This window comes from Pseudomonas sp. 102515 (assembly GCF_031085165.1).
Taxonomy (GTDB): domain Bacteria; phylum Pseudomonadota; class Gammaproteobacteria; order Pseudomonadales; family Pseudomonadaceae; genus Chryseomonas.
In genome coordinates this window covers 846539-1297346 of record NZ_JAVHTY010000001.1, presented here as the reverse complement: position 1 = coordinate 1297346, position 450808 = coordinate 846539, and the positions used below count along the sequence as shown (strand labels likewise).

The following is a 450808-nucleotide window of genomic DNA, read 5'->3' as shown; positions in this document are numbered from 1 at the left end:
GCCGCGACTTCGCCGCCGCCGTACGGCTGCGCCTCGGCCATCACCTGGGCACCTACAACGCCGTGCAGCGTCTGCTCTACTGGGGCGTGCTGGCGCTCGGGGTGCTGGTGGTGCTCTCAGGGCTGGCCATCTGGAAACCCGTGCAGTTGCAGGGGTTGGCCGCTCTGCTCGGCGGTTTCGACACCGCCCGCTACGTGCACTTCTTCGCCATGGCCGGCATCGGTGCCTTCGTCGTCGTGCACCTGGCCCTGGTCATCCTGGTCCCCCGCACCCTGCCGCCGATGATCACCGGTCGGGCGCACGAGGAGGTTAACGATGAGTCGGCGTGAACGCCTGCGCCTGGAACCGGCGCAACAGCGGCAGGTGGAAAATCTGCAACGGCGGCTGCTGCTCAAGCAGGGCCTGACCGTGGGTGCCCTGGCGATGCTCAGCGGCTGCAACCTGCAGGACGGCGACAGCGTCGACAAGGTGCTCTGGTCGATGTCGCGCTTCAACAACCGCGTGCAGGCCTGGCTGTTCGGCCGCGAGCGCCTGGCGCCGACCTATGCCGCCAGCCAGATCACCAACCCCTTTCCCTTCAACGCCTTCTACCCCGAATACAACGTTCCGGAAGTGGACCTCAGCGACTATCGCCTGGAGGTCTCCGGCTTGGTCGCCAACAAGCAGGCCTGGACCCTGGAAGACCTGCGCCGCCTGCCGCAACGGGCCGACATCACCCGCTTCATCTGCATCGAAGGCTGGAGCGCCATCGGCCAGTGGGGCGGGGTGCCCCTGCGCACCTTCCTCGAACGCATCGGCGCCGACACCAGCGCCAAGTACGTCGGCTTCAAGTGCGCCGACCGCTACTACTCCAGCATCGACATGGCCTCGGCGCTGCATCCCCAGACCCTTCTGGCGCTGGATTTCGGCCAGGTGGCCCTGCCGCCGGACTACGGCTATCCGTTGCGCCTGCGGGTACCCACCAAGCTCGGCTTCAAGAATCCCAAGCACATCCAGGCGCTGTTCGTGACCAACGACTATCCCGGCGGCTACTGGGAAGACCAGGGCTACAACTGGTTCAGCGGGATCTAGGGGCAACGTCTGCTGCGCGTCGGCCGAACTACGTTGAAAAGACCCTGGGTCGCCAACCCGGTCGAAATGCTCATTTACCACCCGTAAACTGCGCTTCCTCAGGTCTTCTCGCCGTGTCTGGCTCTAGCTCGCGAGACGTTGACTAAGCTTTTGATGGCGGAACCCCGGCCTGGAGGTAGAGTCGAGATACCACCATCCTCTACCGGGAGCTCCCCTCATGTCCGCTCATCCCTCGATCGGTTTCATCGGCTTTGGCGCCATGGCCCAGCGCATGGGCGCCAACCTGCGCGAGGCCGGCTACGCGGTCAGCGCCTATGCCGAGCACCAGCAGGACGGCGAGCGCCACGGCACGCCGATGGAATCCCTGGCGACCCTGCTGGCCCAGGCCGAGGCAGTGATCGTCTCCCTGCCCAACGACGCCACTCTCGAACAGGTACTGCTCGGCCCCGACGGCGTGCTCGCTCGCCTGGAAAGCGGTCGTCTACTGATCAACACCAGCACCAACTCGCCGGCGCTGTCGCTGCGTCTGGAAGCGGCCGGCAGGGCTCGCGGCATCGCTGTGGTCGAGGCGCCGGTGTCCGGTAGCACGCCCGAGGCGGAGAAGGCGCAGCTGGTGGTCCTGGCCGGCGGCGAGCCCGAAGCGGTGGAGCGGGCGCGGCCGATCCTCGACGTCCTGGGCAAGACCGTGCACCACGTCGGTCCGACCGGGCAGGGCGCGGCCATCAAGCTGGCCATCAACGGCCTGATGGGCGCCGGGCTCGCCGCCCTGGCCGAGGCGCTGGCCTATGCCACCCGCGCCGGCCTGGATGCCGAGGTGCTGTTCGAGGTGTTCGGCGACCTGGCGGTGCTCTCGCCCCATCACCAGCGCAAGCTGGCGGCGCTGCGCGACGGCGACTTCGCCCCGCAATTCCCGGCCGCGCTGATGCACAAGGACATGGGCCTCCTGCTGGCCGAACTCAACGCCACCTTCCAGGGCGCGCCGACCCTGGCCGCCGCGGCGCAACAATTGGCGCTGGGCGCCGAGCTGCATCCGGATGCCGATTACCTGATCACCGCCGACGTCCTGCTGGAAGAGGCCGAGGACGCCGCCACCCGCTGACGGACTTGGCCGCACGTGCAAGCGTGCGGCCAAGGACACCTCAGGCGTCGGCGATCCCCAGGACCCTGGCCGTTTCGGCGCGACTCTGCCGGCAGGCCGCAGCATCGGTCTTCAGGTCGATGCCATAGGTCGGCAGGATGCGTCGCAGCGCCGGCAGCCAGGCGTCTTCGGTGAGGCGCTCCGGGAAGCAGGTTTCCAGCACTTCCAGGGCGATGGCCGCCGCCGTCGAGGCGCCGGGCGAGGCGCCGAGCAGCGCGGCGATGGATCTGTCCGCGGCGCTCACCAGTTCGGTGCCGAATTCCAGTTCACCCTTCTTGCTCAGCAGGCCATGCTGGCCGGTGGGCCTGATGGTCTGCACCCGCTGCCCGGCCACGGCTTCCTGCCAGTCGCGCTTTTTCGCCAGGGGGAAGAATTGCCGCAGCATGGCGAATTGCTGGCTGGAGCTCTGGAAGATCTGCCCGATCAGGTATTCGGTCAGGTCGATGTTGTCCTTGGCCACGTTCAGCAGCGGCAGGATGTTGTCGTGACGTAGCGAGGTGAAGAGATCGGTCAGGGCACCGTGCTTGAGAAAGCGCGAGGAAAAGCCCGCATAGGGCCCGAACAGCAGCGAGCGCTGGCCGCCGACGATACGCGTATCCAGGTGTGGCACCGACATGGGCGGCGAGCCCGAGGGCGCCTTGCCATAGACCTTGGCCTGGTGCCGTTCGGCCAGCGCCGGGACGTCGCAGCGCAGCCAGATGCCGGAGATGGGAAAGCCGCCGAAGCCGTGACCTTCCGGAATGCCGGACTTCTGCAGCAGCGGCAGCGAGCCGCCACCGGCGCCGATGAAGACGAACCTGGCGGTGACCTCCGTCCGGCCGCCGTGCTCGACGTCCTCCACCGTCACCCGCCAGCGACCACTGTCGGTACGCGCCAGGTCGACCACCCGCTGGTGATAGTGCACGGCGAAACCGGATTGTTGACTGAGCTGGCGCACCAGCAGGTGGGTGAGGGCGCCATAGTCGACGTCGGTCCCGGTCACCATGCGGGTCGCGGCCACCGGCTCGTCGGCGCTACGCCCCTCCATGATCAGCGGTGCCCACTGGGCGATCTGCGCCCCGTCTTCGCTGTATTCCATGCCGTGATAGCAGTGATGGGCGCTCATCGTCCGATAGCGCTCACGCAAGAAGGCGACGTTTTCCGCCCCCCAGACGAAACTCAGGTGCGGGCAGGCATGGATGAAGGCCTGCGGATCGGCGATGGCGCCCTTGCGGACCAGATGGGCCCACAACTGGCGCGAGAGATCGAACTGGGTATTCACCTTGAGCGCCTTGGCGATATCGACGCTGCCGTCGTCCCGTTGCGGGGTGTAGTTCAGCTCGCAGTTGGCGGCATGGCCGGTCCCGGCGTTGTTCCAGCCCTGGGAGCTCTCCTGGGCGCAGTCGTGCAGACTCTCGAACAGGGTCACGCTCAGGCTGGGGTCGAGTTCCTTGAGCAGGGTGCCTAGGGTGGCGCTCATGATGCCGGCGCCGATCAACACGACGTCGGGTGAATCCGTGGAAGATAACGACATGCCAGGTTCCTCGCGGTCAGGGGTTTGATGGTGGCGCAATACGACTGGGCGGCCGAGCGGCCAACAGGCCATGGCGCGCTCCTGCAACCGCTCTGATCTGCCTGGGCTCGCGGCTTGCGCTTCGCGAACGCCGGTTATGCTAGAGCAGGGTGGTCAAGGCGATGCCCAAGGCGATACCCGGGATGGCGACCAGGGTGCTGAACAACACGCTCCGTGCGGCGTCCTCGGTATAGACGCCATGGGCCATCGCTAGGGTGGGCGCCGCCGTGGCGGCCGGTAGCACGCCGACCAGGAAGACCTGCCGGAGCAGCTCGCCCTGCAACCCCAGGGCCAGGCCGGCACCCAGCATCACCAGGGGTTGCAGCAGATTCTTCAGCACCACATTGAGCCCGATGTCGCGATCAAGACGCGGTTGGATGCCGGACAGGATCAGGCCCAGGGTAAACAGCGCGACGCCCCCGGCCGCCCGACCTATCTCGTCCGTCGCCGTCACCAGCAACTGGGGCAGGCGGATACCCAGCAGCACACAGAGCAACCCCAGCAGCGGCAGGATCACCAGCGGCTGGCGCAGTGCCTGGCCAAGTGCCTGGCGGGCGCCCCCGCCACTGAGCAGCAGCAGCGACAGCGGGATGACCACCAGTGTCACGATCAGATTGCCGACGATCACCGCCAGCACGGCGGAAGGCCCAATGGCGGCGGTCAGCACTGGCGGCCCGCAGTAGGCCATGTTGGGAAAGGCCACCGTGATGCCCCGCATGGCGCCTTCGCGCCAGGTCCGTTCACCGCGGTAGCGGCCGAGCAGCAGGCCCAGCAGCCAGGAGCCGATGAGTCCGGTAGCCAGGGTCGCCACATAAGGCAGGTTGAGAATCTGCTCGGGGCGGGTGTGGGCGGCGGCGAGGAACAGGGCGATCGGCAGGGCGAAGGTGACCACGAAGGTCGCGAGGGGCTTGCTCGCGGTCTGCGGCAGCACCTTCCAGCGGCCGGCACACCAGCCCAGGAGGGTAACGAAGACGATGGGGGCGAGTGCCTGGGAAATGGTCTCGATCACGGGCGAGGCCCCACAGGTGCCAGGAACACGCCGAAAGACTGGCTGAATGGCGCTGGATCATCGAATAACAACGAGGCATCCGAAACTCCCGTGCCCGCCCGGATGCGGGTCTTCGATTGAGATGTTCATCGCTGCCCAACCCCGCCTAGGACTGTACCAAGGTACAGGCCGTTACGCCTGAAGAGCTCTGCAATGCAGGTTTACCCTTCCCGTGGGGGCAGATGGAAACATTGTTTATATCTCGTGGTGCGACATTTTGTCTCATTTGGACCTTTGTCGAATTCCCCGGAAGGTCTCTCTGTGAGTTCTCCGATGGCGGCGGTAGACCGCCCGCCCAGGTGGGTGCAGCGCCAGCCAGCGTCCGCTAAGCTGGCCCTGGCCAGGCCCGGTACTGGCGTCCAGCGAAAGTGCTCGGTGCAAGGAGACGGCATGACAGCGACCACCCCACGCTTCTGGCATGATCCTGCGCTGCCCTTTCTCGAAGCCCGTTCCATCCAGGACGGGCGCGCGCTCTGCTATGCCCCGCATTCCCACGAAACCTTCTCCATCGGTACCGTGCTGGGTGGCCGCAGTCGCTATCACAACGGCTCGACCCGCGAAGTGGTGGGGGCGGGCACCCTGGTGCTGATGAATCCCGGTGATGTCCATGCCTGCAATCCGCAGGGCGAGGATGCCTGGCGCTATCGCATGCTGCACGTGGACGCCACCTGGCTGGCCGACCTGCAGCGTCCGGGCGCCGACGACTTCCAACCGCTGGCCGTACAGCTATCCCATGACGGCCAGCTGTACGCCGGGCTGGAAGCGCTGCATGCCTGCCTGATCGATCCGGATAGCCTCACCCTGCAGCGCCAGAGTCAGGCGCTGCTGTATTTCGAGGCCGTACTGGCTCGCCTGGGTCGTACAGCGGTCGCGGCGGCCCGGGCGCGCGAGGATCGCCGCCTGAGGCGCGCCGCCGAATTTCTCGATGCCCACTGTGGCGAGGGCGTCAGCCTTGACCAACTCAGCCAGGTGGCGGATCTCTCGCCCACCCAGCTGATTCGCAGCTTTCGCCGGCGCTATGGCCTGACGCCCCATGCCTACCTGATCGACCGGCGCATCCGCCTGGCGCGACAACGCCTGCGTCAGGGCGATGGCCTGGCGGAGGTCGCCCTGGCCACCGGCTTCGCTGACCAGGCTCATCTGCAACGCACCTTCAAGCGTCTGGTGGCGGCCACCCCCGGTCAGTATCGCGCCGCTTCAGCCCTCCCATAACAGCGAAGCGGCGCAAAGCACCAGCAACGCCGCGAGGGCGCGATTGAGCAGGCGTAGGCGACCTGGCGTCAGGGCGCGGCCACGCAGCCATTGGCCGGCCATGGCCCAGCAGGCCAGGGAGGCGAAGCAGATCACCAGGTAGAGGCCGGCGAACAGCGCCAGGCGTCCGCGATCTTCACCGACGAACAGCGCCACCCCGGCCGCGGCGGCGAGCCAGGCCTTGGGATTGAGCCACTGCAGCAGGGCGCCGTCGCGAAAGCCCGGGCAGGCCGACATCGCGCTGCTGGCGAGATCCCCCGAGGCCCGTGCCAGTTTCCAGGCCAGGTACAGCAGGAAGAGGGCGCCGGCCACGCGCAGGATCCAGAGCGACGCCGGCCAGGCGGCCAATACCTCATGCAGGCCGAGGCCGACCGCCAGCAGCAGGACGACGAAGCCCAGGGTGGCGCCGGCGACATGCCACAGGGCCGGTCGCCAGCCGTGGACAAGGCCGGTGTTGAAGCCCACCAGATTGACCGGGCCAGGAGAAAGGGACGCCACCAGGGCAAAGGCGGCCATGGACAGGATCAGGGTCATCGCGAGGTCTCGACAGTTGTGGAGACCTGAACCTAGCGAGGGTGACTCTTGGCAGTATTGAAGAAAATGACCCTGTTGGCCCGACGAAAGGCGGGAATTCGCAGCGCTTCGCTGACGTCCATTACAGCGAGCATGGCGCTCCCCCGGTGGTTTCAACGTCGCTGTCGGCCACCGGGGCTTTCCCTTTTCACATTCTGGTGCGCTAGAGCGCGATAGGCAGGGTGAAGCTGAAGGTGCTGCCCTGACCCAGGGCGCTGGTGACGCTCAGCTCGCCGCCGTGGGCCTCGACGATACCCTTGGCGATATAAAGCCCCAGCCCATGGCCGGTGGGGTTGTCTTCCTGCACATGCCAGAAGCGCTCGAACACCCGTGCCTGCTGCGCCTGATTCATGCCACGGCCATTGTCGGTCACGCTGATCTCGGCCATGGCGCCGACGCGCTGCATGCCGAGCTGTACCAGGCCACCTGGTGCGGTGAACTTGATGGCATTGCCCAGCAGATTCATCAGCACCTGGAAAATGCGTTCGGCTTCCACCAGCACCTGGATATCGGGATCCACCGCGTATTCCAGGCTGATGTTCTTGATTTCCGCCAGTGGCCGCGACAGCAGGATGGGTTGTGCGCAGACATCCGCCAGGCGTGCGGCTTTCAGGTCCAGCGCCAGCCGATCCGATTCGATCTTCGACAGATCCAGCAGATCGTTGATCAGGGCATTCATGCGATTGGCCGCCGTCTCTATCACCTCCAGCGAACTGGGCAGGCGGTCATCGCCCAGCGCCAGCTTTTCCAGCATGCGGTGCAGCATGCCCACCTTCATCAGGATGATGGTGATGGGGCTGCGCAGGTCGTGGGAGAGCGCCGCGACGATCTCGTCACGCAGGCGTACCGCCTGACGTTCGCGCTCGACCTGACGTGCCAGGTCCAGCTCGACCGCCGAGCGGCGCAGATCCTTGGCGGCGAACAGGTCGGAAGGGCGCCAGCGCTGGGAGCGTAGCTGTACCAGTTCCTTCCAGGCGTCGAAGGAGCGCCGTGGATGGGGATAGTTGAGGCCAGGACCCGATGCGGGCGTCGTGGGCTCCAGCTTGCCCGGATTGCCGCTCCAGACCACGGTGGTCACGATCTCCGGACGGAACCAGAGCACCAGATTGCGTACCGGCTTGGGCAGGGCCAGCGCCATGACACCGCTGGCCCTGTCGCTGTAGCGACGGGCATCGGGCAGTTCGTCGGCCAGGCAGCGCGTCGCATAGATGCCCGAGGCGTCCATCTCGGCGGTGACCCAGGCGGCGAGGATACGGATATCTTCGGCACTGGGGCATTCGCCCAGGCTGCAGAGCTCGTCCTCCACCAGCACCGCGACACCGGCGGCGTCCACCAGCTCCAGGAGATCGGTAGGCCTTTCGCACAGACCGCTGAGTACCTCGCCCCGGCTGTCGCACATCCCCTGGATCAGTGCCGCCAGTTGCGCCTCACGGGCATCGATCTCGTGCTGGACCTGGCGATTCTCCAAGGCACGGATCATCAAGGACACCAGCACCCCGACCGAGCGGCAGGCCATGCGAGTGCGGAAGGGCAGGTAGAGGGGGTCGCGATGGCCACAGCTGATCAGCCCCCAGAGTTTGTCGTCGCTGATCAGCGAGACGCTCATGGAGGCGCGCAGACCCTGATTGCGCACGTACTGGCAATGAATGGGCGAAACACTGCGCAGCACGGCATGGGTCAGGTCGATGGGATCCCGTTCGGTGCCGTGCATGAAGGCCGGCACCAAGGGCACCGCCTCGTACTGGGCGTCGGGAATGTTGCGAATCCAGTTCTCGTGATAGAGCGCGCGGGCCTGGGCAGGAATGTCGGCCGCCGGAAAATGCATGCCCAGATAGCTGTCGATGTCGTCGATGCGGTCCTCGGCCACGACCTGGCCATCGCCGCCATCGTCGAAGCGATAGACCACCACCCGGTCGAAGCCGGTCAGGGCACGCACTTCGCGTACCGCGCCTTCGCACAGCTCGGGCAGGGTGCGCGCCTGCTGCAGGCGCGCCAGCGCACGCGCGAGGCCGGCCGGCTCTACACCGCCGTGGTCATCGGGCTCGAATTCCAGGAACACCAGGCCACGGTTGCGATGCAGGATCACGTCCATGTCCCGATTCGGCCGCGTCCAGCTCAACGGATTGGCTTCTTCCAGATGTTTCAGCGTCAGCGCCTGCCGCACCTGTTCGACCAGGTCGGCGGGCAGGACCTGTGGCAGCGGTCGACCCAGCAACTCGACCTGCGGCTTGCCGAGCAACTCGGGCAGGTTGTGACTGACATGCTTGACCAGCCCCTCTACCTCATCGAAAGCGATGAGGTAGCCATGTGTCTGGATAGCGCCTGGAATGCGGATCGGCTCGCTTTCGCAGCTTTGCAGCGACTGACCGGAGGGTGCAGCAATCATGCGACTGTCTCGACTGAACTCTTGAATAGGACCGCTCCAAGGCGATCCTGTTAACGCTTTGGCACCGAATGGCCATGAATGTGATGCCGATCACGCGTTTTCGGCATCCGTTGCAATAGTTTCGCATTCGCAGTGGCCGATAACGATTATTGCAATTCTATTTCTGACGAAGGGTCCTTTGGCTGACGCGAGCCGTCTTGGCTGGCCTCCTTGAATGACGGCGGTATCATGGGCTTTTGCCCAGAGTGCAGACATGGCCCGCTTCCGCCCCTTGCCCATCATAGACCGCAGCCGGGACGACCTTTTCATGCACGAGGCCCTGGCCCTGGCAGAGCAGGGCGCCGGGCAGGGCGAGGTGCCGGTCGGCGCGGTGGTGGTACTGGACGGAGAAATCATAGGCCGCGGTTTCAATCAGCCCATCGGCGCCCACGATCCCAGTGCTCACGCCGAGATGCAGGCCATTCGCGATGCCGCCGCGCGCCTGGCCAACTACCGGCTGCCGGGGGCGACCCTCTATGTGACGCTCGAACCTTGCGGCATGTGCGCCGGCCTCATCGTCCACAGTCGCATCCAGCGGCTGGTCTATGGCGCCAGCGAGCCGCGCGCTGGCATGGCCCAGAGTCGCGGGCGCTTCTTCGAGCAGGACTTTCTCAATCACCGGGTCCTGGTGGAAGGCGGGGTGCTGGCCGAGGCCTGTGGCCAGGTGCTGACCGAATTCTTCCGCGCGCGGCGCAATCCGGCGGCCAGCGAAGGCTAGGCCGCCAGTTCGCGCATCCGCGTGAGCACGGCGTTCAGGCCGTTGCCGCGCGATTGCGACAGCTGCCGTTCCAGCCCGAGTTCGCCCAGCCAGCCGTGGATGTCGAGGCGGCCCAACTCTTCGCGGGTCAGGCCGTTGGCGCGCACCATCACCACGGCGAGCAACCCCTTGAGCACCCGGGATTCGCTGCTGGCGCGAAAGAAGTGGCGATCGCCCTGGGCTTCATGGGTCAGGCGCACCCGGCTCTCGCAGCCCTGCACCAGGTCCTCGTCGCGTTCCTCGAGCACCGCCGGCAGGCGCTCGGCCCACTGCAGCAGCAGTCGCGAGCGCGCCTCCCAGCCCTTGGCGATGACGAAGGCGCGGCGGGCTTCCGCCGCATCGGGAAGCAGATTCATCGCAGCAGCTCCAGGGCGTTGTCCAGGGCCGTGAAAAAGCGCTGCAGGTCCTCGGCATCGTTGTACAGGCCGAGGGAGACCCGCAGCGCACCGGGGGTCTGCAGGGTCTGGAACAGCGGCATGGCGCAGTGCTGACCGGCGCGCACGGCGATGCCCTGTTCACCCAGCAGGTGAGCGAGGTCGCCGACATCGATGCCCGCGACCTGAAAGCTGGCCAGGGCGATCTGGGGTTCACCCAGCACCTGGACGCCGTCGCGGGCAGCCAGCCCGGCCAGGAGCTTCAGACTGAGCGCCTGCTCGTGACCGCGGATCAGCGTCTCGTCCTGACCCTGTAGCCAGTCGACCGCCGCGCCTAGGGCGATGGCCGCGCCTATGGGCGGCGTCCCGGCTTCGAAGCCCATGGGCGCGGCATGGAACCGGGCGTCGGTGAAGGTGGTGTGCTGCACCATCTCGCCGCCGAACTGCCAGGGCTTGAGCCGCGCCAGACCAGCGGCCTTGCCCCAGAGCACGCCGATGGCCTCGGGCGCATAGAGCTTGTGGCCGGAAAAGACATAGAAGTCGGCATCGAAATCGCTTGGACGATGACGGCCATGGACCGCGCCCTGGGCGCCGTCCACCACCAGCCAGGCCGGCGAGCGTGTCCGTACCAGGGCCGCGAGTTCCGCCAGCGGCTGCCAGGTGCCGAGCACGTTGGACAGCTGGCTGACCGCGACCACGCGCGTTCGTGGCCCCAGCAACCGCTCGGCGGCGTCCAGGTCCAGATGACCGCTCGGAGTCAGCGGGATGACCCTGAGTTCCAGGCCCCGCCGCCGGGCCAGCTGCTGCCAGGGCAGCAGATTGGCGTGGTGCTCCAGGGCGCTGACGAGGAGCTCGTCACCCGGCGCGAAGGCGTCTTCCAGACCATAGGCCAGCAGATTGAGGGCCTCGGTCGCGCCGCGGGTCAGCACCACCTCGTGCGGCGAGGCCGCGCCCAGCCAGGCGGCGATCCGTCCACGGGCACCCTCGTAGGCGGCGGTGGTCCGCTCGGCGGCCCAGTGCTGGGCGCGGTGCACATTGGCCGCGCCCAGGCTGTAGCTGGCCAGCAGGGCATCCAGCACCACCTGGGGCTTCTGCGCCGTGGCGGCGCTGTCGAGGTAGGTGATGCCATCGGCGGCGAAGGCGGTGAAAGCCGGAAACTCGGCTCTCCAGGGAGAGGGTAGCGACATGGCGGCAGCTCCGGGGTAGCCCGCCTGGCGCGGGCTGCCCGGTTGTGGACTCAGTTGTGCGCGTGCAGCGCTTCGTTGAGTTCGATGGCGGTCTTGTTGGTCTTGCATTCGACCGCGCCGGTTTCCGAATTGCGGCGCAGCAGCAGGTCGGTCTGACCGGCCAGTTCGCGTGCCTTGACCACCCGTACCAGTTGGTTCTGGTCGTCCAGCACCGCCACCTTGGTACCGGCGGTGACATAGAGACCGGATTCCACGGTGCAGCGATCGCCCAGCGGGATGCCGATGCCGGCGTTGGCACCGATCAGGCAGCCTTCGCCGACACTGATGACGATGTTGCCACCGCCCGACAGGGTGCCCATGGTGGAGCAGCCGCCGCCTAGGTCCGAGCCCTTGCCGACGAAGACGCCCGCGGAGACGCGGCCTTCGATCATGCCCGGGCCGGCGGTACCGGCGTTGAAATTGACGAAGCCTTCGTGCATCACCGTGGTGCCTTCACCCACGTAGGCGCCCAGGCGCACGCGGGCGGTATCGGCGATACGCACGCCGGTTGGCACCACGTAGTCGGTCATCTTGGGGAATTTGTCCACCGAGAAGACTTCCAGCAGCTTGCCACGCAGGCGGGCTTCCAGCTGCTCGGCCGGCAGCTCGGCCAGGTCCACGGCGCCCTGGTTGGTCCAGGCGACGTTGGGCAGCAGGGCGAAGATGCCGCTGAGGTTCAGGCCGTGGGGCTTGACCAGCCGGTGGGACAGCAGATGCAGCTTCAGGTAGGCCTCGGGGGTGGAGGCGGGAGCGGCGTCTTCGGCCAGCAGGGTGGCCACCAGTGGCTTGGTGCTTTCGGCCAGGCGGGTCAGCAGGGCCGACTGCACGGCATCGATGCCCTTGAGGGCTTCGGCCAGACCGCGGGCCTGGGCCGGGGCGAAGGCGATGGCCTGGTTGCCACCCTGGTAGTCCAGCAGCGGCGCGACCGCCTCCACCAGGGCCGCCGGGGGATTCAGCAGGGGCTGCGCATAGAAGACTTCCAGCCAGGCGTCCTGGCGATTCTGGGTGCCGACACCGAAGGCGATACTGAAAAGGGCATTCGACATATGACTGTTCCTGTGCAGAGGCACCGATCCGGTCGGTGCGAGATGTTCGGTAGTAGGGGCGGTGGCCGCGGGGGTCAGTTCAGGGCCGCGGCATAGAGTTCGGGCTTGAAGCCCAGCAGGGTGCGGTCGCCGAGATCGAGCACGGGGCGCTTGATCATCGAGGGTTGCGCGAGCATCAGGTCGATGGCCTTGGCGGTATCGAGGTCGGCCTTCTGGGCGTCGTCGAGTTTGCGGAAGGTGGTGCCGGCGCGATTGAGCACCTTGTCCCAGCCATGCTCCGCGCACCAGGCCGCCAGCCGTTCGCGGTCGATGCCGCTCTGCTTGTAGTCATGGAAATGATAGGCCTGGCCATGCTCGTCGAGCCATTGGCGGGCCTTCTTCATGGTGTCACAGGCCTTGATGCCGTAGAGGCTCAGGCCACTGGCCGCTGCGGGCATGGCGTTCTCCTGCGAAAGACTGCGACCGCGGATTATGCCATGACGGGCCGGAAAAGGGCCGGGCGTCGCGCCCTGAGTGACGAGGGCAGGCGCCGGAAAGTAGAAGGCCGGGGAGTCCCCGGCCTTGGCGCTCAACCGCGGCTTTTCACGCCGTAGGTTTCGTCGAGGGTGCCGGGGGTGCCGTCACCCTTGGGCGCGTAGTCCCGCGGCGCTTCGGTCGGACCATCGATGCGCTCGCGACTGGACGGGTAGCGCTGCTCGGCGCTGTGCAGCGAGGCCAGCAGGTGCTGGCGGGTCAGCTCGTCCTGGGCCAGACGCTCGGCGCCTTCGGACAGGTGCGACTGCATGTCCTGGTAGGTCTGGGTCAGCTTGCGCACCAGGCCGGCGGTGGTGCTGAAGTGGCTGGTGACCTCGTGCTGGTAGTCGTCGAACTTCTTCTGCAGGTCATCCAGCTGGCGCTGCACGCGGCTCGGCGCGGCACCCGGCACCAGGCGCGCCAGCAGAAAACCTATCCCGACCCCGATCAGCAGCGCGATCAGGGGCAACAACCAGGTAGTGAGCGACTGTTCCACGAAACTTCCTCTATGAGCGGCTTTGCTTTACGGTAACGGCAGACCGGCGAGCCTGTACACTGGGTTGCGTCATCTGCCATTCGCTGGGCGTCATCATACCCCGCGGTCAGGCATCGCGCAGGATCGACCCTATCAAAATCAACTCCTTGGATGAGCACTGTTCGTCCGGGATCACGGAGTCAAGCGTGTCAGCCCGTGAACAATCCCTGCTGCTGGAGGGCCCCGCGGGCACTCTGGAAGCGCTGTACCAGAGTCCGGATGCCCCCAGCGGCGCGGTCCTGCTCTGTCATCCCCATCCGCTCCATGGCGGCGCCATGCAGAACAAGGTGGTCGCCACCCTGCAGCGCATCGCCCGGGACGCCGGCCAGGCCACCCTCAGATTCAACTTTCGCGGCGTCGGCGCCAGCACCGGCGTGCATGCCGGCGGCGAAGGCGAGATCGACGATGCCGCGGCCGCCGTGGCCTGGTTGCGCGACCGCCATCCCGACCTGCCGCTGACCCTCTGCGGTTTCTCCTTCGGTTCCTGCGTGGCCGCCTGCCTGGGCGGACGCCTGGAAAGCGAGGGCGTGGCGGTGGAACAGCTGTTCATGCTGGCGCCGCCGGTGGAGCGTTTCGCGGTCGACGGTCGCCTGCCACAGCGGGCGCGCCTCACGGTGATCCAGCCCGAAGCCGACGAGGTGGTGACCCCCGAGCGGGTCTACGCCTGGTCCGCCGCGCTCGAACAGCCGCACGAATTGCTCCGCGTCGCTGAGTGCAGCCATTTCTTCCATGGCAAACTCGTCGAACTCAAAGATCTGGTCCTGCCGCGCCTGCAGGCCTGACCCTCGTTAGTCTCTCGGATTTCCAGCGCCTCCATGACCACTCGCATCCTCACTGGCATCACCACCACCGGTACCCCGCACCTGGGCAACTACGCGGGGGCCATCCGTCCCGCCATCCGCGCCAGCCTGGCCGACGATGCCGACTCCTTCTACTTCCTCGCCGACTACCATGCCCTGATCAAGTGCGACGACCCCGCGCGCATCCAGCGTTCGCGCCTGGAGATCGCCGCCACCTGGCTGGCCAGTGGCCTGGATCCGGAGCGGGTGACCTTCTATCGCCAGTCCGACATCCCCGAGATTCCCGAGCTGACCTGGCTGCTCACCTGCGTCGCCGGCAAGGGCCTGCTCAATCGCGCCCATGCCTACAAGGCCGCGGTCGACCGCAACCTGGAACAGGGCGAGGATCCCGATGCCGGGGTCACCATGGGCCTCTACAGCTACCCCGTGCTGATGGCCGCGGACATCCTCATGTTCAACGCCCGGCGCGTACCGGTCGGGCGCGACCAGATCCAGCACGTGGAGATGGCCCGCGACATCGGTCAGCGCTTCAACCACCTGTTCGGCAACGGGCGCGACTATTTCGCCCTGCCCGAGGCGGTCATCGAGGAAAGCGTCTCCACCTTGCCCGGTCTTGATGGCCGCAAGATGTCCAAGAGCTACGACAACACCATCCCGCTGTTCGGCAGCGCCAAGCAGCTCAAGGACGCCATCGCCCGCATCGTCACCGATTCGCGCCTGCCCGGTGAGCCCAAGGACCCCGACAGCGCCCACCTCTTCACCCTCTACCAGGCCTTCGCCACCCCCGCGCAGAGCGCGGCCTTCCGCGCGGCCCTGCAGGCCGGCCTGGCCTGGGGCGAAGCCAAGGGCCAGCTGTTCGAGTTGCTCGACGCCGAGCTGGGCGAGGCCCGCGAGCGCTATGCGGCGCTGATCGCCCGTCCTGACGACCTGGAAGACATCCTGCTGGCCGGCGCCGCCAAGGCCCGCCGCTACGCCACGCCCTTCCTCGGCGAGCTGCGCGAGGCCGTGGGCCTGCGTTCGCTCAAGACCCAGGTCGCCACGGGCGGCACCAAGAAGAAGGCCAGCAAGACCGCCCGCTTCGTCAGCTTTCGCGAGGGCGATGGCAGCTTCCGCTTCCGCCTGCTCGACGCCGACGGTACCGAACTGGCCTTGTCGGTCCCCTTCGCCGAAGCCAGGACCGCGGGCATCACCAGCAAGCAGCTGGTCACCATGCCGGCCACTGTCGTGGCGGGTGAGGGCAACGGCTTCCAGCTGCTGCTGGACGATCAGGTCGTCGCCGAGGGCGCTCCTGGCGATTCCCCCGCTACGCGCGATGCGCTGATCGAGCGGACGCGCACCGCCCTGGCGCAATTGGCCGAGGCCTGAAGGGCACCCGCGGTCCCTGGCGTTGTCAACGCCAGGGACCGCCATTACAGTGACCACCCTTTTTTCCCACCCGACCAGAAGCCGCCATGACCCCCCTCGAGCGTTACCAGGCCGACCTCAAGCGCCCGGAGTTTTTCTACGATGCTGCCCAGGAAGAGGCCGTCCGCCATTTGCAGCGCCTCTATGACGAATTGCTCGTCGAGCCTGCCGCCAAGGGTGGCCTGTTCGGCAAGCTGCTCGGGCGCAAGACGGTCACGCCGGTCAAGGGTCTGTATTTCTGGGGTGGAGTAGGGCGCGGCAAGACCTACCTGGTCGATACCTTCTATGACGCCCTGCCGTTCAAGCAGAAGATGCGCACCCACTTCCACCGCTTCATGAAGCGGGTCCACGAAGAGCTGCGCACCCTCAAGGGCGAGAAGAATCCCCTGACCATCATCGCCCGGCGCTTCGCCGACGAGGCGCGGGTGATCTGCTTCGACGAATTCTTCGTTTCCGACATCACCGACGCCATGATCCTGGCGACCCTCCTGGAAGAGCTGTTCAAGAACGGCGTGAGTCTGGTCGCCACCTCGAACATCGTGCCCGACGGTCTCTACAAGGACGGCCTGCAGCGCGCGCGCTTCCTGCCGGCCATCGCGTTGCTCAAGGAGCACACCGAGATCGTCAACGTCGACAGCGGCGTGGACTATCGCCTGCGCGCCCTGGAGCAGGCGCAGCTCTTTCACTATCCGCTGAGCGACGAGGTCGAGGCGGCGATGGCCAAGAGCTTCCGTTCGCTCACCGTCGAGTGCAACGACCTCTGCGAAGACGTGCCGCTGATGATCGAGAATCGCGAGATCCGCGCGCGTCGCACCTGCGAAGACGTCGCCTGGTTCGATTTCCGCGCCCTTTGCGACGGTCCGCGCAGCCAGAACGACTACATCGAGCTGGGTAAGATCTTCCAGACGGTGCTGGTCAGCAATGTCGAGCAGATGGATGCGCTCAAGGACGACATGGCGCGCCGCTTCATCAACCTGGTCGATGAATTCTACGATCGCCAGGTCAAGCTGATCCTGTCCGCCGAGGTCGAGCTCAAGGACCTCTATTCCGGTGGCCGCCTGGAGTTCGAATTCCAGCGCACCCTCAGTCGCCTGCTGGAAATGCAGTCCCACGAATACCTGGCGCGTCCGCACAAGCCGTGAACCCTGCTCGGGTTGAAGGATCAATCCTTTGACCCAGGTTCTCGGGAGGTACGTGTGAATTCCGATCCCTTCGCCGAATGGGATGGCTCGCCCGCCCAGGCGCGCATTCTGCAGAAGCAACTGGCCACGCAGGTCCTGCTGCACGACGACTTCGGCGTACCGCGGCGCTATGCCGGCGTCGACGTGGGTTTCGAGGAGGACGGCGAGATCACCCGCGCGGTCGCCGTCCTGCTGGATGCCGAGACCCTGCAGCCGTTGGCCCACGCCGTTGCCCGCATTCCCACCGTGATGCCCTATGTGCCCGGCCTGCTGTCCTTTCGGGAATTGCCGGCGCTGCTCCAGGCGCTGGCGGAATTGCCGGAGACTCCCGATCTGGTGTTTTGCGATGGCCACGGCATCGCCCATCCGCGCCGGCTGGGCATCGCCGCTCATCTGGGCGTGGTCACCGGTCTGCCGACGATCGGCGTGGCCAAGAAAATCCTTACCGGTCACCACGGCGAACTCGCCGAGACGCGCGGCAGCCAGGTCGACTTGCTGGATCGCGAGGGTGGGCTGATAGGCACGGTGCTGCGCAGCAAGGATCGGGTCAAGCCGCTGATCGTCTCGCCCGGGCACCGGGTCGGCCTGGCCACCGCACCCGCGCTGGTCATGGCCTGCGTCAGGCGTCACCGCCTGCCGGAACCCACGCGACTGGCGGACCACCTGGCCTCGCGCCGTCAGGGCTCGGCAGCCACCCAGGCGTTGTTTTCCTTCTAATTTGCGGTTGCTTTTTTACCGTGAACGGGTATCATGCCGCAGCTTTCTTGGCGGGGGATGCCTAAGCCTGCCGAGATCGCCGTAGCGGACGCCGACCCGAGCCCCCGAAGAGCGTCTGTTTCCGGCTGCCCCCGACTTGTCTGGGGTTGCACTGTTGTGTAGAATTTGCCGTCTTTTTACCAGGGCGGCCTCTGAGGCCATAGAGAATGAAAACTTTCACCGCAAAACCGGAAACCGTTAAGCGCGACTGGTACGTCGTCGACGCTGCTGGCCAGACTCTGGGTCGTCTGGCTACTGAAATCGCCACTCGCCTGCGTGGCAAGCACAAGCCCGAATACACTCCTCACGTTGACACCGGCGACTACATCGTCGTCATCAACGCCGAGCAGGTTCGTGTGACCGGTGCCAAGACTACCGACAAGATGTACTACCATCACTCCGGTTTCCCGGGTGGCATCAAGTCGATCAACTTCGAAAAGCTGATCGCCCGTGCTCCCGAGCGCGTCATCGAGACCGCCGTCAAGGGTATGCTGCCGAAGAACCCGCTGGGCCGCGACATGTATCGCAAGCTCAAGGTGTACAAGGGTGCGAACCATCCGCACACCGCTCAGCAGCCCCAAGAACTCAAGTTTTAATCGGGATAGTACAACATGTCGGCAACTCAAAATTACGGTACCGGCCGTCGTAAGACTGCCACCGCTCGTGTCTTCCTCCGTCCGGGCACTGGCAAGATCTCCATCAACGATCGCGCTCTGGACACCTTCTTCGGCCGCGAAACCGCGCGCATGGTCGTGCGTCAGCCCCTCGAGCTGACCGAGACCCTGGAGAAGTTCGACATCTACGTCACCGTCGCTGGCGGTGGTGTGAGCGGTCAGGCCGGTGCTATCCGTCACGGCATCACCCGCGCGCTGATCGAGTACGACGAAGGCTACCGCAGCTCCCTGCGCAAAGCCGGTTACGTCACTCGTGACGCCCGTGAAGTCGAGCGTAAGAAAGTCGGTCTGCGCAAAGCGCGTAAGCGTCCGCAGTACTCCAAGCGTTAATCCTTCGGGATACGCTCGAAAAACCCAGCCCAATGGCTGGGTTTTTTTATGCCCAGGAATTTTCCTGCATGGGCGCCGTGGGTTGGGCTTGAAGCAGCGCCACCGCCGAAGTCTCTGGCAGGCAGGCTATCCCGCCCTGCGTTGGGCTTCGCAGCGCTCGGCACCAGCCTACCCGGTATGTCGGGGTGGGTTGAGGCGGCTCCATCGCCGAAGCGCAACAGCCCGGCCATCCCGCCCAATGTCGGGCTTCGCTAAGCTCAATGCCCGCGTGCCGGGGCGCCGTGGGGTGGGCTGAGGCGGTCCCGACGCGGAGCCCAACAGCTCGGCCATCCTGTCCAGTGTCGGGCTTCGCTAAGCTCTGCGCCACCTGTCCAGTATGTCGAGGCACCGTAGGTTGGGTTGAGACAGCGCCATCGTCGGTGCCCAGCATTGCCTGCTCCTGGCGCCAATGTCGGGTACCGCTAAGCTCGCCAACCTGCCCGGTATGTCGAGGCGCCGTAGGGTGAGCTGAGGTGGCCCCGACGCGTAGGGCATCTTGCTCTGCCTCGGCGCCAGGCCGTACAAGGCTTCGATGGCCTGACCAGGACGGCGCGAGCCCGTACTCGGGCGCGTGCCGGCGCCTGTAGGGATTCCAGGCATAAAAAAGGGGCGCCTAGGCGCCCCTTTTCATGGGTGGCCGAGATCAGCCGGGATGATTTTCCCGGGAGTCCTTGCGCTTGCGATCGAGTTCGGCCTGAGTGGCTTCATCCTCTTTCACGGCATCGGCCTTGGGCGCTTCTTCAGTGGCACTATCCCCGGTCAGGGCGACGCTGGCCGCTTCTTCCTGGGCAGGGCTGGGCACGACCTCGACGGGCTCTTCCATCGCGATCGGTGCCGACTCGGCCTCGGCTGCGGGCAGCTCCTCGGTCGCCTGGACGGGCTGGACCTCGGTCGCCTGCTGCGGCTCCACGGTGCCTACCGCTGCGGTAGCGAAGGTTTCCTCGGTTTCGGCGATGGCGCCCAGGGCGGGTGCCTCGGCCTGCTGCTCGGGCTGGCTGGCGCGAGCGGCTTCAGCTTCACGAGCCAGGCGCTCACGGCGACGACGCTCGCGCGGGTCGTTGGAGGCGCGGCCTGCGGCCGACTCTGCAGTTTCGGCTTCGACCGGTGCGGCAGGAATGGTGGCAGGGGTTGCGACCGGGGCGATCTGCTCCGCGGCAGGTGCGGTAATTTCCACTTCCTGGTGCGGCGCACGCTCGTCCTGCAGCTGGCTCACGTTGGGCGTGAGGATCTCCGGCTGGGCAGGCGCTTCGGCGGCAGGCTGCTCCACCGCGGTTTCCCGGGTGACTTCAGCGGCAGGGGTGTCGGCAGTGACTGCCAGCTCCTGCTGGCGAACCTCGCGAGCCTCTTCCTGGGTGGCGACGGCAGTCACGCTCTCGCTCACCACGACAGCGGTACCCAGTGCGATGGCGGCTGGCGCCACATTGGCGTCGGTGCCCGGCTCTTCGTCTTCGATGAAGTTGCCATGGGCGTCGCGCTGACGCTCACGACGGTTGCTGCGGCGACGCTGACCGCGGGAACGGCGACGCGGACGCTCTTCGCCTTCTTCCAGTTCGTCATTGCCTTCCAGTACTTCTTCTTCGTTCAGCTCTTCGGCGCTGGCCGCTTCCTGACGCTCTTCGCGCGCCTTGCGCTCTTCGCGGGGCTGACGCTCTTCACGTGGCTTGCGCTCTTCGCGAGGCTGACGCTCCTCACGAGGCTGGCGCTCTTCGCGAGCCGGCCGCTCTTCGGCACTCACGCGCTCTTCGCGCGGCTGGCGATCTTCACGGGGTTGACGCTCTTCACGCGGTTGACGCTCTTCGCGAGAGGCGCGCTCCTCGCGGGGCTGACGCTCTTCGCGCGGCTGGCGTTCTTCACGCGGTTGACGCTCTTCGCGAGAGGCGCGCTCCTCGCGGGGCTGACGCTCCTCGCGAGCCGGGCGGTCTTCGCGGGCCTGGCGCTCTTCGCGAGGCTGACGCTCTTCACGCGGCTTGCGCTCTTCACGGGCCGGGCGCTCGCTGCGTTCGCCACGATCGGCGCGCGGCTGGCGTTCTTCGCGCGGCTTGCGCTCGTCGTCACGACGGCCTTCGCGGCGGCGATTCTGCTGACGACCGTTGCGACGCTCGTCCTGGCTGCGCTGCTCGTCACTGCTCTTGGCGGCTACCGGCGCGGCAACGGCCTTGTCGGCCATGGGCTGCTCTTCGGTCTTGCCGGCGAACAGGCTGACCAGGGACTTGACCAGGCCCTTGAACAGATTGGGCTCGGCGGTGGCCTTGGCGGCAGGAGCGACGGGCGCCACGACTTCGGCGGTGACCGGCGTGGGTGCCGGTGCGCGCTCGGGCGCGACCTTCACGGCCGCTTCCTGGCGCACCAGGGTGCGGGTGGAGCTGACCGGCTGTACTTCTTCGGCTTCGGTGTTGGCCATCTCGTAGCTGGACTGGCTGTTCAGCAGCTCGGGATTGTCGTCACGCAGACGCTGAACTTCGAAGTGCGGGGTCTCGATGTGATCGTCCGGCAGGATGATGATGCGCACGCGGGTGCGCAGCTCGATCTTGGTGATGCTGTTGCGCTTCTCGTTGAGCAGGAAGGACGCGACCTGGATGGGTACGTGGGCACGGACCTCGGCGGTACGATCCTTGAGGGCTTCTTCCTCGATCAGGCGCAGGATGGCCAGCGACAGGGATTCCACGTCGCGGATGATGCCCTGGCCGTTGCAACGGGGGCAGACAATGCCGCTGGTTTCGCGCAGGGAGGGGCGCAGGCGCTGGCGGGACATCTCCAGCAGGCCGAAGCGGGAAATACGACCGATCTGCACGCGGGCGCGGTCGGCTTCCAGGGCTTCGCGGACGCGATCTTCCACGGCGCGCTGGTTCTTGACCGGGGTCATGTCGATGAAGTCGATGACGATCAGGCCGCCGATGTCGCGCAGGCGCAGCTGGCGGGCGATTTCCTCAGCCGCTTCCAGGTTGGTCTGCAGGGCGGTTTCTTCGATGTCGCCACCCTTGGTGGCGCGCGCCGAGTTGATGTCGATGGACACCAGGGCTTCGGTGGGATCGATGACGATGGAGCCGCCCGAGGGCAGCTTCACTTCGCGCTGGAAGGCGGTCTCGATCTGGCTTTCGATCTGGAAGCGATTGAACAGCGGGACGCTGTCCTGGTACAGCTTGATCTTGCTGGCGTACTGCGGCATCACCTGGCGGATGAAGCTCAGGGCTTCTTCCTGGGCTTCGACGCTGTCGACCAGGACTTCACCGATGTCCTGGCGCAGATAGTCGCGGATGGCGCGAATGATGACGTTGCTTTCCTGATAGATCAGGAAGGGGCCCTTGCGCTCGCCCGAGGCTTCGTTGATGGCGGACCAGAGTTGCAGCAGGTAGTCGAGGTCCCACTGCAGTTCTTCGGTGCTGCGACCCAGGCCGGCGGTGCGCACGATCAGGCCCATGTCGCCCGGGGCATTCAGGCCGTTCAGGGCTTCGCGCAGTTCGTTGCGCTCTTCACCCTCGATGCGGCGGGAGATGCCGCCTGCGCGGGGATTGTTGGGCATCAGCACCAGGTAGCGACCGGCGAGGCTGATGAAGGTGGTCAGGGCGGCGCCCTTGTTGCCGCGCTCTTCCTTTTCGACCTGGACGACTACTTCCTGGCCTTCGGAGAGTACTTCCTTGATGTTGACGCGGCCTTCCGGGTTCTTCTTGAAGTATTCCCGGGAGATTTCCTTCAGCGGGAGGAAGCCGTGGCGATCGGCGCCGAAGTCGACGAAGGCGGCTTCCAGGCTGGGTTCGATGCGGGTGATGCGACCTTTGTAGATGTTGGCCTTTTTCTGTTCGCGAGCTCCGGACTCGATGTCCAGATCGAACAGACGTTGACCGTCGACCAGGGCAACCCGCAATTCCTCGGGCTGGGTCGCGTTGATGAGCATTCTTTTCATGTAATACCACTACGTTCCAGGCTCTCGGCCCACGTGGTGGCAACAGGATTCAGGAGAAGGGTGCACGGGGTCGTATCGAAGCCGGTCCAAGCCGGCCTTCGTGTCCAGCAGCAGGCCCGGGGGCGTGCCGCGACTACGTCTCCTGCAGGCGCTTGAGCGACTGCCGTTGCAGCTCCACAAGAGGAGGAATCAACCAGGCATGGTGCGGGCGTGACAGCCGAAAGGCTCGGGCAGCCGGGTCGTCGCGGGATTCGTGTCAGGTGTCGCGGTTGGAGCATCGGCCGTTGGCCTTGAGGCTTCCACCTGCGATCGTCACCTTGGCCGAAGCTGGGCGCGAAGCGGGCTGCAGGCGTACTGTCAGGCTACGCGATACGCTGGTTGTGCATCTCCATCCTGCACACAATCTTCAGGAATCTGGTGCCGCCCGCAAGGTCCGGAGCGGTTGTCGTTTTACAGCTGACACCCTGGGTGCCGCTGCCTTGGTTACCAGGCGGATCGCAGCTCGCCACTCACCCCTTTGGGCAGAGTCGGCGGTCTGCTGGACGGCCAGACGTCCAGTGACTATTGCATTTGCAGCCTATTGTTCGCGGGCGGAATCTACGGCCTCGCGAGCGGCGCCATCCAGACAGGACTGATAACCGCCTCCGGACTATAGCAGCAAGCTTTAAGTGCTTCAAATAAGGGAAAATTGCTATCATCTGCCGATGACTAAGCCTCCTTCTCCCAGCACCGGCGTTCAACTGCTCGATGTGCCTGCCGACTATGCCGGCCAGCGTATCGACAACTTCCTGCGTACCCAGCTCAAGGGTGCGCCCAAGACCCTCATCTATCGCATCCTGCGCAAGGGCGAAGTACGGGTGAACAAGGGGCGCATCAAGCCCGACTACCGCCTGCAGGCCGGCGACCAGATCCGCGTACCGCCGCTGCGCCTGTCCGAGCCCGACGAGCCGGCACCCCTGGCCAAGGGGCTGCTCGAGCGCCTGGAGGACTCCATCGTCCACGAGGACAAGGCCCTCATCGTCATCAACAAGCCGGCCGGCATCGCCGTGCACGGCGGCAGTGGCCTGTCCGGCGGGGTCATCGAGGTCTTTCGCCAGCTGCGTCCCGATGCCCGCGACATCGAGCTGGTCCATCGCCTCGACCGGGATACCTCGGGCCTGCTGATGATCGCCAAGAAGCGCAGCATGCTGCGCTTCTTGCACGAAGCCCTGCGCGGCGACGGCGTGGACAAGCGCTATCACGCCCTGGTGCGCGGCCATTGGCCGGCGGCCAAGAAGAAGATCAGCGCGCCGCTGCTGAAGAACACCCTCAGGTCCGGTGAGCGTATGGTCGAGGTCAACGACGAGGGCAAGGAGGCGCTCACCGAGTTCCGGGTGCTGCGGCGCTACGGCGAATTCGCCACCCTGGTCGAGGCGCGACCGGTGACGGGGCGGACCCACCAGATCCGCGTCCATGCGCGCCATGCGGGGCACGCCATCGCCGGCGATCCCAAGTACGGCGATGAAGCCTTTTCCCAGGAGATCCGGGAGCTGGGCGGCAAGCGGCTGTTCCTGCACTCGGCGAGTCTGGTGATCCCCCTGCCCGAAGGCGGTGAGTTGCGCCTGGAAGCGCCGGTCGACGGTACCTGGAGTCAGACGCTGGAGCGGCTGGATGCCTGACTACCAGCTGCTGATCTTCGACTGGGACGGCACCCTGGCGGACTCCATCGGCCGGATCGTCGAGGTGATGCACGTGGCGGCCGAGCAGTTGGGCTTGCCGCCGCGCAGCGATGTGGCCATCAAGGGCATCATCGGCCTGGAGCTGGTGGCGGCCATCCAGACCCTTTATCCACAGCTGGTCACTTCGGCGCAGATCGAGGGATTTCGCGATGCCTACAGTGCCGAATTCGTCCGCCGTGAACAGCAGGCGTCGCCCCTGTTTCCCGATGTGCTGAGTGGGTTGCAGCGCTTTCGCGCCCGGGGTTACCAACTGGCCGTGGCGACGGGTAAAAGCCGTCGCGGCCTGGCCCGTTCGCTGCAGCAGCATGGCCTGAGCGAGTTCTTCGACATCACCCGTTGCGCCGACGAGGCCGCCGGCAAGCCGGACCCGCAGATGGTGCAGGAGATTCTCGCCCATTGCGGCGTGGCGCCGGAGCGGGCCCTGCTGGTGGGGGATGCCGTCTTCGACCTGGAAATGGCGCGGCGTGCCGGGGTCGCTGCGGTCGGGGTCGCCTATGGCGCCCAGCCGGCCGCGGTGCTGAGGGATTTCGGGCCGCGCCTGGTGATCGAAGCTTTCGCGGACCTGGCGCTGTGGCTGGGTGACAATGTTGTGGTCAGGAGTGAGGTTGGGCATGGCTGACGAGTGGAAGGAAGACAGCGGGCCTACGCGCCCGGCGGATGACAAGACCTGGGCCCTGATCGAGAAGACCATGCTCGCCAGCGTGCGCGAGCAGCGGCGGGCGCGGCGCTGGGGCATCTTTTTCAAGCTGCTGACCTTTGCCTACCTGATTCTCATGCTGGTGCTGTTCACGCCGCTGCTGTCGTTGGGCAAGAAGGGCGGGGTGGCCGAGTCCGGCGCCCATACCGCACTCATCGAACTCAAGGGGGTGATCGCCGACGACGAGAAGGCCAGTGCCGACAACGTGGTCACGGCCCTGCGCAAGGCGTTCGACGATAGCAACACCCGCGGCGTGGTGCTGCGCATCAACAGTCCGGGTGGCAGTCCGGTGCAATCCGGCTACATCTATGACGAGATCAAGCGTCTGCGCGGTCTGCATCCGGACATCAAGCTGTATGCGGTGATCACCGACCTGGGTGCCTCGGGCGCCTACTATGTGGCCAGCGCCGCCGACGCCATCTATGCCGACAAGGCCAGTCTGGTCGGCTCCATCGGCGTGACGGCGGCTTCCTTCGGTTTCGTCGGCACCATGGAGAAGCTGGGCGTGGAGCGTCGCGTCTACACGTCCGGCGAACACAAGGCCTTCCTCGATCCCTTCCAGCCGCAGAAGCCCGAAGAAACCCGCTTCTGGCAGCAGGTGCTGGATACCACCCATCAGCAGTTCATCGACAGCGTCAAGAAGGGGCGTGGCGATCGACTCAAGGTCGAGGGCCATCCCGAGTTGTTCTCCGGACTGGTCTGGTCCGGCGAGCAGGCCCTGACCCTGGGGCTGATCGACGGCCTGGGCAGTGCCAGCCATGTGGCACGGGATGTGGTCAAGGAGGAGCGCCTGGTGGACTTCACCCAGGAGGACTCGCCCTTTGATCGGTTCGCCAAGCGCCTGGGCGCCAGCGTCGCCGAGCGTCTGGCGCTCTACATGGGCTGGCAGGGTCCGGCGCTGCGTTAGCCGGTGCCAGCTGCAGGTGGCCTAGGGCACCTGCAGTCCTGCCTGGCGCAGCAATGCGGCCAGGCGGATCAGGGGAAGGCCGATCAGGCTGGTCGGATCCTCTCCCTGCATGGCTTCGAACAGGGCGATGCCGAGGCCTTCGGCCTTGAAGCTGCCGGCGCAATCATAGGGTTGCTCCACCCGCAGATAGCGGTCGATCGTCGCAGCATCCAGCGGGCGAAAGCGCACCTGGAAATCCACCACCTCGCTGCGGCACTCCCCGGTACGGCTGTCCAGTACGGCCAGTCCGGTATGGAACACCAGGGTGCGACCGCTGGCCCGGGTCAGCTGCTGATGGGCCCGTTCGTGAGTCAGCGGCTTGCCGAGAATCTCGCCCTCTATGGCGGTCGCCTGATCCGAGCCGATGATCAGGGTCGGCTCCCGCTGATCGGCCAGGGCGGCGGCCTTGGCTCGGGCCAGGCGTTCTACCAGCGCCCGCGGGCTTTCGCCGGGTAGCTGCGTCTCGTCGATGTCCGGCGACTGGTGGGCGAAGGGCAGGTGCAGCCTTTCCAGCAAGTGGCGGCGGTAAGGCGAGCTGGAAGCGAGTAGAATGAGAGGCATCAATTTGTTCTCGGGCGAGGTCGACCAGAGGTCGGTCGGAGTCGCTTCGGGGTTAATTTCCTTTGACAGCCGTAAGGCCGTCCCTATAATGGCGCGCTTATGTTGAATGGGCCAATTCCACCTCAGGTCGATCCTCGCAAATTGGCGGATCGCGGCGTAACCCTCAAGGGTGAGCTGCCTCTCGCGAACATGCGGCGTGTCGGCGAGCAGCTCGTGAAGTCCGAAGGCGCGGTTGCCGTCGTCCTCGACTTCGGGCGTGATCAACAAAAGCAATTCGTCATCCATGGTGTCCTGGATACCAAGGTCGAGATGATTTGCCAGCGTTGTCTGGAGCCGGCAGTGCTTCCCATTAGCAGCGAATTCGATTTCGCCGTGCTCTGGGAAGGGAAGTCGGCCGATGCCTTGCCACAGGGTTACGATGCCCTGGAGGTTGGTGAAGAGCCCCTGGATCTGCATGGTCTGATCGAAGAAGAGCTGTTGCTCGCTCTGCCGATCATCCCCGTGCATCCAGAAGGTGCTTGCCAGCATCCGGAAGGTTTCGAGGCGCCCGAAGAGCCGGCGGACGAGGAAAAGCGACCCAACCCGTTCAGTGTACTTGCGCAGTTGAAGCGTGACCCAAACGTTTAGGAGTTAAATCATGGCTGTTCAGCAGAACAAAAAATCCCGTTCCGCTCGCGACATGCGTCGTTCGCACGACGCCCTCGAAGCGAACGCTCTGTCCGTGGAAAAGAGCACCGGTGAAGTTCACCTGCGCCACCACGTGTCGCCCGACGGTTTCTACCGCGGTCGCAAAGTGATCGACAAAGGTTCCGACGAGTAATTCTCGATCGAAATCGTCATCGCGATCGATGCAATGGGCGGGGACTTCGGTCCCCGCTGCATTGTTCCTGCTTCACTCGACGCCCTCGAGCGTTTCCCCGCCTTACATCTCCTTCTCTGTGGTCAGCGCGACGCCCTGTCGGCCTGGTCACCGCCTGCCTCTCTTGCCGCTCGCCTGCAGTTCGAATACGTCGATGGCCTCGTCGGGCCCGATGAGCGACCCGCTGCCGTGGTGCGTAGTCGCACCCGCACGTCCATGCATGCCGCGCTCGAAGCGGTGCAGCAAGGCCGCGCCCAGGGCTGCCTGAGCGCCGGCAATACCGGGGCCTGGATGGCGCTTGCGCGCTTGCTGCTCGGGACGCTGCCGGGCATCGATCGCCCGGCCATGGTGTCGGCGCTGCCCGGGCGGGGCAGGCATCAGACGCTGCTGCTCGATCTCGGCGCCAATCTCGACACCACCGCCGAACAGCTGGTGCAATTCGCCTATCTGGGGGCGGGTGCGGCCCAGGCCCGCGGCCTGGCGCGGCCAAGGGTCGCGCTGCTCAATGTCGGTCGCGAACCGGGCAAGGGCACGCCGGTGATCCAGGACGCCGCACGGCGTCTCGCCGAGAGTCAGGCCTTCGACTTCATCGGCTTCGTCGAGGGCAGCGATCTCTATGCCGCGGTGGCGGATGTGGTGGTCTGCGATGGCTTCACCGGCAATGCCGTGCTCAAGTCCGGTGAGGCGCTGCTGCGCCTGCTGGTCGAGCGCAGCGGCACGGCCTCCTGGCTCGAACGTCGGTTGCTGCAGCCCTGGCTGGCCCGGCGTTTTCGCCACTGGGATCCGGAGTTGCGCAACGGCGCGAGCTTTCTCGGCCTGAATGCGGTGGTGGTGAAAAGCCATGGCGCGGCAGGCGAAGTCGGTCTCGTTCAGGCCATCGAGCGTGCCCTGCGCGACGTCGAGACTGATCTCCCCGGGCGGATCCGGTTAAACTTGGCGGTTCTGAAAGCGGTGTGACCGACCGGTCGACACCGACATCTCAGTCTGTCAGTGGCGGAACCGCGGTTTCGCCGGCAATGGACCTACAAGAGACCTGCCTATGTCCGCCTCTCTCGCTTTCGTCTTTCCCGGTCAGGGTTCCCAAGCCCTGGGCATGCTGGGTGAGCTGGCCACGCACCACGCGCTGATCGGCGAAACCTTCGCCGAAGCGTCCGCCGTCCTCGGCTATGACCTCTGGGCGCTGACCCAGCAGGGCCCGCAGGAGTCGCTCAACCAGACCGACCGTACCCAGCCCGCCATCCTGACCGCCTCCATCGCGCTGTGGCGCCTGTGGCTGGCCGAAGGCGGCGCCAAGCCGGCCTATGTCGCGGGTCACAGCCTGGGCGAGTATTCGGCGCTGGTCGCCGCGGGCAGCCTGCCGTTCGCCGAGGCGGTACGCCTCGTGGCGCGCCGCGGGGAGCTGATGCAGGAAGCCGTGCCGGCTGGGCAGGGCGGCATGGCCGCCATCCTGGGCCTGGAAGATGCCCAGGTGCTGGCGGCCTGTGCCGAAGCCGCCCAGGGTGAAGTCGTGAGTGCGGTCAACTTCAATGCCCCGGGTCAGGTGGTGATCGCCGGTGCCGCTGCTGCGGTGGAGCGCGCCATCGAGGCTTGCAAGGCCCTGGGTGCCAAGCGTGCCGTGGCCCTGCCGGTCAGCGTGCCCTCCCACTGCGACCTGATGCGTCCCGCGGCCGAGCGCTTCGCCGAGGATGTGCGTGGTTGCACCTGGAGCCAGCCGGAGATTCCGGTGGTGCAGAACGTCAGTGCCGGCGTCAACACCGACCTGGCCAGCCTCCAGCAGGATCTGCTGGCCCAGCTGTACAGTCCGGTGCGCTGGGTCGAATCCGTGCAGTACCTGGCTGCTCAGGGCGTCACCCACCTGGTGGAGTGCGGCCCCGGCAAGGTGCTGGCCGGTCTGAACAAGAGATGCGTCAAGGGCGTGGAAACACTGGCCCTGGACAACCCCGACGCCTTCGCCGCCGCGCGCGCGGCTTTTTGAATCGAGGAAAACGAGATGAATCTGCAAGGTAAGGTCGCCCTGGTCACGGGTGCTACCCGTGGTATCGGTCAAGCCATCGCCCTGGAACTGGGTCGGCTGGGCGCCACCGTGATCGGCACCGCGACCAGCGAGGCGGGCGCCCAGCGCATCGCCGAATCGCTCAAGGCCAATGGCATCGAAGGTACCGGTCTGGTGCTCAACGTGTCCGACAACGCCTCCGTCGCGGCCGCCCTCGAGCAGGTCCAGGCGCAATTCGGCGCGCCGTCGATCCTGGTCAACAACGCCGGCATCACCCGCGACAACCTGATGCTGCGGATGAAGGACGATGAGTGGTTCGATGTGATCGATACCAACCTCAACAGCCTGTTCCGTCTCTCCAAGGCCGTGCTCAAGGGCATGACCAAGGGTCGCTGGGGTCGTATCATCAGCATCGGTTCGGTGGTGGGTGCCATGGGCAACGCCGGTCAGGCCAACTACGCCGCCGCCAAGGCCGGTCTCGAGGGCTTCACCCGGGCGCTGGCCCGCGAGGTAGGTTCGCGCAACATCACCGTCAACGCCGTGGCCCCGGGTTTCATCGATACCGACATGACCCGTGAGCTGCCGGAAGCCCAGCGCACCGCGCTGCTGACCCAGATCCCAGCCGGCCGCCTCGGTCAGGCCGACGAGATCGCCAAGGTGGTCGGCTTCCTGGCGGGCGAGGGCGCGGCCTATGTGACCGGCGCCACGATCCCCGTGAATGGCGGAATGTACATGAGCTGACCGGCGTTACCCCCGCGCGGCTATTGCGCTAAGCTGGTAAACTGTCGGACCAGCAATGGCCGCGCATACGTCTTGATGTCGCGTCAGCTTGAAATACGGAAATCCCTTTCTATACACTTACGCGCAATCCGTTGTGCGGATTTTTCCTTTAGGAGTGAGAACACGGTATGAGCACCATCGAAGAACGCGTTAAGAAGATCGTCGCTGAGCAGCTCGGCGTGAAGGAAGAGGAAGTTACCAACAGCGCTTCCTTCGTCGAGGATCTGGGCGCCGACTCCCTTGACACCGTCGAACTGGTGATGGCTCTGGAAGAGGAATTCGAGACCGAAATCCCGGACGAGCAGGCTGAGAAGATCACCACCGTCCAGGAAGCTATCGACTACATCGTTGCTCATCAGCAATAAGTAGTCGCCAGTTTCGGACACAAGAAGCCGCACGTCCTGTAGGGCGTGCGGCTTTTCTTTAGGTCCAAGGTCAAGATCGATGCAATCGGCTTTTTTTAAGAGGGGTGGCCGCCCCGGAAGGACAAGAGGAGTTGGGTGTGTCGCGTAGACGTGTCGTGATCACGGGTATGGGCATGGTATCGCCGCTTGGCGCCGATGTGGCGAGCAGCTGGGAAGGCATCCTGGCCGGTCGCAGCGGTATCGCGCCGATCGAGCATATGGACGTCTCTGCCTTCAGCACGCGTATCGGCGGATCGGTCAAGGGATTCGACGTGGAGCAGTACCTGTCCGCGAAGGAAGCCCGCAAGCTGGATCTGTTCATCCAATACGGTCTCGCTGCCAGCTTCCAGGCCATGCGTGACAGCGGTCTCGAGGTCAACGATGGCAATCGCGAGCGCGTGGGTGTCGCCATGGGTTCCGGCATCGGTGGACTGACCAATATCGAGGCGAATTGCCAGTCGCTGCTCGCCCAGGGTCCACGCCGTATTTCCCCCTTTTTCGTACCGGGCTCCATCATCAACATGGTGTCCGGCTTCCTGTCGATCCATCTGGGTCTGCAGGGTCCCAATTACGCCATCGCCACCGCCTGTACCACGGCGACGCACTGCATTGGCATGGCGGCGCGCAACATCGCCTACGGTGAGGCCGATGCCATGGTCGCCGGCGGTTCCGAGATGGCGACCTCGGGTCTGGGTCTAGGCGGCTTCGGCGCGGCGCGTGCCCTGTCGACCCGCAACGACGATCCGACCCGTGCCAGCCGTCCATGGGATCGCGACCGTGACGGCTTCGTGCTGTCCGATGGCGCCGGCGCCCTGGTGCTGGAAGAGTACGAGCACGCCAAGGCGCGGGACGCCCGCATCTATGCCGAACTGATCGGCTTCGGCATGAGCGCGGACGCCTTCCACATGACCGCACCGCCGGAAGACGGCGCGGGTGCCGCTCGCTGCATGAGGGCGACCCTCAAGGACGCCGGTATCGCGCCGGAAGCGGTCGACTACGTCAATGCCCACGGCACCTCCACGCCGGCCGGCGACCTGGCCGAAGTGGCGGCCCTGAAGCAGGTGTTCGGCGAGCAGGCCAAGCGCCTGAGCGTGAGTTCGACCAAGTCCATGACCGGTCACCTGCTGGGTGCCGCCGGCGCAGTGGAGGCCATCTTCACGGTGCTCGCCCTGCGTGACCAGGTGGCGCCGCCCACCATCAACCTGGACAATCCCAGCGACGGCTGCGATCTGGACTTCGTGCCCCATGAGGCACGGCAGCGGCCCATCGAAGTGGCCCTGTCCAATTCGTTCGGCTTTGGTGGCACCAACGGCAGTCTGGTGTTCCGGCGCTTCGACGCTTGATCCAGGACTGGCTCAACGGCCAACCGCTGGATCCCGGTCTGCAACGCGACCGGGGTCTGGCCTATGGCGATGGGCTGTTCGAGACCATCGCGGTACGCCGGGGCCAGCCCCGTTTGCTGGACCGTCATCTGCAGCGGCTGGCGAGGGGTTGCCAGCGACTGCGCATCCCCTGCGATGTAGCTCAGCTGGACGCCGAGATCCGCGCCTATGCGGCGTTGCTGGGGGAGGGCGTCGCCAAACTGCTGCTCACTCGTGGCGATGGCCTGCGCGGTTATGCCCCGCCGGCTGAACCCGAGGTGCGACGCCTGCTGCTGGGCTCACCCACACCGGCCTATCCACCCGCTTGCGCGACCGAGGGCATCGCCCTCTATCCCTGCACGACGCGCCTGGCTACCCAGCCGTTGCTGGCCGGGCTCAAGCACCTGAATCGACTCGATCAGGTCCTGGCGCGTGGGGAATGGACCGGCACCGACTATGCCGAAGGCCTGATGCTGGATCAGGACGGCAGGCCGATCGAGGGCGTGTTCAGCAATCTGTTCCTGGTCCGCGCGGGGCGGCTGCTGACCCCCGCGCTCGACGGCTGTGGCGTGGCCGGTGTGCTGCGCGGTCTGCTGCTCGATATCGCCGCCCAGGAAGGCATTCAGACCGAGGTCCTGCCGCTGGCGCTGGACGATCTGCTGGGGGCCGACGAAGTTTTCCTCTGCAACAGCCAGTACGGTATCTGGCCCGTGCGCCGGTACGCAGCCGCGAACTGGTCCGTGGGCCCGGTGACCCGTAAACTGCAAGGTTCGATAAACGAGATTCTGGAATAGCCGATGCGCAAGGCGAGAGCTCTGCTTACGGCGCTGCTGGCCGCTGGCGGCCTGCTGCTGGTCCTGGCCGGTTGGCGCCAGCACCAGGCGCTGATTCAGCCGCTGAAGGTCGACGGCGAGCAACTGATCGAGATCTCCAAGGGCGCGACCCCGGGCGGCAGCCTGCTGCGCCTGGAAGAGCAGGGTGTGCTCGACGGCGCCTTCTGGCTGCGCCTGTACTGGCGCTTCAATCTGGCCGGGCAGACGCTGCACAGCGGTGAATACCGCCTGACCCCCGGCATGACGGTGGAGCAGTTGTTCAGCCTCTGGCGCAAGGGCGAAGTGGTGCAGTATGGCCTCACCGTGGTAGAAGGCTGGAATTTCCGTCAGGTACGCGCCGCCCTGGCGCGGCAGCCCAAGCTCGAGCACGACACCACGGAGCTGGACGATGCCGCCCTGATGAAACGCCTGGGCCTGGACGGCCAGCATCCCGAGGGGCGTTTCTTCCCCGATACCTATCGCTATGTGAAGGGCCAGCGCGAATCCGATCTGTTGCGCCAGGCCAACCAGCGCCTGCAGGCCGTGCTCGATCAGGAATGGCAGGCACGCGATCCCGCGGTGCCCTACCAGGACGCCTACCAGGCGCTGATCATGGCCTCGCTGGTGGAGAAGGAGACCGGCGTGCCCGAGGAGCGTGACGAGATCGCCGGGGTCTTCGTCCGCCGCTTGGCGGCCGGCATGCTGCTGCAGACCGATCCCACGGTGATCTACGGCATGGGCGAGCGCTACAGCGGCCGCATCACCCGCGCCGATCTGCGCGAGCCCTCGCCCTACAACACCTATCTCAACGCGGGACTACCGCCGACGCCGATCGCCATGCCGGGTCGCGAGGCCCTCCACGCGGCGCTGCATCCCAAGGACGGCGACAGCCTTTACTTCGTCGCCCGTGGCGACGGCAGCCATGTCTTTTCCAAGGACCTGGAGGCCCACAACCAGGCGGTCCGCGACTTCCAGCTCAAGCGGCGCTCCGACTACCGCTCCAGCCCCGCTCCGCAGATGCCCGACAGCAAGGAAACCCCATGACGGCAAACGGCCTGTTCATCACCCTCGAAGGCCCCGAGGGCGCGGGCAAGAGCACCAATCGCGACTATCTCGCCGAACTTCTTAGCGCCAGCGGGCGCGAGGTGGTGCTGACCCGCGAGCCGGGTGGCACGCCGCTGGCCGAGCGTATCCGCGAGATCCTGCTGGCGCCGGCGGCCGAGCCCATGGCGGTGGATACCGAATTGCTGCTGATGTTCGCCGCGCGTGCCCAGCACCTGGCCCAGGTCATCCGGCCCGCCCTGGCGCGCGGGGCCCTGGTGCTCTGCGATCGCTTCGTCGATGCGACCTATGCCTACCAGGGCGGCGGTCGCGGCGTACCCGTCGAGCGCATCGCCACCCTGGAGTCCTTCGTGCTGGGCGACCTGCAACCCGATCTGACCCTGGTTTTCGACCTGCCGGTGGACATCGGCCTGGCCCGTGCCGCCCGCCGTGGCGCCCTGGACAGATTCGAGCAGGAGCAGCGCGCCTTCTTCGAGGCGGTGCGCCAGACCTATCTGGATCGCGCCCGGGCCGTGCCGGCCCGCTATCGCCTGATCGATGCCTCGCGCAGTCTCGCCGAGGTGCAGGCGGAGCTGCGCGCCCTGGTCGCCACCCTGGAGCCGACGCTCGGTGGCTGACGTCTATCCCTGGCAGCAGGACCTCTGGGCGCGGATCTCGCCCCGGAGGCAGCATCCCCATGCCTATCTGCTGCATGGTCCGCGCGGCATCGGCAAGCGTGACCTGGCCGAGCGCCTGGCCGCCCTGCTGCTGTGCCAGGCGCCCCAGGGCGATGCCGCCTGCGGCCAATGCAAGGCCTGTTCCCTGCTCAGGGCCGGGACCCATCCCGATTACTGCGTGATCCAGCCGGAAGAGGTCGAGAAGCCCATCCGCGTCGATCAGATCCGCGGCCTGGTGGACTTCGTCACCCAGACCGCCCAGTTGGGCGGGCGCAAGCTGATCCTGCTGGAGCCGGTCGAGGCGATGAACCTCAATGCCGCCAACGCCCTGCTCAAGAGTCTGGAAGAGCCCTCGGGCGCTACGGTGCTGCTGCTGGTGAGTCACCAGCCGAGTCGCCTGCTGCCCACCGTGCGCAGCCGTTGCGTGCAGCAGGCCTGTCCGGTGCCCTCGCGCGCCGAGAGTCTTGCCTGGCTGGGCGAACGCCTGCCGGACCTCGAGGAAGAGATCCGCATCCAGTTGTTGGTGCTGGCCGGCGGCTCGCCGCTGGCGGCCCTGCGCCTGCATGGCGAGGACGTGCTCGCCCGCCGGGCGCTGGTGGTGGAGGGGGTGAAACGCCTGCTCAAGCGCCAGGCGGCGCCCAGCCAGCTGGCCGAGAGCTGGAACGCCGTGCCGCTGCCGCTGCTGCTCGACTGGTTCTGTGAATGGACCCACGGCATCCTGCGCCAGCAGTGGGGTGGCGCGGACGCCGAAGCCGCACCGGACATGGCCAAGGTGCTAGGTTACCTGGCCGAGAAGGGCACGCCCCAGGCGGTGTTGGCCCTGCAGGAATGGCTGCATGCCGAGCGGCAGAAGGTGCTGGGCAAAGCCAACCTCAACCGCGTATTGTTGCTGGAATCGCTGCTGATCCGCTGGGCCGGCCTGGTGCCCGGACGCTAGCGATCCGCGCGTCCGTATTGCCTGTCTCGAGAGAATCTCATGAGTTTGCCGCAGAACCTGGGCCCCCGTAATGGCATCCTGTCCCTGACCATCAAGGACAAGTCGGTGCTCTATGCCGCCTACATGCCCTTCATTCGCAACGGTGGCCTGTTCATTCCGACGGGCAAGACCTACAAGCTCGGCGACGAGGTCTTCATGCTGCTCAACCTGATGGACGAACCAGACAAGATTCCGGTCGCCGGCAAGGTGGTCTGGATCACTCCCAAGGGCGCCCAGGGCAATAGGGCCGCCGGGGTCGGCGTGCAGTTCAACGAAGGCGACAATACCGCGCGCAACAAGATCGAAACCTATCTGGCCGGCTCGCTGAAGTCGGACCGTCCCACCCATACCATGTGATGCCTGCGCCGTCCCGCTCGGGGCGGGGCGTCGCTGCTGATTCAAGGCTATTTCTCGTGCACTTCGTCGACTCCCACTGTCACCTGGATCGACTCGATCTCTCCCTCCATGACGGCTCCCTGGACGCAGCGCTGGATGCCGCGCGCGCCCGGGGCGTCAGCCAGTTCCTCTGCATCGGCGTCGATGCCGGCAACGCCCCCACGGTGCAGGCCCTGGCCGAACGCTATGCCGACGTCCACTGCGCCGTGGGCATCCACCCGCTGGATGCCGCCCAGGGCAGCGCCATCGATCTCGACTGGTTGCTGGAACGGCTGGCCCATCCCCGCGTCGCCGCCATCGGCGAGACCGGGCTGGACTATCACTATCAGCCGGACACCGCCGAGATCCAGCAGCGCTCCTTCGCCCTGCACCTCGAAGCGGCCCGACGCACGTCGCTGCCGCTGGTGATCCATACCCGCGAGGCGCGGGCCGACACCCTGGCCATGCTGGGCGCCGCTGACCTGCCGGGCGCCGGGGTGCTGCACTGCTTCACCGAGGACTGGGCAACCGCCAAGGCGGCGCTGGACCTGGGCTTCTACATTTCCTTTTCCGGCATCCTGACCTTCCGCAATGCCGCCGACCTGCGCGACGTCGCGCGCCAGGTGCCGGCCGATCGCCTGCTGGTGGAAACCGATTCGCCCTATCTGGCTCCGGTGCCCCACCGCGGCAAGGCCAACCTGCCGCAATTCGTGGTCGAGGTCGCCCAGTGCCTGGCCGACGTGCGAGGCGTCAGTTTGGAGACCCTGGCCGAGCAGACCACGGCCAACTTCCGCCGGCTGTTTCCCCGCGCCACCCTCTAGGTAAAAAAATGGCCCGGGTATCCTGGGATACCCGGGCCGGACCAGCGGTTCGCCTGGACGGAGAGCCGCCTCCCTGGTCCGCGCCGCGGGGGTCGACACGGCCAGTCACTTGAGTATTGGTCAGCTCGGGGAAAGGTCCAGTCGGGATTGGACGTTTTTTAAACAGTTTTGGAATAGCACTGTCCCGACACTGGCTATCCCGGGCCTTTCGGGCCATTAGAAGCGCGCCAGCGCCCCGACCAGATCCAGCGTCTGTTCCAGCACGTGCTCGCTGGTATAGAAGTGCGGCGACAGGCGGATGCCCGGACCCCGCTGGGCGCAGACCACGTCGGCGGTCTTGAGGCGTTCGAACAGTTGGCGGTTGTCCCAGCCCTCGAGCGAGAAGGTGAGGATGCCCGAGCGGCGCTCGGCAGTGACCGGTGAGTGCAGGACGGCTCCGGGCAGGCGGCGGATATGGCTGTCGAGCAGCTCGATCCGCGCCAGCAGGTCCTTGCCGACCTGTTCCATGCCGGCATCTTCCAGCAGGGACAGACTTGCCTCCAGGGCCACCGCACCGAGCATGTTCGGGCTACCGCACTCGAAGCGCATCGCCGTCCTGGCCGGTTGCCATTCGCGCTGGCTGTAGTCGCCGGCGTTGTCCAGCATGTGCCAGCCGTATTCGTGCAGCTTCAGCTGCTCGCGCAGATCGGCGCGGCAATAGAAGACCCCCAGGCCTTCCGGGCCGAGCATCCACTTGTGACCGTCGGCCATGGCGAAGGCGCAGTTGCAGGCCTGGGCATCGAAGGGCAGGGCGCCCAGTTGCTGGATGGCATCGACGCACAGCAGTACGCCCTTGGCGTCGCAGCCCTGGCCCAGCTGGGGCAGGTCCAGGCGCAGGCCGCTGGCGTACTGCACGGCGCTGATGGCCATGAGTCGGGTGCGCGGGCCGCAGGCGGCCAGCAGATTGGCCTCGGGGGTGTCACCCAGGCTGACTTCCACCACCTCGACGCCAAAGCGGACCAGGGCTTCCCAGACCACCCGGTTGGAAGGGAACTCCTCGTCGCTGATCACCACCTGGTCGCCGCTCTGCCAGTCGAGGCCGAAGGCGACGAAGGAAAGCGCCTCCGAGGTGTTCTTCACCAGGGCGATGTCGCTGCTGGACGGCGCATTGAGCAGGCGGGTCAGGCGATCGCGCAGGCGCTGCTCCAGGACGAGCCAGGTCGGATAGTTGCGCGCACCGTATTGGCAGTTTTCGGCGGCGAATTCGGTGACGGCCTGCGCGGCGCGCTTGGGCCACGGGGCCACGGCCGCGTGGTTGAGGTATCTCATGGCGTAGGCCTGAGGGAATTCGTGCTTCCAGGAAGACATTGACTCGATCCGTGCAATCTGGGTGTGATGGGGCATAATAAGGGGCGCGCCCGCGCGGTTCACCGATGCTTTCGGTGCAGCTCGCCCAAGGTGTGACGAAGTGCCGGTATGCCGAGGGGTGACTGGCGATTCGAAGGCCCTATCCCTTTTCAAAACAACAAGTGGGCTGCCATGCAGAAAGAATCCCGCAAAGTCCGCGAGTTCCGTCGCCGCGAACAGGAAATCCTCGATACCGCCCTGCAGCTGTTTCTCTCCGAAGGAGAAGACAGCGTCACCGTCGAGATGATCGCCGAGGCGGTCGGTATCGGCAAAGGCACCATCTACAAGCACTTCAATTCCAAGGCCGAGATCTATCTGCGGTTGATGCTGGATTACGAGCGGGACCTGGCCGAGCTGTTCCAGTCGGACAACGTCGCCCGCGACCGCGAAGCGCTCTCCCGCGCCTATTTCGAGTTCCGCATGAGCGATCCGCAGCGCTATCGCCTGTTCGATCGACTCGAGGAGAAGGTGGTCAAGACGCGTCAGGTGCCCGAACTGGTCGAGCAGCTGCACAGTATCCGCACCTCCAACTTCCAGCGGCTGACCAGCCTGATCGAAGGTCGCATCGACGAAGGCAAGCTCGAGGACGTGCCGCCCTATTTCCATTACTGCGCCGCCTGGGCGCTGGTGCATGGGGCCGTGGCCCTTTACCATTCGCCGTTCTGGCGCGACGTGCTGGAGGATCAGGAAGGTTTCTTCCAGTTCCTCATGGAAATCGGCGTGCGCATGGGCAACCGCCGCAAGCGAGACGTCGAAACGCCTGTCCGATCCTAGGGTCCGATAGAGGCAGGGATGCCGCGCCATCCCTTTTCTCTTGTCCCACTGGAGTACCCCCAAGATGATCGTCGACCGCCAGGGTAGGGCGTTTCGCAACTTGCGGATCAGCCTCACGGCGGCCTGCAACTATGCCTGTACGTACTGCGTGCCCAACGGCAAGCGGCTCGTGGCGGCGCAGGACGAACTCGGTGCCGAAACCATGGCCCGGGGTGTGGAATACCTCATCGATGCCGCCGGTATCGAGCGGCTGCGCATCACCGGGGGCGAACCCTTGGTCACGCCGCGGCTGGAACCCTTTCTCTCCCGTGTCTCCCAGCTCGGCCTCAAGGACATCAGCCTAACCACCAACGGTCAGCTGCTGCCACGCAAGCTGGATTTCCTCATCGATCACGGCATCCGTCGCCTCAACGTCTCCCTCGACACCCTCGATGCCGAAGCCTTTCCGCGTCTGGCGCGGGGAGGCGATCTGGCCACGGTGCTAGCCGGTCTCGAAGCGGCCCGTGCCGCCGGCCTCAAGATCAAGGTGAACATGGTGCCCCTGCGCGGCCAGAACCTCGACCAGGTGCTGCCGCTGCTGGACTACTGCCTGGAGCGGGGTTTCGAACTCCGGTTCATCGAGCTGATGCGCATGGGGCACCTGGCCAAGAATCCCGCCACCTTCAACAACCAACTGGTGCCCCTGGCCGAATTGCTGGAGATCATAGGTTCGCGCCATGTCTATGTGCAGGCGGATGCACCGGTGGATTCCACGGCGCTGCGCTATCGCGTCGAGTCGGGCGGCCACTTCGGCGTCATCGCCAATGAAAGCGTGCCCTTCTGCCGGACCTGCTCGCGGCTGCGGCTGTCGTCCACGGGCTGGCTGCACGGTTGCCTGTCGTCTAGCAATCGCCATTACGTCGGCGATCTGCTGGACAAGCCGCGTCACCTGGCCCTGCCGGCGCTGCAGCGGCTGCTGGTCAAGGCCCTGGGCGACAAGCAGGAGGTGGCCTTCTCGGGGGGCGTGACCGTCATGAAGATCATCGGCGGCTGATCTACCGGCTGTGCTTCGAACTGGCGCGAAAGCTGCTAAGGCCCCTGTATCGACGACAACTTGGCGCCGGACAGGGGTCTGCTCTTCATGGTCAAACTGCGTTTTCTATTCATTTCCGTGCTGCTGGCCTGCCTGGGTGGCTGCATGAACGTCAGCGACATGGCATCCGGTGTCGAGTACCACCTGCGCGACGCCGGGTTGCTCGACTACAGCAAGACCCAGCGGCTGAACAACTTTCGGCTGCAGGCCGACTCCTACATCTACATAGCCCAAGGTGCCTTCGTGCCCGTGGGCCATCCCTATGCCCGCCCGAACGTGGTGGCGGAAGAGGCCTTCAAGGGCTTCGTGGAGTATTTCCCCCGGGTGCGCCGGGCGGACAAGCCGGAGGGCTTCGACGAGGCCATGGCCAAGGCCCGGCAGCTCGGGGCTCACTATGTGCTCTATACCCGCTTCGCCGGCGCAGACGATCGCATCGGTACCTGGGAGGAATGGGAAGATCAGGACGATATCGGACGGGTCGGGCGCGATCGTAGCGTCGTGCAGATGATGCTGGTGGAGACCGCTACCTTCCGCCTGGTGGACACGGCGCGGATCCGCAGTCGTGGCGGCTTCCTGACGTTCTATGACGAGCGCCCGGAAGACCTGCTCGGGCCGGCGCTCAATGAATATGCCCAACGGCTGCTGGGGTTGGGCAGTCGCTAGAGGAGAGAGACGTGAGCCAGGCCGATGTGACGCGCAACCTGCTGGCGCAACTGCCAGCGGGCGGAGAAGGAAGTCTGCCGCCGGTGGACCTCTGGCATCCTCCGTTCTGCGGTGAGATCGATATGTGCATCGCCCGCGACGGAACCTGGTATCACCAGGGCACGCGCATCACCCGGCCGGCCATGGTGCGCCTGTTCTCCACCATTCTGCGTCGTGATCCCGAGCGCTATGTGCTGGTCACGCCGGTGGAGTGCGTGGGTATCCAGGTCGAGGATGTGCCCTTTCTTGCCGTGGATGTCGAATGGAGTGGCAGTGGCAAGGCGCAGACCCTGGATCTGGTCACCAACGTGGGCGACAGGGTCGCCGTCGATGCCGAGCATCCGCTGCGCTTCGCGGAACAGGATGACCAGCCTACCCCCTATGTACGGGTGCGTGGCGGCCTGGAAGCGCGGCTCAATCGGGCGGTGTTCTACCGGTTGATGGAGAGGGTCGAGGAGAGTGGTCATGAGGGCCGATCCTGGCTCGGCCTCTGGAGTCGCGGCACCTTCTTTCCCGTCGCACCCACTGAATGAAGAAAGGGCCCCTCGGGGGCCCTTTCCTTGCGCTTACATGTTGGGGTAGTTGGGGCCACCGCTGCCTTCCGGCGCCACCCAGGTAATGTTCTGCGCCGGGTCCTTGATATCGCAGGTCTTGCAGTGGACGCAGTTCTGGGCATTGATCTGGAAGCGCGGCTCGCCGCCATCGCGGACCACCTCGTAGACCCCGGCCGGGCAGTAGCGCTGGGCGGGTTCGTCGTACAGCGGCAGGTTCTGCGCGATGGGAATCGAGGGGTCCTTGAGCTTCAGGTGAACCGGCTGGTCTTCCTCGTGGTTGGTGTTGGAGAGGAACACCGAGGACAGCTTGTCGAAGCTCAGCTTGCCATCCGGCTTGGGATAGCTGATGCGCGGCGCCTCGTCGGCCTTCTTCAGGCAGGTATGGTCCATGCGCCGATCGTGCAGGGTGAAGGGCAGGGCGCCACCCAGCAGGTTGTGCTCGACGAAGGCGAAGGCCGGGCCGAGCAGCGGACCGAACTTGTGCATGGCCGGGCCGAAGTTGCGGCTGGCATGGAGTTCTTCCTGCAGCCAGCTGCCCTTGAAGCCATCGACGTAGCCCTGGAGTTCGTCACCTTCGCGCCCGGCCGCCAGGGCGGCGACGATGGCGTCGGCGGCGAGCATGCCGGACTTCATGGCGGTGTGGCTGCCCTTGATCTTGGCCGGGTTGAGGGTGCCCAGGTCGCAGCCGATCAGGGCACCACCGGGAAAGACCATCTTCGGCAGGGAATTCAGGCCGCCCTTGACCAGGGCGCGGGCGCCGTAGGAGACGCGCTTGCCGCCTTCCAGGTACTGGGCCACCACCGGGTGGTGCTTGTAGCGCTGGAATTCGTCATAGGGCGAGAGGTGCGGATTGCTGTAGGCCAGGTCGACGATCAGGCCGACCACCACCTGGTTGTCTTCCAGGTGATAGAGGAAGGAACCACCCGGATTCTCCTTGTCCAGCGGCCAGCCGGAGGTGTGGATCACCAGGCCCTGCTCGTGCTTGGCGGGATCGATCTCCCACAGCTCCTTGATGCCGATGCCGTAGTGCTGCGGATCGGCGCCTTCGCCAAGCTTGAATCTCTGGCCCAGCTGCTTGCCCAGATGGCCACGGCAGCCTTCGGCGAACAGGGTGTACTTGCCGCGCAGCTCCATGCCCGGGGTGTAGACGCCGTCCTTGGGCTGGCCTTCGCGATCCACGCCCAGGTCGCCGGTGATGATGCCGCGCACCACGCCCTGCTCATCGATCAGCGGCTCCTGGGCGGCGAAGCCCGGATAGATCTCCACGCCCAGGGCTTCGGCCTGCTGGCCCAGCCAGCGGCAGAGATTGCCCAGGGAGATGATGTAGTTGCCCTCGTTGTGCATGGGCTTGGGCACGAAGAAATTCGGCACCTTGGTCGCCTGGCGATCGTCCTTGAGCAGGTAGATGTCGTCACGCTTGACCGGGGTGTTCAGAGGCGCGCCCAGTTCCTTCCAGTTGGGAAAGAGCTCGTCCAGGGCGCGGGGTTCGAAGACCGCGCCGGAGAGAATGTGGGCACCGACCTCGGAGCCTTTCTCGACCACGCAGACGCTGATCTCCTGGCCCTTTTCGGCCGCCTGCTGCTTGAGGCGACAGGCCGCGGACAGGCCCGCGGGGCCGGCCCCGACGATCACCACGTCGAATTCCATGTATTCGCGTTCCACGGCTCACTCTCCTCAGGCAAAACTCACGATCTGGTTATTTATGTAGGGGTGCAACAAAAGACTTCATTATATCCGGCGTGCTCCCTGGCACCCATTCAAACGTTTGTTTAAATTTTCTGCAAGCCTGTTAGACTCGGCAGTACTGGCCCCTGACGGACTGTCGCGTTGACCCCTGCTGCCGTGGAGGTCAACATAAGAAGAATTTGCAACAAGGTGTGGGCCGACAGGGGTCGTGTCCAACGCAAGGCCGCCTTGGCGTCCTGTTTATTCACCCGAATAAATCGAGGGATTCATGAAGGTTCTCGTAGCTGTCAAACGCGTGGTGGACTACAACGTCAAGGTCCGCGTCAAGGCCGACCAGACCGGTGTCGACCTGGCCAACGTCAAGATGTCCATGAACCCCTTCTGCGAGATCGCCGTGGAAGAAGCGGTGCGCCTGAAGGAAAAGGGTATCGCCAGCGAGATCGTGGTCGTGACCGCGGGTCCCGCCCAGGCTCAGGAACAACTGCGTACCGCCCTGGCATTGGGCGCCGACCGCGCCGTGCTGATCGACACCGGCAGCGCCGAGCTGTCGTCGCTGACCACCGCCAAGCTGCTCAAGGCAGTGGTGGACAAGGAGCAGCCCCAGCTGGTGATCCTTGGCAAGCAGGCCATCGACAGCGACAACAACCAGACCGGCCAGATGCTGGCGGCCCTGACCGGCTTCGCCCAGGGCACCTTCGCCTCCAAGGTGGAGCAAGCCGCTGACGGCCTCAACGTGACCCGCGAGATCGATGGCGGTCTGCAGACCGTGGCGCTCAAGCTGCCGGCGGTGGTGACCACCGACCTGCGTCTCAACGAGCCGCGCTACGCCTCGCTGCCCAACATCATGAAGGCCAAGAAGAAGCCGCTGGAAACCCTGACCCCGGACGCCCTGGGCGTGGCGGTGCAAGCCTCCTACGAGGTGGTCAAGGTGGAAGCCCCGGCGGGTCGTCAGGCGGGCATCAAGGTCAAGTCCGTGGCCGAGCTGGTCGAAAAACTCAAGAACGAAGCTAAGGTGATCTGATGGCCATTCTCGTCATTGCCGACCACGACAACGCCAACCTCTTCGGCGCTACCCTGAACACCGTTGCCGCGGCCCAGGCCATCGGCGGCGACATCCATGTGCTGGTCGCCGGCCAGAACGCCCAGCCGGTCGCCGAGGCTGCTGCCAAGGTCGCTGGCGTCAGTAAGGTGCTGCTGGCCGACAACGCCGCCTATGCCCACCAGTTGCCGGAAAACGTCGCGCCGCTGGTGGTCGAGCTGGCCGCCCAGTACAGCCATGTACTGGCCGCCGCCAGCACCAATGGCAAGAACTTCCTGCCGCGCGTGGCCGCGCTGCTGGATGTCGACCAGATCTCCGAGATCATCGCCGTCGAATCCGCCGACACCTTCAAGCGGCCGATCTATGCTGGCAACGCCATCGCCACCGTGCGTTCCACGGCGCCGGTCAAGGTGATCACCGTGCGCGCCACCGGTTTCGATCCGGTCGCCGCCGAAGGCGGTTCCGCCGCCGTCGAAGCCGTGAGCCTGGTCAAGGACGCTGGTGTTTCCAGCTTCGTCGGCGAAGAGCTGGCCAAGTCCGATCGTCCCGAACTGGGCGCCGCCAAGGTGGTGGTCTCCGGTGGTCGCGGTCTGCAGAATGGCGACAACTTCAAGATCCTCTACGCTTTGGCCGACAAGCTGGGCGCAGCGGTGGGGGCCTCGCGCGCCGCGGTGGACGCCGGCTTCGTGCCCAACGACATGCAGGTCGGCCAGACCGGGAAGATCGTCGCGCCCCAGCTGTACATCGCCGTCGGTATCTCCGGTGCCATCCAGCATCTGGCGGGCATGAAGGATTCCAAGGTGATCGTCGCCATCAACAAGGACGAGGAGGCGCCGATCTTCCAGGTGGCCGACTACGGCCTGGTGGGTGACCTGTTCGAATTGATCCCCGAGCTGGAAAAGGCTATCTGAGGCCCATCCGCGTGCAAGAGCCCGCCCTTTGGCGGGCTTTTTCATGGGCGCGGCAAGCCTTCTGGCAGAGCCCCTGGCGTCAAGGAGGGGGGCGCCGGTTCCTTGTCGTTTTTGGACATTGCCGCCCCGGGAAGGGAAGGGTTAAGGTCAGGCTAGCTGTACCGGTATACCTTCAGGGTAGCCTGCTACTGTTCCGCTTTCGTCCAGGAAGACGCCATGACCAATCTGTTGCTCTATCAGCGCATCGCCCAGCAACTGGCGAACGACATCCGCACGGGGGTCTACAAGCCCGGCGAACGGGTGCCTTCGGTGCGCAAGCTGAGCCAGCAGCTGGGCGTCAGTCACGCCAGCGTGCTGCAGGCCTATGCCACCCTGGAAGACCAGGGGCTGATCCGTGCCCGGCCGCAGTCGGGCTTCTATGTGCACCAGACCCCGGCGCTGACCGCGCCGACGCCGGACATCGCCACGGTGGAGCGGCCGAGTCTGGTGACCCGTGCCGGCATCATCAACCAGGTGCTGGCGGAATCGCGGCGGGAAGGCGTGGTACCCCTGGGCATGGCGGTGCCCCAGCCCGACTACCTGCCCTTGCGGGCCCTGCACCAGCAGCTGTCCAAGGTGACCCGTTTCCAGGCCCGCGCGGCCTTTTCCTATCTGCACAGTCCGGGCTACGAGCCCCTGCGCCGCCAGGTGGCCATCCGCCTGCGCGATGCGGGGGTGGTGGTGGGCCCGGAAGAGGTGGTGATCACCCACGGCTGCGTGGATGCGCTGCAGATGTCGTTGCGGGTGCTGACCAAGCCGGGCGACCTGATCGCCACCGAATCGCCGTCCTACTACGGGCTGCTGCAACTGGCCGAGGTGCTGGGCCTCAAGGTGATCGAGATCCCCTGCGATCCGGAGACCGGGCTCAGCGTGGAGGCGCTGCAGCTGGCCGCGAGCCAGTGGCCGGTCAAGGCCCTGGTGGTGGCCGCGCGGCTGAGCAATCCCCTGGGGGGCAGCATGCCGGAGGCGCGGCAGAAGCAGCTGCTCAGGCTGGCGGCCGAGCGCAACATCGCCATCGTCGAGGACGACATCTATGGCGAGCTGACCTACGACAGTGGCTCCAAGGCGCTCAAGGCGCTCGACAAGCAGGGTCGGGTCATCTACTGCTCGAGCTTTTCCAAGACCATTTCGCCCGGTGTCCGCATCGGCTGGGTGGTGGCCGGGCCCTACCAGGACGACATCTGCCGCCTGCAGACCTTCACCACCCATTCCGCCTGCAGCGTGACCCAGATGGGCGTCTCCGCCTATCTGGAGAACGGCGGCTATGATCGTCATCTGCGCGCCATTCGCCAAGAGTACCGGCGCAACATGACCGCCTTCCAGCTGGCGATCCAGGAGCACTTCCCCGAGGGTACCCAGATGAGTCGGCCCAATGGCGGCTTCATCCTCTGGGTCAGCCTGCCGGTGCGGGTGGATACGCGCCTGCTGCACCAGCGTGCCCTGGACCAGGGGGTGAGCATCGCGCCGGGCATGATCTTCAGCAACACCGACCAGTTCAACCATTGCATCCGCCTCAATTGCGGGCTGCCCTGGGGGCGCGATGCCCAGCGGGCGCTGATGACCCTGGGCCTGCTCGCCCGTCAGCTCTGCCAGGAAAGCCTGGCCGCCTAGCGGCGCCCCCGGAACCCGCCGCCGGGCGGGAAGGTCGGTTGTATTGACTGACTCCTGTCGCGTCTGCCGCTCCGGTCCAGGCGCGGTGCCTTGAGTGGTGGGCCTATGCGTGGATACCTGGCAATGATGGCGCTGGCAGTGCCCCTGCTGCTGGCGGGGTGTGATAACGAGTCACCGCCCGCCACGACCAAGGTACCCTCGACCCAGGCACCCTCCGCAACTGCTCCGGCTCCCGAGGCGCCAAAGTCGTCGATGGCCGGCGAGCCCCAGGGCAGCGCTGCCGATCTGCGCGCCTATCGGCTGGATCCGCTACCGGCCAAGGCACTTGTACTACCCGCACCACCCCCGAAAAAGCAGGATCTGGCCAAGAACAGTCAACTCAAGAAGCCTGCCGCGCCCAAGGCCACGTCGGCTCCAGCCCATCCGCTCGACCTCAGCGTACCCAGGGAGGCCGATACGCCTCCGGCCTTGAGGTCGCATCCCTTGACATCCAAACGGACCGAAAATAGCGTGGCGGAGGCGGCTCTGCTGCCGCAGCTGTTCCGCAAGGAAGACGACCCCGGTCGTTTCGAACTGGGCGGTCGGGTGATCAGCAGGGATCGCAGCGACGACTTCGAAGGGGCGGAGGTCGAATTGCGCTTTCGGCGCTAGTTCGTTGCTGCCAGGGGGCCTTGCTGAACGCCGGCTCGGAACTTCATCGCCGCAACGCTTGCCGACAGTTCCGGTGGTGGACACAACGTCCGCCTGGATTCGGGAGCGTTCCATGCCCAGTGCGACAGGCAAGATTCGTTATGCGGTGGTAGGCGGTGGCTGGATTTCCCAGGGCGCTTTCATGCCCGGGGTCGGCCAGACCAGCAATTCCGAGATGACCGCTCTGGTCACCGGCGATCCCGTCAAGGCGCGGGATCTAGCCGCCAAGTACGGCCTCAAGAGCTACACCTACGAAGAATTCCCGGCGCTGCTGTCTTCCGGGGAGATCGATGCGATCTACCTGGCCACGCCCAATTTCCGCCATCTCGAATTCGCCGTACCGGCGTTGGACGCCGGCATCCACGTCCTGCTGGAAAAACCCATGGCGATCAGCGAGGAAGAATGCCAGGCGATCAACGCTGCGGCCGCGCGCTCCGGGGCCAAATTGATGATCGCCTATCGACTGCACTGCGAGCCGGGCACGGTGGAAATGATCGAGCGGGTGCGCAAGGGCGAGATCGGCGATCCGCGCCTGTTCACCTCGACCTTCACCCAGCCGGTCGACACCGCCAACCATAGAGCCCAGAGCGGCTTCTGGGCCGGCCCGGTCACCGACATGGGGCCCTATCCAGTCAATGCCGTGCGGGCGCTCTTTGGTGACGAGCCCATCGAAGTCAGTGCCGTCGGGATACAGACACCCGGGCGCGACATCACCACCTGGGATGCCGTGACCGTGACCCTACGCTTTCCCGAGGAGCGGCTGGCGAGCTTTACCGTCAGTTTCAGCGGCCCCAACACCGAGCGTTTCCAACTGGTGGGCCGCAAGGGCGAGATCGAGGCGTCGCCGTGCTTCGGTTTCGGTGAAGGCGTCGCCATCGGCTATCGCCTGACCGTGGACGGGGAGACAGAGGAATTCAAGGCCCCGGTGGTGGATCACTTCGGCGGCGAGACGGCCTACTTCTCCGATTGCATCCTCGAGGGTCGCCAGCCGGAGATGGACGGGGAGGAGGGTTGGCGCGACGTGCGCGTGCTGGCGGCCATCGAGCGCGCCCTGGAAAGCGGTCAACCGCAATCCCTGGAGCCGCTACCCAAGCGCCAGGGCCCGACCCGCGAGCAGGTGCGCAGCCTGCCACTGGCGGAGGTGCCGGAGTACGTCAACACCAAGGCACCCCTGGAATCCTGAGACGGCGAAGCCCTGTCGCACTGGGTGCGACAGGGCTTCGTCTGGGGACCCGGGCTGCGCGTTCAGCGGTCCTGGGCCTCCTTGGCATCCATCTCGGCATTGCGCTGCCGGATCTTGGATTTCTGTTCGTCGGTCAAGGGCACCTTGCGGGCCGTGTCCTTGAGCATGAGCAGGCTGCCGACCACCGAGCCGATGGCGACCAGCAGGATCAACCAGGCATACCAGGGCATCTTTCTTCTCCTTGAGTGGCTATAGCGCTTCGACCACGGCAGAGCCTGTCAGTGCGCCCGGCAGGTCGCATTCGTGCGTCTGCGCCAGGCGGCGTAACCCAGGTCGTAGAGCCAGTTGAAGGCCAGGGTATAGGGCAGGAAGAACAGGATCAGCCCCAGGTCCAGCAGCAGCGCCTGCCAGAGGCCGATGGACAGCCACCAGGCGGCCAGCGGCACCAGCACCAGGATCAAGCCGCCCTCGAAGCCGAGGGCGTGCAGCAGCCGCACACCCAGGCCACGGGTGAAGCCCAGGCGCTCTTGCAGGCGATCGAAACCCAGGTTGAACACCAGGTTCCAGAGCATGGCGATGGCGGAAAAGGCGGCGGTGAGCAGGCTCATATGGCCGAGGGAGCGATCCAGCAGCCAGGCCAGGGTCGGGGTGGCGAGCAGCACGGCGAGGCCTTCGAACAGCAGGGCGTGCAGCACGCGGGCACTGGCGGGACGCTGGGTGAACGGGACGGACATGGGGCGACTCCCTAGTGGACAGGTCCTTAGTCTCATCGGTTAAGCTGGGGAGATCAAAATGGAATCCATAGGCTGACCCGATATGTATCCTAACGCCGAAGCCCTCGAGGCGTTCGTCGAGGCGGCCGCGACAGGCTCCTTCAGTGCGGCGGCCCGGGTGCTGGGCAAGCGGCAGTCCAGTATCAGCGAGAGCATCGCCCGGCTGGAGGACGAACTGGGGGTGGCCCTGTTCGATCGCCAGGGCCGCTACCCGGTACTGACGGCTGCCGGTGAGCAACTGCTCGACCAGGCCCGCGCCGTGCTGTCGGCCCATGACCGCCTGGCCAATCGCGCCACCCAACTGGCGGCCGGGGTGGAGCCACGCCTGACCCTGGTGATTTCCGATACCTATCAGCCCACCCGTTATGAGGCGCTGCTGACGGAGCTGGACCAGCGCTATCCGGATCTCGAATTCGAATGCCTGATCGCCGAGGACGCCGATGTGCTCAGCCTGGTGCAGGGGCGCGCGGATCTGGGCCTGCTGGCCGGTCAGCCACCCTATCCGGCGGACATCGAGGCGGCCACCCTGGATGGCCTGGTCACCTTCGGCCTCTATGTCGCCGCCGATCATCCGTTGGCGACGCTGGAGCGGGTCACACCGGACGACCTGGCACCCTATCGGCTGCTGCGCCTGAGCACCGTGACCGAAGCCTCCCAGCAGGTCAGCCGCCTGCCGGACACCCGCGGGCGTTGCTGGTCGGCGCCCGACTATCTGCTGCTGTTGGAGATGGCGGTGCAGGGGTTCGGCTGGGCCGAGCTACCGTTGTGGCTGGTGGCGACCTTTGGCCAGGGACGGTTGGTGGAACTGGCCGTCCCTGGCTGGCCGCAGCGAGTGGCGGTGGACGTGGTCTGGTCGCGGCGGCGACCGCTGGGGCCGGCGGGCAACTGGCTGCGCGAGCGATTGCTCAAGCCGAGTTGAAGGAGGGGAGCGCGGGCAGACAGCGGCCAAGTGCCGGCGCGGCGCTTTTCTGCGAAAATGCCGGCCTTTGCCGTTTTGCCGAGAGCTCCCATGTCCGCCTGCCAGTCTCCCATCATCGTCGCCCTGGATTTCCCTTCGTCGTCCGCCGCCCTGGCGCTGGCCGATCGCCTCGATCCCGCCACCTGCCGGGTCAAGGTCGGCAAGGAGCTGTTCACCGCCAGCGCCGCCGGGGTGGTGGAAGCCCTGCGCACGCGCGGCTTCGAAGTCTTCCTCGACCTGAAATTCCACGACATCCCCAACACCACCGCCATGGCGGTCAGGGCTGCGGCGGAGATGGGCGTCTGGATGGTCAATGTCCACTGCTCGGGTGGCCTGCGCATGATGACCGCCTGTCGCGAGACCCTGGAGGCCTTCCAAGGGCCCAAGCCGCTGCTGATCGGTGTCACCGTGCTGACCAGCATGGAGCGCGAGGACCTGGCCGACATCGGCCTGGACGTGGATCCCCAGGAGCAGGTCCTGCGCCTGGCCGGTCTGGCCGCTCGCGCCGGCCTGGACGGCCTGGTCTGCTCGGCCCAGGAGGCCTCGGCGCTCAAGGCCGCGCAACCGGCGCTGCAACTGGTCACCCCCGGCATCCGTCCGGCCGGCAGTGCCCTGGACGACCAGCGCCGCATCCTCACCCCGCGCGAAGCCCTGGACGCCGGCTCCGACTACCTGGTGATCGGCCGGCCCATCGCGCGCGCCGCCGATCCGGCCCGCGCCGTGGAAGACATCCTCGCCACCCTGAAATAAGCGTTAAACCTCCGGGGCGAGGCTGCCGGTAAAAGGTGCTGCTATTCTCGTTCTGCAGGCCGACGCCTTCTCGCGTCGGCGCAAGGCGAGAGACCTCAGGGCATGCACGATAGGTTGAACGCCTGTCTCAAGGCGGTAGACGGCGTTTTGTTGGGCAAGGAAACCCAGGTCAGGCTGGCACTGGCCTGCCTGCTGGCGCGGGGACACCTGCTGATCGAGGACCTGCCCGGCATGGGCAAGACCACCCTCAGCCATGCCCTGGCCAAGGTGCTGGGGCTGTCCTTCCAGCGCATCCAGTTCACCTCCGACCTCTTGCCCGGCGATATCCTCGGCACCTCGGTGTTCGATCGCGACAGTGGGCAGTTCGTCTTCCATGCCGGGCCGGTGTTCGCCGAGTTGCTGCTGGCCGACGAGATCAATCGCGCGACGCCCAAGAGCCAGAGCGCGCTGCTGGAAGCCATGGAGGAGGGGCAGGTGACCATCGAGGGCGCCACCCGACCCTTGCCCGATCCCTTCTTCGTCATCGCCACCCAGAATCCCATCTCCCAGGGCGGCACCTTCGCCCTGCCGGAATCCCAGCTCGATCGCTTCCTGATGCGCCTGTCGCTCGGCTATCCCGGGCGCGCCGCCGAGCGGGCGCTGCTGCTCGGCGGTTCCGGGCGCGAGCAGCTGCCGCGCCTTGAGCCCCTGCTGGATCACGCCCAGCTGCGGCTGATCCAGGCCGAGGTGCCGCGCATCCATGCCAGCGAGGCGGTGGTGGACTATGTGCTGCGCCTGGTGGAAGCCACCCGCACCCAGACGTCCTTCGCCCTCGGCCTGTCGCCTCGCGGCAGCCTGGCGCTGTTGGCCGCGGCGCGGGCCTGGGCGCTGCTGGCGGGGCGCGACCATGTGCTGCCCGAGGACGTCCAGACGGTGCTGCCGGCGGTGGCCGGGCATCGCCTGCGCGACATCGCCGATCCCGCCGGGCATGGGGGTGGCGCCCTGGTGCAGTGGCTGCTGCGCGAAGTCCCGGCGCTGTGACCGGCGGCGCCTGGCAGCGCTATCGAGACGGCTGGCTGGCGCGGCGGATTCCGCCGGCCAATCGCATCATCCTCGATCAGCGGCGCATCTTCATCCTGCCCACCCGCCAGGGTGGCGCCTTCGCCATCGCCCTGCTGCTGATGCTGCTGGCCGGCATCAACTACCAGAGCAGCCTGGCCTATGGCCTGACCTTCCTGCTGTTTTCGCTGGCGCTGGTGGCCATGCTGCACACCTATCGCAACCTGGCCGGTCTGCATCTGGTCGGCGGCGGCGCCAGCCCGGTGTTCGCCGGGGAGGCCGCCGGTTTTCGCGTGCGCCTGGAGAGCAGTGGCCGCGCGCACCAGGGCATCGCCCTGGGTTGGCGTAACGAACCCCTGGTGCTCAGCGACGTGCCAGTGAAGGAGAGCGTCACCTTGCAGATCTTTCACCCGGCGCCGAGCCGCGGCTGGCTGAGGCCCGGGCGACTCCGGGTGGAAAGCCGTTTTCCCCTCGGCCTGTTCGTCGCCTGGAGCTGGCTGGACCTGGACGTGCGCGCCCTGGTCTATCCGCAGCCACTGGCGACCACGACGCCGCTGCGCAGCGGCCAGGATGCCGGAGGCGACGAAGGCCAGCGCCAGGCGGGGCAGGGCGCCGACGACTTCCAGGGTCTGCGGCCCTATCAGCCCGGCGATTCGCGCCGGCGGCTGGACTGGAAGGCCTTTTCCCGGGGGCAGGGCCTGCTGGTCAAGGACTTCACCGCCCTGGCCGGTAGCGAACTCTGGCTGGATTTCAGCGTACTCGATGGCGACACCGAGACCCGGCTGTCCTGGCTGTGCCAGGCGGTGCTGGACTGCACCACGCGTCAACTGCGCTTCGGCCTGCGGCTGCCCGGGGTGGAGCTGGCGCCCGCCACCGGCGAAGCCCATCGTGACGCGGCGTTGCAGGCCCTGGCCCTGTGCGGACGGCCGATATGAGCACCGCCGTGCCGCAAGCCATTCCGCGTATCGCCCTGATCTGGCTGCTGGTGGCCCAGGCCCTGGTGATCCTGCCACACCTCACCCATCTGCCGCCCTGGGTCGGGTTGCTCTGGGGCTTTTGCGCCGGCTGGCGGGTGCTGCTGTTCCGCATGCAGGTGCGGGCACCGACGCGGATCGAGAAGGGCGGCCTGCTGCTGCTGACCATGGGCGGCATCTGGCTGTCGCGCGGCTCCTTCATCGGCCTGGACGCCGGTGCCGTGCTGCTGCTGGTGACCTTCGCCCTCAAGCTGATCGAGATGCACAGCCGCCGCGATGCCCTGGTGGTGATCTACCTGGGTTTCTTCGCGGTGGTGATCGCCTACCTGTTCGAGGACGGCCTGCTCGCCGCGCTCTACAGCCTGCTGCCGGTGACCGCCCTGGTGGCGGCGCTGATCGGCCTGCAGCAGAGCGCCCTGGCCAGTCGGCCGCTGGCGACGTTGAAGGTCGCCGGCACCCTGCTGCTGCAGGCGGTGCCCCTGATGCTGCTGCTGTTCCTGGTGTTTCCGCGCATCGGTCCGCTGTGGTCGCTGCCGCAACCGGGCGACCAGGCGCGCACCGGACTGGGCGACAGCATGGCGCCGGGGGAGATCGCCCAGCTCTCGCAATCCGCCGAGCGAGTGTTCCGCGTCAGCTTCGCCGGCGACCGGCCGGCGCAGCGCGACCTCTACTGGCGGGCCACCACCTACGAGCGCTTCGATGGCGCGCGCTGGTCGGTGGATCCCGATACGGCGTGGAGTCCGGAACCGGCCTGGACGCCGAGCGGACCCCGACTGGACTATCAGGTGGTCATGGAGCCGAGCGGTAGGCCCTGGCTCTATGGCCTGGATGTGGCGCGCAGCGATCAGCGCGACGTGCGCTTGGCCAGCGACTTCCATCTGCAGCGCCGCCGCCCGGTGGACCAGGCGCTGCTCTACCAGGTAGCCAGCTGGCCCCAGGCAACCCGCGAGCCGGAGCGGCTGTCCGCCTCCAGCCAGCGTCGCGCGCTGCAGCTGCCCAGCGGCGGCGAACCGCGCACCCGGGCCTGGGTGGCCGGGCTCAAGGCGCGCACGTCGACGCCCGAGGCCCTGGCCCAGGCGATCCTGGCCTATTTTCGCCAGCAGCCCTTCGTCTATACCCTGCAGCCGCCCACGGCGAGCGTCGATGCCATCGATGCCTTTCTCTTCGATAACCACCGCGGTTTTTGCGCCCACTATGCCGGCGCCATGACCTTCGCCCTGCGGGTGGCGGGCATCCCCGCGCGGGTGGTGGCGGGCTACCAGGGCGGTGAATTCAATGCCGCGGGCGGCTATCTGCTGGTGCAGCAATTCGATGCCCATGCCTGGGTGGAATACTGGCTGCCAGGGCGCGGTTGGATCAGCGTCGATCCCACCGCCCAGGTGGCGCCCGAGCGGATCGAGCGCGGCTTGCAGGAGGCCCTGGCAGCTCAGGGCGCAGCCAATGAATTCCTCGCCGACAATCCCTTCGCCGCCAATCGCTATCGCAACCTGGCCTGGCTCAATGAGCTGCGTCTGGGCTGGGACCGCATCAACTACGGCTGGCAGCGCTGGGTGCTCAACTACCAGGAAGACACCCAGGGTGAACTGTTCAAGCGGCTGCTGGGCGAGGGCTCGCTGCAACGGCTGGGGTTGCTCCTGGCGCTGCTGGTGCTGGCAATGCTCGGAATGACCGCGCTGCTGGTGCTCAAGCCCTGGCGGCGGACGCGGGATCCCCTGCTGACGCGCTTCGGCCAGTTCGAGCGCCTGCTGGCGCGCCAGGGGGTGAAGCGGCGAAGCGGCGAGCCCGCCGGCCGCTTCGCCGGGCGCGCCATGGCCGAATTGCCGGCGGCACGCGCGGCGATAACGGCATTCTCCGCGGAATTCCAGGCACAGCGCTATGCCGGTCGGCCAGCGGACCCGGCGGCGCTATCGAGGGCGCTGAAAGCGTTGAAACGCCAGCTGCGTGAGCCTCAGGCGCGCAGCGACTGAGGCACGGGGAGGGTGTCGGGTTCCTGCAGGGCGAAGGCCACCAGGCAGACGATGGCCGCCAGGATCAGCGGTTGCGGATGCGGGTTGCCCAGAGCCTGGGCGATGCAGCCCAGGCCCAGCGACAACAGCACGGCGGAAGTGAGGTGGGTGACCGAGCGCATGGCGGTTCTCCGAAAAACGTGCGGGCATCTTGCCGCCTGTCGGGCAACCGCGCGAATGCGCTCTCGCTATGGAGGCTATAGGCGCAACTGGCGGATCGCCTGATTCAGGGTTCCTGCGAGGGCGGCCAGTTCGGTGCTGGTGCTGGCCGACTCCTGCGTGAGCAGCATGGTCCTTTCCGTGACATCGCGGATGCCTACAACCGACCTGCTCATCTCTTCCGCCACCTGGGCCTGCTGCTCCGCGGCCACGGCGATCTGGGTGTTGCTGTCGCGCATCAGGGTCACGGCGGCGGTGATGTCGGCCAGGGCCTGCCCGGCGGCGTCGGCCTGGACCACGCAGTCGTCGGCCTTGAGCGAACTCTCGCGCATGAATTCCACGGCATCGCGGGTACCGGCCTGGAGACCGTCGACCATGCGGGTGATCTCGTCGGTGGAACCCTGGACGCGCTTGGCCAGGTTGCGCACCTCGTCGGCCACCACGGCGAAGCCACGGCCGGCCTCGCCGGCACGGGCCGCCTCGATGGCGGCGTTGAGCGCCAGGAGATTGGTCTGCTCGGCGATGCCGTGGATGACGTTGACCACGCTGGTGATGCGCTCGCTGTTCTCGGCCAGCTCCTGGATCATCACCGCGGTCTGCTGCACGCCCTGGGAGAGATCGGCGATGGAATGGCTGACGCGCTCCACCGCCTGCTGACCGGCGCCGGCCAGGCGATCGGCCTCCTGGGACTGGTCGCGGGTGCCGGCGGCGTGCTCGGCGATCTGCTGCACGGTGGCGCTCATCTCGTTGATCGCGGTGGCCGCCTGGTCAGTCTCGTGCTGCTGATCGTGCATGCCGCCACGAACGCCCTGCATGCCGCTGGCCAGGCGGCCGGCGCCTTCGTCCAGGCGTGAGGCGCTGGCAGCCACCGTACCGACGACGCGGGTGTAGCTGTCCTGCATGGCGTTGAAGGCCTGGGTCATCTGCCCGACCTCGTCGCGTCCGCGCACCTCGACCCGGGCGGTGAGGTCGCCGTCGCGCTCCACCCGCAGCATGGTGTCCTTGAGGCGTTGCAGATTGCCGAGGATGAAGCGGATCAGGAGCTGCGAGGCCACCAGCAGCACCAGCATCAGCACGCCGACGGCCAGGGCGTATTCCGGCGCCCGGGCCAGGAAGATGTCGCCGAAGGTCGGGGCGCTCAGGGTGGTAGCCGCCTCACCCACGACGGCCTTGAGCGCCTTGAGCTGCTCGGCGCGGCCGGAGACTTCCAGCTGCATGGCGAACAGCACCAGCAAGAGGCTGGTGACGAAGGCGACGGCGTTGACCGCCCAGAATTTGTACTTGAGGGAAATATCGCGCAGCCAGGCAAACATAGGGGGCATCCAGTCGGCGGGGCCGCATAGCCTGGCAGGCCGGCGCGACCCGGATCTTGACTGGCGTCAACGTCCTGCAGGGAGGAGGGTGACGCCACGGAACAAGCCCTGAGGTTAACGGCCCATGCCTGCGCGACTTTAGCGCAGCGGCGCTCCGTGCCTAGTCGTATTCCTCGACCCGCTCTGGCTCGGCGATCTCCGGCAGCCCGAAGAAGGCACGGGCGGTGGCGGTGGTGTGCAGGGCGGTCTGCTCGGGCGTTTCGTTGCGCAGGCGCGCCACGGTGCACAGGATCTCCGGGAGAAAGGCCGGCTCGTTGTGGCCATGGCGCGGCTTGGGTCTGAGGGTGCGCGGCAGCAGGTAGGGGGCATCGGTTTCCAGCATCAGCCGACCGACCGGGATCTGCCCGACCAGCTCGTGCAGGTGCAGGCCGCGGCGCTCGTCGCAGATCCAGCCGGTGATGCCCAGGTGCAGGTCGAGATCCAGGTAGCCGTAGAGCGCCTTGCGTTCGCCGGTGAAGCAGTGCACCACGGCGGCCGGCAGATGGTCGCGATAGTCGCGCAGGATCGCCAGCATCCGCTCGCTGGCGTCGCGCTCGTGGAGAAACACCGGGCGGCGCAATTCGGCGGCCAGGGCCAGCTGCTCCTCGAAGCAGCGCTCCTGCTGCGGTCGCGGGGTGAAGTCGCGATTGAAGTCCAGGCCGCATTCGCCCAGGGCCCGCACCTTTGGCTGGCTGGCCAGGTCACGCAGGGTCCTGGCGGCGGCCGCGTTCCAGGTCGAGGCTTCGTGGGGATGGACGCCCGCGGTGCTGAACAGGGCTTCACCCGCATCCAGGCGCAGGCAGAGATTGAGGGCGTTCTCGCTGTCTTCGAGGGTGGTGCCGGTCAGCACCAATTGCATCACACCGGCGGCCTGGGCCCGCTCGATCACCGCGTCCACCTCCTTGAGCAGACTGGGATGGGTGAGGTTGACGCCGATGTCGATCAATTGCATGGTGCGGACCTTCGATTAGAGTCTGTTCAGAATCTCGCGAGCTAGAGCCAAACAAGGCGAAAAGGCCTGAGGAAGCGGAATTTACTCAATGTGAATGAGCATTCCGCAGGCGTTTTCAACGCAGTTGGGCCGACGCAGCAGATTATGAACAGACTCTAGGACTTTATCCTTCATTCTATCCGTCGTCCGGGTGCTATCGGCGCTGTCCCGGCCAGGTCAGGAGTCCTGGATGCCGCTTCGATTCACCCTTGCCATCCTCGGCTGCCTGCTCGCCGGTTCCGCCCAGGCGCGGCTCGGCGTCCTGCCACCCGAGGCACCACGCCATGTCGCGGCCCGCGACCTGAGCGCCATCGAGCGGGGCGGCGAATTACGCGTCCTGGTCAACCAGAGTCGCCACAGCTCCGGCGAATGGAACGGCCAGGCGCTCGGTATCGAGTATCGGCGCCTGGAGGCCTTCGCCCGCTACCTGCGGCAGCAGCCCGGAGGCCGGCCGCTGCGCCTGGTCTTCGTGCCCAAGGCCAAGGACGACCTCCTGGCGGCGCTGCAAAGAGGCGAGGGCGATCTGGTGGCGCCGGGTGAAACCCTGCTGCCGCCGCCGCATTCGGCCCTGATCGCCGCATCGGTGGCGGCGCCCGCCAGCCTGGTGGTGGTGGGCGGACGCGGCCAGCGCCTGCCCCGCCACCTGGAACAACTGGCCGGGCGCCGGGTGGTGCTGCCTCAGGGTAGCGCCGCCGGCCCGGCCCTGGAACGGCTCAACATCCAGCTGGAGAAGCGCAGATTGCGGCCGGTGCAGATTGAGTGGGCCGATCCGACCCTGGCGGTGGAAGACGTCCTGGAGCTGACCCAGGCCGGCATCTATCCGCTCAGCGTCGTCGAATCCGGCCTGGCCCATCGTTGGGCGCGGGTGCTGCCGCGCCTGCGGGTAGCCGATCGGGTGGTGGTGGCCCATGACCAGGCGCAGCTCTGGTATCTGCGTGCCCCGGCGCACCAGCTCACCGAGCGGATACGGGCCTTCGCCCGGCAACCCCAGGCGCGCGACGACGACAAGGCCTTTCGCCAGGCCTACGCGCGCCGCTATCAGGTGCGCGATCCGCTGCAGGCCCATGACCGCAAGCGCCTGGCCCGGGTGCGACCGTTGCTGCAGCGCTATGCCAAGGCCTACGACTTCGACTGGCTGACCCTGGCTGCCATGGCCTACAAGGAATCCGGCCTCGATCCCCATGCCCGCGGCGCCGGCCGCGCTGCGGGGCTGCTGCAGATCACCCCACGGGCGGCGCGCAGCGTCGGGGTGCGCGACCTGCATTCCGCCGAGGACAACGTCAAGGCCGCCACCCGCTATCTGGCGCGCCTGCGCCGCGAGTTCTTCTCCAGTCCGCGGCTCGCCGAGCGCGAGCGCCGCGCCTTTACCCTGGCGGCCTACAACCTGGGGCCGGAGCGCGTCCAGGCGCTCAGGGCCAAGGCGCGCAAGCAGGGGCTGGACGGCGATCGCTGGTTCTTCCAGGTCGAGCGCATCGCCGCCGAGGAGGTGGGTATCGGGGTGGTCAACTACGTGGCCAGCGTCAACAAGTACCGGGTGGCCTTCAGTCGCGAACGGGCCCGGCTGGAAGCGCCGGCCGTAGCGGCGACAGGCGCCAGGGCGACCCGACGCGAGGACGGTTGAAGCCCGCTTGACAGGGCGGCCGAGCCCTCCCTAGGATGATCCCGCGCCGATTTAAACAGCAACTTGCGGGGCGCTTACAAATACCGCTAAAGCGCTGGACGGAACAGGCCTCGTACTACCGCCCAGCTGGATCCACGAGGCGGAATTTCGTCCATGCTACCGCTCCCGCTACGCCTTACCCCCCTTACCCAGGGCAAGCTCGCCTGTCATCCCGCCATCCTGCTCGGCGGTCCCGATCAGCCCACCCTCCTGCGTTATCTCGAAGGCTGGCCCAGGCGCTGGCCGCACAGCCGCACCCTGCAGATCCGCTTCGCCGACCGGGCCGAACAGCTGCGCGGCTTCGGCGACGACAGCTTCGACTTCGCCGTGGTGCAGTCGCCCGGGCAGGCCGGTCTCGAACCCTTGGTGCGGGAATTGACCCGGGTGGCGCGGCAAGGCGTGATCACCCGCCGCCGCTAGCGCGGGTGTCCGCCAGCCTGACCCCCCCCTTGCCGGCCAGTTTGGCGGTGTAGAGCGCCTGGTCGGCTCGCGCCAGCAGGGCTGGGCTGTCTTCCGTGGCCCGTTGCAGGGCGATGCCGAGGCTCACGCTCGTGCCGCGTGGCACCAACCGTCCGAGGATGCGCTGCGCCAGATCCCGAGCCCCCTCTTCGGTGGCGTCCTGCATCACCAGCAGGAACTCGTCGCCGCCCAGGCGTCCGGCGACATCGCTCTGCCGCACGCTCAGGGTCAACACCTCGCCGCAGGTTTGCAGCAGACGATCGCCGGCGGCATGGCCCTGGGCGTCGTTCACGCCCTTGAAGTCGTCCAGGTCGATATAGAAGACCGCCACGCGCCCAGGCCATGAACGAGGCCGGTGCAGGGCGCCTTCGAGCAGCGCGAGAATGCCCGCGCGATTGTAGAGTCCGGTCAGGCTGTCGTGAGTGGCATGCCAGCGGCTATCCGCCTCGGCCGTCAGCGCGCGCACCAGGGTGCGGTTGAGCTTGTCCAGCAGTATCCAGTTGCCCATCAGATAGAGCGGTGCCTGTAGCAGGAACAGCCGCAGCATGGGCTCGGGCTGGAACAGGGTGGCCAGTTTCATCGGGACATCGGTCAGCAGGATCTGCAAGAAGGCATAGCGCGGGATGCCCTGGTTGCGCATGGTGATGGCACCGTTCATGGCCACTGCCGAGGTGCAGCCCAGCACCTGCAGCACCACATCGCCACTGAGCACGCAGGCGGCCGTGCCCAGGCCCAGGATGGCCGTCCAGAGTAGCCCGAGTACCAGTGAGACTTCGCTGAGCAGCGGCGGCGCCAAGCCGTCCATAAGCTGGATGCAGTGCAGCAGCACCAGGCGGGTTATCCAGATCAGGGTATCGAGAATCATCCAGCCGATGAACAACGGGGTGGGATGCAGGAAGGCGCAGGTCCAGCTGATCAGCAGACTGTTCAGGGCACCGACGAACATGGCACCCCGCGAGGAGAACAGGCCGGCCAGCAGCTGCCGCAGCAGGTCCTCGTCGACCGAGTCGCGACGGGTAACGAGCCAGCGCAAGCTGCGGCTGGTGGGTAGGGCGTAGAGCGTCGGCGCTCTCATGCAGCGAATCCTTGCTCGGGAAGGTGGCGGTCCTCCGCCGAAGTCGCCGCAAATTTGCCTTATTCATGTGATACATATCACGTTTTTCGGGCAAAGGTGCCGGTTAGCGCGATCAGTCATCGACGTATTCGATCTCGACGATGTACCAGCGCTGTTCGCCGGCCGGCGTCTGCAGGCGGACCTCCGCGTCCAGCGCCTTGCCCACCAGCGCCCGCGCCAGGGGCGAGTCGATGCTGATGAGGTTCTGGCGGAGGTCCAGTTCGTCCGGGCCGACGATGCGATAGCGCTTCTCGGCGCCCTCGTCGTCTTCCAGGGTGACCCAGGCACCGAAATAGACCTTGCCCGGATCGGCCGGTCGCTCGCGGATCACCTTGAGATTCTCCAAGCGCTTGCGCAGGAAGCGCACCCGGCTGTCGATCTCGCGCAGCATCTTCTTGCCGTAGATGTATTCGGCGTTTTCCGAGCGATCGCCCAGGGCGGCCGCCTCGCTCACCGCCTGGGTGACCTGGGGCCGGCGCACGTTCCACAGTTCGTGGAGTTCGGCGCGCAACCGGGCTTCGCCGGCCGCGGTGATCAGGGGCGTGCCGGCGGTGCGGGGCGGACGGTAACGACTCATGGATCAGCTTTCTCTCAGGATCAGTAACGGACTGGCGGTGAGGGCCCGCCGCGTGCCCAGCAGGCCCGCCGTGCCGACCAGCAGGGCGCCCAGCACCGGCAGGAGCAGCAGCCAGGGATGGGGTTGCCAGTCCAGGTCGAAGGCCAGCCGGTAGAGCAGGGCGCTGACGATCTCGCAACCGAGCGCCGCGAGCAAGCCGCTGGCGCCACCGAGCAGGATGAATTCGGTGCGCCGCGCCCGTTGCAGCAACGCGCGCCGGGCACCCAGGGCGCGCAGCAGGGCGCCCTGGCGAATGCGTTCGTCGAGGGTCGCCTGCAGGCCGGCCAGCAGCACGGCGACGCCGGCGGCCAGCAAAAACAGCAGCACGAACTCCACCGCCACGCTGACCTGGCGCAGGATGCTGCGCAGCTGATCGAGCAAGGCATCGATGGGCAGCAGGGTCACTGCCGGGAATTGCCGGGCCAGGGCCAGCAATTCGCGGTCGTGGCCGGGCGGCAGGTAGAAGCTGCCCAGGTAGGTGAAGGGCACGCCCTCCAGGGCGCTGGGGGCGAAGATGACGAAGAAGTTCGGCTGGAAATTGTCCCAGCTGACCTGCCGCAGGCTGGTGATCCGTGCCTCGATCTGGCGATCGCCGATGACGAAGCCCAGGGTGTCGCCCAGGCCGACGCCGAGGCTGCGCGCCAGCTCGCTTTCCAGGGAAACGCCGGGCAGGTCGCTGGCGGGCAGCGCATCCCACCACTGACCGGCTTCCAGGCGGTTGCCGTCCGGCAACTGCGCCGACCAGGTCAGGTTGAGATCGCGCCGGGTGGCACGGCCACCGCGGGAGTCGTCTTCCAGGCCTTCCTGGGCCGGGTGCCCCTTCACGCTGACCAGGCGGCCTTGAACGATGGGGTAGAGCGGACTGGCGTGGGGCGAGAGACCGGCCACCGCTGAGGCGAAGGCCTGGCGCTCTTCCGGCAGCACATTGAGGGCGAAGTGGTTGGGCGCCTCGGCCGGCAGTTGCGCCTGCCAGCGTTCCAGCAGCTCGCCCCGCAGCAGCACCACCAGGCTCATGGCCAGCAGGATCAGGCCGAAGGCCAGGGTCTGGCCCACCGCCGCCAGTGGGTGACGGAGCAACTGACCCAGACCCAGCCGCCAGGCCAGGGGCGCACCCTGCATGGCCCGGCGCAGGCCGCGCAGGGCCAGGTAGAGCAGACTGCCGAACAGCAGCCCGGCGACCAGGCCACCCACCAGCAGCGCCAGGGTCAGGCGCAGGTCCAGCGACAGGCGCCACATGATCAGCCCCAGGGCGAGCAGGGCGCAGCCATAGACCAGCCAGGTGCGCAGGGGGACGGGCTGCAGGTCGCTGCGCAACACCCGCAGCGGCGGGACCCGCCCCAGGGCGGCCAGCGGCGGCAGGGCGAAGCCGACCAAGGCGACCAGGCCGGTGCCCATGCCGGCCAGCGCCGGGCCGATCCCGACCGCCGGCAGGCGCGCCGGCAGCAGGCCATGCAGCAGTTCGAACAGCACCCGCTGTGCCAGCCAGCCGAACAGGGCGCCGAGCAGGCTCGCCGCCAAGCCCAGCAGTCCCAGTTGCAGGCCGTAGAGCAGCAGGGCGTCGCGGCGGGTCAGGCCCAGGCAGCGCAACAGGGCGCTGGCATCGAAGCGCCGCGCGGCGAAGCGATTGGCCGACAGCGCCACCGCTACGCCGGCCAGCACCACCGCTACCAGGCTGGCCAGCCCCAGGTAGCGCTGGGCGCGTTCCAGGGCATTGCCCAGCTGGCGATTGCCATCGCCCGGCCCTTCGAAGCGCTGGTTGGCGGCCAGGGCCGGGGTCAGCGCCTGGCGATAGGCGGCCAGCGCCTGGGGTTCGCCGCGCCAGAGTTCGCGATAGCGTACCCGGCTGCCGGGCTGGATGACCCCGGTGGCGGCCACGTCGTCGAGATTGATCAGCACCCGCGGCGTCAGGCTGTAGAAGTCACCCGCCCGATCCGGTTCATAGGTGAGCACCCGGGTGATGGTGAGGGCCTTGCGCCCGATGTCCAGGCGGTCGCCAACCTTGGCATCCAGCGCCAGCAGCAGGCGCGGCTCGACCCAGGCCTCTCCGGGCGCCGGAGCGCCGCCCGGTTGGTCGGGCGCGTCCGGCGCCGCGGCGCTGCGCACCTCGCCGCGCAGGGGGAAGTTGGCCTGGACCGCCTTGACGCTGGCCAGCTGCAGGGCCTCGGCACCCGCCGCCATGGTGCTGAAATTGAGCGAACGGCTGTGTTCGAGGCCCCGCTGCCGGCCGGCCTCCACCTGTTCCGGACGCGACGGTTCGCTGCCCAGCAGCACCAGGTCGGCGGCGAGGAATTCACTGGCGCGATTTTCCATGCCCGCGCCCAGGCGGGCGGTGAAGTAGCCGATGGCGACGCTGGCGGCGACGGCCACCACCAGCGCCAGGCAGAGCATGCGGATCTCGCCGGCGCGGAACTCTCTCAGGCTCTGGCGCCAGGCCAGGTCGAACAGCCGTGCGAAGGGAAGACCGGTGCGCCTCATGCCGCGACCTGCCGACCGCCTTCCAGGCGCAGTTGGCGGGCGCAGCGCGCGGCCAGGCGCTCGTCATGGGTCACCAGCACCAGCGTCGTGCCCCGCTCGCGGTTGAGTTCGAACAGCAGATCGCTGATATGGGCGCCGGTGCGGCTGTCGAGATTACCGGTGGGTTCGTCGGCGAAGAGGATGCTGGGTCGCGGCGCGAAGGCGCGGGCCAGGGCCACCCGCTGCTGCTCGCCGCCGGAGAGCTGGCGCGGATAGTGACGCAGCCGTTCGCCCAGGCCGACCCGCTCCAGCAGGGCCACTGCCTGTTCCCGGGCCTGGCGCACGCCCTCCAGTTCCAGCGGCAGCATGACGTTTTCCAGCGCCGTGAGGCTGTCCAGCAGCTGGAAGGACTGGAAGACGAAGCCCACCCGGTCCGCGCGCAGGCGGGCGCGGGCGTCTTCGTCGAGGGTGTCCAGGCGCTGACCGGCGAGATGGACTTCGCCGCTGCTGGGCAGGTCGAGACCGGCCAGCAGGCCGAGCAGGGTGGACTTGCCGGAACCCGAGCTGCCGACGATGGCCAAACTGTCGCCGGCTTGCAGTTGCAGATCCAGCGCCTGGAGGATCGGCAGCGCGCCTTCCGCGCCCGTGACGACCTTGCTAAGGTCGCGTGCCAGCAGTATGACTTCGCTCATGAGGTTTCCGATGCCGTATTCGAAGGGCCCGCACGCGGGCGGCTGTGGCGAGTTAGAGTCAAAAAGCCGGACGAAGTCCAGTGCGCCTTTGCGCCAAGGCATTGCCTGGCTGCTGGCCGTGCTCTGTCTGACCCTGGCCCCGCTGGCCATGGCGCGCACCCTGCTGGTGGTGGGTGACAGCATCAGTGCCGGCTACGGCCTCGCCGAAGGCCAGGGCTGGGTGCGCCTGCTGGAAGGGCGCCTGCAGGCGCAGCAGCTCGACTATCAGGTGGTGAATGCCTCCATCAGCGGCGACACCACCGCCGGCGGCCTGGCGCGACTGCCGCGGTTGCTGGCTGATCATCGACCCGCAGTGGTGGCCATCGAACTAGGTGGCAACGACGGTCTGCGCGGTCAGCCGCTGGCCCAGTTCGAGCGCAACCTCACCGCCTTGGTGGAACAGGCCAAGGCCAAAGGCGCGCGCGTCCTGCTGCTGGGCATGCGCCTGCCGCCCAACTACGGACCGCGCTATACCGACGGCTTCGCCCAGGTCTACACGGACGTGGCCCAGGCCCAGCAGGTGGCCCTGGTGCCTTTCCTGCTCGAAGGGGTGGGCGGCGATCCCGCCTTCATGCAGCCGGATGGCATCCACCCCCAGGCCAATGCGCAGCAACGCCTGCTGGACAACGCCTGGCCCCAGTTGGAGCCGCTGCTGCGCGACTGAACGTCGGACTTTTCCCCGACGGGGCTTTCCGCTAAGGTTGCGCGCCCCCGCCGGTCCGGCCGATCGACCGCCCGGCGGAACCGCCCCTGGAGTATCCCGATGTCCCGCCTTTCCCGGTCCATGCACGGCTATCAGCTGATCCAGCCCGATGCCCAGCTCGACCTGTTCGCCTGCCGCGAGGGGCGGGTCCATATCGTCGCCCGGCAGCTGGAGCTGGGCTCGCCGACCGACCGGACCCTGTGCGGCACCCTGCTGCCGGCACGGCCCCGGATGCATGCGCTGAATCGCCGGGCGCTGGGACTCAAGACCCTCTGCCCGGCCTGCATGCAGCGGCTGCAGGGCGCCAGACGGGGTCTGCCGAATCCGTTGCAGGTCTTTTGAGAGCCTGCCCAAAGTCTGCTGCGCGTCGGCCAAACGGTGTTGAAAATCCCTTCGGAATGCTCATTTACACCTCGTGAACTCCGCTTCCCCAGGTCTTTTCGCCTGGTTTGGCGCTAGCCCGCGAGCCTTTGCGCAGGCTCCAGGCCCTGCCGGACGCCGATCGAGGCGTGTACAATTCGCGCCGTCACCTTTTTGCTCCTTGCAAGGATTCATCCCATGCCCGCGCGCGTTTCGACCCTGGTCGGTTCCCTCTCGCTGTTTGGTCTGCTGAGCGCGGGTACGGCGCAGGCACTGGAGTTGCCCCTGCCGCCACCCGGCGAAGACGTGGTTGGCGAGGTTCAGGTCATCAAGGCCGCCTACGAAGACACCTTTGCCGATCTCGGCCAGAAGTACGATCTGGGCTACACCGAGATGGTGGCCGCCAATCCGGGCGTGGACGCCTGGCTACCGGGCGCCGGCACCGAGATCGTGCTGCCCACGCGCTTCATTCTGCCGCCCGGGCCGCGCGAAGGCATCGTCATCAACATCGCCGAATACCGCATGTACTACTACCCCAAGGGTGGCCACACGGTGTTCACCTACCCGTTGGGCATCGGCCGCGAAGGCTGGGGTTCGCCCATCGGCGTGACCAAGGTGGTCGACAAGATCAAGGATCCGTCCTGGTATCCGCCGGAGTCGGTACGTGCCGAGCACGCCGCCGAAGGCGATCCGCTGCCCAAGGTGGTTCCGCCCGGTCCGGACAATCCCCTCGGGCCCTACAAGATCCGCCTGACCCTGCCGGGCTATCTCATCCACGGCTCGGACAAGAAGTTCGGCATCGGCATGCAGGTCAGCCATGGCTGCTTCCGCATGTACAACTTCAACGTCACCGAGCTGGTCGGCATGCTGCCGGTCGGTACCCCGGTGCGCATCCTCGACGAGCCCTACAAGTTCGGCGTGAGCCAGGGCAAGCTCTACCTGGAGGCGCACCAGCCGGTCAGCGTGAAGGGCGATCCGACCGACATCGACCGTCAGGCCGCGGTGGTCAATGCGCTGATCAAGCGTGACGACCTGCTGCAGGCCAACAGCGCGGTGAACTGGAACACGGTGCGTGACGTGGTCCAGGGCCAGGACGGCCTGCCGGTGGAAATTGCCGACCTGCCCGCCGGGATGGTTACCGGTACGGTGGCCAAGGCGCCCGCCAAGGCCCTGTGATCGCGACCGGCCGAGCGCGCTTGGCCGGTCAGACAAACAAAAAGCCCGCCATCTGAGATGGCGGGCTTTTTGTTTGCTCCGGGAAAGGCGACTGTTGCCACTCGCCTTTCCAGCCGAGGCGCTTACTTGCGGCTGGCTTTTTCCAGCATACGCAGGGCGCGCTCGTTGGCTTCGTCAGCGGTCTGCTGAGCTTTCTGAGCGGCGGCCAGGGCCTCGTCAGCGTGACGGTAGGCTTCGTCAGCACGAGCCTGAGCGCGGGCAGCGGCGTCTTCGGTAGCGGTCAGGCGAGCTTCGCTTTCCTTGTTAGCGGTGCTGCAACCAGTGGCCAGAGCAGCGGCCAGAGCCAGGGCGGCGAATTTCAGAGCGTTGTTCATCGTAAACCCCTTGAGGTAGACATCCTGTTTTAAGATCAATTTCCCAGGTGGAAAATTGCGGCTACATACTACTCATTACCGGTCGTAAGTAAACTGAGTGAACCCGTTGAAGAGGGATTTTTTGTGGAAATTCCTCTCTGCTCCCCGTGTTCGTCCCCGAATGCCTGCACCCGGCACCAGCAACTGCTTGGATGGCTGAAAGCCACGAACGTTTCAAAACGTTAGAGGATGACCGGCAGTTGTCAAGGTCAAAGCCGCGCCTGCTCTCGCGCGGGCGGCCCTGATATAGTGTGATTTCTCGGTGCGACGGCTGGTCAGAACCTGCTGCTTCCGGAGGGGTCTGACGCGCTGTGGCTCAGTCCCGCACAGGAAGGGTGCGTTCTCGTCTTCGGGTATCATCGATAACAATGGATAAGGCGGAGCCAAACCGCCAAGGAGTAGTCATGAACGAATCCCTGCACGTGGAACACGATGAGGCCAATCATCAGTTCCACCTTTCTGTCGACGGTCAACGCGCCTATCTCGCCTACATGGATCTGGGCAAGCAGACGATGGATTTCTATCGCACCTTCGTCCCCGATGCCCTGCGCGGGCGCGGTCTGGCCGCCAGGCTGACCGAGCACGCGTTGAACTACGCCGAGAGCCGCGGCTACAGCGTTATCCCGTCTTGCTCCTATGTGGAGCACTACCTGGAGCGGCGTGGCCAGGTGACGCCGCTGGCCTGAGAGCCTGTTCTAAGTCTGCTGCGCGGCGGCCAAACGGCGTTGAAAATGGCCTGGGTCGCCAGCCCTGCCTAGGCGGCCCCGTCGGAATGCTCATTTACCACTCGTAAACCCAAGCGCGGGTCCGATCCGCTTCCTCAGCCATTTTCGCGGGGCCGCCCAGGCCTTGCTTGCCTCTAGCTCGCGAGACTTTGAACAGGCGCTGGTGCGGAAGAAAAAACGCCGGGCTGAGCCCGGCGTTTTCGTAGCCGCTGGCGGATCAGCTGCGCGCGCGACGCGGCAGCACGTCCTTGAGCTTGCGGTGCATGTCGAGAATGCTCTTCTCGGTCATGGCCCAGTCGATGCAGGCGTCGGTCACCGAGACGCCGTACTCCAGCTGCGACAGATCCGCCGGAATCGGCTGGCTGCCGAAGCCCAAGTGGCTTTCCACCATCAGGCCGACGATGGAGGTGTTGCCCTCGACGATCTGGTTGGCCACGTTGTCCATCACCAGCGGCTGCAGGGCCGCATCCTTGTTGGAGTTGGCGTGGCTGCAGTCGACCATGATGTTGGGCTTGACCTTGGCCTTGACCAGCGCCTGCTCGCACAGGGTGACGCTGACCGAGTCGTAGTTGGGCTTGCCATTGCCGCCGCGCAGGACCACATGACCATAGGCATTGCCCTTGGTCATCACCACCGAGACCTGGCCGCGCTGGTCGATACCCAGGAAGCGGTGCGGGCTGGAGACCGACTGGAGGGCATTGATGGCCACCGTCAGGCTGCCATCGGTACCGTTCTTGAAGCCGACCGCGGAGGAGAGGCCCGAAGCCATTTCCCGGTGGGTCTGGGACTCGGTCGTGCGGGCACCGATCGCCGACCAGCTGATCAGGTCCTGCAGGTACTGGGGAGAGATGGGGTCCAGCGCCTCGGTGGCGGTGGGCAGGCCCTTTTCCGCTAGGTCCAGCAGCAGCTGGCGACCGATGTGCAGGCCGTCCTGGATCTTGAAGGAGTCGTCCAGGTAGGGATCGTTGATCAGGCCCTTCCAGCCCACGGTGGTGCGGGGCTTCTCGAAATAGACGCGCATGACCAGATAGAGGCTGTCACTGACCTGGGCGGCCAGCACCTTGAGGCGCTCGGCGTATTCGTGAGCGGCCTTGATGTCGTGGATCGAGCAGGGGCCGATCACCACGAACAGGCGGTGGTCCTTGCCGTCGAGGATGTCGCGGATGACCTGGCGGCCCTGGGCGACGGTGTCGGCGGCGAGATCGCTGAGCGGGATCTCCTGCTTGAGCTGCTCGGGCGTGATGAGCGGCTCGTTGGCTTCGATGTTGAGGTCGTTAAGGCGGGGCTGTGCGGCCATGGTGCTACTCGTCGGTCACGGCGCTGCGACAGGTCGGGGCCCGTGCAGGCAAAATACGATGGGGAGGGTGGGGCACCTTAACGCGTGTCCCGCCCGCTCACAATGGCTACGACGCTATCCGCCCGCCCGAGGGCGCGCTTTGGCGATGATCGAGACGAGGACGCGATGGAATTGGACGATGGGACGGCGGATGCCGTCCTGCTGGCGGCGCCAGGGCGCTCGCTGCTGATCTTCACCAGCGTCGGCTGCGCCACCTGCCGGCTGGCGCGCCAGGTGCTGCCTGCGGCGACGCTGCCGGTCGAGCGGCTGTACTGGGTGGATGCCGAGCGCAGCGGCGGTCTGGTGCAGCGTTATGGCGTCTTTCATCTGCCGGCGCTGTTCCTGGTCCGGGATGGCGACTTCCTCGGTCCGGTGCAGGCGCCGCTACGCGAGCCGGCGCTAGTGGCGGCGATCCGGGCGGCGGATGCGCGCGAGCCCGAGGAGCTGCCCTGAAAGGGCTCTAACGCGCGGTTCGCAACGCAAAGGCCATTCCCCTGCTACGCTGGAGACGCCTATCCCACGTTACACCGGTCAGGTCGGCTGATCTGGCCAGGAGGAATCGTGATCCGCTCTCTGCTCTATGCCACGGACCTGGGCCTGTGTTCGTCCTATGTCTTTCAGCATGCCTTGAATCTCGCCCGTATCCATCAGGCGCGGCTGTATGTCGTCCATGTGGTGGAGCCCCTTGGTCTGCTGGCGTCCACCCTGCTGCAACAGTATCTGGATGGCGAATCCCTGGATCGCCTGCGCAATGGCGGTCTGGATCTGGTTCTGGAGACCATCGAGCAGCAGGTGTTCGAATCCCTGCGCGAGGACCTGTTGGAAACCCCGGCCACCGTGGGGCTGGTGCGAGCCGTGCGGGTGGTGCAGGGCGATCCGCCGGCGGCCATCCTCAAGCAGGCCCAGGAGCTCGCCGCGGACCTGCTGGTGATCGGCAGTCGCAGCCAGGGCGACGCCCAGGTGGCACCCCTGGGTCGTACCGCCAGCCGCCTGCTGCAGACCACGCGCATCCCGGTGTACCTGGTGCCGCTGCGTCAGGGCTGATCCGCCAGCGTCAGTCCTTGTCCCTCCACGACTTAATTCGATTTCGGTCTAGAAAAAGCTTGAGGGCTGCATTACTGTTATATGCTTGCGCATGGGGTCAGCGAGGAGCCAGCATGAAGCTGCAACAGTTGAGATATATCTGGGAAGTCGCCCACCACGATCTGAACGTATCCGCCACGGCCCAGAGTCTCTATACCTCGCAGCCCGGTATCAGCAAGCAGATCCGCCTGCTCGAGGACGAGCTGGGCGTCGAGGTCTTTGCCCGCAGCGGCAAGCACCTGACCCGGGTGACGCCGGCGGGCGAACGCATCATCCAGACCGCGGGCGAGATCCTGCGCAAGTGCGAGAGCATCAAGCAGATCGCCCAGGAGTTCTCCAACGAGCGCAAGGGCACCCTGTCCATCGCCACCACGCACACCCAGGCGCGCTATGCGCTGCCGGACGTGATCAGCGAATTCATCAAGCAGTATCCGGACGTGGCCCTGCACATGCACCAGGGCTCGCCGACCCAGATCGCCGAGATGGCCGCCGACGGCACCGTCGACTTCGCCATCGCCACCGAAGGTCTGGAGCGCTTCAACGACCTGGTGATGATGCCCTGCTATCGCTGGAACCGCTGCGTCATCGTGCCCCAGGGCCACCCCCTGGCCAAGGTGGAGCACCTCACCCTGGAGCATCTGGCGGAACAGCCGCTGGTGACCTACGTCTTCGGTTTCACCGGGCGCTCCAAGCTCGACGAGGCCTTTGCCCGCCAGGGCCTGGAGCCCAACGTGGTGCTGACCGCGGCGGACGCCGACGTCATCAAGACCTATGTCCGCCTCGGCCTGGGCGTGGGCATCGTCGCCGACATGGCGGTGGATCACAAAGCCGATGCCGACCTGGTCTGCCTGGACGCCAGCCACCTCTTCGAGGCCAGCGTGACCAAGATCGGCCTGCGCCGCGGCACCTTCCTGCGCGGCTTCATGTGCGACTTCATCGGCCGCTTCGCGCCGCACCTGACCCGCGATGTCCTCACCGAGGCCATGCAGACGCCTTCGCGGCAGGAACTGGAGACCCTGTTCCATGGGGTGACGTTGCCGACGTATTGAACCGTCGTTTTAGATAATAAGCGCGGCCATGGCTGCCCGCCGATGCGGCCGTTCCTGCTGGCTGCCGTAGGTTGGGTTGAGCGCAGCGAAGCCCAATGGCGCTTGCCTCGGCGCTGGCTCTGTTGGGCGTCGACGATGGAGCCGTCTCAGCCCAACCTACGATCTACCCCGCCGCTCGCCACTGCTCCAGCAACAGCTGCGCGGCCGCCGACAACCCCGCGCCCTGGCGGACCAGGATCGAATAGGGCTCGTTGCGGGTGCGCTGGAGCACCGGCAGGCGGCGCAGCAGGCCGTGTCTTTCGCCGAACTGGGCGATGTCGCTGGGCAGCATGGCCACCTGGTTGGTGTCTTCCTGCAGCAGGCCGAGCAGGGTGAAGGTCGAGGAGGTTTCCACCGGATAGCGGGGAAACTCCAGCTCCGCGGCGCGAAATTCCCGCTCCAGGGTCAGGCGCATGGGCAGGTTGGCCGGATAGACGATCCAGCGACTGTCGACCAGCTCGGCCAGGCCCAGCGCCTGTGCCTCGGCCAGTGGATGGTGCGGATGGCAGACGATCTCCAGCCGCTCTTCGCGTACCTCCAGGCAGTCATAGGCATCCGGCCGGCGGCTGACGCTGCTGCGGCAGATGGCCACTTCGATGCGGCCGGCGTCGAGCAGGTCGAGCAGGCGCACGCTGGTGTCCTCGATGATCTCGATCCCCAGCTGGGGTTGCGCCGCACCCAGGCGCGACACCGCGGCGATCAGCCGGGGCACGGCGCCCATGATCACGCCCACCGCCAGCCGGCCTCCTTCACCCTGGAGAATGCCGAGCATTTCCTCGCGCAGATGGGCCAGGTCGCTCTCGATCAGCCGCGCATAGCGGATCACGCAGCGGCCCAGGTCATTGGGCTGCAGGCCCTGGTGGGTGCGCAGGAAGAGGGTGGCGCCCAGGGTGCTCTCGATCTCGTGCAGGGCCTTGGTGGCACCGGGCTGGGAAATGGCGATGCGTTCGGCGGCCTTGTGCAGCGAGCCTTCTTCGTCGAGGGCGATCAGCAGGCGCAGTTGCCGCAGGCGCAGACGGGAGGCGATGGAGCCCAGGGATGGCAGCATGGGAATAACCGTTGGTTATCACGGGATAGGGAGCTCTCATTAGGCAGGCCCCGTGGCGCCGAGTAAAGTCTCCTTCAGGCGATAACCAACAAGGAGAATGCCATGCACCTGATTCAGTTCGAAGACCAACAGGGCCAGCGCCGCGTCGGCGTGGTCGAGCGCGGCGAGGTCCAGCAGGTCCGCGGTGCCACCAGTACCCGGACCCTGGCGCTGCAGGCCATCCGCGCCGGCGTGTCGCTGGAGTCTCAGGTGCAGACCCTGGGCCTGGAGCCCGGACCGGCCTATGCCGAGCTGCTCGACGCCGGCCGCCTGTTGCCGCCGCTGGACCATGAGGATCCGGCACACTGCCTGGTCACCGGGACCGGTCTGACCCACCTGGGCAGCGCCGCCACCCGCGACAAGATGCACCAGCAGAACAGTCAGGAGGAGGCCAAGCTGACCGACTCCATGCGCATGTTCAAATGGGGCGTGGAGGGCGGTCGTCCTGCAGCGGGTACCGCCGGTGCCCAGCCGGAATGGTTCTACAAGGGCGACGGCGGCATCCTGGTGCGTCCCGGTGCCGACATCCCGCTGCCGGAATTCGCCGAGGACGCCGGTGAAGAACCGGAGCTGACCGGTCTCTATGTGATCGGCGACGACGGCAAGCCCTATCGCCTGGGTTATGCGGTGGGCAACGAATTCTCCGACCACGTGATGGAACGCAAGAACTATCTCTACCTGGCCCATTCCAAACTACGCTACTGCAGCTTCGGTCCGGCCATGCGCACTGGTGAGCTGCCGCGCCATCTGGCAGGCACCAGCCGGATCCGTCGCGGCGAGCAGGTGGTCTGGGAGAAGGAGTTCCTCTCGGGCGAGGACAACATGTGCCACAGCCTGGAGAACCTGGAGTATCACCACTTCAAGTACGCACAGTTCCTGCGACCGGGGGATGTCCATGTGCATTTCTTCGGCACGGCGACCCTGTCCTTCGCCGATGGCGTGCGTGTGGAGCCGGGCGACAGATTCGAGATCGCGGTGCCGGAATTCGGCGAGCCGCTGAGCAATGGCGTCAAGGCCGGCACGGCAGCCTTCCAGCCCGGGCAGGTCCGCCAGCTCTGATAGTTGTATGATGACTGCTGACTATGCGAATGCTAGAGTGGGTATCGCACAGGCTGGCCCGGCCGCTCCGAGACTGAGCGTGCCACCCTTTCGAAGGCCGCTCCAAGCGAGCGGTCTTCCCTGAACCCCTAGGTATAAGGAGTCGAGAACAATGCAGATCCAAGGCAAGAACTACATCGGTGGCGCTCGCAGCGGCGAGGGCGAGGTGCGGGTCTACAGCATCGACGCCACGACCGGCGAACAGCTGCCCTACGAATTCTTCCAGGCGTCCACGGCCGAGGTCGATGCCGCCGCCCGCGCCGCCGAGCAGGCCGCGCCCCTGTACCGCAAGCTGAGCGCCGAGAAGCGCGCGGCCTTCCTGGAGGCCATCGCCGACGAGCTGGATGCCCTGGGCGATGACTTCGTCCAGCTGGTCTGCCAGGAAACCGCACTGCCGGCTGGTCGCATCCAGGGTGAACGTGGCCGTACCAGCGGCCAGATGCGCCTGTTCGCCAAGGTGCTGCGCCGGGGCGACTTCCACGGTGCGCGCATCGACACCGCGCTGCCCGAGCGTAAGCCGCTGCCGCGTCCTGACCTGCGTCAGTACCGCATCGGCCTGGGTCCGGTGGCCGTGTTCGGCGCCAGCAACTTCCCGCTGGCCTTCTCCACCGCCGGTGGCGACACCGCCGCGGCCCTGGCCGCCGGTTGCCCGGTGGTGTTCAAGGCCCACAGCGGGCACATGGTCACCGCCGAATACGTGGCCGATGCCATCCTTCGCGCCGCCGAGAAGACCGGCATGCCCAAGGGCGTGTTCAACATGATCTATGGCGGTGGCGTCGGTGAGCAGCTGGTCAAGCACCCGGCCATCCAGGCCGTGGGTTTCACCGGCTCGCTGCGCGGCGGTCGCGCCCTGTGCGACATGGCCGCGGCCCGTCCGCAGCCGATCCCGGTGTTCGCCGAGATGTCCAGCATCAACCCGGTGGTGGTCCTGCCCGAGGCGCTCAAGGCCCGTGGTGATGCCATCGCCGGCGAACTCGCGGCGTCCGTGGTCCTGGGCTGCGGTCAGTTCTGCACCAATCCGGGTCTGGTCATCGGCGTGCGGTCGCCCGAGTTCAGCGCCTTCCTCGAGCGGCTGGCCGGTGCCATGAACGAGCAGGCGCCCCAGACCATGCTCAATCCGGGCACGCTCAAGAGCTACGAGAAGGGCGTCGCGGCACTGCTGGCCCATTCCGGCGTACAGCACCTGGCCGGTGCCAACCAGGAAGGCAACCAGGCACGTCCGCAGCTGTTCAAGGCAGATGTGAGCCTGCTGCTGGAAAACGACGAGCTGCTGCAGGAAGAAGTCTTCGGCCCCACCACCGTGGTGGTCGAGGTGGCTGACGAAGCCCAGCTGCACCAGGCGCTGCAAGGCCTGCACGGCCAGCTGACCGCCACCCTGCTGGCCGAGCCGGCCGATCTGCAACGTTTCGAGGCCATCATCGGCCTGCTGGAGCAGAAAGCCGGTCGCCTGTTGCTCAACGGCTATCCCACCGGGGTGGAAGTCTGCGATGCCATGGTCCATGGCGGTCCCTATCCGGCGACCTCCGATGCCCGTGGCACCTCGGTCGGCACTCTGGCCATCGACCGCTTCCTGCGTCCGGTGTGCTACCAGAACTACCCGGACGCCTTCCTCCCGGAAGCCCTGCAGAACGCCAATCCGCTGGGTATCCAGCGCCTGGTGAACGGCGAGAACACCAAGGCCGCGCTCTGATCGCGCTGTCTTGAGTGACTAAAAACCCGGCGTCGCGAGGCGCCGGGTTTTTTATTGGGTGGCGGAAAGGCGCGGTGGCAGGACAGTGGCAAAGGCTGCGCCGTTTTCCACGCTGCGGGGGTAGGGTTCGAGTGGAGGAGGGTGCGCCGTTTTCCACGCTACGAGGCACGAGATAGAGAGGTGCTCCGCTCCTGCCCCTCTTCCTCCGGGAAAGGGTTGGGGTGAGGGGGGCACCAAGGCAAAGGCCGCTCCCAGGAGCGGCCTTTGCTCGAATCGGAGAACGCCCTACTTGCCGGCGAACTTGAAGATCGTCGTCTGGGTGTAGGTCTGGCCGGGATCCAGGCGGGTGGTGGGGAAGTTCGGCTGGTTGGGCGCGTCCGGGTAGTGCTGGGTTTCCAGGGTGAAGGCACCCCAGTGGCCGTAGGTCTTGCCCGCCTTGCCCTTGATGTTCCCCTCCAGGAAGTTGCCGGTATAGAACTGCACGCCTGGTTCGGTGGTGTAGAGGGTCAGGGTGCGGCCGGAGCTCGGATCGGTCACCACGGCGGCGGCCTTCTGCAGATCGCCAGCGGTGTTGAGCACCCAGTTGAAGTCATAGCCACCCTGTTTGGGTTCGGCGTACTTCAGCTGCTGGTTGTCGTCGGCGATGTGCTTGCCGATGGCGGTCGGCTTGCGGAAGTCCATGGGCGTGCCGGCCACGGGCGGCAATTCGCCGGTGGGGATCAGCTTGGCGGTCACCGGGGTGTATTTGTCGGCATTGAGCATCGCCACCTGCTTGAGCACGGTGCCACTGCCGGCGCCCGCCAGGTTGAAGTAGCTGTGGTTGGTCAGGTTGAGCACCGTCGGCTTGTCGGTGGTGGCGCGGTACTTGAGGGTCAGCTGGTTGTGCTCGTCCAGCTGGTAGGTCACCTGGGTGGTCAGGGTGCCGGGAAAGCCCATCTCGCCATCGGGGGAGACGTAGCTCAGGGTCACGCCGACCCAGCCGTCGCCCTTGGCCGGCTCGGCCTTCCACACCTTGGTGTTGAAGCCCTGGGGCCCGCCGTGCAGGGCGTTGGTCTTGTCGTTCTGGGGGATCTGGTAGCTCTTGCCGTCGAGGCTGAAGCGGCCCTCGGCGATGCGGTTGCCGAAGCGGCCGATGGTGGCGCCAAAGAACACGGTGGGGTTGTCGAGATAACCCTGGACGTCATCGAAGCCCAGTACCACGTCTTCGCTGTGGCCCTTGCGGTCGGGCACCTTGAGCGCCTGCAGCACGCCGCCGTAGGTGATGACGGTGGCCTGCATGCCGTGGCTGTTGGTCAGGACGAACTTCTCGATGGGGGTGCCATCGGGCAGCTTGCCAAAGCTCGACTGCTGGCTGGTGAGGCCGGCCGCCTGGGCGGTAAGGGTGCTGATCATGAGTGACAGTCCAAGTCCGGTGAGGGCTAACGTGCGTTTCATCTCGACCACCTTTTCGGTTTGTTGTTGTACAGGGAACAGCGGGTGTTGTGGTTTGTTGGGCTTCGCTGCGCTCAACCCAACCTACGGAAGCGCGCAGGTTGGGTTGAGCAACGCGAAGCCAACGGTAGAAGCCAATCAGTGCGAATGGCGGGGCACCTCGGCGCCGCGGCAGCCGACCAGGAAGTCGAAGTCGCAGCCTTCGTCGGCCTGCAGCACATGGTTGACGTAGAGGCGGCGATACCCGCCGGCCAGCAGCTGGTCGGCCGGCGGTTGCCAGTCGGCCAGGCGCGCGGCCAGTTCTGCGTCGGGGATGTCCAGGTGCAGGCGGCCGGAGGCGCAGTCCAGTTCGATCATGTCGCCTTCGCGGACCACCGCCAGCGGGCCGCCGGCCGAGGCCTCGGGCGCCACGTGCAGCACCACGGTGCCGTAGGCGGTGCCGCTCATGCGGGCGTCGGAGATGCGCACCATGTCGGTGATGCCCTTGGCCAGCAGCTTGGCCGGCAGACCCATGTTGCCCACCTCGGCCATGCCCGGATACCCCTTGGGTCCGCAGTTCTTCAGCACCATCACGCAGGTCTCGTCGATGTCCAGATCCGGATCGACGATGCGCGCCTTGTAGTCTTCCAGGTTCTCGAACACCACGGCGCGACCGCGGTGCTGCATGAGCGCCGGGGTCGCGGCCGACGGCTTGAGCACCGCGCCCTTGGGCGCCAGGTTGCCGCGCAACACGCAGATGCCGCCATCGGCGCGCAGTGGGTTGTCCAGGGCGCGGATGACCTCGTCGTCACCGTAGATGGGGGCCTCGGCGCAGTTGGCCCAGAGGCTCTTGCCGTTGGCGGTCAGGGCCTCGGGATGGGGCAGCAGGTTGGCCTCGCCCATGCGGCGGATCACCGCCGGCAGACCGCCGGCATAGTAGAACTCTTCCATCAGGAAGCGTCCTGAGGGCTGCAGGTCGACGAGGGTGGGGGTGCCGCGGCCGACCCGGGTCCAGTCGTCCAGCTCCAGGTCCACGCCGATGCGGCCGGCGATGGCCTTGAGGTGGATCACCGCGTTGGTGGAGCCGCCGATGGCGGCGTTGACGCGAATGGCGTTCTCGAAGGCTTCCTTGGTGAGGATCTTCGACAGCCGCAGGTCTTCTTCCACCATCTCGACGATGCGCATGCCGGACAGGTGCGCCAGCACGTAGCGGCGCGAATCCACCGCCGGAATGGCGGCGTTGTGCGGCAGCGAGGTGCCCAGGGCTTCGGCCATGCAGGCCATGGTGGAGGCGGTGCCCATGGTGTTGCAGGTACCGGCCGAACGCGACATCCCGGCTTCGGCGGAGAGGAATTCGTTGAGGTCGATGGCGCCTGCCTTGTAGGCCTCGTGCATCTGCCAGACGATGGTGCCGGCGCCGATGTCGCGCCCGTGGTGCTTGCCATTGAGCATGGGGCCGCCGGTGACGACGATGGCCGGCACGTCGCAGCTGGCGGCGCCCATCAGCAGCGCCGGTGTGGTCTTGTCGCAGCCGGTGAGCAGCACCACGGCGTCCACCGGATTGCCGCGGATGGCTTCTTCCACGTCCATGCTGGCCAGGTTGCGGGTCAGCATGGCGGTGGGCCTGAGGTTGGATTCGCCGTTGGAGAACACCGGGAATTCCACCGGGAAGCCGCCGGCTTCGTAGATGCCGCGCTTGACGTGCTCGGCGATCTTGCGGAAGTGGGCGTTGCAGGGGGTCAGCTCGGACCAGGTATTGCAGATGCCGATGACGGGCTTGCCCTGGAATTCGTGGTCCGGGATGCCCTGATTCTTCATCCAGCTGCGGTACATGAAGCCGTTCTTGTCGTTGCTGCCAAACCACTGGGCGGAGCGGAGCGGGCGTTTGGGCGTGGTCATTGTCTTGTCCTCGGGCATTTCACGGGCAAAGCGGTCCCCGGCACGGCGCGCGTGGCGCCGTGGGGGAGGGCAGAGTCTGGGTTTAGCGCTGCTTGAAGCGGTCGATGACCACGGCCAGCAGCAGGATGGTTCCGCGGATGACGTACTGGTAGAAGGTGTCGATGTTCTTCAGGTTCATGGCGTTCTCGATGATCGCCAGGATCAGCACGCCGGCGATCACGTGGCGGATCATGCCGATGCCGCCGGCCAGGGAGACCCCGCCCAGTACGCAGGCGGAGATCACCGTGAGTTCGAAGCCCTGGCCGATCATCGGCTGGCCGGAGGTCATCCGCGAGGCCAGCACCACGCCGGCCAGGGCGCCGATCACCCCGTGCATGGCGAAGATGATGATCTTGGTGCGGTCGACGTGGACGCCGGCCAGCAGCGCGGCTTCCTCGTTCCCGCCGATGGCCATGGTGTTGCGGCCGAAGGTGGTGTAGTTGAGCAGCCAGCCAAAGAACAGGATGCACAGCAGGGTGATGACGATGGGCACCGGCAGGCCGAACAGCTGGCCGTTGCCGAACACGAAGAACTGCTCCTGGGAGACGCCCACGGCCTTGCCGTCGGAGAAGATGTAGCCCAGGCCGCGCACGATCTGCATGGTCGCCAGCGTGGTGATCAGGGCGTTGATCTTGAGCTTGGCGATCACCAGGCCGTTGATCAGGCCCACCACCAGGCCCATGGCCAGCGCGGCGGCGACACCGAGGAAGACGCTGTCGAACTCGCGCATCACCACTGCGGCGACCACCCCGGCACAGGCGATGACCGAACCCACCGAGAGGTCGAAGTGGCCGGAGGCCAGGCAGAACAGCATGGTGCAGGCGGCGATGCCCACGGTGGAGATCGCCAGGCCCAGTCCGCGCATGTTCAGCGGCGAGAGGAAGTTCTGCACGAACAGCGCGCAGAGGGTGAAGATGACGACGGCGGCCAGCATCATGGCCCAGTCGTCGAGGAAGCGACGCATGTCGAAGCCGCGGCGCGGCGGGGTCAGGCTGTGGGGTTGGGCGGACATGGACTGGACCTCTGTTCTTGTCTTGTTGTCAGGCCGTTCAGGCACGGGTACGGGGCAGGGCGAGTTGCAGCAGGCGCTCGTCGTTGAACTCGGCGCGGGCCACCTCGCCGGTGATGGCGCCTTCGCTCATGACCAGGATGCGATCGGCCACGCCCATGACTTCCATCAGGTCGCTGGAGACCACCACCACGGCGATGCCGCGGGCGGCGAGGTCATGGATGATGGCGTAGATCTCCGACTTGGCGCCCACATCGATGCCGCGGGTGGGTTCGTCGAGCAAGAGCACCTGCATGGGCATCGACAGCCAGCGACCGAGGATGGCCTTCTGCTGGTTGCCGCCGGAGAGATTCTTGATCTTCTGCCCGGCATGGGGCGTCTTCACGTTGAGCGCGCGAATCTGCTTTTCGGCGTTGGCCTTTTCCCAGCGGCCCTGGATCAGGCAGCCGAGGCTGGCGTGATGGGGGCGGGCGCTGATGTTGATGTTCTCGGCCACGCTGGCCAGGGGCACGATGCCTTCCTTCTTGCGATCTTCCGGGCAGAGCAGGATGCCGGCGGCGATGGCGTCGCGCGGTGACCTGAGGCTGACCGGGGCGCCCTTGAGGCTCAGGCTGCCGGCCTTGTGCTTTTCCAGACCCGCCAGCAGGCGCAGCAGCTCGGTGCGACCGGCACCGACCAGGCCGAACAGGCCGAGGATCTCGCCCTGGCAGACCTCGAAGCCCACCGGCTGCTGCAGGCCCTGGCCGAGCAGGCCCTCGACCTTGAGGCAGCCGCCGCCGATCGCGCGCGGCCGGTAGTCGTAGATGTCGGCGAGATCGCGGCCGACCATCAGGGTGATCAGCTGGTCGGGGGTGATGTCGGCCAGGCGCTCGATGGTGCGCACGTGGCGACCGTCCTTGAACACCGTCACCGCGTCGCAGATGCGGAAGACCTCTTCCATGCGGTGGGAGACATAGAGCACCACCCGGCCTTCGTCGCGCAGCCGGGCGATGATGGTCATCAGCCGATCGGTCTCGCGGGCGGACAGCGAGCTGGTCGGCTCGTCGAAGGCGATGACGCGGGCGCCGCGGGAGAGCGCCTTGGCGATCTCGACCAGCTGGCGCTGACCGAGCGACAGGCGCCCGACCTTGGTGTTGGGGTCGATCTCTTCGGCCAGGCCCTTGAGCAGGTCCAGGGCCTGGCGGCGCAGATGGCCACGATTGACGATGCCGTAACGCGCCGGCAGGTGTCCGAGAAAGAGGTTCTCGGCGACGGTCATCTCCGGCACCAGCTGCAGTTCCTGCTGGATCACGGCGACGCCAGCGCGAATGGCTTCGGCGGTGCTCTTGAACACCAGTTCCTGGCCATCGATGTTGAGGTGGCCGGTGGTGGGGGCATGGTAGCCGCTGAGGATCTTCAGCAGCGTCGACTTGCCGGCGCCGTTCTCGCCCATGAGGGCGTGCACCGAGCCGGGCCGCACGTTGAAGGAGATGTCGGCGAGCGCCTTGACGCCGGGAAAGGTCTTGCCGATGCCGACGAAACCGAGACTGTCGGCGCTCTGGGCGGTGGTGTGTTCCAAGGCTGCCATGAGGCACTCCTGTCACAACCTTTTTACGATCTGCTGCGCGTCGGCCAAACCGTGTTGAAAAGCCTCTGGAGGGCCAGCCCCGTCGGAATGCTCATTTACTGATCGTAAACTGCGCTTCCTAAAGTCTTTTCGCCTTGTTTGTCGCTAGCTCGCTGAATCGTAATAAAGGCTCCAGATGAAAGAGGGGGCGGCGCCAGCACGGGCGCCGCCGGGGTCATCACTTCCAGAGGCCGATCTTTTCCAGCTCTTGCTGGAAATTGGCACGGGTGATGAGGGTGACCTTGTCCATCGCGGTGTACTTGGGCGGTTCCTTACCGGTAGTCACCCACTCGTACATCATGCTGGCGGTCTGGTAGCCCTCTTCGTGTGGGCTGGGCAGCATGGAGCCGAAGAAGCCGCTGTTGGGTTTCTTCAATTCGCCGATGGCATCGGTGCCGTTGATGCCGATGCCGATCACCTGCTCGGCCTTGAAGCCGGCGCTTTCGGTGGCGCGGACGCCGCCCAGCACGGTGTTGTCGTTCATGCCGCCGATGATCAGGTGCTTGGCGCCCGCAGGCAGCTTGACCAGCGCGGAGGTGGTGGAGTCCATGCTGCCGGGCACGTCGAGGGTCTTCTGCGGCGCGAAGATGATGTGGTCGGCGGGCAGGCCGGCCTTCTTCAGGGCTTCCACCGAACCGTCGGTGCGCTTCTTGCCGGTATCCAGCTCGTTGTAGGTGTTGATCACCGCATAGGTGTCATCCCACTTCCAGCCGCGCTTCTCGGCTTCGGCGGCCATGGCGGCGCCCTGCTGCTGGCCGACCTCGAAGGCGGCCATGCCCAGGTAGGGCACGTCTTCCATGAACTTGCCCTTGGCGTCGACGAAGCGGTCGTCCACGGCCATGACCTTGAGGTCGTTGAGCTTGGCCTTGGCCACGATGGCCGGGCCGAGGGAGACGTCGGGCGGGCAGATCACGAAGCCCTTGGCGCCGTTGGCGGCCAGGCTGTCGATGGCGGCGAGGGTCTTCTCACCATCCGGCACGGCGATCTTGAGCAGGGTGAAGCCCTTGTCCTTGGCGGCTTTCTCGGCGAAGGCCCACTCGGTCTGGAACCAGGGTTCCTCGGGTTGCTTGACCAGGAAGCCGATCTTGACCGGATCGGCGGCGAAAGCAGAGAGGGACAGGCTGACAGCGCCGGCGGCGAGGGCGGCACGCAGCAGAGAACGAACTCCCGGAACACGGAACATAGCTGGAACTCCTTGTTTTTATTGGTGTGGCCAGGCAATGCGAGGCGGCGGGCTGCCGTCGTGGAGGTCAGACGACACCGCTCTGCATTGATATTATGATTGGATGGGTGCGGGCGCAAGAAAAAGGTGACGAGATTTTTCGTCACCTCTGTCACCAGGCTGTTACATAGGGCCCGAAGCAGACAGGCGCCTTGGCAGGGCGCCTGGGTCGGTAGGATGAATCAGCCGGCGAATCTGTGGCAGGGCATGCCGGCTACCGGCGCGGTCGCCCGCAGCAGGGCGCCGTCGAGGGCACCCTCGGCGGCGGCGGTGGTGACGTACAGGGTGCGCAGATCCGCTCCGCCGAAGACGCAGCTGGTGGGCCGCTGCACCGGCAGTTCGACGATCTCCAGCAGGTCGCCCTCCGGCGAGAAGCGCAGCAGGCAGTTGCCATCCCAGCGCGCGTTCCACACGCAGCCTTCGCTGTCGATGGCCGAGCCGTCCGGCGAGCCGCGCTCGTGGGGACCGGCCCAGACGGTCGGGGTCCCCAGGTTGCCGTTGGCATCCAGCGGGTAGCGATAGAGGGTGTCCTTGAGGGTGTCGGCGCTGATGACGTGGTTGTCGGTCGCGCTCCACACCAGGGTGTTGGCGATGCCGAGGCCGCTGGCGTGACGGCTGACGCTGCCGTCGGGATCGATGCGGAACAGGCCGCCCGAGTGCCGGTCGATGGCCACGTCGCCGCCCTGGGCATCGAGGTTGTTCTGCATGGTGCCCAGCCAGAGACGTCCCTGGGCATCGCAGCGGGCTTCGTTGCCGCGATTGCCCGGATCGGGATCGGCGACGCAGAAGCGTTCCAGGGCGGGACGCTCTGGCGGGGAGTCGAGATCCAGGCGGAAGACGCCATCCGGCAGGGTCACCAGGGCATCGCCGCGGACCGTGGGCACGAAGGCGGAGCAGGGGCGATCCAGCTGCCATTCCTGATAATGCTCGCCGCGCAGACGGCAGGCCTTGAAGCCGGCGATGTCTACCCAGTAGAGCGCCTGGGTTTCCTGGTCCCAGAAGGGCCCCTCGGCCAGTTTGAAGCGCTGGGGAAGCAGCGGCTGCCAATCCATCGTTCACCTCTCTTGTTGTGGCAGGACGAAACGTTCAGGCATGGGAACCCGAAACGCTACGCAGGTTGCGCCAGGCGCGACGTCAATCGGTATAGCGCGCCAGGGTCAGCGCCGCGCTGTCGATCAGCATCATGCAGGCCCAGACGGCGCGCGCCGCATCGCGCGACGCGATGCCGTCGGCCAGGGCCTTGTGCAGGGGGAGGGTGCGCCGCAATTCGTCGGGATCGGCCGACGACAGGGTGAAGGAGGCGGCCAGCAGCGCGCCCAGGGCGGGCACCATCTGCTCGATGAACTGATTGTGGCTGGCCGCCAGGACGCATTCGTGGAAGCGCTGGTCGGCGGTGTTGTAGTCGCCGCCATTGAGCGACGCTTCCAGGTGCTGGTAGGCGACCTGGATCGCCTGGACCTGCTCGGGGGTGGCCCTTTCGCAGGCCCAGCGTACCGCCGCCGGCTCGATGGCGTGGCGTAGATCCAGCAGGTCCTTGACGAAATGAGCCGGCAGACCGCCCGTGGCCAGCCAGCCCACCACCTGGGTATCGAACAGATTCCAGCGACTGAGCGGCAGGACCCGGGTGCCGACCTTGGGGCCGACTTCCAGCATGCCCTTGGCCGCCAGGGTCTTGATCGCCTCGCGCAGGATGGTGCGGCTGACGCCCAGCTCCTGGCAGAGATCCGCCTCTACCTTGAGGGCGCTACCGGGTGGAAATTGCCCGGCCGCGAGTCGCTGGCCGAGTTGTTCTACGGTAGAGGCATGGTAGCTGCTGGACATGAGGGCATACCGCGAGTGGGTTCTTGGCCTCAATGATCATACGAAATTTCACTTTCAGACAAGGGCTGCGGCCGGAAGGCTTCGGCCACCATGTCATCGACACCGGCCAGCTGGGCGATGGCGGCATGCCGAGCGGTAAGGGGGTCGCGGTGCTGGATCGCGGTGAGGATCGCCTTGTGCCGGGAGACCAGCAGGTTGAGGCTTTCTCCGGTGGCGAACAGCGCCGAGGAGCGTTCCAGATAGTCCCGCACCGGCAGCAACATGATGCTGTAGAGATGAATCAGCAATTCGTTGTGGGTGGCAGTGGCGATGGAGAGGTGAAAGGCCATGTCCGGCTCGGCCATGTTGGCGATGTCCGCCGCCTGCTCCATCCGCTCGTAGGCGTCTTCGATGGCCTTCACGTCTTCGGGCTGGGCATTGGCAGCCGCCATGGCGGCGACCTCCGGCTCGATGATGTTGCGCACCTTGACCAGGGTCTCGTAGAAGCTGTGCCGCGAATCGCTCTGCAGCAGCCAATGGAGCACGTCCGGATCGAGCAGATGCCACTCGTTGCGTGGCTTGACCACGGTACCGACCTTGGGCTTGGACCTGACCAGACCCTTGGCCACGAGAACCCGGGTGGCCTCACGTAGGACGGGGCGGCTCACTTCGTACTCTTCGCACAGCTGCGCCTCGGGAGGCAGGCGCTGTTCTGGCAGAAAGTGTCCAGACACGATCTGGGTACCGAGCTCATGGACGATGCGAGCGTGTCTGCTTTTGCGCGGCAGCGGTGTCTTGTAATTCATCGAAAGGCATCCGAAGTCGTCGTGCCATCACTATAACACCATCAGCGCGATAACTGATGTCATCGCGGGCTAAGCGGCTCTGTAATGCGGATCAGCGGAAATCAAGTGGTAAGATTTCCTACTTCGTAACATTATTTTAGTATTATCAAAATTAACTTAAGAGCTGATTAATGGCGCTAAATGGGTATTTAACGTCTCAATGATATTACGTTAGACTTTGGGTCGATCTGCGCTTCAACCGCACAATAACAACAAGTCGGAGAACGCCATGCACTCTGAATCCGCCCTCATCCGTCGGATCACGCTCAAGCTGGTCCCCTTTCTCGTATTGCTCTATCTGGTCGCCTACATCGACCGCTCTGCCGTGGGCTTCGCCAAGCTACACATGGGCGCCGACATCGGCATCGGCGATGCCGCCTACGGCCTCGGTGCCGGCCTGTTCTTCATCGGCTATTTCCTCTGCGAGGTGCCCAGCAACCTGCTGCTGGAACGCTTCGGTGCGCGCCGCTGGTTCGCCCGTATCCTGGTGACCTGGGGTGCCATCACCATGGGCATGGCCTTCGTCCAGGGACCGAACAGCTTCTATGTCATGCGCTTCCTGCTGGGTGCGGCCGAGGCCGGCTTCTTTCCCGGGGTGCTCTACTACCTCACTCAGTGGTTTCCGGTACGCCATCGCGGCAAGATCATGGGGCTGTTCATCCTCTCCCAGCCCATCGCCATGCTGGTGACGGGGCCGCTGTCAGGCATGCTGCTGCAACTGGATGGCGCGCTCGGCCTGCACGGCTGGCAGTGGCTGTTCCTCTGCATCGGCGCGCCGGCGGTGCTGCTGGCCTGGCCGACCCTGACCCGGTTGCCGGATGGTCCGCAACAGGTCGCCTGGCTGGCGGCCGATGAAAAGCGCTGGCTGGCGACGGAGCTGGAAAAGGACCTGCATCTCTTCGACCAGACCCGCCATGGCAACCCCCTGCATGCGCTCAAGGACCGCCGGGTGCTGCTCCTGGCGCTCTACTATCTGCCGGTGACCCTGAGCATCTATGGCCTGGGCTTGTGGCTGCCGACGCTGATCCACCAGTTCGGCGGCAGCGATCTCACCACCGGCTTCATCTCGGCGATCCCCTATGCCTTCGGCATCCTCGGCCTGCTCATCGTGCCGCGCAGTTCGGATCGCCTGGGCGATCGCTATGGGCACCTGGCCGTGCTCTATGGGGTGGGCGCCCTGGCCATGGCCGGCAGCGCCTGGTTCGGTACCGCCGTGCTGCAACTGGCGGCGCTGTCGGTGGTGGCCTTCTGTCTGTTTTCCCTCACCGCGCTGTTCTGGACCCTGCCGGGTCGCTTCTTCGCCGGGGCCAGCGCCGCCGCCGGTATCGCCCTGATCAACTCGGTGGGCAACCTCGGCGGTTATCTCGGCCCCTATGGCATCGGTGCGCTCAAGGCGGCGACCGGCACCCTGGCCTCGGGGCTCTATCTGCTGGCCGCGGTGCTGCTGTTCGGTCTCTTGCTCACCGGCATCGTCTACACCCGCCTGGAGCGCAAGAACCGTCGGGAAGAAGGTTATGCCGCGGAGCGTTCCGCCGGCTGACGCCCCGGACAGGTCTCGGCGGCGAACCAGGCGGCGCCGAGACAGACCAGGTTGGCCACCAGCAGGTAGGCGGCCGGCGCCATGCGATCGCCGGTGGCGCCGATCAGCCAGGTCACCACGATCTGGGCGGTGCCACCGAAGGCCGCCACCCCTAGCGCATAGACCAGCGAGAAGCCGGTCGCCCGCACCCGTTGGGGAAAGCTTTCCACCAGCAGCACGATCAGGGCCGCGCCGCTCATGCCGTGCAAGCCGGAGAGCACGGCCAGGGTCAGCAGGAAGATGCCCGGGCTGGGTGCCCGGGTGATGAGCTCCAGCGCCGGATAGAGCAGCACCAGCAACAGCAGTCGCGGCAGGATCAGCACGATGCGTCGACCGTAGCGATCGCTGAGCACACCGCCCAGGATCGAGCAGACCGCCATGGCCGCGCCCATCACCAGGGTGGCGAGCATAGCGATCCCGGCGGGCAGCTTCAGCTCCACCAGGGCGAAGGTGGTCATGTAGTTGAGGAAATACTGGGTGATGGTGCTGCCGGAGAGGATCAGCAGCCCCAGCAGCAGTGGCCGCCGCTGGGTGGCCAGCACCTCGCCCAGCACCGCTCCGGTGCTCCGGGTTTCGCCGACGTGGGTATCCACCAGGCCGCGGCGGATATAGAGGCCGATGGGCAGGATCGCCAGGCCCAGCAGGAAGGGCAGGCGCCAGCCCCAGGCGAGCAGCTGCTCCGGCGTCAACCAGAGGGTCAGGCCATAGCCGATCAGACCGGCCGCCACCGCGGCCAGCCCCTGGGCCACCACCTGCCAGCAGGCGTAGGTGCCTCTCTTGTGCAGCGGCGCCGCTTCCAGGATGTAGGTGGTGGCCGGGCCGGCTTCGCCACCCCAGGCCAGCCCCTGCAGCAGCCGGGTCAGCACCAGCAGGATGGGGGCGGCGATGCCGATCTGCTCGTAGCCGGGCAGTACGGCGATGCCACCGGTGCCCAGGGCCATCAACACCATGGTCAGCAGCATCGCCGGCTTGCGGCCGACGCGGTCGGCCCAGGCGCCGATGAGGATGGCGCCCAGTGGCCGGACGACGAAGCCGACGCCAAAGGTGATGACGCTGGCCATCAGGCTGGCGAAGGCGTTCTGCGAGGGAAAGAACACCTGGCCGATGAGCACGGCGAAGGTGGCGTAGACGCCGAAGTCGAAGAACTCCACGGCGTTGCCGAGCACCACGGCGAAGACGCCCTTGCGGGAGTGGATAGGGCGGGAAGCGGTCATGGGCGTTGTTTCAGCGAGGACGGGGCGCGCGCCCGGAAGCGGGCGCGTGGCAGGCATCGAGTCAGTGGGCGAGGTGCAGGCCGCACTCGCGGTTTTCGTCACCCTTGGTGGGGTCGAAGTAGTCGAATTCGTTGGGCAGGTCGTGGGCGGTGAGGTACTGGTAGAGGTCCTTGGAGGTCCAGTGCAGCAGCGGTGCGACCTTGATCAGGCCGTCCGGGTTGACACTGACCGGGTCCATCTGGGCGCGCACCGCGGTGTCGGTGGCGCGCAGGGCGGTGAACCAGACCTCGGGCGCCGTCTCGCGCAGGGCGCGGGCGAAGGGTTCCAGCTTGACCTCTTCGGTGAAGGCGGCGTGGCGCGGATCGTCCAGCCCCGGCACCGGGCCATCGATGGCCTCACGATGGGCGCGCGAGCGCCTGGGCAGGTAGGTCACCAGGTTGAGACCGAGCTTGCGCACGATCTCGTCGGCGCAGCGGTAGGTGGCGGGGGTGTTGTAGCCGCTGTCCATCCAGACCACCGGGATATCCGGCTTGACCTGGCTGACCAGGTGCAGGATCACCGCCTCGAAGGGCCGGAAGTTGGTGGTGACGATGGCGCTCTTGCCCAGGCCCAGGGCCCAGGCGACGAGCTTTTCGGGATCGCGGCCGAGGTCGGCGTTGATGCGGGCGAGATCGAGGGACATGGCGGGCTCCAGCCGGGGAAGGGTGCTGCCATGGTAGCAAAGCCCGATCAGCTGTGGGCTGCCAGCGTCTCCAGCAGCACCCGCACCTTGGCCAGGGATTCGGCGTATTCGTCTTCCCAGTGGGAATCCATGACGATGCCGCCGCCGCCCCAGCAACTGAGCACCCCGTCTTCGGCCAGCAGGCTGCGGATCAGGATGGAGCTGTCGCTCTCGCCGCGCACGTCCAGATAGAGCAGCGAGCCGCAGTAGGGACCCCGCCGGGTCTCTTCCAGCTCGTCGATGATCTGCATGGCGCGGATCTTCGGCGCGCCGGTGATGGAGCCACCAGGAAAGCTGCCGGCCAGCAGGTCGAGGGCGTCGAGGCCCGCGGCCAGTTCGCCGGTGACGGCGCTGACCAGGTGGTGGACGTTGGGATAGCTCTCCAGCGCGAACAGCTCGGGCACCCGCACCGAGCCGATCCGGCAGCTACGCCCCAGGTCGTTGCGCAGCAGGTCGACGATCATCAGATTCTCAGCGCGATCCTTGGGGCTGGCCAACAGAGCGCTGGCTTCGGCGGCATCGGCCCCGGCCTCGGGGCGCCGGGGCCGGGTGCCCTTGATCGGGCGCGTTTCCACCTCGCCGCGACTCACCCGCAGGAAGCGCTCCGGCGAATGGCTGAGCAGGGCGCCGCGCTCCAGCGCCAGGTAGCCGGAGAAGGGTGTCGGGCAGGCCGCGCGCAGGGCCTGGTAGGCGGTCCAGGATGAACCTTGGAAGGGTGCGCGAAAGCGCTGGGCGAAGTTGACCTGGTAGCAGTCGCCGGCGGCGATATAGGCCTGGATGGCCTCGATGCGCTGGCGATAGGTGGGCTCGTCGATGTCGGCGGCGAAGGGGGCGGTCAGCCGGAAGCCTTCGGCCTTGGGCGTTTCCCCGGCGTCGAACAGGGCGATCAGGCGCTGGCGTTCCCCCGCGTCCAGCGCCGGATGGCAGACCAGCTGGCTGGTCCGCGCCTGGTGATCGCTGACCAGCGCCCAGGCATGGAGGCCCAGGCGCGCATCGGGCAGCGCCAGGTCGGCGCGGGCGCCCGCGGGCAGGCGCTCCAGGCGCCGACCGAAGTCATAGCCGAGATAACCCAGCAGGCCACCGGCGAAGGGCAGGTCCGCACCCTCCGGCAGGTCGGCGCGACCCAGGCTGGCCAGGGCCGCGCGCGTCCGCGCAAAAAAGGCGTGGCCCGTCTCACCGGAGGCGGGTTGCAGCACCTGCAGCGGCCAGGCTGCCATGAGGTCGTAGCGACCCCGCTCGGCCACTGGCCGCCCGGAGTCCAGCAGCACCGCGCCGGGTTCGCCTTGCAGCAGGGCGAAACGCACCGTGGGATCGGCGTGGTAGGGCAGGGGATGCAGGTGGCAGAGGGGCATGAGGAGGTCGGCTGGGAGGGACGGCGCGCTAGTGTAGCGAACCGCTCCTGGCGGGGCGAGATACAGGCTGTCACAGCTGGATTGTCGACAAATATTGACTGGAAAGGCGTTCAGGCGTAGTTATTCAGCCCATAAACACAAAAGGTGTCGACAATGATCGATAGCCTCTTCCAGGCTGAAGCGTCCGAGACCGACAGCGGGACCCTTTCCGAGCAGGTGTTCCGCCGGATCCGCGAGGCCATCGTCCGTGGCGACGTGGCGCCGGGCAGCAAGATTTCCGAGCCCGAGCTGGCCCGCACCTACGGCATCAGCCGCGGGCCGCTGCGCGAAGCCATCCACCGGCTGGAAGGCCAGCGCCTGGTGGTGCGGGTGCCCCATGCCGGCGCCCGGGTCGTCGCCCTGAGCCTGGCCGAACTGGTCGAACTCTACGAAATCCGCGAATCCCTCGAAGGCATGGCCTGCCGCCTGGCGGCCGAGCGCCTCACGCCCCAGGGCATCGGCGAATTGCGCCAGCTGCTGGATACCCACGAGCGTGATCCGGCGTTCCAGGCCGGCACCGGCTACTACCTGCAGGAAGGCGACCATGACTTCCACTACCGCATCATCCAGGCCAGCGGCAACGGCATGCTGGTGCGGTTGCTCTGCGGCGAGCTCTATCACCTGGTACGCATGTACCGGCTCAAGGTCTCCGCCACCCCCAATCGACCACGCCAGGCCTTCGCCGAGCACCATCGCATCCTCGATGCCCTGGCCGAGGGCGACGGCGAGCTGGCCGAGCTGCTGATGCGCCGCCACATCGCCGCCTCCAAGCGCAACCTGCAGCACCATCCCCTAGGCTCTGTACGAAAAGTCGCCGAGCGAAGGTCAGGCGAGGCGAAAAAGGCTGAGGAAGCGGAGTTTACGAGTGGTAAATGAGCATTCAGAAGCCTTTTTCAACGAAGCATCACCGAGCGCAGGCATTTTTCGTACAGAGCCTAGTCACCGATCAGTCGAGGTAACGCCATGAATGCCCTCAGTCCCGGCCAGAAATTCCGCGCCGCCGTCGCCGCCGAACGCCCGCTGCAGGTGGTCGGCACCCTCAACGCCCATCATGCGCTGCTGGCCAGGCGTGCCGGCTTCCAGGCCATCTACCTGTCCGGCGGCGGGGTCGCGGCCGGCTCCCTGGGGCTGCCGGACCTGGGCATCAGCGGCCTGGAAGACGTGCTCATCGACGTCCGCCGCATCACCGATGTCTGCGACCTGCCGCTGCTGGTGGATGTCGACACCGGCTTCGGCGCCTCGGCCTTCAACGTGGCCCGCACCACCCGCGCCCTGATCAAGGCGGGCGCGGCGGCCATGCACATCGAGGATCAGGTGGGCGCCAAGCGCTGCGGTCATCGGCCGGGCAAGGAGATCGTCAGCCAGCAGGAGATGGTCGACCGCATCAAGGCGGCGGTGGATGCCCGCACCGACCCGGACTTCGTGATCATGGCGCGCACCGATGCCCTGGCGGTGGAAGGCCTGCAGGCCGCCATCGACCGCGCCTGCGCCTGCGTCGAGGCCGGCGCCGACATGATCTTTCCCGAGGCCATCACCGAGTTGCCGATGTACCACCAGTTCGCCCGGGCGGTGGGGGTGCCGATCCTGGCCAACATCACCGAATTCGGCGCCACGCCGCTGTTCACCACCGAGGAGCTGGCCGGGGCCGACGTGGGCCTGGTGCTCTATCCGCTGTCGGCCTTCCGTGCGGCCAATCGCGCCGCCGAAAACGTCTACACGGCGATCCGTCGCGACGGCGGCCAGCAGGCGGTGGTCGATACCATGCAGACCCGCGCCGAACTCTATGACCGCATCGACTATCACCGGTATGAAGACCAGCTGGATCGCCTGTTCCAGCAGCAGAAATCCTAACGATCTGCTGCGCGTCGGCCAAACTGCGTTGGAAGCGGCCTGGGTCGCCAGCCCGGCCTGGGCGGCCCCATCGGAATGCTCATTTACCACTCGTGAACTCGAGCGCGAGTCCGATCCGATTCCTCAGCCACTTCCGCCTTGTTTGTCGCTAGCTCGCGAGATCGTAAAGAAAGCTTAGAACGCCCGCTTTTTCGCACAACAACTCCAAGAGGAGCGAGACGATGGCAGACAGCAAAACCCTCGGTGGCGCCGGCCTGCGTGGCCAGGTCGCCGGCCGCACCGCGCTTTGCACCGTCGGCAAGACCGGCGCCGGCCTCACCTACCGGGGCTATGACATCCGTGAGCTGGCCGCCGGGGCCGACTTCGAGGAGGTCGCCCACCTGTTGCTCTATGGCGAGCTGCCCACCCAGGCGCAACTGGACGCCTATCGCCAGCGCCTGGCCGCGCTGCGCGACCTGCCGCAGCCGCTCAGGGAAGGCCTGGAGCGCATCCCCGCCAGTGCCCACCCCATGGACGTGATGCGCACCGGCGCCTCGCTGCTGGGTACCCTGGAGCCGGAGCACAGCTTCGCCGACCAGCAGCAGGTGGCCGATCGCCTGCTCGGCGCCTTCCCGGCGATCCTGCTCTACTGGCATCACTTCAGCCAGACCGGCACCCGCATCGAGTGCACGAGCGACGCCCCGGACATCGCCAGCCACTTCCTGACCCTGCTGCACGGCAAGGCGCCCAGCGAGTTGCATGCGCGGGTGATGAACGTCTCGCTGATCCTCTATGCCGAGCACGAATTCAACGCCTCCACCTTCACCGCCCGGGTCTGCGCCTCGACACTGTCGGATCTCTATTCCTGCGTCACCGGCGCCATCGGCTCCCTGCGTGGGCCGCTGCACGGCGGCGCCAACGAGGCGGCCATGGCGCTGATCGAACGCTTCGCCTCGCCCGCGGAGGCGGTCAGCGGTCTGAAGCAGATGCTCGAGCGCAAGGAGAAGGTGATGGGCTTCGGCCACGCCATCTACCGCGACAGCGATCCGCGCAACGAAGTGATCAAGGACTATGCCCGGCAACTGGCGGCGGAGGTGGGTGACAGCGTGCTGTTCCCGGTCTCGGAAGCCATCGACCGCACCATGAAGGAAGAGAAGGGGCTGTTTCCCAACGCCGACTTCTACCACGCCTCGGCCTATCACTTCCTCGGTATCCCGACACCGCTGTTCACGCCGATCTTCGTCTGCTCGCGCACGGCCGGCTGGTGCGCCCACGTCTTCGAGCAGCGCGCCGACAACCGCATCATCCGCCCCAGCGCGGACTACATCGGCGTCGAGCAGCGGGCCTTCACGCCCATCGCCAATCGCTAAACAAAGCTGATCGCGGCCACGGAAGCTCCTACAGGAGCGCCCCGTGGCGGCCAAACCCCGTAGGAGCGGCCGCACCGGCGGACCGCCATGACCACGCTGTAAGGAACCCTAGCCCATGAGCGCCAACGTCGATCTCAACAACCGGCCCGACTACGACCAGGTCATCCAGGACCTGGCCGACTACGTGCTGACCTACCAGGTCACCTCCCGCGAGGCCCTGGACACCGCCCGCAACTGCCTGATGGACACCCTTGGCTGCGGCCTGCTGTCCCTGCGCTTCCCCGAGTGCACCAAGCTGCTCGGCCCCCAGGTGGAGGGCACCCTGGTGCCCCAGGGCGCGCGGGTGCCGGGCACCAGCTATCGCCTGGACCCGGTCAAGGCGGCCTGGGACATCGGCTGCATCATTCGCTGGCTGGACTACAACGACACCTGGCTGGCCGCCGAGTGGGGCCATCCTTCCGACAACCTCGGTGCCATCCTGGCGGTGGCCGACCACCTTTCCCAGCGCCGCGTGGCCCAGGGCGAAGCGCCCCTGACCATGCGCCAGGTGCTGGAAGCCATGGTCATGGCCCACGAGATCCAGGGCGTCTTCGCCCTGGAGAACTCCTTCAACCGCGTCGGTCTCGACCACGTCTTCCTAGTCAAGCTGGCTTCCACCGCGGTCAGCGCCAAGCTGATGGGCGCCAACCGCGAGCAATTGCTGGCGGCGCTGTCCCACGCCTTCGTCGATGGCCAGGCGCTGCGCACCTATCGCCATGCGCCCAATGCGGGCAGCCGCAAGTCCTGGGCCGCCGGTGACGCCTCCAGCCGTGGCGTGCGCCTGGCCGACATCGCCCTGCGCGGCGAGATGGGCATCCCTGGGGTGCTCAGCGCGCCCCAGTGGGGCTTCTACGACGTGCTGTTCAGTCACACCAACAAGGACCTGGCCACCAAGCCGGCCAACCAGCGCCAGTTCCGCTTCCCCCAGGGCTTCGGCAGCTACGTGATGGAACACGTGCTGTTCAAGATCAGCTTCCCGGCGGAATTCCATGCGCAGACCGCCGCCGAGGCCGCGGTGATCCTGCATCCCCAGGTGCGCGATCGCGTCGATCAGATCGAGAAGATCGTGGTGACCACCCACGAATCGGCCATCCGCATCATCTCCAAGCAGGGCCCCCTGGCCAACGCCGCCGACCGCGACCACTGCCTGCAGTACATGATCGCCGTGCCGCTGCTGTTCGGCGACCTGGTCGCCGAGCACTACGAGGACGCCTTCCACCAGGCTCATCCGCGCATCGACCAGTTGCGCGAGAAGATGGAGATCGTCGAGGACGAGCGCTACAGCCGCGAGTACCTGGAAGCCGACAAGCGTTCCATCGCCAACGCCCTGCAGGTGTTCTTCACCGACGGCAGCAGCACCGAGAAGATCGCCGTGGAATATCCCATCGGCCATCGCCGTCGCCGCGAAGAGGGCATTCCGCTGTTGGAGCGCAAATTCCAGAGCAACCTGGCGACGCGCTTCCCGGCCGCTCGCTGCGCCCAGGTCTTCGAGCTGTGCAAGGACCAGGCAGGACTGGAGGCTACCCCGGTACACCGCTTCGTCGATCTGTTCGTGTTGTAAACAGAAGAGGCGATTCGACCGAGCCTGCAGGGCCATGCAGGAGCGGACGAGTCGCCTCGGAGGTGGGGCAGGGCGCGCCGGGTGGTCCACCATCCGGCGCGCCCTTTTTCATGGCTAGCAGTAGCGATCCACATAGGCCGGGCGTTGTTGCCGGCCGGCCAGGCGCCAGTGCTCCTGCAGGGCGGCGTGGACGCTCCTGATGAAGTTGTCGTCCGCCGCCGCCGACTTGCCGACGTAGCCGCCGCCCTTGTTGTAGGTCTTGAAGCGGATGCGCAGGCTGGGATGGCGCTCCTCGAACTGCTCGGGCGTCTCGCCGCCGGGCAGGCGGTCGACGTGCACCGCGCCGCTCTCGCAGACCCAGAGGATGTGGGTGTGGTTCTTGTCCTTGAGCCGGCCGAACAGTTGCTTGAGATCGTCCAGGCTGGGGTTGTCGTTCAGGTTCATGAGCGTGTCCTCCGCAGTGGCCGTGATCAATGGAACTGGTTCATGGTGTTGTCCTTGCCCGCCGCCTTGAGCGCGGCCTCGCCGGCGAAGTATTCCTTGTGGTCGTCGCCCATGTCCGAGCCGGCCATGTTCTGGTGCTTGACGCAGGCGATGCCCTGGCGGATCTCCTGGCGCTGCACGCCCTTGACGTAGGCCAGCATGCCTTCCTCGGCGAAGTAGCCCTTGGCCAGGTTGTCGGTGGACAGGGCCGCGGTGTGGTAGGTGGGCAGGGTGATCAGGTGGTGGAAGATGCCCGCCTCACGCGCCGCGTCGCGCTGGAAGCTCTGGATCCGGGCGTCGGCCAGGCGCCCCAGTTCGGTGTCGTCGTAGTCCACGCTCATCAGCTTGGCGCGGTCGTAGGCGGACACGTCCTTGCCCTCGGCCTGCAGGGCGTCGAACACCTGCTGGCGGAAGCTCAGCGTCCAGTTGAAGGAGGGGCTGTTGTTGTAGACCAGCTTGGCGTTGGGCACGACCTCACGGATGCGGTCGACCATGGCCTTGATCTGGCCGACGTGAGGCTTCTCGGTCTCGATCCACAGCAGGTCGGCGCCGTTCTGCAGCGAGGTGATGCAGTCCAGCACCACCCGGTCCACACCGCTGCCGGCGCGGAACTGGAACAGGCCGCTGGCCAGGCGCTTGGGCCGCAGCAGCTTGCCGCCACGGCTGATCAGTACGTCGCCGTTGCCCAGTTGGCTGGCGTCCACCTCGTCGCAGTCGAGGAAGCCGTTGTACTGGTCGCCCAGATCGCCCGGCTGCTTGCTCACGGCGATCTGCTTGGTCAGGCCGGCGCCCAGGGAGTCGGTGCGGGCGACGATGACGCCCTCGTCCACGCCCAGTTCGAGGAAGGCGTAGCGCACCGCATTGATCTTGGCCAGGAAGTCCTCGTGGGGCACCGTGACCTTGCCGTCCTGGTGACCGCACTGCTTCTCGTCGGAGACCTGGTTTTCCAGCTGGATGCAGCAGGCTCCGGCTTCGATCATCTTCTTGGCCAGCAGGTAGGTGGCCTCGGCGTTGCCGAAACCGGCGTCGATGTCGGCGATGATCGGTACCACGTGGGTCTCGTAGTCATCGATCCTGGCCTGGATGGCGGCGGCCTTGGCGTTCTCGTCGGCGGCGCGGGCGGCGTCCAGGTCGCGGAACAGCATGGCCAGCTCCCGGGCGTCGGCCTGGCGCAGGAAGGTGTAGAGCTCTTCGATCAGCGCCGGCACGCTGGTCTTCTCGTGCATGGACTGATCGGGCAGCGGGCCGAATTCCGAGCGCAGCGCGGCGATCATCCAGCCGGACAGGTAGAGGTAACGACCCTGGGTGCTGCCCAGGTGCTTCTTGATGGCGATCAGCTTCTGCTGCCCGATGAAGCCGTGCCAGCAGCCCAGCGACTGGGTGTAGGCGCTGCTGTCGGCGTCGTAGGCGGCCATGTCCCGGCGCATGATGGCCGCGCAGTGGCGGGCGATGTCGAGACCGGTCTTGAAGCGATTCTGCAGGCGCATCCGCGCGGCGTATTCCGGATTGATGGCGCTCCAGTGATTGCCGGTGCTGTTCTTGAGGGCGGCGATGGCCTGAACGTCGTTCTCGTAAGCGGACATGAGTCGATCCTTCTCGATAAGGTTGGCTTGGGTACCAGTCTTTTCCCAACGTCCGGCAGCGGGATGGCGGTTGCCACCCGGATGCCGGTCGCGAAGGCGAAAGGTCAGCCCAGCTGTCGAGTCATGTCGCCGTACGTTCCTGCATGGATCCGGACGTCACCTCTGGCGACGCTGCCTCGAGCAGCGCGGCATTTCAGTCGTCTTCTCTTGTAGTGCCTCTTGAGCATCACTACGCAAGACGGCCCGAGGGTCACCCGGAGCCCAGGCGCGACCCGCATGGATAGGGGGTTCGCGTCCGGTGCAGCTAGAGATTTGCAGGAGAGGAGGCGGTCGTCAACCGAGTTTTGTAGTGCTTTCGTATAGTCACTACAAAAGTCGTAGGCGCTGTCGGGAGCGGGTTTGGGGCGTCTATTGCTGACTCATGGGTCGCTGACGGGGGCAAAATAGAGCCGCAAGCCACGGCGCTGGCCGTGACTCTGCGGTCACTCGGAAGGTGATCCGACACCCACCGGTATCTGCCCCTGGTGAGGGGCAGATACGCGAGCGGCAGGCGAGACTTGCCGGTCAGTGCCGACGAACGGTAAGTCCTCGCGACCTAGGACGACGTGGCGGCGGTGAGGCCGGTGAGGGTATCGGCGATGTCCTTGGTGCGGTGGGAGGTCTGGGCAGTGAGACGGCCGGACTCGCGCAGGGCGGCGAGCAGATCCTGCAGCGAACCCACGTCCTTGGCCTGGCCGGCGATATGGGTACCCACCTCACTGATGGCGCGGGACAGCTGGTCGATGTCGGCTCCTATCTCGGCGGCGTTCTTGTGGGTGATGGCCGCGAGGTTGCGCACCTCGTCGGCCACCACCGCGAAGCCCCGGCCGCTTTCGCCAGCGCGCGCCGCCTCGATGGCCGCGTTGAGCGCCAGCAGGTTGGTCTGGCCGGCGATCTGCTGGATCACCTGGACGATGGACTGGATGCGCAGGCTCGACTGGCTCAACTCGTTGGCGCTGCGCACCACGTCCTCGGCCTGGTCGGTGAGGTTCTGCACGGTGCTGTCGGCCTGCCGGGTGACTTCGCCCTGTTGCAGGATGTTGCCTGCCAGATCGTCCATGCTGCTGTGCAATTCGCCGGAGTAGTGCCGCAGCTGTTCGCCGATCTCCTGGCGACTCTGGTGCGCCTGGCGCAAGACCTGGCCAAGATCGGCGAGGCCGCCGAATACGGCCTGGATGGAGTCGTCGAGGCCCTGGGCATCCACGATTCCGGTGAAGTTCTGCCGCTTGAATTCGTCGATCTGGTTGACCACCACCTGGCTCAGGCCCGCCAGCTTCTTGATCTGTCGACGCAGGAAGAAGGCCTTGAATTCACCGTAGTGGGCGGCGAAGTTGTCGACGTAGTCGTCGCGGAAGGGGGCACCTTCGGGAGTGCGGAAAAAGAACACCGCGGTGAGCGTCTGGTTGAGGTTCAGACCGAGGATCTCGCCAAAGGTGGAAAAACCCACCACTGGCGTCTGGCCGAACACCTCGCCCATGCGCGGCAGCTCGGCGCCATTGTTGGCGCGGCGCAGGATGCAGTCGTTGAGCACCCCCACCAGCGGGATGCCGTTCTTGCCCTGCAGGAAGCGGGCGAAGTCCTGGCGGGTGGTGTCCACCAGGGAGGTGCGCTTGACCATCACCAGCTCTTCGCCGGGCGCCACGTCGCAGAACAGGTGGATGCGCTCGCGCGCGTAGTCGATGCGGGCGATGGAGCGGACGAACAGCTCCTCGCCCACGCGGATGGCGAAGGAGTAGTCCGCCAGGCGCTGCTCCAGCTGCTCGGCGCGGCAGCTCAGGGCCTCGCAGAGGGCGGCCACCATGCTCTTGATCTGGCCACGACTGTCGACCACCTGGCTGATGTAGCGCTCTTCCAGGGAAGCGGTGAGGACACTGAGGCTGAGCGGGGTAGCGCTGAAGTTCTGGCTCTTGAACACCCCGAAGCGGGTGTTCCGGGCCATCTTCAGGAAGACCAGCTGGGCATGGTTTTCATAGGCCTGGCGGCCATCGTGCAGTAGCGTCTGGCGGAAGTCGCCCTTGCCGCCGGCGGAGCCACCGACGAACAGGCAGGGAAAGCGGCCTGACTCGTACAGCGCTTCCATGAAAAAGGATTCCGAGGCGGACAGGCCGTCGAACAGCACGAAGGCCAGGGTATCGCGGTGATCGATGGAGGTGCGCACCTGCAGGCGCTTGAGCGACTCGGTCAGGCGGGCGAGGCGTTCCTTCATGCTGCGCCGCGGTCCGCCCCGGCGGATGTCCTCGCTGTCCAGCGGGACGTGCACCACCTCGGCCGAGGCGATGACCGAGGCGTCGAAGAATTGCAGCACCAGCCGGTCCCACGCGCCGTCGGCGGCGCAGTACAGGCGCTGTTCGCTGCCGCAGAGTTCGCCGGAGGTGGTGCACAGGCTGATGGAGGCCTCGGGAAAGCGGGCCACCAGTTGCCGGGCGATGGCGTCCAGGTCCAGGTGCGGCGAGACGAAGCCGGTGATGAAGGTGGGCTTGAGGGCGACGCCGCCGAGGCGGTCGCCGAGTTCGCGGGCGGAGCAGGTCAGGCTGAACACGCCGCTACCGCCCAGGCGGGCGCGCGCGCCGAAGCGTTGCAGAAACCCCATGATTGTTCCTCTTGTCTGGCAGGCTGGGAAAGGGAGTTCACCCAGGCATCGGCGCGTTTGGCGGCGGCTTGATGGGGGTGTGCGCCCAGGCCGCAGGCACGCGGGCAGGGTGGCTCAGGGGTGGGGATGAGAATGGGGCTCTGGGACGAGCCTTGGCGCGCTAAGCGCCCTGTCCGGAGTCACCCAGGGTCAGACGACCGGCGGTCATGGGCGAAGTCGGAGTCGGACCCCGGCAACTCGTCCTGGCTGTCGTGCTCGGCCAAGGCTTCGGCACCGGTCAGCTGGCGGCGCGAGTGCGCGAAGCAGTACCAGGCGGGCTGTTCCTCGATGAAGATCTCGCTGTCCAGCCACCAGTCCTCACCCTCGAGCAGTCCCACCGGAATGGCGTAGTGCGGCTCGGCCTTGAGGCGGTAGAACAGGTGGGTGCCGCAGTGACGACAGAAGCCGCGCTCGGCCCAGTCGGAGGAGGCATGGACGGCCAGGGCGTCGCCCCCACCGATCACCGGCGGCTGGGCGCATTCCACCGCCAGCAGCGGGCCACCGCCCCAGCGGCGACAGGTCCGGCAATGGCAGGCCGAAACGGCCAGGGTGTCGAGGCGGCAATCCAGCTGGACGGCGCCGCACAGGCATTGGCCGTGACGTTCGAGGGGCAGGGGCATGGCGCTATCCTCGGGAGGCAGGAAGTCTGCAGGATAGTCGGTTGGACGCAGGGAAGGGAGGTGCTCCCGCCGTGAGCGGGAGCACCGGCGCGATCAATCCTCGCGGCTGGTGACTTCCACCAGGTGATAGCCGAACTGGGTCTTTACCGGACCCTGGACCTGGTGCAGGGGCGCGCTGAACACCACGGTGTCGAATTCCTTGACCATCTGGCCCGGGCGGAAGGTGCCCAGGTCGCCGCCCTGGCGGCTGGAGGGGCAGCTGGAGTTGTCCTTGGCCACCTGGGCGAAGTCGGCGCCCCCTTCGATGGCGGCTTTGAGTTCGTTGCACTTGTCTTCGCTGGAAACCAGGATGTGGCGGGCAGAGGCTTTGGCCATGGGAGAGACTCCTGTTGAATGAGCGGGCGAGCCTACCCCAATCACCCCTGCAAGCAAACTGCCATCCGTTCCTCGGCTGGCGAGCCGTTTGGGTTGCGCCACAGGTTCAGGGCGGGTAAACAGCGCTTCCCTGTTTTTCGGATTGGCCCGCACATGCCTCGCCTTCTTGCCTTTTTCCTGCTGCTGACCACGAGCCTGCTGGCCGATGCCGCCCTGGCGGCGACGCCCGAGGAGGCGCGGCTGGTCAGCCTGATCAACGCCTATCGCGCCGCCCCCCAGGGCTGCCCCGGCACCCGCGCTGCGGCGGCCCTCGCCGCCGACGGTCGCCTGGCGGCGGTGCGCCTGACCGGACGGGATCGGCTGCAGAGCGATCTGCGCGCCGCGGGTTACCAGGCGTCGGCGGTGCAGGTGATCATGCTGGCGGGCGCACCGACCGCCCAGGCGGCCATGGCCGGGCTGCGCCAGCAGTATTGCCGACCGCTGGCCAGCAGTGACTATGCGCAGATCGGGGTGAGCCAGCAGGGACCGCGCTGGCAACTGGTGCTGGCGCGGCCGGTGGTGAGCGCCGGCCTGGGCGACTGGCAGACCGCCGGCAAGGCGGTGCTGGCCGAGGTCAATCGCGCCCGGGCCCAGGCGCGCACCTGCGGCCCCCGCCGCTTCGCCGCCACCACGCCGCTGCGCTGGAATCCGGCGCTGGCCAATGCCGCCCTGGCCCACAGCCAGGACATGGCCGGTCGCGACTACTTCTCCCATACCGCGCCCGGCGGCGGCACCGTGGCCGAGCGGGTGGCCAGGCAGGGCTACGGCTGGACCCGCATCGGCGAGAACATCGCCGCCGGCGCCGGTTCGGTCACCCAGGCCATGCAGGGCTGGCTGGCGAGTCCGGGCCACTGCGCCAATCTGATGAATCCGGAATTCACCGAAATGGGCGCGGCCTATGCCCTGAATCCGCGCAGCACCCACAGCCTCTACTGGACCCAGGTGTTCGGCCGGCCGCGCTAGGTCGGGTACTCGGCGATCTCGATGAGGTTGAGATCGGGATCGCGCACATAGACCGAGCGGATCGGTCCGGTCGCGCCGGTGCGCGCCACCGGGCCTTCCAAGATCGGCCAGCCTTCGCGTTGGAGATGGGCGATCACGGCGTCCAGCGGCTGGCGTGCGATAAAGCAGAGGTCGAGCGCGCCCGGCACCGGCAGGTGCGCCTTGGGTTCGAATTCGTGGCCCCGCTCGTGCAGGTTGATCTTCTGGTCGCCATAGCGCAGCGCCTTGCGCCCCGCGCCGAAGGTCTCCAGGCGCATACCCAGCACCCGGGTGTAGAAATCCTCGCAGGCAGCGAGGTCCGTGGTGGTCAGGACCAGATGATCCAGATGGTTGATCAGCATGGCGGTCTCCGCGACGGGACTGGCGCTTCACTGTGCCAGTCCCGGACGCGGTGCACCATCACTTGCCGTGGGCCTTGATCCAGCGATTGAGCTGGTCGATTTCCTTCTGTTGGGCCTGGATGATGTCTTCGGCCAGCTTGCGCATCTCCGGGTCCTTGCCGTGCTGGAGCTGGTAGCGGGCCATGTCCACCGCGCCCTCGTGGTGGGCCAGCATGCCCTTGGCGAAGGCCAGGTCCGGGTCCTTGGCCTTGAGGCCTTCTTCCATGCCCTGGTGCATGGCTTCCATGCTCTTCTGCATGTCCTGGTGGGTCTGGTGCTGGGTTTCGGCGGCCTGGGCGACGCCGCCCGCCAGCAGGGTGAGGGCGAGCAGGGTGGAGGTAAGGACGATACGCATGTTCGGGCTCCTGACTGGGCTGACGACGCCGAGGCTAGAGCTTGCCCCTGGGGTAAGGTCAAATCATCCGGCATGTTTCGCTCGGAGCCGGCGCCGGGCAAAAGGTTTCGCGATGTTTTGTCGCAGCGACGGCTAGGTGGCAAGCCGGTCCCTGGGCGAAAAGGCGCTGCCGATCAGGCAGTTGGGTACTCTGACCGGCTGATCGTGGCAGCCAGGCGCAACTGCGGGTGGTTGTGATGGTCCGAGGCTGCAGCGTAGAATTTTTACCACATCCAATTCCAATCCCTACCTACAGCAGACTTCTCGCTCGCGAACAGGCGTCGCAGGCGGGCCAAGCCTTTGCTCGTGGGTTTTCGTCGTCGGCTTTCTGCCTGGAAGTCGCTGTCCACCCTTTCGCTCTGGAGTAGAAGACCCCCCATGGATGCTACCGCCGAAGCCCGGAAATCCAGCTGGTCCGGTGTCATCGCCCTGGCCCTGGCCGCCTTCATCTTCAACACCACGGAATTCGTGCCGGTGGCGCTGCTCAGCGACATCGGCCGCAGTTTCGACATGCGTCCCTCGCAGGTCGGGCTGATGCTGACCATCTATGCCTGGGTGGTCGCCCTGATGTCGCTGCCGATGATGCTCGCCACCCGCTCCATCGAGCGGCGGCGCCTGCTGATGTTCGTCTTCATCGTCTTCATCGCCTGCCACGGCCTCTCCGGGGTGGCCTGGAGCTTCGAGGTGCTGGTGGCCAGTCGCATCGGCATCGCCTTCGCCCATGCGGTGTTCTGGTCGATCACCGCCTCGCTGGCGGTGCGCATCGCCCCGGCCGGCAAGCAGACCCAGGCGCTCGGCCTGCTGGCCACCGGTACCTGCCTGGCCATGGTGCTGGGTATCCCGCTGGGCCGGGTACTGGGCGAATTGCTGGGCTGGCGCTACACCTTCGTCGCCATCGCGGCGCTGGCGGTGGGCACGGTCCTGTGGCTGGCGCGCAACCTGCCGCTGCTGCCCAGCGAGAACTCCGGTTCCCTGGCCAGCCTGCCGGTGCTGTTCAAGCGCCCGGCGCTGCTGTGCATCTACCTGCTCACCACCCTGGTGGTGACCGCTCACTTCACCGGCTACAGCTATATCGAGCCCTTCGCCGTGGAAGTGGCGGGCATGGGCGGCATGCAGATCACCGCCTTGCTGCTGCTGTTCGGCGGCTCCGGCGTCATCGGTTCGCTGCTGTTCAGCCGCTACAGCCTGAGATTCCCCAATGGCTTCCTGGTCGCGGCCATCGCCGGCATCGCCCTGTCGCTGCTGTTGCTGCTGCCCTTCGCCTGGAAGGGCTTCATGCTGGAGGGGCTGAGCGTGGTCTGGGGCATCGCCATCATGAGTTTCGGCCTGGCGCTGCAAGCCAAGGTGCTGGCCCTGGCCAAGGACGCCACCGACGTGGCCATGGCGCTGTTCTCCGGCATCTACAACGTCGGCATCGGCGGCGGCGCCCTGCTCGGCAGCGTGGTGGGGACCCATGTCGGTATGCCCTACATCGGTCTGGTCGGCGGCAGCCTGGCGGTGGCCGGCCTGCTGTTCGCGATCTTCATGACCCGCCGCTACGCCGAGCAACTCAACGCCAATCCGCTGTGAGGCCTGGGGGGCGTCTCTCGCGAGGCGCCTTGACCACGCGACCCAGGGGTCGCGAACTGTCTACCGGGCCGCGCCCGCCAGTCGTGGAGCGGTCCGGGACGAAGCGCTAAGCTGCGGACTCCTGGCGCCTGGGCCAGGCTGCCGGATGCGCTCGCCATGAATCGACTGCTGTTCAATCTCTTCGTCTGGACCAAGGTGCCCATCGCCAAGATCGCCGGGCTGCGCCTGCGGCACCTGGACGATGCCGGCTGTCAGATGCAGGTCACCCATGGCTGGCTGAACCAGAATCCCTTCAAGAGCATGTTCTGGGCGGTGGAGGGCATGGCGGCGGAATTTTCCACCGGCATCCTCGCCGACCGGCACATCCGCCGTTCCGGCAGTCGCTATGCCATGCTGGTGGTGGCCATGAGCGCGACCTTCACCAAGAAGGCCGTGGGCACCCTCGTCTTCCGCTGCGACCAGGGCGAGGCCATCGCCGCGGCCCTGGTCCAGGCGCGCGAGACGGGCGCGCCGCAGACCGTCCAGTTGCGTAGCCTCGGCATCGACGAAAGCGGCGAGCAGGTGGCGGAGTTCTTCTTCACCTGGAGCTTCAAGGCGCGGATGCCAGCACCCTAGCGCCCGAAGCGGCCGCCGCGCCGCTCGCCGCGACCCTGGCGCCGCCCGCCCTTGCCCTGGCCCTTTTCCTGGCCACGCGGCCGGCGCCGGCGCGACAACTCGCGGGTGATGGCGTCGTTGAGCAGGTCGCGATGGTCCTGGCCGCGTTCCAGGGCCGGAAACAGCTCGGGCAGGCTACGCGACAGGTGCAGATAGGTCTCCACCACGTGCAGGGCGCTTTCCAGTCCGGCGAGATCGGTGCCCATGGGAATGCGCGGCAAGTCCACCGGCTCGCCACGGGCGACGCTGCGCAGCCAGCGCTGGGCCTGGCCGCTGGCCGGGCCTTCCAGGCCGCCGCGGATCGGCGTGCAGGCGAAGATCCAGCGCAGCTGGAAATCGATGCCCGGCAGGTCGATCAGCTTGATCCACTCGGCCAGCTCGTCGGGCAGTACCGAGACGAAGGCGTCGCCGTAGTTGATGTTGCGATTGAAGGTCAGCCAGGTGCGCAGCAGGCTGGGCTCCTCCATGAAGTCGGACAGTGCGCGCAGGTGCTCCAGACTCGGCCGCACCTGGAACTGGTGCAGGTCCACCGGATCGTCCGGGCTGTGGAACAGCCGCTTGATGTTGCGCAGTACATGGGGCTCCAGCGCGGTGATCTCGCCCTCGGCATGGTGGCCGAAGCGCCCGGCGCGACCGCCGATCTGCTTGACCTCTTGCACCCGCAGCGGCCGGTTCTGCACCCCGTCGAACTTCTCGTCGGTGTAGAAGCACAGGGTATGGGCCGGCAGGTTGAGGCCCATGCCCACGGCATCGGTGGCCACCATGATCTCGGTCTCGCCTTCGCGGAAACGCCGCGCCTGTTCCCGCCGCACCTCCGGCGAGAGGGCGCCATAGACCACCGAGACCCGGCGGCCGGCCATCTCCAGCAGGCCCTTGAGTTCCAGCACGACCCGGCGGCTGAAGGCCACCAGCAGCGAACCCGGTTCCAGGCGTTCCAGGGTGGTGGCCTGGCGGGCCACCGTGACCGGCGACAGGCGCTTGGTGGGCTTGAGCTCCAGGCGGTCCTCGCACAGCTCGCAGAGGGTGCGCAGCGAGGGTTCGATCAGCGCCGGACCGGTCATCAGCAGGCGCTTGGTGTGGGCGCTGACCAGGGCGTCGACCCAGGCCCAGCCGCGCTGCGGATCGGCCAGCATCTGCACCTCGTCGACCACCACCACCTCCCATTGCTGGCGGCGGAAGCGGGCGAATTCCTCGACGGTGCAGCAGAAATGGGTGGCGCCCGGACGGATGATCTCCTCCTCGCCGGTGACCAGCGAGCAGGGTACGCCGAGGGATTCCAGGCGCTCCTGGTTTTCCAGGGCCATCAGCCGCAGCGGTGACAGGTAGATGGCATGGGTCACCGCCGCCATGGCCTCGATGGACCGGTGGGTCTTGCCGCTGTTGGTGGGGCCGAGCAGGGCGGTCCAGGTGCGGGTCAGACGGCGGGCCGGATAGTTCTGGTGGTACTGGCCGAAACGCGGATTGTTTTCCAGCAGCACGGCGAAGGCCATCTTCTCGCGCTGCTGGGTCACGGCGTGGCGCAGGGCCCGGCGCAGCTTGTCGGCTTCCAGACGCATCAGCTCCTGCAGCCGCGGCGTACCCAGCTGGTGCAGATCGAAGTCCAGGGCATCGGCTTCGCCCACCAGCACGGCGAAGCGCTCGCGCAGGTCCCCCTCGGCTTCGGCCCTGAGCGCGGCCACATCGGCATCGCCGAGCAGCCGGCCCTGGTTGGCCGCCAGCCGCCGGGGGATCTCCAGGCGAATGTCCTCGTGGGTCAAGACCACATTGAATCTCAATTCGTGGCGCGTCTCGTTGAGCACCTCCACCGCCCGCGGCAGGAAGTCGTCCAGGCGGATCAGCGCCTGGGGCACCCGCTCCAGCACCCGCTGGCGATCCTCGTCGACCATCTCGGCGAAGGGCGCCGCCAGGATGCCGAGACGCTCGCGCACGGCATCACCCAGACGCTCGCTGACCGCGGCGGCGAAGGCTTCGGCGGAAGCGCTGTCGGCCAGATTCAGTGCCCAGTGGGATTCGAGCAATTCGCTCGCCGCGCCGCCGGTAAAGAGCTTTTCGCTGCCGAAGACATCCACCGGATAGCCAAAGGTCTTGCCGGCACCGAGTAGGGCCTGCCCCAGCAGGGTATCGGTAGCGGGCGCGCTGCCGGCAGCCATCGCGGCGGCTTCGTCGACACCCAGCCAGAAGGCCTTGGCGATACGGCCCAGGTGCGGCAGGGGATAGCCCGAATAGGGCTTGAACCAGAGTTCCTGGTGCTGTTGCCTGGCGACGAAGTCGGGATGGGTGCGGCCGGCCCAGTCGAGGAAGCGCTGCAGGCGTTCGAGGCGGCGTTGCTTGCGGAGGCGGTTATCGCTCATGCGGGGAGAGATTTTCCTTGAGGACTATAGGGCATGGGACCCCGGCCAGGGGCACGGGGTCACGGCTGCGCGCGCCATTCGGCAGATAGGGGGCACCGTGGCTGCGTTTGCGCAGTCTCCATCACAAGGGTGGCGTTCGCTACCCGCTCTCCTTCTTCTATTCTGGATCACGCTGCCCACATGACATTTCTCGTCTGGGTCGGGGTATTGGGATCGCTGTTGATGATCCTTGCCTTGACGTCCGCCTATCTGCGCTGGCTGCCGGTCACCACCTCGGTGGTCTGCCTGGCCTTCGGCATGCTGATCAGTCCCATCGGCCTGGGGCTCGCCGAGGTCAACTTCCAACAATCGGCGACCTGGATCGGTCACCTCACCGAGGTGGCGGTGCTCTTTTCGCTGTTCGTCAGCGGGCTCAAGCTGCGCCTGTCCTTTCATCGCTCCTCCTGGCACGGCGCCTACTTGCTGGCCGGGCCGGTGATGATCCTCAGCATCGCCGGGGTCTGCCTGGTGGCCCACTATCTGCTCGGCCTGCCCTGGGGCGTGGCCCTGCTGATCGGCGCCATTCTCGCACCCACCGATCCAGTGCTGGCCGGGCTGGTGCAGGTCAACCACGCCCAGGATTTCGACCGGGTGCGTTTCGGTCTCTCCGGCGAAGCGGGTCTCAACGACGGCACCGCCTTTCCCTTCGTGCTGCTCGGCCTGTTGCTCCTGCAGCACGGTGAACTGCAGTGGAGCTGGACCCTGGAGTGGTTCCTCAAGAACGTGGTCTGGGGCGTGCCGGCGGGCCTGCTGCTGGGCTACGTCATGGGCAAGGGGGTCGGGCGGCTGATGATCTTCCTGCGCACCCGGCATGGCGACAGCACCATTTCACCCAACGATTTCCTCGCCCTGGCGCTGATCGCCCTGTCCTATGTGCTCGCCGACGAGATCGGCGCCTTCGGCTTTCTCGCGGTGTTCGCCGCCGGCCTGGGCCTGCGCCAGGCCGAGGTGCAGACCTCCGGCCATGCGGAAGTGCCCTCCGAGCACTTGGCGCAGCCGGTGATCGGTCATCTCACCGGCGCGCCGGAGCATGCCACCGTGGCCAACGCCGAGGACATCGAAGAGCCACGGATGGCGGCCGGGGTGATGATGGGCGACATGCTCGCCTTCGGCAGCCTGGTGGAGCGCTCCTTCGAGGTGCTCCTGGTGACCCTGCTCGGGGTGGTGCTCATCACCCACTGGGACAGCCGCGCGCTGCTGCTGGGCGCCTTGCTGTTCGTGGTGATCCGCCCACTGGGCGTGGCCACCATGCTGCCCTTCACCCGCATCGATCGCCACCAGGGGGCGCTGATCGGCTGGTTCGGCATCCGTGGCATCGGTAGCCTGTATTATCTGTGCTATGCGCTCACGCATCACGTCACGGCCGACTGGGCCGGGACCGTCGTCGACCTGACCCTGTCGGTGGTGGCCTTGAGCATCGCGGTCCACGGGATTTCCATCCAGCCGCTGCTCGACCACTACGAGCGCCTCACTGCCCGTCGCGAGGGCTCGGCGAGACCCTGAGCCCGCCTGCGACCTATACCGGAGGACGCATGTATCACGGCGAACGTCTCAATGCCTGGACCCATCTGGTCGGTGCCCTGCTGGCACTGGCCGGTGCCATCACCCTGGTCGTGCTGGCCAGCCTGCAGGGCGATCCCTGGCGCATCGTCAGCGTGGCCATCTACGGGGTCGCGCTGGTGATCCTCTACAGCGTCTCGACCCTCTACCACAGCGTGAAGGGGCGCGCGAAACGCCTGCTGCAAAAGCTCGATCACCTGTCGATCTATCTGCTGATCGCCGGCAGCTACACGCCGTTCTGCCTGGTGACCCTGCGCGGCCCCTGGGGCTGGACGTTGTTCGGCATCGTCTGGGGCCTGGCGCTGTTCGGCATGGCACAGGAACTCAAGCCGCGCTCGGAGGCGCGCATCCTGTCGCTGGTGATCTACGCCACCATGGGCTGGATCGTGCTGGTCGCGGTGGGCCCGTTGCTGGACCGCCTGGGCGGCGAGGGCTTCGCCTGGCTGGCGGCTGGCGGCGTGCTCTACACCGTCGGCATCCTGTTCTTCGTCTTCGACGATCGCTTTCGCCACTGGCATGGCATCTGGCACGGCTTCGTCATGGCCGGTAGCGCCCTGCACTTCGTCGCCATCCTCAGGTACGTGCTGCCGACGTCCTAGTCGGGTCTTGAGGGGTCCGTCACAGATATGGCGGCCTATGGCCATACCTCGCGAACCCTTGGATGGCGGATCGGTTCTGAGATAGCTGAATCCACTCCCCAGTGCGTTGCTTTCCCAAAACGAAGAAGAAGAGGAAGGTAAAACGTGTTCAGCCGTCCCAGATTTCTCGTATTGCTCCTGTTGCTCGCCTGCAGCGCCTGCCAGGAAAAGGATGCCAAGACCGTCGCCGCGCCAATCAAGAAGGAAGCCAGCTTCGAGCAACGCGGCAAGGCCTCCTTCTATGCGCGCAAATTCCATGGCAAGGAAACCGCCAGCGGCGAGACCTTCAACAACAACGAGCTGGTCGCCGCCCACAAGACCCTGCCGCTTGGCACCCGGGTCAAGGTGACCAACCTGGAAAACGATCGCGCCGTGGTGGTGCGCATCAACGACCGCGGGCCCTATATCCGCGGGCGCATCATCGACCTCTCGCGCGCCGCTGCGCGACGGGTGGATATGGTCGATGACGGGACCACCGCGGTGAAGGTGAAAAAACTGGAATAGGGCGTTTCAGCTGGACCAGACTGCCTGATCCTTGCCCTGGCGCTTGGTCCGATAGAGGCTTTCGTCCGCGCGCCGTAGCAGGTCGCTCAGCGATCCGTCTGGCTCCAGACGCATCACCCCGGCGCTGAAGGTGATGCCCAGGGGGGCGGCCGCAGCCAGCCGCGCCTGCAGGGTGCCCAGCACGGTGCGCACCCGGACCTCGTCCTGGCCGCGAATCAGCAGGCCAAATTCCTCACCACCCAGCCGCCCGCCCTGCAATGCCGGATCGAGCTGGCTGATCTCCCGGGCCGTGGCGATCAACACCGCATCGCCCACCTGGTGGCCATGCCGGTCGTTGATCTCCTTGAAGTTGTCGATGTCGAGCATGATGAAATGGCCGGGTACATCCCGGCTCGCCGCCACCGCGACTTCCAGCTCTCGCAGGAGCTTGCGCCGATTGGCGAGCCTGGTCAGCTCGTCCGTTTCCGCCAACAGACGATAGCGTTCCTTGAGGCTGAAGGTCCGGCGCATTCCCTGGCTGCTGGCATGGTTGTAGGCGATGCCGATGGCCAGGGCCACCGCTGACAGCAACCCGACCAGAGGGCCGGGCATGGCGGCTGGCACCAACTGGTCCTGGCCGATGAACAGGATGAATAGCGTGCCCAGCAGGGTGAGCGGGTAGTGGGAGAGGCGATAGGTCAGGCCGCAGGTACCTAGGGCGAAGACCAGGGCGACGGGCAGATTCCAGTAGAGACCCGCGTCACCCGCATCGTTGATCTGGATCCGAAAGGCGAAGGCGAGCGCCCTAGATGTTGCAGGTGAAGGCCAGACTCATCAGCCGAGCGCTGCGCACCACGCTGAGCAGGGCGCTGACGGCCAGTAGAAGCAACATCACCGCGAAATAGCGCGGTTTGTAAGGGCTGCCGATCAGAGGATTGCTCAACAGGCTCAGCGGCCACATCACCAGCATCAACGGCTGCAGCACCAGCAGCGGCGTGCGCAGTACTCGCCTGACGTGCAGCTCGTAACGGTTTTCGTCGTCCATCTGGTTCTCGGAGGGGGGGCGGAGGAGGGCTGCAAGTGGGAGGTCGGGTGGCGTCGCCCTATCGGCCGATAGGCTGACTACTTTAGTGGCCAGGGGCCGCTATCCGCTGGGCGATGATGGCTCAGTGAGTCGACCCAGAGCCGATACGCGCCACGGCATGGCTGTATGCCTGGGTTGGCGCGGCACTGTATCTGGCCGGTCGGCCCGAAACGGGACGAGAATCCGGACTCATCCCGTTCAGCCGGTAGCGCCATGCACCTCGCCATCCTCACCTTCGACGGCTTCAACGAACTGGACTCCCTGATCGCCCTGGGTATCCTCAATCGCATCAGGCGCCCGGACTGGCGGGTCTCGCTGATGGCACCTACGCCTTGCGTGACCTCCATGAACGGCGTGCGCCTGGAGCGCCAGGCCGGTTTCGACGAACTGGCGGCTTGCGACGCCGTGCTGGTGGGCAGTGGCAGCCGCACCCGCGAGCTCGCCCGCGATGCCGTCCTGCTGGAACAGCTGGCGGTGCTCGATCCCGCTCGCCAGCTGATCGGCGCCCAGTGCTCCGGTACGCTGTTGCTGGCCAGGCTGGGCCTGCTCGAGGGCGTGCCCGGCTGTACCGATCTCACCACCAAGCCCTGGGTGCAGGAGGCTGGTATCGAGGTGCTGGCGCAGCCCTTCTTCGCCCGCGGCAACCTGGCTACCGCCGGCGGCTGCCTGGCCTCCAGCTACCTGGCGGCCTGGGCCATCGCCCGGCTACTGGGCCGCGAGGCCGCGGCCGAGGCGCTGCATTACGTGGCACCGGTGGGCGAGAAGGAGGACTATGTGCAGCGCGCGCTCGGCAATATCGATCCCTATCTCAGCCATCCATCCCTGGAGGTCGCCTCGGCATGCTGAAGATCCTTGGTCGCGTCTCTTCGATCAATGTGCGCAAGGCGCTCTGGTGCCTCGACGAACTGGGCCTGGGCTACGAGCGCGAGGACTGGGGCGCCGGCTTCCGCTCGGCGCAGTCCGCCGACTACCTGCAGTGGAATCCCAATGGCCAGATCCCGGTCCTGCTGGATGGCGACTTCGTGCTCTGGGAATCCAACAGCATCCTGCGCTACCTGGCCAACGCCCATGGCGGCGAGGCGCTGTATCCCACCGCCCCGCGCGCCCGGGCGCGGGTCGATCAGTGGCTCGACTGGCAGGCCTGCGAACTCAATCCGGCCTGGAGCTATGCCTATCTGGCGCTGGTGAAGCAGCAGCCACCGGAACCGGACCCACAGCGCCTGGCGCAAGGCGTCGCCGCCTGGAACGGACGCATCGCCATTCTCGAGGCGCACCTGGTGCGGCACGGCCCCTACGTGGCCGGGGAACACTTCAGCCTGGCCGACATCGCCCTGGGCCTGTCGCTGCACCGCTGGCGGTGCACTCCGATCGAGCGGATCGCGGCGCCGGCGATCGCGGCCTATCTCGAACGCCTGGCCACCCGCCCGGCCTGGGCCTGCTATGCGAGCGATGCCACGCCCTGAGGCCTAGGCTTTGTCTGAAAAGTGTCTGCGCTCGGCCATGCTGCGTTAAAAATCCGCTGGATCGCCAGCCCGGCCGGAATGCTCATTTACCACTCGTAAACTCCGCTTCCTCACGGATTTTTGCCTTGCCTGACCTTCGCTCGGCGACTTTTCAGACAAGCCCTAGAGCCGCGCGGCCACCTCGGTGGTCGCCAGCAGATGCTGGAAGCCTTCCAGTAGCGCGGTTTCCGCCTGGGTCATGCGCTGCTCGCGGTGCCAGAGCAGGTGGACGTCCACATCGGCCACCCCCTCGCTGGGGGGCAGGCGCCAGAGCTCGCCGGCGGCCACATCGTCGGCCACCACATGCTGGGGCAGACAGCCGATGCCGTAGCCGGCGCCAACCAGGCGGCGGATTTCTTCGAGGCTGGGCGAGGAGGCCACGATGCGTCCGGTGAAGCCCTGCTGATCGCGGAAGATGGTGAGCGGCGAGAGGCTGCCGCCAATCTGGTCGCTGGTGAAGCTGACGAAGTTCTCGCCCTGCAGATCGGCCAGCGACAGCCCGCTCCGGCCGAACAAGGGATGGCGGCGTCCGCAGAAGAAGGCGTAGCGCTGCTGCAACAGCACCCGCTGTTCCAGCTTGGCCTGAGGAATACGGCAGAGGGCGAGGCCCAGGGTCGCGGTCTTCTGCAACAGGGAGCTGATGATGTCCGAGCTGCGCATCACGTCGATTTCCAGCTCTACCCGCGGAAAGCGCCGATGGAAGTCGGCAAGGAAGTCGTCGTAGCAGCGTGACTGGATGCGGCTGATGGTGAGCATCCGCACCTTGCCCACCACGGTTTCCGTGGAGTGCTCCAGGGCGGCGCCAAGGCGGGAGACGTTGCCATAGAGGTCGCTGGCGATCCGGGCGACCTCTTCGCCGGCCTCGGTGAGGGCGAAGCGCGGCCCACGACGAATGATCAGCGCGCGATCGAGTTGCTCCTCCAGCCGCTTGAGCGCTTGGCTCACCGCCGGCTGGGTCAGGTGCAGGCGCGCAGCGGCACGACTCACGCTGCCTTCCTGGACGATCACCAGATAGGTGCGCAGGAGATTCCAGTCCAGCCGATCGTTGAGAAAGCGTCGACCATCCTGCGTAGGCGCAGGGGAGAGCGGCCTGTCTTGATTATTAGCCATGCTTATAGATAGGTATAAGAATTAGAAAATTGACTAATCTTAGCCCGCCGAGGGATAACGACGTCAAGGCGTCCTAGAACGCGCCTGCATCCTTCTTCCTCTCCTGCCCAACAAGAACGATATCCCCAGGAGTGCTGCGTCCATGTCTCCCTGATCGCGCCTGCCCATCGCTTTCCGTGCGTCCGGCCTTTCAATCTGCCGCGCCGCCTTTCTTTCCGGCAGTCGATAGGAGCACCCTGCATGCCGTCCACCTCACCGCGTCGCCAACCCAGGCGCGCCGCCGCGGCAGCCTTTGTCGGTACCACCATCGAGTGGTACGACTACTACATCTTCGCCACGGCCGCCGCGCTGGTCTTCGGCCAGCTGTTCTTTCCCTCCGATGACCGCCTGCTGAGCACCCTGGCCGCCTTCGGTACCTTTGCCGTCGGTTTCTTCGCCCGGCCTCTGGGTGGCCTGGTCTTCGGCCACGTCGGCGACCGCATCGGCCGCAAGAAATCCCTGATCGTCACCCTGCTGATGATGGGCGTGGTCACCGTACTCATCGGCGTCCTGCCGACCTACAGCGAGGCCGGCGTCTGGGCGCCGATCCTGCTGATCCTGTTGCGGGTGGTACAGGGCATCGCCGTGGGTGGCGAGTGGGGCGGTGCCGTGCTGATGGCCGGCGAACACGCACCCAAGGGGCGGCGCACCTTCTTCGCGTCCTTCGCCCAGTGGGGCAGCCCGGCTGGCCTGATCCTGTCGATCCTGGCCTTTCGTAGCGTCACCAGCCTGCCGGAAGAGGACCTGCTCGACTGGGGCTGGCGCCTGCCGTTCCTGGCCAGCGCGCTGCTGCTGGTGGTCGGGCTGGCCATCCGCCTGGGCGTGGACGAATCTCCCGAATTCGCCGAGATGAAGGAGCGCCAGGAAACGGTCAAGGCACCGGCGGCCGAGGTGCTGCGCACCGCCTGGCGCCCGCTGCTGCTGTGCATCGGCGCCAATACCCTCGGTATCGCCGGGGTCTATTTCACCAACACCTTCATGCTCAGCTACACCACCCAGGTGCTGGAGCTGTCGCGCTCGCTGATCCTTGATTGCCTGCTGTTCGTCGCGCTCATCCAGTTCCTGGTCCAGCCGCTGGCCGCGCTGCTCGCCGAGCGCCTGGGCAGCGCACGTTTCCTGCTGTTGATCTCGGCCCTGGCCATGGCCTCGCCCTATCCGATGTTCATGCTGGTCAAGACCGGCTCGGCGCCGCTGATCGTGCTGGGAATCGCCCTGGCGGCGGCCTGCATGGCGTCCTTCTATGCGGTGATCGCCGGCTTTGTCAGTGGCGTCTTCGCTACCCGGGTACGCTACACCGCCATCTCCATGGCCTACCAGGTCTGTGGCGCCATCGCCGGTGGTCTCACACCCATGGTCGGCACCCTGCTGGCCCACCGCTTCACGGGCGAGTGGTGGCCGCTGGCGGTCTTCTACTCCCTGCTGGCTGGCCTCTCGTTCCTGTGTGTGGCGGCCCTGGCCCGCCGCCGGGAGGCCACCGCCCATGTCACTCCCGCCTGATCACGAGGAACACAGCATGTATCGAATCGACGGCGAACGCCTCTGGCAGAGCCTGGCCGCCATGGCCGAGGTTGGCCCCGGTGAGGCCGGCGGCAGCAGCCGGCTGGCGCTGAGCGAAGAGGATCGCCAGGGACGGGCCCTGTTCAGCCAGTGGTGCGAGGCTGCCGGCCTGAGCCTGGCGGTGGACCGCATCGGCAACCTGTTCGCCCGCCGGCCGGGTCGCGATGCCCGGGCCGCGCCGGTGGTCATGGGTAGCCATCTGGACACCCAACCCAAGGGTGGGCGCTTCGATGGCGTCTATGGGGTGTTGGCCGGGCTGGAGGTGATGCGCAGCCTGAACGATGCGGACATCCAGACCGACCGGCCGCTGGAACTCGCCGTCTGGACCAACGAGGAGGGCGCTCGCTTCACACCCGCAATGCTGGGGTCCGCGGTCTTCACCGGGCAGTTGCCGCTGGCCGACGCCCTGGCGACCTGCGACCGGGACGGTATCTCCGTGGCCACGAGTCTGGAACGCACCGGCTATGTCGGCGCCCAGCCGTTGGGGCGGCCCTTCGATGCCTATTTCGAGGCCCATATCGAGCAGGGCCCGGTCCTCGAAGACGAAGGCCTGGCCGTGGGCGTGGTGACCGGGGGCCAGGCGATCTGCTGGCTCGACGTGTGCGTCCGGGGCACCGCAGCCCATGCCGGCACCACCCCCATGGCCCGGCGCCGGGATGCCCTGTTCGGCGTCGGCCGGATGCTGGGTGAGCTGGAGGATCTCGCATCCCGCTTCGGCGACGGGCTGGTCACCGTGGGACAACTGGACGTGGCGCGCTCCTCGCGCAACACCATCGCCGGCGAGGTGCACTTCACCCTGGACCTGCGTCACCCCCAGGACCAGACCCTGGCAGCGCTGGAAACCGCCGCACGTGAATGCCTGGCTGCCGTGGCCGCCGCGCGCGGATTGTCGCTGGACGTCCAGCGGCACTGGCTGAGCCCTGCCACTCCCTTCGCCGCCGACTGCGTCGCCGCCGTGCGCGCCGCGGTCCAGGCGCTGGGCTATCCCCACCGCGACATCATCAGCGGCGCCGGTCACGACGCCATCCACCTGGCCAGGCACTGCCCCACGGCGATGATCTTCATCCCCTGCGCCGGCGGCCTGAGCCACAACGAGGCCGAGTCGGCCAGCTTCGATGACGTCCGCCGCGGCGCCGACGTCCTGTTCAATGCCGTGCTGGCTCGCGCCGGCCACTAGGAGAGATGACGTGAAGACCTTCTTCCATCCCGACCAGCGTCTGCATCACCCACGCAGCTACCTGTCCCGTGGCCAGATGCGCACCCCCCAGGAGGTGCCGGCCCGCCTCGATGCCCTGCTGGCCGCGGTGGAGCGCCTGGGCTATCCCCTCGAACAGCCGGTGGATCACGGCCGCGCGCCGCTGCATGCGGTGCATGGCGAAGCCTATGTGACCTACCTGGAGAATGCCTACCAGGACTGGCACCGGGTGCCCGAGGACTGGGGTGACGAGGTGATGTCGAACATCTATGTCCGCGAGAACAATCCGCTGCGTGGCATCCTCGGCCAGACCGCCCGCTACCTGGCGGACGGCAGTTGCCCGATCGGCGCTCAGACCTGGGCCGCCGTCTATGGCTCCGCCCAGAGCGCGGTGGCGGCGGCGCGCTGCGTGCGTGACGGCGCGCCGGCCGCCTATGCGCTGTGTCGCCCGCCAGGCCACCATGCCCGGGCCGAGGCGGCCGGCGGTTTCTGCTACCTGAACGGCGCCGCCATCGCCGCCCAGGAACTACGGACGCGCTTTGCCCGGGTCGCCATCCTCGATACCGACATGCACCACGGCCAGGGCATCCAGGAAATCTTCTACGAGCGCGACGACGTCTTCTATCTGTCGATCCACGGCGATCCGACCAACTTCTATCCGGTGGTGGCCGGCTTCGCCGACGAGCATGGCAGTGGGCGGGGCGAAGGCTGCAACCTCAATCTGCCGATGCCCCACGGCGCCTCCGAGGCCGACTTCTTCGCCCGGCTGGACGAGGCCGAGGCGGCGCTGCGTCAGTGGGCGCCGGACGTGCTGGTACTGTCCCTCGGCTTCGACATCTACGAGAACGATCCGCAGTCCAAGGTGGCGGTGAGTCAGGCGGGCTTCGGCCGGCTGGGGGAAAGGATCAAGGCCCTGGGGCTGCCCACGGTGATCGTGCAGGAAGGGGGGTACGACCTGGAAACCCTGAGCGACAACGCCGAGCGCTTCTTCCGCGGCTTCGACGGTCGCTGAGGCCTGGGCCCCGGCAGCGGTGCCGGGGCCGGCGGGATCAGGCGAAGACGAAATACTTGCGCACCGTCTCGACCACCTCCCAGGTGCCCTTCATGCCGGGTTCGACGACGAAGATGTCGCCGGCCTTGAGGTGGATGGGTTCCTGGCCATCGGGGGTGATGATGCAGTAGCCCTCCTGGAAGTGGCAGTACTCCCACTTCACGTAGTCGACGCGCCACTTGCCTGGGGTGCAGATCCAGGTGCCCATGATCTTGCTGCCGTCATCGGAGGTGTAGGCATTGAGGTTGACGGTATGGGGCTCGCCTTCGATGCGCTCCCATTTGCAGGCATCGACCACGGGCAGGGGTTGGGTGTCGCGCAGAACGGTGATCGGCGGGTTGGCCATGGCGGCTCTCCTGGTGATGGAAGCCGCCAAGGGTGAGGGGTCGCCCCGAACCGGAGTTGTCCAGGGTCGACACCGACCGGCGTATTTGCGCTATCCGGCCAACTAGGGCTTGTCTGAAGAGTCGCCGAGCGAAGGTCAGGCAAGGCAAAAATCCGTGAGGAAGCGCAGTTTACGAGTGGTAAATGAACATTCCGGCCGGGCGATCCAGCGGATTTTTAACGCTGCCTGGCCGAGCGCAGGCACTTTTCAGACAAAGCCTAACGTTCCACCTGCCGGTTCCAGCGCGCATTCCACTGCGGCCGCACCTTGTTGACCTCGTCCCAGTCGATGGTCACGGCGGTCTTCAGGTAGTTCTGCATGGCGTCCACCTGGCCGCGGGTCTTGTCGGTGGTGGGGGTGTTGGGGTTGGACGGGATCTGGTCACCCAGTTCCAGCGCCGGTGCCTGGGCCTCGGGGGTCAGCAGGTATTCCGCCAGTTGCTGGGCCAGCTCCGGCTGGTCGTTGTTGGCGGTCACGCATTCGGCGACGTTGAGCACCACGGCGCCTTCCTTGGGCGGTGCGTATTCCACCGGGATGCCCTTGAGCTTGAGCGCGGTGACCTGGGTGGGCGTCAGCGGGAACAGCGCCGCCTCGTCGGTCTGCACCATTTCCGAGAGCTTGGCCGAACTGGGGATGTACTCCAGCACATTGGGGCCGACGGTGGTGGGCCAGGCCTTGAAGCCGGGATCGATGTCCTGCTCGGTGCCGCCCTTGAGGCGGTTGAACATCAGGAAACCGTGCAGCCCGAAGGTAGACGAGGACAGCGACTGGAACACCACCTTGCCCCTGTACTTGGGATCGGCCAGATCCGCCCAGGAGGTCGGCGCCGCCCAGCCCTTGTCCTTGAACAGCCGGCTGTTATAGGCCAGACCGGTCACGCCCAGGCTGACGGCGGCCGCCTGGTCCTTGATCCTGGCCTTGTCGGGGATCTGCGCCAGGCTCGCGCTGGGCTTGAGCGGGCTGCACAGATTCATGCCGATGGCGCGGTACATGATGCCGTCGTCGAGGAACATCACGTGGATCGGCGGCTTCTGCGGACTGGCCTGGACCTTGGCGAGGATGTCCGCCGAGGTGCCGGGCACGATCACCACCTTGACGTTGTGCGCCTTCTCGAAGGCGGGCAGCACGCTGTCGGCATAGAGGCGCTCCATGGTGCCGCCGTTCATGCCGAGGTAGAGCGTCGGGTCGGCCACGGCGGCCAGGGGCAGGCCGGCGAGGGCCACGAGCAGGGCAGGGGTCAGGCGCATGATTGGGAACTCCTGGGCTGGGAAGGGAAACGGGCGATGGAAAAGGCCTGCAGGCTGTGCCGGGGCGCGCCCTGCAGGATGCTCTCGGCCAGGGCTTCGCCAGCCGCCGGCCCGATCTGGAAGCCCGCGCCGGCGAAGCCGAAGCCGTGCAGCAGGCCGGGGGTGGTGAGACTGGGGCCGAGCACCGGCTGGTGATCCGGCAGATAGCCCTCGACGCCGCTCCAGGTGCGGATCGCCTGGGCACCGGTGAGGGCCGGATAGAGTTCGGCGGCGTTTCTGAGGATGTCGAGGATGGCCGACTGGCCGGGGCGGGCGCGATCGGCGTCGAGGGCGAAGCCGCGCCCGCCGCCCAGCACGCAATTGCCGCGCGCCACCTGACGGGCATAGATGCCGCCGCCTTCCACGCCAGTACTGGCGGTCATGAACAGGGGCAGCGATTCGGTCACCAGCATGGCCGGATGGGCCGTGGTGAGGGGTACCGGCTCGCCGAAGCGCGCGGCCAGCTCCGCCGCCCAGGCGCCGGCGCAATTCAGCAGCCAGGGCGCGCTCAAGGTCAGGCCGCCGTCGGTATGGAGCTGGAAGCGCTGGCCGTCGTGCTCGACCGCGGTCACGGCGGTCCGTTCGAGGATTCGGGCGCCCGCGCGGGCAGCCGCCTGGGCGAAGGCCGGGGAGACCAGGCGCGGATTGGCGTGGCCATCCTCCGGGCAGAAGGAAGCGCCCACGGCGATGTCGCCGACCCAGGGAAAGCGCCGGCGCAAATCGCCCCGGTCGAGCAGTTGCAGATCGAGGTCGAAGCCCTGGCTGGCCTGGGCATAGGCCTGCAGGGAGGCGAAGTCGGTGTCGCTGCGGGCCAGCTTGAGGTGGCCGGATCTGAGGTATTCACCATCGGTACCCAGCAGGTCCTGCAGACCGCCCCAGAGCTGATGGGCACGGCTGGACAGCGGCAACTGCACCAGCGGGCGGCCCTGGCGGCGTACCCCACCGTAGTTGACGCCACTGGCCTGGGCGCCGCAGAAGTTGCGTTCCAGCAGGGCGACGCGCTGGCCGCCCTGGGCCAGGAACAGCGCCGCGCTGCTGCCGACGATGCCGCCGCCGATGATCAGGACATCCACCTCCAGCCGGCTCATGGCGCCAGCTCCACGCCGAAGGGCAGCGGCTTGATCGGCGCCTGGGCGCGCAACCGGCCGATCTGGTCCAGCGGGCGACCGCTGGCGCAGGCGATCAACTCGGCCGCCGCGGCGCCGCAGACGCGCCCCTGACAGCGGCCCATGCCGACCCGGCAGGTGGCCTTGACCCGGTTGATCTCCCAATGGCCCTGGGCCACGGCGGCGCGGATCTCGCCGGCGCTGACCTGTTCGCAGCGACAGACCATGAGTGCGTCCGGCGCCTTGGCCGCCCAGTCCGCAGGGAAGGGAAAGGCCCGCTCCAGCCCCTGGCGAAAGACCTCGAAGCGCGCCAGCCGTCCTTGCAGGGTCTGGATGCGTGCCCTGTCCACCGGCACCCCCCGATCCTCCAGCAGACTCAGGGCCGCCAGTTCGCCCGCCAGTTCGGCGGCGTCGGCGCCCTGGATGCCGGCGCCATCGCCGGCCAGGTAGACCCCGGCCTGGCTGCTGCGCCCGCCGTTGTCCCGCACCGGCAACCAGGCGCGATTGAGCGGATTCCAGGCGAAGTCACAGCCCAGCAGGTCGGCCAGCTGGGTCTCGCTGCGCAGCGTCTGGCCGAAGCCCAGGGCGTCGCACGCCAGCCGGTGCGCTTCGCCATCGGCGGCGCGCCAGCGCACGGCATCCACCCGGCGCTCGCCCTCGACTGAAAGGAGTTCGGCGCCCTGGTGCACGGGTACGCCGTGCAGCGCCAGCCAGCTGCGGTAGTAGAGGCCCTTGGCGAAGGTGCCCGGTTGACCGAGCAGGGCCGGGGTGGCCGCGGCCTGGTCGCGGAAGGGCGCGCTGTCCAGTACCGCCAGCGGCTTGGCCCCGGCCTTGGCGTATTGATAGGCGACGAGATAGAGCAGCGGGCCGGTACCGGCCAGCACCGGGCGGCTGCCGATGGCGCAGCCCTGGAACTTGAGCGCCACCTGGGCGGCGCCCAGGCTGTAGACGCCGGGCAGCGTCCAGCCCGGTATGGGGAGGATACGGTCGGTGGCGCCGGTGGCGACGATCACCTGGTCGAAGGCCAGGCGATCGACGTAGCGGCCCTGGCTCAGGGTATCCAGGGCCCGCGCTTCGGCATTCCACACCAGGGTGTCGGGGCGATAGTCCAGCTTCGCTTGCGCGGCTTCCAGCGCGCCGTGCAGTGCCTGCGCCTTGCCGGCTTCGAAGCCGTACAGCGCCTTGATCGGACGCTGGAAGTTGCCCGGTTGCTGGCGATAGATCTGGCCGCCGCCGCGGGCGCTTTCGTCGAGCAGCACCGGCTCAAGGCCATGCGCGACCAGGGTCTGGGCCGCGCGAATGCCCGCCGGCCCGGCGCCCACCACCACGGCGCTCATAGCGGCCGCCCCGGATCGCGGCTGACCGCTTGGCCCGCTTCGAGAAAGGTGGCGCAGGCGCGCACCCGACGGCCGTCGGCCAGGCGCACCCAGCAGTCCTGGCAGGCACCCATCAGGCAGAAACCGGCGCGGGGTTCGCCGCCGAAGTCGCTGCCGCGCAGGTGATCGCTCTGGGTCAGGATGGCGGTGAGCAGGGTATCGCCCTGCAGGCCCTCGGCCGGCTGGCCGTCGAGGGTGAAGGCCAGGGTCGGACGGTCGCGTTCGGCCACCCGCTTGAGCAGTGCCATGGAGGGGTCTCGGTCGTTCATTGTTTGCCCACCAGCACGCGATCCAGGCCATAGATGCGGTCGAGCAGGATCATGGTGGCCGCGGTGAGGGCGATCACCAGGGCCGACACCGCCGCCATCATCGGATCGATGGATTCGGTGGCGTAGACGTACATCCGCACCGGCAGGGTCTGGGTCGCCGGAGAGGTGACGAAGATCGACAGGGTCACCTCGTCGAAACTGTTGATGAAGGCCAGCAACCAGCCGCCGGCGACGCCGGGCAGGATCATCGGCAGGGTGATGCGGCAGAACAGCGTGGCGCGACTGGCGCCCAGGCTCTCGGCCGCCTGCTCGGCGCTGCGGTCGATGCCGATGGCGGCGGCGATCACCAGGCGCAACACATAGGGGGTGATCACCACCACGTGGGCCAGCACCAGCCAGCTGAAGCTGCCATTCACCCCCAGCAGGGCGAACAGCCGCAGCATGGCCACGCCCAGCACCAGGTGCGGGATGATGATCGGTGAGAGGAACAGGCCGTTGAGAAAACCCTGGCCGGGAAAGCGGTAGCGGGTGATGGCCAGCCCCGCCGGCACCGCGATCAGCGTCGCCAGGGTGGCCGACAGCGCCGCCAGCTGCAGGCTGTTGTAGAAGGCGGTGAGGAAATCCGCCCGCTCGAACACGGCGGCGAACCAGCGCAGCGAGAAGCCGGAGGTGGGCAGGCTGAGGGTGTTCTCGGGGGTGAAGGCCACCAGGCAGACCACCACCAGCGGCGCCAGCATGAAGACCATCACCAGGGTATGGAAGGCGAGCCCGAGCGGGCCGTTGCGGGTCATGAGGTCAGACTCCCAGGGCACGTTTGTAGCGGCGCTCCACCAGGCGATTCCAGCCCAGCATCACCAGCAGGTTGAGCAGCAGCAGGGCCACCGCCAGGGTGGCGCCCATCGGCCAGTTGAGTTCCGCTAGGTACTGGTCGTAGATCAGGGTGGCGACCATCTTCAAGCGGCGTCCGCCCAGCAGGCCGGGAATGGCGAAGGAGCTGGCGGCCAGGCCGAAGACGATCAGCGTCCCCGACAGCACCCCGGGCATCACCTGGGGCAGCACGATACGGCGCAGCACCGTCAGGTGACTGGCGCCCAGGGACAGCGCGGCCTGCTCGGCGGCGGGATCGAGCTTCTGCAGCGAGGTCCAGACCGGGATGATCATGAAGGGCAGCATCACGTGGACCAGGCCGACGATCACCGCGAAGGGGGTGTAGAGCAGCTTCAGCGGCCGCCCGCCCAGGGCCACGATGGCCTGGTTGACCAGGCCGTCGGCGCCCAGCAGCAGACTCCAGCCAAAGGCGCGCACCACCACCGAGATCAACAGCGGCGTCAGCACCAGGATCAGGAAGATCGAACGCCAGGGCGCGCCCATGCGACTGAGGACGATGGCCTCCGGCACCCCGATCAGCACGCAGAGCAGGGTGACCAGGGCGCTGATCCAGAAGGTGCGCAGGAAGATCTCGTAGAAATAGGGATCGCCCAGCAGGCTCAGGTAGTGCGCCAGGGTGTAGCTGCCTTCCTTGATCCCGGTCTCGTAGTCGAAGACGTTGAACGACAGCGCCAGGGTCAGCGCCAGGGGCGCCAGCAGCAGCCCGGCGAACAGCACCAGGGCCGGGGCGCTGAGCAGATAGGCGCGACCGGTGCCGCGCAGCAGGGTGCTCATGCCGCCGCCTCCGCGGCTTCCAGCCGGCGCAGCAGACCGTCGTCCCAGTGCAGGCCGACGCGCTGGCCCTCGTCCAGCGGCGGCAGCCCATCGTTGCTGCGCAGCACCGACACCTCGCCCAGCGCCGTCTCCAGGCGATACAGCCACTGGCTGCCGAGGAAGAAGCGGGTCAGCACCCGCCCTTGCAGGCGACCCTCACCGGCGGGGCGCAACTCGATCTTTTCCGGCCGCAGCGAGATCGCCAGGGCGCCACCGGCGGCGATCTGCGGCCGACCTTGGGCATCCAGGCTGCCGGGCAGCAGGTTGGCCTTGCCGACGAAGTCGGAGATGAATCTGTTGCGCGGATGCTCGTAGAGCCGATAGGGCGCATCCACCTGGGTGATGCGTCCGGCCTCCATCACCACCACCCGGTCGCTGATGGACAGCGCCTCGGACTGGTCGTGGGTCACCATCAGGGTGGTGATGCCCACCTCGCGCTGGATGCGGCGGATCTCGAACTGCATCTCTTCCCGCAGATGGGCATCCAGGTTGGACAGCGGTTCGTCCAGCAGCAGCACCGGGGGTGCTATCACCAGCGCCCGCGCCAGGGCCACCCGCTGGCGCTGGCCACCGGAAAGTTCGCGCGGATAGCGCTCGGCATGCTGACCCAGGTGCACCAGGCCCAGGGCCTCCTCGACGCGCCGCGCCAGTTCGGCGCCCGCCACCTTGCGCATGCGCAGGCCGAAGGCGACGTTGTCGCGCACCGTCATGTGGGGAAACAGCGCATAGCTCTGGAAGACCACCCCGAGGCCGCGACTGGCCGGCTTGGCCTGGGTGATGTCCTGGCCATCCAGGAGGATGCGCCCGCTGCTGACGTCGACGAAGCCGGCGATCATCTGCAGGGTGGTGGTCTTGCCGCAGCCGGAGGGGCCGAGCAGGGAAACGAATTCGCCGCGTTCGATGGCCAGGGTCGAACCGGCCACCGCGTAGCTGTCGCCGTAGCGCTTGCTGAGGTTGTCGAGAGTCAGGAAAGCCATGGCCGCAATGCTCCTCCGGTCGCGCCCACGGGGAAGGTGGGCAAGGTGTGGGCAGGGCGAAAGACAGCCTGGATCTGGGACGTTGGCGCTCGCTCGATTGGCGGCGTCCGGTGATTGTGAGTATCGCCCTATGGACCTGAAGGTAAGGGCGACCTAGGATGCCGGACAAGCGAGTTTTTCACTGAATGAACTCTTTTTTCGGATTTATTCACTCAGTGGAATATTTTGGAGCGCTGCAGATGGATGATTCCAGTGAAAGAAAGGCGGTTGCGGGAGAGGTAGGCGTCGGTGCCATCAGCCGGGTGTTCGCCGTGGTGCGTGCCCTGGGCGAGGGCGATCCCGAAGGCGAAAAGGTCACCCGCCTGGCCGAGCGCGTGGGCCTGTCGCAACCCACCACCCACCGGCTGCTGCGTGGCCTGGTGGAGGAGGGCATGGTCGAGCAGTGCGCCCGCAGCAAGAGATACCGGCTGAGCCTGGACTTCTTCGCCCTGGCGGCCCGCGCCGGCCAGGTCGGCAACCTGCGCGACCTGGCGCGGCCCAGTCTGCTGCGACTGTCGGCGTCCCTGGGCGATTCGCTGTTCCTGCTGGCACGCAGCGGCTTCGACGCCATGTGCCTGGACCGCAGCGAGGGGCCCTATCCGATCCGCACCTTCACCGGCGACATCGGCGGTCGCGTGCCCCTGGGTGGCGGCCAGGGCGCCCTGGCGATCCTGGCCTTCCTGCCCGAGGAAGAACGCGAAGAGGTGATCCGCTACAACCTGCCACGGCTGCGCGACGCCCATCATTATGACGAGGTGCTGCTGCGCGCCGAGATCGACAACGTCCGCCAGCAGGGCTACGCCGCGCGCAACACCGGGGTGCTGGCCGGCATGGCGGGTCTTGCCGTCCCCATCCTCGACCGCAACGGCCGGGCGGTGGCGGCCCTGAGCGTGGGCACCCTGAGCGAACGCCTCAACGCCCAGCGGCTGCCCACGGTGATCGAGCTGCTCCGGCGCGAAGCCGGGGTGATCGCCGCGCGCATCAACCCCTTCGATCCGGTCTTGCGCCGGCCGACCCAGGGGTTTGGCTGAAGGGGTTAGAGCCTGTTCAAAGTCTCGCGAGCTAGAGACAAACAAGGCCTAGGCGGCCCCACGAAAATAGCTGAGGAAGCGGGTCGGACTCGCGCTCGAGTTTACGAATGGTAAATGAGCATTGCGACGGGGCCGCCCAGGCCGGGCTGGCGACCCAGGCCATTTTCAACGCAGTTTGGCCGACCTGCAGCAGGCTTTGAATAGGCTCTTAGAAGAGCGGGCCGGAGCGGGTGTTATTGCCCTTCGCCAGGCGGTCATAGAGCACCACATTGACCGTGGCCGCCAGGTTCATGCAGCCCTGGGTGGGGATGTACACCACGTCCTCGCACCAGTCGCGCAGCTCCTGGCTCAGGGAGCCGTCCTCTGAGCCGAACAGATAGAGCGCGCGATCGGGATGGGTGTACTCGGGCAGCGGCCGGGCACCGTCCACCAGCTCCACCGCCACTGGTACGCAACCCAGCGGCAGGATGCGGCGCAGGTCGTCGATGTTGATCAGCGGGATGTCCTGGTGGACCTTCTTGGTATCGGTGACGAAGTCCTTGGCGCGGTCGTAGCGGGTGCCGGTATAGAACACCGAGGCCACGCCGTAGCAGCCCGCCGCCCTCATGATGGACCCGACGTTGGACGGCGACTTGGGGTTGCTCAGGCCGATGCAGGCGTATCTCTTGTTGCTCACGTCAGGGGACTCTCGGGAAAACCGCCAGTATAAGGCGTCCATCATCGCGAAAACCGACTAAGATGCGCGCCCGCGTCTCCAGCCCCGAGCCTCTGCGATGTCCGCCACCGCCCTCTACACCGACCTCTCGGCCTACTACGACCTGCTCTGCGCCGACATCGACTACCAGGCCCAGAGCCAGGCGGTGCTGCGCCTGCAGCGGCTGTTCGGCAACGGCGGCAGCCGTCACCTGGATCTCGCCTGTGGCACCGGTCCCCATGTGCGGCATTTCCTCGATGCCGGCTTCCAGAGCAGCGGGCTGGACCTCAATCCGCCGATGCTGGCCCAGGCCGCGCTGCGTTGCCCCGAAGCCGAGTTTTCCTGCCAGGACATGTGCAGCTTCACGCTGGAGCAGCCGGTCGATCTGATCACCTGCTTTCTCTATTCCCTGCACTACAGCGGCAGCCTTGCACGGCTCCAGGCGTGCCTGACGCAGGTCCTGGCGGCCCTGACCCCCGGCGGCCTGTTCTGCTTCAACGCCGTCGACAAGCGCCGTATCGACAATGCCTCCCGCGTCGGCCACAGCGTCGACCGGGCCGATGGCCACTTCAGCTTCGCCTCCGCCTGGCACTACCCGGGCGAAGGCGAGCACCAGCAACTCCGCCTGCGCATCGAACGCCGCCACGCCGGCCAGCAGCAGACCTGGCAGGACGAACACCCCATGGTGGCGGTGGACTTCCCCGAACTGCTGGCCCTGTTGGAGCCGCAGTTCGAGGTGCAGATGCTGGAGCACGATTACCAGCGCATCGAGCCCTGGGCGGGCGAGGCAGGCAATGCGCTGTTCGTCTGCGTCAAACGCTAGTGGGCATGGGCATGCATCCCGCCATCCACCGCGATCACATCCCCGGTGAGGTAGCGCGCCAGCGGTGAGGCGAGAAAGGCCACTACATGCCCCACGTCTTCCGGCTCGCCGAAATAGCCGATGGGTATGTGCCGGGCGATAAAGGCCTGGCGCGCCTCGGGCGTCGGATGCAGCCGCTGCAGGATCTGCTCGGAATTGATCCGCCCCGGGGCGATGGTGTTGACCGTGATGCCCTCGGCCGCCAGCTGACTCGCCAGCCCCTTGGACCAGAACTGGATCGCCGCCTTGGCCGTCCCGGCGCCATTCACGTCCCGCGGCTCCATGCTGCCGCTGAAATTGACGATGCGTCCCCAACGTCGTTCGCGCATCCCGCCCAGCAGCGCCTGGGTCAGGCGGCGGGTCGCGGTGAAGTTGAGAGTCCAGGCTTCGTCCCAGGCCGCATCGTCCGCCGTCACCGAAAGCGGTCGTGTGCCGCCGGCGTTGTTAATCAGGATGTCCACCCGGCCCAGCCCTTCCTCCGCTTCCCGCGCCAGGCGCTGGACGTCTTCGGCGTCGGTGATATCCGCCGCGATCACCCGCGGCCGGGCATGACCCGCCGACACGATCTCCTCGGCCAGCGCCTCCAGGGCGTCCCGCCGCCGCGCGGTGATCGCCAGGCGAACGCCTTCGGCCGCCAGGACGCGGGCGATGCCAGTGCCTATGCCCATGCTGGCGCCGGTCACCAGGGCAGTACGATCGTGCAGTTGCAGATCCATGATCGATTCTCCACTTCAGGGTCGTAGGGTGGAAAACGGCGCAGCCTTTTCCACGCGGTTGGCTGAGCGCAGCGAAGCCCACCACTCCGCCACCTCATCCACGCCACTAGCCTCACCCACCACCCAAATGAGATAAACGCCTTCCCGGTGCGAGGATTCCTTAGCAGGAGTGTGGAATGGATCTGCTCGACAGCATGCAGGTGTTCGTCGCCGTGGTGGAGCGCGGCAGCCTGGCCGCGGCGGCCCAGGCCGAGGGCATCTCGCCGACCATGGCCGGCAATCACCTGCGCGGCCTGGAAAAGCGCCTGGGCCTGCAACTGTTGGTACGCACCACCCGGCGCCAGCGCCTGACCGCCTTTGGCGAGGGCTACTATTCCCGCTGCCGCGAGATCCTCGCCCTGGTCGCCGACACCGACCGCCAGGCCGAAACCCAACGCCTGGCGCCCGCCGGCATCCTGCGTGTCTCGGCGCCGGTGTCCTTCGGCACCTATGGCCTCACGCCACGGCTGGGCGACTATCTGGCGAGGCATTCACAGGTCACCCTGGATCTGGTGCTGAGTGATCGGGTCCAGGATCTGGTGGAGGAGGGCATCGACATCGCCATCCGCATCGGCGAGCTGGCCGACTCCTCCCTGGTGGCGCGACCCCTGGCGCCCTATGTGATGTGGTGCTGCGCCGCGCCCGGCTATCTCGCCCAGCGCGGCACGCCCGTGCGACTGGCCGACCTGAAGTCCCACGACTGCCTGGGTATGGACCCTCGCGCCCTGAGCCAGTGGCGCGCCCAGACCGGCACCACCTTCGGCCCGCTGCCACCCGGCCGCCTGCACCTCAGCAACGGCCCCGCCCTGCGCCTGGCCGCCCTGCAAGGCCTCGGCATCATCCTCCAGCCCGCTTTCCTGCTACAGGACGACGTCGCCGCCGGCCGCCTGGTCCGCCTCTTCCAGGGCCAGGAACTCACCCGTCCCCTGACCGCGCTCTATCCCCAGACGAGATGGCGCTCGGTGACGGTGAGGAGCTTCGTGGAATTCCTGTTGGCGGAATTTGGCGACGAGTCTCCGTAGCGTGGAAAACGGCGACAGCCTTTTCCACTGATCCCCCGCTTGACGCTCGACCCCGCGTGGACAAGCTTCGCGTTGTCCACCCTACCTGCCTGGCCCCGTAGCGTTGAAAACGGCGACAGCCTTTTCCAGCCTCACCGATTAATGCCCCCGCATTACGGCGCCATCGCCACCAACCCCTTCTCCATGAACACACTCAAGGGATCATCCCGATACCCGCCAAAAGGCCCGCGCCGCTGGTACCCCGCTGCCCCATACAACGCCAATGCCTCGGGTTGGTAAGGACCGGTCTCCAGCATCGCCCGCCCGCATCCTGTCGTGACCGCCTCGGCCTCCAGTCGAGCGAGCAAACGCCTACCCAACCCCTGCCCCCGCCCCGAGGGGCTCACGTACATCCGCTTGATCTCCCCGTAGCCCTCGTTGAGCACCATGGCGGCGCAGCCAAGTGCTGTCCCACGCTCGTCGCGGGCCACCAGGAACAGCACGTTCGGCTGCATCAAGGATGCGAGATCCAAGGCATGACGACTCTCGGGCGGATAGAGCCCGTCCTGATAGGCATCCAGTTCGGCGATCAGGGCGATCACCTCGGGTTGGTCGGGCGATTCGAAGGCAATGGGCATGGCGACTCCGCTCAGGTAATGGCTCAAGCCTAAGCGATCATCCCGTCGCCCATCAGCCCTTACTCATTCGCACCCCATCGCGTCCGCCGCGCTTGGCCTCGTACAGCGCCCGATCACCCTGCGCCAGCAGGTCCGCCAGGCTTCGCGGCGGCTGATCGAACAGCACCGCACCGATGCTCAGGGTGACCCGCTCGGGCGTGGCGAGGCGCTGGGTGGCCAGCAGGCTGAAGCGCTCGCGCAGGCTGTCCGCCAGGGCTACCACCTCGGCTTGGCTCGCGCCGCCCAGCAACACCACGAACTCATCACCCCCCAGCCGCGCGGCCAGCGCCTGGCGGGGCAGGGCGCTACGCAGCAGCTCACTCAGGGCGACCAGCAGGCCGTCACCCGCCGCGTGGCCGTGCAGGTCGTTGGCCAGCTTGAAGTTGTCCAGATCGATCAGCAGCAGCGCGCCCGGGCGCTCGGGTATCGCCTTGCCGAGCAGGTGGGGCGCTTCCGCTTCCAGGGCGCGCCGGTTGTGCAGCCCCGTCAGCGGATCGCTGCCCGCCAGGCGCTCGATGCGCTGCTCGCGGCGATAGCGCACCGTGCCGGTCATCGACAGGGCGATCAGCATCACCGCCATCACCCCTTCCACCAGGGACACCTGGATGATCGCCCCGCGATAGGACTCCAGGTTGAGCAGGGCGCCAGGCATCAGCGGCGGAATCATCTTGGTGAAATAGAACGACCCATGCCCCAGCAACACATGGCGCAACTGGCGCTCGCCGGCATGGCGCCGCCGCAGCAGCAGCCCCGCCCGTACCGCCAGGGTGCCGACCAGCAGCGAATTCACCACCAGCATGACCTTCGACCACCAGGGCTCGTTCGGCAGCAGCAACAGCCCTAGCCAGATCAGCGCGAAGGCCCACCAGCCCAGGCTCAGGCGGCGCCCGGTGAAGCGCGCGACACCCAGGAGGAACAGCCCATGGACGAAGACCAGCAGACCGTTGGCGAACCAGATCCCCACCAGCAGGAACCCCTGGCTGCGCAACAGGGCGAGCAGGCTGCCCACGCCGATGAGGGCGAAACCGCCGCTCCAGTAGAGCAGCGCGGACTCGCGCACCGGGCGCCATTCGATGGCCAGATAGCCAGCCGCTGCCACCGCCAGGGCGATGGTGATGGTCAGGAGAGTGGGAGCATCGAGGGCCATGGGCAAGGCAGACCTTTGCAGCGTGCAACGAATACCGGCACCTGTCCGATGTGCCGTCGAGCACGCTGCGGACAGGGAGAAAGCTGGCGCAGGCCACCAGTTTACCGAGGTCGGGTGCCCTGTCTGACGTCTGATAGGCTAAGATGCCCACGAGCAGCCACCAGGGTTTGGCCGCAAGCGCAGCCGCTGGAACGCTATCGGCCAGACCTATCTCGTCTTGAGGGCGCGAGTGAGAATGTGCCGTCTGAGGCGATACCCGTGCCCGGCTGATCGGTAGCGCCGACCGAGGTCCCAAACCGCGAGGTGAGGGCTTTGCTCAATACCCCTGGCTGAGCCTCAAGCGCGGTCCGATCGCCTCCGCGACGTCGGCGAGTCTCACCCAGTACTGGTCGCGCCAGCACAGCCGGCTCAGCGGCTGGCCATCGAGCAGCAGCTGGCCTTCGCCGGGCTGCACGAGGCGACTGAGGAACAGCTTCAGGCAGTCACGCCTGAGCCAGTCCTCGAACGGCCCGGCGCGCTCGCTGGTGCTCCCGATCAGCAGGCGCAGGGTATTGGGGAAATCGATCAGCAGGGTTGGTCGTTCGCCTGAGCCTTGGTGCACGCCGTCGTGATTGCAGTGGCTGCGCACGGCTTCCAGCGGGTCCGGGTAATCCAGCAGCTTGGCGACATCACGGCAATCGAACCACAGCTGCCCATCGAAGAACTGATAGACCCGCAGGGGACGACCTGCGAAATGCAAAAGATGGGGCGTGGACATTCCCTGATCTCCATATCTAGGCGCAGTCGCTGGGAAGGCAGCCACCGCGCGGCCGCTGCCCATCGCAGGACCCTCATGGTCCTCCTACCAACCGGATGAAACCACGAATTTCAATTTTTACGCAATCGGATGTTCAGTCCAGGCTGGAAGCGGACTTTAACGTCCGCCCCATGAACGACAAACTCGACTTCGCCCAGCGCCTGCGCGCCGCCATGCTCGCGGCCGGTTATCCTGACCGGCCCGCGGTGTTGGAACGCGAGTTCAATTCCCGCTACTGGGGGCGCTCCGTGACCTTCCAGGCGGTCTCCCGCTGGCTGGGCGGCAAGTCCATACCCGCCCAGGACAAGCTGCAGGTCCTCGCCCAGTGGCTGCACGTCGAACCCCAGGTCCTGCGCTACGGCGAACAGGCCGTGGCGAACGTGCGCGAGCCAAGGGGCAACTGGGAGAAACCCGAGCACTACCCCGAGCGCGACGCCATCGAGGCCTTCCTCAACCTGCCCGACGAACAGCGCAAGGTCGTGCGCGACGTCATCCTCGCCTTCGTCAAGGCCGGCCCCAGCCAGCCGAACGCCAAGGGCGGCAAAGGGAAAGAGTGATCCGGCGCCACCGTGCCGCGCCGCCTTCAGCGGTAGCTCCCACGACAACTCGCCCGCGCCGCAACGGCACTGGCTAGGCGACTGACGGCGACGCTCTCCCGTAGCGTGGAAAACGGCGCAGCCTTTTCCACCCACGCCCAGTCCGCATGGACAAGCCGCGCGTTGTCCACCCGACGCCCACTCAAGCCGCTCGCAGGACGCTCTCGCCCGCGCCCGGCCGATGGCTGAAGCCTTCACTCTCACTGCGGCGAAGGTTACACCTGCCTTCGTCTAGGGCTTCACCAGCGCCCGAATCGCCGTAGCCGGCAACCGCGCCGTGCCGCCATCCTCCAGGCGCAGCACGAAGGCCTCACCCAACGACCACACCACTTGCACGTCCTGCAGCACGCACTGGCCATTGGTAGGCAGCACCCGGGCCTGCTCCTTGGCGCAGTAGGACGCATCCAGCACGATGGCCTTGGCCTGGTAATTACCTAGGCCCAGCGTCTTCACCATCGTTTCGGGCAGGGTGGTGAGCACCCCGCTATAGCCGGCCAGGAAGAGGGCGAAGAACAGCGAAAACATCATCGCCGCCTTCCAGCCAGCGATGAACAGCATGGAAGTCATGGTCGTGACGAAGGCGATGATGAAAGGCGCGATGGCCAGAGCGCCCCACTTGAGCAGCGGCTGCCAATCGCTCACCAGCGGATAGGCCTGCGCCAGCATCCAGAAGATGAACAGGCCGACGACCATTGTCGGCAGATAAGCCTCCCAGACGAACTTCAGGAAGCTGAAGCGGCGCAAGTCGAACAGCCCCTGAATGGCCATGCCTGCCAGCAGCGTGATGGGGATGGGCGCCAACAAGGCAACGCTAACGAATAGCTCAGGATCGACGAAGAGAATGGCCGCATCGCTGAATCCTGCCAGCAGATAGGGCACGAAGAACACCAGCGCCATCAACAGCATGATCTTGCGAAAGCGCCCCTCGCCGCGATAGGGCAGGGCGTAGGTGATGTCTTCCTTGATCGCCGCCGTATTGATAAAGCGGTAATAGACCCAGGCACCTGGCAGAAAGAGTGCGGCAACGAAGGCGCCTATGGTCAGGAAGCCCAGGCAGGCAGCTGCCAGCAACAGCGACGAAAACTGGAAGAGATCGAAGCTGGGATAGAAATGGTTACGGGCGAAATAGGCCAGGAACATCCCGAAGCCCAGGGTCGGAGGCAGCACTTTTGCCAGCAACGAAGCATGACGCCGCAGGAACGTGCCGGAGAATTCGAGGATGAAATCGAAGACGGCATCCGTGTCGGTGGCGGGTTGGTCGGTCCAGCGAGGCATGTTTCGTCCTTGAGTAACTACAACCCTAGAGATACAACGAATCTCAACGTTTGAAGGATGGTATTGTTGTCGCAAATAAAGCTATTGCTAATTATTAGCTGGTTTGTTTGGTGAGAATGTTTTCTATAGAGCTTGAAATGGATTTCAATATTTTATTATCTTCATGAGTCTTGCGGGTCTTAATTGTTTTGGCAGTTTAAAATTTAATAGTGTCGCTTGGGTTTTCTAAGATTTTGCGGCTGCTTTCGGTCTTTGGGGTGTGGCTGAAATAATGTCTTCTGTTTCGGTTTATTTGTTTATTATGGGGTCTGGGATTCGTCCTTTTAAAACCCTTTCTACAATCTGACTGAATGTGTTGGTATCCAAAAAATAGTTTGGATAAGCGCGCTTCAAGGCGTTAATGTTTTCAACTGATACTAGTACTACTTGAGTTGCTGAGTCTTCAGGGATTTTACTTTCTAATTCTGTATAAACACGGTTTGCTTCTTCGGATTGTTTTGCTTTGTATCTTCTGACTGTTACTTTATGATGTTCGGGATTCATTTCAATGATGAAGTATTTCTCATCCTTCGCTGAGCCCAGTGTTGTTATTGTCGCGTTGTATGCTTGAAGCATTTCTCTGACGTGTAATTGTTGCGCCAAAGATTTTATTTCATCTATGAGGTCTTGCTTTTCGCTAGGGGTTCCAGGAACCGAAGGGGTACGCTCTATTGCTGCAATGGCAGAGCCCATTAACGCAAAAAAACGGAGCCAGTCTTGGCTTCCTTGATTCGACTTTAGTGCTTGCTTAGTAAAAATCCCAACGGCCTCAACTGCTGTTGCCCAAGCATGTTGAAGCTTAGTGCGAATTTTAACCTCTACTCTAAGTCCTGAATAAGGTTGTGTTTCAGTCCGAGTGCCTCTGTACTCATAAACCAAATGGTAGCAACGATATCCGTCCGGTTTCGGATTTTCTATATAATCCTTTTCATTTCTAAATTTGTGATCGAACCTGCTGTTCTTGTATTCGGCTGCAAGCTTGTAAACGTTTTTAAGATTCTCAAATATAGCACGACACCCGGCGATGTCCTGCATTTGAGTCATTCTCATTGTGGGCTTGCTAACTAATTTTTTGTGTATTGATTCAAGGCGTTTCGATCTTTGGGCAACAATTACTTCTTGCTCGATTTTTCTGGCTTTATTTCTTAGTGTGATTTGAAAGGTATTAAGTGGATATGCATGAGATGAGCGCCAGTTATTCAGGATTTCCAAGCTGTGAAGGCTGTCTCTTTCCGTAACCGGGAACTCCATTGTCGCCAATTTTCTTGCTGCCGAGTTAACTTCTTCGGGGCGGTAATTTGGAGTTGCCCATGCCATTTCGTCTATACCCTTATTAGGCTAGGCGACCTTAGAAGGTCGCCTGTTCACATCAATCCCAGCTCAACGCCCCACCGGTCTGGTACTCGATCACGCGGGTCTCGAAGAAGTTCTTCTCCTTCTTGAGGTCCATGATTTCGCTCATCCAGGGGAAGGGGTTGGTGGCACCCGGGTATTCTTCCTTGAGGCCGATCTGGGTCAGGCGGCGGTTGGCGATGAACTTGAGGTAGTCCTCCATCATCGCCGCGTTCATGCCCAGCACGCCGCGGGGCATGGTGTCGCGGGCGTATTCGATCTCCAGCTGGGTGCCCTGGAGGATCATCTGGGTGGCTTCGTCCTTCATCTGGGCATCCCACAGCTGCGGGTTCTCGATCTTGATCTGATTGATCATGTCGATGCCGAAGTTCAGGTGCATGGACTCGTCACGCAGGATGTACTGGAACTGCTCGGCGGTGCCGGTCATCTTGTTGCGGCGACCCATGGAGAGGATCTGGGTGAAGCCGCAGTAGAAGAAGATGCCTTCCAGCACGCAGTAGTAGGCGATCAGGTTCTTGAGGAACTGGCGATCGGTCTCCGGGGTGCCGGTCTTGAACTCGGGGTCGGAGATGGAGCGGGTGTACTTCAGGCCCCAGCTCGCCTTCTTCGCGACGCTCGGGATCTCGTGGTACATGTTGAAGATCTCGCCTTCATCCATGCCCAGCGACTCGATGCAGTACTGGTAGGCGTGGGTGTGGATCGCCTCTTCGAAGGCCTGGCGCAGGATGTACTGGCGGCACTCGGGGTTGGTGATCAGGCGGTAGACGGCCAGCACCAGGTTGTTGGCGACCAGGGAGTCGGCGGTGGAGAAGAAGCCGAGGTTGCGCTTGACGATGCGGCGCTCGTCCTCGGTGAGGCCGTCCGGACTCTTCCAGGTCGCGATGTCGGCGTTCATGTTCACTTCCTGGGGCATCCAGTGGTTGGCGCAACCATCCAGATACTTCTGCCAGGCCCAGTCGTACTTGAAGGGTACGAGTTGGTTGAGGTCGGCGCGGGCGTTGATCATCTGCTTGTCGCCGACGTGCACGCGCGCGGAGGAGCCTTCCAGGTCGTCCAGGCCTTCCTGGATGTCCAGCTCGTTCAGCGCGGCCTTGGCGCGAGCCACGGCGTCGGAATCGTCGGCGGACAGGGCGCGGGCGTCATGGACCAGGGCGTCGCCCTCGGAGTCCAAACGCTCGGTCTGAGCAGGCGCCTGCTGGCCGGCGGCCTGCGCGGGCTTGGCGGTGGCGGTGTCGTCGTCTTTGTCGAATTCTTCCCAGTTCAGCATGGGGTGTCTCCTGGGTGGCTGTGCGGTGGGGGTGGGGCGGCGGGCCCTCACCCTAACCCTCTCCCGGAGGGAGAGGGGATAAAGAGCAGCCCTCTACTGGGAGAGGGCTTGGGGTGTCACTGGCAGGCTTCGCACTCGGGATCGTCGAGGCTGCAGGCCTTGGGCACCGGAGCCGGTGCCGCGGCGGGCGCCGCTTCGAGCTTCTGCGCCGGGGCGGGGGCCGCGCTGGCCTGGACGCCGGTGATGGGGTCGGCGCTCACGGCGTTCAGCTTGCCGGTGTTGATGGTGGACTTCTCGGTGCTGGTGGCGGCCAGGGCACGGAGGTAGTAGGTCGTCTTCAGGCCGCGGAACCAGGCCATGCGGTAGGTCACGTCGAGCTTCTTGCCCGAGGCGCCGGCGATGTACAGGTTCAGCGACTGGGCCTGGTCGATCCACTTCTGGCGCCGGCTGGCGGCCTCGACGATCCACTTGGTCTCCACTTCGAAGGCGGTGGCGTACAGGTCCTTCAGATCCTGCGGGATGCGCTCGATCTGCTGCACGGAGCCGTCGTAGTACTTGAGGTCGTTGACCATCACCGAGTCCCACAGGCCGCGCGCCTTGAGGTCGCGTACCAGGTAGGGGTTGATGACGGTGAATTCGCCCGAGAGGTTCGACTTCACATAGAGGTTCTGGTAGGTCGGCTCGATCGACTGGGACACGCCGGTGATGTTGGCGATGGTCGCGGTCGGCGCGATGGCCATGATGTTGGAGTTGCGGATGCCTTTCTTGGCCCGTTCGCGCAGCGGGGCCCAGTCCAGGGTCTCGGACAGGTCGACCTCGATGTACTTGGCGCCGCGCTCTTCGATAAGGCGCTTCTCGGAATCGATCGGCAGGATGCCCTGGGACCACAGCGAACCCTGGAAGCTGGAGTAGCTGCCACGCTCTTCGGCCAGGTCACAGGAGGCCTGGATGGCGTAGTAGCTGATCACTTCCATGGAGGTGTCGGCGAACTGCACGGCGGCATCCGAACCGTAGGCGATGTGCTGCAGGTACAGCGCATCCTGGAAGCCCATGATGCCCATGCCGACCGGACGGTGCTTGAGGTTGGAGTTCTCCGCCTGGGGCACCGAGTAGTAGTTGATGTCGATGACGTTGTCGAGCATGCGCACGGCGGTCTTGACGGTGCGGGCGACCTTGGCCACGTCCAGCTTGCCGTCGACGATGTGGTTCACCAGGTTCACCGAACCCAGGTTGCACACGGCGATCTCGTCCTTGTTGGTGTTCAGGGTGATCTCGGTGCAGAGGTTGGAGCTGTGCACCACGCCCACGTGCTGCTGCGGGCTGCGCAGGTTGCACGGGTCCTTGAAGGTCAGCCACGGGTGGCCGGTCTCGAACAGCATGGACAGCATCTTGCGCCAGAGGTCCTTGGCCTTGATGGTCTTGTGCAGCTTGAGCTTGCCGTACTCGGTCAGGGCTTCGTAGTACTCGTAGCGCTCTTCGAAGGCCTTGCCGTAGAGGTCGTGCAGGTCGGGCACGTCGGCGGGGGAGAACAGGGTCCAGTTGCCGTCCTCGAAGACGCGCTTCATGAACAGGTCGGGGATCCAGTTGGCGGTGTTCATGTCGTGGGTACGCCGACGGTCGTCACCGGTGTTCTTGCGCAGCTCGAGGAATTCCTCGATGTCCAGGTGCCAGGTTTCCAGGTAGGCGCAGACCGCGCCCTTGCGCTTGCCGCCCTGGTTGACCGCCACGGCGGTGTCGTTGACCACCTTGAGGAAGGGCACGACGCCCTGGCTCTTGCCGTTGGTGCCCTTGATGTAGGAGCCCAGGGCACGCACCGGGGTCCAGTCGTTGCCCAGGCCGCCGGCGAACTTCGACAGCATGGCGTTATCGTGGATGGCGCCATAGATGCCGGACAGGTCGTCGGGCACTGTGGTCAGGTAGCAGCTGGACAGCTGCGGACGCAGGGTGCCGGCGTTGAACAGCGTCGGGGTGGACGCCATGTAGTCGAAGCTGGCCAGCAGGTTGTAGAACTCGATGGCGCGGGCTTCCTTGTCCTGCTCCATGTGCGCCAGGCCCATGGCCACGCGCATGAAGAACAGCTGCGGCAGCTCGAAGCGGGTGCCGTGGCTGTGCAGGAAGTAGCGGTCGTACAGGGTCTGCAGACCCAGGTAGGTGAACTGCTGGTCGCGCTCGTGATCGATGGCGGCGCCCAGGCGCTCCAGGTCGAAGCTGGCCAGCTTCGGGTCCAGCAGTTCCAGCTCCACACCCTTAGCGACGTAGGCGGGCAGGGCCTTGGCGTACAGCTCGGCCATCTCGTGGTGGGTGGCGGACTCGGCGACGCCGAGGAAGCTCAGGCCTTCGGCGCGCAGGCTGTCCAGCAGCAAGCGGGCGGTGACGTAGGAGTAGTTGGGCTCGCGCTCGACCAGGGTGCGGGACGTCATCACCAGGGCGGTGTTGACGTCCTTCTCGGCCACGCCGTCGTACAGGTTCTTCAGGGTTTCCTTCTGGATCAGCTCGCCGTTCACCTCTTCGAGGCCTTCGCAGGCTTCGCTGATGATGGTGTTCAGGCGGCCCATGTCCAGCGGCTGGGTGGTGCCGTCGGCCTTGGTCACGCGGATACTCGGGTGCGGCTCGGCGATGTCGCTGGCGGCGCCCTGCTTGCGCTCCTGGCTGCGGGCTTCACGGTAGATCACGTAGCTGCGGGCGACCTTCTGCTCGCCGGCGCGCATCAGGGCCAGTTCGACCTGGTCCTGGATCTCTTCGATGTGGATGGTGCCACCGGAGGGCATGCGGCGCTTGAAGGTGCTGCTGACCTGGTCGGTGAGCTGCTTGACGGTGGTGTGGATACGCGAGGAGGCCGCGGCGGTACCGCCTTCCACGGCGAGGAAAGCCTTGCTGATGGCCACGGTGATCTTGTCGTCGGTATAGGGGACGACGGTACCGTTGCGCTTGATGACGCGCAGTTGACCGGGGGCGGTGGCGCCCAGGTCCTGGCTGTCGTCTTGCGCCGGGCGGCCCTGCTGGGCTTGCTCGCGGGTCAGGTCGGTGTGCATGCGGAACTCCCTTGATCGGAAAGAGGGGATCGTCGGCGAGCCGGCGATCCGGAAGAGTGTTGGCCGTGGGCCTGCGCGACGACTGCCTGTCGCGCCATTACCAATGAAGATTCCAACGAAAAGCCGTATCGGCACCGATTCCCGAGGGAGCCGGCGTTCGGGGTCAGGGACCCTGGAAATTCATGATTCGGGCAACAGGATAAGCCCTCCTCGCTAGGGAAGACAGTCTTGACAGAGGGGTGTTTCGCCGTCCCGGGTCATACCGACGAACTGCTATATATGGTGGTGCGGGGGTGCAAGGGCCACTAGATGTCGCGTTTGTCACGTTTCCGGCTGTGGATAAGGCGTGGATAAGCTGTTCGGGACTGGGGGGTATCCTGGGGGTGGTACCCGGCCAGTGCGCGTGGAGGCTGGGCTCAGAGCGGCGTGGTCAAATAACGTACAACGCGACTGGGCTGGCGAGACGAAAGCCGCAACGGATATACCGGTTCGCTATGAGCACCTTCTCCACCATAAGAAAACGTTCGATGGCCGCTGCGACGTTCTGCCCCGGCGAGCGTCTGCGCACCTGATCGACCGGAGAACGCTTCCTCTATGGAGAGTCGCCTCTCAGTGACGAGGCGCGACCAGCGTCAACAGGCGATCTTCTTCGTCCAGGCGGAAGTGACCGCGCACTGAGGTCCCGGCGGACCAGCGCGGTGACAGCTTGATCAGCAGCCGGAGATCGAAGGTGCCGCTGGGATCCATGGTCAGGATCTCGGCGTCCTGGAAGAAGAACATCTGCCCGACCTGGGGATGCAGCGCCTTGAACAGGCTCTCCTTGGCGGAAAAGGCCAGGGTGATGGCAAAGGCTTGTTGCCTTTCGTCCAGCGGCTGCAGGCGTTCCCGTTCGACCGGGGTGAGGATCTGCTCGGCCAGGCGCAGGGCCTTGTCCGGTTCGAGCAGGGTTTCCACGTCGAGGCCAAGGCCCAGGTAGTCCCCTGCCTTGCCCACCACGGCGGCCGCCCAGCCATGGCTATGGGTGATGGCACCGACCCAGCCGGAAGGCCAGGCGGGGCCGCGGTCCGCGGTGCGATGGCCAGGTACGGCGGCAGTACCGCTCAGCTGGCGCAGGGCCTCGCGGGCGCAGAGACGACCGGCCAGGTATTCGGCCTGGCGCTTGGCCACGGCGCGACGGATGTTGTCGGGCGGCAGGGTGCCGAGGCGCAGGGCGTCGCGCTCGAAGCTCACCTGGGCGGGATCGAAGCGGCAGTGCAGCAGGGCCAGGGAGTCGAGCTCTACCGCCAGAGGCAGCAGCGGCTCGGGTGACGTGCAGCAGCCGGGCAGGTCGGAGGCGGGCAGGGCGGGCAGGGCGGGCATCTCAGCCGGTTACTCGGGGAAGGCAGCGACGGATCACGAAGGGCTCCGATGAAAAGGCGCGCAAAGGATAGCCGACTACCGGCTTCGGCTGGCGGAAAACCGCCTCGGGGCCGGGGGGATTTCCGCCGGTTTCCGTCGGATGGCGGGGTTCCGCCCGCCGCCGGCAACTAGACTTTCGACTGAAAGGTGCATGAAAGCTGGCCCTTTGATTGCGCACCGAGAAGTGGAACGGCGATTGCTTATATCAAGCCAGATGCTGGTGTAACCGTCGTGCGGCCACCGGATCCACAACAAAAAGCTCTCAGGATGAGAGAGCCAACTTCAGTCAGGTGCCCACTCAGACAGGACGTCAGGTAGTGGCCACAAGGGAAAGAGCCATGACAGCAACCGTCGACACAACAACAACTACCACAGCTCCCGCGCCCAAGCGTCCCGTCAAGCAGCCGCTCTACAAGAGTCTCTACTTCCAGGTGATCCTGGCGATCGTCCTGGGTGTGCTGCTCGGCCATTTCTATCCCCAGACCGGCGCGGCCATGAAGCCCCTGGGTGACGGTTTCATCAAGCTGATCAAGATGGTCATCGCGCCCATCATCTTCTGCACCGTGGTGACCGGTATCGCCGGCATGCAGAACATGAAGGCCGTGGGCAAGACCGGCGGCATGGCGCTGCTGTACTTCGAGATCTTCTCCACCATCGCGCTGCTGATCGGCCTGATCGTGGTCAACGTCGTCCAGCCGGGCGCCGGCATGAACGTCGACGTCAGCACCCTGGACACCAAGGGCATCGCTGCCTACGCCGCAGCTGGCGAGAAGCAGAGCACCATCGACTTCCTGATGAACATCATCCCGTCGACGGTCGTCAACGCCTTCGCCACCGGCGAGATCCTGCAGGTCCTGTTCTTCGCCGTGCTGTTCGGCTACGCCCTGCATCGCCTGGGCGAGACCGGTCAACTGGTGTTCAACTTCATCGACCGCATCTCCCATGTCTTCTTCAACATCATCAACGTCATCATGAAGCTCGCCCCCCTCGGTGCCTTCGGTGCCATGGCGTTCACCATCGGCAAGTACGGCGTCGGCACCCTGGTGCAGCTGGGCTACCTGATGGCCTGCTTCTACATCACCTGCCTGCTGTTCGTGCTGGTGGTGCTGGGTGCCGTGGCACGCATGCACGGCTTCAGCATCCTCAAGTTCATCAAGTACATCCGTGAAGAACTGCTGATCGTGCTGGGTACCTCGTCCTCCGAGTCCGCCCTGCCGCGCATGCTGACCAAGATGCAGAAGCTGGGCGCCGAGAAGTCGGTGGTTGGCCTGGTGATCCCCACCGGCTACTCCTTCAACCTCGACGGCACCTCCATCTACCTGACCATGGCCGCGGTGTTCATCGCCCAGGCCACCAACACCCAGATGGACATCACCCACCAGATCACCCTGCTGCTGGTGCTGCTGATCTCCTCCAAGGGCGCTGCGGGCGTCACCGGTAGCGGCTTCATCGTCCTGGCCGCTACCCTGTCCGCCGTCGGTCACGTACCGGTCGCCGGCCTGGCGCTGATCCTGGGTATCGACCGCTTCATGTCCGAAGCCCGCGCCCTGACCAACCTGGTCGGCAACGGCGTGGCCTCCATCGTGGTCGCCAAGTGGTGTGGCCAGCTGGACGAGCAGACCCTGAAGACCGAACTCGCTCGCGGCCCGAACGCCGTCGAAGTCGAGGAAGCTCGCCAGCCTGCCTGAGCTTGACGCGAGGGCCGCTCCTGGAGCGGTCCCCGCGTTAACGACGAGACGCCCGTATCGAAAGATACGGGCGTTTTCTTTTGCGCAGGATTCGGTGCGGGGAGGGCGTCGGTGGTGTGCCTGGCTGAGAGTGCCGGGGGGGCTCAGGGTGATGGCCAGGATGTCAGGGCGACAGCTCCGTCACGGGCGGAGTGGTAGCCGGGCTATGACGAAGGGCGGTAGGGCACCGTGGCGGGCCTTGCGAGCGCTCTATTGCCAAAGGGCTGGTAGGAGCTGAGGAGATGATCCGCGGGCGTCGGACAGGCACGTATGGCCCGCCAAGTAGCGCGGTCGCAGCCGGGTTGTCGAGTCAGAAGGATAGAAGGCGGAACGGGTTACAGCAGGAGGGGTGAAGCGCTGGCAGGTCGCCAGCGCTTCGAGGTGGGTCAGCGACGCAGGGTGGGGCGATAGCCCATCACGCCGTAGAACAGGATGTAAAGGTAGCAGACCAGCGGGATCAGGAAGGAGGGCAGCAGGCCGATGGTGTCGGCGAAGTAGCCCTGGATGGCCGGCACCAGCGCGCCGCCCACGATACCCATGCACAGCAGGCCCGAACCCTTGGAGGTGAACTTGCCCAGGCCCTTGAGCGCCAGGGAGAAGATGGTCGGGAACATGATGGAGTTGAAGAAGCCGATGGCCAGCAACGCCCACATGGCGACCTTGCCGCCCTGCAGTACGGCCACGGCCAGCAGCACGCCAATGGCGATGGCGTTGAAGGTCAGCACCAGGTTCGGCCGGACCTTGGTCATGATCACGCCGCCGATGAAGCGACCGATCATGGCGCCGCCCCAGTACAGCGACAGGTACTTGGCGGCGGTGGCGGCGTTCAGGCCGGCCACGTCCGGGCTTTCCATCAGGCTCACCAGGTAGCTGCCGATGGAGACTTCCGCGCCCACGTACATGAAGATGCCGACCACGCCGAGCAGCAGGTGGCGATAGGCCCAGACGCTGCTGGCGGTCAGGGCGTTCTCGTCGGTGGTGTTGTCCTGTTCGGTGTCCTTGATCTGCGGCAGGCGGAAGAGGCCGATGATCACCGCCAGGGCAACCAGCATGCCGGCCAGGATCAGGTAGGGCAGCTGTACCGAGTGGGCGGCGGAGTCTTCACCGACCAGCGCAAGGATGGTCACCGCGCCCACCAGCGGGCCGACGGTGGTGCCCAGGGAGTTGAAGGCCTGGGTCAGGTTGAGGCGCGAGGCCGCGGTTTCCGGCTTGCCGAGGATGGTGACATAGGGATTCGCTGCCACCTGCAGCACGGTGATACCGGCTGCCAGCACGAACAGGGCGGTCAGGAAGAAGCCGTAGGACTGGGCTCCGGCCGCCGGGTAGAACAGCACGCAGCCGACGCCGGCGGTGAGCAGGCCGACGATGATGCCCTTCTTGTAGCCCAGGCTTTCCACCAGGCGACCCGCCGGGAAGGACACGATGAAGTAGGCGGTGAAGAAGCAGAACTGGATCAGCGAGGCCTGCAGATAGCTGAGGGTGAAGACCGCCTTGAGGTGGGGAATGAGGATGTCGTTCAGCGAGGTGATCAGACCCCACATGAAGAACAGCATGGTGAGGACGATCAAGGGTCCGCGGTAGCTCTGGTTTTGATTGTGCATTGGGGCTCCATGGGTACTACAGTTTCTTGTTTCTGTCAGGGATTTCCGGACAGCGCTGTCTATGGCGGCTGCGCAGACACAGCGAAGCGGCGCGAGATTAAGCTATTCACGCTGCTGAATCCATTCTTCCTGGAGGTTCGCAGGTGAAGTGCCGGCGCCTTCGACCGCGGGGCCCATGACCGGTTCAGCCGCGCAGGGAGCAGAAATGAAAAACGGCGCCAGAGGCGCCGTTTGGGTCACACAAGTGAGGGCTGTCAGCCCTGCCAGCGCTTGAGCACCAGGGTGGCGTTGGTGCCACCGAAGCCGAAGCTGTTGCTCATGATGAGGTCCAGCTTGGCGTCTTCCTTGGTCTCGCGCAGGATCGGCAGGTCGGCGACCTCCGGATCCAGTTCGTCGATGTTGGCCGAGCCGGCGATGAAGTTGCCTTCCATCATCAGCATGCAGTAGATGGCCTCGTGGACACCGGCCGCGCCCAGGGAGTGACCCGACAGGCTCTTGGTGGAGCTGATGGCCGGAGCCTTGTCGCCGAACACGGCACGCACGCCCTTGATCTCGGCCACGTCGCCCACCGGGGTGGAGGTGCCATGGGTGTTCAGGTAGTCGATCTCGCCATCGACGGTGGACAGCGCCTGCTGCATGCAGCGGATGGCGCCTTCGCCACTCGGGGCCACCATGTCGTAGCCATCGGAAGTCGCGCCGTAGCCGACGATCTCGGCGTAGATCTTGGCGCCACGGGCCAGGGCGTGTTCGAGTTCCTCGACCACCACCATGCCGCCGCCGCCAGCGATGACGAAACCGTCACGCTTGCTGTCGTAGGCACGGGAAGCCTTTTCCGGGGTCTCGTTGTAGTCGCTGGAGAGCGCGCCCATGGCATCGAACAGCATGCTCTGGGTCCAGTGCTCTTCCTCGCCGCCGCCGGCGAAGACGACGTCCTGCTTGCCGAGCTGGATCTGCTCCATGGCCAGGCCGATGCAGTGGGCGCTGGTGGCGCAGGCCGAGGCTACGGAGTAGTTCAGGCCCTTGATCTTGAACGGGGTGGCCAGGCAGGCGGACACCGTGCTGCTCATGGTCCGGGTCACGCGGTACGGACCGACGCGCTTGACGCCCTTCTCGCGCAGGATGTCCAGGGCTTCCATCTGGTTGAAGGTGGAAGCGCCACCGGAACCGGCGATCAGGCCGGTACGGGGGTTGGAGACCTGGTCTTCGGACAGGCCGGAGTCCTTGATCGCCTGCTCCATCGCCAGATAGGCGTAGGCAGCGGCATCACCGACGAAGCGCTTGACCTTGCGGTCGATCAATTCTTCGAGGTTCAGGTCGATGGAACCGGAAACCTGACTGCGCAGACCCATCTCGGCATATTCCGGATTGTGACGGATGCCGGCACGGCCTGCGCGCAGGTTGGCGGAAACGGTGTCTTTATCATTGCCCAGGCACGAAACGATACCCAGACCGGTAATGACGACGCGACGCATGCGAAAAGCCCTTAGAAGCTATCGGTGGAAGTGAACAGGCCGACGCGCAGACCTTCGGCGGAGTAGATCTCGCGGCCGTCCACGCTAACGGTGCCATCGGCGATGGCGAGAATCAGCGACCTGTTGATGGTGCGTTTGATATGGATATTGTAGGTGACCTTCTTGGCGGTCGGCAGTACCTGGCCGAAGAACTTCACTTCGCCAGAGCCCAGGGCGCGACCGCGACCCGGATTGCCCTGCCAGCCAAGGTAGAAACCGACCAGCTGCCACATGGCATCCAGGCCCAGGCAGCCCGGCATCACCGGATCACCTTCGAAATGGCAGCCGAAGAACCAGAGGTCGGGACGGATATCGAGTTCCGCCACCAGTTCGCCCTTGCCGTATTTCCCGCCTACCTCACTGATATGCACGATCCGATCGATCATCAGCATGTTTGGCGCGGGCAATTGGGCATTGCCCGGACCGAAGAGCTCGCCACGGCTGCAGCGCAGCAAGTCTTCATAGGTAAAGGCGTGTTGTTTGGTCATGCAAGCTCCTGTAGCTGGCCTAGGTCCAGGCTCTGGCGACTCCAATGGTCGCTCTGGGTATGGCTTCGTGTAGCAGTAGACTGCCGGGGCATGGGGAAAGTCACAGGCCAGCGCCCCGCTCGTTAACGGACCATTGTGCACTTTCCGCAGTCAATTCTCCATCCTGGGCCGCGCAAGCGGCTACCGTATACTGGCGACGAGGCCGCGCGATCGCGGTGAAGCCGAGAGTTTCGATGACAGTCCAATCCCCCATCGCCGTCCTGGGCGGCGGCAGTTTCGGTACCGCCCTGGCCAATCTGGTCGCCGAGAACGGGCTGCCGGTGCGCCTGTGGATGCGTGATCCGCAACAGGCCGAGACCATCCGTCGCGAGCGCGAGAATCCGCGCTATCTGAAGGGCATCAAGGTGCACGCCGCGGTCGAGGCCACCAGCGACCTGCAGGGTGCCATCCAGGGCTGCGAGCTGATCCTGGTCGCGCTGCCGTCGAGCGCGCTGCGCCAGGCGCTGGCGCCCATCGCCCCGCAACTGGAGGGGCGCTTTCTGGTCAGCACCACCAAGGGCATCGAGGCGCATTCCTTCATGCTGATGAGCGAGATCCTCGCGGAAATCGTGCCGCGGGCGCGCATCGGCATCATTTCCGGGCCCAACCTCGCCCGCGAGATCGCCGAGCATCAGCTCACCGCCACCGTGGCGGCCAGCGAGGACGAGGAGGTGTGCCGACGGGTCCAGGCGGCGCTGCATGGCCGTACCTTCCGCGTCTATGCCAGTGCCGACCGCCTCGGCGTGGAACTGGCCGGCGCCCTGAAGAACGTCTACGCCATCATCGCCGGCATGGCCGCGGCCCTGGCGATGGGCGAGAACACCCGCAGCATGCTGATCACCCGGGCCCTGGCCGAGATGACCCGCTTCGCCGTGCAGCGCGGCGCCAATCCCATCACCTACCTGGGCCTGGCCGGGGTGGGGGACCTGATCGTGACCTGTTCGTCGGAGAAGAGTCGCAACTACCGGGTCGGCCATGCCTTGGGGCGAGGACTGACGCTGGACGAGGCGGTGGCGCAGATCGGCGAGACCGCCGAGGGCGTCAACACCCTGCGCGTGCTCAAGGAAAAAGCGGACGAGCTGGGCGTCTACATGCCCCTGGTCAACGGCCTCTATGCGATCCTGTTCGAGGGCCGCAGCTTGGGGCAGGTGATCGAGGCCCTGATGGGCGGTGAGCCCAAGACCGATGTCGATGTGGCGGACGCCGCCTTCAACTGAGCCGCTACACTGTCTGAAAAGAGGAATTTCCATGTCCCAACCCGAGCATTCCCGCGAGCTGCTAGGCCTGCGCCTGATCTGGATGCTGCTGTTCCTGTTCGTCTGGCTGGGTGCGCAGTACGTGCTGGCGGTGGTGGTGCTGGTGCAGCTGGTGGTGCGCCTGATCAAGGGCGAAGCCAATCCCGGTCTGACCGCCTTCGGCGCGGCCCTGGGCACCTATCTGGCGCAGATCGTCCGCTTCGGCACCTTCGCCAGCGAAGTGAAGCCCTGGCCCTTCGCCGACTGGCCGTCCACCGCGCAACCCGACGACCGTCCCGCCACCGCGCCATGAGGCTCTGGCTGCTGCGCCATGGCGAAGCCGAGGCGCGGGCGCCCAGTGACGAGCTGCGCGAGCTGACCGCGACCGGTCGCACCGAGGTACTGCGCAGCGCCCTGCAGCTCAAGGATGCAAAGCTGCAGCTCATCCTCGCCAGTCCCTACGTGCGGGCGCAGCAGACGGCGACCCTGGTTCAACAGCGACTGGGCTGGCCGGGCGAGTCGCGCAGCGTCTCCTGGGCCACCCCCGACGGCGAGCCGGAGCGCGCCCTGGCGGAACTGGCGCGACTGGAGGTGGAGGAGCTGCTGCTGGTGACCCACAATCCCTTCGTCGGTGAACTGGCCGGGTGGTTGCTGCACGGTCATCGGCAGGCGCCGGTGGCCATGGGCACCGCTTCCCTGCTGTGCCTGGAGGCACCGCTGCCCCTGGCCGGCGGTTTCGATCTGGTCAGTCGCTTCCACGGCTGACGCCCTTGCAAGGAAAGTACATGAGCATCTGGCAGACCCCTCCGGATCCCGCGGACCTTGAGCGTGCGCTCGAGAACACCCTGGCCGAACACCTGGACATGCGCATCGAGGCCTGGGACGACAGCAGCCTGACCGCCAGCATGGTGGTCGACCGCCGCACCCACCAGCCCATGGGGCTGTTGCATGGGGGCGCTTCGGTGGCCCTGGCGGAAACCGTGGGCTCGATCGCCAGCATGCTCTGCGTGGATCGCTCGCGTTATTACTGCGTGGGTCAGGAGATCAACGCCAACCACCTGCGCGGCGTGCGTTCCGGGCGGGTGACGGCGGTGGCTCGGCCCCTGCACCTGGGACGCAGCAGCCATGTCTGGGACATCCGGCTGAGCGATGAAGAAGGACGCCTGACCTGCGTCTCGCGGCTGACCGTGGCCGTGGTGCCGCTGCAACGGGACGCCTCCCAGGCATGAGCCGCGCACGGCTGCGAGCGGAGTCGGGAGCATGACGGCCCAGGTGCAGGAGCTGCGCCTGGAATTGCCCCATATCGAGCTGAGCGCCCGGGTCTTCGGTCCGGAAGGCGGCTATCCGGTGCTGGCGCTACACGGCTGGCTCGACAATGCCATGACCTTCGCCCAGCTCGCCCCACGGCTGCATGGTCTGCGCATCGTCGCCCTGGACCTGCCCGGGCACGGTCTGTCGGCCCATCGCCCGGCCGGGGTTGGCTATGCCATCCAGGACTATGTACTGGATGTGCTCGCTGCCGCGCGGCAACTGGGCTGGGACCGTTTCGGCCTGCTCGGGCACTCCATGGGCGCCATCGTCGGCATCATCGCCGCCGCGGCCCTGCCGCAGCAGATCGAGCGCCTGGCGCTGATCGATGGCCTGCTGCCCTACACCACGCCTGTGGAGGAGATCGCCGAGAAACTGGGCAAGGCCCTGCTCGCCGAACTGGAATTGCCCAATCGGCGCAAGCCGGTTTACCCCACGGTGGAAGACGCCGTGGCGGCACGGCTGAAGGGCGCCCTGACGGTCAGTCGCGAAGCCGCCGAGTTGCTCGCCGAGCGCGGCCTGATGGCGGTACCCGGCGGCTACACCTGGCGCTCCGATCCGCGCTTGCGCCTGCCCAGCCGGATCCGCTTCACGCCGGAACAGGCCGCCGCCTGCCTGGGCGCCGTCCGCTGCCCGACGGCTCTGGTGGTGGCCACGGGTGGCCTGGTGGCGCCCCATGCCGAGGCCATGCGCCTGGCGCGAGAGCAGCCGAACTTCGGTCTCCATGAACTGCCGGGCGGGCACCATCTGCATCTGGACGATGCCGCGGGCGCCCAAGCCGTCGCAGATTGTTTCAATGCCTTCTTTGCCGCCGGCATCGGGCCCGACGAATAATGCGGCATGCCTAGCCGTCCGTTTTGCTCGCGTTCCCCCTCCGTTCGACGCTTTCTGCTGATCGGCCTGCTGCTGTCCGCCGGGATGGTGCAGGCGGAGGTATTGCCGGAGATCGCGCCCATGGATCATGCCCAGCTCGTGCGCGACAGCGGACCGGCCAGCGCCGAACGCCTCTATCCGCTGGGGCCGGTCAGTCGCATTGGCGGTCGTCTGCGCCTGGAGGACTCACTGCAGGTGGAAGGCCAGCTCCGGACCCAGACCTTCGAGCTGGCCAGCGGCCATCCGCCGCTGGCACGGCTGGACAGCGAACGACAGCGCCTGCAGCAGCAGGGCGCGACCCTGCTCTACTGGTGCGAGGGGCGTGATTGCGGCGCCAGCAATGTCATCGCCAACAGCCTGCTGGGCGAGGCCATGCTCTATGGGCCGGATGATCAGCAGGGGCTGCTGGTGCTGCGACTGGCGGAGCCGCAGACGGTACTGACGCTCTATGGCATCACCCGCGGCAATCGTCGCGGCTACCTGCATGCCGAGCGGCTGCAGGCCGGCCAGCCGCTGCCTGAACTGTTGCCGAGCGCCGCCACCCTGCTCAAGGAGTTGCAGCGCGATGGCCAGCTGCTCTTGCCCGCCCTGGAGCGGGCGCCGGAGCAACCCTGGATCGCCCGTCTCGCGGCGGCCCTGGCGCTCAACGGCGATGTAGCGGTGACCCTCGGCGGCGAACAGGCCACGGCCTGGCAGAGCGCCCTGGGCGAGGCGGGGGTCCGCGCGCCGCGGCTGCAGACCGACACCGGTCGAGCCGCCGGGCTCTATCGCCGCTAGATGTCGTTGACGTAGCGGGTGCGCCCCGCACCCAGGCCAAACAGCGTGGCCAGCACGGCGATCAGGGTAAAGAGCACGCCCATGGGCGCCCAGCCGTGGGTGGCGTCGTGGATGATGCCCACCAGCAGCGGACCGAGCGAGGCCAGGCTGTAGCCCGCGCCCTGGGCCATGCCCGACAGCCGCCCGGCGGTTTCCGCGTCCCGCGAGCGCAGCACCAGCAGGGCGAGGGCAAGGCTGAAGGTACCGCCCTGGCCCAGGCCGAGGATCACCGCCCACAGCCAGAGACTGCCGACGGGGGCGTAAAGGCAGCCGAGCAAGCCGGCGAGGGTCAGGCTCATCACCACCACGATGGCCAGGCGCTGGTCCTGGCCGCGGGTCGCCAGCCAGGGGGCGGTGAGGGCGCTGACCAGTTGGGTCAGCACCGAGCCCGACAGCATCAGGCCGGCCTGCACCATGCCGAGGCCGCGATCCATCAGCAGGGTGGGCAGCCAGCCGAAGACGATATAGGCCAGCGACGACTGCAGGCCCATGTAGAGGGTGATCTGCCAGGCCAGCCGATTGCGCCACAGCGAACCGCCAGCATCTCGGCGCGGTGGCGCCGTGGGCGACTGGCGCAGTTGTGGTAGCCAGATCACCAGCGCGATCATGGCGACCAGTGCCCAGGCGGCGAGGGCGGGCTGCCAGTGGCCGTCGAAGGCTTCGGCAAGGGGCGCGGTGGCCCCGGCGGCCACGGCGGCGCCGATGCACAGCATCATGGTGTAGAGCCCCATCAGCTGGCCAGCCTGGGCGGGGAAGTCGCGCTTGACCAGGGCTGGCAGCAGCACGCCAAGGATGCCGATGCAGGCGCCGGCGATCAGGCTGCCGAGAAACAGCCCCAGGGGCGGCAGCAGGCTGCGCAGGACGATGCCACAGGCGAGCAGCGCCAGGATGGCGCCCAGGGTGCGTTCGCTGCCCCAGCGGCGTGCCAGGCGCGGGGCCAGGGGGGCGAACAGCCCCAGGCAGAGCACCGGCAGGGTGGTGAGCAGGCCGATGGCGCTGCTGGAGAGTCCCGTGCTGGCCTCGATCTGCCGCAACAGGGGTGCCAGGCTGGACAGTGCCGGGCGCAGGTTGAGGGCGATGAGCATGAGGCTGGCGAGCAGCAGGCCGCGTTGCCAGGTGGTAGGGGCGGAGGTGGCTGGAGAAGACATGAGTACCGCTATGACCGGGGAAACTGGCAATGCTAGCGCACCCTGGCCATAACGCACGGCGCTTCCGTTCGCTACCCTCATACTGGAAAAAATAGTTGGCGGACCGGCTAAAAAATCGCCAGTTCGTCCATCACCGCACCGCCGCTCGCTTGTCCGGGGTCGTCTGGAAGTTTTCCACGAGGTTATCCACAGCAACTGTGGATTACCGCCAGAAAACAGCCCTTTTGCTTTGGCTGGCGATCTGTTAGACGCGGCCGGTCCCCGCCGGCTAACGGGCATTTGCTACTATTACGCCCCTTCGCGCTGGCTGTCGAACCAGCGCCACCGCTGAACCGGAGTAACGATGACCGATCCCATTCGCCTCACCCAATACAGCCACGGCGCCGGTTGTGGTTGCAAGATCGCCCCCAAGACCCTGGAGACCATCCTGGCCGGCAGCGGCGCCCAGCACCTGGATTCGCGGCTGTGGGTGGGCAATGCCTCGCGCGACGATGCCGCGGTCTATGGGCTGGACGACGAGCGCGGGGTGGTCTCCACCACCGACTTCTTCATGCCCATCGTCGATGACCCCTTCGACTTCGGTCGCATCGCCGCCACCAATGCCATCAGCGACATCTACGCCATGGGCGGCGACCCCTTGCTGGCCATCGCCATCCTCGGCTGGCCGGTGAACGTGCTCCCGCCGGAAGTGGCGCGCGAGGTCATCGCCGGCGGTCGGCGGGTCTGCGACGAGGCGGGCATTCCCCTGGCCGGTGGCCATTCCATCGACGCCCCCGAGCCGATCTTTGGCCTGGCCGTGACCGGGATCGTGGAAAAGCGTCATCTCAAGCGTAACGACACCGCGACCCTGGGCAGCCGCCTCTATCTGACCAAGCCGCTGGGCATCGGCATCCTCACCACCGCCGAGAAGCGCGCCCTGCTGCGGCCCGAGGATCGCCATCGGGCGCGGGATACCATGTGCCAGCTCAATCGTCCCGGCAGCCGCTTCGGCCGACTGGCCGGCGTCACGGCGATGACCGACGTCACCGGCTTCGGCCTGCTCGGCCACCTGGTGGAGATGGCCGACGGCAGTGGCCTGACCGCCGAGCTCGACTTCGCCGCCATTCCCCGTCTCGACGGCGTGGACTTCTACCTGCAGCAGGGCTGCGTGCCTGGCGGGACCGAGCGCAATTTCGACAGCTACGGCAGCCGTATCGCCCCGCTGGACGAAGGCCGCCGCCAGTTGCTGTGCGATCCCCAGACCAGTGGCGGCCTGCTGGTTGCCGTGGCGCCCGAAGGCGAGACGGAATTTCTGGCCGTCGCCGCGGAGCTGGGTCTGGCCCTGCAACCCATAGGGCAGCTGGTGAGCCGACGCGCCCATGCGGTCGAGGTGGCCTGATGAGTCAGCGTGAGGATGCCCGCGACCTACGGGCGCTGTTCCTGAGCGATATCCCCCTGGTCGATGTCCGCGCCCCCGTGGAATTCGCCAAGGGTGCCTTTCCCCAGGCCACCAATCTGCCGCTGATGAATGACCTGGAGCGCCAGCGCGTCGGCACCCGTTACAAGCAGCAGGGTCAGCAGGCGGCGCTGCAACTGGGGCATCAACTGGTGTCCGGTGCAGTGAAAGAGGCGCGCATCCAGGCTTGGGCCGACTTCGCCCAGGCCCATCCGGAGGGCTACCTCTATTGCTTCCGCGGTGGCTTGCGCTCGCAGCTCAGTCAGGAATGGCTGCGCAGCGAAGCCGGCATCGCCTATCCGCGCGTGATGGGGGGCTACAAGGCCATGCGCACCTTTCTCATCGACACGCTGCAGCAGGCCCTGGCCGAGTGCGGCTTCGTGGTGGTGGGCGGCATGACCGGCACCGGCAAGACCGAAGTGGTGGCCCAGCTCGACAACGCCGTCGACCTCGAAGGCCATGCCAACCACCGAGGCTCCAGCTTCGGCAAGCGGGCCACGCCGCAGCCGGGCCAGATCGATTTCGAGAACAGCCTGGCCATCGACCTGCTGCGCCGCCGCCATGCGGGGCAGACGCAGTTCGTACTGGAAGACGAGTCGCGCCTGGTCGGTCGCTGCTCCCTGCCGCTGGAATTGCACCAGGGCATGCAGCAGTACCCATTGGTCTGGCTGGAGGACAGCCGGGAAAATCGCATCGAGCGCATCCTGCGCGACTATGTCATCGACCTGGCGGCGGAATTCGTCGCCCTGCACGGGGCGGAGCAGGGCTTCGGACGGTTCGCCGAGCAGCTGCGCAAGAGCCTTTCCGGCATCGCCAAGCGCCTGGGTGGCGAACGCTTCCAGCGCCTGTCGGCCATTCTCGAAGACGCCCTGGCCGAGCAGGAGCGCTCGGGCGACGTTGCCGCGCATCGCGGCTGGATCGAGGGGCTGCTGGCGGAATACTACGACCCCATGTACGCCTATCAGCGCGAGAGCAAGGCGTCCCGGGTGATCTTCAGCGGCGACCAGGCCGCGGTGGTCGAGTTTCTGCGCAACCGGCGCTGAACAGTGCCCGCGGTTGGCGGTCTACGCTGCGGTTATCCGGCCGTTCCGGCCGGCTGCAGGTCGCAAGGAGAAAGAGAGATGAAAGCGAAACTGGTTCCCGTCCTGGCCGCTACGCTGGCCGCCATGGTGCTCGCGGGGTGCTCGGGCAAGGTGGTCAATCGCGACAGTTGCGCCGCCCAGACCCGTTCCGCCTGGCAGGAACTCGACCTGGCCAAGGCCGAAGGCTTTTCCGGCACGGTGAGCTATTCCAAGGCACTGGCGCTGCTGTCCACCGCCAAGACGCAACAGCAGGTCGAGGCCTATACCGGTTGCGTGAAGAACGCCGAGAAGGCGCGCTTCTATATCCGCGAGTCCCGCGCCGGTCGTTGAGCGGTCAGGCGGCTGGCCAACGGCCACGAGCCAAAGCGACGCCGACATAACCGCGGGCGACGGATCGCGGCCCGTTAGCCCCCAGCCCCTCAAGAATCGGTTTCTGCAGACGACAGCGTCGGTAGAACTCATTTTGTCGGGGTGCGGTATGAAAGGGATTGCGCGCTATCGCCTGGCCAACTGGCGAACCGCCACCAAGCTGGCGGTGGGCTTTGGCCTGGTGCTGCTACTGACCCTGGTGGTGGCTCTCCAGGGCGGCCTCGCGCTCAAGGATGTCGAGCATCGCTTCGGTTCCCTGCGCGACATGGCGGCGATCAACCGGCAGGTGATGCAGGTTCGCGCCCTGGAGCAGGGCTTTCGCCTGAGTGGCGACGCAACCCAGGCCGAGCACCTGCGGCAGGCCTTGCCGGCGGTGCTCGACCGGTTGGGGCAACTGCAGGCGGAGGTGGGCAATGTCAACGCCGCCGATATCGACGCCGCCCGCGAGGCCACCCAGGCCTATGGCGCCGCCTTCGCCGACTTCGAACGCCTCTACACCTCGCGCCGTCTGGCCATGGAAGGGGCGGCCTTTCTGGTGGAGGGTGCGGCCAATAGCCTGGATATCCTCCAGTCCGGTCTGCTGGATGACGGCGCCTATGCGCTGAAGGAGTCCGAGGGCAAGCAGGGCGCCGAACTCCTGACGCTGTCGCAGCAGGTCGGTGAACTCTATCGACTGATGCTCAAGAGCCTCGACGAAGCCCGGGCACGGGCCGGCAAGAGCACGGTGGACGACCAGCCGCTGCCCTCGGCCAGTGCCGCCTTGGAATTGCTGGCCAAGGTCGAGCCGCAACTGAGCGATCCGGCCTATTCCTCGGTCATCCAGGACGTCTCCACCAATATCAAGGAATTCATCCGCCGCCTGGGCGACTATGCCGCCGCCCTGGCCCAGGAGCAGGCCGCCGGTGCGCGGATGACCAGCCTGGCCGACACCGCGGTGCAGCGGGTCGATGCCCTCTATGGGCAACAGGAAACCGAACTGCAGGCGATGATGACCACGCGCCTGTTGACCATCGGCGGCGTCGCCCTGCTGGCGCTGATCGTCGGCGCCCTGGCCGCGCTGATCATCACCCTGGCCATCGTCCGGCCGCTGCGCAAGGTGATCGCCGCCGCCGAGCGCATCGCCCAGGGCCAGCTGGATGTCGAGTTGACGGTGGATCGCGGCGATGAAATCGGCCAGCTGCAGCGCTCCAGCGCCAGCATGGTGGCGGCGCTGCGCGGCATGGTCCTGCAACTGCAGGGCGGCATCGGCCGGCTCGGCCACTCCGCCGCGGCCTTGGCCGAGCAGGCGCGCGAAGCGCAGCTGGGTGTGACCCGCCAGCGCGAGGAAACCGATCAGGTGGCGGCGGCCATGGCTGAATTGGCCGCCACCGCCCAGGGCGTCGCTGCGGACGCCGAAGCTGCCGCCGGTGCCGGCGATCAGGCCGAGCGCGAGGTCAGCGATGGCCAGGCGGTGATCGGCCGCAGCCTGGCCGGTATCGAGACCCTGGGGGTGGACGTCCGCGCCGCTGCCGAGCGGCTCCAGGGCGTGTCCCACGATAGCCAGGCGATCAGCAGCGTGCTCGACGTGATCAAGGCCGTGGCCGAGCAGACCAACCTGCTGGCGCTCAACGCGGCCATCGAAGCGGCGCGCGCCGGCGAACAGGGGCGGGGTTTCGCCGTGGTCGCCGACGAAGTCCGCGCCCTGGCGCGCCGTACTCAGCAGTCGAGTGTCGAGATCGAGCAACTCATCGTGGTGCTGCAGAAGGGCAGTGGCGAAGCGGTCGAGCGGATGCAGCAGAGCGAGACCCTGCTCGCCGGGACGCTTGGCAGCGCCGGCGATACCCGGCGGGCCTTTGCCGGTATCGCCACGGCGGTGGCCAGCATCCAGCAGAAGAATCAGCAGATCGCCGCGGCGGCAGCACAGCAGCGCGGGGTGGCCGAAGAGGTGGCGGTCAATGTGACGCGGATTCGCGACGGTGCCGATCAATCCAGTCAGGCGATGGCAGAGACGGCGTCAGCCAGCCGGGAGCTGGCCGAGCTGGGTGACGAACTCTCGCGGCTGGTGCAGCGCTTCCACGTCTGACCGAACCCGCTACTGGGCGTTGAGCGCCTGGCCGGTGATGCCCTGGCTGGCCGGGCCGAGCAGGTAGAGGTAGGCCGGCAGGATGTCTTCCGGCGCGGGCACCCGGGCAGGGTCCTCGTCCGGATAGGCCGCCGCGCGCATCGCGGTGCGGGTACCGCCAGGATTGACACTGTTGACCCGGATACCAGCGTCCGCAAGCTCCTCGGCCCAGACCTGCATCAGGCCTTCCGTGGCGAACTTGGACATCGAATAGGCGCCCCAGCTGGCTCGACCCTTGCGACCGACACTGCTGGAGGTGAAGATCACCGAGGCCTCACCGGCAGCCTTTAGCAGGGGCAGCAGGGCCTGGGTCAGGGCGAAGCCGGCCTGGACATTGACCTGCAGCACCTGCGCCAGGGCCGCGGCGGGCGTCTGCTCCAGCAGCACCCGCGGTCCCAGCAGGCCGGCGTTGTGCACCAGCCCGTCCAGGCGACCATGACGTCGCTGCAGGTGTTCAGCGACGGCGGCATAGGCCGCCGCATCGGCCTGTTCGAGATCCAGCACCAGGGTCTCCGCCTGGCCGCTGCCGGCCTGGATCTCCTGGCGCACCTGGTCCAGCGCCGCGGCATCGCGACCCTGGAGGATGACGGTAGCGCCCAGGGCGGCGCAGGCCTTGGCCAGGGCGGCGCCAATGCCGCGATTGGCGCCGGTGACGAGGATGACACGGTCTCTGAGCAGCTCGGCCGGAGCCTGGTAGTCGAACATCTGAACCCCTAGCAGCCGCCCAGTGCGTGGTCGAGCAGCGCACGCAATTCCAGCGGATGGTCGATGATGGCGTCGGCACCCCAGTGCTCGGGGTGATCGTCCGGATGGATGTAGCCGTAGCGCGCCGCCACCGTCTTGCTGCCGGCGGCGCGGCCGGACTCGATGTCGCGCAGGTCGTCGCCGATGAACAGGGCGGTCTGGGGATCGACATCCAGTTGCCGGCAGGCCAGCACCACCATCTCCGGGTCCGGCTTGCTGTGCGTGACGTGATCCGGGCAGATCAGGCAGGCCGAGCGTTCGGCCAGGCCCAGGCGCCGCATGATGGGTTCGGCGAAGCGCACCGGCTTGTTGGTCACCACGCCCCAGCGCAGCCGGGCGGCGTCCAGATCGCGCAGGATCTCGTCCATGCCATCGAACAGTCGGGTATGGATCGCGCACTGCGTCTGGTAGCGCTCGAGGAATTCCAGGCGCAGTGGTTCGAGTTCGGCGCCCAGCGGATCGACCTCGAAGCCGGCCAGGATCATCGCCTTGGCACCGCCGGAGATGACGCCGCGCAGGCGGGCCTCGTCGGCCGCTGCCAGGCCCTGGTCCTGGCGCATGGCCTGGATGATGGCGATGAAATCCGGCGCCGTGTCCAGCAGGGTACCGTCCATGTCGAAGAGGACCGCTTGCAGACGCATGGCCTAGTCCTCGCGCTGGGTGCGCACCATGTAGTTCACCGTCACGTCGCCTTCCAGCTTGTATCTCTTGGTCAGCGGGTTGTAGGTGAGGCCGATGACATCGCGCAGGTTGAGGCCGGCGGCGCGGGCCCAGGCACCCAGCTCCGAAGGACGGATGAACTTGCGGAAGTCATGGGTGCCACGCGGCAGCAGGCGCAGCACGTATTCCGCGCCGACGATGGCGAATAGATAGGCCTTGGGATTGCGGTTGATGGTGGAGAAGAACACCTGGCCGCCCGGCTTGACCAGGTCGTGGCAGGCCTTGATCACCGAGGAGGGGTCCGGCACGTGTTCGAGCATCTCCAGGCAGGTCACCACATCGTAGCTGCCGGCGTGCTTGCGCGCGTGGTCCTCGGTGGTCTCCTGGATGTATTCCACCGGCACGCCGGACTCCAGCTGATGCAGGCGGGCGACGGCAAGGGGCGCCTCGGCCATGTCGATGCCGGTCACCTGGGCGCCGCGCTGGGCCATGGCCTCGCTGAGGATGCCGCCACCGCAGCCGACGTCCAGCACCTTCTTGCCGGCCAGGCCGGCGTGCTGGTCGATCCAGTTGACGCGTAGCGGGTTGATGTCGTGCAGCGGCTTGAATTCGCTCTCGCGGTCCCACCAGCGGTAGGCGAGGGCCTCGAACTTGGCGATCTCGGCGTTATCGACGTTGGACATGGGGTTCTCCAGAGGCAAGGGAGCGGGGCGCGTCAGGCGCCCTGCTGGATACGGGTGGCCCACTGCTGCGCATTGGCTATGAGTTCGGCCTCGTCCAGGCGCACGAGTTCGCCCTGGCGCAGCAGCGGCACGCCCCCGACCCAGACATCGCTGACGCGGTCGCGGCCGGTGGCGTAGATGAGTTGCGAGACGGGGTCGTAGAGCGGCTGCTGGGCGAGACCGCTGAGGTCGACGGCGGTCAGGTCGGCCGCCTTGCCGACTTCCAGCGAGCCCAGGCAGCGTTCCAGGCCCAGGGCGCGGGCACCGTTCAGGGTCGCCATGCGTAGCGCGCGGTGGGCATCCAGGGCGGTGGCCGAGCCGGCGACGGCCTTGGCCAGCAGGGCCGCGGTACGGGTCTCGCCGAGCAGATCGAGGTCGTTGTTGCTGGCCGCGCCGTCGGTGCCGATGGCGACGTTGACGCCGGCCTGCCAGAGCCGCTCCACCGGGCAGAAGCCGCTGGCCAGCTTGAGATTGGACTCGGGGCTGTGGATGACATGGCTGTTGGTCTCGACCAGGTTTTCTAGGTCCTCGTCGTCCACCTGGGTCATGTGCACGGCCTGGAAGCGCGGTCCGAGCAGACCCAGGCGGCGCAGCCGGCTGAGCGGCCGCTCGCCGGTCTGCTGCAGGGCCTGTTCCACCTCGAAGGCGGTCTCGTGCACGTGCATCTGGATCGGTGCCTGCAACTGCTCGGCGAGCACCAGGATCTCTTCGAGCTTGGCGTCGGCCACGGTATAGGGCGCATGGGGGCCGAAGGCCACGCTGATGCGCTCGTGCAGCTTCATGTCGTCGAACAGTTCCAGGCCACGCCGGATCATGTCGTCGGCGGTGCGGGCGCCGGGAATCGGGAAGTCGAGGATCGGCAGGCAGACCTGGGCGCGCACGCCGGTGCGATGGATCGCCTCGCAGGCCACCTGGGGATAGAAGTACATGTCCGAGAAGCAGGTGATGCCGCCACGGATCTGCTCGGCGATGGCCAGGGTGGTGCCGTCACGGACGAAATCCTCGTCGACCCAGCGCCCTTCGGCGGGCCAGATGTGATCCTGCAGCCAGGTCTGCAGCGGCAGGTCGTCGGCCATGCCGCGAAACAGCGTCATGGCGGCATGGCCGTGGGCATTGATCAGGCCGGGAATCAGCACCTTGCCCGGCAGCTCCAGGGTCTCCTTGGCCGGATGGCGCAAGGCCTCGCTGCGCGGCGCGAGCAGGGCGATGCAGCCGTCGCGCACGCCCAGCGCGTAATCGCGCAGGACCACCCCGGCCGGCTCCACCGGCACGATCCAGCTGGGGAGCAACAAGAGGTCCAGGGGCGCGGGGGTGGGCATCTGCGGCGGTTCCAAGAGGGGCGAGCCGGCAGTATAGCGGTCCTTGCGGCGCTACCGCTAAATCCGCACGCCGATGCCGGTATACTGGCGGGCTACAGATTCAGGTCGAGGAGAGATCATGCGAGAGCGTCTGCTGGCGGCGGAAAAGATCAAGGCGATCGAATGGCGAGACGGTGCCCTGCACCTGCTCGACCAGCGCCTGTTGCCGCTGCGCGAACACTGGGTCGCCTGTCACAGCGCCGCCGAGGTGGCCCAGGCGATCCGCGACATGCTGGTGCGCGGTGCTCCGGCCATCGGCATCAGCGCCGCCTATGGCGTGGTGCTGGGTGCCCGGCAGCGCGCCGCGGCGGGTGAGGATTGGCAGGCGACCGTCAGTGCCGACTTCGAACTGCTGGCGGCCTCGCGGCCCACCGCGGTCAACCTGTTCTGGGCGCTCAACCGGATGCGCGAGCGCCTGGCGCGCACCGCTGGGGAGGGCGCCCTGGCAGCGCTGGAAACCGAGGCGGTGGCCATCCACCTGAGCGATCGCGAAGCCAATCTGACCATGGCCCAGCTGGGCGTCGAGCTGATCCGCAAGCACGACGCCAGCAAGCAGACCTTCCTTACCCACTGCAATACCGGCGCCCTGGCCACCGGCGGCTTCGGCACCGCCCTGGGCGTTCTGCGTGCGGCGCACCTGGACGGGCTGGTGGAATGCGTCCATGCCGACGAGACCCGCCCCTGGCTACAGGGCTCGCGCCTCACCGCCTGGGAGCTGGCCGGGGAGGGCATCCCGGTCAGCCTCAACGCCGATGCCGCGGCGGCGCACCTGATGAAGACGCGCAACGTCGCCTGGGTGATCGTCGGTGCCGATCGCATCACCGCCAATGGCGACGTGGCCAACAAGATCGGCACCTACAACCTGGCGGTCATCGCCATGCACCACGGGGTGCGCTTCATGGTGGTGGCGCCCAGCTCCACCATCGACATGAATCTCGCGTCCGGTGACGACATCCCCATCGAGGAGCGCGCCGGTCACGAGTTGCTGGAAGTGGGTGGGCAGCGCATCGCCGCCGGCGTGGAGGCCTTCAATCCGGTGTTCGACGTCACCCCGGCCGATCTCATCGACGCCATCGTCACCGAGCGCGGTGTGGTGGAGCGCCCGGACGCCAAGAAGATGGCCGAGCTGATGAATCGCCGACGCCTGCATTGAGGTGATCGCCAGGGGCGGATACATCCCTGAATGTGTTAGAATTTCGCTCTTTGCACAGGCTGTGTTCGAAAGCCCTCGGCAGGCGGTGATGCAGCGCCGAAAACCGGTTGGAGCGCCCTTTGCGCCGCCGGTGGCAGGCGCCGCCAGACGGGCTTTCACCTCTCCTATATCAGGCTCGGCCGACGTGCGGACGAGCCTTAGCGCTTTTCAGATCAGAAGGAACCAGGCTTCTCATGGGTGAACTGGCCAAAGAAATCCTCCCGGTCAATATCGAAGACGAATTGCGGCAGTCGTATCTCGACTACGCGATGAGCGTCATCGTCGGCCGGGCCCTGCCGGATGTGCGCGACGGCCTCAAGCCGGTGCACCGGCGCGTGCTCTACGCCATGAGCGAGCTGGGCAACGACTGGAACAAACCGTACAAGAAATCCGCCCGTGTGGTGGGTGACGTCATCGGTAAGTACCACCCCCACGGCGATACCGCGGTCTACGACACCATCGTGCGGATGGCCCAGCCCTTCTCGCTGCGCTACATGCTGGTGGATGGCCAGGGCAACTTCGGTTCGGTGGACGGCGACAACGCCGCGGCCATGCGTTACACCGAAGTGCGGATGTCCAAGCTCGCCCACGAACTGCTGGCCGACCTGGACAAGGAGACCGTCGACTGGGTGCCCAACTACGACGGCACCGAGCAGATCCCGGCGGTGATGCCCACGCGCATCCCCAATCTGCTGGTCAACGGTTCCAGCGGTATCGCGGTCGGCATGGCCACCAACATCCCGCCGCACAACCTCGGCGAAGTGATCGATGGCTGCCTGGCGCTGATCGAGAACAGCGAGCTGACCGTCGACGACCTGATGCAGTACATTCCCGGTCCGGATTTCCCGACCGCGGGCATCATCAACGGTCGTGCCGGCATCATCGAGGCCTACCGCACCGGTCGTGGCCGCATTTACGTGCGGGCCCGCGCCGAGGTCGAGGACATCGACAAGAGCGCCAATCGCCAGCAGATCGTCATCACCGAGCTGCCCTACCAGCTCAACAAGGCACGGCTGATCGAGAAGATCGCCGAGCTGGTGAAAGAGAAGAAGATCGAAGGCATCACCGAGCTGCGCGACGAGTCCGACAAGGACGGCATGCGCGTGGTCATCGAGCTGCGTCGCGGCGAGACCCCCGAGGTGGTGCTCAATAACCTCTACGCCCAGACCCAGCTGCAGACGGTGTTCGGCATCAACGTGGTGGCCCTGCTCGACGGCCAGCCGCGGACCCTGAACCTCAAGGAACTGCTGGAAGCCTTCATTCGCCACCGTCGCGAAGTCGTGACCCGGCGGACCGTCTACGAACTGCGCAAGGCGCGCGAGCGTGGCCACATCCTCGAAGGCCAGGCGGTCGCCCTGTCCAACATCGATCCGGTCATCGAACTGATCAAGAGTTCGCCGACCCCGGCCGAAGCCAAGGAGCGCCTGATCGCGACGCCCTGGGAATCCAGCGCCGTGCGCGAGATGGTCGAGCGCGCCGGGGCCGATTCCTGCCGGCCGGACGAGCTGCCCGAGCAGTACGGTCTGCACGAAGGCAAGTACCATCTCTCGCCGGAACAGGCCCAGGCCATCCTCGATCTGCGCCTGCACCGTCTGACCGGCCTCGAGCACGAGAAGCTCATCGCCGAGTACCAGGAAATCCTGCTGCAGATCGGCGAGCTGATCCGCATCCTGACCAACCCCGAGCGGTTGATGGAAGTCATCCGCGAGGAGCTGGAAAAGGTCAAGGCCGAGTTCGGCGACAAGCGTCGCACCGAGATCATCGCCTCCCAGGTGGACCTGACCATCGCCGACCTCATCACCGAGGAAGACCGCGTCGTCACCATCTCCCATGGCGGCTACGCCAAGTCCCAGCCGCTGCACGCCTACCAGGCCCAGCGCCGGGGCGGTCGCGGCCGCTCGGCCTCGGCGGTCAAGGAAGAGGACTACATCGAACACCTGCTGGTCGCCAACAGCCATACCACCCTGCTGCTGTTCTCCAGCCTGGGCAAGGTCTACTGGAAGCGGACCTACGAGATCCCCGAGGCCTCCCGCGCCGCCCGTGGCCGTCCGCTGGTCAACCTGCTGCCGCTGGCCGAAGGCGAGCGCATCACCGCCATGCTGCCGGTCGATCTGGAAGCCGTGCGCCAGCAGGCGCCCATCGGTGAAGAAGACCTGGGCGAGCAGGACGACAACCTGGACATCGAAGACGCCGTGCTGGTGGAAGACGACGTCGAGAGCGAAGGCGAAGAGGGCGAGCTCCTCGATGCCGACCAAGACGAGCCCACCGGCGCCTACATCTTCATGGCCACCCGCAACGGCACCGTGAAGAAGACCCCGCTGGTGCAGTTCAGCCGTCCGCGCAGCAACGGCCTGATCGCGCTGAAGCTGGAAGAGGGCGACAGCCTGATCGCCGCCGCCATCACCGATGGTGCCCGCGAGGTCATGCTGTTCTCCGACGGTGGCAAGGTCATCCGCTTCAAGGAGCGCCATGTGCGCACCATGGGCCGTACCGCCCGCGGCGTGCGCGGCATGCGTCTGGCCGAGAACCAGCGGCTGATTTCCATGCTGATCCCCGAGCCGGGTGCCGAGATCCTCACCGCCAGCCTCAATGGCTTCGGCAAGCGCACCGCCATGGCCGAATACCCGCAGCGTGGCCGTGGTGGCCAGGGCGTGATCGCCATGGTCATCAACGAGCGCAACGGTCCCCTGATCGGCGCCATCCAGGTGCTGGACGGCGAAGAGATCATGCTGATCTCCGACCAGGGCACTCTGGTGCGGACGCCGGTCGAGGGTATCTCCCGTACCGGTCGCAACACCCAGGGCGTTACCCTGATCAAGCTCGGCAAGGGCGAGAAGCTGGTGGGCCTGGAGCGGGTGCAGGAGCCTTCGGTCGACGAAGAGCTGCTGGATCACGAAGCCGAGCTGGACGACGAGCTGCTCGATAAGGAGTTGCCGGTCGACAGTCATGAGCCCGACCAGGACGATGTGCTGCCCGGTGCCAGCGACGTGCCGAGCGATGACCTTCCCAACGAGGATGACGAGTGATGAGCAAGCGTGCCTACAACTTCTGCGCCGGCCCGGCGGCCCTGCCTGAAGCTGTGCTGCGCCAGGCCCAGGCCGATCTGCTGGATTGGCAGGGGCGTGGCCTGTCGGTGATGGAGATGAGCCACCGCGGTGAAGACTTCACCGCCATCTCGAGCCAGGCCGAGGCCGACCTGCGCGAGTTGCTGGGCGTGCCCGGCAACTACAAGGTGCTGTTCCTGCAGGGTGGCGCCAGCCTGCAGTTCGCCCAGCTGGCGATGAACCTGATGCCCGAGGGCGGCAAGGCCGACTACATCGACACCGGCATCTGGTCGCGCAAGGCCATCGAGCAGGCGCAGCACTATGGCTCGGTCAACGTCGCCGCCAGTGCCAAGGGCTACGACTACTTCGCCATCCCCGCGCAGAGCGAATGGCAGCTGTCCAAGGACGCGGCCTACGTCCACTACACGCCCAACGAGACCATTGGCGGCCTGGAGTTCGACTGGATTCCGGAGGTCGGCGATGTGCCCCTGGTGGCGGATGCCTCTTCCGACATCCTTTCGCGTCCGCTGGATGTCTCGCGTTTCGGGCTGATCTACGCCGGCGCCCAGAAGAACATCGGGCCCAGCGGCCTGGTGGTGGTGATCGTCCGCGAAGACCTGCTGGGTCGCGCCCGCGCCGCCTGCCCGACGCTGCTGGACTACAAGGTCGAAGCCGACAACGGCTCCATGTACAACACCCCGGCCACCTTCTCCTGGTACCTGTCGGGCCTGGTGTTCAAGTGGCTGAAGGAGCAGGGCGGTCTGCCCGCCATGGAGCGCCTGAATCGCCAGAAGAAGGACCTGCTGTACGGCTTCATCGATGCCAGCGACTTCTACAGCAACCCCATCGCCAAGAACGACCGTTCCTGGATGAACGTGCCTTTCCGCCTGGCGGACGAGCGCCTCGACAAGGCGTTCCTCGAGGGCGCCGAAGCGCGCGGCCTGCTGTATCTGCAGGGCCACCGTTCGGTGGGCGGCATGCGCGCCTCCATCTACAATGCCGTCACCCTGGAGGCCGTCCAGGCGCTGGTGACCTATCTGGCGGAATTCGAGAAGGAGCACGGCTGATCATGTCGGAACACGAGCTCAAGGCCCTGCGCCTGCGTATCGACAGTCTGGACGAACGCATCCAGGAGCTGATCAGCGAACGTGCCCGCTGCGCCCAGGACGTGGCACGGGTCAAGATGGGAACGCTGGCGGAGGGCGAAAAGCCCGTGTTCTACCGACCCGAGCGCGAGGCCCAGGTGCTCAAGCGGGTGATGGAGCGCAACGGCGGTCCGGTCCGTGACGAGGACATGGCGCGGCTGTTCCGCGAGATCATGTCCTGCTGCCTGGCCCTGGAAGAGCCCCTGCACGTGGCCTACCTCGGCCCGGAAGGCACCTTCTCCCAGGCCGCGGCGCTCAAGCACTTCGGCAAGGCCGTGGTGACCCGCCCCATGGCGGCCATCGACGAGGTGTTCCGCGAGGTCGCCGCCGGCGCCTCCAACTTCGGCGTGGTGCCGGTGGAGAATTCCACCGAAGGGGCGGTCAACCACACCCTGGACAGCTTCCTCGAGCACAACCTGTCGATCTGCGGCGAGGTGGAGCTGCGCATCCACCACCACCTGCTGATCGGCGAGAACACCAAGGCCGACAGCATCACCCGCATCTATTCCCATGCCCAGTCGCTGGCCCAGTGCCGCAAGTGGCTGGACTCCTACTACCCGAGCGTCGAGCGGGTGGCGGTGGCCAGCAACGCCGAGGCGGCGCGGCGGGTGAAGGGGGAGTGGAACAGCGCGGCCATCGCCGGCGACATGGCGGCCTCGCTCTATGGCCTGACCCCGGTACAGCAGAAGATCGAGGATCGTCCGGACAACTCCACGCGCTTCCTCATCATCGGCAACCAGGACGTGCCGCCCAGTGGCGATGACAAGACCTCCATCATCGTCTCCATGCAGAACAAGCCGGGTGCCCTGCACGAGCTGTTGCTGCCGTTCCACACCAACAACATCGACCTCAGCCGGATCGAGACGCGGCCTTCGCGCAGCGGCAAGTGGACCTACGTCTTCTTCATCGACTTCCTCGGCCACCAGGCCGATCCGCTGATCCGCGATGTCCTGGAGCGCCTGTCCACTGGCGCCGTGGCGCTGAAGGTCCTCGGCTCCTACCCCCGCGCCGTGCTCTGACGGAGCAGCCGTTGGTTGCGGGCGTCAGCGTCGACGCACGCAACCGTGCTCGTCGAAGGTCACCAGGCGCGAGCGTTCCTTCCGATTGCGCGCCTCGTAGTGATAGCGAGTCAGGGTATCCAGCTGGGAGATCCGCCGCGGTTGCCCCAGGGCGTTCTCGACGTCCGCCCGGCTCATGCCGGCCTTGACCTGTCCGCGAATGATCGGCTGGCGCTGAGCAAGTCGCCACAGCCGTCCGTCTTGGCTGCCACCACCGTCGGCGCGCGCGGGACCTGCTTACGGGGTGCGGCTTTCGGTTTCGCCATCAGCGTGGGCCTGGCACCGCCCGGCCGGGGATTGTCCGCGCGCTGCAGACGGCTGTCGCTGTCCGAGGCGCAACCGCTGGCGGAAAAGGTGAGGTGGCCGTCGGCACCTTCGCAGCGATAGACCGTGGCCGATTGGGCAGAGGCGCAGCCCAGCAACAGGCCGAGCACGAGCAGCTTCTTCATGGGACGTCCTCCTTGACGTAGGGGCCCAAGCTTAGCGAAGCCAGGGACGTTCGGCGAGGGCCGGAAGCGCGCCTTCGTGGCCTCGCGGAAGCCTTGCAAATAGCTGTTTTGAAACCCTTTTGCCTTCGCACCTGCAAGCGGTCCGGTGTATCATCCCCGCCGTCAGCCCCGCCGGGGCAGTGGTTATCCCCCCTTATGGACTTACCCAGTCAATACTCAATCGCCTTTTTCGTCCCGTTGTTGAGTTAGGGTTCGTCGGTGCGCTCCGCCGGCGGGCCGGAGTGCGCTATGACCGTAGTGAACGAAGCAGAAATCAGAAAGCCCCACGAGACGCTGCAGGAGCGGCTCGCCCAGGTCGTGGAGTTGCTGGAGCGGTACGACCTCGCTGTCGAGGCGCGTGAAGACCACGATCGCGCCCCCGTATCCCCCGCCGATATTCCCGAAGAAGGCCTCGAAGAGCTGCGTGCCCGCCTGGACGAGCTGCATCCGGCCGATGTCGCCTTCATTCTCGAAGCCCTGCCGCGGGAAGACCGCCTGACCGTCTGGGGTCTGGTCAAGACCGAGCGCGATGGCGAGATCCTGCTCGAGGTCTCGGACGCGGTCCGCGAGACCCTGATCGCCGACATGGACGACCAGGAAATCCTCGCGGTGGCCGGCCAGCTCGACGCCGACGAACTCGCCGACCTCGCGCCTGACCTGCCACGCGATGTCGTTCACGAGCTCATGGAAGCCCTCGACGCCCAGCAACGCGAGCGGGTGCGCTCCGCGCTGTCCTACGAAGAGGATCAGGTCGGCGCGCTGATGGACTTCGAGATGGTGACCATCCGTGACGACGTCGCCCTGGAAGTGGTACTACGCTACCTGCGGCGGCTGAAAGAGCTGCCCGACCATACCGACAAGCTGTTCGTCGTCGATAACGACAGCATCCTCAAGGGGGTCCTGCCGATCAAGCGCCTGCTGGTCAACGATCCGGAAAAGCTGGTGGTCGAGGTCATGGCCAAGGAGGCGGTGGCCTTCCATCCGGACGGCGACGCCTATGACGCCGCCCAGGCGTTCGAGCGCTACGACCTGGTTTCAGCGCCAGTGGTGGACAAGAACGGCAAGCTGATCGGTCGTCTCACCATCGACGAGATGGTCGACCTGATCCGCGAGGAAAGCGAAAGCGAAGTCCTCAACATGGCTGGTCTGCGCGAAGACGAAGACGTCTTCGCCTCGGTGTGGAAATCGGTGGGCAACCGCTGGACCTGGCTGGCCACCAACCTCATCACGGCCTTCATCGCCTCGCGGGTCATCGGTCTCTTCGAGGGTTCGATCGAGAAGCTGGTGGCCTTGGCGGCGCTCATGCCCATCGTGGCGGGTATCGGCGGCAACTCGGGTAACCAGGCCATCACCATGATCGTCCGCGCCATGGCGCTCGGACAGATCAGCGTCACCAGCACCGCGCGTCTGCTGCGCAAGGAGATGGGCGTCGCCCTGTGCAATGGCGTCATCTGGGGTGGGGTGATAGGGTTGGTGGCCTTCTATCTCTACACCAGCTGGTCACTGGGCCTGGTGATGATGGGCGCCATGACCCTCAATCTGCTGCTGGCTGCCTTCATGGGGGTGCTGATTCCCATGACCCTGCAGCGCTTCGGTCGCGACCCGGCCATGGGGTCGAGCGTGCTGATCACCGCGGTGACCGACAGCGGCGGCTTCTTCATCTTCTTGGGGCTCGCCACCCTGTTCCTGATGTAGGCAGGGTAGGGTGCAACGGGCTACCCAGGGTCAGGGCAGCCCGGGCGCTGTCAGGAGGCGGCGTCGATGTCGTGGGCGATCAGCGAGATCAGCGCATTCTGCTGGCGACCCGACAGTTGTCGAAAGCGCTGCAGCAGCTCCCGCTCGCTGGCGGTGATCTCCGGACTGTCCAGGCGAAGCCCGGGTTCGTCGCCAAGGGCGCCCTCTTGCTGCAAGCTCTGCTCGAGACGCGCGATGATTTCGGAGTTCATGCTGCGATGGTGGTTGCGGGCCACATCCGCGATGCGCTCTCGCATGCCCTCGGGCAGACGCACGACGAATTTGTCAGCGGTACGGCTTGAGTAGGATCTAATGGCCTGGGTCATTGAGGTACTTCATCTGGAGTCAAAAATCAGTGAAGGCGTAAGCCCTCGTCTCGTTCCGCTAGCACTCACGGCACCTTGGACTCTGTAACCGCCTGTCCCTAGGTATCTTTTTTATTGACGTCAATTTACCGACGTACACGACAAATTGCAAAGCTGCCGAAGAACTTCCTGTCTTTGGCAGTCCTCGCGCATTGCGGCGCTGCCAAACCGAAACATGACAAACCTTCCGCTGCTCGTTACCATGAGTGCCCTTTCCTGTCCCAGTAGCTCAATTGGATAGAGCATCCCCCTCCTAAGGGGAAGGTTGGTGGTTCGACCCCACTCTGGGACACCAGATTCCTTTCCAGTACCTCTCCTTGCGGTCCGACGCCTTCAAGTGCCCTTGCCGAACCGTTACAGCAGTTTGGAGGATAGGGCAAAAACGGCGACTTTGTCCGACTTCCAGGCTCTTCCAGTAGCGATTTGTGGCTGTGATCACAGCATAGAGCAGCAGACGAAAACCTGCCGAATTTATCTGTACTCTCCGTTGGCTAACCGTCTGCATTGCTTGTATCTGGAGCGCCTCTGGAGGTTCGCGTCATGGCCTTTTATCCCGTCCTACTTTCAGTCGTGTTCGTCGTTCGTAATCAGGCTACCGAGTTGCAGAGCGTCCTCGAGCGCGCAGCAACTGTCATCGGTCCCTTGGTAAGTGACTACGAACTTATCATTGTCGATAACGCATCCGCTGATGACAGCGTAGCTCGACTCAAACAACTCACCAGTATCACCGGCCTGCCCAATCTGCAGGTATATGCCCTGACCAAGGAAGTGGACTCTGATACCGCTGCCTGGGTGGGCCTGGAGAATGCACTGGGTGACTTCGCGGTCGTCATAGATCCGGAAACCGATGACATCGCCTTCTTGCCTGACATGTTGCAACAGGCGGCCGGTGGCATCGACGTGGTGTTCGCCAACAATCAGCAGAAAGTTCGGCAGACCCTGTCCTACAGTCTTTGCTCCAGAGGCTTCAACAGCCTCTACAAGCAATTCAACGGGGTCGATCTGGCCAAGGATGCGCCCCAGTACCGGATGCTCAGCAAGAAGGTCATCAATTACATCCTGCGCCATCCCGCGCCGGCCTTGACCTACCGGCACCTGCCAGCGACGGCGGGCTTCTCGCGTACCAATCTCGAGTACAGCATGCCGCCGCGCAGTACCAAGCCCAAGCGGCTGTCCGGCAGCTTCGATCGCGGTGCCCGGCTGCTGGTGTCCTCCACCCGCAAGCCCATGCGCATGGTCAGTTTCCTGTCCATCGTGGGTGCCCTGTCCAACTTGCTCTATTCCATCTACGTCATTGCCATCGGCTTGTTCAAGGATGACGTCGCACCGGGTTGGGTGACGATTTCATTACAGCAGTCCGGCATGTTCTTTCTCATTTCGCTGGTCCTGCTCGTCCTGGGCGAATATGTCTTGCAGTTGACCCACAGAGTCAACGAGGGGCCGCTCTATCATGTTGCCCAGGAATTCACGAGTGCAGTCATGACGCGCCGTGACAAGCTCAATGTCGAAGTAGTGCAGGGCGGCAATGCCGCAAGACCGGCCACTCAATCTGGCATGGCCTGACGATCATGAGAGATGCGATCGTCATAGGTGGCGGATTTTACGGGGCCATGACGGCCCTGTATCTCATGCGCGTGAGGGGCTTCGCGAAAGTCACCCTGATCGAGCGGGAAGATGGGCTGTTGAAGCGTGCCTCTTATCACAATCAGGCACGTGTTCATAACGGTTATCACTACCCGCGCAGTTTCGTCACGGCTTTTCGCAGTCGGGTCAACTTGCCGCGCTTTCTGCGTGACTATCCCGATGTGGTGGTGCGGGACTTCACCAAGTTGTATGCCATCGCCCGTAACAATTCCAAGGTGACGGCCAAACAGTTCGAACGTTTCTGTCAGGGGATCGAAGCTTCCCTACAGCCGGCGTCCGAAGAATTAAGTCGATTGTTCGACGATCGACTGATCGAGGCGGTGTATCTCACCGAGGAGTATGCCTTCAACTCCGCCGTACTCGCCGCCGAAGTGAGTCGTGAGCTCGATGCGGTCGGCGTCGAGGTGCGCCTCAAGAGTCGCGTGACGGCGATCCGCGGTGAAACGGGCGGGCTGGGGATTGAGGTCGTGGGTGAAGCCGGGCGGCAGGAGGAGCTGCACTGCCGCTATCTCTTCAACTGTACCTACAGCGGCCTCAACCAGTACGGCGGCGATTTCCCCGGCACCGCTACCCGGTTGCGCCACGAGATCACCGAGATGGCCCTGGTGGAGATGCCTCCGGAGCTGCGCAACCTCGGCGTGACGGTCATGGACGGTCCGTTCTTTTCCATGATGCCGTTCCCGGCGCGTGGCCTGCACACCCTGTCCCATGTGCGTTATACCCCGCACCTGAACTGGGAAGACGCCAATGGCACTGATCCCTATGCATTGCTCGACGACTACGACCGTGCCTCGCGAGCGGACTGGATGGTACGCGACGTGGCTCGCTACATGTCGGCTGCGGCACGGGTGGAGTACCGGGATTCGCTGTTCGAGGTGAAGACCATTCTGATGAAGAACGAAGGCGACGACGGCCGTCCCATCCTCTTCGAACAACATCCCCAGTTGCCCGGCTGCTATTCGATGCTGGGTGGCAAGATCGACAACATTTTCGATGCCCTGGAGCGCCTCGATGCCGAACCCTTCCACTGAAGCGACACCCAGGGGGGTGTCCGGCGTCGCCGGCTTCATCAGCGTTCTGGTCTTTTCCATCATCAATTTCTTTCTGTTCGGCAAGGGCGTCATCCTCGACCCCTTCCACCAGGGGGAATACTTCGCCACGCTGCCGACACTGCTGCACAGTCAGCCGGGCGCCCATGCCTTCACCATCCATGGCGGGCTGGATTTCATCCCGGTGTGGCTGGCGGAGACTTGGTTCGGTGCCCAGCACACCTTCCTGGTGACCCAGATCCTCTATGGACTGTGCAACACCGGCGCGGCCTTGCTGCTATGGGGAACGGCGGTGTTGCTGTGCCCCGTGCCCAAGGGCCGTGCGCGCCTGATCCTGTTGGTCGCCGTGGGCGCCGTGGCGACCCAGGTGGTGGGCTATCGCGATCTCTTCCTGCTGCTGTCGCTGTTCCTCTTCTGTCTGCATCGCAAGGTGGAGACCACGCCGCGGCGATTGGTTTGCGAGGTGCTGCTTGGCCTGGCGGCCGGCTTCAATCTGTTCTGGTCCTATGACCGCGGGATCGCCGGGGTGCTGGCCATCGGCTCGGCCGTACTGCTCACGCTGCTCCTGCATCGGCGCCATTTCCTGGCGCTGCTGAGCTTCATGGCAACGGTCGGCTGGCTTGGCTTTGGTACCGATTTCTTCGCCCTGACCGATTACGTCAAGAACTTGACCTTCCTCATGGAAACCTCTTCCCAGTGGGGCTATGGCCTGAGCGCCCGGCCACTGGCGCTGAGCCTGCTGCTGGCAGTGCCGACGGCGCTGGCGGGTTTCGCCCTGATCCGCTGCCTGCCCTGGCCGTGGCGCTGGAGCGAGGATCTGCCGCTGATCAGCGCCCTGGCCGTGCTGCTCGCGATCTTCTTCAAGATCGGGGTCAATCGTGCGGACTTCCAGCATATCCAGATGGGCTTCTGGGTACCCCTGCTGAGCCTGCTCTATGCCGCCCGCCGGCAGCGGCTGGCCCGCAACGGCGGCTGGGACCTCTCGGCGCATCCGCGCGCGGCGGCCGCGGCCATTGCCGCCGCCGTGCTGATGGGGCTTGTCGGACTTAATCCCTCGCCGTTCTTCGCGGTGCTGCTTGTGGGTGCGCTGCTGGCCTTCAGCCGGCGCCTGCTAGTGCCGGCCCTGGCGGGGCTGCTGGTGCTGCTCGCCGCCTTCAACCTCTACAAGTCGCCGGTGGAGCGGGTGTGGGCCCAGGGGCTCGCCTGGGTGCCGGCGCTGACCGCCTTGCCGGATGACGCCGCCTTGGCGACACCTGGAGTGCAATGGGCGGCGCAGCGCCTGCTGGACAGCGGCGCCCACTGTGTATTCGACCTGGCCAACAACGGGGTCATCAACGGGGTGACCGATCTGCCGGCCTGTACCAAGTACATCTATCCGGTCTATGCCACGCCGCCCTACGAGGCCGATCTGCTCAGCGATCTGCAACATGCCGATCCGCCGGCGGTGGTGTATTCGACGACCTTCTGGTCATTCAACCTGAACAACATTTCCATGCACGACAAGTTTCCACGACTCAAGGCCTACCTAGACGAGCGTTATCCCGTCGAGGAGTGCCAACCGGACTATTGCCTGAGATTCAAGACCAAGGGGTGAGCAACATGAAGACCGACGCATTGATAGGGTACAGCGGCTTCGTGGGGTCGACGCTGCTCAAGCAGAAGGCCTTCGGCGCGCTGTTTCGCTCCACCAATATCGACCAGATCGGCGATCAGCCCTATGGCCAGGTCATCTGCGCCGGAGCTCCGGCGCAGAAATGGATCGCCAATCGCGATCCCGCCGCCGATCGCGAGAAGATCGATGGCCTGATCGGTCATCTGTCGCGGATCCATTGCGATTCCTTCGTGCTGATCAGCACGGTGGATGTCTTCAAGCAGCCGCTCGGGGTGGACGAGACCACCGCGGTGGACGAGGAGGGGCTGCACGCCTATGGCGCCAATCGCTATCGGCTGGAGCAGTTCGTCCGTGAGCATTTCGCCAACGCCCTGATCGTCCGCCTGCCGGGCCTGGTGGGGCCTGGGCTGCGCAAGAACGTGATCTACGACCTGCTCAACGACAACAATCTGCACGCGGTGGAAAGTCGCGGTGTCTTCCAGTTCTATCCGATGGTCAACCTCGGCTATGACATCCAGACCGCCCAGGCTGCCGGGCTCGACCTGGTGCACCTGACCGCCGAGCCTATCAGCGTGGCGGACATCGCCAGCCAGGGCTTCGGACGCGACTTCGGCAACACCCTGGAGGGTACGCCGGCGCGCTACGATTTCCGCAGCGTGCATGCCGAGGTCTTCGGCGGGCGTGACGGCTACCAGTACAGCGCCCGCGATACCCTGCTGGCCGTGCGCGCCTATGCGCAGTCGGAACCCCCGGTCATCAAGGCGGAGGGTCAGTGATGCGCATCGCCATCTCCAATATCGCCTGGGATCCGACCGATGACGCCATGGTCGCCGAGATCCTGCAGCAATACCGGGTCGATGCCATCGACATTGCACCCGGCAAGTATTTCGCCGATCCCAAGGCGGCCACCGCCCAGGAAATCCAGGTCGTGCGTCAGCAGTGGCAGGCCCGCGGCATCGAGATCACCGGCATGCAGGCGCTGCTGTTCGGCACCACGGGCCTCAACGTCTTCGGCACCGACGACGTGCAGCGTGCGCTGCTGGCGCAGCTGGAGGGCGTCTGCCGGGTCGCCGAGGGGCTGGGCGCCACGCGCCTGGTGTTCGGCTCGCCGCGCAATCGCGATCGCTCGGGGCTGAGTGACGACCAGGCCCTGGCGCAGGCACGGGATTTCTTCCGCCGCCTGGGTGATGTGGCCGCGGCGCACCGGGTACAGATCTGCCTGGAGCCGAATCCGCCACGCTATGGCGCCAACTTCATGATCGACAGCGATTCCACCGCCGCCGTGGTGCGGGCCGTGGAGCATCCGGCGATCCTCATGCAACTCGATACCGGCGCCCTGACCATCAACGAGGAAGACGCCGCCCGCGTCCTCGAAGAGCATGCCGAGCTGATCGGCCACGTCCATGCCAGCGAACCGGATCTGGTGACCCTGGGGGAGGGCGGTACCAATCACGAGGGCATCGCCTTCGCCCTGACCCGGCGGCTGCCGGAGCAGGTGGTCAGCATCGAGATGCTGCCGGCCAAGCAGGGCTCCAACCTGGCCGCGCTGGAGCGTGGCGTCCAGGTCGCGGTCAAGGCCTATCGAGACCTGCCGGAGGCTGCCGCATGAAGTGGCTGATCCTGATCCTGGGCATCGCCTCCAACGCCTCGGCGAGCGTGCTGGTGAAGCTGGCCATGCTGCCGCCGCGGCGTTTTCCCAGCCTGAGCGATCCCCTGGCTGCACTGGCCAACTGGCCGTTCTGGCTGGGGCTGTTCATGTATGGCCTGGCCTTTCTGCTGTACGCCGCCGCCCTCGCCAAGCTACCGCTGAACGTGGCGCATCCGGTGCTGACGGCCGGGGCCATCGCCAGCGTCGCCCTGTTGTCGGTGGTGATCTTTCGCGAAGCCTTTCCCTGGACCACGGCGGCAGGCATCGTCCTGATCATCGCCGGCGTCGCCCTCATCACGGCCCGTGTCGGTTGAACCTGGAGGACCTATGACTACTGCAATTCCCGCCACCGAGCGCGCCCTCTGGCAGGTGCCCAGCTATTCGACGACCTTCTGGAACGGTCGCAGCCGTCCGCACTGCGTGGTGATCCCGGTCATCAACGAAGGCGAGCGGATTCTCAACCTCTTGCGGCGCATGGCGGCGGCCAGGATCGCCGACATCGCCGATGTCATCATCGTCGACGGTGGCAGCACCGACGGTTCGCTGGAGCCGCAGCGGCTGCAGGAGCTGGGCGTCCGTGGGCTGCTGGTCAAGACCGCACCGGGCAAGCTCAGCGCCCAGTTGCGCTGCGCCTATGCCTTCGTGCTCGACGAGGGTTACACCGGTATCGTGACCATCGACGGCAACGACAAGGACGATCCGGACGCCATCCCACGCTTCATCGAAGCCATCGAGCAGGGCTACGACTTCGTCCAGGCCTCGCGCTTTCTGGCCGGCGGCGTGGCGGAGAACACTCCCAAGTCCCGCGACTTCGCCATTCGCTTCATCCATGCGCCCATGCTGAGCCTGGCCTCGGGTTTCCACTGGACCGACACCACCCAGGGTTTCCGCGCCTACAGCCGGGCCATGCTGCTGGATCCGCGCGTGGCGCCGTTCCGCGACGAGTTCACCACCTACGAGTTGCTGGCCTATCTTTCCTACCGGGTACCGAAATTGGGCTATCGCTGCGTGGAACTCCCCACCGTGCGGCGCTATCCGAAGGGCGAGGTACCCACCAAGATCAGCAGCGTCAGAGGTAATCTGTCGGTGCTGCAGGTACTGATGAAGGCCTGTGCAGGCCACTACAACCCACGCCTGGGCGAGGACGCCCAGCTGGCGGCGCAACGACGAAGCTGATTCCGTCGCGCTTGCCGGGTGTGCAAGAGACGATGGAGTAGGCAATGGTGCGTGTGCTGTCGGCGTTTCGCGGGCTCTATTTCGCGACGCTGTTGATGTTGATCGGGACCGGTCTGCTGAGTACCTATCTCGGTCTGCGACTGGCCGCCGATCAGGTGCAGGGACTCTGGGTCGGCGCCCTGACCGCTGCCTATTACGCGGGACTGGTGATAGGCGGCAAGTTGGGGCATCGACTGATCGCCAAGGTCGGTCATATCCGTGCCTATGTGACCTGCGCTGGCGTGGTCGGCGCCGCGGTGCTGGGGATCGGCCTGCTGCCCTGGTTGCCGATGTGGCTGGCACTCAGGGTACTGATCGGCATGGGCATGATGTGCCAGTACATGGTGCTGGAGAGCTGGCTCAACGAACAGGCCGCCCCTGGCGAGCGCGGCAAGGTCTTTTCCGGCTACATGACTGCCTCCTACCTTGGCCTGGCGCTGGGGCAGGTGGTCCTGGTGCTCTCGCCTGATCTCGGCGTCGACAAGCTGATGCTGGTCGCCATCTGCTATGCCCTGTGCCTGGTGCCGGTAGCGGTCACCGGCAAGATCCACCCGGCACCGCTCAAGCCGGCGCCGCTGGAGCCCAGGTTCTTCATCCAGCGGATTCCGCAGTCGTTGACGACGACCCTGGTCGCAGGTCTGGTGATTGGCTCCTTCTACGGCCTGGCACCTCTCTATGCCAGCGCCCAGGGCCTGCCCACCGAGCGTATCGGCCTGTTCATGGCCTGCTGCATCTTCGCCGGACTGATCGCCCAATGGCCGATCGGCTGGCTGTCGGATCGGCATGATCGCAGCTGGCTGATCCGGGTGGTCGCCATCGCCCTGACCCTGGCTGCCCTGCCACTGGCCGTGCTGCCCCATGTGCCGCCGGTGGTGCTGCTGCCGCTCGGCCTCATCGCCAGCCTGCTGCAATTCGTGCTCTATCCCCTGGCGGTGGCGCTGTCCAATGACCATATCGAAGGGGAGCGGCGGGTATCCCTGAGCGCCATGCTGCTGGTGACCTTTGGCATCGGTGCCTGTATCGGTCCGCTGGTGGTGGGTGCGCTGATGAATCTGGTCGGACCCAACATGCTCTATGCCTTCGTCGTGCTCTGCGGTGCGATCCTGATCTGGCGCATCCGCCCGGACGCGGTCACGGGCAAGCACCTGGTCGACGAGGCGCCGTTGAGCCACGTGCAGATGCCCGAAGGGTCGACCAGCTCGCCGCTGGCAGCGGCCCTGGATCCACGCGTCGACAGCCAGGTCGTGCATGACCAGATGCACACGGAGGCGGTCGTCGAGGAGGAGCCTGACGATGAGGGGACACCCCTGCAGGAAGAGATCGAGTTCCTGCAGAACCCGCCTGAATCCAAGGCGACCTGAGAGGTGGAGGTGGGCGTCCGGCCACCATGGGCGCCCAGTCGGTCACTCGAACCGACGGCTTTCTCGCTGCAACTGGTAGATGAAGCGTTCGATCTGACGTTGGGAAGCGCCGGTCAGGCTGTTGAAGCAGACCCCGACGTCGCTGTATTCCATACGCTCCGGACAGGCCACGTGGCGAATGGTCACCGGGGTGTTGATGGTCCCGATGGGCAACTCGGCGCTAAAGCTCTGTACCTGCTGCCCCGGTTGCAGCAGATGAGTGACGTTGCCAGGGAAACGCAGCTTGCAGCCCGTGGCCGACAGGTCGATCAGTTGGCCTCGCAACTGGATTGGGCTGTTGCCCTGGCTCAGCTCCGCCGTGGCTGGCTGGGCCAGCAGCAGCTTGACCCGATAGGCATTGCGCCGCTGGTGATAGGTAAGTTCGGTAGGCAGGCCGATCCAGTAGCAGCGATTGCCATCGAGCTCGCCGAACTCGACCGGATGATCGATCTGCCAGGTGACCTTGATGCCTTCGTTAAAGCTGTCCACCCGGAACGGCTGGCCCTGTTCGAGCAGGCGTTCGGCTTCGCGTGGAATGAATTCGTCCAGTGCGATCAGCCCCTTGGCCTCGTCGATCTCGACGACGAAGCTCTGGAATTGCTGCCCATGGCGATTGAAGGTGATCCGCAGTGGAATATGCTGCCGTTGCGCCGGCCGCAGGCAGGCCAGGATCTCGCCCTTGGAGCGATAGACCTGGGGTGGCTGAGCGGCATTGTCGCTAGCGGAAGAGCCTTGCACCTGGAAACTCCTATAGACAGCGGTCAGCAAGAATACTGGCTAAACGCCACCTGTGCAGCGAAAAACGTTGGCATGAGCATGTCCGTGGTCAAGCCGAACTCAGCGGACGCTGATAGCCGCCACCGGTCTGGTTGCCGCGACGGTTGTACAATGTGGGTGCCGAGGTGCCCTGCAGTACATTCAGCAGTTTGCCGACCACGAAGCGGTTGGCCTGGATGATCTGGCCATTACGGACGTTGTGAGCCTTGCACTGCTCCATGAGCTGCGCGAGCTGACTGGAGCGCGCCAGCAACTCTTCCCCGTCGGGCTGCTGAGCGGCATAGGCCCGCAAACCTTGCAGATCCGCTCGCAGGCCATAGGTCTGCAACAGCAAGGTGCGCTGTTGGGCGTGCTGGTCGAGCTGCTTGAGCAGGATCTGCTTGGTACCCAGCAGGGCCTCCAGACGATCGAGCTGGCGCTCGCTCAAGGCCTGGAATTCCTGCTCGATCAGGGCCAGCAGTTGCTCGCTCAGGTCGATGTCGTGGCGGGTGATCTCGAGCAAGTTGGCATTGGGCATGGCGCGGTTTCCGTTCGAACGTTAGTGGCGATCGTCAGAAAGGCAATGCCGAATTGGGCGTCAGGACTCGAACGCCATCAGCTTGTCGGCCACCTTCTGGCTGTCGACCTTGTAGGAGCCATCGGCGATGGCCTGTTTCAGGCGGCTGACCTTTTCGCTGTCGACCACCGGCAGATCCTTGAGCCCTGCCGTCAGGGAGCTCAGTTGCTTGGCTTCGGCGCTCAAGCTGACCGACTCGCCGGAGGCGGTACTCTTGGTAGCCTTGACGTCGCTGGTCTGAGCCGTGGACACGTCCTTGGTGGACGTCGCCTTGGTGTTGCCTATGCCCGCAGTAGAGGACGAATTCAGGCGATTGATATCTAGAGCCATGAGTGAAGATCCTCGTGTCGTCTCGTTCGCATGTCCGGCTTATCGGCGTGCCATGCCGAAACTTTAGCCGTAGACCTGTGCGCCCTGTCACATCCTTCGACAGGACGACGCGCAGAGGTTCAGGAAGCAGACGCCCAAGGTACTCCTTTTGACTTCTTCGCTAAAGCGCCACCTCCACCTGCCCCTGATCGACGACCCGACCGCGGATCACCCGGTTGGAGCTCAGGTTGCGTACGCGGATCTCTTCGTCCTTGGCGCCGGCGCTGAGAGCTTCGCCCTGCATGCGGATACTGAAGGAGGCGCTGCGGGCATTGATCACCACTTGCTCGCCCTTGCGGATGAGTTCGGCCTGCTCGATGAAGGAGGGCGCCAGTACCTGCTCGCTGACCACCTGGCGCTTCAGCTGGGTACCTATCACCTGCTCCAGGCTGGTCAGGTAACCCTGGGTCAGGGTACCGACATCGCGCTCCACCAGGGCCACGTTCTGGTCGTCCAGCACCGCGCCGCGCAACAGCGGCTGCAGCGTGACCACGACCGGGCGATACAGTTTGACCTGCGCGGGCACGAACACCGTCCAGGGACTGCCGCCTTCGCAGCGCACCTTGACGTTGATCCGGCCCACCGGGGTCGGGTTGCCCTGCTGCGACAGCGTCAGGGGTATGTCGCAGGCGGCCAGACGCAACCGGGAATCCAGGGCGTTGATCTGGGTTTCATGGCGAGCGTTGGAATGGGTCTCCAGCAAATATTCCTGCACGCGCTCCTCAAGAAAACTTTCGACAGCGCCGATAAGTTCGTCAGATGAGGTGTAGTCGTCTTCTGCATAGGCCTTTCCGCCCAGGCATGTCAGGATCAACACGAGATTCGCAGCCCAGCGGCAAGAGGTCTTCATAGGTCGGAAACACGTCGCTTCGATCTTCATGAGTCACATCTAAGCAAGCCCTGTGCCGAGTTTTGCAACCGGTCCGTGGCAACGAGAGGAGTCGCCAAATGGCTGGTGTATTGGACGCAGTCAACCAACGTACCCAACTGGTGGGACAGAACCGTCTGGAACTGCTGCTGTTCCGCCTGGACGGCTCGCAGCTCTACGGCATCAATGTGTTCAAGGTGAAGGAGGTGCTGCAGTGCCCCAAACTCACCGTGATGCCGAAATCGAGTCCGGTGGTACGGGGCGTGGCCAGCATCCGTGGCGGCACCTTTCCCATCATCGACCTGGCCATGGCTACCGGTCGCCGCGGATTGCCGGATATCAATAATTGCTTCGTGATCATCACCGAGTACAACACCAAGGTGCAGGGCTTCCTGGTGCGCTCGGTGGAGCGAATCGTCAACATGAACTGGGAAGGCATCAATCCGCCGCCCAAGGGCACCGGTCGTGATCACTACCTGACCGCCGTCACCCGGGTCGACAACCAGCTCGTCGAGATCATCGACGTGGAAAAGATCCTTTCCGAAGTCGCACCGTCGGTCGAGACCGTATCGGCCGGCGTGATCAGCGAGGTGGTACAGGCCAAGGCCGTCACCAAGCGCGTGCTGATCGTCGACGACTCCTCGGTGGCGCGCAAGCAGGTGACTCGTTGCCTGGAAACCGTCGGCGTAGAGGTCATCTCCCTCAACGACGGTCGCCAGGCCTTGAATTTCCTCCAGGCGATGGTGGCTGAAGGCAAGCGTCCGGAAGAGGAATTGCTGATGATCATTTCCGACATCGAGATGCCGGAAATGGATGGCTACACCCTGACGGCGGAAATCCGTCATGATTCGCGGATGCAGAAAGTGCATATACTGCTGCATACCTCCTTGTCCGGCGTCTTCAACCAGGCGATGGTCAAGAAGGTCGGCGCGGACGACTTCCTGGCCAAGTTCCGCCCCGATGATCTTGCCTCCCGGGTAGCCGAGCGCATCAATGCGGTCGACGGTCACTAGGTGAAGGCGTCTCTATCCCGGTATCCAGAAGGCGGAGCGGCAGTGTCAGCAGTCAACGCGGATTTTGTGCTTTTTCGTGATTTCCTCGAGAAATCCAGCGGGATCCTGCTCGGTGACAACAAGCAGTACCTCGTCTCCAGTCGGCTCAACAAGCTGATGGAGACCGAGGGGATCAAGACGTTGTCGGAGTTGGTGCAACGCATCCAGATGCAGCCCCGTGGCGGGTTGCGGGAAAAGGTCATCGATGCGATGACGACCAACGAAACCCTTTGGTTTCGCGACACCTATCCCTTCGAGGTACTAAAGAACCGCCTCTTGCCGGAGTTGACCAAGAACACCTTCGGCCAGCGCCTGCGGGTCTGGTCGGCGGCCTGCTCGTCGGGTCAAGAACCCTATTCGCTGTCCATGACCATGGACGAATTCGAGCGCAGCGCGGCAGGGCAGGGGCGTGGCGGCATGCAAATCGTGGCGACCGATCTGTCCGGTGCCATTCTCACCGCGGCCAAGTCCGGCGAGTACGATTCGCTGGCGATCGGTCGGGGGCTGTCACCGGAGCGCCTGCAGCGCTACTTCGACGTGCAGCAGCCGGGGCGCTGGGCGGTCAAGCCGGCGATTCGCAGCCGTATCGAATTCCGCGCGCTGAATCTGCTGGACAGCTATGCCAGCCTCGGCAAGTTCGACATGGTGTTCTGCCGCAACGTACTGATCTACTTCTCCGCCGAGGTGAAGAAGGACATCCTCACGCGCATCCACGGCACCCTCAAGCCGGGCGGCTATCTGTTTCTGGGCGCTTCCGAGGCCCTCAACGGCCTGCCGGATCTCTACCAGATGGTGCAGTGCAATCCGGGCATCATCTACAAGGCTAAATAGGCCGGTCGCTGAACACCCCAAGGGCAGACCCAGGTCTGCCCTTTCTTTTGCGCCAAAGTTTTGCCGCACTCGATCTCAGGGCCGGCAAAGACGGCGGAAAAACCTTGCCGCTTGCCGTCGTTCTGACTGCCACCTTGCGCTAACCCCTTGATTTAGATGGATGCTGGAGACTGGCACGGGCCTTGCTAAATCGCTTGCAAGCCACGTCAAAGGTCTCTCGACATGAGCATCAGTTTTGAAAAGGCACTCGGGTTGCACGAGCAGGCGCTGAACTTCCGTTCGCAGCGCGCCGAGGTATTGGGCAATAACATCGCCAATGCCGACACCCCTGGCTACAAGGCACGGGATCTGGATTTCAGCGCCGTGATGGCAGAGCAGGCGGCCAAGGGCGCTCCGGGCGCTGCCGGCCACTATCAGCTGGAAACCACCAACAGCCGCCACATCGCCGCTGAGGGTTTCGACATGGACATGGGCGATTCGGCGTTGAAGTATCGCATCCCCACTCAGCCCTCGGTGGATCAGAACACTGTGGATGCGCAGGTCGAGCAGGCCAACTACGCCGAGAACGCCATGAATTTCCAGGCCAGCTTCACCCTGCTCAATAGCAAGTTCAAGGGGCTGATGTCGGCCCTGCGCGGAGAGTAGCCATGTCCCTGAGTTCGCTGTTCAACATCGCCGGTAGCGGGATGAGCGCCCAGAACGTCCGCCTCAACACCGTGGCCAGCAACATGGCCAACGCCGATTCCGTGTCTTCCAGCGTCGACCAGACCTACAAGGCGCGGCATCCGGTGTTCGCCGCCCAGCTCAGTGACGCCCAGGGCGGCGCCTCGCTGTTCGACGACCAGGGCCAGGCCGGGGTCGGGGTAGAGGTCAAGGGCATCGTCGAGGATCAGAGCGAGGTGCAGAAGCGCTATGAGCCCAACCATCCCATGGCGGACAAGGAGGGCTACGTCTACTACCCCAATGTGAACGTGGTGGAGGAGATGGCCGACATGATTTCGGCCAGTCGTGCCTTCCAGACCAATGCGGAAATGATGAATACCGCCAAACAGATGATGCAGAAGGTACTGACCCTCGGTCAGTAAGGAACCGGCGCCATGGCCATAAGCACGACCAATTCAACCGCTCAATCGGTGCTCGACAAATACTCCGTAAACAAGACAGACGCTACCTCCGAGACCGCGAGCAGCGACGGCAAGAAAGGCGGCAAGCTCGGCAAGGACGAGTTCCTCAAGCTGATGGTCGCCCAGATGAACAACCAGAATCCGCTGGAGCCGCAGGGTAATGGCGAATTCATCGCACAGCTGGCGCAGTTCAGTACCGTCGAGGGCATCACCAACCTCAATACCAGCGTCAGCTCGATCCTCTCCGGCAGTCAGTCTTCCCAGGCGCTGCAAGCGTCCACCCTGGTGGGCCGCAAGGTGATCGTCGATACCGACAAGGTCAAGGTGGATACCAGCGCGGACTTCAAGGCTGCGCTCAATCTGACCGCGTCCAGTCCGAACGTCTGGGTCAACGTCTACAATGACGCGGGCAGTCAGGTGAATCGTCTGAACCTGGGGCAGCAATCCAGTGGTCTGGTGAATTTCACCTGGGATGGCACCGACGCCAGTGGCAAGAAGCTGGATGCCGGCACCTACCGCTTCGAGGCCCAGGCAAACGTGAACGACACCACCACGGCCATGAAGACCAGTCTGCCAGCCAACGTCGACAGTGTGACGCTGGGGCAGAACGGCGGCGAAATGACACTCAACCTTGCCGGCGTCGGCAGCATCGGCATCTCCAAAGTCCAGGCGGTCGGCCAGTAAGGCGCGGCACACGAGAGGAATCCAGCATGTCTTTCAATATCGGTTTGAGCGGCATCAAGGCCGCGTCCAGTGACCTCAACATCACCGGCAACAACATCGCCAACGCCAGCACCGTCGGCTTCAAGCAGTCGCGGGCGGAGTTCCAGGACCTCTATGCCGCCTCGGTCCTGGGCACCGGCAAGAATGCCCAGGGTAGCGGCGTGCTGCTCGGCAACGTCGGCCAGCTGTTCAACCAAGGCACCATCGATTCCACGCAGAACGCGCTGGACATGGGCATCAACGGCAACGGCTTCTTTGTCACCAGCAACAATGGCGCTGTGCAGTACACCCGTGCCGGTTACTTCGGGACCGACAAGGAAGGCTTCATCGTCGACAACAACGGCTACAAGCTGCAGGGCTATACCACCAACGACCAAGGTCTGCTGCAGCCGGGCGTGCGCAGCGACCTGCGCATCGAGACCGCCAGCCAGGCGCCCAAGGCGTCCAGCTCAATCAAGCAGACGGTCAACCTGAACTCGACCCAGACGACGCCGACCACGACGCCATTCAACCCGTCCGATCCGACCAGTTACAACTCCTCGACCTCGGTGAACATCTATGACAGCCAGGGCAACGCCCACGTCCTGTCGCAGTATTTCGTCAAAGGCGCGAATAATACCTGGACCATGAACGTGCTGATCGATGGGCGCAACCCCGGCGATCCAACTGCAGAGGATCCGACCACCAAAGTCGCCACGCCCTACAGCGTGACCCTGCCGTTCACCAGCAGCGGTGCGCTCGACGGCAGCAAGGTGGCCTCGACCGATCTCAAGCAGGTCAACAACGCCAGCACCAATGCCTTCGAGGGCGTGCTCAAGCTGGACAACTGGGTCCCGGCCATTTCAAACGGCGGTACCCCGGCGACCTGGGCCTCCAACGGTGCGGTGGCCAACCCGGCCGGCATCACCCTGGACATGCGGGGCTCGACCCAGTACAGCAGCGCCTTTGCCGTGACCAGCGTCAACCAGGACGGCTACACCACCGGCCAGTTGTCCGGCCTGGAGATCGACGATACCGGCCAGATCTTCGCACGCTACACCAACGGTCAGTCCAAGGTGCAGGGCCAAGTCGTGCTGGCGAACTTCGCCAACGTTCAGGGCCTGACCCCCATGGGCAAGACCTCCTGGACCGAGTCTTCGGAGTCGGGTCAGCCGGTGGTCGGCACGCCGCGCTCCGGCACCCTGGGTGCCCTGCAATCCGGTGCGCTGGAGGCGTCCAACGTGGACATCTCCACCGAGTTGGTCGACATGATCGTGGCGCAGCGCAACTACCAGGCGAACGCCAAGACCATCGAGACCGAGAACGCCATCACCCAGACCATCATCAACCTGCGTTGATGTCGTTTCTCTGACGGCTTGCCGGTCAGGTGTCAGGAAAAGCCTCCCTCGGGAGGCTTTTCTATTTTCAAGCCCTTGATTCAGTTGATTTTTCGTTTTCTGGAACGGGCCTTGCTAAAGAACCTCCGAACGCAAGCTTGGCGGCAATCTGCCGCCGTCGGAGGATCAGATGGACAAGCTGCTGTACGTCGCCATGACCGGCGCCAGCCAGAACGAGATGGCCCAGCGCGCCCATGCCAACAACCTGGCCAACGTCTCGACCTCGGGATTCCGCAAGGATCTCGAGCAGGCGCGCTCGATGCAGGTGTTCGGCGAGACCATGCCGTCGCGCGTCTATTCCATGAGCGAGCGGCCGGCGACGGACTTCACCCCCGGTGCGCTGCAGGAAACCGGGCGTGACCTGGACGTGGCCATCCAGGGCCCGGGCTTCGTCGCGGTCCAGGATCCCTCCGGCAAGGAGGCCTATGTACGCACCTCCAGCCTGCAGATCGATCCCCTCGGCATGCTGCGGACCGGCAGCGGCTTGCCGGTGCTCGGCAATGGCGGACCCATCGCCGTGCCGCCCGCTTCCAAGGTTGAAATCGGTCAGGACGGCAGCATCACCGTACGCGGCTCCGGTCAGGCGGCCAACGCCCTGGCCCAGGTCGACCGCATCAAGCTGGTCAATCCCGACACCAAGCAGATGGAAAAGGGGCTCGACGGCCTGCTGCACATGAAGCAGGGCCAGGCAGCGCCGCCCATGGACGCCAACGTGTCCCTGGTGTCCGGCTTCGTCGAGTCGAGCAATGTCAATGCGGCGGAGGAGATGACCTCGATCCTGTCGCTGTCCCGCCAGTTCGAGCTGCAGGTGAAGATGATGCGCAGCGCCGAAGACAACGACGCGGCGCTGGCAAAGGTTTTGCAATTCTCCTGATCAAGGCTAGCGCCGACGTAAAACCGGCACTTCGAGGAATACCATCATGATGTCGTCACTGTGGGTCGCCAAGACCGGTCTGTCCGCCCAGGACATGAACCTCACCACCATCTCCAACAACCTGGCCAACGTGTCCACTACGGGCTTCAAGCGCGACCGCGCCGAATTCCAGGACCTGCTGTACCAGATCCGTCGCCAGCCGGGTGCCCAGTCCACCCAGGACAACCAACTGCCCTCCGGCCTGCAACTGGGTACCGGTGTGCGCATCGTCGGCACCCAGAAGAACTTCACCGAGGGTTCGCTGCAGACCACCGACCAGCCCCTGGACATGGCCATCAACGGCGACGGTTTCTTCCAGGTGACCATGCCCGACGGGACCATCAACTACACCCGTGACGGCACCTTCCACCTGAATGCCGATGGCCAGCTGGTCACCGCCAACGGCTTCGCGCTGCAGCCCGCGATCGTGCTGCCGGCCGATACCAAGACCTTCACCGTCGGCGAAGACGGTACCGTATCGGTCACCACCGCCGGGCAGGCCGCGCCCCAGGTCATCGGTAATCTGCAGATCGCCCAGTTCGTCAACCCGGGCGGTCTCCAGGCCGTGGGCCAGAACCTGTTCAGCGAGACCGCTTCCAGCGGTGCGCCCCAGGTTGGCACTCCGGGCCTCAACGGCCTCGGCACCGTACTTCAGAGCACCCTGGAAAACTCCAACGTGAGCACCGTCGAGGAGCTGGTGAACATGATCACCACCCAGCGCGCCTACGAGATGAATTCCAAGGTCATCAAAGCGGCCGACGACATGCTCGGCTTCGTCAGTCAACAGCTCTAGTCCCTGTGAGGAAGCGCTCCATGAAACCTCTGTTCGTCGTCGCCCCGCTCCTGGGAGCGCTCGTACTCGCAGGATGCGTAGCCCCGGCCGCCAAGCCGGACGATCCCTACTACGCCCCGGTGCTGCCGCGCACCCCGGTGCCGGCCGCGCAGAACAACGGCGCCATCTTCCAGTCGGGGTTCGAGCAGAATCTCTATACCGACCGCAAGGCCTTCCGCGTGGGCGACATCATCACCGTCACCCTGCAGGAGAAGACCCAGGCCAGCAAGAACGCCAGTTCCGACGTCGCCAAGAACAGCAAGGCGACCCTTGGGCTGACCTCGCTGTTCGGCGCCAAGCCGAAGATCCCCAATCCCCTGGCCGATGGCGACCTGAGCCTGGACGCCGGCTTCTCCGGCAACCGCTCCAACACCGGCAAGTCCACGGCGGCCCAGGGCAACAGCCTGTCCGGCTCGCTGACCGTGACCATCGCCGAGGTGCTGCCCAACGGCATCCTGGTGGTCCGCGGCGAGAAGTGGCTGACGCTCAACACCGGCAACGAGCTCATGCGCATCCAGGGCATGGTCCGCGCCGACGACATCGCCACCGACAACACCGTGTCGTCCACCCGCGTGGCCGATGCGCGGATCACCTATTCGGGCACCGGTGCCTTCGCCGATGCCAGTCAGCCGGGCTGGCTGAGCCAGTTCTTCGGCAGCCCCTTGATGCCCTTCTGAGGATGAGCGCCATGTTCAAGACCCTCATCGCCGCCGCCGCCCTGGCCCTGGTCATGCCCCTGGCCCAGGCGGATCGTCTGAAAGACATCGCCAGCATCCAGGGCGTGCGGACCAACCAGCTGATCGGTTACGGCCTGGTGGTGGGGCTGCCCGGTACCGGCGACCAGACCACCCAGACGCCGTTCACCGTGCAGACCTTCAACAACATGCTGGCGCAGTTCGGCATCAAGGTGCCGCCGGGTACCACGGCGCAGCTGAAGAACGTCGCGGCGGTCTCCATTCATGCCGATCTGCCGGCCTTCGCCAAGCCCGGCCAGACCATCGACATCACGGTGTCCTCCATCGGCAACTCCAAGAGCCTGAGAGGCGGCAGTCTGCTGCTCTCGCCGCTCAAGGGGATCGATGGGCAGATCTACGCCATCGCCCAGGGCAACCTGGTGGTGGGTGGTTTTGACGCCGAAGGCCGCGACGGCTCGAAGATCACCGTCAACGTTCCGTCGTCTGGACGCATTCCCAATGGCGCCACCGTCGAGCGGCCGGTGCCGAGCGGCTTCGACCAGGGCAACAGCATCACGCTGGACCTCAATCGCAGCGACTTCACCACCGCCAAGCGCATCGTCGACAAGATCAACGAGACACTTGGCGCGGGTGTTGCATCGGCTGTTGATGCCGGATCAATTCGTGTCACGGCACCGGTGGATCCCAGCCAGCGCGTCGACTACATCTCGATCCTGGAGAACATGGAAGTGGATCCGGGGCAGGCGGTGGCCAAGGTCATCGTCAACTCTCGCACCGGGACCATCGTCATCGGCCAGAACGTCAAGGTCTCGCCGGCGGCGGTGACCCAGGGCAGCCTGACCGTGACCATCAGCGAGGACCCCCAGGTGAGCCAGCCCAATCCCTTGTCGGGTGGGCAGACGGTGGTGACCCCCCAGTCGACCGTCAAGGCCAAGCAGGAGGCCAAGCCGATGTTCAAGTTCGGTCCGGGCACCACGTTGGACGAGATCGTGAGAGCGGTGAATCAGGTGGGCGCGGCGCCCAGCGACCTGGTCGCCATTCTCGAAGCGTTGAAACAGGCCGGCGCCTTGCAGGCCGATCTGATCGTTATCTAAGGAGAACGGGCGATGGAATCTCGTCTGGGTGGCAACTACGGCAACGTCAAGGATTCGGGGGCCTTCACCGACCTGAATCGGTTGGCCCAGATGAAGGGTAAGGATCGCGACAGCTCGGAAAACGTCAAGAAGGTCGCCGGCGAATTCGAGTCGCTGTTCCTGAGCCAGATGCTCAAGTCCATGCGTAGCGCCAACCAGGCGCTGGCGGACAAGGACAGCCCCTTTTCCAGCGAGACCACCAAGCAGTACCAGGACATGTACGACCAGCAGCTGGCCGTTTCCCTGTCCCGGGATGGCGGTGGTATCGGCCTGGCCAACGTGCTCGAGCGTCAGCTGAGCAAGACCGCCCAGCCGTCGGCGCGCCCCAATCCCTTTGCCCAGGTTGGCCAGGCTGCGCCCACCGAAGGCCAGCTGGCCGCTGGCCGCAACGCCAAGCTCAACGACGTCGCGAGCCAGGGCCTCAAGCCGACCAATGCGGTAGCGTCCGGGCGTGACGATTCCAGCGCGCTGAACTCGCGTCGGCTGGCGCTGCCCGGGCGGCTTGCCGAGCGTACCGCCGCCAATATTTCCGGCGCGGCCGAGCTGGGCGCCACCCTCAAGCAGAGCTTCCAGGACGTCGCGGCCGCCCAGAGCGCCTGGCGCCAGCAGGCCACGCAACCCGGCAGCAAGCCGGCCGCCGCGACCGAGGCCGTCGCCAGCGTGGACAGTGCCGCCGCTACCGGCAAGACCCGTTTCCGCACCCGTCAGGAATTCGTCGACACCATGATGCCTATGGCCGAAGCCGCGGCGAAGCGACTGGGCGTGGACCCCAAGTACCTGGTCGCCCAGGCGGCGCTGGAAACCGGCTGGGGCAAGCACATGGTCAAGCAGGCCGATGGCAGCAACAGCAACAACCTGTTCGGCATCAAGTCCCACGGCTGGGACGGCGGCAGCGCCCCGGCGGTGACCCAGGAGTTCGTCAACGGCAAGGCGGTGACCGAGACCGCCAAGTTCCGCACCTACGATTCCTTCGCCGACAGCTTCCACGACTACGTGAACTTCCTGCAGAGCAACGATCGCTACGACAAGGCGCTGTCCACCAACGGCAACTCCGAGCGCTTCATGCAGGGGCTGCAACAGGCGGGCTACGCCACCGATCCGCAATACGCACGCAAGGTGATCCAGATCGCTCGCAACATGAACACCTATCAGACGGTCGCCTCCCTGGGCACCAGTCCGTCCCGCGGTTGAGGTGAGCCATGGCTGATCTACTTTCCATTGGTCTGTCGGGCCTGAGGTCCACGCAAAACGCCCTGACCACCACCGGCCACAACATCGCCAACGTCAATACGCCCGGCTATTCGCGGCAGGAGACCATCCAGCAGACCAACATCGCCCAGTTCAATGGCTCGGGTTATGTCGGCTCCGGCTCCCAGACGGTGGATGTGCGTCGCCTCGCCAGTGATTTCCTCACCAGCCAGGTGCGCTCGGCCAACAGCCAGAACAGCGAGTTGCAGGCTTTCAAGAGCCAGATCTCCCAGCTCGACGGCCTGCTGTCCGACAACACCACCGGTATCACGCCGGCGATGCAGAAGTTCTTTGCCACCCTGCAGACCGCCGCCCAGGATCCTTCGTCGATCCCGGCGCGGGAGGCCGTGCTCGCCCAGGCCCAGGGTATGGCCAAGTCGTTCAACACCCTGTACGACCAGATCGACAAGCAGAACGGCCAGATCAACGATCAGCTGTCGGCGCTGACCAATCAGGTCAATGCCCTGGCCAAGAGCGTCGGCAGTCTCAACGACGCCATCGCCCGGTCCAAGGCCGCCGGTGGTGCGCCCAACGATCTCATCGACTCTCGGGAACAGGCGATCAAGCAGCTGTCCGGCATGGTCGGGCTGCAGGTGGTGGAGCAGGACGACGGCGCGCTGAACCTGTTCGTCGGCACTGGCCAGCCGCTGGTGGTGGGCAATACCGTGTCCAGCATGACGGCCAAGCCCGGCACTGATGATCCCTCGCGCTTCCAGATCGTCCTGACCTCCGGTTCGACCGAGCAGAACGTCACCAGCCAGCTGAGCGGCGGCGAGATGGGCGGCCTGCTGTCCTATCGCGATACGGCGCTCGACCATGCCTACAACAGCCTGGGCCAGTTATCCCTGACCCTGGCGGACACCGTCAACAAACAGCTGGGGCAAGGCCTGGATCTGTCAGGCAACGCCGGCTCGGCGCTGTTCGGCGACATCAACGACACCCAGAGCATCGGCCTGCGGGTGATGGGGCGGGCCACCAACACCGGCTCGGCCAGCGCGACCCTGAGCATCACGGATACCAGCAAGCTCTCGCCCAGCGACTACCGGCTCGACTACAACGGCACCGGCTTCACGGCGCGGCGCGCGAGTGACAACGCGGCGCTCACGGTCAACAAGAGCGGTACCGATCCGGTCACCCTGACCCTGACGGATGCCAATGGAAACGATCAGGGCTTCAAAGTGCAATTCAGTGCTGCCGAGCTCGCCAAGGCCCAGGCCGGCGACGTCTTCAGCCTGCAGCCAACGCGTCGCGGCGCATCCCAGCTCAAGGTGGATCTAGCTCAAGCCGATCAGTTGGGCTTCGCCGGCACCGCCAAGGCCGTGGCCACGACCAACAACCGCGGTACGGGGACCGTCACTCAGCCGGCGCTGACCACCATAGTCTCGCCGGTCAATACGGCGGACTTCGGGCGCCTGTTCGGAGCCGATGGTCTCAAGCTCAGCTACGACTCGACCAGCAAGACCCTCACGGGCACCCTGCCAACTGGCGCGACGCTGAGTTACGTGTCGCCCGCAACGACCGGTCTCACCAGTGGCCAGACCAACACGGTCCGCCTGCAGTACATCGATCCGACCACCAACAACAGCTACACCTACGATTTCAATATCAGCGGCGTTCCCCAATCCGGTGACAGCTTCACCCTGGGGACCAACAAGGGCGGTGTCTCGGATAACCGCAACGCGCTGAACCTGGTGGCTTTGCAGACCAAGCCCACCATGGGCGGCTATGGCACTACTGGTACCACCTACAACAACGCGTATGGCGGTCTGGTGGAGCGGGTCGGCACCCTGACCGCGCAGGTGCGGGTGGACTCGGCCGCTAGCGAAACCGTGCTTAAGCAATCCGAAGACAATCGTGACTCTCTGTCGGCCGTCAACCTCGACGAGGAAGCCGCCAAACTCGTGCAGTTCCAGCAGTATTACGGCGCCTCGGCACAGGTCATCAAGATCGCTCAGTCGCTGTTCGATACCCTGCTCGGCGCCTTCAGATAAGGAAACCGCCCATGCGCATCTCAACTGTCCAGGCATTTAACAACGGCATCAGCGGCCTGCAGAACAACTACGGCAGCGTCACCCGTACTCAGGAAGAGATCAGCACGGGCAAGAAAATCCTGACTCCGGCGGACGATCCGGTAGCCTCGGTCAAGCTGTTGCAGATCAGCCAGGAAGAAGCGCTCAACGGTCAGTACAACACCGGCATGACTGCCGCCAAGAACAGCCTCAACACTGAGGAGGCCATGCTGAGCTCTGTGGAAACCGTACTGACGCGCATCCGCGAGATCGCGGTCCAGGCCGGCAATGGTGCCCTCGACCCGACCGATCGGGCGTCCCTGGCCAAGGAGGTTGGTCAGCGCGAGGACGAGCTGATGAACCTGATGAACAGCAAGGATGCTAGCGGCAAGTACCTGTTCTCTGGCTCCATGGGCGATACTCAGCCCTATGTGCGCAATGCCGACGGCACCTATAGCTACAATGGCGACGAAGGACAGCGCAGCGTGCAGATCGCCAGCTCTACTTTCGTGCCCATCAGCGACAGCGGCAAGGACGCCTTCGAGAACAACTTCAACGCCAATCGGGTGGATACCACCAAGGTCGCGACCAATACGGGGACTGGACGGATTTCCTTGGGTCTGGTGGAGGACAAGGCCGCCTATGACTCGACCTTTCCGGCCAGCAACCCGCCGACTGCTACCGATGGCATCGGCATTCATTTCCTTGATGACAAGAAGTACGTCGTCTATGACCTGGCCAAGACGCCTACCGCTGCCGAATGGGCTGCCTATGATCCGGCCAATCCTCCGGCTGGCCAGCTTAAGGCAGACAGTGTCGATGGCAATTCCTCTACCAGCGACTTCGTCCGTTATGGTGGCGTCAAGATGCAAATCGACGGCGTGCCAGCGGCCGGTGACGAATTCAAAATCACCCGCGACACAGCCAACGAGAAGCGCAGCCTGCTAAACGTGGTATCTGACTTGCGCAAGGCCTTGGAAAGTGGCGATGGCAGCACCGAAGGTGTCTATCAGGTCCGTGACAGGGCAGCGGTGGCGCTGAGCAATCTCGACACCGCCTATACCCAGGTCGATGGCATCCGTGGCAAGGTGGGCGCACGTCTCAACACCATTGATTCCACCAGTGACTTCATCGCCGACGTCAGCCTGGTCAACAAGGCGGTGCAATCGGATCTCCAGGATCTCGACTATGCTGAAGCCCTGTCACGCTATGCCCTACAGAACACCGTGCTCCAGGCGACGCAGCAGAGTTTCGTGAAAGTGTCGCAGTTGAGTCTGTTCAACTACCTGGGCTGATGGAACTGGCGATCTACAATCGGGATTGGCCGATTTTTTGCTGCTACTCTTCCGATAGGCTGGTCGCGCCGGTTTTTCGCCGCCTTGGCCGCTCGACTCATCGCGAAGGGATAGCAATATGTTTGATGGCCTGTCGATCTTCATCTCGGGTGGTACCGGCTCTTTCGGTCGCGCCTTCGTCAAGAGGCTGCTGAGCGACTACGAACCTAAGCGGGTGGTAGTGTTCTCCCGCGACGAGCTTAAGCAGTACGAGATGAGCCAAGAGTTCGATGCTCCTTGCATGCGCTACTTCCTTGGCGACGTGCGCGACGAGCAGCGCCTGCAGCAGGCCATGCGCGGCATCGATCTGGTGGTGCATGCCGCCGCGCTCAAGCAGGTGCCGGCGGCCGAATACAATCCCACCGAATGCATCCGTACCAACGTCAATGGCGCGGAAAACGTCATCGCCGCGGCGCTGCAGAACGGCGTGAAGAAGGTCATCGCCCTGTCTACCGACAAGGCGGCCAGTCCCATTAATCTCTATGGCGCTACCAAGCTGCTGTCGGACAAGCTATTCGTCGCCGCCAATAACATCGCCGGCAGTCGCGACACTTCCTTCGCCGTGGTGCGCTACGGCAATGTGGTCGGCTCCCGCGGGTCGGTGCTGCCGCTGTTTCGTAAGCTGATCGCCAAAGGCGCCGAGGATCTACCGATCACCGATGCGCGCATGACACGCTTCTGGATCACCCTCGACGAGGGTGTGGATTTCGTCCTGCGTAGCTTCGAGCGCATGCAGGGCGGTGAGCTGTTCGTGCCCAAGATTCCCTCAGCGCGCATCGTCGACCTGGCAACTGCCCTGGCGCCGGAATTGCCCCAGCGCCAGGTCGGTATCCGTCCGGGGGAAAAGCTGCACGAGATGATGATCTCCCGGGATGACAGCCCCCATACCCTGGAGTTCGCTCGCCACTATGTCATCGCGCCAGCGCTGAGCTTCAATCAGCCCTGCGATTACTCCCTTGATGGCCTGGGCGAGCAGGGACATCCGGTCGAGCCGGGCTTCGAATACTTGTCCGACAGCAACCCCGACTATCTGGACGTCGCGGCGCTGCGTCAGCTGATCGAGCGCTGCCCATGAGCGCCATTCCCTACGGTCGGCAATCCATCAGCGAAGCGGATATCGCCGCGGTCACCGCCGTGCTGCGCTCCGACTGGCTGACCCAGGGGCCGATGATCGAACGCTTCGAGCAGGCGGTGGCAGGGCGCTGCGAAGCGATGCATGGCGTGGCCGTGTGCAATGCCACGGCGGCGCTGCATCTCGCCTGCCTGGCGCTGGACCTGGGGCCCTGCGATCTGCTCTGGACCTCGCCCAATACCTTCGTGGCCAGCGCCAACTGTGCGCGCTATTGTGGCGCCGACGTCGATTTCGTCGACATAGATCCGCGCACCCTCAATCTCAGCGTCCCGGCGCTGGCTGCCAAGCTGGAAGTTGCCGAGCGGGCACGGCGGCTGCCGAAGATCCTGGTGCCCGTGGCCTTCGCCGGCCAGAGCTGCGATATGGCCGCCATCCAGCCTTTGGCGCGCCGCTATGGCTTCAAAGTGATCGAGGATGCGTCCCACGCGATAGGCGCGCGTTACGCCGGTCAGCCCGTGGGCTCTGGTGCCCAGGCCGACATCACCGTATTCAGCTTTCATCCGGTGAAGATCGTCACCACCGGCGAAGGCGGGCTGCTCACCACCAACGATGCTGCCCTCGCCGAACGGCTGCGGCGGTTGCGCAGCCATGGCATCACCCGCGACCCAGCGTTGCTGCAGGCTGCGGGGCAGGGCGCCTGGTACTACGAGCAACTGGAGCTGGGCTTCAACTACCGCATCACCGATATCCAGGCGGCCCTGGGGCTTTCGCAGCTTGATCGTCTGGAGCCCTTCATCGCGCGCCGGCGCGCCCTGGTCCAGCGCTATCATGAGCTCCTAGCACAGTTGCCGGTCGGTCTCATCGGCGACCAAGCCGGGGCCGAGTCGGCCTGGCACCTTTTTCCTGTCCGAGTGGATGAGGGCCAGCGTGATCACGTCTTCGCCGGGATGAGAGCCGCCGGTATCGGCGTCAACCTGCACTACATTCCCGTGCATCTGCAGCCCTATTACCGCACCCTGGGCTTCGCGCCCGGTGATTTTCCGCAGGCCGAGCGCTACTACGCCCAGGCCCTGAGCCTGCCGTTGTACGCCGACCTGAGTGAGGCCCAGCAGGATCGCGTGGTACGTACGCTGGCTGAGTTGTTGAAGTAGAGGAAAGGTCCATGCGAGAGATGACCGCGCAAGAGCGCTTCTGGCAGGGTGAATTCGGTGACGCCTATGTCGACCGCAACGCCGGTGCCGCAGCCGTGGCCAGCAGCCTGGCCTTCTTCGGCCGCGCCCTGGCCCGTACCGGCAGTCTGGGCAGCGTGCTTGAACTGGGTACCAACCGGGGTCTCAATCTGCAGGCCCTGCGGGCACTGTTGCCCCAGGCGCAGCTGCAGGGTGTGGAGCTCAACGGCAAAGCCTGCGCCCTGGCCCGGGCGCTGAACGTAGCCGAGATCTGGGAGGGGTCGCTGTTCGACTATCCGGTGACCACGGGCTTCGACCTGGCTTTCACCAAGGGCGTGCTCATCCATCTGCCTCCCGACCTGCTGCCCGCCGCGTACGACAAGCTGTACCAGGCCAGCCGACGCTTGATCCTGGTCGCCGAGTACTACAACCCCACGCCGGTGGAAGTGAGCTATCGCGGCCATGCCGAGCGGCTGTTCAAGCGCGATTTCGCTGGCGAACTGCTTGACCGTCATGCCGATCTGCGCCTGTTGGACTACGGCTTCGCCTATCACCGCGATCCGCTGTTCCCGGCCGATGACATCTCCTGGTTCCTGCTGGAGAAACAGGCGTGACCGCCATCGCCATCATCCCCGCCCGGGGGGGCAGCAAGCGCATTCCGCGCAAGAACATCAAGACATTCCAGGGGCGGCCGATGATCGCCTATTCCATCCAGGCCGCCCTGGAAAGCGGACTGTTCGCCCGGGTGGTGGTCAGCACCGACGATACCGAGATCGCCGAGGTAGTCCGGGACTGGGGGGCCGAGGTGCCCTTCCTGCGTCCCGCCGCCTTGGCCGATGACCATGCCGGTACCGTCGAGGTGATCCAGCATGCGGTCGGGGTGCTGCGCGAACAGGGCGAAGACTTCGCCTACGCCTGTTGCCTCTATGCCACCGCGCCCTTCGTGACCCCGGCCGATCTGGCACGGGGGCTGGACGCGCTCGAAGGCCATCCGGACAAGGCTTATGCCTTCACCGTTACCGATTACGCTTCGCCCGTGCAGCGGGCGTTGCGGCTGCGCCCGGACGGCGGTGTCGAATCGCTCTATCCGCAGTTCTACGAAACCCGCTCCCAGGACCTGGAGCCGGCCTTCCACGATGCCGGCCAGTTCTATTGGGGACGCGCCGAGGCCTGGGCGCAGTGCGCGGCCCTGCATGCGCCACACTCGCTGCCCATACGGCTGCCGCGCCATCGGGTGCAGGATATCGATACGCTCGAAGACTGGCAGCGCGCAGAGCTGCTGTTCGCCACTCTTCAAGCGGCGCCTCGGTGATGCGGATCCTGGTGCGTGTGGATGCCTCGCCCGTGATCGGCAGCGGCCATCTGACGCGCTGTCTCACCTTGGCTAGGGCGCTGGAGGTGCACGGTGCGCAGTTCACCTTTGTCTGCCGTCTGGCTGAGCCCGCCTGGCGTGTGCTGATCCCCCAGGCCTACGAAGTCCTGCTGTTGCCCCCGCTCGGGCTAGTGCCTGGCTATCCGGAGCAGCGGATCGACGCCGAGGAGGATTTCCTGGCGACGCAGGCCCTGCTGGGTGAGCGCCGCTTCGACTGGTGCCTGGTCGACCATTACGGACTTGCCGCGGACTGGCATGTCAAGGCACGGCGCCATGCCAGCCGCATCCTGGTGCTGGACGACCTCGCCAATCGTCCTCTGGATTGCGATCTGCTGCTTGATCAGGGCGATCATCCGTACCCGGAGCGACGTTATGTATCTTTGCTCCAGCGTGCCGCCGGGCAACTGTTCGGGCCTGACCACGCGCTATTGCGCGACGAATTCAGGCAAGCACGGCAAAGCCTGGCGCCGCGTTCAGGGCGCCTGGAGCGGATCCTGGTGTTCTTTACCGGCGGTGACGACCTGGGCCAGACGCGATTGGCGGTGCAAGCCCTGCTCGACAGGCAGCCCACCCTCACCGTCGATGTGGTGGTCGGGGCAGGACAACCTGACCAGGCAGAACTCCAGGTGCTATGTAACCGGCCGGGATGGCGATTGCACATACAGATCGACTACATGGCCCGGTTGTTGTCGACCGCCGATCTGGCCATAGGCGCTGCCGGCGCCTCGTCCTGGGAGCGTTGCGCACTGGGGGTTCCGGCGCTGCTGGCGATATTGTCCGACAACCAGCACGAGCTCGCGGTCAGTCTGGAGCGCCGCGGGGCTGCGCTAATCCTGGGCGAAGGTACCGAGCTTGGAGTCGAGGATTATCGGCAGGCCCTGCAAACCCTGACGCCCGAGCATCTGGCTCGGCTGTCGGCGCAGGCCTGGAAGCAGGTGGATGGCCTGGGTACCCAGAGAGTCGTCCATGCCCTAATGAACTTGTCGGCCGCACATTGAGGCGGTGGAGGAAAGCTCGCATGCACCCACGTCCATTCGCCATCGCCGGCCGCGCGATTGGCCCGGCGCAGCCGCCCTACTGCATCGCCGAGGTCGGCATCAATCACAATGGTGATCTGGACACGGCGTTTCGCTTGATCGAAGTGGCCAAGTCGGCCGGTGCGGATGCGGTCAAGTTCCAGACGTTCAAAGCCGAGGAATTTTGCGGCGATCCCCAGCAACTGTTCACTTACCATTCTCAGGGGCGCTCGATCACCGAGCCCATGCTGGAGATGTTCCGGCGTTATGAATTTACTCCGGCGCAATGGCTTTCGATTGCTAATCACTGCCGGGCCTCCGGCATCACCTTCTTCTCTACCCCGCAAAACCCTTCGGACCTGGAGCTGCTGCTCAGGCTCGGCGTCCCGGTGGTAAAGATCGGTTCCGATGATTTCAGCAACTTGCCACTGTTAAGGCGTTACTCGCGCGCGGGATTACCGCTGATCCTGTCCTGTGGCATGAGCGATCTGGCGGACGTGCATGCCGCCCTGGATGCCGTCGGCTGGTTTGACGGGGCGCCAATCGTCCTGTTGCTGTGCACGTCCCAGTACCCGACGCCCGACGAAGACGTCAACCTGGCAAAGCTTTCGACGCTACAGGGGGCTTTTCCCGGGTTGGTGATCGGTTTTTCTGATCACACTCGGGATGCGCTGGCGGCTAGCGTCGCCGTAGGGCAAGGGGCATGCGTTTTTGAAAAGCACTTCACGCTTGATCGGGATCTACCTGGGCCGGATCATTGGTTTTCGGAGACGCCGGACTCTCTGGCACTCTGGATAAGCGCCATCCGCCGCTCCGCTACCTTGATCGGTTCTCCCTATCTGAGGCCAACGAACTCAGAACAGGAAATGCGCGTGCTCGCCCGCCGCAGCATTGTAGCCTTGGCGGATATAGCCGCAGGCGAGCACCTGACGGTGGACAATCTCGGGCTGCGTCGACCGGGTGACGGACTGGCGCCCGCGCTCTATGAGGGAGTTCTTGGCACTCGTGCGCTGCGCTCCCTGAAGAAGGGGGAACGCTTGCAGCTTGGCGATTTTGCGCGGATCAGCGTCTATGCAGACTGACACCCCCGCACTCCGTCTCGGTGACTTCGCCCTACGTCCCGTACAGTTCGCTGACGCCGCGCTGATCCTGCGCTGGCGGAACACGCCGAGTGTCCGGCAGACAATGTACTCTACCGGCCTTATTGGCGAGGTCGAGCATCATGCCTGGCTGAAACGCGAGCTGGGATCGCCTCAATCCCGGCACTTCCTCTTTACCTGTGCAGAACAAGCCGTCGGCTATGCCTGTCTGTCGGAAATCCGCAGCGAACATCGACGCTGTACCTGGGGTTTCAATTTAGGCGATTCCGTACAACCAAGAGGTACGGGTTCCCGGATGCTATTCCTCTTGGCCGAGGTGGCCTTCGAGCAGTTGCAGTTGGACAAGCTTTGGGCCGAAGTCTTGGACTTCAATGTGGCAAGCCTGCGCGTGCACACTCGACTTGGCTTTCAGGAGGAGGGGCAACTGCTCCGTCATGTCCACCGGCCGGATGGTGTCTTCGATGTGGTACGTCTGGCTCTTTTCGCCGAGCAGTGGCAGGCCACGCGATCCGTCCTGCGGGAAAAGCTCTTCTATGTCTGACCGTTTATCAAGCCTGGCCATTCACCAGCCGGCCTATCTGCCCTGGCTGGGCTACTTCGACCGCATTGCCCGGGTCGATCGCTTCGTCTTCCTCGATACCGTGCAGTTCGAGAAGAACAGCTTCATCAATCGCAACCGCATCAAGACGCCCCAGGGTGTCCAGTGGCTGACCGTACCGGTATCCAGTCGCGGCCACCTGAGCAGCGATCTGAGCGAGACCCGTATCGACAATTCGCGCGATTGGCGCGGCGACCACCTCAAGGCGCTGGCGCTGAATTATCGGCGCACTCCGCATTTCGCCATGCGCTTTGCGCGTCTTGAGGCGCTCTACGCCGAGCCTGAAGAGTTGCTCTCGGCCTGGTGCTGGCGCCAGTTGCGCTTCTGGCTCGACGAGTTGCAGGTCCCGACACCCGTGCTGCGTGCGAGCGAACTCGACCTGCGGCAGCGAAAGTCGGCGCTGGTGCTGGAAATCTGTCAACGCTTGGGCGCCCAACGTTATTTGTCGGGGAGCCTGGGGCGCGACTATCTGGATGAGGCGTCCTTCACTAGCGCTGGAATAGCCGTGGAGTACCAAGCTTTCGTGCCGCGACCCTATCCTCAGCTCTGGGGCGAGTTCAGCCCCGGCCTGGGCGTGGTCGACTGGTGGTTCAATCAGCGCGAATCGATTACCCCTTTCAGGAGTTAGCCATGACCTTTTCCGCCGAGTGGGAACAGCGCTACGCGGCCAATACCCATCTGTCCATCTGGCCCTGGTCGGACGTGGTCAGTCTGACGCGGCGTCATCATCCCACGCTCGGCGCAGGCCATCGGGTCCTGGAGCTCGGCTGTGGCGCGGGTGCGAACATCCCGTTTTTTCTGCAGCTCGGGGCCGACTACCACGGCCTCGACGGCAGTCTGACGATGGTCACTCAGCTGCAGGAGCGCTTTCCAGCGCTGAGACAGAAGGTGCTCGTCGGCGATTTCACCGAGGCCTGGCCGCTAACGCCTGGATTCGAGCTGATTCTCGACCGCGCCAGTCTGACTCACAACACCACCGCCGCCATTCGACGCTGCCTGGCCCAGGTGCTGGCAGCCCTTCAGCCTGGTGGGCTGTTCATCGGCGTGGACTGGTTTTCCACTGCACATTCGGAGGTGCTCCATGGGCAGCCTGATACCGATGCCAGTACCCGTACCGCTTATACGTCCGGGCCCTTTGCCGGGGTAGGACGGGTGCACTTTGCCGATGAGGCTCAGCTGCGCGAACTCTTCACCAATTTCGATCTGCTGCACCTCGAAGAACGTCGTGCCCAGCGCCTGGAGCCGGCCGATGGCCTGTGCATAGCCACCTGGTCGCTGGTGGCGCGCAAACCCGAGAAGAAAGGCTCATGAGCAACGAACGCGTACTGGTCATCGCCGCTCATCCGGACGACGAGATTCTCGGCTGCGGCGGCGCTATCGCCCAGCACAAGGCACGGGGGGACGAGGTCCATGTCGTCATCATGGCCCAGGGGCTTTACAGCCGCGGTACACCCGAGGAGGCCGAGCGCCTTGCCCTGGAAAAGGCGTCCGACGACGCCAATCGAATTCTGGGTGTGGATCGCCTGACCCGTCTCGACCTGCCGGACAACCGACTCGACAGCCTCGATCTGCTGGATCTGGTCAAACCCGTTGAAGCGCTGGTTAGCGAGCTACAGCCTGGTATCGTCTATGGACACTGGTGCGGTGACGTGAACATCGATCATCGACGCCTGCACGAAGCGGTAGTCACCGCCTGCCGACCGCAACCGGGACATCCGGTGCATACCCTGCTGTTCTTCGAGGTCGCCTCGTCCACGGAATGGCAGCCTCCCCACAGCGCACCGGCCTTTCTGCCGAACTGGTTCGTCGATATCGATCCCGTGCTGGCGCTCAAGCTGAAGGCGCTGGATGCCTATGCCATGGAGATGCGCGAATGGCCGCACCCGCGCTCGCTGAAAGCGGTCGAGCACCTTGCCCGCTGGCGTGGCGCCTGCGTCGGCATGGCGGCAGCCGAAGCCTTCGTACTGGGCAGGCGGCTGCGGCCATGATCGACCATGACAACAGCCATTTCTCCGCCCGGGACTGGGTCTCTACCGACCTGCCACTTTCCGACGGCCCCTGGCTCTTCGGCAATGCCGGGATTGATCGCCTGCGGCGGCAGGTGGAAGACGCCTTCGCCCGGCGCCATCTGCATCCCGCAGCCGAACCTCTGCGGGTGAGTGCCGACCAGATGTCCGTACCGGCGACGCACAATCTGCAGGCCTATGCCGCGCTACCGGCTAATCTAGCGGTTGAACAGCGCTGGCATGACTACGCCGCGGCCTTGGAAGAGGGCGGGCGACTGGTGCTGGACGTGCGTCCGGCGGAACACTGGCAGGGGTTCGGTCGGCGCTTGACAACCCAGGATCAACGGACGCCTTGCTATGCCGTCAGCGATCTGATCAGCCGCTTGAGCGGTCAGGGGCTGGCAGTCATCGCCATCGAGCCCTATGCCGGGCTCTGGGACAACGCCTGGCTGTATCGTGGTCTGAAGCACAGACACAAGTGGCGGCGCCTGCTGTCCTGGCTCGCCAACGACGAGTCGCTGCTAACCTGGGCGCTGCGCCTGGAACAGGAAATCTTCGCGAGTCTGTCACCCAGGGCAAGTGGACGCTGCCTGATTGCGGCAGAGAAGCGTCCCGGGCCGGTGGATGCTGAGGAGGGATTGCAGCAACTCGCCGGGCGCGACCAGGCCCTGCGTGATCCCCTGCGTCTGTCGCCGGGTGCCGAGGCGCTGGCGGCAAGCCAGGCGGAGGTGACTTCTTCCCTGCGTGCCCAGCAGCTGTTGCTCATGCTTGGAGAAGTTCTGCAGCGACGCTATCCGCAGCTGGACTGGCTGGCGCTGCTGCCTGAGTCGACTGCGCGGCAATTGCGCGATTGGCAGTCCGCCGAGGCGATCGATCAGCGGGCCATGACGATTCTGGAGGCGTGGCGCCTGGGATCCGGAGAGCATGAAGAGCTGTTGCGTGGCCTCGACTATTCCCTGATGACGCCCTTGTTGCGGCAGTATTTTTCGGCACGGAGAACCCCCTCGTGAAAGCCCCGGCCATCGTCGCCTTCCTCTGGGACAACCAACTGCCGGTGCTGCGGGAGTTCTTCCGCCGACACGGCCCCTTGACCCTTATCACGCTGTCGCCCTATGTCTCTCAGGGGTTGCTTGATGTCGTAGCCGAGGCCGGCAGCAAGGTCTTCGCGCTGGATAAGGAGCTGGACGATGCAGGCGTCTTCGCGGTTCAGCGCGATACCTCTCACTGGCAGGCCCGGCTGCAACTCTGGTTCGACCAGGGCCCGCCGAGGGGGCTTCACAATGAAGACTGGACAGCACTGCGCGCTCTGATCAATACCCGTCTGCAGGCCGAGCTGCCCACCGTGGTGACGCTGCTGGAAAGCCTCGCACGTGCTCAACGCGACTACCGGCTCAGCCTGGTGCTGGGCAGCGAAGACGTGATGCTCATCGCCAAGGTGACCATGCTCTGGGCGCGCACCCAGGGGGTTCCCTCCCTGCACCTCTCCCATGCCCTGGCCCTGAACGATCCCTACACGGTGCATGGCCGACAGGTCGCCGATATCACCGCTGTCTATGGCCAACGGGGCCTGGAGGGCTACCTGGACTATGGGGTGCCGCCGGAGCGCCTGAGGGTCACTGGCAACCCGGCCTGGGACGGCATTCCCGCGCGACGTGCAGCCCGCGCCGAGCACGCCGAAGTCCTGCGTGCCAGGCATGGTCTACGCGTCGGAGAACCTGTCGTGGTGTTCGGCACCACCTGGGCGAGCGGTCATAGCGCCCATGGCGACCAGGCCATCTTCGAGCTGACCGTGGCGGCCTTCATCGACGCCTGCGAGAGGCTGTTCAGTAGCGGGTTGACCTTCAATGCTGTGATCAAGGACCGTCCGCCCAATTTCCAGTTCGGCGAGACGCGCGTGGCTGAATTGCTTCGCGAACGCCAGGCCGATCCAGATCGTTATTTCTATCTGGTTGAAGACGGTCCGCTCTGGCCGGTGGTCGCCGATGTGCTGATCGCCGTGGATTCCAACTACTGCGTGGAAGCCCTGCTCAGCGGCACCGCCGCTATCAATTTGCGGCATCCCGGCAACATGCCCTTCGGGCCCTGCTATGCGGCGGAGGCCGGTATCGCCGACGTCACTGCGCAAGAGCTGCCTGATGCGCTTGGCCGCCTGCTGCGCGATCCTGCCGAACGTGATTGCCAGATATCGGCCAGCGCCTGCAACGCACCCTATTACAACCTTGCCCAGAAGGGCGATGCTGCCCAACGCGTGGCGCAGCTGATGGGTGAGATGGCCGTCGGCCTGGTACCGCGTCTGCTGGCCTGGCTGGATGCCCGCCTGCCCATCGCGGCAGAGTGCGAGGCGCTGCAGCGTCCGCTTGACGAGTTGGGTCGTGGTCGGCGGTTGCTGGGAATCCTGATTCTCGATGCCGACCAGAATAGTGCCGCGGTGCAGCGAACCCTGGCCAGTCTGCAAGAGACCCTGGGTAAAGCCTGGACCGCCGTGGTAGTCAGCCCGACGCCCGCGCCCATCACCCTGGAGGCCGGCGTCGAATGGCTGCCAGTCGGGGCAGGGGAGTTCATGGCCGTCGCCTCGGCCCGGATGCAGGAGCAGGGCAGTGCGGCCTGCGACTGGTGGCTGACCCTGGACGCCGGTGGCGAATTCACCCGCAGCGGCCTGCTGCTGTTCACCTCGATGCTGGCCCGGCTGCAGTTGCAGGATCCCGGCGGGCAGGCAAGTCACGCCTGCTTCGCCGACGAATTGCAGCGCTCTGCCGAGGGCGCCATCGGCGCCTGCTTTCGCCCCGACTTCAACCTGGATCTGCTGCTGAGCTTTCCAGCGTTGTTCGGACGGCACTGGGCCGTGCGTCAATCGAGCCTGCTCGCCCTGGGCGGCCTGGAGCCCGCCTACGGCACCGCAGCACCTCTGGATCTGCTGCTGCGCGTGATCCAGCGCCATGGCGGGGCCGGTATCGAACATCTGCCCGAGGTCCTGCTGGTCGCGAACAGTCCCGCCCTGAGCGTGGAGCCTGCCGAGCAGGTGGCACTGGAGCAGCACCTGCAGGCGCGCGGCTATGCCGAGGCCCGGGTCGAAGCCTTTCTGCCACGGCGGTATCTCATCACCTACGGCCATCAGGCGACCCCCAGCGTATCAGTGATCATCCCGGTGCTGGATGAACTGGAGCGCGTCCAGCGCTGTCTGGACAGTCTGCTGGAGCAGACCCGCTATGCCCGTTTCGAGGTGCTGCTGGTCGACTGCGGCAGCCGTCAGCCGGCGACGCAACGCTGGCTGAATGATCTGGAGGCGCTGGGTGCCGAACAGGTTAAAGTCTGGCGCTTCGATGGCGAGCCGAATCGCTCCGCGCTGATCAACGCCGTCGCCCAGGCCAGCGCGGCGGACTTCCTGCTGCTGCTCGAGCCCAGCTGCGTGCTGGTGCAACCGGACTGGCTGGAGGTCTTGCTCGATCAGGGGCAGCGGCCGGAAGTCGGCGCCGTCGGACCGCGGATCTGCGATCCACAGGGCCGGATCCTCGAAGCGGGCCTGCTGCTGGGTCTGGACGATGCGGCCAGTGCCGCCTTCGCCGGGGAGGACCTGCAGACGCCTGGCTATCTGAGCCGGCTGCAGCTGGTCCAGGACTACAGTGCTCTGGGCGGGACCTGCCTGTTGCTGAAGCGCGAGCTGATCCTGGCGCTGGATGGCTGGGATGCCGAGCGCTTTCCGCTGGCCTATGGCTCGGTGGATTTCTGTCTGCGCCTGCGGCAGGCGGGCTATCTCAATGTATGGACGCCCCAGGCTACGGTTGTCCAGGAAGGTTTGGACGGTACGGTGGTTGATCGGCAGCGTGCGACGGAGCGCGAAGCCCTGCAAGAAAGCTGGCTCCCTTTGCTAGCACGCGATCCAGCGTACAATCCGCACTTGTCATTGGCGGGTAATGGCTTCACCTTCGCATACGGCAAGCGTCGACTGCAGCGCGCAGTACTGCCGCAGATCCTCGTCTGCCCTGCAGACGATACCGGCTGCGGTCATTATCGTGTTCGCCAACCTATGATGGCCCTGCGCGAAGCGGGCTTGGCGGAAGGGCTAATCAGCCCTCATCACCCTACGCCCTTGGAGCTTGAGCGACTCGGCGTCGATGCGGTGGTCTTTCAGCGTCAGATCACGGACGCACAACGCGAAAGCCTCGGTCGTCTGCGCAAGCTGTCCCAGTCCTTTTGCGTTTTCGAGCTCGATGATTACCTACCCAACCTACCACTTAAGAGCACTCATCGCGGTGACATACCCAAGGACATTCTCAAAGCATTACGCCAGTCCATAGCGACATGTGATCGCCTGGTTGTATCTACGCTTGCCCTGGGTACGGCGCTGGCTGGAATGAATGACGACATCTGCGTGGTGCCAAACTACTTGCCGATCCGCTGGTGGGGCGATCGCCAGGGCCGTCGTCGGCAGGGCCGGAAACCGAGAGTAGGCTGGGGTGGGGGCAGTAGTCATACCGGCGATCTAGAGCTGGTCGCAGATGTTGTGCAGGCATTCGCCAACGACGTGGAGTGGGTGTTCTTCGGCATGTGTCCCGATCGGCTGCGGCCCTATGTCCATGAGTACCATCCGGGTGTGTTCATCGACGACTATCCAGCGAAGCTGGCAAGCCTCAATCTGGACCTGGCCATCGCTCCGTTGGAGGACAACCTTTTTAACCGCTGCAAGACCAATCTGCGCCTACTGGAATATGGCGCCTGTGGCTTTCCGGTGATCTGTTCCGACATCGAACCCTACCAAGGCGATCTGCACGTTACGCGGGTGCGCAATCGCTTCAAGGACTGGCGCAATGCCATCTTCGAGCACCTGCAGGACTTGGATTCCACAGCGCGCCACGGGGATTTGCTACGTCAGCAGGTACTTGACCACTGGCTCTTGGAAGGCGCCAATTTGCAGCAGTGGCAGGCAGCCTGGCTACCGCGGTAGCGGGCTTCGAAAAAATTGTCTTGAACGCATTCAATAAAAAGACGTCTCCGTCGATAACCTGAACGTAACCCTTCGGCGTCCCTGTGCTGTCAAGTGGTTGGCGAAGAAAATCGCCAAATACTTTTAAAGTTTCCAGCACAGGTGCCGTTAAACAAGATGAATGCGAAATACAGGGGCGTCTGAGCAAGCAGGTCCCATTCGCATGCTCAGGCACACAAGGTTCTACTGGAGACGCCACCATGGCCCTTACCGTCAATACCAACATTGCTTCCCTGAACACCCAGCGTAACCTGCAATCCTCGTCGAACGCCCTTTCCACGTCCATGCAGCGTTTGTCTACTGGTAGCCGTATCAACAGCGCCAAGGACGATGCTGCCGGTCTCCAGATCTCCAACCGTCTGACCAACCAGATCAACGGCCTGAACCAGGCAACCCGCAACGCAAACGATGGCATCTCTCTGGCGCAGACTGCTGAAGGCGCCATGCAGCAGTCGACCAACATTCTGCAGCGTATTCGCGACCTGTCGGTACAATCCGCCAACGGTTCCAACAGCGACGCCGACCGCGCCGCTCTGCAGAAGGAAGTGTCCGCCCAGCAGGCAGAACTGAGCCGTATCGCTGACACCACTACCTTCGGTGGTCGCAAGCTGCTCGACGGCTCCTTCGGCACCACCAGTTTCCAGATCGGCTCCAATGCCTATGAAACTATCGACATTACTCTGAAGGACACCTCTGCCAAGGCGCTGGGTTCCTACCAGATCGGCGGTGGCTCCACTACCGCTGGCGCTTCCGGTACTACCGTGGCTGGCAGCATCACCACCGGCAGCGGCGCGGCCTTCTCGGCAAGCGGTTCGGTTAACGTGGTCGGCGGCGGTCAGTCCAAGAATGTGACCTACGAAACCACTGACAGCGCGAAGTCGATCGCCGCTAAGTTTGATGGTCAGATTCCTGGCCTAAGCGCTTCGGCTCGTACCGTCGTCACCGCTGATGTAAACATCACTAGCGGTTCTGCCGACATGACTATGACCGTGGGCGGCAGCTCCGTGTCTCTGGTCGGTGTGACTACCAGCAAGAGCCTGGCTGACCAGATTAACTCTAACGCCACTAAGCTGGGCGTTACGGCCAACTATGACTCTAAGACCGACAAGGTGACCATTACCTCGGCATCCGGCGAGAACATCCAGTTCGGTAAAAACACCAACTCGGGCGCTACTGCCGCTGCCGGTACCATCGACGTAGCCGTGCAAGGTTCCGCTGGTACATACAGCAACACGGCCGATGTGATGGCGAACGGCGGCACCGCCACTGGTTACGTGAAGCTCGACTCCTCGAATACCTTCGCGCTGACAGGAGACACTACCGCCGTGTTTGGTAGCAACTCCTCCAGCCTGAGCAAGGTTTCCGACGTCGATATCTCTACCGCCGACGGCGCTCAGAAAGCTCTGTCTGTAATCGACCAAGCACTGGCCAACATTGATAGTCAGCGTGCTGACCTCGGTGCGGTGCAGAATCGCTTCGACAACACCATCAGCAACCTGACCAATATCTCCGAGAACGCCTCCTCCGCTCGTAGCCGCATCAAAGATACTGACTACGCTCAGGAAACCGCGAACTTGTCGAAGAACCAGGTACTGCAGCAGGCTGGCACCGCCATCCTGGCCCAGGCCAAGCAGCTGCCGCAGTCGGTACTGAGCCTGCTCCAGTAAGGCGAAGCAATCGGCTAAGGCAGGGAGAAGGGGGAAGCCCCTTCTCCCTTTCTTCCGTTGTGAGGACAAAACATGGACATCGTCAAAGCATCGGGTTTTGCCGCAGTGCCTACCTCAGGTGTCACTCTGGGTGGTAGTGGGATTACTGCTGTCCTGCCGACGGAAAAGTCGGCAGCGACGGATCAGGAACAAACCAAGCAACCGTCTTCGGGAATTAGTCAGGATGAGGTCGGCAGCGCCGTATCCGGATTAAAATCCAAGTTACAAAATGACCACCGCAACTTGGACTTTAGCGTGGACGATTCTACGGGTGAGGTCGTCGTCAAGGTGATTGATGGGGAGTCGGGCAAGCTCGTCCGACAGATTCCGACTGAAGAAGTCTTGAAGCTGTCAAAGCAGCTTGATGACTTCCGCAGCTTGCTGTTTGAAGCCAAGGCTTAAACGGCACGAATTTTGTAACAGCAGGTCCACAACGACGTAACGTTGGCGGGGAGATTGAGATCATGGCAGGCATAACCGGTATCGGTGGTTCAGGACTAGATATCGATACCATCGTCAAAACGATGGTATCGGCTGAAAAGGCCCCTAAGCAGAACCAGATCACCAAGACCGAATCCGAGGCCACCGCACAGCTCACGGCCGTCGGTTCGCTTAAGAGCGCCATCAGCGATTTCCAGAGTGCTCTGAGCACGCTCAATAGCCCCTCCAGTTTTCTAGCGCGCTCTGTCAGCACCTCTAAGACAGATGTGCTGACAGCTACAGCTAGTCAGAGTGCTGGTTTAGGTAGCTATCAGGTCGAGGTCAAGCAGTTGGCAGCCGGTAGCAAGGTTGCGCTTAGCGCGGTCAATGCAGCAGGTAGCTTCAGTAAGGGCACTCTGGATATCAAGGTAGGCGGAACCTCGTTAACCGCTATCACAATCGATTCATCCAACAACACCCTGTCCGGTATCCGAGACGCCATTAATACGGCAGGTAAGTCTCAGGGGCTCAGCGCTACCATTGTTAGCGATACTCAGGGCGCGCGTCTTGTTCTCAGCAGTAGCCAGTCTGGCGATGGCAATGACATTGCGGTATCTGTGGCCGGTGACGATGGCAGTGGTACACAAAGCCTATCTAAATTGGCGTTCACCCCTCCTGCCAAGCCTACTGATAGCAGCTCGATTGATCCGCCAACACCTAGCGATCCGGCTGCGGCGCGCATGTTGACTCGTGCCCAAAGCGCTCTTATGACCGTAGATGGCCTACAGGTCTCCAGCAAGACCAATACCGTCGATAATGCGATTGAAGGGGTTAGTTTCACACTTAAGGCCAAGACTGATAAAGATACGCCCATGACTGTTGGGGTCAGCCAGGACGAGGCTGGAGTGAAGGGCAACGTCAAGAAATTTGTCGATGCCTATAACAAGCTGATGGGCGTCATCAAGACGCAAACGTCCGTTACCACTGTGGGCGAAAACAGCGCTCCTATCACCGGCGCACTGGTAGGGGATGCCACAACGCGAACCCTGACTAGTACCATTCGTAATGAACTGGTCAACATGCAGGGGACAGGGTCGATCAAGGCTTTGGCTGATTTGGGGATCACTACCCAAAAGGATGGAACGTTAGCGATAGACGACACCAAGCTGGGCAAAATGGTGAGCGGTAACTTTTCCGATCTATCCAGCTTTTTCACGGGTGACAACGGTCTCGCAGCACGGCTGAAAGGTAAGCTCGACGTCTATACCCAGGCTGGAGGTATCCTTGAACAGCGAACCTCGGCTTTAAGCGACGTACGCAAGAAGGTGTCTGAGCAGCAAGCTGCTTTGAACTTGCGTATGACATCCCTTCAGGAGCGCCTTTACAAGCAGTACAACGCTATGGATTCGACTTACTCGCAGCTGTCAAATACGGCGTCCCAGTTGGCATCTTCTTTGGCGGCTATGCCATTCGCCACAAAGAGCTAGTGACACTCGGGAATTTTCTCAATTAAGCGTCAAGTTCTGCTTGTGAGGACCGATAAAGAGCTATCGGAAACACACAGAGGTTGTGACATGAACGCAATGACAGCGATGCGCCAATACCAGCAGGTCGGTCTGCAGGCGCAGGTGTTTGAAGCCAGTCCTCACCAGTTGATTCAGATGCTTATGCAGGGCGCCCTGGATCGTTTGGCCAAGGCGCAGGGTGCCTTGGAGCGCGGTTGGCTTCCTGAAAAGGGTGAGCTGATCGGCAAGACTGTTTCTATCGTCGCCGGTCTGAAGGACGTCCTGGATTTCGAGCAGGGTGGCGAGCTCGCCACTAACCTGGATCGCCTGTATGACTATATGATCCGCCGGCTCAGCGAAGCCAACCGCAACAACGATCCTGTTATCCTAGAAGAAGTATCCGGCCTGATCCGCGAGATCAAATCCGGCTGGGATGCCATTGCCCCCTGATCTGGAGTCGACCGATGAACGTCGCCATGCAAAAGACCCCGGTGGAACGCGTCGAGCTCGTCTATGAGCAGATGGCCGCTGCGCTCAAGGCCGGAGACTGGACGCGGATCGCCGAGCTGGATCTGGATTGCCGGCTGTTCGTCGACGAAGCGATGTATGCCACCGGCGACGAGGCCATAGCCCTGCGTGCCAGCCTCGAGCGCCTGCTGGCGCTCTATGCCTCCCTGCTGCAGGGCTGCAAGGCAGAGCGGGATGCTACCGCCCAGGAGCTGACCAAACTCAACAAGTCGAACCAGGCCGCCAAGGTCTATCAACTGTTCGGTTGACTGTCATCTGTTGGACGGTAATTCAAAGTTTGGATATTTCGCCGCCATAAAATTGACCCCGCATCACAATTTGTCTTAACTTGCGCAAGATGCCGACCAGTTGGCACTTGGATGCAGGCGACACCTGCGCGTAGCGAACCGACAAGCCGAATTGGGGCAGGGACATGTGGCGTGAAACCAAGATCCTTCTGATCGACGATGAAGCCGAGCGGCGCAAGGCGGTATCGGTCATTCTCGATTTTCTCGGCGAAGCTCACCTCGCCTGCACCAGTTCCGATTGGCAGACATCCCTGGAGGCGCTCGACAGCAGCCGGCAGGTCAGCTGCGTGCTGGTCGGTCGCGTCGACAGCCGCGGCAACAGCGTCGAGCTGCTCAAGCAGGTCGTGGCCTGGGACGAAATGGTCCCGCTGCTGCTGCTGGGCGAATCGGCGCAGCCGGAATGGCCGGACGACGTCCGCCGCCGCGTGCTAGTGTCCCTCGAATATCCGCTGGCCTACAACAAGCTGCTGGATTCCCTGCACCGCGCCCAGGTCTATCGGGAGATGTATGACCAGGCCCGGGATCGCGGGCGTCAGCGCGAGCCCGAGTTGTTCCGCAGCCTGGTGGGTACCAGCCGCGCCATCCAGGGCGTGCGCAAGATGATGCAGCAGGTGGCCGATACCGAGGCCACGGTGCTCATCCTCGGCGAATCGGGTACGGGCAAGGAGGTGGTGGCGCGCAACCTGCACTTCCACTCCAAGCGCCGCGAGGCGCCCTTCGTGCCGGTCAACTGCGGCGCGATTCCAGCCGAGCTGCTGGAAAGCGAACTGTTCGGCCATGAGAAGGGCGCCTTCACCGGTGCCATCACCAGCCGCGCCGGCCGCTTCGAGCTGGCCAACACCGGCACCCTGTTCCTCGACGAGATCGGCGACATGCCGTTGCCCATGCAGGTCAAGCTCTTGCGCGTGCTGCAAGAGCGGACCTACGAGCGGGTGGGCAGCAACAAGACCCAGAGCGTGGACGTGCGCATCATCGCGGCGACCCACAAGAACCTGGAGCAGATGATCGCCGCGGGCACCTTCCGTGAAGACCTCTACTACCGCCTCAACGTCTTCCCCATCGACATGGCGCCGCTGCGCGAGCGGGGTGAAGACATCCCCCTGCTGATCAACGAACTGATCGCGCGGATGGAGCACGAGAAGCGCGGCTCCATCCGCTTCAACTCGGCGGCCATCATGTCGCTGTGCCGCCACGAGTGGCCGGGTAACGTCCGCGAGCTGGCCAACCTGGTGGAGCGCATGGCGATCATGCATCCCTATGGCGTCATCGGCGTGGCCGAGTTGCCGCTCAAGTTTCGCTATGTGGAAGACGAAGCCGATCCCATGGTGGAATCCCTGCGTGAGGAGCTGCAGGAGCGTGAAGCCATGGCCGGCATCGGCACCGTCGAGGTGTCGTCCTCGGCGTTGTTGCCAAGCGAAGGGCTGGACCTCAAGGATTACCTGGCCAATCTGGAAAAGAGCTTCATCCAGCAAGCGCTGGACGATGCCGGTGGCGTAGTGGCGCGTGCGGCCGAGCGGCTGCGCATTCGTCGGACCACCCTGGTGGAGAAGATGCGCAAGTACGGCATGGGCCGTCGCGACGACGAGTTCGACGAAGAGATATAGCAGGCTCTTCGTAGGTTGGGCTGAGCGCAGCGAAGCCCAACGGAGCCCAACTCGGCCATGCCTGTTGGGCTTCGACGATAAAGCCGTCTCAACCCAACCTACGCAGCGATGCCAGGCCGCCCCTGATTTAGAGGTAGGGTGGCTGACGGCGCAGCCTCATCCACCTTCTTTTTTGTAGCGTGGCAAGTGGAAAAGGCTGCGCCGTTTTCCACGCTACGGCGCCTTGACGCCAGGGCGGCATGGGTCTTGCTCAAGCCTGGACAATGTCAATTGTCCGTCGCGAGCCCCAGCCGATGCCTGCGCAAGCCCTTTCTTCCGCTGCCCCTGCCGACGCTGCCGTGGAGGCCTCCGCCTCGGCACAGGCCCGCGAAGCCCTGGGGCAGATGTCGCGTCAGCTGAGCGAATCCTTCCGGTTGCTCGAAGCCCGGATGAATTCGCTGCAGGGCGAACTGGAGTGGGTGTCTGCCCAGCGCCTGCAGGAGCTGGCGGAAAAGGAGCGCCTGGCCAGCCGGCTGCAGAATCTGCTCGACGTCCTGCCTGCCGGTATTGTAGTCGTGGACGGCGCCGGTCGTGTGCGCGACGCCAATCCAGTCGCCACCGCCCTGCTCGGCGAGCCCCTGGCAGGCGAACTATGGCGTACGGTGATTGCCCGGGCCTTCGCCCCACGTCATGACGATGGCCACGAGGTATCTCTGCGCGATGGCCGCCGGGTCTCTATCGCCACCCGTTCGCTCGACGGCGAACCGGGACAACTGGTGCTGCTCAACGACCTCACCGAAACCCGCCATCTGCAAGGCGAACTGGCGCGGCATGAACGGCTCTCGGCACTGGGGCGGACCATGGCTTCGCTGGCCCACCAGATCCGTACCCCGCTGACCGCGGCGCTGCTCTATGCCAGCCATCTGGAGGAGGGCGGTCTGGCGCTGGCGCAGCAGCAGCGTTTCGCCAGCCGCCTCAAGGAGCGGCTGCACGAACTGGAAAACCAGGTCCGCGACATGCTGGTGTTCGCCCGGGGCGAACTGCCGCTGGCGGATCGGCTGACGCCCGCCGCGTTGTTCACTGCCTTGCGCGAGGCGGCGAACCCGCATCTCGGCGACTGCCCCGTGCGCTGGCAACTCGATGCCCAGGGCGGGCTGCTCGCCTGCAACCGCGACATGCTGGTGGGTGCTGCCTTGAACCTCATCCACAACGCCCTGCAGGCCATGGCTGGCAGCGGTGGTTCGGCGCGACTCAAGGTGCATCTCTATCGCCGTGACGGGGAATTGCGCCTGGCGATCAGCGACAGCGGTCCCGGCATTCCGCTGGCGGTCCAGCAGCGCCTGGGCGAACCCTTTCTCAGCACCAAGACCACCGGCACCGGTCTCGGCCTGCCGGTCGCCCTGGCGATGGCCAAGGCCCATGACGGTCGGCTGGCCGTGCGCTCCCGGTTGGGCCGTGGCACGGTGGTGACCTTCATCCTGCCCCTGCTGGCGAGCGAGGAGACCTCGGCATGACCCTGCCCATCCTGCTGGTGGAAGACGACCGCGCCCTGCGCGAAGCCCTGGCCGATACCCTGGAGCTCGGCGGTTACCGCTATCGCGCCGTGGACAGCGGCGAGGCGGCGCTGCTGGCGCTGGCCGAGGAACCCTTCGGCCTGGTGATCAGCGACGTCAACATGCCGGGTATCGACGGGCATCGATTGCTGGCCAGTATCCGACTGCGCGATCCGGCGCTACCGGTGCTGCTGATGACCGCCTTCGGCAGCATCGAACGCGCCGTCGAGGCCATGCGCGGTGGGGCGGCGGATTATCTGGTCAAGCCCTTCGAGCCGCGCCTGCTGCTGGAGACCCTGGCACGCTGCTGCCCCCAGGGCCGGCGCATACCCGGTGCTCGTCAGCCGGTGGCAGCCGATCCCCAGAGTCGGCAACTGCTGGAGCTGGCCAGCCGGGTCGCCCGGAGCGAGGCCACGGTGCTCATCACCGGTGAGTCGGGCACCGGCAAGGAGGTGCTGGCGCGCTTCATCCATGAGCAATCGGCGCGGGCAGATGGCCCCTTCGTGGCGGTCAATTGCGCGGCCATTCCTGATCACCTGCTCGAGGCCATCCTCTTCGGGCACGAGAAGGGCGCCTTCACCGGGGCCATCGCCGCCCAGCCCGGCAAGTTCGAACTGGCCCAGGGCGGTACCCTGCTCCTGGACGAGATTTCCGAAATGCCACTGGGATTGCAGGCCAAGCTGCTGCGGGTATTGCAGGAGCGTGAGGTGGAGCGGGTCGGCGCGCGCAAGCCGCTGGCGCTGGACATCCGTGTGGTGGCCACCAGCAACCGCCAACTGGTGGCGGAGGTGGCCGCCGGGCGCTTCCGCGAAGACCTCTTCGATCGCCTGTCGGTGTTTCCGCTGGCCTGGCTGCCGCTGCGCCAGCGACCGGCCGATATCGTGCCCCTGGCTGAACGGCTGCTGGCGGTCCAGGCCGCGCGGATGAATCGTGCGGTACCGGCCCTGAGCCCTGCCGCGCGCCAGGCCCTGGCCGAGCATCCCTGGCCGGGCAACGTGCGCGAACTGGACAACGCCGTGCAGCGGGCGCTGATCCTGCAACCGGACCACCAGCTCCAGGCCGAGGACTTCGGGCTGCACTGGCTGGCGACCGGGGTCTCCCCGACGCCTGCCGCAGTGCCTGTGCCTGTGCCTGTGCCTGTGCCAGCGACAGGCATGGGCGATGAAGTACGTCCACTGGACGCCGATCTGCGCGATCGGGAATTCCAGGTGATCCTCGATACCCTTAAAGCCGAGCGTGGTCGGCGCAAGGAGACCGCCGAGCGCCTCGGCATCAGTGCCCGTACCCTCAGGTACAAGTTGGCGCAGATGCGCGACGCTGGCCTGGATGTCGAGCTGGCCCTCGCCGCCGGCTACTGAACGCGCAAGTCGATAGCCGGCTATCTAACCGTGCGGAACCAACCCTCTGGCGTGCTGTTCTAGAGAAAGGATCGCGACTGCGGCGTGGGGTCGCAGAGGATGCATGCCCCCGCCGTCCCGGACCCCGTCCGGCCGCTTTGCTTTTTCTCCTAGGCGCTGCCTTTGCTGAAAACGGTTTCAGGGACCGTAAAGACCGTTTTCGCTGCGGGTGGCGTGTCTGCCAGCACGAGGACGCTTGCCATGGGTTCCACCGCACCTTCCAGCTCCAATGCCGACCAACTGACCATCAATACCATCCGTACCCTGTCCATGGACGCGGTACAGAAGGCTAACTCCGGCCACCCCGGTACGCCGATGGCCCTGGCCCCGGTCGGCCATACGCTGTGGAGCCGCTTCCTCCGCTATCACCCCGAGCATCCGGACTGGCCCAACCGCGACCGTTTCGTACTGTCGGTCGGTCATGCCTCCATGCTGCTCTATTCGCTGCTGCATCTGGCGGGCGTGAAGGAAATCGACGAACACGGCACCGCCACCGGCAAGGAAGCGGTCAGCCTCGAGGACATCAAGCAGTTCCGCCAGATGGATTCCAAGACCCCGGGCCATCCCGAGTACCGCATGACCACCGGGATCGAGACCACCACCGGTCCCCTGGGTCAGGGCTGTGGCAACAGCGTCGGCATGGCGCTGGCGCAGAAGTGGCTGGCGGCCCGCTTCAATCAGCCGGGCGTGACCCTGTTCGACTATGACGTCTACGTCCTCTGCGGCGACGGCGACATGATGGAGGGCGTCACCGGCGAGGCGGCGTCCATGGCCGGTCACCTGGGCCTGGACAACCTCTGCTGGATCTACGACAACAACACCATCAGCATCGAAGGCCACACCGAACTGGCCTTCAGCGAAGACGTGGCGGAGCGCTTCCGCGGTTATGGGTGGCATACCCTGCACGTCAAGGACGCCAACGATGCCGAAGCCCTGGCGGCCGCCTTGCATCGCTTCAAGGGCAACACCGGCAAACCGACCCTGATCGTGGTCGACAGCCTGATCGGCTATGGCGCACCCAACAAGCAGAACACCGCGGCGGCCCACGGCGAGCCCCTGGGCGCGGACGAGATCAAGCTGGCGAAGAAGGCCTATGGCTGGCCCGAGGATGCCGATTTCCTAGTGCCCGACGAAGCCCGTCACCACCTGCGTGATGCCCTGCTGGAGCGTGCCAGCGGTCTCTATGAAGACTGGAATCGTGCCTTCGATCGCCTGCGGCAGGACGATCCGCGCCGTGCCGACGAACTCCAGCGCATGCGTGCCGGGGAAATGCCGGAAGGTTGGGACGCCAAGCTGCCCGGCTTCGACACCGATGCCAAGGGCGTGGCCTCCCGTGAATCCGGTGGCAAGGCGCTCAATGCCTTTGCCCAGAACATTCCCTGGCTGGTCGGCGGGGCGGCGGACCTGGCGCCATCCACCAAGACCAATCTCAAGTTCGACGGCGCCGGCAGCTTCTCCGCCCGTGAGCCAGCGGGACGCAACATGCACTTTGGCATCCGCGAGCACGCCATGGGCTCCATCGCCAATGGCATGGCGCTCTGCTACCTGCGCAGCTTCACCGCTACCTTCCTGGTGTTCAGCGACTACATGAAGCCGCCGATCCGGCTGGCGTCCATCATGGAGCTGCCGGTGGTATTCGTCTTCACCCACGACTCCATCGGCGTCGGCGAAGACGGCCCGACCCACCAGCCCATCGAGCACCTGGCGCAGCTGCGCGCCACGCCGGGTCTGCTGACCCTGCGTCCGGGCGATGCCAACGAAACGGTGCAGGCCTGGAAGATCGCGCTGCAGCAGACCAATCGGCCTTCGTGCATGGTGCTGTCGCGCCAGCCACTGCCGACCCTGGATCGCAGCAAGTACGCCAGCGCCGAGGGCGTCGCCCAGGGTGCCTATGTGGTGGCCGATGCCGAAGGCGGCAAGCCCCAGGTGATCCTCATGGCCACCGGCAGCGAACTGGGTCTGGCGATGCAGGCCTATGAACAGCTCAAGGGCGAGGGCGTGAAGGCGCGGGTCGTCTCCATGCCCTGCTGGGAACTGTTCGAGGAGCAGGACGAGGCCTACAAGCAGTCGGTGTTGCCGGACGAGGTCCTGGGCCGCGTCGCCATTGAGCAGGCCGGTCCCTTGGGTTGGGAGCGCTACATCGGTCGCAAGGGTGCCTCGGTCACCATGAGCACCTTCGGGGCCTCGGCGCCCATCGGCAAGCTGCAGGCGAAATATGGCTACACCGTGGAGAACGTGGTCAAACTGGCCAAGGAACAGGCGCAACGTCAAGGGAGCGCCACATGAGCAATCCACTCAAACAGCTGACGGAGCAGGGCCAGGCGGTCTGGCTCGATTTCGTCAGCCGCGAGTTCCTCGCCAAGGGTGAGCTGCAAAAGCTGATCGAGCGTGACGGCCTCACCGGCGTCACCTCCAACCCGTCGATCTTCGAGAAAGCCATGGGCCACGGCAGTGACTACGACGCCAGCCTCAAGACCTTTCTGGAAAAGGCCGATGCCGAGCCGGTGGACGTCTACGAGCATCTGGCCATCGAGGACATTCAGCAGGCAGCCGACATCCTGCGGCCGGTCTATGACCGGCTCGAAGGGCGCGATGGCTACGTGAGCCTGGAAGTCTCGCCCTATCTGGCGCTGGATACCCGCGCTACCCTGGAGGAGGCGCGGCGCCTCTGGCAGGCGGTGGATCGGCCCAACCTCATGGTCAAGGTGCCCGGTACGCCCGAGGGGGCGGTGGCCATCCGCAAATTGATCGAGGAGGGGATCAACGTCAACGTGACCCTGCTGTTCGATCGCAATGCCTACATGGCGGTAGCGGAGGCCTATATCTCGGGTCTGGAAGCGCGGCTGCACCAGGGCCAGGACATCAGCCGGCTCGCCAGTGTCGCCAGCTTCTTCATCAGTCGGGTCGATGGTGTGCTGGACAAGCTGATCGACGAGCGCAAGGGCAGCGACAGCGAATTGGCCGAGTTGCGTGGCAAGGTCGCCATCGCCAATGCCAAGCTGGCCTATCAGGATTACCTGCGCCTGATCCAGTCGCCACGCTGGAAGGTGCTGGAAGCCAAGGGGGCTCATCCGCAGCGTCTGCTGTGGGCCTCCACCGGCTCCAAGGATCCGGCCTATCCCGATACCCTCTATGTCGACCAGTTGATCGGTCCGGACACCGTCAACACCATGCCGCCCAAGACCATGGACGCCTTCCGCGACCATGGCACTGCAGCCCCCATGCTGAGCACCGACATCGAAGCCGCGCAGCACGTGGTCGATGCGACTGCCCGGTTCGGCCTGGATCTCGATGGCGTGGCCAAGCGGCTGGTCAAGGACGGCGCCCGGCAATTCGAGGACGCCGCCGATGCCCTGTTGGGCGCGGTAGGGCAGAAGCGCCTCGATTTTCTCGGCGAGCGCCTGAATGCCGTGGACTATCGTTTGCCGCAAGATCTGAATGAAGCCGTCGAGGCCCGCCTCGACGAAGCGCGGCGTGAAGGCTGGTCGCGTCGGCTGTGGCAAGGCGACGCCTCGCTCTGGACGGGACGCGACGAAGACCAATGGGTCGGGTGGCTGGCGGCCGCCCAGGGGCGTCAGGCCGATCCCGCCGCCCTGGGGGCCTTGACCGACGCCGTTCGCAAAGAAGGCCTGGATACCGTGGTGCTACTGGGCATGGGCGGTTCGAGCCTGGGGCCGGAGGTACTGGCCAATACCTTGGGTACCGCCGCGGGCGGACTCGACCTCAAGGTGCTGGATTCCACCGACCCGGCGCAGATCGCCGCGTTGGAGGAGCAGGTGGACCTGCACAAGACGTTGTTCCTGGTTTCGAGCAAATCCGGCTCGACCCTGGAGCCGGAAATCCTGCGGGCCTACTTCCACAAGGCGGTCGAGCAGGCGCTAGGTGCGGAAGCGGCACGGCGACGGTTCGTCGCCATCACCGATCCCGGCTCCAAGCTCGAAGCCAGTGCAATGGCCGAGGGCTACCGTGCCATCTTCCAGGGCGATCCCCATATCGGCGGGCGCTACTCGGTGCTGTCGGTATTCGGCATGGTACCCCTGGCGCTGCTCGGGCATTCGGTGGCCGACTTCTTCCAGGTGACCCAGCCCATGGTGCTGGCTTGCAGCCCCAGTGCGCCACCTGCCATCAATCCCGGCATCCGCCTGGGCGTGGTCCTCGGCGAAGCGGTGCGCGCCGGACGTGACAAGGTTACCCTGATCGCCTCGCCTGGCGTCGCCAGCCTGGGCGCCTGGCTGGAGCAGTTGCTGGCCGAAAGCACCGGCAAGCAGGGCAAGGGCATCATCCCGGTGGACCTGGAGCCGCTTGGCAGTCCAGACGTCTATGGTACGGATCGGGTGTTCGTCAGCCTGGTGCTGGCCGGCGAGGAAGACGCCGAACGTGACAGTCGTCTCCAGGCCTTGGCCGCGGTCGGACATCCGGTGGTGGATATCCGCCTCGCCCGTGCCGAGCTGATCGGTCAGGAGTTCTTCCGCTGGGAGATGGCCACCGAAGTGGCCGGCGCCGTCATCGGCATCAATCCCTTCGATCAGCCCGACGTGGAGGCCAGCAAGGTCAAGACCCGGGCGCTCACCGAGGGTTATGAGCGCGAGGGGCGTCTGGCCGGCGACGAGCCGTTACTGGAGGAGGGCACCCTGACCCTGTTCGGCGATGCCGACCTGCAAGGGCAGGACACCGCCCGCGCGGCGATCAAGGCGCACCTGGCACGCCTGCAGCCCGGCGACTACCTGGCGGTACTGGCCTATCTCGAGCGCAATGCCGTGCACGAGGAGGCCTTGGGCGCCATGCGTGATAGCATTCGCGACAGCAAGCGCGTAGCGACCGTCGGCGGCTTCGGCCCCCGCTTTTTGCACTCCACGGGGCAGGCCTACAAGGGCGGTCCCAACTCGGGTGTGTTCATCCAGATTACCGCCGATGCCCAGAACGACCTGGAGATTCCAGGGCGGAGTCTGAGCTTTGGAGTCGTCGAGGCCGCCCAGGCCAAGGGCGACCTCGAGGTGCTGGCCGAACGGGGACGGCGCTACCTGCGCGTGCATATCAAGGGCGGCGACATCGACGCCGGCCTGCAACAAATCGTCGAACTGGTCGAGGCGGCGGTCGCCTGACCTCAAGGAGTCATCAGCATGCAATTGGGAATCATCGGACTGGGCCGCATGGGCGGCAACATCGCACGGCGTTTGATGAAGCATGGGCATGAAGTCGCGGTCTATGACCGCAGTGCCGAAACCGTGGCCGGCCTCGGCAAGGAGGGCGCCACCACCGCCGACAGCCTGGACGGTGTCATCGCCGCCCTGGCGCAGCCGCGGGCCATCTGGGTCATGCTGCCCGCCGGCGAGCCGACCGAGCAGACCATCGCCGAGCTGGCCGACCGCCTGGCTCCCGGTGACGTCATCATCGATGGTGGCAACACCTACTACAAGGACGACATCCGCCGTGCCAAGCACCTGGCCGAGAAGGGCATCGACTATGTCGACGTCGGCACCTCCGGTGGTGTCTGGGGCCTGGAGCGCGGCTACTGCATGATGATCGGCGGCAAGTCCGAGGCCGTCGAGCGCCTGGAACCCATCTTCGAGGCCCTGGCCCCCGGCTATGGCAGCATCGAACGTACCCGCGGCCGCAATGCCCCGGACGAGCGTGCCGAGCGTGGCTTCATCTTCACCGGTCCGGCCGGCTCGGGTCACTTCGTCAAGATGGTGCACAACGGCATCGAATACGGCCTGATGCAGGCCTACGCCGAGGGCTTCGACATCCTCAAGATGAAGAACAGCGAGAAGCTACCGGAAGACGAGCGTTTCGACCTGGACCTGGCCGACATCGCCGAAGTCTGGCGCCGTGGCAGCGTGGTGTCCTCCTGGCTGTTGGACCTGACCGCCCAGGCCCTGGCCGGCGACGTGGCCCTGGAGAAGTTCTCCGGTTCGGTGGCCGACAGCGGCGAAGGTCGCTGGACCATCGAAGCCGCCATCGAGGAATCGGTACCGGTCAACGTCCTGTCCGCCGCCCTCTATGCACGCTTCCGCTCCCGCCAGCAGGCCACCTACGCCGACAAGCTCTTGTCGGCCATGCGCTTCGGCTTCGGCGGCCACGTCGAAATCCCGCAGTAAAACCCTGGCCGTTCCCCTGTGGAGCGGCCACGGGCCGCGTCCCGGGGGACGGCACCAGCCGCCCTCGTGGATAAGGCCCTGTCATGACCGATTCTCCTGCCGTCACCCCCAGCACCGCTTCCCAAGGGCGACGCTCCTGCACCAAGGCGCCCACTGCACCGCCGGCCACGCTGTTCCTCTTCGGCGCCAATGGCGACCTGGTCAAGCGACTGCTGATCCCCTCGCTGTACAACCTCCTGCGTGACGGTCTGCTCGATGACCGTACCCAGATCATCGGCGTAGACCATAACCCCAACACCGACGAGGGCTTTGCCGACCGGCTGGAGGCCTTCATCCGCGATCAGGCCGAAGCCAAGGGCAAGTCCCGTGACGAGGCACTGGATGCCGAGCTGTGGGGCCAGCTGCGCGGTCGCATCCGCTATCTGCAAGGCGACTTCCTCGAGGACGCCACCTATGCGGCGGTGGGCGAACGTATCGCCCGGGCCGAGACCGACAACGCGGTCTTCTACCTGGCCACCGCCGCGCGCTTCTTTGGCGATGTGGCCGAGCGCCTGGGCAAGGCCGGTCTGCTGGAAGAGCGCGAAGACGCCTATCGCCGGCTGGTGGTGGAGAAGCCCTTCGGCGCCGACCTGGCCAGCGCCCAGGCGCTGAACCAGCGCCTGCTGGCGAACATGGAAGAGGAGCAGATCTATCGGATCGACCACTACCTGGGCAAGGAGACGGTGCAGAACATCCTGGTCAGCCGTTTCTCCAACGCCCTGTTCGAGTCGTTCTGGAACAACCACTACATCGACCACGTGCAGATCACCGCGGCGGAAACCGTGGGCGTGGAGTCGCGTGGCGATTTCTACGAGAAGACCGGCACCCTGAGGGATATGGTGCCCAACCACCTGTTCCAGCTGCTGGCCATGGTCGCCATGGAGCCGCCGGCGTCCTTCAATGCCACCTCGGTGCGTGACGAGAAGGCCAAGGTGGTCGGCGCCATCCGGCCCCAGACCACCGAAGAGGCCCTGGCCAATTCGGTGCGTGGCCAGTACGCCGCGGGGACGATGAATGACAAGCCCGTCAAAGGCTATCGCGAGGAAGAGCGAGTCGATCCGCAAAGCCAGACCGAGACCTATGTGGCGCTCAAGCTGTTCGTCGACAATTGGCGCTGGGCCGGGGTGCCCTTCTACCTGCGCACCGGCAAGCGCCTGACCGCGCGCGACACCGAGATCGCCATCTGCTTCAAGCACGCGCCCTACGCCCAGTTCCGCGATACCAAGATCGACCGGATGCGGCCCAACTACCTGATCATCCAGATCCAGCCCGATGAGGGCATGTGGTTCGACTTCCACGCCAAGCGCCCAGGTCCGCTGGTGGAGCTGGAGAACATCCGTATGGGCTTCGCCTACAGCGACTTCTTCGAGATGCAGCCGTCCACCGGCTACGAAACCCTGATCTACGATTCCCTGATCGGCGACCAGACGCTGTTCCAGCGCGCCGACAACATCGAGAATGGCTGGCGCGCCGTGCAACCGTTCCTCGACGCCTGGCGGCAGGGCGGTGAAGTCGAAAGCTACGCCGCGGGCAGTGCCGGTCCCGCCGGTGCCGATGAACTTCTGCAAAAGGACGGCCGCTCATGGCATCCGCTGATCTGACCCCCATCGACCTGCTGGTGTCGGATATCGACGGCACCCTGGTGCGTGACGACAAGTGCCTGAGCGAGGCGGTGATCGCCGCCGTTGAGCGGCTGCAGGCGGCTGGCAAGGCCATTACCCTGGTCAGCAGCCGCCCCCCGCGGGCGCTGCTGCCATTGGTGCGGCAACTGGGCATCCACCAGGCGGTGGCCGGGTTCAACGGCGGTAACCTCGTGGAAGCGGATGGCACCCTGATCCGCGCCCATCGGCTGGCGGAGAACGTTACCCGTCAGGTGCTGGAGCGCCTGGACCGCGAGGCCTTCGAGGTCTGGCTGTTCGCCGACGACCTCTGGCTGACCCGCGATGCACAGGGCCCCTACGTCCCGCGTGAGACCCGGGCGCTGGGGTATGGGCCGACCGTGGTGGCGTCCTTCGAGCCCTACCTGGATCGCGTCGACAAGATCGTTGCCGCCGGCAGTGATCACGCAGGCCTCGAAGCCCTGGAAGGCGAGTTGGGCGAGCAGTTAGGGGAGGGCGCCACGGTGTTGCGTTCCCAGCTCTACTATCTGGACATCACCCACCCTAAGGCCAACAAGGGCGACGCCCTGCTCGAGCTGGCCCAGGCCGCGGGCGTACCCGTGTCGCGTACGGCGGCCATCGGTGATGGCAGCAACGACGTCCCCATGTTCCGCCAGGCCGGCCTGGCCATCGCCATGGGCCAGGCTGGTGCGACGGTGCGGGAGGCAGCCGACCGGGTCACCGCCAGCAACCAAGAGGATGGCCTGGCCCAGGCCATCGATCGGTGGATCCTGGGGACCGGATGACTCGCGGATGATGTTGGGCTTCGCCGCGCTCAACCCAACCTACGCGTCCTGTAGGTTGGGTCGAGGCGGGAGCCCAACAGGGCTCACCCAGGACCATGTGGAAGAAGGCCGCGCCTTTTACCACCCCGCGCCAGGGCCCTTCTGTGCGCCCCTTCTCCCTCCGGGATAGGGCGGGGGTGAGGGCGACCCCAAACCTCGTGCTACCCCTCGTTCTGCTCCCGATACCCCCGCACATGCTCCACCAGCGCCCGCAGCTTGGGCGCCAGGTTGTGGCGGTTCGGATAATAGAGGTAGAAGCCGGGAAAGGGCGGCAGATAGTCCTCCAGCACCCGCTCCAGTTCGCCGCGCGCCAGATAGGGCCGGAAGGTGTCCTCCATGCCAAAGGTGATGCCGCCACCGGCCAGCGCGGTGCGTACCATCAGCAGCATGTCGTTGGTGGTGATCCGTGGCGCGACGGCCACGTCGAAGGCGCGACCCTGCTCGCTGAATTCCCAGCGCCAGGGCGCCACCTCCGGTGCCGGGCGCCAGCCGATGCAGCGGTGGTCCGCCAGGTCGCGTGGGTGCTCAGGCCGGCCATGCCGGGCGAAGTAGGCCGGGGTCGCCACCGCCACTTCGCGCTGTGGACCGGTCACCGGGATGGCGACCATGTCCTGCTCGATCACCTCGCCCAGCCGTACCCCGGCATCGAAGCCCCGCTCGACGATATCGAATTCCTCGTCGGTGACGGTGATGTCCAGGGTCACCTCGGGATAGGCCTCGACGAAGCGTGCCAGCAGCGGGCCATCGAGAAAGCGTTCGGCGATGGAGGTGACCGCGACCCGCAGGAGACCACGAGGCGGCCCGGCGGAACTGGCGTCTTCTAGGGCTCCGAGCAGGCCGCCTAGGGGCCCGGCGACCTGGCGGTGCAGGTGCTCGCCGGCCTCGGTGAGGCGCACGCTGCGCGTGGTGCGCTGGACCAGCGAACTGCCCAGCTCGTCCTCCAGGCGGCGGATGGCCTGGCTCACTGCCGAGCGACTGACGCCCAGACGATCCGCTGCCACGCGGAAATTCTCGGCCGTCGCCACCACGACGAAGACCTTCAGCAGATTCAGATCCGTTTGCATTGGTAAGTCCTGCTAACCACGGTAGTCAGAAGCTAGTGAGTTATCACGACAATGGATGCCCGCTAAGGTGGTGGCAAGTCTTATCGCCACCTGCAGGAGCCTGTCATGAGCCCTTTCGCCACCTCCTACGATCTTTCCGGCAAGGTCGCCCTCGTCACCGGGGCCGCTCGCGGCATCGGCCTCGCCACCGCCGAACTGCTGCGTAGCCGCGGCGCCTGTATCGTCGCCAGCGATCTGTCCGAGTCGGTGCTGCAATTGGCCGACGACGACGTCCTGGCGCTGGCCGGTGACGTCGCCGACGAGGCCTTCGCCGAGCAGTCGGTGTCGGCCGCCCTGGCGCGGTTCGGTCGCCTCGACATCCTGGTCGCCAACGCCGGTCGCACCCTCAATCAGGCGCTGGACGCCACCGAGCTCGCCGACTACGAGCGCATTCAGCAGGGCAATGCCCGCGGTGTCTTTCTTGCCGCCCGGGCGGCCCTGGCGCCGATGCGTGAGGCTGGCGGCGGAGCCATGGTCGCGGTGTCCTCGGTATCGGCGCGGGTCGGCTTCGCCACCCAGGCCGCCTATGCCGCCTCCAAGGCCGCCGCCGCCCAGCTCATGCGGGTGGTGGCGGTGGAACAGGGGCGTCACGGCATCCGGGCCAACGCCGTGCTGCCCGGGGTGATCGACACCGACATCCTGGACGGCGTGGCCGACGACGGCCGGGCCCTGCTGCGCAGCTATGGCCCGGCGCATCCACTCGGCCGCATCGGCCAACCGGAGGAGGTGGCCGAGGTCATCGCCTTCCTCGTCTCGCCCGCGGCGAGCTTCATCACTGGTGCCGAGGTGCTGGTGGACGGCGGCTACACCGCCCAGTAACCCCCATTCTTCAAGAGGATCATTCCATGGCTATCGACAAGGTCGTACTCATCACCGGCGCCTCCAGTGGCATAGGCGCGGGCATCGCCCGCGAACTGGGCGCGGCCGGCTGCAAGCTCTTGCTCGGCGCGCGCCGTAGCGAGCGGCTGGAGGCCCTGGCGGCCGAGATCAACGCCGCGGGCGGCGAAGCCTTCTGCCGCCGGCTGGATGTCACCGACCGCGCCGACATGGCCGCCTTCGCCGAGGCGGCCCGTGAGCGCTGGGGCCGGGTGGACGTCATCGTCAACAATGCTGGGGTCATGCCGCTGTCGCCCCTGGCCTCGCTCAAGACCGAAGAGTGGATGCAGATGGTCGACGTCAACATCAAGGGCGTGCTCAACGGTATTGCCGCGGTGCTGCCGGAATTCACCGCGCGCGGCGCTGGCCACGTCATCAACCTGGGCTCCATCGGCGCCCTGTCGGTGGTGCCCACGGCGGCGGTCTATTGCGCCACCAAGCATGCGGTGCGAGCGATCTCGGAAGGCTTGCGCCAGGAGCGTGACGACCTGCGGGTCACCTGCATCCATCCGGGTGTGGTGGAAAGCGAGCTGGCCTCGACCATCACCGATCCGGCGGCGCGAGCGATGATGGACAGCTACCGCGCCATCGCCCTGCAACCCGACGCCATTGGCCGGGCGGTACGCTACGCCATCGAGCAGCCAGACGACGTGGACGTCAACGAGATCGTCGTCCGTCCGACGCGCAGCGCCAACTAGACCGTTTCGGCCAGGGCTTCGAGAAAGCGCTCCAGCACCAGATTCGGTCGCCGGCCCTTGCGGGTGACGGCGGCCAGGGTGGTGTCGAAGTGGAAGCGCCCGGGATCGAGGGCGCGCAACTGGCCCTGGGCCACCCAGGGTTGGGCGACGTGGTCGGGCAGGTAGCCGATGTAGCAGCCGGTGAGGATGAGAAAGGCCACGCCTTCGCGATCCGAGGCCCGCGCCGTGCAGTTCAGTGCGGCGTGGCGCTCGTGGCCGTCCTGGTTGAGGAGGTGATTGGGGCCAACGGCGTCCTGAGCGGCCAGGAGGCCTTCGTCCAGCGCCGCGTCGGCCACCTCGAACAGCGGATGGCTGCGGCTGCAATAGAGCAGGGCGCGCTCTTCGTAGAGCGGCAGGTAGTCCAGCCCGGCCAGGGCATTGATCAGCGGCAGCACGCCCAGGTGCAGGTGGCCGTCGAGCACGCCGGTCTCGATCTCGCCGGGCAGGGTCATGCCGATGTTGACCACCACCCCCGGCGCGGCGTGCTTGAGGGCGGCCAGGGCATGGGTGATGCGCATGCGCGGCTGCGTCACCAGGTTGTTGATGATGCCCAGGTTCAGCTCGCCACGCAGGTGCTGGTGCAGCTGGTTGACCTCGCTGCGAAAGCCTTCCAGGGCGGCGAACAGCGACTGGCTGGCCTTGAGCACCTCGCGGCCTTCGTCGGTCAGGGAGAAGCCGGCGCGGCCGCGTTGGCAGAGGCGCATGCCCAGGCGTTTTTCCAGGTCGTTCATGTGCAGGCTGATGGCCGAGCGGGTGATACCCAGCCGGCCTTCGGCGGCGGTGAAGCTGCCGCATTCCACCACCGTCTTGAACAGTCGCAGCAGGCGGATCTCGAAATCGCCGACCTGGGCGAGCAGGGCCTTGCGCGTCGTCTTCATGGCTGCCACCGCAAATGCGGGACAGCATAAGGCGCCGTCGGAAGCGGCGCCAGCGACCGGTTTCAGGCGCCGATCAGTACCCGGCTGCGCTGCTGGCTGACCTGCTTGACCACCCAGACCGCGGCGATGCAGCAGAGCAGGGTGATCAGCGTCAGGCACAGGCGGGTGCCCAGGTACTGGGCGAAGTTCTGCTCACCCAGCAGGCGACCCAGCACGCGATAGGCGCCAGCGAGATAGCCGTGCAGGAAGTAGATGGCGAAGCTGTAGGCGCCGAGCAGCCCCATGCCCCTGGCCAGACGGCTGTCGGCACGTCCCGGTGCCTTGACCGGCTGGCTGAAGACGGCGAACAGCAACAGGCACAGTGCCAGTTTCTGCAGCCCGTAGAAGGCACTGTCGAGCACTGCCGCGCCGCTCAGCAGCACCAGAGCCGCCAGCAGCCAGTAACGCGCCTGGGGCCGTTGCAGCCGCTCACGCTGTTCGCAGGCCAGCATGCCGCAGAGGTAGATCGGCAGGAAATGCAGGGCCGCCAGCAGCGGGTCGGCATCGTTGGCCGGGCGATCGGACACCAGGAAATACAGCAGGCCGACCATGGTCGCCGCCGGTAGCAGGCCGCGCTTGACGATCCATTCCAAGACCGGCGCGAGCAGGAAGATCAGCGTCAGCGCTGGAATGAACCACAGCGGACCCAGGTGGGCGCCAGTGGCCAGCAACAGGGCAGTCTGGGCGAAGGGCGGCCAGCCATGGAAGGCGTTCATGTCGATCCACTCGTGTTCCTGCTTGAGGCCGGAGACATAGAGCAGCACGGCGGGGATCGAGATCAGCAGATAGGGGAGGATGACGTTCTGCAGCTTCTTGCCCAGATAGACCTGGTAGCTGTACTTGCCGAGGTTGTAGCGAAAGAAGAAGCCCGAGAGCGCGACGAAGATGCAGGTGGTTTCCAGCGACAGCAGATTCAGGGCGATCTGCTGATGTTCGGTGGTCCGGTAGCTGCCCACGGTCATGTGGTGGAAAACGATGAGAACGGCCGCCAGGCCGCGGATCCAGTTGAGCTGAATCAGCATGGGAGAGGTTTCCTTGAGGAATAGCTAAACCGCGCGCTCCGCCTCGGGAGAGGGGCACGGGTTGGCGAAAGCGGAAAGTTGGCTACGCGGCAGAGACGGCGGACAGGCTACCGCGCCCGGCTGGACTACGCGCCGGGAAGAGAGGTGAGGCGACGAGGCCTCGGCGCCACGGGACTACGGTGGCAGGCGGCCAGCTTAAAGTGTTTCAGGCAAGTTACTGATTACTAATCAATTTTATTGTTTTCAAGATGTTTCCGTGGCGTCGAATTGGCACGGATAATCGCGTTTGGAAAGCGCTTTTCATCAATCCATGACGGCGTGAGTTGGCATTGTTCTCCTTTGCCAGTCTTTCTCGCCTGGCCGATTGAAACGAAAATTTGGTGAGGATTCATATGTCCATGCGCGAGAAAAAAACCATTTAACTCACGCAAGACCGGGCGCATCCTGCAGGTTCAACGTCACCGCCCGAGACCCCGTCATGAACCAGCCGCTGACCGTTTCCCCACCTGTCGCCGCCCAGCTCAACCTGCGCGCTCACTGGATGCCCTTCACCGCCAATCGCGCCTTCCAGAAGGATCCGCGCATCGTGGTGGCCGCCGAGGGCAGCTGGCTGATCGACGACCAGGGGCGGCGTATCTATGACAGCCTCTCCGGACTCTGGACCTGCGGCGCCGGTCACTCGCGCAAGGAGATCCAGGAGGCCGTGGCGCGTCAGCTGGGCACCCTCGACTATTCGCCGGGCTTCCAGTACGGCCATCCGCTGTCCTTCCAGCTGGCCGAAAAGATGGCCGAGCTGACCCCGGCGGGTCTGGACCATGTCTTCTTCACCGGCTCGGGTTCCGAGAGCGCGGACACCTCGGTCAAGCTGGCGCGGGCCTACTGGCGCATCAAGGGTCAACCGGCCAAGACCAAGCTGATCGGCCGGGCCCGCGGCTACCACGGCGTCAACATCGCCGGCACCAGCCTGGGCGGCATCGGCGGTAACCGGAAGCTGTACGGCTCCTTCATGGACGTCGACCATCTGCCCCATACCCTGCAACCGGGCATGGCCTTCACCAAGGGCATGGCCGAGACCGGCGGCGTCGAGCTGGCCAACGAGCTGCTCAAGCTGATCGAGCTGCACGATGCCTCCAACATCGCGGCCGTCATCGTCGAGCCCATGTCCGGTTCGGCCGGGGTGATCGTGCCGCCGGTGGGCTATCTGCAGCGCCTGCGCGAGATCTGCACCCAGCACGACATCCTGCTGATCTTCGACGAGGTCATCACCGCCTTTGGCCGCATGGGTCGCCACACCGGCGCCGAATTCTTCGGCGTGACGCCGGACATCATGAACGTGGCCAAGCAGGTCACCAACGGCGCCGTGCCCCTGGGCGCGGTGATCGCCAGCAGCGCCATCTACGACACCTTCATGAACCAGGCCACGCCTGAGCACATGGTCGAGTTTCCCCATGGCTACACCTATTCGGCCCATCCGGTGGCCTGTGCCGCGGGTCTGGCGGCGCTGGAACTCATGGCGCGGGAGAACCTGGTGCAACAGGCCGCCGAGCTGGCGCCCAGGTTCGAAGCCTCGCTGCATGGCCTCAAGGGCGCCAGGCACGTGGTGGACATCCGCAACTGCGGCCTGGCCGGTGCCCTGCAGCTCGCCCCGCGCGACGGCGATGCGGTGATCCGCCCGTTCGAGGCCGGCATCGCCCTGTGGAAGGCCGGCTTCTATGTGCGCTTCGGCGGCGACACCCTGCAGTTCGGGCCTACCTTCAACGCGAGGATCGAAGACCTGGACCGGGTCTTCGCCGCGGTCGGTGATGTCCTCAATCGCCTCGACTGACCCCCTTTCCGGCGCTTCCCATAGGAAGCGCCCATCCCTCGTACAAGGAGTCCTTTCATGAGCCTCAAGCATCTCATCGGCGGCCAGCTGGTCGACGGTGGCAGCCGTCGCGCACCGGTCTACAACCCCTCCACGGGTGCGGTCATCCGCGAAGTGCCCCTGGCCGATGCGGCCACCCTGCAGCAGGCCATCGATGCCGCCCAGGGCGCCTTTCCGGCCTGGCGCAACACCCCGCCGGCCAAGCGCGCCCAGGTGCTGTTCCGCTTCAAGCAGCTGCTGGAGAGCAACGAAGAGCGCCTGGTGCAGCTGATCAGCGAAGAGCACGGCAAGACCCTGGAAGACGCCGCCGGCGAGCTGCGCCGTGGCATCGAGAACGTCGAATACGCCACCGCCGCGCCCGAGTTGCTCAAGGGCGAATATAACCGCAACGCCGGTCCGAGCATCGACACCTGGTCCGACTTCCAGCCCCTGGGCGTGGTGGCCGGCATCACTCCGTTCAACTTCCCGGCCATGGTGCCGCTGTGGATGTATCCGCTGGCCATCGCCTGCGGCAACACCTTCATCCTCAAGCCCAGCGAACGCGACCCCAGTTCCACCCTGGCCATCGCCCAGCTGTTCGAAGAAGCCGGCCTGCCCAAGGGCGTGTTGAACGTGGTGCATGGCGACAAGGAAGCCGTGGACGGCCTGATCGATGCGCCCGAGGTCAAGGCGCTGAGCTTCGTCGGCTCCACCCCCATCGCCGAATACATCTATGCCCGCGGCACCGCCAAGGGCAAGCGCGTCCAGGCCCTGGGCGGCGCCAAGAACCACGCGGTGGTCATGCCCGATGCCGACCTGGGCAACACCGTCAATGCCCTGATGGGCGCCGCCTACGGCTCCTGCGGCGAGCGCTGCATGGCCATCTCGGTGGCGGTCTGCGTCGGTGACCAGGTCGCCGATGCGCTGATCGCCCGGCTGGTGCCGGAGATCGAAAAACTGAAGGTCGGCCCGGGCACCCAGTGCGGCCTGGACATGGGCCCGCTGGTCACCGGCGCGCACCTGGACAAGGTCACCGGCTATGTCGTCGATGGCGTGGCGGCGGGCGCCAAGCTGGTGGTGGACGGCCGCAGTCTCAAGGTCGCCGACCATGAAGAGGGCTTCTTCCTCGGTGGCTGCCTGTTCGATCAGGTCACCCCGGAGATGCGCATCTACAAGGAAGAGATCTTCGGTCCGGTGCTCTGCGTGGTGCGGGTCAAGAGCCTGGAAGAAGGGATCGCCCTGATCAACGCCCACGAATACGGTAACGGCACCTGCATCTTCACCCGCGACGGCGAAGCGGCGCGGCTGTTCGCCGACCAGATCGAGGTGGGCATGGTCGGCATCAACGTGCCCCTGCCGGTGCCGGTGGCCTACCACAGCTTCGGCGGCTGGAAGAGGTCGCTGTTCGGCGACCTCCATGCCTACGGCCCCGACGGCGTGCGCTTCTACACCCGCCGTAAGACCATCACCCAGCGCTGGCCGCAGCGCGAGGCCCGGGAGGCTTCGCAGTTCGCCTTTCCCAGCAATGGCTGAGCCTGTTTAAAGGTCGCTGCGCGTCGGCCAAACGGCGTTGAAAATGGCCTGGGTCGCCAACCCGGTCGGAATGCTCGTTTACTGTTTTTGAACTGCGTTCCCTCAGCCATTTTCGCCTTGTTTGTCTCTAGCTCGCGAGCCTTTAAATCGGCTCGGATACGCCCATTCCTTGGCCTGCCGCACAGCAGGCCAGCCAGGGAAGGCTTTACCCTTCGGCTGCCCTCAGCCGCCGAAGTCCCCATGCCTGCCTCCACCTTCACAGCCATCGCCCGTCTCGGGTGTGTGATTGGCCTCCTCGCGAGCCTGGCCGGCTGCACCAGCCAGTCCGCCCAGGACATCGCCCGGCAATTCGGCAAGACCCGCCCCAGCGAATTCCTGCAGACCAGCTCCGACCGCCTGGCCACCCTCGCCATGCAGGCCAATCTGCAGAGTCTCTATCGGCTGATGAACAAGCTCTATCTGCGCAATCCGGCCGAATGGAAGAAGACCGGCCTGCCCGATGCCGCCAGCGCCGAGCGCGAAATCCGCATGGCCATCGAGCAGCGACGCAGCCTGCCCGCACTGGGCGGACGCAAGGACGTGGCGGCCCTGAGCTATGTGCTCGGCGACGACTACCACGGCGACCGGGTCGGCGCCTTCATCTATGCCATCGGTAGCATGATCATCGCCGCCCACGGCAATCGCACCGAGTTCTACATCACCGATGTGGTGAATGCGCGCTTCGTCAACAACGCGGCCCGCAACATCGAGAAGGCCACCTGGCTGCTCGGCCAGCGCAAGAATGCCGAGGGCGAACCGCTGCTGTTCGCCAACGAGATCTCGGAGGAGGGCAGCAACCTCAGTTTCGCCACCGAGTTCGGCAAGATCGTCGCCCGACTCGACCTGCTCGCCCAGTTGCTCGACGAGCGCTACCGGCGCATCGGCGTCAACTACGCCCAGAGCCTGCTGTTCATCAATTTCCTGCCGGTGCAGTAGCGCCTTCGACAGGGCGTCCCTTAGAGTCGAGGGACCTCGATAACCACAACAAGGGGTTCCTTCATGGTCGCTGCCTTGCGCATCGCCCTCATCGGCGCCGGCAACATGGGTCGCCAGCATCTGCATCATCTCCAGTTCGTCCCAAGTGCCCGGCTATGCGCCCTGGCCGATCCCGATCCGGCGGCGAGCGAACTGGCCGCGCAGTGGGCAGTGCCGCACTTCAGCGATCATCGCCAGCTGCTCGAGACCGTGCGCCCGGACGCGGTGGTCGTCGCCAATCCCAATGCCCTGCATGTCGCCACCGCCCTGGATTGCCTGGCACTGGGCATTCCGGTGTTGTTGGAGAAACCCGTCGGCACCTCGCCTGAAGAGGTAGCGCGACTGCTGGCGGCGCAAGGTGCCAGCCAGGTGCCGCTGCTGGTGGGTCACCACCGCCGCCACAATCCGCTCATCGCCAGGGCCCACGAGTTGCTGCGGGAGGGCGTCCTGGGCCGGCTGGTCACCGTCACCGCCCTCTGGCAACTGCAGAAGCCTGCCAGCTACTTCGACAGCGCCTGGCGTCGCGAAGCGGGTGCCGGCATGCTGCTCACCAACCTGATCCACGACCTGGATCTACTGCGCCATCTGTGCGGCGAGGTGCGCCAGGTCCAGGCTTTCGCCGACAACGCCCTGCGCGGCTACGCCAATGCCGACAGCGCCGCGATCAGCCTGCAATTCGAGAGCGGCGCCCTGGGCAGTCTCACCGCCAGTGACGGCGCCGTCGCGCCCTGGAGTTGGGAGCTCACCAGTGGCGAGAATCCGGTCTATCCCCACCAGCCGGACCAGTCCTGCTATCTCTTCGCCGGCATCGAAGGTGCCCTGAGCGTGCCGCAGCTGCGCCTCTGGCGCTATGCCGAGCCGGGCGCCGGCTGGCACCAGCCGCTTGCAACTGAGGTGCGGGCCGTGGCCCCGGACGAGGCCTTGCGGCTGCAGCTGGAGCACTTCGTGCGGGTCGCGCGGGGAGCGGAGGCACCCCTGGTCAGCGCCGAGGATGCCGCCCGTACCCTGGCGCTGGTGGCCGCCGTGGAGCGCGCCGCCGCCAGCGGCACGGCGCAGCACCCGGCAGCGCCCTTGTTAGACTAGCGGTCCTACAGCGGCTTGGTCAGTTCCTTGGCGCGGTCGTAGGCCTTGGAGAAGCCCTTGAGCGACAGGCTTTCGCTGGCGGTCTCGCCGTTGGCGACCGGCGTGGTCACGGTCAGGCGACCGCCGCGCTGCAGTTGCTTGAAGACGTCACCGACGAATTCCACCGGCACCACGCAGCCCTGGGGGATGCAGGTGTGGAAGGGCCGATTCTCCAGGCTGCGCTTGTCGATCTGCAGCGAGATCGGCTTGGTCACCGCCACGCCAAAGGGCAGCACCAGGATGCCGTCCACGCCTTCACGATTGGGGCGCAGTTCGGTGACCAGCATGCGTTGGCCCTTGGCGCTGTCCTTCTGCTGGGTGATGGCGCACAGCTGCACGGAACGGTCCGCGTTGCGGGCGATGCGGCAGATCACCTGCCAGTCGCCATACTTCTCCGTGACCGACGGCTGGGGTTCCTGGGCGTTGGCAGGCGCCGACTGGGCGAAGGCCTGGCCGGCGAGCAGCAGGGGCGCGAGGAACAGGGCCGAACGGAGGAAGCGACGAGACATGGAGAGTCCTTGGCAGGAGGAAAAGAGCCTCAAGGGTAGGGCATCGCTCCGCCAGGGAACACCCCGGCACGACGATCAGACCTTTTTGACGAACTCGGATTTGAGCTTCATCGCACCTATGCCCTCGATCTTGCAGTCGATGTCGTGATCGCCGTCGACCAGGCGGATGTTCTTGACCTTGGTGCCGACCTTGACCACCAGGGACGAGCCCTTGACCTTGAGGTCCTTGATCACGCTGACGGTATCGCCGTCCTGCAGGGTATTGCCCACCGCATCCCGGATCACCTTGGCTTCGGCCGCGGTACCGGCGTCCCCGGGCGTCCATTCATGGGCGCACTCCGGGCAGATCAACTGGTCGCCCTCGGCGTAGGTGTATTCGGAAGCGCAGAGGGGGCAGGGCGGCAAAGCGGTCATGGCGGGGCACCTGGCTGGAAAAGCCGCGCATTGTATAGGGTTTTAGCCCGGTCCGGGTCGAAGCCATGCCCTAGGCTGCCAGTTGCACCTCGACCACGGTGCCATTGTCGTTGCGGTAGTGCGCCTCGCCGCCGAGCTGTTCGGCCAGGCTGTTGATGATCTTGAAGCCCAAGCGCTGGCTGGTGCGCGGATTGAATTGCCGCGGCATGCCCCGACCGTTGTCGGCGATACGCAACAGCAGTCGCTGATCGGCGCCGCGCTGCAGGCTGATGCTGATCAGGCCGCGCTGGCTGGCGTCGAAGGCGTGCTTGAGGGAGTTGGTCACCACCTCGGCCACCAGCATCGACAGGGTGGTCAGGCGGGGGAGGTCGAAATTGAGCGGTTCGGCGGTGATGGCGCAGGAGACATTGGCCTGTCCCGCGGCGGCCAGCAGGTCACTGGTCAGCAACTGCAGGTGGTGGGCCACCGGCTGATCGGCATCGGCGGGGTCGTGCAGGCGCCGGTGGATGCGCGAAATGCTCTCCAGTCGCGAGCGGGCTTCCTCCAGGGCCTGGGACGCCTGGCTGTCGCCGGGCAACTTGAGTTGCTGCAGCATGAGCAGCGAGGCGATGAACTGGATGTTGTTGGCGACCCGGTGCTGCAACTCCAGGAACATCGTCGTCTGGACGTTGTACAGGTCGTGGATCACCTGCTGTTCGGCACGCAGCCGGGCGCTCGCCGTGTGCATGTAGTGGATCAGCACGATGTCGACGCTGACGATGACCACATAGAAGGCCAGTGCCAGGGCACCCTGGGGGCCGACGTTGAAGGTCCAGCCCGGCGGAATGAAGAAGTACCAGGCGGCCAGTCCGGACAGCACGGCGCACAGGGTACCGGCGCGGCTGCCGCAGAAGAAGGCGGTCAAGATGACGGCGGGAAAGAAGGTCAGGTAGGGAAAGCCCTGCAACAGGACGTCCACCAGGGCGAAGCGTGCCGCCAGGGCCACGCCGAACGCCATTAACGCAAGGCTGTAGGCCAGTGTCGGACGAGCGCGTATCCTGCTGCTGAGATCGCTGATCCAGTGACGGCGAGACGACGGATCCAAGGCTCTGACCTGCGGGGTAGACGGCGGCGGCGCAAGCTTAACGCAAAGCCGTCTCGCTTAGGGGGATGGGCGCACCAAAGGTGACTTTGCCAGGTCCGACGGCGGCACCCTGTACAAGACTTGCACCGCTTCAGCCGTTTATTCGGCTCTCGCACCGGCCCGGTCTGTTTCCTGTACAACGACACCCTTGGTCGTACAGCTCAGGACGCTAGCGAGTTGCTATGGTCAAACGATTGCAATCTTCCAATTACAGGATCCGCTCATGAATCGCCAGCGTGTGCTAGTCGCCGAGGATGAGCCTGTTCTGCGGGAGCTTCTCCAGGAGCTTTTCGAGGGCTGGGGTTATCAGGTGCATGCCTTTGGCAGTGCGGACGCGGCCTGTGCTTTCCTGCAGAAGGAGCAGCCGCAATTGGATCTGCTCTTTACTGACGTTCGGATGCCGGGCGTCCTGAGTGGGGTCGATCTGGCAGTCCAGGCACGTGGCCGTCAGGCAAGCCTGCCCATTGTCATCACCTCCGGCTATTGCGACGAAAATCCCGCCTCCGCCGCCCATGCCACCTTTCTGCCCAAGCCCTGGGATCTGGAGACGCTACATCGCAGTTGCCCCCAACCCGGTACGCCGCAGCCCGCTGTCTGAGCGACGGCCATCGCGTCGCTCCTGGACGCTGCGCTCGAGTCCGAAAGAGCATCGACTAGCTTCGCGAAAGAGCAAGCCGGAGGCGCGGATCGCTGCCAGCTGCCGACGCTGGCATGCCCTCTAGACGAAAATCGCACCCAAACAAAAAGCCCGTAGCGGTCACCCACTACGGGCTTTTTCAGATCTTGGCTCCGCGACCTGGACTCGAACCAGGGACCCAATGATTAACAGTCATTTGCTCTACCGACTGAGCTATCGCGGAACAACGGAGCGTATCTTACTGATAGATAACGGGAAGTCAAGCCTCAGCAGCACCCTGAAAAGGCGCTGCCGGAAGCGCCGTCTTAGCCCTTCAGGACGGCAGCGATGGCCTGGACGGTCGGTGGCAGATTGCGCTCGTTCAGCGCCGCCACACAGATACGTCCGGTGCTGACCGCATAGATGCCGAATTCGCTTTTCAGCCGCTCGACCTGCTCGGCGGTGAGGCCGGAGTAGGAGAACATACCGCGCTGGGCGTTGACGAAGGCGAAGTCGCGAGGGGCGCCAGCCGCGGCCAGGCCTTCCACCAGGGCGTTGCGCATGGCGCGGATGCGCTGGCGCATCTCGCCCAGTTCGGCTTCCCAGAGCACGCGCAGCTCGGGACTGCTCAGCACGCTGGCGACGATGGTGGCGCCATGGGTCGGCGGGTTCGAATAGTTGGTGCGGATCACGCGCTTGACCTGGGACAGCACCCGGGCGCTTTCCTCGCGGCTCTCGCTGACCAGGGTCAGGGCGCCGACTCGCTCGCCGTACAGCGAGAAGGACTTGGAGAAGGAGCTGGAGACCAGGAAGGTCAGGCCGGAATCGGTGAACAGGCGTACCGCCTGGGCGTCTTCCTCGATGCCGTCGCCAAAGCCCTGGTAGGCGATGTCGAGGAAGGGCACCAGGTTGCGCGCCTTGACCACGTCCAGTACCGCCTGCCAGTCGGCCGGCTGCAGGTCGACGCCGGTAGGGTTGTGGCAGCAGGCATGCAGCACCACCACCGAGCGCTCCGGCAAGGCGTGGAGATCGGCCAGGAAGCCTTCGCGATTGAGGCCGTTGCTGGCGGCGTCGTAATAGCGATAGTTCTGCACGGGGAAGCCGGCGCTTTCGAACAGCGCACGGTGGTTTTCCCAGCTCGGGTCGCTGATGGCGACCACGGCGTCCGGCAGCAGCCGCTTGAGGAAGTCGGCGCCGATCTTCAGCGCACCGGTGCCGCCAACGGCCTGCACGGTGATGGCGCGGCCATCGCGCACCAGGCTCGACTCGGCGCCGAACAGGAGGTGTTGCACGGCCTGGTCGTAGGCGGCGATGCCCTCGATGGGCAGGTAGCCGCGCGGCGCCTGGGCGGCCACGCGCTGCTTCTCGGCCTCGGCCACGGCGCGCAACAGCGGAATGCGGCCCTGCTCGTCGTAGTAGACCCCCACGCCCAGATTGACCTTGTGGGGACGGGCATCGGCGTTGTAGGCCTCGTTCAGGCCAAGGATGGGGTCACGGGGTGCCATTTCGACGGCGGAGAACAAACTCATGGGACAGGGGCTCGAATGAGGGGTGAAGGGAAGGGCGGAACGCTCAGGAAGCGGAAGTATAGCCCCCTGCAGGCGCCATCGCGACCCGACCTCCGTCGGAGTTTTCCTGACGTGCGGCGGCGTAGGCGGATTGCAAAAGGGCGCTTGCGACCTCATCTGGGTGGTTCCAGTTTTTTCCTCGTCCGCATCGCTCCGACCTCCGGCCGGCGCGGTGTCGTCCGTGCATTTCCGCGCTATTGAGGCAGCCATGTCCGCATTCCAGCTTTCCACCCGCTACACCCCGGCCGGCGACCAGCCCGAAGCCATTCGCCAGATGGTGGAAGGCCTGGAAGCAGGGCTGTCGCACCAGACCCTGCTCGGCGTGACCGGCTCGGGCAAGACCTTCAGCATCGCCAACGTCATCGCCCAGGTGCAGCGCCCGACCATGGTGCTGGCGCCGAACAAGACCCTGGCCGCCCAGCTCTATGGCGAATTCAAGGCCTTCTTCCCGAACAACTCGGTGGAGTACTTCGTCTCCTACTACGACTACTACCAGCCGGAAGCCTATGTGCCCTCGTCGGACACCTTCATCGAGAAGGACTCGTCCATCAACGACCATATCGAGCAGATGCGCCTGTCCGCCACCAAGGCGCTGCTGGAGCGCAAGGACGCCATCATCGTCGCCTCGGTGTCCTCCATCTACGGCCTGGGCAGTCCCGAGGCCTACCTGAAGATGGTCCTGCACCTGGATCGCGGCGACCGCATCGACCAGCGCACCATCCTGCGTCGCCTGGCCGAGCTGCAGTACAGCCGCAACGACATGGAGTTCGCCCGCGCCACCTTCCGGGTACGCGGCGACGTCATCGACATCTTTCCCGCGGAATCCGATCTCGAGGCGGTACGCATCGAGCTCTTCGACGACGAGGTGGAGAGCCTGTCGGCCTTCGATCCCCTCACCGGCGAGGTGATCCGCAAGCTGCCGCGCTTCACCTTCTATCCCAAGACCCACTACGCCACGCCGCGCGAGACCCTGCTGGGCGCCATCGAGAACATCAAGCTGGAGCTCGCCGATCGCCTGGAATGGCTGCGCAGCCAGAATCGCTTGCTCGAGGCCCAACGCTTGGAGCAGCGCACCCGCTTCGACCTGGAGATGATCCTCGAGCTGGGCTATTGCAACGGCATCGAGAACTACAGCCGCTACCTGTCCGGGCGTGGCCCGGGCGAGCCGCCACCCACCCTCTACGACTATCTGCCGAGCAACGCCCTGCTGGTGATCGACGAATCCCACGTCACCGTTCCGCAGATTGGCGCCATGTTCAAGGGCGACCGCTCGCGCAAGGAAACCCTGGTCGAATATGGCTTCCGCCTGCCCTCGGCGCTGGACAACCGGCCATTGAAGTTCGAGGAGTGGGAAGCCGGTGCGCCCCAGACCATCTTCGTCTCGGCCACCCCCGGTCCTTACGAGGAAGAACACGCCGGCCGCGTGGTCGAGCAGGTGGTACGACCCACCGGCCTGGTCGATCCGATCATCGAGATCCGTCCGGCCACCACCCAGGTGGACGACCTGCTCTCCGAGATCCGCCTGCGGGTGGCCCAGGAGGAGCGGGTGCTCTGTACCACCCTGACCAAGCGCATGGCCGAGGACCTGACGGACTACCTGGCCGATCACGACGTGCGGGTGCGCTATCTGCACTCCGACATCGACACCGTGGAGCGGGTGGAGATCATCCGCGACCTGCGCCTGGGCACCTTCGACGTCCTGGTGGGCATCAACCTGCTGCGTGAAGGCCTGGACATGCCGGAAGTCTCCCTGGTGGCGGTGCTCGACGCCGACAAGGAAGGCTTCCTGCGTTCCGAGCGCTCGCTGATCCAGACCATCGGCCGGGCGGCGCGCAACCTCAACGGCAAGGCCATCCTCTATGCCGACAACATGACCGGCTCCATGCAGCGCGCCATCGACGAGACCGAACGGCGGCGCAACAAGCAGCTGGCCTTCAACGAAGAACACGGCATCGTGCCCCAGGGTATCAAGAAGGACATCCGCGACATCATGGAAGGGGCCGCGGCGCCGGGTGCCAAGGGCAAGCGCCGCGCGGCCAAGGCCGCCGAGGACCAGGGCGAATACGCCGCCGAGCTGCGCTCGCCTAGCGAGATCGGCAAGCGCATCCGCCAGCTCGAAGAGAAGATGCTGCAACTGGCGCGCGACCTGCAGTTCGAGTCCGCCGCCCAGCTGCGTGACGAGATCCAGGCGCTACGCGAGCGTCTGGTTCAGGTCTAGGCCCGCTCCAACTGGCAGCGCCAGGGCTGGCGCTGCTACCATTCCGCCTTTGTCCCTTCGCGTTTCTCGAGAAAGCCGATGACCACCGTTCGCACGCGCATCGCGCCGTCGCCCACCGGCGACCCGCATGTCGGTACCGCCTATATCGCCCTGTTCAACCTCTGCTTCGCCCGTCAGCACGGTGGCCAGTTCATCCTGCGCATCGAGGATACCGACCAGGTCCGCTCCACCCGCCAATCCGAACAGCAGATCTACGACGCCCTGCGCTGGCTGGGCATCGAATGGGACGAGGGCCCGGACGTCGGTGGCCCCCATGGTCCCTATCGGCAGAGCGAGCGTGGCGAGATCTACTGGAAGTACGCCCGGGAGCTGGTGGAGAAGGGTCATGCCTTCCTCTGCTTCGCCACGCCCGAAGAACTCGACCAGATGCGTGCCGAACAGCAGGCGCGCGGCGAGACGCCGCGCTACGACGGGCGCGGCCTGCGCCTGTCCCAGGAAGAGGTGCAGCAGCGTCTGGACGCCGGCCAGCCCTATGTGATCCGCATGAAGGTGCCGGAGGAGGGTGTCTGCGTCGTCCCCGACCTGCTGCGTGGCGATGTGGAGATCCCCTGGGATCGCATGGACATGCAGGTGCTGATGAAGGCCGACGGCCTACCCACCTACTTCCTCGCCAACGTGGTCGACGACCACCTGATGGGCATCACCCATGTCCTGCGCGGCGAAGAGTGGCTGCCCTCGGCGCCCAAGCTGATCAAGCTCTATGAATACTTCGGCTGGGAGCAGCCGCAGCTCTGCTACATGCCGCTGCTGCGCAACCCCGACAAGAGCAAGCTCTCCAAGCGCAAGAATCCCACCTCGGTAACCTTCTATCAGCGCATGGGCTACCTCCCCGAAGCCATGCTCAACTACCTCGGCCGCATGGGCTGGTCCATGCCCGACGAGCGCGAGAAATTCACCCTGGACGAGATGGTCGAGCATTTCGACCTCCAACGCGTCTCCCTGGGCGGTCCGATCTTCGACGTCGAGAAGCTCTCCTGGCTCAACGGCCAGTGGCTGCGCGAGCTGAGCTCCGAGCGCTTCGCCGCCGAGGTGCAGCAGTGGGCGCTCAATCCCGAGTACCTGCTCAAGATCGCCCCGCTGGTGCAACAGCGGGTCGAGACCTTCAGCCAGATCGCCCCGCTGGCCGGCTTCTTCTTCAGTGGCGCCCTGAATCTGGATCCGGCGCTGTTCCAGCACAAGAAGCTGTCCGCCGACCAGGTCCGCCTGATCATGCAGCTGCTGCTGTGGAAGCTCGAAGCCCTGCGCCAGTGGGACAAGGAGCGCATCACCGCGGTGATCCAGGCGGTCGCCGAGCACCAGCAGCTCAAGCTGCGCGACGTCATGCCGCTGCTGTTCGCCGCCATCACCGGCCAGGCCAGCTCGGTCTCGGTGCTCGACGCCATGGAGATCCTCGGACCGGACCTTACCCGCTTCCGCCTGCGCCAGGCGGTCGAGCTGCTGGGTGCGCCCTCCAAGAAGGAAACCAAGGAGTGGGAGAAGCTGCTGGCCGAACTCGGCTGACAGTCTCCCAGCCGACCCCGTCTTCGGGGTCGGCTTCCCTCTCGCGCCAGGATGGCCCCATGACCTCCGTGACTCCCCAGCGGCACAATCTGCTCGAAGACGTGCTGGCCTTGCTCAGTGCGACCCTGATGATCGCCCTGGCGGTCAATCTCTATCGCCACGCCGGCCTGCTCACCGGCGGTACCGCGGGCCTGGCCTTTCTTGCCCAGTACGGCACGCGACTCTCCTTCGGTCAGGCGTTCTTTCTCATCAACCTGCCGTTCTACTGGCTGGCCGTGCGACGGATGGGCTGGGCCTTTACCTTGCGGACCCTGGCGGCCGTGACCCTGGTGTCGCTGCTTACCGAATTGACCCCGCACTTCATCGCCTTCAGTGCACTGCAATCCCTCTATGCCGCTGTGATTGGCGGCGTGCTGATGGGCGTGGGGTTGCTGATTCTCTTCCGGCACCAGGCCAGCCTCGGCGGCATCAACATCGCCGTGCTCTATCTGCAGCAGCGCTATGGCTGGCGAGCGGGCAAGGTGCAGATGGGCATCGATTGCCTGATCGTCCTGCTGGCGCTGTGGGTCGTCGAGCCCGGCGCCATCCTCGTCTCGATCCTGGGCGCCGTGATCCTCAATCTGACCCTGGCGATCAACCATCGGCCGGGGCGTTACAGCGCCATCAGCTAGGGGCTTTCCGTCGCGCAGGCGCAACTTCGATTGGTCCGCGACCCGCCTTGGCTTTAAGATGGCGCCCATTTTCGGCGGCCCGGCCGTCGTCATCGCAAGTTGAAGAGGTCTCCATGAGCTGCGATTTCCTGGCACAAGCCCTTCCCGGCGTACAGAAACTCTCGCCCTACGTGCCCGGCAAGCCCGTCGATGAACTGGCCCGCGAACTGGGCCTGGCGCCGGCCAGCATCGTCAAGCTCGCCAGCAACGAGAACCCGCTCGGTCCCAGCGCCAAGGCCCTCGAAGCCATTCGCGCCGAGCTGGCCGAGCTGACCCGCTATCCCGATGGCGGCGGCTTCGATCTCAAGCAGGCCCTGAGCGAGCGTTTCGGTGTGGCCGCCCATGGCATCACCCTGGGCAACGGCTCCAACGACATCCTCGAACTGGTCGCCCGGGCCTACCTGGCGCCCGGCTACAACGCCGTGTTCAGCGAGCACGCCTTCGCCGTCTATCCGCTGGTGACCCTGGCCATCGGCGCCGAGGGCCGCAGCGTCCCGGCCAAGGACTACGGTCATGACCTCGACGCCATGCTCGCCGCCATCGATGCCGACACCCGGGTGGTCTTTGTCGCCAACCCCAACAACCCCACGGGCACCTGGTTCGACAGCGAGGCCCTGGCACTCTTTCTCGCTCGCGTACCCGAGCACGTCCTGGTGGTGCTGGACGAGGCCTACATCGAATACGCCGAGGGCGATGAACTGCCGGATGGCCTGGCGTTCCTGGCCCAGTACCCCAACCTGATCGTCTCGCGGACCTTTTCCAAGGCCTATGGCCTGGCCGCCCTGCGCGTCGGCTATGCCTTCTCCTCGCCGATCGTGGCCGACGTCCTCAATCGGGTGCGCCAGCCGTTCAACGTCAACAGCCTGGCCCAGGCCGCGGCCTGTGCGGCCCTGGCCGACAGCGACTACTTGGCCCGCAGCCGGGCCCTCAACGACGCCGGCATGGCCCAGCTGGAAGCCGGTTTCCGCGATCTCGGCCTGGCGTGGATTCCCTCCCGTGGCAATTTCATCGCCGTGGACCTGGGGCGCGACGCCGCGCCGATCAACCAGGGGCTGCTGCAGGAGGGCGTCATCGTCCGGCCCGTCGCCGGCTATGGCATGCCGACCTTCCTGCGCGTCTCCATCGGCACCGAAGCGGAAAATGCCCGATTCCTGGCGGCGCTGAGCAAGGTTCTGGGGCGTGGCTGAAGTGGCCACCCCTCTGATCGAACGTCTCGTCGTGGTCGGCCTGGGCCTGATCGGCGGCTCCTTCGCCAAGGGCGCCCGTGCCAGTGGGCTCTGCCGTGAGGTGGTCGGGGTCGATCGCGATCCCGAGACCCGCCGGCTGGCGGTCGAGCTGGGCGTCGTCGACCGCTGCGTCGCCGACCTCGGCGACGCCTGCCCGGGTGCCGACGTCATCCAGCTCGCCGTGCCCATCCTGGCCATGGAACGGGTACTGGCCGATCTCGCGGCCTTGCCGCTGCAGGGCGCCATCCTCACCGACGTCGGCAGCGCCAAGGGCAACGTGGTGCGCGCCGCTCGCCAGGCCTTCGCTGGCCAGTCGCTGCGCTTCGTGCCGGGTCATCCCATCGCCGGCTCCGAGCGCAGTGGCGTCACCGCAGCCAACGCGGCGCTGTTCAACCGGCACAAGGTCATCCTCACGCCACTGGAAGAGACCCTGCCGGCCGATCTGGACAAGGTCGATCGGCTCTGGCGCGCCATAGGGGCCGATGTCGAGCACATGACCGTCGAGCATCACGACCAAGTCCTCGCCGCCACCAGCCACCTGCCGCACCTGCTGGCCTTCAACCTGGTGGATTCCCTGGCCAAGCGCAGCGAGAACCGCGAGATCTTCCATTACGCTGCCGGCGGTTTCCGCGACTTCACCCGCATCGCCGGCAGCGATCCGACCATGTGGCATGACATCTTCATCGCCAATCGCGAAGCCGTGCTGCAGGCCCTGGACACCTATCGTGCCGATCTCGACGAGCTGCGTGGTGCCATCCAGGCCGGCGATGGTCAGTTCCTCATGGAGGTGCTGACCCATGCGCGCGGCGCGCGCGAATATTTCGGGCGCATCCTCGCCAGTCGTACCCAGGCCGGCGCTCAGGTCGCCGTCCATCAATCTCTTACGGAGGGGCACTCATGAGCAGTACCGCACCCGTCATCACCCTCGATGGCCCCGGCGGTTCGGGGAAGGGCACCCTCGCGGCGCTGGTCGCCCGCCAACTGGGCTGGAATCTGCTGGATTCCGGCGCGCTCTACCGGCTGCTGGCCTTCGCTGCCCGCAACCATGGCGTGGACTACACCAACGAGGAGTCGCTCAAGTTGCTGGCGGCCCATCTGGACGTCCAGTTCCTTGCCGGGCACGAGCACGGCCAGCGCATCATCCTCGAAGGCGAGGACGTCACCGACGTCATCCGTACCGAGGAAGTCGGCGCCGGCGCCTCCCAGGTGGCGACCCTGCCCGCCGTGCGCGATGCCCTGCTGCAGCGCCAGCAGGCGTTCCGCGAGGCGCCCGGTCTGGTCGCCGATGGTCGTGACATGGGCACCGTGGTGTTTCCGGACGCCGAGCTGAAGATCTTTCTGACCGCCGGTGCCGAGGAACGGGCACAGAGGCGTTATCTTCAGTTGAAGCAGAAGGGCGAAAATGTTAGCTTGCCTGCCCTCCTGGAAGAGATCCGTGAGCGGGACGCCCGCGATAGTCAGCGTAGCGTTGCTCCGCTCAAGCCGGCCGACGATGCCGTCGAGCTGGATTCCACGCATCTCTCCATACAACAGGTATTGGAACGCATCCTGACCCTGGCCGCCGAACGCGACCTGGCGGGATGAAGGCCGAGACTCATCCGGGTCGTCGGTGAAAGCTGCCGGGAACCAGTCGCATCCCGGCAGCCGGATGGTAACCACTCACCCCGCATGGGCTGGTCATGCGGTAGCCGGATACATCGGGTATCCATACAACAGGTATGAACATGAGCGAAAGCTTCGCAGAACTCTTTGAAGAAAGTCTGAAATCCCTCGACATGCAGCCGGGCGCCATCATCGTCGGCACCGTGGTGTCGATCGATGGCGACTGGGTTGTGGTCGATACCGGCCTGAAATCCGAAGGCCTGGTTCCGCTCGAGCAGTTCTACAACGAACAAGGCGAGCTGACCATCAACGTGGGTGACGAAGTCCACGTAGCCCTGGATGCCGTCGAAGACGGTTTCGGCGAAACCAAAGTGTCTCGCGAAAAGGCCAAGCGCGCCGAATCCTGGCTGGTCCTGGAAGCCGCGTTCAGCGCCGACGAAGTGGTCAAGGGTGTCATCAACGGCAAGGTCAAGGGCGGTTTCACCGTCGACGTCAGCGGCATCCGCGCGTTCCTGCCGGGCTCCCTGGTCGATGTCCGTCCGGTGCGTGACACCACTCACCTGGAAGGCAAGGAACTCGAGTTCAAGGTCATCAAGCTGGACCAGAAGCGCAACAACGTTGTCGTTTCCCGTCGTAGCGTCCTGGAAGCCGAGAACAGCGCCGAGCGTGAAGCTCTGCTGGAATCCCTGCAGGAAGGCCAGCAAGTCAAGGGTATCGTCAAGAACCTCACCGACTACGGTGCGTTCGTCGACCTGGGCGGCGTAGACGGCCTGCTGCACATCACCGACATGGCCTGGAAGCGCATCAAGCATCCGTCGGAAATCGTCAACGTCGGCGACGAGATCGACGTCAAGGTGCTGAAGTTCGACCGCGAGCGCAACCGCGTCTCCCTGGGTCTGAAGCAGCTGGGCGAAGATCCGTGGGTCGCCATCAAGGCCCGTTACCCGGAAGGCACCCGCGTTCAGGCGCGCGTCACCAACCTCACCGACTACGGCTGCTTCGCCGAGCTGGAAGAGGGCGTGGAAGGCCTGGTGCACGTGTCCGAAATGGATTGGACCAACAAGAACATCCACCCGTCCAAGGTCGTTCAGGTCGGCGACGAAGTGGAAGTCATGGTCCTGGATATCGACGAAGAGCGTCGTCGTATCTCCCTGGGCATCAAGCAGTGCCGCGCCAACCCGTGGGAAGAGTTCTCGGGGCAGTTCAACAAGGGCGACCGCATCTCCGGCACCATCAAGTCGATCACCGATTTCGGTATCTTCATTGGTCTGGAAGGCGGCATCGACGGCCTGGTCCACCTGTCCGACATCTCCTGGAACGAAACCGGCGAAGAAGCCGTGCGTCGCTTCAAGAAGGGTGACGAGCTGGATACCGTGATCCTGTCGGTCGACCCGGAGCGCGAGCGCATCTCCCTGGGCATCAAGCAGCTGGAAGACGATCCGTTCTCCAACTATGCCTCCCTGAACGAGAAGGGCACCATCGTGCGCGGTACCGTCAAGGAAGTCGATGCCAAGGGCGCCGTCATCACCCTGGCCAACGAGATCGAAGGCGTCCTGAAGGCGTCCGAAATCAGCCGTGACCGCGTCGAAGACGCCCGTAACGTGCTGAAGGAAGGCGACGAAGTCGAAGCCAAGATCATCAGCATCGATCGCAAGAGCCGCGTAATCAGCCTCTCCGTCAAGTCCAAGGACGTCGACGATGAGAAGGAAGCCATGAGCTCCCTGCGTAGCAAGCAAGAGCCTGCTGCTGGCCCCACCACCATCGGCGACCTGATCAAGGCGCAGATGGAAAGCCAGAACTAAGTTCGAGCTTGAATGAAAGGCGACCCTCCGGGGTCGCTTTTTTTTGCCTGGCGAAAAGTGGGCAGGGTGGTCATGACCCGTAAAAAGTTGCAGGGACCAAAGCCGTCCGCTTGACTTTTCAAAAATCGGCCGGCGTGCTAAAAGTCCTTGGAGGTGATCTAGCCGCTTGATAACGAAGGAAAAAATCCATGACCAAGTCGGAGTTGATCGAGCGCATCGTTTCCTATCAGGGGCAGTTGTCGTCCAGGGATGTCGAGCTGGCGATCAAGACCATGCTGGAGCAGATGGCCCAGGCACTTTCCACCGGAGACCGTATCGAGATCCGGGGCTTCGGCAGCTTCTCACTGCACTATCGCGCACCCCGTACGGGACGCAATCCCAAGACCGGCGAGTCGGTACTGCTGGACGGCAAGTTCGTTCCGCACTTCAAGCCCGGCAAGGAGCTGCGGGACAGGGTCAACGAGCTGGAGCCATAAAGCCGTCGTCCACTGCCGGTCTTTTCCTTGGCCGTCCAGCAAGAGTTTGATTTTCCTTGTTTTCCTGCCTAGCCCGGAGTCGTCAAAAAAGCGTTATCCATAAGATTTATATCGGTATTTTGACGTTTACAAAAAAAGTCAAGCCGTTTTGATATTTTTGTAGACGGGTTCCGATTTTTGTATGAGACTTCCTTCACATAAGGTCTTGGGTGACCTCGTAGTCCACGCCGAGTGAGGAAGTTGTCATGCGCCACTATCTTTTCATCTGGATCGGTATCGCCGCTTGCTTCACCAGCATGCACCTCGGTCATCCCTTCCTGGCTGTAGCCGCTCTGGCCGGTAGCTGGATGGTTGCCCTGTTCCTGCAGCCCGCTCAGCGCGTCGAGAGCTTCTCGCGCCACTACGTGGCCCAGCCGGTCGCTCGCTTCCAGGCCGTTGAAGTCCGGGCTTCTGCCAAGACCTTCTAAGGTTCTCAAGTTTTTCGGCCCGCCGAGCCCAGGTTCGGCGGGCTTTTTTATGCCTGCGTTTTGCGTGGCTAGGCCCTCGCGGGGCAATGTCTTACCATAAGTGCCCTTTCCTGGCTGACTGGCACGGCGCAACGCATTGATGGAACGCAAGATTCTGGTGACAGGGGCGGGGGGCTTCGTCGGCGCAGCCCTGGTTCGGCAGCTACAGGCCAAGGGGTATCCGGTGGTCGCCGCGCAGCGCCAGCCGGCAGCTGCCTCGGTCGCGGGCGAGGTGATTCCGGTGATCCGTGAGTTGTCCGCCGATACCGACTGGTCCGGGCCTCTGGCGAGGGTGGATACCGTCATCCATCTCGCCGCCCGGGTCCATCAGCTGGGCGAGCAGCCAGGCGTAGCCAGCGAGGCTCGCTACGATGAGGTGAATCGGGCGGCAACCCTCAAGCTGGCCCGGGATGCCCTGGCTGCAGGCGTCCGTCGCTTCATCTTTGTCAGCAGCATCAAGGTCAATGGTGACTGGACCCTTCCCGGCAAGCCCTTTCGCGCTGATGATCTTCCGGCACCCACCGATGCCTATGCACGCTCCAAGGCGGCCGCCGAACAGCAGCTGCTGGCGCTGATGGCCGAGACCGGATTGGAAGTGGTCATCGTTCGTCCGCCGCTGATCTACGGGCCCGGGGTAAAGGCCAATGTGGCCCGCCTGCTGGATACCCTGGCGCGGGGCGTGCCGCTGCCCCTGGGGGGCGTTCGGCACAACAGGCGCAGTCTGCTCGCGCTGGAGAATCTGCTCGATCTGTTGATCCTGTGCATCGCGGCGCCCAAGGCGGCCGGTGCCATCCTGCTGGTCAGCGACGATGAAGATCTTTCCACCGCCGAGCTGCTCGAATTGCTGGCCGAAGGCCTGGGTCAGAAACCCCGGCTGATCGCCGTTCCGTCCGCCTGGCTCGAATGGGGCGCCAGATTGCTGGGGCGGGGCGAGGTGGCGCAACGTCTCTGTGGGTCGCTGCAGGTCGACATCCAGCCCACCAAGACCTTGCTGGGCTGGCAGCCCCCGCTGTCGGCACGAGCCGCCTTGCGTGCGCTAGGTGCGCAACGAGCCGGTGCGGAGGGTCGGAAATGATGCTGCTCCTGTTGCTCCTGGCCGGCGGCTGCAGCTGGCTCGGCACGGCGGCGCTGCGCCGCTATGCCCTGTCCGGAGGCCTGCTCGACGAACCCAACGCGCGCAGTTCGCACCAGGTGGCGACGCCCCGTGGCGGCGGCCTGGCGCTCGTCGTGGTGTTCGTGCTCGGCTGTGTGGTGCTGCGGCTACTGGGGCAGCTTGATCCGGGTTCCTGCAGCGTCCTGGTAGGGGCGGGGCTGCTGGTGGCGGTGCTCGGCTTCGTCGACGATCATCGGCACGTGGGCGCCGGCTGGCGCCTGCTCGGTCATTTCCTAGCCGCCATCGCTGCGCTGCTGTGGCTGGGCGGCTATGGCGCGCTCCCTGCACAGTTGTCCGCTGTTCTGGAGCTACCCGGCTGGCTGGTGACGACCCTTGGCGTCCTCTATCTGGTCTGGCTGCTCAACCTCTACAACTTCATGGACGGCATCGACGGCATCGCCGGCGGCGAAGCGCTCGCCGTCTGTCTGGGCATGGCGCTGATCTATGCCGTGACCGGCCATGGCGCCTTGCTGGGTGCGCCCCTGCTGCTGGCCGCAGCCGTGGCTGGCTTCCTGTGCTGGAATTTTCCGCCGGCGCGCATCTTCATGGGCGATGTGGGCAGTGGCTTTCTCGGCTTGATCCTCGGCATGCTGTCCTTGCAGGCGGCGCTGATCGAGTTGTCGCTGTTCTGGGCCTGGCTGATCCTGCTCGGTGTCTTCGTGGTCGATGCGACCTGGACCCTGTTGCGGCGGCTGAGTCGGGGCAAGAAACCCTACGAGGCCCATCGCACCCATGCCTACCAGTGGGCCTCCCGCCAGCATGGCGCGCATCGCCCGGTGACCCTGGCGGTACTCGCCATCAACCTGTTCTGGTTGCTGCCTATCGCTTTGCTGGTGGGGCTGGGGCTTTTAAGTGCCATACTGGGTCTCTTGCTTGCCTATGGGCCCTTGCTTTGCCTGGCCCTTCGATACCATGCTGGGACCGATGAGGTAGCCATGGCTGCGCAGTCCACCGGATTCAGGGATTAGGGACACTGACATGTTGCGTGACCATCTGGTCAAGCTGAACCGGCGTACCAAGAGAGTCATCCAGGTCGCGGTCGACCTATTGCTGATCTGGCTCTCGCTCTGGTTGGCCTTCTATCTGCGCCTGGGTTCCGTGCAGATGATCGAGCCCTTCAGCGGGCATGCCTGGTTGTTCATCACCGCGCCGGCCATTGCCATTCCCCTGTTCATCCGCTTCGGCATGTACCGCGCGGTCATGCGCTACCTGGGCAACGACGCGCTGATCGCCATCGCCAAGGCGGTGACGCTGTCGACGCTGCTGCTGTCGGTAGTCATCTACTGGTATCGCGATCTGCCGGAGATCGTCCCGCGTTCGATGATCTTCAACTACTGGATCGTCAGCCTGATCCTGATCGGCGGCCTGCGTCTCGCGCTGCGTCAGTATTTCCTGGGCGACTGGTATCGCGCCATTACCGTGCCCTTCATCAAACAGCCGGACGAACTGCCGCGGGTCGCCATCTATGGCGCCGGCTCGGCGGGCAACCAGCTGGTCGCGGCGCTGCGCATGGGCCGGGCCATGCGTCCGGTGGCCTTCATCGACGATGACAAGGGCATCGCCAATCGCATCATCGCCGGGCTCAAGGTCTACACCCCCAAACATATCCAGCAGATGATCGACGAAACGGGGGCCGAGGAGATCCTCCTGGCGATCCCGTCCGCTACTCGCGCGCGGCGCCGTGAGGTGCTCGGTCTGCTGGAGCCCTATCCGCTGCACGTCAGAACCGTGCCACGGATCAGCGACCTGGCCTGCGGCAAGGTACAGGTGGACGACCTCCAGGAGGTCGACATCGCCGACTTGCTGGGACGGGATCCGGTGACGCCCCGGCCCGAGCTATTCGCCCGTTGCATCACCGGTCAGGTGGTGATGGTGACCGGGGCAGGGGGGTCCATCGGCTCCGAGCTGTGCCGGCAGATCATCGGCCAGAAGCCGCGCACCCTGATCCTGCTCGACCACGCCGAATTCAACCTCTACAGCATCCACCGTGAGCTGGATACCTATATCCAGCGCGAAGCCCTGCCGGTCACCCTGGTGCCGGTGCTGGGCTCCATTCGCAATGCGCCGCTGCTCTTGCAGGTGATGCGGCACTGGAAGGTGGCCACCCTCTACCATGCGGCGGCCTACAAGCACGTGCCCATGGTCGAGCACAACATCGCCGAGGGTTTCGGCAACAACGTCCTGGGTACTCTCAATGCCGCCCAGGCGGCCATCCAGGCTGGCGTGACCAGTTTCGTGCTGATTTCCACCGACAAGGCGGTACGGCCCACCAATATCATGGGCAGTACCAAGCGCCTGGCCGAGATGATCCTGCAGGCCCTGAGTCGCGAGGCGGCGCCCGTGCTGCACGGGCAAACGGATGGTATCCATCAGGTCAATCGCACCCGCTTCACCATGGTGAGATTCGGCAACGTGCTGGGCTCTTCCGGTTCGGTCATCCCGTTGTTCAGGACCCAGATCCGCAAGGGTGGGCCGGTTACCGTCACCCATCCCAAGATCACGCGTTTCTTCATGACCATCACCGAGGCCGCCCAACTGGTCATCCAGGCGGGCGCCATGGGCGAGGGCGGGGATGTCTTCGTGCTCGACATGGGCGAGCCGGTGCGCATCGTCGAACTGGCCGAGCAGATGATCAAGCTGTCGGGCCTGAGCGTCCGCTCGCCGGCCAATCCCCATGGCGATGTCGCCATCGAGTTCACCGGGCTGCGACCCGGTGAGAAACTCTATGAAGAATTGCTCATCGGTGACGACGTGAGTCCGACCTCCCACCCGAAGATCATGCGCGCCAGCGAAGACTTCCTGGCCTGGGATGCCTTCCGTGCAGCCCTCGTCGAACTCAGTCGCGCGATCGATGCGGGTGATTACCTTCGCGTCAGGCAGCTGCTGCGCGACACCGTCGCCGGCTATTCTCCCGAAGGCGACATAGTCGACTGGCTGCACGGCAAGAGATCCATCGAGTGATCCCGCCCACGCTTTCTTTCAGCCTGGATTTGAAGCCGAGCACAGAAGCGGCAGCCTTCCCCCGCTAGGCTGAACTTTCTTTTCCTGCCACTGTTTAACTCAGGTCTTCGGGTACATAGCCATGGCTGTGACCCAAGCCAGGGATGGCTGCGCCGTCCTCCGATGTCTCGCCCGCAGTGCCGGGCGCGATGATGTACAAATCGATATAGGCAGGATTCAGGATGAAGGTACTGGTAACAGGTGGCGCGGGTTTCATTGGTTCCGCCGTGGTACGTTTTCTTATCAACGAGACCCAATGCAAGGTTGCCAACGTCGACAAGCTGACGTACGCCGGTAACGTGGATTCCCTGGCCGAAGTCGCCGACTCCGACCGCTACGAATTCCACCAGGTGGACATCTGCGACTTCGCCGCCCTGCAGCAGGTCTTCGCGTCCTTCCAGCCCGACGTGGTCATGCACCTGGCTGCGGAATCCCACGTGGACCGCTCCATCGAGGGCCCTGCCGCCTTCATCCAGACCAACGTGGTCGGCACCGGCGTCATCCTCGAGGTGACCCGTGCCTACTGGAACGACCTGGCGCCGGAAGCCAAGGCAGCCTTCCGTTTCCACCACATCTCCACCGACGAGGTGTATGGCGACCTGCACGGCACCGACGACCTCTTCACCGAGACCACGCCCTATTCCCCGAGCTCGCCCTATTCGGCCAGCAAGGCCGGCAGCGACCATCTGGTACGGGCCTGGGGTCGGACCTACGGACTGCCGGTACTGGTGACCAACTGCTCGAACAACTACGGCCCCTATCACTTCCCCGAGAAGCTGATCCCCCACGTCATCCTCAATGCCATCCATGGCAAGCCGCTGCCGATCTATGGCGACGGCTCCCAGGTGCGTGACTGGCTGTTCGTCGAAGACCATGCCCGCGCCCTCTATACCGTGGTGACCCAGGGCGAGGTCGGCGAGACCTACAACATCGGTGGCCACAACGAGAAGCGCAACCTGCAGGTCGTCGAGACCATCTGCGACCTGCTCGAAGAGCTGGCTCCGCAGAAGCCCGAGGGTGTCGAGCGCTATCGCGACCTGATCACCTTCGTCAAGGATCGTCCCGGTCACGACATGAGATATGCGATCGACGCCAGCAAGATCGGCCGTGAGCTGGGCTGGACGCCGGAGGAGACCTTCGAGACCGGCATGCGCAAGACCGTAACCTGGTACCTGAACAATCGTGAGTGGTGGCAGCGGGTACTGTCCGGCGCCTACCGCCTCGAGCGTCTCGGCGAGGCCGTTTAACGATCCTGGCGCGGACACCCCCCAGGCGTGTCCGACCGACAGCAACAGTCAATTTTCAGAGGACGATTGCCATGAGCAAATACAAGGGAATTCTGCTGGCCGGTGGCTCCGGTACCCGTTTGCACCCCATTACCCTGGGCGTGTCCAAGCAGTCGCTGCCGATCTACGACAAACCCATGATCTACTACCCGCTGTCCGTGCTGATGCTGGCCGGTATCCAGGAAGTCCTGATCATCTCGACGCCGGCCGACCTGCCTGGCTTCCAGCGCATGCTCGGCGACGGCAGCCACTTCGGCATGCAGCTGAGCTACGCCGAGCAGCCCAGCCCGGACGGCCTGGCCCAGGCCTTCATCATCGGTCGCGAATTCGTCGGCGATGACAACGTCTGCCTGGTCCTTGGCGACAACATCTTCTACGGCCAGCACTTCAGCGAAACGCTGCTCAAGGCTGCCAGCGTGGACAAGGGCGCCACCGTCTTCGGCTACTACGTCGCCGACCCCGAGCGTTTCGGTGTGGTCGAGTTCGACGAGCAGGGCAAGGCCCTGAGCATCGAAGAGAAGCCCAAGAAGCCGAAGTCCAACTACGCCGTCACCGGTCTGTATTTCTACGACAACGACGTGCTGGACATCGCCGCCAACATCAAGCCGTCGCCCCGGGGCGAGCTGGAAATCACCGACGTCAACAACGAGTACCTGCGCCGGGGCTCGCTGAACGTTTCCCTGCTGGGCCGCGGTTTCGCCTGGCTGGACACCGGTACCCACGACGCCCTGCTGGAAGCTGGCCATTTCGTCCAGACCATCGAGAAGCGCCAGGGTCTGAAGGTCGCCTGCCTCGAAGAGATCGCCTTCCAGAAAGGCTGGATCACCTGCGAGCAGATGGCCATGCAGGCCGAAGCCTTGAGCAAGACCGGTTACGGCCAGTACCTGGCGCGGCTGTGCAAGGAGCAGGACTGATGCAGGTCTTCGACACCGCGATCCCGGACGTCAAGCTGATCGAACCCAAGGTCTTCGGTGACGACCGCGGCTTCTTCCTGGAGTCCTTCCAGGCGGAGCGCTATGCCCAGCAGGCGGGGATCACTCTGCCATTCGTGCAGGACAACCACTCGCGTTCCGCCCGGGGCGTGCTGCGTGGTCTGCATTTCCAACGCAGCAAGCCGCAAGGCAAGCTGGTGCGCGTCGTGCGCGGCGAGGTGCTGGACGTGGCCGTCGACATCCGTCGCGGTTCGCCCACCTTCGGTAACGTGGTCGCCGAGATCCTCTCGGAAGACAACAAGCGCCAGCTCTGGATACCGCCAGGCCTGGCCCACGGCTTCGTGGTGCTGTCGGAAACCGCTGATTTTGAATACAAGTGCACAGATTATTACGATCCCTCTGATGAAGGGTCTTTGATCTGGAATGATCCGGATCTGAATATCGACTGGCGGGTAACGGATCCCATCCTGTCCGCCAAAGATGCACAAGGCCTTCGATTGGCGGAGCTGTATAGATGAAGATACTGGTTACCGGAGCTAACGGTCAGGTCGGACGCTGTCTGACCGATCGTCTTCAGCGTTCAGAACTGGCATGGGAGGCCCATGGACGTGCCACTCTGGATATCGCTGACGAAGGCTCGGTAACCAGCCATCTCGAGCGGTTCGCTCCGGACGTCGTGATCAATGCGGCCGCCTACACGGCGGTCGACAAGGCCGAGCAGGAGCCCGAGATCGCCGCCCGCGGCAATATCGAAGGCCCTGCGGTGCTTGCCCAGGCCTGCGGTGCCGCCGGCATCGCCCTGCTGCACCTGTCCACCGACTATGTGTTCGATGGTAGCGCCACCGAACCCTATCAGGTCGAGGATCCGGTCAGCCCGTCCGGGGTCTACGGCATGACCAAGTTGGAAGGGGAGAACCGCGTGCTCTCCGCCTGCTCGCGCTCGGTGGTGCTGAGGACGGCCTGGGTGTTCAGTGAGCACTGCAACAACTTCCTCAAGACCATGCTGCGGCTCGCTGCCGATCGTGACGAACTGCGGGTGGTGAGCGACCAGGTGGGTTGCCCGACCTACGCCGGTCACATCGCCGACGCGCTGTTGCAGATCGCCGTCCAGGCCGAAGCTCAGCCTGAGCAGACGGCCTATGGCCTCTATCACTTCGGCGGCGACAGCGGCCTGAGCTGGTGCGACTTCGCGCGCTACATCATAGATGCCGGCCAGGAGCTGGGCATGCTGGAGCGGGCGCCGCTCATCACCGGCATCGCCACCTCCGACTTTCCCACCCTGGCCAAGCGCCCGGCCTATTCCATGCTGGATTCCAGCGCACTGGAGCGGCACTTCGGTATCCCGCCCAGCGACTGGCGCCAGGGCGTTCGCCAGGCCCTGCTGGCGCTCAGGACCGAGCGTGCTCAGGCAGGATCACTGGTGAGTTGACCGCCTGACCCTTTGCGTTAAGCTCTCTGAATCAAACAGCGGAACAAGGAGGTTCCTCTATGAGATTCATCTGGATAATGACGTTGCTGGCCCTGTTCGGCCCCTGGGCCAATGCCTGTGAGTCTGGCACGGGTGCCGCAACCAAGCCGGCCTCAAGTGCCAGCCTGGCGCCCTTGAACATCAATGTCGCCGACGCCACCGCGCTGCAACGGCTGCGGGGGATAGGCGCAGTCAAGGCGCAGGCGATCGTCGACCATCGCCAAGTCCATGGCGCCTTCGCCTCGGTAGACGAGTTGCTCGAGGTCAAGGGCATCGGCAAGGCCCTGTTGCAGCGCAACCGCGAGCTGCTCACCGTCGACTGATTTTCGGCAAACTTTAACCACCTCTCGGCAACTTTTTTACAAGTCATTGTTCTAGCTGGATTTTTAGGATCTGGCACAGGCATTGCTCTATCTCTGACACGAGTGGGTACGGCGTCAATTTCCCGTGCCAGAGGAGCAGAGCAAATGGTTCAAGGTGTCGAGTTCAATCGGTTGATGCTGGAAATGCGCTCCATGCAGACCGAAGCCATGGCCCGGTCGAAAGCCGTCGTAGCTCCGGCTGCCGGCGCGGAACAGGTCCAGGGTCCGAGCTTCGCCGACATGCTCAGCAAGGCCGTGGGCTCCGTCAACGAGACCCAGCAGACCGCCGGCGAGATGGCCAAGGCCTTCGAGCTGGGGCAGGGTGGCGTCGACCTCACTCAAGTCATGATCGCTTCGCAGAAGGCCAGCGTCTCCGTGCAGGCCTTGACCCAGGTACGCAACAAGTTCGTTCAGGCGTACCAAGACATCATGCAAATGTCGATTTGAGGACGGTCTAGAAAATGGCTGAAGCTCTTACCAACGCACCCGTCCCGACGACCAAGCCCGAGGCTGAAGACAAGCCCAAGAAGTCGCTGCTGGGTCTCAGCTTTCTCGACAACCTGTCCGACATGCCGCTGCTGCGGCAGATGGGGTTGCTGATCGGCCTGGCCGCCAGCGTCGCCCTGGGTTTCGCCGTGGTGCTCTGGACCCAGCAGCCGGACTATCGGCCGCTGTACACCAGCATGAACGGCCTGGACGCCAACCAGGTGCTGCAGGCCCTGGGCGCGGCCGACATCGGCTACAAGGTCGATCCGAATTCCGGTGCCCTGCTGGTCAAGTCCGATGACCTCGGCCGGGCGCGCATGAAGATGGCCGCGGCCGGCATCACCGCCTCCGATGGCAACGTCGGCTTCGAGCTGCTGGACAAGGAGCAGCCGCTGGGCACCAGCCAGTTCATGGAAGCGGCCAACTATCGTCGCAGCCTGGAAGGCGAACTGGCCCGGACCATCTCCAGCCTCAACAACATCAAGGGCGCCCGGGTGCACCTGGCGATCCCGAAGAGTTCGGTGTTCGTCCGTGACGAGCGCAAGCCGAGCGCCTCGGTACTGGTCGAGATGTATCCCGGCCGTACCCTGGATGCCGGCCAGGTCATGGCCATCATCAATCTGGTCGCCACCAGCGTGCCGGAACTGGACAAGTCCCAGGTCACCATCGTCGACCAGAAGGGCCAGCTGCTGTCCGACCAGCAGAATCTCTCCGAGCTGTCGATCGCCGGCAAGCAACTGGACTACACCCGCAAGATGGAAGGTTCCTTGACCCAACGCGTGCAGAACATCATGCAGCCGGTGGTGGGCAATGGCCGCTTCAAGGCCGAAGTGGCCGCCGACGTGGACTTCAATGCCGTGGAGTCGACCTCCGAGCAGTTCAACCCGGATCAGCCGGCACTGCGCAGCGAGCAGCAGAACAGCGAGCAGCGTCAGACTTCCGGCGGCGGCGCCCAGGGCGTGCCCGGTGCCCTGTCCAATCAGCCGCCCGGCCCGTCCTCGACCCCGGAAAAGGCCGGTGCCCAGGGTGGCGGCGCGAACTACATCGCTCCGGGCCAGCCGCTGCGCGACGCCAATGACCAGTACATCTACGACAGCAAGACCAGCCTGCCGGCGACCCTGCCGTACCCGACCGACAAGCGTGAGCAGAACACCCGTAACTACGAACTGGACCGCAGCATCAGCTATACCCGTCAGCAGCAGGGTCGTCTGCGTCGGCTTTCCGTCGCGGTGGTGCTGGACGATCAGGTCAAGGTCGATGCGGCCGGCAAGGTCAGCCATCAACCCTGGACCACCGAAGACCTGGCTCGCTTCACCCGTCTGGTACAGGATGCCGTGGGCTTCGACGCCAGCCGTGGCGACAGCGTGAGCGTGATCAACGCACCCTTCGCACCCGTGCAGCAGGAAGAGATCGAGAGCATTCCCTTCTACCAGCAGCCCTGGTTCTGGGGTGTGGTCAAGCAGGCCCTCGGCGTCCTCTTCATCCTGGTGCTAGTCTTTGGGGTGCTGCGTCCGGTGCTGAAGAATCTGTCCGGCGGCAACACCAAGGACGCCGCCGCCCTGGCCGCGGCCGGTGGTGCCGGTGCCCTGGGTGCCGGTGGTCTGGATGGCCTGTCGGACGACCTGGCCGACGACAAGGTGAGCCTGGCCGGTCCGGCGCCGCTGTTGCTGCCGAGCCCGAGCGAGGGCTATGACGCTCAACTGACCGCCATCAAGCAGCTGGTAAACGATGATCCGGGCCGTGTCGCCCAGGTAGTGAAGGATTGGATCAATGGCGACGAATGAAGCGCAACTTTCCAAGGTCGAGAAGGCCGCGATCTTCCTCCTGTCGCTGGGCGAAGCCGATGCCGCGCAGATCCTGCGCCACATGGGACCCAAGGAGGTGCAGAAGGTCGGTACCGCCATGGCCCAGATGCGCAACGTCAACCGCGAACAGGTCGAGCGGGTACTGGGCGACTTCATCGAGGTGGTAGGCGATCAGACCAGTCTGGGGGTGGGCGCCGACGGCTACATCCGCAAGATGCTCACCCAGGCCCTGGGCGAGGACAAGGCCAGCGGCCTGATCGACCGCATCCTGCTGGGTGGCAACACCAGCGGCCTGGACAGCCTGAAGTGGATGGAGCCGCGCGCCGTAGCCGACGTTATTCGCTATGAGCACCCGCAGATCCAGGCCATCGTGGTGGCCTACCTGGATCCCGACCAGGCCGCCGAAGTCCTTGGCCACTTCGATCACAAGGTACGCCTGGACATCGTCCTGCGCGTCTCCTCGCTGAACACCGTGCAACCGGCGGCGCTCAAGGAACTGAACCTGATCCTGGAGAAGCAGTTCTCCGGCAGCGCCAGCACCACCCGTACCGCCCTGGGTGGCGTGAAGCGCGCCGCCGACATCATGAACTACCTGGACAGCTCGGTCGAAGGCCCGCTGATGGATGCGATCCGCGACGCGGACCAGGATCTGTCGGGGCAGATCGAGGACCTGATGTTCGTCTTCGACAACCTGTCCGATGTCGACGACCGCGGCATCCAGGCGCTCTTGCGCGAAGTGTCCTCCGATGTGCTGGTGTTGGCGCTCAAGGGGGCCGACGACGGCATCAAGGAGAAATTCTTCCGCAACATGTCCAAGCGCGCGGCCGAGCTGCTGCGCGACGACCTGGAAGCCAAGGGGCCGGTGCGACTGTCCGAGGTGGAGGGTGCGCAGAAGGAGGTGCTCGCCGTGGCCCGCCGCATGGCCGACGCCGGCGAGATCGTGCTCGGTGGCAAGGGCGGCGAGGAAATGGTCTGACGGCTTGCCGGGATTGGCCTGTGCTTTGCTAAGGTCTGTTCAGTAGCGGTTTTCTGACGGACAGGTAATGAGCAAAGAAGCGGCGAGCGAACTGATCAGGGCGCGGGATCTGGAGGCCTTCGACGTCTGGCGACTGCCAGCCTTCGACAGCTTCGACGCGCCTGCAGAAACCCCTGTGCCCGCGGCAGCCGAGCCCGAGGTCCAGCCGGAGCCCCAGATCGAAGAGGTCCCGGTCGAAGAGGTCCAGCCGATCACCCTCGAAGAGCTGGAGGCGATCCGTCAGGAGGCCTACAACGAAGGCTTCGTCACCGGCGAGCGCGACGGCTATCACGCCGGTCAGCTCAAGGCGCGCCAGGAAGCCGAGGCGGCGCTGACCGCCCGGCTGGCCAGCCTGGAAACCCTGATGAGCCATCTGCTCGATCCCATCGGCGAACAGGACCAGGCCCTGGAAGCCGGGATGGTGCAGCTGGTCCGGCACATCACCCGCGAAGTCATCCAGCGCGAACTCACGCTAGACTCCAGTCAGCTGGGTCAGGTGGTGCGCACGGCGCTGAAGCTGCTGCCCATGGGTGCCGAGAACATCCGCATCCAGGTCAGTCCCCAGGACTTCGAGCTGATGAAGGCCTTGCGTGACCGCCACGAGGAAAAATGGCGCATCCTTGAGGACGAGACCCTGATGCCTGGCGGTTGCCGGATCGAGACCGAGAGCAGCGTCATCGATGCCAGCATCGAGACCCGTCTGACCCAGGCGCTGACCCAGCTGGCCGAACAGCAGCGCCACCAGGCGACCCAGCCCCAGGAAGCCGATCTGCACATCGACATCGAGGATGCCTCCCATGCGTCTTGAGCGTCTGAGTTTCGAACGCCGCCTCAGCGGTTACGATGAAGCCATCCGGGTCGAGCAGCAGCCGGTGATCGAAGGCCGCCTGCTGCGCATGGTCGGTCTGACCCTGGAGGCCGAAGGTCTGCGCGCCGCCGTCGGCAGCCGCTGCCGGCTGATCAATGGCGGTGGCTATCAGCCGGTGGAAGTCGAGGCCGAGGTGATGGGCTTCAACGGCAACAAGACCTTTCTCATGCCGGTGGGTAGCCTCGCCGGCATCGCGCCCGGCGCCCGGGTGGTGCCGGTGCCGGATACCGGCCGCCTGCCGATGGGCATGTCGATGCTGGGGCGCGTGCTGGACGGTCTGGGCAATGCCCTGGACGGCAAGGGCCGCATGCGCGCCGAAGACTGGGTGCCGATGGACGGCCCCGCCATCAACCCGCTCAAGCGCGAGCCCATCAGCGAGCCCCTGGACGTCGGTATCCGCAGCATCAACGGTTTGTTGACGGTGGGCCGCGGCCAGCGTCTCGGCCTGTTCGCCGGTACCGGCGTGGGCAAGAGCGTGCTGCTCGGCATGATGACCCGGCTGACCAAGGCCGAGATCATCGTGGTCGGGCTGATCGGCGAGCGGGGTCGCGAGGTGAAGGAATTCATCGAGCACATCCTGGGCGAGGAGGGCATCAAGCGGGCGGTGGTCGTGGCCTCGCCGGCGGACGATGCGCCCCTGCTGCGCCTGCGCGCGGCCATGTACTGCACTCGCATCGCCGAATACTTTCGCGACAAGGGTAAGAACGTGCTCCTGCTGATGGATTCCCTGACCCGCTATGCCCAGGCGCAGCGGGAGATCGCGCTGGCCATCGGCGAGCCGCCGGCGACCAAGGGCTACCCGCCGTCGGTGTTCGCCAAGCTGCCGCGCCTGGTGGAGCGGGCCGGCAACGCAGAAAAAGGTGGGGGTTCGATCACGGCGTTTTATACTGTGCTTTCGGAAGGCGACGACCAGCAGGATCCCATCGCCGACTCGGCGCGCGGTGTGCTGGATGGTCACTTCGTGTTGTCGCGGCGCCTGGCCGAGGAAGGCCACTATCCGGCGATCGACATCGAGGCGTCCATCAGCCGGGTCATGCCCCAGGTGGTCAGCCCGGAGCATCTGCGCAACGCCCAGCGCGTCAAGCAGCTCTGGTCGCTCTATCAGCAGGCCAAGGACCTGCTCAGCGTCGGTGCCTATGTGCCCGGCGGGAATGCCGAAACCGATCTGGCGATCGCCCGCTATGCGCCCATGCAGCAGTTCCTGCGCCAGGGCCTGCGCGAAAGCGAGTCGCTGGAGCAGAGTTCCGCCAATCTCCAAGCCGTGTTGGGAGGCTGATAGATCATGAAAGGCAGAGCCGAGCGTCTGGGTCCGGTGGTGGAGATGAGCGAACGCGACGAGCGCGACGCCGCCCAGCGCCTGGGACAATGCCAACAGCAGCTGGCCCAGGCCGAGTTCAAGCTGGGTGAATTGCAGCGCTATCGCGAGGACTATCAGCAGCGCCTGGTGGTCAATGGCAGCCGTGGCGTCACCGGCCAGTGGCTCATCGGCTATCAGCGCTTCCTCAGCCAGCTGGAAGAGGCGATCGGCCAGCAGGAGCGCAACGCCCAGTGGCACCGCGACGTGGTGGCCAAGGCGCGCACCCAGTGGCAGGAGCGTTATGCGCGCCTCGAAGGCCTGCGCAAGCTGGTCGAGCGCTATCGCCAGGAGCAGCGCCAGGTCGAGGACAAACGCGAACAGAAACAGATGGACGAGTACGCCCAGCGGGCGCGTTCGACCTATATCTAGGGCAGACGCCGCCTTCGTTCCTTCTCTTGGTCAGTGAGAATGCCGATGTTTTCCTCCCATCTCGATCCGGAAACGCTTGCTGCCCTGCGCGACTGCATGGAGGAGGAGTACGTCGATCTCATCGAAACCTTTCTGCTCGACTGCGAAGAGCGCATCGCCGAGCTCAAGCGCAGCGTGATCGGTGGCGATGCCGAGCAGGTCCGCCAGCTGGCCCACAGCTTCAAGGGTAGCGCCGGCAACATGGGCGCCGCGCCCCTGGCGCAGCTGTGTCGGGACGTGGAGGAGGGCGCGCGGCGTCGGGCGGCCACCGCCGAACTGGCCATGGGGGTTTCCGCCATGGAGCGCGAATTCGCCATCGTCCGCATCCTGTTCAAGGTCGAGCAGCAACGCTACGCGGGCTGACCTCGTCAAAGCGCTGGCGTTTCTGGCTGGCGCGCAACTTGCTAGATACCCGAAAACCCGTCCTTCGGAGTCCTCCATGGCCGTCGTGCCCGATTTCCTTTTGAATACCGCCACCTCGCCAGCCAGTACCGGCCGGGCGGCGGTCAAGACCCCTTCCCAGGATCGCTCGGCAGGTCAGGAGCGGTTCGCCGATGTCTTCGCGCAGGAGCAGCCACGTGAGCCGGTGCGCAACGAAAAGCCACGCGATACCAGCGACAGCAAGGCCCCGACCCAGGCGCGCAAGAACGAGGCCGGGCGTGCCCGGGATGGCGATGACCGAGTGAAGCGCTCCGGCGATGACGACCGCACGGCAGACGCCAAGCCCCGGGCCGACAGCACCGCCAAGAGCGGCGAGCAGTCGGCAGCCGCTACCGACGACAGCGGCAAGACCTTGCCGGTGGCCGAGGGCGAAGACGCCAAGGCGCCCGTCGATGCGCTACTGGATCCGCTATTCATGTTCGGCATGACCGGCCAGTTCCCGCAACCCGTGGCCACGCCCGCACCAACGCTTCAGCTTCCGACCGGGACGGCAGCGGAAGCGGCAGCCGCCGCCACTACCCAGGCCCTGGATCCGGCAGCGCTGCTGGGCGCTGCCGTGGCTACCGCAGCCCAGGCGACCGCCACGGGTGCCGGGACGGGCGCCACGGCCACCCCAGCCAAGGCCGGCGAGCAGCAGGCTGCGGATGATGGTCTGGCGCAACTGCTGGGCCAGGTGCCTCAGGCCCAGGGTGACGCCGTCAAGGCCACCACCAACGCCAACAACCTGGCGGCCACCCAGCTGCAAGGCTTGCTGCCCGCCGATGGCGCCCCCGCTCCAGCGGCGGATCAGGCAGCCAGTGCGGCCCTGGCCGCGACCCTGGACGAGGGCGATGGGCAGGACGCGGCGGTGCCGAGCAAGGGCGATGCCTTCGCCGACAAGCTCACCGCCCTGTCGCAAGCCCTCAGTACGCCCGCTGCGACAGCTCGCCCGGTCACGGCCACGGTGCCTGGCCAGCCGCTCAGTCCGCAGGCAGGCAACTTCAGCGAGGCGGTGGTCGACAAGGTCATGTGGATGTCCAGCCAGAATCTCAAGACCGCCGATATCCAGATGGAGCCGGCGCAACTGGGCAAACTGGAGGTGCGGATCGACATGACCCAGGACCAGACCCAGGTCACCTTCGCCAGTCCCCACGCCGACGTGCGCGAGGCACTGGACGCTGGCAGCCAGCGCCTGCGCGAACTCTTCGCCCAGCAGGGCATGAACCTCGCCAACGTCAACGTTTCCGATCAGTCGTCCGGTCAGGCCTGGCAGCAGTCGCAGCAGGGTGGCCAGAGCGATAATTCGCGTCGCGGTAGCCGTGGCGCGGGTGGGGGCGAGGACGAAGCGGTGGCGAATGTCGCCGAAACCCGTGGCTCGGCGACGCTCGCGGCGCGCAGTCTGGTCGACTACTACGCGTGACGGGCGCCGGCTGCCAGGTGACAGCCTCGGCCGCACCTGCTATATCCCCTTCGTATCAATAGGTTAGCTGCGTCACCCAACAGGGGTGACGCGCAGCACAGGATCCGGTCGAGCACTTATGGCGAAGAAGCAGGCCCCTGCGGCAGAAGATGCAGCCGCGGAAGGCAAGGGCAAGGGCAAGCTCAAACTCATCATCATCATCGTCGTGGCCTTGCTGCTGGTCATTGGCGCCTCGGTGGGCGCGACCTGGTTCCTGCTCGGCAAGAAGAGCGCCGAGCCCGAGCACGCCGCGCCGGTCACTCCGGCGGCACCCGTGCATCTGGCGGCGGTCTATCAGGCGCTGGTGCCGGCCTTCGTGGTCAACTACAACGCCGAGGGTCGCCAGCGCTACATGCAGGTCACGGTGACCCTGATGGGACGTGACCAGGCGCAGATGGATGCGCTCAAGGCGCAATTGCCGCAGGTCCGCAACCAGCTGGTGATGCTGTTTTCCGGCCAGGACTTCAACAGCCTCCTGACGCCGGTGGGCAAGGAGATGCTGCGGCAGCAGGCCACCAGCAAGGTTCAGGAGCTGGCGAAGAAACTGACCGGCCAGACTGCCATCGAACAGGTACTGTTCACCAATCTCGTCCTGCAATAGGTAACGCCATGGCCGTGCAAGATCTGCTCTCTCAGGATGAAATCGATGCCCTGCTGCACGGGGTCGACGATGGCATCGTCGAGACCGAGACCGATGCCGAGCCGGGCACCATCAAGGGCTATGACCTCACCAGCCAGGATCGCATCGTCCGCGGACGGATGCCGACCCTGGAGATGATCAACGAACGCTTCGCCCGCTACACGCGGGTCAGCATGTTCAACCTGTTGCGGCGTTCGGCGGACGTCTCCGTGGGCGGGGTGCAGGTCACCAAATTCGGTGAATACATCCATTCGCTGTACGTCCCCACCAGCCTCAACATGGTCAAGATGAAGCCGCTGCGCGGTACCGCGCTGTTCATTCTCGATGCCCGGCTGGTGTTCAAGCTGGTGGACAACTTCTTTGGCGGTGACGGCCGCCATGCCAAGATCGAGGGCCGTGAATTCACCCCCACCGAGTTGCGCGTGGTGCGCATGGTGCTCGACCAGTGCTTCGTCGACCTCAAGGAAGCCTGGGGCGCCATGCTCGACTGCCAGTTCGAGTACATGAACTCCGAGGTCAACCCGGCGCTGGCCAACATCGTCAGCCCCAGCGAAGTGGTGGTGGTGAGCACCTTCAACATCGAACTGGATGGCGGCGGCGGCGAACTGCACGTCACCATGCCCTATTCGATGATCGAGCCGATCCGCGAGATGCTCGACGCCGGTTTCCAGTCGGACGTGGACGACCAGGACGAACGCTGGGTCAAGGCCCTGCGCGAGGACCTGCTCGATGTGCGCGTCCCGCTGGAAGCGACGGTTGTCCGGCGCCAACTCAAACTCCGCGATATCCTCAACATGCAGCCCGGCGACGTGATTCCCGTGGAAATGCCGGACGAGATGCTCATGCGAGCCAACGGCATGCCCACCTTCAAGGTGAAGATGGGTGCGCGCAAGGGTAATCTGGCTCTGCAGATTCTCGAACCGGTCAGCCGCAGCCGCTGAGCGACCACCGTTTTCTTGTCCGGGCCGAGGCCCGGCCTAGCACGAGACCCAGACGATGGCAGACAACCCCGAAGAACAAGCCCTGGCGGACGAGTGGGCCGCGGCCCTGGCCGAAGCCGGTGACGCCAGCCAGGACGACATCGACGCCCTGATGGCGCAAGGCACCCAGGTCGAAGCCCCCAAGCCGCCCAAGGCGCCGGTGGAGGAATTTGGTCAGAGCAGTGGCGGTCTGGCAGTGAGCGGCATGGAAGGTCCCAACCTGGATGTGATCCTGGACATCCCGGTGACCATCTCCATGGAGGTCGGCCACACCGACATCTCCATCCGCAACCTGTTGCAACTCAACCAGGGCTCGGTCATCGAGCTCGACCGTCTGGCTGGCGAGCCGCTGGACGTGCTGGTGAATGGTACGCTGATCGCCCACGGTGAGGTGGTGGTGGTGAACGAGAAGTTCGGGATCCGCTTGACCGACGTCATCAGCCCCACGGAACGTATCAAGAAGCTGCGGTGATCCATGAAGAGTCTGCTCCTGCCGCTGGGTCTCCTGCCTCTGACCGCGCGTGCCGCCGAAGCCACCTCGCCGGGGCTGGATGTGGGGGCTCAGGTCGGCCAGTTGCTGCTCGGCCTGCTGCTGGTGATCGCGCTGATCCTCGGTCTGGCCTGGCTGGTGCGCCGGGTGCAGCAGCAGGGGCCGCGTGGCCAGCAGGTGATCAAGGTGATCTCCACCCAGCACCTGGGCCCGCGCGAGCGGCTGGTACTGGTGCAGGTCGGCCAGGAGCAGCTGCTGATCGGCGTCGCTGGCGGGCGAATCACGCCGCTGCACAGCCTGCGCGAGCCAGTGCGACTCGGCGAGACCGAGGCGCCGGCGCCGGAATTCGCCCAGCGCCTGCTGGAACTCATCAGCCGCGATCCCAAGGCGAAACCATGATCTCTTCGCGTCTACCGGCCAACCTCGGGCGCACCCTGGGCTGGCTGCTGGGCCTGGCCGTGCTGCTGTTCGCGCCCCTGGCGCTGGCGCAGCAGGCCGGGCAGGCCAATCCGCTGTCGATCCCGGCCATCACCCTGAGTACCAACGGCCAGGGGCAGCAGGAGTATTCGGTCAGCCTGCAGATCCTGCTGATCATGACGGCGCTGAGCTTCATCCCGGCGTTCGTCATGCTGATGACCAGCTTCACCCGCATCGTCATCGTCTTCGCCATCCTGCGCCAGGCGCTGGGGCTGCAGACCACGCCGTCCAACCAAGTGCTGGTGGGCATGGCGCTGTTTCTCTCGCTGTTCATCATGGCGCCGGTGTTCGATCGCATCAACACCACCGCCGTGCAGCCCTACCTGAACGAACAACTCAGTGCCCAGGACGCCATCGCCCGCGCCCAGGTGCCGATGAAGGACTTCATGCTGGGACAGACCCGGCAATCGGACCTGGACCTGTTCATGCGGCTGTCCAAGCGCACCGACATTCCCAGTGCCGACCAGGCGCCCTTGTCGATCCTGGTGCCGGCCTTCGTCACTTCCGAACTCAAGACCGCCTTCCAGATCGGCTTCATGATCTTCATTCCCTTCCTGGTCATCGACCTGGTGATCGCCAGCGTGCTGATGGCCATGGGCATGATGATGCTGTCGCCGATGATCATCTCCCTGCCGTTCAAGCTGATGCTGTTCGTCCTGGTGGATGGCTGGGCTCTGATCATGGGTACCCTGGCCAGCAGCTTCGGCACCGTCTAGCGGTGCCCCTTTGCGTGGAGAAGCGAAATGACCCCTGAAGTCGCCGTCGATCTATTCCGCCAGGGCCTCTGGCTTACCGCCTTGCTGGTGGCGGTGCTGGTGGTGCCGAGTCTGATCGTTGGCCTGATCGTGGCGGTCTTCCAGGCGGCGACCCAGATCAACGAACAGACCCTGAGCTTCCTGCCCCGGCTGATCGTCACCCTGTTGACGCTGATCGTGCTGGGCCCCTGGATGGTCAGGCAACTGATGGAATTCATCCAGACGTCGGTCGCCAACATTCCGCGGCTGATCGGCTAGCCCATGCTCGCCCTCAGCGACGCCCAGATCGGCGGCTGGGTCGGCAGCTTCCTGTTCCCCTTGTTCCGCATCGCCGCGCTGCTGATGACCATGCCGATCATCGGCACCACGCTGGTCCCGGTGCGGGTGCGGATGTACCTGGCCCTGGCCTTGAGCCTGGTGCTGGTGCCGACCCTGCCGCCGATGCCACAGGTGGATGCCATCAGCCCCCAGGCGCTGCCGCTGATCGTCGAGCAGATCCTCATCGGTGCGGTGATGGGTTTCAGCCTGCAGCTGTTCTTCCATGTCTTCGTGGTGGCGGGGCAGATCATCTCGACCCAGGCGGGTCTGAGCTTCGCGTCCATGATCGACCCGGTGAACGGTGCCTCGGCGCCGGTGATGGGCCAGTTCTTCACCATGCTGGTGACGCTGCTGTTCCTGGCCATGAACGGCCACCTGGTGGTCTTCGAGATCCTCGCCGAAAGCTTCGTCACCTTGCCGGTGGGGGACACCCTGAGCGTCGAACACTTCCAGCAGGTCGCCGGGCGGCTGGGCTGGGTCTTGGGCGCAGGCATCCTCCTGGTCCTGCCAGCCATCACCGCGCTGCTGGTGGTCAACATCGCCTTCGGCATCATGACCCGGGCAGCGCCACAGCTGAACATCTTTTCCGTCGGCATGCCGCTGATCGTGGTGCTGGGCATGGTCATCGTCTGGCTCGGTACCGCCGACATCCTCTCCCACTATGAAAGTCTCGCCACCGAGGCGCTGCAATGGCTGCGCGAACTGGCCCGAGAACGCTAGGAGGTACGCCACATGGCTGAATCCGATGGCGAAGACCGCACGGAAGACCCCACAGAGAAACGTAAGCGTGATTCCCGGGAGGAGGGTCAGCTCCCGCGATCACGCGAACTCGGTACGGTGGCGGTCATGCTCTCGGGAGTCGGCGGCCTGCTGATGTACGGCGCCTTCCTGGGCGGCAAGCTGCTGGAGGTGATGCGCAGCAACTTCTCCCTGCGGCGCGAAGAGGTCATGGACGAACGCTTCATGGGCACCTTCCTGCTGGCCTCGGGCAAGGCGGCGATGATCGGGATGCTGCCGATGATCGCGCTGGTGGTGATCGCCGCCATCGTTGGCCATATCGCCCTGGGTGGATTCCTGTTTTCCGGCAAGATGCTGGCGCCCAAACCGAGCCGGATGAATCCCATGTCCGGCATCGCCCGGATGTTTTCCAAGAATTCCCTGGTGGAATTGCTCAAGGCGCTGGGGAAGTTCTTCATCATCCTTGGCGTGTCGGTGCTAGTGCTGATGAGCGAGCGTACGGCGCTGCTGCAGATCGCCAAGCTGCCGACCGATCAGGCGCTGCTGCACAGCATGCAGGTCGTGGGGCATGCCACCCTGCTGCTGGCCCTGGGGCTCTTGATCATCGCCGCGGTGGACGTGCCTTTCCAGATCTTCAGCAATCGCAAGAAGCTGATGATGACCAAGCAGGAGATCAAGGACGAATACAAGGACGCCGAGGGCAAGCCCGAGGTCAAGGGCAAGATCCGCCAGATGCAGCGGCAGATGGCGCAGCGCCGGATGATGGCCGAGGTGCCCAATGCCGATGTGGTCATCACCAACCCGACCCACTTCGCGGTGGCGCTCAAGTACGACGCGGCCAAGGGCGGGGCGCCGGTGCTGGTGGCCAAAGGCAGCGATTTCACCGCGCTGAAGATCCGCGAGATCGCCCAGGAGCACCAGGTCTCGCTGCTGGAGTCACCAGGGCTGGCGCGTGCGGTGTATTTCTCCACCGAGGTGGATCAGGAGATTCCGGCCGGGCTCTATGTGGCCGTGGCCCAGGTCCTGGCCTATGTCTATCAGCTCAGGCAATTCCGTGCTGGACGCGGGCGCAAGCCCAAGCTGGCCGATCTGCCCATCCCGCCGGATCTGCGGCGGGATGAGGAGGGGAAGGCGCCTACTTGATGACGCCGCAGGCGACGCGTGCGCCGCCACCGCCCAGCGGCTTGGGCTGGTCGGCGTAGTTGTCGCCGCCGGCATGCACCATCAGCGCATGGCCCTTGAGCTCTTCGAGACGCCTCAGGCGGGGTGCCAGCACCGGTTGGGTGGCCTGGCCGTCGGCGGTCACATAGAGCGCCGGCAATTCGCCCAGGTGGCCGTCGTCCGACCAGGGCGCGCTGTGCTTCCCGGTGTTGCGCGGATCCAGATGGCCGCCCGCCGCGCCCCCTGCGGTCAGGGTGCCATTCACCTCGGCCGCGCCGCAGTTAGGCTTGGTGTGGACGTGGAAGCCATGGATACCGGGCTCCAGGCCCTTGAGATCCGGCGTGAAGACCAGGCCGTACTTGGAACGGGTCACCTGCACGCTGCCGACGCTTTCGCCCACACCGTCGGTCGTGACCTTGTTCAGCGGGATCGTCAGGGATTCGGCTGCCTGGGCGGTACCGACCAGGCAAGTGGCCAACAGCGTCGCGGTCCAGATTTTCATGGTGATGTTCCTCGGATAGGCGCGCTAGCGCGGGTCCCTAGACAGACTCATGGCCTCCGCCTGCGGTTCAGCCGTCGGTTCCGGCGATCCGTAACCAGTCCTGTATCGCCCCCCGGGAAATTCTCGCTGATTCAAGGTCTTGAGCAGTTGGCCCGGAGCTTGCTCAAGCCCCTGCGAACAGTGCGCTGCGTCAACTTTCCGTGACGACGGCACCGGCAAGCGAGGGATGGGTGTGAAAGTCGACAAATCCATGATGATGGGCAACATGCGCGGTCTGGCTCGCGGCAACCTGGGCGTGCCGCTGGCCGTCCTGGCGATGCTCGCCATGATGACCCTGCCGATGCCGCCGTTCCTGCTGGACGTGCTGTTCACCTTCAACATCGCCCTGTCGATCGTGGTCCTGCTGGTCAGCGTCTACGCCTTGCGGCCGCTGGACTTCGCGGTCTTCCCGACCATCCTGCTGGTGTCGACCCTGCTGCGTCTGGCACTGAACGTGGCCTCCAGTCGCGTGGTGCTGCTGCATGGCCAGGACGGTCACGACGCCGCGGGCAAGGTCATCCAGGCCTTCGGCGAGGTGGTGGTCGGCGGCAACTACGTGGTCGGTGCGGTGGTGTTCGCCATCCTCATGATCATCAACTTCGTGGTGGTGACCAAGGGTGCCGGCCGCATCTCCGAGGTGTCGGCGCGCTTCACCCTGGACGCCATGCCCGGTAAGCAGATGGCCATCGACGCCGACCTGAACGCCGGCATCATCGACCAGGCCGAAGCCAAGAAGCGCCGGACCGAAGTGGGCCAGGAAGCCGACTTCTACGGTTCCATGGACGGTGCCAGCAAATTCGTCCGCGGTGACGCCGTCGCCGGTCTGCTGATCCTCTTCATCAACCTCATCGGTGGCATGGCCATCGGCATGGCCCAGCACGGTCTGCCGTTCGGCGAAGCGGCGCGCATCTACGCCCTGTTGACCATCGGTGACGGTCTGGTCGCCCAGGTCCCCTCGCTGCTGCTGTCGGTCGCCGCGGCCATCATGGTCACCCGGGTGTCCTCCGCCGAAGACATGGGCCAGCAGGTCAATCGTCAGATGTTCGCCTCGCCCAAAGCGCTGGCGGTCTCGGCCTTCATCATCATCGCCATGGGCCTGGTCCCGGGCATGCCGCACCTGCCGTTCCTTGGTCTGGGTGGCGCCGCCGCCGCCGGTGCCTGGCTGATCTACAAGCGTCAGCGCGAGGCCAAGCAGACCGCCGAGGTCGAAGCCAAGAAGCAGCAGGACCTGGCTCCCGTGCAGCGTCCGGCCGAGGCCAAGGAGCTGGGCTGGGACGACGTCACCCCGGTGGACATGGTCGGTCTGGAAGTTGGCTACCGGCTGATCCCCATGGTCGATCGCAACCAGGGTGGCCAGCTGCTGGCACGGATCAAGGGCGTACGCAAGAAGCTGTCCCAGGACCTCGGTTTCCTCATGCCGTCGGTGCATATCCGCGACAACCTGGACCTGCTGCCCAACGCCTATCGTCTGACTTTGATGGGCGTGAGCGTGGCCGAAGCCGAGATCTATCCCGACCGCGAACTGGCCATCAACCCCGGTCAGGTCTATGGCTCCCTCAATGGCGTCGCCGCCAAGGATCCGGCATTCGGTCTGGAGGCCGTCTGGATCGACGTCACCCAGCGCGACCAGGCCCAATCCCTCGGCTACACCGTGGTCGATGCCAGCACCGTGGTCGCCACGCACCTCAACCAGGTGCTCTTCAAGCACGCCCACGAGCTGATCGGTCACGAGGAAGTCCAGCAATTGCTGCAGGTGCTGGCCAAGAGTTCGCCCAAGCTCGCCGAGGAGCTGGTGCCCGGCATCGTCTCCCTGTCGACCCTGCTCAAGATCCTCCAGCAACTGCTGCAGGAGCAGGTCCCGGTCCGCGACATCCGCACCATCGCCGAAGCCATCGCCAACGTCGGTCCGCGGAGTCAAGATCCCGCCGCCATCGCCGGTGCCGTGCGGGTCGCACTGTCCCGCGCAATCGTCCAGAACATCGTGGGAATGGAGCCTGAGCTGCCTGTCATCACCCTTGAGCCAAGGTTGGAACAGATGTTGCTAAGTAGTATGCAGAAGGCCGGTCAAGGCGCCGAGGACGGCATGTTCCTCGAGCCTGGCATGGCTGAAAAACTGCAGCGTTCCCTCATCGAGGCAGCGCAGCGTCAGGAAATGATGGGTAAGCCAGTGGTGCTGCTGGTAGCCGGTGCGATCCGCGGGATGATGTCCCGCTTTGCCCGGATGGCGGCACCTAACATGAGTGTACTGGCCTACCAGGAAATTCCGGACAACAAGCAGGTCACCATCGTCGCTACCGTTGGCCAGAATGGCTGAGGTCTAGATCATGCAAGTCAAACGTTTCTTCGCCGCCGATATGCGTCAAGCCATGAAGCTGGTACGCGACGAGCTGGGCCCGGATGCCGCCATCCTCAGCAACCGCCGGGTCGCCGGTGGTGTCGAGCTGACCGCGGCGCTGGACTACCAGGCTCCGGCACCGGCCGCACCCAACGCGGAGCTGCAGGCGGAGTTGCGCAAGACCCATGCGAAGATCGCCCAGGCCCATGCCGACCTCAGCATCCGCGCACCGGGCGTACCCTCGGCCGCGCCGAAGGACAAGCAGCTGCTCGGCGCCATCAGCGCCGCCGACAGCCGTCGCGAGCCGGTGATCGCCCCGCCGCGTGCGGCCCAGTCGGTCGCCGCTGCTGCCCCTGCCGCCAGTAGCGCGCCGGAAGACCGCCGCGCCCTGGAAGCCATGCGCAGCGAGCTCAGCGGCCTGCGTGAATTGCTGGAAGTCCAGCTCGGCTCCATGGCCTGGACCCAGGTGCAGTCCACCCGTCCGCAGCAGGCCGGCCTCTGGCGCCGCCTGCAGCGCATGGGCCTGCCCGCCGACCTGGCCCGTCACCTGCTCGACAGCGTCGCCAAGATCCAGGACCCGCGGCATGCCTGGCGCATGCTGCTGGCCAACTTCGCCCAACTGGCCAAGACCACCGACGCCAAGATCCTGGAGGAGGGCGGTGTCGTCGCCTTCGTCGGTCCGGCCGGCATGGGCAAGACCACCACCCTGGCCAAGCTCGCCGCCAGCTACGTGCTCAAGTACGGCCCCCAGAGTCTGGCGCTGGTCAGCATGGACAGCTTCCGCATCGGTGCCCAGGAGCAGATCAAGACCCTCGGCCGCATCCTCGACGTGCCGGTGACCCTAGTCGACCCGGGCCAGTCCCTGGCCCAGGCGCTGGCACCCCTGGCACGCAAGCGCCTGGTGCTGATCGACACCGCGGGCATGCCCGCCAATGATCCGGCGCTCAAGGTGCAGCTCGAAGCCCTGGCCAACCGCCAGCTGAAGATTCGCAATTATCTGGTACTGGGTGTCACCAGTCAGAGCCAGGTGCTCAAGGCCGCCTACCACAGCTATCGGCGCTGCGGCCTGAGCGGCTGCGTGCTGACTAAGCTGGACGAAGCCACCAGTCTCGGTGAAGCCCTGGGTCTGGCCATCAGCCAGCGCCTGCCGGTGGCCTACATCGCCGACGGCCCGCGCATCCCGGACGACTTGCACCCGGCCCGCAGCCACCAGCTGGTGAGCCGTGCGGTGAGCCTGCAGGCCCCCGAGGAGCCGAGCGAAGAAACCATGGCTGGCATGCTGGCCGGCCTGTATCAGAGCAATGCCCGCCGCGCCGGTTAGCGCAGACGAACGGTAGTGGTGCATCGCATGCCTGGGCACGCCAAATGCACTTGGTCTAAAGTGTGACGGATTTCAATCAAAGGTATCAGGCAATGGGTAGCATGCATCCCGTCCAAGTCATAGCGGTCACGGGCGGTAAAGGCGGTGTCGGCAAGACCAACGTGTCGGTCAACCTGGCCTTGGCCCTGGCCGATATCGGGCGGCGCGTCATGCTGCTCGACGCCGACCTGGGCCTCGCCAACATCGACGTTCTGCTCGGCCTGTCGCCCAAGCGCACCCTGGCCGACGTCATCTCCGGCGAGTGCGAGCTGCGCGACGTGTTGCTGCACGGCCCGGGCGGCATCCGCATCGTTCCGGCGGCCTCGGGCACCCAGGCGATGGTCAATCTGACGCCGGCCCAGCACGCCGGCCTGATCCAGGCCTTCAGCGACATCAGCGAGAACCTCGACGTGCTCATCGTCGATACCGCTGCCGGCATCGGCGACCAGGTGGTCAGCTTCGTTCGTGCCGCCCAGGAAGTCCTGGTTGTGGTGTGCGACGAGCCCACCTCCATCACCGATGCCTACGCCCTGATCAAGCTGCTCAATCGCGACCATGGCGTCACCCGTTTCCGGGTCCTGGCGAACATGGCGCTGACGCCCCAGGAAGGTCGCAATCTCTTTGCTAAGCTGACCAAGGTGACCGACAGATTCCTGGATGTCGCCCTGCAGTATGTGGGCGCCATTCCGTTCGACGAGGCGGTGCGCAAAGCCGTACAGAAACAGCGCCCCGTGTTCGAAGCCTTTCCGCGTGCCAAGGCCTCGCTGGCCTTCCGTGCGGTAGCTCAGAAAGTCGATGGCTGGCCGCTGCCCGCCAATCCGCGCGGCCATCTCGAGTTCTTTGTCGAGCGCCTTGTGCAACCAGCCATCGGTACCCACGCATGACAGCATCCAGCGGGCTTCGCATGTACAGCAAAACCTCGGAACGTACCCAGCAGGAGCAACTCATCAACCGCTACGCGCCGTTGGTGAAACGCATCGCCTACCACCTCCTGGCGCGTCTGCCGGCCAGCGTGCAGGTCGAGGACCTGATGCAGGCCGGCATGATCGGCCTGCTGGAGGCCTCGCGCAAATATGACGCCGGCAAGGGCGCCAGCTTCGAGACCTACGCCGGCATCCGCATCCGTGGCGCCATGCTCGACGAGGTCCGCAAGGGCGACTGGGCGCCGCGCTCGGTGCACCGCAACACGCGCATGGTCACCGACGCCATTCGCGCGGTGGAAGCGCGTACGGGTCGCGACGCTAAAGATTCCGAAGTCGCGGCCGAACTTAAATTGAGTCTGGATGAGTACTACGGCATCCTTGGCGACACCATGGGAAGTCGCCTGTTCAGTTTCGATGACCTCATGGAGGGTGGTGAGCATGGGCTCGAGGAGAGCGGTTCGCATGAACTCGAACCCGGTCGCGGTCTGGAAGACGAGCGCTTCCGCAAGGCCCTGGCCGACGCCATCGCCAATCTTCCGGAGCGTGAACGCCTGGTGCTCTCGCTGTATTACGACGAGGAACTCAACCTCAAGGAAATCGGCGAGGTGCTGGGCGTGAGCGAGTCACGCGTCTGCCAACTTCACAGTCAATGCGCGGCACGCCTGCGGGCGCGGTTGGCGGAATGGCGTTCGCGTTAACCGGCTGGTACTCAGGCTACTACGATTGCTTAGGCGCGCCTTGCGGCGTGTGTGCGGATTAGGACGGAGGTCGACTTGGACAAGAACATGAAAATCCTCATCGTGGATGATTTTTCCACGATGAGACGCATCATCAAGAATTTGCTGCGCGATCTGGGATTCACCAACACCGCCGAAGCAGACGACGGCAACACCGCCCTGCCGATGTTGCAGAGCGGCAACTTCGACTTTCTCGTCACCGACTGGAACATGCCCGGCATGACCGGCATCGACCTGCTGCGCCAGGTGCGCGCCGACGCGCGCCTGAAGACCCTGCCGGTGCTGATGGTGACCGCCGAGGCCAAGCGCGAGCAGATCATCGAAGCCGCTCAGGCCGGCGTGAACGGCTATGTGGTCAAGCCTTTCACCGCCCAGGTGCTGAAAGAAAAGATCGACAAGATCTTCGAGCGGGTGAACGGCTGAAGAAAGCCGCGGGGACGTTATGGATCAGCTTGGCACCAACAGCTTCAGCGACTTCGAGTCGAATCTAAAACAGCACGCCCAGGAGCTGGTGAAATGCCTGGAAAGTGGCGACTTCACCCAGGCCGTGCATGTCATCAATGAACTCAACCAGTTGCGTGACCGGGGCCTCTACCAGGAAGTCGGCAAGCTGACCCGCGAGTTGCACAACGCCATCGTCAACTTCGAGATCGATCCGCGCGGCATGGCCGGCGAAGAGGTCTCCCAGATCAGCGATGCCACCGATCGTCTCTCCTACGTGGTGAAGATGACCGAGAACGCCGCCAACCGGACCATGGATCTGGTGGAGGAGAGCGCCCCGCTGGTAGGCAATTTCGGTGACGAAGCCCGTGCCGTGCATGCCGACTGGAAGAAGTTCATGCGCCGGGAAATGGGCGCGGACGAATTCCGCGAGCTCGCCAAGCGCGTCGATGCCTTCCTCAGCCACAGCGAGAGCAGCGCCGAACAACTGTCGTCCAAGCTCAACGACATCCTCCTGGCGCAGGACTACCAGGACCTTACCGGTCAGGTGATCAAGCGCGTGGTCAATCTCGTCGGGCAGATCGAGAAAGACCTCGTCAAGCTGGTGATGATGGCCAGCCAGGTCGATCGCTATACCGGTTTCAGCCACGATCACAGCGCGCTGATCGAACAGAATCGAAAAGAAAAGACGATGAAGGGTGAAGGTCCGCAGATTCATGCCGATAAGCGTGAAGACGTCGTGGCCGCTCAGGTCGACGTCGACGATCTTCTATCCAGTCTGGGCTTCTGACCCAGACCCTCTTGGGGAGTGCAGGAATGAGCTTCGACGCCGATGAAGAGATCCTCCAGGATTTCCTGGTAGAGGCCGGCGAGATTCTCGAACAGTTGTCGGAACAATTGGTCGAGCTGGAAAGCCGCCCGGATGACATGGATCTGCTGAACGCCATCTTTCGTGGCTTCCATACCGTAAAGGGCGGTGCCGGTTTCCTGCAGCTCCATACCCTGGTCGAGTGCTGTCATATCGCGGAAAACGTTTTCGACATCCTGCGCAAGGGCGAACGCCGCGTGGATGCCGAACTGATGGATGTGGTGCTGCAGGCACTGGACTCCGTCAACGAGATGTTCGGTCAGGTCCGGGAACGCGAAGAGCCGACCCCGGCCTCGCCCGAGCTGCTGGCGGCGCTGGCTCGCCTGGCCGACCCGGCCGGTAGCGCACCGGCACCGGTAGCGGCTGCGCCCGTGGCTGCCACTCCAGAGGCCACGGCACCGGTGCCCGTCGCTGCTGCTGCTGCTGCTGCCGAGCCGGAATTGAGCGATGCCGACTTCCAGAATCTGCTCGATGCCCTGGGCAGCGAGCCGGGCGCGGCAGCCGAAGCGCCTGCGACCGCCGGCGGTGATGACATCACCGATGACGAATTCGAAGCCCTGCTCGATCAGTTGCATGGCAAGGGCAAGTTCCATGACGCGCCGGCCGCTGCGCCGGTTGCTGCCGCAGCTCCCGCTGCCGTTGCAGCGAGCGGTGATGAAATCACCGACGACGAATTCGAGGCCCTGCTGGACGAATTGCACGGCAAGGGCAAGTTCGTCGCCAACGAGGCCGCGGCACCGGCCACAGCCGCTGCTGCTGTAGCGGCTCCGGCAGCAGCGGGCGGTGACGAGATCACCGACGACGAATTCGAATCCCTGCTCGACGAATTGCACGGCAAGGGCAGATTCAGTGGTCCCGTGGCAGCCGCTGACGCTGTAGCCGCACCTGCTGCTCCTGTTGCGCCGGCACCGGTCGCCGCGTCTCAGCCCGCGCCGGCACCCGCGCCGAAACCGGCCCCGGTTGCCGAGGTCGCGGTGCCCAAGCCGGCAGCGGCAGCGCCCGCCGAACGTCCCACCAGTGAGGCGGAGACCACCGTACGGGTCGACACCGCACGGCTGGACGAGATCATGAACATGGTCGGCGAGCTGGTACTGGTGCGTAACCGCCTGGTGCGCCTGGGCCTGAACAGCGGCGACGAGGCCATGGCCAAGGCCGTGTCCAATCTCGACGTGGTCACCGCCGATCTGCAGACCTCGGTCATGAAGACCCGGATGCAGCCGATCAAGAAGGTCTTCGGCCGCTTCCCGCGCCTGGTCCGCGATCTCGCGCGCAGCCTGAAGAAAGAGATCAACCTGGAGCTGGTCGGCGAAGAAACCGACCTGGACAAGAACTTGGTCGAGGCCCTGGCCGATCCGCTGGTGCACTTGGTGCGCAACGCGGTCGACCACGGCATCGAGGGGCCAGCCGAGCGTGAAGAGAACGGCAAGTCCCGCGCGGGGCGTGTAGTGCTCTCCGCCGAGCAAGAGGGCGACCATATCCTCCTGTCGATCTCCGATGACGGCAAGGGCATGGACGCGGATCTGCTGCGCAACAAGGCCGTGGAGAAAGGCCTGCTCGACCGCGACGCGGCCGATCGCCTGACCGAGACCGAGTGCTTCAATCTGATCTTCGCCCCGGGCTTCTCCACCAAGGCCGAGATTTCCGACATCTCCGGTCGTGGCGTGGGCATGGACGTGGTCAAGACCAAGATCAGCCAGCTCAACGGCACCCTGAACGTCTACTCGACCAAGGGCCAGGGCTCCAAGATCGTCATCAAGGTGCCCCTGACGCTGGCGATCATGCCGACGCTGATGGTGATGCTGGGCAACCAGGCCTTCGCCTTCCCGCTGGTCAACGTCAACGAGATCTTCCACCTCGACCTGTCCCGTACCAACGTGGTGGACGGCCAGGAAGTGGTGGTGGTGCGCGACAAGGCGCTGCCGCTGTTCTACCTCAAGCGCTGGCTGGTGCCCGATGCGGCCCATGTGGAGCAGGGGGAAGGGCATGTGGTGATCCTCTCGGTGGGCACCCAGCGCATCGGCTTCGTGGTCGATCAACTGGTGGGCCAGGAAGAGGTGGTCATCAAGCCACTCGGCAAGATGCTGCAGGGAACGCCCGGCATGTCCGGAGCGACCATCACCGGCGACGGGCGCATCGCGCTCATCCTCGATGTGCCCAGCATGCTCAAGCGCTACGCCCGTCGCGGGCTCTGAGTCGGCCGGGTACGAGCGGCGTCGGGCCCTGGGCCTGGCGCCATCGGGTGGCCTGCGCCGCCCCAGTTAGGAGTTTCAACGTATGCCGGTAAAAGTACTGGTGGTGGACGATTCCGGCTTCTTCCGGCGTCGGCTCAAGGAAATCCTGGCGGCCGATCCCAACATCTCGGTGGTGGGCACGGCCAGCAACGGGCGCGAAGGGGTCGACCAGGCCCTGGCGCTGCGGCCCGATGTCATCACCATGGACTACGAGATGCCGATGATGGACGGCATCACCGCGGTCCGCCACATCATGCAGAAGTGCCCGACCCCGGTGCTGATGTTCTCCTCGCTCACCCACGAAGGCGCCCGGGTCACTCTGGATGCCCTGGATGCTGGCGCGGTCGACTACCTGCCGAAGAATTTCGAGGACATCTCGCGCAACCCCGCCAGTGTGCAAAAGCTGCTGTGCGAGAAGATCCACCATATCGCCCGTTCCAACCGGCGCTTCGCTGTGGCCCCCAGCGTCGCGCCGGCTGCGCCCGCCAGTGCCTCGGCCACGCCAGCCACCGCTCGCCCGGCGTCGCGTCCGGCGCCGTCCAGCGGCGCTTCGGTCGGTCACGCACCCACGGCTCCGGCTTCGCCGCCGCCCAAGCGCAAGCACTATCGCCTGGTGGCCATCGGCACCTCCACCGGTGGCCCGGTGGCTCTGCAACGGGTGCTTACCCAGCTGCCAGCCAATTTCCCGGCACCCCTGGTGCTGATCCAGCACATGCCGGCGGCCTTCACCAAGGCGTTCGCCGAGCGCCTGGACAAGCTCTGCCGCATCAGCGTCAAGGAAGCCGAGGATGGCGACCAGTTGCGCCCCGGACTTGCCCTGCTGGCACCTGGCGGCAAGCAGATGATGGTGGACGGCCGTGGCACGGTGAAGATCCTGCCCGGTGATGAGCGCCTCAACTACAAACCCTGCGTCGACGTGACCTTTGGCTCCGCGGCCAAGGCCTATGCCGACAAGGTACTGGCGGTCGTCCTGACCGGCATGGGCGCCGACGGTCGCGAAGGCGCGCGGATGCTCAAGCAGGTCGGCAGCCAGGTGTGGGCCCAGGACGAAGCCAGCTGCGTCATCTACGGCATGCCCATGGCCATCGCCAAGGCCAATCTGGCCGACGCTGTCTATGGCCTGGACGACATCGGCAGACACCTGGCCGAGGCCTGTTCGTGACGGCAGGCGTTCACTGGCCAGAAGGGCATTGAGCGTGGACGTTCTCAGTCTCATCGGCATCCTGCTGGCCTTTACCGCCATCATGGGTGGCAACCTGCTGGAGGGTGGCTCCTTCACCGCCCTGGCCAACGCTCCCGCGGCGCTGATCGTGGTCGGCGGCACCTTGGGTGCCGTCCTGCTGCAGACCCGCCTGCCGGTGCTGCGCCGGGCCCTGACCATGCTGGCCTGGGTGTTCGTGCCGCCGCGGCTGGATCTTGCCGGTGGCATCCGCAAGGTGGTCAACTGGAGCAACGTCGCGCGCAAGGAAGGCCTGCTGGGTCTCGAACCCCTGGTCGGCCGCGAAGCCGATCCCTATGCCGCCAAGGGCCTGCAGTTGCTGGTGGACGGCACCGAGCCCGAGGCCCTGCGCAGCATTCTCGAGGTGGATCTCTACGGCCAGGAAGATCGCGACATCGCCGCCGCCAAGGTGTATGAAGCCATGGGGGGCTATGCACCCACGGTCGGGATCATCGGCGCGGTGATGGGCCTGATCCACGTCATGCAGAATCTCGCCGATCCCTCCCAGCTGGGCAGCGGCATCGCCGTGGCCTTCGTGGCCACCATCTATGGTGTCGGCTTCGCCAACCTGCTGTTGCTGCCCGTGGGCAACAAGCTCAAGGCGCTGGCCCAGCAACAGTCCCGCTACCGGGAAATGCTGCTGGAAGGCCTGATGTCCATCGGCGAGGGCGAGAATCCTCGCTCCATCGAAATGAAGCTGCAAGGTTTTCTGGACTAGTGTGGTGTATCGGAAGTTATCTACACAATTTTGGCGGCGCTTTTTTGGCCTGGGCGGCGTTGCCACTCCTCGCCATAGCCCTGCTATGACTCGTCGCGGCGCCTGGCCCAGAGCAAAAAATCACTCGCCAATTCTTGTGCGAACTTCCGATACACCACACTAGAGGACGCCGCATGCCTCGTCGCCGCCGCCGTCCCGAAGAACACGAGAACCACGAACGCTGGCTGGTCTCCTACGCGGACTTCATCACCCTGCTGTTCGCCTTTTTCGTGGTGATGTATTCCATCTCCTCGCTCAACGAGAGCAAGTACAAGGTGCTCTCGGACAGCCTGTCGGGCATCTTCAGCCAGCCGGAGCGTTCACTCAAACCCATTCCCCTCGGCGATCAGCGTCCCGCGGGCGTGACACCGACCGTGATGGACGCCAGCGCCGCTCAGCCGGCCAGGGGCGCGCCCAGCGATCCGCTGCAGCAGATCGCCGACAGTGTGCGCGCCGCCTTCGGCGATCTCATCGCCGGCGACCAGTTGAACATCAAGGCCAGTGAAATGTGGCTGGAGATCGAGCTCAGCTCCAATCTACTGTTCGCCAGCGGCGATTCCCTGCCGAGCAATCCCGCCTTCGGCCTCATGGAGAAGGTGGCCAAGATTCTGGCGCCGTTCAAAAATCCGATCCAGGTACAGGGATACACGGACGACCGCCCCATCAGCACGGCGCTGTATCCCACCAACTGGGAACTGTCGGCGGCCCGGGCAGCCAGTATCGTACGACTGCTGATCGGCAACGGCATCGCCCCGCAGCGCCTGGCCGTGGTGGGCTATGGCGCCTATCAACCGGTGGTCGACAACATCAGTGACATCAACCGAGCACGCAATCGACGGGTGGTCCTATTGATCTCGCGCAATCTCGATCTGTTCCGGCCGCAGAGCACCTTGCAAAATCCGTCGACTGGCACACAATCTGCAACATCGCCTGGAGAACCGGCGCCCGAGGTGGCGCCTGTCAAATCTTCGTCGCCGGCCACCAAGCCGGCACCTTGACCCGGCTGGTCGTGTCGTCGGGAGGAAGTCTGCACATGAGAGTCTGGGCTGTCGCCAATCAGAAGGGTGGGGTGGGCAAGACCACCACCACCGTTGCCCTCGCCGGTTTGCTCGGCGATGAGGGCAAGCGCGTCCTGCTGGTGGATCTCGATCCCCACGGCTCCCTGACGAGCTATTTCGGTCAGGATCCGGACAGTCTCGAACACAGCGCGTTCGACCTGTTCCAACACGGTGGCCAGGTTCCGGAAGGCCTGCCGAAGCGGCTGCTGCTGCCCACCAGCCATCCGCAGCTGTCGATGCTGCCGTCCAGTACCGCGCTGGCCACCCTGGAGCGTCAGTCGCCGGGCCAGAGTGGCCTGGGCCTGGTGATCTCCAAGAGCCTGGCACAGCTGTGGAACGACTTCGATCATGTGCTGATCGACAGTCCGCCGTTGCTCGGCGTGCTGATGGTCAATGCCCTGGCGGCCAGTCAGCATCTGGTGATTCCCACCCAGACCGAATTCCTTGCGCTCAAGGGGCTCGAACGCATGGTCAACACCCTGACCATGATCAACCGCTCGCGCAAGCAGGCGCTGCCCTACACCATAGTGCCGACCCTGTTCGACCGCCGTACCCAGGCCTCCATCGGCACGCTCAAGGTCCTGCGCAGCACCTATCCTGCGCAGCTGTGGCAGGCCTTCATTCCCATCGATACGCGACTGCGCGACGCCAGTCGCTCCGGGCAGGTGCCGTCGCGCTACGAGATGAACAGTCGTGGCGTCATCGCCTACCGAGCGTTGCTGCGGCATCTGCTCGACGGAGCGCCCAGCAGCCAGGTCGCCTGATTCAAGTTTTCCACCCTGCCGGCCGATAGGCTGGACAACCCACCCACGTAGATCGCCATGAGCCAACCGACGTCCCTCGACAATCGTCCTCAGCGTGTCCTCCAGGGCTATCTCGATGCCCTGTTGCTGGACGCGTTCCTGGAACTGCCGACCGCCGAAGCCACTCCGGTCGAGGCTCCCGTGGTGGCACCGGCTGCGCCGATCGCCAGCGTGAGCGAAGACGAATTCGCTGCCGCCGTGCGCGAGGAGCTCGAACGGGACGCCGCGCGACAACCCCGAGTCGTGCCGCTGGTTGCCCGCCGTGCCGGCGTTGCCCAGGCCGAGCGCGCTCTGCCCGAAGTGCTGCAGCCTGCACCCCAGGCGCCGTTGCCACCCGAAACCGATATCGAGCTGGACTGGCGCGTCCCCGAACTGGCCCCCGCTGCCGAACCGGCGCGTCCGGTGGTGGAGGGCATTGCCCTCGGTACCCCGGCGGTGCAGCCCGCAGCAGCGGCTGGCGTACCGCCCAGCGCCGTGCATGTGGAAGGTCGCCCCGAGTGGAGCGAGGAGCCCTTCGAATGCCTGCTGTTCGACGTGGCTGGCTTGACCCTGGCCGCGCCCCTGGTGTGCCTGGGCTCCATCTACCCGCTCACCGACGAAGAGTTGACGCCGCTGTTCGGTCAGCCAGACTGGTTCCTGGGCCTGCTACCCTGCCAGGCAGGCAACCTGCGCGTGCTCGACGCGGCGCGCTGGGTGATGCCCGAACGCTACCGCGACGACTATCGCGAGGGCCTGAAATTCGTGATATCGCTGCAAGGCCTGGATTGGGGCCTGGCCGCGCATGGCGTCAGCCATTCGGTACGGCTGGATCCCGCCGAGGTCAAATGGCGGAATCAGCGCGCTACCCGGCCGTGGCTGGCCGGTACGGTGATCGATCAGATGTGTGCGCTGCTGGATGTGGCGGCGCTCGCTGACCAGGTGGTGGGTGGCCGTCGCTAGGGCTGCCCGCTGCAACTAACCGGCGGGTTCGCCCGCTTCGCCGCACGTGCGGTATTTGACGAGGCTAGGGAACATGAAAAAAACGTCCGCACAGGGTTCCGAGGATCCGGTCCTGCAATGGGTCACCTTCCGCCTGGATAACGAGACCTACGGCATCAACGTGATGCAGGTCCAGGAAGTCCTGCGCTATACCGAAATCGCTCCGGTCCCGGGTGCGCCGAGCTACGTGCTGGGCATCATCAACCTGCGCGGCAACGTGGTGACGGTGATCGACACCCGTCAACGCTTCGGTCTGCTGCCCACCGAGGTCACCGACAACACACGTATCGTCATCATCGAGGCCGACAAGCAGGTCGTCGGTATCCTAGTCGACAGCGTGGCCGAGGTGGTCTACCTGCGGCAGTCGGAGATCGAGACCGCACCGAACGTCGGCAATGACGAATCCGCCAAATTCATCCAGGGCGTGTGCAACAAGAACGGCGAGCTGCTGATCCTGGTCGAGCTCGACAAGCTGATGACCGAAGAAGAGTGGTCGGAGCTGGAAAGCATCTGATGCTCGTCGGGCTGATCCTGCTCAGCGTCGCCCTGGGGCTGGCCTGTGCCGGCCTCGGCGGCTGCTGCTGGTTGCTCTGGCAGCGCCAGCAGCAGCAGGCGGCCAAGCTGGCCGAGCGGGAGGCCCTGGTCGACAAGCGCATGCAGATCCTGCTCAAACGCCTGGAAACCTATCAGGCCGGGCAGGTGCGCATGGGCGAGCAGGTGCAGGGGCTGGCCCAGGTGGTGGCGCCCTTGCCCGATCGCCTGACCCAGATCGAGCAGAGCGATCCCACCAGCCTGTCGTTTTCCCAGGCGGCGCGTTTGGTGGGGCTGGGCGCCAGCGCCGATGATCTTACCCAGGCCTGCGGTCTGTCCCAAGCCGAAGCCGAGCTGGTGGCCCGGCTGCATCGGCAGCGCCAGCAGCGTTCCGGCTAAGGGCCGCTGACGCCGCCTGCGCAGGATCGCTGCCTCAGCTGACGATCCAGTGGTAGAGCGCGATCACCACCAGCACCGCCAGCACCGGTTTGGCGATGCGATAGGCCTTGGGATGGCGCCGCTTGAATTTCTTCACGCCGCCACCGATACGATCCCCGAATCTCTTGCTGAAGGCATAGGCCTGGTTGATGCCGCCGACGCGTTCGCCTTCGACGTTCTGCGGCGCCGTGGCGCTGCCCAGGAAGCGGCTTACCGCCTGGTTGACGCGGGTCAGCAGACGATTGCGCAACGGCCGCTCGACGTCGCAGAAGAGGATGACCCGGGTCTGGTCGGTCTCGTTCTTAACCCAGTGCACGTAGGTTTCATCGAACATCACGTCCTCGCCGTCGCGCCAGGCATAGGGCTGGCCGTCGACATAGATGCGGCAGGCGTCCGAGTTGGGCGTGGCCAGGCCCAGGTGGTAGCGCAGCGAACCGCCGAAGGGATCGCGATGGGGGTTCAGGTGGCTGCCGCCCGGCAGCAGCGCGAACATGGCGCCCTTGACGTTGGGGATCTGCCGCACCAGTTCGACGGTCCGCGGGCAGAGGGTCTGGGCGGAGGGCAGCGGCTCGCCGTACCAGGTCAGGTAGAAACGCTTCCAGCCCTTCTTGAAGAAGGAACCGAAGCCGGCGTCATTGTCCTTTTCCGCGGCGCGGATATAGCCCTCGTCGAACAGCCGCAGGGCTTCGACGCGAATCTCCTGCCAGTTGTCCTTGAGCACGTCCAGCTCGGGAAAGCGGCTGCGATCCAGGTAGGGTTTGGACGGCACGCTGGAGAACAGGTACATCAGGGCGTTGTAGGGGGCGAACACCGCCGAGTGGTTGACCAGCTGGCGCAGGAAAGGCAGCCGAGCGCGTCCGCGAAGGTGGACGAAGAGCACGCTGGCGACGAAGAGCAGGACGATCGCGAAGGTAATCATGGGCAAATGGTGATCGGCAGCGCCCGAACCAGGGGCGGATAGGTAATGGCCGCATTATTTCACCCCAGAGAAAGGCTTGCACTCGCTTCGTCGGCTGCGCAGGATGGACACCCTGGCGCGCGGCCGCTTTCGAGCCGCGCCCCCTTGGATGATCTAGACGAGTCGTATCGATGAGCATGTCCCTACGCGACCAGCTGCTGAAAGCCGGATTGGTCAATGAAAAGCAGGCCAAGCAGGCCGTCAAGCAGAAGCAGAAACAAAGCCGCATGGAGCACCGCGGGCAGACGGAAAAGGACCGCTCCCAGGAGCTGGCCGTCCAGCAGGCCCAGGCGGAGAAGCTGGCCAAGGACCAGGAGCTCAATCGCGCTCAGGAAGACAAGAAGAAGCGCAAGGCCGAGCAGGCACAGATCAAGCAGCTGATCGAGACCAGCCGCCTGCCCAAGCTGACCACCGAGGACTACTACAACTTCGTCGACGACAAGAAGGTCAAGCGCCTGTCGGTCAACGTCATGATGAGAGACAAGCTCAGCAAGGGCAGCCTGGCCATCGTGCGCTACGAAGGCCGCTACGAAGTGGTACCCCGGGCTACCGCCGAGCGCATCCAGGAGCGTGATCCCAAGCGGGTTGTGCTGCTCAACGTGCAGAGCGGCGCGCCGGATCCGGACGATCCCTATGCCGCCTATCAGGTGCCGGACGACCTGATGTGGTGAATGGCCAGGTCAGGCGTTCTGCCTGACCAGCATGTAGATACGGTAGACGGCGATGCTGGGGATCAGCTGCAGGAAGCCCGAGAGGGTCTGCAGCGCGATCTCCGCTACCGCGGCCTCGGCGAAATGCCGGGTGATCCAGGCGTCGAGCAGCCAGGCCGGCAGGACCGTGGCCAGGATGCACGCCAGCAGGGTGAAGAAGTGCCCGCGGCTCAGGCGCAGGCTGCCACGCAGGGCGTCCAGCGGCGCCCGTCCCTCCAAGACCAGCAGGTTCTCGGCGAAGGCCAGCTTGGCCATGATCAGAAAGCCCGGCACGATCAACAGCGAAAAGCCCAGCATCACCAGCCCCGAGGTCAAGGCCGCGAGGATGGCGAAGCGCGGCCAGAGCAGCAGCGCGGCGCCCCAGACGCCGCTCAGGCGCGGGGTGTTGCCCTGGGTGCGTGCCTCCAGAAAGATCAGCAGGGCGGCGGTGTAAAGCGGATAGCAGAGCAGGCTGACCAGCATGTCCCACAGGCCGCCGCTGGCGCCGAAGCGCTCCAGCACCTGATAGCGCAGCAGGGCTTCGAGCAGCAGCCAGGGCAGGGTGAGGGCGGCCAGGGGCCGCAGATTGCGGGCATAGAAAGACAGCGAGTCGCGCAGGATATCGACAGGGTTCATGCAGCTCTTCCAGACGGGCAGGAGGGCAGTCTAGCAGGGCGACCTGCTCGCCCGCAGACGTTCGAGCATGGCCGCGGTGGAGGTGACGGTGGCGTATTCGCCGTGCAGATTTGCCATGGCCATCGCATGGACCTCCTCGGCGCTGCGCGGCCGACCGGCGAAGTCGGTCTTGGCGAAGGTGTAGCAGGCGTCTTCGGCGACCCAGGTGGTGAAATCCAGATTGCCGGCGCTACGCGCGGTGGCCTCCACCGAGTTCTCGCTGGCCACGCCGCAGATCAGCAGCGAGGCTATGCCGCGCTGGTGCAGCCAGCGCTCCAGGCCACTGTTGGCGAAGGCGTCGGGGACCTGCTTGTCGAACACCGTCTCGCCGGGCAGGGGTGCCAGCGCCGGCTGGAACTGCACGCCGGGCTGTCCCGGCCAGAACACCGAAGTCGGACTGCGCGACAGGTGCCGGACGTGCAGCAAGGGCGCCTGGGCCTGGCGCCAGGCCGCCAGCAGGTCGGCCATGTGCAGCTCGGCCTCCGGGTGGTTGCGTGGGCCCAGGTGGGGCGCGCGGATCCCCTGTTGCTGGTCGATCAGGATAAGCAGCGGCGGCATGGGCGACTCTCACGGGGAAAGTGGCAGACTCCCGCAGGACAGGCCGGTTGTCCAGTCACCGGCGCGGCGCTGGAACTCGCCACCCCGCCGTCCCTTCAGAAGAGAGAAGCTAAGGTGGCGAGGGCTGGCTGAATCCGCGCTGAACATGGCGCGGGTCCCGCTTGAAAAGTCGCGGCTACGCCTCTATCTGGCATAGCAGCGCACGCCGCTGCGCCTTTCGACATCCAGGCCGTTCCCAGGGGAAGGCCGCCAGTAGACCGTCTGCGGGAGGGTCATCATGCAACGCGAAGAAAGCCAGCTGATCGAAGGTCTGTTCGACCGTCTCAAGACCACGGAAGCCCAGACCGCGCCCCGTGACCGGGAAGCCGAGGCGCTGATCCAGCAGCGCCTGCGCGAGCAGCCCGCGGCACCCTATTACATGGCCCAGGCGATGCTGATCCAGGAGGCCGCCATCAAGCGGCTGGACCAGCGTGTCCGGGAACTGGAAAGCCAGATGGCCCAGGTCCAGCAGAATCGCCCAAGCAGCGGCGGCTTCCTGTCCAGCCTGTTCGGCGGCGGTAGCAGCCAGCCAGCGGGCGGTCAGGCACCGGCCAACGCCGCGCCATCGCGCGGCTGGAATGATCCGGGCCCGGCGGCTTCGCGGCCTGCCAATCCGGGGTATGCCCAGTCCAATCCCGGCTATGCCCAGCCCGCACCCGGCTATGGCGCACCCCAGGCGGCGCCCTCGCGCATGGGCGGTTTCATGGGCGGCGCGCTGCAGACCGCGGCCGGGGTAGCCGGTGGCGTGCTGGCGGCCCAGGCTATCTCGGGCCTGTTCCATCACTCGCAACCCGAGGAGATCGTCAACGTCATCAACGAGACCCCGGCTGCCGACCAGGGCCTGGCGGATGCCGGCTCCCAGGGAGGCTGGGCCGACAGCGCCAGCTACGACAATGGCGGCGGATTCCAGGATGCGGGTGGCTATCAGGATAACGGGGGCTTCCAGGACGCCGCCGACTATGGCGATACCGGCGGCGGTGGCGGCTTCTTCGACGACAGTGGCGACGACGACTCCTTCATCTGACGGGACGTCGCGCTTCACCAGCCCTGGTGCCGCAAGGTGTCGGGGCTTTTTTGTGCGCGCCGTCAGCCGGGCAGGAGCGGCAGCGGGCGCTCGAAGGGCGTCGACAGCACCACCACGGTCCGGCTCATGCCGAATCGGGTCAGCTGATCGATAAGGGCCTCCAGTTCGCCCATGTCGCGTAGGGCGACCCGCAGCATCAGGCAGTCTTCACCCGTGACCCGGTGGCAGGCGAGCAGCTGGGGGAGGGCCTCCAGTTTCTTCAATACCGGGCCCTGACTGGTGCTGTGCAGGCGTAGGGAAATCAGGCATTCGGTGCCGTAGCCCAGGGCGCGGCGGTCGATACGGGCCCCATAGCCAGTGATGATCCCGGCGTCCTCCAGCTTGGCGATGCGTTCGGCGATGGCCGGCGCGGAGAGACCCAGTCGGCGACCGAGATCCGCGTAGCTGGCGCGGCCCTCCACCAGCAGCAGGTCGATGAGGCGGCGATCGATATGGTCCATGTCCGTTCCCCTGCCTTCGAATCGAAGGTCGTTGTACCTAAACTCTGCTGAATCGAAGCCTGGTCGAGCCCTTTATCCCTCGACTGTATCTTAGCCGTCCCGTCGCGCGCTCCTACAATGGCTGCCTGACCTCTCAGGAATCTCTCGCGCATGGACACCTCCGCCTCGCCCTGCCTCGCGCCGCGCCTACCCCGCTGGCTACCCTTGCTGGCGGCCTTTTTCGCGCTCTATGTGGTCTGGGGCTCCACCTATCTGGTGATCCGCATCGGCGTGGCTCACTGGCCGCCGCTGTTGATGGCGGGGCTGAGATTCCTAATCGCCGGGAGTCTGCTGCTGGGCTGGCTGCGCCTGCGCGGGGCGCCCTGGCCGCCGGCGCGCGAGATCGCGGCGGCCGCGGTGATCGGCATCCTGCTGCTGGGCGTGGGCAACGGCGGCGTGACCCTCGCCGAGCACTGGGGCGTGACCTCGGGCATCGCGGCCTTGTCGATCGCCACGGTCCCGCTGTTCACCCTGCTGTTCGGCCTGCTCTGGGGACAGCGCAATACCCTGCTGGAATGGGCCGGCATCGCCCTGGGGCTGGCGGGGATCGCCTTGCTCAACCTGGGCGATACCATGAGCGCTACGCCCCTGGGCGCGGCGGTGATCCTGCTCGCCGCGGCGGCCTGGGCCTTCGGCTCGATCTGGAGTCGCTACCTACCGTTGCCGCGCGGGGCTATGGCCAGTGCCATGGAGATGCTGGTGGCGGGCGCGGTGCTGCTCGGCGCCAGCTACCTCAGCGGCGAGCGGCTGCAGCACTGGCCGGCCCTGGGTGGCTGGCTGGCGCTGGGCTATCTGGTGGTGTTCGGCTCGCTGATCGCCTTCAGCGCCTATCTCTATCTGCTGGGGCGGGTGCGCTCGGCGGCCGCCACCAGCTACGCCTATGTCAATCCGGTGGTGGCGGTGCTGCTGGGTACCCTGTTCGCCGGCGAGCGGATCGGTCCGGCCGAAACGCTGGCCATGCTGGTCATCGTAGGCGCGGTGGTGCTGATCGGGTTGCCGCAGTGGCGACGTCGCTGAGAGCCTGATCAAAGTCTGCTGCGCGTCGGCCCAACTGCGTTGAAAATAGCTTTGGAATGCTCATTTACCACTGGTAAACCCGAGCGCGGGTCCGATCCGCTTCCTCAGCCATTTTCGCCTTGTCTGGCTCTAGCTCGCGAGACGTTGAACAGGCTCTGAGGGCAGGCTAGGCTGGCGCGTCATCCAAGCGGAGTCCGCCATGAGCCAAGCAGTCATCCCCGCCTTTGCCGAAGAGCCGCTGGAGGCCAACGAGATCCGCGTTCTCGGCAGCCTCATCGAGAAGCAGCTGACCACGCCGGAAAGCTATCCCCTGACACTCAATGCGCTGGTGCTGGCCTGCAACCAGAAGACCAGTCGCGAGCCGGTGCTCAACCTCACCCCGGGTGAAGTGGGGCAGGGACTGCGGCGTCTGGAAGAACGCGGTCTGGCCCGCCTGGTCATGGGCAGCCGGACGGATCGCTGGGAGCAGCGGCTGGACAAGGCCCTGGAGCTCCCGCCACCCCAGTGGGTGCTCTGTGCCCTGCTGTTCCTGCGGGGGCCCCAGACCCTGGGCGAATTGTTGGCCCGCAGCGGCCGGATGCATGCCTTCGACGATACCGAGCAGGTGCGCCACCGCCTGGAGCGGCTGATCGCCCGCGGCCTGGCCACCGGCCTGGGGCGACAGCCTGGCCAGCGCGAAGAGCGTTATCTGCATCTGTTCGGCAACGCGGCGGAACGCGACGCCCAGGTCGCGCAGCTGGGTAGTGCCTCCGACGGCGGTACCCCTGCCGGCGGACGCGAAGGCCGGCTGGAGGCGATGGAAGCCCGGATCGCCGCCCTCGAAGAGCGCCTGGCGCAGCTGGAAGAAGCCGCTCAGCGCGGATAGAGCGGTGGCAGGGTGTCGTGCACGGCCGCGGGCGTCAGCGGCGGCAGGGCATTGATCGCCTGCCATAGCGTCTCGCCCTGCCAGCGCTGACCGGCTTCGCTGTAGAGCGCCCCATTGAGGTCGTCGAGCGCGGCGGCCAGGGGCTCGAAACGTGCCCCCATGGCCGCCAGGGTTTCCGGTTGCTGCCGGGCCCAGGCGTCCAGGGCGTGACGGGTGGCGTGGGGATCGTTGCTCTGGCAGGCGCGGCGCAGCTCTTCGCGCTGCAGGCGGCTATCGAGATCGGGCACGGTCGGCAAGACCGCCGGCTGACGGCGGGCGCGCCACCAGAGGCCGAAGCCGAGCAGGGTGGTCAGGGCGAAGAAGGCCGTCGCCAGCTGCCAGCGCCAGAGTCCCCGGTCACCGCCGGTGACCTTGCCAGTGGCCGGTGCCGCCACCGGTTGCAGGGTCGGATCCTCGGCGACCACCAGGGTTTGCGCGGGCAGGGTGGCGCGTTCGAGGGTATCGGTCTCGGTGTTCCACCAGACCACCTCCACCGGCGGCAGGACCTTGTCACCCGTGGAGGTGGGAATCAGGGCGACCCGTTCCTCGCGTTGCCCGACCAGTCCGCGCGCCTGGGTCTGCAGCGACAGCCGCGGCTGTTCGGCATAGCGCTTCACGCCCTCGGTCTCGGGCAGCACCAGTGGGGGGAGCTGACCAGGTGCCAGGCCTTCGGCACGCAGCTGCAGGGTACGGGTCAGGGCGTTGCCCTCGTGGGCGTCTTCCGGCGCAGGACTCCATTGTTGCGTCAGGGTCAGGCTGCGCGCCGGCACCCAGGGCGTCTGCGGCGGATAGCTGGCGGGCTGCGCGAGGACTTCGAGGGTCAGCGCGGGAGTGCGCAGCTGGATTGGCTGGCCAGCGCGCGAGCTGTCGTCGAGGCCACCGGCCAGGGTGGCGCTGAAGGTCTGGGGTGGCAGCACCAGGGTACCGCTCTGCAGCGGATGGATGGCGTAGCGCCATTCGATCACGCCATGCCGTACGCCCTCGACGTCACGCTCGTAGACCTGCGGCGTACCGAGCAGATCCACCCGCGCCTCGCTGGGATTGGGTGGGGTGAGCACATGGTCGTCATAGAGCGCCACGGCGTGGTAGAGACGAATGGTCAGGATGGTTTCCGCCTGCACATAGAGCCGGGTGCGCTCCACCGAGGCTTCCAGATAGACCGGCTCGCGGGTCTGGCGCCTGGCGGCGCTGGCTTCAACGGTGACGGTCAGCGGCTGGCTGCGGGCGCCGTCGAGGATCAGGGCGGGAATGGTCAGGGCGCCGCTGGCCTTGGGTTGCAGGGTCACGTTCCAGCGCGTGGTCACCCGCTCGCCGGGCGGCAGGCTGTTCTGCCGTACCCCGAGCACGCGGAAGTTCTGCTCCAGCGGGCCAAGATCGGGCTTGCCGAACTGGGCGGGGTCGGTGGTCTCGAGGATGAGCTCCAGCGTCTCGTTCTGACTGAGCTGGTTGCGCTCCAGGCGGGCGCTGAGATCCGCCGCCTGGAGCAGCGGCGCGAGCAGCGCGAGGGGCAGCAGCAACGGATAGGACTTCATTGCAGCGCGTTCTCCTCGCGTTGTTGTTGCTGGTACCAGAATTTGCGGCGCAGCAGTTCGGCCGGGTTGTCGGGGATCTCTCGCAGCCACTGTTCGGCTGCCTGACGCTGTTCCTCCGCCAGGGAATCTTCGGCATAGGAGGGGCTGACGAGCCAGTCCGCGCCGGCCTGGGCCTGCGGCTGCGGGCGGGCTGCGGCGGCTGCAGCGGACGGCGGGGTACTGCTATTGGCCGGCTCGTCCGCCTGGGCGCTGCTCTGGCTGGCGTTCTGCGCCTTGCGACTGCGGGCGGCGGCGTCGGCCTGGGCTGCGGCGCGTTGGGCGAGCAGGCGTTCGAGGCGGTTGCGATTGCGCAGGGCGGGGGTCAGATCCGGGCGCAACACCAGCGCCGCGCGGTAGGCGCGCAGGGCCTCTTCCAGGCGTCCGGCCATGGCTAGGGCGTTGCCGCGATTGTAGTGGCCGTCCGCCGACGGGTCCCGGGCGAAGGCCGCGGCGGCGCCGCTGAAGTCGCCGGCGCGATAGAGCGCCACGCCGCGCCAGCGCTCGTCGCTGAAGAGGTCGGCGGCCGCGCCAGCCTGATCGTCGGCCAGCAGCTGCAGGGCCTGCTGGTCGCGACGCAGCCAGAGGTCGTCCCAGCTGCCGGCCTGCGCCGGAGGGGGCGTCAGCAGCAGGCAGAAGGGCAGGCACAGTAGCCAGCCGCGGCGCGCGCCGCAGGCGACCAGGATCAGCAGCGGCAGCAGCAGCAGGTAACCCTGGTCGCGCCAGTCCGAGGGGGCCTGGCCGTCGCTGGCTCGCACATCGCCCGGACGCTCCAGCAGGCCGAGGCGGCGCAGGTCGCTGTCGTCACGCTGCAAGCGCTGATAGCGCCCGCCCAGCGCCTGGGCGACGCCCTGCAGGTGGCCTTCGTCCAATCGGGCGATGCGGATGCCGCCGGCGGCGTCGCTCAGGTAGTTGCCGGTCTCGGCGGCCACCGGGGCACCCTGGGGTGTACCCGGGCCGAGGATCGCCAGCTGGCGCAACCGCCCCTGCAACTGGCGCTCGAGGCCCAGGCGCTCGCGGTCGTCCAGGTCGCTGGCGATGAGCAGCAGCCGGGCACTGGCGCTGGGCGCCGGACCGAGCAGTTCCAGGGCCTGGGCGACGCCCAGGTCGGCGCGCTGCCCGGGCACCGGCATGATCGACGGCCGCAGCGCCTTGAGCAGGTTGTCCATGGTCGGCAGGTCGTCGGTCAGGGGCACCAGGGTGTGGGCGCTGCCGGCATAGACGACGATGGCGGTCTCGCCGTCCTGGCGCGCCTTGAGCAGGTCCTGCAGCTTGCGCTGCACGGCCAGCAGGCGGTTCGGGGTGACGTCGGTGGCGAGCAGATCGGGCGTCAGCGCCAGTACCACCACCAGCGGATCGTTGCGGCGAAAGTTCTGCGCTTCACCCTGCTGCCAGCTGGGACCGGCCAGGGCCAGGCAGGCCACCACCCCGGCCAGGCCCAGCAGCACCAGGCCGAGGGGCGAGCGCTGGCGATCGCTGTCACTGAGCAGCCAGGGTTGCAGCGCCGGAGGCAGGAGCGCCTGCCAGCGCCCGTGGCGATGCCGGCGCTGACGCAGCGACCCGATCAACAGGGCGACCGGCACCAGGGCCAGCAGCCACCCGGGACGCAGGAACAGCGGCAGCCAGTCGTTCATGTCGGCTTGCCTCGGCGCCGCCAGCGCGGCGGCCACGGCAGGCGGTCGAGCGCCAGGGCCAGGCCGAGCAGCAGCGCCCCGGCCAGTGGCCAGGGATAGAGTTCGCGGGTGGGACGGGCCTGGTCCGGCTGCTGGCGGATGGGTTCGAGGCGATCGAGTTGGCGCGACACGGCGGCCAGCTCGGTGCTGGATCTCACCCGGAAATAGGCGCCGTTGGTGACCTCGGCGAGGTGGCGCAACATGGGTTCGTCGAGATCGCTGGGCGTCGCGGCGGCGCCCAGGGTATCCGGATCGGCGCCGATGCCGAGGGTGTAGACGCGCACCCGCTCGCTGGCCGCCAGGCTCGCCGCCACCTCGGGCGTCACCACGCCGCCGTTGCTGGCGCCGTCGGTGACCAGGATCAGGGTGCGGCTGTTGTCCGGCCGCTTGCGCAGGTGCTTGACCGCCAGGCCCACGGCGTCGCCCACCGCCGTGTTGCGCCCGGCCAGGCCGATCTGGGCTTCTTCGAGGAGGGCATGCACGGTGCGTCGGTCGGCGGTCAGGGGCGCCTGTAGATAGGCCTGGGAGCCGAACAGGATCAGGCCGACGCGATCGCCCTGGCGACTGTCGATGAAGCGGCCGAGCAGTTGCTTGACCAGGTTCAGGCGGCTGACGTTCTCGTCGCCCAATTGCATGTCCGGGGTATCCATCGAGCCGGAGACATCCACCGCCAGCAGCAGATCGCGACCGCTCACGTCCAGCGGCTGGGGTGGCCCCACCCATTGGGGGCGCGCCGCGGCGCCCAGGATCAGCAGCCAGCCCAGCAGAAAGGGCAGCAGGCGACGGGCGCCGCTCAGGCCGCCGGTGTGGCGGGTGCGCCCGCCCAGGTGTTCGAGTTCACCGAGGAATTCCACGCGCAGGGCGGCCTGGCCGCTGTCGGCCGCCGGCAGGAGCACGCGCAGCAGCCAGGGCAGTGGCAGCAACAGCCACAACCAGGGCCAGGCGAATTCAAACATGCTTGCGGATCCAGGTGGCGACGGCGTCCTGCAGGCCGTCGATGGCGCGGTCGTCCAGCCGACAATCCGGACGATAGCCGCCATCGACCAGGATCATGTAGCGCGTCAGGCCAGCCGCCGGACAGCGCGAATCGAGAAAGGCCAGCCAGTCGCGGCCGCTCAGGGTCTGGCTGAGCTGATCCGGATAGCTGGCCCGGCAGAGGCGTTTGAGCAGGGCGTTAAGTGCCTGCAACCAGGGGCCGGCCGGAGCGCCATAGGGACGCGGCAGGCGCGCCAGCTCGGCCAGCGCGGTGGTGCGCAGATCCTCTTCGGTAGTTGGCTCGACGAGGGGCACGCTGACCAGGGGCCGTCGGCCATGGCGATGGCGCAGAAAGAAGGCCAGCGCCACCACGACCAGCGCCAGCAGCCACCAGCCCGGGGCCGGTGGCCAGAGGGCCGGCTCCGGCGGCAGCCGCAGCGGCTCCAGATTGGGCAGTCCGGGCGTCACGAGGTGTACCCTGGACGGTGCTGGCGCAAGAGATGCCGCAACTGCTCGATGAGGTCGTCCGCCGTGGACAGCGGCAGCAGCGGAACGCCCAGGCGCAGGCTGAGCTCGGTCCAGCGTTCGCGGCGCTGCGCGGCCTGCTCGGCATAGCCCTGGCGTACGTCGGCGCGATCGGTATCCAGCTCCACCTCCGCCTGGCCGCTGGTGAAACGCAGCAGGCCGGCCTGGGGCAATTCATGATCCAGCGGATCGGAGAGCGGCAGCAGGACCAGGTCGCTGTGCCGCGAGAGCAGGGTGAGGTGCTGCTCGGTGGCCACGTCCAGGCTGCGCTCGTCGCAGATCACCAGCGCCAGGCTGCCGGGACGCAGCACCTCGCGAGCACGGCGCAGGACCTGGTTGAAGGTGATGCGCGGCACCTGGGCCAGGGCCGGATCCTGCAGCGCCCGATTGGCGTTGACCAGGTGATCGAAGAAGCGCAGCAGATTCTGCTTGCTGCGTCGTGGCCGCACTTCGTGCAGGCGTTCGCCGCCGAAGATCATGCCGCCGATGCGGTCGTTGTGCTCCAGCACCGCCCAGCCGATCAGCGCGGCCAGCCGCCCGGCGAGCACCGACTTGAATTGCTGGCGAGTGCCGAAGAAGGTACGTGGACTCTGCTCCAGAAGGAGATAGACCGGCCGCTCGCGCTCTTCGTGGAACAGCTTGGTATGGGGCTCGCGGGTGCGGGCGGTGACGCGCCAGTCGATGGCCCGGACATCGTCGCCGGGCTGATAGGCGCGCACCTGGTCGAAATCCACCCCGCGCCCGCGCAGGCGCGAGTGGTGCAGGCCGATCAGCGGGCTGCGTCGTCCGGCTGCGGAAAACAGCTGCACCTCGACCACTCGGTGACGCATCTCGATGAGTTCGGCCAGGCCCAGGGTCACGCCGTTGCGCTCGGCCATCTCAGGCCACGGCCACCAGATCGAGGATGCGCTGCACCACCCGGTCATGGTCGATGCCGGCGGCCTCTGCCTCGAAGGACAGGATGACACGGTGGCGCAGGACATCGAAGACCACCGCCTGGATATCCTCCGGGCTGACGAAGTCCCGTCCGGCCAGCCAGGCATGGGCGCGGGCGGAGCGATCCAGGGCGATGGAGCCGCGCGGGCTGGCGCCATAGGTGATCCAGTGCGCCAGGTCCTGGTCGAAGCGCCCCGGGGTGCGGGTCGCCATGATCAGCTGGACCAGGTATTCCTCCACGGCGTCGGCCATGTACAGTCCGAGCACCTCGCGTCGGGCCGCATTGATCTCCGCCTGGGTGACGCGCTCGGTTGGCAGGGTCTCGCCGTCCAGGGCTTCGCCACGGGCCTGGGCCAGGATGCGACGCTCCACCGAGGCGTCGGGGTAGCCGATCTTGACGTGCATCAGGAAGCGATCGAGCTGGGCCTCGGGCAGCGGATAGGTGCCCTCCTGCTCGATGGGATTCTGGGTGGCCATCACCAGGAAGAGGTCGGGCAGGGCATAGGAGGTGCGACCGATGCTCACCTGGCGTTCGGCCATGGCTTCCAGCAGCGCGGACTGCACCTTGGCCGGCGCCCGGTTGATCTCGTCGGCCAGGACCAGGTTGTGGAAGATCGGCCCCTGCTGGAAGGAGAAGGTTGCCGTGTCGGGACGATAGATCTCGGTGCCGGTGATGTCGGCCGGCAGCAGGTCGGGGGTGAACTGGATCCGGTGGAAATCGGCCTCCAGGCCTTCCGCCAGGTCCTTGATGGCCTTGGTCTTGGCCAGCCCCGGTGCGCCCTCCACCAGCAGATGGCCATCCGCCAGCACCGCGATGAGCAGGCGCTCCACCAGGGTTTCCTGGCCAAGGATCTGGCTGGTCAGGTAGGTGCGTAGCACCTGCAGAGCGTCACGATGAGCCATGGGGCATCCTGAATACGGCGCTGGAGCGGTCAAGGGTGCTGGATTTTACTGCAAGCGGCGGCTGCCGCCCATGCCTGCGCTGAGGTCGCATCCAGAGCAGGTCTTGACGAAATTTTGACGTGCTTCTGCTCAGGCTGGGCGATTGGCAGCGCGGCGGAGGTCTCGCTTCGCCCACGTCGAGGAGGCCCGGACTGGCGCGATCGCGCCGGATGGTTAAACTCCCACGCCTGCCGACCGCGCCCGAGGCGTCTGCGTGGCCGATCCCGAGCCGCTGGCCACGCGCCGCGAATCCCTGCTGCTTTTGACAAGGTGTTTTCATGTCGCAAACGGAAGTCCCCCAAACCCCGCGTGCCGCTGGCATCCGCCCGCTGCCGACGCTGGGCAGCCACCTGAGCTTCGTCCTAGGCTGCGGCCTGGCACTGCTGGTCATGTTCACCCTGCTGCGCTTGGTGTTGCTGGGCTACAACACCGACCTGATCGGCGATTCGCCCTTCGCCACCTTTGCCGAGGCCTTCCTCAACGGCGCGCGCTTCGACCTGCGCCTGGTGGTCTATATCTGCGCGCCCTCGCTGTTCTGCCTGTTCAGCCTGAGAGCCATGGCCGCGCGCCGGCTGCAGGCCGGCTGGTTCACCCTGGCCGCCAGCGTCTGCCTGTTGCTGGGCGTCGCCGAGCTCAACTTCTACCGTGAATTCCACCAGCGGTTGAACAGCCTGGTGTTCCAGTACCTGCAGGAAGACCTGCATACCGTCACCAGCATGATCTGGAACGGTTTCCCGGTGGTGCGCCTGCTGCTGGCCTGGGCCGTGGCGACCCTGCTGCTGGGCCTGGTGTTCTTTGGCATCGAACGAGCCACCCGGCGCTATGCCGCGCCGCGCCCGGCCGCCTGGTATCGCCGGGGCGCGGTGTTCATGCTCTGCCTGGTGGTGGCCGTCATCGCCGCCCGGGGGACCCTGAGATCCGGGCCGCCACTGCGCTGGGGCGACGCCTATACCACCGACTCCATGTTCGCCAACCACCTCGGCCTGAACGGCACCCTGACCCTGATCGACGCCGCCGAGAACAGCTTTTCCGATCACCGCGACAACAGCTGGAAGGCCACCATGCCGGTCGCCGAGGCCCTGGCCACTACCCGGCAACTGCTGCTGACCCCGCGTGACGAACTGATCGACGCCGACAAGGCCGCCATGCGCCGGATCTACACCCCGCCCGCCGACGGCCAGTTGCCCAAGGTGCGCAACGTGGTGGTGATCCTCATGGAAAGCATGGCCGGTCGCTACATCGGTGCGCTGGGCAACGAAGACGGCATCACGCCGAACTTCGACGCCCTGGCCAAGCAGGGCACCCTGTTCACCCGCTTCTTCTCCAACGGCACCCATACCCACCAGGGCATGTTCGCCACCATGGCCTGCTTCCCCAACCTGCCGGCCTTCGAGTACCTGATGCGCATGCCCGAGGGCGCGCACCAGTTCTCCGGTTTGCCGCAACTGCTGAGCACCCGTGGCTTCGACGACGTCTACGTCTACAACGGCAACTTCCAGTGGGACAACCAGTCCGGCTTCTTCAGCAACCAGGGCATGACCCGCTTCGTCGGTCGCGAGGACTTCGTGAATCCGGTGTTCATGGATCCGACCTGGGGCGTCTCCGACCAGGACATGTTCGACCGCTCGGTGCAGGAACTGGACACGCTGGCCAAGGCGCCGGACGGCAAGCCCTTCTATGCGCTGCTGCAGACCCTGTCCAACCACACCCCCTATGCGCTGCCCAAGGACCTGCCGGTCACCCCGGTCACCGGTCACGGCTCGCTCGACGAACACCTCACCGCCATGCGCTACGCCGACTGGTCGCTGGGTCAGTTCTTTGCCAAGGTCAAGCAAGAGCCCTGGTACCAGGACACCCTGTTCGTCATCGTCGGTGACCATGGCTTCGGCAACAACGAGCAGATCACCGAGATGGACCTGTCGCGCTTCAACGTGCCGCTCTTGCTGATCGGTCCGGACGTGCAGGAAACCTTTGGTGCCCGTCGCGACACCGTCGGCAGCCAGATCGACGTGGTACCCACGGTGCTGGCCCGCTTCGGCAAGCCGACCCAGCACCAGTGCTGGGGCCGTGATCTGCTGGGGCTGCCCCAGGGCGATCCGGGCGTGGCGGTGATCAAGCCGTCGGGCAGCGACCAGACCGTGGCCCTGGTCACGGGCGATCGCATCCTGGTCAAGCCGCGCGACCGCGACGCCGTACTCTATCGCTATCACCTGGGCACCCAGGCTGGCGGCGAGGTGCTCAAGGGCGACGCCAGCGCGCCCGAACTGCAGAAGCGCCTGGAGGCCTTCATCCAGACCGCGACCGCCAGCCTGCTCGGCAACACCACCGGCATGAACGACAGCAAGGCCGCGGCCGCCCAGCGGCAGTAGCCTCGTCGTCCATGAAAAAGGCCGCCCGAGGGCGGCCTTTCTTTTGGCTGGCAGCGATCAGGCTGCGATGACCACGTCCTCGGCCTGCAGGCCCTTGTCCCGCTGGATCACCGAGAATTCCACGCGCTGGCCTTCCATCAGTACCCGATGACCTTCGCCACGGATCGCGCGGAAGTGCACGAAGATATCGTCGCCGGTATCGCGGGAGATGAAGCCGAAGCCTTTGGAGGTGTTGAACCACTTCACCGTGCCACGCTCGCGGTCATCGGCCAGTGGACGGGCCGGAGCGGCTGCGACAGGGGCGGGACGCGGGGCCTGACGTGGGCGAACGTCGCTGTCGGCCACCGCGGCGCTGCCCGCCGGGGCACGAAACTTTTCCGGCAGGCTGGCCAGCGCAGCGACCAGGGTCAGGCCCAGCGGCAGCAATTCGGCCGGCAGGCCGCCGATCTGCCCGAGGGGCGCCAGCAGGATGAAGGTCTGGGCCACGACGGCGATCACCAGCAGGGCGCTGGCGAGTTTCTGGGCACCGCTGCTGCGGCTACGGGAGAAAGGCGTGAAGAGAAGGGTGGCGAGACCCAGCAGGGCCAGATGGATGGACTCGGGTTGATCGAAGGACGAGGTGTCGGACTGCAGTCCGGGAATCGCCGATAACAGGAGCGCAGCAGCGCCCACCACGACATGGACAGTAGATAACGTGTTCAATGTGAAATCACCTTGGGATAGAGAACACGGGTCTGCCGAAACTGCCGGAGCGGTGCCCGACAGCGGAGTGACCCGGCGCGAAAAGCGCGTCCTTATTTAACCCAAAAGGTGAGGGCCGCTCAATCGTGGCACCGTCGCGGACCGCGGACCGCGGACCGCGACGGCAGCCGGATTCAGGCGGCGAGCAAGCTGCGCAACATCCAGGCCGTCTTCTCGTGGGTCTGCATGCGCTGGGTCAGCAGATCGGCGGTGGGCTCGTCGCTGACCTTGTCCAGCAGCGGGAAGATGCCCCGGGCAGTGCGCACCACGGCTTCCTGGCCCTGCACCAGCAGGCGGATCATCTCCTGGGCGTCCGGTACGCCTTCCTCTTCCTTGATGCTCGACAGGCGGGCGTAGGCGGCATAGGTACCCGGCGCCGGGAAACCCAGGGCACGGATGCGCTCGGCGATGTCGTCCACCGCCACGGCCAGCTCGGTGTACTGGGTCTCGAACATCAGGTGCAGGGTGTTGAACATCGGCCCGGTCACGTTCCAGTGGAAGTTGTGGGTCTTCAGATACAGGGTGTAGGTGTCGGCCAGGAGGCGCGACAGGCCCTCGGCGATCTGGGCACGATCCTGTTCGGCGATTCCGATGTTGATTTCCATGCTGACGGCTCCTGTGCGTCGGTTGCGAAGGGCTCCGAGGCTATCACAGAACCGCTGGCCGTTTAGCCAGTGTTCGCGTGTCGAGCTGCGCGCCCGGCTACGGTAAAATCGTGGCGGATGATATAGAATCTCCCGTTCAGTCGAGCGCGCGGTCCTGTCGGCCCGGCGCCTCCACGCATTCAGCCTGTTCTAGAGAAGCGAAACCACGATCATGATGCGCAGCCACTATTGCGGCCAGTTGAACGAGAGCCTGGACGGCCAGGAAATCACCCTCTGCGGTTGGGTCCACCGCCGCCGTGACCACGGCGGGGTCATCTTCCTCGACATCCGCGATCGCGAAGGCCTGGCCCAGGTGGTGTTCGATCCGGATCGCGCCGAAACCTTCGCCAAGGCCGACCGCGTGCGCAGCGAATACGTCGTCAAGCTCACCGGCAAGGTACGTCTGCGTCCCGAGGGCGCGCGCAACGCCAACATGGCGTCCGGTGCCATCGAGGTGCTGGGCTACGAGCTGGAGGTGCTCAACGAAGCGGAGACCCCGCCGTTCCCGCTCAACGAATACACCGACGTCGGGGAAGAGACCCGGCTGCGCTATCGCTTCATCGACCTGCGTCGTCCGGAGATGGCCGAGAAGCTCAAGCTGCGTTCGCGCATCACCTCCAGCATCCGTCGCTACCTGGACGAAAACGGTTTCCTCGACGTGGAAACCCCGATCCTGACCCGGGCCACCCCCGAGGGTGCCCGCGACTACCTAGTGCCCAGCCGCACCCATCCCGGCAGCTTCTTCGCCCTGCCGCAGTCGCCCCAGCTGTTCAAGCAGCTGCTGATGGTCGCTGGCTTCGACCGCTACTACCAGATCGCCAAGTGCTTCCGTGACGAGGACCTGCGGGCCGATCGCCAGCCGGAATTCACCCAGATCGACATCGAGACCAGCTTCCTCGATGAAAAAGACATCATGGACATCACCGAGACGATGGTGCGCAACCTGTTCAAGGAAGTCCTGGACGTCGAGTTCGGCGAGCTGCCGCACATGACCCTGGCCGACGCCATGCGTCGCTTCGGTTCCGACAAGCCGGACCTGCGCATCCCGCTGGAACTTACGGACGTGGAAGACCAGCTCAAGGACGTCGACTTCAAGGTCTTCGCCGGCCCGGCCAACGATCCCAAGTGCCGCGTCGCCGCGCTGCGCGTACCGGGCGGGGCGAGCATGCCGCGCAAGCAGATCGACGACTACACCAAGTTCGTCGGCATCTACGGTGCCAAGGGCCTGGCCTACATCAAGGTCAACGAGCGTGCCGCCGGCGTCGAGGGCCTGCAGTCGCCCATCGTCAAGAACATCCCGCTGGCCAACATCAACGTCATCCTCGACCGTGTCGGCGCGGTGGATGGCGACATCGTGTTCTTCGGCGCGGACAAGACCAAGGTCGTCTCCGAAGCCCTGGGTGCCCTGCGCATCAGGCTCGGCCACGACCTCAACCTGCTGACCTGCCAGTGGGCGCCGCTGTGGGTGGTCGACTTCCCGATGTTCGAGGAGAACGACGATGGCAGCCTGACCGCCATGCACCACCCTTTCACCTCGCCCAAGTGCAGCCCGCAAGAGCTCAAGGCCAATCCGGGTGCAGCGCTGTCGCGCGCCTACGACATGGTGCTCAACGGCACCGAGCTGGGCGGCGGTTCCATTCGTATCCACGACAAGAAGATGCAGCAAGCCGTCTTCGAGGTGCTGGGTATCAGCGAAGCGGAACAGGAAGAGAAGTTCGGCTTCCTGCTGGACGCCCTGAAGTTCGGTGCACCGCCCCACGGTGGCCTGGCCTTTGGCCTGGATCGCCTGGTGATGCTGATGACCGGTGCCTCGTCCATTCGTGAAGTCATCGCCTTCCCGAAGACCCAGAGCGCCGCCGACGTCATGACCCAGGCGCCCGGCGCCGTCGACGCAAAGGCCCTGCGCGAGCTGCACATCCGCCTGCGCGAGCAGCCCAAGGCGGAATAAGCCTTATCGGAGGAGGGCGTCCGGACGGGTGCCCGCCGTTTCCCTTTTCAATGCGCCGCGGCCATCGCTGCCGGCGCAGTCTTCATCAAGACATTGGAGTAGCTTATGGCCGGTCATTCCAAGTGGGCCAACATCAAGCATCGCAAAGAACGCCAGGATGCCAAGAAGGGCAAGATCTTCACCAAGATCATCCGTGAGCTGACCGTGGCCGCGCGCCAGGGCGGCGGCGTTCCAGCCGACAATCCCCGCCTGCGCCTGGCGGTGGACAAGGCGCTGACCGCCAACATGACCCGCGACACCATCGACCGGGCCATCGCCCGGGGCGTGGGTGCCGGCGAGGGCGAGAACGTCGAGGAACTGACCTATGAAGGCTACGCCCCGAGCGGCGTCGCCATCATCGTCGAGGCCATGACCGACAACCGCAACCGTACCGCGGCCGAAGTCCGCCACGCCTTCAACAAGTGCGGTGGCAACCTGGGTACCGACGGCTCGGTGGCCTATCTGTTCGAGCGCAAGGGCCAGATCAGCTACGCCCCGGGCCTGGACGAGGACGCCCTGATGGAAGCGGCCCTGGAGGCCGGTGCCGACGACGTGGTGGCCAACGATGACGGCTCCATCGATGTCTTCACCAGCTTCGCCGACTTCATCGCCGTCAACGAAGCCCTGACCGCCGCCGGCTACAAGGCCGACGAAGCCGAGGTGACCATGATCCCCTCGACCTCCGCGACCCTGGATCTGGACACCGCGCAGAAGGTGCTCAAGCTGATCGACATGCTCGAAGACCTGGATGACGTGCAGAACGTCTATTCCAACGCCGACATCCCCGAGGATGTCATGGCGCAGCTCGGCTGATGTCCCTCTATGAGCGCCTGCCGCCCGATGCGCCCGGCACCCTGGTACTGGGCATCGACCCGGGCTCGCGGCTGACCGGCTTTGGCGTGGTGCGCGACACCGGGCGGGGCTGCGAATACGTGGCCTCCGGGTGCATCCGTACGGGAAACGGTCCTTTGCCCGAGCGGTTGCAGATCGTCTATCGCGGCGTGCGCGACGTCATCGCCCAGTACGGGCCGGTCACCATGGGCATCGAGCAGGTGTTCATGGCGCGCAACGCCGATTCGGCGCTCAAGCTGGGTCAGGCCCGGGGTGCGGCCATCGTCGCCGGCGCCGAGGGTGGCCTGGAGATCTCCGAATACACCGCGAGCCAGGTCAAGCAGGCGGTGGTCGGCAACGGCGGGGCGGACAAGCAGCAGGTGATGCTGATGGTCATGCACCTGCTGCGCTTGACCGAAAAGCCGCAGATCGATGCCTCCGATGCCCTGGCCATCGCCCTGTGCCATGCCCATACCCGGCAGAGCCTGGTGCCTCATGGCCTGCTGGCGACCCGCCGCCGCGGCGGTCGTCTGCGGCTCTAGTCTTATCCGCTCAACCCCCTCGCTCCAACGTTAGGAAGGTAACCCTGTGATCGGTCGTCTACGTGGCACCCTGGCGGAAAAGCAGCCGCCGCATCTCCTGCTCGACGTGGGCGGAGTCGGCTATGAGGTCGAAGTGCCCATGACGACCCTTTATCGGCTGCCGGCCCAGGGTGAAATCGTCACATTGCACACTCACCTCGTGGTACGGGAAGATGCGCACCTGCTGTATGGGTTCGGCGAAAAGCGCGAGCGTGAGCTGTTTCGCGAGCTGATCCGGCTCAATGGTGTCGGTCCCAAGCTGGCCCTGGCCTTGATGTCCAGTCTCGAGGTGGATGAATTGGTTCGCTGTGTGCAAGCCCAGGACACATCCGTCCTGGTGAAGGTGCCGGGAGTGGGCAAGAAGACCGCCGAGCGTCTGCTGGTCGAGCTGAAGGACCGTTTCAAGGCCTGGGAGAATCTGCCCACCATCGCCCCCCTGGTCTTGCCGAACCAGGCCTCCGTCGCCGCCAGCGCCGAGGCCGATGCGGTCAGCGCCCTGGTCGCCCTGGGCTTCAAGCCCCAGGAAGCCAGTCGCGCCGTCGCCGCCGTGGAAGGGGAAGACCTTTCCAGCGAGGAACTCATCCGTCGCGCCCTGAAGGGCATGGTCTGATCCCATGATAGAAACCGATCGCCTCATCTCGGCCGGCGGCCGCGACCGTGAAGAATTCCAAGATCGCGCCATCCGTCCGGTGCGCCTGGCCGACTACATCGGCCAGCCGGTGGTGCGCGACCAGATGGGCCTGTTCATCCAGGCCGCGAAGGGCAGGGGCGAGGCCCTCGACCACACCCTGATCTTCGGCCCACCCGGCCTAGGCAAGACCACCCTGGCCAACATCATCGCCCAGGAAATGCAGGTTTCCCTGAAGAGCACCTCGGGTCCTGTGCTGGAACGCCCGGGCGATCTCGCGGCGCTGCTGACCAACCTGGAAGCGGGCGATGTGCTCTTCATCGACGAGATCCATCGGCTGTCGCCCATCGTCGAGGAGGTACTCTATCCGGCCATGGAGGACTACCAGCTCGACATCATGATCGGTGAAGGCCCGGCGGCTCGCTCCATCAAACTGGATCTGCCACCCTTCACCCTGGTCGGCGCGACCACCCGCGCCGGCATGCTGACCAATCCGCTGCGCGACCGCTTCGGGATCGTCCAGCGCCTGGAGTTCTACGGCACCGCGGACTTGGCCACCATCGTCACCCGTTCGGCCGGTATCCTCGGTCTCGCCATCGAAGCCGAGGGGGCCATGGAAATCGCCCGCCGGGCGCGCGGCACGCCGCGGATCGCCAATCGCCTGCTGCGGCGGGTGCGGGACTTCGCCGAGGTGCGCGGGCAGGGCCACATCAGCCACGACATCGCCAGTCGCGCCCTGGATCTGCTGGACGTCGACGCCCAGGGTTTCGATCACCAGGATCGCCGTCTGCTGCTGACCATGATCGACAAATTCGACGGCGGTCCGGTGGGCGTCGACAGCCTCGCTGCAGCCATCAGCGAAGAGCGTCACACCATCGAAGACGTGCTGGAACCCTATTTGATCCAGCAAGGCTATATCATGCGCACGCCGCGCGGACGGGTAGTGACCCGGCATGCCTATCTGCACTTCGGACTCAATCTGCCGACGCGTCTGGCCCAGGGTGGTACACCCGATCTGTTCGAGGTCAATGGTAATTAAATGCAGTTGCGAACATTTCTGATTGGCAACGGCGAGGCTAGGTTCTAGAGTATGCACGCGCAATCGCGGAGCCCGTCGCCGTCCGTCCTCAGGTGTCGTGTCTACTACGAAGATACCGATGCCGGCGGCATCGTCTATTACGTCAACTACCTCAAGTTCATGGAACGCGCCCGCACCGAGCGACTGCGCGCGCTGGGCTATGCCCAGTCCGAGCTCGCCCGGGACGGTCTGCTGTTCGTCGTCCATAGCAGCGAAGCGCGCTACCATGCGCCCGCGCGACTGGATGACGAGTTGCTGATCGGTGCCGAGGTGGTCGAGGCGAAGCGCGCCAGCCTCAGGTTTCACCAGGAGGTCCGGCGCGCCAGAGACGCTGTCCTGCTCTGTGAAGGGTGGGTGACGGTCGCCTGCGTGCGTGCTGACAGCTTCAGGCCCAGGGCGATGCCCGAAGCCATGCGAACGGTTCTTGCCGGAAATCCGGCGTCAATTCAATCAGGAGATTAAGCGTGCAACCCAACGTCGACCATACGTCCATGTGGAGCCTCATCGCCAACGCCAGTCTGGTGGTGCAACTGGTGATGCTCATCCTGGTCGCAGCCTCTGTCACGTCCTGGATCATGATCATCCAGCGCGGCAATGCCATGCGCGCCGCCAAGCGTTCCCTGGATGCCTTCGAAGAGAAATTCTGGTCGGGCATCGATCTGTCCAAGCTGTATCGCCAGGCCGGTAGCAACCCCGATCCGGATTCCGGCGTCGAACAGATCTTCCGTGCCGGCTTCAAGGAATTCTCCCGCCTGCGTCAGCAGCCCGGCGTGGATCCCGATGCCGTGATGGAAGGCGTCTCGCGCGCCATGCGCGTCGCCATCTCCCGTGAGGAAGAAAAGCTCGAGCAGGCGCTGCCGTTCCTGGCGACCGTCGGTTCCACCAGCCCCTATGTGGGCCTGTTCGGTACCGTCTGGGGCATCATGAACTCCTTCCGTGGCCTGTCCACCGCCCAGCAGGCGACCCTGGCCACCGTGGCGCCCGGCATCGCCGAAGCCCTGATCGCCACCGCCATCGGTCTGTTCGCCGCCATTCCCGCCGTCGTGGCCTACAACCGCTTCGCCTCCCGCTCGGAAATGCTGATCAACCGCTACTACACCTTTGCGGACGAATTCCAGGCCATCCTGCACCGCAAAGTCCACACCAGCGACGAATAAAGAGGTATCCCATGGTCCCTCGCCGCAAGAAACGCAAGCCCGTCGCCGAGATGAACGTGGTGCCCTACATCGACGTGATGTTGGTGCTCCTCGTCATCTTCATGGTGACGGCACCCATGCTCAACCAGGGCGTCAAGGTCGACCTGCCCAAGGTCGACAGTCAGGCCCTGCCGCAGGACAACGACAAGCAGATCCTCACCGTCTCCGTGAAGGCCAATGGTACCTACTACTGGAACGTCGGTTCCGAGGTCGATACCGATCAGAAGGCCAAGTCCGAGACCGCGGTGTCGCTGCCCCAACTGAGTCAGCAGGTCGGTGCCATCATGCGTCAGCGTGCGGACACCCAGGTGTTCATCCGGGGTGACAAGGCTGCCAACTATGGTGTCGTCGCCGGCGCCATGGGTGCCTTGCAACAGGCCGGCGTGCCCAACGTCGGGTTGATTACCGAGGCGCCTTGATGCGACACCGCGAGCGTTCGTCGTCCGAAAGTTATTTCTGGCCGGTCATCTGGGCAGTCGCCCTGCATGTGCTGATCTTCGGCCTGCTGTTCGTCAGCTTCGCCTTCACCCCTGAATTGCCCCAGTCGCGCCCGGTCGTCCAGGCGACCCTGGTCCAGCTCAAGTCCAAGAGTTCGGCGCAGGTGCAGACCGAGCAGAAACTGGCGGGGGAGGCGAAGAAGACCGCGGCCAAACAGTACGAGCAGGAGCAGCTGGAGCAGCGTCGCGAGCAACAGGAAGCCCAGCGTGAAGCGGCGGCGGCCAAGGCGGCTCAGCAACAGAAGGAAGCCCAGCAACAGGCCGCGGAACAAAAGAAAGCCGACGACGCTCGAAAGGCGCAGCAAGCGGAAGCGGCGGCCAAAGCCGCCGAAGCCAAGGCTGAGGCCGAGAAACAGTCCGAGGCCGCCAAGGCGGCTGCGGAAGCCAAGCAGGCTGTCGAGCAGAAGAAACAGGCGGATATCGCCAAGAAGAAGGCCGACGAAGCCGCCAAACAGAAGGCAGCCGACGAAGCGGCCAAGAAGGCGGCGGCTGAAGCAGCCAAGCAGAAGTCCGCGGAAGAGGCCAAGCAGAAGGCTGCGGCAGAAGCGGCCAAGAAAGAGGCTGCGGCAGAAGCCGCCAAGAAGAAAGCGGCGGACGACGCCAAGAAGAAGGCTGCCCAGGCAGCTGCACGCAAGGCGGCGGAAGACAAGAAGGCGCAGGCGTTGGCCGAGCTGCTGTCCGATGATACCCAACGGCAACAGGCACTGGCCGAAGAGCAGGGCGACGAGGTGGCGTCGAGCTTCGATGACCTGATCGTGCGTCTGGTCAGCGAGCAGTGGACGCGTCCTCAGTCGGCGCGCAACGGCATGAGCGTCGAAGTGCAGATCAACATGCTGCCGGACGGCACCATTACCAGCGCGACGGTGACCCGCTCCAGTGGCAACAAGGAATTCGATAATTCAGCGGTATCGGCCGTACGTAACGTCGGTCGTATCCGTGAGCTGCAGCAGCTGGATCGCAAGACCTTCGATCAGCTGTACCGTCAGCGCCGCATGATCTTCAAACCGGAGGACCTGAGTCTGTGAACACCCTGATCCGTTACATCCTGCTGGGCCTGGTCCTGGTGGTGGGCTCCGCCCAGGCGGCCGATCCGCTGGTGATCTCCAGCGGTAGCGATCGCGCCATTCCGATCGCCGTCGTGCCCTTCGGCTGGCAGGGTGGTCAGCCGCTCCCGGAAGACCTGGCCAATATCGTCAGCGACGACCTGCGCAACTCCGGGGTGTTCTCGCCGATTCCGCGCCAGAACATGCTGAGTCAGCCGAGCCAGGCGAGCGAAGTGATCTTCCGTGACTGGAAGGCGCTGGGCGCCAACTACGTGCTGGTGGGCAACGTCGTCCCCAACGGTGGCCGGCTGCAGATCAGCTACGCCCTGTTCAACGTCTCCACCGAGCAACAGGTCCTGACCGGCAACGTCGGTGGCAGCACCGATCAGCTGCGCGACATGGCGCACTTCATCTCGGACCAGGCCTATGAAAAGCTGACCGGGGTGAAGGGCGCCTTCTCGACGCGTATCCTCTATGTGACCGCCGAGCGTTTCTCCGCCACCAACACCCGTTACACCCTGCAGCGCGCCGACTATGACGGTGCTCGTGCCGTTACCCTGCTGCAATCGCGCGAACCGATCCTGTCGCCGCGTTTCGCCCCGGACGGCAAGCGCATCGCCTACGTTTCCTTCGAGCAGCAGCGCCCGCGCATCTTCATGCAGTACATCGACACCGGTCGCCGCGAGCAGCTGACCAACTTCGAGGGCCTGAATGGCGCGCCGGCGTTTTCGCCCGATGGCAATCGCCTGGCCTTCGTGCTGTCCAAGGACGGCAACCCCGAAATCTATGTGATGGACCTCGGTTCGCGTGCCATTCGTCGTGTGACGAATGACTCTGCCATCGATACCGAGCCCTTCTGGGGTAAGGATGGCCAGACCATCTATTTCACCTCGGATCGCTCCGGCAAGCCGCAGATCTACAAGACCAGCGCCAATGGCGGGGGTGCTGAGCGCGTGACTTTCGTCGGCAACTACAACGCCAACCCAAAACTTTCGGCGGATGAAAAGACCCTGGTCATGGTGCATCGCCAGGAAGGTTTCACCAACTTCCAGATCGCTGCGCAAGACCTCCAACGCGGCTCTGTGCGGGTACTTTCCAACACCAGCCTCAACGATTCGCCCACTGTTGCGCCCAATGGCACCATGCTAATCTACGCCACCCGCCAGCAGGACCGAGGCGTACTGATGCTTGTCTCCATCAATGGTCGCGTCCGGATTCCTATTCCCACCGCCCAGGGTGACGTGCGCGAGCCTTCCTGGTCTCCTTACCTGAACTGACGGCTAATTAGAAAAGTCCTTAGTTACACCAACATTGCGGTTCTTTTAGGAGTTACATGATGGAAATGCTGAAATTCGGCAAGTTCGCTGCACTGGCTCTGGCCATGGCCGTGGCCGTGGGCTGTTCCTCCAAGGGCGGCGACGCCTCCGGTGAAGGCGCTGGTGCTGGCGCCGGCGCCGGTGCTGTCGATCCGAACGCTGGCTACGGCGCCAACTCCGGTGCCGTCGACGGCAGCATGGGCGACGAAGCCGCTCTGCGCGCCATCACCACCTTCTACTTCGAGTACGACAGCTCCGACCTGAAGCCGGAAGCCATGCGCGCTCTGGACGTTCACGCCCGTGACCTGAAGGCCAGCGGCCAGCGCGTCGTTCTGGAAGGCAACACCGACGAACGCGGTACCCGCGAGTACAACCTGGCTCTGGGCGAGCGTCGTGCCAAGGCCGTTCAGCGCTACCTGGTGCTGCAGGGCGTGTCCCCGGCTCAGCTGGAGCTGGTGTCCTACGGTAAAGAGCGTCCGGTTGCCGTCGGTCACGACGAAGCTTCCTGGGCTCAGAACCGTCGCGTCGAGCTGAAGAAGTAATAAACGATGTCCAAGCGCCTGCAGTTCTTGATCGCCCTGACCCTTGGTGTACCGGTTGTCGCCGGGGCTCAGGTTCCCGTACAGGATGGTAGCTATGGTGTTGCCCAGTCCGCTGGGCAAGGCTATGGCAGCGCAGGCGCGGCCAGTGCCGGAAACGGGGCTCCCGTTTCCGGCATGGGTCAACTGTTCATGCAGTTGCAACAGATGCAGGACGATATCGCTCGCCTGCGTGGCCAGGTCGAGGTTCAGGAAAACGAGATCCGCCAGCTCAAGCAGGAAGGATTGGATCGTTACCAGGATCTGGATGGCCGTATTTCCCAGCTTTCTTCCGCCCCTGCCAATGCAGGTGCCGGAGCCGCTGCGGGTGCTGCCCAGGGCGGTGCCATCGCGGCCAACAACACGCCGGCCCCACCTGCTTCCGCAGGCGGACCGGTCGCCAGCAGCGAACCGGGCGATCCGGCGAAGGAAAAGCTGTACTACGACGCTGCCTTCGATCTGATAAAAGCCAAGGATTTCGACAAGGCCAGTCAGGCCTTCAACGCCTTTCTACGCAAGTATCCCAACAGCCAGTATGCGGGCAATGCCCAATACTGGCTGGGTGAAGTGAATCTGGCCAAGGGCGATCTGCAGGCCGCGGGCCAGGCATTCGCCAAGGTCAGTCAGGCCTATCCCACCAGCAACAAGGTGCCGGATTCGCTGTACAAACTGGGTGGCGTCGAGCAGAAGCTCGGCCGCACCGATCGGGCCAAGGGCATGTACCAGCAGGTCATCAGCCAGTATCCCGGCACCTCCGCTGCGCAACTGGCGCAGCGGGATCTGAAAAGCCTGCCCTAGCGCAGGCTTTTTTCTTATCTACCGCAACGGAGGCGGATGGCCTGTGTAGCCGTCACGCCCGTGGCTCCCATGCAAAAAGATACCCTACGTCTCACCGAAATCTTCTATTCGCTCCAGGGTGAAGCCCGCACCGCCGGTCTTCCCACTGTCTTCGTTCGGCTTACCGGCTGTCCCCTGCGCTGCCACTATTGCGACACGGCCTATGCCTTCACCGGCGGCGAGATCCATCACCTGGATGCCATCCTGGACCAGGTCGCGAGCTACCGGCCGCGGCACATCTGCGTGACTGGCGGCGAACCGCTGGCCCAGCCCAACTGCCTCAAGCTGCTTGAGCAGCTGTGCGACGCCGGCTACCAGGTGTCCCTGGAAACCAGTGGCGCCCTGGATGTCAGTGGCGTGGACGTGCGCGTCAGCAAGGTCGTCGACCTAAAGACGCCGGGATCGGGAGAGGTGGGGCGCAACCTGTACGCCAACCTCGACCACCTGACGCCCAACGATCAGATCAAGTTCGTCATCTGCTCCCGCGAGGACTATGACTGGGCGGTGTCCAAGTTGATCGAGTATCGCCTGGAGCAACGGACAGGCGAGGTGCTGTTCTCGCCCAGCCATGGCCAGGTGGTGCCGCGGGAGCTGGCGGAGTGGATCGTGGCGGACAATCTGCCGGTGCGTTTCCAGCTGCAGCTGCACAAGATTCTCTGGAACGACGAACCGGGACACTGAGCATGAGTCAGCCTAAAGCGGTCATCCTTCTTTCCGGCGGCCTGGATTCCGCCACCATCGTCGCCATGGCCCAGGCCCAGGGCTTCGCCTGTCACACCATGAGTTTCGACTACGGCCAGCGCCATAGAGCCGAGCTGCAAGCCGCCGAGCGCGTGGCGCGTCAGCTGGGTGTCGTCGAGCACAAGGTGATCGGTCTGGATCTCAACGGCATTGGCGGCTCGGCGCTTACCGATCCGGATATCGCCGTCCCGGAGGCCCCGGGGGAGGGCATCCCTGTCACCTACGTGCCGGCACGCAACACCGTGTTCCTGTCGCTGGCCCTGGGTTGGGCCGAGGTGCTCGGTGCCCGTCATCTCTTCATTGGGGTGAACGCGGTGGACTATTCCGGCTATCCGGATTGCCGGCCCGAGTTCGTCGATGCCTTCGAACGCCTGGCCAATCTCGCCACCAAGGCCGGTGTGGAAGGGGATACCTTCAAGATCGAAGCTCCGCTGCAATTCCTCTCCAAAGCGCAAATCGTCCAGGCTGGCAGCCAGCTGGGTGTGGACTATGCCCTGACCGTCTCCTGCTATCAGGCCGACGATGAGGGCCAAGCCTGTGGTCGCTGCGACAGCTGCCGCCTGCGTGCCGAAGGCTTCAAGGCGGCCAAGATTTCCGACCCCACACGCTATCAGTAAAAAATTTTCATCTAGGGTGTTGATTCTCCTGAGAAAATCGCTAGAATGGCGGCCACTAACGGGTCGTTAGCTCAGTCGGTAGAGCAGTTGGCTTTTAACCAATTGGTCGTAGGTTCGAATCCCACACGACCCACCATCTTCACCAAAAACCCTCCGCAAGGAGGGTTTTTGCGTTCCCCAGCTCAGACAAGCAGCCGTCTGTGGCGGAATCTAGCTCCGTGGTTTGATGATGTCGAACTGAATCAGCTGGCGCCCTGAGCCTGGCACAGGCTGGCGTGGGCGAAATTTCGTTTTTATCTTCGCTGCTCAACTATCCCCGTCTTACGACCGCTGTAAGCGGTCGCGCCCCATTGCTGATCCATTCTTCGAGCTGATCGAACGCTTCTGGCGTGGAAGGCGCGGCGATGCTCGCCGGCTGCTGAAAGGGCAGGGAGGGGAATTGCTTGGGTGGATCCAGTCGCTGCTCCTGGTGTTGCCGGGCGCTGTAATCGACTCGAGCGATCAGGCTCTTCGGTACCTTATCGGCACGTTCTTCGAGACATGACGCATCTGGTGTGGATCCGTCTCGATGTATTCCATCGTGGTAGCGATACTCGAGTGGTTCAGCAGGGCCTTGGCTACGTGGATATTGCGATCAGCTTGTCGCATCAGGCCAGACGCCAAGGTGTGCCTGAACCGGTGCGGAGTCATCCGAGTCCCTACCAACGCCATGAGCTTCCTATACCTTGCTTCAATCTGATGTATATCCATAGTTTCTCGCCTGTAGTGCGAAGAGAACCTATTGACGTTAAATAGTTGGTCCGTGGCTTTGAAATGCAGGGAATCTGCCCACGCTATAGCGCGGTCGATGTGCTCATAAAGAGGTCCGGAGATCGGTAGGAAGAACTCTTTGTGAGTCTTGTCTCCTTCACTTCGAATATTAATGGTTCTGAGCCAGGTAGTGCCGATCCTCGCAGCAGCGCTGCCTGGCACCACGCCAAAATCGGCAACGAGTAGCTGTTCCTTCGAAAGGCGGCATGGATTCAAGTCCCATGCCGCACTCATATCGATCATTCATTCACGATATCGATATCTCTCGTTTCGGCAGATAGGTAGACGCAGGTTGCCGAGATCACCGCGAGGCTTATGGTCAGTATCGAAATGGCATAGGGGGAGCCGAAATGGTTCAGTAAGTACGCTCCGAGGATCGGTGCGGTTCCGCCGCCGACGATACCCCCAATGTTGGTCGCCATTGCAAAGCCGGTAAACCGAGCACTAGGGCCGAATGCCTCACCGGTAAACGACGGTACGGCACCGTAGACCAAGCCGTACCCCGTCATGAAAAGGCATGAACCTATGACCATCGGCAGAAACTGGCCGATGGAAAACAGGTACCAGAAGGGAAACGCGACCAGTGCTGTGAACGCGAAGCCAATGAGCATGGTGGTACGCCTGCCTATTCGATCAGCCAAGGCGCCGGCGCAAGGCACTACCACCAGATGGGTGCAGACCGCGACCATAGCGACCGATAGCACGAAGGCGTTGGATAGCCCTAGCTCCCGCTGGCCATAACTCAGCGCGAACACGGTGAACAGGTAGAACGTGGAGAAATGGCAGATGTTGGCGCCAGCGACCAGTAGCAGTTGCTTGGGATAGCGCTTGAAGAGCCGCATAGCGGGCGACTGGCTGGGCGCTGCGTTAGCGGAACGTTTCGCGGCGGTCTCCAAGAATACTGGAGATTCGGGCACCTTCGAGCGAACGAAGACCCCAACGATCAGTAGTACGAGGCTGGCGACAAAAGGAATGCGCCATCCCCAGGAGTAGAAATCATCCTTAGATAACGCGCTGCTGACGATCAGGAGTAAACCAGCCGAGGCGATGAAGCCGAACACTGGGCCAATGTTGTTGATCGCGGCGTAGAGTCCACGTTTTCGCCTGGGCGCATGTTCGAGAAGCATGAGCACGGCGCCACTGTATTCGCCGGCGAAAGCGAAGCCCTGGATGAAGCGCAGGACACACAGCATGATCGGCGCCCAGATACCGACGCTCGCATAGGTAGGCAAAAGGCCGATACCCACGGTGCTCAACCCCATGACGATCAGCGTGAGATAAAGCAACTTCTTCCGACCGATACGATCGCCGAAATGCCCAAGCACTAGGGAACCTAGGGGTCTGGCGATGAAGGAAATGGCGAAGGAAGCAAGGGAGGCCAGCCGCGAGACGGCTTCATCATGCCCAGGAAAAAACAGGGGAGCGAAGATCAGGGCCGCGGCGGTGCCATAGAGATAAAGGTCATAGGTTTCGAGTGCCGTACCGAAAAGGCTTCCCGCCACCACGTTCTTCATGGACTTCTGCTTTTCCGCGTCCATGTGTTCGAGGGTTGTTTCACTGATACTGGATATAGCAGTCTGCATGGTTTCACCTGTTGTTATTGTAGATGTGCCAGTGCTGTACTTGACGGTGCTCGATTACTCGCCTCTCAAGGCCCTGACGAAGTAATCCCGGTCTCCCATTTGCCCGCCTTTCAGAGCGATCTCCAGGGACTTCAGATAGGGCTTTTCCGAATGCATTTGGCACAACGGGGCGCCGGGCGAGAGATAGGACTTGATAACCAATGCCTCTGGATTGAGGACTTTGGTTATCTGGCTGGAAGTATCCCCTCCAGAAATCACGAGCCGCTTCAGTGGATAGGCTTCGAGAATGGCCAGGACGACATGACCCAACTCGAATGCCAGTCGTTTGCCGCCGTGAGTTCTCGCGTTGTCACGATTCAGGCCTTCGGCGACCATGGCTTCGATCATCTGCTCGATGCGCGGATCGGCCGGGCCCTTGGCGGTATGCATGACGACGGATCGTCCCGCTGCGAGATGAGCGAGTGCAGTTGTCACCAGTTCCTGGAGTATCGCGCTACGCCTGGCGTTGCTTATGAGCCCTGTGGTATCCACTGCCAGCTCGACGAAGCCATCGGCGAGCGCTGCATCGATCTGAGCCTGGCTCAACGGTGAGGCGCTGCCCGACACCACGAGCACCTGTCCAGCAGGATGCAACGGAGCGACTTGGGCTTGGCGGTTACACGTCCGGCCGCCTGCGTGCCAGTGTTGTGTCAGTCCGTACTCCACACCGGACGAGCCGACCACGAACACAGGGGCATTGCCGATGGCGAGTTCGGTGAGGGCCCGGCCCGCTGCGGTCATATGCTCGTCGGTGATGCCGTCGAACAACACTGCATCATGCTGAAGACCCACTTCACGGGCCAGAGCGGTGAGATCGTCCGTCTCTTCAATATGCCGGATGGTTACCTTGGCAATGTCCAGGTTCGCCTGGTGGCCGATGTGCACACTGAGGTCGGCTTCCTGCATCGGAGTGATCGGATGAGCCCGCATGATCGGGTGGCGGTCGATCCGGTGGACCTGGTGATCCGTCTTGGACAGGGCGAACAGATTGCCGAAGGCACAGTACCGACCCAGCTGGGGATTGCCGGCAATGATGGGGATGCCGGTGACGGCGAAGATGGCCGATGCCAGGCCGATCACGTGGCCGATGCTGCCAACGTTTGGCGCGCTGTCGAACGTCGAGCACACCTTGTAGTGCACCAGTGACGGTGAGAGCTGTTTGATCGCGTGGAACACCGCGGGTAGGGCATCGTCCATTTCTGCGTTGGACATCGCACGGCTATCACCGGCGATGCCAATGGCATCGAAGCCGCCAAGCTCCGCGATCAGTCGTGGCGACGGGGGCTGTAGGAACAGCGCGCACTTGAGTCCGGCCGCGGTCAGCACTTCTAATGCATCCGTCGAGCCAGTGAAGTCATCGCCATAGAAGACGAGCGGAAGTTTCGGATGGGCATCCACAGCCATCTTCATGCCCCTCCGAATTTCTTTAGCGCGGCACTCAAGGCCGGACGGGCTTCGGCGTACTGATGCAGGGGCACATGTTGCACTGCAGCCTCCCAGCCCTCGCGCATGCTCTGCACGCCAGCCTCGATACCTTGCGGATGACCGATGATGCCTCCGCCCGCCAGATGCATGAGGTCGACCGACTTGAGTGCGTTGTAGAGAATCGGGGCCTGCGCGGCCCACTGGCCGGAAGAAAACACGGGCAGCAACGGCTGTATGCCGGCGAAGGGGCGCAAACAACTCCGTGCCGATGAAATAACGGACTCGTCCGGCTCCCAGAACTTGCTCTGGACTCCGTTGACATGCAGATGGTCGATGCCCGCTAGGCGCCATACCTTTTGGTAGACGTCGAAGGAAAAGCCCAGGTTAGGGCTTCGCGTGAGGGCGCCCCACCCATTGCGATGGCCATGAATAGGTAATTGGGAATGCTTGCGGATGTGTTCGACGGCCGAGTGGCCAACCCAGTTCAGGCACAGCATCACGCAGGTGCCACCGGCCTCGCGCACGGCATCGTGCCGCCTCAGCATGTCGTCCACGCCGCCCGAGATGTTGATGGCATACATCGGCATCCGGCCTAGCCGATCGGCATGACGGTGTAGCACCTGCATGACAGCGCTGAGCCGGGCATCGAAAGACGCATAGGTCGGGTCAATCAACAGCTCATCGTCCTTGAAGAACTCGATACCGCCTGCGCAAAGGGCATCGACCGTTTCCGCAGTCTGCTCAGGGGTCAAGCCGATGCTGGGCTTGATGATCGTGCCGATGATGGGCCGATCGTGTACGCCACAGAGGGCGCGCGTACCTCCGATCCCGAACTGAGGCCCGAGGAACGTCGAAGCGAAATTCTCGGGCAGTTCCAGATCTAGGACCCTGAGAGCGCTCACTTCGCCTAGCTCGAAGAGGTTTCCCGCGATGGTGGTCAGCAAAGCGGGAATGTTGGTGCCAATGTTGGCGATAGGGAATGCAATCGTGACCTCGCCGCGATGGAAGTGATTAGACGGGTTGTGCCTGCCCAAATAAGCGCTGTGCAACGATGCTGTATCTACAGCCGGCAGCGTCTTGATGGATACGACCCGTGCGCGCGAGCGCTCTTTCAACTCCGCTGATTCACCTGGAACGGAGATGAACGTACCGCTCGATTGTTCGCCGGCGATAATCTCCCCGACTTTCTCGATCGGAAAGTTACTTTCAACAAAGAAGCGAGCGGTGAACTCTTCCCTGGCTGACGGATAATCGGACATAAGTATTCCCCGAGCTGTTTATTGTTGTCGATCTTCAGCGAAAAGCGTCTGCAGATGTACTTTCAATATACATTGACCACTCACCCGGCCAATCGATATGATTTCCTGGTCGCACGACAAAAACTCACACTCAGCGCGGATCGTCGCGAGAGGCGGCGCGCCCAGTCGGCTAGCGAGGTACCGAACGATGCCCTCTACCCCACGGCCCTCTCTAAATGCCTTGAGAGCCTTCGAGATGACTGCTCGAAAGGGCACGTTCAGCGAGGCGGCCGACGCCTTGTCGGTGACGCATGGCGCAATCAGTCGGCATATTCGGAGTCTGGAAGACTCGCTTGGCGTGGTGTTGCTGACGCGCAATGCGCATGGCACCGCACTCACTGCAGAAGGCGCCAAGCTCGCGGCCGGCCTCAGGCGCGGATTCGCATTGATCCAGGAAAGTGTGGAGCAGGTGCGGCCTCAGCCGCTGGAGCTTTCTTGCTCTGCCTCAATCATGATGCACTGGCTTTTACCTCGTCTGGCAAAGTTGCACAGCCGCTTTCCCACGATGGAGCTTGGGCTCAAGACTGGACATGGTCCTATCGACTTCATTCAGGAAGGCGTCAGCGTCGCGATTCGACTAGATAGCATCCAGCCACCTCCAGGTACCGTTCCCATCCCGCTCACACGTGAATGGATAGGGGTGATTTGCTCGCCTGAGTATCAGGCTGCGTCTGGAGTGAACGGCATCGACGAACTAGGCCGGGAACGCTTACTCGCCACCAGGACTCGGCCGCACGCGTGGAGTGACTGGTATACGGCGATGGCGCGCATACCGATAGAAACGAACGGTATGGAGTACTTCGAGCATTTTTACCTGCTGATCCAGGCAGCGAAGGTTGGGCTCGGAATGGCCTGCGTTCCCCGAATACTGGTGCAGTCCGAACTCGACAAAGGGGAACTCGTGGCGCCCTTTGGCTTTGTCGAGGGTCCCGCCCACTTGGTTCTCTGGGTCTCTCCAAGCGCGATGCAGCGGCCTGACACGGCGAACCTCGCACAATGGCTTCGAGAAGAAATGGCAAGCAGCTGAGGCGTGATCTCAGTGTGATAGCGCCTCGGCACTGAGGGATTAGATATCCCCTGCGCCCCAAGCCAGGAAGCCACCGTCCACGGGCAGGACAATGCCATTCACATAAGCTGCTACGTCAGATGCTAGATAGCTGACCGCCCCAGCCATTTCCTGAGTGGTGCCGTAGCGCTTAGCCGGAATGGCGTTGCTATAAGCCTTGCGGAAACTGTCGCTGTGGAGCTCTCGAGTCATGGGGGTATCGACTGGCCCAGGCGCGATCGCGTTAGCAGTGATGCCATAGTCAATCAATTCGACGGCCATTTGACGAGTCAGCGCGATCACCGCGCCTTTAGATGTGCCATAAGCCGTACGACCTTTGCCAACGGCACGCAGGCCGGCTACTGAAGCGATATTTATGATCCTGCCAAAGCTATGCTTGCGCATGAGGCGAGCGGCCATTTGGCAGCACAGGAAGGTGCCGGTGACGTTGATGAGCAAGGTCTTGTTGAAGACCTCGAGATCGAAGTCGAGAAACGGCATTGTCTTAGCGATACCGGCAGAGTTAACCAGGACGTCGCATCGGCCCAGTTCACGCTCGATCCAGTCGAAGCCCTCGGTTATGGATGACGGTGAGCTGACATCAACCTGGCAGGCGAAGGCAGAAAAGCCCTGGTCTTTAAGGTGGTCGGCGAAGCGCTCAGCCTCATCGATTTTGATATCACAGATGACGATCTGGTGACCGTCTTTCGCAAGGGCCAGCGCAGCTGCAGCGCCGATACCCATCGCCCCACCTGTGACGACGGCAACTTTTTGATCCATGGCTTGCATTGATTTTTCTCTTGTTCTAAACGCCTGGGTGGCTGAGCTTTGGAGATTAGGAAATAGCCCGCTAGAGATGCAATCGATAAAATCTCCCGCTCAAGTGATGAAATTTCACAATCACGAAAGGGCAAGCCGAGTCAGTAATTACAGCCGGCAAAGCAAATGGGGAAGTCATCGATTCAGCAGGCCCATATCCTTTTGCCTCATCTGGAAGTAGATGCTTTTTGAGCCGGTATTGTGAGAGAGGGAGTGATCCGAAAATAATCGTCCGACAGTCAGTAGTTTAATCAACGAAAATCTCGACTCCGGGTGTCGAGCCCCTGCAGCAGCTCGCTGATGTCCTCAAGTCGGCCGGCTACGACGTGCAGTACCCCATCGCGCGTCTCCACGGTCCCATCCACCCGTAGCAGCTGTGACGCCACCAGCTCGCGCCGCTGGCATTCCGCCAAGGTACGCCACACCACCACGTTGACCATGCCGTACTCGTCTTCCAGCGTCACGAAGGTCACCCCGCTGGCGCTACCAGGCCGCTGCCGGCCGACCATCAGACCGGCTATACGTGCTGGCTGGCCGTGGCGCCGGTCCTCAAGGTCACGTGAGCTCATCAAGCGCAGAGCGATGAGCTTAGGGCGCAGCAGAGTGAGCGGGTGCGGTCCCAGAGTGGTACCCAGCGAGGCGTAGTCAGAATGGAGGTCTTCACCCACAGTAGGAGCGACCAGCGCCTGGATCTCCTCCACCACCACAGCGCCCTCGGCGAGGAGCGGAAGCTGCGGCTCGATCGCGGCCATTGCCCAGCGCGCCTGGAAGCGGTGCCCAGCCAAACCCTTCAGTGCCCCCGCATCCGCCAGGCACTCTCGGGCCTTGGCATCAAGGGCTGGCTGCCGGCTATCCGCGACAGCCTCGAGGCTGCAATCCCAGTCGCTGCAGGTCACGTCCACAGGCAGGGTCTGCGACCGGTGCCGCCGGGCGTCCTGCAGGATCTGGTATGGGCTGTAGAAACCCATGGGGTAGGAATTGATGAGCGCCGCGGCGAAGGCCGCCGGCTCATGGCATTTGAGCCAGCAACTGGCGTAGGTCAGCAGGGCGAAGCTGGCCGCGTGGGACTCCGGAAAACCGTAGCTGCCGAACCCCTCGATCTGCCGGAAGATGTCCGCGGCGTACTCGGCGGTGTAGCCATTGGCAAGCATGCGCGACGGGAGCCGCTCCCGGTGCGGCTCTAGACCGCCATGGCGCTTCCAGGCCGCCATGCTGCGCCTCAGCTGATCGGCTTCACCCGGGGTGTAGTCGGCGGCCAGAATGGCAAGCTCCATCACCTGCTCCTGGAACAAGGGCACACTCAGGGTCCGGCCGAAGACGCGCGCCAGCGCCGGCGGGTAGCTGATCTCCTCCTGGCCGGTCCGCCGCCTCAGGTAGGGATGGACCATGCCCCTTGGGTGGGGCCCGGCCGGACGATGGCCACCTCGATCATCAGGTCTTAAAAGGTCTGTGGCCCCAGCCGCGGCAGCATGGCCATCTGGGCGCGTGATTCGATCTGGAACACGCCAAGCGTATCGGCCGGGCTGATCATCGCGTAGGTCGGCTTGTCCTCCTGGAGTTCCTTACCCCGGTAGCTTTTGCCCAGGTCGAAGCACCAACGCAGCGTGCTAAGCATCCCCAGGGCGAGGATGTCGACCTTCAGAAGGCCCATGGTATCCAGGCCGTCCTTGTCCCATTGGATTTCCGCCAAGCCTGATGCCGATCTGCTCATCCAGGCATGGACAGGACATACGGGAGGCGAGGTCGGCTTAGAGAGGCGCTCTTTCATACCGACCATACGAAGCAAATTTGGCGCCGGATCTCCACCAGTATGGCCTGGGCGGTATCGATACGTTGCGACAGGGCCTGCGGACTTGCCCGGAAGTCGGCATTCTGGACAGGCTTGCCTCGGCGGTGCCCGCTCCGCCTCCGGTAGTGCCCACAGGTCGAGCTTCTGCACCGGTATGCTGTTTCGCTTTTACTGTGGGAAAATCACACCCTTTCCTGCCCGTTTCGCTTCGTACATTAGGACGTCAGCTTCTCGGATTAACTCGGGGGCGGTTGTAAACGAACCGGGCGTGTATACCGCTATACCCATGGATGCCTGTACGTGTACGGAGCCGCAAGGGAGTTCAACTGGTTGTACGATGCTCGCTAGCATTTTAGATGCAACCATTCTTGCGTCAGAGAGGCCATTTTGTACACTTTCCAACGCAACAGTAAACTCATCGCCAGCTAAACGGGCAACCATATCACTCGCTCGGCTAGTATCTCGTAGGCGCGCGGCTATGACGCGAAGTAGTTCATCGCCGGCCTCATGGCCAAACGTATCGTTAACAGCTTTAAAGCCATCTAGATCAATGAATACGAGCGCTAATGGAGTTTGGTTGCGGTCAGCGCGCGCAATCGCCATTGGAAGGAGCTCTGCGAGAGCACGGCGATTTAGTAACCCTGTCAGTGCATCTTGCCTCGCCTCTTGCTCTCGCTGAGCCTCCATAGCTTTACGGGCGGTAATATCGTGTAGGAAGGCACTGAACTGGGTGCGTGTGCCGATTTTCAATGCCCGAAGTCGTATCTCTACCACGAGCGAGGTACCATCTTTGCGCAGTGCTGGTAGTTCGAGTCGCTGATTAAGTACTTTTGCCTCGCCAGTAGTTAAATAGCGCGCCATCCCGCGACGGTGCCCTTCACGCATCCCGGCGGGTATGATCAGCTGATCCAATGGGGTACCGATCGCCTCGTCTGCCGACCAACCAAACGTTTCTTCTGCCATCTTATTCCAAGCGGTGACCGCGCCTGTGTCGTCCAGATTTATATAGGCGTCGTTGGCGTTCTCAATGACCATCGTCAGCTCGGCTTCACGATCACGAACTGTCTGCTCGATAAGCAACTGGCGTTGGATAACGTCCTGTAACACAAGGTTAGTATCGGATAGTTGCTGAGTACGCGCCTGAACTCGGTCCTCTAGCTCACGATGCAGCGACGTTAGGCTATCTACCAAGTGTCGAAGGACCATGCTCAGCTTTTCGACTTCCAGGCTACCCCCGACCAACGGAATTTCTACTGCGGCTCCTTCGGAAAGGTGAGTAGCCGCCTCGGCGATCCTGTTCAGCGGCTTGGTGATAACTCCCGCCACGAACCACCCCAGGAAGGCAAAAGCGATAGCGAGCAGGCTCCCCCATAGCAGTATTTCCATACGGATTTCGTGAGCTTCTGCAAAGGCGAGATTTGCCGGCTGACGGGTAACCACCGTCCAACCCAAGCCCGGATAGCCATCAAGACCTGTGCTTTCGGCAATTCCTACTAGGTAGGTTTTATCATCTTGCCATTGGCTGACTGCCCACCGTGCTCCGCTTCTGTAGTCGATGCTGGGATCAATGGGTTTGCCAATCAGATGTTTGGGGCCCAATAAGACCATTCCATCCTGACTGACGACCAGATATTCCAGGCCGGGAAGGCTTTTCCCAGCCGGTTCAAAAATGGTCCGTCCTACCTCTGCGGCCCACTGCCACGACAGATGAGAGGCCAGTACGCCCATGAAGGCTCCAGCTTTGTCCCGCAACGGCATGCTGATGTCGACGAACTTCATGGCCTCCCCCGACGGGTTGGGTAGAAGCTTCGCGAGCATAACGGCTTCGTGCACGTCGCCTACAAAGGTGCGGTCTTGGCCGTTTATAAACACTGGCCGCTGAGCAATGCTCATACCCTCAAGCAACCGTCCGGTCGATGCGACCACCTTGCCTTCGGTATCCGTAAGCCCGATCCAGGAAAAGCTGGGAAATTGGGCATTGAGATGGTTGAGCAGCCTACGTGCCTCACCTACGTTTCCAGGTTGACGCAGCGCCTCTAGGGCGCTGAGGACGGTAAGTTCCTTGGAGCGGCTATGCATATCCCGGTCAAGGCGGTCGATCATTGAAGCGGCGTATTCAGCAAGCTGCTGCCCAGTCTGCTCTTTGAGTCTGGAAATCGAGGATGCGCCAATGACGGTGCCGAAGATGCCGGTAAGCACCAGGACAGAAAGCGCGACGACGATTGCGAATTTTGCCCGCAGGCTTTGGAAGGAAAATAGACGGATCATGGGTCGCTCTAGTGGGGCCGAACGCCTCTGTTCCTTGGCATTCTGGTGAAGGCTATCGGCCGCCATCGCTAGCGCTTTATCTGTTACTCAGCGTTTTGCTCACCGATGGCTAAGAAGGACTACTTTCGACTTAAAACGCCGGAATCGGTAGCCCTATCAAATGGCTATCTCTGGCTAGATTCATTTTATGCCCTAGCAAAGTGAGCTTTGCTTCCGATCGCACGCCAGATTGTCGCGATCTCGGCCAAGAGGAGCATCGCTGTTTCTGTTTTGCTGCGTAGCCTTTATTGAACGCACCGCGCCATTGCTCGACCAATTGGTACCGTCTGTCAGTATCCGCCCGATCTGGTCCAGGAAATCGCGGCTGCGTCCGAAGAACGGAGTGGTGGAGCCGCACAGATCAATAGCGGCAGGCTGCAACTTAGTCAGACTCCCAACGGACCGTCTTCTATCCACAGCGGTGGCCGTCACCGCGGAAGAGATGAGCGGCCAGGCCGAGCAGCTCCAGCAGTTGATGGAATACTTCGCCCTGAGCGGTTCACCGGTACAGCAGCAGGTCGCGCGCCCTACCAGCGGTCGCTCGGATCCGAGCCTGGCCGAACGCACCTTTTCGCTGATCGATACTTCTCATCGTGCACCGCGTGGTGGCGTGCCGGCCGGTTTCACCCGTTTCGCGGAGCAAGCCTGACGTAATCTTTCCCGACCTGTCCAAAATTCGCATGACTCACTGGCAGGAGGGGGTCAGCACGTGGGCGCTTGCACACGGTGGCATCGTGCTACAAGCGCAGCTGCGTTACCTAGCTTTAGTGCACGCTGTGCGTGAGTCCAATGGCCTGATCGCTGTCGGTGCCCAGCTCAGCGATAAGCGCATCGCTTAGTGACTGATCAACCTTCTGGGTGGGAATACCCCGCAGCTTCCGCGCGCGTGACTAGTGCTGCGGTTATCTTCGCTTCGAGGTCTTTCTGAGAAAACGGCTTGTGCAACACGGGATGCTGAGCGAATTCGCTGCTAAGTCCGCTAGCACCATAGCCTGTGCTGAAAAGAAAAGGGATATTACGATCACGCAGGATCTCAGCGACCGGGAAGACAAGTTGGCCGGCGAGATTGACGTCCAACATCGCTAGGTCGACCTCGATAGAGCGAGCTATATCTGTCGCCTTGGCAAGCTGAGCAACGGACGCAACGACAATACAACCAAGGTCCTCTAGCATCTCCTCGATCAACATGGCAATTGCTCCCTCGTCCTCGACAACGAGCACTCTGACTCCGTCCATCGCGGTCAATGTTTGGTCGCTCCTACAAGGAAAGAGATGCGGCAAACAATGCCGTCAGAATGAAACGAGACCTCAAACGTTCCGTCGAGATCGCGCTGTATACAGCGCTCGATCAAACGCAACCCCAGGCCGCGCCGTTTGGGTTCAATAACCTGCGGCCCGCCATGCTCGCGCCATTCCAACGAAAGCAATGCGCCCTCCGCATGCGGATGCGTGGTCCAGCTTATCGACACCCTCCCCGTAGCAACCGTAAGAGCACCGTGCTTCAGGGCGTTGATCGCAAGCTCGTTCAGCGTCATCGTAAGATTCAGCGCAATGTGAGAACTAACCTTAATTGGCGGGCCCATAATGCAAACAGGACCAGGCTCATGCCCGAAAACCGGCACGATAACTTCGTAAACAAGCGAGTCGAGAGGAGAGTGTCCCCAATGGCGTTTGGTCAGCAAATTGTGAGCTCTAGATAGAGCCAAGAGTCTAGCTTCAAATCGCTGATAACCCTGTTCAGCGGTGTCAGCATTTCGTGCGGCTTGCGCCGCTAACGACTGTACGGTAGCCAGGGTATTCTTCACTCGATGATTGAGCTCGTCGATCAGTACCTTCTGGTTGTTTTCCGCTCGCTTTCGCTCGGTGATGTCGACAAGCACATTGATACCGCCGACTAACGTGCCTCTTGCGTCATAGAGTGGGGTGGGGTACGGAATGAAAGGCACACGAGTACCATCAGGGCGTTCGGCGATAGCCTCTGCCCCTCGTATTGGACGGCTCTCTTTCAGTGACATCGCCATTGGACATTTATCGTGGGGAAGCGGCGATTCGTCTGTGTTTAAGAGACGCCAAGTTATGCACCACATATCACCCACCTGAGGAGTCCGGCCAGCCAGTTCCACACAAGCTCGGTTGTAGAAAGCAATACGACCTTCCGCATCAGTTGTGTACACCGCAGCGGGCAATGCTTCGAGAAGATTACGCAGATGCTGCTCACTTTCCCGTACCTGCTGCTCCATACGATGCGCGATCGTGACGTCTTGGATCACGCGCACTCCATAACGGAAATTGCCAGAAGGATCTCGCACCGACGAGCTATGGATGTCTAGATAGACCGTCTCACCGTCAGCCTTGAACGCCCGCTTTCGAAGTACATAGTGATCAAGCTCACCGGCAACCTGGCGTGCGTAAAGGTCAGCATCCTCTTCAACGGCCTCTGCATGGGTGTATCCCAGGAAGGTCATCGCCAGCAGCTGCTCTCGCGTGCGGCCTAGCATGCCGCAAAGTGCGTCATTTACACGTAGCAGACGTCCATCTATATCAGCCTCAGCGATGCCAATATTAGCCGCTTGATAGGTGGCATGGAGCCGGTCATCACTTTCACGCCGCGCTGTTTCAGCAGCATGGATATCGGTAACATCAATCGTGAAGCAGCGGGTATTAAAAAGCTTCCCAGATTCGAAGCGTGCATTTGATGTGATCAGCACATGCTTAACACCGCCGCTCTTAGTGCGGAGTCGTGCGGGATAAGATTCGAGGCTCTCGCCAGCACCAAGCTTTCCCAAGATGTCGCCGATGACAAAGGCGTCAACGTGGAAGTCCGTGATACGGCGTCCAATATATTCGTCTGCCGTATATCCCAATAGCGAAAGCTCTGCCTTGTTAGCACGCAGAATAATGCCATCTCCGCTGACGATGTGCAGGCCCACCACGCTGTTGTCGAAAAAGTCCTCTAGATCTGCGCTTTTACGTACTAATTCGTTCGTCAGAGCATGGTGCGGCGAAACATCTTGGAAAAAACTTATCGCTCCCTGTATTGCGCCGTGTTTATCTCGAAGTACGCGAGTATTCATCCGGGCTACCACCCGCGTGCCGTCCGGACGACGAAATACCACATCAGAGTTCTTTGATTCGACGCCAGTTTTAACCGTTTTCGCCAGCGGGCATCGTTCTGCAGAGAGTGGAGTGCCATCCGGCAAGAACAGCTGATAGGCGCCACAGAACTGATCTCCGTTACGCCCGAGCACAGGAACCCTTCCCCATAGCCGAGCCGCCTCGGTGTTATGTCTGACGCCCCACCCCTCGTGATTGCATAGAAAGACGGCGCACGGAAAGGCATCAAGCGTGTCCGTGCTGAGAGAGAGTAGGTTGTCGTATTCACTGAGCGCTTCAGGAAGTTTCTGGGTATTAGACATCGGATTTATTCCTGATTCTCGTCTCGGATCAAACGCCACCACGGGCGACAGCCAAAAGCGACATCGTTCGAAGCCATTCCTAAGTAGCGCATCGTTTGTATACGCAGCAATGCAAGCGCTCTCCCCGGGTTCCCAGTGGGCATTCAACGTGCGGCTTTGCGTGAACGCCGATTTTTAGGATGCAGCGATTGACGATAGCTGTTGTTCGCAACCTTGGTCATCGACAAAAAAGAGCGTCATAGGGAAGCATGACGAACGCCTCATGTCGACTATTTAGTCAGCGATACCCGCGTGCGTCGATGCCATGAAAATTGCTACCTCACGAAGGCATCCGAGCTAGCTTAATGGTACGCCGAGCACACCCAGCCATAACAGTCCTAGGACTGGCCTTTTAGACGCATCCGTGTATGCTCCATATCAGCTACTTCCTCAAAAACCGGTTAGACGGCACTGCGCGGTGGTGTAGCAGCTCGCAGCAGCACGCGCCTACCTCTTCCGTCCCGTGACTGGCGCGCTCTACGATGCGGTTATGAGACCATCCGCTCGCTGCTAGTCGTACTTGATTTGACGTTCAGTAAATTTAATGGATGACGTGACCCTGCTGGCTACATAAACTCGCCGGCGCTTATCAGTCACCTTGCTGGAAGTGCTCATGGACGTTAAATATCGCAATAACCTTCACCTATCAGGTACGGGTCCAGCCACCTTGATTTTTTCTCATGGTTTCGGCTGTGACCAGACCATGTGGCGCTATCTAACAGGCCACTTCACCAAGTGCTTCCAGGTGATTTTGTACGATCTCGTCGGCGCTGGTCGGTCAGATGTGAGCGCGTATGACTGGACGAGGTACGGATCGCTAGATGGATATGCCGAAGACCTTAACGAGATAATCGACCAGTTCGCCAGCGGACCGGTAATTTTGATAGGCCATTCAGTAAGCGCGATGATCGGCGTCTTGGCTGACCGGCAGGTGCCTGATCGCATCGCTGCTCACATCATGGTCGGGCCTTCTCCGTGCTACGTAAATTCCGAGGACTACGAAGGGGGCTTTACCGCAAACGACATCGAATCATTGCTCGACAGCCTGGACGACAATTACCTCGGCTGGTCCAGCAACATGGCGCCTGTCATCATGGGGGCACCAGGGCAGCCCGAGCTAGGCGCAGAGCTGACCAACAGCTTCTGCCGTACTGACCCCGAGATAGCGAAGCATTTCGCTAGGGTGACCTTCATGTCGGACAATCGGAAGGACGTCGCCGGCTTAGCTACGCCCACTCTGATCCTGCAGTCTACTGACGACCTAATTGCGCCCCTTGCGGTAGGCAAATATCTTCATGAAATGATGCCTAAGAGTGCGCTTGTCATAGTAGAAAATTTTGGTCACTGCCCCCACATGAGCGCGCCGGACGCCTGCGTTGATGCGATGGACACCTTTCTGCTTCCTTGGAAAGGCTAAATGCAACGCGATAAAGCTCCAGAGTCCTACCTGCCGATGCTTTATGAAGAGGCGCCTTGCGGACTGGTAGTGACAAAAGAGGACGGGACCATACTGCGTACCAATCTTACGTTCAGCCAATGGGTCGGTTTCCGTGTACCCGAACTGTGCGGCATGCGTTTTCAAGACCTACTTACTATGGGCGGGCGCATTTTTCATCAAACGCATCTGGCACCGCTGATGAAGTTGCAAGGGTCTGTCGCTGAGGTAAAACTCGACCTGAAGCATCATGACGGGCAAAAAGTTACGATGCTTTTGAACGGGATCAGGCGCGAGCGTGATGGTGGTATACAGCATGAACTTGCGCTATTCACGATCTATGATCGAGACAAGTATGAAAGGGAGTTGCTAAAATCCCGGAAGCTTGCGGAAGAGTTGTTACAGCAGAAAACCGCTGCAGAGGTGAATCTCCGTCTGGCTCAAGCGGAGCTAAGCAATGCCTTCGAAAGCGCTCAGCAACGTGCGTTGTTTGCGGAGCAGATGGTCGCTATTGTAAGTCATGACTTGAAGAATCCGCTAACGGCTATAAAGATGGGTGCTGACGTTCTCGCACGCGGCGAGCGAACATCCAAAGAAAGCAATGTAATCGGCTGGATAAAGCACTCAGCTGACCGTGCGGAACGTTTGATCGCGGACCTGTTAGACTTTACGTTGGTTCGCGTTGGGCGCGGTATTGTCGTTTCTCCTCAGTCGGTGGACTTACACGATCTAGTCCATCGAAGCATCGAAGAATTGCGGGTTACTTTTCCGAATGCGTGGCTAGTCCACGAGACCGTAGGGGTTGGAAATGCGTATTTGGATGCCGATCGAGTACAGCAGCTCATCGGTAATCTAGTCAGTAATAGCGTAGCGTACGGCGATTTAGCGCAGCCCATTTCAATAGCATCAAGACTGGAACATGACATGGCATACGTATCGGTACAGAACGAGGGTCCCGTGATCCCTCAGTCATTGTTGACTACATTATTTGAGCCGCTGATCCGCGGCGCAGCCGTAGAAAGCGGCATACGCAGCGTCGGTCTTGGTCTATTTATCGTCAATGAAATCGTCAAAGCGCATGGCGGACAGGTCTCGGTCACTTCTAATGAGCTCTGCGGCACGTCGTTCACCGTCTCTTTTCCGCTCGGTTCGGCTCCATTCGTCCAACCTCAATAGGAAAAGTGGTGACGCTGTTTTTCGAACTCGCGCTCTTTTTTAAGGCGCTCGTCGCTGTTTAGCTGTTCCAAACGCTGCTTCAGTTCTTCAATAGCGGCTTCGGTCTGACGGTATTCTTGGATCAAAGACATAGTGGTTTTCTCAACTTATATGATGATCGTCGTTATAGCGCTTATTGTTAGGAATAACCAGTAGCTATTGAAAATATTACTGTGGTTTCGATGGCGCGGCAAAAGATCAGCTCTGATAGATTGGTCCATCACTATCAATGCGAAATGATTAGCAGTCATAGGTGCCAATCCTATATGAGCTTAGTCAGTTCATATAACGCTCTCGCGAGTGGTGACCGAGCCGATTGACGTAGCCAAACCAATCCCACCACTCGCGAAGGGTAGGGAGAGGGGAGTTTCCAGCGCTTCGTGCGAGGGTCAGGCAGTCCCATTACCGGCCAGTCTGGGAGAATGGAAACACCAAACCCCTCGGCTACCAACTGAGCAATATGCTCAATGCCATCCAGCTCGAAACGTACCCTTGGCTGGATGTCATGGCGGCGTAGGTACTCGTCGGCCATCCTTCCGGCGACCACGTTCCTGTCGTACTGGATGAAGGGCTCCCGTGCCGCCGTATGCAGAACGTTGCGAACCTTCATCTCAGCGGGTGTAAGCAGGATAAGTGGCTCCTCCCTGAGCGGCTGCCAGACACAGGTTTTATCCAGGGCGAACGTGGGATGTACCAGGATGGCCGCATCCAGTTGACCGGACATCACTCGTTGCAGCAGCGTGGCAGAGGTCCCAGGCTCGATGAATATCTGCGTTTCAGGATAGGCACTCATCCATCGGCGCAGGATAGCGGGAAGCATCCCCATCAGCGCGGTTGGCGTAGCGCCTAACAGCAACGGCCCGGCAGGCAATGCCGTATCGGAGGCAGCGGAGCGCAAATCTCTTACACAGCGAAGTACATCGCGTGCCTGCTCGACGATGCGCGCTCCCACGACCGTTGGCTTCACTGTACGCCCAACCCGCATGAGCAGTTCACAGCCAATTTCGGCTTCCAGCGCCTTCATTTGCTGAGCGATGGTCGTGGGGGCCAGGTTCAGCCGGCGAGCGGCTCCGGCAATCGAGCCGCTTTCCACCACTGTGACGAAGCTGTTGAGAAATCGCGTATCCATTCGACGTACTTTACGTCATCTGAATGCGGTGAAAGCACATTTGTTGGATTCCTCTAAAGGGGCAAAGTCTTCGGACAGCACTCCAATACCTGAGGAAGAACCGTGGCCACCATTCAATCCATCGACGTCTGTGTCGCTCGCATCCCCCTCGACAAGGTCACCTACCTCGCCAACCGTACCGTGGTCGACCGTCACTATGGCCTGGTAAAGATCCGCAGCAGCGACGGTGTAGAAGGCATCGGCTTCTGCTACGTAGGCAATGCCGCCGGCGAGCTTTTCCGCGTGGCGGTGGAGCAGTTGCTGGCACCGGTGATCATTGGCCGCGACTCCCTGGCGGTCGAAGGCCTATGGAAAGAGATGTACCAGGAAGCCTTGCTCCAGGGGCGCATGGGCACTGTAATGCGTGCCCTCAGTGCCTTGGACATAGCGCTCTGGGACTTGAACGCCCGGACTGCCAGGCTCCCCCTGCACAAGTACTTGGGAGCAGTCGAGCTGGAAACCGTGCCCGCATACGCCAGCGGTGGCTACTACGTGGACGGCAAGACCGCCGACCACGTTGGTGAGGAGATGGCCAGCTATGTAGAGCAGGGCTTCAGCGCCGTGAAGATGAAGACAGGACGCTGGAGCCCGGCGGGCGAAGAGTCACGGGTCAAGGCGGCTCGCGAGGCTATTGGCTCCGACGTCGAGCTGATGCTGGACTGCAACAACGGCTGGATCGATACCGTTCAGGCGATGCAGTACCTGCGCCGCTTCGAACAGTACGATCCCTATTTCATCGAAGAGCCCTTCAGCCCGGATGACATCGAAAGTCATGCTCGCCTGGCAAAGCTGACCCGCATCCCTGTCGCGACGGCCGAAATCGGCTACGGCCGCTGGTACCACAAGCAGCTGCTGGACATGGGCGGCGCATCCATCCTGCAGACCTACGCCGCCGTGTGCGGCGGCATCACCGAATGGCGGCGAATCGCGGCGATGGCCGCCGGCTACGGAATCCAGATGTGCCCCCATTGGTTCCATGACGTGCATGCGCCCCTGGTTGCCGCTACCCAGAACGCTCGGTACGTCGAATTTTTCTGGGATGACCAAGTGCTGAACTTCCGGCGCCTGCTGGATCGGCAAATGACGCAAAAGAAAGGCCACGTGGTGCTGCATCAGACGCCTGGATTGGGCTTTGACTTCGATGAAGCCCAAGTCGCCAAGTATGGCCGCTGGACTACGGTCTCCCGATAAGATCCGACGCTGCGAGGACATCATGTCTATACCAAACGTACTGCAGGTCGGCGAATTTCCCGCCGCTCAACAGCGAGTCATCGATGCTGAGCTGCGGCGATACACGGAGGCGGATCTGCAGCGGGACCCTGCGCTGGCAGCGATGGTTGAGGCCGTCTTGACCCGTAGCAGCTATCAATTACCTGCGGAGTTAGTCAGCCAACTGCCGAAGCTCAAGATCATCTCGACCTCCGGCGTAGGGTTTGACGGGATCCCTCTCGATGCTGCGCGCAGCAAGGGTGTGGTGGTGACCAATACACCTGGGGTTCTAGACGCCGCGGTTTGCGAGCTCGCGATCGGACTGCTGCTATCACTGCTGCGCCGTATACCCTCCGCTGACCGGTTTGTTCGGGACGGCACTTGGGAGAACAAGATCTTTCCATTGGCGTTAAGTCTGGCTGGAAAGCGAGTAGGCATCGTGGGGCTAGGGCGCATCGGCCAAGGAATTGCGCGTCGTCTGTCTGCCTTCGACGTTGACGTAGCCTACTGCGGGGAGGAGGTAAAAGATGCGCCCTATACCTTCATGAGTGATCTACTGGCGCTGGCTACCTTTGCAGACGTTCTCATCCTGTGTTGCCCAGGTGGTGAGCAGACCTACCACCTTATCAATAGCAAAGTACTGTCATGCCTGGGCACTAACGGCTTATTGGTCAATGTGTCGCGGGGCACCGTTGTAAACGAAGCGGACCTAATTGATGCGCTGGAAAACCGCTTGATAGGAGGTGCCGCGCTGGATGTTTTCGAGAAAGAGCCACTGATCGAATCCAGATTGGTCGCGCTGGATAATGTGATTCTTACCCCGCACGTGGGCTCTGCCACCGAAGAAACCAGGCACGCCATGCTTCGCCTTGCGCTGGATAACATCCATAACGTATTTGCCGGTCGAGACCCCCTGACTCCAGTTCTTGGTTAATGCGTTACAGACGACACTCAAGCAAAGAATCTAAGACACGCCTCTGCGGCACCAAATAACGTCCATAAGAGAAATGCCCCATGACCATTGGATTCAGAGTATTAGAAGCACAACGCAAAGTCGCTGCCGATTGGGTAGCGCGCTACCGGGAAGTTCCAGTCGCCAATGTCAGCGATTCCATGAATCGGATGACGGCTGGCGGTTCGCGCATTCGTCCCGTGCATCGCCAGGGCGTACTGGCCGGCCCGGCCCTCACCGTAAAGACGCGTCCAGGCGACAACCTCATGCTCCACTACGCCTTGAACATTGCCGAGCCAGGCGACGTCATCGTGGTGGATGCCGGCGGTGACCTGACCAATGCTCAACTGGGCGAGATCATGGTGTCCTATGCCGTCAAGCGCGGTGTCGCCGGCATCGTTGTCGATGGCGCCATTCGCGACGTGGCCAGCATTGGCGCGGGGGACTTCCCGATGTTCGCCGCCGGCGTCTCGCACCGTGGTCCCTACAAGGATGGACCGGGAGAGATCAACGTGCCCATCGCCATCGACGGTATGGTCATTGAGCCGGGCGATTTGATCATTGGCGACGATGACGGCCTGCTGTGCGTGCCTTACGACCAGGTAGCCGAAATCTACGACCGGGCTGCCGCCAAGCATGCTGCAGAAGAGAAGCAGATGCGACAGATCGCCGAAGGCACGAACGATCGCAGCTGGGTCTTGGCCGCCCTCAAGCAGAAGGGTTGCGCGTTACCCTAAACATTTTCGGTAATCAAAAAGGCAGCCATGCGCTGCCTTTTTTCATTCTTGGGTGTTCAATTAGGGTGGGCCCCAAGCAACACGCCCTTCGTACATTGTGTTTTGTACGGTTTCGAGCTGAAAGCTATCGCTATTTGGTACAGCTTCTAAACCACACATCAAAGTCATACGCACAGGCCGGTACGCGTTGGGTTAACGTTTGACCGTAATAGGTTAAATGCGCATAAGTAGCGATTACGTTAAATCGCTTACAAACTATTTCCGTGCAGTGACTCCAGCCGGACGGTCACTTCAGCAAGATCAACCGAGCCGTGCCTCAAGCAAGCGTTTGACGACGCTGCGATCTTTCCCCTGAGACTTCATCAGCCTATCCAGAAGTGCATAGGAGTCCATCCCGTCGAAGGATCTGCCTGGTGACGCGATGCGTAGCGTCGGATCAGCGCCATGCTCTAGCAGGAGCTTAACCAGATCAGCGCGATTGAACAGGATCGCTGCATTGAGGTGGCTCAACCCTGACTCGTCTACAAAGTCGTTGACTGGGCAGCCAGCCTTCAGCACGGCTCGCGCCATCCTCAGCAAATGGTCTTTGCTGATGAAGCTCGGTTCATCGTAGGAGAAATTGACGAAATTCAACGTTGGCCGGACCAAAACCGTTTGGCCGTTGGTGATCTGAAGAGTACAGCCGCCTGAGTCCAACGCTTTGATAGGGGGTTCCGCATAGCTGCTGTGACCCAAGGTAAACAACACTGCAAATGGAAAGGCTTTGATTATTTGGATACGCACATTCCCTCCATGGATAGGGCTCTTGATGCTTCTGGCGCCTTGCGCGGGCTCAGAATCGCATCTACTTCATTCGTTTGATAATGATACGTGTGTGGCCTAGACCTTGTTGAGGCCCCGCGTCGTTCGGTGTCTATGGACAGGGCTTGTGGAGCATTCTAGTAGCTTAGCCGTCCCTCGCACCGACATCCCCCTGGCAAGGCATTCTCGGATCCGCGCGTGCAACTGTTCATCCCTCGGTCGCCCTTTATAGACTCCCGCCGCCTTCGCCTTGGCGATGCCCTGGGCCGCCCGAGCGCGTCGCGTTTCGTAGTCCTTCCGGGCGAACGCCGCCATGAATTCCAAGAACATCTGGGCTTTTACTCGTGTCCCTCGTCCACCACCAGCAGGTCGAAGTAGCCGTCCGGGAGGTAGCGCTCGATGAACTCGGTCGGTTGGTAGCCGCCCTCGCCGAAGCCGAGCTCCAGGTTGGCCATCGCGCGCTCCATGCGCTTGGCCTGGCGGTCGCTGAAGACGAAGTCGCCCTTGGCGTCCATCAGGTTGATGAACTCGTGGACGTTGTCAGCCGAGCATCGTGGCGAGAAACTCTTCGCCGAAGTCCGCCACCAACTTCTCGGCCCCGATGGGGCCGATGGTGGGTATGCGGCACATCGACTTGAGGATCACGCTGCGCCTGTCACCGCCGGCAGCCTTGCCCGGGCGCATCAGCGTCCAGAGGGACGCCTTGTACTTCGGGCACTGCCGGCGCCGCTCCTCGCGCTGGAAGTCCTCCAGGGTGAGGGAGTTGCCTTCCTCGTCCTCGAGCACGCGACCACAGTCCGTGCAGCAGGCCAGTCTCCGCCCGCTGGCGGCGCAGCGCGTACCGCACGCCAGCCGCCAGTGGAGGCCCATCCGCATCCGCACACGGCCCAGGATGAAGAACTCCTGACGACCATCGTACGGCTCGCCCAGGGCCTGGCGGAGCTGAGCAGCTTCACCAGGGTATCCTGCGGCCGGCGCCGAGGTGATGGTCAGGACCTGCCCCGGCGTTTGGGGTCCCGGTGTCATGTCCCAGGCCTGGATCACGGGCACGAAACGGTCGGTCAGGATCCGTGATTCCAAGACGTTGCCGTCCTCATCCTCGGTGAACCTGGTGCGGCTGACCTTCTCCTTGTAGGTGTCGCCCTTGAGCACCAGGACGCGTCCATTGGGAGAGGTGACCACGCCCGAGATCGCCCCGGCCGCGAGGGCCAGGTGCCATTGCGACAGCGCCTTGACCGGTGGTCGTGGTACTTGGCCAGCCTGACAGCTCCGTGACGGCGGCTGGCACACCATAGGGTTCCCCGAGCGATACCTCCGGTAGCGGTTCGGCCTAGGCCTCGGAGCGCTTCTGCTGTTAGCTTGTCTTTTCTGCGACCGCGGGCGCGAAGACCATGACAGACCGCCAATTGATCATCCCCGACAGCATGAAACTGCTTGTCGAACGTGCGGGTTATGTACCGGCAGTGAAGGTCGGCAAGACGCTCTATTGCGCAGGGCAGGTGGGCCGTACGCCGGAGCTGGAGGTGATCCGGGATCCCGAGCAGCAATTCCGGGCAGCCTGGGAAAATCTCCGAATGGTCTTGGCAGCGGGTGGCTGTACGTTCGAGGACGTGGTGGAATTGACGACTTTCCACGTCGACCTGCATAGGCACATGCCTGTCTTCAGGCGCGTGAAGGATGCCGTGTTTCCCAGAGGGACGTGCGCCTGGACCTGCATCGGCGTCGCCGAACTGGCTCGTGCCGGACTCCTCGCAGAAATCAAATGCATCGCCGTGCGGCAATAGACTTGGCCGCCTCCGCCTGTTCGGCCCGATGGCTCTGCCTCTGCAGGGTCTCGCTCAGCTCGGCAACGCTGGCTGAGCGAGTCGGAGCACTCGTCTGCTCAGCCAGGTGTTCGCGGTTCTAGCTGCCGTGAAGGTGCAGCGGACTCTTGGCGAGAGCGTTCTTTCCTGTCACCAGCGTGGTATCGCCGGTAGAAGGTCCGGCTGCGCCTTGTCCGGGTTGCGGAGACGGATCAAGGGCTGCAGCGCTCAAGATCTGATGGTCAGGTGAGCGTTCATTCATTCGCCTCCGCGAACCCTGGAGGTGATCTTTCCAACCGATGCAGGAAGCACTGTGATGAATTCAGATGGCAGCGAAGGCTCTGTGGGCTACCTCTTGCTGGGCTACGTCGATGCCCGCCTGTTGGCGCTGTACCAGGCCGGGGTAGTACCCAGGCTCGAACTCGCGCGTACCCAGGCTGCGCTGACCGCTACGGGCCAGGACGATGGAGCGGCGGTTCCTTTGTACATCCAGCAGGGCGCTGCGCACGACTTCTTGCCCAGGTCGGGCCCGAGCGAGTCCGCTCAGGCGGCTGGAGCGGGTGAACCGGCGTCCGTCCCCTCGCTGGACAGCCTGTCCAGCCCTGTCGCGGCGGATCGCACCGAGGATGCCGAATGGCATTCCTTCGATGCACCTGAACAACCGCTGGAGCTGCCGGATGAGGACGTGGAGGACTATTCCTTGGAAGAGCGTCTCGAAGCCACTCGCCTGGCGTTGGCGGCGCTCGAAGCGGGGGAGGAGGTCAGCGTTCCGCTGCTCAGGCAGGCATCCGAGAAATAGTGGCAATTAGCTATATATAGGGCTAAGGTTAATAGCCTTAACCTCAGACTGTGTCATCCTAAGCACCTTCTCCGCCGTTTCTTGCACTATGACCACCTCTCGAAGACCGCCTCGCGGTGCAGGCCGCACGGCCAAGCCCGATTCCCTCCGCGCTGCTCATGAGCAGATCACCCGCAACAGCGGGACCCTCGCCGATATCGCCGACCTGATCGAGATGGAAGGCAAGGTTAGGCCAGGACGTCAGCCGCCGGGGCAGCCCACCCGCGCCCGGTCCGAAGCCGGCAACCCGGCAGAGGCCTCCAAGGCAAAAGTGGCCGGGGAGAACAGCCGCGGTGATTTCCTGGTGCAGCCCGTGTTCGGGATACCGCTGGTGGCGCTGCTGGTCTGCGCCCTGATCCTGGGCGCTGCGGTAGGGGTACCGCTGGGTGTGGTCACCTATGGAAGCGCGCTCTGCACGGCGGTGCTGGATAGCCTGGCGATCTTCTAGACGAGCCGGTGGCCTCTTTGCAGGCTGCCGTCATGAGGCGAGCAGGCGACTAGCGGCCGTGTCTCAGGCTTCCAGGGACGCCATCAGCTGGAGTTCCTGACCGCTCGGAGCGGCCGCGGGCCTGCCCAGCAGATAGCCCTGGGCGAGCCGGACACCCAGATGCTGCAGCAGCGCCAGTTGTTCCGGGGTCTCCACGCCTTCGCAGAGCACCTCGAGCTTCATGGCCTCGCCCAGCAACAACAGGGAGGTCAGGACCTGGCCACGCTGTTCCTCGTCCTGGATCGCCAGGATTCGGCGATCGAGCTTGATCAGCTGGAAGGGCAGTTCGAGGATGGGGCCCAGGCCGGCGAAGCCGCTGCCGAAGTCGTCCAGGGCCATGCGGATGCCCAGCAGCTGGAGGAGGGCGAAGGACTGGCGGGTCCTGGTATCTATGACCAGTTCCACCCCTTCGGTGACTTCCAGCACGAGGCGGTTGGGCGCCAGGCGCGAGAGTCGGAGGGCCGCAGACACCCGCTCGTGCAGCATGGGATCGGCGAATTGCAACGGCGAAAGATTGATGGAGACGCTCAGATGCGGGGGCCACTGACTGGCCGCGAGACAGGCCTCCTTCACCACCCACTCGCCCAGGGCGATGATGAAGTTGCCCTGTTCAGCCAGCGGGATGAAGACCTCCGGCGAGACCATGCCCAGGGTCGGGTGCTGCCAGCGCAGCAGTGCTTCGTAACCCGTCACCTGCTTGGGCTCGACGCGATAGATGGGTTGGTAGTGCAGCAGGAATTGGTTGCTCGCGAGCCCCTTGCGGACATCTTCCGGGGTGAGCAGCTCGGCATGGTCGAGCGGTGCGCCCAGGATGGCATCGACGCCCCCTTCGAAGACCCGGTCACGGCCATCGCGCTTGGCGCGATAAAGCGCGCGGTCGGCACAGTCCAGTAGGTCGTCGGCGCTGCTCAGACCGGCCAGGCCGCTGCGGGCGATGCCGATGCTGACGGTGACCTGGGTCTTGTCGTCCTGACGCCCCTGGTGCGGGATCTGCAGGTCACGAACGCGTTCCAGGATGGCCTCCGCCACGTCCAGCGCCTCGGCCGGGCCGATCCGGTCCAGAAGGACGACGAACTCCTCGCCACCATAGCGACCGATCCTGTCACCCGGGCCCAGCCCGACCGCCAGGGCCTTGGCCACGGAGCGCAGGCAGTCATCACCGGCGAGGTGGCCGTAGTAGTCGTTGTAGCGCTTGAAGTGATCCACGTCGATCAGCAGCACGGCGCCTTGCTCTCCAGCCAGGCGCCGTTGCCAGAAGGCTTCCAGGAGCGGGCGGAGCTGACGACGATTGGCGAGCCCGGTAAGGGAATCCGTTTCCGAGAGGATCTGCAGATCCTGATTGGCCGAATTGAGTGAAGCCAGGCGGACTTCTTCACGTAGCTTGTAGAGATAGGATCGGCGCCCTTCGACGTTGAGCCAGTAACTGGCCAATAGCGAAAAGAACGCCATCACGATGGCGTTGGTCATCATCAGCCCGCCCACGATCGGTGACACCGGCGCTGCATGGACGGCAAGGGCGATCACCGAGAGGGCGAAGCCGTTGAACAGCAGGGCCGGCAGCAGCGGACTCTTCATGCAGGTGTTGACGAAGGCCAGCATCAGTGGCCAGGTGAAGATGAACAGCGTCTGGTTCATCTCCCTGCCCGCGGGACCATTGATCACCAGGTTGTAGACCACCAGCAGGCCCACGTAGAAAGGCAGCAGGGCCAGGGTTTCTCGCCAGCGCACCGGGACTACCCGCAGCAGCAGCACGATCCACAGCGCGAAGGGGGTCGCGATCCCCAGCATCTGGGCGGCAGCCCAGGGCAGGGCGTCTTGCAGCAGCAGCCACCACCAGATCAGAAAGCTGTCGTAGCTCAGGGTGCCGATGAGCAGGCAGCGAGTGAGGTGACGCGTGCGCTGCTTGTGGATGTCCAGCTGAAACAGGCGCTCCAGCACCGAGGCGAAGGCAAGGGGCCCGACCGGCACAGCAAGCGTCTGATCGACAAGCCGACCCAGCTCTGGTGAGGTTTTCATGTGTGACCTGGACTGGCAGGGGAGATATCAATGTCCGATAACTGACATTGATAATATCAATATGATGGCACTTTATGACCGGCCGCTGGCTTAGGGATTCAGCCGAAATGACCGGCGGTTGAGTTGGAGAACCTGACGGCTCGAGCCTCTCCCGCAGGCCGCTGTGGGAGAGGCTCGGGCTGTTCTCAGACCTGGAAGCGGCGGGTCATCTCCTGGAGGCGTACGCCGATGCGCGCCAGCTCCGTGCTGGAGGAGGCGGTCTCCTCGCTGGCAGCGGCGGTCTGCTCGGAGATGTCGCGGACATTGGTCACGCTGCGGCTGATCTCTTCACCCGCCGTGCCCTGCTGTTCCGCTGCGCAGGCGATCTGCTCGTTCATCGACTCGATGTCCTTGACCGACCGGGTGATGCGCTTGAGCATCTCGCCCGCCTCGCGGGACAGGCCGACACTGCTCTCGGTCAGCTGCACGTTGTGGTCGAGCACCGTCGCCATGCGATCGGTGCTCTGGTGCAGACCGGTGATGAGCTGGGCGATCTCGTCGGTCGAGGAGCGGGTGCGCTGGGCCAGGCCGCGGACCTCGTCGGCGACCACGGCGAAGCCGCGTCCCGCCTCGCCGGCGCGGGCGGCTTCGATGGCGGCATTGAGCGCCAGCAGGTTGGTCTGCTCGGAAACGGCCTTGATCACGTCGAGCACGCCGCCGATGCTGTCGGCATGATCGCGCAGGGTGGCCATGGCGAGTTTGGTCGATGCCATTTCGCCGGCCAGCAGCTCGATCTGGGCGACCGCCTTGCTGACGGCCTGGTCACCCTGCTGGGCCTGCTGACTGGCCTCGAGCGCCGAGCGCGCGGCGGCCCCGGCGTTGCGCGCCACTTCGTGGGTGGTCGCCGTCATTTCCTGCATCGCAGTGGCGATCTGATCGGTCTCGACCTTCTGGGATTGCACCCCGGCACTGGTCTGCTCGGTCACCGCCGACAGCTGCTCGGCGGCACTGGCGACCTGAACGACGCCATCCTTCACCTCGCCGATGAGCCCGCGGAGGTTGCTAGTCATCTGCTGCATGCTGGTCTGCAGCGCGCCCAGTTCATCCTGGCGGGTGACATCCAGCTGGTGGGTGAAATCACCGTTGGCGACCGTCTGCGCCAGGAGGACGGTGTCCTTCAGCGGGCGGACGATGGACCGGGTGATCAGCCAGGCGCCCAGGAGCCCCAGGGCGATCGCGATGGCCAGCCATGCCAGCAACAGCTGACGTGCACCGCTCACATCCGTCAGTTGGAATTCCTTCTGGATCGCAGTGAGCTTGTCGGCCACCGATAGCAACGTGGTGATGGTGGTGGTGATACCGGCCTGACCCTGATCCACCTGGACCTGGGTGGTGATCAGCTGTTGCAGGCGCTGCTGGTAGCCGGCGAGTTCATTGGCAAGCTTCTGCAGCGTCTCGGTCGGCAGGGTGCTGGTCGTACCGAGTCGTTTGACCTTTGCCTGGATACTGTCCAGGGCGCCATGGGCAGCGGCCTCGTTTTCCTGGGTGGGCGTGGTGGCATAGCTACGCAGGGCAATGCGCATCTGCTGCAGGTCGATGAAGAGGGCTGCCAACTGCTGGCGATCTTCGGATCGCCCTTCCTGGGCGTTGGCCGCCGTGGCCAAGGCCAGCAGATAGGTGTTGGCCGCTCCCGCCGTCGCAGTCGCCGCCTGCTGGACGGCCGCACGCTCTCGTGTGGCGGTCACGACCTGGTTATAGAAGTCCCGATAGCGCTTGAGGGCGGCCTGGGCTTCGCTCAGCAAGGCCTCGTTGGTCTTCGAGTTGAAGTTGGGAATGATGCTCTGCAACTGGGCTTCGAGCCTGTCGAGCGCAGCCAGCCATTTGGCCGCCTGGGCATCGTCGGCCTTGACGATGTAGACGAGTCGCTCGATGCGCATGTCGCGCGCCAGAGTGCTGAATCCGGAGATGTCGCCGATTCTTTCGCTGCGATCGCGCAGGGCGTCCGTAGCCTGCCATCCGGTGTAGGCCACCAGCAGGATCATGCCGATGAGCAGTGAGAAGCCGAGCGCCAGCTTGGCCCGGACGCTGATGTTGCTGAGGAAATTCCAGCCATTGTGCTGCATGTGGACTACCTGGAGAGGAGGGCCGGGTGGAAGCACCTCAGCCGGATTCACGGTGGTTTGTTATCGCGATATCTTTAGGCCCGCGGACGGGCTCTGAATACCTGACGCCATGGAGGTGCAGTCCTTCGTTGCTCGCCGATACCGGGCGGTAGCCCGGCGGGACGCGGGGCGCTCATCGAGAGCGCCCTGAGCGTTGTGGATTGGTCTGACCCCGGTCATGGAAAAGTGATCCATGTCACGCCTTTTCCAGAGATGGCTGGTGGCTATTCCTGGATGGACGGCGCGTCGCCATCATGGGGAACCCCGGGTTTCCTCTCGGGCCAACGCAGGGCGAACAGGGTCCCCCGACGTTGATTTGCAGGGGCCGCTGACGGATTGAGGTGCCTGGCAACTTGCCAATCAGCTGGCTCGAGAACTACTGTATAAAAGAACAGTTATGGAGCCTGTGCCCATGGCCCAGAGCCAGTCATCCCAGCTGACCTCCTATGATCGCCTGACGATGCGGGTGTCGCGGCTGGTGAACAACGCGCGCGGGGTCATCGACAAGCACGTCCATGTGGAGCGCCTGGAAGCGAGCAACGAGGACTGGGAACTGCTGCTTGAAGCCTTTGGCGAGACCGAAGGACTGATCGTGGCCCATCGCGATGACGGCAGCATCGACCTGTTCTGGAAGGTCAGCTACGACGATTTCTGAGCGGTCATGACACAGCGCTGGCTTCGTAAGCGGCTTGTCGCTGGAAGAGGAGGTTGGCCATGAATATCCAGCGTCTGGGGCCTACCTGGGCCCCCGCCTACCGGCAACTGATGCTGGGCGCCTATGCCCGACATCCGGAAGCCTTCACCTCCAGCCCCGAGGAGCGGGCGGCACTGCCACTCGACTGGTGGCAGCGTCGGCTGCAAGAGAAGGACCAGGCGCAAGAGCGGGTCTGGGGAGCAACCCAGGGGGCGGATCTGCTGGGCGTTGTCGGTCTTGGCCTCGAGACACGGGAAAAGGTCCGGCACAAGGCGACCCTGTTCGGGCTGTACGTACCTGATCGTCATCGGCGTCTGGGAATCGCGAAGGGCCTGCTGGACGAACTGCTGACCCATGCGCAGGGGCTGCCCAGGCTCAGGGTCGTTCAGCTCACGGTGACCGAGGGCAATCATGCCGCCCTGGCACTGTACGGGCAGGCGGGCTTCAGACTCTTCGGCAGCGAGCCGCTGGCGGTCGCCGTGGGGGATAGCTTGCTCGCCAAGCTGCACCTCTGGTGTGATCTGGACGGGTTACGCCGCAGCTAGCGCGTCCCTACCACCCCCCCACTGCCACCCGCTCCCCGCCGGACTCTAGGTCACGGTCCCGAGCGTCATGGGATGTCGTGATACCGCCTCCAAATCGCCGCCACACCGTCATATCACCGCTCTAGTCTCGCCGCCCCAGGACAGCTTGTAACAAGTTGTATCCACAGGGCCAAGGAGAAGAGCTGATGAAACGTTCAGGTAACGAGCCCGCGATGTTGACGGTCGTGTTCGCGGCGTCGCTGTTGGCGCTTTCGGTGCAGGCGGCCAGCCGTTCGGGCAACAACGCCATCAATGGCGTCGATCTGCTGTCAGGCTACAACAAGCTCTGGACGCCCGGCGCCACTTGGAACACCGGCACGCCCACCGCCTTCGGGGCGCCCATCCTGCAGGGCAATATCCAGTACGTGGTCGACCTCGCGAAGACCCGCACCCAAGCCCAGGAGACAGCGGCCTACTACGATGACCGCCGCGACCAGAGCTACAGCCTGATCAGCGGCCTGGGTTCCCTGGCCAATGGCTACCTGGCTGGCTCCCGCGCCTTCACCACCATCCCGGTGTTCGACGCCTCCACCCAGACCACCAAGTACAACGACAACGGCAACGGTGCTGGCGACGCCAACTCGCAACTGGGCAAGGTGGTGCAGCTGGTCCAGGCGATCCGCAACGATGCCTCCACCACCCCGGCCAAGAACGCCTACCAGTATCCGCGGCCCTGGCGGCAAGCCAGCGTGGACATCGTGCCGCTGTCGTTGCGCCCGGCGCTCAGCGCCACGCCGCAGAGCGACGGCGGCTTTCCCAGCGGCCATACCAACGCGGCCTACCTGGCGGCCATGGGCTTCGGCTACGCCGTGCCCCAGCGCCTGGGCGAGGAACTCTTCCGCGCCTCCGAGCTGGGCAACAACCGCATCGTCGCCGGCATGCACTCGCCGCTGGACGTGATCGGTGGCCGCATCACCGCCACCTATTTCGCCATCGACAACCTGGTCAGCAACGCCCAGCTGCGCAGCGATGCCTTCGCCCAGGCCCAGGCCTACTTCGCCCAGCAGTGCGGCGGCGACATCAACAACTGCGTGGACAGGATCGATCCGGCCACCGACCAGCAATCCCAGCATGCCCAGGAGCGAGCGCTGTACACCGCGCGCATGACCTACGGTTTCGCCCCCGTCGGCCCGACCAACCTGGCACCGGTGGTACCGGTCAACGCCGAGGTGCTGCTGGAAACGCGCTTTCCCTATCTCACCGCCAGTCAGCGCCGCGACATCCTGGCCAGCACCGAGCTGTCTTCGGGCTATGTGGTCATCGACGAATCCAACGGCTACGGTCGCCTCAACGTGATGGCCGCGGCCGACGGCTACGCCGCCTTCAATGGCAATGTCAGCGTCAACATGGACGCGAGCCAGGGTGGCTTCAACGCCCGCGACGCCTGGCGCAACGACATCGGCGGCAGCGGCAGCCTGACCAAGAACGGCAGCGGCGAACTCACCCTCAGCGGCTTCAATACCTACAGCGGCGGGACGGTGATCAACGGCGGCACCCTGCGCGGTTATGCCCAAGCCTTCGGCAGCGGCGACATCACCGACAATGCCACCCTGGTGCTGGACCAGTCGGTCAACGGCAGCCTGGCCAACAACCTGCACGGCAGCGGCAGCCTGGTGAAGACCGGGGCCGGCTCCCTGAGCCTGACCGGCAACAGCGACTTCGCCGGTACCACCCGCGTCAACCAGGGCCGCCTGGCCATCAACGGCAACCTCGGCAATTCGGCGGTCACTGTGAATAACGGCGCCACCCTCGGCGGCAATGGCAGTCTCGCCAGCTTGCGCGTGGCCCAGGGGGGCATCCTCGCGCCTGGCAACTCGGTGGGGCAACTCAACGTCAACGGCAACGCGAGCCTCGACCAGGGCTCGATCTACCAGGTCGAGACCGATGCCAGCGGCCGCGCCGATCGCCTGGTGGCCACGGGCAGCATCACCGTCAATGGCGCCACCCTGGCGCTGGTTTCCAGCCCCTACTGGCAGCCGCTGGGCAGCTATCAGATGCTGAGCGCGGGCAATGGCCTGAGTGGGCGCTTCGGCCAGATCCAGTCAGACTTCGCCTTTCTCACCCCGACCCTGAGCTATGACGCCAACCAGGCGACCCTGAGCCTGGCGCGCAATGGCATGGCCTTCGCCGATCTGGCCGACGGCCGCAACGCCCGCGCCGCCGCGCCGGGCCTGGATAGCGCCGGGGCCGGCAATGCGTTGTGGAAGCAGGTGGCCGCGACCAACGCCGCCGGCGCCCGCAGCACCTTCCAGAGCCTGGGCAACGAACTGCACGCCTCGACCAAGACCGTGCTGGTGGAAAACAGCCGGCTGGTGCGCAATGCCATGAGCGACCGCCTGAGCGATGCCCAGGACGAGCTTCCGTCCAGCTCCGGCATTCAGGGTCTGGCTGGTAGTCGCGAGCGCGGGCTGGTCTGGACCCAGGCCCTCGGCGCCTGGGGTCGCAACGACGGCAGTCGCGACGCCAGCAGCCTGGACAGCCACAGCCGTGGCCTGCTGATCGGCAGCGACGTGCCCCTGGACGGCGGTTGGCGCATCGGCGGGCTGGTGGGCTTCGGCCACACCGATCTCGACCTGCGCGGTGAATCCGGCTCGGCAGACAGCACGGACTACCACCTGGGCCTCTATGCCGGCCAGCAGTGGGATGCCCTCAGCCTCAAGCTGGGCCTGGCCCATAGCTGGCATCGGGTGGAGGCGCGGCGCAACCTGGCGATCCTCGGTAACGACCAGCGCCTGGCGCCGGAGTACGACGCCGGTACCAGCCAGGCCTTCGGCGAACTGGCCTATCGGATCGAGCAGGGCAGCCTGAGTCTGGAGCCCTTCGCCAATCTGGCCCAGGTGCATCTGCAGACCGATGCCTTTCGCGAACGCAGCGGCACGCTGGAGCTGGACAGTCGTCGGCAGACGACCGATGCGACCTTCAGCACCCTGGGTCTGCGCCTGGCGGCCAAGCCCCTGGGTGGGCTGAAGGTGATACCGAGCGCGACGCTGGGCTGGCGCCATGCCTTCGGCGACACTACCCCCGAGCATGAGTCGGCCTTCGCCGGTGGTCCGGACTTCAAGCTGGTGGGGGCGCCCATTGCGCGGGACGCAGCGGTGGTGCGCGGCGCCCTGGACCTGGCGCTGAGCGAGACGGTATCGCTGGGGTTGGACTATGACGGACAGCTGAGCAGTCATGCCAAGGACCAGGACCTCAAGGCCCGGCTCAGCTGGCGCTTCTGAGAAAAGGCGCCCTGACCGTCCGACGGGGCAGGGCGCCTGGTCGGGACAGGGCGGCTGCCGGAAACGGACAGCCTGCCTGCGGTGAGGGCTAGAAGGACGCCAGATTGTCCGGCGTGATCAGCTGGAAGGGGACCCGGGTGAGATTGCTGCTGGTGGAGCCGTTGGCCAGCCGCAGGGCCATGTCCACCGCGCCCTGGCCCTGGCCCTTGGCGTCCTGCAGCACACTGACCGCCAGCTTGCCCTCGCGCATCTCCTGGAGCCCGTCGGGGGTGCCGTCGATGCCGCCCACCAGGTATTTCGCCAGCGGCTTGCCGGCCTTTTCCAGACCGCGGATCGCGCCGATGGCCATCTCGTCGTTGTTGGCGGCGACGATATCGAAGGCCACACCCTTGTCGACCCACTGCAGGACGCGTTCGGTCGCCTCGCTGCGCTGCCAGTTGGCCGAGGCCTTCACCACCACCTGCATGTCGGGGTACTTGGCGACGACCTTCTCGACGCTTTCGGTGCGCAGCTTGGTCGCCGGGTGGGCCGGTTCGCCCATCAGGATGGCCACCTTGCCCCTGTAGCCGGCACGGCGAGCCAGCTCCTCCATCTGCATCGTCGCGGCTTCCACCTCGTCCGAGCCGACGAAGCCGGCATAGGCGGGCAGGGGAGAGACGTTGGGGCGATAGTTGATGAACACCAGCGGCACCTTGCTGCTCATCGCCAGGGACAGCATTTCCTGGGTATTGCTGTCGTCGATGAGATTGACGATGACCGCATCGACATGGGCGGCGATCAGGTTGCGGTACTGGCGCAGTTGCAGGGCGCTGTCACTGTTGGCGTTTTCCAGGAAGAGATCGGCGTCCAGGGTATGGGCGCGTTCCTCGACATTGTTGATCAGCAGGGTACGGAAGTTGTCGCGCTTGGAGGTCAGGACGCCGATCAGCGGGGCGCTGGCCTGGGCCAGGTTGACCCAGGTGGCGGCCAGGACGAGACCGGCGAGAAGGCGAAGCTTGGGCTTGAACATGAGTCGGTCCCCCGGTCAGACACTGAAACGTTGCAGCAGCTCGCGCTGCCGGCTGGCCATGAGCGAGAGGTCCTCGCTGCTCTGCGCGGCGCTGTCGGCACCTTCGGCAGCCCTGAGCGCGGCGTCGTTGATCTGCACCATCATGCGGCTGGTTTCCTGCACGGTGGCGCTCTGCTCTTCGGTGGCAGCGGCGATCTGGGTATTCATCTCGCGGATGGTGCCGACCGCCTGGCTCATGCTTTGCAGGGCTTCTCGGGCGGAGGAGGCCAGTTGCACGCACTCCCCGGACTGGGCGCGGCTCACCCCCATGATGTCCACCACCGAATGGATCTTCTGCTGCATCTGTTCGATCTGTTGCTGGATCTCGCTGGTGGAGGCCTGGGTACGACTGGCGAGGGAACGTACCTCGTCGGCGACCACGGCGAAGCCGCGGCCCTGCTCACCGGCGCGGGCGGCTTCGATGGCGGCGTTGAGGGCGAGCAGGTTGGTCTGCTCGGCGATGTTGCGGATGGCGTCGACGATGCCGTCGATGCTCTGGCCGTAGCCCTGCAATTCATCGGTGGCCTGGGCGGCGACCTGGATCTGCCGAGCCTGGCGCTGGATGCTGTCGATGGTCTCGGCGACGGTGGTGCCGGTCGCCGTGCTCAGTTCGAAGGTGTGGTCGACCGCAGCCTTGGTGTCGATGGCGCGCTGGGCCACCTCGGCCACGGTGCTTTCCATCTGGGTCATCGCCGAGGCGGCGGAGCCGAGACGCTCGGTCTGCTCCTCCACGGCGCGGGTGGTACTGGCACTGATGTCGGCATTGGCTTGGGCGGTACGCCGGAGGTCGTCGGCCGACTGGGTGAGGGTCTCCACCGTGGTCTGCAGCGAGCGGATCAACTCGTTGAGATAGCCGCCCAGTTCGCTGAATTCGTCCTTGCGACGCACATCGAACTGGACCCGCAGATCGCCGGCCGTGACCCGGCGCAGCGAGTCGCGGAACGCCTGCAGGGGGCGTCGCAGGCCGCGTGCGACCCACAGGCCGATGATCACGGCGGCGCAGATCGCCAGCAGGGCAACGATGGCCAGAACCTGGCGGCTGGTGGTCACGCTGGCATCGGTATCGCTCTTGGCTTGCTGCGCCACGGCGACGGCACCGGCGCTGAGGGTACGCAGCGCATCCAGGGTCGCCTGCAGGGCGGTGCCGGTACGCTGGCGCTGGGCGTCGAACTGGGCCTCGGCCGCGGCCTGCCGCTCATAGGCCTGGCGCAGGCCATCGGGCGCGGTCATCTCGTGCAGCAGACGGGTGACCATCACTCCCACGATGCGCGCGCTGCGCTCGTCGATGGCGGCCAGGGCGCGCAGCCGATCCGTGATGACATCCTGCTGCTGGTCGAGCGTCACCGCCAGGCCTGGCAGATCCAGGCGGGCCGCCTGGGCCGCGAAGGCGGCATAGGTCTTGTCCGTCTCGATCAGCAGCATCTGGGCGGCGCGGACCGCCGCGGCGGCGCCTTCGGCCTTCTGTTGCGCACTGTAGGCCTGCAGGTAGCTGGACAGCCGATTGGCCTCCGGGGTGGCATAGCCCTGCAGGGTGCGGGTTTCGCGGCGGATGGCGACCAGCTGGCGGTAGCTGTCGATGAGGGTTTTCGCCTGGTCGCCATAGGCGTTGCCCAGCTTCCGCTCCTGATCGAGCGCCTGGGTCAGTTGGTCATGGTCGCGCAACAGCGCCGGCAAGCGCTGGTGCAACTGCAGGTAGTCGGCGAACTGCTGCTGGAATTGCCTCTCGTGCGTGGCGATCGGGGCGGAATCGGTCTCGGCCAGCAGACTGAGCAGGGTCTGGTTGGCACCCAGCAGCTGCACGTTGATTTCGCCGACGGCCTGGCCGAGCGGCGCGGATTGCTCGGTGATGACCGTCAGGCGCTCATGGATCGACTGGGTACTGGTGAAGCTCACGGCGACGATGCCCAGCAGCAAGAGCACCAGAAGTGCAATGCCGCCGACTACCCGTTGAAGAAGCGTCATGGTTGTTCCCTGCTTGTTATCGGTGTTGAGGCAGGAGGCCACCGGCGGCGAGCGTCATCGTGCGTCTCGATGCCTGTCCATGGCCAACATCACCGCAGCCTAGTCTTATCCCCTGACCTTTCCGCAGGTCTGCGGACGTGCGGCCTTCGCCGGGCGATCAGCTGTCGTCGACACCCGCCAGCGCTCGCGCCAGAGCCTGGCGTGCCGTTTCGCGTGCTGGACGGGCAGCTGCATCCCCTGACGGCCAGGCACGGGTCGGGGGCTCGAATAGCGCCACCGTGCGACGGACACCTCAGGTTGCGATGCTCGAGTGCCCGGCCAGAAACCAACCCGTGCTTCTCCAGGTCCCTGAAAGGTCTCTTTTCTCAGGAATACCCGATGTCCAAAGCTCTGTTGTGCTCCCTCGTACTGGCTACCGCCGCAACCCTGACGGCGTGCGACAAGACCTCCGAAGACCACGCCCAGGAGGCCCAGGCCCATAGCCAGAAGGCCCAGGAGAAGGCGGCCGAAGGCAAGGTCGAGCGGGCCTCCCAGGAGCAGGCCAAGGCGCAGGAGGATCGGGCCCAGGCCAATGGAGCCGCGGCTACCGAAGGGCGCAACGCACCCCCCGATTCCGCCGTGCCCGGCTATATCAAGACGCCCAGCAAGGAAAATCCCTGAGTCTTGACCTCGATCGGCTGCCGGTTTCGGACCGGCAGTCGCGGGGCGATGCGAGGGGCGAGGCCTGCCGCAGGAGGGCTTAGCACCTTCTTTCATGTCCAGGGAAATCGGCTCGTGACGCTCCCGTTGGTGGAGCATCCGGAGGGCGAGAGGAGGAGGGCCGGACCAAGGCTCTGACCGGAGGCGCCGAAAACGGGCCTGGGCTCGCCGACGACAGCTATCGTCCAGGCGAGCAACGGCTGTTTACATCCGGGCCAGGACGATTAGAGTAGGGGCCACTTCGCCATCATTCGTCCAGCCTCCGGAGCCGCCATGAGCCTTTCGCGACCGATCCACTGGTATCGTGCCCGCAGCACGCTCGAAATCGTCGCCCTGGGCCTGGGCGTCATCGCGCTGGTGATCGCTGTCGATCAGGGCCTGCGCAACTCGCCCTCCGAACATCTCGCCGACTATCACGCCTGCAAGGGTGACGGTGGCCTGGCGCGAATGAACGCCATCGGCGAAATCGTCTGCCGGCTGCCCAGTCCGGTGATCGGCCAGGTGGCAGCCAAGACCCCGGCGGTCTCCGGCCTCTAAACCACCGCCAGGCTTCTCACTGCGCGGCCCGTTCAGGATCAGCTCGATCCTGTGACCGGACCTTTTCGGCCCGGTGATGCCTCTTTCCTGCATTCCTTCCTGATGCCGTCCTGAGCTCTGGGCGTGGATCACGGCTGCCTGGCATTCGCGATGCGAACAGCTATTGCTTACCGTAACATTTGATAATGAGAGTTTTTATCATTTAAAGTGATGACCCTCGCGGGATACCGCGAAGAGCAGCCTTCAAGTGCACGGCGTCGGCTGCAACGCCACGGTCACAAGGATCACCATGAACACCCAAGGAACCCTCTGCCAGCCCGTCCGCCTTCGCCGCGGGGCTCTCCGTCAGCTGCTCCTGATCGGCGCGCTGATTCCCTTTCCGCTGACGGCCCTGGCCGCCACGGTGGCCGAGCAGAACGCCACGGAACTGGACACCCTGACCATCGAAGGCAACCGCCTCTACGACATGGCGCCCTCGGAACAGACCGGCGGCTATACCGTGGATTCGGCGACCGTGGGCACCAAGACGCCGGCCGCCCTGCGTGACATTCCCCAGTCGATCACCTCCTACACCAGCGACTACATCAAGGACCGCAACTTCAACACCCTGGACGAGCTGGCCAAGTCCACCGCCGGCCTGCGGGTGCTGACCAACGACAGCGGGCGTTCCTCCATCTATTCGCGTGGTTACGAGTACGACGAATACAACATCGACGGCCTGCCGGCGCCCATGACCAGCATCTTCGGCACCGTACCCATCCTTTCGCCCTTCGACCGGGTCGAGATCATGCGCGGGCCCTCCGGGCTGTTCAACAGCACCAGCGAGCTGGGCGGCATCGTCAACATGGTGCGCAAGCGCGGTACCGAGGACTTCCAGGGGCACATCACCGGGCGCTACGGTTCCTGGGACACCAACTACCAGGAAATCGACCTGGCCGGTCCGCTCACCGAGAGCAAGAATGTGCGGGGTCGCTTCGTCGCCTCCCGCGCCGACACCAATGGCGAGGTGGACTACAACGCCAACACCGACCAGAGCTACTATGGCGACCTGGACATCGACCTGTCCGACGCCACCCAGATCTCCTTCGGCCTGATCCACCAGGTCAAGAACGTCACCCCGCACAATGGCTATCCCACCGATACCCAGGGCAATCTGCTGGACATCAGCCAGTCGCGTTTCCTGGGGGCGGACTGGAATTACTTCGACGGCAAGACCACCGACGGCATCTTCGAGCTGACCCACAGATTCGACAATGGCGGCTACGGGCGCATCGCCGCCCGGGCGTCGCACCGGGAGGCGGACTACCTCTATGCCTTCACCGGCGGGGCGGTGCAGGCCAACGGCAACACCAGCATCCGTGCCAGTACCCGGGACTTCGAGCAGGATGCCTATTCGCTCGACGCCAGCTACAGCCAGCCGTTCGAGGCATTGGGTCAGGTCAGCGAATTCGTCGTGGGTACCGACTACAAGCACTACGACACCGACTACCAGAACGGCAACAGCGTCCTGGGTACGGTCAATGTGAACAGCTATTCGCCGACCCGCTTCGCCAAGCCGGCGCGCGCCTACCAGACCGACTTCAGCAGCGAGGATCGCGAATTCGGCCTCTATTCCAAGGTCACCTTCCGCCCCATCGAGCGCCTGGCGCTGATCGGCGGCGCGCGCGTTTCCTGGTACAAGGGCGATGCCTACACCACCACCCTGGCCAGCGGCGCCGAGGCGGGGGAAAGCCAGAAGCACAGCGGATTCGTCACTCCCTATCTGGGTACCGTCTACGACCTGGACGACTACCATTCCCTCTATGCCAGCTATTCGAAGGTGTACAAGCCACAGAGCGAGCTGGATGCCCAGGGCAAGGCCATCGATCCGCGCGAGGGCGACCAGTACGAAGTCGGCATCAAGGGCAGCTATTTCAACGGCGACATGAATGCGCGCCTGTCGGTCTTCCAACTGACCGACGAGAACCGCGCGTCCACGCCCTTCGATGCCAATGGTCTTGCGATCACCACCTATTCCGAAGCATCCGGCAAGACGCGGGTGAAGGGCGCCGAGATCGAGGTCAGCGGCAAGCTCACCGACCAGTGGGAAATGCTCGCCGGCTACACCTACATGGATACCCAGAACCTCAGCGGCGATGGCAACACCCTGTTCGAAGCCATGCCCAAGCACATGGCCTCGCTGTGGACCAAATACACCCTGGCGGGTGGTCCGCTGACCGGCCTGAGCATCGGCGGCGGGGTGACCGCCATGAGCGATTTCTCCCAGACCAACCAGACCTCCGGGGTCACCGTCTCCGCGCCGGGCTATGCCACGGTGGATGCCAAGTTCTCCTATCCGGTCACCAAGCAACTGACCGCGACCCTGGACGTGAACAACCTCCTCGACAAGGAATACTGGTCGCGCGTAGGTTCGGTTTCCACCTTCAACTTCCAGGGCCCCTCGCGCAGCGTGATGGTCGGGGCGCGCTACGACTTCTGAGGTCCAGGCCTACCCGAGCCTGGCTCGGGTAGGCCGGCGCGATGCAGGCCATGACGATCCTTGCGACGATGTACCTTGATGCGATGAAAGATTCACTTTTCCAGCGGGACGACGTGGGCAGCGAGCCCTGGTGGCAGGCCGTGGCCTGCCGTGGCACGCCGCTGATCGAGCCCACCGCGGGCGGGCGCTATCGCCTGACCTTTGTCTGGCGCGATCCCGAAGGGCTGGCCGGGCGTGCCAGCACCCAGCGGGTCTGGCTCAACATCACCGGTGTCACCGACCATCATCAGCCGGGCCTGCCGCAGAGCCTGGGGCGCTTGCCAGGTACCGATGTCTGGGCCTGGGAGACCGAACTGGATGGCCGCTGGCGGGGCAGCTACTGCCTGATCCCCAGCGGGGAGCCGGCGCCTTTCGAGAGCGAGGTCCACCCCGACCTCCAAGGCATCCGCCTCTGGTGGCGCAGCGTCTTTCCCCTGGCCCAGGCCGATCGGCTCAATCCGCGGCGTGCCTGGCAGGGGGGGCGCGGGCTGGCGGTGTCGGGCGTGCATTTGCCGGAGGCGCCTGCCCAGCCGGCCTGGGCGACCTTCGACGCCGACCGCAGCCCGGCTCCAACGGCCTGGCCGAGTCTGCAGCAGTACCAATGGAAGAGTGCGCGGCTGGGCAACAGCCGCCCGGTATGGGTCTTCGCCACCGGTAATACCACCCCTATTGATCGGCCGCTGGCCATCCTGCTGGATGGGCAGTTCTGGGCGCAGACGATGCCGGTGGGCGCGCCGCTGCAGCAGCTTACCGCTGCCGGTCAACTGCCTGAGGCGGTCTATCTGCTGATCGACAACAGCGACCGCGCCCTTCGCAGCGGCGAGTTGCCCTGCAATCCGGCGTTCTGGCTGGCGCTGCAGGAAGAGCTGCTGCCGCAGGTGCGCGACTGGGCGCCCCATGCCCCGTCGCCGTCCTCGACGGTCGTCGCCGGACAGAGCTTTGGCGGGCTGGCGGCGCTCTATGCCGCCTTGCACTGGCCGGAACGCTTCGGCTGTGCCCTGAGCCAGTCCGGGTCCTTCTGGTGGCCGCAGCGCGGCGCGCCGGGACGGCTGTTCGAGGCGCTGGCGAGCGGGCAGGGGAGCAACCACCCCTTGCGACTGTTCATCGAGGCCGGGTTGCGCGAGCCGGCCATCCTCGAAGCCTCCCGCGCCCTGGTGCCGCGCCTGCGCGAGCAGGGCCACGCGCTCGACTATCGCGAGATCGACGGGGGCCACGACGCCCTCTGGTGGCGCGGCGGGCTGCTCGATGGCCTGGTCCAGCTCTGGCGACCCCTGGTCGCCGCCGACGCCCAGCGCTAATCCCTACTGCCAGGAGGTCCAATGGACGCTCTCAATCCTTTCGACGATCCCACCCAGGTGCTGCTGATCCTGCGCAATACCCGGGGCCAGTGCAGCCTCTGGCCGGAGGCCATGGCCGTTCCCACTGGTTGGGAGCCGGTGTTCGGACCGGCGCCGCGCGTCGCTTGCGACGACTGGCTCGCCAGCCACTGGCGCGATATCCGCCCGGTCGTCTCCCTGCCTTCCTGACTGGAGTTCCTGTGTCTTCTACGCCCCGTTCTCGCTTTCCCGAGCTGCCCCTGGTCGCTGCCCAGCCCGGCATCTGGCTGGCCGATCAGCTGTCGCCCCACGCCAACGCCTTCGCCGTGGCCCATCTGGTCGAGTTGCGCGGGCCGACCGATGCCCAGGCGCTGGTGGCGGCCATCGTCCAGGGCCTGGGCGAGCTGGACAGCCTGCAGCTGACGTTCGCCGAGCGCGAGGGCGAGCTGGTGCAGTGGATCGCTAGCGACATGGCCATCCCTGCGCCCGAGTGGCTGGACCTGCGTGGGGCAGCCGATCCCGAAGGCGCGGCGCGGGCGGCCATCCGCGTCGATCTCGACGGCGACCTGCGGGCCACCAGTGGCGGTCCGCTGTGGCTCAACCGGATCTACCAGCTGGGTGACGATCACCTGTTCTGGTACCAGCGCTATCACCACCTGCTGATCGATGGCTATGGCTTCGCCGCCCTGGCCAAACGGGTGGCGGCCCTATACAGCGCCGCGGTACGGGGCGAGACGACCGAGCCTTCGCCGTTCGTGTCCTTTGCCGAGGTGGTGCGCGAATACCAGGATTATCGGCAGTCGGCCGTGCGCGAGCGCGACGAAGCCTTCTGGCGCGAGCGTGGTGCGGCCTTGCCGCCAGCGGCGTCCCTGGCTCCGGGTAGTCTGGCGGGGCAGGTGCCCACGCCGCGGGTGGTGGAAGCCCGCGCCCGGGTGCCCGCCGCGGTCTTCGCCAGATTGGCCGAGCAGGGGAAGGCCCAGGGGGTGACGCCGGCCGATCTGGCCGTGGCCCTGGCCGCCACCTGGTTCGCTCGTCTGAGCGGCCAGTCGGCTTTCAGCGCCGGCTTCATCTTCATGAGACGCATGGGTTCGGTGGCGCTCAAATCCGGTGGCGCGACGCTCAACGTCCTGCCTCTGGGCGTGCGCACCGACTCGACCCAGACGCTGCCGCAACTCGCCGCCATGCTGGCCGCCGAACTCAAGAAGATGCGTCGCCACCAGCGCTACGACGCCGAGCAGATCGCCCGCGATCTCGGCCGTCCGGGCGATGCCGAGCCCCTGACCGGACCGGTCATCAACCTCAAGCTGTTCGATTTCGCGCTGGATTTCGCCGGGGTGCCGGGCATCACCCACGAACTGGCCTCGGGGCCGGTGCGCGACCTGGAGATCGCCCTCTACCTGGAGGCGAGCGGCGCCCTGGACATCAAGCTGCTGGGCAATGCCGAGCGCTATGCCGCCGAGCTGCTGCAGGGGCACGCCGAGCGCTTCGGCCTGCTGGCCGGGCAATTCGCCGGGCAGGCCGGCCTTGCCCTGGGCGAGCTGGACCTGCTGGCACCGGCGGACCGCAAGTGGCTGGCCGCGATCAATGCCACCAGGCAGCCGCTGCCTGAGGCCACCCTGACGACCTTGCTCGCCGACCAGGCCGCGCGTACCCCGGATGCGCCTGCGCTGGCCGATCTGCAGCATGCCTTCAGCTATCGGGAGACGCGCCAGCAGGTGCTGGCCCTGGCCCAGCGCCTGAGCGCGGCCGGGGTCGGTCGCGGCGACATCGTCGCCGTGGCACTGCCGCGTTCGGTATTCCTGTCCCTGGCGCTGCTGGCCACGATCGAACTGGGCGCGGCCTACCTGCCGCTGGACAGCGGCTATCCCGACGAGCGCCTGCAACTGATGCTCGACGACGCCCGGCCACGGGTGCTGGTGACCGATGCCAGCCAGCGCGGGCGCTTCCTGGGGCTGGGCGAGGAGCAGGTGCTGATTCTCGATGCGCCCCTGGAGGGGCCGGACCACGATCCCGTGTTCGAAGGGCCGCGCCCCGGTGATCCGGCCTATCTGCTCTATACCTCCGGCTCGACCGGCCGGCCCAAGGGCGTGGTGGTCGGCCATGCCGCCATCGTCAATCGCCTGCTGTGGATGCAGGACAGCTATCCCATCGGCGCCGGCGACACCGTCTTGCAGAAGACGCCGAGCAGCTTCGACGTCTCGGTCTGGGAATTCTTCTGGCCGCTGCTGGTGGGCGCCCGGCTGTACCTGGCGCCACCCGAGGCCCATCGCGATCCCGCGGCGCTGCAGGAATTGTTCGCCCGCGAACGGGTGACCACGGTGCACTTCGTGCCCTCGATGCTGGCGGCCTTCGTCGCCAGCCTGGACGAGCCGGTCGCGGTGGCCTGCTGTGCCAGCCTGCGCCAGGTGTTCTGCAGCGGCGAGGCGCTGCCCACCGAGCTGGCCCGCACCTGGGAGCGCCGGGTCGGCGCGCCCCTGCACAATCTCTATGGCCCCACCGAGGCCGCGGTGGACGTCTCCTATCATCCGGCCCATGGCGCCGCCCTGGCGGCCGTCACCGGCAGCAGCGTGCCCATCGGCAAGCCGGTGTGGAACACCGGGCTGCACATCCTCGATGAACGCCTGCGGCCAGTACCGCCGGGTGTGGCGGGTGAGCTCTATCTGAGCGGGGTGCAACTCGCCGATGGCTACCGGGGGCGCCCGGATTTGACCGCCGCACGCTTCATCGCCGCGCCGGACGGGCAGGGCGAGCGGCTGTACCGTACCGGTGACGTGGCACGCTGGCTGCCGGAGGGCGTCGTCGAATACCTGGGCCGCAGCGACGACCAGGTGAAGATCCGGGGTCAGCGCATCGAACTGGCGGAGATCGACCATGCCCTGCTGGCGCTGCCCGGCGTCGCCCAGGCGGTCACCCACGCCCGGGTGCTCGGCGAGGCGGCCACCGCCACCGGCGGCGATGCCCGCCAGCTGGTGGGCTATCTCGTCGCCCAGCCGGGTGCCGCGCTGGACCTGGAGCGGCTGCGTACGCGCCTGGGCGAAAGCCTGCCGCCGCACCTGGTGCCGGTGGCCCTGGTGGAGCTGGACGCCTTGCCCCTGGGTGCCACCGGCAAGCTGGATCGCAAGGCCCTGCCGGCGCCCCAGGGCGTGGCCAGGGCCGCCAGTCGCCCCTTGGCGCCGGGGCTGGAAAGCGACCTGGCGGCAGCCTTTTCCGAGGTGCTCGGTTGCGCCATCGTCGGCGCGGACGATGACTTCTTTGCCCTGGGCGGTCATTCGCTGCTGGCCATGACCCTGGCGGCCAATCTGCGCCGGCGCCTGGGGCGGCCAGTGTCCATCGGCCAGATCATGGTGGCCTCCAGTGTCGCCCGGCTGGCACGGCAGCTGGAACAGGATGCGGCCAGCGCGACCCGCGCCGGCTTCGAGACCCTGCTGCCGTTGCGCCCGGGCGATGGCCCCAGGCTGTTCTGCTTCCATCCGGCCTCGGGCTTCGCCTGGCAATTCAGCGTGCTGCAACGGCACCTGGATCCGCGCTGGTCACTGCTCGGTATCCAGTCGCCGCGTCCGGACGGTCCCCTGGCCCAGGGCGCCGACCTGGAAGCCGTCATTCAGCGCCATCTGCGCACCCTGCGCGAGGTACAGCCGCAGGGGCCCTATCATCTGCTCGGCTATTCCCTGGGTGGCACCCTGGCCCAGGGCCTGGCGGCACGCCTGCAGGCGGCCGGGGAGGAGGTCGCTTTCCTGGGGCTGCTCGACACCTATCCACCGGAAACCCAGAACTGGCAGGAGCGCGAAGGCCAGCGCGAGCTGGATCCCGAGGTGCTGGCCGAGGTCAATCGCGAGCGCGAGGCCTTCCTGGCCGCCCAGCAGGGCCTGGCCGATCCGGCGCTGGGCGAGGGCGCCGAGCTGTTCACCACCATCGAAGGCAACTACGCCGATTCGGTACGGCTGCTGGCCACGGCGCGCAGCGCGCGTTTCGATGGCGAGGCGCTGATGTTCGTCGCCCGGCGTACCCTGCCGGCGGGAATGGACGTCAAGGCCACCTGGGCGCCCTGGATCACCCGCCTGCAGGCCCACGAGGTGGACTGCGCCCACGTCGACATCATCGCCCCGGCCCAGCTGGCGCAGATCGGCCCGGTGCTGAATCGGGCTTTGAAGGCACTCTAGCGCGCCGAACGCCGCGCCAGGGGCACCACCATGGGGGTCCCGGCCACCGGGTCTTCGATGATCAGGCAGTCCAGGTCGTAGACCGCCTTGATCAGCGCGGGGGTGACCACGTCGCGCGGGCGGCCGGTGGCCAGCACCTTGCCGTCGCGCATGGCCACCAGGTGGGTGGCGTAGCGACAGGCGTGGTTGAGGTCGTGCAGCACCATCACCAGGGTGTGGCCCTGCTGGCGATTGAGCGCCTGCAGCAATTCCAGCAGGTCGATCTGGTGGGTGATGTCGAGCCAGGTGGTGGGCTCGTCGAGCAGCAGCAGCGGGGTTTCCTGGGCCAGGGCCATGGCGATCCATACCCGCTGGCGTTGGCCGCCGGAGAGGGTGTCCACCGCGCGCTCGGCCAGGTCGAAGACACCGGTGGCCTGCATGGCGTGGGTCACCGCGCGCTCGTCGTCGGCGCGTACCCCGCCGAACAGCGTCTGGTGCGGATAGCGCCCGCGGGCCACCAGGTCGCGCACCGAGATGTCGCCCGGGGCCTGGGAGCTCTGCGGCAGCAGGCCCAGGCGACGGGCCACCTCCTTGGTGCGATAGCTCTGGATCGCCTGGCCATCCAGCCAGACCTGGCCCTGGCTGGGCGCCAGCAGCCGGCTCAGGGTGCGCAGCAGGGTCGACTTGCCGCAGCCATTGGGGCCGATGATGACCGTCAGCTCGCCATCGGGAATGGTCAGCGACAGGTCTTCGGCGATCAGCTTGCGGCCGTAGCCCAGGGTCAGGCGCTCGGCGTGCAGGCGCGAAGCGGGGGCGTCGTTCATGAGCGGCGGGACTCCCAGATGAGCAGGCCGATCAGGTAGAGCCCACCCAGGCTCACCGTGACCAGGCCCACCGGCAGGACATAGGGCAGGAACAGGCGCTGGGCGAGCAGGTCCGCGCCCAGCAGCAGCACCGCGCCGGTGAGGGCCGCGGCGGGCAGCGCCAGGCGCTGGGTGCCGGTCAGGCGGCGGGCGATCTGCGGCGCGGCTAGGGCGATGAAGGAGATCGGACCGGCCACCGCGGTGCCGGCGGCGGTGAGCACCACGCCCAGGCCCAGCAGCGACAACCGGGTGCGCTCGACCGGCACGCCCAGGGCGCAGGCGGTGTCGTCGCCCATCTCCAGCAGGAACAGCCGGCGACTCAGCGCCAGGCTGGCCGCACCCGCCAACAGGATGAAGACCACCGCCGGCCAGGCCTTGGCCCAGGTGATACCGTTGAGCGAGCCGGCGCTCCACAGGCCGGCGCTGAAGGCGGCTTCCAGGGAGGCGTGGACGATCAGCCAGGTGTTGAGCGCCATCAGCAGCGCGCGCACGCCGATACCGACGATGATCAGCCGCAGCGTATCCACGCCGCTGCCCCGCCAGGTAAGGGCATAGACCAGGGCCGCGCTGAGCAGGCCGCCGATCAGGGCGGCAGTGGTGCTCCAGAGGATGCTGGCCTGGAACAGCACCAGGGCGACCAGCACGCCGCTGTAGGCGCCGGTGTTGAAGCCCATGATGTCCGGGCTGCCGAGGGGATTGCGCAGCAGCGACTGGAACAGCGCCCCGCTCAGGCCCAGGGCGGCGCCGATCAGCAGCGCCAGGGCGACTCGCGGCAGCCGCCACTGGGTGACCACCAGTTCGATGCCGCGCGGCGCCTCCCCGACCAGCGCGGACAGCACCTGGGCGGGGCTCAGGGCCAGGCTGCCGCTGCCCAGGGCGAACAGCGCCAGCAACAGGGCGCCGCCGAGCAGGGCGAACAGCACACCGGGCAGGCGCAAGCGATCGGGGCGGTTCATGCCCGGCCTCCCTGGCGCTGACGCCGGGCCAGCCAGATCAGCAGCGGCGCGCCGAGGAAGGCCGTCACCACCGAGACCCGCAGCTCGTTGGTGACCAGCAGGCGGCCGACGATGTCGGCGGTCAGCAATAGGCTGGGGGTGAACAGCAGGACAAAAGGCAGCAGCCAGCGATGGTCTTCGCCGATGGCCCAGCGACCCAGATGCGGCACCATCAGGCCGACGAAGGCGATCGGACCGACCGCGGCGGCCGCCGCCCCGCAGAGCAGGGTGATGGCCAGCAGGCCGAGCAACTGGGTCTGGCGGACCCGGGTACCGAGGGCCACGGCCAGGTCGCTGCCCAGGCTCAGGGCGTTGAGCGCCGGGGCCAGCAGCAGGGCGATGACCACGCCACCCAGCACCGGCAGGCTGGCGCTGTGCAGCAGGTCGAGCTGGCGCACGTCCAGGGAGCCGAATTGCCAGAATCTCAGCTGGTCGTAGACCTGCGGATCGAGCAGGGCGATGCCGGAGCTGACGCCTTCGAGCATGGCGCCCAGGGCCACCCCGACCAGCACCAGGCGCATGGGATTGAAGCCGCCGCCACCGGCGATGCCGGCCAGCAGCACCACCAGGCTGGCGAGCAGGGCGCCACCGAAGGCGAAGCCCAGGTACTGCTCGGGACCGCTGGCACCGAACAGGGCGATGCCCAGCACCACGGCGAAGCTGGCACCGGCATTGACGCCGAGGATGCCCGGGTCGGCCAGCGGATTGCGCGTCAGCGCCTGCATCAGGGTGCCGGCCACCCCCAGCGCCGCCCCGGCGAGCAGCCCGGCGAGGGTACGCGGCAGCCGTGCCTCGCGTACGATCAGGCAGGCCGGCTCGCTGCAGCCCTGGCCCAGCGCCTGCCAGACATCGGCCAGCGGGATGGCGGTCGCGCCAAGCGCCAGGCTGGCAGCCATCACCAGCAGCAACAGGAACGCGGCGCAGCCGAGGATGAAGAGGCGGCGCCTGGTCATCCGCGATGACCGACGGGGAGGGGGGTGGATGAGAACAAGGCGTATTAACACATGATAGTCTGTGTTACATGCTAACAGCCTTGCTCCGGCGGCTCGATAGCGTCCCCTGTGTTTTTCCGGTGATTCATGTCCAAGACGTCCTTCCTGCTCGACTTCGGCCTGCTCAGGTCCCACGCCGCCTTTCGCACCCTGTTCATCGCCCGTCTGGTGTCCGTGCTGTCCCTCGGCCTGCTGGCCGTGGCGATCCCCATCCAGGTCCAGGCCCTCACCGATTCGCCACTCAAGGTGGGCCTGGCGCTGAGCATGGCCGGCCTCGGCATGTTCGTCGGCCTGCTCACCGGCGGGGTACTGGCCGACCGCCTGGAGCGGCGCCGGCTGATCCTGGCCGCGCGCTCCATCTGCGGCCTGGGCTTCATCGGCCTGGCAGTCAACGCCAGCCTGCCCGAGCCGTCGCTGACCGCCATCTACCTGCTGGCGCTGTGGGACGGCTTCTTTGGTGCCCTGGGTGTCACCGCGCTGCTGGCGGTCACGCCGATCCTGGTCGGCCGCGAATCCATGGTGCAGGCCGGCGCCCTGAACATGCTCAGCGTGCGGGTGGCGGCCATCGTCGCGCCGCCACTGGGCACCCTGCTGATCGCCCAGAGCGGCGTGGCCTGGAACTACGGCCTGGCCGCCTGCGGCACCCTCATCACCCTGCTGGTGCTCTTGCGCCTGCCGCCGTTGCTCCCGCCGGAACAGCCACGCGAAACGCCCTGGCAGGCCCTGGGCGGCGGCATCGCCTTCCTGTTCGAGAATCGCCTGCTGGGCGCGGTCGCCCTGGTCGGCGCCCTGGTCACCATGGCCAATGCGGTGCGGGTGCTCTATCCGTCGCTGGGCGAGCACTGGGGGCTGGATACCGGCCACTTGGGCTGGCTCTATGGCGCCGCGCCCCTGGGCGCGGCCATCGGCGCCCTCACCAGTGGTCGACTGAACCAGGCGCCGCGCCCCGGCCGTACCCTGCTGATGACCGCGGTGGCCACCTTTCTGGCGGTGGCGGTGTTCGCGTTGCTGCCCAGCTTCTGGCTGTCCGCGCTGTGCCTGGTGCTGTTCGGCTACCTGGGCGCGCTCAATTCCCTGGTGCAGTACGCGCTGATCCAGCGCCTGACGCCGGATCGTCTGCTGGGGCGCATCAATGCGCTGTGGACGGCGCAGAACATCGGTGGTGAAGCCATCGGCGCGGCGCTGTTCGGCGGCCTGGCCAGCCTGATGCTGCCGGCGCAGGCGGCCTGCGTCTTCGGTCTGGTTGCGACCCTGGTAGCCGCGCTCTGCTGGGCGCTGGCCCGCGGTCTGCGCCGGGCCGAAAGCCTCGGCGGCTGATCCGCTCCGGTGCGCCTGGCGTCGCGTGGAAAACCGCGCAGCTTTTTCCGCGACTGCCCGGTTCAGGGCTTGGCGTAGCGCTGTTCCAGGCGATCCAGCAGCAGGTTGGCGCTGTAGGGGTCGAGACGGAAGGTCTCGGCGCCCAGGGCTTCCACGCGGTTGTCCTTGACCGCTGGCAGGTGCGCCAGCAGCGGATTGCTGCGCACCGCCTCGGCTTCCTTGGCGTCCGCGGCGAACAGCAGGAAGGTCTGGCCCGTGAGGCCGGTGGCGACGTTCTCGCCGGCCAGCTGGAGGATGTCGTGGCGCTGCCCCTGGCTATGGCCGGTCTCCAGCCCCGGCGGCAGCGCCGCCAGTTCGAAGCCCAGGCTTTCCAGCAGCTGACCCTGGGAGGAGGCGGCGGTCCAGAGATTGGCCTGGCGCGTCGCCGGGTTGTAGACGAAGGCCGACACCGGTTGCGGCGGCCGCTGCAGGCGCGCCTTGAGGTCGGAGACGCGCCGGTCGAAGTCGGCGACCACCTTGCTGGCGGCCTCTTCGCGGCCGGTGGCCTGACCGAGCAGCTCCACCACCTGTTGCCAGCTGCGATTGTCGTAACCCACCACCAGCACCGGGGCGATGGCCTTGAGTTGCTCGACCAGGCGCAGCGCCGAATCGTTGCCGGCGGCGCTGACCAGGATCAGGTCCGGTGCCTCGGCGGCCACGGCTTCGGCATTGGCTTCGCCGATGTACAGCCGTCTCACGTCGCGCTGCCTGGCGATCGCGCCCCACTGGCGCAGGAAGCCCCGGTCGTCGGCGAATCTGTTGTTGGGCGAGGTGGCTCCGCTGGCCACCACCGGCGCGTCGATGGCGAGCAGGGAGCCGGTAAGGGTGACGCTGGTGGAGACGATGCGGTGCGGCTTGGCCGGCAGGGTCACCTGGCTGCCGTCGGCGCTGATCTGCCGGGGCCAGTCCGCCGCCCGGGCGGTACCGCCCAGCGCCAGGGTCGCGAGGACCAGGGTGGTGAGAATGCGAAACACTGACGACAAGCTGAACATGAACGCCTTCCGGTTGTAAGATAATCACTCTCATTTTCAAAGAAGCGCTTCCTGGCAGCAAGTCGTTCCGGTCAAACCACCGGTACGCCTGCTGGGAAGGGCAGGAGATCATCGCCAGGCGGCCTTCCGTCCAGTGGGTCTTTGTCTTTTATTTCAAGGGTTTGCGGATAACCGGGAATATCGTTCGGTCCCTAACGAATTGACTTTCCGGGCTCCGGTACGTTAGCTTCTGCTTATTGATAAGCATTATCATTCGTGTAGAGGTTCATCGAAATGACGAGCAAGAGGGCCGAGAGGGTCGGGGAAGTAGGTGCCGATCGTCGGGAACAGGCGGCGTTCCTGTTCCAGTCGGGTGATCGCGTCCTGCAGGGGCGGGGCATCTGTGCCCGGGTCGAAACACCGGCCAGCGGCGGTGCGCACCGGGACAGCCTGTTCCTGCACGCCGTGGAAGAGGCCTTCGCCCGTGCCCGCCAGGCTGGCATCGCCGAGCCGGTGATCATGGGCGCCATTCCCTTCGATACCACCAGGCCCTCCTGCCTCTATGTCCCCCGGGAGCATGCCTGGATGGCCCGCCCGGCGCCGGTCAGCAGCGCGCCGGTCGCCCCGGCCCAGGTGCGCGAGGTGCGCAACCTGCCCAGTGCGGACGGCTTCTGCCTGGCGGTGGAGGAGGCCATCGAGGCTTTCCGCCGCGGCGAGCTGAGCAAGGCGGTGCTGTCGCGTATCCAGGAGATCCACCTGGCCGAACCCGCCGACGTGGAGGCCATCCTCGCCAACCTGGCGCGGCAGAATCCCACCGGCTATCAATTCCGCATCCCCACCGCCGAGGGCGGCGAGCTGGTCGGGGTCAGCCCCGAGTTGCTGGTGCGCAAGCAGGGCGCCCAGGTCCATACCAATCCGCTGGCGGGTTCGGCCAAGCGTCGCGCCGATCCGCGGGAAGATCAGCGCGTCGCTCGCGAGCTGCTGGAGTCCAGCAAGGATCACTACGAGCACCGCCTGGTGATCGAGGACATCCGCCAGCAGCTGGCGCCGCTGTGCAGCCGGCTGGACGTTCCCGAAGGGCCCTCGCTGCTCAGCACCAACGCCATGTGGCACCTGTCCACCGCCATCGACGGCGAACTGGCCGACAGCCGCACCTCGGCGCTGCAGCTCGCCTGCCGCCTGCACCCGACCCCGGCGGTCTGCGGCTTTCCGACGGCGGCGGCGCGTCAGTTGATCCAGCGCATCGAGCCCTTCGATCGCGGCCTGTTCACCGGCATGGTCGGCTGGTGCGATACCCAGGGCAACGGCGAGTGGGTCGTCACCATCCGCTGCGGCACGGTGCAGGGCGAGTGGCTGCGGCTGTTCGCCGGCGCCGGCATCGTCGAAGCCTCGGATCCGGCGGCGGAGTGGGCCGAGGTCACCGCCAAACTGGGCACCATGCGTGCCGCCTGTGGTTTGCTCGACGAGGAGAACCCCACGTGAGTCTGGAATTCACCCCCTGGCCGGACGACCTGGCGGCCCGCTATCGCGCCCTGGGTTACTGGCCCGATCTGCCGATGACCGAGATCCTGGCGCGCAGCCGCGCGGCCCTGCCGGACGCGCCGGCGATCCTCTGTGGCGAGCGCCAACTGAGCTATGCCGAGCTGGACGAACGCTCCAGTCGCCTGGCCGCCCACCTGCAGGCCGCCGGGCTGCGCCGTCACGACACCGCCCTGGTGCAGCTGCCCAACGTGGCCGAGTTCTATGTGGTGTTCTTCGCCCTGCTCAAGGCCGGCATCGCCCCGGTCAACGCCTTGTTCAGTCACCAGAAGCTGGAGCTGCTCGCCTATGCGCAGCAGATCCAGCCCCGGCTGCTGATCGCCTCCAGCGAGCACAACCTGTTCCGCGACGACAACTTCCTCGCCGAATTGCGCGAGGTGGCGCCGGGCCTCGGCGAGGTGCTGCTGGATGGCGCCGACGACGCGCGCAGTCTGCAGCAGCGCCTGGATACCCCGCTGGATGGCTACCAGCTGACGCCCACCGCCGGTGGCCAGGTGGCCTTCTTCCAGCTCTCCGGTGGCAGCACCGGTACGCCCAAGCTGATCCCGCGCACCCACAACGACTACTACTACAGCCTCAGACGCAGCGTCGAGATCTGCCGCCTGACCCCAGCGACGCGCTTTCTCTGCGCCCTGCCGGCGGGCCACAACTACACCCTCAGCTCGCCCGGCGCCCTGGGCGTCTTCATCGCCGGCGGCTGCGTGGTCATGGCCCGCGATCCCGAACCGCTGCGCTGCTTCGCGCTGATCGAACGCCATCAGGTGGACTGGGTGGCCCTGGTACCACCGGCGGTGGCGCTCTGGCTGCAGGCCGCGACCGCCCCCGAGCAGCGCGCGCGCCTCGCCAGCCTGCGCGTGGTGCAGGTGGGCGGTGCCAGCTTCGCCGAGGCCCAGGCCCGCCGCGTGCCCGTGGAACTGGGCTGCCAGCTGCAGCAGGTGTTCGGCATGGCCGAGGGCCTGGTCAACTACACCCGCCTGGACGACGAGCCCGAGCGCATCTTCACCACCCAGGGCCGCCCGATGAGTCCGGATGACGAGGTGCGCATCACCGACGAAGACGGCAACCCGGTGCCCGACGGCGAGCCCGGCCTGCTGTCTACCCGCGGTCCCTACACCTTCCGCGGCTACTACCGCAGCCCCGAGCACAACGCCCAGGTGTTCGATGCCGAGGGATTCTACTTCTCCGGCGACGTGGTCCAGCGCGATGCCGCCGGCTATCTCAAGGTGGTCGGGCGGGTGAAGGACCAGATCAACCGTGGCGGCGAGAAGATCGCCGCCGCCGAGATCGAGGGCCTCCTGCTGCGCCATCCCGGCATCACCCACGCGGCCCTGGTGGCCATCGCCGACGAGCTGATGGGCGAGAAGAGCTGCGCCTGCCTGGTGGTGAGCGATCCAGCACTCAAGCCGGTGGCGCTGCGCCGCTACCTGCGCGAGCAGGGCGTGGCCGAGTACAAGCTCCCCGACCGTTTCCAGTTCCTTGACCAGCTGCCGCTCACCGCCGTCGGCAAGATCGACAAGCGGCGCCTGCGCGAGCAGCTGCAGACCCCTTCCACCGAGCGTCTCTAAGGTTTCCCATGGCTATTCCCCGTCTTGCTTCCTATCCCTTGCCCCGGCCCGACGGCTTTCCCGCCAACAAGGTCGACTGGACACCCGCGGCCGACCGCGCCGTGCTGCTGATCCATGACATGCAGCGCTATTTCGTCGAGTTCTATGGCGACAACAGCCCGCTGATCGACCAGGTGGTGGCCAATATCGCCGCGCTGCGCGCCTGGGCCGATGCCCAGGGCGTGCCGGTGGTCTATACCGCCCAGCCCACCGACCAGCCGCCGGCCGACCGCGCCCTGCTCAATGACATGTGGGGGCCGGGCCTGACCCAGGCCGATCCCGCGCTGCAGCAGGTGGTGGACGCGCTGGCGCCCGAGGACGGCGACGTGGTGCTGACCAAGTGGCGCTACAGTGCCTTCCATCGTTCCAACCTGCAGGACCTGATGACCGAGTGGCGGCGCGACCAGCTGATCGTCTGCGGCGTCTATGCCCACATCGGTTGCCTGACCACCTGCACCGATGCCTTCATGAGGGACATCCAGGCGTTCCTGATCGGCGACGCCGTGGCCGACTTCAGCGAGGAAGAGCACCGCATGGCGCTGCGCTACGTGGCCACTCGCTGCGGCAGCACCCTGAGCACCACCCAGGTCACCGGCGGCGCGGTAGCCCTGGACGAAGCCTGGTTGCGCGCCCAGGTCCAGCCGCTGCTGGACGCCGACGACGAAGAGCCGGCGCTGGACGACAATCTCACCGACTTCGGCCTGGACTCGGTGCAGGTCATGACCCTGGTGGGCGAGTGGCAGAAGCGCGGCCTGCCCGTGACCTTCGCCGATCTCGCCGCCCGGCCGACCCTGCAGGGCTGGCTGGATCTGCTGCGCGCGCGCGCCTGAGGAATCTGCTGATGACGCAACTGGATTTCACCGGCAAGCGCGTCTGGGTGACCGGCGCGGGGCAGGGCATCGGCCTGCAGGTGGCGCGCCGCTTCCAGGCGGCGGGCGCCGAGGTGGTCGGTCTCGACCGGCGGTTCGCCGAGAGCAGCTATCCCTTTCGCATCCAGCTGCTGGATGTCGCCGATGCGGCCCAGGTGGAGGACGTCTGCCAGGCGCTGCTGGCGGAAGAACGCCGTCTGGACGTATTGGTCAACGGCGCCGGCGTGCTGCGCCTGGGCACCAGCGACAGCCTGAGCCTGGACGACTGGCAGGCGCTCTTGGACGTCAACGTCTCCGGCCCCTTCTACCTGTTCCGCCAACTGGTGCCGCTGTTCAAGGCCCAGGGCCAGGGCGCCATCGTCAACATCGCCTCCAACGCCGCCCATGTGCCGCGCCTGCAGATGGCCGGCTACTGCACCTCCAAGGCGGCGCTGGTGTCCCTCAGCCATTGCGTGGCCCTGGAACTGGCCGGGTCGGGGGTGCGCTGCAACGTCGTCTCGCCGGGCTCCACGGCGACCCCCATGCTGGCCGGCATGCTCGGCTCGCCCGAGGGTTATCAGCGCCTGGTAGACGGCCTGCCGGAGGATTTCAAGCTGGGCATCCCGCTGCGCAAGATCGCCCAGCCCGACGAGATCGCCAATACCGTGCTGTTCCTCGCCTCGGACCTGGCCAGCCATATCACCATGCAGGACATCGTGGTGGACGGCGGCGCGACCCTGGCGGCGTGAGACGGGGTTCGTAGGTTGGGCTGAGCGCCAGCGAAGCCCAACAGGACTACGCGAATGCGGCTGCGATGTTGGGCTTCGGCGATGGAGCCGCCTCAGCCCAACCTACCCGGTGACGCCCAGGTGCGAGGCTCAACGGAGCATTCGCCTGAAACGAATCGCGGCCATGGGCCGCTCCTACAGGTCGAGCCCAGTCTGTAGGAGCGGCCGCATCGGCGGACCGCCATGGCCGCGATTCGGACCGGCCAGAAAGCTTAGCCCGCCACCAGCACCCGAATCGCTTCCAGGCGCAGCGAGGCCTTGTCCAGGTAGGTCAGGCCTTCTTCGCGCTGCTGGCGCAGGCGATCGATCTCGTCCTGGCGGACGCTGGAGTTGACCGCGCGTAGGGCTTCCAGGCGGGCGATCTCCTCGTCCATGCCCGAGAGATACGCCTGGCGTGCCTTGGCCACGCGTTCCTCGTGGCGCGGCATGGCCTTGCCTTCGCCGCCGCCGATCAGCTTGGCCAGGGAGTCGCGCTGGGCCTGGACGAACTTGTTGGCGCTGGTGCGCGGTACGCTTTCCAGTTGATCGTTGAGGGTCTCGAAGGCCACCCGGGCGGCCAGGTCGTTGCCGTTGGCGTCCAGCAGGCAGCGAATCGCCAGCGGCGGCAGGTAGCGACCCAGTTGCAGGGCGCGCGGCGCCACCGCCTCGCTGATGTAGATCAATTCCAGCAGCACGGTGCCCGGCTTGAGCGCCTTGTTCTTGATCAGCGCCACGGCGGTGTTGCCCATGGAGCCGGACATCACCAGGTCCATGCCGCCCTGGGCCATGGGGTGCTCCCAGGTCAGGAATTGCATGTCCTCGCGGACCAGGGCCACGTTGCGGTCGTAGGTGATGGTCACGCCTTCGTCGTCGCCGAGGGGGAAGCCGGCATCGAGCATCTTCTCGCTGGGCTTGAGGATCAGGGCGTTGTCGGAGTGGTCTTCGCTGTCGATGCCGAAGGCGTTGAACAACTCTTCCATGTACATCGGCAGGGCGAACTGGTCGTCCTGCTCGAGGATGTCCTCGACCAGTTGCTCGCCGGCGCCGGCGCCGGAGGAGTTGAGTTCCAGCAGGCGGTCACGGCCGTTGTGCAACTCGGTTTCCAGCGTGGCGCGAGCCTCGGCGCCTTGTTCCAGCAGGGTCTGCCAGGCGGCATCGTCACCGCCGGCCAGCTGCTCGTCGAGCTCGCTGGCGAAGCGCGCCTGGAGGGCGCTGCCGGTGGGCGAGGTGGCCAGGAAGGCATTCAGCGCCTGGTGGTACCACTGGAACTGGCGTTCCTGGCGGCTGCCTTCGAGATAGGGCACGTGCAGCTGGATGGTGTGGCGCTGGCCGATCCGGTCGAGACGACCGATGCGCTGCTCCAGCAGGTCCGGGTGGGCCGGCAGGTCGAACAGCACCAGGTGGTGGGCGAACTGGAAGTTGCGGCCTTCACTGCCGATCTCGGAGCAGATCAGCACCTGGGCGCCGAATTCCTCGTCGGCGAAGTAGGCGGCGGCGCGATCGCGTTCGAGGATGCTCATGCCCTCGTGGAACACCGTGGTCGGAATGCCGGACTTCAGCCGCAAGGCATCTTCCAGGTCCAGGGCGGTCTCCATGCGCGCACAGATGACCAGCACCTTGTGCGGCTTGATCGCCTTGAGGGTGTCGATCAGCCACTCGACGCGGCCGTCGTGGCGCCACCAGCGGTCGTTGTCGTCTTCCGGGGCGAATTCGGTTTCCGGTTGCAGCGACTGGCCGGGCATGACGCCTTCGTCCAGATAGGCGTCCGGGAAGGGCAGGGCGTGGGCGTGCAGCTCGCGCTCGGGAAAGCCCTTGACCGCGGCGCGGGTGTTGCGGAACAGCACCCGGCCGGTGCCGTGGCGATCCAGCAGTTCGCGTACCAGGCGCGCGCGGGCCTCGGCGTCGCCGGCTGCGGCGGCGGCCAGCAGGGTCTCGCCTTCCTGGCCGAGGAAGCCACCGATGGCGTCCTGGGCGGCCGGGCTCAGGGCGCCGGCATCGAGCAGTTCCTGTACCGCTTCGGCCACCGGGCGGTAGTGCTGGGACTCCTGCTGGAAGGCGGCGAAGTCATGGAAGCGGCTGGGGTCGAGCAGGCGCAGACGGGCGAAGTGGCTGTCCTGGCCCAGTTGCTCGGGGGTCGCGGTGAGCAGCAACACGCCGGGAATGACCTCGCCGAGTTGCTCGACCAGGCTGTATTCGCGGCTGGCGCCCTCGGGGTGCCAGACCAGATGGTGGGCTTCGTCGACCACCAGCAGGTCCCAGCCGGCGGCGAAGGCGGCATCCTGGGCCTTTTCGTCGCGTACCAGCCAGTCCAGGGAGACCAGGGCGAGCTGGGCATCCTCGAAGGGATTGCCGTCTTCGCTGGCCATGAAGCGTTCGGCGTCGAACAGCGCGACTTCCAGGTTGAAGCGGCGACGCATCTCCACCAGCCACTGGTGCTGGAGATTTTCCGGCACCAGGATCAGCACGCGGCTGGCACGACCGCTGAGCAGCTGGCGATGGATCACCAGGCCGGCCTCGATGGTCTTGCCCAGGCCCACTTCGTCGGCCAGCAGGACGCGCGGTGCGACCCGGTCGGCCACGCTACGGGCGATGTGCAGCTGGTGCGGGATCGGCTGGGCGCGGACGCCGCCCAGGCCCCAGAGGCTGGACTGCAGCAGGCGGTTGCGATGCTCGTGGGTGTGGTAGCGCAGGCCGAACCAGGGCAGGGGATCGATCTGCCCGGCGAACAGGCGGTCGCTGGCCAGGCGGAACTGGATGAAGTTCGACAGCTGGGCCTCGGGCACGCTGCGTGCCTCGCGCTCGGCGGTGAAGCCGTGATAGGTCAGCAGGCCATCCTCTTCGGAGACCTCGCGCACGGTGAGCTTCCAGCCCTCGAAATGGGTCACCTCATCGCCCGGGGCGAAGCGCACCCGGGTCAGCGGGGCGTTGCGCTGGGCATACTGGCGGGTCTCACCGGTGGCTGGATAGAGCACCGTGAGCAGGCGGCCGTCCAGGGCCAGGATGGTTCCCAGGCCCAGTTCGGCCTCACTGTCACTGATCCAGCGTTGTCCCGGTTGATGCGACGCCATGTGGAAGCTTCTCCCCAGCTATCAAAAAGCCGGCTATTTTAGCGAAAGCGGAGTCAGAAGCCTAACGTGCTCTTTGCCGCAGTCCGCGAATTCGAGGTCCCCGTCATGATCCCTGTCATTCCGCCGCCCGGCGTGACCCCGCCAAACCAGCTGGATCCCGCTCCGGTGCGTCCAGCCATCGCTCCCATAGCGCCCGTGCAAGCGGCGGCCGAGACCGCGCACGCGCCCCTGGAAGACGAGGCCACCCTGGATCGCGAGGCGCGTCGCCGCCGCCGGCAGCGCGAAGCCCTGCGCCAGGGGCTCGGCGCCGAGCGCGCCCAGGCCCTGGAAGAGCCGGAGCAGGTGGGTGTCCAGGTGGATCTGCGGGTCTAGCCATGGTCGAGCGCCTGGAACTGGACGATGCCGAGCTGGCGTTCCATTCCCACTGGTTACCGACGGACACGGCCGATGCCTGGCTGCAGCAGCTGGATGGCGAGACGCCCTGGAGCCAGCCGCGGGTGCGGGTGTTCGGCCGTTGGCACCCGGTGCCGCGGCAGGTGGCGTGGTATGCCGATCCCGGGGTCGTCTACGGCTATGCTGGCCTTGACCACGCCGCCTTGCCCTGGACACCCTTGCTGCAGGAGATACGCGAGGACGTCGAGGCGGCCTGCGGCCAGGGCTTCAACGGCGTACTGCTCAATCGCTATCGCGACGGCCAGGACTCCATGGGCTGGCACAGCGACGATGAGGCCAGTCTTGGCGCCAATCCGCTGATCGCCTCGCTCAATCTCGGGGCCGCGCGGCGTTTCGACTTTCGCCGCAAGGGCACCAGCCGCATCGGCCATTCCCTGGAACTGGGTCACGGCAGCCTGCTGGTCATGGCCGGCGCGACCCAGCATCATTGGCAGCACCAGATCGCCAAGACCCGCAAAGCCAGCGGGTTGCGGCTGAATCTCACCTTTCGCCGGATAGCCACATGAGCGACGACAGCAATCTCATCGACTTCACCACCGAGCGCGGCAAGCGTATCCACGACCTCAAGGAGCGCCGCCTGCAGGAGGTGCGCTCGGCCTTCGAACAGGCGTTGCCGCTGACCAAGGCCAGGAAGAAAAAGCGCAAGCCGAAGAAGAAATAGCGGTGCTACCGTTCGTCGGGTTTCGCCCTTGAAATTCGGTGGAGAATTCCTATCTAGGTTCGTGCGGGATGCCGAAGTCGGGTCCCGCAGGCAATACCGAAACTTGCTGAACCTATCAGGAGATTCACCATGAGCAACGTACTGTCCCTGGCCCCGCTGTTCCGTCATTCCGTCGGCTTCGACCGGTTCAACGACCTGTTCGAATCCGCGCTGCGCAACGACGCTGGCAGCTCCTATCCGCCCTACAACGTCGAGAAGCACGGTGACGACCAGTATCGCATCGTGATCGCCGCCGCCGGTCTCCAGGAAGATGACCTGGAGATCGAAGTCGAGCGTGGCGTGCTCACCGTCAAGGGTGGCCGGCGCGAGAACAGCGCCGAGAGCGTGACCTTCCTGCATCAGGGCATCGCCCAGCGCGCCTTCAAGCTGTCCTTCCGCCTCGCCGACCATATCGAGGTGAAGGGTGCCGATCTCAAGCACGGCCTGCTGAGCATCGAGCTGGTGCGGGTGATCCCGGAAGAAGCCAAGCCCAAGCGCATCGCCATCGCCGGCCAGCGCCCGGCCCTGGACAACTGATCGTCCAGGTGTCCTGCCCAAGAGCCCCAGCCCGTGCTGGGGCTTTTTCGTTTCCGGCTTCTGCGCTAGCGGCCGTGGCCGAAGACCTCCAGCAACACCCCGCGCAACCAGCGATTGCCGGCATCCTGGTGATAGCGCGCGTGCCAGTGCTGCCTCACCGCGAAGCCCTCGATCGGCACCGGGCACTCATGGACCTTGAGACCGTAGGTGGCCGCCAGGGTGGTGCCGATGTGCCGCGGCAGGGTGACGATGAGGTCGGAGCTGCCCACCACCGCGCCAACGCCGAGAAAGCCGGGTAGTTCCAGCACGATCCGGCGCTGCACCTCGGCGCGCAGCAGACCCGCTTCCAGCAGCTTCTGCCCGGTTCCGGCGCTGACCAGGACATGGCCCTCCTCGGCATAGGCCGTCGCCGTCAACCGCTCGCCGAGGCGCGGATGGCGGGCGCTGACCAGGCAGACCCAGTCCTGGGGGAAGAGCAACTGCTGATAGAGGCTGCCACCCAGCCAGGGAATGAAGCCGACTGCCAGGTCGGCTTCGCCGATCTCCAGCGCCTGTTCGGTATTGCCATCGATCCGCGCGACCTCCAGGCGTACGCCGGGCGCCACCTCGCGCAGGTGCGCCAGTATCTGTGGCAATAGGGTGATGTGGCTGGCATCGCTCAGGCAGAGGCGAAACAGCCGCTGGGCGGTGACGGGCTCGAAGGCGACCTCCCAGGCGACCAGGCGGCGCAGGGATTCAAGGACTTCGCGACAGGGCGTGATCAGGGCTTCGGCCTGGGGCGTGGGCTTCATGCCGCCCGGGGTGCGCACGAACAGCGGGTCACGCAGCTGGCGGCGCAGCTTGCCGAGCCAGAGGCTGATGGTGGGCTGGCTCTGGCCCAGTTGCTCGGCGGCGCGGGTGACGCTGCCGGTGCGATAGAGCACCTCGAACAACATCAGCAGCTTGGGTTCGGGCAGGCCGTCCGTGGGGAGCATTATCAGCTTTCCTGATAGGCGGATTGAGGTCTTTGTATAGCTCAATAGGATCCCCAGGCCTAGGGTAGGGCGCTAATCAGGAGCCTCTGCCATGAAAATCTGCATCCTCGGGGCCGGTGCCCTGGGCAGCACCTTTGGTGCCTGGCTGAGCGAAGCCGGGCATGACACCTGGCTGCTCAACCGGCCCAATGCCCATCTCGACGCGGTCGTTCGTGACGGCCTGGAAATCGAGACCGCCGCTGGCAGTCGTCGGGTCCAGGTGCGAGCGGCGGTCAGCGCCGAGACGGTCGGGGTAGTGGATCTGGTGGTGGTGCTGGTCAAGTCCTTCGCCACCACCGCGGCCATGAGCCATGCCCAGGCGCTGGTCGGTCCGCACACCCTGGTGCTGTCGCTGCAGAACGGCCTCGGCCACGAAGAGCTGCTGGCCGAGATCGTCGGCCAGGAGCGGGTGATCGCCGGCAAGACCTATGTCGGTGGCGTGCTGCTCGGCCCGGGGCGGATCCGCAGCGGGGTGGCGGGCAAGCGCACGATCATCGGCGAGCTCGACGGCCAGCGCTCGGCGCGCGTCCAGGCCGTTGCCGCCGTCTTCGAGGACGCGGGACTGGCTACCACGGTCAGCGGCAACATCCGCGGCACCCTCTGGGACAAGCTGCTGGTCAACGTCGCCACCGGTGCCCTGACCGGCATCACCCAGCTCACCTATGGCCAGCTCTACAGCGAACCGCTGCTGCGCGACACCGCGCTGCAGGCGGTGGGCGAGGCCATCGCAGTGGCTCGCGTCGCCGGGGTCGAGCTGGGCCTGCGCGAGCCGCAGGCTGCCTGGGAGCTGGCACGCGAAGGGTTGCCGACGTCTTTCAAGACTTCCCTGCTGCAGAGCCTGCAGAAGGGCTCCATCACCGAAATCGACTTCATCAACGGCGCGGTGGTGCGGCTCGGCCAGCAGTACCGCGTGCCCACGCCGGTCAACGCCACCCTGGTCGCCTGCATCAAGGGTATCGAGCGCGCCCTGGCCGACCGACAACGAGAGGACGCCACACCATGAGCATTCCCAAGGCCTATCTGGAACACGTCGCCATCTGGGTGAAGGACATCCACTGGCATATCCGCTTCTTCCACGAGGTGTTCGGCATGACCCTGCGCGAGGTGCAGGGCACGGTCGAACAGCCCAGTCAGTACTGGACGCTGGGCGGGATGCAATTCATGAGCAAGCCGGACTTCGAAGGCGCCGAGGGGCGCCTGGGTCATCTGGGGCTGATGTGCGAGGACCTGGACGCCGCCCTGGCCTCCGCCCACCGTTTCGCGGGCGTGGAGCAACTGCCCCAGGGCCACAACTGGCTGCGCCTGCCCGATGGCCTGGCGCTGGAGTTCATCCAGGCGGTGCCGGCCCGCGCCGTGCACGACGTCCTGGCCGTCAACGCCCGCCAAGCCGAGTGACAGCGACCATGACCCTACCAGAAAAATATTTCGAGGATGCCCGCGAGGGCGACGAGGCGATCACCCCGAGCTACCAGGTCACCCAGGAACGCATCCTGGCCTACGCCGACCTGACCGGTGACCACACCCCGGTCCACGTCGACGAGGCCTATGCCAATGCCAGCCACTTCGGTGGCCTGGTCGCCCATGGCCTGATGGGGCTGTCCATCGCCGACGGCCTCAAGACCCAGTGCGACTACCGCTTCCTGCCGGGGATGTCACTGGGCTGGACCTGGGATTTCCTGCTGCCGATCCGCGTCGGCGACGAATTGCACGTCAGGGTACGCGTGGGGTCCATGAGACCCAGCAAGAGCAAGCCGGGCTGGGGCATCGTGGTGCTGCCCTCGGAGCTGATCAACCAGAAGGGCGAGGTCGTCCAGCGCGGCGAGCACCGGCTGATGGTGCCGCGACGGGAGGGCGTCGTATGAGCCAGCCACTGCCGCTGCAAGGCCTGAGGGTCATCGACTACAGCCACTTCCTCGCCGGCCCCTATGTGGGGCGCTGCCTGGCGGCCTTGGGCGCCGAGGTCATCAAGGTGGAGCGCCCTGGCAGCGGCGATGCCGGCCGCCAGCACGCCTTCGTCTTGGATGATCAGCAGAGCGGCTACTTCCTGCAACTCAACATGGGCAAGCAGGGCGTCAGCGTCAACATGAAGGACCCGCGCGGCAAGGCCTTCATGCAGCAGCTCTGCGACAGCGCCGATGTCTTCATCGAGAACTACCGGCCCGGCGCCCTGGACCGGCTCGGCCTGGGTTACGCGGAGCTTTCGGCGCGCAATCCACGACTGGTGTATTGCTCGATTTCCGCCTACGGCCACACTGGACCCGACGCCCATCGCGCCGGCTTCGGGCTGATCGCCGAGGCCAAGAGCGGCATCATGCAGATGGTTGGCACGCCGGGCGAGGCGCCGCCGCTGCTGCGCATCTCCCTGGGCGACATGTACACCGGTGCCCATGCGGTGGCCGCCATCAACGCCGCGCTGCTGGGCCGGGTCACCAGCGGGCGCGGCCAGCACATCGACATGGCGCTGTACGACACCCTGGTATCGATGCACGAGTACGCGGTGCAGTGCTATACCCTGTCCGGCGGCGAGATCCTGCCGCAGCAGACCGGCCACGACATGCCCACCTCGACCCTCTATGGCGTGTTCCGCGCCCAGGACGGCGATCTGGTGATCGCCGCCCAGGTGGACGAATCCTGGAAGCGTTTCGCCCTGCTGGTGGAACGTGACGCGGGCCAGCCCGGCTTCGGCAGCGACCTGCGCTTCCACACCTCCACCGGCCGCAATGCCCATCGCGCAGCCATCCTGCCCATCGTCAAGGCCTGGGTGGCGGCCAATCCGGTCGCGCGGCTGCTGGCGCTGCTCGATGAGATCGACGTGCCCTGCGCCAAGGTGCAGCGCATCGACGAGGTGATCGAGGATCCGCAGATCAAGGCGCGCGGCATGATCCAAGAGCAGCAGCACCCGCGCTTCGGCACCCTGCGCCTGCCCAATCTGCCCTTCCGCTTTTCCGACTGCGACACCACCATCCAGCAGGTGGCGCCGGACCTCGGTGAGCACAACGCTGCCGTCGCCCGGAGCCTGGGCTACAGCGCGGACGAGATCGCCCGGCTGCAGGCCGATGGCGTGCTGTTCAGCCAGGAGCCTTCTGCATGACCGACCAATACGCGGTGATCGGCCGCCCGATCAACCACACCAAGTCGCCGCTGATCCATGGCCTGTTCGCCGCCACCACCGGGCAAGATCTGGAATACGGCGCCATCGAGGGTTCGCTGGAGGATTTCGCCGGTGACGTGGCGCGCTTTCGCGCCCAGGGTGGGCGAGGCATGAATGTCACGGCGCCCTTCAAGTTGCAGGCCTACCAGCTGGCCACCGAATCCAGCGAGCGGGCGTGCCTGGCCAGGGCGGCCAATGCGCTGAAGTTCGAGGGTGGGCGGGTGCTGGCGGAGAACTTCGATGGCATCGGCCTGCTGCGTGACATCGAGGTCAATCTCGGTCAGCTTCTCGCCGGCAAGCGGGTGCTGCTGCTGGGCGCCGGTGGCGCGGTGCGCGGTGCCCTGTTGCCCTTTCTCGCGGCGGGACCGACGGAGTTGGTGATGGCCAATCGCGATGGGCGGAAGGCGGCTGAGCTAGCCCAGGAGATCGGGCACCCGCTGCTTAACGTAAAGGGCTATGCAGCGCTGGAGCGAGAGACCTTCGACCTGGTGATCAACGCTACCTCGGCCAGTCTGGTCGGCGAACTGCCGCCTGTACCGGCCGGGATCTTCACCCAGGCGGCGCTGGCCTATGAACTGGCCTATGGCAAGGGGCTGACCCCCTTCCTTCGCCTGGCCCGCGAACAAGGCGTGGCACAGCTGGCGGACGGCGTGGGCATGCTGGTGGAACAGGCCGCCGAAGCCTTCGCCTGGTGGCGCGGCGTGCGCCCCGAGACCCGGCCGGTCATCGACCAGCTGACCCTTCCCCTGACCTGAGCGAACCCATGAAGATCCTGATGCTGCACGGTATCAACCACAACATGTTCGGCAAGCGCGATCCGCTGCAGTACGGCACCGTGACCCTGGCCGAGATCGACGCCAGGCTAACGGCCCTGGGTGCTGAACTGGGCGTCGAGGTGGAAAGCTTCCAGAGCAACCACGAAGGGGCGATGGTGGAGCGCATCCATCGGGGCTATGAGGAGGGCGTCGACGCGGTACTGATCAACGCCGGCGCCTGGACCCACTACAGCTACGGCATCCGCGACGCCCTGGCGATCCTCACCGTCCCGGTGGTGGAGCTGCATATGTCCAACATTCATGCGCGCGAGAGTTTCCGCCACCACTCGGTGTTCGCCGAGATCGTGCTGGGGCAGATCGCCGGCTGCGGCGTGGACAGCTACCTGCTGGCGCTGCGCGCCGCGGTGAGCGCGGCCCAGGCGCGCAAAGCCTGAGCGACCGACCCTCTTCCCAAGGGAGAGGGTGCGCTCCCACGGATCCCGCGTAGAGTGGAAAACCGCGCAGCGTTTTCCACGCGCAAAGGTGCTGGCTAAGGTAATGTTGGGCTTCGCTGCGCTCAACCCAACCTACGGTAGGGTTTCGTAGGTTGGGTTGAGGCGGCTCCCAACGGCCAGGGTTAGCCATTGAGCACGGCAGATGGGAGAGGCCATGCACCATTGACTGCGCCTACTCCCCGGACTTCCGGGCTTCCCCCGCATGGGGCCCCAATTCCCGCTTGGGACAGTCCTGCCACTGCTTATCCCCCAGACCTGCGGTGTATTCCGGATGCAGCGGATAGTGCAGCCGATTGTCCGCACGGGTCGCATCGCCCACCACCAGCAACTCCACCGGTTCGGTGGTCTCGTTGATGAAGGTATGGGCGACGCCGTCGCCGGCCTTGAAGCCCACGCCGTCGCCCGGCTTGAGCCGGTGGGCGTGGCCGTCGATCCAAGCCGTGGGATGGCCCGCGATCACATAGACGAATTCGTCTTCGGTGGCCTCGGCATGGGGCCTTGAGGTGCGCCGGCCGGGTGGCAGCCATTCATGGTGGATGCCCAGGCGGGCGAAGCCGAAGTGGCGGCCGAAGGCGGCGCCCAGGGAAAAGCGTTCGTCACTGTCGGGATAGCCGGGGCCATCCGGGGCCTGGAGCTGGGTCCAGTGGACGATCTTGTCGAAATCTTTCCGGGATTGCATGGGGTGCTGCGCCTCGCGGGAAAATAGCTCAAGCTTAGTCGTTTAGGCGGACGCTGCCGCCTCAGGTCCTTTCGGTGCAGGAACGCGATGCCCAGACTGTCCAGACAACTCCTCGCGCTGCTGACCCTGGCGCTGCTCGGTGGCTGCTCGCCCGACGACACGCCGATCAACAGCCCCTACCGGGCCGGGGCCGAAGGCCAGAATACCCTCTATACCGCCTTCACCACCCGCTCGCCGAAGTACCTGGATCCGGCCAGTTCCTATTCCGGCGACGAGACCAACTTCACCTACAACATCTATGAGCCGCTCTATGGCTATCACTATTTCAAGCGGCCCTATGAACTGATCCCCCGTGGCGCGGAGCGGGTGGTCGCACCCTATTACCTGGATGCCCAGGGCCGGCGCCTGCCGGACGACACGCCGCCCGCGCAGATCGCCCAGAGTGTCTACGACATTCCCATCCGCCGCGACGCCCGCTACGCGCCCCATCCGGCTTTCGCCCGGGATGCCCAGGGCCATTACCGCTACTTCCCGATCCAGCCCGCCGACCTGGCCGATCGCTACCAGATCCCCGACTTTCCCGAGACCGGCAGCCGCGCCCTGACCGCCGCCGACTACGCCTACGGCCTGCGCCGCCTGGCCAGTCCGCGGCTGGTCTCCCCCAGCTACGCCATCTTCGCCGAGCACCTGGTCGGCATGCAGGCCTTTGGCGAAGGCCTGCGCGCCGCCGACAAGGCCCTGCGCGCCCGCCTGCCCAAGGACGCGCCGCTGCCCTGGCTGGACCTGCGCCAGGGCGAGTTGCCCGGGGTCGAGGTGCTGGATGAGCACACCCTGCGCCTGCGGGTGATCGGCAAGTACCCCCAGTTCAACTACTGGCTGGCCATGACCTTCGCCGCGCCGGTGCCCTGGGAGGCCGACCGCTTCTACAGCCAGCCGGGCATGACCGAGCACAACCTCGGTTTCAACAGCTGGCCGGTGGGCAGCGGACCCTATCGGCTGGCCGAATCCATCCCCAATCGCCGCCATGTGCTGGAGCGCAATCCCAATTATCACGCCGATCCCTATCCTTGCGAGGGGGAGCCCGAGGATCGCGAACAGGGCCGGCTGGACGACTGCGGCAAGCCCATGCCGCTGATCGACCGCGCGGTGTTCAGCCTGGAAAAGGAAGGGGTGCCGCTGATGGGCAAGTTCATCCAGGGCTACTACGACACCCCGCAGGTCGAGCGCGGCGAGTATGGCGTAGCGCTGCGCACCAAGGCCGGTGATTCGGCCGATTCCGCCGAACTCTATCGCGAGCGCGGCCTCAAGCTGCCCACCGCGGTGGAGGCGTCCAACTGGTACCTGGGTTTCAACTGGCTGGATCCGGTGGTGGGGCAGGGCGCCACGCCCGAGCAGCAGGCACGCAATCGCAAGCTGCGCCAGGCGCTGTCCATCGCCTTCGACTGGGAGAGCTACATCACCGTCTTCCTCAACGGCAACGGCCTGGTCGCCAATGGCCCGCTGCCGCCCGGCGTGCTGGGCTATGAGGCGCCGCCAGCCGGCAGCAACCCGGTGGTCTATCGGTTGGTGGACGGCAAGCCCGAGCGGCGGCCCATCGAAGAGGCCAGGCAGCTGCTGGCCGAAGCCGGCTATCCCGATGGCCGCGACGCCAGGAACGGGCGGCCGCTGATCCTGCAATACGACGCCCAGACCAGCGGCGACAGCGCCATGTTCGACTGGATGCGCCAGCAGACCGCCAAGCTGGGTATCCAGCTGGAACTGCGCGGCTCGGACTACAACAGATTCCAGGACAAGATGCGCAAGGGCGCGGCGCAGATCTTCTTCTGGGGGTGGAACGCCGACTATCCCGACGCCGAGAACTTCCTCTTCCTTTTCTACGGCCCCCAGGGCAAGGCCAAGCATGGTGGCGAGAATGCCGGCAACTACAGCAATCCCGAGTACGACCGGCTGTTCGAGCAGATGAAGAGCCTCGACGACGGTCCGGAAAAGGTCGCCCTGATTCGGCGCATGGTCGCCCTGGTGCAGCAGGACGCGCCCTGGCTGTTCGGCTGGAATCCCCTGTCGGCCGGGGCCTATCAGCAGTGGGTCTACAACGCCAAGCCGACCCAGATGGTGCGCGATCAGCTGCGCTACCTGCGCCTGGACCCGGCCCTGCGCGAGCGCAAGGTGCTGGAATGGAACCGGCCGGTGCTCTGGCCGCTGTGGCTGCTGGCAGGTCTGGCGTTGCTGCTGGCCTGGCCGGCCTGGCGCAGCCTCCGTCGCCGCGAGCGCCAGACCGCCTTTGGCGACGAGACCGGGGAGGGGCGGCCATGATCGGCTATCTACTGCGGCGCCTGGCCTATGGCGTGCTCATCCTGATCGGCGTGAATCTGCTGACCTTCCTGCTGTTCTTTACCGTCAACACCCCGGACGACATGGCGCGCCTGGCCATCGGCGGCAAGTACGTCACCGCCGAAGCCATCGAGGACTGGAAGGCGGAGCACGGCTACGACAAACCACTGCTCATTAATACCACCCGTGAAGGAGCTGAGCGGTTCACCGATACACTCTTCTTCGACCGGTCGGTCAGTCTGCTGGTATTCGACTTCGGCACCTCCGACAGCGGTCGCGACATCGGCCGGGAAATTGCCGAGCGCGCCGGACCGAGTCTGGCGCTGGCGCTGCCGACCTTTGTCCTCGGGCTGGTCGCCAGCGTCGGTTTCGCCCTGCTGCTGGTGTTCTTTCGCGCCACCCGGCTGGACTTCTGGGGCGTGGTGCTCTGCGTGCTGCTGCTGTCGATCTCCTCGCTGTTCTACATCATCGCCGGCCAGTGGCTGTTCGCGAAGATCCTGCGCCTGGTGCCCTATTCGGGTTATGAAGAGGGCTGGAACCTGCTGCGCTTCCTGGCACTGCCGGTGCTGGTGGCGGTGATTTCCGGGTTGGGCAGCCAGGCGCGCTTCTATCGCGCGCTGTTTCTCGAAGAGATCGGCAAGGACTATGTGCGCACCGCCCGTGCCAAGGGGCTGGCCGAGCGCCAGGTGCTCGTGCGCCATGTGCTGCGCAATGCCGCGCTGCCGATCCTCACCGGGGTGGTGTCGGCCATTCCACTGCTGATCATGGGCAGCCTGATCGCCGAATCCTTCTTTGGCATTCCGGGCCTGGGCAGCTACACCATCGACGCCATCAACGGCCAGGACTTCGCCGTGGTCCGCACCATGGTGTTCCTGGGGTCGGTGCTCTACATCGTCGGCCTGATCCTGGCGGACCTGTCCTACACCCTCGCCGATCCGCGCGTTCGCTTCAGGTAGCCGCCATGCCGAAATTCGTCTTGCTCTGGACCGACCTCGCCCTTTACCTGCTGGTGGCCTGCAGCCTGTTCTACGCCTGGCGTGCGCGTCGCCAGCCGGACCTGCGCGCCAGTTGGCGCCGGGTGCTGCAGGATGCTCCGGCGATGAGCGCGGCCGTGGTGCTGGCCGGCTTCGTCGCCATCGCCCTGCTGGATTCGGTGCACTACCGGCCTCAGTTGCCCGCCACGCCCGGTGCCACGGCGCCGATCTATTCGCCCACGGTGCTCTCGGCGCTCGACGGCCTGCTGGCCGACACCAGCCTGACCCAGCGCGAGAAGACCTATTCCGCGCCGCTCGCCACCCACCAGTTCACCAAGGAAACCCTGGGCACCAGTGCCGAGGGTACGCCGCTGCGGGACTTCCCGCGTCTCAAGCATGCGGGTACCACGTTGAGCGATCCCGCTACCGAATGGCGGGGCGATGTCCTGAAGCGGCTGACGTGGGGCCTGCTCGGCGGTCTGGGGCTGGCCCTGACGACTGCCGCCCTGGCCGCGGCACGGTTGCGCGACACGGGCGGTTTCGCGGCCCGCTGTGGACTCATCCTGCGTGGCCAGACCGCCGCGCCCTGGCGCGCCATCCTGCTGACCTGGCTGGGCGTCTGCCTGGTGGCCGGCAGCGTGATCGCCCTGGCCAGCGGCTATCACGTGCTGGGCACCGACGGCACCGGCAACGACGTCCTCTACCAGTCGCTCAAGAGCATCCGCACCGCCTTCGTCATCGGCAGCCTGACCACCCTGGCCATGCTGCCGCCAGCGATCGGCTTCGGCCTGGCCGCCGGCTATTTCAAGGGCCGGGTGGACGACGTCATCACCTACCTCTACACCACCCTGACCTCCATCCCCGGGGTGCTGCTGGTGGCGGCCTGCGTGCTGATGATGCAGGTGTTCATCGACCGCCATCCCGAACTGTTCGACACCGGCGCGGCGCGGGCCGACCTGCGCCTCTTCATGCTCTGCCTGATCCTCGGCCTCACCGGCTGGGCCGGCCTCTGCCGCCTGCTGCGCGCCGAGGCGCTCAAGTTGCGCGAGCTGGAATACGTCCAGGCCGCGCGGGCCTTTGGCGTCTCCCATTTCACCATCCTGCGCCGGCACCTGCTGCCCAACGTCTTCTACCTGGTGCTCATCACCCTGACCCTGGAATTTTCCAGCCTGGTGCTCTACGAGGCGGTGCTCTCCTACCTGGGCATCGGCGTCGACCCGACCATGAACTCCTTCGGCTCCATGATCAACGATGCCCGCACCGAGATGTCCCGTACCCCGATGATCTGGTGGAATCTGCTCAGCGCCTTCGCCTTCATGCTGGCCCTGGTGCTGGCGGCCAATCTGTTCGCCGATGCCGTACGCGACGCCTTCGATCCGCGCAGTCGCCGGCTGAGGTCCGCCTGGCTCGGACGTCGCCCCGGCCAGGGCGAGGTGCAGCCATGACCCCGGTGTTGGAGATTCGTGACCTGGAAATCCTGGTCGAAGGCGAGGAGGGCACGCGCCAGGCGGTCCGCGGCCTGAGTCTGGCCATCGCCCGCGGCGAGACCTTCGCCCTGGTCGGGGAATCGGGCAGCGGCAAGAGCGTCACCGCACTCTCGCTGCTGCGGCTACTACCGCCTTCGCTGGGCATCGCCCGCGGCGCGGCGCTGCTGGCGGGTACCGATCTGCATCGACTGCCGGAAGGACGCCTGCGCGAACTGCGCGGCGGGCGCGTTGGCACCATCTTCCAGGAGCCCGCCACCAGCCTGAATCCGGTCATGCGCATCGGCGAGCAGATCGAAGAGACCCTGCGCGCCCATACCGCGCTGCGCGGCGCCGCCGCCCGTGCCCGGGTAGTGGACTGGCTGCGCCGGGTCGGCATCCCCGAGCCGGAGCGGCGGATCGACGACTATCCCTTCCAGTTCTCCGGTGGCCAGAAGCAGCGCATCATGCTCGCCCTGGCGCTGGCCGCCGAACCGGACCTGCTGATCGCCGACGAACCCACCACGGCGCTGGACGTCACCGTCCAGGCACAGATCCTCGCGCTGCTGGCCGATATCCAGCACGAGCTGGGCATGGCCATCCTGCTCATCACCCACGATCTGGCGGTGGTGCACCAGGTGGCCGATCACGTGGCCCTGATGCGCCATGGCGAGATCGTCGAAAGCGCCCCGGCCGCGGAGTTCTTCGAGGCCCCCCGTCATCCCTATGCCCGCGAGCTGTTCGCCGCCATTCCCACCTTCGCCAAGCGCGGCCAGACCCTGGCCGGTAGCCCGTGCGCCTTGCCCGAACGCCAGCCGGGCGAACGATTGCTGGAGGTGCGCGACCTGGCCGTGCACTATCCGATCCGTCGCGGGGCCTGGGGCCGGACGCGGGACTGGGTCAAGGCGGTGGATGGGGTGAGCTTCGACCTGCACGCCGGCGAGACCCTGGCCCTGCTGGGCGAATCCGGTTGCGGCAAGACCACCACCGGCAAGGCCCTGCTGCGCCTGCTCGATGGGCCGCGCATCAGCGGCAGCGCCCAGCTGGGCGGCGCGGACCTGCTCAGGGCCGATCGGCGCACCCTGCAGCGGCTCCGACGGCAGATCCAGATCGTCTTCCAGGACCCCTTCGCTTCGCTGGATCCGCGCATGCGCATCGGCGCCACCCTGGAGCAGGGCTTGCTGGCGCTGCGTCCCGAGCTGGATGCCGCCGAGCGCCAACGTCGCGCCGTCGCCCTGGTGGAGCGGGTCGGCCTGCCCGGCGACACCCTGCAGCGCTTCGCCCACGAATTTTCCGGCGGCCAGCGGCAGCGCATCGCCATCGCCCGGGCGCTGATCGTCGAGCCACAGGTACTGGTATGCGACGAACCCACCTCGGCACTGGACGTCTCGGTGCAGGCGCAGATCCTCGATCTCCTGCGCGAGCTCCAGGCGGAGCGGGGGCTGGCCTACCTGTTCATCACCCACAATTTCGGCGTGGTCGAGTACCTGGCCGATCGCATCGCGGTGATGGACGGTGGACGCATCGTCGAACAGGGCAGCGCCGAACGGGTGCTGCGCGCGCCCGCTCACGCCATGACCCAGCGCCTGCTGGCCGCCGTGCCGCGCCTGGATTTCGGGACTTCGCCATGAATTTTCCACCGCGCATCGCCCTGGCCGACTTCGCGCTGGTCTGGCCGCAACCGCGCCTGGCCGCGGCCTTCGCCGACGCCCTGAACTGGAGTTATGCGGAGCACCGCCGCTTCCTCGGCTGGGCGCGCGAACGGACCACCGTTGCCCAGGCCCGCGACAGCCTGCTCGCCGCACGTGGTGCCTTCACCCTGGCCCAGGGCGAGAAACGCTACTTCCTGGTGCGCGGTGACGAGTTGCTCGGCTGCCTGGGGCTCACCCCACTGGACGGCGGGCGGCGCTATGAGGTCGGCTACTGGCTGCACAGCCTGCATACCGGCCAGGGCCTGATGACCACCGCGCTGCGCTACTTCGTCGAGCAGCGCGGCGCGGCGGGGCTCTTTCTCACCACCTCGGCCGCCAACGACTCCAGCCAGCGCCTCGCCGAACGGGTGGGTTTCCGGCGCGTCCGGGTGCTGGAAAACGATCGGGAAGGTCCGGACGGGCAGCGCTGCGCCACCTGGGTCTATGAATTGCCGCCGCAGGTGAAGCCATGACCGCCCTGAGCGTTCCGCTGCAGTATCCACCCCGCTTCGCCGTGACCGAGGCGGTGGAACTGATCGACCTGACCCTGGCGGATCCCGCCGCGGTGGCCGACTACTACCGGCGCAATCGGCAGCACCTGGCGCTGTCGATGCCACGGCGCTCGGATGCCTTCTATACCCTGGCGCAATGGCAGGGGCAGGCGGCTGCCTACCGTGCCGGCGGGCCGGGCCTGAGCGAATTGCGCCTGGTGCTGCGGGCGGGGCCGCTGGTGATAGGTACGGTGAATTTCAGCCAGATGGTTCGCGGCGGTTTCCAGGCCTGCTACCTGGGCTACGGCCTGGATGCAGCCTGGCAGGGACGCGGGCTGATGCGCCATGCCATCCGCCTGGGCCGCGATTTCGTCATCGCCGAGCTGGGCCTGAATCGCATCATGGCCAACCATCTGCCGGACAACCTGCGCAGCGCTCATCTGCTCCAGAGCCTCGGCTTCGAGCGCGAGGGCCTAGCGCGGCGCTATCTGGAGATCGACGGCGTCTGGCGGGATCACGTGCTGACCAGCTATGTACGTCCCACTCCCTGAATGAAAACCGGCGGCCCCTGGCCGCCGGACTTCCCTCAGACCCTGTTCTAAGTCTCGCGAGCTAGCGACAAACAAGGCGGAAATGGCTGAGAAAGCGGAGTTTACGAATGGTAAATGAGCATTCCGAAGCCATTTTCAACGCAGTTTGACCAACGCGCAGCAGACTTTGAGTAGGGTCTCAGACCCGCGCTGCGGTAACGGCAGCGGAGCCCCAGGTGGTGCGCCAGCGGCGCTTGACGCTGAGTAGGCCGAACCAGGCGAGCACGCCCAGGCCAGCGAACAGCCAGAGGCCGAGCTGATAGTCACCGGTGGCCTGCTTGACCGCACCCAGGCCGGCGGTAAGGGCGAAGCCGCCGATGCCGCCCGCCATGCCGATCAGGCCGGTCATGACGCCGATTTCCTTGCGGAAGCGCTGGGGGACCAGCTGGAACACCGCGCCGTTGCCGGCACCCAGGCTGAGCATGGCCACCACGAACAGGGCCAGGGCGGCCATGGCGCTGGGCAGGTGGAAGCCCACGGCGGCGATGCAGATGGCCGCCACGGTATACATGCCGAGCAGTGCGCGGATCCCGCCGATGCGATCGGCCAGGGCACCGCCCAGGGGCCGCATCAGGCTGCCGCCGAAGACGCAGGCCGCGGTGTAGTAGCCGGCCACCACCGGCTCCAGGGCGTACTGGTCATGGAAATAGCCGGGGAGGGTGCTGGCGAGGCCGAGGAAGCCGCCGAAGGTCACGCTGTAGAAGAACATGAACCACCAGCTGTCCTTGTCGTTCAGTGCGCGACCATAGTCCACCAGCGTCTTCGGTGCCGGACGTTCCGGGGCGTTGCGGGCGCAGAGCACGAAGACCATTAGGGTGAGGATCAGCGGGACCAGCGCGAAGCCGAACACGTTGGTCCAGCCAAAGGCCTTGGCCAGCGCCGGGGCGAAGAGGGCGGCGAACACCGTGCCGGAGTTGCCGGCGCCGGCGATGCCCAGGGCCTTGCCCTGGTGCTGCGGCGGATACCACTGGGAAGCCAGCGGCAGGGCCACGGCGAAGGAGGCGCCGGCGAAACCGAGGAACAGGCCCAGCACCAGGGTCTGCTCATAGCTGTGCACGCCATGCTGCCAGGCCACCAGCAGCGCCAGGATCACCACCACCTGGCCGATGATGCCGGCGGTCTTGGGTGAAAGCCGATCGGCGACGAAGCCCAGGATCAGGCGCAGGACGGCACCGGCGAGGATGGGCGTGGCGACCATCATGCTGCGCTGCTGGGTGGTCAGCTGCAGGTCGGTGGCGATCTGCACGGCCATGGGGCCGAGCACGTACCAGACCATGAAGCTCAGGTCGAAGTAGAGGAAGGCGGCGAACAGGGTCGGCGCATGGCCGGCTTTCCAGAAACTGGGACTCATGGAGACACCTCGGGCACGTCACAGGCATGAAAAAAGGCGTCAGTCACCCTTGCCCGTTGCCGGGAGGTGAACTGACGCCTTTGTCGATTGGGGTGACCGCCGTTGGCCACCGCTACCGAGGCCTTTGCAAGAGCGAAGCCAATTCGCGCGAGCCCTGACCAGACGGGGTCTGGAGGAGTCGGGGCCGGGTATCGGGGGTAAGTTGCCGCCCAAGGATTGGGCGCAGCTCCAGACCTTCGCCCTTTATTGGCGCTCGATGGCGCCGAGCACTATGACCTGTGAATCGTTTTGGCCTGACGAGTCCGTTATGCCGAAGCCATGGCCACGGTACCTGTAGGTTGGGTTGAGCGCAGCGAAGCCCGACAGTGCCGCGGGGTCATGGCACTGTTGGGCTTCGACGATAAGGCCGTCTCAACCCGACCTACGGCCAGTACTATTACTTGGCGTACTTGGTCTGCAGCGCCTTGGCTTCCTGAAGGTGGTGCTCCAGCTTCGGCAGGGTCTTCTCGGCGAAGGCCTTCAGCGCAGCGTCATCGCTGGTCTTGGCTTCGTTGCGGAAGATCTCGATGGTCTGCTCGTGGGCCACGACCTGGTTGTTGGCATAGGAGCGATCGAAGGAGTCGTCACGCACCTGCAGGATCATGGCCTTGGCCTTGTCCATCAGCTCGGCGTCGGTGGAGACTTTCAGCTTCTTCTCCTGGGCCAGGCTCTTGAGCTGCTCGTTGGCCTTGGTGTGGTCGTCGATCATGCTCTGGGCGAAGGTCTTGATGTCCTGCGACTTGCTCTTTTCCAAGGCCAGCTTGCCTGCTTCGATCTCGGCGATGCCCTTGGCCGAGGCGTCGTCGACGAATTCGGCCGGAGACAGCTTGTCGGCGGCCTGGGCCAGACCGGCACCGGCAGCCAGCAGGATGGCGAGAGACAGGCTGGAGGCTTTCTTCAGCATGGGCGTCATGGACGTGCTCCTGATTTTCTTGGGCAGTTAGGAAAGGGCGTCACCGCGTGGCAGTGAACGCGCCTGCAAAATGGGACCTGCCTAAAAAGTCATACGTTCCCTGCGAAAGCGTCGCCAAGCCGCATCAATTGCGGCCTACGCTTGAGCGAAACGCTTCATAGGCGTCGAAATCGAAGCGCGTCGCCGAGACGATCTGGCTCTGTTTCAGGGTCAGGTAGATGTCCTTGCCCTTGTCCGCATAGTGGGTGGTGAAGGTCACCCAGAGTTTGTCCTTGTCGCGGTAGCCGCTCATGATCGGCTTGATGCAGACGTCCTGGTCGGCCCCTTGCGTTTCGCTCGGTTCGCCCAGGGTGGTGATGCGGCCGACGTACACCTTGCGCTCTTCCAGGGTCAGCATCAGCGTCTCCCGGTTGATGGAGGCGGTCATCAGCAGATCGTCCAGCGGACTGTCCTTGAGGATGCCGGCGAGGATGAAGGTGCGGTAGTTGTCCTCGGTGAGCCCGTACTTGCGCTTGATGGTCCAGCGCGCCAGTGCGGCCCAGGCGCCAGGAATCAACAGGGCGGTCACCGTTACCAGCAGGATCCAGGCGGCCTGCAGCGGATCGTCCAGGGTGCCGGTACGCCGCAGCAGCTCGGCGAGACCGGCGAAATAGTCTAGGGAAAAGGTCCGCTCGCCCCATGACCAGCTGCGCCCCTGCAGCAAGTGGGCGATGCCCAGGTGCAGGCTCACGGCGAGCAGGGTGCAGAACAGACCGAAGCGCGCGCTCTGCAGATAGAGGTACTGGCCCTCGTAGCGGTGCAGGCGATAGAAGTACAGCGGGTGTTTGTGGCAGACGAGAAAACCGCTGACCAGGATCGGCAGGAGCAGCAGCAGGAACATCAGCGGTTGATGAGCCGCCGGGCGCGGTCCAGGTCTTCCTTGAATTCGGGGGAGTCGAAGACCTCCGCCGGATCGATGCGCAGGGTGCCACGGCCGACCACGCGCATGGACTTGTAGGAGTTGTTGATGCTCGCGGCCAGCTTGAGGTCGTCCGCGGAGGGCGATTTGAGCAGGTTGAACAGGCCTTTCAGCATGGAGGTGTCCTGAGGATGCACTAGGCGCTTATAGCTTGGAACACCAGAACCGGCAAGGATTCGCCGCGCCGCCGGTCGACGACGCGGCGAGGGCTCAGGCCGGTTCGACCCCCGTTTTACGCACGGTCGCCTTGGGCAACAGGCCGTCGGCACGGAACATCTGCTTGATGCCGCGTACCGCCTGGCGGATGCGGTCCTGGTTCTCGATCAGGGCGAAGCGCACGTGGTCATCGCCATAGTCACCGAAGCCCAGCCCCGGCGAGACGCAGACCTTGGCCTCGGCGAGGAGCTTCTTGGCGAATTCCAGCGAACCCAGCTGGGCGTAGGGCTCGGGAATCTTGGCCCAGACGTACATCGAGGCCTTGGGATTCTCCACCATCCAGCCGGCTTCATGCAGGCCGCGCACCAGCACGTCCCGGCGCTGCTGGTACTGCCGGGCGATGTCGCGCACGCACTGCTGGTCGCCTTCCAGGGCGGCGATGGCCGCCACTTGCAGCGGGGTGAAGGTGCCGTAGTCGTGGTAGCTCTTGATCCGCGCCAGGGCGGCGACCAGCTCGGGATTGCCGACCATGAAGCCGATCCGCCAGCCGGCCATGTTGTAGCTCTTGGACAGGGTGAAGAATTCCACCGCGATGTCCTTGGCGCCGGGCACCTGCATGATGGAGGGCGCCTGCCAGCCGTCGAAGACGATGTCGGCATAGGCCAGGTCGTGCACCACCAGCACGTTGTAGCGCTTGGCCAGTTCCACCACGCGCTCGAAGAAGTCCAGCTCCACGCACTGGGCGGTGGGGTTGGAAGGGAAGCCGAGGATCATCATCTTCGGCTTGGGAATGCTTTCGCGGATGGCCCGCTCCAGTTCGGCGAAGAAGTCCATGCCTTGCACCAGGGGCACCGAACGCACCTGGGCGCCAGCGATCACCGCACCGTAGATGTGGATCGGATAACTCGGGTTGGGCACCAGCACGGTGTCGCCGGCATCCAGGGTGGCCAGCATCAGGTGCGCCAGGCCTTCCTTGGAGCCGATGGTGACGATGGCTTCGCTGTCGGCATCGATCTGCACCTGGTAGCGGTCGCGGTACCAGTGGGAGATGGCGCGTCTCAGGCGCGGAATGCCCTTGGAGCTGGAATAGCCGTGGGTGTCTTCGCGCTGGGCGACCTGGCAGAGCTTCGCGACGATGTGCGGCGGGGTAGGGCCATCGGGATTGCCCATGGACAGGTCGATGATGTCCTCACCGCGACGGCGCGCGGCCATCTTGAGTTCGGCGGTGATGTTGAAGACGTAGGGGGGCAGGCGATCGATGCGCGCAAAGCGGCGCACGGGACTGGAGTCAGTCATGCGTTCCTCGAAGTACGTAAGCGCCCGGAACCGTCCGAGCGACGTGGGTCACAGGAGGTGACCTGCGGCGGACATTAGCCGCAGGTCGCTGCGCTTGTCGAGGAAAAAATCGGACTGGTCCGCGCGGCCTGTCTCAGCCGAGCAATTCGCTCATGGCGATGATCTGGTCGGCCACCTGGATCAGCTTCTGCTGCTTGCTCATGGCCTGGCGGCGCATCAGGGTGTAGGCCTCGTCTTCGCTGCAGCCACGCATCTTCATCAGCAGGCCCTTGGCCTGGTCGACCTTCCTGCGCTCCAGCAACTGCTGCTCGCGGGCCTGGAGTTCGGCGCGCAGGGCCTGGTCGGTCTCGAAGCGGGCGCGAGCCACGTCGATGATGGCCTGCAGGCGGCTGGTCTGGATGCCCTCGACGATGTAGGCGCTGACCCCGGACTGGATGGCCCGGCGCATCACCGCCGGATCGTGCTCGTCGGTGAACATGACGATGGGGCGTGGCCGGTCGCGGGTCACCAGGCAGACCTGTTCCATGACATCGCGACCGGGTGATTGGGTGTCGAACAGGATGACGTCCGGACGCAGGGCCTCGATGCGCGCGGGCAGGTCGATGGTCAGGCCGGACTCCTCGATGACCTCGAAACCGGCTTCGATCAGCGCGGCCTTGAGACGGCCGACCTGCTTGGGGGTGTCGTCGATGAGCAAGATGCGCAAGGTCGTTCTCCCTAGTGATCGCTGAGCGCGTGAATGGCGAAGCTGCGGGCGTAACCGGCCGGATCGCTGCCGTCCCAGATGCGACCGTCGAACAGGGTGCTGCTGCGCCGGGTCGGCGGCACCGCCAGACCCTGGCCGGTAGCGGCCTCCTGATACAGCTCGGTGCATTGCACGGACTGAGCCACGGCCAGGTAGTCCGGATCCTCGCGCAGCAGGCCCCAGCGGCGGAACTGGGTGAGAAACCAGAGGCCATCGGAGAGATAGGGCGGATTGACCGCGCCCTGGCGATGGAAGGCCAGGGGGTGCCGGTCTTCCCAGTGGCCATCGAGGCCATCTTCGTAGTGACCGAGAAAGCGCTGGGCGAGCAGCGCGGGGTCGGTGTCCACATAGTCGGCGCCGCTGATCAGCTGGGCGGTGCCCAGGCGATTCTCGCGACTCTCCTCGATGAAGCGACTGGCGTCGAGCAGGGTGCGGATCAGCGCCCGGGCGGTGTTGGGATAGCGCTCGGCGAAATGGCCGGTGCAGGCCAGCACCTTTTCCGGGTGGTCCGGCCAGATGGCCTGGGTGGTGGTCAGGGTGAAGCCCTGGCCGCGCGCCACGGCCAGGGCGCCCCAGGGCTCGCCGACGCAGAAGCCGTCGACCCGGCCGGCGGCCAGGTGCTCGGGCATTTGCGGCGGCGGTACCAGAGCGGTGCGCACGTCCTGCAGGGGATGGATGCCCTGGGCCGCCAGCCAGTAGTAGAGCCAGAAGATATGGGTGCCGGTGGGAAAGGTGTGGGCCAGGGTCAGTGGCCCAGCGCCCGGCTGGCGGATCCGCTCGACCAGGGAGGCCGTGTCCTGGACGCCTTCCCGGGTCAGGTTGCGCGCCAGATTGAGGCTCTGGCCGTTCTGCGCCAGGCTCATGAGCACCGCCATTGGTGTGGCGGGTGCGCCGCCCAGGCCAAGGTGCGCCCCATAGACCAGGCCGTAGAGGCAATGCGCGGCATCGAGCTGGCCATTGAGCAGGTTGTCGCGCAGCGCCGACCAGGAGGGCTGGCGGTGCAGATTGAGCGTCAGGCCATGGGGTTCGCCGAAGCCCTGGGTCGCCGCCACGATCAGCGAAGCGGCATCGCTCAGGGGCAGGAAGCCCAGGTTGAGCTCCGGCTTTTCCGGGGCATCCGAACCCGCGACCCAAAGGTGCGCGGCATGGGGGGAAGGCTGGGCAGGCATGGTGTCTCCGGCGGCTGACAGACGCCAGGATGCCTCTTTGTGCACCGCTATGGGCGTCTCGACTAGGGCCTGCACCATTATGGTGACAAGCACGGCACCATCACCGGGCGCTTTCACTGCTAAGGCACCGGCCGGACAGCGCCTCTGCAGCGGTCCGCGGCGCGGCGGAAAAGGGCGACGCCGGCTGAGGTCTGTCAGAAGCGGGGCAAAACCCGCGCCAAGTCGCGGGTTGCCAGCGGCAGGACTACTTCTGCGGGATCAGCAACAGGCGGTCGCGCCCATAGACGCGCTCCAGGTTCTGCGGCTGCAGCGGCAGGCTCCGGTATTGCCCGCGGGTCCAGCCCTTGCCCGGGGTGCCGACCTGGCTCGCCTGCAGGGGTTCGGCCAGGCCGAAGTCCACCACCAGACGCAGCGCCGGTGCCAGCCAGGCCTGATCGTTACCGCCCCAGTGGCTGGCGGTCAGGTCCAGGGTCGAGCCGTCGCCCCCGCTGGCGGCGCCGTCCTGGCGGTGCAGGCGGCCCCACTGCCAGCTGGCGCGATCGCTGCCCAGCCTGACTTCGCAAGTCGCGATGGCCCCGGCCAGGGCGCGGGCGAAGATCGCCGGCTTGTCTTCATGGGCGCTGGTGCTGACGTCATCCCAGTAGGGGCTGTCGTCGCGCGCCAGGAGGTGATCGACGATGGCGTTGTAACCGGTGTCGCTGAGGGTGGTGAAGGCCTGCCAGGCCGAACTCTTGGTGCCGCCGAGTTCGTCGGCGAAGGTCTGTTCGGCCAGGGCCTGGAGGAAGGCTTCGTAGAGCGCCGCGTCACCGGAGCCGGCGGTCAGGCGGCCGTCGAAGGCCAGCAGACGCCGCCGGGCCTCTTCCGCCTGCTGGCGCTGGGCGGTCGGCAGGGCGGCGATGGCCTGGCGCAGCGGGGCGGCGAAGCCGGGGGCGTCGAGCTGGGTCCTGAGCTTGGCGGCCAGGGTGGTGGTCTGGTCCTGCTGCAGGGCCATGGCGTCGCGGGTGTCGAGGTGCGCCGGGCGCCCGGCCAGTTGCGCCAGGCGCTCCTGGCGCTCGGGGCCCGACCAGTTGCTGGACAGCTGCATGCCGTAGCCACGTGGCACCACGCGCTGGTTGGCGGCGCCCAGCCAGCCCTGGGCCGGATCCTGGTCGTAGGGGTGCAGCATGGGATCGGCGTAGCCATCCCAGGCGTAGCGCTCGTCCCAGCCGGGCGAGGGCAGCAGCCCCAGGCCGCTGCGGCGATTGGGATAACGGCCGGTCACCTGCCAGCCGATGTGCTCGGCATCGGCGAATACCAGATTCCAGTCACTGGCCCGCAGCTCGCGGGCCAGTTCGAAGGCGCGCTCCACGTCCTTGGCGCGGGAGAGGTCGAAGAGGGCGTCCAGGCTCTTGTCGGCTTCCAGGCGGCTGCTGCGCAGGGCCAGGCCGTAGCCGTTGGCGTCCGGGGCCAGAGCCAGATTCAGCAGCGGACCGCGCGGACTGGTATAGAGGGTGTGGCGACGCGGTTTTTCACCGCGGACGAAAAAGGTCTCCACCCGCTCGCCGGCTGGCTGCCACTGGCCGCCACTCTGCACCTGCAGGCGACCACCCTGGCGTTGCAGACGTTCGAGGTAGAGATCCTGGCTGTCGCCCATCAGGGTGGCGGCGCCCCAGGCCAGCTTGCCGTTGTAGCCGTCGAGCAGTAGCGGCAGGCCGGGCAGGGTAGTGCCCACGGCCTCGAAGCGCGGCGCCCTCAGGGTCACCAGGGTAAAGGGCGACTGGCCGTCGACGGCACTGACCTTGTCCACCGCGAGCAGGCTACGGCCGCCGCGGGTATGCCCCGGGGTGGCGGCCCAGGCGGTACCGGTGGGGCCGCCGAAGGGCGCATGCTCCGCCAGTTGCCGCTGGACCTGCAGCAGGGCCTCCAGTCCGGGCAGCTGGCCACGCAGATTCAGGCCGCGCAGCTTGACGGTCTCCTCTTCCGGCAGGGGCTCGTCCGGGTAGGTGGGCAAGAGCCAGGCCAGGCGCTCGGGACCGACCTGGGCGGCCAGGGCCAGCGCCGCGGTTTCCTTGCGCAGGTCCACCGCCTGGGCGAAGTTCAGTAGCTCGAAGAGCAGGGCGCTGTCTTCGGGCTTCCAGTATTCGGCGCGGTACTCGTGGCCATCCAGCGCGACCCGTTCGCCGGCGCGGTAGAGGTAGGCGTTGACACCCCGGGCATAGACCTCGAAGAAGGTCTTCATCCGCGGCGAGGCGTTGCCGTAGGCCACCTGGGCGGCCTTGCGCAGGTCCACGGCGCGCATGAACCTGTCGCTGTCCAGGCGGCTTTCGCCGTAGGCCTCGGCCAGCCGACCCTGGGCCAGCAGGCGCAGCTCGACCATCTGCGCCAGGCGTTCGCTGGCGTGGACGTAGCCGAGGGCGAACAGGGCATCGTGGAAGGTGGTGGTCTCGATCAGTGGCTGGCCGTCGGCATTGCGGCGCACCGAGACAGTCTGCGCCAGGCCGCGCAGCGGCAGGCTGCCCTTGAGTTGCGGCTGGCTGCGGGTCGGCTGCTCTTCGCCGAGGTACTGGCAGCCGGCAAGGGCGATCAGCAGGCCGAGGGTAGCGAGACGCAGGGGCGCGCGCGGGCGAAACAGGAGAGGCGAGACCATGAACAGCGGACACTCCGGGCGGATGGATGCGAACGGGTGGCTACGTTAGCAGGGTCCGGCAGGGGAGCAAGCCTCGCGCGAGGGGTGGCGCCTGGGCGCTGCCGACAGGTCGTCGGCAGGGGCGCCTGGCGCGGCACCAGGCCGATCAGCGCAGCGCCATCCAGATCAGCAGCGCGGCCTGGAACAGGCAGAACACCGCCAGGCAGCCGATGGCGAAACGCAGGGAGATGTCATCACGGCGATAGAGGGCGATGCGGTCCTCCAGCTGGCGCAGACTGGCATCGCGCTCGTCGATCACGCGGTCGCACTGCTCCAGCAGGGTGGCGCCATCCAGCAGCGACAGCAGCTGGACCTTGTCGGCGTTCCAGTCCTCCCGCAGCTGGCTGACCCGGGCTGCCCGGCAGAGCTGCTGACGCTCGTCATCCGCGGCGGTCTCCACGGTGAAGCCTTGGGCGCCAAGCACGTGGTCGCGGCGTTTGCGGCTGTCTTCGTCGAGGGCGTCGCGGCGCGCCAGGGGCAGGTCCTGCACCCGGTAGTGACTCCAGCGCAGGCGCGCCCAGGCGGCGGCCCGCGCCAGCAGGAAGCGTCCCAGGCCGCGTTCTTCCGGCTCGATCTGCAGGCCCCGTTCGGGACCCAGGCGGATTTCGCCTTGGCGATGATCGACCCAGACCTCCAGCACGTTCACCTCGCGGTGCAGCAGCTGACCGGGAATCTGCACCGTCAGCCGCAGCAGGCTTTCCTCGTCGCCATGGCGCTCGACCAGGCCGAGTTGCACGAAGCGCAGCGGGCGCACTCCGACCCGACGATCCGCCGGCTGGGGCATCAGCCGCAGCAGCTGAAAGCGCTCCGGCGGCAGGCTGGCCCAGGGATGGGGCTCGTTGGGTGCGGCTTCGACGGCCAGTGATGCTTGATCGGGGGTTTCCACGGACGGGCTCCAGCGGGCGCGCCTCCTGGGCGCCTTTGCTGGCTTATCGGCCGGCGCGCGGGGAACCTGAGCGCTCGATGAAGGCGGCCACACGCTCGACCAGCGCGCGGGCCAGGGGCAGGTTGGGATCATCGTAGGTGGACAGTTGCGCCTGGAAGTCGGCCGGGGCGATGCGCAGCATGTGGTTCATGCCGGGAATGATCGTCAGCTCGGCATCCGGTTTGGCTCGCTGCAGCGCCCGGGCATCGTCGACCTCCACCTGGATGTCATGGGTGCCCTGGACGATCAGCGCCGGGGCGTGGATACCGGCAAAGGCCTTGGCCGGATCCTGGCGGAACAGTGAGATCAGATAGGGCTGGACGCTGGGGCGGAACAGCACCAGCAGCTCCTTCGGCACCTCGGGTACCGGCGTGCCGCGCAGCAGCTGGTCGATGATCCACTGGGCGCTGGCCAGGCCGGCAGGCGACAGCTTGCCCGCCAGCTGTTGGCGCAGCACCACGTCGATGGGACGGCCGCTGCCGGCCAGGGTCACCACGCCAGCGACCGGCACCCGGTCGGCAGTCAGGCTGGCGATCAGGGCGCCTTCGCTGTGACCGAGCAGGATCACTGCGGAAAAGCGTGGATCGGCGCGCAGCAGCCGGATCCAGCCGACCAGGTCGTCGACATAGCGCTCCACGCTGAGGTGGCTCTCGTCCGGTTCGGCGCTACGGCTCTCGGCCACGCCGCGCTTGTCGAAGCGCACGCTGGCGATCCGCTTCCGGCCCAGGGCCTCGGCCAGCCGCTGCAGGGCGGCGTTGCGCGCGCCGGGTCCGTTGCCATTGCGATCGATGGGCCCGGAGCCAGAGACGAAGAGCACCACCGGTTGCGGCCGCTCGCTACGTGGCAGGATCAGGCTGCCCTTGAGCACGCCGCTACCGGTGTCGAGCTGGACGGGACGATAGAGGACGGGATCGGCCGCCGTGGCGAGGGCGGGCAGGGCGAGGCACAGCAGCAGGGAGAACAGCAGACGCATGACGAGGAGGGCACCGGAGGGCTGGGGTGTGGGGGCCTATCCCGCACACAATCCGTGTAAAAGACCACGGCGCGTGTAAAATCGCCCATTCCCATTTTGCATCCATACCTTTCACCCGTAGCGCGGAGCCCTCGCATGTCCGGCAATACCCTCGGCACGCTGTTCACCGTCACCACCGCCGGCGAAAGCCATGGCCCGGCGCTGGTCGCCATCGTCGACGGTTGCCCGCCCGGACTGCCCCTGGACATCGCCGACCTGCAGCGCGACCTGGATCGGCGCAAGCCTGGCACCAGCCGCCACACCACCCAGCGTCAGGAAGCGGACGAGGTGGAGATCCTCTCCGGGGTCTTCGAAGGCGTCACCACCGGCACCCCCATCGGCCTGCTGATCCGCAACACCGACCAGAAGTCCAAGGACTACTCGGCGATCAAGGACCTGTTCCGCCCGGCTCATGCCGACTACGCCTACCACCACAAGTACGGCCTGCGCGACTACCGCGGCGGCGGTCGCAGCTCGGCGCGGGAAACCGCCATGCGCGTGGCGGCCGGTGCCATCGCCAAGAAGTACCTGGCCACCCAGGGCATCCGGGTGCGCGGCTACATGAGCCAGCTGGGCCCGATCGAGATCCCCTTCAAGACCTGGGACAGCGTGGAAGAGAACGCCTTCTTCAGCCCCGACCCGAGCAAGGTACCGGAGCTGGAAGCCTACATGGACCAGCTGCGCCGCGATCAGGACTCGGTGGGCGCGCGCATCACCGTGGTCGCCGACGGCGTACCGCCGGGGCTGGGCGAGCCGATCTTCGACCGCCTCGACGCCGAACTGGCCTATGCGCTGATGAGCGTCAACGCGGTGAAGGGCGTCGAGATCGGCGCCGGTTTCGCCAGCGTCGCCCAGCGCGGTACCGAGCACCGTGACGAGCTGACCCCGGAGGGCTTCCTGTCCAACAACGCCGGTGGCGTGCTGGGCGGCATCTCCTCCGGTCAGCCCCTCGTCGCCCACCTGGCCCTGAAGGCCACCTCCAGCATCACCACCCCGGGGCGCTCCATCGACATCCAGGGCAATCCGGTGGATATCATCACCAAGGGTCGCCACGATCCCTGCGTGGGCATCCGCGCCACGCCCATCGCCGAGGCGATGATGGCCCTGGTGCTGATGGATCACCTGCTGCGTCACCGCGCGCAAAATGCCGAAGTACGGGTCGGTACGCCCGTCCTGCGCCAGCTCTGACGATCGGGCAGACCATGCCGGTTCCCTATTGGCGCCTGTCGGGCTTCTACTTCGCCTACTTCGCGCTGCTGGGAGCCACGGCGCCCTACCTGGGGCTGTATTTCCACCACCTGGGCTTTTCCGGCACCGCCATCGGCCAACTGGTGGCCATCCCCATGCTGATGCGGGTGCTGGCGCCCAATCTCTGGGGCTGGCTGGCCGATCGCACCGGCCGCCGGCTGAGCATCGTCCGCCTGGGCGCCGCCTGCACCCTGCTGTGTTTCTCCGGCATCTACCTGGGCCAGGGCTTCGCCTGGCTGGCACTGATCATGGCGGGGCATGCCTTCTTCTGGCATGCGGTGCTGCCCCAATTCGAAGCCATCACCCTGGCCCACCTGCGCGACCAGCCACAGCGCTATGCGCGCATCCGGCTCTGGGGCTCGATCGGCTTCATCGCCGCGGTGGCGGGGCTCGGCTGGGCCTTCGAATACGTCAGCCTGGATCTCTATCCGGCCTATCTGCTGCTGGTGATGGCGATCATCCTGCTCGCCTCGCTGGCGGTGCCGGGGGTCAAGGTCGATCCGGGTCAGCGCCCCGAGGCGCCGGCCGAGCCCTTCCTGACCACCCTGCGCCGGCCACGGGTGCTGGCTTTCTTCATCGCCGCGGCGCTGATGCAGCTGTCCCACGGTCCCTACTACACGGTCTTCACCCTGCACCTGGAAGAGCTCGGCTATGGCCGTGGCGTCATCGGCCAGCTCTGGTCGCTGGGGGTGGTCGCCGAGGTGCTGATCTTCCTGGTGATGCCGCAACTGCTGGCACGACTGTCGCTCAATGCCCTGCTGGTCGCCGCCTTTGTCATCGCCGCCGGGCGCTGGTTGCTGCTGGGCGCCCTGGCCGATCACCTGGCGGTGCTGCTGTTCGCCCAGCTGCTGCACGCGGCCACCTTCGGCTGCTTCCACGCCGCCGCCATCCAGTTCGTCCAGTCCCATTTCGACCGCCGCCGCCAGGGCCAGGCCCAGTCCCTCTACGCCGCCCTGTCCGGGGCTGGCGGGGCGCTCGGCGCGTTGTATGCTGGCTATGCCTGGCAGGTGTCCGGTGCCCTTGCCGCCTTTGCCGGCGCCTCCCTGGCGGCGCTGGCCGGGGCCTTCCTCATCCTCTTGTCCATTAGGTCCAGTACGAAAAGTGCCTGCGCTCGGTGATGCTTCGTTGAAAAACACCTGGATCGCCAGCCCGGTCGCAATGCTCATTCGCCTCTCGTAAACTCTGCTTCCTCAGCGTTTTGATTCGCTGGCGCTCACCCTTCGGGCCAGCCGTTGGCTGTTACTCCCTTTGGTCGTTGCGCCTCGCCTGACCGTCGCTTGGCGACTTTTCCTACAGAACCCAGGAGAACCCTCCATGATCCAGCAGCGTGAGCAACTGGCCCGGGAAATCATCGACGCCGGTCGCTTCCTCTATGGCCGCGGCTGGTCGCCGGCCACCAGCAGCAACTATTCGGTACGGCTGTCCGACAGTCGCCTGCTGCTGACCGTGTCCGGCAAGCACAAGGGACAGCTGGAGCTGGACGACGTCCTCGCCACCGATCTCGACGGCACGCCGCTGGAGGCCAAGAAGCCCTCGGCCGAGACCGCGCTGCATACCCAGCTCTATCGCTGGCAGCCGGAAATCGGCGCCGTGCTGCACACCCATTCGGTGAACTCGACGGTGCTCTCGCGCCAGCTCGAAGGCGATCGCCTGCTGCTGGACGGTTACGAGCTGCAGAAGGCCCTGCATGGCGTGACCACCCACGACGTGCGGGTGGAGATCCCGGTGTTCGACAACGACCAGGAGATCCCGCGCCTGGCCGACAGGGTGCAGACCTGGCTGGACGTGCATCCCGACTGCGTGGGATACCTGATCCGCGGACACGGCCTCTATACTTGGGGTCCGCGCATGGCCGATGCCCTGCGCCACGTGGAAGCCTTCGAATTCCTCTTCGAATGCGAACTCAAGACCCGGAGCCTGCGTCCATGAGCCGACTGACCGTCTACCACGATGCCGAACCCCGCCAGCCGCTGAAGGTGATCAGCGATGGCGAGCACATCGCCGCCACCCTGGCCGAGGTCGGGGTGCGTTTCGAGCGCTGGCAGGCCACCGCCCCGGTGGCGCCCGGCGCCAGCCAGGAGGAGGTAATCGCCGCCTACCGGCCGGAGATCGATCGCCTTATCCAGGAGCGCGGCTACCAGACCATCGACGTCATCAGCATGCATCCCGAGCATCCGCAGAAGGAGGCACTGCGCGCCAAGTTCCTCGAAGAGCATCGTCACAACGAGGACGAGGTGCGCTTCTTCGTTGCCGGCCAGGGCCTCTTCACCCTGCACATCGAGGACCAGGTCTATGCCGTGCTCTGCGAGAAGGACGACCTCATCTCGGTGCCGGCCGGTACGCCGCACTGGTTCGACATGAGCGAGTCGCCATCCTTCGTTGCCATCCGCCTGTTCGACAATCCCGACGGCTGGGTCGCCCACTTCACCGGCGTGGACATCGCCCAGCGCTTCCCGCGCCTGGAGGTCGAGGCGTGACGATCAAGGCCATCCTCACCGATATCGAGGGCACCACCAGCGCGGTCAGCTTCGTCTTCGACGTGCTCTTTCCCTATGCCCGCGAGCACCTCCCGGCTCTTGTGCGCGCCCATGCGGGAACGCCGGCGGTAGCCGAGCAACTCGACGCCGTGCGCGCCGAAGCCGGCGAGCTGGACGCCGACGTGGAGCGGGTGATCGCCATCCTGCTGGAGTGGATCGCCACCGACCGCAAGGCTACGCCGCTCAAGGCCCTGCAGGGGCAGGTGTGGGAGCAGGGCTACCGCGCCGGAACCCTCAAGGGGCACGTCTATCCCGATGCCGTCCAGGCCCTACGCCAGTGGCATGCCGCCGGACTGCCGCTGTACGTCTATTCCTCGGGCTCGATCCAGGCGCAGAAGCTGATCTTCGGCTGCTCCGAGCATGGCGATCTCACGCCTTTGTTTTCCGGGTATTTCGATACCCTGACCGGCGGCAAGCGCGAGGCCGCGTCCTATGCCCGCATCGCCTCGGCGACCACCCACGCGCCGGCGGAACTGCTGTTCCTTTCCGATGTGGTGGAAGAGCTGGATGCCGCGCGCCAGGCCGGTCTGCCGACCTGCGGCCTGGTGCGTGCCGGTGGCCAGCTGGGCGACCACCCGTGCGTGGCGTCCTTCGCCGACATCGATCTCGCGACCTTCGCTTGAAGCCCGCGTCCGGCGCCGCTGCCAAGCGAGCCGGCCGAACTTGGTGGCCCCATCGCCAGTCCCAAGTGACGAGACCTGTGTCCTCGCAACGGGAGTCGCGACATGATCAATTCCACCATCGGCGGTGTACTGGGCTTCATCGTCTTCCTGCTCGACATCTGGGCCATCGTCAACGTCATCCGCAGTGACAGCACCCACAACGCCAAGATCGTCTGGACGGTGCTTATCATCGTGCTGCCGGTGATCGGTTTGATCGCCTGGGCCGCCGCCGGTCCGCGCGGCAATCGATCGGCCACCGCGCCTACGCACAAAGGCTAGCCAGCGCAACGCTGGAGCCTGTCACATCCAGCTCTTACAATGCCCGGCTTTTGGCCGGGCATTGTCTGTCTCGGCCCGCCACCTGCGGAGATCGACATGAGCGACTACCTGGAAACCCTCTACGACGGCTATGGCCAGAGATTCACCGTCGAGCGCCTGCTCCACGAGGTGCGTACCGAGCACCAGCACCTGGTGATCTTCCAGAACGCCGTGCTGGGCAAGGTGATGGCGCTGGATGGCGTCATCCAAACCACCGAGGCCGACGAATTCATCTATCACGAGATGCTCACCCAGGTGCCGCTGCTCGCCCATCCGGCGCCTAAGCGGGTGCTCATCATCGGCGGTGGCGACGGCGGCATCCTGCGCGAAGTGGCCAAGCACCGGGGCGTCGAGCACATCACCATGGTCGAGATCGACGGTTCGGTGGTGGAGATGTGCAAGGAGCACTTCCCCGGTCACTCGGCGGGCGCCTTCGACGATCCGCGACTGAATCTGGTGATCGACGACGGCATGAACTTCGTCGCCAACACCACCGAGCGCTACGACGTCATCATCTCCGACTCGACCGATCCCATCGGCCCGGCCGAGGTACTGTTCTCGGAGAACTTCTATCAGGCCTGCCATCGCTGCCTGAACGAGGGCGGCGTGATGGTGGCCCAGAACGGTACCCCCTTCCTGCAGCTGGACGAGGTCAAGACCACCGCCAGCCGCCTGTCCGGGCTGTTCGCCGACTGGCACTTTTATCTGTCAGCGGTGCCTACCTACATAGGGGGCGTCATGACCCTCGCCTGGGGCAGCAAGGACACGACCTTGCGTCGGCAAGATGCCGAAACCCTGGCGCAGCGCTACAGTGATACAGGCATCCAGACCCGTTACTACACCCCGGAGCTGCATGCCGCTGCCTTTGCTCTACCTCGATACGTGCTGGAGGCCATTGGCAAGGCGTAAGCCCTGGCGGCCGCGGCACCGTTCGAGTTCTCAGCCGCGACTCGCGGTGCGTCGGTAGCGACAGCGCCGCGAGAAGATCATCCGAACCAGAGGAGGGTTGTCCCATGTCCTTGTCGTTTGCCGATGATGTGAGCTTGAACCTGCTGCAGCGGATGAAGGAGGGCGGCTTCGACTTCGCCCGCTTCCATTCCATCGACTTCTTCGCCATCTTCGCCGATGAAGGCAAGGCCCGCATCGCCGCGGACCAGTTTCATGGCGAATCCCTCAATACCCAGGTGATGCCCCACGAAGAGGGTGGCTGGCATCTGCAGGTCAGCAAGGTGATGTTCGCCACCCATGCCACCATCGACGATTTCGAGAGCGATCTCGAGGCCGTCGTGGTGCCCCTGGGTGGTCAGCTCGATGGCTGGGGCGTCACCCAGGAAGTCAGCCGCAGCTCCGCCTGATCCCCGCCCCTCGAGGCGGCATCCCGCCCGGGATGTCCGTCTCTTCTTCTGAAATCACTCCGCCGCTCAATCATCGCACTTTCCGCCTGGCGCACCGTCTTAGGCTCATGACGGAAACGTTGCGGTGCATGTGCACGCTTACGTGCCTGGCTTTGGTGCACCGCACGCCTCGCGGCCATGCAAGGGCTTGATCTACAGGGCCCCGGCGCTGGCACGCGGCTTGCGAAGCTGCACCGTGGGTGACAAGGAGATCGGCATGAGCCGCCAACTGTATAACGAGATGTATGACGTCCAGGCACGATGCCGACCGCATTATGGTCGCTACGCCCAGTGGCTGAGCGAGACACCCCCGGAACTCCTGGCCCAGCGGCGGCGTGAAGCCGACTTGCTGTTCCATCGCGCCGGGATCACCTTCACTCTCTATGGCGACGAGCAGGGCACGGAGCGCCTGATTCCCTTCGACGCCTTGCCGCGCGCCATTCCCGCCAGCGAATGGCAGATCATCGAACGCGGCTGCATCCAGCGCGTCCAGGCGCTGAATCTCTTTCTCCACGATCTCTATCACGACCAGCGTATCATCAAGGCCGGGGTCATCCCCGCCGAGCAGGTGCTGGCCAACGACCAGTACCAGCTGGCCATGCAGGGGCTGGACCTGCCCAATGGCATCTACGCCCATATCGCCGGGGTCGATCTGGTGCGCGATGGCGACGGCGCCTACTACGTGCTGGAAGACAACCTGCGCACCCCGAGCGGCGTGTCCTACATGCTCGAGAACCGCAAGATGATGATGCGGCTGTTTCCCGAGCTGTTCACCCTGGAGCGCATCGCGCCCATCGACCACTACCCGAACATCCTCCTCGATACCCTGCGCAGCTCTACCCCGGTCAACAACCCCACCGTGGTGGTCCTCACCCCGGGGCGTTTCAACAGTGCCTACTTCGAACACGCCTTCCTGGCTCGCGAGATGGGCGTGGAACTGGTAGAGGGGGCCGATCTGCTGGTGCGCGACGAACAGGTGTTCATGCGCACCACCTCGGGTTTCCGCAAGGTAGATGTCATCTATCGTCGACTGGACGACGCCTTCCTCGACCCCCTGGCCTTCAATCCGGACTCCATGCTCGGTGTGCCCGGCCTGCTCGCCGCCTATCGCGCCGGCAACGTCATCCTGGCCAATGCCATAGGCACCGGGGTGGCCGACGACAAGTCGATCTATCCCTATGTGCCGGAGATGATCCGCTTCTATCTCAGCGAAGAACCCATCCTTTACAACGTGCCCACCTGGCAGTGCCGCAAGCCGGACGAGCTGTCCCATGTCCTGGCCAACCTGCCCGAGCTGGTGGTCAAGGAAGTCCATGGCTCCGGCGGCTACGGCATGCTGGTCGGCCCCTCCGCCAGCAGCATGGAGATCGAAGCCTTCCGCGCGCGGCTCAAGGCCAATCCCAGCGCCTACATCGCCCAGCCGACGCTGTCGCTGTCCACGTGCCCGACCTTTGTCGAGAACGGTATCGCACCACGGCACATCGACCTGCGGCCCTTCGTGCTGTCCGGGCGCAAGACGCGTCTGGTGCCCGGTGGCCTCACCCGGGTCGCCCTGCGCGAAGGCTCGCTGGTGGTCAATTCCTCCCAGGGTGGCGGCACCAAGGACACCTGGGTGGTCCAGGACTAGATCGCCATGAAACAGTGGCCGCCACGGCGGCCTCGCAAGGACCTTTGAAAGGCGACCCCACCATGCTGAGTCGTACCGCTGCCGATCTGTACTGGATGTCCCGCAACCTTGAGCGCGCCGAGAATCTCGCGCGGATGCTGGACGTCAGCTATTCGCTGTCGATGATGCCGCAGAGCGGGCAGGGCGGAGGCCTGGATGAACTGGCCATGCCGCTGCTCATCACCGGCACCCTGGATGATTACCGGGAACAGCACGGGGCCCTGCATCCCGAGCGCCTGCTGCACTTCTTCGCCCTCGACGAGCGCAACCCCGGCAGCATCTATTGCTGCCTGCAGGCCGCGCGCAGCAATGCCCACGCGGTGCGTGGGCGCATCACCGCCGACATGTGGGAGAACGTCAACTCCACCTGGCTGGAGATGCGCGAGATCGCCGTCACCGGCCTGATCCGCTTCGGCATCAGCCGGTTCTGCGAATGGGTCAAGGAGCGTTCCCACCTGTTCCGCGGCGCCACCGTCGGCACCATCATGCGAAACGACGCCTATCGCTTCATCCGCCTGGGCACCTTCGTCGAGCGCGCCGACAACACCCTGCGCATGCTCGATGCCCGCTACCAGGTGCTGGGGGAAGAAGAGGCGGAAGCCATCAGCGATGCCTCCGCCCGCGGTTTCTATCAGTGGAGTGCCCTGCTACGCGCCCTGAGCGCCTTCGAGGCCTACACCGAGCTCTACCGTGATGCGCTCAACGTGCGCAACGGCGCCGAGCTGCTGCTGTTGCAGGAAGACCTGCCGCGCTCGCTGCTGGCCTGCGTGATCGAGTTGCACCGGGTGCTGGCCAGTCTGCCCGGCGAAAACGGTCGCGAGGCCAAGCGCCTGGCGGCGGGCCTGGAGGCGCGGCTGCGCTACACCAGCATCGACGAGGTGCTTGAGGAAGGGCTCCATGCCTGGATCGGTGGTTTCATCGTCCATGTCCGTCAGCTCGGCAGCGCCATCAACACCGCTTACCTGGAGACCGTATGAGACTCGCGATCCATCACGAAACCCTGTATCGCTACGCCGATCAGGTGCGCGCCAGCATCCAGTATCTGCGTCTCACGCCCCAGGACGATGCCCGGCAGAAGATCCTCGGCTGGGAGCTGGCCCTGCCACGCCCGGCGCGGGCGCAGCGCGATCCCTTCGGCAACATCCTCCATGTGCTGACCCTGGATACCCCGCACGACGCCATCACCATCACCGCCAGCGGCCAGGTGGAGATCGACGAGACCTTCGAGGCGGAACCCTGCCAGGCGTCTGCGTTTCCCTTCCTGCGCCAGACCCGGCTGACCGAGGCCGACGAGGCGTTGACCACCTTCGCCCGCGAGGTCTGCGACGGTCGGCGGGATCGCGACACCCTGATCCAGCTGATGGAGCGCCTGCACGAGCGCATGACCTATGTGCCCGGCTCCACCGCGGTGGACGGCAATGCCGCCGACGCCTTCGCCAAGGGCGCCGGGGTCTGCCAGGACCATGCCCATGCCTTCCTGGCCTGTGCCCGTAGCCTGGGCATCCCGGCGCGCTATGTGTCCGGCTATCTGTGCACCGACGACAGCGCCCACCTCTCCAGCCACGCCTGGGCGGAAGCCTGGCATGACGGCGCCTGGTACAGCTACGACGTCACCAATCGCCTGGCCCGTCCCGAGCGGCACCTGCGCCTGGCAATCGGCCTGGACTATCTGGATGCCTGCCCAGTACGTGGCATGCGTCGGGGCGGTGGGGTGGAGCACATGGAAGCCAAGGTGTTGGTCGAGCCCTTGCAGCAGGTGCAGCAGGTGCAGCAACAGCAATGATCAGCGCTGCCTACAGCTGACCAGAAGGCGGCCATTGGCCGTCTTTTCTTTTTGTCGTCGTGGCTGCGGCGCCGACGGTCCCAACATTGGAGGTTCGCATGACCTATTGCGTCGCCATGAAACTGCACGACGGACTGGTGTTCGTCGCCGATTCCCGTACCAATGCCGGGGTCGACAACATCGCCACCTTTCGCAAGCTGCATCTGTTCCAGATTCCGGGTGAGCGCCTGATCGCCATCCAGTCAGCGGGCAATCTGGCCACCTCCCAGGCGGTCATCAGCCTGCTGCGGCAGCGCCTGGACAGCGCTCAGGACAACCTGCATGAGGTGCCGACCCTTTACGACGCTGCGCGCTTGCTGGGGCAGACCCTGCGCGAGGTACTGCAACGCGATGCCGAAGACGCCCCCAGTGGTCATGGCCTGGACCTGAGCTGTTCCTTTCTCCTGGGCGGGCAGATCCGCGGCGCGGCGCCGGGGCTGTTCAATCTCTATCCCCACGGCAACTTCATCAGTGCCACCGAGGACACGCCCTATTTCCAGATCGGCGAGAGCAAATACGGCAAACCGATCCTGGATCGGGCACTGACCTTCGCAACGCCGCTGCAGGAAGCCCTGCGCTGCGCGCTGCTGTCCTACGACGCCACCATTCGCAGCAACCTATCGGTGGGCCTGCCGCTGGATCTGGTGGTCTATCCCCGAGATTGCCTGACGCAGGTCAGTACCCATCGGGTCGATGAGCACGATCCCTACTTCCAGGCCTTGCGCAAGGGCTGGGGGGAGGGGCTGCGTGACCTGCTGGCGGCATTGCCGGCAGCACCAGAGGATTACTGGCGCTAGGGATCAGCCAAAGAACCGCGAGAGATTGGGGATGACCAATACCACGGTGGTGACGATAAGTACGAAACTCGCCTGACGCCACTTGGGGACGGGATTCTTGAACATGACTCGGGGCCTTTATTGTTAGCTGTTAAGAGCCTTTACGTCTCCAGCGGGAAGCGCTCGCGCAACAGAGGCATGCTTTTACTGATACCCGCAGGCTTGAGCACTATCCAGTAGCTATAGAACATAAATTTCAGTTTTGTGGCGATGACCGGCCAGCCGGTTATCAAAAATGTCGCATCAGCCGATTTATCCTTTGCTTTCAGTCGATTAGAAGGATGCTTGCGACGCTACCGTTGGTCGGAGGCATAGGCGGCAACGAGAGGTAGCATGACGACTGACCAGTCATCCCGTGAACGGGGCAGGGTGGAGGTCCGTCCCGGCCGCGAGTGCAAATGTATGAATCGATTGAAGAAAAAGCTTGCCATCGAAATCGCCTTTGCCTATAGTTGCGCGCCTCGGTGATGCAGATGCAGCCGCCGAGCAAATCTGGTGAGGTGTCCGAGCGGTTGAAGGAGCACGCCTGGAAAGTGTGTATAGGAGAAATCTTATCGAGGGTTCGAATCCCTCCCTCACCGCCAGATTAAGAGAACCCCTGAGAGCCCAGCTCCAGGGGTTTTTTCTTGCCTGCGATTTGGCCAGGCCATGCGTGGATCAGGCCGCCTGAGCGAAGGTCGCCGCGGTATCCCGGGCACTGGGCAGGACCGCGCTCAGCTGGGCCAGATCGATGCTGGCGAACAGCGGGCCGCTCAGGTCCTGCACCTTGCTGTCGCCGGCATTCTCGTGCAGTACCTCGGCCACGGCGACCGCCTGGGCCACGATCAGCGCATAGCCATTGCCTTCCGGCGCCTGCAGCGGGCGGGCCTGGTAACCGATGGCGTCGCGCAGCACCTGGGGCAGCTGCCAGCGGCGGGCGAGTTCGGCACCCACTTCCGGATAGCCGAAGCCCAGTTGCAGGGTCTCGTCGGCGGCGCGATGGCTGCTGGCGGTGGCGCGACCGGCCAGGCTCGGAGCCAGTTCGGGGGCGCCGCTCTGGATCAGCAATTCGCCGATGTCGTGGAGCATGCCGCAGGTAAAGGCGGTTTCCTGGTCCAGGCCGGCCTGCTTGGCCAGGGGCTTGCACAGGCTGGCGACCAGAAAGCTGTTGTACCAGAAGGCTTGCAGATCGAAGCCCGGCGCGGCCTTGAAGCCACCGGCGAAGGCGGAGGCCAGCACCAGGGTGCGCAGGGTGTTGAAGCCCAGGCGCAGGGCGGCGTCGTCGATGCTGGTGGATTCACGGGCGCCGCGGAAGCGCGCCGAATTGGCCAGGCGCAGTACCTTGGCGGCGATGACCGGATCGCGCGCCACGGTGCGCGACAGGGTTTCGATGCTGGTGTTGGGGTCGTCGAACTGCCGGATCAGGACCTGCGCCACCTCGGGGACGTTGGGCAGGTTGTGCAGCTGGGCAAAGAGGGTATCGAGTTGCATGGGCGTCTCCGCGGAAAAGGGTTACATCTCCTTACACCCTCGTCATCGGACGTCTGCGCGGATTTCTGTAGTCGTCATGTGACGATCGGTCGCAGCCCCGCTGGCCGCGATCGGATCGCCGAGCATGATTGCCTTGCCTGTCAGGGACTTGCCGCAGGCAAGCCAGGCGTGCCTGGCTGGGTCATTACCGTTCGTCGAGGGCGAAATCGACCTGGGTCAGGCCCGCGTCGCTGGCTTCCAATACCCAGCCGCGACGGTCCCAGTCGCCCAGTACGATACGTTCGGCGGGCTGGCCATCGAGCCGCAGCTCATGGCGGGCGGGTCGGTGGGTATGGCCATGGATCAGCGTCGTCACCCGGGCGGCGCGCATTTCCCGCTCGACCTCGGCCTCGGTGACGTCGGTGATGTCCATGGCCTTGGCACGGGTCTGCTGGCGACTCTCGCTGCGCAGCTTGCGTGCCAGCTTCTGGCGGCTGGCCAGCGGCAGATGGCGCAGGACGAAGAGGGTGAGGGGGTGGCGCAGGATGCGGCGCAGCTTCTGATAGCCTTCGTCACGGGTACAAAGGGTGTCGCCATGCATGAGCAGCACGTGGCGGCCCTGGAAATCGGCGATATGCCGATCCGGCAGCAAGCGGCAGCCGGCCTGGCGGCAGAAGGCCTTGCCGACGAGAAAGTCGCGATTGCCATGCATCAGGTAGATAGCCGTGCCGTTGTCGACCAGCTGGCGCAGGGCAATGGCGATCTCCTGCTCGAAGGCGCCCATGGCGTCGTCGCCGATCCAGGCCTCGAACAGATCCCCAAGAATGTACAGCGCCTCGGCACCCCGGGCGCGGTTCTGGAGAAAATGCAAAAACGCCCGGACCAGGTCCGGGCGTTGCGGTTCGAGATGCAGGTCGGAGACCAGTAGAATGCTCATCTTACTCGGCGGGGACGATCTCGGCCTTCTCGATGATCACGTCTTCGCTCGGCACGTCCTGGTGACCGGCCTTGCTGGTGGTGGCGACGCCCTTGATGGCGTTGACCACGTCCATGCCCTCGACGACCTTGCCGAACACCGCATAGCCCCAGCCCTGGCTGGTGGGCGCGGTATGGTTGAGGAAGGTGTTGTCGGACACGTTGATGAAGAACTGCGCCGAGGCGGAGTGCGGGTCCATGGTGCGGGCCATGGCGACGGTGCCGATCGCGTTGGAGACGCCGTTGTTGGCTTCGTTCTTGATCGGGGCGCGGGTCGGCTTCTGCTTCATGCCCGGCTCGAAACCACCGCCCTGGACCATGAAGTTGCTGATCACACGGTGGAAGATGGTGCCGTCGTAGTGACCGCTCTTGACGTATTCCTTGAAGTTGGCCGCGGTTTCGGGCGCCTTGTCCTCGAAGAGTTCCAGGGTGATGACGCCGTGGTTGGTGTGCAGCTTGATCATGGCAGCGAATCCGTAGCTAAGGGGGACAGCATCCAGACCCGGCGAGGGCCTCAAGGGTTTCGCCGGGACTTGACGGGTTGGGCTATGATACGGGTTTACCTTTGCCCGGCCTACCCTGGCCGTGCGTCTGCCCAGTTAAGGATCCCATGAGCAAGCCGACTTCCGACTCGTCCACCGCCGCCAAAGCCGCCCCCGCGCATTTCCTGCGGCAGATCGTCCAGGCTGACCTGGACGCCGGCAAGCAGGCCAAGATCGTCACCCGTTTCCCCCCGGAACCCAACGGCTACCTGCACATCGGCCACGCCAAGTCGATCTGCGTGAACTTCGGCCTGGCCAAGGAATTCGGCGGCGACTGCCATCTGCGCTTCGACGACACCAACCCGGCCAAGGAAGACCAGGAATACATCGACGCCATCAAGAGCGACGTGCACTGGCTGGGCTTCGACTGGGCCGGCGAGGTGCGCTACGCTTCCAGCTACTTCGACCAGCTCTACGCCTGGGCCGTGAACCTGATCGAGCAGGGCCTGGCCTATGTCTGCGACCTCACCCCCGAGCAGGCCCGCGAATACCGCGGCAGCCTCACCGAGCCGGGTCGCAACAGTCCCTTCCGCGACCGTTCGGCGGCCGAGAATCTGGACCTCTTCGCCCGCATGAAGGCCGGCGAATTCAAGGACGGCGAAAAGGTGCTGCGCGCCAAGATCGACATGGCTTCGCCCAACATGAACCTGCGCGACCCCATCCTCTACCGCATCCGTCACGCCCATCACCACCAGACCGGCGATGCCTGGTGCATCTATCCGAGCTATGACTTCACCCACGGCCAGTCCGATGCCCTGGAAGGCGTCACCCATTCCATCTGCACCCTGGAATTCGAGGACCATCGTCCGCTGTACGAATGGTTCCTCGCCAAGCTGCCGGTGCCGGCCCAGCCACGCCAGTACGAATTCGCCCGCCTCAACCTGAACTACACCGTCACCAGCAAGCGCAAGCTCAAGCAGCTGGTGGACGAGGCTCATGTGAACGGCTGGGACGACCCGCGCATGTCGACCCTGTCGGGCTATCGCCGTCGTGGCTACACCCCGGCCGCCATCCGCAATTTCTGCGAGATGATCGGCGTGACCCGCTCCAACGGCGTGGTCGACGTGGCCATGCTGGAATTCGCCATTCGCGAGGACCTGGACCAGAACGCCCCGCGCGCCATGTGCGTGCTGAAGCCCCTAAAGGTGGTGATCACCAACTACCCCGAGGGCCAGGTGGAGCATCTGGAGCTGGCGCGCCATCCCAAGCAGGATCTGGGCGTGCGCCAGCTGCCCTTCACCCGCGAGCTGTACATCGACCAGGGCGACTACGAAGAGAATCCGCCCAAGGGCTACAAGCGCCTGGAGCCGGGTGGCGAGGTGCGCCTGCGCGGCAGCTACGTGATTCGCGCCGACGAAGCCATCAAGGACGCCGACGGCAACGTCGTCGAGCTGCGCTGCAGCTACGATCCGGACACCCTGGGCAAGAACCCCGAAGGGCGCAAGGTCAAGGGCGTGATCCACTGGGTGCCGGCCGAGGGCAGCGTGGAGTGCGAGGTGCGCCTCTACGATCGCCTGTTCCGTTCGGCGCAGCCGGAGAAGAGCGAGGAGGGCGGCAGCTTCCTCGACAACATCAATCCCGAGTCCCTGGTGGTGCTCACCGGTTGCCGCGCCGAGCCGTCGCTGGCCCAGGCCCAGCCGGAAGACCGCTTCCAGTTCGAGCGCGAGGGCTACTTCTGCGTCGATCTGAAGGATTCGGCGCCTGGCAAGCCGGTGTTCAACCGCACCGTGACCCTGCGCGATTCCTGGGGGCAATGATGGCGCTGCACCTCTACAACACCCTGACCAAGACCAAGGAAGCCTTCACGCCGCTGGTGCCGGGGCAGGTGCGCATGTACGTCTGCGGCATGACCGTCTACGACTACTGCCACCTGGGTCATGGCCGCAGCATGGTGGCTTTCGACGTCATCACCCGCTGGCTGCGCCATAGCGGCTACGACCTGACCTACGTGCGCAACATCACCGACATCGACGACAAGATCATCAACCGCGCCAACGCCAATGGCGAGCCCTTCACCGACCTGGTGGCGCGGATGATCGAGGCGATGCACGAGGACGAGGCACGGCTGAATATCCGCAAGCCCGATCAGGAGCCACGCGCCACCGACCATATCGATGGCATGCACGCCATGATCCAGACCCTGATCGACAAGGGCTACGCCTATGCCGCGGGCAATGGCGACGTCTACTACCGGGTCAATCGCTTCGCCGGCTACGGCAAGCTATCGCGGCGGCGCGTCGAGGACCTGCGCATCGGCGCCCGCATCGAGCCGGGCGAGGCCAAGGAAGATCCGCTGGACTTCGTGCTGTGGAAGGCCGCCAAGCCGGGCGAGCCGAGCTGGCCGTCGCCCTGGGGCGCCGGGCGGCCGGGCTGGCACATCGAATGCTCGGTGATGTCCACCTGCTGCCTGGGCGAGACCTTCGACATCCACGGTGGTGGCAACGACCTGGAATTCCCGCACCACGAGAACGAGATCGCCCAGAGCGAGGCGGCCACCGGCAAGACCTACGCCAACGCCTGGTTGCATTGCGGGATGATCACCATCAATGGCGAGAAGATGTCCAAGTCCCTGGGCAACTTCTTCACCCTGCGCGAGGTGCTGGAGAAGTACCACCCCGAGGTGGTGCGCTACCTGCTGATCGCCAGCCACTACCGCAGTCCGATCAACTATTCGGAAGACAACCTGCGCGAAGCCAAGGGCGCCCTGGAGCGCTTCTACCACTCGCTCAAGGGCCTGCCCCTGGCACCGGCGCAAGGCGGCGAAAGCTACGCCGAGCGCTTCGCCCAGTGCATGGACGACGACTTCAACACCGCCGGTGCCTGCGGCGTGCTGTTCGAGCTGGCCCGCGAGATCAACCGCCTGCGCGAGAGCGATCCTGCCGCGGCCGCCGGCCTGGCCGGGCGTCTGCGCGAGCTGGGTGAGGTGCTGGGCGTGCTGCAGCTGGAGCCGGAAGCCTTCCTGCGCGCCGATGCGGCAGGCCGGGTGGACGCGGCCGAGGTCGAGGCCCTGATCCAGGCGCGCTTGACCGCGCGCGCCGAAAAGAACTGGGCGGAATCGGACCGCATCCGTGACCAGCTCACCGCCCTCGGCGTGGTACTGGAGGACGGCAAGGGCGGCACCAGCTGGCGCCTGGCGGAATAGGCCTGCGGTTGGGTGGCTGACGGCTCTGCGTCAGCCACCCGATTGGCCACGTTCCACTATCCCATCCCGGAAAACGCTGCGCGGTTTTCCAGGCTACGAGATGCATCCTAGCATGGACAACGGCGCAGCCTTGTCCACCGCTCCAATCCTTACGGTTTCTTGCGTGGCTTGCCGAAGCCGGGTGACTTGCGCACCGACTTGACCTTGGGCTTGCCGTCTTCCACCCAGCGACCCAGAGGCTTGTCGGACACCGGTCCACCCATCTTGGGCTTCTTCGGCTTCTTCGGCTTCTTCATGACCAGTCCGCCCGGGCCGGTCTGGGGGACGCGATGATCGGGGATGAAATCCGGCTCGTCGCGGCGCACGAGGATCTGGCCGATCAGCGTCTCGATGGCCGCCAGTTGCTCGACTTCATCGGCGCAGACCAGCGAAACCGCCTGGCCCTGGTTGCCCGCGCGGCCGGTCCGGCCAATGCGGTGCACGTAATCTTCGGCGACGATGGGCAGGTCCAGGTTGACCACCAGGGGCAGGTCCTGGATATCCAGGCCGCGGGCGGCCACGTCGGTGGCGACCAGGATGTCCGCCTCGCCAGCCTTGAAGCGGGCGAGGGCGCGCAGCCGCGCCGGCTGGGGCTTGTCGCCATGGATGGATTCCGCCGCCAGGCCCTCGGCCTGCAGCGCTTCCACCAGTTGCTCCACGCCCTTGCGCGTCTTGGCGAACACCAGCACCTGCTGGCGGGGACCGCCGCGATAGAGGTGCAGGAAGAGTTCGGTCTTGCGCTTCTTGTCCACCGGCACGACCCACTGCTTGACGGTCACCGCGGCGGTGTTGCGCGGACTGACGTCGATCGTCTGGGGATCGCGCAGCACCGGGGCGGCCAGCTGGCGCACGGCGTCGGAGAAGGTCGCCGAGAACAGCAGGGTCTGGCGCTTGCGCGGCAGCATGACGAACAGCTCGCCCAGTTGCCGCGAAAAGCCCAGGTCGAGCATGCGATCGGCTTCGTCCAGCACCAGCAGCTGTACCTGGTCGAAGCGCACGGCGTTCTGGCTGAACAGGTCGAGCAGCCGCCCCGGGGTCGCCACCAGCACGTCCACACCCTTGCGCAGCTTCATCATCTGCGGATTGATGCTCACGCCACCATAGGCCACCGCGGTGCGCAGGGGCAGGTGCTGGGCATAGTCGCGCAGGCTGGCATGGACCTGTTCGGCCAACTCGCGGGTGGGGGTGAGGATCAGGGCGCGGATATGGTTGGGCGCCACCGCCGGGCCTTCCTGCACCAGCCGCTGCAGGAGCGGCAGGCCGAAGGCGCCGGTCTTGCCGGTGCCGGTCTGGGCGGCGGCCAGCAGGTCGCGACCGGCCAGCACCGCCGGAATGGCCTGGCGCTGGATGGGGGTAGGGGAGCTGTGCTCCAGGGCGATGAGCGCCTGGAGCAGCGGATCTATGAGGCCGAGGTCGGCAAAGGTCATGACAGGCCCGGATGGCATCGAAAAGGGAGCGAATTCTAGGCCGACTGTGATGCGCGCTCAAACTTTGTAGCCAGGCGGCGGCTGCGGGCTGAATCCCGACGCGGCATAGTGGTCAGTTCTGCGTCTACAGGAGAGCCCATGAGCGATACCTCTACCTTGCCCCCGGTACTGGCCGGTCCGCTGTTGCGCCGGGTCGAGTCGTCGCGGTTGCTGCTCTGGTTGGTGACCACCTCGGCCGAGGCGCCTGTCCCACGGCTATGGCAGGGAGAGGTCGAGCTCGGGGCTCAAGACGAGGTGCGGTGCCTGCGCCTGGGCGAGCACGCCTATCTACAACTGATCGATATCCGGCCAGACGCCGCGTTGCCGGTAGACGCCTTCATCCAGTACGACGTCCAGCTGGCCGCAGGCGGGATCCGCGACTGGGCGCCGCACCTGCTCTCCGCCGAGGGCGAGCTGCCATGCGTCGTACTGCGCGCGCGTTTCGATCACCTGCTCCATGGCTCCTGCCGCAAGCCTCATCACGCCTCGGCCGATGGCCTGATCGCGGTGGACCGCCTGCTGCAGGCTAGTGCGACGCCCGAGGAGCGGCCCGCAGCCCTGTTGCTCACCGGTGACCAGGTCTATGCCGATGACGTCGCCGGGCCGATGCTGCTGGCGGTGCAGGCGCTGATCCACCGCCTCGGCCTTCATAGCGAGTGTCTCGAAGGTGCGGTGGTGGCGGACAGCGACGCGCTGATGGCCCATCCCGCCAACCTCTATCACCGTGAAGACCTGCTGCCGGCCTTCAAGTCCAATCGGGCGTTGCGCGAGAAATTTTTCGGCGGGGTGGAAAAGCCGATCTTCACCTCCACCAATGCGCACAATCACCTGGTAACGCTAAGCGAGGTGCTGGCGCTCTATCTGCTCTGCTGGTCGCCGACGTCCTGGACCCTGATCGAGGTCGTGCCGCCGGCGTTGGACGCCAAGGACAGTGAGCGTTACGCCGCCGAGGCGCGCTGCATCGAGGGCTTCGTGGCGACCCTGCCCCAGGCCGCGCGGGCCCTGGCCTGGGTACCCACGTTGATGATCTTCGACGACCACGACGTCACCGACGACTGGAATCTATCCGCGCGTTGGGAGGAGACGGCCTATGGGCATCCCTTTTCCCGGCGCATCCTCGGCAATGCCCTGCTGGCCTATCTGCTCTGCCAGGCCTGGGGCAACGCACCGGAATCGGTGGCCGACCCCCTGGCGGTTACGGCCCGGCTGCTGGAAACAGCGGGGGACGATGGCAAGCTGGATTGCTCCGCGCAGAACGCCTGCATCGACGATCTGCTGCGATTTCAGGGGTGGCACTATGTGCTCAAGACCAATCCGCCGCTGATCGTGCTGGACACCCGGACCCGCCGCTGGCGCAGTGAACGCCGCCTGGAGCACCCGTCGGGCCTGATGGACTGGGAGGCCCTCTGCGAGTTGCAGCAGGACCTGCTGGATCATCCGTCGGCGGTGATCGTCTCGGCCGCGCCCATGTTCGGCGTCAAGCTGATCGAGGCGGTACAGCGGATCTTCACCTGGTTCGGCCAGCCGCTGATGGTGGATGCCGAGAACTGGATGGCTCATCCTGGCGCCGCCAAGACCATGCTCAACATCTTTCGCCACCGCCGCACCCCGGGTAACTACGTGGTGCTCTCCGGTGACGTGCATTACTCCTTCGTCTACGACATCCGCATTCGCGACCGACGCGGCGAGCCACGGCTCTGGCAGATCACCAGCAGCGGCATCAAGAACGAATTCCCGCCACGCCTGCTGGCGACCCTCGACCGCCTCAACCGCTGGCTCTATGCGCCCTGGTCGCCGCTCAACGGCTTCACCAAGCGGCGGCGCTGGGAGTTGCAGCCGCGGCTGCCGGATCGCCGCGAAGCCGGAGAGCGGCTGTGGAACGGTGCCGGCATCGGCCAGGTGCTGCTGGATGGAGAAGGGCGGCCGGCGGTGATCCGCCAGCACAATGCCGACGGCTCGCCGGCTACCGAGTTCGTCGAGCGCTCGTCCGAGGCCTAGCGGCCTGCCAACCAGCGCACCACGCCCTGGCCCGCCGTGCGGCCACTGGCGAAGCAGGCGGTGAGCAGGTAGCCGCCGGTGGGCGCTTCCCAGTCGAGCATCTCGCCGGCGCAAAAGACCCCGGGCAATTGCCTGAGCATCAGCCCATCATCCAGGGCTTCCAGGGGCACGCCACCGGCGCTGCTGATGGCCTCGGCGAGGGGCCGCGCTCGTACCAGGGTCAAAGGCAAGGCCTTGCACGCCTGGGCCAGCCGGGCCATGTCCTGGAAGGCATCAGCCGGCGCCAGTTCGCGTAATAGAGCGGCCTTGGCACCGTCGATCCCGGCCCGGCGGCGCAGATGACTGGCGAGGGACTGGCTGCCCCGTGGCTTGGCCAAGGCGCGACCGAGATCGGCGAGGTCTCGCTGCGGGGCAAGGTCCAGGGTCAGGCTCGCCTGGCCGTCGCGGACGATGGCCCCACGGATCTCTGCCGACAGGGCATAGACCAGACTGCCTTCGATCCCCGCCTCGGTCAGCACGAACTCACCTTGACGCGGCGGCAGACCAGGCACGGCGAGCGAAGCGGGCTTGATGGGGGCACCGGCGTGGCGGTCTTTCAGGAAGTCGCTCCAGCCGGCGACCTCGAAGCCACAGTTGGCCGGTTCCAGCGGGCGCAGTGCGATACCGCACGCGGCCAGCAGGGGCTGCCAGGCACCGTCCGAGCCCAGTCGCGGCCAGCTGCCACCGCCCAAGGCCAGGACGCAAGCCTTTGGCTGGATGGACCGTTCCCCCTCGGGACTGGCCAGGCGTAGGCCGCCTTCGGCGTCCCAGCCCAGCCAGCGACTACGGGTATGGATACGCACGCCTTGATCACGCAGGCGATGCAGCCAGGCACGCAGCAGGGGCGCGGCCTTCATGTCGGCGGGAAAGATCCGGCCCGAGGTGCCGACGAAGGTCTCGATGCCCAGGTCATGGATCCAGGCGCGCAGGTCATCACTGCCGAAGGCGTCGAGCCAGGGGCTGACGTCGCTTTCACGCTCGCGATAGCGTTGGCGAAAGGCGGCCTGTTCCTCGGCATGGGTGATGTTCATGCCGCCCACGCCGGCCAGCAGGAACTTGCGGCCGACCGAGGGCATGGCATCGAAGAGATCCACCGAGAGGCCGACGGCGGCCAGGGTCTCGGCCGCCATCAGCCCGGCGGGGCCGCCCCCGATGACAGCGACGGCAGGAGCGGCGGGGGAGTGAGACATGGCGGCATCCACGAGCTACGGAAAACCGCCATTGTACGCGAGGCGCTAGGTTCTTAGACCACGCCGGCCTGACCCAGGGGTGCCGCCAGGGGCTCTTCCAATCGCTCCGGAATCAGCGGTTCGCTACGCCCGGGCGTGAGGATCACCTTGCGGCAGTCCTCCTGCTTCTTGTCGAAGATCTTGTAGCCCTCGACCGCCTGCTCCAGGGACATCCGGTGGGTAATGATCGCCTCAGGAGCGAGATCGCCGCGCTCGATGTGTTCGAGCAGTTCCGGCAGATAGCGCTGCACGTGGGTCTGGCCCATCTTGAAGGTCAGGCCCTTGTCGAAGGCGTCGCCGAACAGGAAGCCATGGATGAAGCCGGCATACACGCCCGGGACACTCACGGTGCCGCCGCGGCGTACCGCGGCGATGCACTGGCGCAGGGCCTTGCCGCTGCTGCCTTCCAGCTTGAGGTTGGCGAGGATGGTCTCGGTGGTGCTGCCCTTGGCTTCGAAGCCCACCGCATCCACCACGCCGTCGACCCCGCGCTTGCCGGGCGTCTGCTCGATGATGGTCGCCGCCGGATCGTCGTCCTCGTCGAAGTTGATCGGGATGACGCCATAGGTCTGCTGGGCATAGGCCAGGCGGTAGGGGTGGTGATCGACCATGAAGATACGTTCGGCACCCAGCATCCCCGCGCAGGCCGCGGACAGCAGGCCGACCGGGCCGGCGCCATAGATGGCGATGCTCGATCCCTGGCCGATGCCGGTGTTGAGCACGGCCTGCCAGGCGGTGGGCAGGATGTCGGAAAGGAACAGCACCTTCTCGTCGGCTAGGGTACCGGGCACCTTGAAGGGACCGGTATTGGCCTTGGGGACCCGCACGTATTCGGCCTGGCCACCGGGCACGCCGCCATAGAGATGGCTGAAGCCGAACAGCGCCGCGCCCGGCGGAATCTGCTTCTTGTTGAGGATGGCGCCGCGACCGGTATTGGTGGTTTCGCAGGCGGCGTAGAGATCCTGGTTGCAGAAGAAGCAGCTGCCACAGGCGATGACGAAGGGAATCACCACCCGGTCGCCCTTCTGCACGGCGGTGACCGCCGAGCCGGTCTCCTCGACGATGCCCATGAACTCGTGGCCGAAGATGTCGCCGTGCTCGACGGTGGGGATCTTGCCGCGATACAGGTGCAGGTCCGAACCGCAGATGGCCGTGGCGGTCACCCGCAGGACGATGTCGTCGGCGTCCTGGATGGTCGGGTCGGGGACGGTATCGACGCGGACATCGTGGGCACCGTGGTAGGTCAAGGCTCGCATGGCGGTCTCCGTAGGGCTGAATTCACCTAGGGTGGAGGCCGCCGCCAGCCGAGCGGTTCCGCGATGTCTGACCGGTGGTATGGCACCTTGATGGCGACGGGTCGCGGCTTTTCGCCGCCAAGGCCCGGGCCAGAGCCGCTCAGGTGGAGCGGCGCTAGCGGTTGCGGATGTAGACCGCCTTGCCGGCACTGCGGTCGGCAGGGTCGCGCTCCTGAACCTCGAATCGGTCACCATGGGCTTTTACCAGGCCGCTGAACTTGCGATGCCCATAGAGGCGCGCATCGAAGTCCGGGCGCACCTTGCCCAGGTTGGTGCCGACCAAGCCCAGGTTAGCCCAGCCGCCTTCGTCGGAGGCATCTTCCACGGCCTGTTCGATGAGCTTGAGAATGGTGCTCAATTTGGGCTTGCCACGGTTGGTGGCAGTGGGCTTGTCGGTGGCGCTGGTGGTGTCGCGACCCTCCTCGCGCGGCTTCGACCTGAGGATCTCGGTGTAGATGAATCTGTCGCAGGCCGAGACGAAGGGATCCGGTGTCTTCTCCTCGCCGAAACCGTAGACCGTCAGGCCTTCCTCGCGCAGCCGCGCCGCCAGGCGGGTGAAGTCGCTGTCGCTGGAAACCAGGCAAAATCCGTCGAAACGACGGGTATAGAGCAGGTCCATGGCATCGATGATCAGGGCGCTGTCGGTGGCGTTCTTGCCCTTGGTGTAGCCGAATTGCTGCACCGGCTGGATCGAATGGTCGAGCAGCACCTTCTTCCAGCTGTTCAGCTGCGGCTGGGTCCAGTCGCCGTAGATGCGCTTGACGCTGGCCACGCCGAAGCGGGCGATCTCGGCCATGAGGCCGTCGACGATGGCGGCCGGCGCGTTGTCCGCATCGATCAACACCGCCAGGCGCGCCTGGCTGGATTCAGTGGGTTTGGCGATCTTGCTCATGAAAACTCCCGTTCAGTTCAGGCCCAGCTCGTGCCAGACCTGGGTCGCGGTGTGATGGAGGATACCGTGCCGGCGGGCCAGGGCCAGGCGATCGGCCGAATAGCCACCGCCGATCACTCCTACCACCGGTATATCCGCCGCCAGACAACGCCGCAAGACCATCCCGTCCCGGGCGGCGAGGCCGGCGTCGGTGAGGTCCAGATAGCCCAGGGCGTCGTCGCGATGGACGTCCACCCCGGCGTCGTAGAGCACCACGTCGGGCTGATGGAGCGGCAGCAGATAGCCCAGGGCCTCGTCGAGTACCTGGAGGTAGCCGGCGTCGTCCAGACCGCGGGGCAGGGGGATATCCCAGTCGCTTCGCGCCTTGCGCGCCGGATAATTGGTAGCGCAGTGCAGGGAGACGGTGACGGCGTCCGGCACCTCGGCGAGGATGCGTGCCGTGCCATCGCCCTGGTGGACGTCGCAGTCCAGGATCAGCACTCGTCTGGCGCGACCGCTTTCCAGCAGCGACAGCGCCAGGATCGCCAGGTCGTTGAAGATGCAAAAGCCGGCCGGATAGTCATGGTGCGCATGATGGGTACCCCCGGCGAGGTGACAGGCCAGGCCATGGCGCAGCGCCAATTCCAGGGTGAGCAGGGAGCCGCCCACGGCGCGGATGGTGCGACGCACCAGGGCTTCGCTCCAGGGCAAGCCCAGCTGGCGCTGCAGCGGCGGCGCCAGCTCACCGGCCTGGAAGGTGCGGATGTAGTCGGGCGCATGGGCCAGCGCCAGCAACTCGTCCGGGCAGAGTTCGGGCCGCTGCCAGTTGTCCACGCCGAGGATGCCGCGGGTGCTCAGGTGCTCGTGCAGCAGGCGGAATTTCTCCATCGGAAAGCGATGGCCTGCGGGGAAGGGCGGACTGTAGTCCTCGTGATAGACCAGCGGCAGGCGCGTGCTCAAAACACCAGGAGCTCCAGGATGAACCAGAGGATGCCGGTGCAGAAACCCAGTGCCAGGAGGAACAGCAGGCCGTCGCGAGCGATCAGCGACAGGGCGAAGGAGGTCAGCGCCAGCCCCGCCGTGGTATTGGCGAAGGGCACCAGATCCAGCACCGGCATGGTCGCGGCGATCAGGATGCACAGGAGGGCGGTGACGAAGTGGGCCGGTCGCGAGGTGAGTACCCGCAGCCGCGACTTGACCACCTTGTCCACCCAGCGCGCCGGCTTCTGCAGCAGCCGCAGCGACTTGCGCAGCTTGCCGCGCGAGACCGAGCGCTGCAGCACCCAGCGCGGTAGCCAGAAGTGATCCCGGCCGAGTAGCAGTTGGCCACTCACCAGCATCACGAAGACGGCAATGGCGGTGGCGATACCCGGAATGCCGGTCAGCGGCGAGATCGCCAGTACTCCTGGCAGGAGAATCATGGGGCCGAAGGACCGGCTGCCGATGGCATCGATCAGGTGCTGCACCGAGACCTGGCTAGGGCTGTTGCCGACCCGCTCCAGGCAGGCCAGAAAGCTCTGAAGGTCCACCGGGCCATCCTGCCCGGCATCGCAGCTGGCGGGCTCGCGCTCCAGGGTCTCGTCCTTCATGGCTGGGCGCTGTCCAGCATGCGACGGATCCAGCGGGTCAGATCCTGCCGGCCATAAGGCTTGTTGAGGATGGGAAAGCGCTCGCCATTGCCTTCTTCCAGTTCCAACGCGTTGTTGGCATAACCGGTGGTGAGCAGGATGCGCAATTCGGGCTGCCGCCGCTGGGCCTCCTTGGCCAGCATCACGCCATTCATGCCGCCTGGCATGATGAGGTCGCTGAACAACAGATCGACAGCGGGTTCGCGGGCGAGGATATCCAGCGCCTGCTGGCCATTGTGGGCGACCAGCACCTGGTAGCCGGTCTCCTGCAGGATGGCCTGGGCCAGGGCCGCCACGTCCGGACGGTCATCCACCACCAGGATGGTCTCGGAACCACCGCCGTCTTCGTGCGGGGTCGGCAGGGGTACCGGGTGCTCGCGCGCTTCCTCTTCGGAAACCGGGAAGTAGAGGCGCACCGAGGTGCCTATGCCGACTTCGGAATAGAGCCTGACCAGACCACCCGACTGCTTAAGAAAGCCATAGACCATGGACAGGCCCAGGCCGCTGCCCTGGCCTTCGTCGCGGGTGGTGAAGAAGGGGTCCAGGGCGCGCCCGAGCACGTCGGTGGACATACCGCAGCCGGTGTCGGTCAGGGCGATGCAGACATAATGCCCCTGTGCCAGGCCGCCGTGGGCCAGGTCCTGGCCATTGACCTCGACGTTGAGGGTTTCCAGGGTGAGGGTGCCGGCGCCACGCTCCTGCATGGCGAGGCGGGCGTTATCGACGATATTGAGCAGCGCCGTTTCCAGCTGGATCGGATCGAGACGGCAATTCCACAGCGCCGGCGCCGGTCGGAAGATGAAGCGGAAGGGCTCGCCCAGCGCCTGGGCCAGGCGCCCCTGGCGGGCATTGATGAGCTTGTTCAGGTCCACCGCACGCCCGGTCAGGCGCTGCTTGCGGGCGAAGGCCAGCAGCTGCTGGGTCAGGGTCGCCGCCCGATTCACCGCGTCGCGGGTATTGTCGACATGGCGCTTGGCCTTGTCCTTGTCCAGTTCCGGACGGTCCAGGTTGATCCTCAGGATATCCAGGTAGCCGACCATCACCTGCAGCAGGTTGTTGAAGTCGTGGGCGATGCCACCGGTGAGCTGGCCGAGGGCTTCCATCTTCTGCGCCTGGCGCAGGGCGTCTTCGGCATCGCGCCGACGAGAGACATCCAGCTGCGAGGCGAAGTAGTAGCGCAGCTGCCCCTCGTGATCGAACACCGGCGAGATGAACAGCGCGTTCCAGAAGGTCGAGCCGTCCTTGCGGTAGTTGAGCAATTCGATGTCGCAGTCGCGCTGCTCGCGTACGGCATTGCGGATTTCGGCGATGTGCTCCGGGCGGGTGTCGGGCCCTTGCAGGAAGCGGCAATTGCGCCCCATCACCTCGTCCAGGGCATAGCCGGTCGTACGCAGGAAGGACTCGTTGGCGAAGATGATCGGATTATCTGGCTGGTGCGGATCCGTCACGATCATCGGCATCCGGGTCTTCTTCACGGCGGCAAAGAAGATGTCGTCGTGTCCGAGGCCCTTGCCCAACTCCGCGATCTGCGCTGCGGATGGGTGAGAAGACGAAGCGTTGGCGGTTTCGGTCATGGAGAGGAAGCCTGCGAGCGGACAGCGATACCTTCATTGTGACCGCTTATGCGGCCACAAGCTCCACCAGTTATCGTCATACGATGAGCAGTGTGTCTGGAAGCACGGCGAACGCACAGGATTTGACCGGTTTTGCGTATGATGATCACTCTCTGTCAAGGAACCCTCCCCATGAGCAAGGTGCTGGACAACCTGGTCGATCTGCTGACCCTCGAATCCCTGGCCCCCGACCTGTATCGAGGCGGCAGCCAGGATCTCGGCTTTCCCCAGCTCTTCGGTGGACAGGTACTGGGGCAGGCGCTGTCGGCGGCCAGCCAGACCGTGCCGGTGGAGCGTCGCGTGCACTCGCTGCACGGCTACTTCCTGCGCGCCGGTTCGGCATTGGAGTCGGTGACCTACCAGGTGGATCGCATTCGCGATGGCGGCAGCTTTTCCACCCGCCGGGTCACCGCCTTCCAGGGCGAACAGCCGATCTTCTTCTGCAGTGCTTCCTTCCATGTCGAGGAGCCTGGCTTCGAGCACCAGACGACCATGCCGGAGGTACCCGCGCCCGAGACCCTGCAGTCGGAGATCGCCCATGCCCAGCGTTATGCCGAGCTGATCCCCGCACCGCTGCGCGACAAGCTGCTGGGGCCACGGCCGATCGAGATGCGCCCGGTGGTCTTCACCGATCCCTTCAAGCCGGAGCCCACCGAGCCGGTCCGCCACGTCTGGTTCCGCGCCACCGGCGACCTGCCGGACCAGCCGGCGCTGCATCGCTATCTGCTGGCCTACGCCTCGGACTTCAACCTGCTGCCCAGTTCGCTGCTGCCCCATGGCACCAGCTTCTGGGACCGCTCGCTGCAGATCGCCAGCCTCGATCATGCGGTCTGGTTCCATCGCGATTTTCGCCTGGACGACTGGCTGCTGTACGCCATCGACAGCCCCTGGGCCGGCGGTGCGCGGGGCCTGTGCCGTGGCAGCATCTACAACCGCGCGGGTCAGCTGGTGGCCTCGGTGGCCCAGGAAGGACTGATTCGCAAACGTGGTTGAGACCAGGCCGTCTAGCTGGCTATTTAGGGTGCACCCTTATAGGCTCTTGGTTGCGAAGGACCGGATGCCCGCGGATGGGCGTCCCAGACACATCATTAGTTTGAGGCATCGTTCTTGAATCGACTCGAGCGCGTCGTAACCGGTATCCAGGGGCTGGATGAGATCTTGAAGGGAGGCCTGGTCGCAGGCGCGTCCTATGTCATCCAGGGCCGTCCGGGCTCCGGCAAATCGATCATGGCCAACCAGATCGCCTTCAACCACGTGCGTGGCGGCGGGCGAGTACTGTTCGCGACCATGCTGTCGGAAACCCACGAGCGGATGTTCCAGTTCTTTTCCACGCTGGATTTCTTCGACCGTTCCTGCATCGGTGACCAGGTCCAGTACTTGAGCGCCTTCGACACCATGGAAGGCGAGGGTCTGGACGAAGTGGTGCGCCTGCTGCGGCGCGAGATCAGCCGGCAGAAGGCCAGTCTGCTGGTGGTCGATGGCCTGCTCAACGCCCGCTCCCGCGCGGAAACGCCCATCGACACCAAGAAATTCATCGCCGAGTTGCAGGGGCATGCGGCCTTTGCCGGTTGTACCGTCATCTTTCTCACCAGTGCGCGCCTCGAAGACGGCAGTCCGGAACACACCATGGTCGACGGGGTGCTGGATCTGCTCGAGGAAGAGATCGGCAGTCGCACCATCCGCCGCCTGGCGCTGCGCAAGACCCGCGGCAGCGGCGCGCTGCCGGGCTTTCACGAATTCACCATTTCAGATGTCGGCATCACCGTGTTTCCGCGCCTGGAAACGCTGTACCGCGATCCCTCGGCCGGCTCGGCCTATCGGGTCGGTCACCAGCGCGTGCCCAGTGGCATGGCGTCGCTGGATGCGATGATCGAAAACGGCCTGCCGGAGAGTTCGACTACCCTGATCATGGGGCCCTCGGGTGCCGGCAAGACCTCCATCAGCCTGAACTTCCTGGCGGCCTGTACGCCGGAGGCGCCTGCTCTGATGTTCGGCTTCTACGAACCCCCGGAGCGGTTGCTGCTCAAGGCGAGTGCCCTGGGCCTCGATCTGGCCAGCCGGATGGATGAGGGTGCCCTCTATGTGCACTGGCAACCCACCACCGAGATGCGCCTCGACGAGGTCGGCCTCAAGCTGCTTGACCTGATCAAGCAGCACGGCATCAAGCGCCTGGTAATCGACAGCCTGGGCGCCATCGCCCGCTTCGCTCTGCCTCAGGGACGGCTCATCGAATACTTCAGCGCACTACTGAACGAGCTGCGCACCCAGGGCGTCACAGTTCTAGCCACATGGGAATTGCGCGACGTCTTTGGCGCTGACATTGCCGCGCCGGCGCCCGAACTTTCCAGCATGGTGGATAATCTGATTTTGCTGCGATTCGTCGAGGCCGACGCGGAGATCAAGCGAGTGCTGTCCATCCTCAAGGTCAGGGACAGCATCTACGACTCCTCGCTGCGCGAGCTGGTGATAGACGACTCGGGAATCGAACTTAAAAAGGCATTCAAAGACATGGTGAAAGTACTTTCAGGTTCAGCCATGCCCTCCACACAACCATGATCGCGTCAGGTGGGAGAATCTCCAGATGACGACGATACTGGTAGTCGATGACGAATTTCTGATAGCGGACATTCTGGCCTTCGCTCTTGAAGACGAAGGCTACATGGTGGTCAAGGCGAGCAATGGCCGCCGCGCGCTTGACGTTTTCGATCGCGAACTACCGTCACTGGTCATCACCGATTTCATGATGCCGGTGATGAACGGCCGCGAATTGGCAGAGGCTCTGCGTGAACGCCAGGGTCTGCAGCATCTGCCCATTATCCTGATGAGCGGTGCCCAGGCGCATCTGGCACAGGAGAGCGCAGAGCTGTTCGATGCCGTGTTCCAGAAACCGTTCAACATTGGCGATATCGTGGATGCGGTGCACAAGCACCTCGTCACCCTCGAACGCTGATGAATTCAAAACAAAAAGGCCTGTCTAGACAGGCCTTTTTGTTTTGAGAGCTGGCGCTATGACCAGCCCTGCGATTCCGATCAGGAGCGCGAAAGCAGTACGCCCAGAACGAAACCGACACCACCGGCAATGGCCAGGGCAGTGAAGGGCTTGTCGGCGGTCACATTGCGCGCGCAGTCGATGGCCTGGCCATATTGCTCCTGCAGCTTGCCTTCCAGTTGACGGGCCTTGCCCTCGGCTTGCCAATCGGCGTTGCCGGTCGCGGCACCAAAGCTATCCTGGACCTTGCCGGTAGCGTCCTTGGCATTGCCTATGATCTGATCGGTATTCATGAATGCACCTCGTGTGGGGAAACGGGGGAGGTCATGCCAAGCGGCATGCTTCCTTTATTGATCCGCGCCAGACGCATTTCGTTCAGGTCAATTTGCTGTTCGCGACATCCATCGCGGTTCCCTGTCGAGAGGATCCATGATCTCCAGCCGTATTTCCGCCCTTTGCCTGCTGTCGCTAATGGCTGGCTGCAGTACTCAGCAGCCGCCAGTCGAGCCTCCGACCGGTGCCGACGATCTCTTTGCCCGCCCCATCATCGCCGAGAGCGTTCTGCGCGACGGTTCGCGACTGCAGCTGGCGCTCGCCCTGGCGGATGGCGGTTCCGCCCTGGTATCTCTGGATTGCGCGGCTGACCAGGCCGAACTGCTCTACCTGGACGGCGCTCAGCGGGTCTATCCCGGGCGGGTGAATGCCTATGCCGCGCCCTTGCCGCTGAGCGCAGCCAAGGTCACGGCGCTCAAGCAGCGTGCCGATGTGGCAGCGCTCTGCGCCCAGCCGGCCAACACCGACTGGCGCGCCCTCGCCAGTGGCCCCGGCGGTGACACCCTGGTGATCGACCGTAACAGTCTGCTGGATGCCAACGGAGTACGTCGCTTCTGGGGCGGTCAGCAACTGGCCGTCGCGGTGCAGACGCCGCGCCATGGTGCTCCCGTGCGCCAGTGGCGCGAATCCCTGGCCGCCGATTGCACGGCGCGCCGTTACCTGCTGCTGGCGCGCTACGGCCTGGACGACCACGGGCGGGTGACGGACAGCCAGCTGGGCGCCCAGGGCCAGGAGGCCTTCAACGTGGCGCCGGTCGAGCGTCGGACGCTGCTGGAAGCCGCCTGTGACCGCCGGGACGCCTTGTTGGCCACGCCACGCATGGACGGGGTCAAGGCTGCCGCCACCCCACCGGCCGCGCCGCCGCCCGTCGGCGAATTGCCCGCGGCCCAGGCACAGCCCCTGCAGGCGCTGAAGGCGCAGGCGCTGCCGGCGCCGCGCCTGGCCGTCCAGCGCTTCGTGGAGGAGGGCGAAAGTCGCTACGAAGGCCAGACCCATGCCTATCGCGAAGAGGTGCAGGTCAGCGCGGGCTCCCAGCCCGGACTGCTGCGCTTCAGTGCCCAGGGCAAGGCGGCCCGGGTCGATTCGCTCAACTGGCGTGGGCTGATCGACCTGGTACGCCGTACCCGTATCGACAACGGCAATCTGCCGGTGGAAGAAGTGGTCAGCCTGGACCAGCTGACCTTCAGCGGCGACTGGCGCGCCCTCGCCGTTGGCAGTCAGGTCGGCTATCAGGCGCGGCAATCCCTGACCGGCAATCTCAAAGGTACCGAGCAGCGCGAAATCAGGCTGGCCTGCAAGGTGGTGGGCGAAGGCGAGGCGCGCAAGGTGCTGGCCAGCCTCAGCGGGCGGGCCAAGACCCTGGAGTGCCAGCATGGGGAGGCGGGGAGCGGACCGCGGAGTCGCTGGATCTATTTGGAAGACTACGGCTTCTTCCACCTGACCAGTGTCGGCGCCGGCCGCGCCATGGGGCTGGAAAAGCACCTGAGCGAACTGCGATAGCCGCGCCAGAGCCCTTCGCCGAATTACGGATGTTCAGAAAAGATCAGGAAGTTCCCAGGCGATAGTTGCTTTATGGGTAAATATCACTCTCGAAAAGGGCTCTTTTTGCCGAATTAGTACTGGGAGTACGCTGTGTCTATCGAAACAGCACAACCAAGAGGTATTCGCTATGAAAGTCCTGGGTGTCCAAGCCATCGTCGCCGTCCTGTTCATGGGTCTGCTGTCGGGTACGGCGTCCGCAGCCAGCCGCGACGTATCGAACAAATCGATCCGTGCCAATGCGCAAACGCAGTTCCAGTCGGAGCATCCGAATCGGGTCTCCGCGCTCTACCAGAACAACGCCAACTAGTCTGGCTGCTGTCCCGACGCCCCGGCGATCCACTCATCGCCGGGGCGTCGTGCTGTTCGGCCAGTCGCCAGGGGTGGATTTCCGCCACTTCCCCGAGCGATTCGCTTCCCCGGCAGCGCCTCCTTGGAAAGGCCGCGGTTCAGCAGCTTCCGGACTTCCGTCAGCCGCTTGCTCTGAGGCGGCGAGCGGCGCAGGCTGGGCGCCCGTCAGCAGAACGAGACAGACTGATGAAGATCGGCGAATTGGCCAGACGTACCAATTGCGCGGTCGAGACCATCCGCTACTACGAGCGGGAGGGTCTGCTGAGTCCGGCAGCGCGCAGCAGCAGCAACTATCGCAGCTATGACGAAAGTCAGGTCGAGCGCCTGGTATTCGTCCGCCACTGCCGTTCGCTGGACATGACACTGGAGGAGATTCGCGCCTTGCTCGCCCTGCGGGACACCCGTGAACCCGGCTGTGCCCAGGTGGATGCCCTGATCGGTGCCCATCTGCATCATGTCGAAGTGCGCATCCGCGAATTGAATCAGTTGCGCGAGCAGTTGGTGACCCTCAGGCGCCACTGTCAGGGAGAGGGCGAGGGTGACCGTTGCGGCATCCTGCGCGAACTCGGTCAGCCGGCGGTGCCGTCAGCGACCTCCGCCAGCTGCAGTGCGGCCGGACATGGCCATGTGCCCGGCACCCACCGTCTGCACGACTAGCCAGGGGTCAGAGCGCCTCTGCCCAGAGGTCGTACTCGTCGGCGTCGGTGACCCGCACCCAGACCTTGTCGCCCGGCTTCAGGGGATTGGCGCTGTCGACATAGACGTTGCCGTCGATTTCCGGGGCATCGGCGTAGGAGCGGCCGATGGCGCCTTGCTCGTCCACCTCGTCGATCAGGACCTCGATCTCGCGACCGATCTTGAGCTGCAGGCGCGCCGCGGAAATGGCCTGCTGGTGCGCCATGAAGCGCTCCCAGCGCGCCTGCTTGACCTCGTCCGCCACCGGGTCCAGGCCCAGCTCGTTGGCGGGTGCCCCCTCGACCGGCGAATACTGGAAGCAGCCGACGCGATCAAGCTGGGCTTCGGTGAGCCAGTCCAGCAGGTACTGGAAGTCTTCCTCGGTCTCGCCGGGGAAGCCGACGATGAAGGTGGAGCGGATGGTCAGCTCCGGGCAGATCTCGCGCCAGCGCTTAATGCGCGCCAGGGTCTTGTCCTCGAACGCCGGGCGCTTCATGGACTTGAGCACCTTGGGGCTGGCGTGCTGGAAGGGGATGTCCAGGTAGGGCAGCAGTTTGCCGGCGGCCATCAGCGGGATGACGTCGTCGACATTGGGGTAGGGGTACACATAGTGCAGGCGCACCCAGACGCCCATGCCCGACAGCGCCTCGCACAGTTCCAGCATGCGCGTCTTGACCGGCTGGCCGTTCCAGAAGTCCAGCTTGTACTTGAGGTCGACGCCGTAGGCGCTGGTGTCCTGGGAGATCACCAGCAGCTCCTTGACGCCCGCCTTGACCAGGCGCTCGGCCTCGGACAGCACGTCACCCACCGGGCGGCTGACCAGCTTGCCGCGCATGGAGGGGATGATGCAGAAGCTGCAGCTGTGGTTGCAGCCCTCGGAAATCTTCAGATAGGCGTAGTGGCGCGGGGTCAGCTTGATGCCCTGGGGCGGCACCAGGTCGATCAGCGGATTGTGCTCCAGCTGCGGCGGTACCACCTCGTGCACGGCATTGACCACCTGCTCGTACTGCTGCGGACCGGTCACCGCCAGCACGCTGGGATGCACGCCGCGGATGTTGCCCTCGTCCACGCCCATGCACCCGGTGACGATCACCTTGCCGTTCTCGGCGATGGCCTCGCCGATGGCGTCCAGGGACTCGGCCTTGGCGCTGTCGATGAAGCCGCAGGTGTTGACCACCACCACGTCGGCGTCTTCATAGGTCGGTACGATCTCGTAGCCTTCCATGCGCAGCTGGGTGAGGATGCGTTCGGAGTCGACGGTGGCCTTGGGACAGCCGAGGCTGACGAAACCGACCTTGGGGGCGGACGTTTGGATGGACATGGGCTAACCTCGGCGGGCGCTCAGGAGGCGCCTTGATCAAAAAACGCGCGATTCTAGCCATCTCTGCCGCCGCTTGGAAGGGGCCGGCGGGTCGTGGCGACCGCGCAGAGCTTTTTGCCGACCAGAGAGTCTATGGTGCGTAAGGCGCTGCGCTGAGAGGCTGCCGCGCCTGGCTACCGGCCTTTTCAACTTGATCCTGACGCCGCTTCGGCGCAGGATGCGCCGATTTTCGACTCTAGGAGCCCTGCATGAGCCGTCCGGAACACGAGCACGGTGGTAAAGCCCCTTCGGCCTTGGGAATGATCGTGCTCGCCACCGGCGTGGTATACGGCGACATCGGCACCAGTCCTCTCTATACCCTCAAGGAGGTCTTCTCGCCGCACTATGGCCTGCCGCTGAATCACGACAGCGTGCTGGGCATCCTGTCGCTGATCTTCTGGTCGCTCATCTGGGTGGTGACCCTCAAGTACATCACCTTCGTCATGCGCGCGGACAACCAGGGCGAGGGCGGCATCATGGCCCTCACGGCCCTGGCCCGTCGTGCTGCCCAGGGCTCGCCACGCCTGGCCACCACCCTGGTGCTGCTGGGGCTGTTCGGCGCCGCGCTCTTCTATGGCGACAGCATGATCACCCCGGCGGTCTCGGTGCTGTCGGCGGTGGAGGGCCTGGAACTGGCCTTCGACGGCCTGGACGCCTGGGTCGTACCCATCGCCCTGGTGATCCTGGTCGGCATCTTCGCCATCCAGAAGCGTGGTACGGCCACCATCGGCAAGTTCTTCGGTCCGGTGATGGTGCTCTGGTTCACCACCCTGGGCGCCCTGGGCGTCTATGGCATCGTCCAGCAACCCGAGGTGCTCAAGGCCTTCAATCCCTATTGGGCCGTGCAATTCTTCGTCGACAACCCGGTGAAGGGCTTCATCGTACTGGGCGCGGCCGTGCTGGCGCTGACCGGCGCCGAGGCGCTCTATGCCGACATGGGCCACTTCGGGCGCAAGCCCATCGCCCGGGCCTGGCTGCTGCTGGTGTTGCCAGGGCTGGTGCTGAACTACTTCGGCCAGGGCGCACTGCTGCTCGCCGACCCCTCCGCGGTGCGCAATCCCTTCTATCTGCTGGCGCCGGAGTGGCTGCTGCTGCCGATGATCGGCCTGGCCACCCTGGCCACCGTCATCGCCTCCCAGGCGGTGATCACCGGTGCCTTCTCCATGACCCGCCAGGCCATCCAGCTGGGCTATATCCCGCGCATGCAGGTCCAGCACACCTCCAGCCAGGAGCAGGGACAGATCTACATCCCCTTGATGAACTGGGCGCTGATGCTGGGGGTGATCTTCCTGATCCTGACCTTCCAGTCCTCGGCCAACCTGGCCGAAGCCTACGGCGTGGCCGTGACCGGCACCATGCTGATCACCAGTTGCCTGGTGTCGGCGGTGATCCTGCTGCTGTGGAAGTGGCCGCGCTGGATCATGGTGCCGCTGCTGATCGGCTTCCTGCTGGTGGACGTGCTGTACTTCTCCGCCAATGCGCCGAAGATCCTCTCCGGCGGGTCCTTCCCGGTGATCGCCGGTGTCATCATCTTCATCCTGCTGACCACCTGGAAGCGGGGCCGGCAACTGGTGGTGGAGCGCCTGGACGACGGTGCCCTGCCGCTGCCGATCTTTATCAGCAGCATCCGCGCCCAGCCGCCGTTTCGCGCCAAGGGCACCGCGGTGTTCCTCACCGCTCGTACCGATGTGGTCCCCCACGCCATGCTGCACAACCTGCTGCACAACCAGGTGCTGCACGAGCAGGTGGTACTGCTCACGGTCCGCTACGAGGACCGTCCGCGGGTATCGCGCGGCGAGCGCATCGAGGTCGAGGACTTCGGTGACGGCTTCTATCGGGTGGTGTTGCACTATGGCTTCATGGACGAACCGGACATCCCGCTGGCGCTCAGCCACTGCCCCTATCCAGGGCTGGATTTCACCCCAATGCGTACCACCTACTTCCTCAGTCGGGAGACGGTGATCGCTTCCAAGCGGCTGGGCATGGCGCCCTGGCGGGAGAATCTCTTCGTCTTCCTGATGAAGAACGCCAACGGCAACCTGAGATTCTTCAAGCTGCCGGTGAATCGGGTGATCGAGCTGGGTACCCAGGTCGAGATCTAGTCCGGCGCAGCAAGAAGAAAGGCCCCAGCAGGGGCCTTTTCCTTGCCTAGTTGAACACCGCCGGCGGCAGCGCGTCGGGATCGGTGATGAAGGGCATCTGCCAGTTGTCGAGGGTCTGACCACGGCCTTCCAGCTCGTTGCGTACCGTGCCTATGTAGCCGGCCAGGCGCAAGGGATCGCTGTAGTCGCCCTCGCTGAGGCGTTCTTCGGTGTAGAGCGTCTTGCCCTGGGCATCGACCACGCCCAAGGCCAGGTCGTGGCCATCCGCACCGGACGACACCACGCAGCCAAGGGGTTGGAAGGCATCCACCAGGATCTTGCTGGCGGCGTCGGCGGAAAGCGGTGTGCTCATGTCGGGAGTCTCCGTGGCTGTTGCAGCCATAGACCGCTGGAGACCGGCCCCTTGTTCCAGCCGTTCGTCCGGGCCCGCAGGCCCGGACGAGATACGCTATTGCGGCGTACGGGCCTCGATGGCCTTCACCATGAAGTCGGCCAGTTTGTCGTAGTTCTCGTCGAAATGGTGACCGCCCGGACGACCCAGCTTCTCACCCGGCTGACCCGCTTGGGTACAACCGCTGTCGTCCTTCTCTTCCTCGCCATAGACGCAGAACAGCTTGGCGGCGGGAATCTTGCTGGTTTCCGGCAGGGTATCGGCTTCGTCACCCGGCTTGCCCAGCCAGCCTTCCACGGCGATCTCGAAGTTGCTCTTGCGGCTGAAGGCCAGCAGCAGCAGCGAGGTCACCTGGTCCTGATCCGCCTTGGGCAGGCGGTTGTAGACCGCTGGCAGGATGTCGGCACCGAAGGAGTAGCCAGCCAGCACGAAGTGTTTGGCGTTCCACTTCTCGCGGTATTCCTGCATCAGGTTGGCCAGATCGGCCGCCACCTGTTCCGGGCTCTTGTGCTGCCAGAAATAGCGCAGCGCATCCACGCCGACCACCGGGTAACCGGCTTCGTTCATGGCCTGGGCCGAGAGCCGGTCGATGTCGCGCCAGCCGCCGTCGCCGGAGTAGAAGATGGTCACGACGTCGGGATGGCTGGGCTTGACGTCCGGATCGGCCGGCATCTCGATGGTCGGGATGTCGTTGTGCTGACCCAGCAGGCGATTCTTCAGCTGGGTACGCAGGACCACCGGCAGGGCGGTGCCGTAGTCGGCGATGGTCAGGTCGGCATTGCTCTGCTGACGCACGAAGATGGCCGAATCGTCGGTCGGATGATCGTTCCAGGCGATGTGCCATTGGCCAGCGGCCGCCTTGGCCGGCAGGGCGTCCGGGCAATCCAGGGTCTCCAGGTTGAAGCCGACGCTCAGGGCGGCCGCCTTCGGGTTGTCCTGGGTCGTCAGCCAGCGCCAGGCACGGGCGGCACCCGGGCCGATGCCGCCGACGAAGGTCGGGGCGCCACTCAGCTGCTTGGCCGCCTGGGTGAAGTCGTCGTTCTGCGCCTGGCAGTTGTTGGAAACCTTGACCTCGTATTGGACGATCTCGGCGCCGGTGTTGGTCGCCAGGCCCAGCAGATCGGCATCCGCCAGTTGCAGGTCCGACGGCGTGGCCAGGACCACGCGGGCATGCGGCTCGCCCTTGGGTGCGGCCATGGTCAGCAAGCGGCCATCCGACTGTTCCAGGACCTTGACCTGGGGCGCCGACGGCCAGCGATGAAGCCACCACCAGCCCAGGCCTCCAGCGATCAGCAGGATGACGAGCAGTACTGCGAGTGCACGTTTCAGCATAGGAGTCTCAACGTTTGACCAGGCCGGTATAACCCCCGGCGATTAGGGCGGCGGTATCGGCGAAGGCGACCAGCGGATCCAGGCCGGCGGGCACCGCCATGTAGCGCGGTTCCCATTCCGGATCGAACTTGTCCTTGAAGCGACGCAGCCCCTGGAAGTTATAGAACTGTTCGCCACGTCGGAACACCATGGCCCCCAGGCGCTGGGTGATGGGGGCGCCACGGCGGGGGTGCAGCCCGGCCAGCGGGACCATGCCCAGGGAGAAGCGGGCGAAGCCGGCGGCCTTGAAGTGCAGGATCAGCCCCAGCATGAGGAATTCCATGGTCTGCTTGGGCGCATCCGCGGTGACCCGCATCAGGTCGATGCTGGCCAGGTCGGGGCGTTCGGTTTCCAGGAGGTTGGCGAAGGCCACTGCCTTGTCCTGGAAACGCACCACGGCGATACGAAAGTGCTTGAGGTAGGTCGGATCGAAACGACCCAGGGAAAAGCCCTTCTCGCGCACCTGCTTGCTCTCCAGCCAGACGTCGGAGATGGCCTTGAGCTCGTCCAGCGGCGCTTCGCCCGGGGCGTGGAACTCGATCGCCAGGCCGTCGCGTTGGCCGCGGTTCCAAGTGTATCTCAGGTCCTTCTTGCCCTTGCTGTCGAGATCGAAGGCATGCAGGTCGACCCGCGCCTCTTCGCCGAGCTTGAGCGCGGTCAGGCCAATGTCCATGTAGAAGGGCAGGTTCTCGGCACGCACCTGATAGAACACCGGCCGGGCATGGTGCAGGTCGCAGAGGTCGCGGAATTTCCAGATCAGCTCGGCGCGGGGCTGAGAGCGGCCAATGGGATCGAAGAGGGCGATCAGACTGCGGCCCCGTCGTCCGTACATCAGGAAGGCATCGTCGCTGTCGTGGAAGAGCAGGGCCTTGTCACCGGTCATCACCAGGCCGCCATCCGGCTGACTGGATTTGCGCACGATGCCGAGGGCGTGCTCGAGCTCGGCGCTGGTGGGGGCTTCGATGGGCGGCGGCGCGGCGCGCAGCAGCCAGCCCAGGGCGATGATCAGCAGCAGGACCGAACTGCCCAGGGCGGCACGCAGGCCGCGTGGGGCATCGGCATCCAGCGCGAATTGCCACCAGAGGCGGGTGTCGTAGGGAACGTCCTGATAGGCGAACAGCAGCAGCCACACCGAGGCGGCGACCACGCAGATGCTGGCGGTCACGTACAGCGGCGAGAAGGGCTGTTCCATCAGCCGGCTACGGCGATAGAAGGATTTGCGGAAGATGGCGAGCAGCGCGGCCGTCATCGCCAGAATGGAGGCTTCCTCCCAGTCGAAACCTTTCAACAGGGACAGCAGGCAGCCCAGCAGCAGCAAGACCAAGGTCACCGCCCAAGCCGCGGAGAGGCGCCGGCGCAATCCCTGCGCCAGCAATAGACAGACGACGCCGATCAGGCTCGCGCCCAGGTGGGAGGCATCGATCAACCGCTGGGGCAGCAGGAAGTCCATGCCCTCCAGGCGGGTGTCTATTTCAGGGGTGACCCCAGAAAAAAGCAGTACCACCCCAGAAAAAAAAACCAGGATGGCGAGGATGGGCGCCGCCAGGCCGGAGGCGACCCGTACGGCCGAACTGTTCGACAGCAGGCGGCGGCCTTCGCTGAACAGTAGCACCAGGCAGGCGATCACGAACGGCAGCAGCACATAGAACAGGCGGTAGACCACCAGCGCCGCGGCCAGCTGGGCGGCGCCCAGCTCGTTGGCGAAGGCTGCCAGCAGTACCGCCTCGAACACGCCGACACCGCCCGGAACGTGACTGAGCACCCCGGCGGCCAGCGCCAGCAGGTAGACCAGCAGGAAGGCACCGAAGGGCGGCGCCGTGGGCAGCAGCAGATAGAGCACCATCGAGGCGGCGGTCACGTCGAGGATGGTGATCACCAGCTGCAGCGCGGACAGCCGCAGGGTTGGCAGGCGCAGAGCGCGCTTGCCGATGCGGAAGTGCAGGGCATGGGCGCAGGGCTGTTCGGGCACCCGCCAGCGGCGCAGGGCCAGGATGCCGATGGCATAGCCGATCAGAATCAGGGCGGACACGGTGATGATCACCGCTTCCGGAACGCGAAGGGCCTGGGTGGACGCGGGCAGGTTGGTCAGGGCGGCGATGGCGGCCAGGGGCGGCAGGGCGGTGCCCAGCGCCAGGCTGGAGAACACCGTCATCTGCGCCACTTCCAGGGCGCTGAGGCCCTGACGGGCATAGAGGCGATAGCGCACCGACCCACCGGACAGCATGGACAGGCCAATCGCGTTGCCGATGGCGAAGGCGGTAAGGCCGCCCATGGTCCAGGCGCGTGCCGGCAGCTTGACGTCGGCGAAGCGCATGGCCGACCACTCGTAGCCGAGCAGGATGGTGAAGCCGGCGGCCGCGGCGATCAGCGCGCCGATCAGGGAGGAATGGGGGATATCGTGAAGGGCATCGTGAAGGGCTTCGCCATCGATGCTGCTCAGCAGATGCCAGCAGACCACCAGGGCGGCGGCGAACAACACCAGCGTCAGACCCAGTTCGATGGGTTGCCGGTAGGCCGTCAGGCGCTCCAGGAGGCGCCAGGGCAGCGCCTGAGGGGGCGAAACGGGGTGGTCCGCAGGGGATGCCGGCTTCGAGGAGACCTCTTTGGCTGGATCGGGTGCAGTCATGCAAACTCCTCTAGACAGGAACGCGCGTCAGATTACTGGTCGCGCGCGGTTTGCCAAGCCTTGTACAGATAAAAAAGCTCTATACCAACCTTTGTAGCTCTTGTAGCTACAGAGTTCGCACCGCCTGGATCTGACCTGGGTCAAATTCAGGGCAAAAAAAAACCACTCAAAAGAGTGGTTTTTTCGAATTTGGTTGCGGGAGCTGGATTTGAACCAACGACCTTCGGGTTATGAGCCCGACGAGCTACCAGACTGCTCCATCCCGCGTCCGATGTGGCTCAGTATAGGGCCAAGAAAAAATTCGTCAAGAAAAAATTTAATATTCATCAAAGGCTTATTTACCAAGCAGGGGTGGGCCTACTTGTCGCCGTCGCTTTTCTGCATCTGCACCGACGCCTTTTCACCGCTGGAGCGATTCTGCTGATCCGATTGGTCGCGATCGAAGCAGCCACCCAGCATGAGACTGAGAAGCAGGGCAGAGGACACGAGTAGAGGGCGTTTCATGAGGGTTCTCCTAGAGGTACGTCCTCAGTCGACCTGTCTCGGCGGCAAAGGGTCCGGAAACCCGATGAGGGCCCCGGTGCGGTCAAGTGAGAAGGTGATAGCAAAACGCCGCTAAGCGACTGAGGCGGGTGGTGGCCATGTGCTACCCTCGCCGGGTGTTATGGAGAACCTCATGCACCCTTCCCAGGATTCGAGTCGTCTGGATCAGCGCATCATGCGCGTGATGGATCACGATATAGCGGCCCTGGTCGCCCAATTGTGCAATCTTTCCCTGGCGCTTACCGGCAGCAGCGCCAAAGGTGCGTCCGAAATGGCACTTCAGGTCGTGAAGAAAGTCGAATTGCTCGTCGACGACATGGAGACGCTCCGCGCCGCTGCGCAGGAATTGCTGGACACCCCGTCCCGCCATGTTCGCTCCGGCCATATAGAAGAGCGGACCGTCATCGCCGGCGACGAGGGTGCACCTTTCGACGATGGGCAGCGCGACCGAACCGTTTGACCAGGAAAGTCCAAGGGGCCGCCATGAATCTCCTGCTGGAAACCTTGCTCCAACATCTCCAGGGCCTGGGTCGCATCGAGTTCTTCGAGCGCAGCGAGCATTTCGCGCGGTTGATGGTCACCACACCCGACGGCGTGATCGCCGAGCGCCACCTCTATTACGACCAGTTGCATCATGCCCACGACCTCAAGGCGGTGGTCGATGAGCTGCGCGAAGAGGTCGTCCATCGGCAACGCCTGCTACAAGACGTCGGTTAACGGGCGATTCGTCGTCCACCATGGACAAATCCGAGCGGTCTTGGCTTACTGTACGGATAGTCAGCCGCCAAGCCCGGCCCGGCATCTCCTTTCATGGCTCCGGACAGTTCTCCCGCCCAGCTCCCACCCAAGCGCCAGCGCAAGATCATCCATGTCGACTGTGACTGCTTCTATGCGTCCATCGAGATGCGCGACGATCCGCGCCTGGGCGGCAAGCCGCTGGCGGTAGGCGGGACCCCCGATCGGCGCGGGGTGGTCGCCACCTGCAACTACGAGGCCCGGGCCTTCGGGGTGCGCTCCGCCATGTCGTCCCATCAGGCGCAGAAGCTCTGTCCCGACCTGGTCTTCGTCAAGCCGCGCTTCGAGGTCTACAAGGAGGTGTCGCGGCAGATCCACGGAATTTTCCAGGACTACACCGAGCTGATCGAGCCGCTGTCCCTCGACGAAGCCTATCTGGATGTCACCCAGTGCGAGTTGTTCAACGGCAGCGCCACCCTGATCGCCCGCGATATCCGCAGGCGGGTTTGGCAGGAGCTGAACATCACGGTGTCCGCCGGAGTCGCGCCCAACAAGTTCCTCGCCAAGATCGCCAGCGACTGGAGAAAGCCCAATGGGCTGTTCGTCATCGCTCCGCACGAGGTGGACGACTTCGTCGCCACGCTGCCGGTGGCCAAGCTGCATGGCGTGGGCAAGGTCACCGCCGACAAGCTCAAGCGCCGCGGCATCGTCTTCTGCAGCGATCTGCAGACCTGGTCGCGCTTCGATCTGCTGCGCGAATTCGGCAGCTTCGGCGAGCGACTCTGGTCGCTGGCCCATGGGATCGACGAACGCCAGGTCAAAGTGGACAGCCAGCGGCAGTCGGCCAGCGTGGAGCGCACCTATGACCGCGATCTGCCCGATGCCGCCGCCTGTGCGCAGGAATTGCCCGAGTTGCTGGCCAAGCTCGAAGAACGCCTGACGCGTCTGGCCGACCGCTATCGTCCGGAGCGGCCCTTCATCAAGGTCAAGTTCCATGATTTCACCCAGACCACCCTCGAGCAGCAGGGCGCCGGTCGTGATCTCGACAGCTATCGGCGCCTGCTGGAGCAGGCCTATCGGCGGGGTAATCGGCCGGTACGGCTGCTCGGTGTGGGCGTGCGCCTGACCGATCTGCGCGAGGCGGCGCTGCAGCTCAGGCTGTTCGAGGACTAGCCCGCTAGAGCGGGCTCTTGGCCTGGGCGGACAGATTGACGATGGCCGCGTCCAGTTCTTCCAGCGCCGGACTGGAGGTCGGCGCGCCCTGCTTGAGCAGGGTTTCGCTGTGCTGGCAGGCGGCGCGCAGCTGGGGCACGCCGCAATAGCGCGTGGCGCCATGCAGGCGGTGGACGCGCTCGATGAGGGCGATGCGATCGCCGTCTTCGCGCGCCTGGCGGATGGCCTGGCGGTCCGCCGCCAGGGAGGCGAGCAGCATGCTCAGCAGATCCTTGGCCAGGTCCGGCTTGTTGGCGGCCAGGCGCAGTCCCTCGTCGGCGTCCATCACCGGCAGGGTGGAGATGTCCTGGCCGCCGCTGTTGAGGCTGGCGACCTCGGGTGCCGAGCTGTGCAGCAGGCGCAGGCCGGTCCACTTGAGGATGACCTGGGCCAGTTGCCGATCGCTGATGGGCTTGGTGAGGTAGTCGTCCATGCCGCTCTGCAGCAGGGCGCGTTTCTCGTTGGCCATGGCGTGGGCGGTAAGGGCGACGATGGGCACCGGGGTACCACCTTCACTGGCTTCCCAGTCGCGGATCGCCTCGGTGGCCTGGCGGCCGTCCATGCCGGGCATCTGCACGTCCATGAATACCAGGTCGAAGCGCTCCTGCTGAACGGCCTCCACCGCGGCATAGCCGCTTTCCACTGCGGTGACCTGGGCGCCAAGGTCGGTCAGCAAGGTCTCCACCAGCAGCAGGTTGGCCGGGTTGTCGTCGACGCAGAGCAGCCGCGGCGGCCGGTCGGTGATGCCCAGGCCGCCGCTCTCGTTGCGTTGCGGGCGCTGGTTGAGCAACTCGGCCACCGCCTGCTCCAGCTTGCGGCTGCAGGCCGGCTTGGAGTGCAGCTGGCAATGGACATCCGGCAGGGAGGCGTGGAACACCGCCTGGTCGGTGGTGGGGCAATAGACCAGGGTATTGCAGTCCTGGCGACCCAGTTCCCAGATGCGCTCGGTGAGCAGATCCGGCGGGATGCTGCGGGCACTGACGCCGAGCACCGCCAGGCTGACCGGCAGCTTGCCGGACGCCGGGTGGGCGACCGCTTCGCTGAGTTGCTCCAAGGTCTCGAAAGACTCCACGCTCAGGCCACACTCTTCCAACTGGTGCTGCAGCGCCTGGCGGGTGAGGGGGTGGGGCTCCACCAGGCCGACGCGGCGACCGGCCAAGGCGATGCGCTTGTGGCTCTCGACACTGCCATGGGCCTTGGGCAGGTTGAGCGTGATCCAGAATTCCGAGCCCTCGCCGGGAATGCTCTCCAGGCCGATCTCTCCCCCCATCTGCTCGATCAGGCGCTTGGAGATGACCAGGCCGAGACCGGTACCGCCAGCCTGGCGGGTCAGGGAGTTGTCGGCCTGGGAGAAGGCCTGGAACAGCATCTGCCGGTCTTCATCGGTGAGGCCGACCCCGGTGTCCTGGACGCTGATGCGCAGCTGGGCGTGGTCGTCGGTCTCTTCCTCGACCATGGCGCGCACGGCGATGGTGCCGGAATGAGTGAACTTGATGGCGTTGCTCACCAGGTTGGTGAGCACCTGGCGCAGGCGTTGCGGATCGCCGACCAGGTGGGTCGGCGTGTCGCGGTAGACCAGGCAGACCAGCTCCAGGTGCTTTTCATGGGCCGAGGGCGCTAGAATGGTCAGGGTGTCCTGGATCATGTCGCGCAGGTTGAACGGCAGATTCTCCAGCACCAGCTTGCCGGCCTCGATCTTCGAGAAGTCGAGGATCTCGTTGATGATGCCCAGGAGGCTCTCGGCGGAATTCTGGATGGTGCTCAGGTAATCCTGCTGGCGCGGGGTCAGCTCGCTCTTCTGCATCAGATTGGTGAAGCCAATGATGCCGTTGAGCGGGGTGCGGATCTCGTGGCTCATGTTGGCCAGGAATTCCGACTTGATGCGGCTGGCTTCCAGCGCCGCCTTGCGCGCCAGGTCCAGTTCGATGTTCTGGATCTCGATGGTTTCCAGATTCTGGCGCACGTCCTCGGTGGCCTGGTCGATGTTGTTCTGCATCTCGAACTGGGCGTTTTCCATGGCTTCGGCCATGCGATTGATGCCGGTCGCCAGCTCGTCGAATTCGGGGCTGCCGAGCTGGATCGGCAGGCGCGTTTCCAGGCGACCCTCCTGCAGCTGGCCGACCCCCTGGGCGATCACCTGCAGCGGCCGGTTGATGCGGCGGCCCATGCGCACGGCGATGAAGGCGGTGAAAGCCAGGCCGAGCAGGATCAGCAAGAGGCCGGCCACCAGGTTGCGATAGCCGCGCAGCAGGGTGGCGTGATGGGAGAGTTCGAGCTGGATCCAGCCCAGGGTCTGGGGCGTGGCCGGACTGCCGTCGCTGCGAGTCAGGCGCAGATCATGGGTCTGCACCGGCAGGTTGAAGTGGGTGATGTCCAGCCCGGATCTCATGCTGATGGTCTGGTAGTCGTGCCCGGTGAGCTCCACGGTCATCGAGGGACCGGCGTGGGCGAGGAGGTTGCCGTCGGCATCCAGAAAGCTGATGGCCCGGACATCGGCCTGGTCGAGGGCGCGCTGGGCGATACGGTTGAGCTGGTCGTTGTCGCCGGTGCGCATGGCCGGGGCGATGAGGGGAGCCATCTGCTGGGCCACCAGCTGGCCATGCTCGATGAGCTGGCTGCGCATGTCGGACAGCTGCACCCAGCTGAAGTAGACGCCCAGCAGGGCCGCCATGCAGCAGGTCGGGAGGACGCTCAACAGCAGGATGCGCCCCTTGAGTCCCAATTCGTCCAGCACTGCGCGTCCCCCGAGGAAATTGGCGAGTCTAACCCCTTTACCAAATGTAAAGAGAGTCTTTGCGAAAGGGGTCGCACTCCCTGGCGCTCCGATTCGCGAAAATCCGCGAAGGCTGCCACGGTCCCTGGCCGGGGTGCACAACCATTGACCCCATCGGCGGTCTGGTAGGGACTACCGGTCGTTCCGGTGCGGTTGCGTGCGAGGAGATCCTTTGAAGAAGAGTTGCAGTCTGATGCTGGCGGGCGCCCTGTTCCTGGGGACCGGCTGGATGGCGTCGACCCAGGCCCAGGAGCCGCAGAAGACCACCCTGGTGGAGCGGGGGTCGATGTATTACAGCTTCGAGACGCACCTGCTCGACTCGGCGGACGGCAAGCGCCGCTATCGGGTCTATATCGGCATTCCCAAGCAGCCGGCGCCGATGATGGGCTATCCCGCGCTGTTCCTGCTCGACGGCGATGCCGCCCTGGCGCAACTCCAGGATGTCTGGCTGTCGCCCCATAAACTGAAGAGTGCCCCGGTGCTGGTGGCGATCGGTTATGCCGATGCCGCGGACGCCATGCAGGAACGCACCTACGACTACACCCCGGCGGTGGGCAATGGCCGCATGCGCGACGACGTGCGCAAGGACTGGCCGGCGGGGGGCTCGCGGGCCTTTCTCGACCTGATCGAACAGCGCATCAAGCCGCTGCTGACCCAGAGCGTGCCGGTGGACCCCAATCGCCAGACCCTCTGGGGCCATGGCTACGGCGGACTGTTCGTGCTCGACACCCTCTATCGGCAGCCGCAGGCCTTCCAGCGCTACGTGGCGAGCGATGTCGCCTATGGCTGGCAGCAGGGCTTCATTCTCAAGCGGGCCCAGGAATTCCAGGGCGTGGGGGGCGCCCGGCCGGTGCAGCTCTGGCTGTATTCCGGTACCGAGGACCTCACCCGCAAGGTGGCGCCCGATGCCGCCAGGCGGCTGGCCGAGCGCCTGGCCGGGCTGCCGGGGATGCAGGTGACTCCCCAGGTGCAACCCAACCTAGGGCCGGAGGGCATTCTCTCGCTGAGCCTGCCCGCCGCCCTGGAGGTGGCCAGCGACGGTGCCGCCACGCGCCGCCCTTAGCCAGGCGCCGGACGGGTAGGGTCGGCGTGGCTTTGGGAGTATCATGGAAGGCTTTCACCCCTGCGGAACGAGCTGATTCATGAGTCTGCACTATCCCACCATCGCCGATTGCATCGGTAACACGCCGCTGGTGCGCCTGCAGCGCCTGGCGGGCGACACCCGCAGTACCGTGCTGCTCAAGCTGGAAGGCAACAACCCGGCGGGTTCGGTCAAGGACCGCCCAGCGCTGTCGATGATCCGCCAGGCCGAGGCCCGCGGCGACATCCAGCCCGGGGATACCCTGATCGAGGCCACCTCCGGCAACACCGGCATCGCCCTGGCCATGGCCGCCGCCATCATGGGCTACCGCATGATCCTCATCATGCCGGACAACTCCAGCGCCGAACGCAAGGCGGCCATGACCGCCTATGGCGCCGAGCTGATCCTCGTCAGCCGGGAAGACGGCATGGAAGGCGCGCGGGATCTGGCCACGTGCATGCAGGCCGAAGGCCGCGGCAAGGTGCTCGACCAGTTCGGCAATGGCGACAACCCCATCGCCCACTACCTGGGTACCGGGCCGGAAATCTGGCGCCAGACCCACGGCAGCATCACCCATTTCGTCAGCTCCATGGGCACCACCGGGACCATCATGGGCACCTCGCGCTACCTCAAGGAACAGAATCCCAAGGTGCAGATCGTCGGTCTGCAGCCGGAGGAAGGCGCGGCCATCCCTGGCATCCGCCGCTGGCCGGAGGCCTATCTGCCCAAGATCTACGAGGCCAGCCGCGTGGATCGCATCATCGACATGGGCCAGCAGGAAGCCGAGGACACCATGCGCCGCCTGGCGCGGGAAGAAGGCATCTTCTGCGGTGTGTCGTCCGGTGGTTCGGTGGCGGGCGCCCTGCGCATCGCCCGGGAAGTGGACAATGCGGTGATCGTCGCGATCATCTGTGACCGAGGCGATCGCTACCTGTCGACCGGCGTCTATGACGCGCGCTAAACGAGGTGGCGGGCTGCGCTTCCAACCGGCCGGTGGCGCCCGTGCGACCGGGGTACCGACCGGCAAGCGGCAGCTGCTGGCCATCGAGCGGCTGTCCCATGACGGGCGCGGCATCGCGCGCGAAGGCGGGCGGACCTGGTTCGTCGCTGGCGCCCTGCCGGGCGAGCAGGTCGAGGCGCGCGTGCTCGGCGCCCGCAGTCAGGTGGTCGAGGCCCGTACCCTCAGGGTGCTGGAGGCCAGTCCGTCGCGGCGTACACCGCCCTGCAGCGTGGCCGACCGCTGCGGCGGTTGCACCTTGCAGCACTTGCCCCATGCCGATCAGCTGACCCTCAAGCAGGAAGCCCTGGCCGAGCAGTTCCGCCGTCTGGCCGGGGTGCAGCCGCTGGCCTGGGCCGCACCCATGGTCGGTCCCGAATTCGGCTATCGCCGCCGCGCCCGTATCGCGGTGCGCTGGGACGAGCGCCAGAGCCGCCTGGATGTCGGCTTTCGCGCCGAGGCCAGCCAGGACATCGTCACCCCCGACGACTGCCTGGTGCTGGTGCCGGAACTACAGCCCCTGCTACGGGCGCTGCCCGACCTGCTGAGCGGGCTGGAACGGCCCCAGGCGATCGGTCATGTCGAACTCTTCCAGGGGACGGCGACGGCCTTGCTGGTGCGCCATACCCAGGCGCTGCTGCCGGGTGACCAGGCGCGCCTGCGCGACTTCTGCGCGGCGGCCGGTGTCCAGCTCTGGTGGCAGGGCAAGGGTGAGCCGCAGCCGGATCAGGCCGATGCCAGCCTGGGCTTCCGGCTGGCTTCCTGGGGCCTGACGCTGGCCTATCAGCCGGGCGACTTCGTCCAGGTCAATGCCGCCATCAACGAGGCCATGGTCGCCCAGGCGCTGGCCTGGCTGGCGCCGGCGGCGGATGACCGGGTCCTCGATCTGTTCTCCGGGCTGGGCAACTTCGCCCTGCCGCTGGCGCGGCAGGCAGCGGCCGTCACCGGTATCGAAGGGGTCGCGGCAATGACCTCCCGGGCAATACAAAATGCACGTGACAACGGCATCGGCAACGCGCACTTTCTACAGGTGGACCTGTCGAACCCGCTACCCGCCGATCTGGGCAGCCATTCGCTGGCCCTGCTGGATCCGCCGCGCGACGGTGCGCTGGAAGTGGTCCGGCAGCTCAGGGGCCTGGGTATCGGGCGGCTGGTCTATGTCTCCTGCAATCCGGCCACCCTGGCACGGGATGCCGGAGAGCTGGTCCGACAGGGCTATCGCATGACAAGAGCGGGCATTCTCGACATGTTCCCGCAGACCGCCCATGTGGAAGCCATGGTGCTGTTCGAAGCGGGCAGGATGCCCGGGTAACGACGGCTCGCCAACCGATGCGAGCCAATCCGGCGAGAAGGCTACGCCGTGAGGAAGGGGTAGATGGTACAGGTCAGAGCGCATCAGCCAGTCAACGTCGATGGCAGCATCAACCTCCACGCCTGGCTGGATCATATCCAGAGCGTGGATCCGAATCTCGATCGCGAGGCCTTGCTGGACGCCTGCGGCTTCGCCCGCACGGCGGAAGAGAACTCCGGGCAGGTCGAGCACACCTGGGCGGAGGGGACCTCCAGTTTCCACACCGGCCTGCAGATGGCCGAGATCCTGGCCGACCTCAAGCTGGATCAGGACAGCCTGATCGCCGCCATCGTCTACCGAGCGGTGCGCGAGGGCAAGGCGAGCCTGGAGTCGGCGGCCGAGCATTTCGGGCCGGTGGTGGCCAAGCTGATCGAAGGCGTGCTGCGCATGGCGGCGATCAGCGAGAGCCTCAATCCGCGCAAGTCCATGGTGCTGGGCAGCCAGACCCAGGTCGACAACCTGCGCCGCATGCTGGTGGCCATGGTCGACGACGTACGCGTGGCCCTGATCAAGCTGGCCGAGCGCACCTGCGCCATCCGCGCGGTCAAGAACGCCACCGAGGAGCGCCGCAACCGGGTGGCCCGCGAGGTCGCCGACATCTATGCGCCCCTGGCCCACCGCCTGGGCATCGGCCATATCAAGTGGGAGCTGGAGGACCTGTCCTTCCGCTACCTGGAGCCCCAGCAGTACAAGCAGATCGCGACCCTGCTGCATGAGCGGCGGCTAGATCGCGAGCAGTACATCGCCGACGTCATGCAGCAGCTGCGTGACGAACTCACCGCCACCGGCATCAAGTCCGACCTCAGCGGGCGGGCCAAGCACATCTATTCCATCTGGCGGAAGATGCAGCGCAAGGGGCTGGAATTCAGTCAGATCTACGATGTGCGCGCGGTGCGGGTGCTGGTGCCCGAGGTGCGTGACTGCTATACCGCGCTGGGCATCGTGCATACCCTCTGGCGACACATTCCCCGCGAGTTCGACGACTACATCGCCAATCCCAAGGAGAACGGCTACCGTTCCCTGCACACGGCGGTGATCGGTCCGGAAGGCAAGGTGCTGGAGGTGCAGATCCGCACCCACGCCATGCACGAAGAGGCCGAACTGGGGGTCTGCGCCCACTGGCGCTACAAGGGCACCGACGTCAAATCGGCCTCCAACCACTACGAAGAGAAGATCTCCTGGCTGCGCCAGGTGCTGGAGTGGCACGAGGAGCTCGGTGACATCGGCGGCCTGGCCGATCAGCTGCGGGTCGACATCGAGCCGGACCGGGTCTATGTCTTCACCCCCGACGGCCACGCCATCGACCTGCCCAAGGGGGCGACGCCGCTGGACTTCGCCTATCGGGTGCACACCGAGATCGGCCATAACTGCCGCGGGGCCAAGATCAACGGCCGCATCGTGCCGCTGAACTACCAGCTGCAGACCGGCGAGCAGGTGGAGATCATCACCGGCAAGCAGGGCTCGCCCAGCCGCGACTGGCTCAATCCCAACCTCGGCTACGTCAACACCTCGCGGGCCCGGGCCAAGATCGTCCACTGGTTCAAGTTCCAGGCGCGCGACCAGAACGTGGCCGCCGGCAAGGCCATGGTCGAGCGTGAGCTGTCGCGCCTGGCCCTGCCCCCGGTGGACTTCAACACCCTGGCCGAGAAGGTCAACTACAAGGGCTCCGAGGACATGCTCGCGGCCCTCGGGGCCGGCGATCTGCGCCTGGCCCATGTGATGCACGCCGCCCAGCAGCTGGTGGAGCCGGACAAGGGCCTCGATACCCTCGATCTCCTGCCGCGCAAGCCCACCAACAAGCCAGGCAAGCGTGGCGATGTGCAGATCCAGGGCGTGGGCAACCTGCTCACTCAGATCGCCGGCTGCTGCCAGCCGGTGCCGGGCGATGCCATCGTCGGCTACATCACGCTCGGGCGTGGCGTGACCATCCACCGGCAGGATTGCGCCAATGCTCTGCAGCTGGCCAGTCGCGAGCCGGAACGGACCATCCAGGTGAGCTGGGGCCCGGTGCCGGTGCAGACCTATCCGGTCGACATCGTGATCAAGGCCTTCGACCGTTCCGGTCTGCTGCGCGATGTCTCGCAGATCCTGCTCAACGAGCGGATCAACGTGCTGGCGGTGAATACCCGCTCCAATCGCGAGGAAAACACCGCCAACATGCTGCTGACCATCGAGATCCCCGGCCTGGATGCGCTCGGCCGCCTGCTCGGACGCATCTCCCAGCTGCCCAACATCATCGAAGCCCGGCGCAATCGCGCCGCCTGAGTGGCGTGACGACGAGCCCACGAGGCGCCTCTGGCGCCTCGTTCTTTTTCCAGCGACAGGATTCACCCATGTACCAGCTCGACGACCTGCTGCACCTCATGGCCCGGTTGCGCGATCCCCGGCACGG

Annotated in this window: 423 protein-coding genes, 5 tRNA genes and 11 pseudogenes (2 of these 439 cut by a window edge); 281 read left to right on the top strand and 158 right to left on the bottom strand. The window is 65.3% G+C overall.

What is annotated here, in order from left to right; translation table 11 throughout:
- From RCF34_RS05980 to RCF34_RS05970, 3 genes are all read left to right on the top strand, one after another.
- Positions 1-329, top strand: the 3' portion of a protein-coding gene (locus RCF34_RS05980) for a cytochrome b/b6 domain-containing protein (protein ID WP_308707322.1). The gene continues 298 nt to the left of window position 1, outside the view; only the last 329 of its 627 coding nucleotides appear in the window; its start codon lies beyond the left edge, outside the window; the stop codon is at positions 327-329.
- Positions 316-1071, top strand: coding sequence for a molybdopterin-dependent oxidoreductase (locus tag RCF34_RS05975; protein WP_308707321.1), 756 nt, complete (start codon positions 316-318; stop codon positions 1069-1071). The genes RCF34_RS05980 and RCF34_RS05975 overlap by 14 nt, the downstream gene beginning before the upstream one ends.
- Positions 1072-1288: 217 nt before the next feature.
- Positions 1289-2170 carry an NAD(P)-dependent oxidoreductase gene (locus RCF34_RS05970; RefSeq protein ID WP_308707320.1) on the top strand — a complete coding sequence of 294 codons (882 nt, stop codon included), beginning with the start codon at positions 1289-1291 and terminating at the stop codon, positions 2168-2170.
- 40 nt (positions 2171-2210) lie between these two features.
- On the opposite strand, the gene mqo is transcribed toward RCF34_RS05970, so the two are convergent.
- Complete coding sequence (gene mqo / locus RCF34_RS05965) at positions 2211-3722, bottom strand: malate dehydrogenase (quinone) (protein ID WP_308707319.1); 1512 nt, start codon at positions 3720-3722, stop codon at positions 2211-2213.
- Positions 3723-3861: 139 nt separating this feature from the next.
- Positions 3862-4770 (bottom strand): AEC family transporter, encoded by a 909-nt coding sequence (locus tag RCF34_RS05960; RefSeq protein WP_308707318.1) that lies wholly within the window; start codon positions 4768-4770, stop codon positions 3862-3864.
- A gap of 429 nt (positions 4771-5199) precedes the next feature.
- On the opposite strand from RCF34_RS05960, the gene RCF34_RS05955 reads away from it, so the two are divergent.
- Entirely contained in the window at positions 5200-6021 is an 822-nt protein-coding gene (locus RCF34_RS05955; protein ID WP_308707317.1) for an AraC family transcriptional regulator, read from the top strand.
- Here the strand turns inward: RCF34_RS05955 and RCF34_RS05950 are convergent.
- A complete protein-coding gene (locus RCF34_RS05950) occupies positions 6007-6594 on the bottom strand; it encodes a LysE family transporter (RefSeq protein WP_308707316.1) in 588 nt (195 codons plus the stop codon). The genes RCF34_RS05955 and RCF34_RS05950 overlap by 15 nt on opposite strands.
- Positions 6595-6796: 202 nt before the next feature.
- Complete coding sequence (locus RCF34_RS05945) at positions 6797-9019, bottom strand: ATP-binding protein (protein WP_308707315.1); 2223 nt, start codon at positions 9017-9019, stop codon at positions 6797-6799.
- Positions 9020-9272: 253 nt separating this feature from the next.
- Here RCF34_RS05945 and tadA point away from each other — a divergent pair, with 253 nt between their 5' ends.
- Positions 9273-9776 carry a tRNA adenosine(34) deaminase TadA gene (tadA, locus tag RCF34_RS05940; protein WP_308707314.1) on the top strand — a complete coding sequence of 168 codons (504 nt, stop codon included), beginning with the start codon at positions 9273-9275 and terminating at the stop codon, positions 9774-9776.
- Here tadA and RCF34_RS05935 read toward each other — a convergent pair.
- The 5 genes from RCF34_RS05935 to RCF34_RS05915 all read right to left on the bottom strand — a co-directional run bounded on the left by RCF34_RS05935 (position 9773) and on the right by RCF34_RS05915 (position 13470).
- The gene (locus tag RCF34_RS05935) at positions 9773-10171 is read right to left on the bottom strand and encodes a SufE family protein (protein ID WP_308707313.1); all 399 of its coding nucleotides are present in this window, start codon (positions 10169-10171) and stop codon (positions 9773-9775) included. The genes tadA and RCF34_RS05935 overlap by 4 nt on opposite strands.
- Positions 10168-11376 carry a cysteine desulfurase gene (locus RCF34_RS05930; protein ID WP_308707312.1) on the bottom strand — a complete coding sequence of 403 codons (1209 nt, stop codon included), beginning with the start codon at positions 11374-11376 and terminating at the stop codon, positions 10168-10170. Before RCF34_RS05930 ends, RCF34_RS05935 begins: the two co-directional genes overlap by 4 nt.
- Before the next feature lie 50 nt (positions 11377-11426).
- Positions 11427-12461: a 2,3,4,5-tetrahydropyridine-2,6-dicarboxylate N-succinyltransferase gene (gene dapD, locus RCF34_RS05925; RefSeq protein WP_308707311.1), complete on the bottom strand. Its 1035-nt coding sequence runs from the start codon at positions 12459-12461 to the stop codon at positions 11427-11429.
- A 74-nt stretch (positions 12462-12535) separates the two neighbouring features.
- Positions 12536-12898 carry an ArsC family reductase gene (locus RCF34_RS05920; protein ID WP_308707310.1) on the bottom strand — a complete coding sequence of 121 codons (363 nt, stop codon included), beginning with the start codon at positions 12896-12898 and terminating at the stop codon, positions 12536-12538.
- A 131-nt stretch (positions 12899-13029) separates the two neighbouring features.
- Positions 13030-13470 carry a YhcB family protein gene (locus RCF34_RS05915; protein WP_064307427.1) on the bottom strand — a complete coding sequence of 147 codons (441 nt, stop codon included), beginning with the start codon at positions 13468-13470 and terminating at the stop codon, positions 13030-13032.
- 185 nt (positions 13471-13655) lie between these two features.
- On the opposite strand from RCF34_RS05915, the gene RCF34_RS05910 reads away from it, so the two are divergent.
- From RCF34_RS05910 to rpsI, 6 genes are all read left to right on the top strand, one after another.
- The gene (locus RCF34_RS05910) at positions 13656-14291 is read left to right on the top strand and encodes an alpha/beta fold hydrolase (RefSeq protein ID WP_308707309.1); all 636 of its coding nucleotides are present in this window, start codon (positions 13656-13658) and stop codon (positions 14289-14291) included.
- A gap of 33 nt (positions 14292-14324) precedes the next feature.
- Complete coding sequence (locus RCF34_RS05905; RefSeq protein ID WP_308707308.1) at positions 14325-15674, top strand: tryptophan--tRNA ligase; 1350 nt, start codon at positions 14325-14327, stop codon at positions 15672-15674.
- An 86-nt stretch (positions 15675-15760) separates the two neighbouring features.
- The gene (gene zapE / locus RCF34_RS05900) at positions 15761-16855 is read left to right on the top strand and encodes a cell division protein ZapE (protein ID WP_183628865.1); all 1095 of its coding nucleotides are present in this window, start codon (positions 15761-15763) and stop codon (positions 16853-16855) included.
- Between the two features lie 54 nt (positions 16856-16909).
- Positions 16910-17611 (top strand): deoxyribonuclease V, encoded by a 702-nt coding sequence (gene nfi / locus RCF34_RS05895; RefSeq protein ID WP_308707307.1) that lies wholly within the window; start codon positions 16910-16912, stop codon positions 17609-17611.
- 206 nt (positions 17612-17817) lie between these two features.
- Complete coding sequence (gene rplM, locus RCF34_RS05890) at positions 17818-18246, top strand: 50S ribosomal protein L13 (protein ID WP_007160609.1); 429 nt, start codon at positions 17818-17820, stop codon at positions 18244-18246.
- Positions 18247-18261: 15 nt separating this feature from the next.
- Positions 18262-18654, top strand: coding sequence for a 30S ribosomal protein S9 (rpsI, locus tag RCF34_RS05885; protein WP_017640910.1), 393 nt, complete (start codon positions 18262-18264; stop codon positions 18652-18654).
- 682 nt (positions 18655-19336) lie between these two features.
- Here rpsI and rne read toward each other — a convergent pair.
- Positions 19337-22594: a ribonuclease E gene (rne, locus tag RCF34_RS05880; protein ID WP_308707306.1), complete on the bottom strand. Its 3258-nt coding sequence runs from the start codon at positions 22592-22594 to the stop codon at positions 19337-19339.
- Positions 22595-23298: 704 nt separating this feature from the next.
- Here rne and rluC point away from each other — a divergent pair.
- From rluC to sppA, 3 genes are read left to right on the top strand one after another with little or no spacing between them, the layout of a single operon-like run.
- Positions 23299-24252: a 23S rRNA pseudouridine(955/2504/2580) synthase RluC gene (gene rluC, locus RCF34_RS05875; RefSeq protein WP_308707305.1), complete on the top strand. Its 954-nt coding sequence runs from the start codon at positions 23299-23301 to the stop codon at positions 24250-24252.
- On the top strand, positions 24245-24931 hold the full coding sequence (locus tag RCF34_RS05870) for an HAD-IIIA family hydrolase (protein ID WP_308707304.1): 687 nt from the start codon (positions 24245-24247) through the stop codon (positions 24929-24931). The genes rluC and RCF34_RS05870 overlap by 8 nt, the downstream gene beginning before the upstream one ends.
- Entirely contained in the window at positions 24924-25916 is a 993-nt protein-coding gene (gene sppA, locus RCF34_RS05865; protein ID WP_308707303.1) for a signal peptide peptidase SppA, read from the top strand. The genes RCF34_RS05870 and sppA overlap by 8 nt, the downstream gene beginning before the upstream one ends.
- A gap of 21 nt (positions 25917-25937) precedes the next feature.
- Here sppA and RCF34_RS05860 read toward each other — a convergent pair whose 3' ends face one another.
- Positions 25938-26516: a Maf family nucleotide pyrophosphatase gene (locus tag RCF34_RS05860; RefSeq protein ID WP_308707302.1), complete on the bottom strand. Its 579-nt coding sequence runs from the start codon at positions 26514-26516 to the stop codon at positions 25938-25940.
- 99 nt (positions 26517-26615) lie between these two features.
- Between RCF34_RS05860 and RCF34_RS05855 the strand changes: the two genes are divergently transcribed.
- From RCF34_RS05855 to RCF34_RS05795, 13 genes are all read left to right on the top strand, one after another.
- Positions 26616-27143, top strand: coding sequence for a YceD family protein (locus RCF34_RS05855; RefSeq protein WP_308707301.1), 528 nt, complete (start codon positions 26616-26618; stop codon positions 27141-27143).
- A 10-nt stretch (positions 27144-27153) separates the two neighbouring features.
- On the top strand, positions 27154-27336 hold the full coding sequence (gene rpmF, locus RCF34_RS05850; RefSeq protein ID WP_007160601.1) for a 50S ribosomal protein L32: 183 nt from the start codon (positions 27154-27156) through the stop codon (positions 27334-27336).
- A gap of 6 nt (positions 27337-27342) precedes the next feature.
- Positions 27343-28332, top strand: coding sequence for a phosphate acyltransferase PlsX (plsX, locus tag RCF34_RS05845; RefSeq protein WP_374941162.1), 990 nt, complete (start codon positions 27343-27345; stop codon positions 28330-28332).
- Positions 28333-28414: 82 nt separating this feature from the next.
- Positions 28415-29350 (top strand): ACP S-malonyltransferase, encoded by a 936-nt coding sequence (gene fabD, locus RCF34_RS05840; protein WP_308707299.1) that lies wholly within the window; start codon positions 28415-28417, stop codon positions 29348-29350.
- Between the two features lie 15 nt (positions 29351-29365).
- Entirely contained in the window at positions 29366-30109 is a 744-nt protein-coding gene (gene fabG, locus RCF34_RS05835; RefSeq protein WP_308707298.1) for a 3-oxoacyl-ACP reductase FabG, read from the top strand.
- A gap of 167 nt (positions 30110-30276) precedes the next feature.
- Entirely contained in the window at positions 30277-30513 is a 237-nt protein-coding gene (gene acpP / locus RCF34_RS05830) for an acyl carrier protein (RefSeq protein ID WP_007160597.1), read from the top strand.
- 137 nt (positions 30514-30650) lie between these two features.
- Positions 30651-31895 carry a beta-ketoacyl-ACP synthase II gene (gene fabF, locus RCF34_RS05825; protein WP_308707297.1) on the top strand — a complete coding sequence of 415 codons (1245 nt, stop codon included), beginning with the start codon at positions 30651-30653 and terminating at the stop codon, positions 31893-31895.
- Positions 31895-32707: an aminodeoxychorismate lyase gene (pabC, locus tag RCF34_RS05820; RefSeq protein ID WP_308707530.1), complete on the top strand. Its 813-nt coding sequence runs from the start codon at positions 31895-31897 to the stop codon at positions 32705-32707. Before fabF ends, pabC begins: the two co-directional genes overlap by 1 nt.
- A gap of 3 nt (positions 32708-32710) precedes the next feature.
- The gene (gene mltG, locus RCF34_RS05815) at positions 32711-33769 is read left to right on the top strand and encodes an endolytic transglycosylase MltG (protein WP_308707296.1); all 1059 of its coding nucleotides are present in this window, start codon (positions 32711-32713) and stop codon (positions 33767-33769) included.
- Positions 33766-34404: a dTMP kinase gene (tmk, locus tag RCF34_RS05810; protein WP_308707295.1), complete on the top strand. Its 639-nt coding sequence runs from the start codon at positions 33766-33768 to the stop codon at positions 34402-34404. The genes mltG and tmk overlap by 4 nt, the downstream gene beginning before the upstream one ends.
- Positions 34397-35380, top strand: coding sequence for a DNA polymerase III subunit delta' (locus tag RCF34_RS05805; protein ID WP_308707294.1), 984 nt, complete (start codon positions 34397-34399; stop codon positions 35378-35380). The genes tmk and RCF34_RS05805 overlap by 8 nt, the downstream gene beginning before the upstream one ends.
- A gap of 39 nt (positions 35381-35419) precedes the next feature.
- On the top strand, positions 35420-35776 hold the full coding sequence (locus tag RCF34_RS05800; protein WP_017641886.1) for a PilZ domain-containing protein: 357 nt from the start codon (positions 35420-35422) through the stop codon (positions 35774-35776).
- 56 nt (positions 35777-35832) lie between these two features.
- Positions 35833-36615: a TatD family hydrolase gene (locus RCF34_RS05795; protein ID WP_308707293.1), complete on the top strand. Its 783-nt coding sequence runs from the start codon at positions 35833-35835 to the stop codon at positions 36613-36615.
- A gap of 216 nt (positions 36616-36831) precedes the next feature.
- On the opposite strand, the gene RCF34_RS05790 is transcribed toward RCF34_RS05795, so the two are convergent.
- Complete coding sequence (locus RCF34_RS05790; RefSeq protein ID WP_308707292.1) at positions 36832-37962, bottom strand: aminotransferase class V-fold PLP-dependent enzyme; 1131 nt, start codon at positions 37960-37962, stop codon at positions 36832-36834.
- A 171-nt stretch (positions 37963-38133) separates the two neighbouring features.
- Here RCF34_RS05790 and RCF34_RS05785 point away from each other — a divergent pair, with 171 nt between their 5' ends.
- The 4 genes from RCF34_RS05785 to RCF34_RS05770 all read left to right on the top strand — a co-directional run bounded on the left by RCF34_RS05785 (position 38134) and on the right by RCF34_RS05770 (position 41082).
- Positions 38134-38775: a TetR/AcrR family transcriptional regulator gene (locus RCF34_RS05785; RefSeq protein ID WP_007160588.1), complete on the top strand. Its 642-nt coding sequence runs from the start codon at positions 38134-38136 to the stop codon at positions 38773-38775.
- Positions 38776-38839: 64 nt separating this feature from the next.
- On the top strand, positions 38840-39808 hold the full coding sequence (locus RCF34_RS05780) for a radical SAM protein (RefSeq protein WP_308707291.1): 969 nt from the start codon (positions 38840-38842) through the stop codon (positions 39806-39808).
- An 87-nt stretch (positions 39809-39895) separates the two neighbouring features.
- The gene (locus RCF34_RS05775) at positions 39896-40510 is read left to right on the top strand and encodes a DUF4823 domain-containing protein (RefSeq protein WP_273807815.1); all 615 of its coding nucleotides are present in this window, start codon (positions 39896-39898) and stop codon (positions 40508-40510) included.
- An 11-nt stretch (positions 40511-40521) separates the two neighbouring features.
- Positions 40522-41082: a DUF1285 domain-containing protein gene (locus tag RCF34_RS05770; protein WP_308707290.1), complete on the top strand. Its 561-nt coding sequence runs from the start codon at positions 40522-40524 to the stop codon at positions 41080-41082.
- Between the two features lie 33 nt (positions 41083-41115).
- On the opposite strand, the gene RCF34_RS05765 is transcribed toward RCF34_RS05770, so the two are convergent.
- Positions 41116-42765: an electron transfer flavoprotein-ubiquinone oxidoreductase gene (locus RCF34_RS05765; protein WP_308707289.1), complete on the bottom strand. Its 1650-nt coding sequence runs from the start codon at positions 42763-42765 to the stop codon at positions 41116-41118.
- A 292-nt stretch (positions 42766-43057) separates the two neighbouring features.
- Between RCF34_RS05765 and RCF34_RS05760 the strand changes: the two genes are divergently transcribed.
- The 5 genes from RCF34_RS05760 to RCF34_RS05740 all read left to right on the top strand — a co-directional run bounded on the left by RCF34_RS05760 (position 43058) and on the right by RCF34_RS05740 (position 48262).
- Complete coding sequence (locus RCF34_RS05760; protein WP_308707288.1) at positions 43058-43810, top strand: electron transfer flavoprotein subunit beta/FixA family protein; 753 nt, start codon at positions 43058-43060, stop codon at positions 43808-43810.
- Positions 43810-44739: an FAD-binding protein gene (locus RCF34_RS05755; protein WP_308707287.1), complete on the top strand. Its 930-nt coding sequence runs from the start codon at positions 43810-43812 to the stop codon at positions 44737-44739. The genes RCF34_RS05760 and RCF34_RS05755 overlap by 1 nt, the downstream gene beginning before the upstream one ends.
- A 216-nt stretch (positions 44740-44955) precedes the next feature.
- On the top strand, positions 44956-46389 hold the full coding sequence (locus tag RCF34_RS05750) for a PLP-dependent aminotransferase family protein (RefSeq protein ID WP_308707286.1): 1434 nt from the start codon (positions 44956-44958) through the stop codon (positions 46387-46389).
- A gap of 105 nt (positions 46390-46494) precedes the next feature.
- Entirely contained in the window at positions 46495-47040 is a 546-nt protein-coding gene (locus RCF34_RS05745) for a hypothetical protein (RefSeq protein ID WP_308707285.1), read from the top strand.
- A 112-nt stretch (positions 47041-47152) separates the two neighbouring features.
- The gene (locus RCF34_RS05740; protein ID WP_308707284.1) at positions 47153-48262 is read left to right on the top strand and encodes a Gfo/Idh/MocA family oxidoreductase; all 1110 of its coding nucleotides are present in this window, start codon (positions 47153-47155) and stop codon (positions 48260-48262) included.
- A gap of 62 nt (positions 48263-48324) precedes the next feature.
- Here the strand turns inward: RCF34_RS05740 and RCF34_RS05735 are convergent, their stop codons facing one another.
- Positions 48325-48492, bottom strand: coding sequence for a DUF2897 family protein (locus RCF34_RS05735; protein ID WP_017641898.1), 168 nt, complete (start codon positions 48490-48492; stop codon positions 48325-48327).
- A 48-nt stretch (positions 48493-48540) separates the two neighbouring features.
- A complete protein-coding gene (locus tag RCF34_RS05730) occupies positions 48541-48996 on the bottom strand; it encodes a multidrug/biocide efflux PACE transporter (protein ID WP_308707283.1) in 456 nt (151 codons plus the stop codon).
- Positions 48997-49078: 82 nt separating this feature from the next.
- Here RCF34_RS05730 and RCF34_RS05725 point away from each other — a divergent pair, with 82 nt between their 5' ends.
- The 5 genes from RCF34_RS05725 (at position 49079) to RCF34_RS05705 (ending at position 54722) form a co-directional block, all read left to right on the top strand.
- Entirely contained in the window at positions 49079-49954 is an 876-nt protein-coding gene (locus RCF34_RS05725) for a LysR family transcriptional regulator (protein WP_308707282.1), read from the top strand.
- A 90-nt stretch (positions 49955-50044) separates the two neighbouring features.
- Positions 50045-50743 carry an orotidine-5'-phosphate decarboxylase gene (pyrF, locus tag RCF34_RS05720; protein WP_308707281.1) on the top strand — a complete coding sequence of 233 codons (699 nt, stop codon included), beginning with the start codon at positions 50045-50047 and terminating at the stop codon, positions 50741-50743.
- A gap of 102 nt (positions 50744-50845) precedes the next feature.
- Positions 50846-51763 carry an AAA family ATPase gene (locus tag RCF34_RS05715; protein WP_308707280.1) on the top strand — a complete coding sequence of 306 codons (918 nt, stop codon included), beginning with the start codon at positions 50846-50848 and terminating at the stop codon, positions 51761-51763.
- Positions 51733-52716 carry a DUF58 domain-containing protein gene (locus RCF34_RS05710; protein ID WP_374941145.1) on the top strand — a complete coding sequence of 328 codons (984 nt, stop codon included), beginning with the start codon at positions 51733-51735 and terminating at the stop codon, positions 52714-52716. The genes RCF34_RS05715 and RCF34_RS05710 overlap by 31 nt, the downstream gene beginning before the upstream one ends.
- Positions 52713-54722: a DUF3488 and transglutaminase-like domain-containing protein gene (locus tag RCF34_RS05705; protein ID WP_308707278.1), complete on the top strand. Its 2010-nt coding sequence runs from the start codon at positions 52713-52715 to the stop codon at positions 54720-54722. The genes RCF34_RS05710 and RCF34_RS05705 overlap by 4 nt, the downstream gene beginning before the upstream one ends.
- On the opposite strand, the gene RCF34_RS05700 is transcribed toward RCF34_RS05705, so the two are convergent.
- From RCF34_RS05700 to RCF34_RS05690, 4 genes and pseudogenes are all read right to left on the bottom strand, one after another.
- Complete coding sequence (locus RCF34_RS05700; protein WP_308707277.1) at positions 54704-54883, bottom strand: hypothetical protein; 180 nt, start codon at positions 54881-54883, stop codon at positions 54704-54706. The genes RCF34_RS05705 and RCF34_RS05700 overlap by 19 nt on opposite strands.
- Before the next feature lie 75 nt (positions 54884-54958).
- A pseudogene (locus RCF34_RS22955) lies at positions 54959-55489 on the bottom strand (methyl-accepting chemotaxis protein); the annotation flags it as partial.
- Between the two features lie 333 nt (positions 55490-55822).
- Positions 55823-55990: pseudogene (locus RCF34_RS22950) on the bottom strand (HAMP domain-containing protein); the annotation flags it as partial.
- 403 nt (positions 55991-56393) lie between these two features.
- Entirely contained in the window at positions 56394-57224 is an 831-nt protein-coding gene (locus RCF34_RS05690) for a TatD family hydrolase (RefSeq protein ID WP_308707275.1), read from the bottom strand.
- A gap of 229 nt (positions 57225-57453) precedes the next feature.
- Here RCF34_RS05690 and RCF34_RS05685 point away from each other — a divergent pair, with 229 nt between their 5' ends.
- Positions 57454-58884: a transglycosylase SLT domain-containing protein gene (locus tag RCF34_RS05685; RefSeq protein WP_308707274.1), complete on the top strand. Its 1431-nt coding sequence runs from the start codon at positions 57454-57456 to the stop codon at positions 58882-58884.
- Positions 58885-59037: 153 nt separating this feature from the next.
- Complete coding sequence (locus tag RCF34_RS05680; protein WP_308707273.1) at positions 59038-59343, top strand: hypothetical protein; 306 nt, start codon at positions 59038-59040, stop codon at positions 59341-59343.
- Here the strand turns inward: RCF34_RS05680 and RCF34_RS05675 are convergent.
- From RCF34_RS05675 to RCF34_RS05660, 4 genes are all read right to left on the bottom strand, one after another.
- Positions 59327-60457 carry a GGDEF domain-containing protein gene (locus RCF34_RS05675; RefSeq protein WP_308707272.1) on the bottom strand — a complete coding sequence of 377 codons (1131 nt, stop codon included), beginning with the start codon at positions 60455-60457 and terminating at the stop codon, positions 59327-59329. The two genes, RCF34_RS05680 and RCF34_RS05675, sit on opposite strands and share 17 nt — an antisense overlap.
- Positions 60458-60569: 112 nt before the next feature.
- Positions 60570-61073, bottom strand: coding sequence for a transcription elongation factor GreB (gene greB / locus RCF34_RS05670; RefSeq protein WP_308707271.1), 504 nt, complete (start codon positions 61071-61073; stop codon positions 60570-60572).
- 3 nt (positions 61074-61076) lie between these two features.
- Complete coding sequence (locus tag RCF34_RS05665) at positions 61077-63587, bottom strand: FtsX-like permease family protein (RefSeq protein ID WP_308707270.1); 2511 nt, start codon at positions 63585-63587, stop codon at positions 61077-61079.
- On the bottom strand, positions 63584-64258 hold the full coding sequence (locus RCF34_RS05660) for an ABC transporter ATP-binding protein (RefSeq protein ID WP_308707269.1): 675 nt from the start codon (positions 64256-64258) through the stop codon (positions 63584-63586). Before RCF34_RS05660 ends, RCF34_RS05665 begins: the two co-directional genes overlap by 4 nt.
- Before the next feature lie 148 nt (positions 64259-64406).
- On the opposite strand from RCF34_RS05660, the gene RCF34_RS05655 reads away from it, so the two are divergent.
- From RCF34_RS05655 to RCF34_RS05645, 3 genes are all read left to right on the top strand, one after another.
- Positions 64407-64961 (top strand): arylesterase, encoded by a 555-nt coding sequence (locus tag RCF34_RS05655; protein WP_308707529.1) that lies wholly within the window; start codon positions 64407-64409, stop codon positions 64959-64961.
- A gap of 99 nt (positions 64962-65060) precedes the next feature.
- Complete coding sequence (locus RCF34_RS05650) at positions 65061-65342, top strand: hypothetical protein (RefSeq protein ID WP_308707268.1); 282 nt, start codon at positions 65061-65063, stop codon at positions 65340-65342.
- A gap of 216 nt (positions 65343-65558) precedes the next feature.
- Positions 65559-66536 carry a L,D-transpeptidase family protein gene (locus RCF34_RS05645; protein ID WP_183628934.1) on the top strand — a complete coding sequence of 326 codons (978 nt, stop codon included), beginning with the start codon at positions 65559-65561 and terminating at the stop codon, positions 66534-66536.
- 122 nt (positions 66537-66658) lie between these two features.
- On the opposite strand, the gene RCF34_RS05640 is transcribed toward RCF34_RS05645, so the two are convergent.
- Positions 66659-66910: an Lpp/OprI family alanine-zipper lipoprotein gene (locus RCF34_RS05640; RefSeq protein ID WP_007160560.1), complete on the bottom strand. Its 252-nt coding sequence runs from the start codon at positions 66908-66910 to the stop codon at positions 66659-66661.
- 443 nt (positions 66911-67353) lie between these two features.
- On the opposite strand from RCF34_RS05640, the gene RCF34_RS05635 reads away from it, so the two are divergent.
- Positions 67354-67635: a GNAT family N-acetyltransferase gene (locus RCF34_RS05635; protein WP_058790539.1), complete on the top strand. Its 282-nt coding sequence runs from the start codon at positions 67354-67356 to the stop codon at positions 67633-67635.
- Positions 67636-67891: 256 nt separating this feature from the next.
- On the opposite strand, the gene RCF34_RS05630 is transcribed toward RCF34_RS05635, so the two are convergent.
- The gene (locus tag RCF34_RS05630; RefSeq protein WP_308707267.1) at positions 67892-68971 is read right to left on the bottom strand and encodes a 3-deoxy-7-phosphoheptulonate synthase; all 1080 of its coding nucleotides are present in this window, start codon (positions 68969-68971) and stop codon (positions 67892-67894) included.
- Positions 68972-69136: 165 nt separating this feature from the next.
- On the opposite strand from RCF34_RS05630, the gene RCF34_RS05625 reads away from it, so the two are divergent.
- From RCF34_RS05625 to cysB, 3 genes are all read left to right on the top strand, one after another.
- A complete protein-coding gene (locus RCF34_RS05625; RefSeq protein WP_308707266.1) occupies positions 69137-69463 on the top strand; it encodes a thioredoxin family protein in 327 nt (108 codons plus the stop codon).
- A gap of 108 nt (positions 69464-69571) precedes the next feature.
- A complete protein-coding gene (locus RCF34_RS05620; RefSeq protein ID WP_308707265.1) occupies positions 69572-70054 on the top strand; it encodes a universal stress protein in 483 nt (160 codons plus the stop codon).
- A gap of 113 nt (positions 70055-70167) precedes the next feature.
- Positions 70168-71142 carry an HTH-type transcriptional regulator CysB gene (gene cysB / locus RCF34_RS05615; protein ID WP_007160555.1) on the top strand — a complete coding sequence of 325 codons (975 nt, stop codon included), beginning with the start codon at positions 70168-70170 and terminating at the stop codon, positions 71140-71142.
- Positions 71143-71305: 163 nt separating this feature from the next.
- On the opposite strand, the gene RCF34_RS05610 is transcribed toward cysB, so the two are convergent.
- Positions 71306-72229 carry a LysR family transcriptional regulator gene (locus RCF34_RS05610; protein WP_308707264.1) on the bottom strand — a complete coding sequence of 308 codons (924 nt, stop codon included), beginning with the start codon at positions 72227-72229 and terminating at the stop codon, positions 71306-71308.
- Positions 72230-72331: 102 nt separating this feature from the next.
- Here RCF34_RS05610 and araD1 point away from each other — a divergent pair, with 102 nt between their 5' ends.
- Together araD1 and RCF34_RS05600 are read left to right on the top strand one after the other, a co-directional pair.
- Complete coding sequence (gene araD1 / locus RCF34_RS05605) at positions 72332-73327, top strand: AraD1 family protein (RefSeq protein WP_308707263.1); 996 nt, start codon at positions 72332-72334, stop codon at positions 73325-73327.
- A gap of 151 nt (positions 73328-73478) precedes the next feature.
- The gene (locus tag RCF34_RS05600) at positions 73479-75056 is read left to right on the top strand and encodes an aldehyde dehydrogenase (NADP(+)) (RefSeq protein WP_308707262.1); all 1578 of its coding nucleotides are present in this window, start codon (positions 73479-73481) and stop codon (positions 75054-75056) included.
- A 285-nt stretch (positions 75057-75341) separates the two neighbouring features.
- Here the strand turns inward: RCF34_RS05600 and RCF34_RS05595 are convergent, their stop codons facing one another.
- The 8 genes from RCF34_RS05595 to RCF34_RS05560 form a co-directional block, all read right to left on the bottom strand.
- Positions 75342-76490 carry an aldose epimerase family protein gene (locus RCF34_RS05595; RefSeq protein WP_308707261.1) on the bottom strand — a complete coding sequence of 383 codons (1149 nt, stop codon included), beginning with the start codon at positions 76488-76490 and terminating at the stop codon, positions 75342-75344.
- Between the two features lie 135 nt (positions 76491-76625).
- Positions 76626-78365: an IlvD/Edd family dehydratase gene (locus RCF34_RS05590; RefSeq protein ID WP_308707260.1), complete on the bottom strand. Its 1740-nt coding sequence runs from the start codon at positions 78363-78365 to the stop codon at positions 76626-76628.
- An 82-nt stretch (positions 78366-78447) separates the two neighbouring features.
- Complete coding sequence (gene araH / locus RCF34_RS05585) at positions 78448-79416, bottom strand: L-arabinose ABC transporter permease AraH (protein ID WP_166655940.1); 969 nt, start codon at positions 79414-79416, stop codon at positions 78448-78450.
- Positions 79417-79453: 37 nt separating this feature from the next.
- Positions 79454-80980 (bottom strand): L-arabinose ABC transporter ATP-binding protein AraG, encoded by a 1527-nt coding sequence (araG, locus tag RCF34_RS05580; protein ID WP_308707259.1) that lies wholly within the window; start codon positions 80978-80980, stop codon positions 79454-79456.
- Positions 80981-81197: 217 nt separating this feature from the next.
- Complete coding sequence (locus RCF34_RS05575; RefSeq protein WP_308707258.1) at positions 81198-82202, bottom strand: substrate-binding domain-containing protein; 1005 nt, start codon at positions 82200-82202, stop codon at positions 81198-81200.
- 221 nt (positions 82203-82423) lie between these two features.
- Entirely contained in the window at positions 82424-83293 is an 870-nt protein-coding gene (locus tag RCF34_RS05570; protein ID WP_308707257.1) for an SMP-30/gluconolactonase/LRE family protein, read from the bottom strand.
- Between the two features lie 82 nt (positions 83294-83375).
- Entirely contained in the window at positions 83376-84062 is a 687-nt protein-coding gene (locus RCF34_RS05565) for a FadR/GntR family transcriptional regulator (protein ID WP_308707256.1), read from the bottom strand.
- Between the two features lie 29 nt (positions 84063-84091).
- Entirely contained in the window at positions 84092-84847 is a 756-nt protein-coding gene (locus RCF34_RS05560; protein ID WP_308707255.1) for a FadR/GntR family transcriptional regulator, read from the bottom strand.
- A 268-nt stretch (positions 84848-85115) separates the two neighbouring features.
- Between RCF34_RS05560 and RCF34_RS05555 the strand changes: the two genes are divergently transcribed.
- Entirely contained in the window at positions 85116-86426 is a 1311-nt protein-coding gene (locus RCF34_RS05555; protein ID WP_308707254.1) for an MFS transporter, read from the top strand.
- Here RCF34_RS05555 and RCF34_RS05550 read toward each other — a convergent pair.
- The 3 genes from RCF34_RS05550 to pabB form a co-directional block, all read right to left on the bottom strand.
- On the bottom strand, positions 86399-87679 hold the full coding sequence (locus RCF34_RS05550; RefSeq protein WP_308707253.1) for an MFS transporter: 1281 nt from the start codon (positions 87677-87679) through the stop codon (positions 86399-86401). The genes RCF34_RS05555 and RCF34_RS05550 overlap by 28 nt on opposite strands.
- 61 nt (positions 87680-87740) lie before the next feature.
- Complete coding sequence (locus RCF34_RS05545) at positions 87741-88361, bottom strand: phosphoadenosine phosphosulfate reductase family protein (protein ID WP_133862732.1); 621 nt, start codon at positions 88359-88361, stop codon at positions 87741-87743.
- Positions 88362-88408: 47 nt separating this feature from the next.
- Entirely contained in the window at positions 88409-89752 is a 1344-nt protein-coding gene (gene pabB, locus RCF34_RS05540; RefSeq protein WP_308707252.1) for an aminodeoxychorismate synthase component I, read from the bottom strand.
- A 153-nt stretch (positions 89753-89905) separates the two neighbouring features.
- Here pabB and RCF34_RS05535 point away from each other — a divergent pair, with 153 nt between their 5' ends.
- The 4 genes from RCF34_RS05535 (at position 89906) to prpD (ending at position 94591) form a co-directional block, all read left to right on the top strand.
- Positions 89906-90667, top strand: a complete 762-nt coding sequence (locus tag RCF34_RS05535) for a GntR family transcriptional regulator (protein ID WP_308707251.1) — start codon at positions 89906-89908, stop codon at positions 90665-90667.
- An 87-nt stretch (positions 90668-90754) separates the two neighbouring features.
- Positions 90755-91642: a methylisocitrate lyase gene (gene prpB / locus RCF34_RS05530; protein WP_308707250.1), complete on the top strand. Its 888-nt coding sequence runs from the start codon at positions 90755-90757 to the stop codon at positions 91640-91642.
- 221 nt (positions 91643-91863) lie between these two features.
- Positions 91864-92991 carry a 2-methylcitrate synthase gene (gene prpC / locus RCF34_RS05525; protein WP_308707249.1) on the top strand — a complete coding sequence of 376 codons (1128 nt, stop codon included), beginning with the start codon at positions 91864-91866 and terminating at the stop codon, positions 92989-92991.
- 115 nt (positions 92992-93106) lie between these two features.
- The gene (prpD, locus tag RCF34_RS05520; RefSeq protein WP_308707248.1) at positions 93107-94591 is read left to right on the top strand and encodes a 2-methylcitrate dehydratase; all 1485 of its coding nucleotides are present in this window, start codon (positions 93107-93109) and stop codon (positions 94589-94591) included.
- A gap of 114 nt (positions 94592-94705) precedes the next feature.
- Here prpD and RCF34_RS05515 read toward each other — a convergent pair whose 3' ends face one another.
- From RCF34_RS05515 to RCF34_RS05495, 5 genes and pseudogenes are all read right to left on the bottom strand, one after another.
- Complete coding sequence (locus RCF34_RS05515; protein WP_059226730.1) at positions 94706-95035, bottom strand: hypothetical protein; 330 nt, start codon at positions 95033-95035, stop codon at positions 94706-94708.
- A 26-nt stretch (positions 95036-95061) separates the two neighbouring features.
- Complete coding sequence (locus RCF34_RS05510) at positions 95062-96657, bottom strand: isocitrate lyase (protein WP_308707247.1); 1596 nt, start codon at positions 96655-96657, stop codon at positions 95062-95064.
- A gap of 595 nt (positions 96658-97252) precedes the next feature.
- On the bottom strand, positions 97253-99286 hold the full coding sequence (locus tag RCF34_RS05505) for a methyl-accepting chemotaxis protein (protein ID WP_308707246.1): 2034 nt from the start codon (positions 99284-99286) through the stop codon (positions 97253-97255).
- Positions 99287-99525: 239 nt separating this feature from the next.
- A pseudogene (locus RCF34_RS05500) lies at positions 99526-99945 on the bottom strand (GFA family protein); the annotation flags it as partial.
- A gap of 93 nt (positions 99946-100038) precedes the next feature.
- A complete protein-coding gene (locus tag RCF34_RS05495) occupies positions 100039-100320 on the bottom strand; it encodes a peptidylprolyl isomerase (RefSeq protein ID WP_064307472.1) in 282 nt (93 codons plus the stop codon).
- A 153-nt stretch (positions 100321-100473) separates the two neighbouring features.
- On the opposite strand from RCF34_RS05495, the gene RCF34_RS05490 reads away from it, so the two are divergent.
- Positions 100474-101322, top strand: a complete 849-nt coding sequence (locus RCF34_RS05490; protein WP_308707244.1) for a CAP domain-containing protein — start codon at positions 100474-100476, stop codon at positions 101320-101322.
- Here RCF34_RS05490 and RCF34_RS05485 read toward each other — a convergent pair.
- Positions 101319-101699 carry a VOC family protein gene (locus RCF34_RS05485; protein ID WP_308707528.1) on the bottom strand — a complete coding sequence of 127 codons (381 nt, stop codon included), beginning with the start codon at positions 101697-101699 and terminating at the stop codon, positions 101319-101321. The genes RCF34_RS05490 and RCF34_RS05485 overlap by 4 nt on opposite strands.
- A gap of 61 nt (positions 101700-101760) precedes the next feature.
- A complete protein-coding gene (locus RCF34_RS05480; protein WP_308707243.1) occupies positions 101761-102096 on the bottom strand; it encodes a DUF305 domain-containing protein in 336 nt (111 codons plus the stop codon).
- Between the two features lie 417 nt (positions 102097-102513).
- Here RCF34_RS05480 and RCF34_RS05475 point away from each other — a divergent pair, with 417 nt between their 5' ends.
- On the top strand, positions 102514-103704 hold the full coding sequence (locus RCF34_RS05475; protein ID WP_308707242.1) for a sugar transporter: 1191 nt from the start codon (positions 102514-102516) through the stop codon (positions 103702-103704).
- A gap of 156 nt (positions 103705-103860) precedes the next feature.
- Complete coding sequence (locus RCF34_RS05470; RefSeq protein WP_308707241.1) at positions 103861-104319, top strand: DUF4442 domain-containing protein; 459 nt, start codon at positions 103861-103863, stop codon at positions 104317-104319.
- On the opposite strand, the gene RCF34_RS05465 is transcribed toward RCF34_RS05470, so the two are convergent.
- Entirely contained in the window at positions 104316-106709 is a 2394-nt protein-coding gene (locus RCF34_RS05465) for a DEAD/DEAH box helicase (RefSeq protein ID WP_308707240.1), read from the bottom strand. The genes RCF34_RS05470 and RCF34_RS05465 overlap by 4 nt on opposite strands.
- A 180-nt stretch (positions 106710-106889) precedes the next feature.
- Here RCF34_RS05465 and RCF34_RS05460 point away from each other — a divergent pair, with 180 nt between their 5' ends.
- From RCF34_RS05460 to RCF34_RS05450, 3 genes are all read left to right on the top strand, one after another.
- Positions 106890-108251, top strand: a complete 1362-nt coding sequence (locus RCF34_RS05460) for a cation:proton antiporter (protein WP_308707239.1) — start codon at positions 106890-106892, stop codon at positions 108249-108251.
- A 29-nt stretch (positions 108252-108280) separates the two neighbouring features.
- Complete coding sequence (locus RCF34_RS05455) at positions 108281-108907, top strand: hemolysin III family protein (RefSeq protein ID WP_308707238.1); 627 nt, start codon at positions 108281-108283, stop codon at positions 108905-108907.
- A 144-nt stretch (positions 108908-109051) separates the two neighbouring features.
- A complete protein-coding gene (locus RCF34_RS05450; protein WP_308707237.1) occupies positions 109052-109450 on the top strand; it encodes a septal ring lytic transglycosylase RlpA family protein in 399 nt (132 codons plus the stop codon).
- Between the two features lie 6 nt (positions 109451-109456).
- On the opposite strand, the gene RCF34_RS05445 is transcribed toward RCF34_RS05450, so the two are convergent.
- A complete protein-coding gene (locus RCF34_RS05445) occupies positions 109457-110041 on the bottom strand; it encodes a GGDEF domain-containing protein (RefSeq protein WP_308707236.1) in 585 nt (194 codons plus the stop codon).
- Between the two features lie 193 nt (positions 110042-110234).
- Complete coding sequence (locus tag RCF34_RS05440) at positions 110235-110474, bottom strand: hypothetical protein (RefSeq protein WP_308707235.1); 240 nt, start codon at positions 110472-110474, stop codon at positions 110235-110237.
- A 252-nt stretch (positions 110475-110726) separates the two neighbouring features.
- Between RCF34_RS05440 and RCF34_RS05435 the strand changes: the two genes are divergently transcribed.
- Together RCF34_RS05435 and RCF34_RS05430 are read left to right on the top strand one after the other, a co-directional pair.
- On the top strand, positions 110727-111359 hold the full coding sequence (locus RCF34_RS05435; RefSeq protein WP_308707234.1) for a DJ-1/PfpI family protein: 633 nt from the start codon (positions 110727-110729) through the stop codon (positions 111357-111359).
- A complete protein-coding gene (locus tag RCF34_RS05430) occupies positions 111353-111976 on the top strand; it encodes a glutathione S-transferase family protein (RefSeq protein WP_308707233.1) in 624 nt (207 codons plus the stop codon). The genes RCF34_RS05435 and RCF34_RS05430 overlap by 7 nt, the downstream gene beginning before the upstream one ends.
- Positions 111977-112138: 162 nt before the next feature.
- Here the strand turns inward: RCF34_RS05430 and RCF34_RS05425 are convergent, their stop codons facing one another.
- Entirely contained in the window at positions 112139-113125 is a 987-nt protein-coding gene (locus RCF34_RS05425; RefSeq protein ID WP_308707232.1) for a LysR family transcriptional regulator, read from the bottom strand.
- Positions 113126-113365: 240 nt separating this feature from the next.
- Between RCF34_RS05425 and RCF34_RS05420 the strand changes: the two genes are divergently transcribed.
- The 3 genes from RCF34_RS05420 to RCF34_RS05410 are packed head-to-tail and all read left to right on the top strand — an operon-like array spanning position 113366 to position 116928.
- Positions 113366-114661, top strand: coding sequence for an MFS transporter (locus RCF34_RS05420; RefSeq protein WP_308707231.1), 1296 nt, complete (start codon positions 113366-113368; stop codon positions 114659-114661).
- Between the two features lie 16 nt (positions 114662-114677).
- Complete coding sequence (locus RCF34_RS05415; RefSeq protein WP_308707230.1) at positions 114678-115898, top strand: Zn-dependent hydrolase; 1221 nt, start codon at positions 114678-114680, stop codon at positions 115896-115898.
- 10 nt (positions 115899-115908) lie between these two features.
- Positions 115909-116928: a histone deacetylase family protein gene (locus RCF34_RS05410; protein ID WP_308707229.1), complete on the top strand. Its 1020-nt coding sequence runs from the start codon at positions 115909-115911 to the stop codon at positions 116926-116928.
- A 37-nt stretch (positions 116929-116965) separates the two neighbouring features.
- Here the strand turns inward: RCF34_RS05410 and RCF34_RS05405 are convergent, their stop codons facing one another.
- The 8 genes from RCF34_RS05405 to RCF34_RS05370 all read right to left on the bottom strand — a co-directional run bounded on the left by RCF34_RS05405 (position 116966) and on the right by RCF34_RS05370 (position 124067).
- Entirely contained in the window at positions 116966-117313 is a 348-nt protein-coding gene (locus tag RCF34_RS05405) for a cupin domain-containing protein (RefSeq protein WP_007160512.1), read from the bottom strand.
- 257 nt (positions 117314-117570) lie between these two features.
- Positions 117571-118599: an ABC transporter substrate-binding protein gene (locus RCF34_RS05400; RefSeq protein WP_308707228.1), complete on the bottom strand. Its 1029-nt coding sequence runs from the start codon at positions 118597-118599 to the stop codon at positions 117571-117573.
- Complete coding sequence (locus RCF34_RS05395; protein ID WP_308707227.1) at positions 118590-119726, bottom strand: FAD-dependent oxidoreductase; 1137 nt, start codon at positions 119724-119726, stop codon at positions 118590-118592. The genes RCF34_RS05400 and RCF34_RS05395 overlap by 10 nt, the downstream gene beginning before the upstream one ends.
- Positions 119723-121081 (bottom strand): FAD/NAD(P)-binding oxidoreductase, encoded by a 1359-nt coding sequence (locus RCF34_RS05390; protein ID WP_308707226.1) that lies wholly within the window; start codon positions 121079-121081, stop codon positions 119723-119725. The genes RCF34_RS05395 and RCF34_RS05390 overlap by 4 nt, the downstream gene beginning before the upstream one ends.
- Positions 121078-121368 (bottom strand): (2Fe-2S)-binding protein, encoded by a 291-nt coding sequence (locus RCF34_RS05385; protein WP_308707527.1) that lies wholly within the window; start codon positions 121366-121368, stop codon positions 121078-121080. The genes RCF34_RS05390 and RCF34_RS05385 overlap by 4 nt, the downstream gene beginning before the upstream one ends.
- A gap of 17 nt (positions 121369-121385) precedes the next feature.
- Entirely contained in the window at positions 121386-122180 is a 795-nt protein-coding gene (locus tag RCF34_RS05380; protein ID WP_308707225.1) for an ABC transporter permease, read from the bottom strand.
- A gap of 4 nt (positions 122181-122184) precedes the next feature.
- Entirely contained in the window at positions 122185-123051 is an 867-nt protein-coding gene (locus RCF34_RS05375; protein ID WP_160923395.1) for an ABC transporter permease, read from the bottom strand.
- Complete coding sequence (locus RCF34_RS05370) at positions 123048-124067, bottom strand: ABC transporter ATP-binding protein (protein WP_308707224.1); 1020 nt, start codon at positions 124065-124067, stop codon at positions 123048-123050. The genes RCF34_RS05375 and RCF34_RS05370 overlap by 4 nt, the downstream gene beginning before the upstream one ends.
- A 239-nt stretch (positions 124068-124306) precedes the next feature.
- Here RCF34_RS05370 and RCF34_RS05365 point away from each other — a divergent pair, with 239 nt between their 5' ends.
- A complete protein-coding gene (locus tag RCF34_RS05365) occupies positions 124307-125137 on the top strand; it encodes an IclR family transcriptional regulator (protein WP_308707223.1) in 831 nt (276 codons plus the stop codon).
- Between the two features lie 208 nt (positions 125138-125345).
- Here the strand turns inward: RCF34_RS05365 and RCF34_RS05360 are convergent, their stop codons facing one another.
- Positions 125346-125813 carry an RNA methyltransferase gene (locus RCF34_RS05360; RefSeq protein WP_059226744.1) on the bottom strand — a complete coding sequence of 156 codons (468 nt, stop codon included), beginning with the start codon at positions 125811-125813 and terminating at the stop codon, positions 125346-125348.
- Between the two features lie 97 nt (positions 125814-125910).
- On the opposite strand from RCF34_RS05360, the gene RCF34_RS05355 reads away from it, so the two are divergent.
- Positions 125911-126654: a class I SAM-dependent methyltransferase gene (locus RCF34_RS05355; RefSeq protein WP_308707222.1), complete on the top strand. Its 744-nt coding sequence runs from the start codon at positions 125911-125913 to the stop codon at positions 126652-126654.
- On the opposite strand, the gene RCF34_RS05350 is transcribed toward RCF34_RS05355, so the two are convergent.
- A complete protein-coding gene (locus RCF34_RS05350; RefSeq protein ID WP_308707221.1) occupies positions 126651-127409 on the bottom strand; it encodes an SDR family oxidoreductase in 759 nt (252 codons plus the stop codon). The genes RCF34_RS05355 and RCF34_RS05350 overlap by 4 nt on opposite strands.
- Before the next feature lie 176 nt (positions 127410-127585).
- Between RCF34_RS05350 and RCF34_RS05345 the strand changes: the two genes are divergently transcribed.
- Positions 127586-128470, top strand: coding sequence for a LysR family transcriptional regulator (locus tag RCF34_RS05345; protein WP_308707220.1), 885 nt, complete (start codon positions 127586-127588; stop codon positions 128468-128470).
- Positions 128471-128622: 152 nt separating this feature from the next.
- On the opposite strand, the gene RCF34_RS05340 is transcribed toward RCF34_RS05345, so the two are convergent.
- The 3 genes from RCF34_RS05340 to RCF34_RS05330 form a co-directional block, all read right to left on the bottom strand.
- Positions 128623-129087 (bottom strand): GNAT family N-acetyltransferase, encoded by a 465-nt coding sequence (locus tag RCF34_RS05340; RefSeq protein ID WP_308707219.1) that lies wholly within the window; start codon positions 129085-129087, stop codon positions 128623-128625.
- Between the two features lie 52 nt (positions 129088-129139).
- Positions 129140-130273: a GGDEF domain-containing protein gene (locus RCF34_RS05335; protein WP_308707218.1), complete on the bottom strand. Its 1134-nt coding sequence runs from the start codon at positions 130271-130273 to the stop codon at positions 129140-129142.
- A 316-nt stretch (positions 130274-130589) separates the two neighbouring features.
- Positions 130590-131030, bottom strand: a complete 441-nt coding sequence (locus RCF34_RS05330; protein ID WP_308707217.1) for a BRO family protein — start codon at positions 131028-131030, stop codon at positions 130590-130592.
- Between the two features lie 170 nt (positions 131031-131200).
- On the opposite strand from RCF34_RS05330, the gene RCF34_RS05325 reads away from it, so the two are divergent.
- Complete coding sequence (locus tag RCF34_RS05325; RefSeq protein WP_308707216.1) at positions 131201-131626, top strand: transcriptional regulator; 426 nt, start codon at positions 131201-131203, stop codon at positions 131624-131626.
- 270 nt (positions 131627-131896) lie between these two features.
- Here RCF34_RS05325 and RCF34_RS05320 read toward each other — a convergent pair whose 3' ends face one another.
- The 5 genes from RCF34_RS05320 to RCF34_RS05300 form a co-directional block, all read right to left on the bottom strand.
- Positions 131897-132940, bottom strand: coding sequence for a hypothetical protein (locus tag RCF34_RS05320; RefSeq protein ID WP_308707215.1), 1044 nt, complete (start codon positions 132938-132940; stop codon positions 131897-131899).
- Between the two features lie 288 nt (positions 132941-133228).
- A complete protein-coding gene (locus RCF34_RS05315; RefSeq protein WP_308707214.1) occupies positions 133229-134296 on the bottom strand; it encodes a RelA/SpoT domain-containing protein in 1068 nt (355 codons plus the stop codon).
- A 52-nt stretch (positions 134297-134348) separates the two neighbouring features.
- Positions 134349-135599, bottom strand: coding sequence for a ribonucleotide-diphosphate reductase subunit beta (locus tag RCF34_RS05310; protein ID WP_308707213.1), 1251 nt, complete (start codon positions 135597-135599; stop codon positions 134349-134351).
- A gap of 116 nt (positions 135600-135715) precedes the next feature.
- Positions 135716-138631, bottom strand: a complete 2916-nt coding sequence (locus tag RCF34_RS05305; RefSeq protein WP_308707212.1) for a ribonucleoside-diphosphate reductase subunit alpha — start codon at positions 138629-138631, stop codon at positions 135716-135718.
- 609 nt (positions 138632-139240) lie between these two features.
- Complete coding sequence (locus RCF34_RS05300; RefSeq protein WP_308707211.1) at positions 139241-139990, bottom strand: 4'-phosphopantetheinyl transferase superfamily protein; 750 nt, start codon at positions 139988-139990, stop codon at positions 139241-139243.
- Between the two features lie 377 nt (positions 139991-140367).
- On the opposite strand from RCF34_RS05300, the gene RCF34_RS05295 reads away from it, so the two are divergent.
- A complete protein-coding gene (locus RCF34_RS05295) occupies positions 140368-141717 on the top strand; it encodes a dicarboxylate/amino acid:cation symporter (RefSeq protein ID WP_308707210.1) in 1350 nt (449 codons plus the stop codon).
- 425 nt (positions 141718-142142) lie between these two features.
- On the opposite strand, the gene RCF34_RS05290 is transcribed toward RCF34_RS05295, so the two are convergent.
- The 3 genes from RCF34_RS05290 to fabA form a co-directional block, all read right to left on the bottom strand.
- On the bottom strand, positions 142143-143357 hold the full coding sequence (locus tag RCF34_RS05290) for a sugar MFS transporter (protein ID WP_308707209.1): 1215 nt from the start codon (positions 143355-143357) through the stop codon (positions 142143-142145).
- A 254-nt stretch (positions 143358-143611) separates the two neighbouring features.
- Positions 143612-144829 (bottom strand): beta-ketoacyl-ACP synthase I, encoded by a 1218-nt coding sequence (gene fabB, locus RCF34_RS05285; protein ID WP_308707208.1) that lies wholly within the window; start codon positions 144827-144829, stop codon positions 143612-143614.
- Between the two features lie 11 nt (positions 144830-144840).
- Positions 144841-145356 (bottom strand): 3-hydroxyacyl-[acyl-carrier-protein] dehydratase FabA, encoded by a 516-nt coding sequence (gene fabA, locus RCF34_RS05280; protein WP_058761548.1) that lies wholly within the window; start codon positions 145354-145356, stop codon positions 144841-144843.
- Between the two features lie 233 nt (positions 145357-145589).
- Here fabA and RCF34_RS05275 point away from each other — a divergent pair, with 233 nt between their 5' ends.
- Genes RCF34_RS05275 through RCF34_RS05250 form a run of 6 tightly spaced genes read left to right on the top strand, consistent with a single transcriptional unit; the run spans position 145590 to position 149588 of the window.
- On the top strand, positions 145590-146612 hold the full coding sequence (locus RCF34_RS05275) for an NAD(P)H-dependent glycerol-3-phosphate dehydrogenase (RefSeq protein ID WP_308707207.1): 1023 nt from the start codon (positions 145590-145592) through the stop codon (positions 146610-146612).
- A 31-nt stretch (positions 146613-146643) separates the two neighbouring features.
- Positions 146644-146943, top strand: coding sequence for a DUF4389 domain-containing protein (locus RCF34_RS05270; protein ID WP_308707206.1), 300 nt, complete (start codon positions 146644-146646; stop codon positions 146941-146943).
- Positions 146940-147395, top strand: coding sequence for a phosphohistidine phosphatase SixA (sixA, locus tag RCF34_RS05265; protein ID WP_308707205.1), 456 nt, complete (start codon positions 146940-146942; stop codon positions 147393-147395). The genes RCF34_RS05270 and sixA overlap by 4 nt, the downstream gene beginning before the upstream one ends.
- Positions 147396-147415: 20 nt before the next feature.
- Positions 147416-147859, top strand: coding sequence for a hotdog fold thioesterase (locus tag RCF34_RS05260; RefSeq protein ID WP_308707204.1), 444 nt, complete (start codon positions 147416-147418; stop codon positions 147857-147859).
- 31 nt (positions 147860-147890) lie between these two features.
- Positions 147891-148772: an alpha/beta hydrolase gene (locus RCF34_RS05255; RefSeq protein ID WP_308707203.1), complete on the top strand. Its 882-nt coding sequence runs from the start codon at positions 147891-147893 to the stop codon at positions 148770-148772.
- 6 nt (positions 148773-148778) lie between these two features.
- On the top strand, positions 148779-149588 hold the full coding sequence (locus RCF34_RS05250; RefSeq protein ID WP_308707202.1) for a DUF4892 domain-containing protein: 810 nt from the start codon (positions 148779-148781) through the stop codon (positions 149586-149588).
- Here RCF34_RS05250 and RCF34_RS05245 read toward each other — a convergent pair.
- Positions 149585-150775: an MFS transporter gene (locus RCF34_RS05245; protein ID WP_308707201.1), complete on the bottom strand. Its 1191-nt coding sequence runs from the start codon at positions 150773-150775 to the stop codon at positions 149585-149587. The genes RCF34_RS05250 and RCF34_RS05245 overlap by 4 nt on opposite strands.
- Before the next feature lie 343 nt (positions 150776-151118).
- On the opposite strand from RCF34_RS05245, the gene selD reads away from it, so the two are divergent.
- The 5 genes and pseudogenes from selD to RCF34_RS22940 all read left to right on the top strand — a co-directional run bounded on the left by selD (position 151119) and on the right by RCF34_RS22940 (position 155723).
- Positions 151119-152153 (top strand): selenide, water dikinase SelD, encoded by a 1035-nt coding sequence (selD, locus tag RCF34_RS05240; protein ID WP_308707200.1) that lies wholly within the window; start codon positions 151119-151121, stop codon positions 152151-152153.
- A complete protein-coding gene (mnmH, locus tag RCF34_RS05235) occupies positions 152153-153253 on the top strand; it encodes a tRNA 2-selenouridine(34) synthase MnmH (protein WP_308707199.1) in 1101 nt (366 codons plus the stop codon). Before selD ends, mnmH begins: the two co-directional genes overlap by 1 nt.
- 78 nt (positions 153254-153331) lie before the next feature.
- Positions 153332-153622 (top strand): hypothetical protein, encoded by a 291-nt coding sequence (locus RCF34_RS05230; protein ID WP_308707198.1) that lies wholly within the window; start codon positions 153332-153334, stop codon positions 153620-153622.
- A 148-nt stretch (positions 153623-153770) separates the two neighbouring features.
- Positions 153771-154838, top strand: a pseudogene (locus RCF34_RS22945) (HAMP domain-containing protein); the annotation flags it as partial.
- Positions 154839-154859: 21 nt separating this feature from the next.
- Positions 154860-155723, top strand: coding sequence for a methyl-accepting chemotaxis protein (locus tag RCF34_RS22940; RefSeq protein ID WP_374941161.1), 864 nt, complete (start codon positions 154860-154862; stop codon positions 155721-155723).
- A 9-nt stretch (positions 155724-155732) separates the two neighbouring features.
- Here the strand turns inward: RCF34_RS22940 and RCF34_RS05220 are convergent, their stop codons facing one another.
- The 4 genes from RCF34_RS05220 to RCF34_RS05205 are packed head-to-tail and all read right to left on the bottom strand — an operon-like array spanning position 155733 to position 159207.
- On the bottom strand, positions 155733-156467 hold the full coding sequence (locus tag RCF34_RS05220) for a YciK family oxidoreductase (RefSeq protein WP_308707196.1): 735 nt from the start codon (positions 156465-156467) through the stop codon (positions 155733-155735).
- An 8-nt stretch (positions 156468-156475) separates the two neighbouring features.
- A complete protein-coding gene (mupP, locus tag RCF34_RS05215; protein WP_308707195.1) occupies positions 156476-157147 on the bottom strand; it encodes an N-acetylmuramic acid 6-phosphate phosphatase MupP in 672 nt (223 codons plus the stop codon).
- Positions 157148-157150: 3 nt separating this feature from the next.
- On the bottom strand, positions 157151-157849 hold the full coding sequence (gene ubiG / locus RCF34_RS05210) for a bifunctional 2-polyprenyl-6-hydroxyphenol methylase/3-demethylubiquinol 3-O-methyltransferase UbiG (RefSeq protein ID WP_308707194.1): 699 nt from the start codon (positions 157847-157849) through the stop codon (positions 157151-157153).
- A 32-nt stretch (positions 157850-157881) separates the two neighbouring features.
- Positions 157882-159207 (bottom strand): TRZ/ATZ family hydrolase, encoded by a 1326-nt coding sequence (locus tag RCF34_RS05205; RefSeq protein WP_308707193.1) that lies wholly within the window; start codon positions 159205-159207, stop codon positions 157882-157884.
- Positions 159208-159325: 118 nt separating this feature from the next.
- On the opposite strand from RCF34_RS05205, the gene mtnA reads away from it, so the two are divergent.
- The 4 genes from mtnA to pheA all read left to right on the top strand — a co-directional run bounded on the left by mtnA (position 159326) and on the right by pheA (position 165646).
- The gene (gene mtnA / locus RCF34_RS05200) at positions 159326-160399 is read left to right on the top strand and encodes an S-methyl-5-thioribose-1-phosphate isomerase (RefSeq protein ID WP_308707192.1); all 1074 of its coding nucleotides are present in this window, start codon (positions 159326-159328) and stop codon (positions 160397-160399) included.
- Positions 160400-160632: 233 nt separating this feature from the next.
- Positions 160633-163464 carry a DNA gyrase subunit A gene (gene gyrA / locus RCF34_RS05195; protein WP_308707191.1) on the top strand — a complete coding sequence of 944 codons (2832 nt, stop codon included), beginning with the start codon at positions 160633-160635 and terminating at the stop codon, positions 163462-163464.
- Positions 163464-164549, top strand: a complete 1086-nt coding sequence (gene serC, locus RCF34_RS05190) for a 3-phosphoserine/phosphohydroxythreonine transaminase (RefSeq protein WP_308707190.1) — start codon at positions 163464-163466, stop codon at positions 164547-164549. Before gyrA ends, serC begins: the two co-directional genes overlap by 1 nt.
- A 2-nt stretch (positions 164550-164551) precedes the next feature.
- Positions 164552-165646, top strand: coding sequence for a prephenate dehydratase (pheA, locus tag RCF34_RS05185; protein WP_017641992.1), 1095 nt, complete (start codon positions 164552-164554; stop codon positions 165644-165646).
- A 24-nt stretch (positions 165647-165670) separates the two neighbouring features.
- Here the strand turns inward: pheA and RCF34_RS05180 are convergent, their stop codons facing one another.
- Positions 165671-165823, bottom strand: coding sequence for a hypothetical protein (locus tag RCF34_RS05180; RefSeq protein WP_308707189.1), 153 nt, complete (start codon positions 165821-165823; stop codon positions 165671-165673).
- Positions 165820-166134 (bottom strand): DUF4124 domain-containing protein, encoded by a 315-nt coding sequence (locus tag RCF34_RS05175; protein WP_308707188.1) that lies wholly within the window; start codon positions 166132-166134, stop codon positions 165820-165822. The genes RCF34_RS05180 and RCF34_RS05175 overlap by 4 nt, the downstream gene beginning before the upstream one ends.
- Positions 166135-166422: 288 nt before the next feature.
- Between RCF34_RS05175 and mgtE the strand changes: the two genes are divergently transcribed.
- Positions 166423-167868, top strand: coding sequence for a magnesium transporter (mgtE, locus tag RCF34_RS05170; protein ID WP_374941144.1), 1446 nt, complete (start codon positions 166423-166425; stop codon positions 167866-167868).
- Between the two features lie 50 nt (positions 167869-167918).
- On the opposite strand, the gene RCF34_RS05165 is transcribed toward mgtE, so the two are convergent.
- Positions 167919-168233 (bottom strand): Arc family DNA-binding protein, encoded by a 315-nt coding sequence (locus tag RCF34_RS05165; RefSeq protein WP_007160462.1) that lies wholly within the window; start codon positions 168231-168233, stop codon positions 167919-167921.
- Between the two features lie 257 nt (positions 168234-168490).
- On the opposite strand from RCF34_RS05165, the gene RCF34_RS05160 reads away from it, so the two are divergent.
- The 9 genes from RCF34_RS05160 to RCF34_RS05120 all read left to right on the top strand — a co-directional run bounded on the left by RCF34_RS05160 (position 168491) and on the right by RCF34_RS05120 (position 176801).
- Positions 168491-168567 (top strand) — tRNA-Arg (locus RCF34_RS05160).
- 245 nt (positions 168568-168812) lie between these two features.
- A complete protein-coding gene (locus tag RCF34_RS05155; RefSeq protein WP_308707187.1) occupies positions 168813-169835 on the top strand; it encodes a glycosyltransferase in 1023 nt (340 codons plus the stop codon).
- A gap of 47 nt (positions 169836-169882) precedes the next feature.
- Complete coding sequence (locus RCF34_RS05150) at positions 169883-170947, top strand: FAD-dependent oxidoreductase (protein WP_374941143.1); 1065 nt, start codon at positions 169883-169885, stop codon at positions 170945-170947.
- Entirely contained in the window at positions 170928-172559 is a 1632-nt protein-coding gene (locus RCF34_RS05145) for a hypothetical protein (RefSeq protein ID WP_308707185.1), read from the top strand. The genes RCF34_RS05150 and RCF34_RS05145 overlap by 20 nt, the downstream gene beginning before the upstream one ends.
- A gap of 5 nt (positions 172560-172564) precedes the next feature.
- Positions 172565-173353: a pyridine nucleotide transhydrogenase gene (locus RCF34_RS05140; protein ID WP_308707184.1), complete on the top strand. Its 789-nt coding sequence runs from the start codon at positions 172565-172567 to the stop codon at positions 173351-173353.
- On the top strand, positions 173353-174186 hold the full coding sequence (locus RCF34_RS05135) for a sugar phosphate isomerase/epimerase family protein (RefSeq protein WP_308707183.1): 834 nt from the start codon (positions 173353-173355) through the stop codon (positions 174184-174186). The genes RCF34_RS05140 and RCF34_RS05135 overlap by 1 nt, the downstream gene beginning before the upstream one ends.
- The gene (locus RCF34_RS05130) at positions 174183-174539 is read left to right on the top strand and encodes an SMR family transporter (protein WP_158892960.1); all 357 of its coding nucleotides are present in this window, start codon (positions 174183-174185) and stop codon (positions 174537-174539) included. The genes RCF34_RS05135 and RCF34_RS05130 overlap by 4 nt, the downstream gene beginning before the upstream one ends.
- A gap of 13 nt (positions 174540-174552) precedes the next feature.
- A complete protein-coding gene (locus RCF34_RS05125) occupies positions 174553-175401 on the top strand; it encodes a glycosyltransferase family 2 protein (RefSeq protein ID WP_308707182.1) in 849 nt (282 codons plus the stop codon).
- A 44-nt stretch (positions 175402-175445) separates the two neighbouring features.
- Entirely contained in the window at positions 175446-176801 is a 1356-nt protein-coding gene (locus tag RCF34_RS05120; RefSeq protein WP_308707181.1) for an MFS transporter, read from the top strand.
- 42 nt (positions 176802-176843) lie between these two features.
- On the opposite strand, the gene RCF34_RS05115 is transcribed toward RCF34_RS05120, so the two are convergent.
- The 4 genes from RCF34_RS05115 to flgA form a co-directional block, all read right to left on the bottom strand.
- Positions 176844-177578: a flagellar regulator YcgR PilZN domain-containing protein gene (locus RCF34_RS05115; RefSeq protein WP_308707180.1), complete on the bottom strand. Its 735-nt coding sequence runs from the start codon at positions 177576-177578 to the stop codon at positions 176844-176846.
- A gap of 88 nt (positions 177579-177666) precedes the next feature.
- Positions 177667-178134 (bottom strand): flagellar export chaperone FlgN, encoded by a 468-nt coding sequence (locus RCF34_RS05110; protein WP_308707179.1) that lies wholly within the window; start codon positions 178132-178134, stop codon positions 177667-177669.
- 60 nt (positions 178135-178194) lie between these two features.
- Entirely contained in the window at positions 178195-178503 is a 309-nt protein-coding gene (flgM, locus tag RCF34_RS05105; RefSeq protein ID WP_308707178.1) for a flagellar biosynthesis anti-sigma factor FlgM, read from the bottom strand.
- A gap of 160 nt (positions 178504-178663) precedes the next feature.
- Complete coding sequence (flgA, locus tag RCF34_RS05100; RefSeq protein WP_374941142.1) at positions 178664-179392, bottom strand: flagellar basal body P-ring formation chaperone FlgA; 729 nt, start codon at positions 179390-179392, stop codon at positions 178664-178666.
- Positions 179393-179490: 98 nt separating this feature from the next.
- On the opposite strand from flgA, the gene RCF34_RS05095 reads away from it, so the two are divergent.
- The 38 genes from RCF34_RS05095 to RCF34_RS04910 all read left to right on the top strand — a co-directional run bounded on the left by RCF34_RS05095 (position 179491) and on the right by RCF34_RS04910 (position 223514).
- Positions 179491-180423, top strand: a complete 933-nt coding sequence (locus tag RCF34_RS05095) for a chemotaxis protein CheV (protein WP_231354741.1) — start codon at positions 179491-179493, stop codon at positions 180421-180423.
- A gap of 42 nt (positions 180424-180465) precedes the next feature.
- Complete coding sequence (gene cheR / locus RCF34_RS05090) at positions 180466-181293, top strand: protein-glutamate O-methyltransferase CheR (RefSeq protein WP_027601640.1); 828 nt, start codon at positions 180466-180468, stop codon at positions 181291-181293.
- A 222-nt stretch (positions 181294-181515) separates the two neighbouring features.
- The gene (gene flgB, locus RCF34_RS05085; protein WP_308707176.1) at positions 181516-181938 is read left to right on the top strand and encodes a flagellar basal body rod protein FlgB; all 423 of its coding nucleotides are present in this window, start codon (positions 181516-181518) and stop codon (positions 181936-181938) included.
- A 2-nt stretch (positions 181939-181940) separates the two neighbouring features.
- Positions 181941-182378: a flagellar basal body rod protein FlgC gene (gene flgC / locus RCF34_RS05080; protein ID WP_308707175.1), complete on the top strand. Its 438-nt coding sequence runs from the start codon at positions 181941-181943 to the stop codon at positions 182376-182378.
- Between the two features lie 12 nt (positions 182379-182390).
- Positions 182391-183101 carry a flagellar hook assembly protein FlgD gene (locus tag RCF34_RS05075; RefSeq protein WP_308707174.1) on the top strand — a complete coding sequence of 237 codons (711 nt, stop codon included), beginning with the start codon at positions 182391-182393 and terminating at the stop codon, positions 183099-183101.
- Between the two features lie 26 nt (positions 183102-183127).
- A complete protein-coding gene (flgE, locus tag RCF34_RS05070) occupies positions 183128-184477 on the top strand; it encodes a flagellar hook protein FlgE (RefSeq protein WP_308707173.1) in 1350 nt (449 codons plus the stop codon).
- 169 nt (positions 184478-184646) lie between these two features.
- Complete coding sequence (locus RCF34_RS05065; protein ID WP_007160441.1) at positions 184647-185390, top strand: flagellar basal body rod protein FlgF; 744 nt, start codon at positions 184647-184649, stop codon at positions 185388-185390.
- A 46-nt stretch (positions 185391-185436) separates the two neighbouring features.
- Positions 185437-186222, top strand: a complete 786-nt coding sequence (flgG, locus tag RCF34_RS05060; RefSeq protein WP_027598031.1) for a flagellar basal-body rod protein FlgG — start codon at positions 185437-185439, stop codon at positions 186220-186222.
- A 20-nt stretch (positions 186223-186242) separates the two neighbouring features.
- A complete protein-coding gene (flgH, locus tag RCF34_RS05055; protein ID WP_308707172.1) occupies positions 186243-186938 on the top strand; it encodes a flagellar basal body L-ring protein FlgH in 696 nt (231 codons plus the stop codon).
- An 11-nt stretch (positions 186939-186949) separates the two neighbouring features.
- A complete protein-coding gene (locus RCF34_RS05050) occupies positions 186950-188050 on the top strand; it encodes a flagellar basal body P-ring protein FlgI (protein WP_007160438.1) in 1101 nt (366 codons plus the stop codon).
- Between the two features lie 12 nt (positions 188051-188062).
- The gene (gene flgJ, locus RCF34_RS05045) at positions 188063-189280 is read left to right on the top strand and encodes a flagellar assembly peptidoglycan hydrolase FlgJ (RefSeq protein WP_308707171.1); all 1218 of its coding nucleotides are present in this window, start codon (positions 188063-188065) and stop codon (positions 189278-189280) included.
- Between the two features lie 8 nt (positions 189281-189288).
- Positions 189289-191328, top strand: coding sequence for a flagellar hook-associated protein FlgK (gene flgK / locus RCF34_RS05040; RefSeq protein WP_308707170.1), 2040 nt, complete (start codon positions 189289-189291; stop codon positions 191326-191328).
- Between the two features lie 11 nt (positions 191329-191339).
- Positions 191340-192641, top strand: a complete 1302-nt coding sequence (gene flgL / locus RCF34_RS05035; RefSeq protein WP_308707169.1) for a flagellar hook-associated protein FlgL — start codon at positions 191340-191342, stop codon at positions 192639-192641.
- 118 nt (positions 192642-192759) lie between these two features.
- Positions 192760-193755 carry a UDP-N-acetylglucosamine 4,6-dehydratase (inverting) gene (gene pseB, locus RCF34_RS05030; RefSeq protein WP_308707168.1) on the top strand — a complete coding sequence of 332 codons (996 nt, stop codon included), beginning with the start codon at positions 192760-192762 and terminating at the stop codon, positions 193753-193755.
- On the top strand, positions 193752-194903 hold the full coding sequence (gene pseC / locus RCF34_RS05025; RefSeq protein ID WP_308707167.1) for a UDP-4-amino-4,6-dideoxy-N-acetyl-beta-L-altrosamine transaminase: 1152 nt from the start codon (positions 193752-193754) through the stop codon (positions 194901-194903). Before pseB ends, pseC begins: the two co-directional genes overlap by 4 nt.
- An 11-nt stretch (positions 194904-194914) precedes the next feature.
- Complete coding sequence (locus tag RCF34_RS05020; protein ID WP_308707166.1) at positions 194915-195535, top strand: pseudaminic acid biosynthesis-associated methylase; 621 nt, start codon at positions 194915-194917, stop codon at positions 195533-195535.
- Positions 195532-196233, top strand: coding sequence for a pseudaminic acid cytidylyltransferase (gene pseF / locus RCF34_RS05015; protein ID WP_308707165.1), 702 nt, complete (start codon positions 195532-195534; stop codon positions 196231-196233). The genes RCF34_RS05020 and pseF overlap by 4 nt, the downstream gene beginning before the upstream one ends.
- Positions 196233-197291: a UDP-2,4-diacetamido-2,4,6-trideoxy-beta-L-altropyranose hydrolase gene (gene pseG / locus RCF34_RS05010; RefSeq protein WP_308707164.1), complete on the top strand. Its 1059-nt coding sequence runs from the start codon at positions 196233-196235 to the stop codon at positions 197289-197291. Before pseF ends, pseG begins: the two co-directional genes overlap by 1 nt.
- Positions 197292-197311: 20 nt before the next feature.
- A complete protein-coding gene (locus RCF34_RS05005; RefSeq protein WP_308707163.1) occupies positions 197312-198391 on the top strand; it encodes an N-acetylneuraminate synthase family protein in 1080 nt (359 codons plus the stop codon).
- On the top strand, positions 198381-198950 hold the full coding sequence (gene pseH, locus RCF34_RS05000; RefSeq protein ID WP_308707162.1) for a UDP-4-amino-4,6-dideoxy-N-acetyl-beta-L-altrosamine N-acetyltransferase: 570 nt from the start codon (positions 198381-198383) through the stop codon (positions 198948-198950). The genes RCF34_RS05005 and pseH overlap by 11 nt, the downstream gene beginning before the upstream one ends.
- Positions 198943-199635: a WbqC family protein gene (locus tag RCF34_RS04995; protein ID WP_308707161.1), complete on the top strand. Its 693-nt coding sequence runs from the start codon at positions 198943-198945 to the stop codon at positions 199633-199635. The genes pseH and RCF34_RS04995 overlap by 8 nt, the downstream gene beginning before the upstream one ends.
- A 2-nt stretch (positions 199636-199637) precedes the next feature.
- Positions 199638-200318, top strand: coding sequence for a class I SAM-dependent methyltransferase (locus tag RCF34_RS04990; RefSeq protein ID WP_308707160.1), 681 nt, complete (start codon positions 199638-199640; stop codon positions 200316-200318).
- A complete protein-coding gene (locus RCF34_RS04985; protein WP_308707159.1) occupies positions 200315-200995 on the top strand; it encodes a PIG-L deacetylase family protein in 681 nt (226 codons plus the stop codon). Before RCF34_RS04990 ends, RCF34_RS04985 begins: the two co-directional genes overlap by 4 nt.
- Positions 200881-202023 (top strand): hypothetical protein, encoded by a 1143-nt coding sequence (locus RCF34_RS04980; protein ID WP_308707158.1) that lies wholly within the window; start codon positions 200881-200883, stop codon positions 202021-202023. The genes RCF34_RS04985 and RCF34_RS04980 overlap by 115 nt, the downstream gene beginning before the upstream one ends.
- Positions 202020-205955, top strand: a complete 3936-nt coding sequence (locus RCF34_RS04975) for a glycosyltransferase (protein WP_308707157.1) — start codon at positions 202020-202022, stop codon at positions 205953-205955. Before RCF34_RS04980 ends, RCF34_RS04975 begins: the two co-directional genes overlap by 4 nt.
- A gap of 239 nt (positions 205956-206194) precedes the next feature.
- Complete coding sequence (locus RCF34_RS04970) at positions 206195-207661, top strand: flagellin (RefSeq protein ID WP_308707156.1); 1467 nt, start codon at positions 206195-206197, stop codon at positions 207659-207661.
- Between the two features lie 72 nt (positions 207662-207733).
- On the top strand, positions 207734-208102 hold the full coding sequence (locus RCF34_RS04965; protein WP_308707155.1) for a flagellar protein FlaG: 369 nt from the start codon (positions 207734-207736) through the stop codon (positions 208100-208102).
- Between the two features lie 62 nt (positions 208103-208164).
- Positions 208165-209607: a flagellar filament capping protein FliD gene (fliD, locus tag RCF34_RS04960; RefSeq protein ID WP_308707154.1), complete on the top strand. Its 1443-nt coding sequence runs from the start codon at positions 208165-208167 to the stop codon at positions 209605-209607.
- 87 nt (positions 209608-209694) lie between these two features.
- Positions 209695-210075, top strand: a complete 381-nt coding sequence (fliS, locus tag RCF34_RS04955; protein WP_308707153.1) for a flagellar export chaperone FliS — start codon at positions 209695-209697, stop codon at positions 210073-210075.
- Between the two features lie 14 nt (positions 210076-210089).
- Entirely contained in the window at positions 210090-210401 is a 312-nt protein-coding gene (locus RCF34_RS04950) for a flagellar protein FliT (RefSeq protein WP_308707152.1), read from the top strand.
- A 164-nt stretch (positions 210402-210565) separates the two neighbouring features.
- Complete coding sequence (locus RCF34_RS04945; RefSeq protein ID WP_308707151.1) at positions 210566-212044, top strand: sigma-54 dependent transcriptional regulator; 1479 nt, start codon at positions 210566-210568, stop codon at positions 212042-212044.
- Positions 212045-212337: 293 nt separating this feature from the next.
- The gene (locus RCF34_RS04940) at positions 212338-213537 is read left to right on the top strand and encodes a PAS domain-containing sensor histidine kinase (protein WP_374941141.1); all 1200 of its coding nucleotides are present in this window, start codon (positions 212338-212340) and stop codon (positions 213535-213537) included.
- Positions 213534-214934: a sigma-54 dependent transcriptional regulator gene (locus RCF34_RS04935; protein ID WP_308707150.1), complete on the top strand. Its 1401-nt coding sequence runs from the start codon at positions 213534-213536 to the stop codon at positions 214932-214934. The genes RCF34_RS04940 and RCF34_RS04935 overlap by 4 nt, the downstream gene beginning before the upstream one ends.
- A gap of 240 nt (positions 214935-215174) precedes the next feature.
- Positions 215175-217259 carry a transketolase gene (gene tkt, locus RCF34_RS04930; RefSeq protein WP_308707149.1) on the top strand — a complete coding sequence of 695 codons (2085 nt, stop codon included), beginning with the start codon at positions 215175-215177 and terminating at the stop codon, positions 217257-217259.
- Positions 217256-220075 (top strand): bifunctional transaldolase/phosoglucose isomerase, encoded by a 2820-nt coding sequence (locus RCF34_RS04925; protein ID WP_308707148.1) that lies wholly within the window; start codon positions 217256-217258, stop codon positions 220073-220075. The genes tkt and RCF34_RS04925 overlap by 4 nt, the downstream gene beginning before the upstream one ends.
- Positions 220076-220093: 18 nt before the next feature.
- Complete coding sequence (gene gnd, locus RCF34_RS04920; RefSeq protein WP_308707146.1) at positions 220094-221071, top strand: phosphogluconate dehydrogenase (NAD(+)-dependent, decarboxylating); 978 nt, start codon at positions 220094-220096, stop codon at positions 221069-221071.
- Between the two features lie 83 nt (positions 221072-221154).
- On the top strand, positions 221155-222711 hold the full coding sequence (gene zwf / locus RCF34_RS04915) for a glucose-6-phosphate dehydrogenase (protein ID WP_308707145.1): 1557 nt from the start codon (positions 221155-221157) through the stop codon (positions 222709-222711).
- Positions 222693-223514 carry a Cof-type HAD-IIB family hydrolase gene (locus RCF34_RS04910; RefSeq protein ID WP_308707144.1) on the top strand — a complete coding sequence of 274 codons (822 nt, stop codon included), beginning with the start codon at positions 222693-222695 and terminating at the stop codon, positions 223512-223514. The genes zwf and RCF34_RS04910 overlap by 19 nt, the downstream gene beginning before the upstream one ends.
- 200 nt (positions 223515-223714) lie before the next feature.
- Here RCF34_RS04910 and RCF34_RS04905 read toward each other — a convergent pair whose 3' ends face one another.
- Complete coding sequence (locus tag RCF34_RS04905) at positions 223715-224617, bottom strand: LysR family transcriptional regulator (protein WP_308707143.1); 903 nt, start codon at positions 224615-224617, stop codon at positions 223715-223717.
- A 105-nt stretch (positions 224618-224722) separates the two neighbouring features.
- On the opposite strand from RCF34_RS04905, the gene RCF34_RS04900 reads away from it, so the two are divergent.
- Complete coding sequence (locus tag RCF34_RS04900) at positions 224723-225475, top strand: SDR family NAD(P)-dependent oxidoreductase (RefSeq protein ID WP_308707142.1); 753 nt, start codon at positions 224723-224725, stop codon at positions 225473-225475.
- A 26-nt stretch (positions 225476-225501) separates the two neighbouring features.
- On the top strand, positions 225502-226230 hold the full coding sequence (locus tag RCF34_RS04895) for an SDR family oxidoreductase (RefSeq protein ID WP_308707141.1): 729 nt from the start codon (positions 225502-225504) through the stop codon (positions 226228-226230).
- Here RCF34_RS04895 and RCF34_RS04890 read toward each other — a convergent pair.
- Together RCF34_RS04890 and RCF34_RS04885 are read right to left on the bottom strand one after the other, a co-directional pair.
- The gene (locus RCF34_RS04890) at positions 226227-227147 is read right to left on the bottom strand and encodes a LysR family transcriptional regulator (RefSeq protein WP_308707140.1); all 921 of its coding nucleotides are present in this window, start codon (positions 227145-227147) and stop codon (positions 226227-226229) included. The genes RCF34_RS04895 and RCF34_RS04890 overlap by 4 nt on opposite strands.
- Positions 227148-227209: 62 nt before the next feature.
- Positions 227210-228208 (bottom strand): acyltransferase, encoded by a 999-nt coding sequence (locus tag RCF34_RS04885; RefSeq protein WP_308707139.1) that lies wholly within the window; start codon positions 228206-228208, stop codon positions 227210-227212.
- Positions 228209-228686: 478 nt separating this feature from the next.
- Between RCF34_RS04885 and RCF34_RS04880 the strand changes: the two genes are divergently transcribed.
- The 4 genes from RCF34_RS04880 to RCF34_RS04865 all read left to right on the top strand — a co-directional run bounded on the left by RCF34_RS04880 (position 228687) and on the right by RCF34_RS04865 (position 233681).
- Entirely contained in the window at positions 228687-230033 is a 1347-nt protein-coding gene (locus RCF34_RS04880; protein WP_308707138.1) for an aspartate aminotransferase family protein, read from the top strand.
- 57 nt (positions 230034-230090) lie between these two features.
- A complete protein-coding gene (locus RCF34_RS04875) occupies positions 230091-231584 on the top strand; it encodes a CoA-acylating methylmalonate-semialdehyde dehydrogenase (RefSeq protein WP_308707137.1) in 1494 nt (497 codons plus the stop codon).
- A 240-nt stretch (positions 231585-231824) separates the two neighbouring features.
- A complete protein-coding gene (locus RCF34_RS04870; RefSeq protein ID WP_308707136.1) occupies positions 231825-232559 on the top strand; it encodes a hypothetical protein in 735 nt (244 codons plus the stop codon).
- Positions 232560-232622: 63 nt separating this feature from the next.
- Entirely contained in the window at positions 232623-233681 is a 1059-nt protein-coding gene (locus RCF34_RS04865; protein ID WP_308707135.1) for a Gfo/Idh/MocA family oxidoreductase, read from the top strand.
- A 5-nt stretch (positions 233682-233686) separates the two neighbouring features.
- Here the strand turns inward: RCF34_RS04865 and RCF34_RS04860 are convergent, their stop codons facing one another.
- From RCF34_RS04860 to RCF34_RS04850, 3 genes are all read right to left on the bottom strand, one after another.
- Positions 233687-234229, bottom strand: coding sequence for an invasion associated locus B family protein (locus tag RCF34_RS04860; RefSeq protein WP_308707134.1), 543 nt, complete (start codon positions 234227-234229; stop codon positions 233687-233689).
- A gap of 75 nt (positions 234230-234304) precedes the next feature.
- Positions 234305-234643, bottom strand: a complete 339-nt coding sequence (locus RCF34_RS04855) for a zinc ribbon domain-containing protein YjdM (RefSeq protein ID WP_308707133.1) — start codon at positions 234641-234643, stop codon at positions 234305-234307.
- A gap of 70 nt (positions 234644-234713) precedes the next feature.
- Positions 234714-235727, bottom strand: coding sequence for a histidine kinase dimerization/phosphoacceptor domain -containing protein (locus RCF34_RS04850; RefSeq protein ID WP_308707132.1), 1014 nt, complete (start codon positions 235725-235727; stop codon positions 234714-234716).
- A gap of 262 nt (positions 235728-235989) precedes the next feature.
- Here RCF34_RS04850 and RCF34_RS04845 point away from each other — a divergent pair, with 262 nt between their 5' ends.
- Positions 235990-236364, top strand: a complete 375-nt coding sequence (locus RCF34_RS04845) for a response regulator (RefSeq protein ID WP_308707131.1) — start codon at positions 235990-235992, stop codon at positions 236362-236364.
- 186 nt (positions 236365-236550) lie between these two features.
- Here RCF34_RS04845 and RCF34_RS04840 read toward each other — a convergent pair.
- Both RCF34_RS04840 and RCF34_RS04835 read right to left on the bottom strand, forming a co-directional pair.
- Positions 236551-236626 (bottom strand) — tRNA-Asn (locus RCF34_RS04840).
- A gap of 82 nt (positions 236627-236708) precedes the next feature.
- Positions 236709-237911, bottom strand: a complete 1203-nt coding sequence (locus tag RCF34_RS04835) for an amino acid aminotransferase (RefSeq protein WP_308707130.1) — start codon at positions 237909-237911, stop codon at positions 236709-236711.
- Between the two features lie 247 nt (positions 237912-238158).
- Here RCF34_RS04835 and uvrB point away from each other — a divergent pair, with 247 nt between their 5' ends.
- The 33 genes and pseudogenes from uvrB to flhB all read left to right on the top strand — a co-directional run bounded on the left by uvrB (position 238159) and on the right by flhB (position 269610).
- A complete protein-coding gene (uvrB, locus tag RCF34_RS04830) occupies positions 238159-240168 on the top strand; it encodes an excinuclease ABC subunit UvrB (protein ID WP_308707129.1) in 2010 nt (669 codons plus the stop codon).
- A 78-nt stretch (positions 240169-240246) separates the two neighbouring features.
- Positions 240247-241728, top strand: coding sequence for a glutamate--tRNA ligase (gene gltX, locus RCF34_RS04825; protein WP_308707128.1), 1482 nt, complete (start codon positions 240247-240249; stop codon positions 241726-241728).
- A gap of 59 nt (positions 241729-241787) precedes the next feature.
- The gene (locus RCF34_RS04820; protein ID WP_308707127.1) at positions 241788-242399 is read left to right on the top strand and encodes a YitT family protein; all 612 of its coding nucleotides are present in this window, start codon (positions 241788-241790) and stop codon (positions 242397-242399) included.
- Positions 242400-242512: 113 nt separating this feature from the next.
- Positions 242513-243625, top strand: coding sequence for a histidinol-phosphate transaminase (hisC, locus tag RCF34_RS04815; RefSeq protein ID WP_308707126.1), 1113 nt, complete (start codon positions 242513-242515; stop codon positions 243623-243625).
- 13 nt (positions 243626-243638) lie between these two features.
- Positions 243639-244523 (top strand): annotated as a pseudogene (locus tag RCF34_RS04810) (prephenate dehydrogenase/arogenate dehydrogenase family protein); the annotation flags it as partial.
- A 38-nt stretch (positions 244524-244561) separates the two neighbouring features.
- Positions 244562-245248 (top strand): (d)CMP kinase, encoded by a 687-nt coding sequence (cmk, locus tag RCF34_RS04805; protein WP_007160398.1) that lies wholly within the window; start codon positions 244562-244564, stop codon positions 245246-245248.
- 140 nt (positions 245249-245388) lie between these two features.
- On the top strand, positions 245389-247068 hold the full coding sequence (gene rpsA, locus RCF34_RS04800) for a 30S ribosomal protein S1 (RefSeq protein ID WP_007160397.1): 1680 nt from the start codon (positions 245389-245391) through the stop codon (positions 247066-247068).
- Positions 247069-247256: 188 nt separating this feature from the next.
- The gene (gene ihfB, locus RCF34_RS04795) at positions 247257-247544 is read left to right on the top strand and encodes an integration host factor subunit beta (RefSeq protein ID WP_007160396.1); all 288 of its coding nucleotides are present in this window, start codon (positions 247257-247259) and stop codon (positions 247542-247544) included.
- 245 nt (positions 247545-247789) lie between these two features.
- The gene (locus RCF34_RS04790; protein WP_308707125.1) at positions 247790-248011 is read left to right on the top strand and encodes a hypothetical protein; all 222 of its coding nucleotides are present in this window, start codon (positions 247790-247792) and stop codon (positions 248009-248011) included.
- A 139-nt stretch (positions 248012-248150) separates the two neighbouring features.
- Positions 248151-249125, top strand: a complete 975-nt coding sequence (locus RCF34_RS04785; RefSeq protein ID WP_308707124.1) for an NAD-dependent epimerase/dehydratase family protein — start codon at positions 248151-248153, stop codon at positions 249123-249125.
- A complete protein-coding gene (locus RCF34_RS04780; protein ID WP_374941160.1) occupies positions 249125-250171 on the top strand; it encodes a glycosyltransferase family 4 protein in 1047 nt (348 codons plus the stop codon). Before RCF34_RS04785 ends, RCF34_RS04780 begins: the two co-directional genes overlap by 1 nt.
- A 10-nt stretch (positions 250172-250181) precedes the next feature.
- The gene (locus tag RCF34_RS04775) at positions 250182-252164 is read left to right on the top strand and encodes a nucleoside-diphosphate sugar epimerase/dehydratase (protein WP_308707122.1); all 1983 of its coding nucleotides are present in this window, start codon (positions 250182-250184) and stop codon (positions 252162-252164) included.
- Between the two features lie 221 nt (positions 252165-252385).
- Positions 252386-253450, top strand: a complete 1065-nt coding sequence (gene rfbB, locus RCF34_RS04770; RefSeq protein ID WP_308707121.1) for a dTDP-glucose 4,6-dehydratase — start codon at positions 252386-252388, stop codon at positions 253448-253450.
- Between the two features lie 71 nt (positions 253451-253521).
- Complete coding sequence (gene rfbA, locus RCF34_RS04765; protein WP_133862404.1) at positions 253522-254403, top strand: glucose-1-phosphate thymidylyltransferase RfbA; 882 nt, start codon at positions 253522-253524, stop codon at positions 254401-254403.
- Complete coding sequence (gene rfbC, locus RCF34_RS04760) at positions 254403-254939, top strand: dTDP-4-dehydrorhamnose 3,5-epimerase (protein ID WP_308707120.1); 537 nt, start codon at positions 254403-254405, stop codon at positions 254937-254939. Before rfbA ends, rfbC begins: the two co-directional genes overlap by 1 nt.
- Positions 254936-255850, top strand: coding sequence for a dTDP-4-dehydrorhamnose reductase (gene rfbD, locus RCF34_RS04755; RefSeq protein WP_308707119.1), 915 nt, complete (start codon positions 254936-254938; stop codon positions 255848-255850). The genes rfbC and rfbD overlap by 4 nt, the downstream gene beginning before the upstream one ends.
- A gap of 59 nt (positions 255851-255909) precedes the next feature.
- Positions 255910-256212, top strand: coding sequence for a ComEA family DNA-binding protein (locus RCF34_RS04750; protein WP_308707118.1), 303 nt, complete (start codon positions 255910-255912; stop codon positions 256210-256212).
- A 144-nt stretch (positions 256213-256356) separates the two neighbouring features.
- Entirely contained in the window at positions 256357-256698 is a 342-nt protein-coding gene (gene fliE / locus RCF34_RS04745; RefSeq protein ID WP_132832054.1) for a flagellar hook-basal body complex protein FliE, read from the top strand.
- A 14-nt stretch (positions 256699-256712) separates the two neighbouring features.
- A complete protein-coding gene (fliF, locus tag RCF34_RS04740; RefSeq protein WP_308707117.1) occupies positions 256713-258521 on the top strand; it encodes a flagellar basal-body MS-ring/collar protein FliF in 1809 nt (602 codons plus the stop codon).
- Positions 258508-259518, top strand: a complete 1011-nt coding sequence (fliG, locus tag RCF34_RS04735) for a flagellar motor switch protein FliG (RefSeq protein ID WP_133862399.1) — start codon at positions 258508-258510, stop codon at positions 259516-259518. The genes fliF and fliG overlap by 14 nt, the downstream gene beginning before the upstream one ends.
- Before the next feature lie 67 nt (positions 259519-259585).
- Positions 259586-260365: a flagellar assembly protein FliH gene (gene fliH / locus RCF34_RS04730; protein ID WP_308707116.1), complete on the top strand. Its 780-nt coding sequence runs from the start codon at positions 259586-259588 to the stop codon at positions 260363-260365.
- Positions 260355-261701, top strand: coding sequence for a flagellar protein export ATPase FliI (gene fliI, locus RCF34_RS04725; RefSeq protein ID WP_308707115.1), 1347 nt, complete (start codon positions 260355-260357; stop codon positions 261699-261701). The genes fliH and fliI overlap by 11 nt, the downstream gene beginning before the upstream one ends.
- Positions 261702-261707: 6 nt before the next feature.
- Positions 261708-262151, top strand: coding sequence for a flagellar export protein FliJ (gene fliJ / locus RCF34_RS04720; protein WP_133862397.1), 444 nt, complete (start codon positions 261708-261710; stop codon positions 262149-262151).
- Between the two features lie 45 nt (positions 262152-262196).
- Positions 262197-262553, top strand: a complete 357-nt coding sequence (locus tag RCF34_RS04715; protein WP_308707114.1) for an Hpt domain-containing protein — start codon at positions 262197-262199, stop codon at positions 262551-262553.
- A 76-nt stretch (positions 262554-262629) separates the two neighbouring features.
- On the top strand, positions 262630-264030 hold the full coding sequence (locus tag RCF34_RS04710) for a flagellar hook-length control protein FliK (protein ID WP_308707113.1): 1401 nt from the start codon (positions 262630-262632) through the stop codon (positions 264028-264030).
- A 118-nt stretch (positions 264031-264148) separates the two neighbouring features.
- Positions 264149-264670: a flagellar basal body-associated protein FliL gene (fliL, locus tag RCF34_RS04705; RefSeq protein WP_308707112.1), complete on the top strand. Its 522-nt coding sequence runs from the start codon at positions 264149-264151 to the stop codon at positions 264668-264670.
- Between the two features lie 8 nt (positions 264671-264678).
- Positions 264679-265650 carry a flagellar motor switch protein FliM gene (gene fliM / locus RCF34_RS04700; RefSeq protein ID WP_183629224.1) on the top strand — a complete coding sequence of 324 codons (972 nt, stop codon included), beginning with the start codon at positions 264679-264681 and terminating at the stop codon, positions 265648-265650.
- Positions 265651-265705: 55 nt separating this feature from the next.
- Positions 265706-266161 carry a flagellar motor switch protein FliN gene (fliN, locus tag RCF34_RS04695; RefSeq protein ID WP_007160376.1) on the top strand — a complete coding sequence of 152 codons (456 nt, stop codon included), beginning with the start codon at positions 265706-265708 and terminating at the stop codon, positions 266159-266161.
- A 3-nt stretch (positions 266162-266164) separates the two neighbouring features.
- Positions 266165-266578 carry a flagellar biosynthetic protein FliO gene (gene fliO / locus RCF34_RS04690; RefSeq protein ID WP_133862392.1) on the top strand — a complete coding sequence of 138 codons (414 nt, stop codon included), beginning with the start codon at positions 266165-266167 and terminating at the stop codon, positions 266576-266578.
- On the top strand, positions 266575-267372 hold the full coding sequence (fliP, locus tag RCF34_RS04685) for a flagellar type III secretion system pore protein FliP (protein WP_007160374.1): 798 nt from the start codon (positions 266575-266577) through the stop codon (positions 267370-267372). The genes fliO and fliP overlap by 4 nt, the downstream gene beginning before the upstream one ends.
- A 27-nt stretch (positions 267373-267399) precedes the next feature.
- Positions 267400-267669, top strand: coding sequence for a flagellar biosynthesis protein FliQ (gene fliQ, locus RCF34_RS04680; RefSeq protein WP_027597972.1), 270 nt, complete (start codon positions 267400-267402; stop codon positions 267667-267669).
- A gap of 3 nt (positions 267670-267672) precedes the next feature.
- Positions 267673-268449 carry a flagellar biosynthetic protein FliR gene (fliR, locus tag RCF34_RS04675; RefSeq protein WP_308707111.1) on the top strand — a complete coding sequence of 259 codons (777 nt, stop codon included), beginning with the start codon at positions 267673-267675 and terminating at the stop codon, positions 268447-268449.
- A 12-nt stretch (positions 268450-268461) separates the two neighbouring features.
- Positions 268462-269610: a flagellar biosynthesis protein FlhB gene (flhB, locus tag RCF34_RS04670; protein ID WP_308707110.1), complete on the top strand. Its 1149-nt coding sequence runs from the start codon at positions 268462-268464 to the stop codon at positions 269608-269610.
- Here the strand turns inward: flhB and sodC are convergent.
- Positions 269603-270130 (bottom strand): superoxide dismutase [Cu-Zn] SodC, encoded by a 528-nt coding sequence (gene sodC, locus RCF34_RS04665; protein WP_308707109.1) that lies wholly within the window; start codon positions 270128-270130, stop codon positions 269603-269605. The genes flhB and sodC overlap by 8 nt on opposite strands.
- Before the next feature lie 250 nt (positions 270131-270380).
- On the opposite strand from sodC, the gene flhA reads away from it, so the two are divergent.
- The 14 genes from flhA to RCF34_RS04595 all read left to right on the top strand — a co-directional run bounded on the left by flhA (position 270381) and on the right by RCF34_RS04595 (position 284809).
- Positions 270381-272483 carry a flagellar biosynthesis protein FlhA gene (gene flhA, locus RCF34_RS04660; protein ID WP_308707524.1) on the top strand — a complete coding sequence of 701 codons (2103 nt, stop codon included), beginning with the start codon at positions 270381-270383 and terminating at the stop codon, positions 272481-272483.
- 10 nt (positions 272484-272493) lie between these two features.
- Positions 272494-273825: a flagellar biosynthesis protein FlhF gene (flhF, locus tag RCF34_RS04655; protein ID WP_308707108.1), complete on the top strand. Its 1332-nt coding sequence runs from the start codon at positions 272494-272496 to the stop codon at positions 273823-273825.
- Between the two features lie 92 nt (positions 273826-273917).
- Entirely contained in the window at positions 273918-274748 is an 831-nt protein-coding gene (gene fleN, locus RCF34_RS04650) for a flagellar synthesis regulator FleN (RefSeq protein ID WP_017642087.1), read from the top strand.
- On the top strand, positions 274745-275485 hold the full coding sequence (gene fliA, locus RCF34_RS04645; protein ID WP_027597968.1) for an RNA polymerase sigma factor FliA: 741 nt from the start codon (positions 274745-274747) through the stop codon (positions 275483-275485). Before fleN ends, fliA begins: the two co-directional genes overlap by 4 nt.
- Positions 275486-275572: 87 nt before the next feature.
- Positions 275573-275947, top strand: a complete 375-nt coding sequence (locus RCF34_RS04640; protein WP_169853335.1) for a chemotaxis response regulator CheY — start codon at positions 275573-275575, stop codon at positions 275945-275947.
- Positions 275948-275966: 19 nt separating this feature from the next.
- Positions 275967-276755, top strand: coding sequence for a protein phosphatase CheZ (locus tag RCF34_RS04635; protein ID WP_158894673.1), 789 nt, complete (start codon positions 275967-275969; stop codon positions 276753-276755).
- A 26-nt stretch (positions 276756-276781) separates the two neighbouring features.
- Entirely contained in the window at positions 276782-279025 is a 2244-nt protein-coding gene (locus tag RCF34_RS04630; protein WP_308707107.1) for a chemotaxis protein CheA, read from the top strand.
- Between the two features lie 82 nt (positions 279026-279107).
- Positions 279108-280226, top strand: a complete 1119-nt coding sequence (locus RCF34_RS04625) for a chemotaxis response regulator protein-glutamate methylesterase (RefSeq protein ID WP_308707106.1) — start codon at positions 279108-279110, stop codon at positions 280224-280226.
- 34 nt (positions 280227-280260) lie between these two features.
- Positions 280261-281001, top strand: a complete 741-nt coding sequence (locus RCF34_RS04620; protein WP_308707105.1) for a flagellar motor protein — start codon at positions 280261-280263, stop codon at positions 280999-281001.
- 173 nt (positions 281002-281174) lie between these two features.
- Entirely contained in the window at positions 281175-282038 is an 864-nt protein-coding gene (gene motD, locus RCF34_RS04615) for a flagellar motor protein MotD (RefSeq protein WP_308707104.1), read from the top strand.
- Between the two features lie 35 nt (positions 282039-282073).
- On the top strand, positions 282074-282862 hold the full coding sequence (locus tag RCF34_RS04610; protein ID WP_133862379.1) for a ParA family protein: 789 nt from the start codon (positions 282074-282076) through the stop codon (positions 282860-282862).
- A gap of 57 nt (positions 282863-282919) precedes the next feature.
- The gene (locus RCF34_RS04605; protein WP_308707103.1) at positions 282920-283840 is read left to right on the top strand and encodes a chemotaxis protein CheW; all 921 of its coding nucleotides are present in this window, start codon (positions 282920-282922) and stop codon (positions 283838-283840) included.
- Between the two features lie 73 nt (positions 283841-283913).
- Positions 283914-284393 (top strand): chemotaxis protein CheW, encoded by a 480-nt coding sequence (locus RCF34_RS04600; RefSeq protein ID WP_007160357.1) that lies wholly within the window; start codon positions 283914-283916, stop codon positions 284391-284393.
- Positions 284393-284809, top strand: coding sequence for a DUF2802 domain-containing protein (locus RCF34_RS04595; protein ID WP_133862377.1), 417 nt, complete (start codon positions 284393-284395; stop codon positions 284807-284809). Before RCF34_RS04600 ends, RCF34_RS04595 begins: the two co-directional genes overlap by 1 nt.
- Before the next feature lie 34 nt (positions 284810-284843).
- Here the strand turns inward: RCF34_RS04595 and RCF34_RS04590 are convergent, their stop codons facing one another.
- Complete coding sequence (locus RCF34_RS04590; protein ID WP_133862376.1) at positions 284844-285767, bottom strand: aspartyl/asparaginyl beta-hydroxylase domain-containing protein; 924 nt, start codon at positions 285765-285767, stop codon at positions 284844-284846.
- A 170-nt stretch (positions 285768-285937) separates the two neighbouring features.
- On the opposite strand from RCF34_RS04590, the gene RCF34_RS04585 reads away from it, so the two are divergent.
- Positions 285938-286477, top strand: coding sequence for a DUF2058 domain-containing protein (locus RCF34_RS04585; RefSeq protein WP_308707102.1), 540 nt, complete (start codon positions 285938-285940; stop codon positions 286475-286477).
- A gap of 9 nt (positions 286478-286486) precedes the next feature.
- Here the strand turns inward: RCF34_RS04585 and RCF34_RS04580 are convergent, their stop codons facing one another.
- Both RCF34_RS04580 and RCF34_RS04575 read right to left on the bottom strand, forming a co-directional pair.
- Positions 286487-287131: a YciC family protein gene (locus RCF34_RS04580; RefSeq protein ID WP_308707101.1), complete on the bottom strand. Its 645-nt coding sequence runs from the start codon at positions 287129-287131 to the stop codon at positions 286487-286489.
- A 30-nt stretch (positions 287132-287161) separates the two neighbouring features.
- Positions 287162-287728, bottom strand: coding sequence for a cysteine hydrolase family protein (locus tag RCF34_RS04575; RefSeq protein WP_308707100.1), 567 nt, complete (start codon positions 287726-287728; stop codon positions 287162-287164).
- A 277-nt stretch (positions 287729-288005) separates the two neighbouring features.
- On the opposite strand from RCF34_RS04575, the gene RCF34_RS04570 reads away from it, so the two are divergent.
- A complete protein-coding gene (locus tag RCF34_RS04570; RefSeq protein WP_308707099.1) occupies positions 288006-288791 on the top strand; it encodes a DUF2076 domain-containing protein in 786 nt (261 codons plus the stop codon).
- Positions 288792-288853: 62 nt separating this feature from the next.
- On the opposite strand, the gene RCF34_RS04565 is transcribed toward RCF34_RS04570, so the two are convergent.
- On the bottom strand, positions 288854-289291 hold the full coding sequence (locus RCF34_RS04565; protein WP_308707098.1) for an Lrp/AsnC family transcriptional regulator: 438 nt from the start codon (positions 289289-289291) through the stop codon (positions 288854-288856).
- 150 nt (positions 289292-289441) lie between these two features.
- Between RCF34_RS04565 and yedA the strand changes: the two genes are divergently transcribed.
- Together yedA and RCF34_RS04555 are read left to right on the top strand one after the other, a co-directional pair.
- Entirely contained in the window at positions 289442-290347 is a 906-nt protein-coding gene (gene yedA, locus RCF34_RS04560; RefSeq protein ID WP_308707097.1) for a drug/metabolite exporter YedA, read from the top strand.
- A 199-nt stretch (positions 290348-290546) separates the two neighbouring features.
- Entirely contained in the window at positions 290547-291212 is a 666-nt protein-coding gene (locus tag RCF34_RS04555) for a DUF480 domain-containing protein (protein WP_308707096.1), read from the top strand.
- On the opposite strand, the gene RCF34_RS04550 is transcribed toward RCF34_RS04555, so the two are convergent.
- Genes RCF34_RS04550 through RCF34_RS04525 form a run of 6 tightly spaced genes read right to left on the bottom strand, consistent with a single transcriptional unit; the run spans position 291200 to position 297831 of the window.
- Positions 291200-292783, bottom strand: a complete 1584-nt coding sequence (locus RCF34_RS04550; protein ID WP_308707095.1) for a BatD family protein — start codon at positions 292781-292783, stop codon at positions 291200-291202. The two genes, RCF34_RS04555 and RCF34_RS04550, sit on opposite strands and share 13 nt — an antisense overlap.
- Positions 292780-294453, bottom strand: coding sequence for a tetratricopeptide repeat protein (locus RCF34_RS04545; RefSeq protein ID WP_308707094.1), 1674 nt, complete (start codon positions 294451-294453; stop codon positions 292780-292782). The genes RCF34_RS04550 and RCF34_RS04545 overlap by 4 nt, the downstream gene beginning before the upstream one ends.
- Positions 294450-295448, bottom strand: a complete 999-nt coding sequence (locus RCF34_RS04540) for a VWA domain-containing protein (RefSeq protein WP_308707093.1) — start codon at positions 295446-295448, stop codon at positions 294450-294452. Before RCF34_RS04540 ends, RCF34_RS04545 begins: the two co-directional genes overlap by 4 nt.
- Entirely contained in the window at positions 295441-295935 is a 495-nt protein-coding gene (locus tag RCF34_RS04535; protein WP_308707092.1) for a DUF4381 domain-containing protein, read from the bottom strand. The genes RCF34_RS04540 and RCF34_RS04535 overlap by 8 nt, the downstream gene beginning before the upstream one ends.
- Positions 295932-296870 carry a DUF58 domain-containing protein gene (locus RCF34_RS04530; RefSeq protein WP_308707091.1) on the bottom strand — a complete coding sequence of 313 codons (939 nt, stop codon included), beginning with the start codon at positions 296868-296870 and terminating at the stop codon, positions 295932-295934. Before RCF34_RS04530 ends, RCF34_RS04535 begins: the two co-directional genes overlap by 4 nt.
- 1 nt (position 296871) lies before the next feature.
- The gene (locus RCF34_RS04525) at positions 296872-297831 is read right to left on the bottom strand and encodes a MoxR family ATPase (protein ID WP_308707090.1); all 960 of its coding nucleotides are present in this window, start codon (positions 297829-297831) and stop codon (positions 296872-296874) included.
- Between the two features lie 317 nt (positions 297832-298148).
- On the opposite strand from RCF34_RS04525, the gene RCF34_RS04520 reads away from it, so the two are divergent.
- Positions 298149-300239: an LTA synthase family protein gene (locus tag RCF34_RS04520; RefSeq protein WP_308707089.1), complete on the top strand. Its 2091-nt coding sequence runs from the start codon at positions 298149-298151 to the stop codon at positions 300237-300239.
- A gap of 57 nt (positions 300240-300296) precedes the next feature.
- On the opposite strand, the gene RCF34_RS04515 is transcribed toward RCF34_RS04520, so the two are convergent.
- The 3 genes and pseudogenes from RCF34_RS04515 to RCF34_RS04505 form a co-directional block, all read right to left on the bottom strand.
- Positions 300297-300512, bottom strand: a complete 216-nt coding sequence (locus RCF34_RS04515; RefSeq protein WP_160923550.1) for a cold shock domain-containing protein — start codon at positions 300510-300512, stop codon at positions 300297-300299.
- Positions 300513-300632: 120 nt separating this feature from the next.
- Positions 300633-300941, bottom strand: a pseudogene (locus tag RCF34_RS04510) (cold shock domain-containing protein membrane protein); the annotation flags it as partial.
- A gap of 173 nt (positions 300942-301114) precedes the next feature.
- Positions 301115-301585, bottom strand: a complete 471-nt coding sequence (locus RCF34_RS04505) for a Dps family protein (RefSeq protein ID WP_132832088.1) — start codon at positions 301583-301585, stop codon at positions 301115-301117.
- A 211-nt stretch (positions 301586-301796) separates the two neighbouring features.
- Between RCF34_RS04505 and aspS the strand changes: the two genes are divergently transcribed.
- The 15 genes from aspS (at position 301797) to RCF34_RS04430 (ending at position 313690) form a co-directional block, all read left to right on the top strand.
- Positions 301797-303572: an aspartate--tRNA ligase gene (gene aspS, locus RCF34_RS04500; RefSeq protein WP_308707088.1), complete on the top strand. Its 1776-nt coding sequence runs from the start codon at positions 301797-301799 to the stop codon at positions 303570-303572.
- A 105-nt stretch (positions 303573-303677) separates the two neighbouring features.
- Positions 303678-304424: a YebC/PmpR family DNA-binding transcriptional regulator gene (locus tag RCF34_RS04495; protein ID WP_308707087.1), complete on the top strand. Its 747-nt coding sequence runs from the start codon at positions 303678-303680 to the stop codon at positions 304422-304424.
- The gene (gene ruvC / locus RCF34_RS04490) at positions 304424-304984 is read left to right on the top strand and encodes a crossover junction endodeoxyribonuclease RuvC (RefSeq protein ID WP_007160336.1); all 561 of its coding nucleotides are present in this window, start codon (positions 304424-304426) and stop codon (positions 304982-304984) included. The genes RCF34_RS04495 and ruvC overlap by 1 nt, the downstream gene beginning before the upstream one ends.
- 46 nt (positions 304985-305030) lie before the next feature.
- Entirely contained in the window at positions 305031-305633 is a 603-nt protein-coding gene (gene ruvA / locus RCF34_RS04485; protein WP_308707086.1) for a Holliday junction branch migration protein RuvA, read from the top strand.
- 4 nt (positions 305634-305637) lie between these two features.
- Complete coding sequence (gene ruvB / locus RCF34_RS04480; protein ID WP_017642116.1) at positions 305638-306690, top strand: Holliday junction branch migration DNA helicase RuvB; 1053 nt, start codon at positions 305638-305640, stop codon at positions 306688-306690.
- A gap of 51 nt (positions 306691-306741) precedes the next feature.
- Positions 306742-307191: a tol-pal system-associated acyl-CoA thioesterase gene (ybgC, locus tag RCF34_RS04475; protein WP_308707085.1), complete on the top strand. Its 450-nt coding sequence runs from the start codon at positions 306742-306744 to the stop codon at positions 307189-307191.
- Between the two features lie 2 nt (positions 307192-307193).
- Positions 307194-307886 (top strand): protein TolQ, encoded by a 693-nt coding sequence (gene tolQ, locus RCF34_RS04470; protein WP_308707084.1) that lies wholly within the window; start codon positions 307194-307196, stop codon positions 307884-307886.
- A gap of 11 nt (positions 307887-307897) precedes the next feature.
- Entirely contained in the window at positions 307898-308344 is a 447-nt protein-coding gene (gene tolR, locus RCF34_RS04465) for a protein TolR (protein ID WP_133861225.1), read from the top strand.
- The gene (gene tolA, locus RCF34_RS04460) at positions 308341-309447 is read left to right on the top strand and encodes a cell envelope integrity protein TolA (protein ID WP_252977172.1); all 1107 of its coding nucleotides are present in this window, start codon (positions 308341-308343) and stop codon (positions 309445-309447) included. The genes tolR and tolA overlap by 4 nt, the downstream gene beginning before the upstream one ends.
- Positions 309444-310742 carry a Tol-Pal system beta propeller repeat protein TolB gene (gene tolB / locus RCF34_RS04455; RefSeq protein WP_145010019.1) on the top strand — a complete coding sequence of 433 codons (1299 nt, stop codon included), beginning with the start codon at positions 309444-309446 and terminating at the stop codon, positions 310740-310742. Before tolA ends, tolB begins: the two co-directional genes overlap by 4 nt.
- A 59-nt stretch (positions 310743-310801) precedes the next feature.
- Positions 310802-311323 (top strand): peptidoglycan-associated lipoprotein Pal, encoded by a 522-nt coding sequence (gene pal, locus RCF34_RS04450; RefSeq protein WP_007160328.1) that lies wholly within the window; start codon positions 310802-310804, stop codon positions 311321-311323.
- Between the two features lie 6 nt (positions 311324-311329).
- A complete protein-coding gene (gene ybgF / locus RCF34_RS04445) occupies positions 311330-312157 on the top strand; it encodes a tol-pal system protein YbgF (protein WP_308707083.1) in 828 nt (275 codons plus the stop codon).
- A 69-nt stretch (positions 312158-312226) separates the two neighbouring features.
- Positions 312227-312877 carry a 7-carboxy-7-deazaguanine synthase QueE gene (gene queE / locus RCF34_RS04440; protein WP_308707082.1) on the top strand — a complete coding sequence of 217 codons (651 nt, stop codon included), beginning with the start codon at positions 312227-312229 and terminating at the stop codon, positions 312875-312877.
- Between the two features lie 2 nt (positions 312878-312879).
- Complete coding sequence (queC, locus tag RCF34_RS04435) at positions 312880-313554, top strand: 7-cyano-7-deazaguanine synthase QueC (RefSeq protein WP_308707081.1); 675 nt, start codon at positions 312880-312882, stop codon at positions 313552-313554.
- A 60-nt stretch (positions 313555-313614) separates the two neighbouring features.
- Positions 313615-313690, top strand: a tRNA-Lys gene (locus RCF34_RS04430).
- Positions 313691-314055: 365 nt separating this feature from the next.
- On the opposite strand, the gene RCF34_RS04425 is transcribed toward RCF34_RS04430, so the two are convergent.
- The 4 genes from RCF34_RS04425 to RCF34_RS04410 are packed head-to-tail and all read right to left on the bottom strand — an operon-like array spanning position 314056 to position 318670.
- Positions 314056-314598: a site-specific integrase gene (locus RCF34_RS04425; RefSeq protein WP_308707523.1), complete on the bottom strand. Its 543-nt coding sequence runs from the start codon at positions 314596-314598 to the stop codon at positions 314056-314058.
- Between the two features lie 5 nt (positions 314599-314603).
- Entirely contained in the window at positions 314604-315947 is a 1344-nt protein-coding gene (locus RCF34_RS04420) for an MFS transporter (RefSeq protein ID WP_308707080.1), read from the bottom strand.
- A gap of 54 nt (positions 315948-316001) precedes the next feature.
- The gene (locus RCF34_RS04415) at positions 316002-317396 is read right to left on the bottom strand and encodes a four-carbon acid sugar kinase family protein (RefSeq protein ID WP_308707079.1); all 1395 of its coding nucleotides are present in this window, start codon (positions 317394-317396) and stop codon (positions 316002-316004) included.
- Positions 317393-318670, bottom strand: coding sequence for a ribulose-bisphosphate carboxylase large subunit family protein (locus tag RCF34_RS04410; protein WP_308707078.1), 1278 nt, complete (start codon positions 318668-318670; stop codon positions 317393-317395). The genes RCF34_RS04415 and RCF34_RS04410 overlap by 4 nt, the downstream gene beginning before the upstream one ends.
- A gap of 187 nt (positions 318671-318857) precedes the next feature.
- On the opposite strand from RCF34_RS04410, the gene RCF34_RS04405 reads away from it, so the two are divergent.
- Positions 318858-319736, top strand: coding sequence for a LysR substrate-binding domain-containing protein (locus RCF34_RS04405; protein ID WP_308707077.1), 879 nt, complete (start codon positions 318858-318860; stop codon positions 319734-319736).
- 39 nt (positions 319737-319775) lie between these two features.
- On the opposite strand, the gene RCF34_RS04400 is transcribed toward RCF34_RS04405, so the two are convergent.
- The 3 genes and pseudogenes from RCF34_RS04400 to RCF34_RS04390 all read right to left on the bottom strand — a co-directional run bounded on the left by RCF34_RS04400 (position 319776) and on the right by RCF34_RS04390 (position 324630).
- Positions 319776-320543, bottom strand: coding sequence for an SDR family oxidoreductase (locus tag RCF34_RS04400; RefSeq protein WP_308707076.1), 768 nt, complete (start codon positions 320541-320543; stop codon positions 319776-319778).
- Between the two features lie 281 nt (positions 320544-320824).
- Positions 320825-322380 (bottom strand): annotated as a pseudogene (locus RCF34_RS04395) (OB-fold nucleic acid binding domain-containing protein); the annotation flags it as partial.
- A gap of 150 nt (positions 322381-322530) precedes the next feature.
- The gene (locus RCF34_RS04390; RefSeq protein WP_308707075.1) at positions 322531-324630 is read right to left on the bottom strand and encodes a diguanylate cyclase domain-containing protein; all 2100 of its coding nucleotides are present in this window, start codon (positions 324628-324630) and stop codon (positions 322531-322533) included.
- A 481-nt stretch (positions 324631-325111) separates the two neighbouring features.
- Between RCF34_RS04390 and RCF34_RS04385 the strand changes: the two genes are divergently transcribed.
- Positions 325112-325318: a hypothetical protein gene (locus RCF34_RS04385; RefSeq protein WP_308707074.1), complete on the top strand. Its 207-nt coding sequence runs from the start codon at positions 325112-325114 to the stop codon at positions 325316-325318.
- Positions 325319-325515: 197 nt separating this feature from the next.
- Here RCF34_RS04385 and RCF34_RS04380 read toward each other — a convergent pair whose 3' ends face one another.
- Positions 325516-325905, bottom strand: a complete 390-nt coding sequence (locus tag RCF34_RS04380) for a response regulator (RefSeq protein WP_308707522.1) — start codon at positions 325903-325905, stop codon at positions 325516-325518.
- Between the two features lie 5 nt (positions 325906-325910).
- Complete coding sequence (locus RCF34_RS04375) at positions 325911-328085, bottom strand: PAS domain S-box protein (protein ID WP_308707073.1); 2175 nt, start codon at positions 328083-328085, stop codon at positions 325911-325913.
- Positions 328086-328737: 652 nt separating this feature from the next.
- Here RCF34_RS04375 and RCF34_RS04370 point away from each other — a divergent pair.
- Positions 328738-329541, top strand: a complete 804-nt coding sequence (locus RCF34_RS04370) for an alpha/beta hydrolase (RefSeq protein ID WP_308707072.1) — start codon at positions 328738-328740, stop codon at positions 329539-329541.
- On the top strand, positions 329542-330735 hold the full coding sequence (locus RCF34_RS04365; protein ID WP_308707071.1) for a PAS domain-containing sensor histidine kinase: 1194 nt from the start codon (positions 329542-329544) through the stop codon (positions 330733-330735).
- On the opposite strand, the gene RCF34_RS04360 is transcribed toward RCF34_RS04365, so the two are convergent.
- Together RCF34_RS04360 and RCF34_RS04355 are read right to left on the bottom strand one after the other, a co-directional pair.
- Positions 330729-330866, bottom strand: a complete 138-nt coding sequence (locus RCF34_RS04360; RefSeq protein ID WP_374941140.1) for a hypothetical protein — start codon at positions 330864-330866, stop codon at positions 330729-330731. The genes RCF34_RS04365 and RCF34_RS04360 overlap by 7 nt on opposite strands.
- Before the next feature lie 170 nt (positions 330867-331036).
- Positions 331037-331903 (bottom strand): LysR family transcriptional regulator, encoded by an 867-nt coding sequence (locus RCF34_RS04355; RefSeq protein WP_308707070.1) that lies wholly within the window; start codon positions 331901-331903, stop codon positions 331037-331039.
- A 102-nt stretch (positions 331904-332005) separates the two neighbouring features.
- Here RCF34_RS04355 and RCF34_RS04350 point away from each other — a divergent pair, with 102 nt between their 5' ends.
- From RCF34_RS04350 to RCF34_RS04340, 3 genes are all read left to right on the top strand, one after another.
- Positions 332006-333133: a mandelate racemase/muconate lactonizing enzyme family protein gene (locus RCF34_RS04350; protein ID WP_308707069.1), complete on the top strand. Its 1128-nt coding sequence runs from the start codon at positions 332006-332008 to the stop codon at positions 333131-333133.
- A gap of 22 nt (positions 333134-333155) precedes the next feature.
- Entirely contained in the window at positions 333156-334085 is a 930-nt protein-coding gene (locus RCF34_RS04345; RefSeq protein WP_308707068.1) for a 2-hydroxyacid dehydrogenase, read from the top strand.
- Between the two features lie 80 nt (positions 334086-334165).
- Entirely contained in the window at positions 334166-334840 is a 675-nt protein-coding gene (locus RCF34_RS04340; protein WP_308707067.1) for an RraA family protein, read from the top strand.
- Positions 334841-335140: 300 nt separating this feature from the next.
- On the opposite strand, the gene RCF34_RS04335 is transcribed toward RCF34_RS04340, so the two are convergent.
- The 3 genes and pseudogenes from RCF34_RS04335 to RCF34_RS04325 all read right to left on the bottom strand — a co-directional run.
- Entirely contained in the window at positions 335141-335623 is a 483-nt protein-coding gene (locus tag RCF34_RS04335; RefSeq protein WP_308707066.1) for a hypothetical protein, read from the bottom strand.
- 359 nt (positions 335624-335982) lie between these two features.
- Positions 335983-336606, bottom strand: a pseudogene (locus tag RCF34_RS04330) (DEAD/DEAH box helicase); the annotation flags it as partial.
- Between the two features lie 13 nt (positions 336607-336619).
- Positions 336620-336904: pseudogene (locus tag RCF34_RS04325) on the bottom strand (class I SAM-dependent methyltransferase); the annotation flags it as partial.
- A 128-nt stretch (positions 336905-337032) separates the two neighbouring features.
- Between RCF34_RS04325 and RCF34_RS04320 the strand changes: the two are divergent.
- The 3 genes from RCF34_RS04320 (at position 337033) to RCF34_RS04310 (ending at position 338729) form a co-directional block, all read left to right on the top strand.
- Positions 337033-337425: a RidA family protein gene (locus RCF34_RS04320; RefSeq protein WP_308707065.1), complete on the top strand. Its 393-nt coding sequence runs from the start codon at positions 337033-337035 to the stop codon at positions 337423-337425.
- Between the two features lie 334 nt (positions 337426-337759).
- Positions 337760-338242: a hypothetical protein gene (locus RCF34_RS04315; protein WP_308707064.1), complete on the top strand. Its 483-nt coding sequence runs from the start codon at positions 337760-337762 to the stop codon at positions 338240-338242.
- Between the two features lie 88 nt (positions 338243-338330).
- Complete coding sequence (locus tag RCF34_RS04310) at positions 338331-338729, top strand: hypothetical protein (RefSeq protein WP_308707063.1); 399 nt, start codon at positions 338331-338333, stop codon at positions 338727-338729.
- Positions 338730-338792: 63 nt separating this feature from the next.
- Here the strand turns inward: RCF34_RS04310 and RCF34_RS04305 are convergent, their stop codons facing one another.
- The 3 genes and pseudogenes from RCF34_RS04305 to RCF34_RS22930 form a co-directional block, all read right to left on the bottom strand.
- Positions 338793-340784, bottom strand: coding sequence for an EAL domain-containing protein (locus RCF34_RS04305; protein ID WP_308707062.1), 1992 nt, complete (start codon positions 340782-340784; stop codon positions 338793-338795).
- Between the two features lie 185 nt (positions 340785-340969).
- A complete protein-coding gene (locus RCF34_RS22935) occupies positions 340970-341833 on the bottom strand; it encodes a methyl-accepting chemotaxis protein (protein ID WP_374941159.1) in 864 nt (287 codons plus the stop codon).
- A pseudogene (locus RCF34_RS22930) lies at positions 341828-342805 on the bottom strand (methyl-accepting chemotaxis protein); the annotation flags it as partial. The gene RCF34_RS22935 and the pseudogene RCF34_RS22930, both read right to left, overlap by 6 nt.
- A gap of 532 nt (positions 342806-343337) precedes the next feature.
- Between RCF34_RS22930 and RCF34_RS04295 the strand changes: the two are divergent.
- The 3 genes from RCF34_RS04295 to RCF34_RS04285 all read left to right on the top strand — a co-directional run bounded on the left by RCF34_RS04295 (position 343338) and on the right by RCF34_RS04285 (position 347424).
- Positions 343338-343580, top strand: coding sequence for a DUF1654 domain-containing protein (locus RCF34_RS04295; RefSeq protein ID WP_308707060.1), 243 nt, complete (start codon positions 343338-343340; stop codon positions 343578-343580).
- Positions 343581-343633: 53 nt separating this feature from the next.
- Positions 343634-344164 carry a GNAT family N-acetyltransferase gene (locus RCF34_RS04290; RefSeq protein WP_308707059.1) on the top strand — a complete coding sequence of 177 codons (531 nt, stop codon included), beginning with the start codon at positions 343634-343636 and terminating at the stop codon, positions 344162-344164.
- 185 nt (positions 344165-344349) lie between these two features.
- Entirely contained in the window at positions 344350-347424 is a 3075-nt protein-coding gene (locus RCF34_RS04285) for an autotransporter domain-containing protein (RefSeq protein ID WP_308707058.1), read from the top strand.
- Between the two features lie 88 nt (positions 347425-347512).
- On the opposite strand, the gene RCF34_RS04280 is transcribed toward RCF34_RS04285, so the two are convergent.
- The 3 genes and pseudogenes from RCF34_RS04280 to RCF34_RS22920 form a co-directional block, all read right to left on the bottom strand.
- Entirely contained in the window at positions 347513-348433 is a 921-nt protein-coding gene (locus RCF34_RS04280; RefSeq protein ID WP_308707057.1) for a substrate-binding domain-containing protein, read from the bottom strand.
- Between the two features lie 15 nt (positions 348434-348448).
- Positions 348449-349204, bottom strand: coding sequence for a methyl-accepting chemotaxis protein (locus RCF34_RS22925; protein WP_374941158.1), 756 nt, complete (start codon positions 349202-349204; stop codon positions 348449-348451).
- Between the two features lie 102 nt (positions 349205-349306).
- Positions 349307-349702, bottom strand: a pseudogene (locus RCF34_RS22920) (HAMP domain-containing protein); the annotation flags it as partial.
- Between the two features lie 1110 nt (positions 349703-350812).
- Here RCF34_RS22920 and RCF34_RS04270 point away from each other — a divergent pair.
- From RCF34_RS04270 to RCF34_RS04245, 6 genes are all read left to right on the top strand, one after another.
- The gene (locus tag RCF34_RS04270) at positions 350813-351094 is read left to right on the top strand and encodes a hypothetical protein (RefSeq protein WP_308707055.1); all 282 of its coding nucleotides are present in this window, start codon (positions 350813-350815) and stop codon (positions 351092-351094) included.
- Between the two features lie 312 nt (positions 351095-351406).
- Entirely contained in the window at positions 351407-351670 is a 264-nt protein-coding gene (locus RCF34_RS04265) for a hypothetical protein (protein WP_133861191.1), read from the top strand.
- 289 nt (positions 351671-351959) lie between these two features.
- Positions 351960-354149 carry a TonB-dependent siderophore receptor gene (locus tag RCF34_RS04260; RefSeq protein ID WP_308707054.1) on the top strand — a complete coding sequence of 730 codons (2190 nt, stop codon included), beginning with the start codon at positions 351960-351962 and terminating at the stop codon, positions 354147-354149.
- Between the two features lie 83 nt (positions 354150-354232).
- Positions 354233-355486, top strand: a complete 1254-nt coding sequence (gene fes, locus RCF34_RS04255; protein ID WP_308707053.1) for an enterochelin esterase — start codon at positions 354233-354235, stop codon at positions 355484-355486.
- Between the two features lie 21 nt (positions 355487-355507).
- Positions 355508-355714, top strand: a complete 207-nt coding sequence (locus RCF34_RS04250; RefSeq protein WP_308707052.1) for an MbtH family NRPS accessory protein — start codon at positions 355508-355510, stop codon at positions 355712-355714.
- Positions 355715-355725: 11 nt separating this feature from the next.
- Positions 355726-359664, top strand: coding sequence for an enterobactin synthase subunit F (locus tag RCF34_RS04245; protein WP_308707051.1), 3939 nt, complete (start codon positions 355726-355728; stop codon positions 359662-359664).
- Here RCF34_RS04245 and RCF34_RS04240 read toward each other — a convergent pair.
- Genes RCF34_RS04240 through fepD form a run of 3 tightly spaced genes read right to left on the bottom strand, consistent with a single transcriptional unit; the run spans position 359661 to position 362454 of the window.
- On the bottom strand, positions 359661-360467 hold the full coding sequence (locus RCF34_RS04240) for an ATP-binding cassette domain-containing protein (RefSeq protein WP_308707050.1): 807 nt from the start codon (positions 360465-360467) through the stop codon (positions 359661-359663). The genes RCF34_RS04245 and RCF34_RS04240 overlap by 4 nt on opposite strands.
- Positions 360464-361462, bottom strand: coding sequence for an iron-enterobactin ABC transporter permease (fepG, locus tag RCF34_RS04235; RefSeq protein ID WP_308707049.1), 999 nt, complete (start codon positions 361460-361462; stop codon positions 360464-360466). Before fepG ends, RCF34_RS04240 begins: the two co-directional genes overlap by 4 nt.
- Positions 361459-362454: a Fe(3+)-siderophore ABC transporter permease gene (gene fepD, locus RCF34_RS04230; protein ID WP_308707048.1), complete on the bottom strand. Its 996-nt coding sequence runs from the start codon at positions 362452-362454 to the stop codon at positions 361459-361461. The genes fepG and fepD overlap by 4 nt, the downstream gene beginning before the upstream one ends.
- 126 nt (positions 362455-362580) lie before the next feature.
- On the opposite strand from fepD, the gene entS reads away from it, so the two are divergent.
- Positions 362581-363810 (top strand): enterobactin transporter EntS, encoded by a 1230-nt coding sequence (gene entS / locus RCF34_RS04225; protein WP_308707047.1) that lies wholly within the window; start codon positions 362581-362583, stop codon positions 363808-363810.
- Positions 363811-363872: 62 nt separating this feature from the next.
- Here the strand turns inward: entS and fepB are convergent, their stop codons facing one another.
- On the bottom strand, positions 363873-364841 hold the full coding sequence (fepB, locus tag RCF34_RS04220) for a Fe2+-enterobactin ABC transporter substrate-binding protein (RefSeq protein WP_308707046.1): 969 nt from the start codon (positions 364839-364841) through the stop codon (positions 363873-363875).
- Positions 364842-365114: 273 nt separating this feature from the next.
- Here fepB and RCF34_RS04215 point away from each other — a divergent pair, with 273 nt between their 5' ends.
- Genes RCF34_RS04215 through dhbA form a run of 4 tightly spaced genes read left to right on the top strand, consistent with a single transcriptional unit; the run spans position 365115 to position 369560 of the window.
- Positions 365115-366302, top strand: coding sequence for an isochorismate synthase (locus RCF34_RS04215; protein ID WP_308707045.1), 1188 nt, complete (start codon positions 365115-365117; stop codon positions 366300-366302).
- Complete coding sequence (locus tag RCF34_RS04210; protein WP_308707044.1) at positions 366299-367924, top strand: (2,3-dihydroxybenzoyl)adenylate synthase; 1626 nt, start codon at positions 366299-366301, stop codon at positions 367922-367924. The genes RCF34_RS04215 and RCF34_RS04210 overlap by 4 nt, the downstream gene beginning before the upstream one ends.
- An 8-nt stretch (positions 367925-367932) precedes the next feature.
- On the top strand, positions 367933-368793 hold the full coding sequence (locus tag RCF34_RS04205) for an isochorismatase family protein (protein ID WP_308707043.1): 861 nt from the start codon (positions 367933-367935) through the stop codon (positions 368791-368793).
- 11 nt (positions 368794-368804) lie between these two features.
- Entirely contained in the window at positions 368805-369560 is a 756-nt protein-coding gene (dhbA, locus tag RCF34_RS04200) for a 2,3-dihydro-2,3-dihydroxybenzoate dehydrogenase (RefSeq protein ID WP_374941139.1), read from the top strand.
- Positions 369561-369811: 251 nt separating this feature from the next.
- Here the strand turns inward: dhbA and rapA are convergent, their stop codons facing one another.
- Complete coding sequence (rapA, locus tag RCF34_RS04195; protein ID WP_308707042.1) at positions 369812-372646, bottom strand: RNA polymerase-associated protein RapA; 2835 nt, start codon at positions 372644-372646, stop codon at positions 369812-369814.
- Positions 372647-372751: 105 nt separating this feature from the next.
- Between rapA and RCF34_RS04190 the strand changes: the two genes are divergently transcribed.
- From RCF34_RS04190 to RCF34_RS04175, 4 genes are all read left to right on the top strand, one after another.
- Positions 372752-373018 carry an aspartate-semialdehyde dehydrogenase gene (locus RCF34_RS04190; RefSeq protein ID WP_273805913.1) on the top strand — a complete coding sequence of 89 codons (267 nt, stop codon included), beginning with the start codon at positions 372752-372754 and terminating at the stop codon, positions 373016-373018.
- A gap of 2 nt (positions 373019-373020) precedes the next feature.
- The gene (locus tag RCF34_RS04185; protein ID WP_308707041.1) at positions 373021-373605 is read left to right on the top strand and encodes an alpha-ketoglutarate-dependent dioxygenase AlkB; all 585 of its coding nucleotides are present in this window, start codon (positions 373021-373023) and stop codon (positions 373603-373605) included.
- On the top strand, positions 373602-373760 hold the full coding sequence (locus tag RCF34_RS04180; RefSeq protein WP_308707040.1) for a hypothetical protein: 159 nt from the start codon (positions 373602-373604) through the stop codon (positions 373758-373760). Before RCF34_RS04185 ends, RCF34_RS04180 begins: the two co-directional genes overlap by 4 nt.
- 129 nt (positions 373761-373889) lie before the next feature.
- Positions 373890-374336, top strand: a complete 447-nt coding sequence (locus RCF34_RS04175) for an Hsp20 family protein (RefSeq protein WP_007160292.1) — start codon at positions 373890-373892, stop codon at positions 374334-374336.
- A 65-nt stretch (positions 374337-374401) separates the two neighbouring features.
- On the opposite strand, the gene RCF34_RS04170 is transcribed toward RCF34_RS04175, so the two are convergent.
- On the bottom strand, positions 374402-375310 hold the full coding sequence (locus RCF34_RS04170; protein ID WP_308707039.1) for a LysR family transcriptional regulator: 909 nt from the start codon (positions 375308-375310) through the stop codon (positions 374402-374404).
- Between the two features lie 91 nt (positions 375311-375401).
- Here RCF34_RS04170 and RCF34_RS04165 point away from each other — a divergent pair, with 91 nt between their 5' ends.
- The 6 genes from RCF34_RS04165 to aroQ are packed head-to-tail and all read left to right on the top strand — an operon-like array spanning position 375402 to position 379710.
- Positions 375402-376352, top strand: coding sequence for a ketopantoate reductase family protein (locus RCF34_RS04165; protein ID WP_308707038.1), 951 nt, complete (start codon positions 375402-375404; stop codon positions 376350-376352).
- Complete coding sequence (locus RCF34_RS04160; protein ID WP_308707037.1) at positions 376349-376744, top strand: VOC family protein; 396 nt, start codon at positions 376349-376351, stop codon at positions 376742-376744. Before RCF34_RS04165 ends, RCF34_RS04160 begins: the two co-directional genes overlap by 4 nt.
- Positions 376745-376752: 8 nt before the next feature.
- Positions 376753-377211 carry a MaoC family dehydratase gene (locus RCF34_RS04155; protein WP_308707036.1) on the top strand — a complete coding sequence of 153 codons (459 nt, stop codon included), beginning with the start codon at positions 376753-376755 and terminating at the stop codon, positions 377209-377211.
- A complete protein-coding gene (locus tag RCF34_RS04150; protein ID WP_308707035.1) occupies positions 377208-378440 on the top strand; it encodes a CaiB/BaiF CoA-transferase family protein in 1233 nt (410 codons plus the stop codon). Before RCF34_RS04155 ends, RCF34_RS04150 begins: the two co-directional genes overlap by 4 nt.
- On the top strand, positions 378437-379255 hold the full coding sequence (aroE, locus tag RCF34_RS04145; RefSeq protein WP_308707034.1) for a shikimate dehydrogenase: 819 nt from the start codon (positions 378437-378439) through the stop codon (positions 379253-379255). The genes RCF34_RS04150 and aroE overlap by 4 nt, the downstream gene beginning before the upstream one ends.
- Positions 379256-379263: 8 nt before the next feature.
- Positions 379264-379710: a type II 3-dehydroquinate dehydratase gene (gene aroQ, locus RCF34_RS04140; RefSeq protein ID WP_308707033.1), complete on the top strand. Its 447-nt coding sequence runs from the start codon at positions 379264-379266 to the stop codon at positions 379708-379710.
- A gap of 232 nt (positions 379711-379942) precedes the next feature.
- On the opposite strand, the gene RCF34_RS04135 is transcribed toward aroQ, so the two are convergent.
- On the bottom strand, positions 379943-380449 hold the full coding sequence (locus RCF34_RS04135; RefSeq protein WP_308707032.1) for a cupin domain-containing protein: 507 nt from the start codon (positions 380447-380449) through the stop codon (positions 379943-379945).
- Between the two features lie 87 nt (positions 380450-380536).
- Here RCF34_RS04135 and RCF34_RS04130 point away from each other — a divergent pair, with 87 nt between their 5' ends.
- The 6 genes from RCF34_RS04130 to RCF34_RS04105 are packed head-to-tail and all read left to right on the top strand — an operon-like array spanning position 380537 to position 387950.
- A complete protein-coding gene (locus RCF34_RS04130) occupies positions 380537-382762 on the top strand; it encodes an ABC transporter substrate-binding protein (protein ID WP_308707031.1) in 2226 nt (741 codons plus the stop codon).
- Entirely contained in the window at positions 382759-383736 is a 978-nt protein-coding gene (locus tag RCF34_RS04125) for an ABC transporter permease (protein ID WP_308707030.1), read from the top strand. Before RCF34_RS04130 ends, RCF34_RS04125 begins: the two co-directional genes overlap by 4 nt.
- Before the next feature lie 5 nt (positions 383737-383741).
- Positions 383742-385199, top strand: a complete 1458-nt coding sequence (locus tag RCF34_RS04120) for an ABC transporter permease (protein ID WP_308707029.1) — start codon at positions 383742-383744, stop codon at positions 385197-385199.
- Positions 385196-386848, top strand: a complete 1653-nt coding sequence (locus RCF34_RS04115) for a dipeptide ABC transporter ATP-binding protein (RefSeq protein WP_308707028.1) — start codon at positions 385196-385198, stop codon at positions 386846-386848. The genes RCF34_RS04120 and RCF34_RS04115 overlap by 4 nt, the downstream gene beginning before the upstream one ends.
- Positions 386845-387381 carry a GNAT family N-acetyltransferase gene (locus RCF34_RS04110; protein ID WP_308707027.1) on the top strand — a complete coding sequence of 179 codons (537 nt, stop codon included), beginning with the start codon at positions 386845-386847 and terminating at the stop codon, positions 387379-387381. Before RCF34_RS04115 ends, RCF34_RS04110 begins: the two co-directional genes overlap by 4 nt.
- Positions 387378-387950, top strand: coding sequence for a GNAT family N-acetyltransferase (locus RCF34_RS04105; RefSeq protein ID WP_308707026.1), 573 nt, complete (start codon positions 387378-387380; stop codon positions 387948-387950). The genes RCF34_RS04110 and RCF34_RS04105 overlap by 4 nt, the downstream gene beginning before the upstream one ends.
- A gap of 178 nt (positions 387951-388128) precedes the next feature.
- Here the strand turns inward: RCF34_RS04105 and RCF34_RS04100 are convergent, their stop codons facing one another.
- The 10 genes from RCF34_RS04100 to RCF34_RS04055 all read right to left on the bottom strand — a co-directional run bounded on the left by RCF34_RS04100 (position 388129) and on the right by RCF34_RS04055 (position 399179).
- A complete protein-coding gene (locus RCF34_RS04100) occupies positions 388129-389340 on the bottom strand; it encodes a nitrate/nitrite transporter (RefSeq protein WP_308707025.1) in 1212 nt (403 codons plus the stop codon).
- 436 nt (positions 389341-389776) lie between these two features.
- Entirely contained in the window at positions 389777-390292 is a 516-nt protein-coding gene (locus RCF34_RS04095) for a DUF4142 domain-containing protein (RefSeq protein ID WP_308707024.1), read from the bottom strand.
- 124 nt (positions 390293-390416) lie between these two features.
- The gene (locus RCF34_RS04090) at positions 390417-391172 is read right to left on the bottom strand and encodes a hypothetical protein (RefSeq protein ID WP_308707023.1); all 756 of its coding nucleotides are present in this window, start codon (positions 391170-391172) and stop codon (positions 390417-390419) included.
- Positions 391172-391366: a hypothetical protein gene (locus RCF34_RS04085; protein ID WP_017642174.1), complete on the bottom strand. Its 195-nt coding sequence runs from the start codon at positions 391364-391366 to the stop codon at positions 391172-391174. Before RCF34_RS04085 ends, RCF34_RS04090 begins: the two co-directional genes overlap by 1 nt.
- Positions 391367-391460: 94 nt before the next feature.
- Entirely contained in the window at positions 391461-392702 is a 1242-nt protein-coding gene (gene alaC, locus RCF34_RS04080) for an alanine transaminase (protein ID WP_308707022.1), read from the bottom strand.
- Positions 392703-392835: 133 nt separating this feature from the next.
- Positions 392836-393408 carry an ANTAR domain-containing response regulator gene (locus RCF34_RS04075; protein ID WP_144959282.1) on the bottom strand — a complete coding sequence of 191 codons (573 nt, stop codon included), beginning with the start codon at positions 393406-393408 and terminating at the stop codon, positions 392836-392838.
- 11 nt (positions 393409-393419) lie between these two features.
- Entirely contained in the window at positions 393420-394616 is a 1197-nt protein-coding gene (locus tag RCF34_RS04070) for a CmpA/NrtA family ABC transporter substrate-binding protein (protein WP_308707021.1), read from the bottom strand.
- Positions 394617-394860: 244 nt separating this feature from the next.
- A complete protein-coding gene (locus RCF34_RS04065; RefSeq protein ID WP_308707020.1) occupies positions 394861-397242 on the bottom strand; it encodes a penicillin acylase family protein in 2382 nt (793 codons plus the stop codon).
- A gap of 145 nt (positions 397243-397387) precedes the next feature.
- Positions 397388-398167 carry a hypothetical protein gene (locus tag RCF34_RS04060; protein WP_308707019.1) on the bottom strand — a complete coding sequence of 260 codons (780 nt, stop codon included), beginning with the start codon at positions 398165-398167 and terminating at the stop codon, positions 397388-397390.
- Between the two features lie 43 nt (positions 398168-398210).
- The gene (locus tag RCF34_RS04055) at positions 398211-399179 is read right to left on the bottom strand and encodes an alpha/beta fold hydrolase (RefSeq protein ID WP_308707018.1); all 969 of its coding nucleotides are present in this window, start codon (positions 399177-399179) and stop codon (positions 398211-398213) included.
- A 135-nt stretch (positions 399180-399314) separates the two neighbouring features.
- Here RCF34_RS04055 and aroC point away from each other — a divergent pair, with 135 nt between their 5' ends.
- The 13 genes from aroC (at position 399315) to RCF34_RS03990 (ending at position 410285) form a co-directional block, all read left to right on the top strand.
- The gene (gene aroC, locus RCF34_RS04050) at positions 399315-400406 is read left to right on the top strand and encodes a chorismate synthase (RefSeq protein WP_308707017.1); all 1092 of its coding nucleotides are present in this window, start codon (positions 399315-399317) and stop codon (positions 400404-400406) included.
- A gap of 14 nt (positions 400407-400420) precedes the next feature.
- Positions 400421-401584, top strand: a complete 1164-nt coding sequence (locus tag RCF34_RS04045; protein WP_308707016.1) for an MFS transporter — start codon at positions 400421-400423, stop codon at positions 401582-401584.
- A 196-nt stretch (positions 401585-401780) separates the two neighbouring features.
- Complete coding sequence (locus RCF34_RS04040; RefSeq protein WP_308707015.1) at positions 401781-402395, top strand: methylthioribulose 1-phosphate dehydratase; 615 nt, start codon at positions 401781-401783, stop codon at positions 402393-402395.
- Complete coding sequence (locus RCF34_RS04035) at positions 402392-402943, top strand: acireductone dioxygenase (RefSeq protein WP_308707014.1); 552 nt, start codon at positions 402392-402394, stop codon at positions 402941-402943. The genes RCF34_RS04040 and RCF34_RS04035 overlap by 4 nt, the downstream gene beginning before the upstream one ends.
- Positions 402940-403626 (top strand): acireductone synthase, encoded by a 687-nt coding sequence (mtnC, locus tag RCF34_RS04030; protein WP_308707013.1) that lies wholly within the window; start codon positions 402940-402942, stop codon positions 403624-403626. The genes RCF34_RS04035 and mtnC overlap by 4 nt, the downstream gene beginning before the upstream one ends.
- Before the next feature lie 105 nt (positions 403627-403731).
- Positions 403732-403944 carry a PLD nuclease N-terminal domain-containing protein gene (locus tag RCF34_RS04025; RefSeq protein ID WP_308707520.1) on the top strand — a complete coding sequence of 71 codons (213 nt, stop codon included), beginning with the start codon at positions 403732-403734 and terminating at the stop codon, positions 403942-403944.
- 96 nt (positions 403945-404040) lie between these two features.
- Complete coding sequence (gene speE / locus RCF34_RS04020; RefSeq protein WP_308707012.1) at positions 404041-404892, top strand: polyamine aminopropyltransferase; 852 nt, start codon at positions 404041-404043, stop codon at positions 404890-404892.
- A 104-nt stretch (positions 404893-404996) separates the two neighbouring features.
- Positions 404997-405338, top strand: coding sequence for a ribonuclease E inhibitor RraB (locus RCF34_RS04015; RefSeq protein WP_308707011.1), 342 nt, complete (start codon positions 404997-404999; stop codon positions 405336-405338).
- A 256-nt stretch (positions 405339-405594) separates the two neighbouring features.
- The gene (locus RCF34_RS04010) at positions 405595-407004 is read left to right on the top strand and encodes a circularly permuted type 2 ATP-grasp protein (RefSeq protein WP_308707010.1); all 1410 of its coding nucleotides are present in this window, start codon (positions 405595-405597) and stop codon (positions 407002-407004) included.
- A gap of 62 nt (positions 407005-407066) precedes the next feature.
- Complete coding sequence (locus RCF34_RS04005) at positions 407067-408020, top strand: alpha-E domain-containing protein (RefSeq protein ID WP_308707009.1); 954 nt, start codon at positions 407067-407069, stop codon at positions 408018-408020.
- Complete coding sequence (locus RCF34_RS04000; RefSeq protein ID WP_308707008.1) at positions 408017-408826, top strand: transglutaminase family protein; 810 nt, start codon at positions 408017-408019, stop codon at positions 408824-408826. The genes RCF34_RS04005 and RCF34_RS04000 overlap by 4 nt, the downstream gene beginning before the upstream one ends.
- Positions 408827-408924: 98 nt before the next feature.
- On the top strand, positions 408925-409662 hold the full coding sequence (locus RCF34_RS03995; protein WP_308707007.1) for a proteasome-type protease: 738 nt from the start codon (positions 408925-408927) through the stop codon (positions 409660-409662).
- Between the two features lie 533 nt (positions 409663-410195).
- Positions 410196-410285, top strand: a tRNA-Ser gene (locus RCF34_RS03990).
- Positions 410286-410358: 73 nt separating this feature from the next.
- Here the strand turns inward: RCF34_RS03990 and RCF34_RS03985 are convergent.
- The 3 genes from RCF34_RS03985 to RCF34_RS03975 form a co-directional block, all read right to left on the bottom strand.
- Positions 410359-411171 (bottom strand): HDOD domain-containing protein, encoded by an 813-nt coding sequence (locus RCF34_RS03985; RefSeq protein ID WP_308707006.1) that lies wholly within the window; start codon positions 411169-411171, stop codon positions 410359-410361.
- Between the two features lie 184 nt (positions 411172-411355).
- Positions 411356-412087, bottom strand: coding sequence for a UDP-2,3-diacylglucosamine diphosphatase (gene lpxH / locus RCF34_RS03980; RefSeq protein ID WP_308707005.1), 732 nt, complete (start codon positions 412085-412087; stop codon positions 411356-411358).
- A 1-nt stretch (position 412088) separates the two neighbouring features.
- Complete coding sequence (locus RCF34_RS03975) at positions 412089-412589, bottom strand: peptidylprolyl isomerase (protein WP_158891239.1); 501 nt, start codon at positions 412587-412589, stop codon at positions 412089-412091.
- Positions 412590-412735: 146 nt separating this feature from the next.
- Between RCF34_RS03975 and RCF34_RS03970 the strand changes: the two genes are divergently transcribed.
- A complete protein-coding gene (locus RCF34_RS03970) occupies positions 412736-414424 on the top strand; it encodes a glutamine--tRNA ligase/YqeY domain fusion protein (RefSeq protein WP_308707004.1) in 1689 nt (562 codons plus the stop codon).
- Positions 414424-415809 (top strand): cysteine--tRNA ligase, encoded by a 1386-nt coding sequence (cysS, locus tag RCF34_RS03965; RefSeq protein ID WP_308707003.1) that lies wholly within the window; start codon positions 414424-414426, stop codon positions 415807-415809. The genes RCF34_RS03970 and cysS overlap by 1 nt, the downstream gene beginning before the upstream one ends.
- 149 nt (positions 415810-415958) lie before the next feature.
- Here the strand turns inward: cysS and RCF34_RS03960 are convergent, their stop codons facing one another.
- Complete coding sequence (locus RCF34_RS03960) at positions 415959-417275, bottom strand: DEAD/DEAH box helicase (protein WP_308707002.1); 1317 nt, start codon at positions 417273-417275, stop codon at positions 415959-415961.
- Between the two features lie 138 nt (positions 417276-417413).
- Between RCF34_RS03960 and RCF34_RS03955 the strand changes: the two genes are divergently transcribed.
- A complete protein-coding gene (locus tag RCF34_RS03955) occupies positions 417414-419312 on the top strand; it encodes an alkaline phosphatase family protein (protein WP_308707001.1) in 1899 nt (632 codons plus the stop codon).
- Here the strand turns inward: RCF34_RS03955 and RCF34_RS03950 are convergent.
- The 6 genes from RCF34_RS03950 to RCF34_RS03925 all read right to left on the bottom strand — a co-directional run bounded on the left by RCF34_RS03950 (position 419309) and on the right by RCF34_RS03925 (position 425948).
- On the bottom strand, positions 419309-420541 hold the full coding sequence (locus tag RCF34_RS03950; protein ID WP_308707000.1) for a TIGR03862 family flavoprotein: 1233 nt from the start codon (positions 420539-420541) through the stop codon (positions 419309-419311). The genes RCF34_RS03955 and RCF34_RS03950 overlap by 4 nt on opposite strands.
- A gap of 53 nt (positions 420542-420594) precedes the next feature.
- Positions 420595-421836 carry a zinc-dependent alcohol dehydrogenase gene (locus RCF34_RS03945; protein ID WP_308706999.1) on the bottom strand — a complete coding sequence of 414 codons (1242 nt, stop codon included), beginning with the start codon at positions 421834-421836 and terminating at the stop codon, positions 420595-420597.
- A 154-nt stretch (positions 421837-421990) separates the two neighbouring features.
- A complete protein-coding gene (locus RCF34_RS03940) occupies positions 421991-422767 on the bottom strand; it encodes an NYN domain-containing protein (RefSeq protein ID WP_308706998.1) in 777 nt (258 codons plus the stop codon).
- 12 nt (positions 422768-422779) lie between these two features.
- Entirely contained in the window at positions 422780-423706 is a 927-nt protein-coding gene (locus RCF34_RS03935; protein ID WP_308706997.1) for a histone deacetylase, read from the bottom strand.
- Complete coding sequence (locus tag RCF34_RS03930; RefSeq protein ID WP_308706996.1) at positions 423703-424335, bottom strand: exopolysaccharide biosynthesis protein; 633 nt, start codon at positions 424333-424335, stop codon at positions 423703-423705. The genes RCF34_RS03935 and RCF34_RS03930 overlap by 4 nt, the downstream gene beginning before the upstream one ends.
- On the bottom strand, positions 424332-425948 hold the full coding sequence (locus RCF34_RS03925; RefSeq protein ID WP_308706995.1) for a histidine kinase famiy protein: 1617 nt from the start codon (positions 425946-425948) through the stop codon (positions 424332-424334). The genes RCF34_RS03930 and RCF34_RS03925 overlap by 4 nt, the downstream gene beginning before the upstream one ends.
- A 171-nt stretch (positions 425949-426119) precedes the next feature.
- On the opposite strand from RCF34_RS03925, the gene tesB reads away from it, so the two are divergent.
- From tesB to RCF34_RS03910, 3 genes are all read left to right on the top strand, one after another.
- Positions 426120-426980, top strand: a complete 861-nt coding sequence (gene tesB / locus RCF34_RS03920) for an acyl-CoA thioesterase II (protein WP_308706994.1) — start codon at positions 426120-426122, stop codon at positions 426978-426980.
- A 114-nt stretch (positions 426981-427094) separates the two neighbouring features.
- Complete coding sequence (locus tag RCF34_RS03915; protein WP_308706993.1) at positions 427095-428543, top strand: ATPase domain-containing protein; 1449 nt, start codon at positions 427095-427097, stop codon at positions 428541-428543.
- A gap of 25 nt (positions 428544-428568) precedes the next feature.
- On the top strand, positions 428569-428937 hold the full coding sequence (locus tag RCF34_RS03910; RefSeq protein ID WP_308706992.1) for a response regulator: 369 nt from the start codon (positions 428569-428571) through the stop codon (positions 428935-428937).
- An 80-nt stretch (positions 428938-429017) separates the two neighbouring features.
- Here the strand turns inward: RCF34_RS03910 and RCF34_RS03905 are convergent, their stop codons facing one another.
- On the bottom strand, positions 429018-429269 hold the full coding sequence (locus RCF34_RS03905; RefSeq protein ID WP_017642209.1) for a CsbD family protein: 252 nt from the start codon (positions 429267-429269) through the stop codon (positions 429018-429020).
- Between the two features lie 136 nt (positions 429270-429405).
- Between RCF34_RS03905 and RCF34_RS03900 the strand changes: the two genes are divergently transcribed.
- The 3 genes from RCF34_RS03900 to cadR all read left to right on the top strand — a co-directional run bounded on the left by RCF34_RS03900 (position 429406) and on the right by cadR (position 431856).
- The gene (locus tag RCF34_RS03900; protein WP_308706991.1) at positions 429406-430809 is read left to right on the top strand and encodes a hypothetical protein; all 1404 of its coding nucleotides are present in this window, start codon (positions 429406-429408) and stop codon (positions 430807-430809) included.
- Positions 430810-430978: 169 nt separating this feature from the next.
- Positions 430979-431158 carry a hypothetical protein gene (locus RCF34_RS03895; protein ID WP_183629462.1) on the top strand — a complete coding sequence of 60 codons (180 nt, stop codon included), beginning with the start codon at positions 430979-430981 and terminating at the stop codon, positions 431156-431158.
- Between the two features lie 227 nt (positions 431159-431385).
- Positions 431386-431856 (top strand): Cd(II)/Pb(II)-responsive transcriptional regulator, encoded by a 471-nt coding sequence (gene cadR / locus RCF34_RS03890; protein WP_308706990.1) that lies wholly within the window; start codon positions 431386-431388, stop codon positions 431854-431856.
- A gap of 7 nt (positions 431857-431863) precedes the next feature.
- Here the strand turns inward: cadR and rimO are convergent, their stop codons facing one another.
- Positions 431864-433189 carry a 30S ribosomal protein S12 methylthiotransferase RimO gene (rimO, locus tag RCF34_RS03885; RefSeq protein ID WP_308707519.1) on the bottom strand — a complete coding sequence of 442 codons (1326 nt, stop codon included), beginning with the start codon at positions 433187-433189 and terminating at the stop codon, positions 431864-431866.
- Positions 433190-433494: 305 nt separating this feature from the next.
- On the opposite strand from rimO, the gene RCF34_RS03880 reads away from it, so the two are divergent.
- Positions 433495-435336: a potassium transporter Kup gene (locus RCF34_RS03880; RefSeq protein WP_308707518.1), complete on the top strand. Its 1842-nt coding sequence runs from the start codon at positions 433495-433497 to the stop codon at positions 435334-435336.
- A 46-nt stretch (positions 435337-435382) separates the two neighbouring features.
- Here RCF34_RS03880 and RCF34_RS03875 read toward each other — a convergent pair whose 3' ends face one another.
- The 5 genes from RCF34_RS03875 to RCF34_RS03855 form a co-directional block, all read right to left on the bottom strand.
- A complete protein-coding gene (locus RCF34_RS03875; RefSeq protein WP_308706989.1) occupies positions 435383-435688 on the bottom strand; it encodes a hypothetical protein in 306 nt (101 codons plus the stop codon).
- Between the two features lie 96 nt (positions 435689-435784).
- Positions 435785-437059, bottom strand: coding sequence for an AcvB/VirJ family lysyl-phosphatidylglycerol hydrolase (locus tag RCF34_RS03870; protein WP_308706988.1), 1275 nt, complete (start codon positions 437057-437059; stop codon positions 435785-435787).
- Between the two features lie 7 nt (positions 437060-437066).
- Positions 437067-439724: a bifunctional lysylphosphatidylglycerol flippase/synthetase MprF gene (gene mprF, locus RCF34_RS03865; RefSeq protein ID WP_308706987.1), complete on the bottom strand. Its 2658-nt coding sequence runs from the start codon at positions 439722-439724 to the stop codon at positions 437067-437069.
- 190 nt (positions 439725-439914) lie between these two features.
- Positions 439915-439991: transfer RNA gene (locus RCF34_RS03860), tRNA-Met, on the bottom strand.
- A 90-nt stretch (positions 439992-440081) separates the two neighbouring features.
- Positions 440082-440228, bottom strand: a complete 147-nt coding sequence (locus RCF34_RS03855; RefSeq protein ID WP_166655896.1) for a hypothetical protein — start codon at positions 440226-440228, stop codon at positions 440082-440084.
- Positions 440229-440400: 172 nt separating this feature from the next.
- Here RCF34_RS03855 and RCF34_RS03850 point away from each other — a divergent pair, with 172 nt between their 5' ends.
- From RCF34_RS03850 to dinB, 3 genes are all read left to right on the top strand, one after another.
- The gene (locus tag RCF34_RS03850; RefSeq protein WP_308706986.1) at positions 440401-440727 is read left to right on the top strand and encodes a hypothetical protein; all 327 of its coding nucleotides are present in this window, start codon (positions 440401-440403) and stop codon (positions 440725-440727) included.
- Positions 440728-440750: 23 nt separating this feature from the next.
- On the top strand, positions 440751-440984 hold the full coding sequence (locus RCF34_RS03845; RefSeq protein ID WP_208691707.1) for a hypothetical protein: 234 nt from the start codon (positions 440751-440753) through the stop codon (positions 440982-440984).
- A 93-nt stretch (positions 440985-441077) separates the two neighbouring features.
- Complete coding sequence (gene dinB / locus RCF34_RS03840; protein ID WP_308706985.1) at positions 441078-442175, top strand: DNA polymerase IV; 1098 nt, start codon at positions 441078-441080, stop codon at positions 442173-442175.
- 4 nt (positions 442176-442179) lie between these two features.
- Here dinB and RCF34_RS03835 read toward each other — a convergent pair whose 3' ends face one another.
- Positions 442180-444948 (bottom strand): response regulator, encoded by a 2769-nt coding sequence (locus RCF34_RS03835; RefSeq protein ID WP_308706984.1) that lies wholly within the window; start codon positions 444946-444948, stop codon positions 442180-442182.
- A 211-nt stretch (positions 444949-445159) separates the two neighbouring features.
- On the opposite strand from RCF34_RS03835, the gene RCF34_RS03830 reads away from it, so the two are divergent.
- The 5 genes from RCF34_RS03830 to mazG all read left to right on the top strand — a co-directional run.
- Positions 445160-446050 carry an alpha/beta hydrolase-fold protein gene (locus RCF34_RS03830; RefSeq protein ID WP_308706983.1) on the top strand — a complete coding sequence of 297 codons (891 nt, stop codon included), beginning with the start codon at positions 445160-445162 and terminating at the stop codon, positions 446048-446050.
- A gap of 79 nt (positions 446051-446129) precedes the next feature.
- Positions 446130-447029, top strand: coding sequence for a cysteine synthase CysM (cysM, locus tag RCF34_RS03825; protein WP_308706982.1), 900 nt, complete (start codon positions 446130-446132; stop codon positions 447027-447029).
- Positions 447016-448377, top strand: a complete 1362-nt coding sequence (gene rlmD, locus RCF34_RS03820) for a 23S rRNA (uracil(1939)-C(5))-methyltransferase RlmD (protein WP_308706981.1) — start codon at positions 447016-447018, stop codon at positions 448375-448377. Before cysM ends, rlmD begins: the two co-directional genes overlap by 14 nt.
- A 63-nt stretch (positions 448378-448440) precedes the next feature.
- Complete coding sequence (relA, locus tag RCF34_RS03815) at positions 448441-450681, top strand: GTP diphosphokinase (protein ID WP_308706980.1); 2241 nt, start codon at positions 448441-448443, stop codon at positions 450679-450681.
- A 68-nt stretch (positions 450682-450749) separates the two neighbouring features.
- Positions 450750-450808, top strand: the beginning of a protein-coding gene (gene mazG, locus RCF34_RS03810; protein WP_308706979.1) for a nucleoside triphosphate pyrophosphohydrolase. The gene runs 787 nt beyond the window's last position; the window shows 59 of its 846 coding nt (coding positions 1-59); the start codon lies at positions 450750-450752; its stop codon lies off the right edge, out of view.

Excerpts from the sequence above, each read along its gene's own strand:
- RCF34_RS05975 (WP_308707321.1), top strand. The coding sequence starts at position 316 with ATGAGTCGGCGTGAACGCCTGCGCCTGGAACCGGCGCAACAGCGGCAG.
- RCF34_RS05970 (WP_308707320.1), top strand. The coding sequence starts at position 1,289 with ATGTCCGCTCATCCCTCGATCGGTTTCATCGGCTTTGGCGCCATGGCC.
- mqo (WP_308707319.1), bottom strand. The coding sequence starts at position 3,722 with ATGTCGTTATCTTCCACGGATTCACCCGACGTCGTGTTGATCGGCGCC.
- RCF34_RS05955 (WP_308707317.1), top strand. The coding sequence starts at position 5,200 with ATGACAGCGACCACCCCACGCTTCTGGCATGATCCTGCGCTGCCCTTT.
- RCF34_RS05950 (WP_308707316.1), bottom strand. The coding sequence starts at position 6,594 with ATGACCCTGATCCTGTCCATGGCCGCCTTTGCCCTGGTGGCGTCCCTT.
- RCF34_RS05945 (WP_308707315.1), bottom strand. The coding sequence starts at position 9,019 with ATGATTGCTGCACCCTCCGGTCAGTCGCTGCAAAGCTGCGAAAGCGAG.
- tadA (WP_308707314.1), top strand. The coding sequence starts at position 9,273 with ATGGCCCGCTTCCGCCCCTTGCCCATCATAGACCGCAGCCGGGACGAC.
- RCF34_RS05935 (WP_308707313.1), bottom strand. The coding sequence starts at position 10,171 with ATGAATCTGCTTCCCGATGCGGCGGAAGCCCGCCGCGCCTTCGTCATC.
- RCF34_RS05930 (WP_308707312.1), bottom strand. The coding sequence starts at position 11,376 with ATGTCGCTACCCTCTCCCTGGAGAGCCGAGTTTCCGGCTTTCACCGCC.
- dapD (WP_308707311.1), bottom strand. The coding sequence starts at position 12,461 with ATGTCGAATGCCCTTTTCAGTATCGCCTTCGGTGTCGGCACCCAGAAT.
- RCF34_RS05920 (WP_308707310.1), bottom strand. The coding sequence starts at position 12,898 with ATGCCCGCAGCGGCCAGTGGCCTGAGCCTCTACGGCATCAAGGCCTGT.
- RCF34_RS05905 (WP_308707308.1), top strand. The coding sequence starts at position 14,325 with ATGACCACTCGCATCCTCACTGGCATCACCACCACCGGTACCCCGCAC.
- zapE (WP_183628865.1), top strand. The coding sequence starts at position 15,761 with ATGACCCCCCTCGAGCGTTACCAGGCCGACCTCAAGCGCCCGGAGTTT.
- rplM (WP_007160609.1), top strand. The coding sequence starts at position 17,818 with ATGAAAACTTTCACCGCAAAACCGGAAACCGTTAAGCGCGACTGGTAC.
- rpsI (WP_017640910.1), top strand. The coding sequence starts at position 18,262 with ATGTCGGCAACTCAAAATTACGGTACCGGCCGTCGTAAGACTGCCACC.
- rne (WP_308707306.1), bottom strand. The coding sequence starts at position 22,594 with ATGAAAAGAATGCTCATCAACGCGACCCAGCCCGAGGAATTGCGGGTT.
- rluC (WP_308707305.1), top strand. The coding sequence starts at position 23,299 with ATGACTAAGCCTCCTTCTCCCAGCACCGGCGTTCAACTGCTCGATGTG.
- RCF34_RS05870 (WP_308707304.1), top strand. The coding sequence starts at position 24,245 with ATGCCTGACTACCAGCTGCTGATCTTCGACTGGGACGGCACCCTGGCG.
- sppA (WP_308707303.1), top strand. The coding sequence starts at position 24,924 with ATGGCTGACGAGTGGAAGGAAGACAGCGGGCCTACGCGCCCGGCGGAT.
- RCF34_RS05860 (WP_308707302.1), bottom strand. The coding sequence starts at position 26,516 with ATGCCTCTCATTCTACTCGCTTCCAGCTCGCCTTACCGCCGCCACTTG.
- RCF34_RS05855 (WP_308707301.1), top strand. The coding sequence starts at position 26,616 with ATGTTGAATGGGCCAATTCCACCTCAGGTCGATCCTCGCAAATTGGCG.
- rpmF (WP_007160601.1), top strand. The coding sequence starts at position 27,154 with ATGGCTGTTCAGCAGAACAAAAAATCCCGTTCCGCTCGCGACATGCGT.
- fabD (WP_308707299.1), top strand. The coding sequence starts at position 28,415 with ATGTCCGCCTCTCTCGCTTTCGTCTTTCCCGGTCAGGGTTCCCAAGCC.
- fabG (WP_308707298.1), top strand. The coding sequence starts at position 29,366 with ATGAATCTGCAAGGTAAGGTCGCCCTGGTCACGGGTGCTACCCGTGGT.
- acpP (WP_007160597.1), top strand. The coding sequence starts at position 30,277 with ATGAGCACCATCGAAGAACGCGTTAAGAAGATCGTCGCTGAGCAGCTC.
- mltG (WP_308707296.1), top strand. The coding sequence starts at position 32,711 with ATGCGCAAGGCGAGAGCTCTGCTTACGGCGCTGCTGGCCGCTGGCGGC.
- tmk (WP_308707295.1), top strand. The coding sequence starts at position 33,766 with ATGACGGCAAACGGCCTGTTCATCACCCTCGAAGGCCCCGAGGGCGCG.
- RCF34_RS05800 (WP_017641886.1), top strand. The coding sequence starts at position 35,420 with ATGAGTTTGCCGCAGAACCTGGGCCCCCGTAATGGCATCCTGTCCCTG.
- RCF34_RS05790 (WP_308707292.1), bottom strand. The coding sequence starts at position 37,962 with ATGTCTTCCTGGAAGCACGAATTCCCTCAGGCCTACGCCATGAGATAC.
- RCF34_RS05785 (WP_007160588.1), top strand. The coding sequence starts at position 38,134 with ATGCAGAAAGAATCCCGCAAAGTCCGCGAGTTCCGTCGCCGCGAACAG.
- RCF34_RS05780 (WP_308707291.1), top strand. The coding sequence starts at position 38,840 with ATGATCGTCGACCGCCAGGGTAGGGCGTTTCGCAACTTGCGGATCAGC.
- RCF34_RS05775 (WP_273807815.1), top strand. The coding sequence starts at position 39,896 with ATGGTCAAACTGCGTTTTCTATTCATTTCCGTGCTGCTGGCCTGCCTG.
- RCF34_RS05760 (WP_308707288.1), top strand. The coding sequence starts at position 43,058 with ATGAAGGTTCTCGTAGCTGTCAAACGCGTGGTGGACTACAACGTCAAG.
- RCF34_RS05755 (WP_308707287.1), top strand. The coding sequence starts at position 43,810 with ATGGCCATTCTCGTCATTGCCGACCACGACAACGCCAACCTCTTCGGC.
- RCF34_RS05750 (WP_308707286.1), top strand. The coding sequence starts at position 44,956 with ATGACCAATCTGTTGCTCTATCAGCGCATCGCCCAGCAACTGGCGAAC.
- RCF34_RS05745 (WP_308707285.1), top strand. The coding sequence starts at position 46,495 with ATGCGTGGATACCTGGCAATGATGGCGCTGGCAGTGCCCCTGCTGCTG.
- RCF34_RS05740 (WP_308707284.1), top strand. The coding sequence starts at position 47,153 with ATGCCCAGTGCGACAGGCAAGATTCGTTATGCGGTGGTAGGCGGTGGC.
- RCF34_RS05735 (WP_017641898.1), bottom strand. The coding sequence starts at position 48,492 with ATGCCCTGGTATGCCTGGTTGATCCTGCTGGTCGCCATCGGCTCGGTG.
- RCF34_RS05730 (WP_308707283.1), bottom strand. The coding sequence starts at position 48,996 with ATGTCCGTCCCGTTCACCCAGCGTCCCGCCAGTGCCCGCGTGCTGCAC.
- RCF34_RS05725 (WP_308707282.1), top strand. The coding sequence starts at position 49,079 with ATGTATCCTAACGCCGAAGCCCTCGAGGCGTTCGTCGAGGCGGCCGCG.
- pyrF (WP_308707281.1), top strand. The coding sequence starts at position 50,045 with ATGTCCGCCTGCCAGTCTCCCATCATCGTCGCCCTGGATTTCCCTTCG.
- RCF34_RS05715 (WP_308707280.1), top strand. The coding sequence starts at position 50,846 with ATGCACGATAGGTTGAACGCCTGTCTCAAGGCGGTAGACGGCGTTTTG.
- RCF34_RS05705 (WP_308707278.1), top strand. The coding sequence starts at position 52,713 with ATGAGCACCGCCGTGCCGCAAGCCATTCCGCGTATCGCCCTGATCTGG.
- RCF34_RS05700 (WP_308707277.1), bottom strand. The coding sequence starts at position 54,883 with ATGCGCTCGGTCACCCACCTCACTTCCGCCGTGCTGTTGTCGCTGGGC.
- RCF34_RS05690 (WP_308707275.1), bottom strand. The coding sequence starts at position 57,224 with ATGCAATTGATCGACATCGGCGTCAACCTCACCCATCCCAGTCTGCTC.
- RCF34_RS05685 (WP_308707274.1), top strand. The coding sequence starts at position 57,454 with ATGCCGCTTCGATTCACCCTTGCCATCCTCGGCTGCCTGCTCGCCGGT.
- RCF34_RS05680 (WP_308707273.1), top strand. The coding sequence starts at position 59,038 with ATGCTACCGCTCCCGCTACGCCTTACCCCCCTTACCCAGGGCAAGCTC.
- RCF34_RS05675 (WP_308707272.1), bottom strand. The coding sequence starts at position 60,457 with ATGAGAGCGCCGACGCTCTACGCCCTACCCACCAGCCGCAGCTTGCGC.
- greB (WP_308707271.1), bottom strand. The coding sequence starts at position 61,073 with ATGAGTCGTTACCGTCCGCCCCGCACCGCCGGCACGCCCCTGATCACC.
- RCF34_RS05665 (WP_308707270.1), bottom strand. The coding sequence starts at position 63,587 with ATGAGGCGCACCGGTCTTCCCTTCGCACGGCTGTTCGACCTGGCCTGG.
- RCF34_RS05660 (WP_308707269.1), bottom strand. The coding sequence starts at position 64,258 with ATGAGCGAAGTCATACTGCTGGCACGCGACCTTAGCAAGGTCGTCACG.
- RCF34_RS05655 (WP_308707529.1), top strand. The coding sequence starts at position 64,407 with ATGGCGCGCACCCTGCTGGTGGTGGGTGACAGCATCAGTGCCGGCTAC.
- RCF34_RS05650 (WP_308707268.1), top strand. The coding sequence starts at position 65,061 with ATGTCCCGCCTTTCCCGGTCCATGCACGGCTATCAGCTGATCCAGCCC.
- RCF34_RS05645 (WP_183628934.1), top strand. The coding sequence starts at position 65,559 with ATGCCCGCGCGCGTTTCGACCCTGGTCGGTTCCCTCTCGCTGTTTGGT.
- RCF34_RS05640 (WP_007160560.1), bottom strand. The coding sequence starts at position 66,910 with ATGAACAACGCTCTGAAATTCGCCGCCCTGGCTCTGGCCGCTGCTCTG.
- RCF34_RS05635 (WP_058790539.1), top strand. The coding sequence starts at position 67,354 with ATGAACGAATCCCTGCACGTGGAACACGATGAGGCCAATCATCAGTTC.
- RCF34_RS05630 (WP_308707267.1), bottom strand. The coding sequence starts at position 68,971 with ATGGCCGCACAGCCCCGCCTTAACGACCTCAACATCGAAGCCAACGAG.
- RCF34_RS05625 (WP_308707266.1), top strand. The coding sequence starts at position 69,137 with ATGGAATTGGACGATGGGACGGCGGATGCCGTCCTGCTGGCGGCGCCA.
- cysB (WP_007160555.1), top strand. The coding sequence starts at position 70,168 with ATGAAGCTGCAACAGTTGAGATATATCTGGGAAGTCGCCCACCACGAT.
- RCF34_RS05610 (WP_308707264.1), bottom strand. The coding sequence starts at position 72,229 with ATGCTGCCATCCCTGGGCTCCATCGCCTCCCGTCTGCGCCTGCGGCAA.
- araD1 (WP_308707263.1), top strand. The coding sequence starts at position 72,332 with ATGCACCTGATTCAGTTCGAAGACCAACAGGGCCAGCGCCGCGTCGGC.
- RCF34_RS05600 (WP_308707262.1), top strand. The coding sequence starts at position 73,479 with ATGCAGATCCAAGGCAAGAACTACATCGGTGGCGCTCGCAGCGGCGAG.
- RCF34_RS05595 (WP_308707261.1), bottom strand. The coding sequence starts at position 76,490 with ATGAAACGCACGTTAGCCCTCACCGGACTTGGACTGTCACTCATGATC.
- RCF34_RS05590 (WP_308707260.1), bottom strand. The coding sequence starts at position 78,365 with ATGACCACGCCCAAACGCCCGCTCCGCTCCGCCCAGTGGTTTGGCAGC.
- araH (WP_166655940.1), bottom strand. The coding sequence starts at position 79,416 with ATGTCCGCCCAACCCCACAGCCTGACCCCGCCGCGCCGCGGCTTCGAC.
- araG (WP_308707259.1), bottom strand. The coding sequence starts at position 80,980 with ATGGCAGCCTTGGAACACACCACCGCCCAGAGCGCCGACAGTCTCGGT.
- RCF34_RS05575 (WP_308707258.1), bottom strand. The coding sequence starts at position 82,202 with ATGTTCCGTGTTCCGGGAGTTCGTTCTCTGCTGCGTGCCGCCCTCGCC.
- RCF34_RS05570 (WP_308707257.1), bottom strand. The coding sequence starts at position 83,293 with ATGGATTGGCAGCCGCTGCTTCCCCAGCGCTTCAAACTGGCCGAGGGG.
- RCF34_RS05565 (WP_308707256.1), bottom strand. The coding sequence starts at position 84,062 with ATGTCCAGCAGCTACCATGCCTCTACCGTAGAACAACTCGGCCAGCGA.
- RCF34_RS05560 (WP_308707255.1), bottom strand. The coding sequence starts at position 84,847 with ATGAATTACAAGACACCGCTGCCGCGCAAAAGCAGACACGCTCGCATC.
- RCF34_RS05555 (WP_308707254.1), top strand. The coding sequence starts at position 85,116 with ATGCACTCTGAATCCGCCCTCATCCGTCGGATCACGCTCAAGCTGGTC.
- RCF34_RS05550 (WP_308707253.1), bottom strand. The coding sequence starts at position 87,679 with ATGACCGCTTCCCGCCCTATCCACTCCCGCAAGGGCGTCTTCGCCGTG.
- RCF34_RS05545 (WP_133862732.1), bottom strand. The coding sequence starts at position 88,361 with ATGTCCCTCGATCTCGCCCGCATCAACGCCGACCTCGGCCGCGATCCC.
- pabB (WP_308707252.1), bottom strand. The coding sequence starts at position 89,752 with ATGCCCCTCTGCCACCTGCATCCCCTGCCCTACCACGCCGATCCCACG.
- RCF34_RS05535 (WP_308707251.1), top strand. The coding sequence starts at position 89,906 with ATGATCGATAGCCTCTTCCAGGCTGAAGCGTCCGAGACCGACAGCGGG.
- prpB (WP_308707250.1), top strand. The coding sequence starts at position 90,755 with ATGAATGCCCTCAGTCCCGGCCAGAAATTCCGCGCCGCCGTCGCCGCC.
- prpC (WP_308707249.1), top strand. The coding sequence starts at position 91,864 with ATGGCAGACAGCAAAACCCTCGGTGGCGCCGGCCTGCGTGGCCAGGTC.
- prpD (WP_308707248.1), top strand. The coding sequence starts at position 93,107 with ATGAGCGCCAACGTCGATCTCAACAACCGGCCCGACTACGACCAGGTC.
- RCF34_RS05515 (WP_059226730.1), bottom strand. The coding sequence starts at position 95,035 with ATGAACCTGAACGACAACCCCAGCCTGGACGATCTCAAGCAACTGTTC.
- RCF34_RS05510 (WP_308707247.1), bottom strand. The coding sequence starts at position 96,657 with ATGTCCGCTTACGAGAACGACGTTCAGGCCATCGCCGCCCTCAAGAAC.
- RCF34_RS05505 (WP_308707246.1), bottom strand. The coding sequence starts at position 99,286 with ATGGGGTTTCTGCAACGCTTCGGCGCGCGCGCCCGCCTGGGCGGTAGC.
- RCF34_RS05495 (WP_064307472.1), bottom strand. The coding sequence starts at position 100,320 with ATGGCCAAAGCCTCTGCCCGCCACATCCTGGTTTCCAGCGAAGACAAG.
- RCF34_RS05490 (WP_308707244.1), top strand. The coding sequence starts at position 100,474 with ATGCCTCGCCTTCTTGCCTTTTTCCTGCTGCTGACCACGAGCCTGCTG.
- RCF34_RS05480 (WP_308707243.1), bottom strand. The coding sequence starts at position 102,096 with ATGCGTATCGTCCTTACCTCCACCCTGCTCGCCCTCACCCTGCTGGCG.
- RCF34_RS05475 (WP_308707242.1), top strand. The coding sequence starts at position 102,514 with ATGGATGCTACCGCCGAAGCCCGGAAATCCAGCTGGTCCGGTGTCATC.
- RCF34_RS05470 (WP_308707241.1), top strand. The coding sequence starts at position 103,861 with ATGAATCGACTGCTGTTCAATCTCTTCGTCTGGACCAAGGTGCCCATC.
- RCF34_RS05465 (WP_308707240.1), bottom strand. The coding sequence starts at position 106,709 with ATGAGCGATAACCGCCTCCGCAAGCAACGCCGCCTCGAACGCCTGCAG.
- RCF34_RS05460 (WP_308707239.1), top strand. The coding sequence starts at position 106,890 with ATGACATTTCTCGTCTGGGTCGGGGTATTGGGATCGCTGTTGATGATC.
- RCF34_RS05455 (WP_308707238.1), top strand. The coding sequence starts at position 108,281 with ATGTATCACGGCGAACGTCTCAATGCCTGGACCCATCTGGTCGGTGCC.
- RCF34_RS05445 (WP_308707236.1), bottom strand. The coding sequence starts at position 110,041 with ATGCCCGGCCCTCTGGTCGGGTTGCTGTCAGCGGTGGCCCTGGCCATC.
- RCF34_RS05440 (WP_308707235.1), bottom strand. The coding sequence starts at position 110,474 with ATGGACGACGAAAACCGTTACGAGCTGCACGTCAGGCGAGTACTGCGC.
- RCF34_RS05435 (WP_308707234.1), top strand. The coding sequence starts at position 110,727 with ATGCACCTCGCCATCCTCACCTTCGACGGCTTCAACGAACTGGACTCC.
- RCF34_RS05430 (WP_308707233.1), top strand. The coding sequence starts at position 111,353 with ATGCTGAAGATCCTTGGTCGCGTCTCTTCGATCAATGTGCGCAAGGCG.
- RCF34_RS05425 (WP_308707232.1), bottom strand. The coding sequence starts at position 113,125 with ATGGCTAATAATCAAGACAGGCCGCTCTCCCCTGCGCCTACGCAGGAT.
- RCF34_RS05420 (WP_308707231.1), top strand. The coding sequence starts at position 113,366 with ATGCCGTCCACCTCACCGCGTCGCCAACCCAGGCGCGCCGCCGCGGCA.
- RCF34_RS05415 (WP_308707230.1), top strand. The coding sequence starts at position 114,678 with ATGTATCGAATCGACGGCGAACGCCTCTGGCAGAGCCTGGCCGCCATG.
- RCF34_RS05405 (WP_007160512.1), bottom strand. The coding sequence starts at position 117,313 with ATGGCCAACCCGCCGATCACCGTTCTGCGCGACACCCAACCCCTGCCC.
- RCF34_RS05400 (WP_308707228.1), bottom strand. The coding sequence starts at position 118,599 with ATGCGCCTGACCCCTGCCCTGCTCGTGGCCCTCGCCGGCCTGCCCCTG.
- RCF34_RS05395 (WP_308707227.1), bottom strand. The coding sequence starts at position 119,726 with ATGAGCCGGCTGGAGGTGGATGTCCTGATCATCGGCGGCGGCATCGTC.
- RCF34_RS05390 (WP_308707226.1), bottom strand. The coding sequence starts at position 121,081 with ATGAGCGCCGTGGTGGTGGGCGCCGGGCCGGCGGGCATTCGCGCGGCC.
- RCF34_RS05385 (WP_308707527.1), bottom strand. The coding sequence starts at position 121,368 with ATGGCACTGCTCAAGCGGGTGGCCGAACGCGACCGTCCGACCCTGGCC.
- RCF34_RS05380 (WP_308707225.1), bottom strand. The coding sequence starts at position 122,180 with ATGACCCGCAACGGCCCGCTCGGGCTCGCCTTCCATACCCTGGTGATG.
- RCF34_RS05375 (WP_160923395.1), bottom strand. The coding sequence starts at position 123,051 with ATGAGCACCCTGCTGCGCGGCACCGGTCGCGCCTATCTGCTCAGCGCC.
- RCF34_RS05370 (WP_308707224.1), bottom strand. The coding sequence starts at position 124,067 with ATGGCTTTCCTGACTCTCGACAACCTCAGCAAGCGCTACGGCGACAGC.
- RCF34_RS05365 (WP_308707223.1), top strand. The coding sequence starts at position 124,307 with ATGGATGATTCCAGTGAAAGAAAGGCGGTTGCGGGAGAGGTAGGCGTC.
- RCF34_RS05355 (WP_308707222.1), top strand. The coding sequence starts at position 125,911 with ATGTCCGCCACCGCCCTCTACACCGACCTCTCGGCCTACTACGACCTG.
- RCF34_RS05350 (WP_308707221.1), bottom strand. The coding sequence starts at position 127,409 with ATGGATCTGCAACTGCACGATCGTACTGCCCTGGTGACCGGCGCCAGC.
- RCF34_RS05345 (WP_308707220.1), top strand. The coding sequence starts at position 127,586 with ATGGATCTGCTCGACAGCATGCAGGTGTTCGTCGCCGTGGTGGAGCGC.
- RCF34_RS05340 (WP_308707219.1), bottom strand. The coding sequence starts at position 129,087 with ATGCCCATTGCCTTCGAATCGCCCGACCAACCCGAGGTGATCGCCCTG.
- RCF34_RS05335 (WP_308707218.1), bottom strand. The coding sequence starts at position 130,273 with ATGGCCCTCGATGCTCCCACTCTCCTGACCATCACCATCGCCCTGGCG.
- RCF34_RS05330 (WP_308707217.1), bottom strand. The coding sequence starts at position 131,030 with ATGTCCACGCCCCATCTTTTGCATTTCGCAGGTCGTCCCCTGCGGGTC.
- RCF34_RS05325 (WP_308707216.1), top strand. The coding sequence starts at position 131,201 with ATGAACGACAAACTCGACTTCGCCCAGCGCCTGCGCGCCGCCATGCTC.
- RCF34_RS05320 (WP_308707215.1), bottom strand. The coding sequence starts at position 132,940 with ATGCCTCGCTGGACCGACCAACCCGCCACCGACACGGATGCCGTCTTC.
- RCF34_RS05315 (WP_308707214.1), bottom strand. The coding sequence starts at position 134,296 with ATGGCATGGGCAACTCCAAATTACCGCCCCGAAGAAGTTAACTCGGCA.
- RCF34_RS05310 (WP_308707213.1), bottom strand. The coding sequence starts at position 135,599 with ATGCTGAACTGGGAAGAATTCGACAAAGACGACGACACCGCCACCGCC.
- RCF34_RS05305 (WP_308707212.1), bottom strand. The coding sequence starts at position 138,631 with ATGCACACCGACCTGACCCGCGAGCAAGCCCAGCAGGGCCGCCCGGCG.
- RCF34_RS05300 (WP_308707211.1), bottom strand. The coding sequence starts at position 139,990 with ATGCCCGCCCTGCCCGCCCTGCCCGCCTCCGACCTGCCCGGCTGCTGC.
- RCF34_RS05295 (WP_308707210.1), top strand. The coding sequence starts at position 140,368 with ATGACAGCAACCGTCGACACAACAACAACTACCACAGCTCCCGCGCCC.
- RCF34_RS05290 (WP_308707209.1), bottom strand. The coding sequence starts at position 143,357 with ATGCACAATCAAAACCAGAGCTACCGCGGACCCTTGATCGTCCTCACC.
- fabB (WP_308707208.1), bottom strand. The coding sequence starts at position 144,829 with ATGCGTCGCGTCGTCATTACCGGTCTGGGTATCGTTTCGTGCCTGGGC.
- fabA (WP_058761548.1), bottom strand. The coding sequence starts at position 145,356 with ATGACCAAACAACACGCCTTTACCTATGAAGACTTGCTGCGCTGCAGC.
- RCF34_RS05275 (WP_308707207.1), top strand. The coding sequence starts at position 145,590 with ATGACAGTCCAATCCCCCATCGCCGTCCTGGGCGGCGGCAGTTTCGGT.
- RCF34_RS05270 (WP_308707206.1), top strand. The coding sequence starts at position 146,644 with ATGTCCCAACCCGAGCATTCCCGCGAGCTGCTAGGCCTGCGCCTGATC.
- sixA (WP_308707205.1), top strand. The coding sequence starts at position 146,940 with ATGAGGCTCTGGCTGCTGCGCCATGGCGAAGCCGAGGCGCGGGCGCCC.
- RCF34_RS05260 (WP_308707204.1), top strand. The coding sequence starts at position 147,416 with ATGAGCATCTGGCAGACCCCTCCGGATCCCGCGGACCTTGAGCGTGCG.
- RCF34_RS05255 (WP_308707203.1), top strand. The coding sequence starts at position 147,891 with ATGACGGCCCAGGTGCAGGAGCTGCGCCTGGAATTGCCCCATATCGAG.
- RCF34_RS05250 (WP_308707202.1), top strand. The coding sequence starts at position 148,779 with ATGCCTAGCCGTCCGTTTTGCTCGCGTTCCCCCTCCGTTCGACGCTTT.
- RCF34_RS05245 (WP_308707201.1), bottom strand. The coding sequence starts at position 150,775 with ATGTCTTCTCCAGCCACCTCCGCCCCTACCACCTGGCAACGCGGCCTG.
- selD (WP_308707200.1), top strand. The coding sequence starts at position 151,119 with ATGACCGATCCCATTCGCCTCACCCAATACAGCCACGGCGCCGGTTGT.
- mnmH (WP_308707199.1), top strand. The coding sequence starts at position 152,153 with ATGAGTCAGCGTGAGGATGCCCGCGACCTACGGGCGCTGTTCCTGAGC.
- RCF34_RS05230 (WP_308707198.1), top strand. The coding sequence starts at position 153,332 with ATGAAAGCGAAACTGGTTCCCGTCCTGGCCGCTACGCTGGCCGCCATG.
- RCF34_RS22940 (WP_374941161.1), top strand. The coding sequence starts at position 154,860 with ATGGTGGCGGCGCTGCGCGGCATGGTCCTGCAACTGCAGGGCGGCATC.
- RCF34_RS05220 (WP_308707196.1), bottom strand. The coding sequence starts at position 156,467 with ATGTTCGACTACCAGGCTCCGGCCGAGCTGCTCAGAGACCGTGTCATC.
- mupP (WP_308707195.1), bottom strand. The coding sequence starts at position 157,147 with ATGCGTCTGCAAGCGGTCCTCTTCGACATGGACGGTACCCTGCTGGAC.
- ubiG (WP_308707194.1), bottom strand. The coding sequence starts at position 157,849 with ATGTCCAACGTCGATAACGCCGAGATCGCCAAGTTCGAGGCCCTCGCC.
- RCF34_RS05205 (WP_308707193.1), bottom strand. The coding sequence starts at position 159,207 with ATGCCCACCCCCGCGCCCCTGGACCTCTTGTTGCTCCCCAGCTGGATC.
- mtnA (WP_308707192.1), top strand. The coding sequence starts at position 159,326 with ATGCGAGAGCGTCTGCTGGCGGCGGAAAAGATCAAGGCGATCGAATGG.
- gyrA (WP_308707191.1), top strand. The coding sequence starts at position 160,633 with ATGGGTGAACTGGCCAAAGAAATCCTCCCGGTCAATATCGAAGACGAA.
- serC (WP_308707190.1), top strand. The coding sequence starts at position 163,464 with ATGAGCAAGCGTGCCTACAACTTCTGCGCCGGCCCGGCGGCCCTGCCT.
- pheA (WP_017641992.1), top strand. The coding sequence starts at position 164,552 with ATGTCGGAACACGAGCTCAAGGCCCTGCGCCTGCGTATCGACAGTCTG.
- RCF34_RS05180 (WP_308707189.1), bottom strand. The coding sequence starts at position 165,823 with ATGAGCCGGGCGGACGTCGAGAACGCCCTGGGGCAACCGCGGCGGATC.
- RCF34_RS05175 (WP_308707188.1), bottom strand. The coding sequence starts at position 166,134 with ATGAAGAAGCTGCTCGTGCTCGGCCTGTTGCTGGGCTGCGCCTCTGCC.
- mgtE (WP_374941144.1), top strand. The coding sequence starts at position 166,423 with ATGACCGTAGTGAACGAAGCAGAAATCAGAAAGCCCCACGAGACGCTG.
- RCF34_RS05165 (WP_007160462.1), bottom strand. The coding sequence starts at position 168,233 with ATGACCCAGGCCATTAGATCCTACTCAAGCCGTACCGCTGACAAATTC.
- RCF34_RS05155 (WP_308707187.1), top strand. The coding sequence starts at position 168,813 with ATGGCCTTTTATCCCGTCCTACTTTCAGTCGTGTTCGTCGTTCGTAAT.
- RCF34_RS05150 (WP_374941143.1), top strand. The coding sequence starts at position 169,883 with ATGACGGCCCTGTATCTCATGCGCGTGAGGGGCTTCGCGAAAGTCACC.
- RCF34_RS05145 (WP_308707185.1), top strand. The coding sequence starts at position 170,928 with ATGCCGAACCCTTCCACTGAAGCGACACCCAGGGGGGTGTCCGGCGTC.
- RCF34_RS05140 (WP_308707184.1), top strand. The coding sequence starts at position 172,565 with ATGAAGACCGACGCATTGATAGGGTACAGCGGCTTCGTGGGGTCGACG.
- RCF34_RS05135 (WP_308707183.1), top strand. The coding sequence starts at position 173,353 with ATGCGCATCGCCATCTCCAATATCGCCTGGGATCCGACCGATGACGCC.
- RCF34_RS05130 (WP_158892960.1), top strand. The coding sequence starts at position 174,183 with ATGAAGTGGCTGATCCTGATCCTGGGCATCGCCTCCAACGCCTCGGCG.
- RCF34_RS05125 (WP_308707182.1), top strand. The coding sequence starts at position 174,553 with ATGACTACTGCAATTCCCGCCACCGAGCGCGCCCTCTGGCAGGTGCCC.
- RCF34_RS05120 (WP_308707181.1), top strand. The coding sequence starts at position 175,446 with ATGGTGCGTGTGCTGTCGGCGTTTCGCGGGCTCTATTTCGCGACGCTG.
- RCF34_RS05110 (WP_308707179.1), bottom strand. The coding sequence starts at position 178,134 with ATGCCCAATGCCAACTTGCTCGAGATCACCCGCCACGACATCGACCTG.
- flgM (WP_308707178.1), bottom strand. The coding sequence starts at position 178,503 with ATGGCTCTAGATATCAATCGCCTGAATTCGTCCTCTACTGCGGGCATA.
- flgA (WP_374941142.1), bottom strand. The coding sequence starts at position 179,392 with ATGAAGACCTCTTGCCGCTGGGCTGCGAATCTCGTGTTGATCCTGACA.
- RCF34_RS05095 (WP_231354741.1), top strand. The coding sequence starts at position 179,491 with ATGGCTGGTGTATTGGACGCAGTCAACCAACGTACCCAACTGGTGGGA.
- flgB (WP_308707176.1), top strand. The coding sequence starts at position 181,516 with ATGAGCATCAGTTTTGAAAAGGCACTCGGGTTGCACGAGCAGGCGCTG.
- flgC (WP_308707175.1), top strand. The coding sequence starts at position 181,941 with ATGTCCCTGAGTTCGCTGTTCAACATCGCCGGTAGCGGGATGAGCGCC.
- RCF34_RS05075 (WP_308707174.1), top strand. The coding sequence starts at position 182,391 with ATGGCCATAAGCACGACCAATTCAACCGCTCAATCGGTGCTCGACAAA.
- flgE (WP_308707173.1), top strand. The coding sequence starts at position 183,128 with ATGTCTTTCAATATCGGTTTGAGCGGCATCAAGGCCGCGTCCAGTGAC.
- RCF34_RS05065 (WP_007160441.1), top strand. The coding sequence starts at position 184,647 with ATGGACAAGCTGCTGTACGTCGCCATGACCGGCGCCAGCCAGAACGAG.
- flgG (WP_027598031.1), top strand. The coding sequence starts at position 185,437 with ATGATGTCGTCACTGTGGGTCGCCAAGACCGGTCTGTCCGCCCAGGAC.
- flgH (WP_308707172.1), top strand. The coding sequence starts at position 186,243 with ATGAAACCTCTGTTCGTCGTCGCCCCGCTCCTGGGAGCGCTCGTACTC.
- RCF34_RS05050 (WP_007160438.1), top strand. The coding sequence starts at position 186,950 with ATGTTCAAGACCCTCATCGCCGCCGCCGCCCTGGCCCTGGTCATGCCC.
- flgJ (WP_308707171.1), top strand. The coding sequence starts at position 188,063 with ATGGAATCTCGTCTGGGTGGCAACTACGGCAACGTCAAGGATTCGGGG.
- flgK (WP_308707170.1), top strand. The coding sequence starts at position 189,289 with ATGGCTGATCTACTTTCCATTGGTCTGTCGGGCCTGAGGTCCACGCAA.
- flgL (WP_308707169.1), top strand. The coding sequence starts at position 191,340 with ATGCGCATCTCAACTGTCCAGGCATTTAACAACGGCATCAGCGGCCTG.
- pseB (WP_308707168.1), top strand. The coding sequence starts at position 192,760 with ATGTTTGATGGCCTGTCGATCTTCATCTCGGGTGGTACCGGCTCTTTC.
- pseC (WP_308707167.1), top strand. The coding sequence starts at position 193,752 with ATGAGCGCCATTCCCTACGGTCGGCAATCCATCAGCGAAGCGGATATC.
- RCF34_RS05020 (WP_308707166.1), top strand. The coding sequence starts at position 194,915 with ATGCGAGAGATGACCGCGCAAGAGCGCTTCTGGCAGGGTGAATTCGGT.
- pseG (WP_308707164.1), top strand. The coding sequence starts at position 196,233 with ATGCGGATCCTGGTGCGTGTGGATGCCTCGCCCGTGATCGGCAGCGGC.
- RCF34_RS05005 (WP_308707163.1), top strand. The coding sequence starts at position 197,312 with ATGCACCCACGTCCATTCGCCATCGCCGGCCGCGCGATTGGCCCGGCG.
- pseH (WP_308707162.1), top strand. The coding sequence starts at position 198,381 with ATGCAGACTGACACCCCCGCACTCCGTCTCGGTGACTTCGCCCTACGT.
- RCF34_RS04995 (WP_308707161.1), top strand. The coding sequence starts at position 198,943 with ATGTCTGACCGTTTATCAAGCCTGGCCATTCACCAGCCGGCCTATCTG.
- RCF34_RS04990 (WP_308707160.1), top strand. The coding sequence starts at position 199,638 with ATGACCTTTTCCGCCGAGTGGGAACAGCGCTACGCGGCCAATACCCAT.
- RCF34_RS04985 (WP_308707159.1), top strand. The coding sequence starts at position 200,315 with ATGAGCAACGAACGCGTACTGGTCATCGCCGCTCATCCGGACGACGAG.
- RCF34_RS04980 (WP_308707158.1), top strand. The coding sequence starts at position 200,881 with ATGGCCGCACCCGCGCTCGCTGAAAGCGGTCGAGCACCTTGCCCGCTG.
- RCF34_RS04970 (WP_308707156.1), top strand. The coding sequence starts at position 206,195 with ATGGCCCTTACCGTCAATACCAACATTGCTTCCCTGAACACCCAGCGT.
- RCF34_RS04965 (WP_308707155.1), top strand. The coding sequence starts at position 207,734 with ATGGACATCGTCAAAGCATCGGGTTTTGCCGCAGTGCCTACCTCAGGT.
- fliD (WP_308707154.1), top strand. The coding sequence starts at position 208,165 with ATGGCAGGCATAACCGGTATCGGTGGTTCAGGACTAGATATCGATACC.
- fliS (WP_308707153.1), top strand. The coding sequence starts at position 209,695 with ATGAACGCAATGACAGCGATGCGCCAATACCAGCAGGTCGGTCTGCAG.
- RCF34_RS04950 (WP_308707152.1), top strand. The coding sequence starts at position 210,090 with ATGAACGTCGCCATGCAAAAGACCCCGGTGGAACGCGTCGAGCTCGTC.
- RCF34_RS04945 (WP_308707151.1), top strand. The coding sequence starts at position 210,566 with ATGTGGCGTGAAACCAAGATCCTTCTGATCGACGATGAAGCCGAGCGG.
- RCF34_RS04940 (WP_374941141.1), top strand. The coding sequence starts at position 212,338 with ATGCCTGCGCAAGCCCTTTCTTCCGCTGCCCCTGCCGACGCTGCCGTG.
- RCF34_RS04935 (WP_308707150.1), top strand. The coding sequence starts at position 213,534 with ATGACCCTGCCCATCCTGCTGGTGGAAGACGACCGCGCCCTGCGCGAA.
- tkt (WP_308707149.1), top strand. The coding sequence starts at position 215,175 with ATGGGTTCCACCGCACCTTCCAGCTCCAATGCCGACCAACTGACCATC.
- RCF34_RS04925 (WP_308707148.1), top strand. The coding sequence starts at position 217,256 with ATGAGCAATCCACTCAAACAGCTGACGGAGCAGGGCCAGGCGGTCTGG.
- gnd (WP_308707146.1), top strand. The coding sequence starts at position 220,094 with ATGCAATTGGGAATCATCGGACTGGGCCGCATGGGCGGCAACATCGCA.
- zwf (WP_308707145.1), top strand. The coding sequence starts at position 221,155 with ATGACCGATTCTCCTGCCGTCACCCCCAGCACCGCTTCCCAAGGGCGA.
- RCF34_RS04910 (WP_308707144.1), top strand. The coding sequence starts at position 222,693 with ATGGCATCCGCTGATCTGACCCCCATCGACCTGCTGGTGTCGGATATC.
- RCF34_RS04905 (WP_308707143.1), bottom strand. The coding sequence starts at position 224,617 with ATGCAAACGGATCTGAATCTGCTGAAGGTCTTCGTCGTGGTGGCGACG.
- RCF34_RS04900 (WP_308707142.1), top strand. The coding sequence starts at position 224,723 with ATGAGCCCTTTCGCCACCTCCTACGATCTTTCCGGCAAGGTCGCCCTC.
- RCF34_RS04895 (WP_308707141.1), top strand. The coding sequence starts at position 225,502 with ATGGCTATCGACAAGGTCGTACTCATCACCGGCGCCTCCAGTGGCATA.
- RCF34_RS04890 (WP_308707140.1), bottom strand. The coding sequence starts at position 227,147 with ATGAAGACGACGCGCAAGGCCCTGCTCGCCCAGGTCGGCGATTTCGAG.
- RCF34_RS04885 (WP_308707139.1), bottom strand. The coding sequence starts at position 228,208 with ATGCTGATTCAGCTCAACTGGATCCGCGGCCTGGCGGCCGTTCTCATC.
- RCF34_RS04880 (WP_308707138.1), top strand. The coding sequence starts at position 228,687 with ATGAACCAGCCGCTGACCGTTTCCCCACCTGTCGCCGCCCAGCTCAAC.
- RCF34_RS04875 (WP_308707137.1), top strand. The coding sequence starts at position 230,091 with ATGAGCCTCAAGCATCTCATCGGCGGCCAGCTGGTCGACGGTGGCAGC.
- RCF34_RS04870 (WP_308707136.1), top strand. The coding sequence starts at position 231,825 with ATGCCTGCCTCCACCTTCACAGCCATCGCCCGTCTCGGGTGTGTGATT.
- RCF34_RS04865 (WP_308707135.1), top strand. The coding sequence starts at position 232,623 with ATGGTCGCTGCCTTGCGCATCGCCCTCATCGGCGCCGGCAACATGGGT.
- RCF34_RS04860 (WP_308707134.1), bottom strand. The coding sequence starts at position 234,229 with ATGTCTCGTCGCTTCCTCCGTTCGGCCCTGTTCCTCGCGCCCCTGCTG.
- RCF34_RS04855 (WP_308707133.1), bottom strand. The coding sequence starts at position 234,643 with ATGACCGCTTTGCCGCCCTGCCCCCTCTGCGCTTCCGAATACACCTAC.
- RCF34_RS04845 (WP_308707131.1), top strand. The coding sequence starts at position 235,990 with ATGAATCGCCAGCGTGTGCTAGTCGCCGAGGATGAGCCTGTTCTGCGG.
- RCF34_RS04835 (WP_308707130.1), bottom strand. The coding sequence starts at position 237,911 with ATGAGTTTGTTCTCCGCCGTCGAAATGGCACCCCGTGACCCCATCCTT.
- uvrB (WP_308707129.1), top strand. The coding sequence starts at position 238,159 with ATGTCCGCATTCCAGCTTTCCACCCGCTACACCCCGGCCGGCGACCAG.
- gltX (WP_308707128.1), top strand. The coding sequence starts at position 240,247 with ATGACCACCGTTCGCACGCGCATCGCGCCGTCGCCCACCGGCGACCCG.
- RCF34_RS04820 (WP_308707127.1), top strand. The coding sequence starts at position 241,788 with ATGACCTCCGTGACTCCCCAGCGGCACAATCTGCTCGAAGACGTGCTG.
- hisC (WP_308707126.1), top strand. The coding sequence starts at position 242,513 with ATGAGCTGCGATTTCCTGGCACAAGCCCTTCCCGGCGTACAGAAACTC.
- cmk (WP_007160398.1), top strand. The coding sequence starts at position 244,562 with ATGAGCAGTACCGCACCCGTCATCACCCTCGATGGCCCCGGCGGTTCG.
- rpsA (WP_007160397.1), top strand. The coding sequence starts at position 245,389 with ATGAGCGAAAGCTTCGCAGAACTCTTTGAAGAAAGTCTGAAATCCCTC.
- ihfB (WP_007160396.1), top strand. The coding sequence starts at position 247,257 with ATGACCAAGTCGGAGTTGATCGAGCGCATCGTTTCCTATCAGGGGCAG.
- RCF34_RS04790 (WP_308707125.1), top strand. The coding sequence starts at position 247,790 with ATGCGCCACTATCTTTTCATCTGGATCGGTATCGCCGCTTGCTTCACC.
- RCF34_RS04785 (WP_308707124.1), top strand. The coding sequence starts at position 248,151 with ATGGAACGCAAGATTCTGGTGACAGGGGCGGGGGGCTTCGTCGGCGCA.
- RCF34_RS04780 (WP_374941160.1), top strand. The coding sequence starts at position 249,125 with ATGCTGCTCCTGTTGCTCCTGGCCGGCGGCTGCAGCTGGCTCGGCACG.
- RCF34_RS04775 (WP_308707122.1), top strand. The coding sequence starts at position 250,182 with ATGTTGCGTGACCATCTGGTCAAGCTGAACCGGCGTACCAAGAGAGTC.
- rfbB (WP_308707121.1), top strand. The coding sequence starts at position 252,386 with ATGAAGGTACTGGTAACAGGTGGCGCGGGTTTCATTGGTTCCGCCGTG.
- rfbA (WP_133862404.1), top strand. The coding sequence starts at position 253,522 with ATGAGCAAATACAAGGGAATTCTGCTGGCCGGTGGCTCCGGTACCCGT.
- rfbC (WP_308707120.1), top strand. The coding sequence starts at position 254,403 with ATGCAGGTCTTCGACACCGCGATCCCGGACGTCAAGCTGATCGAACCC.
- rfbD (WP_308707119.1), top strand. The coding sequence starts at position 254,936 with ATGAAGATACTGGTTACCGGAGCTAACGGTCAGGTCGGACGCTGTCTG.
- RCF34_RS04750 (WP_308707118.1), top strand. The coding sequence starts at position 255,910 with ATGAGATTCATCTGGATAATGACGTTGCTGGCCCTGTTCGGCCCCTGG.
- fliE (WP_132832054.1), top strand. The coding sequence starts at position 256,357 with ATGGTTCAAGGTGTCGAGTTCAATCGGTTGATGCTGGAAATGCGCTCC.
- fliF (WP_308707117.1), top strand. The coding sequence starts at position 256,713 with ATGGCTGAAGCTCTTACCAACGCACCCGTCCCGACGACCAAGCCCGAG.
- fliG (WP_133862399.1), top strand. The coding sequence starts at position 258,508 with ATGGCGACGAATGAAGCGCAACTTTCCAAGGTCGAGAAGGCCGCGATC.
- fliH (WP_308707116.1), top strand. The coding sequence starts at position 259,586 with ATGAGCAAAGAAGCGGCGAGCGAACTGATCAGGGCGCGGGATCTGGAG.
- fliI (WP_308707115.1), top strand. The coding sequence starts at position 260,355 with ATGCGTCTTGAGCGTCTGAGTTTCGAACGCCGCCTCAGCGGTTACGAT.
- fliJ (WP_133862397.1), top strand. The coding sequence starts at position 261,708 with ATGAAAGGCAGAGCCGAGCGTCTGGGTCCGGTGGTGGAGATGAGCGAA.
- RCF34_RS04715 (WP_308707114.1), top strand. The coding sequence starts at position 262,197 with ATGTTTTCCTCCCATCTCGATCCGGAAACGCTTGCTGCCCTGCGCGAC.
- RCF34_RS04710 (WP_308707113.1), top strand. The coding sequence starts at position 262,630 with ATGGCCGTCGTGCCCGATTTCCTTTTGAATACCGCCACCTCGCCAGCC.
- fliL (WP_308707112.1), top strand. The coding sequence starts at position 264,149 with ATGGCGAAGAAGCAGGCCCCTGCGGCAGAAGATGCAGCCGCGGAAGGC.
- fliM (WP_183629224.1), top strand. The coding sequence starts at position 264,679 with ATGGCCGTGCAAGATCTGCTCTCTCAGGATGAAATCGATGCCCTGCTG.
- fliN (WP_007160376.1), top strand. The coding sequence starts at position 265,706 with ATGGCAGACAACCCCGAAGAACAAGCCCTGGCGGACGAGTGGGCCGCG.
- fliO (WP_133862392.1), top strand. The coding sequence starts at position 266,165 with ATGAAGAGTCTGCTCCTGCCGCTGGGTCTCCTGCCTCTGACCGCGCGT.
- fliP (WP_007160374.1), top strand. The coding sequence starts at position 266,575 with ATGATCTCTTCGCGTCTACCGGCCAACCTCGGGCGCACCCTGGGCTGG.
- fliQ (WP_027597972.1), top strand. The coding sequence starts at position 267,400 with ATGACCCCTGAAGTCGCCGTCGATCTATTCCGCCAGGGCCTCTGGCTT.
- fliR (WP_308707111.1), top strand. The coding sequence starts at position 267,673 with ATGCTCGCCCTCAGCGACGCCCAGATCGGCGGCTGGGTCGGCAGCTTC.
- flhB (WP_308707110.1), top strand. The coding sequence starts at position 268,462 with ATGGCTGAATCCGATGGCGAAGACCGCACGGAAGACCCCACAGAGAAA.
- sodC (WP_308707109.1), bottom strand. The coding sequence starts at position 270,130 with ATGAAAATCTGGACCGCGACGCTGTTGGCCACTTGCCTGGTCGGTACC.
- flhA (WP_308707524.1), top strand. The coding sequence starts at position 270,381 with ATGATGATGGGCAACATGCGCGGTCTGGCTCGCGGCAACCTGGGCGTG.
- flhF (WP_308707108.1), top strand. The coding sequence starts at position 272,494 with ATGCAAGTCAAACGTTTCTTCGCCGCCGATATGCGTCAAGCCATGAAG.
- fleN (WP_017642087.1), top strand. The coding sequence starts at position 273,918 with ATGGGTAGCATGCATCCCGTCCAAGTCATAGCGGTCACGGGCGGTAAA.
- fliA (WP_027597968.1), top strand. The coding sequence starts at position 274,745 with ATGACAGCATCCAGCGGGCTTCGCATGTACAGCAAAACCTCGGAACGT.
- RCF34_RS04640 (WP_169853335.1), top strand. The coding sequence starts at position 275,573 with ATGAAAATCCTCATCGTGGATGATTTTTCCACGATGAGACGCATCATC.
- RCF34_RS04635 (WP_158894673.1), top strand. The coding sequence starts at position 275,967 with ATGGATCAGCTTGGCACCAACAGCTTCAGCGACTTCGAGTCGAATCTA.
- RCF34_RS04630 (WP_308707107.1), top strand. The coding sequence starts at position 276,782 with ATGAGCTTCGACGCCGATGAAGAGATCCTCCAGGATTTCCTGGTAGAG.
- RCF34_RS04625 (WP_308707106.1), top strand. The coding sequence starts at position 279,108 with ATGCCGGTAAAAGTACTGGTGGTGGACGATTCCGGCTTCTTCCGGCGT.
- motD (WP_308707104.1), top strand. The coding sequence starts at position 281,175 with ATGCCTCGTCGCCGCCGCCGTCCCGAAGAACACGAGAACCACGAACGC.
- RCF34_RS04610 (WP_133862379.1), top strand. The coding sequence starts at position 282,074 with ATGAGAGTCTGGGCTGTCGCCAATCAGAAGGGTGGGGTGGGCAAGACC.
- RCF34_RS04605 (WP_308707103.1), top strand. The coding sequence starts at position 282,920 with ATGAGCCAACCGACGTCCCTCGACAATCGTCCTCAGCGTGTCCTCCAG.
- RCF34_RS04600 (WP_007160357.1), top strand. The coding sequence starts at position 283,914 with ATGAAAAAAACGTCCGCACAGGGTTCCGAGGATCCGGTCCTGCAATGG.
- RCF34_RS04595 (WP_133862377.1), top strand. The coding sequence starts at position 284,393 with ATGCTCGTCGGGCTGATCCTGCTCAGCGTCGCCCTGGGGCTGGCCTGT.
- RCF34_RS04590 (WP_133862376.1), bottom strand. The coding sequence starts at position 285,767 with ATGATTACCTTCGCGATCGTCCTGCTCTTCGTCGCCAGCGTGCTCTTC.
- RCF34_RS04585 (WP_308707102.1), top strand. The coding sequence starts at position 285,938 with ATGAGCATGTCCCTACGCGACCAGCTGCTGAAAGCCGGATTGGTCAAT.
- RCF34_RS04580 (WP_308707101.1), bottom strand. The coding sequence starts at position 287,131 with ATGAACCCTGTCGATATCCTGCGCGACTCGCTGTCTTTCTATGCCCGC.
- RCF34_RS04575 (WP_308707100.1), bottom strand. The coding sequence starts at position 287,728 with ATGCCGCCGCTGCTTATCCTGATCGACCAGCAACAGGGGATCCGCGCG.
- RCF34_RS04570 (WP_308707099.1), top strand. The coding sequence starts at position 288,006 with ATGCAACGCGAAGAAAGCCAGCTGATCGAAGGTCTGTTCGACCGTCTC.
- RCF34_RS04565 (WP_308707098.1), bottom strand. The coding sequence starts at position 289,291 with ATGGACCATATCGATCGCCGCCTCATCGACCTGCTGCTGGTGGAGGGC.
- yedA (WP_308707097.1), top strand. The coding sequence starts at position 289,442 with ATGGACACCTCCGCCTCGCCCTGCCTCGCGCCGCGCCTACCCCGCTGG.
- RCF34_RS04555 (WP_308707096.1), top strand. The coding sequence starts at position 290,547 with ATGAGCCAAGCAGTCATCCCCGCCTTTGCCGAAGAGCCGCTGGAGGCC.
- RCF34_RS04550 (WP_308707095.1), bottom strand. The coding sequence starts at position 292,783 with ATGAAGTCCTATCCGTTGCTGCTGCCCCTCGCGCTGCTCGCGCCGCTG.
- RCF34_RS04545 (WP_308707094.1), bottom strand. The coding sequence starts at position 294,453 with ATGAACGACTGGCTGCCGCTGTTCCTGCGTCCCGGGTGGCTGCTGGCC.
- RCF34_RS04540 (WP_308707093.1), bottom strand. The coding sequence starts at position 295,448 with ATGTTTGAATTCGCCTGGCCCTGGTTGTGGCTGTTGCTGCCACTGCCC.
- RCF34_RS04530 (WP_308707091.1), bottom strand. The coding sequence starts at position 296,870 with ATGGCCGAGCGCAACGGCGTGACCCTGGGCCTGGCCGAACTCATCGAG.
- RCF34_RS04525 (WP_308707090.1), bottom strand. The coding sequence starts at position 297,831 with ATGGCTCATCGTGACGCTCTGCAGGTGCTACGCACCTACCTGACCAGC.
- RCF34_RS04520 (WP_308707089.1), top strand. The coding sequence starts at position 298,149 with ATGTCGCAAACGGAAGTCCCCCAAACCCCGCGTGCCGCTGGCATCCGC.
- RCF34_RS04505 (WP_132832088.1), bottom strand. The coding sequence starts at position 301,585 with ATGGAAATCAACATCGGAATCGCCGAACAGGATCGTGCCCAGATCGCC.
- aspS (WP_308707088.1), top strand. The coding sequence starts at position 301,797 with ATGATGCGCAGCCACTATTGCGGCCAGTTGAACGAGAGCCTGGACGGC.
- RCF34_RS04495 (WP_308707087.1), top strand. The coding sequence starts at position 303,678 with ATGGCCGGTCATTCCAAGTGGGCCAACATCAAGCATCGCAAAGAACGC.
- ruvC (WP_007160336.1), top strand. The coding sequence starts at position 304,424 with ATGTCCCTCTATGAGCGCCTGCCGCCCGATGCGCCCGGCACCCTGGTA.
- ruvB (WP_017642116.1), top strand. The coding sequence starts at position 305,638 with ATGATAGAAACCGATCGCCTCATCTCGGCCGGCGGCCGCGACCGTGAA.
- ybgC (WP_308707085.1), top strand. The coding sequence starts at position 306,742 with ATGCACGCGCAATCGCGGAGCCCGTCGCCGTCCGTCCTCAGGTGTCGT.
- tolR (WP_133861225.1), top strand. The coding sequence starts at position 307,898 with ATGGTCCCTCGCCGCAAGAAACGCAAGCCCGTCGCCGAGATGAACGTG.
- pal (WP_007160328.1), top strand. The coding sequence starts at position 310,802 with ATGGAAATGCTGAAATTCGGCAAGTTCGCTGCACTGGCTCTGGCCATG.
- ybgF (WP_308707083.1), top strand. The coding sequence starts at position 311,330 with ATGTCCAAGCGCCTGCAGTTCTTGATCGCCCTGACCCTTGGTGTACCG.
- queE (WP_308707082.1), top strand. The coding sequence starts at position 312,227 with ATGCAAAAAGATACCCTACGTCTCACCGAAATCTTCTATTCGCTCCAG.
- queC (WP_308707081.1), top strand. The coding sequence starts at position 312,880 with ATGAGTCAGCCTAAAGCGGTCATCCTTCTTTCCGGCGGCCTGGATTCC.
- RCF34_RS04425 (WP_308707523.1), bottom strand. The coding sequence starts at position 314,598 with ATGAGTGCGGCATGGGACTTGAATCCATGCCGCCTTTCGAAGGAACAG.
- RCF34_RS04420 (WP_308707080.1), bottom strand. The coding sequence starts at position 315,947 with ATGCAGACTGCTATATCCAGTATCAGTGAAACAACCCTCGAACACATG.
- RCF34_RS04415 (WP_308707079.1), bottom strand. The coding sequence starts at position 317,396 with ATGAAGATGGCTGTGGATGCCCATCCGAAACTTCCGCTCGTCTTCTAT.
- RCF34_RS04410 (WP_308707078.1), bottom strand. The coding sequence starts at position 318,670 with ATGTCCGATTATCCGTCAGCCAGGGAAGAGTTCACCGCTCGCTTCTTT.
- RCF34_RS04405 (WP_308707077.1), top strand. The coding sequence starts at position 318,858 with ATGCCCTCTACCCCACGGCCCTCTCTAAATGCCTTGAGAGCCTTCGAG.
- RCF34_RS04400 (WP_308707076.1), bottom strand. The coding sequence starts at position 320,543 with ATGCAAGCCATGGATCAAAAAGTTGCCGTCGTCACAGGTGGGGCGATG.
- RCF34_RS04390 (WP_308707075.1), bottom strand. The coding sequence starts at position 324,630 with ATGATCCGTCTATTTTCCTTCCAAAGCCTGCGGGCAAAATTCGCAATC.
- RCF34_RS04385 (WP_308707074.1), top strand. The coding sequence starts at position 325,112 with ATGAGCGGCCAGGCCGAGCAGCTCCAGCAGTTGATGGAATACTTCGCC.
- RCF34_RS04380 (WP_308707522.1), bottom strand. The coding sequence starts at position 325,905 with ATGGACGGAGTCAGAGTGCTCGTTGTCGAGGACGAGGGAGCAATTGCC.
- RCF34_RS04375 (WP_308707073.1), bottom strand. The coding sequence starts at position 328,085 with ATGTCTAATACCCAGAAACTTCCTGAAGCGCTCAGTGAATACGACAAC.
- RCF34_RS04370 (WP_308707072.1), top strand. The coding sequence starts at position 328,738 with ATGGACGTTAAATATCGCAATAACCTTCACCTATCAGGTACGGGTCCA.
- RCF34_RS04365 (WP_308707071.1), top strand. The coding sequence starts at position 329,542 with ATGCAACGCGATAAAGCTCCAGAGTCCTACCTGCCGATGCTTTATGAA.
- RCF34_RS04360 (WP_374941140.1), bottom strand. The coding sequence starts at position 330,866 with ATGTCTTTGATCCAAGAATACCGTCAGACCGAAGCCGCTATTGAAGAA.
- RCF34_RS04355 (WP_308707070.1), bottom strand. The coding sequence starts at position 331,903 with ATGGATACGCGATTTCTCAACAGCTTCGTCACAGTGGTGGAAAGCGGC.
- RCF34_RS04345 (WP_308707068.1), top strand. The coding sequence starts at position 333,156 with ATGTCTATACCAAACGTACTGCAGGTCGGCGAATTTCCCGCCGCTCAA.
- RCF34_RS04340 (WP_308707067.1), top strand. The coding sequence starts at position 334,166 with ATGACCATTGGATTCAGAGTATTAGAAGCACAACGCAAAGTCGCTGCC.
- RCF34_RS04320 (WP_308707065.1), top strand. The coding sequence starts at position 337,033 with ATGACAGACCGCCAATTGATCATCCCCGACAGCATGAAACTGCTTGTC.
- RCF34_RS04315 (WP_308707064.1), top strand. The coding sequence starts at position 337,760 with ATGAATTCAGATGGCAGCGAAGGCTCTGTGGGCTACCTCTTGCTGGGC.
- RCF34_RS04310 (WP_308707063.1), top strand. The coding sequence starts at position 338,331 with ATGACCACCTCTCGAAGACCGCCTCGCGGTGCAGGCCGCACGGCCAAG.
- RCF34_RS04305 (WP_308707062.1), bottom strand. The coding sequence starts at position 340,784 with ATGAAAACCTCACCAGAGCTGGGTCGGCTTGTCGATCAGACGCTTGCT.
- RCF34_RS22935 (WP_374941159.1), bottom strand. The coding sequence starts at position 341,833 with ATGACTAGCAACCTCCGCGGGCTCATCGGCGAGGTGAAGGATGGCGTC.
- RCF34_RS04295 (WP_308707060.1), top strand. The coding sequence starts at position 343,338 with ATGGCCCAGAGCCAGTCATCCCAGCTGACCTCCTATGATCGCCTGACG.
- RCF34_RS04285 (WP_308707058.1), top strand. The coding sequence starts at position 344,350 with ATGAAACGTTCAGGTAACGAGCCCGCGATGTTGACGGTCGTGTTCGCG.
- RCF34_RS04280 (WP_308707057.1), bottom strand. The coding sequence starts at position 348,433 with ATGTTCAAGCCCAAGCTTCGCCTTCTCGCCGGTCTCGTCCTGGCCGCC.
- RCF34_RS04270 (WP_308707055.1), top strand. The coding sequence starts at position 350,813 with ATGTCCAAAGCTCTGTTGTGCTCCCTCGTACTGGCTACCGCCGCAACC.
- RCF34_RS04265 (WP_133861191.1), top strand. The coding sequence starts at position 351,407 with ATGAGCCTTTCGCGACCGATCCACTGGTATCGTGCCCGCAGCACGCTC.
- RCF34_RS04260 (WP_308707054.1), top strand. The coding sequence starts at position 351,960 with ATGAACACCCAAGGAACCCTCTGCCAGCCCGTCCGCCTTCGCCGCGGG.
- fes (WP_308707053.1), top strand. The coding sequence starts at position 354,233 with ATGAAAGATTCACTTTTCCAGCGGGACGACGTGGGCAGCGAGCCCTGG.
- RCF34_RS04250 (WP_308707052.1), top strand. The coding sequence starts at position 355,508 with ATGGACGCTCTCAATCCTTTCGACGATCCCACCCAGGTGCTGCTGATC.
- RCF34_RS04240 (WP_308707050.1), bottom strand. The coding sequence starts at position 360,467 with ATGAACGACGCCCCCGCTTCGCGCCTGCACGCCGAGCGCCTGACCCTG.
- fepG (WP_308707049.1), bottom strand. The coding sequence starts at position 361,462 with ATGAACCGCCCCGATCGCTTGCGCCTGCCCGGTGTGCTGTTCGCCCTG.
- fepD (WP_308707048.1), bottom strand. The coding sequence starts at position 362,454 with ATGACCAGGCGCCGCCTCTTCATCCTCGGCTGCGCCGCGTTCCTGTTG.
- entS (WP_308707047.1), top strand. The coding sequence starts at position 362,581 with ATGTCCAAGACGTCCTTCCTGCTCGACTTCGGCCTGCTCAGGTCCCAC.
- fepB (WP_308707046.1), bottom strand. The coding sequence starts at position 364,841 with ATGTTCAGCTTGTCGTCAGTGTTTCGCATTCTCACCACCCTGGTCCTC.
- RCF34_RS04215 (WP_308707045.1), top strand. The coding sequence starts at position 365,115 with ATGACGAGCAAGAGGGCCGAGAGGGTCGGGGAAGTAGGTGCCGATCGT.
- RCF34_RS04205 (WP_308707043.1), top strand. The coding sequence starts at position 367,933 with ATGGCTATTCCCCGTCTTGCTTCCTATCCCTTGCCCCGGCCCGACGGC.
- dhbA (WP_374941139.1), top strand. The coding sequence starts at position 368,805 with ATGACGCAACTGGATTTCACCGGCAAGCGCGTCTGGGTGACCGGCGCG.
- rapA (WP_308707042.1), bottom strand. The coding sequence starts at position 372,646 with ATGGCGTCGCATCAACCGGGACAACGCTGGATCAGTGACAGTGAGGCC.
- RCF34_RS04190 (WP_273805913.1), top strand. The coding sequence starts at position 372,752 with ATGATCCCTGTCATTCCGCCGCCCGGCGTGACCCCGCCAAACCAGCTG.
- RCF34_RS04185 (WP_308707041.1), top strand. The coding sequence starts at position 373,021 with ATGGTCGAGCGCCTGGAACTGGACGATGCCGAGCTGGCGTTCCATTCC.
- RCF34_RS04180 (WP_308707040.1), top strand. The coding sequence starts at position 373,602 with ATGAGCGACGACAGCAATCTCATCGACTTCACCACCGAGCGCGGCAAG.
- RCF34_RS04175 (WP_007160292.1), top strand. The coding sequence starts at position 373,890 with ATGAGCAACGTACTGTCCCTGGCCCCGCTGTTCCGTCATTCCGTCGGC.
- RCF34_RS04170 (WP_308707039.1), bottom strand. The coding sequence starts at position 375,310 with ATGCTCCCCACGGACGGCCTGCCCGAACCCAAGCTGCTGATGTTGTTC.
- RCF34_RS04165 (WP_308707038.1), top strand. The coding sequence starts at position 375,402 with ATGAAAATCTGCATCCTCGGGGCCGGTGCCCTGGGCAGCACCTTTGGT.
- RCF34_RS04160 (WP_308707037.1), top strand. The coding sequence starts at position 376,349 with ATGAGCATTCCCAAGGCCTATCTGGAACACGTCGCCATCTGGGTGAAG.
- RCF34_RS04155 (WP_308707036.1), top strand. The coding sequence starts at position 376,753 with ATGACCCTACCAGAAAAATATTTCGAGGATGCCCGCGAGGGCGACGAG.
- RCF34_RS04150 (WP_308707035.1), top strand. The coding sequence starts at position 377,208 with ATGAGCCAGCCACTGCCGCTGCAAGGCCTGAGGGTCATCGACTACAGC.
- aroE (WP_308707034.1), top strand. The coding sequence starts at position 378,437 with ATGACCGACCAATACGCGGTGATCGGCCGCCCGATCAACCACACCAAG.
- aroQ (WP_308707033.1), top strand. The coding sequence starts at position 379,264 with ATGAAGATCCTGATGCTGCACGGTATCAACCACAACATGTTCGGCAAG.
- RCF34_RS04135 (WP_308707032.1), bottom strand. The coding sequence starts at position 380,449 with ATGCAATCCCGGAAAGATTTCGACAAGATCGTCCACTGGACCCAGCTC.
- RCF34_RS04130 (WP_308707031.1), top strand. The coding sequence starts at position 380,537 with ATGCCCAGACTGTCCAGACAACTCCTCGCGCTGCTGACCCTGGCGCTG.
- RCF34_RS04125 (WP_308707030.1), top strand. The coding sequence starts at position 382,759 with ATGATCGGCTATCTACTGCGGCGCCTGGCCTATGGCGTGCTCATCCTG.
- RCF34_RS04120 (WP_308707029.1), top strand. The coding sequence starts at position 383,742 with ATGCCGAAATTCGTCTTGCTCTGGACCGACCTCGCCCTTTACCTGCTG.
- RCF34_RS04115 (WP_308707028.1), top strand. The coding sequence starts at position 385,196 with ATGACCCCGGTGTTGGAGATTCGTGACCTGGAAATCCTGGTCGAAGGC.
- RCF34_RS04110 (WP_308707027.1), top strand. The coding sequence starts at position 386,845 with ATGAATTTTCCACCGCGCATCGCCCTGGCCGACTTCGCGCTGGTCTGG.
- RCF34_RS04105 (WP_308707026.1), top strand. The coding sequence starts at position 387,378 with ATGACCGCCCTGAGCGTTCCGCTGCAGTATCCACCCCGCTTCGCCGTG.
- RCF34_RS04100 (WP_308707025.1), bottom strand. The coding sequence starts at position 389,340 with ATGAGTCCCAGTTTCTGGAAAGCCGGCCATGCGCCGACCCTGTTCGCC.
- RCF34_RS04095 (WP_308707024.1), bottom strand. The coding sequence starts at position 390,292 with ATGACGCCCATGCTGAAGAAAGCCTCCAGCCTGTCTCTCGCCATCCTG.
- RCF34_RS04090 (WP_308707023.1), bottom strand. The coding sequence starts at position 391,172 with ATGTTCCTGCTGCTGCTCCTGCCGATCCTGGTCAGCGGTTTTCTCGTC.
- RCF34_RS04085 (WP_017642174.1), bottom strand. The coding sequence starts at position 391,366 with ATGCTGAAAGGCCTGTTCAACCTGCTCAAATCGCCCTCCGCGGACGAC.
- alaC (WP_308707022.1), bottom strand. The coding sequence starts at position 392,702 with ATGACTGACTCCAGTCCCGTGCGCCGCTTTGCGCGCATCGATCGCCTG.
- RCF34_RS04070 (WP_308707021.1), bottom strand. The coding sequence starts at position 394,616 with ATGCCTGCCCAGCCTTCCCCCCATGCCGCGCACCTTTGGGTCGCGGGT.
- RCF34_RS04065 (WP_308707020.1), bottom strand. The coding sequence starts at position 397,242 with ATGGTCTCGCCTCTCCTGTTTCGCCCGCGCGCGCCCCTGCGTCTCGCT.
- RCF34_RS04055 (WP_308707018.1), bottom strand. The coding sequence starts at position 399,179 with ATGCGTCTGCTGTTCTCCCTGCTGCTGTGCCTCGCCCTGCCCGCCCTC.
- aroC (WP_308707017.1), top strand. The coding sequence starts at position 399,315 with ATGTCCGGCAATACCCTCGGCACGCTGTTCACCGTCACCACCGCCGGC.
- RCF34_RS04045 (WP_308707016.1), top strand. The coding sequence starts at position 400,421 with ATGCCGGTTCCCTATTGGCGCCTGTCGGGCTTCTACTTCGCCTACTTC.
- RCF34_RS04040 (WP_308707015.1), top strand. The coding sequence starts at position 401,781 with ATGATCCAGCAGCGTGAGCAACTGGCCCGGGAAATCATCGACGCCGGT.
- RCF34_RS04035 (WP_308707014.1), top strand. The coding sequence starts at position 402,392 with ATGAGCCGACTGACCGTCTACCACGATGCCGAACCCCGCCAGCCGCTG.
- speE (WP_308707012.1), top strand. The coding sequence starts at position 404,041 with ATGAGCGACTACCTGGAAACCCTCTACGACGGCTATGGCCAGAGATTC.
- RCF34_RS04015 (WP_308707011.1), top strand. The coding sequence starts at position 404,997 with ATGTCCTTGTCGTTTGCCGATGATGTGAGCTTGAACCTGCTGCAGCGG.
- RCF34_RS04010 (WP_308707010.1), top strand. The coding sequence starts at position 405,595 with ATGAGCCGCCAACTGTATAACGAGATGTATGACGTCCAGGCACGATGC.
- RCF34_RS04005 (WP_308707009.1), top strand. The coding sequence starts at position 407,067 with ATGCTGAGTCGTACCGCTGCCGATCTGTACTGGATGTCCCGCAACCTT.
- RCF34_RS04000 (WP_308707008.1), top strand. The coding sequence starts at position 408,017 with ATGAGACTCGCGATCCATCACGAAACCCTGTATCGCTACGCCGATCAG.
- RCF34_RS03995 (WP_308707007.1), top strand. The coding sequence starts at position 408,925 with ATGACCTATTGCGTCGCCATGAAACTGCACGACGGACTGGTGTTCGTC.
- RCF34_RS03985 (WP_308707006.1), bottom strand. The coding sequence starts at position 411,171 with ATGCAACTCGATACCCTCTTTGCCCAGCTGCACAACCTGCCCAACGTC.
- lpxH (WP_308707005.1), bottom strand. The coding sequence starts at position 412,087 with ATGAGCATTCTACTGGTCTCCGACCTGCATCTCGAACCGCAACGCCCG.
- RCF34_RS03975 (WP_158891239.1), bottom strand. The coding sequence starts at position 412,589 with ATGATCAAGCTGCACACCAACCACGGCGTCATCACCCTGGAACTCTTC.
- RCF34_RS03970 (WP_308707004.1), top strand. The coding sequence starts at position 412,736 with ATGAGCAAGCCGACTTCCGACTCGTCCACCGCCGCCAAAGCCGCCCCC.
- cysS (WP_308707003.1), top strand. The coding sequence starts at position 414,424 with ATGGCGCTGCACCTCTACAACACCCTGACCAAGACCAAGGAAGCCTTC.
- RCF34_RS03960 (WP_308707002.1), bottom strand. The coding sequence starts at position 417,275 with ATGACCTTTGCCGACCTCGGCCTCATAGATCCGCTGCTCCAGGCGCTC.
- RCF34_RS03955 (WP_308707001.1), top strand. The coding sequence starts at position 417,414 with ATGAGCGATACCTCTACCTTGCCCCCGGTACTGGCCGGTCCGCTGTTG.
- RCF34_RS03950 (WP_308707000.1), bottom strand. The coding sequence starts at position 420,541 with ATGTCTCACTCCCCCGCCGCTCCTGCCGTCGCTGTCATCGGGGGCGGC.
- RCF34_RS03945 (WP_308706999.1), bottom strand. The coding sequence starts at position 421,836 with ATGCGAGCCTTGACCTACCACGGTGCCCACGATGTCCGCGTCGATACC.
- RCF34_RS03940 (WP_308706998.1), bottom strand. The coding sequence starts at position 422,767 with ATGAGCAAGATCGCCAAACCCACTGAATCCAGCCAGGCGCGCCTGGCG.
- RCF34_RS03930 (WP_308706996.1), bottom strand. The coding sequence starts at position 424,335 with ATGAAGGACGAGACCCTGGAGCGCGAGCCCGCCAGCTGCGATGCCGGG.
- RCF34_RS03925 (WP_308706995.1), bottom strand. The coding sequence starts at position 425,948 with ATGACCGAAACCGCCAACGCTTCGTCTTCTCACCCATCCGCAGCGCAG.
- tesB (WP_308706994.1), top strand. The coding sequence starts at position 426,120 with ATGAGCAAGGTGCTGGACAACCTGGTCGATCTGCTGACCCTCGAATCC.
- RCF34_RS03910 (WP_308706992.1), top strand. The coding sequence starts at position 428,569 with ATGACGACGATACTGGTAGTCGATGACGAATTTCTGATAGCGGACATT.
- RCF34_RS03905 (WP_017642209.1), bottom strand. The coding sequence starts at position 429,269 with ATGAATACCGATCAGATCATAGGCAATGCCAAGGACGCTACCGGCAAG.
- RCF34_RS03900 (WP_308706991.1), top strand. The coding sequence starts at position 429,406 with ATGATCTCCAGCCGTATTTCCGCCCTTTGCCTGCTGTCGCTAATGGCT.
- RCF34_RS03895 (WP_183629462.1), top strand. The coding sequence starts at position 430,979 with ATGAAAGTCCTGGGTGTCCAAGCCATCGTCGCCGTCCTGTTCATGGGT.
- cadR (WP_308706990.1), top strand. The coding sequence starts at position 431,386 with ATGAAGATCGGCGAATTGGCCAGACGTACCAATTGCGCGGTCGAGACC.
- RCF34_RS03880 (WP_308707518.1), top strand. The coding sequence starts at position 433,495 with ATGATCGTGCTCGCCACCGGCGTGGTATACGGCGACATCGGCACCAGT.
- RCF34_RS03875 (WP_308706989.1), bottom strand. The coding sequence starts at position 435,688 with ATGAGCACACCGCTTTCCGCCGACGCCGCCAGCAAGATCCTGGTGGAT.
- RCF34_RS03870 (WP_308706988.1), bottom strand. The coding sequence starts at position 437,059 with ATGCTGAAACGTGCACTCGCAGTACTGCTCGTCATCCTGCTGATCGCT.
- mprF (WP_308706987.1), bottom strand. The coding sequence starts at position 439,724 with ATGACTGCACCCGATCCAGCCAAAGAGGTCTCCTCGAAGCCGGCATCC.
- RCF34_RS03855 (WP_166655896.1), bottom strand. The coding sequence starts at position 440,228 with ATGAAACGCCCTCTACTCGTGTCCTCTGCCCTGCTTCTCAGTCTCATG.
- RCF34_RS03850 (WP_308706986.1), top strand. The coding sequence starts at position 440,401 with ATGCACCCTTCCCAGGATTCGAGTCGTCTGGATCAGCGCATCATGCGC.
- RCF34_RS03845 (WP_208691707.1), top strand. The coding sequence starts at position 440,751 with ATGAATCTCCTGCTGGAAACCTTGCTCCAACATCTCCAGGGCCTGGGT.
- dinB (WP_308706985.1), top strand. The coding sequence starts at position 441,078 with ATGGCTCCGGACAGTTCTCCCGCCCAGCTCCCACCCAAGCGCCAGCGC.
- cysM (WP_308706982.1), top strand. The coding sequence starts at position 446,130 with ATGAGTCTGCACTATCCCACCATCGCCGATTGCATCGGTAACACGCCG.
- rlmD (WP_308706981.1), top strand. The coding sequence starts at position 447,016 with ATGACGCGCGCTAAACGAGGTGGCGGGCTGCGCTTCCAACCGGCCGGT.
- relA (WP_308706980.1), top strand. The coding sequence starts at position 448,441 with ATGGTACAGGTCAGAGCGCATCAGCCAGTCAACGTCGATGGCAGCATC.